Source organism: Streptomyces sp. NBC_01013, from assembly GCF_045162765.1.
In the GTDB taxonomy this organism is placed as follows: Bacteria; Actinomycetota; Actinomycetes; order Streptomycetales; family Streptomycetaceae; genus Streptomyces.
In genome coordinates, this window is sequence record NZ_CP108687.1 from 630,860 (window position 1) to 1,092,232 (window position 461,373).

General features: G+C 70.7%; 381 protein-coding genes, 2 tRNA genes, 2 pseudogenes and 2 riboswitches (2 of these 387 only partly in view). Of the genes and pseudogenes, 178 read left to right on the top strand and 207 right to left on the bottom strand.

Features of this window, described 5'->3' with window-relative positions; genetic code table 11:
- Positions 1-1,277: the 3' portion of an amino acid permease gene (locus tag OG538_RS02725; RefSeq protein ID WP_406089751.1), read on the top strand. 253 nt of this gene lie to the left of the window's left edge; the window shows 1,277 of its 1,530 coding nt (coding positions 254-1,530); its start codon lies beyond the left edge, outside the window; it ends in the stop codon at positions 1,275-1,277.
- Between the two features lie 59 nt (positions 1,278-1,336).
- Here the strand turns inward: OG538_RS02725 and OG538_RS02730 are convergent, their stop codons facing one another.
- Complete coding sequence (locus tag OG538_RS02730) at positions 1,337-2,107, bottom strand: sulfite exporter TauE/SafE family protein (protein ID WP_406089753.1); 771 nt, start codon at positions 2,105-2,107, stop codon at positions 1,337-1,339.
- A gap of 127 nt (positions 2,108-2,234) precedes the next feature.
- Between OG538_RS02730 and OG538_RS02735 the strand changes: the two genes are divergently transcribed.
- From OG538_RS02735 to OG538_RS02760, 6 genes are all read left to right on the top strand, one after another.
- Positions 2,235-3,383 carry a substrate-binding domain-containing protein gene (locus OG538_RS02735; protein ID WP_406089755.1) on the top strand — a complete coding sequence of 383 codons (1,149 nt, stop codon included), beginning with the start codon at positions 2,235-2,237 and terminating at the stop codon, positions 3,381-3,383.
- Between the two features lie 102 nt (positions 3,384-3,485).
- Positions 3,486-4,847 carry an ABC transporter substrate-binding protein gene (locus OG538_RS02740; RefSeq protein ID WP_406089757.1) on the top strand — a complete coding sequence of 454 codons (1,362 nt, stop codon included), beginning with the start codon at positions 3,486-3,488 and terminating at the stop codon, positions 4,845-4,847.
- Positions 4,848-4,921: 74 nt separating this feature from the next.
- Positions 4,922-5,917 (top strand): carbohydrate ABC transporter permease, encoded by a 996-nt coding sequence (locus OG538_RS02745; protein WP_406089759.1) that lies wholly within the window; start codon positions 4,922-4,924, stop codon positions 5,915-5,917.
- Positions 5,914-6,789, top strand: coding sequence for a carbohydrate ABC transporter permease (locus OG538_RS02750; protein WP_406089761.1), 876 nt, complete (start codon positions 5,914-5,916; stop codon positions 6,787-6,789). Before OG538_RS02745 ends, OG538_RS02750 begins: the two co-directional genes overlap by 4 nt.
- 41 nt (positions 6,790-6,830) lie before the next feature.
- Positions 6,831-7,871, top strand: coding sequence for a hydroxyacid dehydrogenase (locus OG538_RS02755; protein ID WP_406089763.1), 1,041 nt, complete (start codon positions 6,831-6,833; stop codon positions 7,869-7,871).
- Positions 7,868-9,769, top strand: a complete 1,902-nt coding sequence (locus tag OG538_RS02760; RefSeq protein WP_406089765.1) for a DUF2264 domain-containing protein — start codon at positions 7,868-7,870, stop codon at positions 9,767-9,769. Before OG538_RS02755 ends, OG538_RS02760 begins: the two co-directional genes overlap by 4 nt.
- 59 nt (positions 9,770-9,828) lie before the next feature.
- Here OG538_RS02760 and OG538_RS02765 read toward each other — a convergent pair whose 3' ends face one another.
- The 6 genes from OG538_RS02765 to OG538_RS02790 all read right to left on the bottom strand — a co-directional run bounded on the left by OG538_RS02765 (position 9,829) and on the right by OG538_RS02790 (position 15,377).
- Complete coding sequence (locus tag OG538_RS02765; protein ID WP_406089767.1) at positions 9,829-10,461, bottom strand: lactate utilization protein C; 633 nt, start codon at positions 10,459-10,461, stop codon at positions 9,829-9,831.
- A complete protein-coding gene (locus OG538_RS02770) occupies positions 10,458-11,999 on the bottom strand; it encodes a LutB/LldF family L-lactate oxidation iron-sulfur protein (protein WP_406089769.1) in 1,542 nt (513 codons plus the stop codon). The genes OG538_RS02765 and OG538_RS02770 overlap by 4 nt, the downstream gene beginning before the upstream one ends.
- On the bottom strand, positions 11,996-12,763 hold the full coding sequence (locus OG538_RS02775; RefSeq protein ID WP_406089771.1) for a (Fe-S)-binding protein: 768 nt from the start codon (positions 12,761-12,763) through the stop codon (positions 11,996-11,998). Before OG538_RS02775 ends, OG538_RS02770 begins: the two co-directional genes overlap by 4 nt.
- Before the next feature lie 215 nt (positions 12,764-12,978).
- The gene (locus OG538_RS02780; RefSeq protein ID WP_406089772.1) at positions 12,979-13,710 is read right to left on the bottom strand and encodes a FadR/GntR family transcriptional regulator; all 732 of its coding nucleotides are present in this window, start codon (positions 13,708-13,710) and stop codon (positions 12,979-12,981) included.
- Between the two features lie 187 nt (positions 13,711-13,897).
- Positions 13,898-14,941, bottom strand: coding sequence for a S66 peptidase family protein (locus OG538_RS02785; protein WP_406089773.1), 1,044 nt, complete (start codon positions 14,939-14,941; stop codon positions 13,898-13,900).
- A 55-nt stretch (positions 14,942-14,996) separates the two neighbouring features.
- Positions 14,997-15,377: a DUF4440 domain-containing protein gene (locus OG538_RS02790; RefSeq protein ID WP_406089775.1), complete on the bottom strand. Its 381-nt coding sequence runs from the start codon at positions 15,375-15,377 to the stop codon at positions 14,997-14,999.
- Between the two features lie 755 nt (positions 15,378-16,132).
- On the opposite strand from OG538_RS02790, the gene OG538_RS02795 reads away from it, so the two are divergent.
- On the top strand, positions 16,133-16,531 hold the full coding sequence (locus tag OG538_RS02795; RefSeq protein WP_406089777.1) for a hypothetical protein: 399 nt from the start codon (positions 16,133-16,135) through the stop codon (positions 16,529-16,531).
- A 437-nt stretch (positions 16,532-16,968) separates the two neighbouring features.
- Here OG538_RS02795 and OG538_RS02800 read toward each other — a convergent pair whose 3' ends face one another.
- Entirely contained in the window at positions 16,969-17,709 is a 741-nt protein-coding gene (locus OG538_RS02800) for a class I SAM-dependent methyltransferase (protein WP_406089779.1), read from the bottom strand.
- Between the two features lie 345 nt (positions 17,710-18,054).
- Here OG538_RS02800 and OG538_RS02805 point away from each other — a divergent pair, with 345 nt between their 5' ends.
- The 3 genes from OG538_RS02805 (at position 18,055) to fusA (ending at position 21,891) form a co-directional block, all read left to right on the top strand.
- On the top strand, positions 18,055-18,942 hold the full coding sequence (locus tag OG538_RS02805; protein ID WP_406089781.1) for a DUF2510 domain-containing protein: 888 nt from the start codon (positions 18,055-18,057) through the stop codon (positions 18,940-18,942).
- A 117-nt stretch (positions 18,943-19,059) separates the two neighbouring features.
- Positions 19,060-19,365: a hypothetical protein gene (locus OG538_RS02810; protein ID WP_406089783.1), complete on the top strand. Its 306-nt coding sequence runs from the start codon at positions 19,060-19,062 to the stop codon at positions 19,363-19,365.
- Between the two features lie 438 nt (positions 19,366-19,803).
- Positions 19,804-21,891 (top strand): elongation factor G, encoded by a 2,088-nt coding sequence (gene fusA / locus OG538_RS02815; protein ID WP_406089785.1) that lies wholly within the window; start codon positions 19,804-19,806, stop codon positions 21,889-21,891.
- 66 nt (positions 21,892-21,957) lie between these two features.
- Here fusA and OG538_RS02820 read toward each other — a convergent pair whose 3' ends face one another.
- Positions 21,958-23,403, bottom strand: coding sequence for a glyceraldehyde-3-phosphate dehydrogenase (locus OG538_RS02820; protein ID WP_406089787.1), 1,446 nt, complete (start codon positions 23,401-23,403; stop codon positions 21,958-21,960).
- A 207-nt stretch (positions 23,404-23,610) separates the two neighbouring features.
- Between OG538_RS02820 and OG538_RS02825 the strand changes: the two genes are divergently transcribed.
- The 3 genes from OG538_RS02825 (at position 23,611) to OG538_RS02835 (ending at position 26,637) form a co-directional block, all read left to right on the top strand.
- A complete protein-coding gene (locus OG538_RS02825) occupies positions 23,611-24,534 on the top strand; it encodes an LLM class F420-dependent oxidoreductase (protein WP_406089789.1) in 924 nt (307 codons plus the stop codon).
- Between the two features lie 218 nt (positions 24,535-24,752).
- Positions 24,753-25,394, top strand: a complete 642-nt coding sequence (locus tag OG538_RS02830) for a DinB family protein (RefSeq protein ID WP_406089791.1) — start codon at positions 24,753-24,755, stop codon at positions 25,392-25,394.
- A gap of 346 nt (positions 25,395-25,740) precedes the next feature.
- Positions 25,741-26,637: a hypothetical protein gene (locus OG538_RS02835; RefSeq protein WP_406089792.1), complete on the top strand. Its 897-nt coding sequence runs from the start codon at positions 25,741-25,743 to the stop codon at positions 26,635-26,637.
- A 30-nt stretch (positions 26,638-26,667) separates the two neighbouring features.
- Here OG538_RS02835 and OG538_RS02840 read toward each other — a convergent pair whose 3' ends face one another.
- The 3 genes from OG538_RS02840 to OG538_RS02850 are packed head-to-tail and all read right to left on the bottom strand — an operon-like array spanning position 26,668 to position 29,569.
- Complete coding sequence (locus OG538_RS02840; protein ID WP_406089794.1) at positions 26,668-28,155, bottom strand: hypothetical protein; 1,488 nt, start codon at positions 28,153-28,155, stop codon at positions 26,668-26,670.
- Between the two features lie 2 nt (positions 28,156-28,157).
- A complete protein-coding gene (locus OG538_RS02845) occupies positions 28,158-28,484 on the bottom strand; it encodes a helix-turn-helix domain-containing protein (RefSeq protein ID WP_406089796.1) in 327 nt (108 codons plus the stop codon).
- On the bottom strand, positions 28,481-29,569 hold the full coding sequence (locus OG538_RS02850) for a tyrosine-type recombinase/integrase (RefSeq protein ID WP_406089798.1): 1,089 nt from the start codon (positions 29,567-29,569) through the stop codon (positions 28,481-28,483). The genes OG538_RS02845 and OG538_RS02850 overlap by 4 nt, the downstream gene beginning before the upstream one ends.
- A 322-nt stretch (positions 29,570-29,891) precedes the next feature.
- Here OG538_RS02850 and OG538_RS02855 point away from each other — a divergent pair.
- The 9 genes and pseudogenes from OG538_RS02855 to OG538_RS02895 form a co-directional block, all read left to right on the top strand.
- A pseudogene (locus OG538_RS02855) lies at positions 29,892-30,105 on the top strand (IS5/IS1182 family transposase); the annotation flags it as partial.
- A gap of 317 nt (positions 30,106-30,422) precedes the next feature.
- Positions 30,423-30,599 (top strand): hypothetical protein, encoded by a 177-nt coding sequence (locus tag OG538_RS02860; RefSeq protein ID WP_187285003.1) that lies wholly within the window; start codon positions 30,423-30,425, stop codon positions 30,597-30,599.
- Between the two features lie 10 nt (positions 30,600-30,609).
- Positions 30,610-31,326 carry a hypothetical protein gene (locus OG538_RS02865; protein WP_406089800.1) on the top strand — a complete coding sequence of 239 codons (717 nt, stop codon included), beginning with the start codon at positions 30,610-30,612 and terminating at the stop codon, positions 31,324-31,326.
- Positions 31,323-32,360 carry a DUF6895 family protein gene (locus OG538_RS02870; RefSeq protein WP_406089802.1) on the top strand — a complete coding sequence of 346 codons (1,038 nt, stop codon included), beginning with the start codon at positions 31,323-31,325 and terminating at the stop codon, positions 32,358-32,360. The genes OG538_RS02865 and OG538_RS02870 overlap by 4 nt, the downstream gene beginning before the upstream one ends.
- Positions 32,361-32,403: 43 nt before the next feature.
- On the top strand, positions 32,404-33,327 hold the full coding sequence (locus OG538_RS02875) for a DUF6895 family protein (RefSeq protein ID WP_406089804.1): 924 nt from the start codon (positions 32,404-32,406) through the stop codon (positions 33,325-33,327).
- Positions 33,324-34,382 (top strand): serine hydrolase domain-containing protein, encoded by a 1,059-nt coding sequence (locus OG538_RS02880; RefSeq protein WP_406089805.1) that lies wholly within the window; start codon positions 33,324-33,326, stop codon positions 34,380-34,382. The genes OG538_RS02875 and OG538_RS02880 overlap by 4 nt, the downstream gene beginning before the upstream one ends.
- Before the next feature lie 519 nt (positions 34,383-34,901).
- Positions 34,902-35,525: a hypothetical protein gene (locus tag OG538_RS02885; protein WP_406089807.1), complete on the top strand. Its 624-nt coding sequence runs from the start codon at positions 34,902-34,904 to the stop codon at positions 35,523-35,525.
- A gap of 340 nt (positions 35,526-35,865) precedes the next feature.
- Positions 35,866-38,286 (top strand): NACHT domain-containing protein, encoded by a 2,421-nt coding sequence (locus OG538_RS02890; protein WP_406089809.1) that lies wholly within the window; start codon positions 35,866-35,868, stop codon positions 38,284-38,286.
- Positions 38,287-38,657: 371 nt separating this feature from the next.
- Positions 38,658-39,233: a M23 family metallopeptidase gene (locus OG538_RS02895; RefSeq protein WP_406089811.1), complete on the top strand. Its 576-nt coding sequence runs from the start codon at positions 38,658-38,660 to the stop codon at positions 39,231-39,233.
- A gap of 260 nt (positions 39,234-39,493) precedes the next feature.
- Here OG538_RS02895 and OG538_RS02900 read toward each other — a convergent pair whose 3' ends face one another.
- A complete protein-coding gene (locus OG538_RS02900; protein ID WP_406089813.1) occupies positions 39,494-42,385 on the bottom strand; it encodes a BTAD domain-containing putative transcriptional regulator in 2,892 nt (963 codons plus the stop codon).
- An 847-nt stretch (positions 42,386-43,232) separates the two neighbouring features.
- Entirely contained in the window at positions 43,233-44,174 is a 942-nt protein-coding gene (locus OG538_RS02905) for a glycoside hydrolase family 6 protein (protein WP_406099963.1), read from the bottom strand.
- Between the two features lie 231 nt (positions 44,175-44,405).
- On the opposite strand from OG538_RS02905, the gene OG538_RS02910 reads away from it, so the two are divergent.
- On the top strand, positions 44,406-45,419 hold the full coding sequence (locus tag OG538_RS02910) for a LacI family DNA-binding transcriptional regulator (RefSeq protein WP_406089815.1): 1,014 nt from the start codon (positions 44,406-44,408) through the stop codon (positions 45,417-45,419).
- Between the two features lie 306 nt (positions 45,420-45,725).
- Here the strand turns inward: OG538_RS02910 and OG538_RS02915 are convergent, their stop codons facing one another.
- Positions 45,726-47,336: a glycoside hydrolase 43 family protein gene (locus OG538_RS02915; RefSeq protein ID WP_406089816.1), complete on the bottom strand. Its 1,611-nt coding sequence runs from the start codon at positions 47,334-47,336 to the stop codon at positions 45,726-45,728.
- Positions 47,337-47,691: 355 nt separating this feature from the next.
- On the opposite strand from OG538_RS02915, the gene OG538_RS02920 reads away from it, so the two are divergent.
- Positions 47,692-49,338 carry a glycoside hydrolase family 27 protein gene (locus tag OG538_RS02920; protein WP_406089818.1) on the top strand — a complete coding sequence of 549 codons (1,647 nt, stop codon included), beginning with the start codon at positions 47,692-47,694 and terminating at the stop codon, positions 49,336-49,338.
- A 142-nt stretch (positions 49,339-49,480) separates the two neighbouring features.
- Positions 49,481-49,840, top strand: a pseudogene (locus OG538_RS02925) (tyrosine-type recombinase/integrase); the annotation flags it as partial.
- Between the two features lie 99 nt (positions 49,841-49,939).
- On the opposite strand, the gene OG538_RS02930 reads toward OG538_RS02925, so the two are convergent.
- Positions 49,940-50,013 (bottom strand) — tRNA-Pro (locus OG538_RS02930).
- A 126-nt stretch (positions 50,014-50,139) separates the two neighbouring features.
- On the opposite strand from OG538_RS02930, the gene OG538_RS02935 reads away from it, so the two are divergent.
- The 3 genes from OG538_RS02935 (at position 50,140) to OG538_RS02945 (ending at position 52,530) form a co-directional block, all read left to right on the top strand.
- Positions 50,140-50,841 carry a transketolase gene (locus tag OG538_RS02935; protein WP_406089820.1) on the top strand — a complete coding sequence of 234 codons (702 nt, stop codon included), beginning with the start codon at positions 50,140-50,142 and terminating at the stop codon, positions 50,839-50,841.
- 52 nt (positions 50,842-50,893) lie between these two features.
- Positions 50,894-51,796: a transketolase family protein gene (locus OG538_RS02940; protein ID WP_406089822.1), complete on the top strand. Its 903-nt coding sequence runs from the start codon at positions 50,894-50,896 to the stop codon at positions 51,794-51,796.
- Positions 51,797-51,918: 122 nt separating this feature from the next.
- Complete coding sequence (locus OG538_RS02945) at positions 51,919-52,530, top strand: carbohydrate-binding protein (protein ID WP_406089824.1); 612 nt, start codon at positions 51,919-51,921, stop codon at positions 52,528-52,530.
- Between the two features lie 18 nt (positions 52,531-52,548).
- Here OG538_RS02945 and OG538_RS02950 read toward each other — a convergent pair whose 3' ends face one another.
- The 6 genes from OG538_RS02950 to OG538_RS02975 all read right to left on the bottom strand — a co-directional run bounded on the left by OG538_RS02950 (position 52,549) and on the right by OG538_RS02975 (position 61,020).
- On the bottom strand, positions 52,549-53,496 hold the full coding sequence (locus OG538_RS02950; RefSeq protein ID WP_406089825.1) for an NAD-dependent epimerase/dehydratase family protein: 948 nt from the start codon (positions 53,494-53,496) through the stop codon (positions 52,549-52,551).
- A gap of 153 nt (positions 53,497-53,649) precedes the next feature.
- Entirely contained in the window at positions 53,650-55,848 is a 2,199-nt protein-coding gene (locus tag OG538_RS02955; protein WP_406089827.1) for a right-handed parallel beta-helix repeat-containing protein, read from the bottom strand.
- Positions 55,845-57,320 (bottom strand): M1 family metallopeptidase, encoded by a 1,476-nt coding sequence (locus OG538_RS02960; protein ID WP_406089829.1) that lies wholly within the window; start codon positions 57,318-57,320, stop codon positions 55,845-55,847. The genes OG538_RS02955 and OG538_RS02960 overlap by 4 nt, the downstream gene beginning before the upstream one ends.
- Positions 57,320-58,993, bottom strand: a complete 1,674-nt coding sequence (locus tag OG538_RS02965) for an extracellular solute-binding protein (protein ID WP_406089831.1) — start codon at positions 58,991-58,993, stop codon at positions 57,320-57,322. The genes OG538_RS02960 and OG538_RS02965 overlap by 1 nt, the downstream gene beginning before the upstream one ends.
- 58 nt (positions 58,994-59,051) lie before the next feature.
- Entirely contained in the window at positions 59,052-59,912 is an 861-nt protein-coding gene (locus tag OG538_RS02970) for a carbohydrate ABC transporter permease (protein WP_406099964.1), read from the bottom strand.
- An 82-nt stretch (positions 59,913-59,994) separates the two neighbouring features.
- Positions 59,995-61,020 (bottom strand): ABC transporter permease, encoded by a 1,026-nt coding sequence (locus tag OG538_RS02975; protein ID WP_406089833.1) that lies wholly within the window; start codon positions 61,018-61,020, stop codon positions 59,995-59,997.
- 339 nt (positions 61,021-61,359) lie between these two features.
- On the opposite strand from OG538_RS02975, the gene OG538_RS02980 reads away from it, so the two are divergent.
- The 5 genes from OG538_RS02980 (at position 61,360) to OG538_RS03000 (ending at position 69,422) form a co-directional block, all read left to right on the top strand.
- Positions 61,360-62,346 carry a hydroxyacid dehydrogenase gene (locus OG538_RS02980; RefSeq protein ID WP_406089835.1) on the top strand — a complete coding sequence of 329 codons (987 nt, stop codon included), beginning with the start codon at positions 61,360-61,362 and terminating at the stop codon, positions 62,344-62,346.
- 62 nt (positions 62,347-62,408) lie between these two features.
- Positions 62,409-63,503, top strand: a complete 1,095-nt coding sequence (locus OG538_RS02985; protein ID WP_406099965.1) for a LacI family DNA-binding transcriptional regulator — start codon at positions 62,409-62,411, stop codon at positions 63,501-63,503.
- A 158-nt stretch (positions 63,504-63,661) separates the two neighbouring features.
- Positions 63,662-65,020, top strand: a complete 1,359-nt coding sequence (locus OG538_RS02990; RefSeq protein WP_406089837.1) for a M60 family metallopeptidase — start codon at positions 63,662-63,664, stop codon at positions 65,018-65,020.
- A 19-nt stretch (positions 65,021-65,039) separates the two neighbouring features.
- Complete coding sequence (locus OG538_RS02995) at positions 65,040-67,451, top strand: polysaccharide lyase 8 family protein (RefSeq protein WP_406089839.1); 2,412 nt, start codon at positions 65,040-65,042, stop codon at positions 67,449-67,451.
- A 33-nt stretch (positions 67,452-67,484) separates the two neighbouring features.
- Entirely contained in the window at positions 67,485-69,422 is a 1,938-nt protein-coding gene (locus tag OG538_RS03000; RefSeq protein WP_406089841.1) for a DUF2264 domain-containing protein, read from the top strand.
- Between the two features lie 22 nt (positions 69,423-69,444).
- Here OG538_RS03000 and OG538_RS03005 read toward each other — a convergent pair whose 3' ends face one another.
- From OG538_RS03005 to OG538_RS03050, 10 genes are all read right to left on the bottom strand, one after another.
- Positions 69,445-70,035, bottom strand: coding sequence for a GAF domain-containing protein (locus tag OG538_RS03005; protein ID WP_406089843.1), 591 nt, complete (start codon positions 70,033-70,035; stop codon positions 69,445-69,447).
- Positions 70,032-70,640: a GTP-binding protein gene (locus OG538_RS03010; RefSeq protein ID WP_406099966.1), complete on the bottom strand. Its 609-nt coding sequence runs from the start codon at positions 70,638-70,640 to the stop codon at positions 70,032-70,034. The genes OG538_RS03005 and OG538_RS03010 overlap by 4 nt, the downstream gene beginning before the upstream one ends.
- Before the next feature lie 172 nt (positions 70,641-70,812).
- Positions 70,813-71,184, bottom strand: a complete 372-nt coding sequence (locus OG538_RS03015) for a DUF742 domain-containing protein (protein WP_148017001.1) — start codon at positions 71,182-71,184, stop codon at positions 70,813-70,815.
- A 2-nt stretch (positions 71,185-71,186) separates the two neighbouring features.
- Positions 71,187-71,621 carry a roadblock/LC7 domain-containing protein gene (locus OG538_RS03020; RefSeq protein WP_406089845.1) on the bottom strand — a complete coding sequence of 145 codons (435 nt, stop codon included), beginning with the start codon at positions 71,619-71,621 and terminating at the stop codon, positions 71,187-71,189.
- Positions 71,622-71,628: 7 nt separating this feature from the next.
- Positions 71,629-73,620, bottom strand: a complete 1,992-nt coding sequence (locus OG538_RS03025; RefSeq protein ID WP_406089847.1) for an ATP-binding protein — start codon at positions 73,618-73,620, stop codon at positions 71,629-71,631.
- 392 nt (positions 73,621-74,012) lie between these two features.
- Entirely contained in the window at positions 74,013-75,008 is a 996-nt protein-coding gene (locus tag OG538_RS03030) for an alpha/beta hydrolase (RefSeq protein WP_406089848.1), read from the bottom strand.
- Entirely contained in the window at positions 75,005-75,718 is a 714-nt protein-coding gene (locus OG538_RS03035) for a C39 family peptidase (RefSeq protein WP_406089850.1), read from the bottom strand. Before OG538_RS03035 ends, OG538_RS03030 begins: the two co-directional genes overlap by 4 nt.
- A gap of 236 nt (positions 75,719-75,954) precedes the next feature.
- Positions 75,955-76,974, bottom strand: coding sequence for an ArsR/SmtB family transcription factor (locus OG538_RS03040; protein WP_406089852.1), 1,020 nt, complete (start codon positions 76,972-76,974; stop codon positions 75,955-75,957).
- Between the two features lie 178 nt (positions 76,975-77,152).
- On the bottom strand, positions 77,153-78,418 hold the full coding sequence (locus tag OG538_RS03045; protein WP_406089853.1) for an MBL fold metallo-hydrolase: 1,266 nt from the start codon (positions 78,416-78,418) through the stop codon (positions 77,153-77,155).
- 99 nt (positions 78,419-78,517) lie between these two features.
- A complete protein-coding gene (locus OG538_RS03050) occupies positions 78,518-78,958 on the bottom strand; it encodes a PPOX class F420-dependent oxidoreductase (RefSeq protein WP_406089855.1) in 441 nt (146 codons plus the stop codon).
- Positions 78,959-79,174: 216 nt separating this feature from the next.
- On the opposite strand from OG538_RS03050, the gene OG538_RS03055 reads away from it, so the two are divergent.
- From OG538_RS03055 to OG538_RS03065, 3 genes are all read left to right on the top strand, one after another.
- On the top strand, positions 79,175-79,765 hold the full coding sequence (locus OG538_RS03055) for a carboxymuconolactone decarboxylase family protein (protein WP_406089857.1): 591 nt from the start codon (positions 79,175-79,177) through the stop codon (positions 79,763-79,765).
- 160 nt (positions 79,766-79,925) lie between these two features.
- Positions 79,926-81,134 (top strand): Glu/Leu/Phe/Val dehydrogenase dimerization domain-containing protein, encoded by a 1,209-nt coding sequence (locus OG538_RS03060; RefSeq protein WP_406089859.1) that lies wholly within the window; start codon positions 79,926-79,928, stop codon positions 81,132-81,134.
- Positions 81,135-81,298: 164 nt separating this feature from the next.
- Positions 81,299-81,889: a TetR/AcrR family transcriptional regulator gene (locus tag OG538_RS03065; RefSeq protein WP_406099967.1), complete on the top strand. Its 591-nt coding sequence runs from the start codon at positions 81,299-81,301 to the stop codon at positions 81,887-81,889.
- Positions 81,890-82,015: 126 nt separating this feature from the next.
- Here OG538_RS03065 and OG538_RS03070 read toward each other — a convergent pair whose 3' ends face one another.
- A complete protein-coding gene (locus OG538_RS03070; RefSeq protein WP_406089861.1) occupies positions 82,016-83,017 on the bottom strand; it encodes a DUF6745 domain-containing protein in 1,002 nt (333 codons plus the stop codon).
- 63 nt (positions 83,018-83,080) lie between these two features.
- Positions 83,081-83,407, bottom strand: a complete 327-nt coding sequence (locus OG538_RS03075; protein WP_136330525.1) for a hypothetical protein — start codon at positions 83,405-83,407, stop codon at positions 83,081-83,083.
- A gap of 176 nt (positions 83,408-83,583) precedes the next feature.
- Here OG538_RS03075 and OG538_RS03080 point away from each other — a divergent pair, with 176 nt between their 5' ends.
- The 5 genes from OG538_RS03080 (at position 83,584) to OG538_RS03100 (ending at position 88,893) form a co-directional block, all read left to right on the top strand.
- Positions 83,584-84,537, top strand: coding sequence for an STM4015 family protein (locus tag OG538_RS03080; protein WP_406089863.1), 954 nt, complete (start codon positions 83,584-83,586; stop codon positions 84,535-84,537).
- Positions 84,538-84,629: 92 nt separating this feature from the next.
- A complete protein-coding gene (locus OG538_RS03085; protein WP_406089865.1) occupies positions 84,630-85,772 on the top strand; it encodes an STM4014 family protein in 1,143 nt (380 codons plus the stop codon).
- Positions 85,773-85,809: 37 nt separating this feature from the next.
- Positions 85,810-86,625: an STM4013/SEN3800 family hydrolase gene (locus tag OG538_RS03090; protein WP_406099969.1), complete on the top strand. Its 816-nt coding sequence runs from the start codon at positions 85,810-85,812 to the stop codon at positions 86,623-86,625.
- The gene (locus tag OG538_RS03095) at positions 86,622-87,986 is read left to right on the top strand and encodes an STM4012 family radical SAM protein (protein ID WP_406089867.1); all 1,365 of its coding nucleotides are present in this window, start codon (positions 86,622-86,624) and stop codon (positions 87,984-87,986) included. The genes OG538_RS03090 and OG538_RS03095 overlap by 4 nt, the downstream gene beginning before the upstream one ends.
- A gap of 7 nt (positions 87,987-87,993) precedes the next feature.
- Positions 87,994-88,893, top strand: coding sequence for an STM4011 family radical SAM protein (locus OG538_RS03100; protein ID WP_406089869.1), 900 nt, complete (start codon positions 87,994-87,996; stop codon positions 88,891-88,893).
- A gap of 12 nt (positions 88,894-88,905) precedes the next feature.
- Here the strand turns inward: OG538_RS03100 and OG538_RS03105 are convergent, their stop codons facing one another.
- Positions 88,906-89,742, bottom strand: coding sequence for an SGNH/GDSL hydrolase family protein (locus OG538_RS03105; protein WP_406089871.1), 837 nt, complete (start codon positions 89,740-89,742; stop codon positions 88,906-88,908).
- Positions 89,743-89,971: 229 nt separating this feature from the next.
- Positions 89,972-90,904 (bottom strand): peptidoglycan DD-metalloendopeptidase family protein, encoded by a 933-nt coding sequence (locus tag OG538_RS03110; RefSeq protein ID WP_406089873.1) that lies wholly within the window; start codon positions 90,902-90,904, stop codon positions 89,972-89,974.
- A 5-nt stretch (positions 90,905-90,909) separates the two neighbouring features.
- Positions 90,910-91,066: riboswitch (cyclic di-AMP (ydaO/yuaA leader) on the bottom strand.
- A gap of 473 nt (positions 91,067-91,539) precedes the next feature.
- Between OG538_RS03110 and OG538_RS03115 the strand changes: the two genes are divergently transcribed.
- Positions 91,540-92,346, top strand: coding sequence for a tyrosine-protein phosphatase (locus tag OG538_RS03115; RefSeq protein WP_406089875.1), 807 nt, complete (start codon positions 91,540-91,542; stop codon positions 92,344-92,346).
- A 109-nt stretch (positions 92,347-92,455) separates the two neighbouring features.
- On the opposite strand, the gene OG538_RS03120 is transcribed toward OG538_RS03115, so the two are convergent.
- The 18 genes from OG538_RS03120 to OG538_RS03205 form a co-directional block, all read right to left on the bottom strand.
- Positions 92,456-92,632: a DUF6126 family protein gene (locus OG538_RS03120; protein ID WP_406089877.1), complete on the bottom strand. Its 177-nt coding sequence runs from the start codon at positions 92,630-92,632 to the stop codon at positions 92,456-92,458.
- A 47-nt stretch (positions 92,633-92,679) separates the two neighbouring features.
- Entirely contained in the window at positions 92,680-93,288 is a 609-nt protein-coding gene (locus OG538_RS03125) for an XRE family transcriptional regulator (RefSeq protein WP_362541676.1), read from the bottom strand.
- A gap of 94 nt (positions 93,289-93,382) precedes the next feature.
- Positions 93,383-94,780 carry an aspartate aminotransferase family protein gene (locus OG538_RS03130; RefSeq protein ID WP_406089878.1) on the bottom strand — a complete coding sequence of 466 codons (1,398 nt, stop codon included), beginning with the start codon at positions 94,778-94,780 and terminating at the stop codon, positions 93,383-93,385.
- Positions 94,777-96,705: a 1-deoxy-D-xylulose-5-phosphate synthase gene (gene dxs, locus OG538_RS03135; protein WP_406089880.1), complete on the bottom strand. Its 1,929-nt coding sequence runs from the start codon at positions 96,703-96,705 to the stop codon at positions 94,777-94,779. The genes OG538_RS03130 and dxs overlap by 4 nt, the downstream gene beginning before the upstream one ends.
- 209 nt (positions 96,706-96,914) lie before the next feature.
- Entirely contained in the window at positions 96,915-97,934 is a 1,020-nt protein-coding gene (gene hpnH, locus OG538_RS03140; RefSeq protein ID WP_406089882.1) for an adenosyl-hopene transferase HpnH, read from the bottom strand.
- A gap of 5 nt (positions 97,935-97,939) precedes the next feature.
- The gene (locus tag OG538_RS03145) at positions 97,940-98,596 is read right to left on the bottom strand and encodes a 1-hydroxy-2-methyl-2-butenyl 4-diphosphate reductase (protein ID WP_406089883.1); all 657 of its coding nucleotides are present in this window, start codon (positions 98,594-98,596) and stop codon (positions 97,940-97,942) included.
- Complete coding sequence (gene shc / locus OG538_RS03150; RefSeq protein WP_406089884.1) at positions 98,596-100,599, bottom strand: squalene--hopene cyclase; 2,004 nt, start codon at positions 100,597-100,599, stop codon at positions 98,596-98,598. The genes OG538_RS03145 and shc overlap by 1 nt, the downstream gene beginning before the upstream one ends.
- A 107-nt stretch (positions 100,600-100,706) precedes the next feature.
- Positions 100,707-101,810, bottom strand: coding sequence for a polyprenyl synthetase family protein (locus OG538_RS03155; protein ID WP_406089885.1), 1,104 nt, complete (start codon positions 101,808-101,810; stop codon positions 100,707-100,709).
- On the bottom strand, positions 101,807-103,195 hold the full coding sequence (hpnE, locus tag OG538_RS03160) for a hydroxysqualene dehydroxylase HpnE (protein ID WP_406089886.1): 1,389 nt from the start codon (positions 103,193-103,195) through the stop codon (positions 101,807-101,809). Before hpnE ends, OG538_RS03155 begins: the two co-directional genes overlap by 4 nt.
- 119 nt (positions 103,196-103,314) lie before the next feature.
- Positions 103,315-104,235: a presqualene diphosphate synthase HpnD gene (hpnD, locus tag OG538_RS03165; protein ID WP_406089887.1), complete on the bottom strand. Its 921-nt coding sequence runs from the start codon at positions 104,233-104,235 to the stop codon at positions 103,315-103,317.
- A gap of 29 nt (positions 104,236-104,264) precedes the next feature.
- A complete protein-coding gene (hpnC, locus tag OG538_RS03170; protein WP_406089888.1) occupies positions 104,265-105,185 on the bottom strand; it encodes a squalene synthase HpnC in 921 nt (306 codons plus the stop codon).
- Positions 105,186-105,629: 444 nt separating this feature from the next.
- The gene (locus OG538_RS03175) at positions 105,630-106,415 is read right to left on the bottom strand and encodes an ABC transporter ATP-binding protein (protein WP_406089889.1); all 786 of its coding nucleotides are present in this window, start codon (positions 106,413-106,415) and stop codon (positions 105,630-105,632) included.
- Complete coding sequence (locus OG538_RS03180) at positions 106,408-107,337, bottom strand: ABC transporter permease (protein ID WP_406089890.1); 930 nt, start codon at positions 107,335-107,337, stop codon at positions 106,408-106,410. Before OG538_RS03180 ends, OG538_RS03175 begins: the two co-directional genes overlap by 8 nt.
- A 108-nt stretch (positions 107,338-107,445) precedes the next feature.
- Positions 107,446-108,318 (bottom strand): glycosyltransferase family 2 protein, encoded by an 873-nt coding sequence (locus OG538_RS03185; protein ID WP_406099971.1) that lies wholly within the window; start codon positions 108,316-108,318, stop codon positions 107,446-107,448.
- An 8-nt stretch (positions 108,319-108,326) separates the two neighbouring features.
- The gene (locus tag OG538_RS03190; protein WP_266785533.1) at positions 108,327-109,106 is read right to left on the bottom strand and encodes a CDP-alcohol phosphatidyltransferase family protein; all 780 of its coding nucleotides are present in this window, start codon (positions 109,104-109,106) and stop codon (positions 108,327-108,329) included.
- On the bottom strand, positions 109,084-110,145 hold the full coding sequence (locus tag OG538_RS03195) for an iron-containing alcohol dehydrogenase family protein (RefSeq protein WP_406089891.1): 1,062 nt from the start codon (positions 110,143-110,145) through the stop codon (positions 109,084-109,086). Before OG538_RS03195 ends, OG538_RS03190 begins: the two co-directional genes overlap by 23 nt.
- Positions 110,133-110,870 carry a sugar phosphate nucleotidyltransferase gene (locus tag OG538_RS03200; protein WP_406089892.1) on the bottom strand — a complete coding sequence of 246 codons (738 nt, stop codon included), beginning with the start codon at positions 110,868-110,870 and terminating at the stop codon, positions 110,133-110,135. The genes OG538_RS03195 and OG538_RS03200 overlap by 13 nt, the downstream gene beginning before the upstream one ends.
- A complete protein-coding gene (locus OG538_RS03205; RefSeq protein ID WP_406089894.1) occupies positions 110,867-112,669 on the bottom strand; it encodes a DUF5941 domain-containing protein in 1,803 nt (600 codons plus the stop codon). The genes OG538_RS03200 and OG538_RS03205 overlap by 4 nt, the downstream gene beginning before the upstream one ends.
- A 305-nt stretch (positions 112,670-112,974) precedes the next feature.
- On the opposite strand from OG538_RS03205, the gene galE reads away from it, so the two are divergent.
- From galE to idi, 4 genes are all read left to right on the top strand, one after another.
- Complete coding sequence (gene galE / locus OG538_RS03210) at positions 112,975-113,958, top strand: UDP-glucose 4-epimerase GalE (RefSeq protein WP_406089896.1); 984 nt, start codon at positions 112,975-112,977, stop codon at positions 113,956-113,958.
- Between the two features lie 167 nt (positions 113,959-114,125).
- Positions 114,126-115,067: a cation diffusion facilitator family transporter gene (locus tag OG538_RS03215; protein ID WP_406089898.1), complete on the top strand. Its 942-nt coding sequence runs from the start codon at positions 114,126-114,128 to the stop codon at positions 115,065-115,067.
- 71 nt (positions 115,068-115,138) lie between these two features.
- Positions 115,139-115,711: a GNAT family N-acetyltransferase gene (locus OG538_RS03220; protein WP_406089900.1), complete on the top strand. Its 573-nt coding sequence runs from the start codon at positions 115,139-115,141 to the stop codon at positions 115,709-115,711.
- Positions 115,712-115,857: 146 nt separating this feature from the next.
- A complete protein-coding gene (idi, locus tag OG538_RS03225) occupies positions 115,858-116,451 on the top strand; it encodes an isopentenyl-diphosphate Delta-isomerase (RefSeq protein WP_406089902.1) in 594 nt (197 codons plus the stop codon).
- A gap of 57 nt (positions 116,452-116,508) precedes the next feature.
- Here idi and OG538_RS03230 read toward each other — a convergent pair whose 3' ends face one another.
- Positions 116,509-116,964 carry an ATP-binding protein gene (locus OG538_RS03230; RefSeq protein WP_406089904.1) on the bottom strand — a complete coding sequence of 152 codons (456 nt, stop codon included), beginning with the start codon at positions 116,962-116,964 and terminating at the stop codon, positions 116,509-116,511.
- 318 nt (positions 116,965-117,282) lie between these two features.
- Between OG538_RS03230 and OG538_RS03235 the strand changes: the two genes are divergently transcribed.
- A complete protein-coding gene (locus OG538_RS03235; protein WP_406089906.1) occupies positions 117,283-118,041 on the top strand; it encodes an enoyl-CoA hydratase/isomerase family protein in 759 nt (252 codons plus the stop codon).
- A gap of 5 nt (positions 118,042-118,046) precedes the next feature.
- Here OG538_RS03235 and OG538_RS03240 read toward each other — a convergent pair whose 3' ends face one another.
- Positions 118,047-118,682 (bottom strand): DJ-1/PfpI family protein, encoded by a 636-nt coding sequence (locus OG538_RS03240; protein WP_406089908.1) that lies wholly within the window; start codon positions 118,680-118,682, stop codon positions 118,047-118,049.
- Between the two features lie 33 nt (positions 118,683-118,715).
- Positions 118,716-119,693, bottom strand: a complete 978-nt coding sequence (locus OG538_RS03245; protein ID WP_406089910.1) for a GlxA family transcriptional regulator — start codon at positions 119,691-119,693, stop codon at positions 118,716-118,718.
- A 134-nt stretch (positions 119,694-119,827) separates the two neighbouring features.
- On the opposite strand from OG538_RS03245, the gene OG538_RS03250 reads away from it, so the two are divergent.
- Both OG538_RS03250 and OG538_RS03255 read left to right on the top strand, forming a co-directional pair.
- A complete protein-coding gene (locus OG538_RS03250) occupies positions 119,828-120,685 on the top strand; it encodes an SCO6745 family protein (RefSeq protein ID WP_406089912.1) in 858 nt (285 codons plus the stop codon).
- Between the two features lie 155 nt (positions 120,686-120,840).
- Complete coding sequence (locus OG538_RS03255; protein WP_406089914.1) at positions 120,841-123,276, top strand: Tex family protein; 2,436 nt, start codon at positions 120,841-120,843, stop codon at positions 123,274-123,276.
- A 124-nt stretch (positions 123,277-123,400) separates the two neighbouring features.
- Here the strand turns inward: OG538_RS03255 and OG538_RS03260 are convergent, their stop codons facing one another.
- Complete coding sequence (locus tag OG538_RS03260; RefSeq protein ID WP_406089916.1) at positions 123,401-125,038, bottom strand: ABC-F family ATP-binding cassette domain-containing protein; 1,638 nt, start codon at positions 125,036-125,038, stop codon at positions 123,401-123,403.
- Positions 125,039-125,173: 135 nt separating this feature from the next.
- Between OG538_RS03260 and OG538_RS03265 the strand changes: the two genes are divergently transcribed.
- A complete protein-coding gene (locus tag OG538_RS03265) occupies positions 125,174-126,139 on the top strand; it encodes an FAD-dependent oxidoreductase (RefSeq protein WP_406089917.1) in 966 nt (321 codons plus the stop codon).
- 26 nt (positions 126,140-126,165) lie between these two features.
- On the opposite strand, the gene OG538_RS03270 is transcribed toward OG538_RS03265, so the two are convergent.
- Positions 126,166-127,911 carry a BCCT family transporter gene (locus tag OG538_RS03270; RefSeq protein ID WP_406089919.1) on the bottom strand — a complete coding sequence of 582 codons (1,746 nt, stop codon included), beginning with the start codon at positions 127,909-127,911 and terminating at the stop codon, positions 126,166-126,168.
- Between the two features lie 75 nt (positions 127,912-127,986).
- A complete protein-coding gene (locus OG538_RS03275; RefSeq protein WP_406089921.1) occupies positions 127,987-129,342 on the bottom strand; it encodes a M14 family metallocarboxypeptidase in 1,356 nt (451 codons plus the stop codon).
- A 247-nt stretch (positions 129,343-129,589) separates the two neighbouring features.
- Here OG538_RS03275 and OG538_RS03280 point away from each other — a divergent pair, with 247 nt between their 5' ends.
- Together OG538_RS03280 and OG538_RS03285 are read left to right on the top strand one after the other, a co-directional pair.
- Positions 129,590-130,906, top strand: coding sequence for an IS4 family transposase (locus OG538_RS03280; protein WP_406089271.1), 1,317 nt, complete (start codon positions 129,590-129,592; stop codon positions 130,904-130,906).
- A 94-nt stretch (positions 130,907-131,000) separates the two neighbouring features.
- The gene (locus OG538_RS03285) at positions 131,001-132,044 is read left to right on the top strand and encodes a LacI family DNA-binding transcriptional regulator (RefSeq protein WP_406089923.1); all 1,044 of its coding nucleotides are present in this window, start codon (positions 131,001-131,003) and stop codon (positions 132,042-132,044) included.
- A 33-nt stretch (positions 132,045-132,077) separates the two neighbouring features.
- Here OG538_RS03285 and OG538_RS03290 read toward each other — a convergent pair whose 3' ends face one another.
- Positions 132,078-132,953 carry an oxygenase MpaB family protein gene (locus tag OG538_RS03290; protein ID WP_406089925.1) on the bottom strand — a complete coding sequence of 292 codons (876 nt, stop codon included), beginning with the start codon at positions 132,951-132,953 and terminating at the stop codon, positions 132,078-132,080.
- 282 nt (positions 132,954-133,235) lie between these two features.
- On the opposite strand from OG538_RS03290, the gene OG538_RS03295 reads away from it, so the two are divergent.
- The gene (locus OG538_RS03295) at positions 133,236-134,210 is read left to right on the top strand and encodes an oxygenase MpaB family protein (protein WP_406089927.1); all 975 of its coding nucleotides are present in this window, start codon (positions 133,236-133,238) and stop codon (positions 134,208-134,210) included.
- On the opposite strand, the gene OG538_RS03300 is transcribed toward OG538_RS03295, so the two are convergent.
- On the bottom strand, positions 134,128-134,760 hold the full coding sequence (locus OG538_RS03300; RefSeq protein ID WP_406089929.1) for a TetR/AcrR family transcriptional regulator: 633 nt from the start codon (positions 134,758-134,760) through the stop codon (positions 134,128-134,130). The two genes, OG538_RS03295 and OG538_RS03300, sit on opposite strands and share 83 nt — an antisense overlap.
- 334 nt (positions 134,761-135,094) lie before the next feature.
- Positions 135,095-135,574, bottom strand: a complete 480-nt coding sequence (locus OG538_RS03305; protein WP_406089931.1) for a macro domain-containing protein — start codon at positions 135,572-135,574, stop codon at positions 135,095-135,097.
- Between the two features lie 129 nt (positions 135,575-135,703).
- Between OG538_RS03305 and OG538_RS03310 the strand changes: the two genes are divergently transcribed.
- Positions 135,704-136,435, top strand: a complete 732-nt coding sequence (locus tag OG538_RS03310; protein ID WP_406089933.1) for a MerR family transcriptional regulator — start codon at positions 135,704-135,706, stop codon at positions 136,433-136,435.
- A gap of 43 nt (positions 136,436-136,478) precedes the next feature.
- Here the strand turns inward: OG538_RS03310 and OG538_RS03315 are convergent, their stop codons facing one another.
- The 4 genes from OG538_RS03315 to OG538_RS03330 are packed head-to-tail and all read right to left on the bottom strand — an operon-like array spanning position 136,479 to position 142,250.
- A complete protein-coding gene (locus OG538_RS03315; protein WP_406089935.1) occupies positions 136,479-138,650 on the bottom strand; it encodes a 3-hydroxyacyl-CoA dehydrogenase NAD-binding domain-containing protein in 2,172 nt (723 codons plus the stop codon).
- Between the two features lie 30 nt (positions 138,651-138,680).
- Positions 138,681-139,895 carry an acetyl-CoA C-acetyltransferase gene (locus OG538_RS03320; protein WP_406089937.1) on the bottom strand — a complete coding sequence of 405 codons (1,215 nt, stop codon included), beginning with the start codon at positions 139,893-139,895 and terminating at the stop codon, positions 138,681-138,683.
- A gap of 49 nt (positions 139,896-139,944) precedes the next feature.
- Positions 139,945-141,087, bottom strand: coding sequence for an acyl-CoA dehydrogenase family protein (locus OG538_RS03325; RefSeq protein ID WP_406089939.1), 1,143 nt, complete (start codon positions 141,085-141,087; stop codon positions 139,945-139,947).
- Positions 141,087-142,250 carry a CaiB/BaiF CoA transferase family protein gene (locus OG538_RS03330; RefSeq protein WP_406089941.1) on the bottom strand — a complete coding sequence of 388 codons (1,164 nt, stop codon included), beginning with the start codon at positions 142,248-142,250 and terminating at the stop codon, positions 141,087-141,089. Before OG538_RS03330 ends, OG538_RS03325 begins: the two co-directional genes overlap by 1 nt.
- A 205-nt stretch (positions 142,251-142,455) precedes the next feature.
- Between OG538_RS03330 and OG538_RS03335 the strand changes: the two genes are divergently transcribed.
- The gene (locus OG538_RS03335) at positions 142,456-143,646 is read left to right on the top strand and encodes a saccharopine dehydrogenase family protein (protein ID WP_406089943.1); all 1,191 of its coding nucleotides are present in this window, start codon (positions 142,456-142,458) and stop codon (positions 143,644-143,646) included.
- A 22-nt stretch (positions 143,647-143,668) separates the two neighbouring features.
- On the opposite strand, the gene mmpA is transcribed toward OG538_RS03335, so the two are convergent.
- A complete protein-coding gene (mmpA, locus tag OG538_RS03340; protein WP_406089945.1) occupies positions 143,669-143,812 on the bottom strand; it encodes a morphogenic membrane protein MmpA in 144 nt (47 codons plus the stop codon).
- A gap of 79 nt (positions 143,813-143,891) precedes the next feature.
- The gene (locus OG538_RS03345; protein WP_406089947.1) at positions 143,892-144,569 is read right to left on the bottom strand and encodes an endonuclease V; all 678 of its coding nucleotides are present in this window, start codon (positions 144,567-144,569) and stop codon (positions 143,892-143,894) included.
- Between the two features lie 39 nt (positions 144,570-144,608).
- Here OG538_RS03345 and OG538_RS03350 point away from each other — a divergent pair, with 39 nt between their 5' ends.
- Positions 144,609-144,902 carry a YciI family protein gene (locus OG538_RS03350; RefSeq protein WP_406089949.1) on the top strand — a complete coding sequence of 98 codons (294 nt, stop codon included), beginning with the start codon at positions 144,609-144,611 and terminating at the stop codon, positions 144,900-144,902.
- A gap of 62 nt (positions 144,903-144,964) precedes the next feature.
- Here OG538_RS03350 and OG538_RS03355 read toward each other — a convergent pair whose 3' ends face one another.
- Complete coding sequence (locus OG538_RS03355) at positions 144,965-146,056, bottom strand: WD40/YVTN/BNR-like repeat-containing protein (RefSeq protein ID WP_406089951.1); 1,092 nt, start codon at positions 146,054-146,056, stop codon at positions 144,965-144,967.
- A 240-nt stretch (positions 146,057-146,296) separates the two neighbouring features.
- Here OG538_RS03355 and OG538_RS03360 point away from each other — a divergent pair, with 240 nt between their 5' ends.
- From OG538_RS03360 to OG538_RS03370, 3 genes are all read left to right on the top strand, one after another.
- Complete coding sequence (locus tag OG538_RS03360; protein WP_406089953.1) at positions 146,297-146,713, top strand: SsgA family sporulation/cell division regulator; 417 nt, start codon at positions 146,297-146,299, stop codon at positions 146,711-146,713.
- A 334-nt stretch (positions 146,714-147,047) separates the two neighbouring features.
- On the top strand, positions 147,048-148,679 hold the full coding sequence (locus OG538_RS03365; protein WP_406089954.1) for an ABC-F family ATP-binding cassette domain-containing protein: 1,632 nt from the start codon (positions 147,048-147,050) through the stop codon (positions 148,677-148,679).
- A gap of 392 nt (positions 148,680-149,071) precedes the next feature.
- Positions 149,072-150,046 carry an acyl-ACP desaturase gene (locus OG538_RS03370; RefSeq protein ID WP_406089956.1) on the top strand — a complete coding sequence of 325 codons (975 nt, stop codon included), beginning with the start codon at positions 149,072-149,074 and terminating at the stop codon, positions 150,044-150,046.
- A gap of 80 nt (positions 150,047-150,126) precedes the next feature.
- On the opposite strand, the gene OG538_RS03375 is transcribed toward OG538_RS03370, so the two are convergent.
- Positions 150,127-152,511 (bottom strand): hypothetical protein, encoded by a 2,385-nt coding sequence (locus OG538_RS03375; RefSeq protein ID WP_406089958.1) that lies wholly within the window; start codon positions 152,509-152,511, stop codon positions 150,127-150,129.
- Positions 152,512-153,534: 1,023 nt separating this feature from the next.
- Here OG538_RS03375 and OG538_RS03380 point away from each other — a divergent pair.
- Positions 153,535-154,443 (top strand): chitosanase, encoded by a 909-nt coding sequence (locus tag OG538_RS03380; RefSeq protein ID WP_406099972.1) that lies wholly within the window; start codon positions 153,535-153,537, stop codon positions 154,441-154,443.
- A gap of 33 nt (positions 154,444-154,476) precedes the next feature.
- Here the strand turns inward: OG538_RS03380 and OG538_RS03385 are convergent, their stop codons facing one another.
- From OG538_RS03385 to OG538_RS03425, 9 genes are all read right to left on the bottom strand, one after another.
- Positions 154,477-154,731, bottom strand: a complete 255-nt coding sequence (locus OG538_RS03385; RefSeq protein WP_406089960.1) for a WhiB family transcriptional regulator — start codon at positions 154,729-154,731, stop codon at positions 154,477-154,479.
- Positions 154,732-154,822: 91 nt separating this feature from the next.
- Positions 154,823-155,623: a VOC family protein gene (locus OG538_RS03390; RefSeq protein ID WP_406089962.1), complete on the bottom strand. Its 801-nt coding sequence runs from the start codon at positions 155,621-155,623 to the stop codon at positions 154,823-154,825.
- Between the two features lie 156 nt (positions 155,624-155,779).
- Complete coding sequence (locus OG538_RS03395) at positions 155,780-156,853, bottom strand: LLM class flavin-dependent oxidoreductase (RefSeq protein WP_406089964.1); 1,074 nt, start codon at positions 156,851-156,853, stop codon at positions 155,780-155,782.
- 4 nt (positions 156,854-156,857) lie between these two features.
- On the bottom strand, positions 156,858-157,745 hold the full coding sequence (locus OG538_RS03400; protein ID WP_406089965.1) for an ABC transporter substrate-binding protein: 888 nt from the start codon (positions 157,743-157,745) through the stop codon (positions 156,858-156,860).
- The gene (locus OG538_RS03405) at positions 157,746-158,504 is read right to left on the bottom strand and encodes an ABC transporter ATP-binding protein (RefSeq protein ID WP_406089967.1); all 759 of its coding nucleotides are present in this window, start codon (positions 158,502-158,504) and stop codon (positions 157,746-157,748) included.
- Positions 158,501-159,331 carry an ABC transporter permease gene (locus OG538_RS03410; RefSeq protein ID WP_406089969.1) on the bottom strand — a complete coding sequence of 277 codons (831 nt, stop codon included), beginning with the start codon at positions 159,329-159,331 and terminating at the stop codon, positions 158,501-158,503. Before OG538_RS03410 ends, OG538_RS03405 begins: the two co-directional genes overlap by 4 nt.
- Positions 159,328-160,344, bottom strand: coding sequence for an NrtA/SsuA/CpmA family ABC transporter substrate-binding protein (locus OG538_RS03415; protein WP_406089971.1), 1,017 nt, complete (start codon positions 160,342-160,344; stop codon positions 159,328-159,330). The genes OG538_RS03410 and OG538_RS03415 overlap by 4 nt, the downstream gene beginning before the upstream one ends.
- Positions 160,341-161,369: an ABC transporter substrate-binding protein gene (locus tag OG538_RS03420; protein ID WP_406089973.1), complete on the bottom strand. Its 1,029-nt coding sequence runs from the start codon at positions 161,367-161,369 to the stop codon at positions 160,341-160,343. Before OG538_RS03420 ends, OG538_RS03415 begins: the two co-directional genes overlap by 4 nt.
- Positions 161,370-161,505: 136 nt before the next feature.
- Positions 161,506-161,616: a putative leader peptide gene (locus tag OG538_RS03425; RefSeq protein ID WP_406089975.1), complete on the bottom strand. Its 111-nt coding sequence runs from the start codon at positions 161,614-161,616 to the stop codon at positions 161,506-161,508.
- Between the two features lie 192 nt (positions 161,617-161,808).
- Between OG538_RS03425 and OG538_RS03430 the strand changes: the two genes are divergently transcribed.
- Complete coding sequence (locus OG538_RS03430) at positions 161,809-162,591, top strand: IclR family transcriptional regulator (RefSeq protein ID WP_406089977.1); 783 nt, start codon at positions 161,809-161,811, stop codon at positions 162,589-162,591.
- 105 nt (positions 162,592-162,696) lie between these two features.
- Complete coding sequence (locus tag OG538_RS03435; protein WP_406089979.1) at positions 162,697-164,892, top strand: DEAD/DEAH box helicase; 2,196 nt, start codon at positions 162,697-162,699, stop codon at positions 164,890-164,892.
- On the opposite strand, the gene OG538_RS03440 is transcribed toward OG538_RS03435, so the two are convergent.
- Positions 164,889-165,902, bottom strand: coding sequence for a multicopper oxidase domain-containing protein (locus tag OG538_RS03440; protein ID WP_406089981.1), 1,014 nt, complete (start codon positions 165,900-165,902; stop codon positions 164,889-164,891). The two genes, OG538_RS03435 and OG538_RS03440, sit on opposite strands and share 4 nt — an antisense overlap.
- Positions 165,903-166,191: 289 nt before the next feature.
- Between OG538_RS03440 and OG538_RS03445 the strand changes: the two genes are divergently transcribed.
- Entirely contained in the window at positions 166,192-168,684 is a 2,493-nt protein-coding gene (locus OG538_RS03445; protein WP_406089983.1) for a ThuA domain-containing protein, read from the top strand.
- Positions 168,681-170,918 (top strand): OmpL47-type beta-barrel domain-containing protein, encoded by a 2,238-nt coding sequence (locus tag OG538_RS03450; RefSeq protein WP_406089985.1) that lies wholly within the window; start codon positions 168,681-168,683, stop codon positions 170,916-170,918. The genes OG538_RS03445 and OG538_RS03450 overlap by 4 nt, the downstream gene beginning before the upstream one ends.
- A gap of 24 nt (positions 170,919-170,942) precedes the next feature.
- Here the strand turns inward: OG538_RS03450 and OG538_RS03455 are convergent, their stop codons facing one another.
- Both OG538_RS03455 and ligD read right to left on the bottom strand, forming a co-directional pair.
- Positions 170,943-172,022, bottom strand: a complete 1,080-nt coding sequence (locus OG538_RS03455) for an ABC transporter permease (protein WP_406089986.1) — start codon at positions 172,020-172,022, stop codon at positions 170,943-170,945.
- Positions 172,019-173,029, bottom strand: a complete 1,011-nt coding sequence (gene ligD / locus OG538_RS03460) for a non-homologous end-joining DNA ligase (protein ID WP_406099973.1) — start codon at positions 173,027-173,029, stop codon at positions 172,019-172,021. Before ligD ends, OG538_RS03455 begins: the two co-directional genes overlap by 4 nt.
- A 97-nt stretch (positions 173,030-173,126) precedes the next feature.
- On the opposite strand from ligD, the gene OG538_RS03465 reads away from it, so the two are divergent.
- Entirely contained in the window at positions 173,127-174,191 is a 1,065-nt protein-coding gene (locus tag OG538_RS03465; RefSeq protein WP_406089988.1) for an ATP-dependent DNA ligase, read from the top strand.
- A gap of 14 nt (positions 174,192-174,205) precedes the next feature.
- Here OG538_RS03465 and OG538_RS03470 read toward each other — a convergent pair whose 3' ends face one another.
- From OG538_RS03470 to OG538_RS03550, 17 genes are all read right to left on the bottom strand, one after another.
- Positions 174,206-175,504, bottom strand: coding sequence for a lytic transglycosylase domain-containing protein (locus OG538_RS03470; RefSeq protein ID WP_406089990.1), 1,299 nt, complete (start codon positions 175,502-175,504; stop codon positions 174,206-174,208).
- A 22-nt stretch (positions 175,505-175,526) separates the two neighbouring features.
- A complete protein-coding gene (locus OG538_RS03475; RefSeq protein WP_406089992.1) occupies positions 175,527-176,246 on the bottom strand; it encodes a hypothetical protein in 720 nt (239 codons plus the stop codon).
- A gap of 48 nt (positions 176,247-176,294) precedes the next feature.
- The gene (locus tag OG538_RS03480) at positions 176,295-176,792 is read right to left on the bottom strand and encodes a nuclear transport factor 2 family protein (RefSeq protein ID WP_406099974.1); all 498 of its coding nucleotides are present in this window, start codon (positions 176,790-176,792) and stop codon (positions 176,295-176,297) included.
- A gap of 111 nt (positions 176,793-176,903) precedes the next feature.
- Positions 176,904-177,563 (bottom strand): hypothetical protein, encoded by a 660-nt coding sequence (locus OG538_RS03485; RefSeq protein WP_406089994.1) that lies wholly within the window; start codon positions 177,561-177,563, stop codon positions 176,904-176,906.
- Complete coding sequence (locus OG538_RS03490; protein ID WP_406089996.1) at positions 177,560-178,081, bottom strand: hypothetical protein; 522 nt, start codon at positions 178,079-178,081, stop codon at positions 177,560-177,562. The genes OG538_RS03485 and OG538_RS03490 overlap by 4 nt, the downstream gene beginning before the upstream one ends.
- Positions 178,078-179,340: an MlaD family protein gene (locus OG538_RS03495; protein ID WP_406089998.1), complete on the bottom strand. Its 1,263-nt coding sequence runs from the start codon at positions 179,338-179,340 to the stop codon at positions 178,078-178,080. Before OG538_RS03495 ends, OG538_RS03490 begins: the two co-directional genes overlap by 4 nt.
- Positions 179,340-180,494, bottom strand: coding sequence for an MCE family protein (locus OG538_RS03500; protein WP_406090000.1), 1,155 nt, complete (start codon positions 180,492-180,494; stop codon positions 179,340-179,342). The genes OG538_RS03495 and OG538_RS03500 overlap by 1 nt, the downstream gene beginning before the upstream one ends.
- Positions 180,491-181,597, bottom strand: a complete 1,107-nt coding sequence (locus OG538_RS03505) for an MCE family protein (RefSeq protein WP_406090002.1) — start codon at positions 181,595-181,597, stop codon at positions 180,491-180,493. Before OG538_RS03505 ends, OG538_RS03500 begins: the two co-directional genes overlap by 4 nt.
- Position 181,598: 1 nt before the next feature.
- Positions 181,599-182,618 carry an MCE family protein gene (locus tag OG538_RS03510; protein WP_406090004.1) on the bottom strand — a complete coding sequence of 340 codons (1,020 nt, stop codon included), beginning with the start codon at positions 182,616-182,618 and terminating at the stop codon, positions 181,599-181,601.
- The gene (locus OG538_RS03515; protein ID WP_406090006.1) at positions 182,615-183,649 is read right to left on the bottom strand and encodes an MCE family protein; all 1,035 of its coding nucleotides are present in this window, start codon (positions 183,647-183,649) and stop codon (positions 182,615-182,617) included. The genes OG538_RS03510 and OG538_RS03515 overlap by 4 nt, the downstream gene beginning before the upstream one ends.
- Positions 183,646-184,959 (bottom strand): MCE family protein, encoded by a 1,314-nt coding sequence (locus OG538_RS03520; protein ID WP_406090008.1) that lies wholly within the window; start codon positions 184,957-184,959, stop codon positions 183,646-183,648. The genes OG538_RS03515 and OG538_RS03520 overlap by 4 nt, the downstream gene beginning before the upstream one ends.
- Positions 184,959-185,762: an MlaE family ABC transporter permease gene (locus tag OG538_RS03525; protein ID WP_406090010.1), complete on the bottom strand. Its 804-nt coding sequence runs from the start codon at positions 185,760-185,762 to the stop codon at positions 184,959-184,961. The genes OG538_RS03520 and OG538_RS03525 overlap by 1 nt, the downstream gene beginning before the upstream one ends.
- Before the next feature lie 3 nt (positions 185,763-185,765).
- A complete protein-coding gene (locus tag OG538_RS03530) occupies positions 185,766-186,614 on the bottom strand; it encodes an MlaE family ABC transporter permease (RefSeq protein WP_406090012.1) in 849 nt (282 codons plus the stop codon).
- Positions 186,611-187,606 carry an ATP-binding cassette domain-containing protein gene (locus tag OG538_RS03535; protein ID WP_356318569.1) on the bottom strand — a complete coding sequence of 332 codons (996 nt, stop codon included), beginning with the start codon at positions 187,604-187,606 and terminating at the stop codon, positions 186,611-186,613. The genes OG538_RS03530 and OG538_RS03535 overlap by 4 nt, the downstream gene beginning before the upstream one ends.
- Before the next feature lie 720 nt (positions 187,607-188,326).
- A complete protein-coding gene (locus tag OG538_RS03540; RefSeq protein ID WP_406090015.1) occupies positions 188,327-189,277 on the bottom strand; it encodes a hypothetical protein in 951 nt (316 codons plus the stop codon).
- A gap of 79 nt (positions 189,278-189,356) precedes the next feature.
- Positions 189,357-190,823 (bottom strand): DUF6801 domain-containing protein, encoded by a 1,467-nt coding sequence (locus OG538_RS03545; RefSeq protein WP_406090016.1) that lies wholly within the window; start codon positions 190,821-190,823, stop codon positions 189,357-189,359.
- Positions 190,824-190,956: 133 nt separating this feature from the next.
- Positions 190,957-191,592, bottom strand: a complete 636-nt coding sequence (locus tag OG538_RS03550) for a hypothetical protein (protein ID WP_406090018.1) — start codon at positions 191,590-191,592, stop codon at positions 190,957-190,959.
- 1,190 nt (positions 191,593-192,782) lie between these two features.
- On the opposite strand from OG538_RS03550, the gene OG538_RS03555 reads away from it, so the two are divergent.
- The 6 genes from OG538_RS03555 (at position 192,783) to OG538_RS03580 (ending at position 199,975) form a co-directional block, all read left to right on the top strand.
- Complete coding sequence (locus OG538_RS03555; protein WP_406090020.1) at positions 192,783-193,997, top strand: helix-turn-helix domain-containing protein; 1,215 nt, start codon at positions 192,783-192,785, stop codon at positions 193,995-193,997.
- A gap of 256 nt (positions 193,998-194,253) precedes the next feature.
- A complete protein-coding gene (locus OG538_RS03560) occupies positions 194,254-194,517 on the top strand; it encodes a hypothetical protein (RefSeq protein ID WP_406090022.1) in 264 nt (87 codons plus the stop codon).
- A gap of 93 nt (positions 194,518-194,610) precedes the next feature.
- Entirely contained in the window at positions 194,611-195,084 is a 474-nt protein-coding gene (locus tag OG538_RS03565; RefSeq protein WP_406090023.1) for an SCP2 sterol-binding domain-containing protein, read from the top strand.
- Positions 195,085-195,089: 5 nt separating this feature from the next.
- Positions 195,090-196,304, top strand: coding sequence for an acyl-CoA dehydrogenase family protein (locus OG538_RS03570; RefSeq protein ID WP_406090025.1), 1,215 nt, complete (start codon positions 195,090-195,092; stop codon positions 196,302-196,304).
- A 715-nt stretch (positions 196,305-197,019) separates the two neighbouring features.
- Positions 197,020-197,847: a hypothetical protein gene (locus OG538_RS03575; protein ID WP_406090027.1), complete on the top strand. Its 828-nt coding sequence runs from the start codon at positions 197,020-197,022 to the stop codon at positions 197,845-197,847.
- A gap of 55 nt (positions 197,848-197,902) precedes the next feature.
- The gene (locus OG538_RS03580; protein WP_406090029.1) at positions 197,903-199,975 is read left to right on the top strand and encodes an MDR family MFS transporter; all 2,073 of its coding nucleotides are present in this window, start codon (positions 197,903-197,905) and stop codon (positions 199,973-199,975) included.
- A gap of 31 nt (positions 199,976-200,006) precedes the next feature.
- Here the strand turns inward: OG538_RS03580 and OG538_RS03585 are convergent, their stop codons facing one another.
- Positions 200,007-200,447, bottom strand: coding sequence for a YchJ family protein (locus OG538_RS03585; RefSeq protein ID WP_406090031.1), 441 nt, complete (start codon positions 200,445-200,447; stop codon positions 200,007-200,009).
- On the opposite strand from OG538_RS03585, the gene OG538_RS03590 reads away from it, so the two are divergent.
- Positions 200,446-201,729: a membrane-associated oxidoreductase gene (locus OG538_RS03590; RefSeq protein WP_406090033.1), complete on the top strand. Its 1,284-nt coding sequence runs from the start codon at positions 200,446-200,448 to the stop codon at positions 201,727-201,729. The genes OG538_RS03585 and OG538_RS03590 overlap by 2 nt on opposite strands.
- A 19-nt stretch (positions 201,730-201,748) precedes the next feature.
- Here OG538_RS03590 and OG538_RS03595 read toward each other — a convergent pair whose 3' ends face one another.
- The 3 genes from OG538_RS03595 to OG538_RS03605 form a co-directional block, all read right to left on the bottom strand.
- On the bottom strand, positions 201,749-202,555 hold the full coding sequence (locus OG538_RS03595; RefSeq protein WP_406090035.1) for an SAM-dependent methyltransferase: 807 nt from the start codon (positions 202,553-202,555) through the stop codon (positions 201,749-201,751).
- An 82-nt stretch (positions 202,556-202,637) separates the two neighbouring features.
- On the bottom strand, positions 202,638-202,874 hold the full coding sequence (locus OG538_RS03600; RefSeq protein ID WP_219567121.1) for a DUF397 domain-containing protein: 237 nt from the start codon (positions 202,872-202,874) through the stop codon (positions 202,638-202,640).
- On the bottom strand, positions 202,874-203,734 hold the full coding sequence (locus OG538_RS03605) for a helix-turn-helix domain-containing protein (protein ID WP_406090037.1): 861 nt from the start codon (positions 203,732-203,734) through the stop codon (positions 202,874-202,876). Before OG538_RS03605 ends, OG538_RS03600 begins: the two co-directional genes overlap by 1 nt.
- Positions 203,735-203,939: 205 nt before the next feature.
- Here OG538_RS03605 and OG538_RS03610 point away from each other — a divergent pair, with 205 nt between their 5' ends.
- The 7 genes from OG538_RS03610 to OG538_RS03640 all read left to right on the top strand — a co-directional run bounded on the left by OG538_RS03610 (position 203,940) and on the right by OG538_RS03640 (position 215,474).
- Positions 203,940-204,398, top strand: coding sequence for an ATP-binding protein (locus OG538_RS03610; RefSeq protein WP_406090039.1), 459 nt, complete (start codon positions 203,940-203,942; stop codon positions 204,396-204,398).
- Positions 204,392-204,832 carry a hypothetical protein gene (locus tag OG538_RS03615; protein WP_406090041.1) on the top strand — a complete coding sequence of 147 codons (441 nt, stop codon included), beginning with the start codon at positions 204,392-204,394 and terminating at the stop codon, positions 204,830-204,832. The genes OG538_RS03610 and OG538_RS03615 overlap by 7 nt, the downstream gene beginning before the upstream one ends.
- A 230-nt stretch (positions 204,833-205,062) precedes the next feature.
- Entirely contained in the window at positions 205,063-208,680 is a 3,618-nt protein-coding gene (locus OG538_RS03620) for a DUF4132 domain-containing protein (RefSeq protein ID WP_406090043.1), read from the top strand.
- A complete protein-coding gene (locus OG538_RS03625; RefSeq protein ID WP_406090045.1) occupies positions 208,677-209,801 on the top strand; it encodes an AAA family ATPase in 1,125 nt (374 codons plus the stop codon). The genes OG538_RS03620 and OG538_RS03625 overlap by 4 nt, the downstream gene beginning before the upstream one ends.
- Positions 209,801-212,182, top strand: a complete 2,382-nt coding sequence (locus OG538_RS03630) for a DUF5682 family protein (RefSeq protein ID WP_406090047.1) — start codon at positions 209,801-209,803, stop codon at positions 212,180-212,182. Before OG538_RS03625 ends, OG538_RS03630 begins: the two co-directional genes overlap by 1 nt.
- Positions 212,179-213,384: a VWA domain-containing protein gene (locus OG538_RS03635; protein ID WP_406090049.1), complete on the top strand. Its 1,206-nt coding sequence runs from the start codon at positions 212,179-212,181 to the stop codon at positions 213,382-213,384. The genes OG538_RS03630 and OG538_RS03635 overlap by 4 nt, the downstream gene beginning before the upstream one ends.
- Complete coding sequence (locus tag OG538_RS03640) at positions 213,381-215,474, top strand: hypothetical protein (protein WP_406090051.1); 2,094 nt, start codon at positions 213,381-213,383, stop codon at positions 215,472-215,474. The genes OG538_RS03635 and OG538_RS03640 overlap by 4 nt, the downstream gene beginning before the upstream one ends.
- Positions 215,475-215,486: 12 nt before the next feature.
- Here OG538_RS03640 and OG538_RS03645 read toward each other — a convergent pair whose 3' ends face one another.
- From OG538_RS03645 to OG538_RS03670, 6 genes are all read right to left on the bottom strand, one after another.
- On the bottom strand, positions 215,487-216,827 hold the full coding sequence (locus OG538_RS03645; protein ID WP_406090053.1) for a 6-phospho-beta-glucosidase: 1,341 nt from the start codon (positions 216,825-216,827) through the stop codon (positions 215,487-215,489).
- 88 nt (positions 216,828-216,915) lie between these two features.
- Positions 216,916-218,493, bottom strand: a complete 1,578-nt coding sequence (locus OG538_RS03650) for a cytochrome P450 (RefSeq protein ID WP_406090055.1) — start codon at positions 218,491-218,493, stop codon at positions 216,916-216,918.
- A 94-nt stretch (positions 218,494-218,587) separates the two neighbouring features.
- Positions 218,588-219,202, bottom strand: a complete 615-nt coding sequence (locus OG538_RS03655) for a GTP-binding protein (protein WP_406090057.1) — start codon at positions 219,200-219,202, stop codon at positions 218,588-218,590.
- Entirely contained in the window at positions 219,183-219,554 is a 372-nt protein-coding gene (locus tag OG538_RS03660) for a DUF742 domain-containing protein (protein WP_136324766.1), read from the bottom strand. The genes OG538_RS03655 and OG538_RS03660 overlap by 20 nt, the downstream gene beginning before the upstream one ends.
- The gene (locus tag OG538_RS03665) at positions 219,551-219,958 is read right to left on the bottom strand and encodes a roadblock/LC7 domain-containing protein (protein WP_024494673.1); all 408 of its coding nucleotides are present in this window, start codon (positions 219,956-219,958) and stop codon (positions 219,551-219,553) included. Before OG538_RS03665 ends, OG538_RS03660 begins: the two co-directional genes overlap by 4 nt.
- A complete protein-coding gene (locus tag OG538_RS03670) occupies positions 219,955-221,559 on the bottom strand; it encodes a sensor histidine kinase (protein WP_406090059.1) in 1,605 nt (534 codons plus the stop codon). The genes OG538_RS03665 and OG538_RS03670 overlap by 4 nt, the downstream gene beginning before the upstream one ends.
- Positions 221,560-222,054: 495 nt before the next feature.
- On the opposite strand from OG538_RS03670, the gene OG538_RS03675 reads away from it, so the two are divergent.
- On the top strand, positions 222,055-222,813 hold the full coding sequence (locus OG538_RS03675; protein ID WP_406090061.1) for an IclR family transcriptional regulator: 759 nt from the start codon (positions 222,055-222,057) through the stop codon (positions 222,811-222,813).
- 44 nt (positions 222,814-222,857) lie between these two features.
- Here the strand turns inward: OG538_RS03675 and OG538_RS03680 are convergent, their stop codons facing one another.
- Positions 222,858-223,364, bottom strand: a complete 507-nt coding sequence (locus tag OG538_RS03680; RefSeq protein WP_406090063.1) for a MarR family winged helix-turn-helix transcriptional regulator — start codon at positions 223,362-223,364, stop codon at positions 222,858-222,860.
- The gene (locus OG538_RS03685; RefSeq protein WP_406090065.1) at positions 223,361-225,052 is read right to left on the bottom strand and encodes an FUSC family protein; all 1,692 of its coding nucleotides are present in this window, start codon (positions 225,050-225,052) and stop codon (positions 223,361-223,363) included. The genes OG538_RS03680 and OG538_RS03685 overlap by 4 nt, the downstream gene beginning before the upstream one ends.
- A gap of 136 nt (positions 225,053-225,188) precedes the next feature.
- On the opposite strand from OG538_RS03685, the gene OG538_RS03690 reads away from it, so the two are divergent.
- Positions 225,189-225,953, top strand: coding sequence for a VOC family protein (locus OG538_RS03690; RefSeq protein ID WP_406090067.1), 765 nt, complete (start codon positions 225,189-225,191; stop codon positions 225,951-225,953).
- Positions 225,954-226,005: 52 nt separating this feature from the next.
- Positions 226,006-226,962, top strand: a complete 957-nt coding sequence (locus tag OG538_RS03695) for a phosphotransferase family protein (RefSeq protein WP_406090069.1) — start codon at positions 226,006-226,008, stop codon at positions 226,960-226,962.
- Positions 226,963-227,192: 230 nt separating this feature from the next.
- Here the strand turns inward: OG538_RS03695 and OG538_RS03700 are convergent, their stop codons facing one another.
- Positions 227,193-228,056: a phospholipid scramblase-related protein gene (locus OG538_RS03700; RefSeq protein ID WP_406090071.1), complete on the bottom strand. Its 864-nt coding sequence runs from the start codon at positions 228,054-228,056 to the stop codon at positions 227,193-227,195.
- A 112-nt stretch (positions 228,057-228,168) separates the two neighbouring features.
- On the opposite strand from OG538_RS03700, the gene OG538_RS03705 reads away from it, so the two are divergent.
- The 4 genes from OG538_RS03705 to OG538_RS03720 all read left to right on the top strand — a co-directional run bounded on the left by OG538_RS03705 (position 228,169) and on the right by OG538_RS03720 (position 231,554).
- Positions 228,169-228,594 carry a hypothetical protein gene (locus tag OG538_RS03705; RefSeq protein WP_406090073.1) on the top strand — a complete coding sequence of 142 codons (426 nt, stop codon included), beginning with the start codon at positions 228,169-228,171 and terminating at the stop codon, positions 228,592-228,594.
- Between the two features lie 317 nt (positions 228,595-228,911).
- Positions 228,912-229,562: a DUF3105 domain-containing protein gene (locus OG538_RS03710; RefSeq protein ID WP_406090075.1), complete on the top strand. Its 651-nt coding sequence runs from the start codon at positions 228,912-228,914 to the stop codon at positions 229,560-229,562.
- On the top strand, positions 229,559-230,206 hold the full coding sequence (locus OG538_RS03715) for a DUF305 domain-containing protein (RefSeq protein ID WP_406090077.1): 648 nt from the start codon (positions 229,559-229,561) through the stop codon (positions 230,204-230,206). Before OG538_RS03710 ends, OG538_RS03715 begins: the two co-directional genes overlap by 4 nt.
- Before the next feature lie 103 nt (positions 230,207-230,309).
- Complete coding sequence (locus OG538_RS03720; RefSeq protein WP_406090079.1) at positions 230,310-231,554, top strand: ROK family protein; 1,245 nt, start codon at positions 230,310-230,312, stop codon at positions 231,552-231,554.
- 88 nt (positions 231,555-231,642) lie between these two features.
- Here the strand turns inward: OG538_RS03720 and xylA are convergent, their stop codons facing one another.
- Positions 231,643-232,812, bottom strand: a complete 1,170-nt coding sequence (gene xylA / locus OG538_RS03725) for a xylose isomerase (RefSeq protein WP_406090080.1) — start codon at positions 232,810-232,812, stop codon at positions 231,643-231,645.
- Positions 232,813-233,070: 258 nt separating this feature from the next.
- Here xylA and xylB point away from each other — a divergent pair, with 258 nt between their 5' ends.
- The 4 genes from xylB to OG538_RS03745 all read left to right on the top strand — a co-directional run bounded on the left by xylB (position 233,071) and on the right by OG538_RS03745 (position 237,512).
- The gene (gene xylB, locus OG538_RS03730) at positions 233,071-234,561 is read left to right on the top strand and encodes a xylulokinase (RefSeq protein ID WP_406090082.1); all 1,491 of its coding nucleotides are present in this window, start codon (positions 233,071-233,073) and stop codon (positions 234,559-234,561) included.
- Between the two features lie 94 nt (positions 234,562-234,655).
- Positions 234,656-235,930 (top strand): VWA domain-containing protein, encoded by a 1,275-nt coding sequence (locus OG538_RS03735; RefSeq protein ID WP_406090084.1) that lies wholly within the window; start codon positions 234,656-234,658, stop codon positions 235,928-235,930.
- Positions 235,930-236,760, top strand: a complete 831-nt coding sequence (locus tag OG538_RS03740) for a hypothetical protein (RefSeq protein WP_406090085.1) — start codon at positions 235,930-235,932, stop codon at positions 236,758-236,760. Before OG538_RS03735 ends, OG538_RS03740 begins: the two co-directional genes overlap by 1 nt.
- Positions 236,761-236,888: 128 nt before the next feature.
- Positions 236,889-237,512: an SMI1/KNR4 family protein gene (locus tag OG538_RS03745; protein ID WP_406090087.1), complete on the top strand. Its 624-nt coding sequence runs from the start codon at positions 236,889-236,891 to the stop codon at positions 237,510-237,512.
- Positions 237,513-237,585: 73 nt separating this feature from the next.
- Here OG538_RS03745 and OG538_RS03750 read toward each other — a convergent pair whose 3' ends face one another.
- The 3 genes from OG538_RS03750 to OG538_RS03760 form a co-directional block, all read right to left on the bottom strand.
- Positions 237,586-238,344, bottom strand: a complete 759-nt coding sequence (locus OG538_RS03750; RefSeq protein WP_406090089.1) for a GNAT family N-acetyltransferase — start codon at positions 238,342-238,344, stop codon at positions 237,586-237,588.
- 77 nt (positions 238,345-238,421) lie between these two features.
- The gene (locus OG538_RS03755) at positions 238,422-239,585 is read right to left on the bottom strand and encodes a GDSL-type esterase/lipase family protein (RefSeq protein ID WP_406090091.1); all 1,164 of its coding nucleotides are present in this window, start codon (positions 239,583-239,585) and stop codon (positions 238,422-238,424) included.
- 83 nt (positions 239,586-239,668) lie between these two features.
- Positions 239,669-240,238, bottom strand: coding sequence for a TetR/AcrR family transcriptional regulator (locus tag OG538_RS03760; protein ID WP_406099975.1), 570 nt, complete (start codon positions 240,236-240,238; stop codon positions 239,669-239,671).
- 336 nt (positions 240,239-240,574) lie between these two features.
- Here OG538_RS03760 and OG538_RS03765 point away from each other — a divergent pair, with 336 nt between their 5' ends.
- Entirely contained in the window at positions 240,575-241,942 is a 1,368-nt protein-coding gene (locus tag OG538_RS03765; RefSeq protein ID WP_406090093.1) for a cytochrome P450, read from the top strand.
- Positions 241,943-242,102: 160 nt separating this feature from the next.
- Positions 242,103-242,639: a DUF4232 domain-containing protein gene (locus OG538_RS03770; protein ID WP_406090095.1), complete on the top strand. Its 537-nt coding sequence runs from the start codon at positions 242,103-242,105 to the stop codon at positions 242,637-242,639.
- 238 nt (positions 242,640-242,877) lie between these two features.
- Here OG538_RS03770 and yicI read toward each other — a convergent pair whose 3' ends face one another.
- Positions 242,878-245,157 (bottom strand): alpha-xylosidase, encoded by a 2,280-nt coding sequence (yicI, locus tag OG538_RS03775; protein ID WP_406090097.1) that lies wholly within the window; start codon positions 245,155-245,157, stop codon positions 242,878-242,880.
- Between the two features lie 67 nt (positions 245,158-245,224).
- Entirely contained in the window at positions 245,225-248,098 is a 2,874-nt protein-coding gene (locus tag OG538_RS03780; protein ID WP_406090099.1) for a glycoside hydrolase family 3 C-terminal domain-containing protein, read from the bottom strand.
- A gap of 457 nt (positions 248,099-248,555) precedes the next feature.
- Here OG538_RS03780 and OG538_RS03785 point away from each other — a divergent pair, with 457 nt between their 5' ends.
- From OG538_RS03785 to OG538_RS03815, 7 genes are all read left to right on the top strand, one after another.
- On the top strand, positions 248,556-250,229 hold the full coding sequence (locus OG538_RS03785; protein WP_406090101.1) for an extracellular solute-binding protein: 1,674 nt from the start codon (positions 248,556-248,558) through the stop codon (positions 250,227-250,229).
- Positions 250,230-250,329: 100 nt separating this feature from the next.
- Positions 250,330-251,454 carry an ABC transporter permease gene (locus tag OG538_RS03790; RefSeq protein ID WP_406090103.1) on the top strand — a complete coding sequence of 375 codons (1,125 nt, stop codon included), beginning with the start codon at positions 250,330-250,332 and terminating at the stop codon, positions 251,452-251,454.
- On the top strand, positions 251,451-252,422 hold the full coding sequence (locus tag OG538_RS03795; protein ID WP_406090105.1) for a carbohydrate ABC transporter permease: 972 nt from the start codon (positions 251,451-251,453) through the stop codon (positions 252,420-252,422). The genes OG538_RS03790 and OG538_RS03795 overlap by 4 nt, the downstream gene beginning before the upstream one ends.
- Before the next feature lie 112 nt (positions 252,423-252,534).
- Positions 252,535-254,781, top strand: a complete 2,247-nt coding sequence (locus OG538_RS03800) for a 1,4-beta-glucanase (RefSeq protein WP_406090107.1) — start codon at positions 252,535-252,537, stop codon at positions 254,779-254,781.
- A gap of 12 nt (positions 254,782-254,793) precedes the next feature.
- Positions 254,794-256,770, top strand: coding sequence for a beta-galactosidase (locus OG538_RS03805; protein ID WP_406090109.1), 1,977 nt, complete (start codon positions 254,794-254,796; stop codon positions 256,768-256,770).
- Positions 256,767-259,016, top strand: coding sequence for a glycosyl hydrolase family 95 catalytic domain-containing protein (locus tag OG538_RS03810; RefSeq protein ID WP_406090111.1), 2,250 nt, complete (start codon positions 256,767-256,769; stop codon positions 259,014-259,016). Before OG538_RS03805 ends, OG538_RS03810 begins: the two co-directional genes overlap by 4 nt.
- A gap of 41 nt (positions 259,017-259,057) precedes the next feature.
- On the top strand, positions 259,058-259,771 hold the full coding sequence (locus tag OG538_RS03815; protein ID WP_406090113.1) for a GH12 family glycosyl hydrolase domain-containing protein: 714 nt from the start codon (positions 259,058-259,060) through the stop codon (positions 259,769-259,771).
- 64 nt (positions 259,772-259,835) lie between these two features.
- On the opposite strand, the gene OG538_RS03820 is transcribed toward OG538_RS03815, so the two are convergent.
- From OG538_RS03820 to OG538_RS03860, 9 genes are all read right to left on the bottom strand, one after another.
- Positions 259,836-260,843, bottom strand: coding sequence for a LacI family DNA-binding transcriptional regulator (locus tag OG538_RS03820; protein ID WP_406090115.1), 1,008 nt, complete (start codon positions 260,841-260,843; stop codon positions 259,836-259,838).
- A gap of 294 nt (positions 260,844-261,137) precedes the next feature.
- Positions 261,138-263,231 carry a pectinesterase family protein gene (locus OG538_RS03825; RefSeq protein ID WP_406090117.1) on the bottom strand — a complete coding sequence of 698 codons (2,094 nt, stop codon included), beginning with the start codon at positions 263,229-263,231 and terminating at the stop codon, positions 261,138-261,140.
- An 84-nt stretch (positions 263,232-263,315) separates the two neighbouring features.
- Complete coding sequence (locus OG538_RS03830; RefSeq protein ID WP_406090119.1) at positions 263,316-264,290, bottom strand: arabinan endo-1,5-alpha-L-arabinosidase; 975 nt, start codon at positions 264,288-264,290, stop codon at positions 263,316-263,318.
- Between the two features lie 178 nt (positions 264,291-264,468).
- Positions 264,469-265,374, bottom strand: coding sequence for a TIGR03854 family LLM class F420-dependent oxidoreductase (locus OG538_RS03835; protein ID WP_406090121.1), 906 nt, complete (start codon positions 265,372-265,374; stop codon positions 264,469-264,471).
- A gap of 57 nt (positions 265,375-265,431) precedes the next feature.
- Positions 265,432-266,688 carry a cytochrome P450 gene (locus OG538_RS03840; protein WP_406090123.1) on the bottom strand — a complete coding sequence of 419 codons (1,257 nt, stop codon included), beginning with the start codon at positions 266,686-266,688 and terminating at the stop codon, positions 265,432-265,434.
- Entirely contained in the window at positions 266,685-267,980 is a 1,296-nt protein-coding gene (locus OG538_RS03845; protein ID WP_406090125.1) for a cytochrome P450, read from the bottom strand. Before OG538_RS03845 ends, OG538_RS03840 begins: the two co-directional genes overlap by 4 nt.
- A gap of 219 nt (positions 267,981-268,199) precedes the next feature.
- Positions 268,200-268,616, bottom strand: a complete 417-nt coding sequence (locus tag OG538_RS03850) for a hypothetical protein (RefSeq protein ID WP_406090127.1) — start codon at positions 268,614-268,616, stop codon at positions 268,200-268,202.
- 47 nt (positions 268,617-268,663) lie between these two features.
- Positions 268,664-268,773, bottom strand: a riboswitch (SAM riboswitch).
- 122 nt (positions 268,774-268,895) lie between these two features.
- The gene (locus OG538_RS03855; RefSeq protein WP_406090129.1) at positions 268,896-270,962 is read right to left on the bottom strand and encodes a phosphocholine-specific phospholipase C; all 2,067 of its coding nucleotides are present in this window, start codon (positions 270,960-270,962) and stop codon (positions 268,896-268,898) included.
- Positions 270,963-271,167: 205 nt separating this feature from the next.
- On the bottom strand, positions 271,168-271,872 hold the full coding sequence (locus tag OG538_RS03860; protein WP_406090131.1) for a TetR/AcrR family transcriptional regulator C-terminal domain-containing protein: 705 nt from the start codon (positions 271,870-271,872) through the stop codon (positions 271,168-271,170).
- A 56-nt stretch (positions 271,873-271,928) separates the two neighbouring features.
- Here OG538_RS03860 and OG538_RS03865 point away from each other — a divergent pair, with 56 nt between their 5' ends.
- The 3 genes from OG538_RS03865 to OG538_RS03875 all read left to right on the top strand — a co-directional run bounded on the left by OG538_RS03865 (position 271,929) and on the right by OG538_RS03875 (position 276,790).
- Entirely contained in the window at positions 271,929-273,509 is a 1,581-nt protein-coding gene (locus OG538_RS03865) for an FAD-dependent monooxygenase (RefSeq protein ID WP_406090133.1), read from the top strand.
- A gap of 601 nt (positions 273,510-274,110) precedes the next feature.
- Entirely contained in the window at positions 274,111-274,590 is a 480-nt protein-coding gene (locus OG538_RS03870; RefSeq protein WP_406090135.1) for a hypothetical protein, read from the top strand.
- A 397-nt stretch (positions 274,591-274,987) separates the two neighbouring features.
- Entirely contained in the window at positions 274,988-276,790 is a 1,803-nt protein-coding gene (locus tag OG538_RS03875) for an AAA family ATPase (protein ID WP_406090137.1), read from the top strand.
- 33 nt (positions 276,791-276,823) lie between these two features.
- Here OG538_RS03875 and OG538_RS03880 read toward each other — a convergent pair whose 3' ends face one another.
- The gene (locus OG538_RS03880; RefSeq protein ID WP_406090139.1) at positions 276,824-277,645 is read right to left on the bottom strand and encodes a maleylpyruvate isomerase family mycothiol-dependent enzyme; all 822 of its coding nucleotides are present in this window, start codon (positions 277,643-277,645) and stop codon (positions 276,824-276,826) included.
- Between the two features lie 137 nt (positions 277,646-277,782).
- Here OG538_RS03880 and OG538_RS03885 point away from each other — a divergent pair, with 137 nt between their 5' ends.
- The 6 genes from OG538_RS03885 (at position 277,783) to sph (ending at position 284,106) form a co-directional block, all read left to right on the top strand.
- Positions 277,783-278,517 carry a response regulator transcription factor gene (locus OG538_RS03885; RefSeq protein ID WP_406090141.1) on the top strand — a complete coding sequence of 245 codons (735 nt, stop codon included), beginning with the start codon at positions 277,783-277,785 and terminating at the stop codon, positions 278,515-278,517.
- Positions 278,504-280,606, top strand: a complete 2,103-nt coding sequence (locus OG538_RS03890) for an ATP-binding protein (RefSeq protein ID WP_406090143.1) — start codon at positions 278,504-278,506, stop codon at positions 280,604-280,606. Before OG538_RS03885 ends, OG538_RS03890 begins: the two co-directional genes overlap by 14 nt.
- Positions 280,607-280,731: 125 nt before the next feature.
- On the top strand, positions 280,732-281,145 hold the full coding sequence (locus tag OG538_RS03895) for a sortase-dependent protein (protein WP_406090144.1): 414 nt from the start codon (positions 280,732-280,734) through the stop codon (positions 281,143-281,145).
- Positions 281,146-281,238: 93 nt separating this feature from the next.
- Entirely contained in the window at positions 281,239-281,889 is a 651-nt protein-coding gene (locus OG538_RS03900) for a class F sortase (protein ID WP_406090146.1), read from the top strand.
- Between the two features lie 74 nt (positions 281,890-281,963).
- On the top strand, positions 281,964-282,959 hold the full coding sequence (locus OG538_RS03905) for a hypothetical protein (protein WP_406090148.1): 996 nt from the start codon (positions 281,964-281,966) through the stop codon (positions 282,957-282,959).
- A 163-nt stretch (positions 282,960-283,122) separates the two neighbouring features.
- Complete coding sequence (gene sph, locus OG538_RS03910; protein ID WP_406090150.1) at positions 283,123-284,106, top strand: sphingomyelin phosphodiesterase; 984 nt, start codon at positions 283,123-283,125, stop codon at positions 284,104-284,106.
- 113 nt (positions 284,107-284,219) lie between these two features.
- Here sph and OG538_RS03915 read toward each other — a convergent pair whose 3' ends face one another.
- Entirely contained in the window at positions 284,220-284,885 is a 666-nt protein-coding gene (locus OG538_RS03915; protein WP_406090152.1) for a TetR/AcrR family transcriptional regulator, read from the bottom strand.
- Positions 284,886-284,982: 97 nt separating this feature from the next.
- On the opposite strand from OG538_RS03915, the gene OG538_RS03920 reads away from it, so the two are divergent.
- The 3 genes from OG538_RS03920 to OG538_RS03930 all read left to right on the top strand — a co-directional run bounded on the left by OG538_RS03920 (position 284,983) and on the right by OG538_RS03930 (position 289,258).
- Complete coding sequence (locus tag OG538_RS03920; protein ID WP_406090154.1) at positions 284,983-285,885, top strand: SDR family NAD(P)-dependent oxidoreductase; 903 nt, start codon at positions 284,983-284,985, stop codon at positions 285,883-285,885.
- 90 nt (positions 285,886-285,975) lie between these two features.
- Complete coding sequence (locus tag OG538_RS03925) at positions 285,976-287,583, top strand: FAD-dependent monooxygenase (RefSeq protein WP_406090155.1); 1,608 nt, start codon at positions 285,976-285,978, stop codon at positions 287,581-287,583.
- A gap of 103 nt (positions 287,584-287,686) precedes the next feature.
- Entirely contained in the window at positions 287,687-289,258 is a 1,572-nt protein-coding gene (locus tag OG538_RS03930) for a hypothetical protein (protein WP_406090157.1), read from the top strand.
- Positions 289,259-289,640: 382 nt separating this feature from the next.
- Here OG538_RS03930 and OG538_RS03935 read toward each other — a convergent pair.
- Positions 289,641-289,728, bottom strand: a tRNA-Leu gene (locus tag OG538_RS03935).
- 247 nt (positions 289,729-289,975) lie between these two features.
- Here OG538_RS03935 and OG538_RS03940 point away from each other — a divergent pair.
- A complete protein-coding gene (locus OG538_RS03940) occupies positions 289,976-291,280 on the top strand; it encodes a DUF2254 domain-containing protein (protein ID WP_406090159.1) in 1,305 nt (434 codons plus the stop codon).
- Between the two features lie 14 nt (positions 291,281-291,294).
- Here the strand turns inward: OG538_RS03940 and OG538_RS03945 are convergent, their stop codons facing one another.
- The 3 genes from OG538_RS03945 to sucC form a co-directional block, all read right to left on the bottom strand.
- Complete coding sequence (locus tag OG538_RS03945; protein WP_406090161.1) at positions 291,295-292,872, bottom strand: aldehyde dehydrogenase family protein; 1,578 nt, start codon at positions 292,870-292,872, stop codon at positions 291,295-291,297.
- Positions 292,873-293,022: 150 nt separating this feature from the next.
- The gene (sucD, locus tag OG538_RS03950; RefSeq protein WP_406090162.1) at positions 293,023-293,994 is read right to left on the bottom strand and encodes a succinate--CoA ligase subunit alpha; all 972 of its coding nucleotides are present in this window, start codon (positions 293,992-293,994) and stop codon (positions 293,023-293,025) included.
- An 11-nt stretch (positions 293,995-294,005) separates the two neighbouring features.
- Positions 294,006-295,139, bottom strand: coding sequence for an ADP-forming succinate--CoA ligase subunit beta (sucC, locus tag OG538_RS03955; RefSeq protein WP_406090164.1), 1,134 nt, complete (start codon positions 295,137-295,139; stop codon positions 294,006-294,008).
- Positions 295,140-295,304: 165 nt separating this feature from the next.
- Between sucC and OG538_RS03960 the strand changes: the two genes are divergently transcribed.
- The 4 genes from OG538_RS03960 to OG538_RS03975 all read left to right on the top strand — a co-directional run bounded on the left by OG538_RS03960 (position 295,305) and on the right by OG538_RS03975 (position 301,838).
- Entirely contained in the window at positions 295,305-296,987 is a 1,683-nt protein-coding gene (locus OG538_RS03960) for a thiamine pyrophosphate-binding protein (RefSeq protein ID WP_406090166.1), read from the top strand.
- 16 nt (positions 296,988-297,003) lie between these two features.
- Positions 297,004-298,233, top strand: coding sequence for a formyl-CoA transferase (gene frc, locus OG538_RS03965; RefSeq protein WP_406090167.1), 1,230 nt, complete (start codon positions 297,004-297,006; stop codon positions 298,231-298,233).
- A gap of 2 nt (positions 298,234-298,235) precedes the next feature.
- The gene (locus OG538_RS03970) at positions 298,236-300,374 is read left to right on the top strand and encodes an acetate--CoA ligase family protein (protein WP_406090169.1); all 2,139 of its coding nucleotides are present in this window, start codon (positions 298,236-298,238) and stop codon (positions 300,372-300,374) included.
- A 69-nt stretch (positions 300,375-300,443) separates the two neighbouring features.
- On the top strand, positions 300,444-301,838 hold the full coding sequence (locus tag OG538_RS03975) for an OFA family MFS transporter (protein WP_406090171.1): 1,395 nt from the start codon (positions 300,444-300,446) through the stop codon (positions 301,836-301,838).
- Positions 301,839-301,932: 94 nt separating this feature from the next.
- On the opposite strand, the gene OG538_RS03980 is transcribed toward OG538_RS03975, so the two are convergent.
- The 17 genes from OG538_RS03980 to OG538_RS04060 form a co-directional block, all read right to left on the bottom strand.
- The gene (locus tag OG538_RS03980; RefSeq protein WP_406090173.1) at positions 301,933-303,102 is read right to left on the bottom strand and encodes a sugar phosphate isomerase/epimerase family protein; all 1,170 of its coding nucleotides are present in this window, start codon (positions 303,100-303,102) and stop codon (positions 301,933-301,935) included.
- A 49-nt stretch (positions 303,103-303,151) separates the two neighbouring features.
- On the bottom strand, positions 303,152-304,549 hold the full coding sequence (locus OG538_RS03985; RefSeq protein WP_406090175.1) for a nucleotide pyrophosphatase/phosphodiesterase family protein: 1,398 nt from the start codon (positions 304,547-304,549) through the stop codon (positions 303,152-303,154).
- Complete coding sequence (gene eboE, locus OG538_RS03990; RefSeq protein WP_406090177.1) at positions 304,546-305,721, bottom strand: metabolite traffic protein EboE; 1,176 nt, start codon at positions 305,719-305,721, stop codon at positions 304,546-304,548. Before eboE ends, OG538_RS03985 begins: the two co-directional genes overlap by 4 nt.
- Before the next feature lie 4 nt (positions 305,722-305,725).
- Positions 305,726-306,574: a TatD family hydrolase gene (locus OG538_RS03995; RefSeq protein ID WP_406090179.1), complete on the bottom strand. Its 849-nt coding sequence runs from the start codon at positions 306,572-306,574 to the stop codon at positions 305,726-305,728.
- Positions 306,574-307,242, bottom strand: a complete 669-nt coding sequence (locus tag OG538_RS04000) for an EboA domain-containing protein (RefSeq protein ID WP_406090181.1) — start codon at positions 307,240-307,242, stop codon at positions 306,574-306,576. The genes OG538_RS03995 and OG538_RS04000 overlap by 1 nt, the downstream gene beginning before the upstream one ends.
- A gap of 101 nt (positions 307,243-307,343) precedes the next feature.
- Positions 307,344-308,291: a sugar phosphate isomerase/epimerase family protein gene (locus OG538_RS04005; RefSeq protein WP_406090183.1), complete on the bottom strand. Its 948-nt coding sequence runs from the start codon at positions 308,289-308,291 to the stop codon at positions 307,344-307,346.
- On the bottom strand, positions 308,288-309,184 hold the full coding sequence (locus tag OG538_RS04010; RefSeq protein ID WP_406090185.1) for an SCO3242 family prenyltransferase: 897 nt from the start codon (positions 309,182-309,184) through the stop codon (positions 308,288-308,290). Before OG538_RS04010 ends, OG538_RS04005 begins: the two co-directional genes overlap by 4 nt.
- Positions 309,181-310,317 carry an inositol-3-phosphate synthase gene (locus OG538_RS04015; protein WP_406090187.1) on the bottom strand — a complete coding sequence of 379 codons (1,137 nt, stop codon included), beginning with the start codon at positions 310,315-310,317 and terminating at the stop codon, positions 309,181-309,183. Before OG538_RS04015 ends, OG538_RS04010 begins: the two co-directional genes overlap by 4 nt.
- A 124-nt stretch (positions 310,318-310,441) precedes the next feature.
- Complete coding sequence (locus tag OG538_RS04020; RefSeq protein ID WP_406090189.1) at positions 310,442-314,158, bottom strand: ThuA domain-containing protein; 3,717 nt, start codon at positions 314,156-314,158, stop codon at positions 310,442-310,444.
- A gap of 442 nt (positions 314,159-314,600) precedes the next feature.
- On the bottom strand, positions 314,601-315,605 hold the full coding sequence (locus tag OG538_RS04025; RefSeq protein WP_406090190.1) for a sugar phosphate isomerase/epimerase family protein: 1,005 nt from the start codon (positions 315,603-315,605) through the stop codon (positions 314,601-314,603).
- A gap of 12 nt (positions 315,606-315,617) precedes the next feature.
- A complete protein-coding gene (locus OG538_RS04030; protein WP_406090191.1) occupies positions 315,618-316,856 on the bottom strand; it encodes a Gfo/Idh/MocA family protein in 1,239 nt (412 codons plus the stop codon).
- A 68-nt stretch (positions 316,857-316,924) separates the two neighbouring features.
- Entirely contained in the window at positions 316,925-317,965 is a 1,041-nt protein-coding gene (locus OG538_RS04035; protein ID WP_406090193.1) for a substrate-binding domain-containing protein, read from the bottom strand.
- A gap of 69 nt (positions 317,966-318,034) precedes the next feature.
- Positions 318,035-319,084, bottom strand: coding sequence for an ABC transporter permease (locus OG538_RS04040; protein WP_406090195.1), 1,050 nt, complete (start codon positions 319,082-319,084; stop codon positions 318,035-318,037).
- The gene (locus tag OG538_RS04045) at positions 319,081-320,604 is read right to left on the bottom strand and encodes a sugar ABC transporter ATP-binding protein (RefSeq protein ID WP_406090197.1); all 1,524 of its coding nucleotides are present in this window, start codon (positions 320,602-320,604) and stop codon (positions 319,081-319,083) included. The genes OG538_RS04040 and OG538_RS04045 overlap by 4 nt, the downstream gene beginning before the upstream one ends.
- A gap of 202 nt (positions 320,605-320,806) precedes the next feature.
- The gene (locus OG538_RS04050; RefSeq protein ID WP_406090199.1) at positions 320,807-321,988 is read right to left on the bottom strand and encodes an ROK family protein; all 1,182 of its coding nucleotides are present in this window, start codon (positions 321,986-321,988) and stop codon (positions 320,807-320,809) included.
- A 232-nt stretch (positions 321,989-322,220) separates the two neighbouring features.
- Positions 322,221-322,898 carry a GntR family transcriptional regulator gene (locus OG538_RS04055; RefSeq protein WP_406090201.1) on the bottom strand — a complete coding sequence of 226 codons (678 nt, stop codon included), beginning with the start codon at positions 322,896-322,898 and terminating at the stop codon, positions 322,221-322,223.
- Between the two features lie 64 nt (positions 322,899-322,962).
- Positions 322,963-323,913 carry a beta-ketoacyl-ACP synthase III gene (locus tag OG538_RS04060; protein WP_406090203.1) on the bottom strand — a complete coding sequence of 317 codons (951 nt, stop codon included), beginning with the start codon at positions 323,911-323,913 and terminating at the stop codon, positions 322,963-322,965.
- 258 nt (positions 323,914-324,171) lie between these two features.
- Here OG538_RS04060 and OG538_RS04065 point away from each other — a divergent pair, with 258 nt between their 5' ends.
- The 5 genes from OG538_RS04065 to fdhD are packed head-to-tail and all read left to right on the top strand — an operon-like array spanning position 324,172 to position 330,727.
- Complete coding sequence (locus tag OG538_RS04065; protein ID WP_406090205.1) at positions 324,172-325,170, top strand: 2-dehydropantoate 2-reductase; 999 nt, start codon at positions 324,172-324,174, stop codon at positions 325,168-325,170.
- Positions 325,167-327,104 carry a molybdopterin oxidoreductase family protein gene (locus tag OG538_RS04070; protein ID WP_406090207.1) on the top strand — a complete coding sequence of 646 codons (1,938 nt, stop codon included), beginning with the start codon at positions 325,167-325,169 and terminating at the stop codon, positions 327,102-327,104. Before OG538_RS04065 ends, OG538_RS04070 begins: the two co-directional genes overlap by 4 nt.
- Positions 327,095-329,017 carry an NAD(P)H-dependent oxidoreductase subunit E gene (locus tag OG538_RS04075; RefSeq protein ID WP_406090209.1) on the top strand — a complete coding sequence of 641 codons (1,923 nt, stop codon included), beginning with the start codon at positions 327,095-327,097 and terminating at the stop codon, positions 329,015-329,017. The genes OG538_RS04070 and OG538_RS04075 overlap by 10 nt, the downstream gene beginning before the upstream one ends.
- Positions 329,014-329,874, top strand: coding sequence for a 2Fe-2S iron-sulfur cluster-binding protein (locus tag OG538_RS04080; RefSeq protein ID WP_406090211.1), 861 nt, complete (start codon positions 329,014-329,016; stop codon positions 329,872-329,874). The genes OG538_RS04075 and OG538_RS04080 overlap by 4 nt, the downstream gene beginning before the upstream one ends.
- 4 nt (positions 329,875-329,878) lie before the next feature.
- Positions 329,879-330,727 (top strand): formate dehydrogenase accessory sulfurtransferase FdhD, encoded by an 849-nt coding sequence (fdhD, locus tag OG538_RS04085; RefSeq protein ID WP_406090213.1) that lies wholly within the window; start codon positions 329,879-329,881, stop codon positions 330,725-330,727.
- Positions 330,728-330,913: 186 nt separating this feature from the next.
- On the opposite strand, the gene OG538_RS04090 is transcribed toward fdhD, so the two are convergent.
- Positions 330,914-331,939 carry a bile acid:sodium symporter family protein gene (locus OG538_RS04090; RefSeq protein ID WP_406090214.1) on the bottom strand — a complete coding sequence of 342 codons (1,026 nt, stop codon included), beginning with the start codon at positions 331,937-331,939 and terminating at the stop codon, positions 330,914-330,916.
- A gap of 115 nt (positions 331,940-332,054) precedes the next feature.
- Here OG538_RS04090 and OG538_RS04095 point away from each other — a divergent pair, with 115 nt between their 5' ends.
- The 4 genes from OG538_RS04095 to OG538_RS04110 all read left to right on the top strand — a co-directional run bounded on the left by OG538_RS04095 (position 332,055) and on the right by OG538_RS04110 (position 336,678).
- Entirely contained in the window at positions 332,055-332,957 is a 903-nt protein-coding gene (locus OG538_RS04095) for a LysR substrate-binding domain-containing protein (protein WP_406090216.1), read from the top strand.
- Between the two features lie 332 nt (positions 332,958-333,289).
- Entirely contained in the window at positions 333,290-335,089 is a 1,800-nt protein-coding gene (locus OG538_RS04100) for an AMP-dependent synthetase/ligase (protein WP_406090218.1), read from the top strand.
- A gap of 156 nt (positions 335,090-335,245) precedes the next feature.
- The gene (locus tag OG538_RS04105) at positions 335,246-336,082 is read left to right on the top strand and encodes an aldo/keto reductase (RefSeq protein ID WP_406090220.1); all 837 of its coding nucleotides are present in this window, start codon (positions 335,246-335,248) and stop codon (positions 336,080-336,082) included.
- 113 nt (positions 336,083-336,195) lie between these two features.
- On the top strand, positions 336,196-336,678 hold the full coding sequence (locus OG538_RS04110) for an RICIN domain-containing protein (protein ID WP_406090222.1): 483 nt from the start codon (positions 336,196-336,198) through the stop codon (positions 336,676-336,678).
- A gap of 13 nt (positions 336,679-336,691) precedes the next feature.
- Here OG538_RS04110 and OG538_RS04115 read toward each other — a convergent pair whose 3' ends face one another.
- From OG538_RS04115 to OG538_RS04125, 3 genes are all read right to left on the bottom strand, one after another.
- Positions 336,692-337,627 (bottom strand): hypothetical protein, encoded by a 936-nt coding sequence (locus tag OG538_RS04115; protein ID WP_406090224.1) that lies wholly within the window; start codon positions 337,625-337,627, stop codon positions 336,692-336,694.
- Positions 337,628-337,793: 166 nt separating this feature from the next.
- Entirely contained in the window at positions 337,794-338,726 is a 933-nt protein-coding gene (locus OG538_RS04120) for a class I SAM-dependent methyltransferase (RefSeq protein ID WP_406090226.1), read from the bottom strand.
- 196 nt (positions 338,727-338,922) lie between these two features.
- A complete protein-coding gene (locus OG538_RS04125) occupies positions 338,923-339,663 on the bottom strand; it encodes a class I SAM-dependent methyltransferase (protein WP_406090228.1) in 741 nt (246 codons plus the stop codon).
- A gap of 264 nt (positions 339,664-339,927) precedes the next feature.
- Between OG538_RS04125 and OG538_RS04130 the strand changes: the two genes are divergently transcribed.
- The 7 genes from OG538_RS04130 (at position 339,928) to OG538_RS04160 (ending at position 346,711) form a co-directional block, all read left to right on the top strand.
- Positions 339,928-341,127, top strand: coding sequence for an ATP-binding protein (locus tag OG538_RS04130; protein WP_406090230.1), 1,200 nt, complete (start codon positions 339,928-339,930; stop codon positions 341,125-341,127).
- Positions 341,124-341,522, top strand: coding sequence for a roadblock/LC7 domain-containing protein (locus tag OG538_RS04135; RefSeq protein WP_406090231.1), 399 nt, complete (start codon positions 341,124-341,126; stop codon positions 341,520-341,522). Before OG538_RS04130 ends, OG538_RS04135 begins: the two co-directional genes overlap by 4 nt.
- On the top strand, positions 341,519-341,920 hold the full coding sequence (locus tag OG538_RS04140; protein WP_406090233.1) for a DUF742 domain-containing protein: 402 nt from the start codon (positions 341,519-341,521) through the stop codon (positions 341,918-341,920). Before OG538_RS04135 ends, OG538_RS04140 begins: the two co-directional genes overlap by 4 nt.
- Complete coding sequence (locus OG538_RS04145) at positions 341,895-342,500, top strand: GTP-binding protein (protein WP_399302401.1); 606 nt, start codon at positions 341,895-341,897, stop codon at positions 342,498-342,500. Before OG538_RS04140 ends, OG538_RS04145 begins: the two co-directional genes overlap by 26 nt.
- Positions 342,497-343,843, top strand: coding sequence for a cytochrome P450 (locus OG538_RS04150; RefSeq protein ID WP_406090235.1), 1,347 nt, complete (start codon positions 342,497-342,499; stop codon positions 343,841-343,843). The genes OG538_RS04145 and OG538_RS04150 overlap by 4 nt, the downstream gene beginning before the upstream one ends.
- Positions 343,844-344,108: 265 nt before the next feature.
- Positions 344,109-345,365, top strand: coding sequence for a tryptophan dimethylallyltransferase family protein (locus tag OG538_RS04155; RefSeq protein WP_406090237.1), 1,257 nt, complete (start codon positions 344,109-344,111; stop codon positions 345,363-345,365).
- Positions 345,338-346,711, top strand: coding sequence for a tryptophanase (locus tag OG538_RS04160; protein WP_406090239.1), 1,374 nt, complete (start codon positions 345,338-345,340; stop codon positions 346,709-346,711). The genes OG538_RS04155 and OG538_RS04160 overlap by 28 nt, the downstream gene beginning before the upstream one ends.
- A 255-nt stretch (positions 346,712-346,966) precedes the next feature.
- Here the strand turns inward: OG538_RS04160 and OG538_RS04165 are convergent, their stop codons facing one another.
- Both OG538_RS04165 and OG538_RS04170 read right to left on the bottom strand, forming a co-directional pair.
- Positions 346,967-347,179 carry a hypothetical protein gene (locus OG538_RS04165; RefSeq protein ID WP_406090241.1) on the bottom strand — a complete coding sequence of 71 codons (213 nt, stop codon included), beginning with the start codon at positions 347,177-347,179 and terminating at the stop codon, positions 346,967-346,969.
- 106 nt (positions 347,180-347,285) lie between these two features.
- On the bottom strand, positions 347,286-347,591 hold the full coding sequence (locus OG538_RS04170; RefSeq protein WP_406090243.1) for a 4a-hydroxytetrahydrobiopterin dehydratase: 306 nt from the start codon (positions 347,589-347,591) through the stop codon (positions 347,286-347,288).
- Positions 347,592-347,652: 61 nt separating this feature from the next.
- Between OG538_RS04170 and OG538_RS04175 the strand changes: the two genes are divergently transcribed.
- Complete coding sequence (locus OG538_RS04175) at positions 347,653-348,462, top strand: helix-turn-helix domain-containing protein (protein ID WP_406090245.1); 810 nt, start codon at positions 347,653-347,655, stop codon at positions 348,460-348,462.
- On the opposite strand, the gene OG538_RS04180 is transcribed toward OG538_RS04175, so the two are convergent.
- From OG538_RS04180 to OG538_RS04210, 7 genes are all read right to left on the bottom strand, one after another.
- Positions 348,448-349,212, bottom strand: a complete 765-nt coding sequence (locus OG538_RS04180) for a YoaK family protein (RefSeq protein ID WP_406099976.1) — start codon at positions 349,210-349,212, stop codon at positions 348,448-348,450. The genes OG538_RS04175 and OG538_RS04180 overlap by 15 nt on opposite strands.
- 203 nt (positions 349,213-349,415) lie before the next feature.
- A complete protein-coding gene (gene secD, locus OG538_RS04185; protein WP_406090247.1) occupies positions 349,416-351,695 on the bottom strand; it encodes a protein translocase subunit SecD in 2,280 nt (759 codons plus the stop codon).
- Between the two features lie 51 nt (positions 351,696-351,746).
- Complete coding sequence (locus OG538_RS04190) at positions 351,747-352,313, bottom strand: hypothetical protein (RefSeq protein WP_406090249.1); 567 nt, start codon at positions 352,311-352,313, stop codon at positions 351,747-351,749.
- A gap of 80 nt (positions 352,314-352,393) precedes the next feature.
- Positions 352,394-353,233 carry a rod shape-determining protein gene (locus OG538_RS04195; protein WP_406090251.1) on the bottom strand — a complete coding sequence of 280 codons (840 nt, stop codon included), beginning with the start codon at positions 353,231-353,233 and terminating at the stop codon, positions 352,394-352,396.
- A gap of 590 nt (positions 353,234-353,823) precedes the next feature.
- Positions 353,824-355,926 (bottom strand): NAD-dependent DNA ligase LigA, encoded by a 2,103-nt coding sequence (ligA, locus tag OG538_RS04200; protein ID WP_406090253.1) that lies wholly within the window; start codon positions 355,924-355,926, stop codon positions 353,824-353,826.
- A 47-nt stretch (positions 355,927-355,973) separates the two neighbouring features.
- Positions 355,974-358,049: an alkaline phosphatase family protein gene (locus tag OG538_RS04205; protein ID WP_406090255.1), complete on the bottom strand. Its 2,076-nt coding sequence runs from the start codon at positions 358,047-358,049 to the stop codon at positions 355,974-355,976.
- Positions 358,050-358,157: 108 nt separating this feature from the next.
- Positions 358,158-358,562, bottom strand: a complete 405-nt coding sequence (locus OG538_RS04210; RefSeq protein WP_406090257.1) for a hypothetical protein — start codon at positions 358,560-358,562, stop codon at positions 358,158-358,160.
- Between the two features lie 339 nt (positions 358,563-358,901).
- Here OG538_RS04210 and OG538_RS04215 point away from each other — a divergent pair, with 339 nt between their 5' ends.
- A complete protein-coding gene (locus OG538_RS04215) occupies positions 358,902-359,684 on the top strand; it encodes an MBL fold metallo-hydrolase (RefSeq protein WP_406090259.1) in 783 nt (260 codons plus the stop codon).
- Positions 359,684-360,310 carry a DedA family protein gene (locus tag OG538_RS04220; protein ID WP_406099977.1) on the top strand — a complete coding sequence of 209 codons (627 nt, stop codon included), beginning with the start codon at positions 359,684-359,686 and terminating at the stop codon, positions 360,308-360,310. Before OG538_RS04215 ends, OG538_RS04220 begins: the two co-directional genes overlap by 1 nt.
- 15 nt (positions 360,311-360,325) lie before the next feature.
- On the opposite strand, the gene OG538_RS04225 is transcribed toward OG538_RS04220, so the two are convergent.
- Entirely contained in the window at positions 360,326-361,390 is a 1,065-nt protein-coding gene (locus tag OG538_RS04225) for an MBL fold metallo-hydrolase (RefSeq protein WP_406090261.1), read from the bottom strand.
- Positions 361,391-361,428: 38 nt separating this feature from the next.
- Entirely contained in the window at positions 361,429-362,679 is a 1,251-nt protein-coding gene (locus OG538_RS04230) for an aminotransferase class I/II-fold pyridoxal phosphate-dependent enzyme (protein WP_406090263.1), read from the bottom strand.
- A 265-nt stretch (positions 362,680-362,944) separates the two neighbouring features.
- Here OG538_RS04230 and OG538_RS04235 point away from each other — a divergent pair, with 265 nt between their 5' ends.
- From OG538_RS04235 to OG538_RS04245, 3 genes are all read left to right on the top strand, one after another.
- Entirely contained in the window at positions 362,945-364,099 is a 1,155-nt protein-coding gene (locus tag OG538_RS04235) for a mandelate racemase/muconate lactonizing enzyme family protein (protein WP_406090265.1), read from the top strand.
- Positions 364,096-365,124 carry a zinc-binding dehydrogenase gene (locus OG538_RS04240; RefSeq protein WP_406090267.1) on the top strand — a complete coding sequence of 343 codons (1,029 nt, stop codon included), beginning with the start codon at positions 364,096-364,098 and terminating at the stop codon, positions 365,122-365,124. The genes OG538_RS04235 and OG538_RS04240 overlap by 4 nt, the downstream gene beginning before the upstream one ends.
- A 110-nt stretch (positions 365,125-365,234) precedes the next feature.
- Complete coding sequence (locus OG538_RS04245; RefSeq protein ID WP_406090269.1) at positions 365,235-366,218, top strand: hypothetical protein; 984 nt, start codon at positions 365,235-365,237, stop codon at positions 366,216-366,218.
- A gap of 52 nt (positions 366,219-366,270) precedes the next feature.
- On the opposite strand, the gene OG538_RS04250 is transcribed toward OG538_RS04245, so the two are convergent.
- Positions 366,271-367,122 (bottom strand): SMP-30/gluconolactonase/LRE family protein, encoded by an 852-nt coding sequence (locus tag OG538_RS04250; RefSeq protein ID WP_406090271.1) that lies wholly within the window; start codon positions 367,120-367,122, stop codon positions 366,271-366,273.
- Complete coding sequence (locus OG538_RS04255) at positions 367,119-367,892, bottom strand: IclR family transcriptional regulator (RefSeq protein WP_406090273.1); 774 nt, start codon at positions 367,890-367,892, stop codon at positions 367,119-367,121. The genes OG538_RS04250 and OG538_RS04255 overlap by 4 nt, the downstream gene beginning before the upstream one ends.
- Before the next feature lie 250 nt (positions 367,893-368,142).
- On the opposite strand from OG538_RS04255, the gene OG538_RS04260 reads away from it, so the two are divergent.
- The 3 genes from OG538_RS04260 to OG538_RS04270 all read left to right on the top strand — a co-directional run bounded on the left by OG538_RS04260 (position 368,143) and on the right by OG538_RS04270 (position 371,104).
- Positions 368,143-369,648, top strand: a complete 1,506-nt coding sequence (locus OG538_RS04260; protein WP_406090275.1) for a bifunctional phosphatase PAP2/diacylglycerol kinase family protein — start codon at positions 368,143-368,145, stop codon at positions 369,646-369,648.
- 188 nt (positions 369,649-369,836) lie between these two features.
- Positions 369,837-370,646: a class I SAM-dependent methyltransferase gene (locus tag OG538_RS04265; RefSeq protein WP_406090277.1), complete on the top strand. Its 810-nt coding sequence runs from the start codon at positions 369,837-369,839 to the stop codon at positions 370,644-370,646.
- Positions 370,647-370,750: 104 nt separating this feature from the next.
- Positions 370,751-371,104 (top strand): VOC family protein, encoded by a 354-nt coding sequence (locus OG538_RS04270; RefSeq protein ID WP_406090279.1) that lies wholly within the window; start codon positions 370,751-370,753, stop codon positions 371,102-371,104.
- Between the two features lie 158 nt (positions 371,105-371,262).
- Here the strand turns inward: OG538_RS04270 and OG538_RS04275 are convergent, their stop codons facing one another.
- Positions 371,263-373,242: a DUF5107 domain-containing protein gene (locus OG538_RS04275; protein WP_406090281.1), complete on the bottom strand. Its 1,980-nt coding sequence runs from the start codon at positions 373,240-373,242 to the stop codon at positions 371,263-371,265.
- A 96-nt stretch (positions 373,243-373,338) separates the two neighbouring features.
- Positions 373,339-374,235 (bottom strand): arginase family protein, encoded by an 897-nt coding sequence (locus tag OG538_RS04280; RefSeq protein WP_406090282.1) that lies wholly within the window; start codon positions 374,233-374,235, stop codon positions 373,339-373,341.
- A gap of 72 nt (positions 374,236-374,307) precedes the next feature.
- Here OG538_RS04280 and OG538_RS04285 point away from each other — a divergent pair, with 72 nt between their 5' ends.
- Positions 374,308-374,661 (top strand): DUF6204 family protein, encoded by a 354-nt coding sequence (locus OG538_RS04285; protein ID WP_406090284.1) that lies wholly within the window; start codon positions 374,308-374,310, stop codon positions 374,659-374,661.
- 47 nt (positions 374,662-374,708) lie between these two features.
- Here the strand turns inward: OG538_RS04285 and OG538_RS04290 are convergent, their stop codons facing one another.
- Positions 374,709-376,133, bottom strand: a complete 1,425-nt coding sequence (locus tag OG538_RS04290) for a sensor histidine kinase (protein ID WP_406090286.1) — start codon at positions 376,131-376,133, stop codon at positions 374,709-374,711.
- Positions 376,130-376,864 carry a response regulator transcription factor gene (locus OG538_RS04295; protein WP_406090287.1) on the bottom strand — a complete coding sequence of 245 codons (735 nt, stop codon included), beginning with the start codon at positions 376,862-376,864 and terminating at the stop codon, positions 376,130-376,132. Before OG538_RS04295 ends, OG538_RS04290 begins: the two co-directional genes overlap by 4 nt.
- Before the next feature lie 170 nt (positions 376,865-377,034).
- On the opposite strand from OG538_RS04295, the gene OG538_RS04300 reads away from it, so the two are divergent.
- From OG538_RS04300 to OG538_RS04315, 4 genes are all read left to right on the top strand, one after another.
- A complete protein-coding gene (locus OG538_RS04300; RefSeq protein ID WP_406090289.1) occupies positions 377,035-378,396 on the top strand; it encodes a ferric reductase-like transmembrane domain-containing protein in 1,362 nt (453 codons plus the stop codon).
- Between the two features lie 9 nt (positions 378,397-378,405).
- Complete coding sequence (locus OG538_RS04305; RefSeq protein ID WP_406090291.1) at positions 378,406-378,843, top strand: FMN-binding protein; 438 nt, start codon at positions 378,406-378,408, stop codon at positions 378,841-378,843.
- A complete protein-coding gene (locus OG538_RS04310) occupies positions 378,836-379,603 on the top strand; it encodes an FAD:protein FMN transferase (RefSeq protein ID WP_406090293.1) in 768 nt (255 codons plus the stop codon). The genes OG538_RS04305 and OG538_RS04310 overlap by 8 nt, the downstream gene beginning before the upstream one ends.
- 366 nt (positions 379,604-379,969) lie before the next feature.
- Complete coding sequence (locus tag OG538_RS04315; protein ID WP_406090295.1) at positions 379,970-380,662, top strand: response regulator; 693 nt, start codon at positions 379,970-379,972, stop codon at positions 380,660-380,662.
- 15 nt (positions 380,663-380,677) lie between these two features.
- Here the strand turns inward: OG538_RS04315 and OG538_RS04320 are convergent, their stop codons facing one another.
- Both OG538_RS04320 and OG538_RS04325 read right to left on the bottom strand, forming a co-directional pair.
- On the bottom strand, positions 380,678-382,411 hold the full coding sequence (locus OG538_RS04320; RefSeq protein ID WP_406090297.1) for a GAF domain-containing protein: 1,734 nt from the start codon (positions 382,409-382,411) through the stop codon (positions 380,678-380,680).
- Between the two features lie 260 nt (positions 382,412-382,671).
- A complete protein-coding gene (locus OG538_RS04325; RefSeq protein WP_406090299.1) occupies positions 382,672-383,532 on the bottom strand; it encodes a universal stress protein in 861 nt (286 codons plus the stop codon).
- A 459-nt stretch (positions 383,533-383,991) separates the two neighbouring features.
- Here OG538_RS04325 and OG538_RS04330 point away from each other — a divergent pair, with 459 nt between their 5' ends.
- The 6 genes from OG538_RS04330 to OG538_RS04355 all read left to right on the top strand — a co-directional run bounded on the left by OG538_RS04330 (position 383,992) and on the right by OG538_RS04355 (position 389,339).
- A complete protein-coding gene (locus OG538_RS04330) occupies positions 383,992-385,341 on the top strand; it encodes an MBL fold metallo-hydrolase RNA specificity domain-containing protein (protein ID WP_406090301.1) in 1,350 nt (449 codons plus the stop codon).
- Between the two features lie 63 nt (positions 385,342-385,404).
- Positions 385,405-386,055 carry a CBS domain-containing protein gene (locus tag OG538_RS04335; RefSeq protein ID WP_406090303.1) on the top strand — a complete coding sequence of 217 codons (651 nt, stop codon included), beginning with the start codon at positions 385,405-385,407 and terminating at the stop codon, positions 386,053-386,055.
- A gap of 274 nt (positions 386,056-386,329) precedes the next feature.
- On the top strand, positions 386,330-387,214 hold the full coding sequence (locus tag OG538_RS04340; protein ID WP_406090304.1) for a universal stress protein: 885 nt from the start codon (positions 386,330-386,332) through the stop codon (positions 387,212-387,214).
- A gap of 286 nt (positions 387,215-387,500) precedes the next feature.
- Positions 387,501-387,860: a hypothetical protein gene (locus OG538_RS04345; RefSeq protein WP_406090306.1), complete on the top strand. Its 360-nt coding sequence runs from the start codon at positions 387,501-387,503 to the stop codon at positions 387,858-387,860.
- A 118-nt stretch (positions 387,861-387,978) separates the two neighbouring features.
- The gene (locus tag OG538_RS04350) at positions 387,979-388,608 is read left to right on the top strand and encodes an RNA polymerase sigma factor (protein WP_406090308.1); all 630 of its coding nucleotides are present in this window, start codon (positions 387,979-387,981) and stop codon (positions 388,606-388,608) included.
- Positions 388,605-389,339 carry a hypothetical protein gene (locus OG538_RS04355; protein WP_406090310.1) on the top strand — a complete coding sequence of 245 codons (735 nt, stop codon included), beginning with the start codon at positions 388,605-388,607 and terminating at the stop codon, positions 389,337-389,339. The genes OG538_RS04350 and OG538_RS04355 overlap by 4 nt, the downstream gene beginning before the upstream one ends.
- Here the strand turns inward: OG538_RS04355 and lepB are convergent.
- From lepB to OG538_RS04370, 3 genes are all read right to left on the bottom strand, one after another.
- A complete protein-coding gene (gene lepB, locus OG538_RS04360; RefSeq protein WP_406090312.1) occupies positions 389,327-389,968 on the bottom strand; it encodes a signal peptidase I in 642 nt (213 codons plus the stop codon). The two genes, OG538_RS04355 and lepB, sit on opposite strands and share 13 nt — an antisense overlap.
- 31 nt (positions 389,969-389,999) lie before the next feature.
- Positions 390,000-390,932: a L,D-transpeptidase gene (locus tag OG538_RS04365; protein WP_406090314.1), complete on the bottom strand. Its 933-nt coding sequence runs from the start codon at positions 390,930-390,932 to the stop codon at positions 390,000-390,002.
- Positions 390,933-391,158: 226 nt separating this feature from the next.
- Complete coding sequence (locus tag OG538_RS04370; protein WP_406090316.1) at positions 391,159-391,704, bottom strand: hypothetical protein; 546 nt, start codon at positions 391,702-391,704, stop codon at positions 391,159-391,161.
- Positions 391,705-392,106: 402 nt separating this feature from the next.
- Here OG538_RS04370 and OG538_RS04375 point away from each other — a divergent pair, with 402 nt between their 5' ends.
- Together OG538_RS04375 and OG538_RS04380 are read left to right on the top strand one after the other, a co-directional pair.
- On the top strand, positions 392,107-400,758 hold the full coding sequence (locus tag OG538_RS04375; RefSeq protein ID WP_406099978.1) for a DNRLRE domain-containing protein: 8,652 nt from the start codon (positions 392,107-392,109) through the stop codon (positions 400,756-400,758).
- Positions 400,759-400,799: 41 nt separating this feature from the next.
- Positions 400,800-401,336 (top strand): hypothetical protein, encoded by a 537-nt coding sequence (locus tag OG538_RS04380; RefSeq protein ID WP_406090318.1) that lies wholly within the window; start codon positions 400,800-400,802, stop codon positions 401,334-401,336.
- Positions 401,337-401,485: 149 nt separating this feature from the next.
- Here OG538_RS04380 and OG538_RS04385 read toward each other — a convergent pair whose 3' ends face one another.
- Entirely contained in the window at positions 401,486-403,030 is a 1,545-nt protein-coding gene (locus OG538_RS04385; RefSeq protein ID WP_406090320.1) for an alpha/beta fold hydrolase, read from the bottom strand.
- A gap of 100 nt (positions 403,031-403,130) precedes the next feature.
- Here OG538_RS04385 and OG538_RS04390 point away from each other — a divergent pair, with 100 nt between their 5' ends.
- Positions 403,131-404,087 (top strand): MerR family transcriptional regulator, encoded by a 957-nt coding sequence (locus OG538_RS04390; RefSeq protein WP_406090322.1) that lies wholly within the window; start codon positions 403,131-403,133, stop codon positions 404,085-404,087.
- Between the two features lie 33 nt (positions 404,088-404,120).
- Here the strand turns inward: OG538_RS04390 and OG538_RS04395 are convergent, their stop codons facing one another.
- The 9 genes from OG538_RS04395 to OG538_RS04435 form a co-directional block, all read right to left on the bottom strand.
- Positions 404,121-404,681: a GNAT family N-acetyltransferase gene (locus tag OG538_RS04395; RefSeq protein ID WP_406090325.1), complete on the bottom strand. Its 561-nt coding sequence runs from the start codon at positions 404,679-404,681 to the stop codon at positions 404,121-404,123.
- Between the two features lie 57 nt (positions 404,682-404,738).
- Positions 404,739-404,978: a DUF1049 domain-containing protein gene (locus OG538_RS04400; protein ID WP_406090327.1), complete on the bottom strand. Its 240-nt coding sequence runs from the start codon at positions 404,976-404,978 to the stop codon at positions 404,739-404,741.
- Positions 404,979-405,101: 123 nt separating this feature from the next.
- A complete protein-coding gene (locus OG538_RS04405) occupies positions 405,102-406,877 on the bottom strand; it encodes a CocE/NonD family hydrolase (protein WP_406099979.1) in 1,776 nt (591 codons plus the stop codon).
- Between the two features lie 295 nt (positions 406,878-407,172).
- Positions 407,173-408,117 carry an LD-carboxypeptidase gene (locus OG538_RS04410; RefSeq protein ID WP_406099980.1) on the bottom strand — a complete coding sequence of 315 codons (945 nt, stop codon included), beginning with the start codon at positions 408,115-408,117 and terminating at the stop codon, positions 407,173-407,175.
- Positions 408,118-408,128: 11 nt separating this feature from the next.
- The gene (locus OG538_RS04415) at positions 408,129-410,117 is read right to left on the bottom strand and encodes a prolyl oligopeptidase family serine peptidase (protein ID WP_406090329.1); all 1,989 of its coding nucleotides are present in this window, start codon (positions 410,115-410,117) and stop codon (positions 408,129-408,131) included.
- 20 nt (positions 410,118-410,137) lie between these two features.
- Complete coding sequence (locus OG538_RS04420; RefSeq protein ID WP_406090331.1) at positions 410,138-411,481, bottom strand: M20/M25/M40 family metallo-hydrolase; 1,344 nt, start codon at positions 411,479-411,481, stop codon at positions 410,138-410,140.
- Positions 411,474-412,307 carry a M55 family metallopeptidase gene (locus OG538_RS04425; RefSeq protein ID WP_406090333.1) on the bottom strand — a complete coding sequence of 278 codons (834 nt, stop codon included), beginning with the start codon at positions 412,305-412,307 and terminating at the stop codon, positions 411,474-411,476. Before OG538_RS04425 ends, OG538_RS04420 begins: the two co-directional genes overlap by 8 nt.
- Before the next feature lie 107 nt (positions 412,308-412,414).
- Complete coding sequence (locus OG538_RS04430; RefSeq protein ID WP_406090335.1) at positions 412,415-413,356, bottom strand: ketopantoate reductase family protein; 942 nt, start codon at positions 413,354-413,356, stop codon at positions 412,415-412,417.
- A 53-nt stretch (positions 413,357-413,409) separates the two neighbouring features.
- Positions 413,410-414,387 carry a zinc-binding alcohol dehydrogenase family protein gene (locus OG538_RS04435; RefSeq protein WP_406090337.1) on the bottom strand — a complete coding sequence of 326 codons (978 nt, stop codon included), beginning with the start codon at positions 414,385-414,387 and terminating at the stop codon, positions 413,410-413,412.
- A gap of 101 nt (positions 414,388-414,488) precedes the next feature.
- On the opposite strand from OG538_RS04435, the gene OG538_RS04440 reads away from it, so the two are divergent.
- Positions 414,489-414,830: an ArsR/SmtB family transcription factor gene (locus OG538_RS04440; protein ID WP_406090339.1), complete on the top strand. Its 342-nt coding sequence runs from the start codon at positions 414,489-414,491 to the stop codon at positions 414,828-414,830.
- Positions 414,831-414,908: 78 nt separating this feature from the next.
- On the opposite strand, the gene OG538_RS04445 is transcribed toward OG538_RS04440, so the two are convergent.
- The gene (locus tag OG538_RS04445) at positions 414,909-415,910 is read right to left on the bottom strand and encodes an aldo/keto reductase (protein WP_406090341.1); all 1,002 of its coding nucleotides are present in this window, start codon (positions 415,908-415,910) and stop codon (positions 414,909-414,911) included.
- A gap of 128 nt (positions 415,911-416,038) precedes the next feature.
- Here OG538_RS04445 and OG538_RS04450 point away from each other — a divergent pair, with 128 nt between their 5' ends.
- Positions 416,039-416,923, top strand: coding sequence for a LysR family transcriptional regulator (locus OG538_RS04450; RefSeq protein ID WP_406090343.1), 885 nt, complete (start codon positions 416,039-416,041; stop codon positions 416,921-416,923).
- 392 nt (positions 416,924-417,315) lie between these two features.
- On the opposite strand, the gene OG538_RS04455 is transcribed toward OG538_RS04450, so the two are convergent.
- From OG538_RS04455 to OG538_RS04470, 4 genes are all read right to left on the bottom strand, one after another.
- Positions 417,316-418,035, bottom strand: coding sequence for a class I SAM-dependent methyltransferase (locus OG538_RS04455; protein WP_406090345.1), 720 nt, complete (start codon positions 418,033-418,035; stop codon positions 417,316-417,318).
- 114 nt (positions 418,036-418,149) lie between these two features.
- Positions 418,150-420,597 carry a SpoIIE family protein phosphatase gene (locus OG538_RS04460; RefSeq protein ID WP_406090347.1) on the bottom strand — a complete coding sequence of 816 codons (2,448 nt, stop codon included), beginning with the start codon at positions 420,595-420,597 and terminating at the stop codon, positions 418,150-418,152.
- A gap of 197 nt (positions 420,598-420,794) precedes the next feature.
- Positions 420,795-423,239: an MFS transporter gene (locus tag OG538_RS04465; RefSeq protein ID WP_406090349.1), complete on the bottom strand. Its 2,445-nt coding sequence runs from the start codon at positions 423,237-423,239 to the stop codon at positions 420,795-420,797.
- Between the two features lie 188 nt (positions 423,240-423,427).
- Positions 423,428-423,871: an SRPBCC family protein gene (locus OG538_RS04470; protein WP_406090351.1), complete on the bottom strand. Its 444-nt coding sequence runs from the start codon at positions 423,869-423,871 to the stop codon at positions 423,428-423,430.
- Between the two features lie 149 nt (positions 423,872-424,020).
- On the opposite strand from OG538_RS04470, the gene OG538_RS04475 reads away from it, so the two are divergent.
- Entirely contained in the window at positions 424,021-425,070 is a 1,050-nt protein-coding gene (locus OG538_RS04475) for an Rv2578c family radical SAM protein (protein ID WP_406090353.1), read from the top strand.
- Between the two features lie 124 nt (positions 425,071-425,194).
- Positions 425,195-426,787, top strand: a complete 1,593-nt coding sequence (locus OG538_RS04480) for an alpha/beta hydrolase (protein WP_406090355.1) — start codon at positions 425,195-425,197, stop codon at positions 426,785-426,787.
- 87 nt (positions 426,788-426,874) lie between these two features.
- On the opposite strand, the gene OG538_RS04485 is transcribed toward OG538_RS04480, so the two are convergent.
- The gene (locus tag OG538_RS04485) at positions 426,875-427,447 is read right to left on the bottom strand and encodes an adenylosuccinate lyase (RefSeq protein ID WP_406090357.1); all 573 of its coding nucleotides are present in this window, start codon (positions 427,445-427,447) and stop codon (positions 426,875-426,877) included.
- Between the two features lie 372 nt (positions 427,448-427,819).
- Here OG538_RS04485 and OG538_RS04490 point away from each other — a divergent pair, with 372 nt between their 5' ends.
- Both OG538_RS04490 and OG538_RS04495 read left to right on the top strand, forming a co-directional pair.
- Positions 427,820-429,601 carry a 3-hydroxyacyl-CoA dehydrogenase family protein gene (locus tag OG538_RS04490; RefSeq protein WP_406090359.1) on the top strand — a complete coding sequence of 594 codons (1,782 nt, stop codon included), beginning with the start codon at positions 427,820-427,822 and terminating at the stop codon, positions 429,599-429,601.
- Positions 429,602-429,689: 88 nt separating this feature from the next.
- The gene (locus OG538_RS04495) at positions 429,690-430,505 is read left to right on the top strand and encodes a TetR family transcriptional regulator (protein WP_406090361.1); all 816 of its coding nucleotides are present in this window, start codon (positions 429,690-429,692) and stop codon (positions 430,503-430,505) included.
- A 39-nt stretch (positions 430,506-430,544) separates the two neighbouring features.
- Here OG538_RS04495 and OG538_RS04500 read toward each other — a convergent pair whose 3' ends face one another.
- Positions 430,545-431,402 (bottom strand): restriction endonuclease, encoded by an 858-nt coding sequence (locus OG538_RS04500; protein WP_406090363.1) that lies wholly within the window; start codon positions 431,400-431,402, stop codon positions 430,545-430,547.
- Between the two features lie 130 nt (positions 431,403-431,532).
- On the opposite strand from OG538_RS04500, the gene OG538_RS04505 reads away from it, so the two are divergent.
- The 9 genes from OG538_RS04505 to OG538_RS04545 all read left to right on the top strand — a co-directional run bounded on the left by OG538_RS04505 (position 431,533) and on the right by OG538_RS04545 (position 444,207).
- Positions 431,533-432,336 carry a GNAT family N-acetyltransferase gene (locus OG538_RS04505; RefSeq protein WP_406090365.1) on the top strand — a complete coding sequence of 268 codons (804 nt, stop codon included), beginning with the start codon at positions 431,533-431,535 and terminating at the stop codon, positions 432,334-432,336.
- 358 nt (positions 432,337-432,694) lie between these two features.
- The gene (gene ccrA / locus OG538_RS04510) at positions 432,695-434,032 is read left to right on the top strand and encodes a crotonyl-CoA carboxylase/reductase (protein WP_406090367.1); all 1,338 of its coding nucleotides are present in this window, start codon (positions 432,695-432,697) and stop codon (positions 434,030-434,032) included.
- Position 434,033: 1 nt separating this feature from the next.
- On the top strand, positions 434,034-436,046 hold the full coding sequence (locus tag OG538_RS04515; RefSeq protein ID WP_406090369.1) for a protein meaA: 2,013 nt from the start codon (positions 434,034-434,036) through the stop codon (positions 436,044-436,046).
- A complete protein-coding gene (locus tag OG538_RS04520; protein ID WP_406090371.1) occupies positions 436,043-437,068 on the top strand; it encodes an HpcH/HpaI aldolase/citrate lyase family protein in 1,026 nt (341 codons plus the stop codon). Before OG538_RS04515 ends, OG538_RS04520 begins: the two co-directional genes overlap by 4 nt.
- A gap of 2 nt (positions 437,069-437,070) precedes the next feature.
- A complete protein-coding gene (locus OG538_RS04525) occupies positions 437,071-437,598 on the top strand; it encodes a MaoC family dehydratase (protein ID WP_326740005.1) in 528 nt (175 codons plus the stop codon).
- A 2-nt stretch (positions 437,599-437,600) separates the two neighbouring features.
- Positions 437,601-438,806, top strand: coding sequence for an acyl-CoA dehydrogenase family protein (locus OG538_RS04530; protein ID WP_406090374.1), 1,206 nt, complete (start codon positions 437,601-437,603; stop codon positions 438,804-438,806).
- A 181-nt stretch (positions 438,807-438,987) separates the two neighbouring features.
- Positions 438,988-439,635: a phosphatidylserine decarboxylase gene (locus tag OG538_RS04535; protein ID WP_406090376.1), complete on the top strand. Its 648-nt coding sequence runs from the start codon at positions 438,988-438,990 to the stop codon at positions 439,633-439,635.
- On the top strand, positions 439,622-440,476 hold the full coding sequence (gene pssA, locus OG538_RS04540; RefSeq protein ID WP_406090377.1) for a CDP-diacylglycerol--serine O-phosphatidyltransferase: 855 nt from the start codon (positions 439,622-439,624) through the stop codon (positions 440,474-440,476). Before OG538_RS04535 ends, pssA begins: the two co-directional genes overlap by 14 nt.
- A 1,370-nt stretch (positions 440,477-441,846) precedes the next feature.
- Complete coding sequence (locus OG538_RS04545) at positions 441,847-444,207, top strand: discoidin domain-containing protein (RefSeq protein ID WP_406090379.1); 2,361 nt, start codon at positions 441,847-441,849, stop codon at positions 444,205-444,207.
- A gap of 67 nt (positions 444,208-444,274) precedes the next feature.
- On the opposite strand, the gene OG538_RS04550 is transcribed toward OG538_RS04545, so the two are convergent.
- From OG538_RS04550 to OG538_RS04570, 5 genes are read right to left on the bottom strand one after another with little or no spacing between them, the layout of a single operon-like run.
- Complete coding sequence (locus OG538_RS04550) at positions 444,275-445,525, bottom strand: ABC transporter substrate-binding protein (RefSeq protein ID WP_406090381.1); 1,251 nt, start codon at positions 445,523-445,525, stop codon at positions 444,275-444,277.
- Entirely contained in the window at positions 445,522-446,643 is a 1,122-nt protein-coding gene (locus OG538_RS04555; protein ID WP_406090383.1) for a branched-chain amino acid ABC transporter permease, read from the bottom strand. The genes OG538_RS04550 and OG538_RS04555 overlap by 4 nt, the downstream gene beginning before the upstream one ends.
- The gene (locus tag OG538_RS04560) at positions 446,636-447,526 is read right to left on the bottom strand and encodes a branched-chain amino acid ABC transporter permease (RefSeq protein WP_326739998.1); all 891 of its coding nucleotides are present in this window, start codon (positions 447,524-447,526) and stop codon (positions 446,636-446,638) included. Before OG538_RS04560 ends, OG538_RS04555 begins: the two co-directional genes overlap by 8 nt.
- Positions 447,523-448,326 carry an ABC transporter ATP-binding protein gene (locus OG538_RS04565; protein ID WP_406090385.1) on the bottom strand — a complete coding sequence of 268 codons (804 nt, stop codon included), beginning with the start codon at positions 448,324-448,326 and terminating at the stop codon, positions 447,523-447,525. The genes OG538_RS04560 and OG538_RS04565 overlap by 4 nt, the downstream gene beginning before the upstream one ends.
- Positions 448,323-449,120, bottom strand: coding sequence for an ABC transporter ATP-binding protein (locus OG538_RS04570; RefSeq protein WP_406090387.1), 798 nt, complete (start codon positions 449,118-449,120; stop codon positions 448,323-448,325). The genes OG538_RS04565 and OG538_RS04570 overlap by 4 nt, the downstream gene beginning before the upstream one ends.
- 329 nt (positions 449,121-449,449) lie before the next feature.
- On the opposite strand from OG538_RS04570, the gene OG538_RS04575 reads away from it, so the two are divergent.
- On the top strand, positions 449,450-450,193 hold the full coding sequence (locus tag OG538_RS04575; RefSeq protein WP_406090389.1) for a PucR family transcriptional regulator: 744 nt from the start codon (positions 449,450-449,452) through the stop codon (positions 450,191-450,193).
- A gap of 56 nt (positions 450,194-450,249) precedes the next feature.
- Here OG538_RS04575 and OG538_RS04580 read toward each other — a convergent pair whose 3' ends face one another.
- On the bottom strand, positions 450,250-451,365 hold the full coding sequence (locus OG538_RS04580) for a glycerate kinase (protein ID WP_406090391.1): 1,116 nt from the start codon (positions 451,363-451,365) through the stop codon (positions 450,250-450,252).
- Between the two features lie 143 nt (positions 451,366-451,508).
- Between OG538_RS04580 and OG538_RS04585 the strand changes: the two genes are divergently transcribed.
- Complete coding sequence (locus OG538_RS04585) at positions 451,509-452,000, top strand: NUDIX domain-containing protein (RefSeq protein WP_406090393.1); 492 nt, start codon at positions 451,509-451,511, stop codon at positions 451,998-452,000.
- A gap of 22 nt (positions 452,001-452,022) precedes the next feature.
- Here OG538_RS04585 and OG538_RS04590 read toward each other — a convergent pair whose 3' ends face one another.
- Positions 452,023-452,223 (bottom strand): DUF2191 domain-containing protein, encoded by a 201-nt coding sequence (locus tag OG538_RS04590; protein WP_406090394.1) that lies wholly within the window; start codon positions 452,221-452,223, stop codon positions 452,023-452,025.
- A gap of 192 nt (positions 452,224-452,415) precedes the next feature.
- On the opposite strand from OG538_RS04590, the gene OG538_RS04595 reads away from it, so the two are divergent.
- On the top strand, positions 452,416-453,063 hold the full coding sequence (locus OG538_RS04595) for a class I SAM-dependent DNA methyltransferase (protein WP_406090396.1): 648 nt from the start codon (positions 452,416-452,418) through the stop codon (positions 453,061-453,063).
- A 162-nt stretch (positions 453,064-453,225) separates the two neighbouring features.
- Here the strand turns inward: OG538_RS04595 and OG538_RS04600 are convergent, their stop codons facing one another.
- Positions 453,226-453,813 (bottom strand): CGNR zinc finger domain-containing protein, encoded by a 588-nt coding sequence (locus OG538_RS04600; protein ID WP_406090398.1) that lies wholly within the window; start codon positions 453,811-453,813, stop codon positions 453,226-453,228.
- An 85-nt stretch (positions 453,814-453,898) separates the two neighbouring features.
- Between OG538_RS04600 and OG538_RS04605 the strand changes: the two genes are divergently transcribed.
- Positions 453,899-454,810 carry an alpha/beta fold hydrolase gene (locus tag OG538_RS04605; protein WP_406090400.1) on the top strand — a complete coding sequence of 304 codons (912 nt, stop codon included), beginning with the start codon at positions 453,899-453,901 and terminating at the stop codon, positions 454,808-454,810.
- 261 nt (positions 454,811-455,071) lie between these two features.
- Positions 455,072-455,656 carry a TMEM165/GDT1 family protein gene (locus OG538_RS04610; protein WP_406090402.1) on the top strand — a complete coding sequence of 195 codons (585 nt, stop codon included), beginning with the start codon at positions 455,072-455,074 and terminating at the stop codon, positions 455,654-455,656.
- 96 nt (positions 455,657-455,752) lie between these two features.
- Here OG538_RS04610 and OG538_RS04615 read toward each other — a convergent pair whose 3' ends face one another.
- Together OG538_RS04615 and OG538_RS04620 are read right to left on the bottom strand one after the other, a co-directional pair.
- Positions 455,753-456,286, bottom strand: a complete 534-nt coding sequence (locus tag OG538_RS04615; RefSeq protein ID WP_406099981.1) for a methylated-DNA--[protein]-cysteine S-methyltransferase — start codon at positions 456,284-456,286, stop codon at positions 455,753-455,755.
- Positions 456,287-456,291: 5 nt separating this feature from the next.
- On the bottom strand, positions 456,292-457,779 hold the full coding sequence (locus OG538_RS04620) for an AlkA N-terminal domain-containing protein (protein WP_406090403.1): 1,488 nt from the start codon (positions 457,777-457,779) through the stop codon (positions 456,292-456,294).
- A 278-nt stretch (positions 457,780-458,057) separates the two neighbouring features.
- On the opposite strand from OG538_RS04620, the gene OG538_RS04625 reads away from it, so the two are divergent.
- Positions 458,058-458,363 carry a UBP-type zinc finger domain-containing protein gene (locus tag OG538_RS04625; RefSeq protein ID WP_406090405.1) on the top strand — a complete coding sequence of 102 codons (306 nt, stop codon included), beginning with the start codon at positions 458,058-458,060 and terminating at the stop codon, positions 458,361-458,363.
- 38 nt (positions 458,364-458,401) lie between these two features.
- Here OG538_RS04625 and OG538_RS04630 read toward each other — a convergent pair whose 3' ends face one another.
- Positions 458,402-458,941 carry an O-acetyl-ADP-ribose deacetylase gene (locus OG538_RS04630; protein ID WP_406090407.1) on the bottom strand — a complete coding sequence of 180 codons (540 nt, stop codon included), beginning with the start codon at positions 458,939-458,941 and terminating at the stop codon, positions 458,402-458,404.
- A 57-nt stretch (positions 458,942-458,998) separates the two neighbouring features.
- Positions 458,999-460,432: a phytoene desaturase family protein gene (locus OG538_RS04635; protein ID WP_406090409.1), complete on the bottom strand. Its 1,434-nt coding sequence runs from the start codon at positions 460,430-460,432 to the stop codon at positions 458,999-459,001.
- 138 nt (positions 460,433-460,570) lie between these two features.
- Between OG538_RS04635 and OG538_RS04640 the strand changes: the two genes are divergently transcribed.
- Positions 460,571-460,966, top strand: a complete 396-nt coding sequence (locus OG538_RS04640; RefSeq protein ID WP_406090411.1) for a VOC family protein — start codon at positions 460,571-460,573, stop codon at positions 460,964-460,966.
- Positions 460,967-460,972: 6 nt separating this feature from the next.
- On the opposite strand, the gene OG538_RS04645 is transcribed toward OG538_RS04640, so the two are convergent.
- Positions 460,973-461,373, bottom strand: the 3' portion of a protein-coding gene (locus OG538_RS04645; RefSeq protein WP_406090413.1) for a MarR family winged helix-turn-helix transcriptional regulator. Its footprint extends 31 nt past the window's final position; 401 of the gene's 432 nt are visible here — the last part of the coding sequence; its start codon lies beyond the right edge, outside the window — the gene reads right to left on this strand; its stop codon occupies positions 460,973-460,975.

The following is a 461,373-nucleotide window of genomic DNA, read 5'->3' on the forward strand; positions in this document are numbered from 1 at the left end:
TCGGTATGGCGCTCGCCGAGGTCACCAGCGCCTACCCGACGTCCGGGGCGCTGTACTACATGGCGGACAGGCTCGGCGGCCGCAAGTGGGGCTGGTACACCGGCTGGCTGAATCTGCTCGGGCTGCTCGGCGCGATCGCGGGCATCGACTACGGTGCCGCGCTGTTCACCGGTGCGCTGATGAACCTGCAGTGGGGCTTCACTCCCACCCCGGGCAAGACGATGGTCATCTTCCTCTGCATCCTGCTGCTGCACGCCGTGCTGAACCTCTTCGGTGTCCGGCTGGTGAGCGTCCTCAACTCGATCAGCGTGTGGTGGCATCTGATCGGTGTCGCGGTGATCGTGTCCGTGCTCGCGATCGTTCCCTCGCACCACCAGTCGCCGTCGTTCGTCTTCACCGAGTTCGTCAATGACACCGGCTGGGAGAACCCGCTCTATGTGGCGGCCATCGGTCTGCTGCTGGCCCAGTACACCTTCTGCGGCTACGACGCCTCCGCCCACCTGTCGGAGGAGACCTCGGACGCCTCGGTCTCGGCGCCCCGCGGCATCGTCCGTTCGATCTGGGTCTCGTGGCTGGCCGGTTTCGTGCTGCTCGCCGGGCTGACGTTCGCGATCCAGGACTACGCGGGCACCCAGGACAGCGCCACCGGGGTACCGCCGGCCCAGATCCTGATCGACGCGCTGGGGACCTCGGGCGCCACGGCGATGCTGCTGATCGTGATCGCCGCGCAGCTGTTCTGCGGCAACGCCGAGGTCGCGGCCGCCAGCCGGATGGTGTTCGCCTTCAGCCGGGACAACGCGCTGCCCGGGTCCTCACTGTGGCGCAAGGTGAGCGCGCGCACGCAGACGCCGGTCAACGCGGTGTGGCTGTCGGTCGTCGTCGCAGGAGTGCTCGCCCTTCCGTCGCTGTACTCGGCGACCGCCTACGGCGCCGTGACGGCCATCAACGTCATCGGCATCACGCCCGCGTACGCGATCCCGATCTTCCTGAAGCTGCGCGCCGGTGACCGCTTCGAGCGCGGGCCGTGGCACCTGGGCCGCTGGTCGAAGCCGGTCGGCTGGATCGCCGTGGTCTGGGTCGCCGTCGTCACCGTGCTGTTCCTGCTGCCGCAGTCGTCCCCGGTGACGATCGACTCGATGAACTACGCGTCGGTCGCCCTGGTGGCCGTGCTGGTCCTGGCCACCGTGTGGTGGTTCGTCGCCCGTGGCTCGTACGGCACGCCGTCGGCGTACGGAAACGCGCGCGAGCAGGCGGAGATCGAGGAGGACATCGTCTGACGGGCCTCCGTCCCGCACACCTGCCGGCCCTTCCGGATCATCGCGATCCGGGAGGGCCGCTACGGGTTCAGGAGCAGTTGCAGGCCACCCAGCACGGTGGCGCCGATGACCAGACGTTCGAAGAGCTGCTGGTTGATCCGGTCCACGCACTTCCGGCCGACCCAGGCGCCCGGGAGGACGAACAGGAGCATGCACGCGTCCAGCAGCAGTGAGCGCGCGTTGATCAGTCCGAGGCCCACGCTGAACGGCACCTTGGACGTGTTGACGATGAGGAAGAACCACGCCGACGTGCCGAGGAAGCCGAGTTTACGGAATCCCGCGGAGAGCAGATAGAGCGACATGACGGGGCCGCCCGCGTTGGCGACCATGGTGGTGAACCCGCCGAGTACCCCGTACGAGCGGGCCTTGAGGCGCTCGCCCGCGGTGGGCGGACCCGCGCCGGCCGCAGGCTCCGCGCCCGGGGCCGTGGTCCGGCGCCGCCAGAGGGTGACTCCCGCCATGAAGACCAGGATCGCGCCGATCGAGGTCCGCACGGCGGCGTCGCCCGCCCACATCATGAACAGGGTGCCCGCCACCACTCCGACGGCGACGGCGGGGAAGAGCCGGAGCAGCGTCGGCCAGTGCGCGTGACGCCGGTAGGTGAGCACGGCGAGCAGGTCGCCGGCGATGAGGATCGGAAGCAGCACTCCGGTGGACTCGCGTGCGGGCAGTACCGCCGCGAAGACCGCGAGACTGATCGTGTTGGCGCCGCTGACGGCCGTCTTGGAGAAGCCGACGAGGGCGGATGCCGCGGCCAGCGCCGCCAGTTGCCACAGTGTGAGGGTGTCCATGCCAGGGACAGATGGTAGTCCCCGTGGAATCCGGCGCATGCATGGGTCCGGGGGGCCGCATGGCTATGCTGCGCCCCAGGCGTTCACACAAAGCGTTCAAACGCACAACGCACGGGGGGCCAGCAGCATGCGGGAGCCGGTTGAACTCAGGCGTCAGCGCATTCAGGCGGTGGTGGAGTCGCGTGGCGCGGTCAAGGTCAGCGCGCTGGCCGCCGAACTGGACGTCTCCGTGGTCACGGTCCGGCGGGACGTGGAGGAACTGGCCCGTGCCGGGCGCCTGCGGCGCGGGCACGGCGTGGCCCGCCCGCTGCGCGATCCCGCCGGGCCGATGGCGGTACCCGCACCTCGGGGCAGCGACCCCGGCGGCGAGGGGGGTGCGGTCGCCCTGGTCGTTCCGGAGCGGCATTCGTACCTCTACGAGACGCTGCACGGCGCCCGGACCGTGCTGGAGGAGGCCGGGATCCGTATCGCCCTGTACCTCGCGCCGCAGTCGGCCGATGCCGAACGGCCGCTGGTGGAGCGGGCCCTGGCGGAAGGGGCGCGCGGGCTGCTGATCGCCCCCCGGTGGCGCAGCGCGCTCATCGAGGAGGACTACGGCTGGCTGGCGGACGTGGGCGTGCCGACCGTGCTGATGGAGCGCCGGCCCCGGCCGGGCGGCCCCTTGCACGCCCTGGACTCCGTCTGCTCCGATCACTGGTACGGGATCCATCTCGCGGTGGAGCACCTGGTGTCGCTCGGCCACCGCCGGATCGTGCTGGCCGCCCGTGACGACAGCCCGACGGCACGTGCCGTACGGGCCGCCTTCGCGTCCGTCGCGGCGGCCCGGCCCGAGGTGGAGGACTGGACGGTGGTGCTGAGTTCACCGGCCGCGGTCCCCGGCACCTCCGAGTCGGGGCACGCGAGCGCCGGGGCGCCCAGGGGCGAGGGGGTGCCGCTCGATCTCGCGGCGCTGCTGCGGGAGCGTGGCGCGACCGCCGCGGTGCTGCACGGCGATGTGGACGCCCTGATGCTGGTGCAGCGGCTGGCGGAGAGCGGGGTGCAGGTACCGCGGGACTGTTCGGTGGTGGCGTACGACGATGTGGTGGCGGCGCTGGGCAGCACCCCGCTGACCGCCGTGGCCCCACCCAAGACGGACGTCGGCCGGGCCGCCGCCGAACTGCTGCTGCACCGCCTGTCGGCGGCTCCCGGAGCGGCCGGCCCGGCGCGCAGGACGGAGCTGCTGCCGGCGCTGGAAGTCCGCGGATCGGCGCAGGCGGTCGCCTCCTTCCAGGACTGATCGTTTGACCGCTTTATTTTTCTTCTGATCGATCTATTGACCGCTACCGATCAGCCGATCAGGATTCCCCGTGTCTTCATTCAGGAGCCGCGGGAGGCGCCCATGCCCGGTCGACAGAGCCGTCGATCCGTGCTCGCCACGATGACCGCACTACCGCTGGCGGGTGCCCTCAGCGCTTGCAGCGGTGGCACATCGGGGCCGGACAGCACGAGCAGGACCAGCACCGTCACCAGCAAGGCCGGCCGCAGCGCCACGCGCATCACCTTCTGGTCCGCCCTGCGCGGGAGCCAGGAAGTCGTGGACGCTTTCAACCGGACCCACGACACGATCCAGGTGGAGTTCCAGCAGATCCCCTCCGGACCCCAGGGTGGGTACGCGAAACTCAGCAACGCCTCCCGGGCCGGCAACGCCCCGGACGTCGCAACGATCGAGTACCCCCAGCTCCCCGGGTTCGCCATCGACGGCGTCGCCCTGGAGCTCACGGACCTGGTGAGCGACTCACTGCGGTCCAAGCTGCTGCCGCAGGCACTGGGCCTGACCACCTTCGACAAGCGCGTGTTCAGCCTTCCGCTGGACGTCGAGCCGATGGTGATGCATTACCGCACCGACCTCTTCGACCGGTACGGACTCGACGTCCCGCGTACCTGGGACGAGTTCGAGGAGGCGTCCCGCACCGTGCGCCGCAAGGCGCCCGGCCGGCGGCTGACGGCCTTCGCCACGGACGGCGGGTCGCAGTTCGCCGCGTTCGCCTGGCAGGCCGGTGCCCAGTGGTTCGACACCGACGGCGGTGCCTGGAACGTCTCGCTGGCCGACGAGCCGAGCCGCCGCGTGGCGGCGTACTGGCAGCGGATGATCGACCAGGACCTGGTCTCCATGACCCCCGTGGACAGCAGGCAGTACGACGCCCTGCTCAGTTCCGACAAGATCCTGGTCCGGCTCAGCGGCGCCTGGGACGCCGGGGCGCAGATGAAGGCCCGCCCCGGCCAGAAGGGCAAGTGGGCCGTTGCGCCACTCCCCCAGTGGAACGCGGGGGACGCGGCGGTCGGTACCCACGGCGGCTCGACCTTCGCGGTCACGAAGGACAGTGAGCACCCCGAGGCCGCGCTGGAGTTCATCGCGTGGCAGGTCTCGCACCCCGACGCCCTGCGGGCCCGGCTCTCCAGCGGGGCCAGCAGCCAGTACCCGGCCGCACCCGGCCTCGTCTCCGTCGGCCGCGAGGCCTTCGACCGCGCCTACTACAGCGGCCAGGACATCTACACCCTCTTCGAGCAGGAGGCGCACAAGATCCGGGACGGCTGGATCTGGGGGCCGCGGATGAGCGCCACACAGAAGGTCATGCAGGACGGTTTCGCCCGGGTGGCCGGCGGCCAGGGCTCGGTGCTCGAGTCCGTGCGCGCGGCCCAGCGTGGCACCATGCCCGACCTCAGGGCACTGGGCCTGTCCACCACCGAGCACAGCAGCTGAGCCGTGCACCGTCCCCCATCCCAGCAGCCGTGCTCCCTCCCCCCTCCCCACAGCAGAGAGGCAGGTGACTTCCGATGACCAGCCCCGTCACCACGGCGGCTTCCGCCCCCGCGGGCGTTTCCACGACGGCACCGGCGTCCGGCACGCCCCCGCGCACCACCCGGAAGTCGGCCCGACGCCGTGAACTCGGCGCGGCCGGCGCCCTGATGACCCCCTTCTTCATCCTGATGGTGACGGTCTTCCTGATCCCGGTCGGGACCGCCGTCTGGCTCAGCTTCTTCAGCGACGACCAGCCGGGGCTCGGCTTCGGACCGGAGCGCACGGTCTTCGTCGGCCTGCGCAGCTACGCCGCGGTGCTGACGGACCCGACGTTCATGAGCGGGCTGGGTACCGTCGTCCTGTACTGCGTGATCTACATCCCGCTGATGGTGATCGGCGCGCTCGCGCTGGCCCTGCTGCTGGACTCCGGCGTGATCCGGCTGCGCTCCTGGGCGCAGCTCGGGCTCTTCCTGCCGCACGCCGTGCCGGGGATCATCGCCGCCATCATCTGGCTCTACCTCTACACACCGGGGCTGAGCCCGGTGATCGACCTGCTCGGCAAGGCGGACATCACGATCGACTTCCTCGGTGTGCACACGGTGGTGCCGTCGATCGTGAACATCGCCCTGTGGAGCAATCTCGGCTACAACATGGTCGTCTTCTACGCCGCCCTGCAGGCCGTGCCGCGCGAGATCATCGAGGCGTCCGTCGTCGACGGCGCGGGCCCCGTCCGCACCGCCCTCCAGATCAAGACGCCGCTCGTGCGTTCGTCGGTCGTGATGGTCGCCCTCTTCACCCTGATCTTCGCGCTCCAGCTGTTCACCGAGCCGATGCTGCTGAGCCAGTCGACCCCGATGATCAGCTCGCGCTTCTCGCCCAGCATGTACATCTACGACGCCGCGTTCACCCGCAACAACTACGGCCTGGCCGCGGCCGCCTCGGTCGTCCTGCTGGTCTGCACGATCGCGCTCTCCTACGGAGTGACCCGCTGGACCAACCGCTCCGGCGCCGCCGAGGAGGACACCCGATGAGCGCGACCGCTCCCGCCCGCACCGCCGCCGCCCTGCGGCCCCGGCTCCTGGGCCGCTCCGTCGTCAATCTGGTCGTCGGCATCTCCGTGCTGTACACGCTGCTGCCGGTGCTGTGGCTGGTACTCGCCGCGTCCAAGGACCGGGACGCGCTGTTCGGCAGCGACGTCCTCTCGCTCGACCACTTCTCGTTCGCGCAGAACCTCAGGGACCTCTTCGCGATGGACGGCGGGCTGTACACGCGGTGGTACGGCAACAGCCTGCTGTACGCCGTCCTCGGTGCCGCGCTCGGTGCGCTGATCAGCATCGCCTGCGGCTACGCCTTCGACAAGTACCGCTTCGCGCACAAGGAGAAGCTGTTCGGCCTGGTGCTCGCCGCGGTGATGGTGCCGCAGACCGTGCTGGCGCTGCCGCTCTATCTGATGGCGTCGGGCACCGGGCTGGTGAACACGTTCTGGTCGGTCTTCATACCGGTGCTCTTCAACCCGTTCGGCGTGTATCTCGGCCGGATCTTCAGCCAGGGCTACGTGCCGAACGAGGTGCTCGAAGCGGCCCGCGTGGACGGGGCCGGCGAGCTGACCACGTACTTCCGCGTCGCGCTGCGGATGCTCGGCCCCGGCCTGGTCACCGTGTTCCTCTTCCAGCTCACCGCCATCTGGAACAACTTCTTCCTGCCGATGGTGATGCTCTCGGATCAGGACCTCTATCCCGTCAGCCTCGGCCTGTACACGTGGAACAGCGCCGCCACCGTCTCGCCCGAGTACTACCCCGTGGTGATCATGGGTTCGCTGCTCGCCGTCCTGCCGTTGATCCTCGCCTTCGCGCTGCTCCAGCGGTTCTGGAAGTCGGGGCTCACCGCGGGCGCCGTCAAATAGCAATCCTCGCAGCCCGTTTCCGCCCCCCGACCAGGAGCAAGATGACCGGCACCTCCCCCCTCACACCTGTCGCGGGACGACGGCCGCGCGCCGCCGTCGCCATGCAGCCGGGCACCGCGGCCGCCCTGCTGAACGCGCCCTCGCTGGCCGCGCTCGCGCAGGCGTGCGACCTCGCGCCCCTGCCCGTGCTCGACGACTTCACCACCGACCGGGCCCGCGACGTGCTCGCGGACACGGAGCTCCTCATCACCGGCTGGGGCTGCCCGCCCCTGGACGCGGCGGTGCTCGCCGCCGCGCCCCGGCTGCGAGCGGTCGTGCACACCGCGGGAAGTGTCCGCGGGCACATCACCGACGCCTGCTGGGAGCGCGGCATCGAGGTGTCCTCGGCCGCGGCCGCCAACGCGCTCCCGGTCGCGGAGTACACCGTCGCGATGATCCTGCTCTCCGGCAAGCGGGTCCTGGAACGGGCCCGCGACTACCGGTCCGAGCGCCGGCGCGACAACTGGCTGACCACGTCGCCGGTCGTGGGCAACTACGGCCGGACCGTGGGCGTCCTGTCCGCCTCGCTCATCGGACGCCGGGTCATCGAGCTGCTACGCCCCTACGACCTGCGGGTGCTGCTGCACGATCCGTACGTCTCCGACGCGGAGGCGGCCGAGCTCGGCGTCCGGCCCGTCGGGCTCGGCGAACTCTTCGCGCGGAGCGATCTGGTGAGCGTGCACACGCCGCTGCTGCCCGCCACCCACGGACTCGTCAGCCGCGAACTGCTCATGTCCATGCGCCCGGACGCGGTGCTCCTCAACACCTCGCGGGGCGCCGTCGTCGACCAGGAAGCGCTCGTCGACGTGCTCGCGCTGGACCGCATCCGGGCGGTCCTGGACGTCACCGACCCTGACGCCCTGCCGGCCGGCCACCCCCTGTGGGAGTGCGAGAACGCCCTGATCACCCCGCATCTGGCCGGGTCCCAGGGCAACGAGTGGCAGCGGCTCGTCGACCTGGCGGTGGGCGAGACCGAACGCTGGGCCGCGGGCGACGGCTTCGCCCATCCCGTACGACGCGAAAGGCTGGCCTACCTCGCATGACCGATCCGCACCCCAACTCCCCGCTGGAGCTTCCGGGCGACGACCGCACCGTCAGCCCCATCACCGGCTACACCCGCGCGCACTGGGAGGCGGCTGCCGACGGGCTGCTCAAGGCCGCCTGGCAGTGGGCCACCCCCGGCAGCGCGCTCCTGGACCTGCCGGGGCGCCCCTCCTCGTCCGGGGTCCGTTCCGACGGTCTGGAGGGCTACGCGCGCACCTTCCTCGCCGCCGCGTTCCGGGTCGCGGGCGCGGACGGCAAGGACCCGCACGGCTGGCTCGAACGGTACGCGGACGGGCTCGCGGCCGGTACCCGTACGCCGGGCCGGGACGACGCGGAGTCCTGGCCGCTGATCCTCGACCACACCGTCTTCGGCCAGCCCATGGTGGAGTCGGCCTCGGTCGCCATCGGGCTGCGGCTCACCCGGCCGTGGCTCTGGGACCGCCTGGACCCGGCCGTGCAGGACCGCGCCGAACAGTGGCTGCGCGGCGCCCTGCGCCACACCCCCGCACCGAACAACTGGTACCTGTTCCCCTACTCGGTGGCCGGTTTCCTGGAGTCGGTGGGCCGCGGTGACGCGGAGACGGCGCGGGCCCGCGAGCGGGCGCAGGACCTGATGGAGGGCTGGTACCGCGGTCAGGGCTGGTACGCCGACGGCGACGGACGTGCCTTCGACCACTACAACGGCTGGGCGCTGCACCTCTACCCCGTCCTCGACGCCCATCTCTCCGGCGACGCCGAACTGTCCGCGCACTACGGGGCGCGGCTGCGCGAGCACCTGGAGGGCTTCGCGCTGCTGTTCGGCGGGGACGGTGCTCCGATCCACTTCGGACGGTCGCTCACCTACCGGTTCGCGGCCGGTGCCGCGGTGGGCCTGGGCGCACTCACCGGAGACACCCCCCTCACACCGGGCGCGTCCCGCCGGGTGATCAGCGGATCACTGCGCTACTTCCTGGACCGTGGCGCGACCGGCACGGACGGTCTGCTGAACCTGGGCTGGCACGGCCCGCACGAGGCGACGCTCCAGCCGTACTCGGCGCCTGCCTCCCCCTACTGGGCGTCCAAGGCCTTCGTGTCCCTCCTGGCCCCCGCGGACCACCCGTTGTGGACGGCCACCGAGGCACCGGCGCCGAGCGAGGGACCTGACCGGGTGCTCGCGCTCCCCGCGCCGGGGCTGCTCGTCCAGTCGACACAGGCGGACGGCATCGTACGGCTGCACAACCACGGAAGCGACCACGTCCGGCCGCACGAGGGCGAGTCGGCGGTGGCGGACGATCCGCTGTACAGCCGCCAGGCGTACTCGACCGTCACCGGTCCCACCGCACGGGCGAACACGGCGGACAACCACCTGGCCGTGGTCGTCGCCGGAGCCCGCAGCGGTCGCCGCGTCATCCGCCCGCTGGGAGCGGGCGGGGGCGACGGCTGGGGCTGGGCGGCGTCCTGGCACCGTCCGGTGTTCCTGGACGGGGCGCCGATGGTGCCGGGGCTGCGGGTGGAGAGCGTGACGGTCGTCCGCGGCCGGTACGAACTCCGGGTGCACCGGGTGCTCGGTGCCCCGACCGGCGCCCGCGTGGAGCAGACCGGCTGGGCGACGGGCGCCGGGTCATCGGTGACGTCCGCGCTGCACGGTCTGCACGGCTGGGAGTCGCGGGACGAGGTACGCGCCCCGCAGGGGACGGCGTACACGCGCTGGGCGCTGATGCCCCGGCTGGGCGCGGACGCGGAGGGCACCTCGGTGCTGGTGGCGCTCGCCTCGCTGAGCGCGGAGCCGGACGCGGACGCGCTCGACGCGGTGGTGAGCGGGGTGAACGTCGACGGGGACACCGTCGAGGTGTGCTGGGCCGAGGACTCGGCGACGACCCGGATCGCCTTCGGCCCGGTGACGGTCACGCACGGGTGACGGCTCGGACGGGGGTGCGCCCGCGCACCCCCGTCTCTCCCGCTGCGCGTCCCGTCCCGTTACGCGTCCGTGCGGATCACGACGGCGAGGGTCCGCGGGCCGTGCACGCCCTCGACCCGCTCGAGTTCGATGTCGGACGTGGCCGAGGGGCCGCTGATCAGGGTCGTGGGCCGCTCCGGTACCAGCCGGGTCACCGCCTCCGGTACGCCCACCTCCACCGTCGACAGATCGACGACGCAGACGTGGAGGTCCGGCACGAGGGACAGGGCCCGGCGCCCCTGGCCGGACGAACCGTCCAGGAAGATCGTGCCGGTCTCGGCGCAGCTGACGGCCGAGGCCGTGACGACTCCGTCGAGGGCGTCCAGCCGCGGTGCCGGGATGTCGGCCGAGTCCTGCTGGACTTCGCCGTCGTAGGCGGTCAGCCACTGCGGGTCGAGGCCGGCGGGCACGCCGATCCGGCGGGCGCCGCGCTCGCGCAGCACCGCGGCGACGACCTCGGCCGTGCGATCGGCGGTGCAGGGGTGGACCTGCGCCTTGTAGTCGAGGAGCCGGTCGGTGAACAGCGCCAGGCGCTCCTCGTCGGGGAGGGTGCGCCCGGTGCGGTAGTGGCGCGGGACCGAGGTGTCTGCGGCGGGGGCCAGAGCCAGGGCGTCCCGGACGCGGCCGAGCACTGTTTCGCGAGCGGTCGTCACTTCTCCTCCTCCTGCCGGTGGTTCTGCCCGTACTCGTCGGCGGCGGCCCGCAGGGTCGCCGCGCCCTCGGCCGAGGCCAGCCAGGAGCGGAACGTCTCCGTGGGCGGGGCCGGGGTGTCGCGGCTGTCGCTCCAGCCGTTGAACGGTGGCGGCAGATGCGAGATCTTGCCGTTCCGTCCGGCGATGATGCGGCCCAGGCCGGAGGCCTTCTGCGCGGCCGTGAACAGCTTCGGGCTCTTCATCACTCCGGCCGCCGCCTTCATGGCGAGCTTCTCGGCCGTGGTGCCGGACTGCTCGGTGTGCTGGTGACGCAGCTCGACCAGCAGCGAGGGAATGTCGATCTTGACCGGACAGGCGTCGAAGCAGGCGCCGCACAGACTGGAGGCGAAGGGCAGCGAGCTGTTGGGATCGTCCTTGGCCGCGTGCATGCCGGCGAGCTGCGGGGTGAGTACGGCGCCGATCGGCCCGGGGTACGTCGATCCGTAGGCGTGGCCGCCGGCGCGTTCGTACACCGGGCAGACGTTGAGACAGGCCGAGCAGCGGATGCAGTTGAGTGCCTCGCGGCCGATCCTGTCGGCGAGGGTGGCGGTGCGTCCGTTGTCGAGCAGCACCAGGTGGAAGGTCTGCGGCCCGTCGCCGGGGGTGACTCCGGTCCACATCGAGGTGTACGGGTTCATCCGCTCGCCGGTGGAGGAACGCGGCAGCAACTGGAGGAAGACCTCCAGGTCCTGGTAGCGCGGCAGCACCTTCTCGATGCCCATGACCGTGATCAGGGTGTCGGGCAGGGTCAGGCACATGCGGCCGTTGCCCTCCGACTCGACGACGGACAGGGTGCCGGTCTCGGCGATGCCGAAGTTCGCCCCGGAGACGGCGACCTTCGTCGTCATGAACTTCTCGCGCAGATAGGTGCGGGCCGCGGCGGTCAGGTGTGCGGGGACGTTGTCCAGGGACGGGTCCACGCCCGGGATCTCCTTGAGGAAGATCTCCCGGATCTCGTCGCGGTTGCGGTGGATGGCCGGCACCAGGATGTGCGAGGGCTTGTCGTGCGCGAGCTGCACGATGAGCTCGGCGAGGTCCGTCTCGTACGGGGTGATGCCGATCGATTCGAGGTGCTCGTTGAGGCCGATCTCCTGGGTGGCCATCGACTTGACCTTGATGACCTCCTTGCTGCCGGTCTCCTTGACCAGCCGCGCGACGATCTCGTTGGCCTCCCCGCCGTCCCGCGCCCAGTGCACGGCGCCGCCGCGCTCGGTGACCTTGCGCTCCAACTCCTCCAGGAGTTCGGGGAGCCGGTTCATGGTGTCGGTCTTGATGGCCGATCCCGCGTCGCGCAGCTCCTCCCAGTCGGGGACCTCACCGGTGACCTTCAGGCGTTTACCGCGGATCGTGCGGGTGGCCCTGCCGAGGTTGCGGCGCAGTTGTTCGTTGCCCAGGTCATCGTGAGCGGCCGCGGGGAACTTCCGGTCACCGCGCAGATTTCCCGTCCCGTACGGGGAGCGGGGCGGCGTCGCGGGCATGCCGAGAAAGGTGCTGCTCATCGGGCGGCCTCCGTCAGGACGTGCGGCGCGGTGCGGGTGGACGAGAGGATCTGGGCCAGGTGCAGGGTGCGGGTGCCGGATTCGATCCGGGAGAGCCCACCGCCGATGTGCATCAGACAGGACGAGTCGCCGGCGGTGCAGACGGCGGCGTCCGTGGCGGCGATGTGGCGCATCTTGTCCTGGAGCATCGCGGTCGACGTGTCGGCGTTCTTCACCGCGAAGGTGCCGCCGAAACCGCAGCAGGCATCGGCCTCGGGCAGTTCGACCAGGTCGATGGAGTCGACGGCCCGCAGCAGACGCAGCGGTTTGTCGCCGACCCGGAGCATGCGCAGCGAGTGGCACGTGGGGTGGTACGTGACGCGGTGCGGGAAGTACGCGCCGACGTCGGTGGCGTCCAGTACGTCGACGAGAAACTCCGACAGCTCGTACGTCTTGGCCTTCACCGTGGCGACGCCCGAACGCAGCGCGGCGTCCCCGTAGCGTTCGGCGATCATCTCGTGCTGGTGGCGGACCGAGCCGGCGCAGGAGCCCGACGGCATGACGACGGCATCGATGGAGGAGTCACCGAACTGCTCGGCGAAGTTGCGCACCAGCGGGACCGGTTCGCGCTGGTAGCCGGTGTTGACGTGCATCTGTCCGCAGCAGGTCTGCCCCGGCGGGAACACCACGTCGTGGCCCAGGCGGGCCAGCAGCACCGCCGTGGATTTCACCGCCTCCGGGAAGAGCGTGTCTCCCAGGCAGGTGGCGAAGAGTCCGATACGCATGGGTCTCCCCGATCAATTCTCTGCGTGCTGTTCCGTACCCAGGAGGGCGCGAGGTTCCGTGCCCAGTAGGTGCCACTCAGTGCGTGCTATGGTCCGACCATACTATCCTCCAGCCGGAACCCGGTAGAGGGCGGCACGGACACAGCCCGTACGCGCATACGCAAAAGCCGCCGTGACGCCCCCGGAAGGGGCACCACGACGGCTGGGGTCAGGATTCAGGCGGTGGTCTTGTCGTCGACCAGCTTTCCGTGCAGCCCCCGGATGTGCGCCTCGACCACGTCCGCGGCACGCGCACCCTCGCCCGCCCGCACCAGGCGGAGCAGTTCGGTGTGGTCGGCGTTGAGTGCGGCGGCTGTGGCCGGCCAGTCCTCGGCGGCCTCCAGGGCGCGAAGGATCAGTGGCCGGACCGACTCGCGGACGGCGGAGGTGAGCGTGGACGTCAGCTCGTTGCCGGAACTGCGGGCGAACTGGACGTGGAAGCGGGTGTCCAGGTCGTTGAACTCGGGCACGTCGACGCCCGGCTCCCCCATCCGTACGAGCAGCGCCTCGGCCTCGTCCAGATCCTCTGCGGACGCGTGCCGCGCGGCTGCCTCGAAGCTGGACCGCTCCAGGATGACGCGCGCCTCCAGTACGTCCTCCAGGCTGTAGCTGCCGAGGGCGAAGTGCAGCCGGAGCAGTCGCCCGAGCGCGTCGTCGGGGTTGCGGACGATGCGCGCCCCGGCGTCCGGGCCCCGGCCCGGCTGGGCCACCAGGACGCCGATGGTCTCCAGCACCCGCAGCGCCTCGCGCAGGGCCGAGCGGCTGACCCCGAGGACCGGAGCGAGCTCCCGTTCGGGCGGCAACCGGTCACCGGCCTTGAGGTCACCGGCGAACACCCGCTGCTCGATGCTCTGGAGCACCAGTTCATGTGTCCGCGACTGCCGCACGGGCTGCCATTCGACGGGCACCTGCCACCCCCTGCCGGCCGGAGCCGTTCCGTTACTCGCACGTTTCCGAATCTCCCACTATGTCACACACTGCATGTGGTCAGACCAGAACGTGTTCCGCAGAAGTGGGCCGGCCGCCCTACGGCCTTCCGTCCCGTCCTGCCGGACCCCGCGAGCCCGGCGTGATCCGCACGAGAGGACCCAGCACCTAGTAGGTCACCACGATCCGGCGGGCCACACCGTCCACGCGAATCTGCCCGCCGTACGGGATGACCAGCTGCGGGTCCGTGTGGCCGAGGTCCACGTCGAAGACGGCCATTGTCTCGGGGGCGTACTCGTTCAGGGCGCGGAGCACGGCCTCGCGCTGCTCCTCGCGGTACCGCACCCCGTCGACGTCGCCGAGCGGGCGCTCGAAGGACCAGTTCTTGGCCCGGCCCATCAGCAGCGCGGGGAACCGGCGCAGAAGCCCGCGCTCCCCCATGCTCCGCAGGATCCAGTACACCTCGTCGGCGCGCGGCATGTCCTCGGAGGTTTCGAGGAACAGCACCCGGCCCTCGTACTCCGCCGCCGGACGGATCTCCCGGTCGGCCATGAGCAGCCAGGAGAGGATCTCCAGATTGCCGCCCCAGCTCGCCCCCTGCACCACTCGACCGGCGTTGTGCCAGGTCCAGTCGTCGGCGGGCAGCAGATCCGGTTCACGGTCGAAGGTCCGCGGGTCCTCCCAGGGGCTGTTGACACTGCCGGTCTCCTTCGCCCGGGCCAGTTCGTGGTCCCCGCGGGTGAACAGGGCCGCCCGCAGCGAGTCGGCGGTCAGGGAGTGCATCGCGCCGGGGCGTCCGAGCTCGACCATCACCGAACCGCCGTGGTAGCCGACGATGCCGAGGCTGTCGAGGAACACCAGCAGGTTGGTGTTGTCGCTGTAGCCGAAGAAGGGCTTCGGGTTGGCGCGCAGCAGTTCACCGTCCAGATGAGGCAACACGGTGATCTGGTCGTCCCCGCCGATGCTGGAGATGACCGCCTTGACCGTCGGGTCGGCGAAGGCCGCGTGGATGTCGGCCGCACGCTCCTGCGGAGTCGAGCCCATCTTCCGGGTCGCCGCGTACTCGACGGGCTCCAGCCCGAAGTCCTCGCGGAGCCTGCGCAGGCCCAGTTCGTACGGCAGCGGAAGGATGCCGGGGAGACCGGACGAAGGAGACAGCACGGCAACGCGGTCGCCGGGCCGGGGCTTGGATGGGTATCGGGGTGCCGTCATCCGATGAGCCTAATAAGCCGCCTGCCGACTGTCCGCCGGATATTCGCCGGGCGGGCTACGACGACGGGTCGGCCGGCGTGCCCTGGTGGAAGTACAGCCGCCAGCCCGCGTGCGACTGCCGCCAGATCGAACTGCGCCTGACGCGGCGCCCGTTGACCTCGGAAATGAACGTCAGGTGGACGAGGCCCGGAGCCGGCATCACTCCGGACATCTCGGTGGCGATGGTCGGGGCGGAGGCGTTCTCGTCGCCGGCGGAGGTGACGGCCAGGATCGACGCCCTGTCGTAGCGCCGCCCCGATGCCCCGAACTCGATGAACTCCGGATCGAGGAGTTCGGTCACCGCTTCGGGTGACGCCCGCACACTCGGATCGAGCAGCCGCAGTTCCCCCTCGATGGCTGCCCTCACGGCCCGTTCCTCTTCATCGCTTCCACTCATGCGCAGACCTTAGTGGTCGGCTGCGGAAGTCCTGCGGGGGTTGACACCGGACCCGTTGCCGCGAGAAGCGATTGGTCAGATTTCAGGCCTGGCAAGGTAGAGGCTGCAGGCCCGTCCAGGATTCCCTCTCGGCCGCCGGCGAAACCGCCCGTGGGCAAGATGGTGTCTACGTACCTGTCGCTGCTGGTGAGGCAGGAGGCGAAGCCCCAAGTGCTGGTGGGTTCGGCCCCTACTTCCGTCGAGGTCTTGGAACCCGCTTGGTTCGTGGTGACAGGTGGTCGAGGGCGGAGCGGTATCAGCTTTCAGTCCGCGCCTGTTCCGGTGGGACGGTCGCGGAGAGGGCGTGCAGATCGTCGAAGGCTTGGAGGAGGTGCTCGTCCAAGTCTGTGACGGGTCGTCGATCCAGGCTTGGGCGGCGTGGTGGAAGGCAGCCCAGCCGGTTTGTGCGGCCAGGCCGGCCAGCCGGTCGGGGACATCGCGCTGACGTAGCGCCTCTGCCACGGCTTCGGTGAGGGCCGCGGCCTTGGCCAGGTCACGCTCTCGCAGGGCCGGCGTCTTGGCGATGACCGCTAGCCGTGGTTCGGAGAAGGGGCGGTTGTCTTCAAGGATCCGTCCGGCTTTCCGGAAGGCGTACAGCAGAACGCCGAGTGGTTGCAGGCCGTCGGGGGCGTCGGCGACCTCCTGCATCAGAGCGCGCGAGCGTGGTCCGCCTCGCTCCTACCGTCCACGGCCCCGAAGATCACGGCTTCATCCCCATGCTCATCGCCACCACGCGAAGGACCGGCGTCTCGGCCTACGTCGGCGACGGCGCCAACCGGTGGCCCGCAGTGCACCGGCTCGACGCCGCGGTCCTGTTCCGCCTCGCCCTGGAGAAGGCCCGTGCGGGGAGCGTGCTGCACGGAGTAGCCGAGAGCGGCGTCACCATGAAGAGCATCGCGCAGACCATCGCCCGGGGCCTGGACCTGCCCACGGTCTCGCTGACCCCCGACGAGGCTGCCGGGCACTACGCCAGCCCGTTCATGGCCAAGATCTACGGCTTCGACGCGCCCGTCTCCAGCACTCACACACAGGATCTGCTGGGCTGGTCTCCCACCCGTCCGACGCTTCTCGATGACCTGGAGCACGGCGACTACTTGGCCACGCCGGCCTCCTGACCCCCTCACACCCATCCGAACTCCCGTCGTCGGTGTCCTCGGGGGCGTCCGGGTCGTGCAGAGGCCGCAGTCCCTGGCGGGGACCGACGCCTGTCCGACAGCCGGTTCGCCGTCACACAGGCGAACCGGCGCGGTGACGGACGCCTAGACCCGCGGGCTGGGGCCAGGAGGCGCGGGCGGCCAGCTGGGTGAAGGAGGGACTTGGTCGGCCCCGGCGCGGGGCCACTCCAGCGCCCGGATCGCCCGGGAGACGGGCTGCACCTGGACACGGTACGTCGGTGGCGAGGCCGGTTCTCCCCGGGCGGCCTCGCCGGCCCTGGCCGACGCCGGACGCTCCCGGCGCCCCGCCCGGTTCACTCCGGTGCAGGTCGCCGAGACCAGGGCCTGGCCTGCCAGTGAGGACGCGACCGCCCCGCTCGCACGACCATTCCCGGGCGTCAGGCCAGTACCAGCAGGTCCATCCAGCTGACGGCCGGCCGGTCCGGCTCCGCGGCCGCTGCCTGGCGCAGCCGCCCCAGCCCGCGTTCGAACTCCTCGTCGTCTATTCCGCGGAGTTTCGCGTCGGTCTCCCGCCGTATCCGATCGGCGAAGGCGGCCAGGTTCGGCGCGCTCTCCTGCGGCACGGCGTGCAGGGCGACGCGCGAGAAGCCCGCAGTGGCGAACGCGGCGCAGGTCTCCTCCACACTCGGGTAGCGGTCGACGATGCGCTCGGCCCCGGGGAAGAACCGCACCCTCAGATCACGGGCGCACCGGCCGGGGAACGAGTTACGGACGAGCACCGGGGCGCCGGGCTTCAGGACCCTGCGCAGTTCCCGGGCGGCGGCCGGCAGGTCATCGATGTGGTGGACGACCGAGCCCAGCCAGGCCGCGTCCGCGCAGCGGTCCGGCACCGGCAGCGCTTCGGCCCGACCGTCCAGCGCCTCGATGTCCGCGGTCCGCGGGATCAGCGCCCGCATGGCCGCGGCCGGCTCCACCGCCAGCACCCGCACGCCGAACCAGTCGGCGAACGCGGAGGCGAATCCCCCGGTGCCCGCTCCGACGTCGACCACGGTCGCTCCCGGCACCAGGGCGACCTCGGCCGCCACCGCGGCGCGCCACGCGGTGAGTCCGTCGCGCGGTATCTCCCGGGCGAGCCGGTACTCCTCGGCGAACCGGCGGTCGGCAGCGGTCGCTTCCATGGGTCCTCGCTCCTGCCGTGGTCGGCCGGGCGGGCCCCTGTCGCGCCGCCCGCCACGCGGCGGATGCTAGCGAGCCGCCCACCAGTTGTCTAGACCAAGTATCCGGATTGCGGCCCCGGTTCCGCAGACTCCGGCTCGGTGAACGAGCCGAGCCTGGCTCCACGCGGCCGAACCGGCCGGTGCCCGGGCACCTTCGTGACCAGGCATCAACAGCAGTGCGCCAGGCAGAATGTTGAAGTCATTGATCAAAGAAACCGTCCCGAGCCGCCCCAAGCCCCCCATCTCGGACAGCCGGGGCCCATGCGGTTCATAGGATTCTCACGCAGCCCGGCTACGGTGGCTGCCGTGACGCAGACGAGCCCGCCCGGCTGGCATCCAGACCCCGGGTACACAGGATTTGGCCCCATCCAGGAACGCTGGTGGGACGGCAGTCAGTGGACCGACCAGCTCCGGGTCCCGCCGGCCACGCTCCGCAGCCGACGGATACGCATCGGTGCCGGTATCACCGCGGCGGTGGTGGTTCTCGCCGCCATCGGCGGCGGTGTGTACCTGCTGACGGACGATTCCGGCACGACCGGGAACTCCGCCACCGCCCCGTCCGCATCGCCGTCCCCGGCCCCCAGCCGTCAGCCCGGCGCACCGGGCGGCGGCGGAGGCAACGGCGGCGAACGGACCCCCGGGCAGCAGCCCCAGGCCGAGGACGGCTACGCGACGGACATGGCCAGTGGCATCAGCATCCCGGTCCCCGACGGCTGGACGGGCGAGTCGGGCATGGGTGCCGGCGTGACCACGGGGACGTACACCTGCCCCGGCGCCGGCGGGGAGAAGTGCGTGCGCGGCGGAGTGTTCTCCGTCCCGGCCGCCGCACTGAAGCTGACCACCAGGACCGCGAAGGCCACGGCCGAGAAGGACATCGCGGCCAATGCCGAGGAGTCGTACGGCGAGAAGATCTACGGCGGCATCACCTCGCACGAGCAGTTGAAGTCCGAGACGGTCACGGTGGCCGGTCAGCAGGGCTACCGGGTGCGCTGGAAGGTGGTCACGAAGGACGGCGACGACGGGTACGTCGAGTCCCTGGCTTTCCCCTCACCGCAGGCCGAGGACATGCTGATCGTCGTGCGCTCCGGCTTCGACATCAATCCCAAGGCACCCGGTCTGTCCGTGCTGGACGACATCACCAAGGGCATCAAGGCCGCCTCGGGCATGGGCTCCGGCCCGGGCACCAACGCGTAGGGAGTGCTCCGAAGGTCCCCTGTACGGGACGCCGCACGGCCCGGGTGAGTACCCGGGCCGTGCGCTCTGAGTACGTCACCCGATCCCGCACCGCTCGGCCGTTGCTGGAATGGGGTCATGGCTCCCGACGCACCGCGCCCCCGCATCCAGCAGATGACCAGCACCGGCACCACGCTGGCCGTCACCTTCGCCCCTCTGGTGATCGGGGTCCTGCTGGCCCGCACTGCCATGACCATGGACCCGTTGACGCAGGTGAACGCACTGATCACCCGCACCGGGCACGGGCCGGGCGTCTCGCCGGCCGAGTGGCGCGGCTGCGGCAGAAGTGCGCTGCGCCGGTGCAGGACATGGACGCCGCGCTCGCGGCGCGGTGTGCACCGCGCCGCGAGCGCGGTGCGCGCCGTCGCCCGGCCGGGGCGGTAACCCTCAGGACCGGCCGGGTGCCCGGCTCCGCGGAGCCGGTCCGTGGGGTCCGTCGCCGCCCACCTTCACGGCAAGTCCGCCAAAACCGCTTCCCCCACCCGCGCCCCGTTCCCTAGACTCGCCACGAACCCGCGCCCCGGCACTCCGCCGCGGCGCGCCCGCCGTGATCACCGAGGGGAGACCTGCCGTGCGCTACCGCACCGCTGTCGTCGTTCCCCTGTCGCGGTACGAGGTGATCCTGGTGTCTACCTCCGCCCGGCGTCGGCTGCGCGGCCGGCCCCGGACACCCGAGACGAACACCTGATCCCTGTCCGCATCGTGACGGACCGTCCCTGCGCTTCGCGCCGTGGACGGAAGGGTTCCGCGGCACCCCTGTGCGGGCCGCTTCGTCCGGGCATCGCGCCGTCTTCTTCCGGATCATCCGAGAGGCCACGGACCGTGCGTACCGAACAGCACCACCAACTCACCAGCCCGCTCACCGACGTTCGCAATCTGGGCATCCTCGCCCACGTCGACGCGGGCAAGACCACCGTCACCGAACGGATCCTCTACGCCACCGGCACCACCCACAAGCGCGGCGAGGTGCACGACGGGACGACCATCACCGACTTCGACTCCCAGGAACGCGACCGCGGCATCACCATCTTCGCCGCCGCCGTGAGCTGTACCTGGGCGGGCCACCGGATCAACCTGATCGACACCCCGGGCCATGTCGACTTCGCCGACGAGGTCGAGCGGTCACTGCGGGTGCTGGACGGCGCGATCGCCGTGTTCGACGCTGTGGCCGGCGTGGAGCCGCAGAGCGAGTCCGTGTGGCGCCAGGCCGACCGGCACGCCGTGCCGCGCATGGCGTTCGTCAACAAGCTCGACCGGGCCGGCGCCGACCTCGACACGGCGGTCGCCTCGATCCGGGAGCGGCTGCACACGATCCCGCTGGTGGTCCAGCTGCCGATCGGTCAGGAGGAGCGCTTCTGCGGAGTGGTGGACCTGCTCCGCATGCGGGCGCTCGTCTGGGCAGACAGCGGCGACACGTACGAGGAAGGGGACGTACCTGCTGAGCTGCGGGACGAGGCGCAGCGGCGCAGGCGGCTGCTGGAGGAGACGGTGGCGGAGCTCCACCCGGCCGCGCTGGAGGAGTTCTGCGCCCGGTCCGGGCTTTCCGAGCGGACGCTGGCCGGGGCGCTGCGTGATCTGACCCGTACCGGTGAGGGTGTCGTGGTGCTCTGCGGTTCGGCCTACCGCAATCGCGGTGTCGAACCGCTGCTGGAGGCCGTCGTGGCGTATCTGCCCTCCCCGTTGGACGTGCCGCCCGTGCGGGGCACGCTCGGCGACGCGGTGCAGGAGCGGGCTGCCGATCCGGCGGCGCCGTTCGCTGCACTCGCGTTCAAGGTCAACGCGACCGCGACGGGCCGGCTGACCTATCTGCGGGTGTACTCGGGAACGATCAGGAAGGGGGAGACGGTGCTGGACGTCGGTGCGCGGCGCAACGAACGCATCGGCCGGATCCTGCGGGTGCAGGCGGACCGTCATGTCGACGTGGACGTGGCGGTGGCCGGTGACATCGTCGCGGTCATCGGCCCCAAGGCCGTCCGCGCCGGTGCCACCCTGAGCGCGCCGGAAGCCCCCCTGGTCCTGGAGCCGGCCTCGGTGGCCGATCCGGTCGTGTCAGTGGCGGTCGAGGCAACCCGGAACACCGACACGGAACGGCTGATGGCGGCACTCGTGCGACTGGTCGAGGAGGATCCGTCACTCGCGGTGCGGACGGACTCCGAGACGGGGCAGACGGTGCTCTCCGGCATGGGCGAGCTGCATCTGGAGGTGGCCGCGGAGAAGATCCGCCGCGCCCACGGGCTGGAACTGCGGGTCGGCCGGCCTCAGGTCGCCTACCGGGAGACGGTCACCCGCGGGGTGTCCGGTCTGGTCTACCGCCATGTCAAACAGGACGGCGGGGCCGGGCAGTTCGCCCATGTGGTCATCGACGTCGAGCCGTGGGAAGGAGACCCCGACGACAGCGGTGGCCAGGGCGCGGTGGACTTCGCGTTCCGATCGGCGGTCGTCGGTGGGCGGGTTCCGCAGGAGTACGTCCGGGCGGTCGAGGCCGGCTGCCGGGACGCGCTGGGGGAAGGTCCCATCGGCGGGCATCCGGTGACCGGGGTGCGGGTGACGCTGACCGATGGCGCCACCCATCCGAAGGATTCGTCGGAGATGGCGTTCCGTACCGCTGGACGGTTCGCCCTGCGTGAGGCGCTGCGCTCCAGTGCCATGGTGCTGCTGGAACCGGTGGTGGAGGTCACGGCGACGGTGCCCGACGAGGCCGTCGGCGGGGTGCTCGGCGATCTGGCCGCGCGGCGCGGGCGGGTATCGGGCTCCACCGCTCGGGCCGGCTCCGCCGTGATCACCGCGACCGTGCCACTGGCCGAACTCTTCGGCTATGCGACGCGGCTGCGCAGCCGTACACAGGGCCGGGGCACTTTCACCACCCGGGCCACCGGGTACGCCCCGGCACCGGCCACGGTGTCCGGTTAGCCCACGGGGCCGGTCCCACCCGTCAGGGGGTGGGGCCGGCCCCGTGGCGTCGCGCGACTGCCGGGATCAGTGGACCGGTTCGGGGTACGTCGGGTACTCCACCCCGGACACGTGCTGCACGACCCGGATGACCTGACAGGAGTAGCCGAACTCGTTGTCGTACCAGAGGTAGAGGATCGCGTTGTCGCCGTCGACCTGGGTGGGGCCCGCATCGACGATGGAGGCGTGCCGCGAGCCGATGAAGTCGCTCGAAACCGCGTCGGGGGCGGTGGTGAAGTCGATCTGGCGCTTGAGCGGCGAGGTCAGCGACACGTCACGGAGGTAGTCCAGGACCTCGTCGCGCGTGGTCTCACGACCGAGCTTGAGGCTGAGGATGGCGATCGAGACGTCCGGCACCGGCACCCGGATGGAGCTGCCGGTGATCGTCGCATCGAGATCGGGGAGGGCCTTGGCGACGGCGGAGGCCGCACCGGTCTCGGTGATCACCATGTTGAGCGGCGCGGAGCGGCCGCGACGGTCGGAGTTGTGGTAATTGTCCAGCAGGTTCTGATCGTTGGTGAAGGAGTGGATGGTCTCCACGTGTCCGCGCAGGACGCCGTACTCGTCCGCCATCGCCTTGAGAGGCGGGACGATCGCGTTGGTGGTGCACGAGGCGCAGGAGATGATCTGCTCGTCCGGCTTGATCATGTCGTGGTTGACGCCGTGCACGACGTTGAGGACGTCACCCTTGCCCGGTGCGGTCAGGACGACCTTGGCGACACCCGGGCGCAGGTGGTTCGAGAGCCCCTCCCGGTCGCGCCACTTGCCGGTGTTGTCGATCAGGATGGCGTCGTTGATGCCGTACGCCGTGTAGTCCACCGAGGTCGGGTCGTCGGAGTAGATCACCTGGATCTCGTTGCCATTGGCGATGATCCTGTTGTTCGCCTCGTCGACGGTGATCGTGCCCTGGAACTGGCCGTGGATGGAGTCGCGCCGCAGCAGCGAGGCGCGCTTGACGATGTCCTGGCCCGCACCCTTGCGGACGACGATGGCGCGGAGCCGCAGGCCGTTGCCGGAGCCCGCCTTCTCGATGAGCAGCCGGGCCAGCAGACGGCCGATGCGGCCGAAACCGTACAGCACGACATCGCGCGATTCCCGGCGCTCGATCTTGTTGGCCCCCGTGGCGCCGGCGACGGCACCGGCGGTGAACTCCGCCTCGGAGAGGCCGCGGTCATCGGCCTTGTACGTCGCGGCAAGCATGCCGATGTCGATCTGTGAGGGGCCGAGATCGAGGGTGGTGAGCGCCTGGAGGAACGGCAGGGTCTCGGTGACCGAGAGCTCCGCGCCGTCGATCTGCCGGGCGAATCGGTGGGTCTTGAGGATGCTCACCACCGACTTGTTCACCAGGGAGCGGCTGTGCAGGAGGACGGTGACGTCCCTCTCGCGGTGCAGCTTCCCGATGAGGGGGATCATCGACTCCGCGATCTCCTCGCGGTGCATCCAGTTGGTGAACGAGTCGTCATTGACAGTCACAGGTTTATCTTTCGAGCTAGGGGGCGCTCATATGCTAACCCGTCGCTCCGATGATCATCGAAACAGTGCCCACCGATGGTCACGCGGGGGTCCGGAGGTACGCGACGGGGGCGCGCCGGCCAGGGCTCGAACGGCTTCACACGGCGGACATGAAGTCGTCATACGGGAACCGGAATGCACGGCCAACTACCTCTGGTTCTGCCATACATGACTGTGGGAGTAGCGCTCAACGCGACCGGACCCGACAACCAGATCGACGCCACCGTGCGGCTCGCCCGGGAGGCCGCAGCCGCGGGGCTGCGCTCCGCCTGGTTCGGGCAGACCTTCGGTGCCGATTCCCCACAGCTCGCCGCGATCGTCGGGCGCGAGGTGCCCGAACTGCAGGTGGGCACGTCCGCCATCCCGGTCTTCGGACGCCACCCGCTGCTCGTCTCCAGTCAGGCCCAGACCGCACAGGCGGCCACACACGGCCGCTATCACCTCGGGCTCGCGCTCGGCACGAAACCACTGACCGAGGCGGGCTTCGGCATCCCCTACGAACGCCCCATCGCCCGTCTGCGCGAGTTCCTCACCGCGCTGCGGCAGCTCACCGAGACCGGCAGTGCCGACTTCCACGGCGAGCTGCTCACGGCGACCACCCCGCTCCCCGCACGCGTACCTGGGGCGGAGGGCGGCGTCCCGCTGCTCGTGGCCGCGATGGGCCCGCAGGCCCTCCGGGTCAGCGGCGAGCTCGCGGACGGGATCCTGCCGTACCTCGCGGGGCCCCGGGCGCTGGCCGAGCACATCGTCCCGGCAGTCACAGCCGCCGCCGAGGCCGTGGGCCGCCCCGCGCCCCGGATCGTGGCGCTGGTGCACGGCGTGGTCACCGGCGACCCCGACTCCGCGCGCAGGACGGCCACCGAGCAGCTCGCTTTCTACGAACAGTTCCCCTCCTACGCACGGGTCGTGGAGCTGTCCGGTGCCGTACGGGCCGGGGACGTGGCCGTGATCGGCGACGAGAAGGCGGTGGCTAGCGAGGTGCGGCGCTACCGGGACGCCGGGGCGACCGAGGTGGTGTTCTCGGGGACGGACCTGGCCGGGGAGGCCGACCGGCGACGGACGTGGGACCTGCTCGGGGAGCTGGCGGGATGAGAGCGGAGGCACCGTCGCACCCCCTCGCCCCCATTGCGTCCGGAGTATTGACGCGCAGGGAACTCGACTGATTCGGACGTCGTCTCACGTGGCAGGTTCATCGGCTTCTCGTGGCAGCTCAGGGCACTGGTGCATTGCCAGACTTCGGCCCTTCCGGTCGTTGCGGTCCACGCACGGGATCTTGAGGCCGCGAGCAGCCCATGGCAGGCTCATGCCGCATGATCGATGAATTCGCCAAGGAAAACCTGCACGGGAGACTGCGGCGGGACCGCAAGGCGCTGGTCTGGAAGCTCGACGGCTTGTCCGAATACGACACCCGCCGACCGTTGACAGTGACCGGGAGCAACCTCCTCGGCCTGGTCAAACACGTGGCCGGCGTCGAGGCCAGGTACTTCGGCGAGGTCTTCGACCGCCCTCCCCCGGAACCGCTGCCCCGGTGGCAGGACCACGACGGCAGCGATCTGTGGGCGACTGAGGACGAGACCCGCGATCAGATCATCGAGTTCTACCGGCGCACGTGGGAACACTCGGACGCGAGCATCAACGAGCTTCCCCTCGATGCCCCCGGCCACGTGCCGTGGTGGCCGGAGCCTCATTCCCACACGAACCTGTTCGCCGTCATGGTCCACGTCCTCGGCGAGACCAACCGGCATGCCGGTCACGCCGACATCCTGCGCGAAGGCGTCGACGGCCGAACCGGGATGCGCCCCGAACACGAGATGCAGATCGATGAGGAAGCCCGCGGCGCCTACTACGCGAAGATCGAACAGGCCGCCAGATCGGCCGCATCGGCCAAGGCACAGAGGGCTGCGCCACGTGACTTGATGTTCGAGCGGCATGATGGCGGCCGCGAGGGCTGATCTGTCGGGCAAAAAAGCGGGGGCTCGCCGACAGGTCCGAATCCAGTCGATCGCGGCAGGAAGGGCAGCGAACCGCACGTACTGTCTGAGGGGCAGGGCCTGCCGCTGGTCGTGGCGGTGTCGGGTGCGAACCTGCGCGACAACCAGGCGTTCAAGCCGCTCATCCTGGGGATACCGGCCGTCCGCTCCCGGCGCGGACGGCCGGTGAAGGTTGTTGGTAATGACGGCTATTCGTGAGGCGTGAGTAGGCCTCTCTTGAGACAGTCATGACATGCGGGCGGGGGGTGGCTTGAAGGATTAGGGCGTTGTGGCACGGATCTCCGTGCAGCCGCTTAGCCTGCGGTCCATGGATCTGGATGCTGAACTGAGCGCGCTGGCGGCCCAAGAGGACCTCCCCTCCGACCTGGTGTGGCGTCTACTCCGGCATCCGGCGGCCCGCCGCTCGGTGGCGCTGAGGCGTCGGGACCTGACCGAGCAGCTGATCGAAGAGATCATCAAACTCGGCTCCGCACGTTCCCTCGCGGCCAACACCTCCGTGCCCGCAGACGTCAGGGCCCGCTTGGCGGAGCACCCGGAGCCGTCGGTCCGGTGCGGGGTCGCCGCGAGCGTCGCGGACGAGCCGCCAGGGCTTCTGGCCCGGTTGGCAGCCGATCCGGATCCCTCCGTGCGGTCGTTTCTCGCGATGAACGACCGCCTGTCGCCGGAACTGCTGGCCCGTCTGGCCTCAGACTCAGAGCCCAGTGTGCGGTCGTCGACCATCGAGCACTGGCGCGATGCCCCGGACTGGGTGCGTAGGGCTCTGCTGACGGATGCCGATCCCAACGTCCGCAGAGACAGTGTTTCGGCTTACTCCCCGCCAGCGGACCTGCTGCCAGGTCTGCTCGCTGATCCTGTGACCCGTGCCGCCGCTGTTCCATACACAGCCCCATCGCTGGAACTGGCTACGGACCCGGACTCGGCCGTGCGCGAGGCCACCGCCGCCCATCCGGACCTGCCTACCGGTCTGCGTGATCTGCTGGCAGAAGATCCGGATATTTTTGTCCGCAACGCGATCGCAGCCCGCCCGGACACCCCGCTGGGTCTGCGTGAGCGGATCGTGGCCAGCGTGGAGACCGACAGCCCCCTCGCGGAGTGGATCCTGTCGTCCCGTCGCAACCCACACACGTGTCCCTCACCAGCACCGGCCCCGCCGATTCTCACCCGAGAACAGGCGGAAGTGCTCCTCGCCAAGGCTGACTTGTAGGCGTGACTGGCAGGTAGCTGAAGAGGGCCGTTATCCATCGTTGATATCTGCGGGCCTTTGCAGAGTTGCGTAGGCCAGGTAGTCGGTTCCGGCTCGTTCGGCGTAGCGCATCGCGGTCTTGGGGCTGATGCCGAGGGCGTCGGCGAGGACGGATGGAGGGGCCTGCCGGACCATCTGCATCCAGGCTCTGGAGCGCGTCGCCATGGCGGGGATGCCGCTTTCGCGGAGGATCGTCGCGACGGAGTAGACGTGCATCGTTCGGCCGGGCATCCGGCCGGGGAACGCCAAAGGGGAGTCCGGATGCGCCGCCGTACTGAGGCCTGGGCGTGAGGCGAGGTGGAGGCGGATCACAGCGGCGGCTGGCTCCGGGATGTCCGTCCAGTCCTTGCCGAGTTTGACCTGTAGCTCGTCTTGGCCTTCACGGAATGCGTCCATGCGCATGGTGACGATCTTGGAGATCGGCTGTCCGAACAGGACGAGCATGATGCCGATGGCCCTGTGCGCGGCGGGCAGAGTTTCGTGGAGGAGGAGGGCGCGAAGTGCTTCGACGTAGTTCTTCTCGCTGGCCAGGGGGCCGTTGCCGTGTGGTTGCCAGGGGACTGCGATCTTGCGGACCAGCCTCTGCTTGATGGCCCAGTAGAGGAAGTTGTTGGCGTGGCCGCGGGTACTGGTGCCGCCACCGAACCAGGCGTCGACATCGTGCTGGGTGCACTCGTTGAGCTGTCGCCCCCGGTCCGCCAGCCATTGAAGGAACTGGATGGCGAGGGTGGTGTGCTGCTTGGCGCGCAGGAACGAGTTCGCGGTCACAGGCCCTTGGCGGGAGCTATCCCGAAGGCGTCGCGTGACATGCCATCGTGTGTAGCGTTCGACGAGTTTTCGCTGGTCGGCATCTGCGATAGCGTCGATTTTTGGCGCGAGCCATCGGTTGTAGGCGACCAGGTTCTCGTCGCGCCAAGGCAGGCATTCATGGGTGACGAGAAGGCCGCGTAAGTACTCGACCGTCCTGGACCGCGGCAAGGAGTCGAAAGCCTCGTGGCTGAGGATGATGTCGCCGCTGGCCAGTCCTTGCAGGAGATCGGGCACACGTCGGTTCATGTGGATCCAAGCCCACCCGCTGTTCGGCCGGGGCATCCCGATGATGGCTTGCGCGAGTGCCTGAAGATCCTCGGGTATCGCGCCTCCGGGGCCGGCGAGGAGCTTGTTGATTCGGTCCGAGAGCAGACAGCGCCAGCAGACGTTGTTGTCGTTGGCCAGGTTCTCCTCGCCGCATCTCTTGCACTGGACCTCGATCGGCACGTCGCAACAACGCACGCAGACAGGGCGGCCTTCCGGATCGAGGCCGGGCAGGATGCCGGTGTGGCGGCAGGCGCAGGTGCCCTGGCGGTTGCGGGCGGCGCGGACGCAGTAGTAGCAGACGGTGCCTTCAGGCCACTGCTGACTTGCCGGGTAGCAGGAGCCGCAGCGGACACAGGCCGGCCAACGGCTCGGGTCGGATGTGTACTTGCGCGGTGCGGGCACTCTCAGTCCTCGATGATGCGGGCGCGTTCGGGCCGGAAGTCGGAGTTGATCTCGATGACGGCGGCCTCGCCGGCGGTGCGTTTGCGGCGGTCGGCTTCGACGTAGGGCTCGATGAGGTCGGACGGTGAGCAGTCGAGGATGTCGCAGAGCGCGGCAAGGACCGGCAGGGACAGGCGCTCAGGCCGGTCGGTGACCAGCCGGTATACCTGTGCGGTGGAGAGGCTGACGCCTCGCTCGCGCAGGAGCGGGATGAGCTCGGTGGTCTTCCAGATATTGTGTGCGGCCATGATCCTCCGCAGGTGCCAGTGGTATCCCAACCGCCTGATCATCCAAGTCCCTCTCCAGCCGCGGCGCCGATCGCGCGGCTGATCGTGCCGTCCAGGACCTTGCGCAGCGTCCGGGTCCGGAAGTCCGATGACACCGATGTGTAGAGCGCCGTGGTGGAGGCGTAGGAGTGCCCGACCTGCTGCTGGACGAACAGCGGGTCATATCCGGCCTCGATCAGGTGCGTCACATAGGAGTGACGCAGGCAGTGCAGCGTCAGCTCCCGCGGCAGACCGAGCGCGTCCCGGTAGGAGGCGAACCGGTCGCCCAGCGCGCCCATGTCCAAGCGCGGTGATCGTTCGCTCGGCCAGAGGGCCCCGTTGTCAGCAGCGGTTTCGAACAGGGTCCGGTAGCTGCCGACCCACTGCTCCAGGACCTTGACCGACCAGGGAAAGACCGTGAGAACGCTGCGGCGCTTGGGCGCGGAGCCCTTCGACGCCTTTCCCCAACGGACATAGACGACGCCGAGATCACCGAACTCGGGAGCGTGGGGGTTGTGGCCAAGGTCTGCCAGATCCAGCTTGATCACCTCACGACGCCGCAGCCCCCAGGCGTAGGTGGCCTTCATCGCGGTCGCGTCCCGCATGGCCGGCAGCCAGCCCTTGCGGCCCGATGTACGGGCCGCGGCCACCTGATCGTCGGCATAGTCGAAGAACTGCTGGAGCTCCGGCTTCGTCAAGGCACGCCGTCCGGGACGGCCTTCGTACTCGGCCACGTGCACGGCCGTGTTCCACTCGAAGAACACCTGAGACGGATGGGTGCCGAAGAGCCGCTCGCTGACGGCCGTCCACTCGTAGCGGGGGTCGGCGGCGTACTCCAGGAACAGCCGGACGTGGCCGTGGTACCCGCGGATGGTGGAGTGGGACCGTTCCCGACCATCGCTCCTGAGGTGGGCGGTGTACTCCTCCACATCGGCCGGGCGCCAAGTCCACGGCCACTCGTTGGTGAAGCGCTGGAACCGCTGGACCGCCGACAGGCGGTCCTCGATCGTTCCCTTGCTCAGGTTTCGGGCCAGTTGCTGGTCCCGCCACCCCGCGAGCATGCCCTCGAAGACCTGAGTCTCCGGATGCAGCAGCGGTGCACCACCCACGATGAACAGCGACGGTGCCGCCCCCGGCACACCCCATGAAGAACCGCCCACACCAACCCCCAACACGCCGCGAGTAGGGCGAATGAATCGTTCATTAGATGAGAACGACCGAGGTCCTGGCAGGTCACGCCGGGTGCTGCGGCGCGCCTCAAGGGGCCTGTGTACGGCCGGTCCACATGACGTGTGGCCGCAACCTGCCTGTTCAGACGCCGCCTATCGCGGAGAGGCGAGTTCTCGCACCTGATGCAATTCACATCCCTTCCGCTCGGATAAGGCGTATTACTCCGCGGAACACCTGCGCCGGCTCCGCGATCACCGCCTCGTTCCTCGGATCGCCCGGCCCGGCATCGAGTCCGGTGACCGCCTTGGCCGGCACCGCTGGAAGATGGAGCGGTCGATCGCCTGGCTCTTCGGCTACCGCCGCCTCAGTGTCCGGTACGAACGAATACGAACGAAAAGGCAGCCACTTCCTCGCCTTCCTCGGCCTCGCCGCAGCCCTCACCTGCTACAAAAGACTCGCGAAACTCGCCACGTGAGACATCCTCTCAACCTCTTCGAACACCAATGCGCTGCGCGGTCACTCCCGAAGCTCAGGCGATCGATCGCCGGATGCACGCCCCCACACGCTGAATGCGCCCCGCGCACCACCCCCGCCCCGGTGAGCCGAATGCGCATTCGGCCAGGTCAGCGCCTCGCAGCACGTCCTGCGAATTCATTATTCAATTGAACGGTGAAATTGACCGAGGGGCCCGGACATTCGCTGAACGACTCGCCCGGATTGCGGCTTCGCATTTCATGCACTCCACTCGAAACGTACGGCAACCCCCATTTCCCACAGGACGGGGCATCACCCATGTACACCACAGAATCCACTGCCACCGACATCGAGCTCGACCTCGACGAGGCGCTCAACCCCGGCGAGGCCGAAGGCTTCTACCGCGACTCCCGCGAGTGCGCGTATCTCGCCCTTCTCGGAGGCGGCTCCGCACTGCTGCTCTCGCCGCCGACCCCCCGCCCGAAGAAGGGCTAGTCGGTAGCACATGGACCAGTCACATGCTCCGTCCCCCCTCGCGGGTGCCGTGCATGACCTGGCAACAGAGGTGGTCCTCGCTCTTCGGAGCGGGGACCACCTCGCCACGGTTTGCGGCGCGGCCGGAATCGACGAGGACAACCGGACAGGAATCGCCGCGGTACGCGTCATCGGCGCCGATCTGCTTCTGCCCAGCGTGCTGTACGGGCGCAATCCGCATCCCGGAGACATCGCCGTGCTCCAACGCGCTGTGCGGGAGTTCCCGCCCAGGCCCGATGCTTCCGACGCCGCGATCTGGAGCCACTGGGGCATGCTGTCCGCGCTGCACCGGACGGCATCGGCGGCCACTCCCGGGCAAGGGCGGGCTGCCGTGTCCGGCACCGGCGAGCCGAACGCGGCGTGGCTCGAACAGACCTCCTGGCAGGCCTTCACCCATCAGCTCTCCGTGCTGGCCCCGCTCGCCGTCCCTGCCGCCTCGTCGGCCGTGCACCGGGCCGCCGCCCACCGGGTCGTTGACCTGTCCCGGGGGTTCGTCCGGGCAGTGCGCCGGCGCAACTGGCTCCAAGCGGCGGGCGCCGGGCGGTGGCTGGCCGCGCTGGACGGCCGTCCCGACAGCCTGGGCCTGGACCGCGGACTCGACTTCGTCGAGCTCATGGGCGGCACGGACCCCCGGGTCGCGTTGCACGTACGGGCAGCCCGGCTGACTGCCGAAGGACGGGCGCGGTGACGGCATCGGTGGCCACCGCCCCCGGCGGTACGGCGGGCACGGCGCTGTCCGTCCTGCCCGCGGTACTGACGAAAGCACTCGGCTGGGCCGACGCCCACCGTGCGGGCTTCGTGCTCCCCGCGGATGTACTGGACCCTCACACCCAGGTCAACAGCACCCTCAAACCCCTCGGCGAACTGGCCCAGCTCTGCAGCACGATCCGCCGCAACACCGACCCGGACACCCTTGAGCACCAGACGGCCGGCGACCTCATCACGTTCGCATGGGACCAGGTGCACGAGGGTGATCTGCTGCTGGAGCTGCTGCGCGGCGAGCCCTTCGCCGCGTACCCGTACGAGATCTACGCCGCCTTCGCCGGATACGGACTGCGCAACGAGGGCTTCGAGCGGCTGGCCGGGACGCTCTCCGCGACCAGGGGCTGGGCCCACACCGAGCAGCACGCCAACCGGGAGCTGGGACTCATCAACTCGGAGCGGCGGGTCGGCACCGCCCCGCACACCGACGCCGATGAGGTCCTCGCGCGCACCTGGCTGGGCGGTCTGTCCGAACCGTGGATGTTCGAGGGGCCTTCCGGATACGCACTGACCCACACCGTCTTCCACATCACGGACTGGTGCTGTGTTCCCGAGCGGATGCCCGCCGACATCGACGCCTACCTGCGCGCCTGGCTTCCGCCCTGGGTCGACGGCTGTCTGGAGAGCCGGCAGTGGGACCTGACCGGCGAACTGCTCGCGGTCGCCGCGGCCCTGCCGGGGCGGCCGCCCACCGATCTGCTGGACGCGGCGTGGCCTGCGCTCGCCACCGCGCAGGCCGCGGGCGGCGCCGTACCGGAGACGGGTCCGCCGGTCTCCGCAGCGGAGCCGTCACAGGCTCCTGCCCCGCCGGGCGATGCGGGCCAGGAGGCGGACCCGTACCCCTTCCTCGCCTGCTACCACTCCACCCTGGTGACCGCCTTCGCCGCCGCGCTGTCCCTCAAGCGGCTCACCGCGCACCGGGCGGATGCCGCCGCAGTGGACGCCGGGGCCGCCGTATGAGTCGCACGGCCCTCCGCACCAGCCGTACGAAGGGAGTTGCCGCATGAGCGGCATCCAGCAGATCCATGACGTGGGCGCGCGGGCCCTGGGATGGCTCTACGAGCACCGCGCGGGGTTCCGGCTGGACGACGACCCGCCTCCCGAGGTGGGAGTCCTGGACCGGTTCAAGCCGCTCGGCGAACTGGCGCTCATCAGCAAGGTCATCTTCCGGGAGGGGGTCGCCGGATCCCGGCAGGCCGATCTGGCTCGCAGGCTCCTCGACCACGCCTGGCACGAACTGCTGGGCTCGGGGGCCCGTCTGCTCGACGGCCAGCGGCGCGAGCCGCTCTGCCCCGTACCGATGGAGGTCTACGTACCGTTCCGGGAACTGGGCTTCCGGGAGCCGTCGCTGGAGGCCGCCGTCCGGCTGAACCACCGGCTGAGCAGCTGGGGCGCGCTGGAGGTCGTTCCGGTGCGCAGGCTCGGACTCAGCGCCATGGAGCGCCGCTTCGGACTGGAGCCGAGCGTGCCGCTCGACGAGGCGTACCGGCACACATGGCTGTCCCGGCGCCCCGAGCCGTGGACCGTCGAGGGCAACATCGGCTACGACATCACCCACACGGTCTTCCATCTGACCGACTGGGGCGCCAACCCGTCCGGACTGCCCGCCGACGTGGCGGACTACCTCGCCCTCTGGCTGCCGGTGTGGCTCGACGACTGGCTCGACCTCGGCCGCTGGGACCTGTTGGGCGAACTGCTCGTCGTCGACGCCTGCCTCCCGGAGCCGACCCTCGACCCGGCAGCCTGGGAGGGATTCGCCGGGGCCCAGCAGCCGGACGGGGCGATGCCGGTGATGGGCGGCATGCCGCAAGGTGACGAGGAGTCCGTCTTCGACCTCGTCTACCACCCCACGCTGGTGGCGGCGTTCGCTTCGGCGCTGGCCCTGTCCCGCGCGCTGTCGGACCTCGCCGCACCGGCCCCCGCGTGACGGCCCCTCAAGAGGCTCGCCGGACCCCCGCCGGCCGTCCGCCCCGGGGCGACCGCGAGAGGGCCCGCCTGCTGGCCGATGCGGCCCGGGCCATCGACGCACCCGGCCTCGTGATCGCACTCAGCCACCGGGGCCGGCGCACCTACCAGCTCGACGGGGGCGTGCAGCCGGACGGCGCACCCCGCTACGAGCTCGGTTCCGCGTCCAAGCCCTTCACCGGGCTGCTCCTCGCCGCACTCGTCGCGGCGGGGCGCGTGCGGTACGAGGACTCGGCGGCCGAACTGCTGGCTCCCGGCCATCCTGTGCATCCCTCCGTGCACGCCATCACCCTGCGCCACCTGATCACCCACACCTCGGGACTCCCGGCGCTGCCGAGGGATTTCTATCCGCAGGCGGTGCCCCGGTGGACCACCGCGCCGTACAGCCGCTACCCGGCCGGCCGCGTCGTCCGGGCCTTCCTCCGTGCCCGCCCGCGCCACCGGCCGGGCACCCGCTGGCACTACTCGAACTTCGCGGTCTCCGTACTCGGCCACACCCTGGCCGCAGCCACCGGCACGCCCTGGGAGACGCTGCTCCAGCAGGAGGTGCTGGACCCGCTCGGCCTGCACGGCACGCGACTGCGCCCGAGCTCGCCGGCCGGCGACGCCGTGGGACACCGGCGCGACGGCAGACCGCTGCCCGCGCTGGACACCGGCGGCTTCAGCGCGGCGGGAGCGGTCCGGGCGACGCCCCCGGACCTGCTCACGTTCCTGGAAGCGCACCTCCCGGCGGCCGTTGCGCCCACGCGCCCGTTGACCGCCGCGTTCTCGGACGTACGGCACCCGCTGCTCCGGCGCGGGCTACGGCACGCCCATACGCACACGCTCACCTGGTTCCGGCATCCGTCCGCTCGCGGTCCGGTCTGCTTTCACGCGGGAGCCACGCTCGGGCAGCAGATGTTCCTCGGTTTCCGTCCTGACACCTCCACCGCCGTGGCGGCGATGTGCACCAGGCGGGTGCACAGGACGGACCCGTTCATCGCGACGATCCACGAGCTGCTGATGGAGAAGCTCTGACCGTACGGGGCTGGAGCCGTACGAGAGCGCCCGCACCTGGCCGGGGGCGGGCGGTGCCCGTGCTGGGCCAGTCCGGTGGGCGTAAGGCGTGGCGAGCCGGGCCTGGCCGGGGCACCGGCGACCGGTCCCTCATCGGTCCCCAAAAACGATCAAGGGCCGGTTTCGGATTTCTCCGAAACCGGCCCTTGATCCACGACTGTCTCCAGTCGGGACGACAGGATGTGGACCTGCAACCCCTTGACCCCCAGGAGTGAGGGCATGGGGTATTTTCTGGATACAGCTGACTCTCCTTCGGTGAAGTGGTACTCCGCTCTCCCAAGTCCCTGTCCACCGGTCAGCGGGCGTTGAACCGCTCCCGTGCGAAGATCCGCGCAGGCCATGGCCATCCTCAAAGTCCTTGCGGTGAGAGAAGAGCCTCAATGGCGACTTCGCACGCACGGCACAAACGACCTGCCGGCAAGCCTGTAGTGAACGACGGCCCTGTGGAACCGGGCGTTCGGGCCGCACGTCCCCCCGTTCATGCTGATCTTCCTGGGGATACTCTTCGCCATCGCGCCCTCCGTCGTCTGGATGACGATCGCCCGCACCCGCCTCATCGGCTTCACGATCGGTGGCACGCTGCTCGCCGGAGCCGGTCTGCTGATCAGTGTCCAGCAGGGCTGGATCGACGCCCCCAGACCCGATGCCCATCTCCTGTTCACGGCTCTCGCTCCACTGCTCATCGCCTGCGGCGCGGGACTGGAAGGACGGCACGAGAGCCCCCCTCCCCCGCAATGGACCTCCCGCCGCAACGGAGCGATCGGCTTCCTGGGGACGCAGTTCGCCCTCACCCTCGCGGTCGGCCTCCTGTACGCGCTGATGATCAGCGAAGGCTCGGACGCCCCGCCGTCCAGGGCCCTTCCGTCATTGCCGCCAGGCATCAGCATGGTCAGCGAAGGCACCAGCTGCGGATCCAGCGGCTGCTGGCGCGCCGCGATTGTCACCAGCCGGGACGGCCTGTCCCGCCCAGAGATCATCCGCGAACTGGGCCTCCAGCAGGAGAGCTGCCGCTCCAGCGGCTGGCTGCTCGACTGGCGAGACGTGTGCGTCGGAGCCAGGGACAATGGCGAGAACGTCATCATGTACGCCGGCTGGGGATACTGAGCCGTTCCAACCTGGCGGCGCCGGTTGCGCGTTGGATGGATCGGTGGAACCACGAAGCTCCGTTGGGGCAGCCGATACGGACGCGGGGGCCCGCACCGAAGACGCGTCGATGATCGCCGCCGAGGGGCCTCCACCTCCCGGTTTCGTGGCTTGTTTCTACGTCCCGCGCGCGGTAGCACGGAGTCCTGACCCTGCTCGCACGCACGCTTCTCCCAGGGACGGTCAACTTCCAGCTGATTCCCGAGCAACACCTTCCGACTCGTGTACGTCGGGCCCAAACTCGTAGCTGATCACAAACTTGGCGGTGGCCCTTCGTCGCCATGGTGGGGGGAGCCTCGAGGTGCCGACACGACGTACGGGTGCGATCGTTCTCGGGCTGTTGCTGGCAGGAGTCTGTGGGGCGCTGGCGATCGCTCGCGTGACCGGGTCGGGAGTGGCGTCGGCAGCCGCGGGTCTTCTACCGACGCTTGCCGGTACCTACCTGGCCTGGGCGGCATTCCGCGCTGACCGCGTCGAAGCCGCCACAGGTAGAGGACTGGAACAGATCGCCGACGAGCTGGCTGTCGCCGTCCGCCGTCAGTGGGAAGCCGAGACACGCGTGCGGCGGCTCAACGATCCCTACCCGTTGGCAGTGTCCTGGAAGCCGGCGGCCGGGGAGTTGGTGGAGGAGTGGCGACACATCACGTCGGCCGCCGCTGCGTGGCCCCGCGGGCTGCACGGCAACCCCGGCGCCTGGGCTTCGGACCCCAACGCACTTGCGGGCACCGACGGCGCCATCGACAACGTACTGGAAAGCGTCCCTACCGGTCGGCTGGTCGTGCTCGGCGCACCAGGCTCCGGCAAGACCATCCTGCTGGTTCGCCTCATCATGTCGCTGCTGGAGCAGAGACCGCTCGGAGCTGCTGTGCCGATCCTCTTTTCACTCTCCACATGGAACCCGTCCGAGCGGGACTTGGAGAGTTGGATGTGTGAGCAACTCCTCCAGGACTACCCAGCCCTGCGAGCGCCGGGCCACGGTTCCCTGGAACGTATGAACTGGGCACAGGCGCTGATCACGCACCGTCTCTTGCTTCCCGTCCTGGACGGGCTCGACGAGATCCCCGCAGCCGTACGCCCGGCGGCGCTCAGCCAAATCAACGCCGCTCTGTCACCGGGTGGGAAAATCATCCTGTCCAGTAGGGAACATGAGTTCCGGGAGGCGCTGGCCCCCATCACGTCCGTCCCATCGAAGCTGTCCGGGGCAGCGGGGGTGGCACTTCAGCCGTTACACCACGAGGTGACGGCCGAGTACCTGCTGCGTGACTCTGGCGGTGCGGGCACGGCCGCGGCCGCGCGCTGGGCACCCGTGACAAGCCACCTCAGCGGTGACGACACCGCCCTCGCCCAGGCTCTCAGCACGCCCCTGATGCTCTTCCTGGCCCGCACCCTCTACAATCCCCGGCCCGGCGAACAGACCGGCTCCCTCCCGAACCCTGCCGAACTGTGCGACGTGACGCGCTTCCCCACGGTGAGCAGCATCCAGCAGTACCTTTTCGACGCCTTCATCCCGGCGGCCTACCGGCCCCACCCGGATCCCCGGAAGCGTCCCCGCTGGCAGGCCGCGGACGCTCAACGCTGGCTGGCCTTCCTCGGCGCCCATCTGGAATCGCGGCTGCAGGGAACCACCGACTTCGCCTGGTGGCACCTGCGGCACTCCGCCCCGAGGTCTCTCGTCGGCCTTCTGATGGGGGTCACGAGTGGCCTTGTCGGTGCGCTTGTCGCCGGCTTCGGAGCGAACATCGGCATCGGTTTCGGTGCTGGTCTGGGAAGCGGCATTCTCCTGGGATTCATAGTCGCGCTGCCGGTCCGACGGATCAGCGGGTTGGGCCGGGGAGCCCTGAGCGGACTCGCCGGTGGTCTGGCCGGAGGGCTCCTAGGTGGTCTGTTGTCAGGGCTGGCGAGTTCTCTGAACATCGGGTTCGCCGTCGGGCCGGCGGGAGGCATCGCGGCCGGACTGGGCGTCGGGCTGGCCGTCGGGCCCCCCAGCGGCCCGAAAGGCGGCCTGGTCGGTGGAACCGTCGGCGGGGCCACAGCCGGCCTCATGTCCGGTATCGGTCCAGGGCTTCCGTCCGGGATCATCAACGGCCTGGGCATCGGCCTGGCGGCCGGGCTGACGGCCTGGCTCACGGGGCGGAGCGAGCCAGCGCAGAGATTGCACTGGTCGCCTGTCGGGGCGGCTGGGGGTCTCGCGGTGGGGTGCGCGCTCGCTCTGGCGGCTGGACTCGTCGCGGGGCTCGCTGCCGGGGGCATGGTCGGCCTCGTCACCGGAGTCGTCGGTACTCTCATCGCCGGGCTCACTGGAGTTCCTACGGACCTGACTGCGGCGGGAGACCCCAAAGCGGTATTGCGTCGCGACGTCCGCACCTTCGCGTTGATCTTCCTTGGCATGGCGCTCGCCGTCGGGACCGTCGTCGATCTGGTGACCGGCCTGGCTGTCACCACCGAACTGCAGCTCGCCACCGATCCGGCCGTGCTGCTCACCGCCGGCCTTGCTCCCGGTGCCGCCATGGGCGTTATCTCGGGACTCGCGATCGCCTTCACCCAGGCAGCGGGCGGGACATTTCGCCTCGCGCACTACTGGTTGGCTCTGCGCGGACGGCTGCCGTGGCGGCTCATGCAATTCCTGGCCGACGCTCATGAACACCGAGGGGTTCTGCGCCAGGTCGGGGCGGTCTACCAGTTCCGCCACGCGGAACTGCAGCGCCGGATGGCCGGCAGGTAACTCTGTACCTACTCGCGCAGCGTGCGACGCCCCGGTCGCCCGTCTGCGCAGTCCGACGATCTCGGCCGTGAACTCCGGTGTGAACGAACGACGAGGGCGTGGCTTCTTCCTCCCCATGCTCTCCATGTTGGACATCCTGCCGGGGCTCAACCCCAGATCTCGCATGTCCGTCAAAACGGGTCGAGCCCACCGGCCACCCTCGCTCCGGGACGCGGACGCCTGTGACGCGGAGGTTTTCCGCCACAGCCCTGCGCACCTCCGGGCCGGCGAGGGAGCAGGTGTGCGGGGTCGACGGGCGGAATGTATCCGCTGTGTATGCCCGCCTCCTTGAATCGCCGTGTCACCCGACGCAGGACGACAAGGGGAGAACCATGCACAGGAATTTCCGCCGGTCGCTGATCACCATGAGCGCGGTCGCGGCCACCGTGTTCACCGTTCCCACCGCTGTCGCGGCGCCGGTCGCGAACTCGTCGGAAGCCGCCATTGCCGCACGGCCCGCCTTCAAGATGCCCTTCGAGTGCAACCAGACATGGCTCGGCAACAACTGGTCGGGGCACAGTCCCGCGCACTCGATCGACTGGAACCACTACGACGCGAACGGCACCCCGGACGACCTGGGCCGCCGGGTGTTCGCCAGTGCCGGTGGCACGGTCCTCGAGTCGTACTACTCGACGGGCGCCGGATACGGGAACACGATAGTCATCGGTCACGGGGGCGGCTGGCAGACACGGTACGCCCATCTGAGGACTCGTTCGGTGGCCGCGGGCGCCACGGTGAACGTGGGCCAGCTGATCGGCGAGGTCGGCAACACCTCGGCCCTCTACGACATCTCCCCGCACCTCCACTACGAGCAGAAGCACGACGGAGCAGTCGTCGTCGCGGTCGTCCAGGGTGTCACATGGAGCGACTACCTCAAGCGCAACCAGGTCAGCAACAACAGATGCTGACACACCGCCGGGTGTCGGCAGGAGGACCGACCGGCACCCGATGACCCCCTGTGCCAGGTGTGGGTGCGACGGCGGTCGCACCCACACCTGTTTCCATCGGTGCGGCTCAGAGGCTATCGGGTGGCCTCCGATCCGAATGCGAACGCGGTCCGGTACGTGCGATTCCGGGGCGAAGAGGGAGGCGAGGGCGCGTCGCCGACTGACGACAGCACGGGAAGCGTGCGTGCCAGCCGCCCGGCCGGAGGTCACCCGGCAGCCTCTCAGCGCATGGAGCGGAGTTTGGCGTCCACCAGTCCGGCCTCATCGGGCAGGCCCAGGCGGCGCCAGGTCGCGAGGGATCGGTGGAAGTAGTGCCGCGCGGTCTGCTTGCGGCCGGTCGCGTCGTGCAACTCGCCCAGCAGGCCCGCCACCCGAGCCTCGGCGCGGCGGTCCCCGAGCTGCTGCTGCACAGCGAGTGCACCGATCAACAGCGCCGACGCCTCACCGGCGTCGCCCTGCCGCAAACACAGTTCCGCGATGCTCTGCTGCACGTACGCGGCGCAGTGCAGGTCGGCCAACTCGTCGAAGATGCCGAGGGCTCGCTCCAGCTCGCCACGCGCCGCCTGCGGTTCGCCACGCAGCTCGTGAAGCATTGCGACCCTGCGGCGCACCTGTGCCTCGCGGTGCCGGTCCCCGTCGGCACGGGACAGTTCCAGGGCCCCTCGCAGCCAGCCGTCCGCGGCCTCCGGGTCCTTGCGCTCCAGCCAGACGGAGGCGATCGCGTTGCGTGCCACCGCCTCGCCGTGCCGGTCGCCGTACGCGGCGAAGTCCTTGAGCGCGGCCGTGAACGTCCCGAGCGCGGCGCCGAGATCACCCACGATCCGGTGGACCGAGCCGGAGCCCACCGCGGCGATCGCTTGCCCCGTGGGGTGTCCGAGCTCAGCGAAGAGCGCCCTGGCCCGGTCGAAGGAGGCGAGCGCGTCCGGATACCTGTCCTGGTAGAGATGAAGCTGGCCAAGGTTGCGCAGTAGGGAAGCAGCCCTGACGTCGTCGTGGTGCGGCATGGCGTCGAGCGCGAGCCGGTGGGTCCGCAGCCAGTCGCCGTAGTAGCCACGCATGTCGAAGAAGCCCGCCAGTTCGATCGCCAGGTCGGCGGCCCTGTCAGTCCGCCCGAGCCGGACTGCGGCGTCGACGGCGGCGACGAGGTTGCGGTGCTCGCTCTCGAACCAGTCCACGGGCCGGGCTCGCACCATGAGGACGACATCGTGCGCCGGTCCGTCCGGCAAGTCCCGCTCGTCGGGCTCGCCCAGCACACCGAGGAAGCGGGTGGGCATGGCAGCGTTGGCGGAGCGGGCGAGGGCGGTGAGCGCGTCTATGACCCGCAGGCGCCGCCGCAGCCGAATCTCCTGATTGTCCGTCAGGACCAGTTCCCGGGCGTAGCACCGCAGCAGGTCGTGCATGCGGTATCGGTTCAGGCCGAGACGGTCTTTGCCGACGACTTCGACGAGGTGTTCGTCGAGCAGGGTGTCCAGACCCCCCGCCGTCTCACTGTCGCACCCCGTCGCAACGGCGACGAGCCAGCCCGGGACGGCGTCGTCGGGCAGGTCCCCGAACGTGCGGAAGGCAGTGGCGGCGGGCTCGGGCAGATGGCGGTAGCTGAGTTCGGCGCCGGCCCGCACCTCCAACTCGCCGAAGCGGACCGCCCCGAGGCGACCGCGCTCGTCGCGCAGCGAGTCGGCCAGCGTGCCGACGCTCCAGCCGGGCCGGTTCACGAGCCGGGCGGCCGCGATCCGTACCGCCAGCGGAAGTGATCCGCACTCGGCGAGGACACGGTCGGCGTCGGCACCCTCCCGGCGCAGCCGGTCCGCGCCGACGATGGCCCCGAACAGGGCGCGGGCGTCATCGTGCCGCATCAGCCCGAGCGGGCAGGCACGCGCCGGCAGGCCGGGCATCCGGCGCCGCGAGCTGACCAGCACCGCCGAACCACCGGTGCCCGGGAGCAGTGGGCTCACCTGTGCGCTGTCCAGGGCGTCGTCGAGCACGATGAGGAAGCGCCGCTGAGCCAGGCGGGAACGGAACATCGCGGCGCGTTCGCCCGGTTCACCGGGTATCGCACTGTCGATGACGCCCAGGCCGCGCAGCATCTCGGCCAGGACGTCCGCCGGCTCACGGGGGCACTCGCTCGTTCCGGCCAGGTCGACGAAGAGCTGCCCGTCCGGGAACACGTCACGCACCCGGTGGGCGACATGCACGGCCAGCGTGGACTTCCCGACACCCGGCGGGCCCGACACCGCCGCGACCACGGGCTGCCGGCCAGCGGTGGACAGTAACTCCTCCAGGTCGGCGACCTCGACGGCGCGTCCGGTGAAGTCGATTATGTCCATCGGGAGTTGACAGACGGACACGGGCGTTGCCGCGCGACGGCGGCCGGGGTATCCGTTGACCTCGGCGCCGATGGCCCGCAGCGGCTCGCTGGGCTCTATCCCCAGCTCGGCGGCGATCACCCGCTCGGCCTCGGCGTACGCGGACCGCGCCTCGGCGCTGCGCCCCGCGCCGTTCAGCGCGTGCACGAGCATCCGCCACAGGTCCTCCCGCAGAGGGCTCTCGGTCAGCCGGGACCGCAGGCCGGAGACCAGGTGGGCGTAGTCCCCGAGCCGGAGCCGTAACTCGAGGCATTCGTCGACAGCGATGGACCGCAACCCCTCCATGCGCGTGATGGCCGGGTCCCACACCACGCTGGAGGGCACGTCCTGGAGCACCCCGCCGCGCCACAGCCCCAAGGCCATTTCATAGGCACGCAGCGCCGCGGCGTCCTCACCGCGGTCGCGGGCGGCGCGGGCCGAGGCGAGATGCTGCTCGAAGAGCAGCATGTCCACCTCCCCGGGCTCGACGCCCAGCGAGTAGCCGGAGGGCTCGGTACGCAGGCCATCGACCGCCGTCGGGGGCAGCCGCAGCCGCAGCGTCCGTACGTACGTGCGCACGTTGGCAACCGCGGACCGAGGTGCGCCACCTGGCCACAGGACCTCCGTCAGCAGGTCCAGTGAGACGAAGCCGTTCGGCTGGAGCAGCAGAGTCGCCAGTACGGCGCGGGGCTTGGCCCCGCCGATCCGTACCGGGACACCATGCGCCCTCACCTGGAGCGGCCCCAGGACTCCGAATGTCGGCTCCCCCACCGCAGCCCTCCGTGATCTCGGTAACTTCGGTGCAGCGTAACGATGTTCGAAGCCTCTCCAGACGAAATCCGGGTGACGACTCCCCCTCGATCCGTTCAGCGCTCGCCGCCGATCTCGACGCGTGGGTCAGGCCGCCCACCCGGCACCGCGCCCGCCAGGGGTACGGCCCCCCGGCGAATGCCCCTGAGGACGTTCCTCCAGGCCCGGTGGTCCACGCCTGGACCACCGTGAACGCCGCTCCGTGGGGCCGACACGGGCGGCCGGGCGCGCGGCTCACTGCACGCGGGCGGACGCCGGGCTGCGGCTCTCCTCGTCCTCACTGAAGCTGCGGCACTCCACCCTGTCGATCACCGCGAACCTCTACAGTCACCTCACCCAACAGGCCGCACACCAGGCCGTCGACACCGTCGACCAAACCTCACCACGGCCGCACGAGCCGCTGACCGCCTGCCCGGACCGGGGTGGCTGCGACCACCTCACGACCACATCCACCGCCTCCGCGCAGCCCTCCACAGACTCCGCCTTCCCGCACCACCCGCCACCAGCACCCAGGCGAACCAGCCTAGGCGCGGGCATGCGACCACACTGCGACCACCACACCCACAAACGCACGGAAGGCCGCCCCCTCACGAATGAGAGAACGACCTCCGACCCGCGTTTCCGCATGGTCGGGACGACAGGATTTGAACCTGCGACCCTTGACCCCAAGGGGTCATCCCTTTTATCTGCACATACGCCCAGAAACAAGGGGCACAGCAGGTGATGCCGTGCGTGCCGTTCAGGTGCGCGGACACCGCCTGGGGCCGGCGGCTTGCGGTCGCCTGTGCGGGCGGCGGGGCTCCCCGGATCAGTAGCCGTAGATCATCTTGTAGGCGACCTCGGGGAGGAACTGGCCGGCCGTGGAGCCGGATCCGACACCGCAGTTGCCGTCGGACTCGCCCGGAGTCTTGATCCACAGGAGCATCTCGGCGCCTCCGCCCTTCTGGGTGGGCGTGCCGATGCGGCGGCCGGAGGGGTTGCACCACTCGCCGTTGGAGCCGTTGCCGTTGCGGCTGGTGTCCACGACGAACGGCTTGGTGTAGCCGTAGCGAGCGGCCAGTTCATTGTTGACGGCGTTGCCGTAGGCGGTGTTCTCGGCGGTGGTGATGTAGTTGGAGACGTTGAGCGAGAAGCCGTGGGCCTGCCGGAGGCCGGCTTCGTGGAGACGCCGGGCCATGGTCGCCGCGTCGGCCCAGCGCGGGTTGCCGGCATCCATGTAGACCCAGGTGTTGGGAGCTTGGCGGTTGAACTGGACGAGGGCGTTGGTGAGCATGGCCTCGCGTTCGTCGATCTGGGCCTGGCTCATGCAGCCGTAGTCTCCGAGAGAGTCCGGTTCGAGGATGACGACGGCCGGGCGGGCCGCGATACCTCCGGCGAACCGAGCGATCCAGTCGGCGTACGCGGACGGCGAAGCGGCTCCACCGGCTGAGTGCCCGCCGCAGTAGTCACGGTTGTAGATGTTGTAGGCGACGAGGATGGGCAGCTTGTCCCGGCCGTCCGCCGCTCCGGCGTAGGCGCCTGTCGCGGTGCCGATGGCGCCGCTCCAGGAGCCGAACCAGCGGGCCATGGGTGTGTTGGCGATGGAGGCGTTGATCGCGGCGGCCCGGCCGTCGCCGGGGTTGGCGGCCGCCCACCGGCTCGCGCTCGAGTCGGGATCCGCGTAGAACCCGTTGGTCATGGTGGTGGGGTCGGCGGCGTGGGCGGAGGGTGCGGCGGCGAACGCCAGCGGCAGAGCACAGAGCGCTGCCATCAGGGTGCGGAGTTTGCGGCTCAAGACAGTACCTCGATTTCAGAGGACGTGTGCTTTGGGAGCGCTCCCACTGGAAGCGGTCCCAATCGTGCGGGTGGGTGGTTGGGCTGTCAATACTCGGCACAGCATTCGATTCTCACCGAGGGACTAGGCCCCTGTAGGCCACTGCACCGGAAGCGGTCCCAATATGTGCGTCCCTGAGCCTCCCCGCCTGTGAAAGACTCACGAGTCATGGCAGAAGCAGCGCCGCGTCGGCATCCGACGCTCGACGAGGTGGCCGAACACGCCGGTGTTTCCCGCTCAGTGGCCTCCCGTGCCCTCAACAACGCACCGCACGTGAGCCGCGCAAAACGCGAGGCCGTCGAACGGGCCGTGCGGCAACTCGGTTACGCACGCAATTCGACCGCCCGCGCGCTGGCCACCCGCCAGACGGGAGCGGCCGCCCTGGTCATCTCCGGGGAGGATCCGTCGATCTTCGCCGATCCGTTCTTCGCCCGGGTGATCGTGGGAGCGTCGGCCGCCCTGGACTCGGCGGACCTGCATCTGATGCTGTGCCTGGCCGCGTCCGACCGGGGCCGCAAACGGGTCGAGGAGCTCCTGCGGTCCAGGGGCGCGGACGGTGTGATGCTGATGGCGCTGCGCGAGGACGATCCGCTGACCCGGATGGCCGACGAGGCGCAGATGCCCGTCGTGTTCGGCGGGCGCCCCGTCGGTTCGCCTCCCCGGTGGTACGTGGACGTGGACAACGTCGGCGGAGCGCGTGAGGCGACCGAGCATCTGGTCTCACTCGACCGAAGGCGCGTGGCCGTGATCTGCGGGCGTCTGGACACCGAGGCCGGGCGCGCCCGGTACCGCGGCTACCGGGACGCCATGCTGGGCGCCGGTCTCGATCCGTTCCCGCCGACGGAGGGGGACTTCACGGAGCGCAGCGGGGCCGCAGCCATGGCCGCGCTGCTGGCGGAACACCCCGACGTGGACGGAGTGTTCGCCGCCAACGACAACATGGCGGCGGGAGCGCTGCGCACCCTGCGGGAGGCCGGCCGACGGGTCCCCGCCGACGTCGCCGTGGTCGGCTTCGACGACCTGGCGGTCGCCCAGGTCGCCGATCCGCCACTCACCACCGTCCATCAGCCTGTAGAGGCTCTCGGACGGGAGATGGCGCGCATGCTCGTCGCGCTCGTCAACGGGCAGGACCCCACTCCCCTGGTTCTCCCCACCCGCCTGACCGTCCGGGCCAGCGCCTGACCTCTCACTGCCCGGGGCTGGACCCGGTCCGAACGGGTGCTCCCGGACGCGGCGCGGGCGTCCAGAAGGCCGGCCGGAGTGGTCGAGGTCCAGCAACAAAAGCACTGACTGCCGTTCGATCCGATGGCTTGGGTACTGGTTGCAGCTGCCCCTCTTTTCGCTGATGCCGGTCGCGGTGCCGGCTTGATCAGGACGGTCGCGGCCGGCACGCTCAGGACGGACGCCCGGCGAACGCCGAGCTGTTTCCGCGGGCTCAGGGTTCTCCTGATCGGGGCGGGGGCCGGGAGGTGCGGTCGATGGATCGGTTCAGGGTGTGGACACCTCGAACCGCGTGACGCGGACCGCGCCGCCGAGGGCCTGAGTGGCGTGGCTGAAGAGGGCGAACCGGTAGCCCATGAAGAACCGCCAGTCGTTGCCCATGGGGAAGGCGGGGCCGAGACGGGTGAACGTGATGCCGTCGGTGCCGTAGGAGAAGGTCCCGGGGCGCGGTGCGCCAGGGCGGATGTCGGCGTTCGCGCGCAGCCAGATGGGGCCGCCTGAAACGGGCGCGCTCGCGATCTCGGTGCCGGTGCCGGTGGTGTTCCAGTTGCTGTCCATGGTCAGCCCGGTGACCATCACCACCCGTGTCGCACCGCCGTCGCGCTTGAGGCCGATCCAGGCGGAGGAGTCACGCAGCAGCGCGAGCCCGGCCCGGTCACCGTCCCGCATCGCGGAGTGGTCGAGCTGGACCGTGGCGGTGGAGGTGGGACCCTGGATGCGGTGGGTGAGGGTGTTGCGGGCCCAGTACAGGTCGTGGGTGACGGTCGCGGTCCGCAGCGTCAGGCCGTTGCCGACCGACCACTTGGTGTTGTCGGGGTTGTGGTTCCACTCCCATCTCGGTTTCAGGGTCGTACCGTCGAAGGTGTCGACGCCGGTCATCGGGGTGACCTGGCGGGGCGGAGTGGGTACGGCCGGACTGGGATACAGGGTGCCCCACGCGCCGTTGACGAGCTGTACGACGGGCCAGCCGTCCGCAGTCCAGGTGACCGGTGCCAGGGCGGGCATGCGCCCGCCGGGGTAGGCGTCGACGAAGGCCATGTAGTACCAGGCGCCGCTCTGCGTCTGCACCAGCCCGCCCTGGTGGGGGACGCCGCCGCCGGGGATCGGTCCGCGCAGGTCGAGGAGGACCTGCCGCATCACGTAGGGGCCGAAGGGGCCGCTCGAGGACTTGAGGATGTACTGGCCGTTCGCGGGGCGGGTCAGGAAGATGTAGTACTGGCCGTTGATCTTGTAGAAGCGGGAGCCTTCCAAGGTGCCGACGCTGGACGGTGTCCTGAACACCTCCTGCGTACGGACCTGGCTGCGGCCGTCGGGCGAGAGCTGGGCCACGCTGATGGTGGTGTTGCCGTACGCCACGTAGAGGGTGTCGTCGGTGTCGACGAGCAGGCCGGCGTCGTAGTAGGGGGTGTTGATCGTCGTCAGCCTGTTCCACGGCCCCTCCACCGCGGTGGCGGTATAGAGGTACGTCCGGGCGAAGTCGATCTGGCCGAGCCAGTAGAAGGTCCTGTTGCCGGGCCGGTAGGCAAGTGACGATGCCCAGATTCCTCTGACGTAGCCGCGGGTGCCGTTCAGGTCGTACTTGGCGCCGAAGTCGAGGACGGGTACCGAATGCCCGGCGATCTCCCAGTTCACCAGGTCGTACGACCGCAGAACGGGGGCGCCCGGCGAATAGTGCATCGTCGAGGCCGAGGCGTAGTAGGTGTCGCCGACGCGAATGATGTCGATGTCCGCGAAGTCCTGCCAGATCACCGGGTTCGTGTACTGCGACGCGACCGCGCGGGCGGGCCCAGGGGGGACGAGGGCGCCGGCGGCCAGGCCGGTGGCGGCCGCGAGCGTGCGGCGACGAGTGAAGGATTGATGCGACCATGACAGATTCATGGAGGTATGCACCTCGAGTTCATCGGTCGGAGCGGAGGTCGGAGCGGCTCTACCGCATTCGACATATCGAACATGGTGCGACTTGTCGAGCATTCTGGATGATAGGAGGTTGACGTACCCCGTCAACCCTTCGCGCATGATTCGCGCGCTGCTTCGAAATATTCGAAATGCCTGGCGTGGAGTCGGTGCGCCCCAGCACGCCTTTGGCCGATCTTGTGGCAAACCCCGACCCCCGAGAGGGGGTTGACACATCCATTCACCACTCTAGTATCCGTGGGGCGCCTCCGAAGTTTCCGAACGACTATCGAAATTTCGAACAGTTTCCTCGCCTCCCTTCCCTGCCGAAGGAGTCCCGGTGCCCAGACGATCAGGCGGACGACTGTTCCGCCTCCTCACGGCCGCAACGCTGATGCTGACCGCGTCTGTGACGGCCTCAGCGCAATCCCCGGCCACGGCCGCGCCGGGTAGTCCGGCGCTCACCCCACCGCTGGGGTGGAACAGCTGGAACAGCTTCGGATGCGGGATCACCGAGGCCCAGGTCCACCAGGCCGCCGACGCGATGGTGTCTTCGGGCATGCGGGACGCCGGGTACCGGTATGTGGTGGTCGACGACTGCTGGTTCGACCCGCAGCGTGACGCGCAGGGCAACCTGCGGGCCAACCCGACGAAGTTCCCGAGCGGGATGAAGGCCCTCGGGGACTACATCCACAGCAAGGGCTTGAAGTTCGGCATCTACCAGGTGCCGGGCGAGCGCACTTGTGCGCAGACCGTGGGCACTTATCCGGGCTCCACGGGCAGCAGGGGCCACGAGGTCCAGGACGCCGCCACGTTCGCCACGTGGGGGGTCGACTACCTCAAGTACGACTGGTGTTCCTCGAGCGGCACGCGTGACGAGCAGGTAGCGCGGTTCAAGCTGATGCGTGATGCCTTGCGCGCCACCGGTCGGCCGATCGTCTACAGCATCAACCCCAACAGCTTCCACGCCATCACTGGGTCCACGTACAACTGGGGCGAGGTCGCCGACCTGTGGCGGACGACCGAGGACCTGCTCGACATCTGGCAGAACGGCAACACCAACAGCTACCCGATGGGCGTCGGCAACGTCCTGGACGTCAATGCGCCGCTGGCCGCACAGTCCGGCCCGGGGCACTGGAACGACCCCGACATGCTGGTCGTCGGCCGCCCCGGCCTGTCGCTGAACGAGTCCCGCTCCCACTTCACCCTGTGGGCGTTGATGAGTGCCCCGTTGATGGCCGGCAACGACATCCGCACGATGTCCGCCGACGTCAGCGCGATTCTGCGCAATCCGCGCCTGCTGGCGGTGAACCAGGACCCCCAAGGTGCAGGCGGACGCAGGGTGCGCGATGACGGCAACATCGAGGTGTTCGCCAAGCCCCTTGCGGACGGTTCGGTCGCGGTAGGCCTGTTCAACCGGGGCGAGAGCGCAGCGACGGTCACCACGACGGCCGCCCAGACCGGCCTGAGCGGAGGACCGTTCACCCTCACCGACCTGTGGACCGGCGGCACGTCGAGCACGTCCGGGCAGATCTCGGCGAGCGTCCCCGCGCACGGCGTCGCTGCGTACCGGGTGAGCGGCGGCAGCCCGCTGGCCGCCACCACCTCACGTCTGCGGGGCGATGCCTCCGGCCGCTGCGTGGACGTGGACAACGCCTCCACGGCTGCCGGCGCCGCGACTCTGCTGTGGGACTGCCACACGGCCGCCAACCAGCTGTGGACCACATGGGCGAGCGGCGAGATCCGCGTCTACGGGGACAAGTGCCTGGACGCCTACAACCAGGGCACCACCAACGGAACCCGTGTCATCACCTGGCCTTGCAACGACCAGAACAACCAGAAGTGGACCGTCGGCTCCGACGGCTCGATCCGCAACGTTCTCTCCGGACTGTGCCTCGACGCCAGCGGGTCCGGCACCGCCAATGGAACCCCGCTGGTGCTGTGGACCTGTAACGGCCAGGCCAACCAGAAGTGGACCCGCGCGTGAGCGACACGGCACTGCGTCATGTCCAGAGCGGCAACACCCCGGCCACGGCCTCCCGCACGGCTGCCGCATTCGCGGCACGGCCGCCCCCGGCTCCGGCCGGACCCCGGGCGTCGGTACATCGGCGCCCAGGCCGCTCGCGCGCGACTGGCTGTCCGCCGGCCCCAGTCCCGACGCCCGTCTCTTCACGGGCCCGCGAGGGGGGCGTATCTCCACCGCCGTCCTGCGCGACGCGACCCACTGGGACGACGTGGTCACCAAGCTCGGCTACGAGCATCTGCGCCGCCATGACCTCCCGCACACCGGACTGACCTGGTTCGCCGACGCCGGGGTCCAGGTACACGTCCTTCGCAGGATCGCCGGCCACGGTTCGCTGACCACCACCCAGCGCTACCTGCATCCGGATGTCCACAAGATCACCGCAGCCGGGGCGGCGCTCTCGGCCCACTTCAGCGCGCTGCGCGCACCGCGCTCGCCACCGAGCCCTCTCGCCAGGACCCGCTGACCCGGTCAAGGACGCTGGTCCCCAACTGGTCCCCAAAAATGATCAAGGGCCGGTTTCGGATTGCTCCGAAACCGGCCCTTGATCTGCGACTCTCTCGAGTCGGGACGACAGGATTTGAACCTGCGACCCCTTGACCCCCAGTCAAGTGCGCTACCAAGCTGCGCCACGTCCCGCTGCCCGCCTGACCTGGGGTTTCGCCCTGGCCGAACGCGCATGAGAACAATACCGCACTTCAACCGGTGGTCACGAACCCTTTCGCGCTTGACCTCAACCGCACTTGATGTTGAACGCTGAGCGGCATGACGCACACGACTGCCACGCGGGCATCCGCGTACCGCGACCTGCCCCGGCTGATGAGCCTGATGACCGGCGACGAGAAGCACGGACCCGCCGCCACCTCGACGCTGGACGCGCTGTGGGTGCTGTACGACCGAGTGCTGAGGGTGACACCGCAGACCGCCGATGCCCCGGACCGCGACCGCTTCCTCCTGTCGAAGGGGCACGGCCCGATGGCGTACTACGCGGTCCTCGCCGCCCACGGGTTCTTCGACGAGGAGCTGCTGGCCGGCTTCGGGTCGTACGAGTCACCGCTCGGCCACCACCCCGACCGACTGCTGGTACCCGGCGCCGAGATCGGCAGCGGTTCCCTGGGGCACGGTCTGCCGCTGGCCGTGGGAAGCGTGCTGGGGCTGCGGGCCCAGGGCCTCACCGGCCCGCGGGTGTGGGTCCTGACCGGCGACGCCGAACTGGACGAGGGCAGCAACCACGAGGCGATCGCCTACGCCGGGCCGGCCGGCCTGGAGCAGCTGCACACGGTGGTGATCGACAACGCCTCGGCGACGTACGGACGCCCCGGCGGGATCGCGGAGCGGTTCGCGACCGCGGGCTGGTCGGTCGCGGCCGTGGACGGGCGGGACCACGAGGCGCTGTACGCGGCCTTCACCGCACCGCACCCCGGGCAGCCGCTGGCCGTGGTCGCCCGGGTCGCCGCCAAGTACTGAGACACACAACCCGCGAGCCCGTCAGACCCGCCGAGGAAGAAGGAACCCTCCCATGGACACGATGCGTGACCGCTTCATCGCCACCACCACACACCTGCTCGACGAGGACCCCCGCCTCGCGCTCGTACTCGCCGAGATCAGCCGCGACGGATTCGGCCGGGCCGAGCGGGACCATCCCGACCGAGTCGTGAACGTCGGCATCCGTGAGCAGTTGCTCATCGGGGCCGGGGCCGGAATGGCGCTCACCGGGATGCGGCCCATCGTGCACACCTTCGCGAGCTTCCTGGTGGAGCGGCCGTTCGAGCAGGTGAAGCTGGACTTCGGCCACCAGGGGGTGGGCGGCGTGCTGGTGAGCGCCGGGGCCTCGTACGACTGGCCCGCCGGCGGGTTCACCCACATGGCGCCCGGGGACGTCGCGCTCATGGACACCCTGGACGGCTGGACCGTCCACGTTCCCGGCCACCCCGACGAGGCGGAGACGCTCCTGCGGGAGGCCGCCGCCGGGGACGGCAGGGTCTACGTACGCCTTTCGCTCCAGTCCAACGACCTGGCCCGCCCCGTCGGCGGAACGGTCGGGTTCACCACCGTGCGCGAGGGGGAGGGCGGGGTGGTGATCGCCGTCGGGCCGATGCTCGACAACGTCCTCACGGCGACGGAAGGACTCGACCTGACGGTGTTGTACGCGACCACCGTGCGGCCGTTCGACGGCGAAGGACTGCGCCGGGCGGCCGGAAACCGGGCCACCGCCGATGTCGTGATCGTCGAGCCGTATCTGGCGGGCACCTCGACCGGCGCCGCGAACGACGCGCTCTCCTCCCTCCCCCACCGGATCCTGGGACTCGGTGTGGGCCGCGCGGAGCTGCGGCGCTACGGGCAGATGGAGGAGCACCTGGCCGCGCACGGTCTGGACCCGCACGGCCTGAGGGCGCGGATCGTCGGCTTCCTGGGCGGGTGAGCGCGGCCGACGCGGGGCCGGACAGGCCCATTGACCCCGTCCAAGGGGTGACCCTACTCTGGACGACGCACTCGGAAAGCGCTTTCTAATCACCTACGCACCCACCCCCACAGGGAGCGCCCGTGAACCGTCGCCCTTCGATCCGTGGTGTCTCAGGGAGCTTGCGGGCCCCACGCGACCTGGTGCCGCTCGCCGCACTCGCCCTCTGCCCGGTACTCACTCTCTGCCTTCTGGCGACCTCACCTCCCCGGGCCCACGCCGCCCCCTCACAGGTGTCGGCCCTGGTCCCGGCCCCCGGGCCCCGGCCCGCCTTCTGCGAGGCGGAGTGGTTCACGACGACCGGCGGGGCGCACGGCGGAGCCGTGCGGGAGAACCGGTTGGACGACTCCGGCGGGAGGCGGATCGCCGAGATCGAGGACGGCGACTGGATCGCCCTCGGGGCGGTGCCGCAGGGGGGCGTCGACTCGGTGACGGTCCGCGCCGCGTCCGGCGGCATCGGCGGCACGGTCGAGCTCCGGGCCGGGTCACCGCAGGGCCGGCTCCTGGGGAACCTGACCGTGCCGTACACCGGCGGGTGGGACCGTCCCGCGTCCCCCACGGCCCGGCTGAGGGGGGCCGTGGGCGGGGTCCGGCTGTTCGCCGTGTTCACCAATCCGGCATGGAGTGCGGGCACGGCGGACCTGTTCGCCCTCGACTGGTTCCGCCTCGACCGTCCGGCAACCGGGGGCGGATAGGCGGCCACGTGCGCGCGCTCAGTGCGCGGCCAGCAGGTCCCCGTACCACGCGAGGGTCTCGTCGACCGTGGCCGCAAGGGGGTTGGGTGTCAGCCCGTACGCCTTCTCGATGGCTGAGGAGTCGAGGATCTGTGCCTCCGTGTGCTGGTAGAACATCTCGGCGTACTCCGCCATGAACGCCTCGTCGAACGGGCCGAACGGGCGCGGTTCTGCGACGACGGTCAGATTCAGGGGGCGCCCGACGCGCTCTTCCACCATGGTCAGGATCTGCCGGGTGGAGAGCGCGGGGGCCGTGGGCAGGTGCCACACCCGGCCGTCTCCGTCCGGGTTCTCGCCCAGGGTCGCGAGCCCTGCGGCGACGTCACCGATGTACGTGTAGCTGTGCGGCAGGTCCATGTCGCCGAACGCCGGGACCTCTCCCCCGGTCAGCGCCGCCGGGAACACCGCTCCGCCCAGGGTGGAGTTGAGGACCCCCGGCCCGACGAAGTCCGCAGAGCGGCCCAGCACGACGCGCAGCCGGCCGTCGGCATGGGCGGCGAGGTACCGGGCGTCCAGCTCCGCACGCATCCTGCCCTTCCGGGTGGTCGCGTTCCACGGGGTGTCCTCGGTCATCACTTCACCGCGCGTCTCACCGTACGGATAGAGCGTGTCGAGGACGACGAGGCGAGCGCCCACCGGTTCGGCGGCAGCCAGTACGGCCTGCTGGATGCGCGGCATGGCTTCGACCTGGAGGTGGTAGGCGACGTTCACGCAGTGGTACACGACGGCCGCCCCCTCGACAGCCGCACGGGCGCCCTCCGCGGTCACCACGTCGGCGGCGAACCGGTCGACGCCCGCCGGAGCGGACCGCCCGCCCGACCGGTCGACGAGCCGCACGACGTGGCCGCGGCGGGCCAGTTCGGCGGCGAGCGCGGTTCCGGCGGGGCCGGCGCCGAGAACCACGTGGAGGTCGTGCGTTGCGGTCATGGGGTGCTCCCTGAGCTCGATCCAGAAGAACGCTATCGCCCCTCACTTCTGTTAGAGACAGTAACTCTCGCTATGGAGAATCGCAACCGGCGCAACGCCGGACGCCGGACCGGCCTGACAGGCCGGTCCGGCGTCCGTGTGCAGTGGGGGGCGTCAGGAGTGGATGAGCACCTGCGAGAGGGCCACGCGGGCCGTGCCGGAGGTCACGATCTTCACCGTGCGGGTCCGGCTGTCCAGGTCGATCACGGTGGGGCGGAGCGCCTTGCCGCTGACGTGGACGGTGCTGTCGTCCGTCACGATGTCGAAGTCACCTGTGGTGGATGCGGAGTTGTTCCAGACCTCCACCTGGCGGATGTGGCGGACGCCGCCGAGATCCACCTGCCACCAGGCACCCGCCTCCGACAGCGTGCGGGTGTCCGTGTTGGTGTCGGCGTCCAGGGCGAGATCCGCCGTCCCCGTCGCCTCCGTGGAGGACTGGGTGGCTGTGCCGGTACGCGCGAGGTCCAGGCGCAGCCGCTCGACCGGGCCGCCGTGGGAACCCGACCGGGCGGCGACGGCCAGCGCTTCGGCGGGAAGCCGGTCCAGTCCGGTGAGGTTGTCCGTCATGACGGAGCCCCGGCCGGCGAGTGCGGGCGCGGCCGTGTCGGTCCAGTTGTCGCGAGCGGTGTTCTCGATGCCGTAACCCGCCCAGTTGGAGACCCACTTGTAGCCGATACGGGTGATGACGTTCTTCTCGACGGTGATGTGCGAGGACTGCTCGTCGAGGTAGATGCCGTTGCCGTCGCGTTCGGTGTTGCCGTAGGCGGAACGGTTGATGTAGTTGCCGCTCAGGACGGTGCCTGGCTGGGCGCCCTGGGTGTAGATCGCACCGCCGTCGTGCTGCTGCTGCGCCACCTCCATGACGTGGGTGATGCGGTTGTTCGTGACCTTGTTGTCACGCAGTACGGACTTCTGGGCCTCCGGCTGGTTCCAGCCCCAGCCCACGGAGATACCGGAGTACGGGAGGTGGTCCAGACTGTTGTGGTCGACGGTCAGCTCCGCCTCGTAACCGGCCCAGATGCCCACCGCGTCGGTGTACTCGACACCCGCGCGGCTGATGGTGTTGTACGCGACGGTGTTGCGCTCCCCGGTGAGTTCGGCCCCCGGCATCGGCTCGGTGTCGCCGACGTACACCGCGCCCGAGGACAGGTCGGTGAAGGAGGAGCGGGTCAGCGAGCTGTCCTTCGTGCCGGCTTCCAGGACCGCGCCGGCTCCGCCGAGGTGGGTGAACCGGGCGTCCTCGATGCTCACCCCCCGGCCGCCGCGGACGGTGACCGCGGCGGCCGGCTTGGTGTAGTAGCGGCCCGCGTGATCGACGGGGCCGGTGGCTCCGGTCAGGGTGAGACCGGCCTGCATGCCCGCATAGCCCTCGTCGGTGCCGGGCTGCCCGTACGCCGCATAGACGAAGCCGATCCCGCTGACGGCGACGTCGTGGGCACCGTCGACGACGAGCAGCTGTTCGGTGTGCGGAGTGACGGCCCGCGCGTGGCGCATGTTCTCGCCTTCGCGCGGCAGGTAGGTGACCGTGCGGTCCGTCGAGTTCCAGACGAACTCGCCGGGCTGGTCCAGTAGTTCGGGTGCGTTCTCGAAGAAGGCGACGCCGCTGTAGCGACTGGAGTCGACCGTGGTGGAGTCCCACGCGGGTCCGGTGCGCTCCGTACCGCTCGCCGAGTTGGTCCAGCAGGGCTGGGCGAAGGTCATGGTGTCGCCGTCGACCCCCGCGATCCGGCAGTGGTAGTTGCGCCAGCGGACGCGGATGACGGCCTCGGCGTCGGTGGGGCGCTGCCACCGGCCGATTCCGGTGGCGGTCGCGCCCGTCATGCCGGTCCTGGTCGCGTCGCACGTAGCGGCCGCACAGGCCACCCCGCGGGCGCGGACTGCGCGCTTGCCGTCGACGAAGAGCTGACGCGGGGTGACACCTGCGGGGACATCGGCGAGCCAGGTACCGTCGGCGTTCTGCCGCCAGCCCGTGATGTCCTGCCCGCCGGAGAGGACGGGGCGGGCGCCGGGCGCCGCGGACCAGGAGACTCCGGAGTCGGCGGCGCCGAGCCTCAGGGGTTCGCCGAGCCGGTACGTACCGTCCTCGAGGAGTACGCGGACCTCTCGGCCCGTCACCGTGCGGGCCAGGTCGCGGGCCTCTTCCGGGGTGCAGGGGCGGGCGACGGTGCAGGAGTTGCCGTGGCCGTCCGGGGCCGCGTACAGGGTGCGGGCGCCGGGTGCGGCCTGGGCGCTCGGAGCGCCGAGGAGTGCGGCCAGGAAGACCGCGGTGGCGGTGACGACGGTTCCTCGTGCGACGTTCGGGGGGCGGTTCACGCGGAGGCCTTCCAGTCGGGGTGGCCGGGCATGGGAGGGTTGACGGCTCCGAAGAGCCAGTCGCGCAGGAACGGATCGACGGAGCTGTCGCCTGTGACGTCGACGGTGTGCCGGATGAAAGCCTCACTGGTGTAGGTGGAATCCCTGAACCGCTTCACCCACTCGCGCATGACCGTGTCGAACGACGGCCGGCCGATGCGCAGGCTCAGGGCGTAGAGGACCAGTGCGCCGCCGTCGTAGATGTTCGTGCCGCCGAGCGCCTTGGGGAGTCCGGGCGGGCCGTCGGCGGCGCGGACCGCGTCGAGCTTCTCGTACGTCGACTTCATCTTGTCGGCGAAGACGGACCAGCCGCGCTCCTCGCCGTACAGACCGGCGTAGTAGACCGCGGGGCCCTCGTTCAGCCAGGCCTGCTGCCAGTCGTCCGGGGTGACTGAGTCGCCGAACCACTGGTGGACGAGCTCGTGGACCATGGTCGTCTCATAGCCGGGCCGGCCGTCGGCGTTGAGTTTGAACCAGTTGGTGGAAAAGAGGGAGAGGGTCTGGTTCTCCAGGGCGTCGGTGTAGCCGTCGTAGATGTGGAGTCCGTAGACGGAGAACGGGTAGCGGCCGAACTTCGCCTCCAGCCAAGCGAGATGGTCGGCGGTACGGGCCACGACGGGGCCGTACTTGTCTTCCTGGCCCTGCGGGACGACGTGCCGCAGCGGCAGACCGCGGTGGCTGCTGGCGTACAGATAGGTGCCCTTGACGACGGCGATCCCGATGAGTTCGGTCGCCATGCGCTCGCGGAGGGCGAAGTGCCAGACGGTGGAGCCGTCGGCGCGCGGGGTCTTGTGGGTCAGCTCTCCGTTGGCCGTCGCGACGAAGCCCTCGGGGGCGCTGATGTGGAAGGTCCACGTCGCCTTGTCGGACGGGGTGTCGTTGCACGGAAGGAAGGTGTCGGCGCGCGATGACTGGGCGGCTGAGGCGAAACCGCCGTCGGTGCCGAACTTCCACCCGGTCAGGCCGAGTCGGGGCGACTTGCCGTTGCCCCGGTAGTGGATCTCGGTGGTGAACGCCTGCCGGTCGTGAAGTGGCCGGGCGGGTGTGACCGTGAGTTCCTGGCCGCTCCTGCCCGGCGTGAGCGCCCAGGTCGCGGGTCGGCCGGCGACGGTGACGGAGTCGATGATGTGACCGTCGGTGTCGAGGTTGAACGCTGCGAGGTCCTGAGTGGCCTTCGCGCTGATCTTCACAGTCGCGGTGAAGTCGTACGTCACCGGGGTGAAGTCGAAGGCCAGGTCGTAGTGGACGACCTGGTAGCCGCCGTTACCGAGCGTGGGGAAGAGCGGGTCGCCGACGCCGTCCGAGCCGGGCTGCGGATCGAATCCGTGCGGCTGCGCAGAAGCGGACGGGCCGAGGGCGGGGACGGCGACGGCTGCGGCGACCGCCGCTCCGCCGAGTCTGAGCGCCGCGCGTCTGCTGGTGGGTGCGGTCATCACTTCTTGCCCTTCTGGAAGGCTTCCTCGAACTCACCGCGGGCCTGCTCGCCGCCCTTGGCCAGGTAGTCCTTGACGAGCTGGTCGTAGGCGGACATGGGCTTGCGGCCGGAAATGATGTCCTTGAGGGCGTCGCCCTTCAGCGTGCCGAGACTTCCCGATCCCTTGGAGTCCCAAGTGGGCGAGGAGTACTGGAGCGTCGGGTCCGGCACCATCATCGGGATCATCCTGGTGAACGTGTCGTGCACGTGACGCACGCCCTGCTCGGAGTCGGCGCTGAAGATGGCGGGGACGGCGGACGCCGCGAACTTCCAGGGCACGGTGACGTCCTGCGTTCCCTGCTTGGTGAGCGCCGGGTTGCCCTGGGCGTCACGGGTGAAGTCCTTGCCCTCGACGCCGTAGTTGATGAGGGTGTACTCCAGGCTGCCGAACGGGGAAGCGGCGAAGTCGGCGAATGCCAGGATCTCCCTGACACGTTCCCCCGACGCCTTGGTGATGTGGGTGTTCTGGAGTGCGACGTTGTCCATCCAGGCCACGGCGTCCTTGCCGACCGGCACGAACGGGCGGGGGTCGTACTTCTTGTCGATCGCCTGCATCGCGGCGATGTAGCCGACGCCGGGCGCCAGGTAGGTGGGCATGCCGTCGTAGACGTAGGCGCCCTTGCCGTTCTTGAACATGTCCGTGTACTGGGCCTTCTGGGCTCCGGACATCTGGAGAGTTCCCGGGTAGAAGCAGCCGGCCTTGTACAGCAGCCGGGCCGTCTCCACCGCCTTGCGGTACTCCGGGGTCTCCAGGTCGGCGGTGAACTTGCCCGTCGTCTCGTCGAGCCGCCAGAAGTTGGGTGATCCCGCGGACATGGCGAGCATGCTGGTGGCGCCGGCGATGATCGCGTACTGGTCCTTCTTGGGCCGGGTCAGTTCCTTGCACACCTCGACGAACCGGTCGAGTCCGGTGATCTGGTCGAGGCTCGTGACCCCGACCTCTTCGAACAGGTCGTGGCGGTAGACGCCGGCGCCTGCGGTGCCGGTCCTGGCGATCGGGATGCCGTAGAGTTTTCCGCCGAAGATCGCGGCCTGCCAGGCAGCCTTCGGGATCGCGGCCAGGTTCGGGTAGTCCTTGATCCTGTCACCCGCGAGGTACGGGGTCAGGTCGGCGCACTTGGCCTGGAGGAATCCGGACTTGTTGTCGACGCCTCCGCTCTCCGGATACATGAAGAGGTCGGGCAGGCTGTCGCTGGCCACCATGGTGGAGAACTTGGTGCCGTAGTCGTCGGCGGGCACGGCAGTGATGTCGACCCGGCCGCCGAGGAGCTTCTCGATCTCCTGCCAGGCCGCGTTCCTGCCGCGGGAGGGCGGCGGCGGGGAGAAGGTCTCCATCGTCGCGCTGATGGTCTTCGCACCCTTGAGCGGCGTGCCCTTCGTGGCCCTCAGCGGCTTGGCCGGATAGCTGAAGAAGCCCTGCGGGACACCGGCGGCGGTGCCGGCCAGGTCGGGCTTGAGGCCGATGTTGCGGACCGCCGAATTCGGGAGCAGCGAGGCGCTCTTGGCCTCCGCCTCGGCGGTCGTGCCGCCGTCGCCGCAGGCGGCGAGCAGCGGGGCGGCGGCCAGTCCCAGACCGACGCCCGCGCCCATGCGGAACAGTGCCCTGCGATTGAGGGGAGTGGAGCTCGACATCAGAATCTCCATGGAAGTGGGAGAGGGGAGGGGAAGGAGTGGGGGGCGGTGGCTGCGCTCAGCCCTTGACGGCGCCCGTGAGCACGCCCTTGGTGAAGTAGCGCTGGAGGAACGGGTAGACGCAGAGGATCGGGACGACGGCGATCACGAGGACCGCCATCTGGACGGCCTGCTGCGGGGCGAGCACCTCGCCGGCGGACGCGGCGTTCAGGCTCTGGCCCTGGAGGACATAGGTGCGCAGCACCATGGGCAGCGGCCATTTGGACGAGTCGTTGAGGTACAGGAGCGAGTTGAAGAAGGCGTTCCAGTACGTCACCGCGTAGAAGAGGCTGATCACGGCGAGGACGGCCTTGGACAGCGGCAGGACGATCCGCACCAGGATGCGGAAGTCACCGGCGCCGTCGACCTTCGCCGCGTCGTACAACTCCTCCGGCAGGTTCATGAAGAAGGAGCGCAGGACGACCAGGTTGAAGGCGCTGACCAGGGTGGGCATGACGAGCGCGGCGTAGGTGTCGTACAGGCCGAGTCCCTTGACCAGCAGGAAGTTCGGGATGATGCCCGCGTTGAACAGCATGGTGAACAGGGCGGTCATCAGGATGAAGCGGGAGCCGGTGACCTCGCGGCGGGAGAGACCGTACGCCATGCCGACGGTGACGAGCAGGCTGGCGAGGGTGCCGAACACCGTGATGCCGACCGAGACGAACAGGGCCCTGGTGACGACACCCCCGGTGAAAATCGTGCGGTAGGCGTCCAGGGTGGGGTGGTCCGGCCACAGGACGAGGCCTGAACTCTGGATGATGTCGGTCTGCGAGGCGAAGCTCGTGCCGATGACGCCGACGAGCGGATAGGCGACGGCGAGGACGACGACCACCACGGCGACCGCCTTGGCGGTCTGGCCCATACGGGTCGGACGCTCCATCCACGGGGGCCGGCCGTCGGACTTGCGCACGGGAGCGGGGCGGGGCGCCGGTGCGGTGCTCCGGGTCTTGGCGCGCGACTTCTCAGCGGTCAGCACCGCGGTACACCCCTTCGTGGCCGAGACGGTGGGCGAACTTGTTCGCGCCCAGCACGAGTGCGGTGCCGATGACCGCCTTGACGAGTCCGACGGCGGCGGCGACGCCCCAGTCGTTGTCCTTGATGCCGTGGTAGTAGACGTAGGTGTCGAGGACTTCACCGGCGTCCGGGCCGACCGCGTCGCGCTGGAGCAGGATCTGCTCGAAGCCGACCGAGAGGATCTGCCCGAGGTTGAGGATCAGCAGCAGGATGAGCACGGGGGCGATGCCCGGCAGGGTCACGTGCCACAGGCGGCGGCGGGGTCCGGCGCCGTCGATCGCGGCGGCCTCGTACTGCTGCCGGTCGATGTTGAGCAGCGCGGCGAGGATGATGATGGTGCCCCAGCCGGCGTCCTTCCAGGCCACCTGAAGGGTCAGTAGCCAGGGGAAGGCGTCCGGGTCGCTCATCATGTCGTAGCGCGGCAGCCCCATGCTGCCGAGGACGTCGGGCAGCACGCCGGCTCCGCCCAGGATCTGCTGGAAGATCGAGACGATGATGACCCAGCCGATGAAGTGCGGCAGGTAGACGACGCTCTGCACGAAACGCCGGATGCGGTCGCTGGCGATGCTGTTGAGGAGCAGGGCCAGGGCGATCGGCACCGGGAAGAAGAACACCAGCTGGACGAGGGCGATCTCCAGTGTGTTGAACGTCGCGCTCCAGAAGGCCGGTTCGGCGAACGCTGCGGAGAAGTTGGCGAAGCCCACCCAGACGCTGTGCATGTATCCGAGGTACGGCTGGTAGTCCTGGAACGCCACCACGTACCCGAGCAGCGGGACGTAGTGGAAGACGACGAAGTAGAGCAGGCCGGGCAGGGTGAGCAGGAGCATCACCCGGTCGCGCTTGATCCGCTGCCCGAGCGTCAGCCGATGTGGGGCTAGGCCGGCGGCCCGGTCGGACGGCGGGACGGGTTCGTCGACCCGATTTCGCCGCTTTCGCCGTTTTTCCCGCGACAGCGGGGGTGCTGTGTCAGCCATGGTGCGTCCTGTTCGGCTGGGTGGCGCGTAATGAGCCTTCTGCGGCCGCAAGTTAGTAAGCGGTTAACCCGAGCGTCAAGAGATCCGGGCGAACGTCTTTGTTACGCGATCCTCCCGGAAGGATTTCCGCAGCCATGAACGCGTACAAACAAGCTCAAACAGGGCATCAAAGCCGTTGATGAGCTTGACGGTCGCCCTTCAGGCTCCCTAGCGTGCCGGTCATTCCATAGAACGCGATTACTGTCCGGAGGCAGGGTGCGAACCACCGAAGAGGCGCCGGCTCGTTCCGGTTCCGATGCTGCGGCCCCGCCCGAGAGGCGCCCGCGCACGGTCCTGGTCATGAGCCCCGGACTGCTGGACGACGTCTTCCCACCGCATGTCCGGGCCCGTCTGGAGGAGACAGCCGAGCTTCTCGACCCGTCCCTGATCAGCGAGTTCGACTCGCCCGCCGCCCTGCGGGCGCTCGCGAGGGCGGAGGTACTGCTCACCGGCTGGGGGTGCCCGGCGGTGGACGCCGGACTATGGGACCGGACACCGCGGCTGCGGGCCGTGATCCATGCGGCCGGCACGGTGAAAACGTTTCTGTCACCCGCCGCGTTCGACCGCGGGATCGTCGTCTCCTCGGCTGCCGCGGCCAACGCGGTTCCGGTGGCGGAGTTCACCCTGGCGGCGATCATCATGGGTGCCAAGCGGGTGTTCCCGCTGGCGGGGCTCTACCGCGCCCGCCGCACCCACCGCACCGGGGCCGACCTCGACCGGCAGCACTGGCTCGGCACGCACGGGCTGACCGTCGGGGTGGTGGGCGCTTCCCGGATCGGCCGCCGGGTGATCGAGCTGCTGCGGGTCCTGGACGCGGAGGTGCTGCTGTACGACCCGTACGTGAGCACCGCCGAGGCCGAACTGCTCGGCGTGACCCGCACCGACCTGGACACCCTCGTGGCGACCAGCGACGTGGTGACCGTCCACGCCCCGGACACCCCCGAGACGCAGGGGATCATCGACGCGCGCCGGATCGGCCTGATGCGGCCCGGGACCCTGCTCGTCAACACGGCACGCGGCACCCTGGTGGACACCGAGGCGCTGACGGATCACCTGGTCAGCGGGCGGCTCGACGCGGTCCTGGACGTCACCGCACCGGAGCCCCTGCCGGTCGGCCACCCGCTGTGGGACCTGCCCAACGTCTTCCTCACCCCGCATCTCGCCGGCGCCCAGGGCAACGAGGTGGGCCGGCTCGGGGCGCTCGCCGTCGACGAGCTGACGCGGTACGCACGGGGTGAACCCTTCGCCCATCCGGTGCACCGGGCCGACCTGGGGAGGATCGCATGAACACCGTCCCCCGCCAGGCTCTAGGCTCGGCGTCACACAACAGCCACCAGGGGGTGAGCCGGATGCGCCGGCAGAGCACGGCCGCGGACGGACAGCGGCGGGCCACGGTCACCGACGTCGCACGGCGCGCAGGCGTCTCCACGGCCACCGTTTCCCGCGTCCTGAACCGGAACTACCCCGTCGCGGAGGCCACCCGGGAACGGGTCGAGTCGGCCATGCGCGAGCTCGGTTACGTCGTCAACGCACACGCCCGCGCCCTGGCCGGCGTGTCCAACCGCACCGTCGGCATCATCGTCAACGAGGTCATCGACCCCTTCTACGCCTACATCGCACGCGGTGTGGAGCGCGAAGCGGCGCTGGGCGGGCGGCTCTGCCTGGTCTGCTGCACCCAGGGCGACCCCCAGCGTGAGCTGGCCTTCATCGACCTCATGCACGAGCGCAGGGCTGACGCGGTCGTGGTGGTGGGCGGGTCCATCGCCGACCGGGGATACACCTCGGAGCTGGCGCGCCGGGCCCGGGAGCTGGACGCGGGCGGGTCGAAGCTGGTGCTCTGCGGGCGGCCGCCGCTGGGCGAGGCCGCGCCCACGGCGGCGGTCGAGTACGACAACGAGGGCGGGGCCTTCGCGATCACCGACCATCTGCTGATGCAGGGCCACGAGCGGATCCTGTACCTCGGCGGCCCGCCCAAACTCTCCACCACCCGCGACCGGCTTGCCGGCCACCGGCGCGCACTGGAGCTGCGCGGGATCCCCGTTGATCCCGAGCTGGTCCAGCCCGGCGCCTTCAGCCGCAACTTCGGCTACCGGAGGATGGCCGAACTCCTGCGGGACGGTCCGGAGTTCACCGCCGTCTTCGCCGCCAACGACGTGGTCGCCGCGGGCGCTGCCCAGGCGTTGGAGGAGGCCGGGGTGCGGGTCCCGAAGGACATCTCCCTGGTGGGGTACGACGACATCCCCGTCGCCCAGGAGCTGCGCCCCCGGCTGACCACCGTCCACGTACCGCTGGAGGAGATGGGCCGCCAGGCCGTGCGGCTCGCCGTCTCGGGCGGGGACGAGGACGACTGGCGCGAGCCGACGACGGGGGCGCTGCGGCTCGGCACCCACATCGTGGTACGCGATTCCGTCGCACCCCGGGCAGGCAGGCCCGGCCGTATGTGACCGGTTACCTCCCGCCTGTCCCCAGTTGGCCATAGTAAATCGCAGTAACTTCGTGACTCCCCTTGCGGCTCGACAGCAACCGCTTACATGCTGGCGGCACGTCCCACCCCGCTCCGCACGCTTCCGCCCCTCATTCGTTTCTGCAGGGAGAGTTCCGCATGCGTCAGTTCAGCTCCTCCAGCCCGGTCACCCCCTCGATCGGCCGCCGCGCCGTCCTCGCCGCCGGTGCGGGGGCGGTGGTCGCACTCGGCGCCGGTGCCGCCTCCGCGCAGGCAGCCACCGCCCGCCCCGGCGCACGCCCCGTCGCGCTGACCGTCACCGCCCGCCCGGCCGCCGAGGCCGAGCGGCTGCGGCTGGCCCAGGCCCTGCGCGGCTCGGAGTTCCAGCCGACCGGCCTGTACGCCCCAGCCGGATCCCCGCTCTCGCTCACCGTCCAGCCGCACGACGACCTGGTGCCCACGCTCTGGATCGGCACCTGGGACTACTACGGCGAGATCACCGAGCCGCGCGGCTACCCGCTCGCCGCCGGCGCCAACACCGTGACCGACCCGCACGGCGGCCCGGTCTATCTGACGCTCACCGGGCGCGGCGAGCAGGCGGGCGTGCTGTTCCGGTCGGGCACCGTCCCGATGCCGGTCTTCACCCTCGGCAGCACCACGGAGGACGCGTACCAGCACCGACTCGACACACTGACGGCCTCACCCTGGGTGGAGCTCCACGGCCCGAACACCATCATGACGCTGACCCGCGAGGGTGCACTGCTGTACCGCGGCGAGGACCATGCCGCACTGCTCCGGCTGGTGGAGACGATCATCGACTCGCACGCCAGGATCAGTGGACTGGACGGCTCGAAGCCGGTGCACCGGCGCAAGGCGGGGCCGTACCACTTCACCGAGGTCAGCAAGGTGCCCGCGGGGGTCGGGGCGTACGCCACACACGGCTACAACGGATTCCCGAGGGCCTATCTCGACCGGGCCACCACGGTGGAGGGGCTGCGCACACGCGGCTGGGGGCTGTATCACGAGCTCGGCCACCTGCACCAGCAGATGGCGTACAAGCCCGGCGGCCTGACCGAGGTCACCGTGAACATCTACTCGCTGGCCGCCCAGCGCACCCTCGAACAGCCGTCCAATCTGCTCACCGTCGACCCGGCGACGGGTCTCACCGTCTTCCAGACCTCGCGGGCGAAGTTCGGCACGGACGGTCTGACGTACGAGAAGTCGTTCGGCGCGTACGAGAAGCTTGTGCCGCTGCGTCAGCTGGAGCTCGCCTTCGGGGAGGACTTCTGGCCCCGGCTGCACAAGCTGGTGCGCGAGGAGAACCCGCAGTCGGACTACACGGAGAACGCCAAGCGGTACCGCGCGCTGGCCACTTACTCCAGCCGGGTCGCGGGCTACGACCTCACCGACTTCTTCGTGAACACCTGGGCGTTCCCGGTCGACGCCGTCGGCAGGGCCGAACTGGCAGCCCTCAACCTGCCGCAGCCGCCCGTCGACCCCAGCACGCTCACCGACTGAACACGGAGAAGGAGTCACCATGCAGCTGAGCAGAAGGACGCTTCTGGCGGCGGGCGGCGCCACCGTGTCCGGCGCCCTCACCGCGGGTGCGGCGCGGGCCTCGGAGCCGGAGCGTGCGGCGCCAGGCGTCGACGAGGAGTTCGACCTATTGCTGGAGCGGGCCGAAACCCTGCTGTCCGGAGGGCGGTTCGACCCCTCGGACCCCGACTTCGCCGTCGGGGTCGCGGCTCTGGACAGCTCGGCGCAGAGGCTCTGGGGCACGCTCGACCGCAGTGCGGGGCGCACCACGCTCTGGACGGATCTCGCCCCGGTCACCGCCCCGGGGAACTTCGGGCAGAGCTATACGCGGCTGCGGACGCTCGCGACCGCGTGGGCCACCCCCGGCACCTCGCTGTCGGGCAGCACGGAGGCGGCCGACGCCCTCGTCTCCGCACTGCGGTTCACCTACGACACCGCCTACCACCCGGCGGCCCGGGAGAGCGGCAACTGGTGGTTCTGGGAGATCGGCGCGCCGCGGGCACTGATGGACTCCTGCGTCCTGCTGCGCGGCCGGTTGCCGGCCGGTGACCTCGCCGACTATCTGAGCGTCGTCGACCGCTTCTGCCCGGACGCGGACCGCCGTACCAACTCCCCCGCCCTGTCCGAGACCGGCGCGAACCGCACGGACAAGGCCGTGATCGTCGCGCTGCGCGGGCTGCTCGGCAAGGACGCGGCCAAGGTGGCATCCGCCCGCGACGCGCTCTCCGACGTACGCGACGGCGGCCGCAACAGCCTTTTCCGCTATACGAGTTCGGGAGACGGGTTCTACGAGGACGGCTCGTTCGTCCAGCACGGCGTGGTCGCGTACACCGGTTCGTACGGCACCGTGTTGCTCGGCGGCGCCGCCTGTCTGCTCTCGCTCCTCGCCGGCTCCCCGTGGGCGGTGGCCGACCCGAAGGTCTCGGTGCTGTACGACGCCGTGGAGCGGACCTTCGCCCCGGTGATCTTCGACGGGCTGATGATGGACGCCGTACGCGGACGCGCCGTGTCACGCGAGCGTGCGGGCGATCACCGGGACGGCGCGGCGGCCGTCGCGGCGATTCTCCTCCTCGCCTCCGGTGCGCCGAGGGCCCAGGCGGACCGGTGGCGGGCCCTGGTCAAGGGCTGGCTGACCCGCAACCGCACCACGCCGTTCGCCGCCCTGTTCACACCACCCCAGCTCGCCCTGGCCAAGGCCGTGCTGAACGCCTCCGACATACCGGCCGGGGCCCGCACCACGGGCAGCTTCGTCTTCGCCGACATGGACCGCGTGGTGCACCGCCGCCCCGGCTGGGCCTGCACCCTGTCGCTCTCGTCCACGCGCATATCCGCGTACGAGGCGGGCAACGGCGAGAACCTGCACGGCTGGTACACCGGCGACGGCATGACGTACCTGTACGACGGTGACGGCCTCGGACAGTACAACGACGGCTTCTGGCCGACCGTCGACCCGTACCGTCTCCCCGGCACCACGGTCGACACTCGCGCACGCGTCGATCTCGGCACGGGTGACGGGACCTCGACCTACCGGCCGGCGAACGCCGTCGCCGGCGGCGCGGTGCTGGACGGCAGGCACACGGCCGCCGCGATGGAGGTGGTGGGGGCCGAGGGCAGCACCCTGCGGGCCAGGAAGGCGTGGTTCCTGCTCGACAACGCGGTGGTCGCGCTCGGAGCGGGCATCACGGCGAGCGACGGCCGCACCATCGAGACGGTCGTGGAGAACCGCAACCTCGGTGCGGACGGCCGCGACCGCCTGCTGGTGGACGGCGAGGATGCGGGCGTGGAGGAGGGCAGGACCGGCGCGTTCGGCCGGGCCGGCTGGGCACATCTCGACGGCACCGGCGGCTACGTGTTCCCCGGCAGCACCGCGCTGCGCGCCCTGCGCGAGGAGCGCACCGGCACGTGGCGGGCGATCAACACCGGGGCGGATACCGGGGGAAGCGCCGATCCCGTGACCCGCCGCTACGTCACGCTGTGGATGGATCACGGGATCTCCCCCACCGACGCGGCCTACGCCTATGTGCTGCTCCCCGGCGCATCCGCGGCTGCCACCGCGGTGTGGTCGCGTTCGCGGCCGGTGCGGATCGTGGCGAACGACGCCACCGCGCAGGCCGTGGAGGACCGCAGGACCGCGCTGACCGCGGTGCACTTCTGGGGCGCCGGTTCGGCGGCCGGGATCACCGCTTCCGGTCCGGCGACCGTCCTCGTGCGGCGGCGGGGCGCACACGTGTCCGTGGCGGTCGCCGACCCGGGGAGGACCCAGGCCCAGGTCTCGCTCGCACTCCCCTTCCGCGTCCGGTCCCTCGCCGCAGCCGACGACACCGTGTCCCTGACCCCGGGGGCCCGGCCCGTCCTCACCGTCGCGGTCGGCGGCTCCCGGGGCCACACGCATCACGCCGAACTCATCCGGTAACCACCCGCACCGACCCCGAGGAGCAGCACCACCATGGCCGTCGCCCCGTATCTGCATCTGCCGCCGACCGACCGGGTCCTGTCGTCACGTACCGGCTGGACCCGGGCGCACTGGGAGGCGACCGCCGACCGGATGCTGGATGCGCTGACTCCGTACGCGACCCCTGGATTCGCCCAGTACCGGCTGCCGGGCCGCGGCAGCTGGTCCGGGGTCGTGTCCGACGGGCTGGAGGGGTTCGCCCGGTCGTTCCTGCTCGCCGCCTGCCGGATCGCGGGCGCGGGCGGGGCGGTCGACCCCGCGCTGACCGAGCGGTACGCGGCCGGGCTCGCCGCCGGGACGGACCCTGCGAGCGGTGAGGCGTGGCCGCGTCTCACGGACTGCTCGCAGCAGATGGTGGAGGCGGCCTCGGTCGCGGTAGCGCTGCACGAGACCCGGCCGTGGATCTGGGACCGCCTGGACGCGAAGGTCCAGGAGCGGGTCGTCGACTGGTTCTCCGGCTTCGTCGGCGGCCGTACCTGGGACAACAACTGGCGGCTCTTCCAGGCGGTGTCCGAGCAGTTCCTCGCATCGGTGGGAGCCCCGCACAGCGCCTCGGACATCGAAGGGGGGCTGGACAGGATCGAGGACTGGTACGCCGGCGACGGCTGGTACACCGACGGGGACGGCCGCAACTTCGACTACTACATCGGCTGGGCCATGCACCTGTACCCGCTGCTGTGGGCACGTATCGCCGGCCCGGGCGGCGACGGCGGCCGAGCCGCAGCCTACCGGCAGCGCCTGAGCCGGTTCCTGGAGGACTACCCGCACTTCTTCGGGGCCGACGGCGCCCCGGTCCACCAGGGCCGCTCCCTCACCTACCGGTTCGCGGCGCTCGCCCCCGTGTGGATGGGCGCGCTGGCCGACTGCACGCCGCTCGCCCCCGGTCTCACCCGCCGCCTCGCCTCCGGCACGCTGCGGCATTTCGTGGAGCGCGGGGCACCGGACGAGCGGGGACTGCTGACTCTCGGCTGGTACGACACCTTCCTGCCGTCCACTCAGCCCTACTCCGGACCCGCTTCTCCCTACTGGGCGAGCAAGGGCTTCCTCGGCCTGCTGCTTCCCCCGGACCACGAGGTCTGGACCGCGCGCGAACTCCCCCTGCCCGTCGAGGAGTCCGACACGTATCTCGCCCTGCCGGCCCCCGGCTGGCTGTTGCACGGGACCCGGCACGACGGCATCGTCCGCCTCGTCAATCACGGCAGCGACCACCATCCTCCCGCACCGGATGCTGCGGACATCGAGGCCGGCGCCGATCCCGACAAGGGCGCGGGCGAGGACGATCCGCACTACGCGAAACTCGCGTACTCGACCGCGACCGCGCCGGAATCCGCGCCGCACGCCCTGGCCCGCGATGTCGACAACCATCTGGCCCTGCTCGGCCCGGACGGCACCCCGTCCCGCCGACGCCGGATCCATCCGCTGCGCTGCGAGGACCGCATCGCCGCCTCCTGGTCGGCGGCGCGGCTGACCGGCGACGAGCGCACGTACCGCATCGGGACGACGAGTGTGCTGCACGGCCCGTGGGAGATCCGGGTGCACCGGGTCGACGCGCCCGAGGGCGTCGTCGTCCGCGAGGGCGGGCACGCGATCGCTGACACCCGAAGCCCGTTCGCGTCATCGGGGCCCGACTGGGCGCTCGCCCGCACGGCCGAGGGGCTGAGCAGCGCGCTGGTCGCGCTGTACGGATGGGACGGGGGTGTGGACGGCGCCGCCGTGGCGCGTGACATCGAGTCCAATGCGTACGGACCGCACTCGGCGGTGCCGTATCTGCGCAGCGCGCCTCATGCGGGCGGCCGCAGCGTCCATGTGTCGCTCGTCGTGCTGTCCCGCGACAGCATCCACCCCGAGGCACTGCGCACGGCGGTGCGGGTGCGGGTGAACGGTGACGCGGTGGTGCTCACCTTCCTGGACGGCCGCACGGTCGAGGCCTGAAGGCGCACAGCCCGGCCGGCGTTCAGATTCCGAGGATGTTCTCCTCCCGCTGGTGGATGTGCCCGACGAGCTCCTGCGCCAGTGACTTGATGGTGTCCAGCCCCGCCCTCCCCCACGGGCGGGGTACGACATCCACCGCGCAGACGGCCCCCAGGGCGATGCCGGTGCGGTCGATGAGCGGCGCCCCGAGGTAGGAGCGGATACCTATGTCGTCGACGACCGGATTTCCGGCGAAGCGCGGGTAATCGCACACGTCCTCCAGGACCAGCGCCCTGCGCCGGACGACGACGTGCGGGCAGAAGCCGTGGTCGAGGGCCACATAGCGGCCCCTGCGCGCGCTTCCGGCCGCCGCGCCCCCCAGGTCGGAGCCTTTCCAGGTCCCTGCCGGGGTGTGCAGTCCGGCGAAGAACTGGCGGTTGCCGTCGATGAAGTTGACCATCGAGTAGGGCACCTCGGTCACTTCGGCCACCCTGTCGGCGAAGGCGTCGAAGTTGTCGAACGAGGCATCGGCCCGTTCCCCCAGGCCGAGGCTGCGCAGCCGCTGGGTCCGGACCCGGGCGTCGCCGTCGACGGGCGTCAGCAGCAGCCGTCCCAGTGCGTGCGGGGTGGTCACGGACGGACTCCGTAGCTTCCGTGGCCGGCCAGGGGGGCGGGTTCGTCGGTGGCGTTGATGAGGTGCTGGACGAGGGTGACCAGCGCGCCGGTGCCCGAACTCGCGATGCGGGCGTCACAGAGGACCACCGGCACCTCCGGTGTCAGGTCCAGGGCCGCCCGGACCTCCTCGGGGCCGTAACGGAATGCGCCGTCGAACTCATTGACGGCGACGATGAACCCGATACCGCGCCGTTCGAAGAAGTCGACGGCCGCGAAGCACTCCTCCAGTCTCCGGGTGTCGGCGATCACGACCGCCCCGAGGGCGCCCTGGGAGAGCTCGTCCCACATGAACCAGAAGCGCTCCTGTCCGGGCGTGCCGAACAGATAGAGCACGTGCTGCTCGTCCAGGGTGATGCGGCCGAAGTCCATCGCCACCGTGGTGGAGGTCTTGGACTCGATGCCTTCGAGACTGTCGGTGGCCGCGCTGACCTGGGTCAGCAGTTCCTCCGTGCTCAGGGGCGCGATCTCGCTGACCGCGCCCACGAACGTCGTCTTGCCGACGCCGAAGCCGCCCGCCACGAGCACCTTGAGCGCGACGGGGAAGCCCTCGGAGCTGCCGGGGATCTCCTCGTCAGCAGACGTCCGGGTGTCCTCGGCGTACCCGAAGCCGCCCGGCGGGTCCGCATACCCGACGTCGGCGGGCGGGTCCGCACAGCCTCTGCCGCCCGGGGTGTCCGCGTAGCCGACATGTCCGGGGCTTGCGGTCCCCGCGTACGGGGCGGAGCCGTCGAAGCCGTCAGAGCTGTCGTCGTAAGCCATCGAGCACTGCCTCCAGCAGGGATCGGTCGGTGGGCATGTCATGGAAGGCGGGCGGATGCGCGGTGACCGCGCCGCAGTCGACCAGGTCCGAGAGCAGGACCTTGGTGACGACCGCGGGCAGCCGAAGATGCGCCGCGATCTCGGCCACCGAGGTGGGACCGCCGCACAGCCCGAGAGCCACGGAGTGCTCGGGGCCGAGGTGGGTCTGCGGGACAGTGCCGGTGGCCATCACCAGGGACAGCAGATCGAGCACGGTGGTGGGACGGGTACGGCCGTTGCTCACGGTGTAGGGGCGGATGAGGCGGCCTGCCGCATCGTCGAGCAAGGGCCCGTCCTGCGTGGCCGGCACGCTCACAGCCCCGCGGCGCCCGGCACCCCGGCCGCTTGTCTCGTCGGCGTCATCAGATACGGCCGGACGCTCTTGACCAGCATCGCCATCTCGTATCCCAGCACGGCGGCGTCGGCGTTCCGCCCGGCGAGCACGGCCAGACAGGTTCCGGAGCCCGCGGTGGCGACGAAGAGGAGCGTCGAGTCGAGCTCCACCACCACCTGGCGGACCTCCCCGTTGTCCCCGAACCGGGCCCCGGCACTGCGGCCGAGCGAGTACAGGCCGGCGGCCAGCGCGGCCATGTGGTCGGCGCTGTCGGCGTCCATGCCGTGGAGGGATTTCACCAGCCCGTCGGCGGAGAGCAGGACCGCGCTGCGCGTGTACGGTACGCGCTGTACCAGCCCGCTCAGCAGCCAGTCGAGGTCCGAGACCTGACCGGACGGCATATCGGTCGCCATGGTGCATCTACTCCTTGGTGGTGTTCGTGTTCGCTTCGAGTGGCTCTTGATCGCTGCGGTACGAGGCGGCGCCGAGCAGTTCCACGGGAGCCGCCCCGCGGACCGGGAGCGGCTTCAGCGGTGCCCGGACGGGCGCCGAGGGGCTCCGGCCGGTCCGCACGTCCCCCACGTCGTCCGTTCCGGCGTCCGGGGACGCCTCGAATCCGGGGCCGGTGTCCGGGAACGCCGCGCCCCCGGAGCCGGTGTCCGGTGAGAACTCCGCGTCGGACTCCTCACGCGCCTCGGCGAGATCGATACCGCGCCGGAAGGCCGCCACCAGCCCCGGGTCGTGCAGGGTGGGCTCCTCCTCGGCACGGGGCGCGGGGGCCTCCCTGAGCTGCGGGACCAGGCTCTCCTGGTTGGCCCGCCTGGGGAGCTGGGGCCGGCCCATCGTGCCGCGTACGACCCCTGTCTCCTGAGGGAGTGCGGGGGCCGCGTCGTCCGCGGGCCGGGTGCCCGGGAGGGCGTCGGCGGGGGTGGGCCGGTCGAGGCGCTCGGCACGCAACGGGAGCGGGGGGCCCTCGCCCTGGCGCGGCGTCTGCTGCGGTGCCTGGTGCATCCGCAGTTGCTGCTGCTGCGGTACGTAGGGGCGTCGCTCCGGTTCGGGGGCGGGTGCCGGTTCGGGGGCCGGGCGGTGGCCCACCGCGGTGTCGTCCAGGGGCGGTGGGCGGTGCACGGGGCCGAGGGGCGGGGCCGGCGCGCCGACGGCCTCGCCCGGCACGTCCTCGTCGGCCCCCAGCAGGGTCTGCGGGAGGACGAGCACGGCCTGGGTGCCACCGTAGATGTTGCTCTGGAGGCGGACGACGATGCCGTGCCTGCGGGCCAGCGACGCCACCACGAACAGCCCGATCCGGCCGTCCTGGAGCAGGCGGGCGACATTCACCTGGTCGGGGTCGGCCAGCAGTGCGTTCATTCGCTTCTGCTCGTCCCCGGGCAGGCCGAGGCCGCGGTCCTCCACCTCCAGGGCGAGACCGGCGGTGACGCGCTGGGCACGGAGCAGGACCTGGGTCTGCGGGGCGGAGAACACCGTGGCGTTCTCCACGAGTTCGGCCAGCAGGTGGATCACGTCGGCCACGGCGTGCCCGCGGAGCGTGCCGTCGATCGGGGGGACGAGTTTGACCCGCGGGTACTGCTCGACCTCGGCGATCGCCGAGCGCAGCACCTCCGTCATGGTGACCGGGTTGCTCCACTGCCGCCGGGAGACCGCACCGCCGAGGACGGCGAGGTTCTCGGCATGCCGGCGGATCCGCGTGGCCAGGTGGTCGACGTGGAAGAGCCCCTTGAGCAGATCGGGGTCCTCGACCTGGTGCTCCAGCTCGTCGAGCAACTGGATCTCGCGGTGCACGAGCGACTGCAGACGGCGGGCGAGATTGACGAAGACCTCGACCTTCTGGTCCTCGCCGTTGTGCTCGGACAGTCGGGACGCCTGGACGACGGCGGCCACCGCCGCCTCCTGCTGGCGCCCGAGCTCCTGCGCGAGCAGTTCGAATGCGTCGGTACCGGGAGCCGCGGGTTGCGGGGGACGCCGCGCGGGCACTGATTCGCCGTTGCGGAGCTGTTCCACCACTCGTTGCAGTTCGGCCTGGCCCTGGGCGCTGGCCCGGCGCAGGGCCAGACAGCGGCCGAGGACGGTCGTGGCGACCCGGTTGGCGGCCAGGAAGGCGGCCACCATCGCGGCGAGCGCCAGCGCACCGGCTGCGCCGAGCGCCGTCCAGAGCTGCGTGGACGCCCGGGTGTTACCGGCGCGGGCGGTGTAGATGACGGCCGCGGCGCCGGCCAGCGCGACGGCGACGGCCGGCAGGACGGCGGTGCGCAGGAGTTGGGGGCGTATGCGCGCCTCGGAAGACGGCCGGGTAGCGCGCGGCCTGGCCGCGGCCGAGTGGGAACGGGGACCCGGTCGGCCGTGCCGCCCGCCCTCTCGTCGTTCCGGTCGCGCGTCGGGTGCGCGAAGTTGAGACATCAGCGTCCTCGGTACGTGGGGCACCAGGAATCGGCATTCATGTGGTGACACCTACGGTGGTCGGTCATTCTCGGGTCATCGGCCGGGCAGGCTCGGAAAATATGAGCCCACCGTTGATCACCGAGCACACACGGTAGTCGCCCCGCGCGAGGGTGCGACGGGCAGTTGTGGAACTTGCCCGCCATCCGTCCCGCTCTGGTATGACCTCTCGTACGAGCGACCGATTCCGGCGAACGGATTCCTGGGGGGACGGGTGCACCCGACGGGCGGTACCGCCACGCCAGGAACGCAGAAGCCCCCGCGACACGCGACGCCGCCGGACAGGGCGGGACTTCCAGAACACGCCTGGCCCCCTCGACCGCCGTCGAGGGGGCTTGCCGGGTGTGGGGGCGCTATGCCTTGCGGAGTCTGGCGATGATGCCGTCGAGGTCGCGTCGGAACATGTACTCGCGGAAGACGTGCCCGCCGGGTTCCTCGTGCCACTCGTGCGGGATGCCTGCGTCACCGAGCAGTGCGCGGAACTCCCGTTGCCCGGCCAGCACCTGGTTCTCGTTGACCTGGTCGAACCAGTTGACCGGGTCGGGGCTGGTCCCCGCGACCAGGAAGACCCGCTTGTTCCGGTAGCTCTCGATCCGCTCGACCGGGTTGTCGGCGCTGACCCGGGCCTGGTCCCACAGCGGCACGCCGTAGACCGTGCCGCCGGCCAGTTCCACGGCCGCCGACGAGGCGTTGGCCCAGTGGCCCACCAGGCCCGCGTCACGGCGCAGACTGGCCGGCCCGGAGTGGGCGCTCACCGAGGCGAAGTGACCGTAGTACTTGGCCGCGTACTTCAGCGCCCCGAAGCCGCCCATGGAGAACCCGGCCACGGCTCGGCCGTCGTACTCGGCGTACGTACGGAAGTTGGCATCGATCCAGGGCAGCAACTGGGCGATGTGGAAGGTCTCCCAGTTCCGGGGACCGGCGTTCGAGCTGACCGGGTTGGAGTACCAGCCCGCGTGTCCGCCGTCCGGCATCACGATGATGACCGGCCTGCCCGTGGTCCAGGCTCGGATGCCGGCACGGTCGAAGGTGATGAAGTCCTGGTCCGTTCCACCCCCGTGCAGCAGGTAGAGCACGGGATAGCGGCGGCCGCCGGTGTGGTAGCCGTCGGGGAGGAGTACGTTGACCGCCGGGTCCCAGCCGATCGCGTCGGTCGCGAATCGGTAGTACCGCATACGGGAGTCGCTCTCGTTCCGGTCCACGATGCGCAGCCCGAAGCCGTCGCCCGCGGCACTCGCTGCCGTAGCGGTGGCCAGTACGCTCCCGGCACCCAGCGCCATCGCCGCGGAGAACCCTCCGGCGGCCCTCATGACACTTCTGCGGGTGGGGCGGTGCTCCTGCGCGCTCATGCCGAGTACCCCTTCGGCGGGATCAGCGTGGCGAGTTGATCGAACGAGATCCAGTAGATCTGGTTGCCGCTGAAGGAGGCGGGGTCGGCTATGAGGACGGTGCGGTCCACCTCGTCGTAGCCGAAGACCGTGAAGTAGTGGTAGATGGTCTGGTCCGAGGGGTATCCGGGCGGCTGATTGCCCGGCGGGGCGACGATGTTGGCGACCAGCGGGTAGTTGCGGTCGATGTCGAAGACGATGTCGTACCAGAGCAGGTCCCGCTGAGCCTGGGTGGGCGGGTCGTTCGGCATCTCCTTGGTCTCGTACCAGCCCCCTCCGAGGTTCGAGTTGAGCACCCTCGTGACCTGGCCGATGTGGTCGGTGCCGTTCTGGGTGGTGCCGAGTTGCCAGGCCAGATCCCCCTGGCTGGGCGGTGCCATCCGGGCGGAGAGCGCGATGCGGGTGGCGGCCGGACCGCACCAGTAACCGGTCTCCTGGACCTGGTAGTCGATCTGCAGCCAGTGGGCGCTCTGCGTGCGTCCGGCGGCGACCTCCAGCCGGGTGCCCGGCTGGTTGTGCCCGCTGACGACGGCCGTTCCCGCCTTCGAGCCGCGCGCGAGCACGGAGACGGACGAGGTGTGCGGTACGGGCGACGCCTGGGCCAGGGAGGGCTGGAGAAGGGCTCCGGCGGCGGCGACGGCGATCGCGGTGGACACAAGTCTCTTGCGCATGAGAGCTCCTGAGAAGGGTGGGGGGTGGCCCTGCGGGCAGAAACGCAATCCTGAGACGCTCAGCTGTTCGGAACAGCGGGAATCAGCGTCGCCGCTGCCGCGCGCAGGGCACAAGTGACGAAAGTTCAGGCTTACGAGGTCACTTGAGTGACCGTCACCCTCTGACCGCCCTCACCCCCCGACTGTCCTCAGCCCCCAGCCGCCCTCGCCCCCCGACCGTCCTCCCCCTCCGGGACTCACGCTCCGCACCCCGGCAGCCGGCGCGTCCGCTCCTCGGTGGCCAGCAGGGCCCGCCCTTCGGCGGTCGCGACATGGAAGGAGCGTCCGGCCTTGCGCACCGTGGTCACCAGCCCCGCCGCGCGCAGTACGTTCAGGTGCTGGCTGACGGCCGGGTGGGTCACGTCCAGGAGCCGGGCCGCCTCGACGGTGGAACAGCCGGTACGGCTGGCGCGCAGGATGCCGGCTCGCGTGTGCCCGAGCAGGGGCCCCAGAGGCCCGGAGCCCGCAGCCGAACGGGAACCGGGGACCGCGGCCGGCCCGGCCCAGTCCGCGGCGTGGTGGATGGGATAGACGAGGACGGGCGGCAGGTCCCCGTCGGCCAGGGTGATCGGCGTGGGCCAGCAGAAGAACGAGGGCTGGAGGACGAGCCCCCGGCCGCGCAGGCGCAGGTCCTGATCGACGGGATACGTCACTTCCAGCACGGGCGGACGCCAGCGGAACTGCGGTCCGAGGCCGGCCAGCAGGCCCTCGGTCCCTCCGTCGAGCAGACTGTGCAGCCGGACCGCCCGGTCGGCGTCGATATGGGCGTGCACACACTGCCAGTACGGGGCCAGCGCCTCACGTTGGTACGTACGCAGGGCTTCGCCCAGCCGCCGGAGCGCATCGGTGTCGCCTCCGGCCAACGAGCCCACCCAGCCCGGAAGGCGAAAGGAGGCCGCCAGGTGGGTCAGGTCGGTTCGCAGCCGGGGAAGCGGGGTGCTCATCAGCGTGTCGAGGGCCGCCTGCAGTGTGACGCGGTCGCCCGAGGTGGGTGTGAGGAAGTCGGGTGAGTAGCCGCGCGGGGGCAGGAGCGAGGACAACAGCCGGGGGCTGTCGGAGAGTCTCGGTCGCACCCAGCGGCGCCACGTGCCGAACACCCTCTCGCCATCGCGGCGTTGCAGGGTCTGCACGCTGTTGCTGATCTCCCAGAGGAAGTCCGGTCCGGAAGCAACCCTGACCCTCGCCAGGTCCTCGGACGTGAAGTACACCCGCAGCATGGCCGCTCCCCCGGGAAGTGAGCTCCTCGGGCCGCAGCGTACCGCCGTTCGACCGCCTGCCCACCCTGTTCGGACGTCCCCACGCAGGTCGTCCCGGCGCACCGGCCCATGGGGACGTCACCGCTCCGGCCGCCCCGGTCGCACCGCCAGGGAGGCGGTGCGACCGGGGCGGCGGGTCTCACGCCTGAGCAGCCCGGTCCCGGTCGCGGTCCGGGGCGGCGGTGGGCTTGGCACTGCCGGGGAGCTGCACGTGCACGGGCGGCCAGTTGCCCCATCCCGGCGCCGGCTCTGCGGCCACGCCGCGCCACCACGGCTCCACGGCGGGCGGATCGGCGGGTTCGAACGGCTGCCCCGGTCGCGGGGACGCCATCGTCACTCCGGCGAACTGCGTGGCACGCATGGACCATTCAGCGGGTTCCGCCCACGGATGCAGGGCGAGGTTGAACGTGCCCCAGTGGATCGGCAGCATGACGCCCGCCGACGGGTCGGCGCCCTGGAGGTCGAGGTGGGCCTGGACCCCCTCGTCGGGGCTCATGTGGATGTCGGGCCAGGCGCCTGGTTCCGGCCTGCTGTCCGTCTGGTCCTTCGGCCAGTACTGGCTGTACGCGCCGATCTGGATCATGGTGGCGTCGAAGGGGCCGTGCTCGGCGCCGATCTCCTTGAAGCCGGGGAAATATCCGGTGTCACCGCTGTGGTAGATCCGGTGCCGGGGCCCCGCGACGGCCCAGGACGCCCAGAGGGTGTGCTGCTGGTTACGCAGGCCGCGGCCGCAGAAGTGCCTGGCGGGCGTGGCTGTCAGGCTGATTCCGGCGACGGTCGTGGACTCGTTCCAGTCGAGTTCGTGGATGCGGTCCGGGGGCACGCCCCAGCGCTCCAGGTGCGCACCGACTCCGAGCGGCACCGCGAAGACCGTGGCCGTGCCCGCGAGGGAGCGGATCGTCGGGAGGTCGAGGTGGTCGTAGTGGTCGTGCGAGATGACCACCACGTCGACCGGGCCGAGCGTGCCGAGCGGCAAGGGTGCGGGGTGCACACGCTTGGGCCCGGCGAAGGCGAAGGGAGAACAGCGCTCTCCCCAGACCGGGTCGAAGAGCACCCGCCGTCCGTCGATCTCGGCCAGCACGCTGGAATGCCCCATCCAGGTGAGCCGCAGCCCGGAGGCGGGGGGCTCGGCGAGGTCGGCGAGGGTCGTGGCGTGCACGGGAACGGTCCCCGTGGGCGCCCTCAGGACACGCTCCTCCTTGCGGAAGTAGACCTTCGCGAACTCCAGAGCGGACCCCGAGGGGCTGGTACGTGCCCCCACCGGATTCTGGAAGACTCCGTCGGCGAAGTTCGGGGAACGGCGGATGCGCTCCATACGGGCCCCGCCCGGGTCGGCCCCGAAGGCGGCGGGACGCAGCGCACGCAGCCTGGTGCGGAGCGGAAGCTTGGAGTCAGCGCCGGTCACAAGATCTCCTGAGGGAGTCGGTGTCGTCCCATTATGGACAGGGGGGACGACAGTGCGAGAGCGGAGCACCCAACGGGATGGTGCTCCGGAGCGACCGGTTCAGCCACGCGGCTGCCCGTACACATGCTCGACGTGGAGCCGCAGGACGATCCGCCGGTCCCTGATCATGGCCTGGCGGTAGTCGTCCCAGTCGGGGTGCTCGCCCTGGACGTCGCGGTAGAGCGTGATCAGTTCTGCGACGGTGGCGTCGTCGGGAGCGGCAGCGACCGGGGTGAGCTCGGCCCTGCCGTCCACGACCGTCCAGGCCCAGCGGTCCTGGCTGGTCACGTGGTAGCTCGCCCGCGGATCCCTGAGCAGATTCCGGGTCTTCGCGCGGCCCTCGGTGACCGAGACGCGGACGATGCCCTCATCGGGGTAGTAGAAGTGGTTGACATTGGAGAGCTGCGGTCTGCCGTCCCGCCTGAGCGTGACCAGTACACCGCCGTCCTCCTCGGCGACCAGCCGTAGCAGCGCCTCCTGCTGTGCATCGAATCCCGTCATGCCGAATCCAACGTGCGCTCCGCCCGCAGGATTCCGCATCCGGCCCACCGCTCGTTCCTCTCGGTCCGGATCCGGCCATCGCACACCGGCCCGGCGCTCTGGGGCGCACCGATGTCACATCCTGCGGCCCCCGCTCGTCGCACCCGTGCCAGCAGCCCGGCGGCGGGGCGCCTCGCCTCTTCGCCCGGGACCGATCCGTACCGAAGGAGCCCGGCCATGACCGCCCGCATCTCGCTCGATCCGCCCCGCAGCCTGTTGTTCCGCGCCGTCTCCTGGTACTCGCACCGTACGTACGGGAAGGTCATCGCCCCCTTGCGCGCCACCGCCCATCACACCGGGGTGCTGTGGGCCTACTCCCGGCTCGAGCTGTCCGCGGGCCGCTGGAGGAAGTCGGATCCGCAGCTCAAGGCGCTGGCGGTGATGGCGGCGGCCGCCACGGTCGGATGCAGTTGGTGCATGGACTTCGGGTACTGGCTGAATCACCACCAGGGCATCGATCCGCGCAAGCTCCGCGAGGTGCCCACCTGGCGCGACAGCGACGTCTACACCCCGCTGGAGCGCGAGGTGCTGGCCTATGCGGAAGCCATGACCGTCACCCCGCCGCAGGTGGAGGACGAGCAGGTGGAGCGGTTGCGCAGCGCCCTCGGCGAGGCGGCGCTGGTCGAGCTGACGACGATGATCGCCGTGGAGAACATGCGGTCGCGATCCAATTCCGCCCTCGGTCTCACCAGCCAGGGCTTCAAGGACCGCTGCGAGGTGCCACCGCCCGGCACGTCGGCGCGACACACTCCGGCCACGGACCGGTGAGACGGCGCGGATCGCATTGACAGTGCGCCCCGCCCTCCTGATACTGACTGGCTATTCAGTAGATGATCGCCGGCCGGCCACGGGGGCGGTGGGTTCGCTCCCTGTGAACCCCGGCAGCACTCCGTGGCTGCCCCGATCATCGTGACCGAGGAGCAGTCCGATGACGACACCCACGGCGCCCCTGCCCGCCCCGTTGATCTCGCTGACCTGGACGGACCACGTCACGGGCCGCCAGGGGCACTTCGTCGTCGACCGGCTGGTGCGCGGGGTGTCCAGCGGAGGACTACGGATGCGGGCGGGCTGCACCCTGGACGAAGTGACCGGGCTGGCCCGCGGCATGACCATGAAGGAAGCACTCCACTTCGATGCGGACCGGCCCGGGGCGCGCTACATACCGCTGGGCGGCGCCAAGGGCGGCATCGACTGCGACCCGCGCGATCCGGCGGCCTACGGCGTGCTGGTGCGGTATCTGCGAGCGGTACGTCCGTACGTCGAGAAGATCTGGACGACGGGCGAGGACCTCGGCCTCACCCAGGACCTGGTGGACCGGGCCGCCGCCGAGGCGGGCCTCGTCTCCACCGTCCAGGCGGTCTATCCGCTGCTGGACGACGAGGCCGGGGCGCGCCGGCGACTGGCCGACGCCTTCGCCGTCGAGGTGGACGGCATCGGCCTGGACGAGCTGGCCGGCGGCTGCGGAGTCGCCGAGTCCGCTCTGGCCGCGCTGGACACCGCCGAGGTCGCCTACCGCGACGCGCGGGTCGCGCTCCAGGGGCTCGGCACCATGGGCGGCGCGACCGCCCGGTTCCTGTCCCGGGCGGGCCTGCGGGTGGTCGCCGTCGCCGACATCAAGGGCACGATCGCGAATCCGGCGGGTCTCGACGTCGAGGCGCTCCTGGGCGCCCGCGACGCCTACGGAACGGTGGACCGTGGCGTTCTGCGCGAGACCGATCTGGAGCTGCCCGCCGACGCCTGGCTGGCCCAGGATGCGGAGGTGCTCGTACCCGCGGCCGTCTCCTACGCCATCGACGCCACGAACCAGGCCCGGATCAAGGCCCGTTGGGTGGTCGAAGCGGCCAATATGCCGGTGCTGCCCGAGGCGGAGGCGCTGCTCACCGCGCGGGGGATCACCGTGCTCCCCGACGTCGTCGTCAACTCCGGGACCAACGCCTGGTGGTGGTGGACCCTGTTCGGCGACATCGGGGCCGACGCGGACGAGGCCTTCGCTCACATCCGGCGCTCCATGCGCGCCCTCATCGAGCTGGTGCTGGCCCGTGCCGCGACGGACGGCAGCACTCCGCGCGCGGCGGCGCACGCCGTCGTCGCCGACCGGCTGCCGGTGATGGCCGACCGCTTCGGCTGGTACCGCTGACCGCGGGCCCCGCCCTGTCCGGGGCACCACGGGGCAGGAACGCTCCTGCGCCGGACCGGCTCGGACAGGACGCGGGAGGGTGTGGGGCAGTCGCGGTACGGCCCCCGGCCTGTTCCGGCGCGGGCATTGGTTAGGGTGACGCCGTGGCAAGAGTGCGGTTGGGTGTGGCGGAGCGGCGCGAGGAGCTGCTGCGCGCTGCCGTCGAGCAGATCGAGGTACGGGGCGTCGCGGCGGTCCGGATCGCCGATGTGGCGTCCGTACTCGGCGTGAGCAACGCCCTCGTGCTCTACCACTTCTCCACGAAGGAGAAGCTGGTCGCCGCCGCCTTCGCGCACGCCGCGGAAGCCGATCTCGCTCATCTGCGCAAGCTGCTGAGCCGTCGCACCACCGCGGTCCGCAGACTGCGCGCCGCCGTGCGCTGGTACGCGCCGACGGGCCAGGCCAAGGGCTGGCGCCTGTGGATCGAGGGCTGGGCCGCGTCCCTTCGCGACCCGGCGCTGCGCAACGTCGCGGGCGATCTCGACCAGCAGTGGAAGGCGGAGCTGGCCGAGGTCATCGAAGAGGGCGCGGCGGCGGGCGAGTTCCACTGCGACGACCCGATGTCCGTGGCCTGGCGGCTGACCGCTCTGCTGGACGGCCTGGCGGTTCAGATGACGTCGTACGCGGGTCCGCTGTCCCGGGCCACGATGCTGGACTGGACCGAGGAGGCGCTCGCCCGTGAACTGGGCATCGACCACGAGACCCTGACGGCTTGACGGCTTGACGGCCCGGCCCTCCGCCGCCGGACGCCGCGCCCGCTCTCGGTGATCCCTCCACCCGCCGCCTTCGGGCAGTCCGCTTCACCCGCCCCCGCCCTCCGTCCTCCGGGCCTGCGGAGCCGGTCAGGTCTGCCGCAGAGGCGCATAGGACTCGCTCCGGAGCCCGAACGTCCACGCGACGCCCTCCCTCGCGGTCCTCGTGCGCGGTGGCACCCGGAGCCAGTACGTGCGACGCGTCCCGTCCGGCTCCGGAGTGGAGTTGACCACCTCCACCATGACCACGTCCTCGTCGCCGTCGAGCGGGATCCGCCAGAGGACGCCCGTCTCGTCCCGGTGAACCGGTTCGGCCCCGGACTCGGTGAGATAGCGGTCGTACCCGTAGAACTCCAGCATCACGCGGCGCAGTTCCGCGTTCTCCTCGGCACGGATCCGCCCGGGGGTCAGTGTGCCCAGCTCCGCGAGGAATTCGGCGGGGACCGGCATGCCGCGCCAGGCGTACAGGGCGAAGCCGTCGCGGTAGGCGAGTGCCGGTCCGTCGCCGCTGTCCAGTCGGCCCGCCTCGTCCCGGTGCAGCACCTCGGGACGTTCACTCATCACCACGGTGCGCTCGTAGGGCCACCACCAGCCCGCGTTCCGCGCGACGGCCGCGAGTCCGTCGAGCCGGCCACCCCGGCCGTCGAACGCGGCGAGCCAGGCCGCGTCGTGCTGTCCCAGGACGGCATCGAGCAGCACCAGCCGGACAGCCGACTCGGCCTCGGGCTCCGCGGTGAGGCCGGCCATGACCCCCGCCCGTATGCGGTCGGCGAGCGCCGACGTGGTCTCCCACAGCTGGGCACCGGTGGCGGACCACAGCGCGGACCAGCCCGCCGGGCCCAACTCGTCGTACATCCGGCGCCGTTCCTCCGCCCAGGGACGGGTCCGCACCTCGTCACGGACAGATCGCCCCGCGTCGGTCAGCTTCTGCACAGCCTCGACGGCTGCCCTGGGTGAGTCGGCCCAGACGAACTCCGCAGGCTCGGCCAGACCCGCGCTGCGGTAGGCGAGCCGGACCCCGTCCTCGGCCGCTGCCCGGTCCGCCGCGCCGGTCGCCGCCGCCACGGCCCGCCAAGAGTGCACGTACTGCATCGGTCTCCCCGTCCCCTGTCCCTGTGTTCCTGATGCTGGTGAGCTTCTGTCTGTTCCGGCGTCTCAGTCCGCGACGATGCGCACCGCTCCCGGTGCGTACTCGCGCTGGCGCACCACCCGGAACCAGCCCTTCGGCAGCGAGATCACGGCGTGTTCCTCGTGCACGACACGTCCGCCGTCCGGGAGGTGGAGCAGCATCGGGCCGAACACACCGCCCTCCCGGATCAGCCGTCCCGGCCCCGGCACTGCGTGGGCGTGTCCGGTGACTTCGCCGAGCGCGAGGACCAGCCGGCCCCGCCCGTCGCGCAGTTCACCCGGCGCCTCCAGGAGGTTCGCGGGCACCGCGGACTCCTCCAGCGCCATGATCAGTACGTCGCCCTGCCGGTACACAGACGTCTCCCCTCCGCGACGGCACCCGCTGTGCCGGCCACATGGAAAACGCTACGACGGAGGTCTGACAACGGGCCGGCGAGCGGCGGCCGGCGGGGCCCGGTCGCCGAGTTGTCAGTGGGTCTTGATAGACCTTGCGGACACCACATCGTCGCCGTCATCAGGAGCTCAGAACCATGTCCGATGCGGACCACCTGCACGAGTTGCTCGGCCTTCCGGCCGTTGATTTCCAGTCCGGACCGAAGGACAGCCCCCAGCAGGCCGCCGACGCGGTGGCCTGGCGCGTCTCGATCGAGCCGTACGAGGACGAGGACCGCACGTGGGAGCAGGAGTTCGCCGCGTTCCTGGACGAGGTGGACCCGGCCGGTGTCCGCGCGCTGATCATCGGGCAGTGGGGCGAGTCGTACGAGGAGAAGTCGTCGTACCCGATCGGTCTCGTCATTGCCGCGGCCGGGCGGCTGACCTCGTTGGAAGCGGTGTTCGTCGGTGATCTGACGGCGGAGGAGGCGGAGATCTCCTGGATCGAGCAGAGTGATGTCACCGCGCTGCTGACAGCCTTTCCCGCGCTGGTGGAGCTCGGCGTGCGCGGCGGTTCCGAGCTTGTCTTCCCGGCCACGAAGCACGAGAAGCTGCGTTCGCTCACCATCGAGGCCGGCGGGCTGCCGGTGGAGGTGGTGCGCGGCGTGCTGGACAGTGAACTGCCCGCGCTGGAGCGGCTCGACCTGTGGCTGGGTGTGTCCGCCTACGGGGGTGACACCGCTGTGGCGGACCTGGCTCCGCTCCTGTCGGGGACGCGTTTTCCTGCCCTGCACCACCTCGGGCTGCGCAACAGCGAGGTGGAGAACGAGATCGCTGCCGCCGTCGCCTCGGCCCCGCTCGTGGCCCGGCTGCGCACTCTCGACCTGTCCTGCGGCACACTCGGCGACGAGGGTGCGGCAGCGTTGCTGGAGGGGCAGCCGCTGACCCATCTCGATGTCCTCGATCTGCACCACCACTTCCTCACCGAGCCCATGGAGCGCCGGGTCGCGGAAGCCCTGGAGCCGCATGGGGTCCGGGTCGACCTGTCGGAGCGCTGCAAGCCGTGGGGCGACCGCGGGGCCGCGGGGCGGTACGTCACGGTGTCGGAGTGAGTGCGCGATGACGGATGTCGAGCGCCCCGAGGCCTTTCACGGTCCGGTCGACGAGGCGGACTCCCGGGACCCCGGGGACGACGAGCGCCGCCATGCCGCGGTCAACGAGTAGCGCGCCGCGACTGGCGGTGGTCGGCAATCCCGGCAGCCGCCGGGTCGGCCTGTTCCAGGACGCCGTCCGTGCCGCCGGGCTGCCGCGCGCCCGCACGGTGTCCTGGCTCGATGTCCTGGGGGGCCGGGCGGACTTCCTGCCCGGGGAGACCGTGCGCATCGAGTCGCCCGGCGAGGACCCTGAGGTCGACCACCTGCTGCGCGGGGTCGAGGACCCGACGCGGGTGGAGGGATCGGCTCTCTGGTACGCACGGTTCACCTCAGCCGTACGGGAAGTGGCGCGGGCCGCAGGGGCGGCGGGGGCGGTCCTGCTGGACGGCCCCGGTGACATCGCGGTGCTCTTCGACAAGCGCCTGTGCCACGGTGTTCTGCATGCCGCAGGTGTTCCCGTGCCGGTCTCGCCGACGTCGGGACCCGGCGCGCGTCCGGTGCGGGGCTGGGCCGATGTACGTGCGCTGATGACGGAGCACCGCTTGCCGCGGGTGTTCGTGAAGCCGGCGCACGGGTCCTCCGCCTCCGGGGTGATGGCCGTGGAGACGGCCGGACCCGGCCGGATCCGCGCGGCCACCTCGGTCGAGCGGGACCCGGCCGGCCGCCTCTACAACTCGCTCCGGATACGCCGCCTCACGACCGAGCGGGAGGTGGCGGCGGTCGTCGACGCACTCGCTCCGGAGGGGCTGCACGTCGAGCGCTGGCTGCCGAAGGCCTCGCAGCGGGGCCGGGCCGCGGACCTGCGGGTCGTGGTGATCGACGGCCGGGCGACCCATGCCGTCGTCCGTACCAGCCGCTCCCCCATGACCAATCTGCACCTCGGCGGTGCGCGCGGCGATCTCGACGAGGTGCGCGCGGCCGTCCGGGCGGCCGGCGGCAGCTGGAGCGAGGCGCTGGCCGTGTGCGAGAGGGCGGCCTCCGTCTTCCCGGACACGTTGTGCGTGGGCGTCGACCTCCTCCCGGCCACCGGCTGGCGGCGCTTCGCCGTCGGCGAGGTCAACGCCTTCGGAGACCTGCTGCCGGGGCTGACCGGTCTGCCGGGCAGCGGCGCCGAAGACCTGGACACCTACGCGGCGCAGGTCGCCGCCGTACTGAACCGAGCAAGGAACCACCGTGTCAGCGCAACCCCCTGAATCAGCCTCCGGCGCCATGAACGCCGTCGACCCCGACATGAGCGAGGTCGTGGGCAGCCACGATCTGCTGCTCGTCACCCTGGACACCCTGCGGTACGACGTCGCGGCGGAGCTCGCCGCCGCCGGGCGCATCCCCCATCTGGCCCGGCATCTGCCGGGCGGCGTCTGGGAGAAGCGGCATGCCCCGGGGAGTTTCACCTTTGCCTCGCACCAGGCGATCTTCGCGGGGTTCCTGCCCACGCCGGCGTCTCCCGGGCCGCATCCCCGGCTGTTCGCCGCTCGGTTCGCCGGCAGTGAGACCACGGCGGAGCGCACCTACGTCTTCGATGCGCCGGACCTGGTCTCCGCGCTCGCCGGGGCGGGGTACCGCACGGTGTGCATCGGCGGCGTGGGGTTCTTCAACCGGCAGGCGCCGCTCGGCTCGGTGCTGCCCGGACTGTTCCAGGAGGCGCACTGGGAGCCGGAGTTCGGTGTCGCCTCGCCCACCTCGTTCGAGGCGCAGGTGGACCGCGCCGAGCACGTCGTCCGGGAGCTCCCGGACGGCCAGCGGCTGTTCCTGTTCGTCAACGTGTCGGCGCTGCACCAGCCGAACTGGTTCCACCGACCCGGTGCCACCTCGGACACGGGCGACAGCCGCGCCACGCACGCTGCCGCGCTGGAGTACGTGGACGCCCACATCGGCCGCCTCTTCACCGCCGCGAGCAGCCGGCGCCGCACCTTCGTCATCGTCTGCTCCGACCACGGCACGGCGTACGGCGACGACGGCTACACCGGTCACCGGCTCGGCCACGAGTCCGTCTGGACCGTTCCGTACGCGCACTTCTTCCTGGAACCGGGGGCCACCGCACGATGACCAGTCGGCACACCACTCGCCCCTACCGGAGCTACGTCTACGCCTACCCGCACAAGACGGCGTACAGCAGTCTCTCCGAACACCCCGGTGGGCGCCCCACCCTGCGTGACCTGTGGGCGGGTGAGAGCAAGGACGCGCTCTCCCTCTACCTCCACATACCCTTCTGCGAGGTCCGGTGCGGCTTCTGCAACCTCTTCACCCGGATCGGCGCGCCCGGCGAACTCACCACCCGCTATCTCGACGCGCTGGACCGGCAGGCAACTGCCGTACGGGACGCGCTGGGCGACGAGGAACCGGTGCGCTTCGCCGCGGCAGCGTTCGGCGGCGGAACCCCCACGTTCCTGAACGCCGGCGAGCTGGAGCGCCTGTGCGACATCGCGGAGAAGCGCATGAGCGCCGATCTGCGGTCGGTGCCGCTGTCCGTCGAGACCTCGCCGTCGACCGCCACAGCCGACCGGCTGGCCGTCCTCGCCGACCGGGGGACGACCAGGATCAGCATCGGTGTGCAGAGCTTCGTCGAGGCCGAGGCGCGCGCCGCGGCCCGTCCTCAGCGCCGTGCCGATGTGGAGACGGCCCTCGGCCTGATCCGCGACTGCGGGATCCCCGTCCTCAACATCGACCTGATCTACGGCATCGACGGCCAGTCCGAGCGGAGCTGGCGCACCTCGCTGGACGCGGCGCTCCAGTGGCGGCCGGAGGAGCTGTATCTCTACCCGCTGTACGTCCGTCCGCTGACGGGCCTGGGCAAGCTCGGGGCGGCAGACAGGGCCGCGGCGGACGAGGCCTGGGACGAACAGCGGCTGCGGCTGTACCGGGCCGGTCGCGATCATCTCCTCGCCCACGGCTACGAGCAGGTGTCGATGCGGATGTTCCGCCGTTCCGACGCGCCCCGGGCCGAGGGTCCCGACGACTACGCCTGTCAGACCGACGGCATGATCGGTCTGGGCTGCGGGGCCCGTTCGTACACCTCCCGGCTGCACTACTCCTTCGACTACGCGGTGGAGATGCGTGAGGTGCGGGCGATCATCGACGGTTACACGGCCACCGAGGACTTCTCGCACGCCGAGGTGGGCCGGTTCACCGACGGTGACGAGGCGCGCCGCCGCCATCTCCTGCAGTCCGTCCTGCAGGCCGAGGGGCTGCGTGTGTCCGAATACCGCGAACGCTTCGGCACGGACCCGTGGGAGGACTTCCCCGCGGAACTCGCCCGGTTCGACACCCGGGGTTGGCTCGACCCGGACGCGGCGGCCGACGGCCGGCTGCGCCTGTCGCCCGAGGGGCTCGCCCACTCGGACGCCGTGGGACCCGACCTCTTCTCTCCTGCCGTACGGGCCGCGATGGCCGCGTACGAGCTGAAGTGAGCCCCACATGGACCTGACGATCCTCTACCGCGGTCCGCTCGCCTCGTGCGATTACGACTGCCCGTACTGCCCGTTCGCCAAGCGGCGCGACAGCCGGGAGCAGTTGCGGATCGACCGGGCCGCGCTGGAGCGCTTCACGGCCTGGGCGGCGGCCCAGAGCGGTGACCGGATCTCGGTGCTGTTCACTCCGTGGGGCGAGGGGCTGGTGCGCTCCTGGTACCGCCGGGCCGTGGTCGAGCTGGCCCGGCTGCCGCATGTCCGCCGGGTGGCGATCCAGACGAACCTCGGCGGCCGTACGCAGTGGCTGGCCGCGGCGGGGGCCGCGGGGCGCGACAAGATCGCGCTCTGGTGCACGTACCACCCGGGCCAGACACCGTACGAGCGGTTCCTCGGGCGCTGCGGAGAACTGGCGTCCCTCGGGATACGCCACAGCGTGGGGGTGGTCGGGCTGGAGGGTCATCTCGACGAGGCGCGGCGGCTGCGGGCGGCCCTTCCCGACGAGGTGTACCTCTGGGTCAACGCCGCCGAGGGGCACACCTATACGGACGAGGAGGCGGACAGGTGGACGGCGATCGACCCGCTTTTCCCGTACAGCCGCCATCCGCACCGCTCGGCCGGACTGCCCTGCCGGACCGGTGAGTCGGTGATCTCGGTGGACGGCGAAGGCACGGTGCGTCGCTGCCACTTCGTGCGCGCGGAACTCGGCAACCTCTACGACGGCAGCTACCGCGCGGCGCTGGGGCCCCGGGCCTGTCCGCTCGCCGTCTGCGACTGTCACATCGGCTATGTGCACCTGGAGACACTGCCGCTGTACGACGTCTTCGCGGGCGGGGTGCTGGAGCGCATACCGGCGCCGCCGCTGTCCTCGGCCACCCCGGCCGGTGTTCCGGGTGTCCGGGGCGACTGAGGACCGCGGGGCTCAGAGCGGCAGCAGGTCGGGGCGCTTGGCCTCCACGTGGTCGCCGGAGGACTCGCCGCGCAGCCGCCGGCCGATCCAAGGCACCAGGTACTCGCGTGCCCAGTGAATGTCGTCGCGCCGTACTTCGAGCGTTCCGCGCTGTGCCTGGGGCGGCCACTCCTGGTCCGGGTCCGCGGGCACGTGGAGGCCGAGGACCTGGGCGGCGCGGAGCGCGACCCGGGTGTGCCCCTCGGGCGACAGGTGCAGCCGGTCGTTGTCCCAGGCCCGCCGGTCCTGGACCGAGCGCAGGGACCACAGGTCGAGGACCGGGCAGTCGTAGCGGTCGGCGATGGACCGCACATGGGCGGTGTACGTGGCGATCTTGCCGCGCAGATGGCGCAGCACGGGAACGTTGCGGGTGTCGAAGCCGGTGGTGACCATGACCGTGCCCACCGACCGGGTCAGGTCGGCCACCGCGCGCTCGAAGCGCTCGGCCACGTCGTCGGGGTCGGTGCCCGGCCGGATGATGTCGTTGCCGCCCGCGCAAAAGCTCACCAGATCTGGGGCGAGTTCCTTGGCGCGCGGCACCTGCTCCTCGACGATCTGGTCGAGGAGGCGTCCTCGTACGGCGAGATTGGCGTACCTGAAGTTTCCGTGCGTGGTGCCTGTCGCCGCACCGAGGTCCGGGAGCTGGTCCGCGAGGAGTACCGCGAACCGGTCCGCCCAGCCGACGAGGGTTCCGCCCGGGCCGGGGTCACCGACTCCCTCGGTGAAGCTGTCGCCAATCGCCGCGTACGACCCGATGGCGCCCTTTTGGTTGATGACGCCCTGCTGGATGTTGTTCGAATCGTCTGCCACAAGGGCATATCCTGCACCGCCGAATGTGACCTACGCGACCGTATTATGGGGTTGACGGGTGGTGAGATAGACCACCCAGTCAGTTTTTGGTAAAGGGGGAATAAGTGCGAGTGCTTCCTCAGCACGGACCCCCCGGCACACGGGCCATGAGCAGAGGGACGGTGCGCCGCCGCGCACCGTCCCTCTATGCATTGCTCAGACCCGGGTCACCGGACCGCTGTTGCCTGGATCAGACGTTGATCCCGTGCGACGCCAGGTAGGCGATCGGGTCGATGTCCGAGCCGTAGGCCGGACCCGTGCGGACCTCGAAGTGGAGGTGCGGGCCGGTGGCGTTGCCGGTGGCGCCGGAGAGGCCGACCTGCTGGCCCGCGGTCACGGTCTGGCCGGCCGAGACCGACAGCGAGGACATGTGGCCGTACTGCGAGTAGTGGCCGTCGGCGTGCTTGATGACGACCTCGTTGCCGTACGCGCCGCCCCAGCCGGCGGTGACGACGGTGCCGGAGGTGATCGCCTTCACGCTCGTGCCGGTGGACACGGGGAAGTCGATGCCGGTGTGGCTGCCGCTGGACCAGTTGGCACCGGAGGCGCGGTAGGCGGTGGTGTGGTTGCCCGGGACCGGGTGGACGTAACCGGAGTCGTTGCTCTGGGTGGCCGGGGCCGAGGTCTCCTCGGACGACGGGGCGTCGGAGGAGGACGAGTCGGAGACCGGGGCGGCCTTGGTCTCAGCCTTGACCGGAGCCTTCGACGGAGTGGTGGAGCCCGTGGAGGTGGTCGAGGCGTGACCCCAGGCCTTGCCGCCGAGGGTCAGCTTCATGCCCGGGAAGATCAGGCTCGGGTCGTCGCCGACGACCTTGCGGTTGTCCTGGTACAGCTTCTCCCAGCCACCCTTGAGCTTGTGCTGGACAGCGATCTTCGACAGGTAGTCACCGGAGACCACGGTGTACGTCGTGGAGCCGGCCTGCTTCTGTGCCACCGGCTTGGCCGGAGTGGCGTGCGCGGCAGCGGCCGAGCTCGAGGCGGCGGGAGCGGACTGCTCCGCGGCGTTGGCACCGGTGGCGCCGAGCAGCGGAAGCGCGATGACGGCCCCGCCGGCACTCGCGACGACGACGCCACGGGCGATCGTGCTGGACTTGGGACGGCGGTGCTTACCCGATATGGGCATGAAGGTTTTCCTCTCCGGCGCCTACGAGGTGAGCTGTCGGGTTCGGACTGGAGATGTCCGGTCGCGACTGGCGCGACTTCACCCCGAGCCGACCGGATTCCCGGTCGGCGGCTTACCTGGTTCCCCCGCTCCTGCCACGCGGTGAGTGGGTGCGAATTCCGGGCGGCGGCAGGATTAGGCGGTCCGTCCGGATTGCAGAGAACGTAAACGAGCCGGGACGGCGGAAACAAGCCACGGGTTCCACGGGGGATTCCGCGCGGAGAAATCGGCGAGGAATTCCGGTCACACTCCGTGGATTACGGATCTTGGCTTTCCGCACCGTGCAAGGAATGCCCGGCAGCCCCACCGCCACACACCGTCACGGATATGATCCCGCTCACGAGAGGGTGACCATCTCCCGCATAAGTAGGGCATGTTCGGCTAAATATCCCAATACGGACATGTCATGCCCATCGCCTCCTCCTCATCGGGACGTCAGCGTGGATGCACCCCCTCCCAGCGAGCCCCCCAGACGCCTCATCCAGGCACGAAGTGCGGGCGCGGCCAGGATGATTGCCAGACGAATCAATGTCGTATCGTCACGAGAGTGGACCCGCGGGCGACACGCGCCGGCGACAGAGCCCCCAGGAGTGACCGTGACGCAGCAGCTGCCGCAGACCCCGTCGACGGAGCCCGAGCTGGCAGGTGTCCGCAATTTCCGTGACGTCGGCGGCCTGCCCACCTCGGACGGCCGCCGGGTGCGGTACGGGCGGCTCTACCGCAGCGGTCACCTGGCACACGCCACGGCCGAGGACGCCGCGTTCCTCGCCGGTCTGGGCCTGCACACCGTCTTCGACTTCCGCAACATGGCCGACCACAAACTGGACGGTCTGGACGTCGAACTTCCGGGAGTGCGCAATGTGAGCATCCCGCTGAGCGACCCGGCGGACGGCGCGGAGTTCTGGCGGATGGTGCGCGACGGCAACATGGAAGAGCTGCGGTCGATCCTGGCCGACGGCAAGGGGATGCACCGCATGATCGCTTCCTACCGCCGGATCATCCTGGACCGCACGGCCGAACACAGCCGGGTGCTGCATGCGCTGGCCGAGGACAGCGTGCCCGCCCTGATGCACTGCGCCGCCGGCAAGGACCGTGCGGGGCTCTCGATCGCGGTGTCCCTCCTCGCCGTCGGTGTCGAGCGCGAGGCCATCGAGGCCGACTACCTCAAGTCCAACGACGCGCACCGCCGCTACAAGGTCCGCCGCAGCGACACCTCCCCCGCCGGAATGTCCCCCGAGGTGATGGAGCTGCTCAATCCGCTCTTCGGCGCCCACGCCGACTACCTCGCCGCCGCCTTCACCACGATCGACGAGACCTGGGGCAGCACCGACCGCTACCTCGCCGACGGCCTCAAGATCACCCCGGAGACCCGCGAGCGACTGCGCGAGCGACTGCTCGACTGAGGGCCGTACAACCCGGATCCGCCGGATCGGCCCAAGGCCTTCGGACCGCCCGAGCCCGGCCCGATCCGGACGAGAGGTTCGGGTCCGGCCGTCCGGGCGGAGACCGCCGCTACTGGTTGTGCATCCCCACCGCGAACAGCAGATAGAGGAAGCCCGCGATGACATGCCCGGCCACCAGGTAGGCGAAGAGCCTGATGACGAGCCCCCGAGGCATCTTCTTCTCCTGCGGGTCGTACTTCTTGGGCCGGGCCGGGCTGAGCGGGTCGTAGTTCTCGGAATCGGACATGGCAGGTCCTCTCTGGCCACCGGCGGGCCGGCGGCGGGGACGGCGAATCAGCGACGGTGGATCCCGCTGCCGAGACACAGCTCGGCGGCGGGGCTCTGCAGCAGGGTGTGGACGAAGAGCAGCTCGGCGCCGTCGCGGTCCAGGGCCGCGATCCGGTGCGGGGTGAGCGAGTCGAAGTGCGCGCTGTCACCGGGGGCGAGGTCATGGACCGTCTCCCCGAGAGTCACCCTGAGGTGCCCGGCCAGGACGTACAGCCACTCCTCCCCGGGATGGACGCGCACCAGGTCCCCCTGGGCGCCGTGCGGGACCCGGACACGGAGAGCCTGCATCGCCCGTCCGGGACCGCCGGCCTGCTGGTACATCCAGCCATCGGCCTCGGCGCCCTCGAACCGGCGGCCGCGGACGATCGCGTCACGTTCCGGGGGAATCTCGCCGAGCAGCTCGGAAACCGTCGTACCGTAGATCCGGGCAAGCCCGAGCAGCATCGGCAGCGAGGGCTGGCGCCTGCCCGTTTCGAGCCGGGACAGGTGGGCGGGTGAGAGCCCGGCCCGCTGGGCGGCGGTCTCCAGGGTGAGACCACGACTGCGGCGCAGATCGCGCAGGCGTGGCGCGACCCCGGGCAGCTCGTCGGCCACCCCTCCTTCTGGAGGATTCATACCTTTATTGGGCCAGGAACTTTCCTCGGAGGCAAATTTCTTGCCTCCGAGGCAAAAGCACCGAGTGCGTCCCCGCGGATGACTTCACCCATGATCAGCGGTTGGCGACGGCCTGCTTCACCAGGGTCCGCCCGAAGTCCCACATCAGTCCGCCGCCGCTGTGCGCGTCGTCCATCACGGCCGTGAACGCGCCGACGAAGCGGTCCACGTCCGCCTCGTCGATCGTCAGGGGCGGAATCAGCTTGATCACTTCGAGATGGTCGCCGGATACCTGGGTCAGGATCCGATGCTTCTGGAGCAGCGGTACGACCACCATCTGCGCGAAGAGTCCCTTGCGGGCCGCCTGCAGCATCGTCCAGCGGCTGCGCAGCTTCAGCGAGCTGGGCCGGCCGAACTCGATGCCGATCATCAGCCCGCGTCCCCGCACCTCGTGCAGCAGCTCGTACTGCCCGACGAGCGCGGCCAGCCGTTCGCGCAGCAGGTCGCCGGTGCGGCGCGCGTTGGCCACCGTCTCCTCGTCCTCCATCACGGCGAGGACCGCGAGTCCGGCCGCCATCGCCTGGGCGTTGGACCCGAAACTCGCGGAGTGGACCAGGACCCGGTCCATCGAGGAGTAGACGCGTTTGAAGATCCAGTCCTTGCCGAGGGTCGCACCGACGGGCACATAGCCGCCGGAGAGCGCCTTGGCGACGCAGACCAGATCGGGTTCCACGCCTTCCTCGTGCTGGTACGCGTAGAAGTCCCCCGTCCTGCCCAGGCCGGTCTGCACCTCGTCGGCGATGAGGAGGGCCTTGTGTTTGTGCAACAGCTCCTGGGCCTGACGCAGGAAGCCTGGCGGCGCGGCGTGCACGCCCTTCCCCTGGATCGGTTCCACGACGAGTCCGGCCACATCGCCGCGCTTCAGTTCACGGCGCAGGGCGTCGAGGTCGCCGAGTGCGATGGCGGTGTCGGGCAGCAGCGGCGCGAAGCCGTCCCGGAAGCCGTCCTCGCCGTTGACGGAGAGCGAGCCGGTGGTCAGCCCGTGGAAGGCATGCGTGCAGTACAGGATCCTGGGCTTCCCGGTGGCGTACCGGGCGAACTTGAGGGCGGTCTCCACCGCCTCCGTGCCGCTGTTGCCGAAGAAGACCCGGTCCAGGTGCGGGCTGTGCGTCAGCAGCTTCTCGGCCAGCAGGCCCGGCAGCGGCTGGCAGTCGAACCGGGTCAGGTCGGCGAGCGAGGCGTCCAGGACGTCGTGCAGGGCCTTGCGCACGACGGGATGATGCCGGCCCAGGCCCATCACGCCGAAACCGGCGAGCATGTCCAGGTAGTCGTTGCCCTCGGCGTCCCAGAAGTGCGCACCCTCGGCCCGTTCGTAGACCTTGTCGAAGCCGATGGTGTGCAGCATGCGCGGGAGCTGGTGGTTGAGGTACTTCGTGTGCAGCTCGTAGCGTTCGGCGCCGCGCTCCGCGAGGAGCCGTGCCAGATCGAAGCCCTTGGGCCGGTCGTCCTTCATGCCCCGCTCTCCTTGTGCCCGTTGCCCGGGGCGCCCGGCCCCTTGCCCGTGGCCGCGTCCCGGGCGGCCAGCGCGGCGCTGATCCGGCCCGCGATCTCGACCGGTGTGAGTCCGATGTCTGCCAGGACCTCGGCCCGTTTCCCATGGGCGAGGAACTGATCGGGAATGCCGAACGTCCGCAGCGGAACGTCGACCCCGGCGTCCCGCAGCGCCTGTCCGACCGCCGAACCAACGCCTCCCGCACGGCTGTTGTCCTCCACGACGGCGACGAGCCGGTGCTGCGCGGCGAGTGGCGCGAGCTGCTCGTCGACCGGCTTGACCCAGCGGGGGTCGACCACCGTGCAGCGGATGTGGCCACCCGTGAGCAGATCGGCGGCCTGCAGGCAGACGGGGGCCATGACACCGACCGCGACCAGGAGCACATCGGCGTCCTCGGCGCGGTGCAGGACGTCCATGCCGCCGATGGTGCCGATCGCGGGTACCGGCTCCCCCACCGCCTCCTTCGGGAACCGGATCAGCGTCGGTGCGTCGTCGACGCCGACGGCCTCGCGCAGTTCGTCGCGCAGCCGCTCGGCGTCGCGCGGCGCGGCGATCCGCAGGCCGGGCACGACCTGGAGGACGGACATGTCCCACATGCCGTTGTGGGAGGCCCCGTCGGGTCCGGTGACCCCGGCCCGGTCGAGCACGAACGTCACACCGCACCTGTGCAGGGCGACGTCCATCAGCAGTTGGTCAAAGGCCCGGTTGAGGAAGGTCGCGTACACGGCGACGACGGGGTGCAGGCCCCCGGCCGCCAGTCCGGCCGCCGACACCGTCGCGTGCTGCTCGGCGATCCCCACGTCCCAGACCCGGTCGGGAAACGCCTCGGCGAACTTCGTCAGCCCCACGGGGTGGAGCATCGCCGCCGTGATCGCGACGACTTCCGGCCGCTCCGCCCCGATCAACGCGATCTCGTCCCCGAACGCGGAGGTCCAGGACGGGCCCTCCGCGGGAACGAGCGGGGCGCAGGTCAGCGGGTCCATCGCGCCGACGGCGTGGAAGCGGTCTGCCTCGTCCTGGAGCGCGGGGAGGTAGCCGCGGCCCTTCTCGGTGAGGCAGTGCACGAGCACGGGGCCGTGGAAGCGCTTCGCGCGGTGGAGCGCGGACTCGACGGCAGCGGTGTCGTGGCCGTCGATCGGCCCGAGGTACTTCAGACCGAGGTCCTCGAACATGCCCTGCGGTGCGAAGGTGTCCTTGAACCCCTTCTTGGCGCCGTGCAGTGACTCGTACAGCGGCTGCCCGATGACGGGTGTCTGCTGCAGGACGCCCTTGCCCCACGAGAGGAAGCGCTCGTAGCCGTCCGTGGTGCGCAGGGTGGCGAGGTGGTCGGCGAGTCCGCCGATGGTCGGGGCGTAGGAGCGCTCGTTGTCGTTGACGACGATGATCAGCGGGCGGTCCCCGGCGGCGGCGATGTTGTTCAGGGCCTCCCAGGCCATGCCACCGGTGAGCGCCCCGTCACCGATGACCGCGACGACGTGGTCGTGGCGGCCGAGGAGCTCGTTGGCCTTGGCCAGGCCGTCGGCCCAGCCGAGCACGGTGGAGGCGTGCGAGTTCTCGATGACGTCGTGCTCGGACTCGGCACGGGAGGGGTAGCCGGAGAGGCCGCCCTTGCCGCGCAGTTTGGAGAAGTCCTGCCGCCCGGTGAGGAGCTTGTGTACGTAGCTCTGGTGGCCGGTGTCCCACAGGATCCGGTCCACGGGAGAGTCGAAGACCCGGTGCAGGGCGATCGAGAGCTCCACCACCCCGAGGTTGGGGCCCAGATGGCCACCGGTCCTGGCCACCGCCTGGACGAGGAACTTCCTGATGTCCTCGGCGAGTTCGCCGAGTTGCGGTTCATTCAGTGCCTTGAGATCGTGCGGCCCCCGGATGGACTGCAGCAGCGTCATGCCCGGGCCCCCTCTCTGGTCCTGTTATCGGCTCACGGTGAGGGCGGGGACCCCCGGGGGTGTCCCCGCGCCGTCCATGCCCCGGCGGACTGCCACCCGCCGACCGCTGCCGGCCCGGCCCGGATGCGCCGCCGGGGCGGCGCATCACACGTGGCCGGACCGAGAGCGCGAGGAGTCCCCGGAGAACCGGCTCCCCGGCGGCCGTCACGTCACCGGTTCCCGCCGACGGTCTCCCGCGCCGCGCGCAGGGATTCCTTCAGCGACCCCATGGTGGCAAGGACGGCCGTGGGCTCGTAGCCGCAGTGCGCCATGCAGTTGGCGCAGCGCGGGTCCTTGCCACGGCCGTACTTGTCCCAGTCGGTCTCCTCGATGAGCTGCCGGTACGTCGGCACGTACCCGTCGCTCATGAGATAGCAGGGCCGCTGCCAGCCGAACAGGGAGTAGTTCGGAATGGCCCATGCCGTGCACGGGAAGTCCGCCTTGCCCTCCAGGAAGTCCAGGAAGAGCGGCGAGTGGTTCAGACGCCACCTGCCCCGGTTGCCGCCCGCGAAAGTCTTCCTGAACAGCTCGCGGGTCTGCTCGACGCCGAGGAAGTGCTCCTGGTCGGGTGCCTTCTCGTAGGCGTACGCGGGCGAGATCATCATCTCGTCGACCTTCAGGTCGTCGTTGAGGAAGTTGAGGACCTCGATGATGGTCTGGGGCGTGTCGGTGTTGAAGAAGGTGGAGTTCGTCGTGACCCGGAAGCCGCGCCGCTTGGCCTCCTTGATGGCCGCGACCGCCTCGTCGAACACCCCTTCCTTGGCAACCGATTCGTCATGGCGCTCGCGCAGCCCGTCGATGTGGACGGCGAAAGCGAAATAGGGCGAGGGGGTGAACTTCTCGATCTTCTTCCGCAGCAGCATCGCGTTGGTGCAGAGGAAGACGTACTTCCTCTTCGCCACCAGCTGCCGGACGATTTCGTCGATCTGTGGATGCATCAGCGGCTCGCCGCCCGCGATGGAAACCATCGGGGCGCCCGATTCGAGCACGGCGCCGACGGCCTGGGCCACCGGCATGCGCTGCTTGAGTACTCCGGCCGGGTGCTGGATCTTCCCGCAGCCCTCGCAGGCGAGGTTGCAGGCGAACAACGGCTCCAGCTCGACAATCAGCGGGAACTTCTCCCGCTTTCGGAGCTTCTGTTCAATGAGGTACGTCGCAACCTTGATGGACTGACGGAGCGGCATGGCCATCTAGCTCACCTCCTGGGGAGCAGCAAAGATCGGTGCCATTCATAGAAAGCCGGCAGGACGGCACGGAGAACGCGGAAAGCCGATATTCCACCGCGGACCGTGCCGATGCGGACGAGCTCATGCTCAGGAGCGTCCACGACCACCCGTACGGCCGCAACCGGGCGTGGCCCGGACCGCAGAGCGATGCGCAGGGTCGCGGCGGACTCCATGTCCACCGCGATCGCTCCGGTGGCCCGCAGCTCGGCCCGCTCATGTCCTCGTACGACATGGTCGGAGCCGGTCAGCGGACCGGTGTGGACGGTACGTCCGGGTACGGCCCTGGCGAGTGCGTCGGCGAGCAGTTCCGTGCCGGTGCAGGTGTCCGACCGCCCGGCTGTTCGGGTCTCGTCGGCCACCACCAGGTCTCCGGGGTGCATGCCGGGTGCGAGCCCGGCGCAGAACCCCGAGGCGATGACCGCGGCGCCGAGCGCACGGCCCTCGCCGAGCGCCCTCGCCACGGCTGTTTCGGCCGCCTTCGGCCCCATGCCCGTACGGAGTACGGTCACGGCGCCCGGGGCGGTGCCCGCCCTGGTCCTGCCGGTGCGCAGGGCCAGGTGCTCGATGCCCAGCGCACAGGCGATGAGCAGCGGGGTGGGACCGGCCGGCCCTGGGGCATCGCCCATCAGGCCCCCTCGCGGACCGCCGTGCGGCCCGCGAACGGGTCGCCGTGCACGTACCGTCCGAGTGCGGTCAGCGGGAAGACCTGCCGGTAGAGGTGGTAGTTGATGGAGAAGTCCCAGGGGAACCCGGTCCCGGTGAAGTAGGGTTCGTCCCAGGAGCCGTCGGCCTGCTGGGTCTCGGCCAGCCAGGCGACGCCGCGTGAGACGGCCACGGTGTCCCGCCGGCCGGCCGCGAGGAGTGCGAGCAGTGCCCAGGCGGTCTGCGATGCCGTCGAGGTTCCGTGGCCGATCCACTTGTCCTCGTTGTAGGAGCGCAGGTCCTCGCCCCATCCGCCGTCGTCGTTCTGGACGGATTCCAGCCAGCCGACCGCCCGGCGGATGGAGGGGTGGGTGGCGGGCAGTCCGGCGGCGACCAGAGCGGGCACCACCGACCCTGTCCCGTAGACGTAGTTGACGCCCCAGCGGCCGAACCAGCCGCCGGCCGCGTCCTGTTCGGCGAGCAGCCACTCGATTCCCCGCTGGGTGGCGGGATGCCGGGAATGGCCTTCGACAGCGAGCATCTCCACCACGTGTCCGGTGACATCGGCGGACGGCGGGTCGATGACCTCGCCGAAGTCGCAGAACGGCAGCCGGTTGGGGAAGGCGCTGGTGTTGTCGGCGTCGAAGGCCCCCCAAGCGCCGTTGCGGGACTGCATGCCCACGTTCCAGCGCACCCCGCGCTCGATGGCGGCATCGACCCTTGCCTGGTCCGGGTGGCGGACCCGGCGCAGCGCGAGGACCACCTCCGCGGTGTCGTCGATGTCGGGGTAGTTGTCGTTGTGGAACTCGAACGCCCAGCCACCGGGAGCCAGTTGAGGTCGGCGCACGGACCAGTCCCCCGGCCGTGCGATTTCCTCGGCGAGCATCCAGTCCGCTGCCTTCACCAGTGCGGGGTGGTCGGCGACGACTCCCGCGTCGGCGAGCGCGATGGTGGCGAGGCAGGTGTCCCAGACCGGGGACTGGCAGGCCTCGATCATGCGGGCACCGTCCTCGCGCCAGACCGCGAACCGGTTGAGCGACTCCAGGCCGGCGCGCATGACCGGGTGGTCGAGGTCGTAGCCGAGCAGGTGCAGGGCGATGACGGAGTACACGGCGGGTGGCTGGATGCCGCCCCAGCAGCCGTCGTTCTCCTGGCGTTCGATGATCCAGCGGGCGGCCGCGTTCATGGCGACCCGGCGCAGTCGGCGAGGGGCGATGCGGTGATAGAGGTGCAGCGCCTTGTCGAGGCGCTGGAAGACGCCGTCCCAGCTGGCCGCCGGGGCCGGACGGCGGGGCGGGTTCGGTTCGTCCGGGTCGGTGTGCAGCTCGTCCAGGGCGAAGGGTGCGGGCCGTACCGGCCGCTTCGCGGAGACGACGGTGAGCGGCACGATGGTCTGGCGGGCCCAGCAGCCGAAGTCGTAGATGTTGAGCGGGACCCACTTGGGGAAGAACATCAGCTCAGGCGGGAGCTCCGGGAGGTCGTCCCATTTCCACCAGCCGAAGAGAGCCAGCCAGATGCGGGTGAACACGCGGCTCGCCGCGATCCCGCCCTGCTCCCTGACCCACGCCGCCGCGCGGGCCATGTGGGGTTCGTCCGGCCGGTCCCCGGCCAGACGCAGCGCTACGTACGCCTCGATGGTGGCGGAGAGGTCGCCCGGGCCTCCGTAGAAGGTTGCCCAGGTGCCGTCGCCGAGCTGTTCGCCGCGGATGAAGCGGCCGGCCGCCTGGACCGTGGCAGCATCCTGGATGCCGAGGAACTGCCGGAGCAGGAGGTCCTCGGCATCCATGGTGACGTTGGTGGCGAGGTCGCCCTTCCACCAGCCCTGCTCGTCCTGCCTCCCGAGGAGGTGCTCCACCGAGCGTTCCGCGGCCCGCCGCGCGGCGGCGAGTACGTCGTCCGCGGCGATGGTTGATTCGGTTGTCGGAATACTGGCCGAGGCTGCGCTGGGGTCCACAGCCCCGGTGCTTCCGTCGGTCGTCGCTGTCATGGCTTCCCCTTCGTGCAGTTGGTCCTCTGCTGTGCTGGGGTCTCCGTCGGCCGGCGCCCATGACGGGTGCCGGCCGGCGACTGCGAGTCATATTGAGGGGATGGTCATCATCTCTTTCGTACGACGACGAAGTCCGCGAGCGCCGTGAGCTGCGCCCGCACGGATTCAGGCATGTCCACACCATGCAGCGCCTCGATCGCGACCGCATGCTGACGACGGGCCTCCTGGGCGGTCCACTCGCGGCCGCCCGCCTCCTCGATGAGCGCCGCACGGGCGGCGAACTCCTCTTCGGAGAAGCTGTCGAAGTCGCTGCTCTTCGCGTCGGCGGCGAGCAGCTCGCCCAGGCGCTCCGAAGCCGGCCCGCCCGCGGCGAGCGCGGCGACGACCGGCAGGGACTTCTTACGCTGGCGCAGATCGCTCCACGTCTGCTTTCCGGTGGATTCCGGGTCGCCCCAGATCCCGAGCAGGTCGTCGACCGCCTGGAAGGCGAGGCCGAGGTGGTAGCCGTACGCCTCCAGGACGTCGGCGGTCCGGTCGTCGGCGCCGCCGAGGACCGCGCCGATGGAACAGGCACAGGCGAGCAGAGCGCCCGTCTTGTTGCCCTCCATCTCCAGGCACTCCTCGACGGTGACCCGCTCGCGGTGCTCGTAGGAGATGTCCTGGGCCTGTCCGTCGATGAGCTTGCGGGTGGCCGAGGTCAGCCGTCGGGCCGCGCGGCCCGCCTCGACGGTGCCGAGCTCCAGCAGGATCTCGTTGGCCAGGGCGAACAGCGCGTCGCCGACCAGGATCGCCTGGGCGGGGCCGTGCACCTTCCACACCGTGTCGCGGTGCCGCCGCTGCTCGTCGCCGTCCATCAGATCGTCGTGCAGCAGCGAGAAGTTGTGCACGAGCTCGACGGCCACGGCGCCGGGGACGCCGGCCTGGGCGGCGGCGCCGGCCGCTTCGGCGGACAGCAGGGCCAGCGCCGGGCGGACGGCCTTGCCACCGTCGCCGTCCGAGGGCCTGCCCTGGGCATCGATCCAGCCGAAGTGATAGGCGGCCACGGTGTCCATGGGCGGTGCGAGCCGGTCAACGGCGGCCCGGAGCACCGGCGCGGAAAGGGCCCGTCCGCGCTCCAGAAGCGCGGTGACGTCCGTGGTGTCCGCCACGGTGTCGGAAGCCGGATTCGCCGGGGTCACTGACTCTCCTCTTGTTCCGGTGGTACTGCTCATGCCGCCTCCTGCAGCGGATGTTCATGGGAGCGGCCGAGCGCCAGGAGTGCGGCGTCCGCAGCGCCGGCACCGCTACGGACGGCGCCCTCCATCGTGGCGGGCCAGCCGGTGGCGGTCCAGGCGCCGGCCAGGAAGAGACCGGGGGCGCGGGTGCGCGTTCCCGGTCGCAGCCGGCCGACGCCGGGAGCGGGCGCGAAGGTCGCCGTACGCTCCCGGGTGACGAAGAAGTCCCTGATCCCGGCCCCGCGGGCGGCGGGCAGGAGCCGCTCCAGCTCGGGCAGGTAGCGCGCGCGGAGCTCGGCGACGGGCAGGTCGATCTCCTCGTCGGCGGCGGACTGGGAGACCGCGAGGTACTGGCCGGGACCGCTGAGGCCGGAGGCCTCGGTCCGGTCGAAGACCCACTGGACCGGTGAGCCGAGTGCGGCGAAGAACGGCTGCCTGAGCACCTTGCGGTCGTAGACCACGTGCACGTTGAGGATCGGCGAGGTGCCGATCTCCAGCAGCCGCTCCGGTGCGTCGAGCGCGCCCTCGGGCAGCAGGTCATGGGTCTCGCGCTGCGGTACGGCCAGCACGACCGTGTCCGCCTCGATGCGTTCGGCGCCGGTGTCGACCACCCAGCCCCCGTCGTCGGTACGGGTGAGGGCTCCGGCCTTCGTCCGCAGTTCGGTGCGGACACCGGCGGAGTCCAGGGCCTTGCGGCTGAGGGTGTCGTGGACGTCCCCGAGCGGCACGGAGGCCCAGCCGATGTCGGCGGCGCCGGGGTCGGAGAGGAGTCCCGTCTTGAACACCTTCGCGGCGAGCGCGAGCGAGGAGTTCGGCGCGGTGGCGTTGAGGGTGGCCACGCCGACCAGGTCCCAGAGGGCCTCGACGGTGCGGGGCGACTGGCCGTGCCGGGCGAGCCAGCTGCCGAAGTCGACGTCGTCGAGCGCGGGGTCGTCCGGGTCGAGCCGTCCGAGGGCCAATGCTGCCCGCCCGACGCTCGCGCGCTCGGCGAGCGAGAGGTGCGGGTAGGCGGCGAGTCCGGCGGCGAGGTGGAAGGGGACCGGCAGTCCGTTGCGCCGCAGCCGTCCCAGCCGGGGGCCCGCGAGCCGCCCCACGTCGAGAACGGGCACGTCCAAACGGTTTTGCAGGGGTGCCAGACGTGCGCCGTCGACCCGGTCGAGGAACCACCGGTAGGCGGTGCAGCAGCGCAGGTAGACGTGCTGGCCGTTGTCGACCGTCAGCTCGCCGCGCCGGAAGGAGAAGGCGAGGCCACCGAGCCGGGGCCGCCCTTCGAGCAGGGTCACGTCAAGCCCGGCATCTGCCAGGCGCAGGGCCGCCGTGATGCCGGCGAGCCCGCCCCCGATCACCACCGCGCGGGAGGAACGCAGTGCGTCGTCCGTCATGCGTCCCCCTCTCGTCGGGTCTTTTCAGTCACGGACGCACCCGTGCACCGGAGGGTTGCCCGCCGTACGGAGTGATCATCCATGATGCACATGGTGCGCGAGATGTCCGTGTGACGCATTCAGACACGCCCCCTGGTCGTGCGGCGCGAAATGTGGCGCGCGTCGAGACCCGACAGACCACGCACCGCCACGTACGCCTTCTCGTGGCCCGGGAGCGAGACCCGGCCGCGCAGCACTGCCTCGGGGTCGCGCTCGATCCGGTCGAGGAGCCGGCGGTAGATGCCGGCCATGGCCGCCACGCAGGCCCCGCTGCGCCGGTCGAGCATCGGCAGCAGCCGGTAACCCTCGGCGAACAGGGCCCGGGCGCGTCGGACCTCGAAGTGGACGAGCCCGGCGAAGTCGGAGCCGGGCGGCGGGGTGGCCCGGTGGAAGCCCGCGGAGCAGCCGAACTTGGCGAGGTCGTCGGCGGGGAGGTAGGTACGCCCGTTGCCGGCGTCCTCGCGCACGTCGCGCAGGATGTTCGTCAGCTGCAGTGCGAGGCCGAGCGTGTCGGCGTACTCGGCGGCGCGCTCGGCGCCGGGGGCGCCGGGTTCCGTACCGAAGACGCCCAGGCTGAGGCGGCCGATGGCGCCCGCGACGCACCGGCAGTAGGTCTTGAGGTCGTCCCACGTCTCGTAGGTCGCACCGCGCACGTCCATCAGCACGCCGTCGATGAGCTCGTCGAGCCCTTCGAGCGGCAGCGGGAACCTGCGGGCGGCGTCGGCGAGCGCGACGGCCACCGGATCGGTGTCGTCCTCGTCGACCGCTCCCCCACGGATCCGGTCCAGCACCGCGCGGGTGCCCTCCAGGCGGATGCGCTTGGTCTCCGGCTCCAGTTCGCCGTCACCGATGTCGTCGACCCGTCGGGAGAAGGCGTACAGGGCCGACATGGCCTGCCGCTTCTCGACGGGCAGCAGCCTGATGCCGTACGCGAAGTTACGCGCCTGCTGTCCGGTGACCGCCTCGCAGTAACTGTATGCGGCCTGTACCGGTGCCGACATGTACGTCGTCTGTCCCTCCACGGTCCGGCTCACCCCTCTCTACGCGCTCTTCGCAAAACAACTCCCACCTCGCGCAGCAGGCTGGGCTTGGTGGGTTTGGGGGGTCCCGGCAGTACGTCGAACCCGGCGGCCGCGATCGCGGTGAGGGCGGCACGCCCCCCTCCCACGAATCCGGCGAGAAGCAGCTTGAGCCTGCCGTGGACGCTACCCACCAGGGGGGTGCCTTCATTCAGCAGATCCCCGGCGCGTTCGGCTTCGTACGCGATCAGTGCCCGCACCGACGCGCCCCCGGAGGGGGCCGCCAGGTCGGATTCGGTGACATGGAACGTGGCCATGTCATCGGCCGGCAGGTAGATCCGGTCACGGCCGAGGTCCTCGGTCACGTCCTGCAGATGCTCGACGATCTGCAGTGCGGTGCAGACGGCGTCGGAGCGGCGGAGGCGCTCGGGACTCGCGGTTCCGGTGAGCTGGAGGACCAGGCGGCCGACGGGGTTGGCAGAGAGCTCGCAGTAGGCGAGGAGCTCCTCGTACGTCCCGTAGCGGCGGATCTTCTGGTCCTGCCGGTTGGCCTCGATGAGGCCGAGGAAGGGTTCCGGGGTGAGCGCGCGGCGCCGCACGGTGGGGCGCAGCGCCTGCAACAGCGGATGGTGCGGGGTCTCGCCGGTGGTGGCGAAGATGCGGCGCAGGTCCGTTTCGAGCGCGTCCAGCATCGCGAGCCGGTCCTCGCCCTGTGCCGGGTCGAGACCGAGGTGCCGGGCGTCGCCGCCGCCGGGCGTGAGGTCGCCGTCGCCGATGTCGTCCACGAGCCGGGCGAAGCCGTAGACGGCCATCAGGTCGTCGCGCCACGCGCGCGGCAGGAAGAAGGGGGCCACCGGAAAGTTCTCGTCGGCAGCCTTGTCAAGTGTTCCGGGTACGGCGGAATCAAGCCGCGCCTGCCGGGTACGGGTCACTGCGTACCGCCCTGCGCGGGGACGGCGTGAGCACCTCGGAGCTGGAGATCTTCCGTCATAGCCGTCACATCTCCCGTTCTACACTGCTGACCCAAAACATCCCATTCCGGACACGCCGCCCGCTCTCCCGAGTGCGAAGGACGGCTATGGGCCGTCCACCCAGGCGGTATCGCCCCACTTGCCACGAATCAGCACCGGTACAGCTTACGTTGTACAACGCTCATCCATACGCCGGGGTGTGGGGCGCGCAACACCTGCGCGCTTCGCCTTGTCAACTTTCCCCTTGCGCAAGGAAATTGACGTCATCCGGCGGGAGGAGATCTTGCCGGGCTCCGTACGACGAGCCGTGGAGGCCCGGGCGGGGGCCCGATCCGTACGCACCGCAGCGGCCTCTGCCGGAAAAATCCGGCAGAGGCCGCTGCGGTGCGCGACTGCGGCGACGCCCTACTTGCCGGTCTCGCGCTCGTACGCCTTGAGAACCTCGTCGGTCGGGCCGTCCATCAACAGCTCGCCCTTTTCCAGCCACAGCACACGGTCGCAGGTGTCCCTGATCGACTTGTTGCTGTGACTGACCAGGAAGACGGTGCCCGCCTCCTTGCGGAGCTCCCGGATGCGCGCCTCGGAGCGGATCTGGAACTTGCGGTCACCGGTGGCCAGCGCCTCATCGATCATCAGGACGTCGTGGTTCTTGGCTGCGGCGATGGAGAAGCGCAGCCTGGCTGCCATACCGGAGGAGTACGTACGCATCGGAAGGGTGATGAAGTCGCCCTTCTCGTTGATGCCGGAGAAGTCGACGATGCTGTCGTAGCGTTCGTTGATCTCCTCGCGGCTCATGCCCATGGCGAGGCCGCCGAGCACGACGTTGCGCTCGCCCGTCAGGTCGCTCATCAGCGCCGCGTTCACCCCGAGCAGCGAGGGCTGGCCGTCCGTGTACACCTTGCCGTGCTCGGTCGGCAGGAGTCCGGCGATGGCCCGCAGCAGGGTGGACTTGCCGGAGCCGTTCGTCCCGATGAGGCCGATGGCCTCGCCCCGGTACGAGGTGAAGGAGACGCCGCGTACGGCGTGCACCTTGCGGACCCCGCGCTCCTCGCCCTTGCCGCGGCGCAGTATCCGGCTCAGTGCCGCGGTGGCTCCGCCCTTGCCACCGCCGCCGCCGTTGACGCGGTACACGATGTGCACGTCGTCGGCGATCACGGTGGGGACGCGCCCCGCGGTTTTGTCCTCAGCCACGGCCGTACCGCTCCTCTGCCTTCCAGAAGTACACGAAGCCCGCGGCGCCCACCACGAGCGCCCAGGCGAGGGCCACCAGCCAGACGTGCGCCGGCAGGTTCTCGGAGCCGTACCCGTCGATCATCGCGAACCGGACCAGGTCCATGTAGATGGCCGCCGGGTTGTACTGCAGCACATCGCCGATCCAGGACGGCTTGTCGGCCAGCATCACCGGGATGGAGAACATGACCCCGGAGGCGTACATCCAGGTCCGCATGATGAACGGCATCAGCTGGGCCAGGTCGGGCGTCTTGGCCCCGAGCCTCGCCATGATGAGCGCCAGTCCGGTGTTGAAGAAGAACTGGAGCACCAGCGCGGGAATCACCAGCAGCCAGGACAGCCTGGGGTAGCTGCCGAATCCCACGGTCACGGCGATCAGCACGATCATCGAGTACAGCAGCTGCTGCAGCTGCTGCAACGAGAACGAGATGGGCAGCGAGGCACGGGGGAAGTGCAGCGCGCGCACCAGTCCGAGGTTGCCGGAGATGGCGCGGACCCCGGCCATCACCGAGCTCTGGGTGAAGGTGAAGACGAAGACCCCGGTCACCAGGAACGGGATGAAGACCTCCTGCGGTATCCCCCTCTTCGTGCCGAGGATCAGGCCGAAGATGACGAAGTACACCGCCGCGTTCAGGAGCGGGGTCGCCACCTGCCACAGCTGCCCCAGCTTGGCCTGGCTGTACTGAGCGGTCAGCTTCGCCCGGGAGAACGCCATGATGAAGTGGCGTCGCCCGCGGAGCTGGCGCACGTACTCGAAGAGCCCGGGCCGGGCACCGCTGACCGTCAGGCCGTACTTCGTGGCCAGCTCGGCAGCGCTCAGGCCGTCGTCGGCCGATGGCGTGGTGCTCAACGCAACAGCACCATCATGGGTTGTGTCACTCACCAGATGAAACTCTCGTATTCAAAACGCGCAGCCAGTCGCGGGCGCGGCTCAGGGCGGACAGGTCCCAAAGAACAAAACTTACGCCTCATGCTCCCAGAGGCGAACTTCTCAGATGACCGGAGGTCGGCCCAGCCTGGTCAGGCGCCACACCGTACGCCACTTCATCGGGCGGCGAGGTCCGCAGGGCGTCGACCAGCCCTCCCGGAAGCCGCCGAACCACGCCTTCAGCGCCGCTCCCGAAGGCTTGCGGAGCAGAGTGAGGAGCAGCCACACGCCGAGGTACACGGGGACCAGGGGCGCGGGCAGATTGCGACGGGCCAGCCAGACCCGGTTCCGCGCCACCATGCGGTGGTAGACGGCGTGCCGGGACGGAGCGGTCGTGGGGTGGTTGAGCACCATGTCCGCGCGGTAGTCGATCAACCAGCCGGCGTCCAGTGCCCGCCAGGCGAGGTCCGTCTCCTCGTGCGCGTAGAAGAAGTCCCCCGGCAGCGGACCGACCTCTGCGATGACCCGGGTGCGTACGGCGTTGGCGCCGCCGAGGAACGTCGTCACCCGCGAGGAGCGCATCGGGTCGGCGGCGCGCAGTCGCGGCACGTGACGGCGCTGGGTCTCGCCGGTGTCCGGGTCGGCGATCCTGAAGCTGATGATGCCGAGCCTCGGATCGGCCTCGAACGCCTGCCGGCAGAGCTCGGCGGTGTCGGTGAGCGGCAGGTGCCCGTCGTCGTCGAGGAAGAGCAGCGCGTCGACGTCGGCGCCGGAGGGACCGAAGGCCTCGATGCCCACGTTGCGGCCGCCGGGGATGCCCAGGTTCTCGGGCAGCTCGACGGTCCGTACGCCCGCGGGGACGTCCGGAACCGGGGCGCCGTTGCCGACGACGACCACCTCGATCCGGTCGCCGTCCTGTCGGGCGACCGAATCGAGGAGGGCACGCAGCTCGACCGGGCGGTTGCCCATCGTGATGATGACCGCGCCGAGTTTCATGGGGGTGCTCACTTCAGCCTGCTCGATGCCAGGACCGACACGAGGTGGAGGAGGGTCTGCAGCAGGGCGATGCCGGCCAGCACCGCGACCGCGAGGCGGCTGAAGTAGAGGTCGTCCCGGACCGCGTCCAGGACGGCCGCGACCAGAATGACCAGCGAGGCCTCGACGCACAGGATCAGACGGTGGAACTTGAGCGCACCGGCGGCCCGGCGTGCGAACGCCATGCCCGACGAGCGCGGCTCGGAGGCTGCCTCCTTGACCGGCGGCAGCCCGCCCTGGTGGCGTGCGACGCCGACCAGGTCGGTCTCGGCCTTGATCAGGATGGCGCCCAGGGCGGCGAGCGTGCCCAGGAAGGCCCACAGCCAGTCGATGCGGCCGGTGCCCCACAGGTCCGCGGCGCGCAGGCCGAAGCCGACGAGCACGGCTGCGTCACAGAGGTAGGCGCCGACCCGGTCCAGATAGACCCCGCCCAGCGAGAACTGCTTCTTCCAACGGGCCAGCTCACCGTCGACGCAGTCGAGCAGCAGGTAGAGCTGGACCATCAGGACACCGAGCAGCGCGCCGGGGATGCCCGGGACGAGCAGGGCCGGAGCGGCGAGCACACCGGCGACGGTCATCAGGTAGGTCAGCTGGTTGGGCGTCACCTTGGTGTTCACCAGGTACCGGTCCACGCGCAAGGAGACCTCGCGCATGTATATCCGGCCCGCCCAGTGTTCGCCGCTGCGCCGGTCCTTGACGCCCGGGGGGTGAACGACAGGACGGAGTTCAGCTACTGATGGTCTTGGCATAGTCGGCGTACGCGTCCCTGATCTGGTCGGTGGACAGGTTGAGGTGTTCCAGGACGGTGAAGCGTCCCGGACGGGTCTGCGGGGCGTAGTCGACGGCCCGGACGAACTCGTCGGCCGTGAAGCCGATCTGCTCGGGCAGGACCGGCAGACCGTGCCGGCGGAGTACGTCGGCGAAGAGTCCGGACTCCTCGCGGGCGCCGCGCAGATACATCGCGAAGGCGGCACCGAGGCCGACCTGCTCGCCGTGGCTGGCAGCGCGCCTGGGGAAGAGCAGGTCGAAGGCGTGGCTGATCTCGTGGCAGGCGCCGGACGAGGGACGGGTGTCGCCGCTGATCGAGATGGCGATGCCGGAGAGCACCAGCGACTCGGCCAGGACCGTGAGGAACTCGTCGTCGGTGACGGTTCCGGGGTGTCGCAGGACGGCTTCGCCCGCGGTACGGGCCATGGCGGCGGCCAGTCCGTCGATCTGCTCGTCGTTGACCTCGTGGGAGAGCTCCCAGTCGGCGATCGCGGAGATGTTGGAGATCGCGTCGCCGATGCCGGAACGCACGAAGCGGGCCGGGGCCTGGCGGATCACCGAGAGGTCGATGACCATGGCGATCGGCATCGGGACGCCGTAGGAACCCCGGCCGTTGTCGTTGTCCAGCGTGGCGACGGGCGAGCAGAGGCCGTCGTGGGCGAGGTTCGTGGCGACCGAGACCAGGGGGAGGCCGACCCGTGCCGCGGCGTACTTCGCCACGTCGATGATCTTGCCCCCGCCGAGGCCGACCACGGCGTCGTAGCGCTTGCCCTTGATGTCGTCGGCCAGCTGTACGGCGGCGTCGATGTTGCCGCCCGCGACGCAGTACCAGTCGGCGCCCGGCAGGGCCGGTGCCAGTGTCTCGCGCAGGGCCTGCCCGGAGCCGGCGCTGATGGCGATCGCGAGCTTGCCCGACGCGGAGATCCGCTGGTCGGCGAGGAGACCGGCCAGGTCGTCCATGGCGCCCCGGCTGATGTCGACGAAGACCGGGGAGGGGATGAGGCGGGTCAGTACCGGCACGCGATCTCCCTGCCCCTTGCCAGGTCCTCGTGGTTGTCGATCTCGACCCAGGTCACGTCGCCGATGGGCGCCACGTCAACGGTGAAGCCGCGGTTGACGAGCTCCTGGTAACCGTCCTCGTAGTACAGGTCCGGGTCGCGCTCGAACGTCGTCCTCAGCGCGTCGGCCAGCTCCTCGGCGGCTTCGGCCTCGATGAGGGTGACGCCGATGTACTCGCCCGTGGCGGTGGCCGGGTCCATCAGCTTCGTGATGCGCCGCACACCCTCGTCACCGTGGGTGATGACCTTCATCTCCTCGTCGGCGAGGTTCTTCACCGTGTCGAGGGCGAGGATGATCTTCTGGCCCTTCCCGCGCGCGGCCAGCAGGGTCCGCTCGACGGAGACCGGGTGGACGGTGTCGCCGTTGGCGAGGATCACACCGCGCTTGAGGACCTCGCGGGCGCACCAGAGGGAGTAGGCGTTGTTCCACTCCTCGGCCTTGTCGTTGTCGACGAGGGTGAGTTCGAGGCCGTACTTCGCCTCCAGCTCCTCCTTGCGGTCGTAGACGGCCTCCTTGCGGTAGCCGACCACGATCGCGGCCTCGGTGAGCCCGATCTCGGCGAAGTTGGCCAGTGTGAGATCGAGGACGGTCTTCTCGCCGTCCACCGGCACGAGGGCCTTGGGGAGCGTGTCGGTGTAGGGGCGAAGACGCCGTCCTGCGCCGGCTGCCAGTACGAGGCCGATCATGCGGGTTCTCCTTCGTCGTGAACGGCGGGCGCCCCGGAGGACACCCAGAAGCGGATGGACTCCACCAGCACGACCAGCGCCACGGCCACCGCGAGGACGGTGAGAGCCACGGTGAAGCCGGAGGCCCCCGTGAGTACGGCGGCGAATACGGCCACCACCAGGGTCCGGCCCTCGTGCCCGCCGATCGTGCGCACCAGCCACTGGGGCGGAGCGCCGGTGCCGCCCCTGATGCGGTACACCGTGTCGTAGTGATGGTAGGCGACCGCCGAAACGAGGCCGAAGGCCGCGGGCAGCGCCCCGTCCATGTCGCTGCGTGCGGCGAGGACGAGGATCGTGCAGTACTCCGCCACGCGGAAGACCGGGGGTACGAGCCAGTCGAGTGCGCCCTTGAGGGGGCGGGCCATGGCCACACCGGAGCAGATCGCGTAGAACACCGCGGCGGCGACCATCTGCCGGCTCCCGAAGGGCTGCTGCAGTGCGGCTGCCAGGAGCGCGCCGGCTCCGACGACCGCCGCCACCGGGGCACCCCAGGCGCCGGAGATCCGAGGCCCGCGGGCCGCCACGAGCTGCGCGACCGGGCCCGAGTCGGCCAGGTCGGCGAGGGCCTGGGCGGCGCGGTCGGTGCGGCGGGCCTTGCGGGTCAGGGAACGCAGCAGTCGGCCGGCGGTGGTGTAGCAGGCCGCGAAGGCGCAGCCGACGAGCAGCGCGTAGAAGACGATCCGCGGGGTGGTCAGCGCGGTCAGTACGGCGATCATCGCCCAGCGCTCACCGATCGGGAGAACGATGATGCGGCGCACCCAGAGCGTCCAGCCGACGCTGTCGAGCTTGTCGGAGAGGGCGGCTGTGGGGCTGGCGTTCGCGACCGCGTCGTGATTCGCCTCGTAGAACGAGAAGTCGATGAAGTGGCGGCAGGACTGGAGCACCAGGGCGCCTAGGGCCAGGGCCCAGACGTCGTCGCCGCCGCGGGCGGCACCGAGGGCGAGGCCCGCGTAGTAGGCGTACTCCTTGGCCCGGTCGAAGGTGGCGTCGAGCCAGGCGCCCAGCGTCGAGTACTTCAGCGCGTAGCGGGCGAGCTGCCCGTCGGTACAGTCCAGCACGAAGGAGACCAGCAGCAGCAGACCGGCGGCGACGTATCCGCCGCGGGTGCCGGTGGCCGCGGAGCCCGCCGCGATCAGCGCGGTCAGCAACGACGCGGTGGTGACCTGGTTGGGGGTGAACCCACGGCGCGCGCACCATCGGGCGAGGTAGCGCGAGTAGGGGCTGATGCAGTACGTGGTGAAGAAGCCGTCACTGGCCTTCACGGCGCTGCGCAGCCGGACCGCCTCGTCGTCCACGGCGGCAACGCCGGAGAGCGCGGCGGCACGTGCGGCCTCGTCCGCCGGCACGGCGGCGACGAGCGAGCCGAGTTCCGGACGCCGGACCGCGGTGCCCTCGGCGTCCATCGTGGCGGCCAGGCGCCCCGGCACGGTGCGGTCGGTGACCGCGACGGTGCCGCCGGACGGCCCGGTGGGAACACCTGCTCCGACCGCCTCCGTGGTGGTGCGCAGGGCGCGGACCAGGGCGGGACGTGCCTCGGGCTGCGCGGTGAGCGCGCCGGGCACCGAGGCGGCGGGGAAACGGGGGTCGGTCAGTCCGAGCCGCAGGGCGTGGACATGACCGACGAAACGGGGGTCGACGAGGGCGACACGGCTGTCGGCCGGCACCGCGGACAGCAGCCGGGCCGCGGCGGTGACATCGGCTGCGGTCTGTACCTCGAAGCCCAGTGACCTCAGATCGTCCTGGAGCGACGATCCGGGCACCGGAGCACCTGTGAGAATGGCGGTCGACAGACGAACTCACTCCTTGGGTGCTGACACGGGTCGGCGCGCGACAGTGCGGCCCCCAATGTGGGCCGGCGACATGTCGGCTGAGGCTATCGGATGAACGGAAGCGGGAGTTCACTGCCCGTTTGCGCTCTGTTCCGGGCGGAGCGGCATCATGCGGTCCCGTCCGCGATCATCATCGTCGATGGCCGCCTCGCCTGACAAAACGCGGTCACCGCAGGGTCCGCCGGAGAAGGCGGCGTCGCAGAGTTCCGGACGCCGGACCCTCTAACCTGGCCGACATGACATGGCTGATCACCGGCGGAGCCGGATATATCGGGGCACACGTGGTGCGGGCGATGAGGGGCGCCGGGGAGCGGGTGGTCGTGGTCGACGACCTCTCCGCGGGCAATCCGGACCGACTGCCGGACGACGTTCCGCTGATCCGGGGCTCGGCGGCCGACCGAGCACTGCTGGACCGGGTGCTCGCGGAGCACGAGGTGACGGGTGTGGTGCACCTGGCAGCGAAGAAGCAGGTCGGTGAGTCCGTTGAGAAACCCCTCCTGTACTACCGGGAGAATGTCGCCGGGCTGACCGTCCTCCTGGAGGCCGTCGTGGCCGCCGGGGTACGGCGCTTCCTGTTCTCGTCCTCGGCCGCCGTCTACGGGGTGCCGGATGTGGAGCTGATCACCGAGGACGCACCCTGCGTCCCGATCAATCCGTACGGCGAGACGAAGCTCGCCGGCGAGTGGCTGGTGCGGGCGGCGGGGCGGGCGCACGGGATGTCCACCGGCTGCCTGCGCTACTTCAACGTGGCGGGCGCGGCCGAACCGCAGCTGTCGGACACGGGCGTCTACAACGTGATTCCCATGTTCTTCGACCGGCTGACCCGCGGCGAGGCCCCGAGGATCTTCGGGGACGACTACGCCACCCCCGACGGCACCTGCATCCGCGACTACATCCACGTGTCCGATCTGGCCGACGCCCACCTGGCCGTCGCCGGGCAGCTGATCGCGCAGGAGGTTCCCGGCGACCTGACCGTGAACGTGGGCCGCGGCGAGGGTGTCTCGGTGCGCGAGCTCGCCGGTCTGGTGTCGGAGGTCACCGGTCACGGGGTGAAGCCGGAGATCGAACCGCGCAGGGCCGGTGACGCGGCGAAGGCGGTCGCCTCGTGCGGCAAGATGTCCGGCGAGCTGGGCTGGACGGCCCGGCGCGGGGTGCGTGAGATGGTCGAGTCCGCCTGGCAGGGCTGGCTGCTGCACCACCCCGGCCCGTCTGCGCCGTAGCTGATCCGCCGGGCTTGTCCGCCGCTCTGACCTGCGGGCATTTCCGCAGGTCAGAGCAGTTGACAACGGTGTTCAGTGCCGTGTTGCCCGATACCCCCCACCCGTAGTTCACTGACAGGGTCCGGGCCGTTCGCGCCCGGGTCCGCAGACGACCGGGAGGCGTCCCCATGGGGGCAGGGCACGATCACGGACATGCGCACGGAGGTACGGCGCCCACAGGCACCGCGGCCGCCGCGTACAAGGGACGGCTGAGGATCGCGCTGGGCATCACGCTCGCCGTGGCGGTCATGGAGGTCGTCGGAGGGGCGCTGTCGGGCTCCCTCGCGCTGATCGCCGACGCGGCCCACATGGCGACGGACGCCCTCGGGCTCGGCATGGCGCTCCTGGCGATCCACTTCGCCAACAAACCGGCCGGGCCCAACCGGACCTTCGGCTACGCCCGTGCCGAGATCCTCGCCGCGCTGGCCAACTGTGTCCTGCTGCTGGGGGTGGGCGGCTATCTGCTCTTCGAGGCCGTGGAGCGTTTCATCACCCCGGCCGAGACCCGCGGCGGGCTGACGATCGCCTTCGCCCTGGTCGGCCTGGTCGCCAACATCGTGTCGCTGTCGCTGCTGATGCGCGGGCAGAAAGACAGCCTCAACGTGCGCGGCGCGTATCTGGAGGTGCTCGCGGACGCTTTCGGGTCAGTCACCGTGCTGGTCTCGGCGGGCATCATCCTGGCGACCGGCTGGCAGGCCGCGGACCCGGTCGCCTCCCTGGTCATCGGGCTCATGATCGTCCCGCGCACGGTGAAGCTGCTCCGCGAAACGTTGAACGTACTGCTGGAGTCGGCGCCCCCGGGGGTCGACATGGGAGAGGTCCGCGACCACATCACGGCCCTGCCCGGAGTGCTGGGCGTCCACGACCTGCACGCCTGGACGATCACCTCGGGGATGCCGGTGGTCTCCGCCCATGTGGTGGTGCATCAGGAGTTCCTCGACTCAATCGGCCACGAGAAGCTCCTCCACGAACTGCAGGGCTGCCTCGGCGACCACTTCGATGTCGAACACTGCACCTTCCAGCTGGAGCCGAGCGGCCACGCCGAGCACGAGGCGAAGCTCTGTCACTGAGGGGCCGGGCCCGGCGAACCCGAGGTGTAGGGTCTTCGAAGCTGTGTACGCAACGCTCAAGGGTTCCCACGTTGACCGACGCCGATCATCCCCTGAACGACCCGACACCCCCGCACGACCGCGGTCTGCGACCCCTCGCCCGCTGGACTGCCCGCCCCGAGACTGCTGCCGACACCGCCGCCGTGCACGCGGTCAACGCGGCCGCGTTCCCGACGGAGGCGGAGGCCGATCTGGTCGACGCTCTGCGCCAGGACCCGTCGGCCTGGGTTCCGGGGCTCTCGTACGTCGCCGAAGCGCACGACGGGTCCCTCGCCGCCTACGCCCTGCTGACCCGTTGTCTCGTGGGGAATGCTCCGGCACTCGCACTGGCCCCGGTGGCCACCGCGCCCGCGCACCAGCGCCGGGGCGCGGGGCAGGCCGTGGTGCGGGCGCTGCTCGATGCCGCACGGCTGCGCGGGGAGCCCCTGGTCCTGGTGCTCGGCCATCCCGAGTACTACCCGAAGTTCGGTTTCGTGCCCGCTTCGCGGTACGGGATCCGGCCAGGTTTCGAGGTGCCGGACGAGGCGATGATGGCTCTGGTCCTCGATGATTCCGTGCCTGTCGCGCAGGGCACGATTGAGTATCCGGCGGCGTTCGGGGTCTGAGGCACCACTCGTGCCCACGACCCGGGTGGTGTGGTGTGGCCGGACATGCCAGGACCCTAAGTGCGGACAAGCCGCTTTTGTACGGCAGACTTGAGCAGACTCGACGGGCCGGGCGCACGGGGCCGGGTCCATAGCGAAGGATGGGTATGCCGACCACACCAGCCACCGCGGCGAACAGCTCGTCGACCGGCACAGCAGAAGCGATCATGCTCGAACTGGTCGACGAGAACGGCACCACCATCGGCACGGCGGAGAAGCTCGCCGCCCACCAGGCACCCGGCCAACTGCACCGGGCATTCTCCGTGTTCCTCTTCGACGAGCAGGGCCGGCTGCTGCTCCAGCGCCGCGCACTGGGCAAGTACCACTCCCCCGGTGTCTGGTCCAACACCTGCTGCGGCCACCCGTATCCGGGCGAGGCGCCCTTCGCCGCCGCCGCCCGGCGCACGTACGAGGAGCTGGGGATCTCGCCCTCGCTGCTGGCCGAGGCGGGCACCGTGCGCTACAACCACCCGGACCCCGCGTCGGGGCTGGTCGAGCAGGAGTTCAACCACCTCTTCGTGGGCATGGCCCAGGAGCAGGTGCGCGCGGATCCGGAGGAGGTGGGCGAGACGGCTTTCGTGACAGCCGCGGAGCTGACGGAGCGCCACGCCCGGGCCCCCTTCTCCGCGTGGTTCATGACCGTGCTGGACGCCGCCCGTCCCGCGATCCGGGAGCTGACGGGACCGGGCGCCGGCTGGTAGGCGCGCTTGGCCGGCGCCGGCCGGCAGGCGCGGATCGCCGGCGTCGACGCGGAGGGGTCACAGGCGCGTACGGAGCGGCAGCGCCGCCCAGATGACCTTTCCGCCGCCTGCGGTGTGCTCCACGTCGCAGGTCCCGCCCGCTTCCCGGGTGATCTCACGGACCAGCAGCAGTCCGCGCCCACCGGTCTGCGCGTAGTCCGTCTCCAGCGCCGTCGGCCGGTAGGGGTGGTTGTCCTCGACGGACACCCTGATCCAGTCGGCGCCGACAGCCACCTCGACCGCGAGCTCCGGCGAGAGCAGCGCGGCATGTTTCACGGCATTGGTCGCCAGCTCGGAGACGATGAGCAGCAGGCCCTGAGCGATGTCGTCGTCCAGGGGGACGCCCTGGCGCTCCAGCAGATCACGTACGGCGTGCCGGGCCTGGGGTACGGAGACATCCGCGGCCGGGGCGGTGAACCGCCAGACCCCCTCGTACGGCACGGGCCTGGCGGGGACACTCCCGCGGCTCTCCATTGTCCGGTACCCGCTCTCCCTCGGTGGTGACTGCACGTCGAGTACAGGGTGCGGGGGGTAGTCGGTTCGGCCCGTACCACTGAACAGAAGTCGACCTCAATCGACCGAACTTGACTGAATCAATGTGGTTACGTCATCTCACGGACCGCTTCTGACCTTCCTTTCGGAGGCCGTCCACGCCTGCACCGGGCGCCGTCCGATCCGGGGACCACCGGCACGATCCGGCGTGCCCCGCGCCGGCCGCGATGGGTCCGAGGGGGAGGGCGACGGACCCCGGCGGTGGCCTTCGACTCCGCCGGCATGGATAGCATCCGGCGCATGGACCGTACGGAACCCCGGCTGGAGCACGCCGTCGCGGACGGCGTCGCCACCGTCGTCATCAGCCATCCCGCCAAGCGCAACGCGATGACGGCCGCGATGTGGCATGCGCTCCCCGTGCTGCTCAAGGAGCTTGCCGCCGATCCGTCGGTACGCGCCCTGGTGCTGACCGGCGCCGGGGACACCTTCTGCGCCGGCGCGGACATCTCCTCCCTCCGCGATCCCTCAGGTGCTCCGCAGGGTCTCGCGGTGGCGGCCGAGGAGGCGCTGGCCGCCTTTCCCCGGCCGACGCTCGCCGCGGTGCGCGGCTACTGCGTGGGCGGCGGCAGCCAGCTGGCCGCCGCCTGCGATCTGCGCTTCGCGGAGGAGGGGGCCTCCTTCGGCGTCACCCCGGCCAGGCTCGGGATCGTCTACCCCGCGTCGTCGACCCGCCGGCTGGTCGCGCTGACCGGCCCCGCGACGGCGAAGCACCTGCTCTTCTCCGGCGAGCTGATCGACACGGAACGGGCGCTGCGGACGGGCCTGGTGGACGAGGTACTGCCCGCCGGCGCGTTGGACGAACGGGTCGAGGCGTACGCACGGACCCTGGTGTCCCGTTCGCAGCTGACCCAGGCGGCGGCGAAGGAGTTCGCCGCGGGGCGCGAGGACCGGGACGCGCACTGGGCGGCGCAGGCCCGCCGCAGCGGCGACACCGCGGAGGGTGTCGCCGCCTTCCTGGAGCGCCGTGCCCCGCGCTTCACCTGGCCGGCCGGGGCGTAGGGCCTCTACTCAAGGATGAAGCGGCTCCTGGCGCGCCATTGCTCGACCATCGCGACCGGGGCCTTCTCGGGTGATCCCGTGTCGTACGGCGGCTGCGGGTCGTACTCCGTGAGCAGTTGTACGGCTTGGGCGTGCTCGTCGCCGGCGATCCGGCCGAGCAGGGTGAGGCCCATGTCGATGCCCGACGAGACGCCCGCGGCCGTGACGTACTTGCCGTCGGTGACCACGCGTTCGCCGGTGGGCTCGGCGCCGTAGCCCTTCAGCGTCTCCAGCGCGAGCCAGTGCGAGGTCGCGCGCCGCCCCTTCAGGAGCCCGGCGGCCGCGAGCAGCAGTGAGCCGGTGCAGACGGAGGTCGTCCAGGTGCTGGTGGCGTCGGAGCGGCGCAGCCAGCCGAGGAGCGTCTCGTTGTCCATCTGCGCGCTCTGCCCGGGGCCACCGGGGACGATCACCAGGTCGGCTGCGGGGACGTCATCCAGAGTCCGGTCGGCCACCAGCGCCAGGCTGCCGCTGTCGTTGCGCACCTCACCGGCCGACTCGGCGACGAAGACGGTCTCGGCACCGGGCGCGCGGGACAGGATCTCGTACGGTCCGACGGCGTCCAGCGCCGTGAACCGGTCGAAGAGGACGATGGCGATCTGCATGGGTGAGTGCCTGCCTTTCGGTCGGTGAGTGAGCTACTGCGTGCCGGCGCGTTCGACTGCCGGGTGGGAGCTGAATCGCCGGCGGTATTCGGCGGGTGCCGTACCCACCGCCTTGAGAAACGCGCGGCGCATCGCCTCCGGGGTTCCGTAGCCGCAGGTGCGCGCGATCCCGGTGATGCCGTCGGTGGTGTCCTCGAGGAGCCGGCGGGCCTGTTCGAGGCGGACGCGGTCGACGTACCGGCCGGGCGTCGTGCCGGTCTCCGCCTGGAAGGCGCGGGCGAAGTGACGCGGTGAGAGCCGGGCACGGGCGGCGAGGGACTCGACGGAGAGGTCCTCGCCGGGGTGTTCGGTGATCCAGTGCTGGACCTCGCGCAGCGGTTCGCGGCGGGCCGTCTGGGCGGTGAGCTGGGCACTGAACTGGGACTGGTTGCCGGGCCTGCGCAGAAAGACCACCAGGTGCCGGGCCACGGTGAGCGCCACGTCCCTGCCGTGGTCCTCCTCGACGAGTGCGAGCGCCAGGTCGATGCCCGCGGTGACTCCGGCGGAAGTGGCGAGCCGCCCGTCGCGTACGAAGATCGGCTCGGGATCGACCTCGACGGCCGGATAGGCGCGGGCGAGGTGGTCGCAGACGTTCCAGTGCGTGGTCACCCGGTGCCCGTCCAGCTGTCCGGCGGCGGCGAGGAGCAGGGCGCCGCTGCAGACGGAGACGAGCCGCTCGGGGCGCGGGCCGTGCGCGCGCAGCCAGCCGACGAGGGCGGGGGCGGGATCCCGGGTGCCCCAGCCGCCCGGGACGAGAAGGGTGTGGGGCGTCGCCTCGTCGGCGAGGCTGCCGTCGGGCACCAGCGTGAGGCCGCAGGACGAACGCACGGGCGCGCCGTCCAGCGAAGCGGTGCGCAGCTCGTACGAGACCTCCGGGAACCGGGAGGCGCCGGCGAAGACCTCCATCGGCCCGGTCACATCGAGGCTCTGGATGCCGTCGAAGAGGACGACGAGTACGGATCGCTGCTTCATGTCCGCCATCCTGGGCGGCCGGACGGAGGGCCGCAATGACGGAATGCCCACCTTTCCTGCCATGCCGGGCTGCGGCGCAACTCACGCGGGCCCCGGGGTTCCGACACGTACCGACCAGTCGGTAACGTGCGGGCATGAGTACTCTCCCGCCCCGCGCCGGACGCCGCTGTCACAACGCCCTCAACCCGCTGCACTCCGCGCTCTACTTCTCGCCCGACCTCGGCAAGGAGCTCGGGGGGATCGGGATCGACGACCCCACCGCCGCCTACTTCGCCACGCGCGCCGCTGCCATGGGGGCGGTCGGCCCGGGCACGGTCACCGCCACCTTCTACAACTTCAACCACGAGCTCGTGGCCCGGCATGTCCCCGCCGTCTGGGACCTCGCCTCGCCCGGGACGGTCCTGGCGGCGCGGCTGCGTGCCGCCGACTCGACGCTGCGCCGGCTGCTCGGCGAGGAGGTCATCGCCTCGCCCGAGATGGCCGAGGCCGCACAGCTGGCTCTGCGCGCCGCCGAGGGCTGTACGCGACACGCCCGGCCGCTCTACGCGGCACACGCCGATCTCCCGGTGCCGCAGCAGCCGCACCTGGCGTACTGGCACGCCGCGACGCTGCTGCGTGAGCACCGCGGCGACGCCCACCTCGCCGCTCTCCTCGCGGCCTCGCTCGACCCGCTGGAGGCCCTGGTCAGCCACACCGCCACCGGCAAGGGCATGGCGCCGCGCTGGATCCTGGCCAGCCGCGGCTGGCGGCGCACCGACTGGGAGGACGCGTCCGAGCGGCTGCGCGAGCGTGGACTGCTCACCTCCGAGGGCGGGTTGACGGAAGAGGGCACCGCGCTGCGGGCCGGTCTGGAGGAGGACACGGACCGGATGGACCTGGCCCCGTACGAGCACCTCGGCGGCGCGGGCGTGGCCCGGCTGACGGAACTGGGGCGCGGATTCCTCGGCACCGCGCTGGCGGCCGGCGCGTTTCCCGCGGAAGCGACCGGCTGACCTGCCGGAAACCGGCGGCCGACAACTGGGGTGGTCGGGCGACACGGCGCCCGGCCACCCGGCACAATGCAGGCGAGTGGCTCCGGCGCCGGTCCTCACGGCCGGCACCGGGCCCGACCAGCACAGCCAGCAGGAGAAGGCGAGTCGGTAGAACCGTGACGACGTCCATCGAAGGCAGGATCGCCGAGGAGCTCGGCGTACGCGAGCGACAGGTGAAGGCGGCCGTCGAGCTGCTCGACGGCGGATCGACCGTGCCGTTCATCGCGCGCTACCGCAAGGAAGCGACCGAGATGCTCGACGATGCGCAGCTGCGCACGCTCGAGGAACGGCTGCGGTATCTGCGGGAGCTGGAGGAGCGCCGTGCGGCGATCCTCGAATCCGTACGGGAGCAGGGCAAGCTCGACGAGGCGCTGGAAGCGCAGATCCGGGCCGCCGACACCAAGGCGCGTCTGGAGGACATCTACCTTCCGTTCAAACCGAAGCGGCGGACCAAGGCGCAGATCGCCCGGGAGGCCGGTCTCGAACCGCTCGCCTCCGGGCTGCTCGACGACCCGTCGACGGACCCGCTCGCCTCGGCCGCGGCCTTCGTCGACGCCGGCAAGGGCGTCGCGGACGCCGCTGCGGCCCTGGAGGGGGCCCGCGCCATCCTCACCGAGCGCTTTTCGGAGGACGCCGACCTGATCGGCGACCTGCGTGAGCGCATGTGGTCGCGCGGGCGGCTGATGGCCAGGGTGCGGGACGGCAAGGAGGAGGCGGGCGCCAAGTTCGCGGACTACTTCGACTTCGCCGAGCCGTTCACCGCGCTCCCCTCACACCGGGTGCTGGCGATGCTCCGGGGCGAGAAGGAGGACGTCCTCGACCTGGTCCTGGAGCCGGAGGAGCCGTCCGAGACGCCGGGCCCGTCGTCGTACGAGAACATGGTGGCCCGCCGCTTCGGGGTGAACGACCGCGGGCGTCCCGGTGACAAGTGGCTGGCCGACACGGTGCGCTGGGCGTGGCGGACCCGGATCCTCGTCCACCTCGGGATCGACCTGCGCCTGCGGCTGCGTACGGCGGCGGAGGACGAGGCGGTGCGCGTCTTCGCGTCGAACCTGCGCGATCTGCTCCTCGCCGCACCGGCCGGGACGCGGGCCACGCTGGGGCTCGACCCCGGCTTCCGTACCGGGGTGAAGGTCGCCGTCGTCGACGCGACCGGCAAGGTCGTCGCGACCGATGTCATCTACCCGCACGTCCCGGCGAACAAGTGGGACCAGTCGCTCGCCAAGCTGGAGCAGCTGGCGAAGGCGCACGATGTCGATCTGATCGCGATCGGGAACGGCACCGCGTCACGCGAGACGGACAAGCTCGCCGGTGAACTGTGCGACAAGCACCCGGAGCTGAAGCTCACCAAGGTGATGGTGTCGGAGGCGGGCGCCTCCGTGTACTCGGCCTCCGCCTTCGCCTCGCAGGAACTCCCCGACATGGACGTCTCGTTGCGTGGCGCGGTCTCGATCGCGCGCCGCCTCCAGGACCCCCTTGCCGAACTGGTGAAGATCGACCCGAAGTCCATCGGAGTCGGCCAGTACCAGCACGACCTGTCCGAGGTGAAGCTGTCGCGCTCGCTCGACGCGGTGGTCGAGGACTGTGTGAACGGAGTCGGGGTCGACGTCAACACCGCGTCGGCGCCGCTGCTCTCGCGGGTCTCCGGCATCGGTTCGGGGCTCGCGGAGAACATCGTGGCGCACCGCGACGCCAACGGCCCGTTCAGCTCCCGTAAGGGCCTCAAGGACGTGGCGCGGCTGGGCCCGAAGGCGTACGAGCAGTGCGCGGGCTTCCTGCGGATCCGCGGCGACGACCCGCTGGACGCCTCCAGTGTGCACCCGGAGGCGTACCCGGTGGTCCGTGCGATGGCGAAGCGGACGGGCGGTGACGTCGCCTCGCTGGTCGGCAACTCGGACGTGCTGCGGACGCTGCGGGCGGACGACTTCGTGGACGAGAAGTTCGGGCTGCCGACCGTCACGGACATCCTCAGGGAGCTGGAGAAGCCCGGACGCGACCCGCGTCCGGCCTTCAAGACGGCCACCTTCAAGGAAGGCGTCGAGAAGATCGGCGACCTGGCGTCCGGGATGGTGCTGGAGGGCGTCGTGACGAACGTCGCGGCCTTCGGCGCGTTCGTGGACATCGGGGTGCACCAGGACGGTCTGGTGCACGTGTCGGCGATGTCGAGGACCTTCGTGAAGGACCCCCGCGATGTCGTGAAGCCGGGTGACATCGTCAAGGTCAAGGTCATGGAGGTCGACATCCCGCGGAAGCGGATCTCGTTGACGCTGCGGCTGGACGACGAGGCGGGCGCGGGCGCCGGTGCGGGCTCCGGAGCCACGGCCGGTGAGCGCGGCGGGCGTCCGCCGAGGCAGCGGCAGGGCCAGGGTCAGGGCGGATCGGGCGCGCGTGGCGGCCAGGGCGGCCAGGGGCGCGACCGGCGCGGTGGCGGGGGCGGCAACGGTGCCGGCGCTCGCCAGGCGCCGGCTGCGGCCCCGGCCAACGGCGCGATGGCCGACGCGCTGCGGCGGGCGGGGCTGGTGGATCCCACGAAGGGCGGCAAGAAGCGCTAGCCGCCGTGGGGCGGAGCGGGGAGAGGCGCGCGCCGGCGGCGGGCCCTTTCCCCGCCCCGGCCCTTCGCGTGATCCGGAGCCCCGCCCCGGGCCCCGCGCCTCGGACCGGCGAAGGCCGGAACGGTCAGATCTCCGTCAGCCGGCCCGCCGCCACCTCGACGCGGCGCGTCGTGCGGACCGCCTCCAGCATCCGGCGGTCGTGCGTCACCAGCAGCAGCGTCCCCGTGTAGGAGTCGAGCGCCGACTCCAGCTGTTCGATCGCGGGCAGGTCCAGGTGGTTCGTGGGCTCGTCCAGCACCAGGAGGTTGACGCCACGGCCCTGGAGGAGCGCGAGCGCCGCCCGGGTGCGCTCGCCCGGGGAGAGCGTGGTCGCCGGGCGCATCACATGGTCGGCACGCAGGCCGAATTTGGCGAGCAGCGTCCGGACCTCAGCGGGCTCCGTCTCGGGTACGGCCGCGCAGAACGCCTCCAGGAGCGACTCCGATCCGTGGAACAGTTGCCGTGCCTGGTCGACCTCACCGACGACCACTCCCGAGCCCAGGCTCGCGTGCCCCGAGTCCAGGGGGAGACGGCCGAGCAGGGCCGCGAGCAGAGTCGACTTGCCGGCTCCGTTGGCGCCGGTGATGGCGACCCGGTCCGCCCAGTCGATCTGGAGCGAGGCCGGCCCGAACGCGAAGTCGCCGCGGACGACCTGGGCCTCACGCAGGGTCGCCACGACGGAACCGGAGCGGGGCGCGGTCGCGATCTCCATCCGCAGTTCCCACTCCTTGCGCGGCTCGTCCACGACGTCGAGGCGCTCGATCATGCGCTGGGTCTGCCGGGCCTTCGCTGCCTGCTTCTCGCTCGACTCGCTGCGGAACTTGCGGGCCATCTTGTCCGAGTCCGAGGCCTTGCGGCGGGCGTTCCTGACGCCCTTGTCCATCCAGGAACGCTGCATCAGGGCCCGGCCTTCGAGTGCCGAGCGCTTGTCCGCGTACTCCTCGAACTCCTCACGGGCGTGCCTGCGGGCCCGGTCGCGCTCCTCCAGGTAGGCCGCGTAGCCGCCGCCGTACAGGTTGATCTGCTGCTGGGCGAGGTCGAGTTCGAGGACCTTGGTGACCGTGCGCATCAGGAACTCGCGGTCGTGGCTGATGACGACCGTGCCGGCGCGCAGCCCGGAGACGTACCGCTCCAGCCGTTCCAGACCGTCCAGGTCGAGGTCGTTGGTGGGCTCGTCCAGCAGGAAGATGTCGTAGCGCGACAGCAGCAGCGAGGCGAGGCCCGCGCGGGCGGCCTGGCCGCCGGAGAGTGCGGTCATCGGCAGGTCGAGTCCGACGGTGAGGCCGAGGTCGGCCGCGATCTCCTCGGCCCGCTCGTCCAGATCGGCGCCGCCCAGTGCGAGCCAGCGCTCCAGCGACTCGGAGTACGCGTCGTCGGCGCCGGGTGCCCCGTCCACGAGGGCCTGCGTGGCGGCGTCCATGGTGGTCTGGGCGTCGGCGACGCCTGTGCGGCGGGCCAGGAACGCGCGCACGGTCTCGCCGGGGCGGCGCTCCGGTTCCTGTGGCAGGTGCCCGACCGTGGCGGTGGGCGGGGAGAGCCGCAGCTCGCCCTCCTCCGGCTGGTCGAGCCCGGCGAGCAGGCGGAGCAGCGACGATTTACCGGCGCCGTTGACTCCGACGAGACCGATCACGTCACCGGGCGCGACCACGAGGTCGAGCTCGGCGAAGAGAGTGCGGTCGCCGTGTCCGGCGGCGAGGTCCTTGGCGACGAGGGTGGCAGTCATCAGGGTGCCGATCCTAATCGGCCGCCGGACCACCTCGGGCGGTCAGGCCCACCGGTGCCCCGCGGAGGCGGCCGGCAGGGCCTTCGACCGTGCACCGCTGAGCACGGCGGCGCGGATGTCCGTTAGCGTCCGGCCATGAGTCGAGACGTGACGGGCCAGGGCAGCGGCGGGGCGGCAGTGTCGGATGTGGTCGTGGTGGGCGGCGGGGTCAGCGGTCTCACCACGGCGATGGTGCTCGCGGGGCGCGGCCACCGGGTGCGGGTCTGGTCCGCGGCACCGGCCTCGGCCACGACGTCGGCGGTCGCGGGCGCCCTGTGGTGGCCGTACCGGATCGAGCCGCAGAACCGGGTGGGCGGGTGGTCACTGACCACGCTGCGGTGGTACGAGGAGCTGGCCGCCCGTCCGCGGGAGACCGGCGTGCGGCTGGTCGAGGGAGTGCACCGCGGCGAGCGGCTCGCCGGGCTCGGGCCGTGGGCGGGGCAGCTGAACGACGTGGTGGAGAGCGCTGAGGGGCTGCGGTGCCGGCTGCCGCTGATCGACATGCCCGTCCACCTGGGGTGGCTGGAGGGACGGGTCAGGGCGGCCGGGGGCTCGGTGGAGCGGCGGACCGTCACCTCGTTCGACGAGGCGGCCGCCGAGGCGGCGACGGTGGTCAACTGCGCGGGGCTCGGTGCCCGGGACCTGGTTCCGGACTCCGGGATGCGGCCGGTGCGCGGCCAGTTGGTGCTGGTGGAGAACCCCGGGATCGAGGAGTGGTTCACCGAGGCGGACCCGGCGTCGAGCGAGACCACGTACTTCTTCCCGCAGCCGGGCCGGCTGGTGCTCGGCGGCACGGCCCGGGCCGACGACTGGAGCACGGTGCCCGATCCCCGTACGGCGCAGGAGATCGTGGCCCGGTGCGCCCGGGTCCGCCCGGAGATAGCCGGGGCGCGGGTCGTCGGACACCGGGTGGGACTACGGCCCGCCCGGGACGCGGGGGTGCGGATCGAGGCCGAGCCGCTGCCCGGCGGCGGGCGTCTGGTGCACAACTACGGGCACGGGGGCGCGGGGGTGACGGTGGCACTGGGGTGCGCAGAGGCGGCGGCCCGCCTGGTGGGCTGATCCGTCGGCTCCGCGCACCCCGCGCATCAGTCGCCCGCGGGCGTCGGACCGCCGGGCTTGTCGTGCCGCTCGGTGGTGATCTGGCTGCCGCCGGGACCGATCCGGATCTCGAAGTCGCCGTCGTACTTGGCGTGCCCCTCGATGACCGCGGACTCGACGGCTTCCACCCCGAACTCACGGCGCACGATGAGCGGGTCCTCCCGCAGGTCCCGCATCAGTGCCACGCACATGCCGATCATCACGATGGTGAAGGGCGCGGCCACCAGAATGGTCAGGTTCTGCAGACCGGCCAGCGCATCGCCCTTTCCGTTCCCGATGAGCAGCATGACCGCCGCCACCGCGCCGGTGACGACGCCCCAGAAGATGACGACCCACTTGGCCGGTTCGAGGATGCCCTTCTGCGAGAGGGTGCCCATCACGATGGAGGCCGCGTCCGCGCCCGAGACGAAGAAGATGCCGACCAGGATCATCACCAGCAGGCTCATCACGGTGGGGATGGGGAACTGCTGCAGTACGCCGAAGAGCTGGGCCTCCTGGGTGTCGGCGCCGTCCAGCTTCCCCGCCTCCTGGAGCTTGATGGCGGTGCCGCCGAAGATCGCGAACCAGATGAGACTGACGGTGCTGGGCACCAGGATGACGCCGCCGATGAACTGACGGATCGTCCGCCCGCGGCTGATCCTGGCGATGAACATGCCGACGAACGGCGTCCAGGAGATCCACCAGGCCCAGTAGAAGACGGTCCAGCTGCTGAGCCAGTCGGCGACCTCACCCTTGCCGGTCGCCTCCGTGCGGCCGGCGAGCTGCGGCAGATCACCGAGGTAGGCGGCGATCGAGGTGGGCAGCAGGTCGAGCACGATGATGGTGGGGCCCGCGATGAACACGAAGACGGCGAGGATCAGGGCGAGCACCATGTTGATGTTGGACAGCCACTGGATGCCCTTCTCCACGCCGGAGATCGCCGAGGCGACGAAGGCGACCGTCAGTACGGCGATGATCAGGACGAGCAGTCCGGTGCCGGTCTTCTCCTTCCAGTTCAGCTCGTGAAATCCGCTGCCGATCTGGAGGGCTCCCAGGCCCAGCGAGGCGGCCGAACCGAAGAGCGTGGCGAAGATGGCGAGGATGTCGATGAACCGGCCGACACCGCCGTGGGCGTGCCGGGCACCGATGAGCGGCTCGAAGACCGCGCTGATCGTCTGACGCCTGCGGCGCCGATAGGTGCTGTACGCGATCGCGAGACCGACCACCGCGTAGATCGCCCAGGGATGGAGCGTCCAGTGGAAGAGGGTGGTGGCCATGGCCGTCTGCATCGCGTCGGCGGCGTCGGCCGGATGGGTCCCGGGCGGGTGGTGGATGAAGTGCGCCAGGGGCTCGCTGACTCCGTAGAACATCAGGCCGATGCCCATGCCCGCGCTGAACATCATCGCGACCCAGGACACGGTCCGGAATTCCGGCTCCTCGCCCTCCTGACCCAGGGAGATCTTCCCGTACCTGCTGATGGCGAGCCAGAGTGCGAACACCACGAACCCCGAGGCCGCCAGCATGAAGGCCCAGCCACCGTTGTGCATCAGGCCGTTGAGCAGGGTGCTGGAGGCGTCCTCCAGCGAGTCGGTGGCGGTCGCCCCCCAGACGACGAAGGCGAGGGTGAGGACTGCGGTGACTCCGAACACCACCCGGTCGGTCGTGGGGTGCCGGCCCTGGGTCGGATCACCGGGCAGATCCGCCGTCACCGACAGGTCCCCCTTACCGCCCGTTCTCTGATCGTCCTGCGACACGAATGGCACCTTTCGCGGAAGCTGAATTTTTCGCTCTCCGTAGGCAGTACCACACACGGTGTGCTTCTCCCGGGATCAACAAGCGGTATCGGGTTGACCGCTTGTGAGGCGATATGTCGCCCTTCCGTCCAGGAGCAGCGGGATCAGCCTCCGGGCCGGCTGTCGCAGGGGCACGTACACACCGTCACCGTCGGGCCGGGACGTGACGCCGTGCAGGGCCAGTTCGTCCCGCACGTCGGCATAGCGGTCCGCCGTGAGCCGGTAGCCGCAGGGCGGGTCGAAGAGGATCTCACCGGGCTCCGCCGCCTCGTTGTCAGCTCCCCCGAGATACACCGGCCCCCGGTCGGCGTACCCGGCCGCGCGCGAACGGGCGGTGGCGGCGAGGATGCGGTCGCGCTCGTCCTCCGCGTAGGCGAAGAGCGCGTCGATCCCGGCCCGTTGGGATCGCACGCGACGCCGGTGCCCCAGGCCGGGGTCGGTCCGCTCGGCGTCGGAGAGCGCGTCGGTGCGGGATTCGACGAGCAGGCCGATGGCGTGGTCTAGGGCTGCGGTGTTGCGCAGGATGCGTTCCTGTCCGTCGCCCGCGGTCTGTTCGATCGGACTGCCGGTCGCCGGGTCGGTCCGGACCCCGTAACGACCGCTGGTGAACCCGGCGTCCAGCGCGGCAGGCCGCACGAAGTGTTCGACCAGACGCTCGGACTCCGCGTGCACCCGGTCGTCGGTGTTGAGGTTCCGGGGCCAGAGGGCGTAGAGGTCCTTGTCGTAGGAGGGCGAGGCGGCACCGTACTCGTGGAGGTCGGCGATGACATCGGGGGTCCGGTCCCTGATGACCGCGGCGAGGGCACGGGCCTCGGCGGTCCGCAGGGCGAGGTGGTCGCGGTTGATGTCCAGACCGTCCGCGTTGCCCCGGGTTCCGGCGGCCAGGCCGTCGGGGTTGGCGGTCGGCAGGAGGAGGATCTCGGTGCGGGAAAGGAGGGCGTGGGTCGCCGGGTCCGTGGCGTAGGCGAGGTCGCGGATCACCGTCAGGCACGCCTCGCGGCCGGCGGGTTCGTCGCCGTGCTGGCTGCACACCAGCAGCAGGGTGAGCCCCGGTGTGCGGCCGCCGCCGATCCGGACGAGGCGCAGGGGGCGTCCCTGCCGCGTGATGCCGATCCGGTCCACGGAGACCCGGTCGCTGTCGCGTTCGACGGCGTCGAGCAGGGACCTCTCCTCGTCCACACGCGTCCACCGTGCACCGTGGGTGACCTCGAAGCCCGTACGGGGCGGGGTTCCCGCCGCCTCGGAGTTCGGGGTGACCAGCGGGACCGCGAGTGCGGCGGCGACGGCGATCAGGGTGAGGTTTCGGATGGTGGGCCGGCCGGAGTGCGCAGCGCTCCCGGACCGGCCGCGGGGGCCGTTCACCGGATGGGCGCCCCGCACACGTATCGGCATGGGCGGAAGGTACCCCCCTCGGTGACCGAGCGACAGGCCTGATCCGTACGGGACAGCCCTTAGGCCAAGGCCGTGAAGTTAGGGCTCGGGGGACGCCAACGTGTGGGGTCTGATCTGGTGCGATCCGGGACGTGAGAAGCGGAGCCCCGGTAGAACTGGCAGTCGACCAAGACAGCCGTTCACAGCACCGGAGGCTCCGCTGTCCGATCAGTGTGTCATCACGCGTGAAATCACGGTAGCCAAGGGCTTGTTCGCTCCTGGGCATCTGGGGGAACTCACCCGGATCGTCCCGTTCGAGATGGTCGATGCGGCCCTTGTCGAAACGGGTGCGGTCCAGCAGCGGCTGCGGAAGATTCCTGCCCGGGTGGTGGTCTACCTGCTGCTGGCCGCGGCCCTTTTCGACGACTGCGGCTACCTGGCAGTCTGGCGCAAGCTCACCGCCTCGCTGGAGGCGATACCGGTCGCGAAGGTCACCGGCACAGCGCTCTGGAACGCCCGGACCCGCCTGGGGGCGCGTCCCATGCAGGCCCTGTTCGACCTGTTGCGCGGGCCCGCGACAGCGATCCGTACCACCGGCGCCCATTTCAAGGGCCTGCTGACCGTCGCGATCGACGGCACCTGCCTCGACGTCCCCGACAGCCCACTGCACCGGGCCCGTCTGGGCGGGATCACCAACCAGTACGGGACCTCCGGCTACCCGCAGATCTGCCTGACCGCGCTGGTGGCCTGCGGCACCCGCGCGGTCCTGGACGCTGCCTTCGGCCCCCGCTCCAGCGGCGAGAGCGCCTACGCCAAGCAACTGGCCCGCTCCCTGCACGCGGGAATGATCGTCCTTCTCGACCGGGGCTTCTCCGGCAATCCGTTCCTGACCGCCGTCGCCGGCACCGAGGCCGCCTTCCTGGCCCGTATCTCGGCCGCCCGCAAGCCCCCGGTCCTGGCCCGCTTCGACGACGGCTCCCACCTCTCCCGCTTCGGCGGTCTCGAAGTCCGCATCATCGAGTGCGAGATCACCATCATTACCAGCCAGGGCCGCACGACCGGCCTCTACCGGCTGGCCACCAACCTCCTCGACCACCACCGATACCCGGCATCCAACCTGGTCAGCCTCTATCACGAGCGATGGGAAGTGGAATCCGCCTACTTCGCGATCAAGAAGTCGATGCTGGGCCGACGAGTCCTGCGCTCTCAGACCTGGGCAGGCATCACCCAAGAGGTCTATGCCCTCCTGAGCGCATACCAGGCCCTGCGGATCGCGATCGCCGACGCCACCGGGACCACACCCGGAGCAGACCCCGACCGGGGAAGTTTCAGCGTCGCACTACGATGCGCCCGCGATCAGATCGTCCGAGCCGCAGGCATCATCGCCGACTCCGTCATCGACCTCGCCGGAACGATCGGCCGAGCCGTCCTGGACCACCTCATGCCCGCCCGCCGCCTCCGCGTCAGCCCCCGAGCGGTGAAACGACCCCTATCCCGATACGCATACAAAAGCCTCAGAGTCGACCGGCGCACCTACACAGCCACCCTCAACATCAAGATCTTGACGCCAACGACCAAGCCTTAACTTCACGGCCTTGGCCCTTAGGCTGACCAGGTTCGCGCTGATCGGCCGGGCCCGGCCGCTCTTCGCACCCACTCCGCGCCCCGAGGAGCCTCTCTTGCCCGGTCCGACCTCCGACGCCCCGCACGACGCGCGCCCCACGCTGGAGGCAGTGGCGGCCCGCGCCGGAGTCTCCCGGGCGACCGCCTCGCGGGTGGTGAGGGGCGGTGCGGGGGTACGGCAGGCGCTCGTGGACCAGGTCCGCAAGGCGGTGGAGGAGCTCGGCTACATCCCGAACCACGCCGCCCGGACTCTGGTGACCCGGCGCAACGGGGCAGTCGCCGTGATCATCGACGAACCCGAGGCCCGGATCTTCTCCGACCCCTTCTTCTCCCAGCACATCCGCGGCATCAGCCGTGAACTCGGCGTCCACGACGCCCAACTGGTCCTGCTCCTGGTGGAGGGCAGCGGGGACTTCGAGCGCGTCACCCGCTATCTGGCCGGCGGGCATGTCGACGGAGTGCTCGCCTTCTCGCTGCACACCGGCGACCAACTGCCTGCGGTCATCCGAAGGTTCCGGGTGCCGACCGTCTACGGCGGCCGCCCGGGACGGCCGGGCGCGGCCTGCGAGCTCGCGGTCCCCTATGTGGACTGCGACAACCGGGGCGGCGCCCGCGAGGCCGTGCGCCACCTGGTCTCACTCGGCCGCCGGAACATCGCCCACATCGCGGGCCCACGCGACCAGACATCGGCGCTCGACCGGATCGACGGCTACGCCGACGTGCTGCCCGACGGCGATCCCGCCCTGATCGCGGACGGCGACTTCACCCCCGAGGGCGGCGCGCGGGCGATGGCGGAGTTGCTGGAGCGACGGCCCGACCTGGACGCGGTCTTCGCCGCCAACGACCTGATGGCGTCCGGCGCCCTGCGGGTGCTGCGCGAGCACGGCCGCCGGGTTCCCCACGATGTGGCCCTGGTCGGGTTCGACGACATGGAGTCGGTCGCCGAGGCGACCGATCCGCCGCTGACGACGATCCGTCAGGATGTGGTGGGAATGGGCCGGTTGATGGTACGACTCCTGATGGAACGGCTCAACGACGGTGTCTCGGGGCCCGGTTCGGTGATCACGCCGACCGAGCTGGTCCGCCGCGCCTCGGCGTGACCCCGACGCGGTGGCCGGCGGCAGTGAGCACGGTCAGCGGGCGCGGCGGGCCCGCCCGTGAGCCGCCCGCGCCCGTCGCGCCCGCGGAAGGTACCGCAGCCGTTCCGGCAGCACCGGCACGACCAGTCGCACGACGGCACAGAACCGCCGCAGCCTGCGCTCCTGCGCCCCCGTCCACTCCAGTCCGATCGCCTCGCGCGCGTCCGGCGGCATGAGCCCGACGGTGAGGAAGCTGCGGAAGCGGGCCAGAGGCGGTAGCAGCACCGGCCACGCGACCCTCAGCAGCAGCCGGAGGAGGAGCGGGCCCCGGTCGGGGGGCGGCACCGGGGTGCCCGTGGAGACGAGTTCCTCGACGACGGCGGTCCGTTCGACCTGTTCGGCGAGCATGCCGCGGTAGTAGGGCCAGAACTCCTCGATCGTCGCCGGCATGTCACGGTCGCGGATCCCGAGCACCCGGCCGACCTGGAGCCATTCCCGGTACAGCGCCCGTTCCTGCTCCGGGCCGAGCGGGCGGATGAGGTAGTGCGCCCCGTGCCGGTACACCGGGAAGCCCGTCGCGTGCACCCAGGCGTAGTTGTCCGGCGACAGGGCGTGATAGGGGCGTCCGCGGGTGTCGGTGCCCTGGATGGTGCGGTGCAGCCGGCGGAGCCGGCGCCCCTCCTCGGCGGCTTCCTCTCCCCCGTACACCCAGAGCTGGAGCGAGCTCAGGGAACGCTCCCCGCGACCCCACGGGTCGGTACGGAAGACCGAGTGCTCATCGACGCCCGCCCCGACCGCGGGATGGGCGACCTGGAGAGTGAGGGCAGCCGGCAGCATCAGCAGGGCCCGGACATCACCGGCCAGGCTCCACAGCACGCCGCCGGGCGGGGGCGGGACGGGCTCGGCGGCACCGGCTGTCTCGCTGCTCATGCGGTGCTCCCGACGGTCGACGGCGCCACGACTCGGCACAGGCCCCCTGCGTGATCCAGTATGCGAGCGCGGCGGGCGTCATGCGCAGCGACCCCGCGGAGCGCCCTGCCACCGGAGGTGTTGACGGGGCCGATGAAACAAGTCAATAGTATTTGTAACTTTGACTCCCGGACCGGATGGTCCGTCACATTCCTTGTGACAACGCCGAGTTGACACATCGGACAGCGACAACCCGCAACAGGGGCCCCGCAGGGAGTCGGTACACGGACAGGAGGGCACACCATGGGCCGATACAGCCGCCTGCACGAGATACGCCGGATGGATCCGGCGCGCGACTACGCCGAGATCCTTCGGCTGATCTCTCAGTACGAGTTCCCGTGGGACTACCGGCAGGGGGTGAGCGTCGCCTTCCTCCGTGACTACGGCGTCCCCCGGATCTCCGTTCTCCTCGATCGCACCCAGGAGTTCGAACGGGCCGGGCAGAAGCGGTATGACGACACGGTGCTGATCGGATACGAGATGGCCGCCGACGGCTTCGACTCGGAGCGCGGAAGGGCGGCAGCACGGCATCTCAACCGGATCCACGGCAAGTACAGCATCCCGAACGAGGACTTCCGCTACGTCCTCGCGACCACGGTCGTGGGGCCCAAGCGCTGGATCGACCGGTTCGGCTGGCGCCCGCTGTGCGCCCAGGAGGTCCAGGCGCTCGTGGAGACCGGCCGCAAGATGGCGGCGGTCATGGGGATCGAAGGGGCCCCCGACACGTACGCGGGGTTCGAGCGGCTCCTCGACTCCTACGAGGAGCGGATGTTCGCGTACGACCCGGCCAACCGGCGGGTCGCGAACGCCACCTTCCGCGTCATGGCCAGCTGGTACCCGCGTCCGTTACGTCCTCTGGTGGCGAGATTCTCGCTCGCTCTGCTGGACGATCCGCTGCTGAGGGCATTGGGTTTCCGGCCGCAGCCGCGATGGGCGCAGGCGTCGGCTTCGGCGGCCCTGCGCCTGCGCGCGCGGTGCGTGCGCAGGCTGCCGGCCAGGCCGCGGCGGTTCCCCTCGCGCCCACAGCCCCGTTCCTACCCCTTCGGCTGGCGGCTCGACGACCTCGGGCCGCACTGGGCCCGCAACCGCCCCCTGGAACCCCTGCCCGACGAAGCCGACGGGGCGGCCGGCGGTTCTAGCCGGCAGCCAGCAGCGGCACCAGATAGCAGCGGGCGAACTCCCGCACCTGGTTCTCGTCGTCGAGCTCGAAACAGCTGACGGGGTTGAGGAGGAAGGAGACGGTGATCCGCACCATCAGTTCGGCGACCGGGGTCGCATCGGCCGCCGGCCGGCCCTCCGCACGCCGGGCCTCGCGCAGCCGGTCGGCCAGGTAGTCACGGATGGCGAGCAACGCCGGTCCGCTCTCCAGTGTCAGGAACGGCAGCATGGTCTCGGGCTCCAGCCTCAGCAGACCGCCGATGAGCGGATGCTCCCGGATGTGACGGAGGACGGCGGCGAACCCCTCGACGAGCCGGTCCTCCATCGTCGGCAGCGCGGCCACGGCGTCGTCCACCTCCACCAGGAAGCGGCGGTATTCGCGCAGCAGACAGGCTGAGACGAGGCTGTCCTTGTTCCCGATCCGCCGGTACACGGTCACCCGGGAGACCCTGGCACGCTTGGCGACGTCGTCCACGGTGGAGCGTCGCAGCCCGAAGGTCATGAACTGCTCGCGTGCGGCGTCCAGGATCTGCTCACTGAGCGCATCGGAGGGCGGCGTCGCGCCGAGCGCCACGGCCAGCCGTGTCCCGTCGGTGCTCGGTACCGTCATGGGTCCTCCCCGTTCCGCCGCGTCCACCCCACCATAGGAGTCGATACGAAGCGACTCACCCCGTATCTCTGTAACAAGGCCGACAGGGCTCCGCCGGTGTCCGGTGGGCGCCCTGCCGGCAGGTGCGCCGTGCTCCCGTGCCGGCTCCTCTGCGCAAGGCCGTACGGACCCTGAGGGCTGTCCCGCAATTCCTGGTGGATCAGCGTGCGGCGTCGGATGCGGTGCATCGCAAGGCGGAGAGGCGCCCGCATACTGGATGCACTCGGGCGTTTCGACAACGCGGCGAGGTGCCGTAGCTGTCGTCGTGCGCCCGCCAGGAATTGCGGGACAGCCCTCAGTGGCCGAAGTCGTACACCGTCACCGAAATGCCCCGGCTCACCAGTCGCTTCTCGATCAGCGGCTCCATCCGGGACCACTTCCCGCCCGCCAGCCCGCAGCCGATCCGCGGCATGTGGACCGAGGCGCCCAGCTCGGCCGCTCTCCCGGCCACCGTCCCCAGCGCCGCGTCGATCGCCTCGTAGCGCACCGGGACCCCGTTGCTGCCCGTGCCCATACCTCGCTGGCCCACGGTGTTCACCACCCAGATGTACGGGCTCACCTGCACGAACTGCGCTGCGCCTAGGCCGAAGTCGTTGCCCGCGCGCTCCCGGTGCCATCGGCGGTAGGCCGCCTCCGGTTCGCGCCAGCGGCGCGACAGGGCCAGGACGAATCCCTTGCCCCAGCCACCGAGGTCGTTGCAGACATGGACGATCAGCTTGACGCCCTTGCCCTGGGGAGCGGTCGCGTCGCCCTTTACGTAAGTGATCTCGGACATGGCAGCAGGCTAAGCGTGCCCACTGACAGCCGGGCTCTTTCACATCATTGGTGAGACAGCAATACTGTTGCACCGGAGTGAGGCGCACGCACCCGGCGGCCCACCCGCGGGCGGACACGAGGAGCACACATGGCGACCGAGGGCGAGGAGCCGAAGCTCACCGTCGACGAACTGGCGGCACGCGCCGGGGTGACCGTGCGCACGGTGCGCTTCTACAGCACCCGGGGTCTGCTTCCGCCCCCGGTCATCGGGCCGCGCCGGGTAGGGCACTACGGGCACGGCCACCTCTCCCGGCTGGCGCTCATCGAGGAGCTCCAGCACCAGGGCATGACGCTTGCCGCGATCGAACGGTATCTGGAGCAGCTGCCGCCCGACCTGAGCGCCCACGACCTCGCGATCCACCGGGCTCTGGTGGCTTCGTGGGCGCCCGACTCGGCGGAGGACGCGACCCGCGAGGAACTGGAACGGCGCGCAGGGCGAGTGCTGGGCCCGCAGGACATCGAACGGCTGGCCGCGATGGGGGTACTGGAGCGGGCCGATCCGGGGGACGGCGTGTTCCGGCTGGATCCGGGCCTGCTGCGGCTCGGCGTGGAGCTGCTCGACGTACCCATCGCGCACGAGACGATCCTCGCCGCCCGTACGGTCCTGCTGGAGCACACCCGCTCGGCCGCGCACGAGCTGACCCGGCTCTTCCGGGACGAGGTGTGGGGTCCGTACCGGGAGCGGGAGTCGGACCCCGAGCACGTGAAGGCGATGAAGTCCTTGTCCGCGCACATGCAGCCGCTCGTGCTGCAGGCTCTGGTGACCGCGTTCCAGCGCTCCCTCAAGGAGGAGGTGCGGGCCGCCTTCGCGGCCGAGTAGCGCCCTGACGGGCCGCACCGGGGTGCGGCCCGTCGCGGCGTCGTCAGTCGTGGAACGTCTCGCCCTTCTCCGCCTTGGCCACGAGCAGTGCGGGCGGCAGGAACCGGTCCCCGTACCGTTCGGCGAGTTCCCGGGCGCGGGCCACGAAGCCGGGGAGGCCGCCCTCGTAGCCGTTGATGTACTGGAGCACGCCGCCGGTCCATGCCGGGAAGCCGATGCCCATGATGGAGCCGATGTTGGCGTCGGCGACGGTGATCAGGACGTTCTCCTCCAGGCAGCGGACACTGTCCAGGGCCTCCGAGAAGAGCATCCGCTCCTGCATGTCGGTGAAGGAGATGTCGGCGTCCGGCTTCACGAAGTGCTCGCGCAGTCCGGGCCACAGGCGGGTGCGCTTGCCGCTCTCGTCGTACTCGTAGAAGCCCGCGCCGCCACTGCGGCCGGGGCGGCCGAACTCGTCGACCATCCGGTCGATGACCGCGTCCGAGGGGTGACCGGCCCAGCTGCCGCCCGCCTCCTCGACGGCGCGCCTGGTCTCGTTGCGGATCTTGCGGGGCAGGGTGAGCGTCAGCTCGTCCATCAGCGAGAGCACCTTGGCCGGGTAGCCCGCCTGGGCGGCGGCCTGCTCGACGGACGCCGGCTCGACGCCTTCGCCGACCATGGCGACACCCTCGTTGATGAACTGTCCGATGACGCGCGAGGTGAAGAAGCCGCGCGAGTCGTTGACGACGATCGGTGTCTTCTTGATCCGGCGGACCAGGTCGAAGGCACGGGCCAGGGCCTCGTCACCGGTCTTCTCGCCCTTGATGATCTCGACGAGCGGCATCTTGTCGACGGGCGAGAAGAAGTGCAGCCCGATGAAGTCGACGGGGCGCGAAACCCCTTCGGCCAGGACCGTGATGGGCAGCGTGGAGGTGTTGGAGCAGAGCAGGGCGTCCGGCTCGATGATGTCCTGGATCTCCTGGAACACCTTGTGCTTGAGCCCGGTGTCCTCGAACACGGCCTCGATGACGGCGTCGCAGCCGGCCAGGTCGGCCGGGTCGCCGGTCGGGGTGATGCGGGCCAGCAGCTCGTCGCGCTGGGCCTCGGTCGTACGGCCCCGGGAGAGCGCCTTGTCGAGCAGCTTCTCGCTGTACGCCTTGCCCTTGGCCGCGGCCTCCGTGGAGACGTCCTTGAGGACGACCTCGATGCCGGCCCGGGCGCAGGAGTAGGCGATGCCCGCGCCCATCATGCCGGCGCCGAGGACGGCCACCTTGCGGACAGGGCGCTCCTCGATGCCCTTGGGGCGGCTGGCGCCGGAGTTGACGGCCTGGAGGTCGAAGAAGAACGCCTGGATCATGTTCTTCGAGACCTGGCCGGTGACCAGCTCGGTGAAGTAGCGGGCCTCGATCGTGAGCGCGGTCTCAAAGTCGACCTGAGAGCCCTCGACTGCCGCGGCCAGGATGTTGCGCGGCGCGGGCATGGGCGCGCCGGCGAGCTGCTTCTTCAGGTTGGACGGGAAGGCCGGCAGGTTGGCGGCGAACTTGGGGTTCGACGGGGTGCCACCGGGGATCCGGTAGCCCTTGACGTCCCACGGCTGCTGCGACTCGGGGTTGGCGTCGATGAAGGCCCGGGCCTTCTCCAGCATCTCCTCGCGGGTCGCGGCGACCTCGTGGATCAGGCCGTTCTCCAGGGCGCGCGCCGGGGTGTACTGGGTGCCCTGGAGCAGCACCTTGAGCAGCGCGTCGGCGATGCCCATCAGGCGTACGGTGCGGGTGACGCCACCCCCGGCGGGCAGCAGGCCGAGGGTGACCTCGGGCAGGCCGATGCGGGAGCCGGGGGCGTCGAGGGCGACGCGGTGGTGGGCGGCGAGCGCGATCTCGTAACCGCCGCCGAGGGCGGCCCCGTTGATGGCGGCGACGACGGGCTTGCCGAGGGTCTCGATGCGGCGCAGCGACCTCTTGATCGCGGTGCCGGCGTCGAACGCGGCCTGCGCGTTCTCGGGACCGATCCTGATCATGTCCTTGAGGTCGCCGCCCGCGAAGAAGGTCTTCTTGGCGGACGCGTAGATGATGCCCCGGATGGAGTCCTTCTCGGCCTCGGCCCGGTCGGCGACTGCCTCGATGGAGTCCCGGAAGGCCTGGTTCATCGTGTTGGCGGACTGGTTGGGGTCGTCGAGTACGAGGGTGACGACGCCGGTCTCGTCCTGTTCCCAGCGAATGGTCGTGCTCTCGGTCATTGCTTGTCTTCTCCGTAGGAAGGGGAACGGTCAGAGACGCTCGATGACGGTGGCGATGCCCATACCGCCTCCGACGCACAGGGTGGCGAGGCCGTAGCGCTTGTCCTGGCGCTCCAGTTCGTCGATGAGGGTGCCCAGGATCATCGCGCCGGTGGCGCCGAGCGGGTGGCCGAGCGCGATGGCGCCGCCGTTGACGTTGATCTTGTCGAGGGAGAGCCCCATGTCGCGGGCGAAGCGCAGGACGACGCCGGCGAAGGCCTCGTTGATCTCGACGAGGTCGATGTCGTCGATGGTCAGTCCGGCCTTGGCGAGCGCCTTGCGGGTGGCGGGCGCGGGGCCGGTGAGCATGATGGTGGGCTCGGATCCGGAGACGGCGGCGGAGACGATCCGGGCGCGCGGGGTGAGTCCGTAGCGCTCGCCGATCTCCTTGGAGCCGATCGCGACGAGGGCGGCCCCGTCGACGATGCCGGAGGAATTGCCCGCGTGGTGGACGTGGTCGATCTTCTCCACCCAGTGGTACTTCTGCAGCGCCACCGCGTCGAAGCCGCCCATCTCGCCGATCGCCGCGAACGACGGCTTGAGCGAGGCGAGCGAGTCGGCGGTGGTGCCGGGGCGCATGTGCTCGTCGTGGTCGAGGACGACGAGACCGTTGCGGTCCTTGACGGGCACGACGGAACGAGCGAAGCGGTTGTCCTTCCACGCCTCGGCGGCCCGCTCCTGCGACAGCGCGGCGAACTCGTCGACGTCGCGGCGCGAGAAGCCCTCGATGGTCGCGATGAGGTCGGCGCCGATGCCCTGCGGCGCGAACCCGGTCTCGTAGTTCGTCATGGGGTCCATCGCCCAGGCACCGCCGTCGGAGCCCATCGGGACGCGGGACATCGACTCGACGCCGCCCGCGAGGATGAGGTCCTCCCAGCCCGAACGGACCTTGGCCGCGGCCAGGTTGACGGCCTCCAGGCCCGAGGCACAGAAGCGGTTCTCCTGGACGCCCGCGACGGTGTCGGGGAGGCCGGCCGCGATCGCGGCGATGCGCGCGATGTCGGAGCCCTGGTCGCCGAGCGGGCTGACCACGCCGAGGACGATGTCGTCGACGGCCGCCGGGTCCAGGCCCGGGAAGCGGTCACGGAGTTCGTGGATCAGACCGACAACGAGGTCGATCGGCTTCGTGCCGTGCAGGGCCCCGTTGGCCTTGCCGCGGCCGCGCGGGGTGCGGATCGCGTCGTAGACGAAAGCTTCGGTACTCAAGACAGCTGCCTTTCGAGGGTGGTTGCGCAACAGGGTGGCGGGGGCCGGGTCAGGCGAGCAGCGAGCGGCCGATGATCTCCTTCATGATCTCGGTCGTTCCGCCGTAGATGGTCTGGATACGGCCGTCGGTGAACGCCCTGGCCACCGGGTATTCCGCCATGTAGCCGTATCCGCCGTGCAGTTGGAGGCACCGGTCGGCGACTCGCTTCTGCAGTTCCGTCGCCCACCACTTGGCCATGGAGGCGTGCACGGCGTCGAGCGTCCCCTCCGAGTGGTCGACGATGCACCGGTCGAGGAAGGCCCGGGTGACCGCACACTCGGTGGCCATCTCCGCGATCTCGAAGCGGATGTGCTGGAGCTTGGAGAGCGGACGTCCGAAGGCCTCGCGCTCCTTGACGTACGTGGTGGTGATCTCCAGGAGGTGCTCGGCGGCGGCGATCCCGGCGACTGCTATGCCCATCCGCTCCTGGGCCAGGTTGGTCATCAGGTGGATGAAGGCGCCGTCGAGCTCGCCCAGGAGGTTCTCCTTGGGCACGCGCACGTCGTTGAAGAACAGTTCGGCGGTGTCCTGGGACTTCTGGCCGATCTTGTCGAGGTTGCGGCCGCGCTCGAAGCCCTCCGCGCCGCGCTCGACGACGATGAGCGAGAGGCCCTTCGCACCGCCCTCCGGAGTGGTCTTCGCGACGACGACCACGAGGTCGGCGAGGATGCCGTTGGAGATGAACGTCTTGGAGCCGTTGAGGAGCCAGTGGTCGCCCCGGTCCTCTGCGGTGGTGCGGATGCCCTGGAGGTCGGAGCCGGCGCCGGGTTCGGTCATCGCGACGGCGGTGATGATCTCGCCGCTGCAGAAGCCGGGCAGCCAGCGCCGCTTCTGCTCCTCGGTGGCGAGGCCGGTCAGGTAGGGGCCGATGATGTCGTTGTGCAGGCCGAGCGCGAGGCCCGGGGCGCCGGCGCGGGTGAACTCCTCGGCGAGGACGGCGCTGTACCGGAAGTCCGTGTTCCCGCCGCCCCCGTACTCCTCGGGTACGGCGAGGCCGAGCAGCCCCTGCCGCCCGGCGGCGCGCCAGGCCTCGCGCGAGACGATGCCGTCCTTCTCCCACTGCTCGTAGTGCGGGAGGACCTCCTTGGACAGGAAGGTGCGCACCGTCTCCCGGAACGCGTCGTGCTCCTCGGTGAAGATCTGCCGCTGCATCAGTCGGTCGCTTCCTTCCGGGTGGTCCGCAGGGCCGGCACACCCCAGTCGGCGGCGACGGCCTCGGTGTCCGCGCCCGGCTGCGCCGGTCCGCTGTGCACCGAGGAGGGCGTGGCCGAAAACCGGGGCGCGGGCGCGGGCTGGGTGTGTCCGCCGTGTTCGACGAAGGTGGAGCGGGCGGCGAGGTGCGGGTGGTGGGGTGCCTCGCGAAGGGAGAGAACGGGGGCCACGCAGGCGTCCGAGCCGTCGAACACCTCGGTCCACTCGGCGCGGGTACGGGTACGGAACCGGGCGGCGACGAGGGTTCGCAGCTCCTCCCACCGGTCGAGGTCGCCCCGGTCGGGGGCCGTCTCCCCGATGCCGAGCAGTTCGGTGAACTCCGTGTAGAAGCGCTTCTCCAGCGGGCCGACCGCCATGTACTCGCCGTCGGACGTCTCGTACGAACCGTAGAACGGGCAGCCGCCGTCCAGGAGGTTGGAGCCGCGCCGGTCCTGCCAGCCGCCCGCCTGCAGCATGCCGTGGATCATCATGGTGAGGTGCGTGGTGCCGTCGACGATCGCCGCGTCGACGACCTGTCCGCTGCCGCCGGGGGTCCGGGCGTGCTGGAGGGCGGCCAGGACGCCCACGACGAGGTAGAGCGAGCCGCCGGCATAGTCGCCGAGCAGGTTGGCCGGGACGACGGGCGGCTCCCCGGGCTTGCCGATCATGGAGAGGGCGCCGGTGACGGCGATGTAGGCGATGTCGTGCCCGGCCCGTTCGGCGAGCGGGCCGTCCTGGCCCCAGCCCGTCATCCGTCCGTAGACGAGCTGCGGGTTGCGGGTCAGGCAGGCGTCCGGGCCGACGCCCAGGCGTTCGGCGACACCGGGGCGGTACCCCTCGATCAGGACGTCCGCCCGCTCCACCAGGTCCAGGACGGTGGCCGGCCCGTCGGCGGCCTTGAGGTCGACGAGGACGGAGCGCTTGTTGCGGTTGGTGAGGTCGCGGGCCGGATCGATGCCGAGACCGGCGCCGCCGGGCCGGTCGACGCGCACCACGTCGGCGCCCAGATCGGCCAGGAGCATCGCGGCGAACGGGCCGGGCCCGATGCCCGCCAGCTCGACCACGCGCACACCGGCCAGCGGTCCACGCCGACCGTGCGAGCCGCCGTTCTCCGTCGTTGCCATCGAGCCCCCAGCGGTATGACACAACTGATGTAACACCGATGATGCTAAGAATGCTCCGCGCTCCGCACAACCCCTAGGAGCGAGCAAGCGCTTAGTTCTTCTCCAGGGATCCTCCCTCACGAAGCCTCCCCGACCGCACAGCGCCACGTCCGGCTCCGCTACCCTCTGCCTGCTACATCGGCGCCGGCCCCCTGCGGAGGCACTCATGAACAGGCAGAACGGGGCACCACGCCCCTATGACGTAGTCCTCTTCGGCGCCACCGGCTTCGTGGGTGAGCTCACCGCCGGATATCTGGCGGCCCATGCCCCGGAGGACTGCCGCTGGGCTCTGGCCGGCCGCAGTCGCGCCAAGCTGGAACAGCTGCGCAACCGCCTCACCGCGCGCTACCCGCACTGCGCGGACCTGCCGCTGCTGCACGCCGACGCCGAGGACGCGGACGCGCTGCGCGACCTGGCAGAGTCCGCCCATGTGGTGGCGACGACCGTGGGGCCGTACGTCTGGTACGGGGAGAAGCTGGTCGCCGCCTGCGCCGAGGCGGGCACGGACTACACCGACCTCTCGGGCGAGCCGGAGTTCGCCGACCGGATGTATCTGGAGCACGACGCCCGGGCGCGCGAGACCGGGGCCCGCATCGTGCACGCCTGCGGTTTCGACTCCGTCCCGCACGATCTGGGGGTGTACTTCACGGTCCGGCAGATGCCCGAGGACGTCCCGCTCCGCATCGACGGATTCGTCCGCTCCAACGCCGTCTTCTCGGGCGGTACGTTCGCCTCCGCGCTCACCGCGATGGGCCGTGGCCCGCAGACGCTGCGCGCCGCCAGGGAACGCCGGCTGCACGAGCCGCGCCTGGTCGCCCGCCGCGCCCGCGCCCCGCTCGGCGGGCCGCGCTTCAGCACGGAGACCGGCACCTGGGCGCTCCCGCTGCCGACGCTCGACGCACAGATCGTGGAGCGCTCCGCCCGGGCTCTCCCCCGCTACGGCCCCGACTTCCGCTACCGGCACTACGCCTCGGTCAAGCATCTGCCGGTGGCCCTGGGGGGCACGGCGGCGCTGGGCGTCCTGCTCGGCGCGGCTCAACTGCCGCCGGTACGGACCTGGCTGATGGATCGCTACGAGCCCGGGTCCGGCCCGGACGAGGAACGTCGCCGGCGGAGCTGGTTCACGGTCCGGTTCGTCGGCGAGGGGGGTGGCCGCCGGGTCTTCACCGAGGTGTCGGGTGGCGATCCGGGCTACGACGAGACGGCGAAGATGCTGGCGGAGGCGGCGCTGTGCCTGGCGCTGGACGAACTCCCGGCGACCTCGGGGCAGGTCACGACGGCCGTCGCCATGGGTGACGCGCTGCTTGAGCGTCTGCGCGGGGCGGGTCTGCGCTTCCGGGTGGCGGCCGTGCGCTGACGCGCCGCCGGGCGTCAGGAGCTCAGAAGATCCAGGAGGCCAGGGTGTAGAGCATCGCCCCGGCCCAGACGAAGCCGGCCGCACCCCCCATCAGCATGCCCACCGCCACTCGGCGCTGAGCGGGGTGGAGGGGTGCGGTTCGAGCGGTTGAGCGAGATGCGTTCATGTGTCCAGAGTGCCGACCATGATCGGCGGGCGCTATCCGTACGCGTACTCAGACGCCCGGCACCGGGTACACACCGGACTCAGCCTGTGGCCTCACGTAGCGCCCGCCTGCACAGCGCATCCGCTCTGCGGGTGGTCTCGGGCTGACGGAAGTCCCGGGCCAGCAGCAGCGTGTGCGCGCAGGCGTTGTCCAGGCCGGAGCGGTGCCCGACGGAGACGTACACCGGTTTCGTACCGTCCTGGGTGCGCAACGCCTGCCCCACCACTTCGTCCCCGTCGACCAGCGGCGAGCGGTCGCCTCGGCGGGGTCCGGGCTGTTCGTACGAGAAGGTGAACGGGTTCTTCGCGACGCCGATGACCGGAAGCCCGGTGAGTACGCCCAGATGGCTGGCGAGGCCGAAGCGGCGCGGATGCGCCCGTCCGTAGCCGTCGCAGACGACGAGGCCCGGGTCAACGGGCAGGGACTCCAGGGCGGCCAGCACGGTGGGTATCTCGCGGAAGGCGAGGAGTCCGGGGATGTAGGGGAAGGTGACCCGTCCGACGGCGGTGGACTCGGCCACCACCTCCAGCGTGGCCGCGTCGAGCACGACGGCCGCCGCCACGACGACATCGCGCTCGTCGTCGTAGGCGACGTCGACGCCCGTCACCCGACCGGAGCCCGGCGGCGGCCCCGGCTCGTCGAGCACCACGCGGGCGCGCAGCGCGTCCTGGAGGATGCGGGCCTCGGCCTCGTCGGCGGGCATCCGGAGTATCGTCATGATGACGCTCAGTTTAGGCCGTGTCGTAGCCTTGCGATCGTGTTCATACTCGAGCTGTCCTACACCGCCCCGCTGGACCGCGTCGACGCCGTGATGAAGGATCACGTCGCCTGGCTCGACGCCCACTACGCCGCCGGGGTCTTCATCGCCTCGGGCCGGAAGAACCCCCGCGACGGCGGGGTGATTCTCGCGGTCGGGGACGACCGGGCCGCGATCGAGCGGCTCGCGGCCCTTGACCCCTTCGTCGTGGAGGGCGTCTGCGCGTACCGGATCACGGAGTTCATCGCGACGAAGACGTCGGACGCGCTCGCGCCGTACCGCCAGCAGCTTTAGGGCCTTGCGTCAGGATCGCGCCGGGCTGACGGACCGATCCGGGCGAAGGCCCCCGCTGCCCCTCAGCGGACGGACGCGCGTGCCGCCCGCCCCTTCTCACCGGCTGCCCAGCAGCTCCCGTCCGCGGTGCAGTCGACCGTGTCGTACGACCCGGCGTCGACGGTGCGCCAGGTGCGGCCGCCGTCCGTGGTGAGGTCGGTGCCGGTCGGGCCGACCGCCAGTGCGGCCCTCCGGCTGTGCGGCAGCCAGGCGACACCCGAGCGGTAGGCCGTGGGCGGCGTCCGGGACGGCTGCCAGCCGCGGCCGGCGTCGGAGGTGACGGCCGATGCGCTGGGAGACAGCTGGTCGGCGCGGTAGTCCCCGCCCACCGCGATGCCGTGGGTGCGGTCCCGGAAGGCGAGGCCGAAGACGCCCCTGGCCGGGTCACCGGCCGGGATCGGCGACGCGGTCGCGGACCACGTCAGTCCGCGGTCGCCGGAGTGCAGGACCCGGGCGGTGGCCGCTCCGCCGGTCGCCAGCCAGACATCCTTCGGACCGGCGCTGACCAGGCACTGTCCACTGGCCGCGAACCCCGCCTCCCCTGCCAGCGCCTGGGGCATTCCGGCGCTCGGCAGCACGTTCCAGCTGCGGCCGCCGTCATGCGTGGACAGGATGCGGAACCTCCCGTCCACGGGGTCACTCATGGCGAGGCCGTGGCGGCTGTCGAAGAACGTGAGGCAGTCGTAGAAGGCGCGTGCGTCGGCGTTGCGGAAGGACTCGGTCCAGGTGGCCCCGCCGTCCTCCGTACGCAACACCCGCGAGGCCTCGCCCTCGCCGATGGCCAGGGCCACCGCCCGGCGGGCGTCGAAGGCCTCGATGTCGCGGAACTCCAGCCCTGCGTCCGCCGCGCCGGACGGCGAGACGTCACGCCAGTGCCGGCCGCCGTCGGTGGTGCGCAGCACGGTGCCCTTCGAGCCCGCGAGCCAGGCCGTACGGCCGCTGACGGCCGCGAGGCCGCGGAAGCGGGCGCCGGTCCCCGTGTCGGTGGGCGTCCAGGCCGGCTCGTGCCGTTCGCCGGGCATCGCCTGGGCCGCAGGTGCGGCCAGTGCGGCGGCCAGCGCCGCCCCGCACAGTCCCAGTGACATCAGTCGTCGCGTCTTCCCCATGGCCTTCATGGCGCTGGAAGCTAACTCACGGGCCAGGCCCCGTCCAGGGTGCATCGCCGCGGATTGGGCACGCGTGAAGGGCAACGGTGTGCGGTGACGCAGCTCACGCCGTGCTCCGGTGCACGGATCGACGGTTTCTGTCGTCTGTACAGGCGCGTCCGGCAATGGGGCGGTGGGCGACGCCACCCCCTGATGCCGAACGCTCCAGGTGCCGGGAACCGTTCATCCGGTCGCGAGAGGGAGCAGGTCTTGTCCACCGTTATCGAGCAGTCCGTGAAGGCACGCATGGTCGCATCCGCCCCGCAGATGGAGACGCTTCCCGCAGTCCTGAGTTACGACCGCACGGACCCCTTCGCCGTACGCATGGCGTTCCCCGCGCCCGCGACGCTTGAGGGGACCGAGGTGTCCTGGGAGTTCTCCCGAGAGCTGCTGGAGGCGGGGATGGACGCTCCGGCGGGGGTCGGGGACGTACGCCTCAGGCCCTTCGGGTACGACCGTACGGTGCTGGAGTTCCACGCCGCGGAAGGCATCGCCATGGTGCACGTGCGCACGGCCGAGCTGCGCCGCTTCCTGCGGCGTGCGCAGGAGCTGGTCCCCGCCGGGGACGAACACCGCTTCCTGGATCTGGACCGGAGCCTGACGCATCTGCTCGGCGGTTCCTGCTGACCTCGGCCCCCGGGTCCTCCCGGGGGCACCCCACGGCGTCCGCGGGCGGGGGCCGTTAATTCACTTGCCCCGTCCCGAGGGCCGCCGTACCTTCGTTGTTGTCCTTGTTGTCGCCGATAGGAGTAGGACGTTGCTCGTCTGAGGTCTTGAGACACCGTTCGCACGCCGTGCCATGTCTGCACATGTCCGCGTGCCCGGGTGTGACCTCAGCTCTTCGAGCCGTCCTCCGCGACCAGGGCCTTCCTCATCTCCTCCGGATCTTCTTCCGTGGAAAGCCAGTGACCGGTGTCTCGCCCCGTTGCCCCTGTCCTTCCTCGCAACCGGGAGATTCCGCATGTCAACCCCCCTTACCCACATCACCTGTTCGTCGCTCTCCTTCGCCTGGCCCGACGGCAGCCCCGTCCTCGACGACTTCCATCTCACCGTGGGGCCGGGCCGTACCGGTCTCATCGGGCTCAACGGCTCGGGCAAGTCGACGCTGCTGCGGCTGATCGCCGGCGAACTCACCCCCGCGGAGGGACACGTCAGGACAGCGGGCGAGATCGGCTACCTGCCGCAGAATCTGGTCCTGGACACCGCGTTGCGCGTCGACGCAGCCCTGGGCATCGCCGGGACCCGTGCGGCGCTGCACGCCATCGAGGCGGGCGACGTCGGCGAGGAGCGGTTCGCCGCGGTCGGTGACGACTGGGATGTGGAGGAGCGGGCACTCGCCACGCTCGATCAGCTCGGGCTCGGTCACATCGGCCTCGACCGCACGATCGGTGAGATGTCGGGCGGCGAGTGCGTGCTGCTGCGCCTGGCCGCGCTGCTGTTGGCGCGGCCCGACGTACTGCTGCTGGACGAACCGACGAACAACCTCGATCTGTACGCCCGCGGCCGCCTCTACGCGGCGGTCGACGCATGGAACGGCGTCCTCGTCGTCGTCAGCCACGACCGGGAACTCCTGGAGCGGGTCGACCAGATCGCCGATCTGAGGGACGCCTCCGTCACCTGGTACGGCGGCAATCTCTCGGCGTACGAGGAGGCACTCGCCGTGGAACAGGAGGCCGCCGGGCGCATGGTCCGGGTCGCCGAGGCCGATGTGCACCGCCAGAAGCGCGAACTCGCCGAGGCGCAGGTCAAACTGGCGCGCCGCAAGCGCTACGGACAGAAGATGCAGGAGAGCAAACGCGAACCGAAGATCGTCATGGGTGCCCGCAAGCGCTCCGCCCAGGAATCCGCGGGCAAGCACCGCATCATGCACGCGGAGAAGCTGGCCGAGGCCAAGGAACGCCTAGACGAAGCCGTCGAAGCGGTCCGGGACGACGCCGAGATCAGGGTCGAACTGCCGCACACCAAGGTCCATCCCGGCCAGGGCGTGCTGATGCTGAACAATCTGGAACTGCTCTACGGAGCGCGGGTCCAGGGTGCTTTCGAGGTGCGCGGTCCGGAACGCATCGCACTGGTGGGACGTAACGGAGCAGGCAAGACCACGCTGCTGCGGACCCTGGCAGGTGAGCTGGCACCCGTGTCCGGTGAGGCGTCGGTGCAGTTGCCGATGCGCTTCCTGCCCCAGCGGCTGGATGTGCTGGACGACGGGTTGAGCGTGGTGAAGAACGTGGCGCGGTTCGCGCCGGATGCCACGGACAACCGGATCAGGGCGCGACTGGCTCACTTCCTGTTCAGGGGGGCACGGGCGGACCGGCCTGCCGGGACCCTGTCGGGCGGCGAGCGGTTCCGCGCGGCTCTGGCCTCGCTGTTGCTGGCCGAGCCCGCGCCTCAGCTGCTGATGCTGGACGAGCCGACGAACAGTCTGGACATGGCGAGCGTGCGCCGGCTGACGGCGGCACTCGATGCGTACGAGGGGGCGTTGATCGTGGCGAGCCACGACGTGCCGTTCCTCGAATCGATCGGGATCACGCGCTGGCTGCTTCTCGACGGCGGTCTGCGGGACACGACGGCCGAGGAGGTACGCATCGGGCGGTGACGTACGGGGGCGCAGGGCGACGGGCCTGCGGGGGCTACCGGTGGGCCGGCCCCCAGCTCTCGGAGCCCCCGGAGGCCCGGCGGGAGAGAAGGAAGAGCGTTCCGATCTCCGGCCGGGCTCTCCCCGCGGCCGCGCCGCCAGGAGGCACTGGAACGGGACCGGCGACCCTGCGGAGCCCGTCGCGGCCGAGGGCCCGGCCCGGACGATTATTGGATTTTCACGCCCCCCGCTCCCGCCTCCCTGACCCTCTGTATACACCCTTGACCTGCACTTATAACGCACTGTGAACGATTGTTGCCCGGATGGGCTTGGCGGAGGCCTTACTGCCGCTTTAACCTACGGTCTCGTAACCTACGAAGCCGTAGGTAATTCTCCCGTCCCCAGGAGCCCCCGTGACGATCACCTCTCCCCACCTCGGCAGTTCACAGGCGTGGACCGACGCCCAACTGCTGTACGCGCTGGAAGAGGTGGTGGAGAAGGAACTCAACCGCCATCTCAAGGTCGCCAAGGACTGGATGCCCCACGAGTACGTCCCGTTCTCGGACGGCAGGAACTTCCCCGGCGTCTTCGACGACGGCCAGGCGTGGGAGGCCGAGCAGTCCAAGGTCACCGACATCGGCAAGATCGCCCTGGTGGTGAACCTGCTGACCGAGGACAACCTCCCCAGCTACCACCACGAGATCGCCTCGCTCTTCGGCCGCGACGGCGCCTGGGGCACCTGGGTGCACCGCTGGACGGCCGAGGAGGGCCGCCACGGCATCGTGATGCGCGACTACCTGCTCACCTCGCGCGCCGTGGACCCGGACAAGCTGGAGCAGTTCCGGATGGCGCACATGGCGGAGGGCTTCGAGTCCGACAACCGCCACTCGATGCTGCACTCCGTGGCGTACGTGGCGTTCCAGGAGCTGGCGACCCGGGTCTCCCACCGCAACACCGGGCACCAGTCGGGCGACCCCGTATGCGACCGGATGCTCGCGCGGATCGCGACCGACGAGAACCTGCACATGGTGTTCTACCGCAACCTCCTCGGCGCGGCCTTCGAGCTCGCCCCGGACCTGACGATGCAGTCCGTGCGCGATGTCGTCGTGAACTTCCGGATGCCCGGTCACGGCATGCCCGGGTTCGAGCGGGCCGCTGCGCAGATGGCGATCGGCGAGATCTACAACATGCGGATCCACCACGACGACGTCATCCAGCCGGTGCTGCGCTACCTGAAGGTGCTGGACATCGACGGCCTGGGCCCGGAGGGTCTCAAGGCGCAGGAGGAACTCGGCCTGTACATGAACGGGCTGGACAGCGAGGCGTCGAAGTTCGACGAGAAGCTCGCCGCGCGCAAGGCACGCGTGGCAGCCCGCGCCCAGGCCTGACCGCCGGCACACGCGACGCCGACGGGGGCGGGCCGAGGAGGCCCGCCCCGTTCGCGTTCCGCTGTCCCCCGGGGGGACACTCATTCGCGCACCGTCACCTCCGCGTAAGCGGCATCGCGTACATCCGCGTCCGGGTGGCGCCGCAGCAGTCTCAGCTGCGTACGCCATGGCCCGCTCCAGCCCGTCCGCCGTCCGGCCGCCACGGCGAGCTCCACGGCCATGAGGCCATGGGCAGGGCCACCGTCCTCGGCAAGGCGTGCCACGAGCGCGAGCCGCCTTCCCGAGCCGTCCTCGCCCTGCGGAGCCCCGATCCGCGTGCCGAGCACACCCGCCGTCCGGGCAGCGAGCACGGGACGCCCGTCGTGCAGCCGGGCGAGCCGGTCCAGGGCGGTGTACAGGGCATCGGGCCCCGCATCCGGATCGACGGCCCTCACGAGGAGCTCCGCGGCCTGCGGTACGTGGTCCCGGAAGCGGGCGAGCAGCTCCCCCGCGGCGCCCAGCACCGGCCGCAGCGCCTGGTCGGTACGCGCCCCCGCCGACCCGGCCAGCCGGTCCACGAGGTGGACGACCCGCTGCCGCGCCGGCCGGTCGCGCCCACTGCCGGCGTCGTCCATGGCCACGGCGTCGGCGAGCGTGCGCAGCGCCTGCATGAGCGCCTCGGCCGCATCCGGCGCGGCGGGTGCGGCGGTCACCAGCGCGTCCCCGGCCGACCGCCAGGATCGGCGGCGTGCGAGATCCGTCGTCGCCGCCACCAGCACCTCACAGACGCCCGGCGCCCACGGCGTCCATCGGGCCACCACCGCGTGGGCCGACGCCGCAAGCTCTTCGTCGTCGGTCTCGCACACCTGCCGTACCAGACCGGCGTAGCGGGGGCGGTACGGCGCGGGCAGATCCATGGGGCGCACGCGCAGTACGGCGGTGCGCAGTACCGTGCTGCCGGTCGCCGCGTCCGTGAGCAGGTCCCACATCCGCTCCTCCCCCAGCAGCCCGGTACCGCAGGCCACGGCGGCGGCCCGTACGTCGGGGTGCCCGCCGGGCAGCCCGTACGCCTCGGCGACCAGCGCGGCGGCCTGCGGCCGGGGCAGCCGGACGGCGGCGAGCCGTACGGCCTCCTTGCGGGCGGTCACCTTGCCGGCGCCCGGTGCGAGCCGCTCGCGCAGCAGGGGGGCGAGCACGGAGGGACGGACGTTCCGCGAGGCGCGGCCGGCCGCGAAGAGGGCGACCCTGGCGCGGTCACCCCGGCTGTGGGCGAGCAGCCCCGCCAGTACGTCAGGCGCCCGGTCCGTCCCGCCCAAGGCCGTGAGGGCGGCCTCCGCGAGCACGACCTCGTCGGAGCCGGTCCAGCCGAGCACGGCCGCCGCGCCTGTCGACGGGACGCGGGCCATTGCGCCGATTGCGGCCGCTCGGGTGTACAGCGGCAGCTTCGCGTCCCCCGCGGCCCGCTCCAGGACTCGCAGGGCCGCGCGCCGCTGGCGCGGCACCCAGCGGCGGACACCGGCGCCGGGCTCCACTGTCCAGGGTGTGCCGTGCGGCAGGAACCGGCCGTACGGCGGCGGATCGGTGAGAAACGGGTCGAGGAGGTCGGTGCGGCAACCGGTGAGGACGCGCAGGACCTCTGGAAGCGCCCCGGCAGAGGGTTCGGCGGCCAGGAGCCGTTCCACGCGCTCGCTGCGGTGTGCGGCCGGCTCCAGCCACAGTCCGACCGCGGTCCGCGCGGTGCTGTTCTCCCCGAAGCGCACGGCCTGCCACAGGAGTTCCTGCAACTCGGGCAGCCCGGCGGCGCGGCGGCCGAGCGCCCTCGCCAGCGCGAGGACCAGCCCGTAGTCGGCCTTTTCCGTGCCCGCCTCCAGCCAGGGCCGGAGCGCCTCGAAGACGTCCGCTTCCTGGCCGCGGCGCAGGGTGCGGTCGAGCCGTCCGAGGTCCGCTCCGCCGGTGTTCCCGGAGATCCGGACCAGGGTGCGCAGGGCCCAGTTCACGAGGGCGCGCTGCCCGGTCGCGGCGTGCTCGCGCAGCAGGCTCAGCGAGAGAGTGCTCAGGGCGCGCCTGGTGGCGTGCGAGGAGTCCCGGGCCTCGACGGCGTCGGCCGCGATCCGGTCCAGGGAGGGTTCCGCTGCGTCGGTGAAGAGGGCGGCGGGGACGGCCGTCAGCGCGTGGAGGGCGGCCGAACGGACCGGGTCCTGTTCGTTGCGCAGCCGCTCCATGTCGGCGAGCGCGTCCGCGAGCTCGTACGTTCCCGCACGTCCTGCGTTACCGATCAGCAGCGCCCAGGCCTGTGCCCGGTCCTCGGCCACGGGCTCGCGGGTGGCGGCGGTCAGCCGGTCGCGCACCTCGGCGACCGGCAGATACGACTCCGCGACGAGCACGCTGCTGCGGGCCGCTCCGCGTTCGGCCGCCAGCCGGGCCGCCCGCCGTGCCTGGTCGGCGACGCTGTTGCGCGGCAGCGCGTCGAGCAGCACGGTGTCCACGGAAGGGTGGCTGCCCTCTCCTCGCCCGTCCATGACCGCGGTGCAGAAGGCAGCGCGGCAAGCAGCCGGGCGAGCGCCGTGGAGTCCTCCCGCACGGCGCGGCCGACTTCCAGGAAGAGCCCCTCGGGGGCGGTGCGGGCCAGCCGGTACAGGACGCTTCGCCCCAGCGCGGAGCCACGCAGCGCCGGCCGGCTCCCCAGGCGCAGCAGGAGGCGGATCAGCCGGTCCGGTCCGACCGCGGCCAGGGCTCCGAGGCGGCTGGTCAGCGGCCACGGCAGGGTGGCCGGTGCGAAACGTTCGAGCAGGTCGAGGACCCGCTCCGGGCAGGGCGCGACGGTGGCCGCGACTCCGGCGGCGTACCTCTGCCACCACTCGGTGTGGTGCGGTTCGGGCAGTTCCGCCAGTTGCCGCTCGAAGGCGTCGAGGAGGAGACCCGGGTGCCGGCGCCCGAGGCCGCCCCAGCCGCGTACGGCATGCAGGACTTCGGGCAGCAACCGGGCCGCGGTCGCCGATGTGCACCCGGGCAGCAGTACGGCGGCGTCCCCGTCGCCCCAGCTCGCGCGAACCTCGTCGATCAGCCGGTCGGCGAGGTCGGCCCGCCCGTCGGTGACGACGGCCCGCAGGAGGCGGCGGCGTGCGGTGCCCGGAAGGTCGTCGAGGAGTTGACCGTATGCCGCGTCCGGCACGCCGAGGCTGTACGCGACGCGCAGGGCATGGCCCTGCACGAAGGGGTCCCGGTCGGCGAGGTGCGCCGCGATCCAGTCCCGGTCCCCTCCGGCGGCCGCGGCGACGACCGCGGTCTCCCGCTCGTACGCATCGCCCTCGTCCAACTCGTCCAGAACGGCACGCAGCCGCCCCGAAGCGGACAGAACGCGCGCCCGTGCCGTGAGTTCACGCATGCGCTCCGGGTACGGGAGCGGGTCGAGGGCGTTCAGCAGGGCATCGGTCATGGGGGCGATTGTGCCGTGCGGGGGCGAGCCCTCACCCGGGCGGTGCGGACCGTACTCTGTGCCGGTGAAACCTGTGACCCGCGTTGTTCTTTTCGGCGCGCCGATAGCGATCGTCGTTTCCGTGCTCTTCAACAGCGGCGGCGACTCGACGCCGCCCCGGAGCTCTCCCACCGCGAAGCGGTCGGTCACCACGCCCGCGCAGGCGGATCCCTTCGCCGCGGCGGACGACGAGGAACAGCGCACACTGAACGCACGCGTCGCCGCCATGCCCCCCGGGCTGGAGGATCCGAAGATGCGCGAGGTCGCCTGGAAGCTGCTGGCCAGCGCCGAGGGGTCGACCCTGGACTGGCGCAGCCAGTACGGCACGATCGAGGACACCGGCGACGGAACCGGTTACAACGCGGGCATCATCGGCTTCTGCTCCGGTACCCACGACATGCTCGCATTCGTCGAGTCGTTCACGGCGGACCACCCGGACAGCCCCCTGGCGCCGTTCGTCCCGGCCCTGCGCAAGGTCGACGGCTCCGCTTCGCACGAGGGGCTCGACCCCGGGTTCACGGCCGCGTGGAAGAAGTCGGCCGAGGATCCCGACTTCCGCGCCGCCCAGGACCTGGTGCGGCTGGAGCAGTACTTCGAACCGGCCGTCCATCTGGCGAAACTGGACGGGCTCGGTGCCCTGGGCCAGTACATGTACTTCGACGCCATGGTTCTTCAGGGCCCCGGGTCCGAAGCGGACTCGTTCTACGGCATCCGGAAGGCAGCGGTGGCCGAGGCCGACACGGTCGCGGAGGGCGGCGACGAGAGTGTGTATCTGGATGCCTTCCTGGACGCGGCGCGGGCCGTGATGAAGTCGAAGAGGAACCAGCAGGACACCTCACGCCTCGACACCGCTCAGCGGGTGTTCCTGGAGGACGGGAACCTGGCCCTGGAACTGCCGCTGACCTGGACGATGTACGGCGAGACCTTCACCGTCACGTCCTGACCGGCGTCCGGGCCGCGCCGGGCCGGGGACCGTTCACAGCTGGTCGCGTCCGACTCTGCGCAGCCGGTCGCGCTCCTTCTCTGAGAGACCGCCCCATACGCCGAAGCGTTCGTCGTTGTCGAGTGCGTACTCCAGGCAGGCCAGGCGGCCCTCGCAGGCGTTGCACAACTGCTTGGCCTCACGTGTGGAGCTGCCAGGGGCGGGGAAGAAGAACTCGGGCCCCGTCTGGGCGCACAGCGCTGTCTCCTGCCAGGCGAGAGCGGGGTCGGTCGCGGTGTTGATCAGCATGTGGCACACAGTGCCCTGCCGCGATAAACGACTGATCAACGATCCATCAACCGGCCGCAAGCCGCTCGCGGCCCGGGGCGCCGCACAACGGTCAGGCGGCGGGCCTCTGCGTACTCGTGATCACGGCGAATGAGGCACCGTACGGATCAGCGACGTTGGCGAACGTACCCACACCCTCCATCTCCGTCGGCTCCAGTGTCAGCTTGCCGCCCAGCCGGTCGACCGCCGCCACGACAGCATCGCAGTCGTCGACCTCGATGTACGGCAGCCAGTGCGGCCCGGCTGCGGCCCTGACGGGCACGGCGTCCAGCGGGACGAGCCCGCCGAAGGAGGCCGCCTCACCGCCGCCCGCCGTCCTGATGACGGTGTACGCGCCACCGCCGCCCGGATAGGGCAACTGGAGGGTCTTCCAGCCGAAGACGGCGTCGTAGAAAGCGGCGGCAGCCGGCACGTCCGGTGTGTAGAGCTCGGCCCAGCAGAGGCTGCCCGGTTCGCTCACGACGCCGAGACCCGGATTCTGCTTCGGCTGCCAGACGGCGAAATAGGCCCCGGCCCGGTCGGTGAACCCGCCCATCCGGCCGTACTCCAGGACGTCCATCGGCTCGAACGGCACCGTCCCGCCGGCGCCGCGCACGGCCTGTGCGGTGGCATCGGCGTCCGATGACCGGAAGTACACGGACCAGGAGGGCTTCCCCTGCTCCTCGGTGACCGTCATCGCGCCGCCGACGGTCTTCCCGTTCAGCATGAACATCCCGTAGCCGCCGGTCTCGGGGCCTCCGGCTTCGAAGTCCCAGCCGAGGAGGGCGGTGTAGAACGCCTTGGCCCCTTCGAGATCCGGTGTGCCCAGGTCCATCCAGGCGGGGGCGCCGTCAACGAAACGGGTGGTGAGCATCGTGCGCTCCTTCGGTGGTCCCGTTCTCTCACAGCGGGAGTTCCTGACCCTCCGAGTCTTGCACCGGGGACTGACAACCGCAGTCCCGGCGTGCTCCGGCCACGGCCGGCCGGAGCACGCTCGTCCCGGCGTGCGGCCTGTCCCGCCCCCCTCCTGTCAGTGCGTGATGCCCAGCGCCGGCAGCACCGTCTCCGCCACGCGGTACGCCTCCTCCAGCAGGGGGTTGCCGGAGAGGATGAAGGTGTCCACCCCCAGGTCCTCGAACTCCTGGAGCCGCTCGACGACCTGGGCGGTCGACCCGACCACCGCCGTTCCCGGGCCTGGCCGGAACAGGCTCATACCCGGCCACATGTTGGGGTGTTCCTCCAGCTCACGGGCGTGCGCGGGGACCTTTCCGCCGTGCTGGCGGAACTGCCGCTGCCATCCGACCCCGTCCTCGCCGGCCCGGTCGCCGAGCTGACGGGCGTACGTCGCGTCGCTCGTGACGTCGAGGAGCCGGTCGGCCGCCGCCCATGCCTCGTCCTCCGTGTCCCGGACGATCAGGTGCAGCCGCAGCCCGATCCTGAGCGTGCGGCCGTACGCGGCGGCCCTCGCGCGGACCCTGTCCAGCTTCTCCTTCAGCAGATGCGGCGGCTCTCCCCAGGTCAGGAAGACGTCCACGTGCTCGGCGGCCATTTCGATGCCAGGGTCGGACGAGCCGCCGAACCAGAGCGGAATGTGTCCGTCCTGGACCGGCTTCAGCTCGCGGAAGGAGGCACCGGCGTTCTTCAGGTCGTAGAAGCGGCCCTTGTGGTCGAAGACCTCGCCGGCCGTCAGCCGCTTCACGATCGACCAGTACTCCGCGCTCAGCTCGTACCGTTCGTCGTGCTCGACGTGGAGTCCGTACTCCTGCAGGGACTTCGTTGAACCATTGACCACATTGAAGCGAAGCCGGCCGCCGAAGAGAGTGTCGAAGCTGAGCGCCATCTTGGCCAGCAGCGTGGGTGAGATCAGCCCGGGATGCACCGCGAGCAACGGTTTGAACCGGGTGCTGGTGGAGGCCGCCAGCGCACTGCCGAGCGGCCAGACGTCGTACAGATCCGTGGCGAGCAGCGCACCGCTGTAGCCGAGCCGCTCGACCGCCCCGGCCAGCCGGCCCAGGTAGCCGAGGTCGACCGGGCGCCTGCCGGCGGGCTCCCAGGGGTAGGCGCCTTCGCGCGGAATGATGTACCAGAGGACTTCGGTCGCCATGTCGTCATACCGCCCTTTCCGCGGCCGCACGGGCACGGGCGTGGCCGACGGTGACCGGCCGGTCGATGAATCCGGTCCGGTGGAAGATGTCGGCCGCCTCCTGCTGCTCCGCGATGAACGCGTCGGAGACGGCCTCGATCGTCCAGGGCAGGGACGCAAGCGCGCTCACCCAGTCGTCCGCCGATCCGCCGAGGTCGGCGGAGGCGATCTCGGCTGCCTGCCGGGGGTGGGCCGCCGCCCAGTCGTCGGCCCGCTGGAGCGCCCTGGTCAGGGCCTCGATGACCTCGGGCCTGGATTCGGCGAGGTCGCGGCGGGTGAAGAAGACGGAACGGTCGCTGATGACGTCGCCGGTACGGACCAGGGTTCGCAGTCCTCCGGTGCGCCGAGCGGCCGCCAGCTCGGCGCCCTGGGCCACCCAGGCAGCGATCCCGCCGGTGCGCAGCAGTTCCTCGCTGCCCGCGTTGCTGCGGACGGCGGTGATGTCGTCGGCGTAGGACAGCCCGGCGTCGTCGAGGGCCTTGGCGATGAGATGGGTCTGCCAGGACCCGATCGCCAGGTGCACGGTCGCACCCTTGAGGTCGGCGACGGTGCGCACGGGACTGTCCTCGGGAACCAGGAGCGCGCCGTGTTCGGGGCGCGGCGCGGAGACCGCGGTGTAGACGATGTCGTGGCCGGCGGCCTGGGCGGTGACCGGCGGGGTGGAGCCGGTGCCGCCGAAGTCGATGACGCCCTGCGTCAGGAGCTCTCCGGTTCGCACGCCGTTGGTGTACGGGTGGAAGAGGACGCTCTCGCCCAGGGGGGCGAGCTCCTCCTGGGCGAAGCCCAGCCGGGAGAGGTGGTAGAGGTAATAGAGGGACGGGTTGCTGCTGTGGACACCGATGGTGAGGGTCATTCAGATCACTCCGGCTTCTGTACGGACGGGGGACGGACGGGAAGGTGCTGGGGCGTCGACACCGAGATCGGCCAGGAGCCGTCGGCGCAAAGCCGCGAACGCCGGATCGCCCGGGTCTCGCGGCCGGGCGACGTCGACGGTCTCGTCGGTGACGAGGCGGCCGTCACGCAGGACGGCGACCCGGTCAGCCAGCCTCACGGCCTCCTCCACGTCATGGGTGACCAGGAGGACGGCGGGACGGTGGCGGCGGCACAGCTCGCCGACCAGGTCCTGCATCTTCAGCCGGGTCAGTGCGTCGAGTGCGGCGAACGGCTCGTCGAGCAATAGGAGTTCGGGCTCACGGACCAGAGCGCGGGCGAGGGCGACGCGCTGGGCCTCACCACCGGAGAGCGTGGCCGGCCAGGCCTCGGCGTGGCGTTCCAGGCCGACTTCGGCCAGCGCGCGCAGCCCGTGGGTGGAGCGGCTGCGTGGCAGGGCGACCGTCACATTGGCCAGGACCTTCTTCGACGGCACGAGCCGGGGCTCCTGGAAGACGACGGTGCGGGCCTCGGGGACGAGCACCTCTCCCGCGTCGGTGCCGTCGAGTGCCCCGAGGATACGCAGCAGCGTCGTCTTCCCACTGCCGCTCGCCCCAAGGAGGGCGACGAACTCACCTCGGGCGATGTCGAGTTGCAGGTCATCGAGGACGGCGCGGTCGCCGAAGACCCGGCGCAGCCCCCGTACCCGTACTGCTGGAGCGGATGTCGTGCCGGTGGTCATCGGGTGGCTCCCTGGGGGGTTCGCCACGGCATCAGCAGGCGTTCCAGCAGCCGCACGAGGATGTCCGCGGCCAGCCCGAGGACCCCGTAGACGAGGATGCAGACGGCGAGGATGTCGGTGCGGGCGTAGCTCTGCGCCTGGGACATCAGATAGCCGATGCCGGCGGTTGCGTTGATTTCCTCGGCGGCGATCAGCGCGATGACGCTGAGTGTCATCGACAGCCGCAGTCCGGCCAGCAGGGAGGGCAGGGCGCCGGGCAGGACGACTTCGCGTACGAGGGCGAGGCGTCCCATGCCGAAGCTCCGCATGGCCTCGACGAGTTTGGGGTCGGTGTTGCGTACCCCGCTCGATGTGGACACGTACATCGGGAAGGTGGTGGCCACCGCGATGAGGAGGATCTTGGCCGTCTCGTTGATCCCGAACCAGACCATGAACAGGGGTACCAGGGAGAGGAAGGGGATCGTGCGCAGCGTCTGGAGCGAGGAGTCGAGGAGTTCGTCGCCGAGGCGGGTGAATCCGGTGGTGATGCCGAGGGTCAGCCCGGCGGCGAGCCCGATGAGCAGGCCGAGGCCGGAGCGGGTGAGGGAGGTGGTGAGGGCGTCGGGCAGCTGGCCGTTCCCCCACAACTCACCTACGGCTCGGAGCACTTCGCCGGGCGATGCCAGGACGTCGGGGGTGAGGAGCCCGCCGGCGGAGGCCGCCCACCAGAGGACGAGCAGCGCGACCGGGCCGAGAGTGCGGACGGTGAGTGCGTAGCCCCGGCCGCGGGCCTTGTTGATCCTCGGGCTCGGGCGGACGAGGCCGGGGGGCGCGGCGATGTCGCTCATGACAAGGTCCGGACGTCGAGCAGGTGGGCGGCGACGTCGACCTCGGTCCGGGTGACCTTCTGCTCCGCGTAGAAGGCCGCGACGGCCTTGAAGCGCTCGATGTCCTCCGGGCCGATGGGACCGACGGCCGCGCCCTTGGCGGTGAACCCGTTCTGGACCGCCTTGGCCCTGCCGGTCACAGCGGTCGGGCCGACGTCCGTGAAGACGTTGAGGTACGCGGACGGGTTCTGCTTCTCCTTGGCACTGGCCTGGTGGAGGTACTGGTAGAGCGCCTTCACGACCTTCGGATGCTGCTCGGCGAACTCGGTCCGTACGGCGTTGAGGCTGTAGTTGTCCGAGCCGATCGCCGCACCGTCGGCGACGAAGTGCGCCTTGCCGCTGCCGATCTCGGCGACCGCGTACGTGGCCCAGACGGCCCAGGCGTCGACCTTGCCGGCGTTGAAGACCGCCGCGGTCTGGTCGGGCCTGAGGTAGACACGGGTGACCTTGCCGGCCGGGATTCCGGCCTTCGCGAGGGCCTTGAGCAGCAGGTACTCGCCGGTGCCGCCCTGGTTGACGGCGACCTTCTTCCCCACGAGATCGGCCACCGAGTCTATGGCCGATCCGTTCCTGACGAGGATGCCCTCCCCCGCGGCGTCCGGGTCGACGGCGGTGAAGAACTTGAAACCGGGCCGCTGGGCGAGCGAGGTGATGCCGGCAGTGATGGAGCCCGTGGCGATGTCCAGCTGATCCGCGTTCATCGCCTGGGCGGCCGGGGCGAACGGTCCGGCGCTGCCGGTCCACTCCACCTTGGCACCGGCTTTGGACAGGGCCTTGTCGAGGCTGCCGTCCTTCTTGCCCAGGGCGAGCACACCGGAATTGCCGGGGTCGGGGATGCGGACGGTCACCGTGGCCTTCGAGCCCCCTGCGGCGCTGTCGGCCTCGGACGTGCCGCAGGCGGTGAGGGCGACGAGCGCCGAGACCGTGAGGAGCGCCGGAACGGCCGACGTGCACAGTGGACGGGCGAGATTCATGACGAGGGTTCCTCCGGGCTGAGGGGGGCGGAAGTGCTGCGGACCAGGGCGGCTGCGCGGCGCAGCGGCTCGTGGTCGGCCCACGCCGCGACGTCGACGGGTTCGGGCAGGAAGCCGTGGGCGCGCAGCCCGGCTTCCTGTGCGGCGAGCAGGGTGAGGCGTTCGGCGGACAGATCGGGGTGCAGGGTCAGATGGGTGCCGGGCCGGTAGGCGCCGGCGACCCCATCGGCACCCGCCCCGGTCTCGGCGCCGAGGATGCGGTCGACCTCGTCGGGCTGTCCGGCCGCCCAGTCGGCTGCCCTCAGCAGAACGGCGAGGAAGCGGTCGACGAGGGCCGGGTGGTCGTCCAGGAGCTGCTGGTGGACGGTGATGGGGCGCGGGGTGCCGTTGTTGACCCGGAACCTGCGGTCGGGCAGTTCGTCGAGCTCGACGGCCACTTCGGCGCCGGCCCGGCGGGCCGCCTCGACGGCCAGCGCGCCCTTGACGTAGACGGCGTCGACGTCTCCGCGTCGCAGTGCGGCGAGTTCGGCCGCCCACTGACCCGCGTACCCGTCTGCGGGTACGTCGACGAACGAGGCGTCCGTCGGCGCGAGTCCGGCGGAGGCGAGCGCCCCCTCGAAGCCGCGCAGGGCCATGGCCCGCCAGAAGTCGATGGCGATGTCGTGCCTCGGCACGGCGAGCCGCAGCCCGCGCAGTGCCTCGGCGCCCCGGATGCCGGAGCCGGGGGCGACCAGGACGGTCTGCCGTTCCTCGATCCAGGTGAGGCCGACCAGCCGGGTGCGTTCTCCCCGCGAACGTGCCCACAGAGCGGGGACGTTGCCGCCCTCCCGGAACAGCCCCGGCAGGGCGTGGGTGTAGTGCGCGGCACGGTCGGTGTGCGGGGAGGCGTCCTGGAGGGAGCGTACGGAGATGCCGTCAGCGGCGAACTCGGCGGTGAGCCACTGACGGTCGGCGGCGATGCCGGTTGCCGTGGGGACAGGACAGCGGGTGAACCAGAGGGTCCGGGGCAGGACGGCAGACGTCACGGAGTCTTCCCGAGGATCGGTGAAGCGGATGGAGGAGCGGGCGGGCGCACCACGTACGCCCCGGAACGGGGTGGGACGTGGCGCGGTAACCCGCGAGGCGTCGGAGCGACGCGTCAGCGTGAAAAGAGGGGGAGGGTCAGCGACAGGCGGCGCTGGACACGCGGGCGAGGTCGATGTGACGGCGCAGCGTGAGGGCGAGCAGGATCGGAGCGGCGTGGGCGGGGGTCGCGGATCGGCGGCCGGCCATGGCACTGCTCCCTTCAGCTCGTCGGCGGTGAGGGCTGCAGCGTGCCACGGGGCAATGCCCCACCACAACTTGCTTCCCATGATGTGGGATTGGGTATGAACGGCATGTTTCACCAGCCGGTTCGGGCTCTGCCCAGCTCTCGTAATGTGGCAACGTCGGAGCCCGCATCCCCACGAGCGGAGAGTGAACCCCATGACCGAGGCCGCAGCGGTACGCGCTCCCGGTGGGGCGCAGGCGGTACAGCGTGCCCTGGACGTCCTGCACTGTTTCCACGACAACGGCCCCGATCTGAGCGCCTCCGATCTCGCCCGCCGCCTCGCGCTGTCGGTGTCCACGGCCCACCGGCTGGCCCGCACCCTGCTCGGTGCCGGATTCCTCGAACAGGACGCCCGGACGTCCCGTTACCGGCTGGGGCCCGCCGTGACCGAGCTGGGCCGGCTCTCCTACCACCAGCGTGGTCTGCATCTGGCCGCCCCCGAACTCGCCGATCTCGCCGAGCGCACGGGCGCCACAGCCGACCTGGCTCTGCGCAGCGGACCGCACGCCGTGATCGTCGCGGGCGGTTCGGTGACCCCCAAGGTCGGGCTGCGCCGGCCGCTGCACTCCACGGCTCTGGGCAAGGTCCTGCTGGCCTGGGCGAGGCCGGGTGAGGGCGGCCCCTCCTCCCTGCCGCCGCTGCCCGCCTTCACCGACCGGACGATCGTCGAACCGAGGGCCCTGGAGGCGGAGCTGGCCCGGGTCCGGTCCGACACCTATGCCGTCAACGACGGCGAGTCCGCCCAGGGAGTGCGGACCCTGGCGGTGCCCGTGCTGGACGGCGCCGGATACGCCCGCTTCGCCCTGGCGGTACGGGCCACGCCGGCCGTGATCACCGAAGCGCGCAGTGACTGGTTCCTGATCCAGGCACGATCCTGCGCACGCGCCCTGGAGGTGCTGCTGCTGTCGCCGGCCGAGCGCCGGCCTCCCGCGCCCTGACCCGTCCGCCGGGCAGGGCTGTCGGTCACGCGTGGGACGATATGAGACGCTCCGGGCGAAAGCCGGTGGGCGCAGCGGCAGGGCAGCGGGGACAGAAGGTACGACATGACTGAGGCCTGGTCCACGGAGGGCGGGGCGCTGACCGGGCGGGCGGCGCGGGAGCTGCTGGCACGGGCCGACGGGCTGCTGGACGCCGCGCGCGGCGTCCTGGCGGATCACACCCGCGCGGTCGGTGCCGTGCGGACGGCTCTGGATCCGCTCCTCGACGCCCTCGTCCGTAAGGAGTTGTCCGCCATCCCGGTGTCCCGGCTCAAGGACGTCACCGAGGGCCGGTTGCGCCTCGGCGCGGTCGAGCAGGCCGGTTTCACAACGGTGGAGCAGGTGTACGGGGCCGGCCGTTACGAGCTCCGCCAGATTCCCGGCGTCGGTGCACAGACCGCTGACCAGACCCTTGCCGCTGCGGGCCAGATCGCGCACGCCGTCCGGGACACCGTCGCCCTGCGGATAGACGTGGACACCCCCGACGACGCGACGACCGCCCTGGTCACCGCGTTGTACCGGCTGGTCGAGGCCGGTCCGGACGTGCGACGGGCCGTGGACGGGGGCCGGCGGCTGGCCGATCGCCTGGAGCCGCTGCTGGCCGCTGCCGGGCCGGCCCGGGGACGGCTGCGGATGGTCTTCACCCGGCGGGAGGCACGGGCGCGGGTGCTGGAGGCCGTCGCCTCCCTGCGGACCGCTGTCGCCGACGCGGTGGAGCGCGAACTCCCTTTGCTCTTCGGCCAGGTCTCCGTCGACCTGCTGCGGGACCCGGAGTCCGACCTCGCGGCCTGGGTCGACTTCGAGCTGCGGTCCGCGGAGTACTACAGCCTGCTGGCCGAGATGTCCGGCACGGGCCCCGACCGGGACGCGGCCGAGGGGTTCCTGCCGTCCGGGATCGCCGACCGGATCCGCGGACTGCGCCTGGACGACGCCCGGCTGCGGGTGTCGCTGCGCGGCTACCAGTCGTTCGGCGCGCGCTTCGCGCTCGCTCAGAAGCGGGTGATCCTCGGCGACGAGATGGGGCTCGGCAAGACCGTGCAGGCCATCGCCGCGCTGGCCCATCTCGCGGCCAGGGGCGAGACCCACTTCCTGGTGGTCTGCCCGGCGAGCGTGCTGATCAACTGGACTCGGGAGGTCCGCGCCCGGTCCACGCTGCACCCCCTGCCGGTACACGGGCCGGAGCGGCAGGAGGCGTTCGCCGAGTGGCGCGAGAGCGGCGGGGTCGCGCTGACCACCTTCGACGCCCTGCACACCCTCCCCCTCGCGGGCGACAGCGAGGTGCGGCCCGGCATGCTGGTCGTCGACGAGGCGCACTACGTCAAGAATCCCGCCACCCGTCGCGCCCGCGCGGTGTCCGGGTGGTCGGCGAAGACCGAGCACGTGCTCTTCCTGACGGGCACGCCCATGGAGAACCGGGTGGAGGAGTTCCGCAGTCTGGTCCGTCATCTCCAGCCCGAACTGGCCCCGTCCGTCAGCACCACGCACGGCGTCGCCGGTTCGCACGCCTTCCGCCGGGCCGTCGCCCCCGCCTATCTGCGCCGCAACCAGCAGGACGTCCTCACCGAACTCCCCGCACTCGTGCAGGTCGACGAGTGGGAGGAGTTCAGTGAAGCCGATCGGCGGGCCTACCACGAAGCAGTGGCTGCCGGGCACTTCATGCGGATGCGCCGGGCCGCGTACGCCCACCCGGCCACGTCGGCGAAGCTGAACCGGTTGCGCGAACTCGTCGCCGAGGCCGAGGGCAACGGCCTGAAGGTCGTCGTGTTCTCCTACTTCCGCGAGGTGCTGGAGACGGTCCGGGAGGCCCTGGGGGAGGGCGTGTTCGGCCCGCTGTCCGGAAGCGTGCCGGCCGCGCGTCGCCAGGGACTGATCGACGGCTTCGCCGCGGCGGACGGCCACGCGGTGCTGCTCAGCCAGATCCAGGCGGGTGGTATCGGGCTGAACATGCAGGCCGCGTCGGTCGTCATCCTCTGCGAGCCGCAGATCAAGCCGACCATGGAGCACCAGGCCGTGGCCCGCGCGCACCGGATGGGCCAGATACGCACGGTCCAGGTGCACCGGCTCCTCGCCACGGACAGCGTCGACCAGCGGATGCTGGACATCCTGGCCCGCAAGGAGCGGTTGTTCGACGCGTACGCACGGCGCAGCGACGTCGCGGAGACGACGCCGGACGCCGTGGACGTGTCGGACGGTTCGCTGGCCCGCCGCATCGTCGAGGAGGAACAGCAACGCCTCGCCGCGGTGGCTGATACGACCGGTTAGTGGCCCTCGTGCGCCGACGTCTTCTCCGAGGTCTTCGCCTGTGGTGATGACGCCATGGTGTGTCCGTCGTGCCCCGGGACCGTCCCGTCCGTCTTGGCGACCAGCAGCATTCCGGCCATGCCCATGTCGGAATGGCTCTGTACGTGGCAGTGGTACATCCAAGCGCCCGCGCCCACGTGTTCACCCGCGATGACCTGGAAACCGAAGGAGTCCGCCGGCCCGACGATCTTCGTGTCGATGACCCGGCTCGGGTCGTCGGGCCCGGTGAGCAGGCCCGTACGGTTGTCCGCCCAGCGGTGACCGTGGATGTGGAACGTGTGGTAGTACTCGCCGTGCGTGATCATGACGACTTCGAGCCGGTCCCCCACCGTGGCCTCGAAGTCCGGGCTCTTGCCGGCGGGCTTGTTGTTGATCGTCATGTCGTTGAAGACGATCGTGATGGTCTTGTCGGGCAGGAGGTCGCCCTTGCGCCGGACGATCAGCGGTCCGTACAGCCCCTTGCGGATGCCGCCCGTGCCGTGGTCCGTGCCGACGACATGGTCGTGGTAGTGCCAGTAACCCGCGCTGCCCGGTTGCCAGGTGCCGTCCTTGCGCCTGCCCGGGGCGTGGGTGCGCCAGGTGTACGTCCGGGTCTCGCCCGGTTCGACGATGCTCCGGTTCATCCGGGTACCGTCGCTGGCGATGTCGTAGTCGACGCCGTGCGCGTGGAGACTGGCGGCCACGTCCATCGTGTTCTCGAACTCGATGTGCAGGGTGTCGCCTTCGTTGATCTCGATCAACGGCCCGGGAACCGACGCCTTGCCCTTCTCGAAGCCGTAGCCCATCGAGCCGTCCGCCAACTTCTCGGCGTACAGCTTGAGATGGCGGACCACCCCTCCCGCAGGGGCCGTCCGGGGCGGGCTCTCCGCCGAGGTGGCCTCGATCGCACCGAGGGACAACGATGTCACGCCGGTCGCCGCCGCCACCCCGCCGCCCATCAGAATCCGCCGGTTGAAGCTCCTTCGGTCCATGTCGAACTCCCCACTGTTGGACGGGTCTTGCGGAGAATGCCGAGACAACCACGGCATGAGCCATCCGGATGCGCAGACCGAGCGGGCCGACGGGCTGCCGACACGGCCGCCTCCGGAACGGGCCATACCGTAGCCCGGGGATCTTCGTTTATCCACACTAAGGACAAAGTTCGTGTCATTGCTGCCATAGCTATTGGCGAGTCGCGAAAAGAGGTCTAGCTTCATGCGCTGTTGCAGTGACCAAAGCTGTTGCAGCGACCCAAGAGAGCTGGGTGATCACATGCACCACATGCAGCGCACACCACATCACAGGTCCAGATCGCGACGCGGACTAGCGGCGGCCGTGGCGGCCGGCGCACTGACCGCATCCCTGCTCGGCGGCAATGCCGCGAGTGCCAGGCCGGATCCCGGGACGCAAGGGTCCATGGCGACAACGTTGTCCCTGCCGTCGCCACCGGGCGGCGCCAACGTCAAGGTGCTCGTCTTCCACGCCTCCGCCACCGAGGAGTCGCCGACCGTCGACGCCGGTATCGCGGCGATCGAGCGGATCGGGCTCACCGGACCGGAGGCGGGCCGGTTCAAGACGGTGGCCACCGACGACGCCTCCGTCTTCACCAACGGCAAGCAGCTCGGCAGGTACAACGCCGTCGTCTTCCTGACGGGTGGCGGCGATGTCCTCGACCCGGAGCAGGAGGCGGGCCTGGAGGCCTACATGGAGGCCGGCGGAGGCTTCCTCGGCATCCACGACGCGGCGCGCACCGAGCCGTACTCGGACTGGTTCACCGGACTGGTGGGTGCCCGTCCGGCGGCCGGCAGCCCGACCGCCGTACAGCGTGCGACGGTGGAGATCGGTGACCGGCAGCACCCGGCCACCAAGAACCTGCCGTTGGAATGGAAGCGTCCGGACAAGTGGCTGAACTGGAAGGACAACCCGTCCGGCGACGTGCACACCGTGGCACGGGTCAGGGAGATCACGTACAAGCCGGGCACCGGCGCCAACGGCTGGGACCACCCGGTGTCCTGGTGCCGCGACTACGACGGCGGCCGGTCCTTCTACACCGCCATGGGCGGCACGGTCGACAGCTTCGCCGAGGCCGACTTCCGTGACCACCTGCGGGGCGCGCTCGACTGGACGACCCGGATCTCGCAGGCCGACTGCAAGGCGACGATCACCTCCAACTACAAGGCGGAGCGGGTCACCCAGCCCAACCAGCCCGGCAAGAACGACCAGATCGGCGAACCGCACGGCCTGGTCACCGCCCCCGACGGACGGGTGCTGTACATCGGCCGCGGCGGCGCCGACAACAGCGTGCCGGTGGTCACCGACTGGGCCGACCCGAACGTCGGCAAGGGCCTGGGCCAGATCCACGTCTACGACCCCGCGACCAAGAAGGTCACCCTCGCCGGCGAGCTGACGATCTTCGGCAACAAGGGCGGCGGCGACGAACTGGTCAAGGTCGAGGAGGGTCTGCTCGGCATCGAGCTCGACCCGGACTTCGAGAAGAACGGCTGGGTGTATCTGCACTACACACCCCACGACAAGCTCGACCGCGACAAGCAGACGGCGGTCCGCCAGGTCTCCCGATTCACCCTCGACCCGGCGACGAACAAGCTGGACCTCTCCTCCGAGAAGGTGCTGCTGAAGTGGCCGGTCCAGGTCCACAGCTGCTGCCACGCCGGCGGCGGCATGGCGTGGGACTCCAAGGGCAACCTGTACATCGCGACCGGTGACAACAACTCCTCCGGCTTCAGCGACGGTTACTCGGGCAACAACCCGCAGCCGAACTACAAGGGCCTCTCGTTCGCCGACGCCCGCCGCACCGCGGGCAACACGAACAACCTCAACGGGAAGATCCTGCGGATCCACCCCGAGGACGACGGCACCTACACGCTGCCCTCGGGCAACCTCTTCACCGGCAAGGAGCCGGACGAGGGCGGCGGCAAGACCCGCGGCGAGATCTATGTGATGGGTGTACGCAACCCGGCCCGGATCTCGGTCGACAAGTCGACCGACACGCTGTACGCGGGCTGGGTCGGCCCCGACGCGGGTGCCCCGAGCACCACCTGGGGCCCGGCCAAGTACGACACGTTCGCCGCGATCACCCAGGCGGGCAACCACGGCTGGCCGTACTGCATGGGCAACAAGCAGCCCTACCGGGACCGCAATCTGCCCGATCCGAGCAAGCCGCTCGGCTGGTACGACTGCGCCCACCCGAAGAACGAGTCCCCCAACAACGACGGTCTGGTGAATCTGCCTCCGATCACCTCCAACACCATCTGGTACTCGCCGCAGGGCGGTGGCGTGGACTACCCGCGCGACGCGAACGGCATCCCGAGCTACAAGGTGGAGGACCAGAAGGAGCTCCTGCCGTGGCTCAAGGGTGGCGGCCAGGCCACGATGAACGGCCCGGTCTACCGGTACGACGCGGCGAGCACCAGCGCCGACAAGTGGCCCTCCTACTGGGACGGCAAGTGGTTCGTCGGTGACTTCTACGACGACACCCAGCCGCGGCACGCCGTGCTCACCGATCCGAAGACGGTCGGCAAGGGCGGTCTGCCCACGCACGCCGAGTCCCTCAAAAAGATCATCCCGGTGGGCGCGGACGGCATCCGCAACCTGATGGACTGGAAGTTCGCGCCGGACGGTTCGCTGTACGTCCTGGACTACGGGCGCGGCTTCTTCACCTCCGACTCCAAGTCCGCGCTGTGGCGCGTGACGTACAAGGGCGGCGCACCGACCCCCGCCGTCAAGGACCTGGCCAGGAAGGCGGCAGTGCAGTGAGACACCGATCGATCTTCTTCCGAAGGCGGTACCGGCCCGCGCGGCTGTGGCTCGCGCTCCTGGGGTCGTTCCTGATGGTCCTGGGACTGACGTCGACCGCAGCGTACGGGCGTACGGCAGCCCCGGCGGACGCGGCGGCCGACCAGGTGCTGACCTGGACGGCCGGCAACCCCATCGACCACTACCTCTCCGCGCCGAAGACGGCCGTGGCCGGCAAGGCGACCATCGTCTTCGAGAACAGTGAGGCGACCGGGAACACCTCCGGCATGCCGCACACGCTGACCTTCAGCGTGTCGGACCCGGAGTTCAACAACGACGTTCCGCTGAACCTGCTGGCCAACCCGGGCGACGACCGGGGCGGCAAGCAGACGGCGGAGGTCACGCTCTCTCCCGGCCGGTACTTCTACCACTGCACGATGCCGGGGCACGAGGCGATGCAGGGCATCCTGACCGTCACCGACGGGGGCGGAGGTGAGGACACCACCGCGCCCGAGACCTCGGCGAAGGTCGACGGAGACAAGAACGCCGACGGTGCCTACGTCGGTCAGGCCACCGTCACTCTCGCCGCCACCGACGCGGGGTCGGGCGTCGACACCGTCGAGTACGCCGCCGGTGCGGACGGCGCCTGGCAGCCGTACACCGTGCCGGTCGTCGTGAACGAGGTCGGCTTGCACGTCATCCGCTACCGCGCCACGGACAAGGCGGGCAACGCGGCCGCGGAGAAGACGGCCGAGTTCGCGGTCGCCGCTCCGCCGACGGACGATACGACGGCCCCCGAAACCTCGGCGACCGTGTCCGGGGAGAAGGACGACCAGGGGCAGTACCTGGGCATGGCGACGGTCACCGTCACCGCGTCCGACACCGGTTCGGGCGTCAACACCATCGAGTACGCGCTCGGTGCCGACGGCGCCTGGCAGGCGTACGCCGGTCCCGTGATGGTGCACGAGGTGGGGACGCACCAGGTCCGCTACCGCGCCACCGACAAGGCGGGCAACGCCGCGGCCGCGAAGGCGGTGGACTTCACCGTCATCCAGCCGCCGACGCAGGACACGACGGCGCCGCAGACGTCCGCGAAGGTCGAGGGCGACAGGAACTCCGACGGCGCCTACCTCACCAGCGCCAAGGTGACCGTCACCGCGACCGACACCGACAGCGGTGTGGACAAGGTCGAGTACTCGCTGGACGGCGGCCCGTACCTCGCGTACACGGCCACCGTCATCGTCGACCGGATCGGCTACCACACCCTCGCGCACCGGGCCACGGACAAGGCGGGCAACACCTCCGAGGCCGGGCAGGTGTCGTTCACCGTCGCGCAGAGCGGCGGCGTACCGGCGCCGAACTGCCCGGAGTTCGACGAACGGCTCACCGTCATCGTGGGCACCGTGGACACCGGGGTCCCCAACCGGATCACCGGTAACCGCTGCACCATCAACGAGCTGATCGAGGACGAGAAGGACTGGTCGTCGCACGCGCTGTTCCTCAAGCACGTCGACCAGGTCCTCGACAAGCTGCTCACCGCCGGGGTGATCGACGCCCGCGAGCACAAGAAGATCTACCGGGCGGCCAAGCAGTCCGGTATCGGCAGGCCGGGCCAGGACGAGGGGTACCGCAAGCTCTTCGACGGCACGGCGGCCTCGCTCGCCAAGTGGGAGCAGGTGGGCGGCGGACAGTTCGCGCTCAACGAGGCGGACAGCGCGATCACCAGCTCCACCACGGTGGACGGCATGGGCATGCTGTGGTTCCCGGGCCGCCAGTACGGGGACTTCTCGCTGAAGCTCCAGTGGCGGGACGACGCCCCCGGCACGGGTAACGCCAACGGCGGGGTGTTCGTGCGCTTCCCGAACGTGCACGACAATCCGGAGGAACCCCGCCCGGAGTGGGCCGCCATCAAGTTCGGCCACGAGATCCAGGTCAACGACCGGCCGGACGGCGACATGTACAAGACGGGTTCCGTCTACGGGTTCGACCGGGTGGGTCTCGCCGGCGCCGGGGTCACACCCAAGGGCACCTGGAACGACTACGAGATCCGGGTGGTGGACCAGCACTACTCGATCTACCGCAACGGTGTCCTGCTCAACGAGTTCGACAACACCGGCGGCCAGGCCTTCGAGCCGCCGAGGGGTGACGACCCGGGCACGGACGGCCGGCGGTACGCCTCCGGCTACATCGGGCTCCAGGTCCACAGCACCTCGGACGTGATCTCCTACCGGGACATCCGGATCAAGGAGCTGTAGGGGCGCTCACGGCACCGTTCGGCATCAGGTGGCCGCGGCCGCATGCTCGGGCATGCGGTCGCGGCCTCCCGGGTGCCGGTGGCGCCACACCCAGAAGACCGTGATGGAGACCAGGCACCAGACCGCGAGCACCAGGTAGGGGAAGAGCTTCTGATGGCCCTGGTAGTAGACGGCGGTGTGCTGGGCGTTGACGGAGGCGCCCGGTGGCAGCCAGCGTCCGATGTGCCCGAGCAGTGAGGGCAGCAGCGGCCAGGACACCGCTCCGCCGGAGGACGGGTTCCCCAGGAGCACCATCACGCCCCAGGTCGGGAGCATGGCCCAGCGCCCCATCAGGGTGTTGAACATGGTGAAGACCATGCCCGAGGTGAACATCGTGAACGCCAGGATCAGCCAGGACTCGGCGAAGGGCAGATCGACCGCGCCCAGCAGCCAGTCCACCACCGCGGCGATGGCGAAGGCACCCAGCAGCGAGTAGGTGATGGTGAACGCGATGCGTTCCAGGGGGGTCAGACTCCTGGCGTGCACACTCAGCTGGATGGAACCGACGAAGCCCACGATCACGGCAGCGAGCGAGATGTAGAAGAGCGCGAGTCCGCGCGGGTCACCCTTCTGGAGGGGCTTGACATCCGCGACGGCGACCGGGATGCCCAGCGTATCGCCCACCTTCACGGCGGATTCCGCGAGCAGTTGGGCGACGGCGGCGCCGGAGGCACTGGCCACGTCGAGCCCCACACCGCGGCTGCCGGAGCGCACGATCGTGAAGACCTCCTGCTCCTCCAGCGCCTGACGCGCCGCGGCCGGCGTCCTGAAGACGTGGATGACGAGGGAGGCGTCCAGGGCCTTGTCCATCGCCGCGACGAACTCCTTGCCGCGGGCCGTGTCCGGCTGGCTGATCACGGCGGTCGGAATCCGGTGGGGAGTCGGGTTGGCCATGGCGTACGTGTACGAGCCGGCGAAGAGCCCGGCGGCCGCTGCGAGGATGAACACCAGGACCGTCGCCGGGAAGTAGGGCGACTCCTTGAAAGCCGCCCACTTCTCGCCCCTGGTCAGCGGCCTGCCGTGCGCCCCGTGGTGTGCCTCGGGCTGCTGCCCGGACGTGCTCATGCCTCGTCGCCCTCGTCATGGCGGGCGCGGCTCGGCTGCACCCTTTTCGGTTCGCCCGGCATCTTCGGGTACTCCGGCGGATAGGGCAGGTCCCCCGGGCCGCCGTCGCTCTCGTGGCGGTCGGCGAGCTCCAGCAGCGAGTCGAGCCGGAAGGCCTCCTGGTCCATGTCCTCGTGCACGTCGCCCAGTTCCGCGTAGCGCACCGGCATGGTCCGGATGTCGAAGTCACGCGGTTCGGCGTCGTCGACCTCGTCCCAGCGCAGGGGGGCAGAGACCGGGGCGTGGGGGCGGGGGCGCACGGAGTAGGCGGATGCGATCGTCCGGTCCCTGGCCGTCTGGTTGTAGTCGACGAAGATCCGCTCACCACGCTCCTCCTTCCACCAGGCGGTCGTCACCCGGTCCGGCATCCGGCTCTCCAGCTCGCGCCCCACCGCGATGGCTGCCCGCCGGACCTCGGTGAACGTCCAGCGTGCCTCGATGGGTACGAAGACGTGGATGCCCCGGCCGCCGGAGGTCTTGGGCCAGCCGCGCAGTCCGTGGTCGTCCAGGACCGCACGCAGTTCATGGGCGGCCCGGACGGCGTCGGCGTAGTCGGTGCCGGGCTGTGGGTCGAGGTCGATGCGCAGCTCGTCGGGGTGGTCGGTGTCGCCGCCGCGGACGGGCCAGGGGTGGAACGTGAGTGTGCCGAGGTTGGCCGCCCAGATCACGGCAGCCACCTCGGTGGGGCACATCTCGCGGGCGGACCGGCCGCTGGGGAAGGAGATCTCGGTGGTGGGAATCCATTCGGGAAGGTTCTTCGGGGCCCGTTTCTGGTAAAAGAACTCGCCCTCGACCCCGTCCACGAACCGCTGGAGGGTGGTGGGCCGGTTACGCAGGGAACGCAGGATCCCGGGGCCCACGGCAAGGAAGTACTCGGCCACGTCCCTCTTCGTGTAGCCCTTCTCCGGGAAGTAGACCTTGTCCGGATTGGACAGCCGTACGGCCCGTCCCGCCACTTCCAGCTCCACCGCTTTGCCCGCTGCTGCCATGTCGGCCACGGTAGGCCGGGCACACATATGCCGCATATCGGAAGACTCCGGCCGCAGCACGGTCCACAATCGGGGCATGGACCTGCCGGTGATGCCGCCCGTGAAGCCGATGCTCGCGAAGTCCGTGAAACAGATCCCGCCGGGCATGCAGTACGAGGCGAAGTGGGACGGCTTCCGCGCGATCGTGCACCGGGACGGTGACGAGGTGGTGATCGGCAGCCGCACGGGAAAGCCCCTGACCCGCTACTTCCCGGAGCTGGTCACCGCGGTCCGGGAGAACCTCCCGCCGCGCTGCGTCGTCGACGGCGAGATCGTGGTGGCGTACGACGGCCGGCTGGACTTCGACCGGCTCAGCGAGCGCATCCACCCCGCAGACTCCCGGGTGCGGCTGCTCGCCGAACAGACCCCGGCGAGCCTGGTGGCCTTCGACCTCCTCGCACTGGGAGACGACTCGCTCCTGGACACCCGGCAGTCGGACAGGCGGGCAGTGCTGGAGGCCGCCCTCGCCGATGCCTCGGCCCCGGTCCATCTCGCTCCCTCGACCACCGATCCGGCCATGGCGCAGGAGTGGTTCGAACGGTACGAGGGAGCGGGCCTGGACGGGGTCGTCGCCAAGCCGCTCGATCTGCCGTACCGGCCGGACACCCGCGCGATGTACAAGATCAAGCACGAGAGGACCGCCGACTGTGTGGTGGCGGGATACCGCTTCCACAAGAGCGGTCCGGTCGTGGGTTCGCTGCTGCTCGGGCTGTACGACGAACAGGGCACGCTTCAGCACGTGGGCGTCTGTGCGGCCTTCCCCATGAAGCGTCGCGCCGAACTGGTCGCCGAGCTCGAACCCCTGGTGACGCAGGTCGCCGAGCACCCGTGGGGTTCCTGGGGGGACGCCGAGGCACATGAGGGTTCCCGGATGCCGGGCGCCCCGAGCCGCTGGTCCGGGAAGAAGGACATGTCCTGGGTGGCGCTGCGTCCGGAGCGGGTCTGTGAGGTGGCGTACGACCACATGGAGGGAGACCGGTTCCGGCACACGACCCAGTTCCGCCGGTGGCGGCCGGACCGCACCCCCACCGGCTGCACGTACGCGCAGCTGGAAGAGGTGGTGCGGTACGACCTGGCCGAGGTGCTGTCGGCGGGCGACTGACGGAGCGCCGGGGATCAGGCGGTGGCGGGCGGCGCCGAGGGCGTGGAGCAGGGATCGTCCGTGGCCGTCGGCTCGGGCGACGGCGTCTCCCCGGTTTCGGCGGTTCCCGCTGTGTTCGTCGGGTCGGGCGAGGCGGGGTCCGTCGGGCAGCCGGGCTCCCCGGGACCGGGGGGCGTGGTGGTCGGGCCGGGATCCGGGGTGGTGCCCGGGTCGGGAGTGGTGCCGGGGTCGGGAGTGGTGCCGGGGTCCGGGCCGGCGGAGCCGGTGTCGGTGGGATCGGGGGTGGTGCCCGGGTCCGTGGGACCGCCTGGGTCCGGGGACTCCGTGCCGCTCGGCGAGGGGCTCGTGCTCGGGCTCGGGCTCGCGGTGCCCGGTGTCGTCGGCCCGGTGGAGTGGCTCGGCTGCGGGCCGACTTCGATGCCCCCACCGCCATGGCCGCCGCTTCCTCCCGTACCGGGTCCGCCCACCGGGTACTCGGGCTCGCTGGGGCCGCCTGCTCCGGGACTCCTGGGCACCGTCCCCTTTCCGTCGGGCACCACATGGACGCCGTTGCGGTAGAACGCCAGCCAGGACAGCACGGTACGCAGGTAGATGTCCGAGTGGTTGTAGCTCAGGACCGCCCGGTCGAGGTCGGCGCGCACCGTCAGATCGCGGGTGCCGGCGCAGAGGTAGGCCCCGGCGGCCAGGGAGGCGTCGTAGATGTTGCTCGGGTCGCTGCGCCCGTCGCCGTTGCCGTCCCTCGCCCAGTGCGCCCAGGTCGAGGGGATGAACTGCATCGGGCCGACGGCCCGGTCGTAGGTCTTGTCCCCGTCGTACCCGCCGCCGTCCGTGTCCGGGATGTTCGCGAACCCGGCGCCGTTGAGCACCGGTCCCAGGATGGGGGAGAGCGTCGTACCGTGGGCGTCCACCCGGCCGCCGGCCGCGTGCCCGGACTCGACCTTGCCGATCGCCGCCAGGATCTGCCACGGCAGCCGGCAGCCCGGGTCACTGCGCCCCAGCGCGCTCTCCGCCCTGCGGTAGGCGGCGAGCACCGTGGACGGGATGCCCGCCTCGGACCACGACTGCACAGCGGCCTTGTTCCGCTTGACGCCGGGCTTGGGTGGCTCGGGGCTCTTCAGGGGCGGGAGTTCGGTGTGGTACGAGTCGTCGTTGGGTACCTGCGACCACTTGACCTCGTCCGTTTCCGTCTTCTGCTGCTGCGTCTTCACGTGCGCGACGAGCCCCGGTGCCTGGGACGCGGTGAGCGCTGCCATCGCGGCGACGGCGGCTGCGGTGCCGCCCATTCCGCGGCGCATGGTGCCGTTGAACCTCATGCGTGCTCTCCTCTCCCCCGGGTCACCGGGTGAACGTATCGATGGCGGATATCCGCCAGGTGCCGTCCCGGCGGACGGCGTCCACGGCGAACATCGCCGCGGCGTAGGTGGTCTCCTCCGACTTGCCCGTACGGGTGTTGCTCTGATCGGCGAAGATGATCAGCCGGGCGCGGTCGCCGTCGAGCAGCTCCACACCGCTCTCGGTGACCGTCGTGGTGAGGACGAGCTTCTGCTTCGGTGCCTGTGCCCGAACCTCGGCCAGCATGTCCGTGTGCTGCTGGACGGCCTTGCCCGTCAGGTACTTCTTCACGGCGGTTCCGGCTTTGGCGGGCGAGGCGTAGTTGTACGAGAACACCGCGCCGACGGCCTCGGTGATCTGCCCCTTCACCTCGCTGGTGCGGGCGATGTCGGTGAGCGCCGTGTTCCGCCGGCCCGGGTCGTCGTTCAGGGTGGCGGCCGAGGTGAACGCCCACGCGGCGAAGGCGCCGAGGAGGACGGTCAGGGCGCAGAGCACGGCGGGCAGTCCGATCCGGAGCCGGGCCGGCCGGCCGGAGGGCGGCTCGTCCTTTCCTGGCTTCTCCTGCGGTCGCGCCTCGTCGGCGGCGTCGTCGTCCTGCGCGGACTCGTCGAGGACGGTCTCGGGGTCCACGGGCTCGCGCACGGGGGCGGGCGTGGCGGTACGTTCGGCGGCGACGGTGGCCAGGCGTCGCTGCCGGTTCACGAGGTGGCGGGTCGTCGACATGGTCCGTGGGTCCTCTCGGTGCGGGGTGGGAGTCGGTGGCGTGAGCCGTCAGCCGGCGGTGTTGCCGACGGGCGCCTGGCCGAGGGCGCTGAGCTTCCACCCATCGGAGGTGCGGGTGAGCTGGCCCAGCATCCGGCTCTCCTTCACCGCGGGCTTGCCCTTGGGCGCGGTCACGGTGACCCGCAGGGCCACCATCACGCCTGCCTTGCCGGCCCGGTCGTCGAGCTCGGTGACCGCGCCGGACAGCACTTTGGCCGTACTGACGGTCTTCGCGGCCTGGATCTGTTTCACGAACCCGTCCCGTCCGTCGACGAGTTGCTGGTGCAGGTCTCCGGTGGTGGAGTCCTCCCAGCTGTCGAGGCCCTTGGCGAGCTGTTCGTGGTCGAGCGTGTTCATGTTCTGCACGGCCTGCTCGCCGGCGGCGAGGGCGTCGTCGCGCGCCTGGGCGTACGCCGCCGAGCCGTCGTGCTCCGCCTGGTACCAGGACACTCCGCCCCAGCCCGCGGCGCCCGCCGCCGCGACCGTCAGCACGATCGCCGCCGCCACCAGCGGATTCCTCGTCATCCGTACCCGTGCCATCGTTGCCTCTCCCTGCCGGCCGGTCTGTGCTGTGCGTGCTGTTCCTGCGGTACTGCTGCGCGTCGCCCCTCGCGGGGTCTATCTGGAGTTGATCTCTACGATCGTCCAGCGTCCGTCGCGGAGTTGAGCGGTGACCGAGAGCTGAGCCGCGGCCCTGCTGGCGGCCTTCCCCTTGCGTTCGTAGACCTGGTCCAGGAAGACGAGCAGGTGGGCGCTCTCGTCGGTCAGCCTGGTCACCCCGGCCCGTACGACGTGAGTGGTGAGGGTGAGCTTCTGGTCGGCCGCCTGTTTCTCCACCTGGCCGAACAGCGCCGCGTACTGCTGGAGCGCTTTGCCGGCGAGGAGTTGCTTCGCGGCCTCCTTGGTGACGCCGGTGGCTTCCGGGCTGTAGGAGAACACCTTGCCGAGCGCGTTGGTGACGTCGCCCGCCACCCGGACGGTCGCCGCGCTGTCGGTCAGCGCCCTGTTGGAAGTGGCGGGTGTATCGCGCAGTTGACGCCCCGCTGCGAAGAGTCCGCCACCCGCCACGAGCAGCACGACGACGAGGACGCCGACCGCCACGCGCAGCGGGCGGTGACCCGCGCCGGGCGCTCGCTCGTCCTCACCGGCCCCGGTGTCCGCCGCGGTGTCCTGCCCGAGCTCGTCGCCCGGTACTTCGTCCGCCGCGACGTCGGGCCCGCCGACGCCTCCCGGATCCGTGCCGATGGTCACGACCGCCGCCCCTCCCTGCCGCTTCATGTGCCGCTCCCGACCGCTATCGCCGTGAGCGCCTTGACCTTCCAGCCGTCAGCAGTCCGGGCGAGGGTGGCCTCGAAGCGTTTGCGTTCGGTGCCGCCCTTTCCGGTGCGCGGGGTGACCTGGACATCGACGGTCGCGATCATCTCGGCGGTGCCGGTCCGCTGGTCAAGGGCGGTCAGCGCCGCGTCGGTAACCTTTCCGCGCGCCGTGGCACCGGACTTCGTCAGCTCGCCCGCGTCCTTGCTCCGGGTGCGTGCGAGCTGTTCGTGGAGCGGCCCGGTCGAGGAGTCGAGCCAGGTGCCGAGTCCCGTGTTCACGCTCCTGGCGGACTTGCCGTCCAGGCTGTTGAGCCGCGAGAGGTGCAGCTTCCCGTCGGCGAGCGCGGCGTCGCGGCTCTTGGCGTAGGCGAGGTCGTCGTCGCCGCGTGCCTGTGCGTAGGACCAGCCGCCGAGTGCGCAGATCAGTACGGCGGCAAGCAGCGCGGCCCAGCCGCCCAGCGTCTTCGTACGGGGTGTCACGCGCCGCCTCCTTGTCCGAGGCCCAGCAGACCGGCCATGCCGCCGGTGGCCGGGGCTGTGTCGGCAGGTACGCCGAGCGCTCCGGGGAGCCGGTGCTGTGCGTCGTCGGACAGAAGCATCGAGCCGGGCTTGGCCGGCGGCGGGAGGGCCCCGCCCTTCGGGGCGTTCGCGCTGCCGCGGACGTTGATGCCCGTTCCGGGCGACGAGGTGCAGCGGGCCTTGGTGTTGACTGCGGGGCCGGCCGTGACGTCGAGTCCGTTGCGATAGGTCGTGCCGCCGTACCCGGCGGTGCAGGGGAGGGGCTCGAAGAAGGTGACCGACATGCCGAAGCGGGCACCCTTCTCGTCGACCGCGCTGGAGCCCGCTGCCGCGACGGCCGGAAGCTTCACCAGGAGCTCCTCCAGTCCGCGCTGCCGGGTGACGGCGATGTCCGACGTGGTGAGGAGGTTGGCGACGACTACGCCGAAGCTCGGGTCCAGGTCCCGCAGGAGTCCGCTGATCTGGCCGGTCGCGTCGGGGGCGACCGCGATCAGCTTGCGCAGGTCGGTGTCGGAACCCTTGAGCTCGGCGGCCAGTTCCTTGGCGCCCGAGGCGAACCCCCTGAGCGCGTTGCCCTGTTCGGCCTGCGTGCGCAGTACGGTCTCGCCGTCGATCATCAGCCGGGTGTTGACGGGCAGTGCGTCGTCGGCCGCCTGGACGAAGTCGCTGCCGGTGTCCAGCAGCACCTGAAGGTCGTCGCCGCGTCCCTCGAAGGCGGTGCCGAACTCGTCGACGACCGTGCGCAGCGATTCGAGGTCGACGGAGCCGGCGAGGTCGTCGACGCTGGTGAGTACGTCGGTGACGGGCGCCGGAACGGTCGTGTCGGCCTGGTCGATGACGGAGCCGTTCGCCAGGTACGGCCCATCGGTGCGGGTCGGCCGCAGATCGACGTACTGCTCGCCGACCGACGAAAGGTTGGCGACGACGGCCTTCAGCGCGTCCGGGATGGGCGGGGCGTCCTTCTCGATGCGCAGTTCGGCCTCCACCCCGTCATCGGTGAGTTCGATGGGTCCGACCCTGCCCACGGAGACGCCCCGGTAGGTGACGTTGGAGTGGGTGAACAGGCCGCCGGTCCGGGGGAGCTCGACCTTGACGGTGTAGTAGCTGCGCATGCCGACGTAGTGGCCGAGGTCGGCGTAGCGGACTCCCAGGTAGCCGAGTACGAGTACCGCGATGATCAGGAACGCGATGTTCTTGAGCCGGATGGCCAGGGTGATCATCAGTTGCTCCCCTTCGTCGTCGAGGTGACCGAGGGAAGGGGCAGCGGCAGGGCCGGGCCGGACCTCCGGGCCGCGCTGCCCGGGACCGCCGGGGGTGTCGTTCCGGCGGGGACGAGCGGCGGAATGATCTGTGTGCCGGGCATGGCCGTCACATCCAGGTAGACGTTGAGGTAGTCGCCCTTCACCCCGCGCAGCACCTCGTCCGTGAACGGGTAGGTGAGCAGCACCTGAAGGGAGTCGGGAAGATCCTGGCCGGAGTCGGCGAGGGCCTGGAGCGTGGGGGCGATGGCCTTGAGGTCGGCGACCATGTCGGCCTTGCTCCTGTTGACCGTGTCGACGGCGACGGTGGAGAGGGTGTCGAGCGAGCGGAGCATGGTCATCAGCGAGCCGCGCTGCTTCTCCAGGACCTTCATGCCGGGGCTGAGCCCGGTGAGGACCGTACCGACGTCCTGTTTGCGGGTGGCGAGGGTGGCGGAGAGCCGGTTGACTCCGTCGAGGGCGTCGGTGATGTCTCCCTTGTGCCCGTCCAGGTCGGTCACGAGGGTGTTGACCCGCTTCAGCATGGAGCGGACCTGCGGTTCCTGCCCGGCGAGTGCCTTGTTGAGTTCGGTGGTGATGGTCTTGAGCTGGTTGATGCCGCCGCCGTTCAGCAGCATCGACAGCGCCCCGAACACCTCCTCGACCTCCGGATTGCGGTTGGTCCGGGTCAGCGGGATGCGGTCGCCGTCCGCGAGTGCCCCCTGAGCGGCGCCGGCGGCGGGCGGGGAGAGCTGGATGTACTTCTCGCCCAGGAGGCTGGACTGTTCGAGGTGGGCGTAGGCGTTGGCGGGCAGTCTGATCTTTCCGTTGACCCGCATGGTGACCTTGGCGTTCCAGCTGCCTGAGGCCAGCGAGATCTTGGTGACGCGGCCGACGGCCACGTCGTTGACCTTGACCGAGGACTGCGGGGCGAGGCTGAGTACGTCACCGAACTCGGCGGTGATCTCGTACGGGTGGTCCCCCAGGTCCGCGCCACCGGGCAGGGTCACCTGGTCGATGCCGGTGAACGTCGGCAGGTCGACCGTGGTGACGATCAGGGCCAGGCCGACGCCCACCGCGAGCACGGCGGCGACGCCGGTCACGCGGGCGCCGGGTCTGCGCAGGACGCGGCTCATCGGTTCGCCCCCTTCTTCTGCGTGGCGGTCTTGTCGGGGGTGCCGTAGACGGTCCCAACGGCGGGCAGCGGCAGTGAGGGCAGGGCCTTCTGCCGTACGGAGTCCACCGGCGTGAGTCCGGCCGGACCGGCGGTGAGCGGACCGCCCATGGAGAGTTCGTTGAGGTTGGTACGGCCGTTCAGGGTGCGGTTCAACGGGTCGTAGGCGTTGATCACGTTGCCCGCGGCGAGCGGCAGCGTGTCCAGGGACTCGGCGAGCGAGGCGCGCTGGTCGACCAGGGTCTGGGTGATCGGCACCAGGACATCCACGTTCGCCTTGAGGGCGCCGCGGTTCTTCTGGATGAAGGTCTTGACCTGCCCGAGAGCGGTGCCCAGTTCCTTCAGTGCGGCGCTGATGTTCGTCCTGTCGTCGGCGAGGAATCCGGTGACGGAGTTGAGCTGCTGTTCGGCGGCGCGGACGTTGCCGTCGTTGTCCTTCAGCATGGTGGTGAAGGTCTGGAGGTAGGACAGCGTGTCGAAGAGGTTTCCGCTGCTCTTGTCGAGGGTCTTCGTCGCCTTGCCGAACTGCTCGATGGAGTCCCCGATGGCCTTTCCGTTTCCGTCGAGGTTCTCGGCGCCGGTGTCGAGGAGCTTGGCCAGGGCGCCGTTCGCGTTGGCCCCGTCGGGGCCGAGCGCGGTGGAGAGTTCGGTGATGGAGGCGTAGAGCTGATCGACCTCGACCGGCGTCGCGTTCTTCGCGGCCGGCAGGACGGCCTCGTCCGCGAGTACCGGTCCCCCGTCGTACGCGGGGGCCAGCTGCACGTACCGGTCGGCCACCAGGCTGGGGGCGACGACCACGGCGTGCGCGTCCTTGGGCACCTTGACGCCCTTGTCGACCCGGAGCGTGACCTGGACCTCCATGCCCTTCGGCTCGACGCTCTCGACCCTGCCGACCCTCACGCCGAGGATCCGCAGGTCCGATCCGGCGTACACGCCGGTGGCCTGGTCGAAGTAGGCGGTGACGGTCGTCGTTCCCTCCTCGTCCATGGCCATCACCCCGGAGGTGGCGGCGACGGCCACGACGGCGAGGCCGGCGCCGATGCCGACGATGCGCGTGATTCTCATGTCAGCGGCCGCCTTGCTGCTTGGGTGGCATGCATCCGGTAGCCGGAGGAGTGCCGGCGGGAAGGTAGTCCTTGGGGACGACCCCGCAGACGTAGTTGTCGAACCAGCGGCCGCTGCCGAGGGTGTTGCCGACGAGCCGGTTGTACGAACCGGCCAGGGACAGCACCTTGTCGAGGCTCTTGCGGTTCTTCACCAGGACGGCGGTGACCCGGCCGAGCGAGTCCAGGGTCGGCTTCAGTTGCTTGTTGTTGTCGGCGACCAGACCGGTGAGCTGGGTGCTCAGGTCCCGGGTGCCGGTGAGCAGCAGATGGATGGAGTCGCGGCGCGCCTGGATCTCTCCCAGGAGCAGGTTGCCGTCCTTCAGCAGGGTTTCGAAGCTGCTCTTCTTGTGGGCGAGCGTCTTGGTGAGCCGCTTGCTGCCCTTGAGCAGGGTGGCCAGCTGGGCATCACGCTCGGACACGGTCCGGGAGAGGGCGGAGAGCCCGTCGGCGGCGCTCCTCACGTCGGGGGGCGAGTCCTTGAAGGTGGCGGAGATCGTCTCGAAACTCTTGGCGAGCTGCTCGGTGTCGATCTCCCCGATGGTCTCGCCCAGTCCGTTGAACGCCTGGGTGACGTCGTACGGAGAGGTCGTCCGGCTCGCGGTGATGCGCAGGTCCGGGTCCTGGGGACCGGTGCCGAGCGGGTCGACGGCGAGGTACTTCTCCCCGAGGAGGGTCTTGATGGCGATGCCGACGGTGGAGGAGTTGCCGATCCAGGCGTCCTTGACCCGGAAGCTGACCTTGACCTTGGCACCGTCGAGGGAGACACCGGTCACCTCGCCGACCTTGACGCCGGCGATCCGTACCTCGTCGCCGTCTCCCAGGCCTGCGGACTCGGTGAAGTCGGCGGTGTACGTGGTGCCGCCGCCGATGAAGGGCAACGAGTCGGCGCGGTAGGCGCCGAAGCCGGCGAGGGCCAGGACGAGGAGGCCGACGATGCCGATGGCCACGGGATTGCGTTCCCGCAGGGGTCTGATTCTCATGCCAGGCACCTGCTCGGTGTCGTGATCCCGATCCCGGTGGGCGGTGCGCTGCCGTCCTCGGTCGTCACACCACTGACCTTGGCCTCGCAGAGGTAGAGGTTGAGCCAGGAGCCGTACGAGGCGAGGCGGCTGATCGCCTCCATCTTGGCCGGGGTCTTCGTCAGCATGTTCTCGATCTGCGGTGCCCCCTTGTCCAACTGGTCAGACAGGCGGCCGAGTTGCTTGATGCCGTCCTTGAGCGGCTTGCGCCCGTCCTGCAGCAGGTCGGCGGTCACCGTGGTGAGTGCGCCCATAGCCGTGACCGCCTCCCCGAGCGGTTTGCGGTCGCCGGAGAAGCCCGTGACAAGTTCCTGGAGCGTGTCGACCAGGTCGTCGAAGCCGGCTTCCCGGTCGTTCACGGTCTTCAGTACCGTGTTGAGGTTCTTGATCACCTCGCCGATCACCTCGTCCTTGGCCGCGACCGTGGTGGTCAGGGAACCGACGTGCTGGAGGATGCTGTCCACGGTGCCGCCCTCGCCCTGGAGTACCTGGACGATGGAGCCGGCGAGCTGGTTGACGTCCGGCGGGGACAGCCCTTCGAAGAGGGGCTGAAAGCCGTTGAAGAGCTGGGTCAGGTCGAGTGCCGGGGTGGTGCGGGAGAGCGGAATCGTCTCTCCGTCCCGAAAGCTCCTGCCGACCGGCCCCGCGCCCTGGTCGAGGTCGATGTAGCGCTGGCCGACCATGTTGAGGTACTTGATCGAGGCAGTCACCGAGGCGGGGAGCCTGCGCCCCTTGCGGACGGCGAAGCCGACCTCGGCGAGCCGCCTGTCGGCCACCTCGATGGACTCGACCTGCCCGACCTTGACCCCGGCGATCCGGACGCTGTCACCGACGATCAGACCGGTGGCGTCGGTGAACCTGGCCTTGTACGTGGTGGTGTCGCCGACTCCGGTGTTGGCGATGGACAGACCGAGGACCGTGGTGGCCAGGACCGTCACCAGGATGAAGACGATCGATTTCGCGAGCGGACCCACGAGGGAGCGGCGCTTCACTTGAGCTTCACCTCCGCACCGCGGAAGGCCGGACCGATGAGCACGCTGCTCCAGTCGGGCAGGGTCTGCGGCTGGACTTTCAGTGAGGGAGCGACCAGCTCGTTGACGAGCCGGCTCTCCTGCGGGGAGTTGGGCATGCCGAGTGCGGTGTCCTTCGCCGCGGGCGCCGTGCTGGCCTGCTCGTCGGCGTCCGCCTTGTCACCGGGAGCGACCGATGCGGCGGCCCGGCCGGCGGCGGTCGGCACGGCCGCTCCGACGTACGGAACCGAGTAGCAGTGCGGTCCGCCGGTGGCGTCGTAGACCGGGGTGTCCTTGCCGGGCTGGTACTTCCCCTTGGAGGCCACGGCCTTGAGGGTGACGTGCAGACCGGGCTGGTCGGTGCCCTTGCCCAGCGCCTTGTCCATGGCGGGGACGAACCCGGCCATCGTGCGCAGGGTGCAGGGGAATTCGGCGGAGTACTTCGCCAGGAGTTCCAGGGTCGGCCGGCCCGCGGCGGAGAGCCGGATCACATTGTCCTTGTTCTCCCTCAGGAACGAGGTGACGTCCTGCGCGGTGGCGGTCGTGGAGCCGTAGAGGTCGGCCAGTTCCGCCTGCTGCTCGGCGATGGTGCCGCTGGTGGTGGTGAAGTCGGTGAGGGCGTCGAGGATGTCGGGGGCCGCGTCCGCGTACACCCTGCTCACCTTGACGAGTTCCTTGATGTCGGCGTTGAGCGTGGGGAGCTGGGGGTTGAACTTCTGCAGGTGCCTGTCGAGCGTGACGAGCGTGTCGCCGAGCTTCTCGCCGCGGCCCTGGAGGGCCTGCGACACCGCGTTGAGGGTGGCGGAGAGCTTGTCCGGCTGGACGGCGGTCAGCAGCGGCAGGACGTTGTCGAGGACTTCCTCCAGCTCGATGGCGTTGCTGGAGCGGTCCTGCGGAATGACGGCTCCGGGGCGCAGCGTCTGCGCGGAAGGTACGGCGGGCGGCACGAGTGCCACGAACCGCTCGCCGAAGAGAGTGGTGGGCAGCATCTGGGCGGTGACGTCGGCCGGAATCCGGTCGAGCTTCCCGGGATCGATCGCGAGGGTGAGGCGCGCTCCCTCGCCGTCGACGGAGATGTCACGGACCTGTCCGATGACGACGCCCCGCAGCTTCACGTCGGCGTTGTCGTGCATCTCGTTGCCGACGCTCCCCGTGCGCACGGTGACGGTGGCGTCGTCGGTGAACTCCTTCTCGTACACGGCGACGGAGACCCAGATGAGCAGGGCGGGCACGAGCAGGAAGGTGACTCCCGCGAGTCTGCGGCGGGCGGTGCGCGTGGTCCGGTTCTTCATCAGCCGGCCACCTTCACGGTCGTCGTGGCGCCCCAGATGGCGAGCGAGAGGAAGAAGTCGGTGACGCTGATCAGCACGATCGCGTTCCGCACCGAACGGCCGACGGCCACGCCCACCCCGGCGGGTCCGCCGGTGGCGTGGAAGCCGTAGTAGCAGTGCGCGAGGATCACCATCACGCTGAAGATCAGCACTTTGAGCACCGACAGCAGGACGTCCTGTGGAGAGAGGAAGAGATTGAAGTAGTGGTCGTAGGTCCCTGCCGACTGTCCGTTGAACAGGACGGTGACGTAACGGGAGGCGACGTACGAGGAGAGCAGCCCGATCGCGTACAGCGGGATGATGGCGACGACCCCGGCGATGATCCGGGTGGTGACGAGATAGGGCATGGAACGCACGCCCATCGACTCCAGACCGTCGATCTCCTCGTTGATCCGCATGGCGCCGAGCTGGGCGGTAAAGCCCGCGCCGACGGTCGCGGAGAGCGCGAGCCCGGCGACGAGGGGTGCGATCTCACGGGTGTTGAAGTACGCGGAGATGAATCCGGTGAAGGCCGCGGTGCCGATCTGGTTGAGGGCCGCGTACCCCTGGAGGCCGACGACCGTACCGGTGGCGAGGGTCATCGCGATCATCACACCGATGGTGCCGCCGACGACGCCGAGGCCGCCGCTGCCGAAGGCGACTTCGGCGAGGAGACGCTGCACCTCCTTGAGGTAGCGCCTCAGCGTTCGCGGGATCCAGATCAGAGCCCTGATGTAGAAGGTGAGTTGGTCACCGGATCGGTCGAGCCAGCTGAGCATCGACATCGGTCAGCTCCCCTTCGCGGGGACGATCTGAAGGTAGATCGCCGTGAGGACCATGTTCACGAAGAACAGCAGCATGAAGGTGATGACGACGGACTGGTTGACCGCGTCCCCCACTCCCTTCGGACCGCCGCGCGGGTTGAGCCCGCGGTAGGCGGCGACGATGCCGGCGATGAAGCCGAAGATCAGGGCCTTGATCTCGCTGATGTACAGGTCGGGCAGCTGGGCCAGGGCGGAGAAGCTGGACAAGTAGGCCCCGGGGGTGCCGTCCTGCATGATCACGTTGAAGAAGTAGCCGCCCATCGTGCCGACAACGGAGACGAGACCGTTGAGCAGTACGGCGACCAGCATGGTGGCCAGGACCCGGGGCACGACGAGGCGCTGTACGGGCGAGACGCCCATGACCTCCATCGCGTCGAGCTCCTCGCGGATCTTGCGCGATCCGAGGTCGGCGCAGATGGCCGAACCGGCCGCCCCGGAGACCAGCAGCGCCACGATGATCGGACTGGCCTGCTGGATCACGGCGAGGACGCTGGCGCCTCCGGTGAAGGACTGGGCGCCGAGCTGCTGGGTGAGGGAGCCGACCTGGAGGGCGATGACCGCACCGAACGGGATGGAGACGAGGGCGGCGGGCAGGATGGTGACGCTGGCGACGAACCAGAACTGCTCGATCAACTCCCGCACCTGGAAGGGCCGGCGGAAGGTCTCGCGGCACACGGTCCCGGCGAGGGCGAACAGCCTCCCCGTCTCACGCAGCGGGGCGAGCAGCCGCGTCGGCCGTCTCTCCTCGGGTGCCTTCTCCGGTATCCGGTCCGCCGGCGGTTCGGGGGGCCGCACCGGCATGGGGGCCGTCATGGGCGCCCACCGCCCGCCGCCGGGCTGTAGCTGTTGAGGATGGCGGTACGGGCCGCCTCCGGCAGCTGTCCCATCATCGACATGACCCGCTCCCGGCGGCGCAGGGCGCCCTGCCGCACCGGCAGCCCCGGCGAGGGCTCCAGCTGCGGGACGACGGTGCGCGGGGCGTTGGCCGAACTGATGCCCCGCCCGTAGCCGTTGAGTTCCTCGGCGGCCAGGGTGGCGGCGTCCTTCTCCTCGGACATGCCGATGGGTCCTTCGCGGCGCCCGGCGAGGAACTGGGAGACGACGGGCAGATCGCTGGTGAGCAGCACCTCGCGCGGCCCGAAGGTGACGAGGTTGCGGCAGAAGAGCATGCCCATGTTGTCCGGGACGGTGGAGGCGATGTCGAGATTGTGGGTGACGATCAGCATCGTCGCGTCGATCTGCGCGTTGAGGTCGATCAGCAGCTGCGAGATGAACGCGGTGCGGACCGGGTCGAGCCCGGAGTCCGGCTCGTCGCAGAGGATGATCTGCGGGTCCAGGACGAGCGCGCGGGCCAGCCCGGCCCGCTTGCGCATACCGCCGGATATCTCGCCGGGCAGTTTGTCCTCGGCACCGAGGAGACCGACGATGTCGATCCGCTCCATGACGATGCGGCGGATTTCCGATTCCTTCTTGCGGGTGTGTTCGCGCAGCGGAAAGGCGATGTTGTCGAAGAGGGACATCGATCCGAAGAGCGCGCCGTCCTGGAACATGAGCCCGAACAGCTTCCGGGTCTCCATGATCTGCCGCTCGGGGCTGTTCACCATGTCGACGCCGTTGATGAGCACTCGTCCCTGTTCGGGCTTGAGCAGGCCGATGATGGATTTGAGGAAGACTGTCTTTCCGGTGCCGGAAGGGCCGAGCATCACGCTCACTTCGCCGGCGGGCAGGGTGAGGCTGACGTCCTGCCAGATGTTCTGCTTGCCGAAGGATTTCGTGAGGCCCTCAACGACTACTTCGATTCCCATCGGCCCTCCCTCGACATATCGGTGAACGAAGTCATCTGTCAGCGCTCCGGCTCTGAGAAATCCAATGGCGGCTCGTCACACATGCACCAGGAGGCGCACGTTATGTCCGCCGAAACCGCCAGGACAAGCCGTTGAACAGCGGAAATCGACGAATGAAGTGCTCGGTGTGGATCACTTGTCACCGAGTGACAAACCAGTGAATCGGTTTTGTCGGAAGGTGCGTAAGTGATCCGCGTGCGGCTCCGGGGGCCCACGGCCCACGGAGGCCGGGGTCGCGAGACCCGGCGGTGAGGGTCGCGCACCGCCCCCGACACCGGCGTGCGAAGCGATTCCCCCGGACGGAATCCAGGTCAGGGACGGCGCGACCGGGATTCCACGTGCGTGGAAGAGGAAGTTTTCAGGGCGATCTCCACCCCTCACCGCGGACGCTACGGCCCGGTAACCTGAGTGCGCAATACTGGTTCGTCATTTTTCTTCGCACTGACCGAAGAACAGATATTTCTTGTATCGCAGTGAGTGGGCGGCCGCCGAAACCTGTCCGGAAGTGAGGCATTTCCTCGGCACGTCATCACCCACCGATGGGCGTTTTCATCACCGCCGGCACAACGCGGCCCGCCCCGGTCAGGGATCACCTGACCGGGGCGGGCCCGAATGCGGGAGATGAGCGAATGCGCACGGAGTGACAAACTTTCCCCGCCTCTCCCGCGGGAGGAACGACTACTACTTCACTCCGGCGTGCCAGTTCTCCGAGAGGATCTTTCCGGCATCCGGCACGACCAGGCCCGGCGCGCTGAGACCGGAGGTGTAGGTCGAGGCGTTGTTCAGCACGAGGTTGCTCTTCCCGGAGGCGGCGGGCAGTCCGGTCTTCAGGTCGAGCACGCCGTTGAGGAGGCCACCCAGACCGCAGCCACTGGACTTCGGCACGGAGAAGGTGCTGTCACCCTGGCTGGCGCCCGTCAGCGCGATCTGGAGCAGCGATCCGTCCGGGTTCGTCGCCCCGTTGGGGTCGAACAGGGTCACGCCGAGCGTCGGTGCACTCAGGTTGCCCGGGTGCAGGACGATCGGGTTGCTGGTCGAGCCGAGGTAGCAACCGGATCCGAGAAGAGGGTTCTCCAGGTGGATACGGATCGGCAGCGTGACGATCGGGCCGGAGCTGAGCCCCGCCACCAGGTCGAAGTCGGTGGGCGTGCCCGCCGATTCCACGGTGGCCGTCACCTTGTTCAGCGTTGCGTTGGTGATCTGCCCGCAGATGCCCGACACGACCGGGATGTTGCTCGGGCACACCAGGCCCAGCAGTCCACCCGGGATGGTGGTGGCGCCGCTGATGATGGACCCGCCGGCGGGGGGAACCACGGTGTACGTGCCCTGGGCCGGGTGCTGGATGACACCGAACTGGAGGTTGGTCGCCCCGGTCGTCGCCGTGGTGTTACCGAGCTTGATCGTGCCGTTCGGGGACGCCGAGGTCACGCAGAGGGCGATGTCGTCCTCGCCGTCCGTGGCCAGCATGGCGGGGTTGTCCACCGGACACCGGTTGAACGGGGCCCAGCTGCCGTTGAGCTCGGTGGCCGCCGTGGCGGCGCCCGCGGGCGAGGCGGCCACCGGCACGACCAGCGCGGCGGAGGCGGCGACCGCGAAAAGGCCCTTGCGCCAGCTCTTCGGGACAGGTCTCATTGTTCCCTCGATTCGATTGGGCCACTGTGGATAGCTGAACTCGGTGCGATGTACGGCCTTCTCGCGGAACCGTGGTGGTTCAGCGTTCCGCCGTGGGTATGGCGATCGGCTGCCCGTCGGGCGTGCAGTACGTCGGATCGGCGCTCACGGTCGCGCACGGAGCACCCTGGATCTGCTTGACGTAGCCCGATTCGCCGGAGATCGACGCGGTGAACAGGCTGTCGAGGTCCTCACCGGCAGTCCCGCATCCGCTGAACGGCGGGATGGTGACCGATCCCGTCAACGGGCCACCGCCCACCAGGGTGTACCCGTCGATGACGCCGTCCGACGTCCGCGTCATCCTGCCCTCCAGGGACAGGCTGAACGGCCTGCTCGTGCGGCACGAGTCCCCGACGTCCATCGGTACGCCGTTGACCTCGACATCGTGCAGCCGCATGGTGAAGTCCAGCGTGATGAGCGTGATGTTCTTGCTGGAGCCGTCCGACAGGTCGATGGCGATGTCGGACTTGATGTTGGGGATCTGAATGCCGTCAGCACCGGTCTTCGGCGGTATCTGGGTCATCTCCAGGACCGCGGTGGTCGGCATGAAGCCGAACGTGAGGAACGTGCCCTTGGCCGGCGGGAGCTGCGGCTTCCCCTTGTACTGCATCACCACGGCGGAGTCCTGGTAGATGTGGAGGAAGCCGGGCTGGGAGAAGTCCGGACGCGTCTCCCCCTGGGTGATCTGTGCGCACCCCACGGGGAACTTGGTCGCGCTGTGGAGTTTCTTCACGTTCGCGTAGCCGGTGACGTAGGCCACCATGTTGAGGCCGTCGTTCGGATCACCCACACACGGGGGCACGTCGGCCGGCGCCGCCTTCTGCTTGTGGGCGCCGACCTCGGGCGCCGCTGGATCGTCCGCCGCGGTCTTCTTGCTGTCGTCACCGGTGGACCAGGTCGGCTCGGGGGTGGCAGCGGGCTCCTCCCCTGCGATACGTACTGTCCCCAGGGTCGTCTCCTGCTCGACGTCCGGTGTGCAGGCGAGAGCAGCGGTGGGCGGTTCGAGGGACGTTCCGTCGGCCTTCCTGGGCGTGAGGACACCGGAGAGGCCGGCAGCCGTGAACGCCAGATCGCCCGACGCCATGGGCCGCACGAAGGGAACACTGCCGGACGTGGTCAGCGTGAGGTCGCCGGTCCCAGGGACCCGGACCGCCCCGTCGGTGTTCCCGATCCACTCGGTCTGCGCCCGATGTTCCTTCTGCGCGACCTGCGTGGTCAGCCGCGTCTCGACGCCCAACGTTGCCGCACCCGCGGCGGCCAGGTCCTTGAGAGCGGTTTCCGGCAGGGTCACTTCGGTCAGGACGTCGGTCGGCTGGATGATCTCACCGGGCTTCGCCGCGTCCGGCACCGTCGCGGTGATCTTGACCTTCACCGGCTGCCTGCCCGAAGGGAAATCGCACGTGTAGGCAAGATCGGCATCGATCTCGTGATCCCCGGCCCTCGCCTGCGCGCCGGGCAGCATTCCGCCCAGCAGTACCGCGGTCGCCACGACGGCACTGCGTGCCATGGCACGACGCCGGGCTCCCGCCGCCTGGATGCGCATCACTTACGGTTTCTCCCTTCGAGCGGGCCGGACGCGGATCGCACGGCGGTGACCCGCCGTGCGACCCCGTTTCCGCCCACGGATCACACGGGGCGGATCAGCTGTAGACGATGGTCGGCTTGACCGTTCCGCCGGCCGGTGTGACAGCCGCGTAGGAGGCGGTGAAGGTCGGGGTGTTGCCGACGGCCGCGATGCCGGTGCAGCCGCTCGCGCTGACCGCCGAGACCGTCAGCTTGTAGGTGGCGTTGTTGCTGACCGCCAGCTTGCCGGTGGAGTTGGTGTAGGTCGCCGCGACGCGGCCCGTCACCGAGAAGGTGCAGGTGAGCACCTTGATGGTGGCCTTGACCCCGTCGATGTAGCCGCTGGTGACGCCCGCACTGTAGGTGTTGGCCACCAGACGCCACGGCGTCGAGGTGTCGGTGGTCGGCGTCACGACGCCGAACGCACTGGTGCATCCGGAGAACGTCAGCGGGGCGATGGTGCCCACCTGGACGTTCGTGGTGCCGCTCGCCGACGTCAGCACACCGCTCGCTGCGGAGGACGAACAGGTCATCGGGATGCTGTTGAGCGTCAGCACCGCGTTCGTGGCCGAGCCCGAGAACGTCTCGGGCGAGGTGTTGGGACCGACCGTCCACACGGCCGTCGCGCCTGCGGTGGCGGCGGGGGCGGCGAGGACGACGGCGGCGGCGCTGGCACCGACAGCGACAGCGAGCCTTCTGAGGGAATTGCGCACAGTAGTTCCTCCGATTCGACAGTGCGGGTGCACTGTTGCGGGGACGCACTCGGGATCCTGCACAGACGCAGGGGAGTGCGGCGATGAACCGTGTTGCGTGGGGGCCGTGCATGGTCAGCCACACACGTTCTGTGACAGGCCGTGACGTTACTTGCGGGAAACTTCCAGCACAATCCTGCTGGTCAAGATTCTCCTCAAGAGAATTTTTCCTCGTCCGCGGGTCACTAATTTGCCTGAGCGGCTTAGCACTTACTGCGCACTTTCCCGGCCACATCGGACCACTGCGCCCCCGTCACCCGGCTCGGCGCATACATCTCCGACCCACCATTCCGCGCGGACGGGGGCCGGCCCGACACCTCGATGCGCGCGCCCAGCCGCGATCCGGCGGCGACTCCTGACGGCCGAATTCCCTGGTGACAACCACGCAGGGCGCATCGGCACACCGCGCACGGCCGCGGGCCGATGTGCGGCCAGCGCCACGCAGACGACGCTCACTCCTTTTTTCGTTGATGAGCGAGTGAGATCCAGTCCGGGCCCACTCGGAAATGCGCGGGAACCGCGCTCGGGAACCCGTGGGAACTCTCCTGATTCCGCCGCGGCCGGCCGCCCATTACGGACGCGCCGAGGGAGTGACCGGGGAACGGAGTCGGCCACGCACCCGTGGTGACTGTCCGTAAGATTTTGCGGTCACTGCGCCCCAGCGCCCGGAGAACTCCGGAATACACACTTCCGATTAACCTCCACCACCCGTCACAGTGAATGCCGGGAGCCCGGAAGGCGCCATGCACACGGGAATCACGGAGGGAGCAGGACGGCGCACCACATCGGGCACCACCGCGGCCCATGACAGCGCGCCGCAGACACTCGACTTCCGACTCCGGGGACATTCGACGACGAATCGACCTGAGATCTCCCATGTTTCCCATTACCCAGGGTTACTTCATTGTCGAGAGAGGAGTAATTGTCCGAAAAACATTGTCCTGAAGTGAGCACTCGCGTCTCACCTGCACGGAAGCACCACAACGCAGCCACGATGTGTGTCCCCTGCATTCTGATCTTGTTCAAGTGGTGTGCACGGTCACCACGTTGGTCTATCTTCATCGCGAACTCAGTACGCACGTGTCGGTTCGTGGGAGCGCTTTCCCCACTGCCTCACCCCCCACCGGGCGCCGGAGAACAAGGGGACAGTCATGCCGCATCTCATTCATCCGTCCGACGCCGGCGACCCCCTGGGACCACTCCCCCAGGAATTCGCCGCCATTATGCGGCCCGAACTCCCCAGCCTGATCAAGGAGATCGGTGTGGAGGTGACCCGGGCGTACCCGGAGTACGCGCGCCTGCTCGACGGCCCCAACGGACACGCACTGCGGGTCGGCGTGGAACAGAGCCTCTCCTCATTCGTCGACCTGGTGGCCGAACCCACCACGTCCACGACCCTGCGCGACGAGATGTGCCGCCGCTTCGGCCGGTTCGAGGCGTACGAGGGCCGCACCATGGAGACGCTCCAGGGGGCCTACCGGCTCGGCGCACGAGTGGCGTTACGAAGAGCGAAGAAGGTCGGCCGGAGCTACAACTTCTCCCCTGCCCTGATGCTCAGCTTCGCCGATGCGCTGTTCGCCTACATCGACGAGTTGGAGTCCCTGTCGCGCGAGGGGTTCCTGGAGGTCCATTCGCAGTCGGGCGAGCAGAGCGAGGCCATGCGCCGTCGTCTGCTCCATCTCATCCTCGCCGGACGGCCGGTGCCGCGCACCGCCATCGCCGAGCTCTGCGAGCAGACCGGGTGGGCGCTGCCCGAACAGGTCACTCTCGTGGCAGCGCGGGCGCCCGCCGGTCTCGACCGGGTCGAAGCCGACCGCGACATGCTCGTCGATCTCGGCGGTCCGCAGCCCCACTTACTGATCCCCGGGCCGCTCGACGAGGCCCGCAGACAGATGCTCGACCGGGCACTCATCGGCACCCGTGCGGCGATCGGCCCGACCGTACCGACGGCACAGGCCTCGGATTCCATCCGCTGGGCACGCCGGGTCCTGGAACTCATCGACAGCGGAGTCATCGACGACGCCCCCGTCGTACTGTGCGAGGACCATCTGGTCACCCTCTGGCTGCTGTCCGACCCCGCCCTGCTCGACCAGCTCGCCCAGCGAGAGCTCGCTCCGATCGCGGGCATCAGCGCCACGCGGCGCGACAGGCTGGTCGAGACCCTGCGCATCTGGCTCGACACCCGCGGCACCGCTGCGCACATGGGCGCTCTCCTCGACGTGCACCCGCAGACCGTCCGCTACCGCATGCGTAACCTGGAGACCATATTCGGTGAACAGCTCGTCGATCCCGAAAGCCGATTCTCGACCGAGGCGGTCCTGCGCGCGCTCCAACTTCGGGCGCGCAGCGAAGACATGTCTCTCTGAGCAGCGCTCCGGCCGGGCGACCTGCGCATCGTCGCCCCGGTGGGCGGCGGAAGCGACGCCGACCGGAGCACGTACGTCACGAGGGGTCAACTTACCGACAGGTAAGAGGAAATAGCCGGTCACTCCCAAACGGTTGCCACACGGAGACGTTCTCAACGAGAAACCCGGAACTGCGTCCCGTACATATGGAGGAGTCGTCCGCCCACCCGGCGGTCCCACGTCCGACCTCCTGGCCACCATTCGAGAGGGAACCCCCATGACCGCCTCACACCTGCTCGTCCCCGTTCCGATCCCGGACCGCATCGCCGCACTGATCGGCTCCTGCATCCCCTCGAACATCCTGGAGGCGGAGTTCGACGCCGAGTGCGCCGCGCGCGAGGTCCGCAGGTTCCGCGGCCCGCGGCTGGGCATCGAGGACCAGGCCGACCGCGAGCAGGCCCTGTCCGAGCTGGCCCGCGCCAACAAGGTGCTCTCCGCCCACCACCCCCGGCTGGCGGTGCGCCCCGGCGGCTCCTGGTGACGGCGGGTCCACCGCCGCGCCGCCACCTTGCGGAGATGCCGCCCTGCACTTACCTTACTCGGAAGTAAGTTTACTCCAGAGTAAGGAACTGGCGTGGCCGACAACAGCAGCGGCAACCTCACCGACGAACTGACCGCACTCGACTTCGCGGCCGTATCCCCGCAGGAGTTCGCACGGATCGTGAAGGGCCTGTCCGCCAAGCAGCTCGGCGAGGTCATGCACGGCGAACTGCGTACCCGGGTGCTCGGCGAGGTCTTCGGCCGGATGAAGCAGCAGTTTCGTCCGGACGCTGCGGGACCGCTCACGGCACTGATCCGCTGGAAGATCACCGGTGACACCGAAGCGGTCTACGAGACCTCGATCGCCGACGGGACCTGCACCATCAGCGAGGGCCGCTCCGACGCCGAGCCGCGCACGACGCTGGTGATGGGCGACGCGGAGTTCCTCAAACTGGTCTCCGGCAACGGCAATCCCGTGACGATGTTCATGATGCGCAAGCTGAAGGTGGCCGGCGATGTCGGCCTCGCCTCAGGCCTTACCCGCTACTTCGACATCCCGAAGGCCTGAGCGCGATGAGCTACTTCTCCCTCGCCCTGACCGAGGAACAGCAGGACCTGCGCAACTGGGTGCACGGCTTCGCAGCCCAGGTGGTGCGCCCGGCGGCCGCCGAATGGGACGCCCGCGAGGAGACGCCCTGGCCCGTCATCCAGGAAGCGGCCCGGATCGGTCTGTACGGATTCGAGTCGCTGGCCGACATGTACGGCGACCCCACGGGTCTCTCCCTCCAGATAGCCAACGAGGAACTCTTCTGGGGCGACGCCGGCATCGGCATGGCGCTCTTCGGCACCTCCCTCGCCGTCGCCGGCATCTTCGCCTCCGGCACACCGGACCAGCTCGCCGAGTGGGTGCCCCAGTGCTACGGCGACGAGGACGCCCCGAAGGTCGCGGCGTTCTGCGTCTCCGAGCCTCAGGCCGGCTCGGACGTCTCCGCCATGGCCACGAAGGCCCGTTACGACGAGGCCAAGGACGAGTGGGTGCTCTCCGGCCAGAAGGCGTGGATCACCAACGGCGGGATCGCCGAGGTCCATGTGGTGGTCGCCTCGGTCGATCCGACGCTCGGCGCGCGCGGACAGGCCGCGTTCATCGTGCCGCCCGCCACGAAGGGCCTGGAGGCGAGCCGCGCCATCAAGAAGCTCGGGCTGCGGGCCTCGCACACGGCGGACGTCTTCCTCGACGACGTCCGGGTGCCGGGCCACTGCCTGCTCGGGGGCAAGGAGAAGCTGGACGCCCGGCTCGCCCGTGCCCGCGAGGGCACCAACGCCAAGGGGCAGGCGGCGATGGCGACCTTCGAGGTCAGCCGCCCGACCGTCGGCGCCCAGGCGCTGGGCATCGCGCGGGCGGCGTACGAGTACGCGCTGGAGTACGCCGGCCGGCGCGAGGCCTTCGGCCGGCCCATCATCGAGAACCAGTCGATCGCGTTCGCGCTGGCGGACATCCGTACGGAGATCGAGTCCGTACGGCTGCTGATCTGGCAGGCCGCGTGGATGGCCCGCAACGACCGCACCTTCGACGCGGGGCAGGGCTCCATGTCCAAGCTGCGCGCCGGTGAACTCGCGGTCTCCGCAACGGAGAAGGCAGTCCAGATCCTCGGGGGAGCCGGGTACAGCCGGGAGCATCCGGTGGAGCGGATGTACCGCGACGCCAAGATCTACACGATCTTCGAGGGGACCAGCGAGATCCAGCGCCTGGTCATCGCACGGGCGATCTCGGGACGCCACATCCGCTGACGTGGGGTCATGCCGCGGGGGCCGGAGTGAACCGCACCGGCAGCGACTGCGGTCCCGGGGTGAAGACACCTGTTCCGAGGGGGTGACCCCGTCCGCGGGCCGCACGTCGGGCATGGCGTCCGGCAGCAGGTCCACGCCGGTCCCGCACCTCGGCCCTGGCCGGCGGCGCACCGGCACGGAAGTGCCGGCCCAGGCTGAGCGCCAGATGGTCGGCGGCAGCGGAGCAGGGCGTGGTGCCGGCCGGATCTGCCTGTCGTAGTTGTCGGGTGGTGAGCTCCCCGATCCCGTCCTTGAAGACCCGCTCGCCGTCCTCGTACCGGGCGACGATGAACTGTTCGTGGCGTCGTGCCCGATCAGCGGGTGGTATCGCGCATGATCCGCTAAGGGCTGTCCCGCAATTCCTGGCGGGCGCACGACGACAGCTACGGCACCTCGCCGCGTTGTCGAAACGCCCGAATACATCCAGTATGCGGGCGCCTCTCCGCCTTGCGATGCACCGCATCCGACGCCGCGCGCTGATCCACCACGAATTGCGGGACAGCCCTTGGACCCCTGGAGACCGGGCGGCGAACGCGGGCGAGAGAATGTCAGGCACGGGTGGTGCTTGCGAGGCGAGCGACTCTTGTGGGGCGGACGTCATGATGCTCCCTGGTCGTTGACGGGCAACGCCGCCAAGGCCATTGACCCACCGACCATCTGGAACCCTGGGGGAATCATGCCCGCCGGCCCACGCCCGTCCGTCCTCTTCGTCACCGACCTCGCCTACGAGGCCCGTGGACGCCGGTACTGCGACGAGGACATCTATCTGACCTCACGACTGCGCGAGGACTTCGACATCGCGCTCTGTCATCCCCGCGATGCCGCCGCGCTGCTGGAGGGTTTCGATGCGGTCGTCGTCCGTAACAGCGGCCCGGTGCTGCACTACCAGGAGGCGTACGACGAGTTCTGCGCGCGGGCCCGGGAGCTGGGCACGCGGGTGTACAACCCGCTGACGGGCCGCGGCGACATGGCGGCCAAGCAGTACCTCGTCGATCTGAGCCGGGCCGGGTATCCGGTGATCCCCACCGTGGACCGGGCGGCGGATCTGGGGCTGCTTCCCGAGTCCGACGGCTACGTCATCAAGCCGAAGCTGGGCGCGGACTCGGTCGGGCTGCGGTTCGTCCGTACCCCGTCCCTGCCGCCCGAGGCGGACGGCGCGCAGCTGGTCCAGCCCCGGATCGACTTCCGCTACGAGGTGTCCTTCTACTTCGTCGACCACGACTTCCAGTACGCGCTGAACGCCCCGTACCCGGAGCAGCGGTGGGTGCTGGAGCCGTACGAGGCGAGTGCGGCGGATCTCGCGTTCGCACGGTCGTTCATCGACTGGAACACCCTTGACCACGGCGTCCAGCGGGTCGACGCGTGCCGGACCGCCGCGGGTGAGCTGCTGCTCGTCGAGCTGGAGGACCTCAATCCGTACCTCTCGCTGGACCGGGTGGGCGAGCCGGCGCGAGAGGCGTTCGTCGCGCGGATGAAGGCGTCGCTGAAGGATCTGCTGGGCTGACACGTCCGGCTGTCCCCCGCATGCGGGTGGCCGGACGCGGTGTGAGGGTGCAAAAGTGACCACTGCCAGCGAGACCGCCCCCGCCGCGCAGGGTGCCGGCGCACCACCCCTGCTCGATCCGCGCCGCCGGAACATCGTCTTCGCCACGATCGTGCTGGGCATTCTGCTGGCCGCCCTGGACCAGACGATCGTGGGCACCGCGCTTCCCACGATCGTCTCGGACCTCGGAGGCGCCGCCCACATGTCGTGGGTGGTCACCGCGTATCTCCTCGCGGAGACGGTGGCGACGGTGCTGGTCGGCAAGTTCGGCGACCTGTTCGGCCGGAAGATCGTCTTCCAGCTCTCGGCGATCATCTTCATCACCGGTTCCTTCCTCTGTGGCCTCGCGACCAACATGACGCTGCTGATCGTGTGGCGCGGTCTCCAGGGCATCGGCGCGGGCGGTCTGATGGTCACCTCCATGGCGCTGATCGCCGACGTGATCCCGCTGCGCGACCGCGGAAAGTACCAGGGTGCGATCGGCGCGGTCTTCGGCGTGTCGACCGTCATCGGGCCACTGCTGGGCGGACTCTTCACCGACCACCTGACCTGGCGCTGGGCGTTCTACGTCAATGTGCCGATCGCGATCGCGGTGGTCATCGCGGCGGCCCGCACCATTCCGTCCGTGAAGGCTGCGGGACGCCCGGTCATCGACTACCTGGGCATCGCCATGGTCACGGTCGGGGCGAGCTCGCTGATCCTGGCGACGAGCTGGGGCGGCAACGAGTACGCCTGGGGCTCCCCCGTCATCATCGGCCTCTTCGCGCTCGGTCTGGTGGCCCTGGCCCTCTTCTGCCTCGTGGAGTTCCGGGCGAAGGAGCCGATGCTGCCGATGCGGCTGTTCGGGAATCCGGTCTTCACGGTCTGCTCGATCCTCAGCTTCATCGTGGGCTTCGCGATGCTCGGCGCGATGATCTACCTGCCGACCTACCTGCAGTACGTGGACGGGGACTCGGCGACACTCTCCGGGGTCCGGACGCTGCCGATGGTCATCGGTCTGCTGGCCGCCTCGATCTTCAGCGGGAACGTGGTCAGCAAGACGGGCCGTTACCGGATCTTCCCCATCGTGGGTTCGCTGGTCATGGCGGTCGGACTGTTCCTGCTGTCCCGGATGGGTCCGCACAGCGGGGTGTGGCGGGAGTCGCTGTACATGCTGGTTCTCGGGCTCGGCATCGGCCTGTGCATGCAGGTGCTGACGATCGCGGTGCAGAACACCGTCGACTACGCCGATCTGGGCACGGCGACCTCGGGCGTGACGTTCTTCCGAACGCTCGGCAGCTCCTTCGGTACGGCGGTGTTCGGGACCATCTACGCCAACTCGCTCGGCCCCAATCTCAAGGACGGGATCGCGGCGGCGGTGCGGGCGGGCGGTGATCCGGCGGTGGTGGCGAAGGCATCGCAGAGCCCGGAAGGGCTGCACTCCCTCCCCGACGCCCAGTCGGCGCCACTGGCCCAAGCCTATGCCGACACGCTGCACACGGTGTTCCTGTGGACGGTGCCGGTCGCGGTGCTGGGCTTTGTCGTCGCGCTGTTCCTGAAGCAGGTGAGACTGCGGGACACGGCACGGGCCGGCTCGACCGACATGGGTGAAGGGTTCGCGTCGCCGAGCGCCGGGGACTCGGCCCGGCTGCTGGAGTTCTCCGTGGCAAAGGTCCTGCGCCGGGTGGACCCGGACACGGCCCGGCGGATCGTGGCCTCGTCCGACACCCGGCTCGACATGGCGGGGGCCTGGGCGGTGATGCAGGTCGAGCTGTTCACCCGGATGGTCGGCCACGCGGGGCTCCGGCTGATCGCGGCCCGGCACCGGATTCCACCAGAGGTCCTGGTGCCCGTGTTCGACCGCATGATCGAGGAGGGGTACCTCACCGGGGACGGTCGTCTGTTCACGCACACCGAGGCGGGCAGCCGGGAGGCGAGGACCATCAACGACGCCTGGTCCCACTGGCTCACCGAACAGCTGGGCGACCAGCAGGAACAGGCGGACGACGCCCGGCTGCGCGCCGCTGTCGACGTGATCGCCAAGCGGCTGCTTGCGGAAGACCTCGCCCAGGAACTCTCCCCGACGGCCCCGGCGGGCGCACCGGTCTGAGGCCGGTCCGCGTCCGCCCGGCCGCAGACCGTCAGTCGGCGAAGACGGCCGCTTCGTAGACCCAGGCGCCCTCGTGCCGCACGAAGCGGCTCTTCTCGTGGAGCGAGTCGCGGTGACCGTCGGCCGTGTAGTGCGCCCGGAAGGTGACCGTGCCCGAGGTGTGGAAGGCGCTGCCCTCCGTCGTCTCCAGGATCTCCAGCCCCTGCCAGCGCTGCCCGGGATCGAGATCGAGTACGGCCGGGCGGTGGTCCGGATGCCAGGTGCGCAGCAGGTACGCGACGTCCCGGACAACGAAGGCGGTGTACCGCGAGCGCATCAGCGCTTCGCACGTCGGTGCCGGAGCGCCGGCGTGGAAGCGCCCGCAGCACTCGCCGTACGCGGCGGGCAGCCCGCACGGGCACGGCGACGTGGCCGTGATCGGGGAGACGGGGGCGGCGGCGGGCCGCCCGGGACGTGCGGTGCGTCGGGACATGGGTCCATTGTGGCCCGACACGGCACCGGACCGTGCGGCGGACGTCGTCCTGCGCATCCTGACGTCCGAACGGCTGGGCGTGGGTGCCGGGTTGACTTCGACGGGGTCCGGGAATGCGGCAGCCGGTGATCCGGAGCACGCCATCGACCCGGATGGTGGCGGCTGCCAGCCCGGGAAGTACCGAATTGCTCAGCTTGAGCTGCCTCAGCTGCGCCCCGTACCGGTCCAGCTGGGTGGCTCTAAGATCACCCAGGCCCTGTTCGGTGACCGGGCGAGGATCGGGGTGCACGCGGACGGCTCGACCGCGTTCAACGAGAAGCCCGTGCTCCAGCTGAACCACAGCGTCATCGAGGACGATCTGTGGCTGCCGGGGCTCGTCGTGCACGGCGAGTTCGGGCTGAACGGCGCCACCGTGTCAGGTCAGATCCGGCTCGACGACGCCGAGCTGACACATCCCGGCGCAACCGCTCTTCGGGCGGAGACCCTCACGGCCGGGTCCGACCTGCACGCGATGAGGATCCGGATCCAAGGCCTTGCGAATATGCGAGGAATGCGCATACCGGGGCAATTGAACCTCTCGTACGCCCGACTCTCCAATCCTGGCGGAGTGGCGCTCCGCGCGAGCAGCTGCACCATCGGCGAGTTCTGGCTGCGGGCCGCCGCTCCCATTCGGGGCGCCGTGAACCTGCGTCGCACACAGATCGACCTGATCCACGCCGAGCCGGCCGTATGGCCGCGGGACGTGCGGCTCGACGGGCTGAGCTACACGGCCCTGCTGCCGAGCCTGCCCGCCGGAGAGCGGCTGCGCCTGCTCGAGCGGGAGGGCGACGGGTACACCCCGTACGCCTACGAGCAGTTGACGACGTCGTACCGGAGGATCGGCGACGACAACGCGGCGCGCACCGTGCTGCTCGCCAAGCAGCGGCGCCATCGCGGCACCCTGCCCCGGTACGCCCGGCTCTGGGGATACTTCCAGGACGTCACCGTCGGATACGGCTACCGCCCCGTCCGGGCCGCCGCCTGGCTCCTGTCGCTGCTGCTTCTGGGCACACTGACGTACTCACTGCACGGACCCGATCCGCTGAAGGCGGACGAGCATCCGCCGTTCAACGCGCTGTTCTACACCCTGGACCTTCTCCTGCCGCTCGTCGACTTCGGCCAGGAGAAGGCGTTCAATCCGCAGGGCTGGTACCAGTGGCTGTCCTATGCGCTGACCGTGCTGGGCTGGTTGCTCGCGACGACGATCGCCGCGGGCATCACCCGCTCGGTCAGCAGACAGTGAGGGTGCACGCCCCCGCCGCTCAGACCTTGCGTGCCACGCCCGCGTAGCCCGGGATCGGCTCGTCGCCCGGGACGTCGACGACCTCGCCGAGCTCCGGGTGCCAGTCGGCGGAGAGCGAGACGCCGGGGTCGACGAGTTCGAGGCCGTGGAAGAAGGCGGTGAGTTCGGCGCGGCTGCGCGGACGCAGGGTCATACCGCGGGCCCTGTACATGGCGGCGGCCTGGGCGGCGCCCTCCGGGTCGAAGTCGCCGGTGGTCTGCGAGAGGACGAGGTAGCTGCCGGGGGCGAGCTGCTCGACCAGGCGGTCCACCAGTTCCGCGGCGCCGTCCTCGTCGTCCAGGAAGTGCAGCAGGGCCAGCAGGGACAGGGCGATCGGCTTGTCGAAGTCGAGGACCTTGCCGGCCGCCTCCAGGATGACCTCGGGCCTGCGGGCGTCGGCCTGGATGTACTCCGTGGCGCCTTCAGGGGTGGAGCGCAGCAGGGCCGCCGCGTGGGCGAGGACGATCGGGTCGTTGTCGCAGTAGACGATGCGCGCGTCCGGCGCGGTCCGCTGGGCGATCTGGTGGAGGTTGGGCTCGGTCGGTATGCCGGCGCCGATGTCGAGGAACTGCCGGATGCCGTTCTCCGCGAGCCAGCGGGTGGCACGGTGCATGAACGCCCGGTTCACGCGTGCCATGTCACGGCCTCGCGCGTCCACGGCCAGCAGTTGCCGGGCCATCTGCTCGTCGACCGGATAGTTGTCCTTGCCGCCGAGGAACCAGTCGTACATCCGCGCGGGATGTGGCTTGCTCGTGTCGATCTCGATGGGGGGCTCGTGCCCGGTCATGGCGCGCTCCTTGAATCCGTGGTCGGCGAACAGAGAACGAATGCGGTGCGCGCGGCGACCGGGAACCGTCCGCGCGATGAGGTCAGGTCAGGAGGAAGTCTGCCTGACCGGCCTTGGCGCCCTGGATGAAAGCGGCGATCTCTCGGTGGGAGTAGATGAGAGCCGGACCGTCGGGGTCCGCGGACTGGCGCATGGCGATTCTTCCGTCGGAGAGCTTCATCGCCTCGACGCAGTTGCCGCCGTTGCCACCGCTCCACGGCTTGTACCAGCCCTCGGAGCCGAGATCGGCGGCCGGCATGCCGTTGTATATGGGTGTCATCACAGCTCCTTGCGGAAGTCCCGGAGGATTTCCTTCGTGCGTTGTGCAGTCGCGGCCTGGGCCGCCATGCGGTCCATGACCTCGAGGTACGAAGCCACCTCGGGGCGCGCGTCGAAGTAGACCGCCCCGGTCAGGTACTCGCTGTAGACCATGTCGGGGAGTTCGGGGACGGCGAACCGGAAGAGGACGAACGGCCCGTAGGTGCCCGGGTGATGACCGGTCGAGAACTCGGCGATCTGCAAGGTCACGTTGGGCATCTCGGTCGCTTCCAGCAGCCGGTCGGTCTGGGCGCGCATGGCTTCGGGGCTTCCCACCGGACGGCGCAGCACCGTCTCGTCCATGACCACCCACAGCCTGGGGGCGTCCGGCCGGGTCAGCAAGGACTGCCGCTCCATCCGGAGCGCCACATGGCGTTCGATGTCCTCGGGCCTGGTCTGGCCGACGGCGCCGGTGCGCATCACCGAGCGTGCGTAGTCCTCGGTCTGCAGCAGCCCGGGGACGAAGTGCGGCTCGTACATGCGCAGGAGGGCAGCTGCGCCCTCCAGGCTGACGTACATGCTGAACCAGTCGGGCAGCACGTCGTGGAACCGCTGCCACCAGCCGGGCTTGTTGGCCTCCTCGGTGAGGTCGACGAAGGCGTCCGTCTCCTCCTCGGCGATCCCGTAGGCCTTCAGGAGCGACTGCACGTAGGGGATCTTGAGGGCGACCTCGGCGGTCTCCATCCTGCGGATCGTCGCCGGAGCGACGCGGAGCACCTTGGCTGCCTGGTCCCGGCTCAGGCCGACACGCTCCCGCAGATCCTGCAGGCGCTTGCCGAGAACGACCTGACCCACGGTCGGGGCGGACCGCGGTTCGCTCACTTGAGACCTCCCCATGCGCTGTTTGCCAGCAGTGTGCCATGTGCGTGCCACCAAGAACACAACCACTCTGAATTTTTCAGAGTGCCTCTTGCCAAGTGTTCGCGACAGGGGGAGAGTTGGTGAGTGAACCAGTTCACTCGTCATGCCCGCCCTCTTTCTGGAAGATCGCGAAGCGTGACACAGCCCCCACTGTGAGGATTCGGTCGTGGCACCTGGCAGTGCGCTCATCCCCCGGCTCATGGACCTCAGGCCCGGGACCGAAGCGCTCCGGTACTGCTTCGCGCTGCCCGCGCAACCCGAGTCGGTCGCCGGTGCCCGGCGGCTGACGCGTGCCCGGCTGGACCAGTGGCGGATGGACGACGACGCCTACGAAGCGGCGGTCCTGATCGTGTCCGAACTGGTCACCAACGCGGTGGTGCACACCGCCAGCTCACGCGTCGTGTGCGAGTTGCGCTGCCTCGACACCGTCCTGCACATAGCCGTACAGGACCAGGGGCACCAACCCGGAGGACCGCGCTTGGGCACCGGCGCCGACGACGAGCACGGACGCGGCCTGCTGCTCGTCGACGCGATGTGCAGCGCCTGGGGGTCCCGCGACGCGGGGAACGGCTCGGGCCGCATCGTCTGGGCGGAACTGCCGCACGGCTCGGAGCACTCATGCTGAAGAACGCCATGTCCCATCTCCTCGGAGCCAGGCGCTCCCGCGAACCCGGCTGTGCCCCGAGCGGCAGCATGGTGCAACTGCCACTGCCGGCGGCCCTCTCGGCAAGCCTGGGCTGTGACGCGGTGGGGATTCCCGCACACTTCGGCTTCCGGCTGATGTCTCACCTGCCGCGGACGGGCTGCGTGTTCGCGGATGCGGACCGCTGGTGGTGGATCGTGCCTTCCGGATCCGACCTCGATCTGGACTGGCCCGCGCAGGCCGCCTACGCACGGGGGGCCTACGTTCCCGCCGTCCGGCCCCGGCTGATCCACCAGCCCGAGAGCCGTACCCCGTACACCCCGCCCATCCCCCTGTTCCTCATGGTCTGCCAGGTGACGGGTGTGACACCCTCATGGGCGCCCGCGGGCGGGCCGCGCGTCGTCTCCGCTCCCTGAGTCCGTTCCGCGCGGAGGTGGGCCGGGGCGCCGGACGGTAACCCGTTCCGCGGCCTCGCCTCCTGCTCCTGCCGGCGTCCGCGCCCCGGTTGCACGGCCCGGTCGCACCCCCTCTCCTCGGTCCCGGCCCCCGGTCACGCTGCGTTGTCAGTGGTCGGTTCTACTGTGGAACCACTGATCGAAAAGCCCCGTGGCAGCGCGGGTCGAACGGGTGTGAAGGGGGCGGACCTGTGCGTCGCTGGGAGTACGTCGAGGGCAGTGCGTCGAAGTTCTGGGAGACCGGGGCGAACGGCGCCGTGGTGACAGTGCGGTACGGACGCTGCGGGAGCGAGGGACGCACGCAGACGAAGGAGTTCGGGTCCGCGGAGGCGGCGGACGCGCACGTGATCAGATCGATCGCCGAGAAGGAGCGCAAGGGGTACCGGGAGGTGGGGCCTTCGGCTTCACCGCCCTCGGCCGGCCGTGCTGATGCACCGACCGGGACGGAGCCGAGCAGGGCGGCCGAGGATCAAGGCGCGCTGCCCGACGAGGACTCCTTCGTCATGCCGGCCGGCTGGCGGCGTGTGCTCCATCCCCGGCGGGGCGGCATGGTGCGCACGCCCGCCCGCGCCCAACAGCCCCAGCTCGACGCCGTCGAGGCGCGGATCACCGAGGAAAAGGCGTGGATCCAGGAGTTCCTGGACGCGCCCGGTAGCGACACGGGGCTCGTGGAGCAGGTCCGGGGACACCTCGCCGGCAGTCACTCGCCGGCCGGGGCCGCGGCCGTGGCTTCGATCGTCGGACTCGTCTCGCCCCGTGCCGCCGGCTGGGCCGACAGATGGGTGCGGCTGCACGGACTGCCGTTCGCGGCCCGAGCCACGGTGGAGCTGTTCGTGACCGAGCCCCACTGGACGCAGCGGGGCTCCCACCGATCCGACCCCTGGCTGGGGACACGCACGCACACCCCACAGCCCTACTGGACCCAGGCATGCCGTCCGGTCGCCGACCGGGTGCGCTCGCTGCTCGCCGCAGCAGACGAGGCGACCTATCGGGACACCGTCGAAGCACTCTCGCGGTGCCGTACCGACTCCCTTCGGAAGATCCTCACGGCCTATCTCGCGCCGAGCGAGACCGATTGGGTCGCCGACCTCTGCGCGGATCCCGAAGTAACCGCCGAGCGGGACGAATCCTTCCTCTCCCTGGTGTACTGCTCTCTCAACTCCGCCCACCAGGCCGAGGCCTTCGCGCACAAGCCGTCCCTCGGTCACAGTGCCGCCCTGATCGCCACCACAGCGGAGGGCATCGGCGCAGCCGTCGTGCCGCTGCTCCGCCCGGACCTGCGCTATGTCTACTCCTCCGCGGACCGCCTGAAGCAGGTCGCCAACGCCCTCGTGGAGTTCCCGACGGACGAGGCGTTCCTCCTGCTGCTCGGCCACTCGGACGTGAAGCACGTCCGTCCCGCCCTCATGGAGGCGATGCGCCGCTATCCGGTCCGGGCACTGCGCCTGCTCACGGCCGAGGTCCGCGACCACGACGGTGCCGCGTCGAACACCTCGCGCCAGTTGCTGGCGGGCCACATCGCCGCCCACCCCGCGCTCGTGGACAGGGTGCTGCCGACACTCGACAACGACCTGGCGGAGATCGTCGGACCACTCCTGCGCCCGGCGAACCGGCTCGCCGAGGCGGCGGCCGACGCCCTGCCGGCCGTACTGACGTCCCCGCCGTGGACCCGGCAGCGGAGCAGGACGAAGCCCACCCTCGTCACCGGTCTGACAGCAGCCGGCGAGCCCGTCATGGAGTGGCTGCCCGGCGAGCGGGAGCAGTGGGCCGCCACCACCAGCTGGTACACCCGTCGGCACGACAAGGGCGACTGGAAGAGGGACATCGCGGCGCTGCGCCACGACCTCGACGCCCGTGACCTGCGTCCGGCGTGGATCTATGTCCACGGACCCGAGGAGCTGGTCACACCCGGGCTCGCCACCTGGGACCCGACCGACGTGTGGGACGGCTCCGACACCCTGAAGCCGATTGCCGCCCGCTTCGGACTCACCGCGCTGCCGCTGTTGCTGAGGGTCGTACCTCGGCAGCCGAGCTCCCTCGCCCCGTTGCTGCTCCCCTTCGTCGACGAGTCGGTCGCCCGGCACATGGCCGACTGGGCGGTGCGGCTCAAGTCGACCGCATCCACTGCTCGTTCGTGGTTCAAGCGGCACGGTGTCCGGGCTGCCCCGTTGCTCGTGCCCGACGCCCTCGGCAAGGCCGGCACCGCGCGTCGCGCCGCCGAAGCGGCCCTGGTCCAGATCGCTTCGCTGCACGGTGATGCCGTCGTGCGCCGCGCCGCCGAGACACACGGCACGCAGGCGGCGGACGCGGTGGCCGCGCTGCTGACGGCCGATCCGCTGGAGCGGGCACTGCCCGCCGTCGTGCCGACGATGCCGGGGTGGGCGGATCCCGCGCTGCTGCCGCAGATCACCGTCACGTCGGGGGCCGCCCTGCCGTCGGAGTCGGTGCGCCACGTCCTGACCATGCTCGCGATGTCGAAGCCCGGAGAGCCGTACCCGGGCCTGGCTGATGTCACGCGGATCGCTGACTCCGCCTCCCTGGCCGAGTTCGCCTGGGCGCTCTTCGAGCAGTGGCGGCTCGCTTCCCTTCCCCCCAAGGAGTCATGGGCGCTGCACGCCCTGGGCCGGCTGGGGAACGACGAGACGGTACGCCGGCTCACACCCGTGATCCGGTCCTGGCCGGGCGAGGGTGCCCACCACCGCGCGGTCGAAGGTCTCGACGTACTGGCCGTGATCGGCAGCGATGTGGCCCTCCTGCATCTGCACGGCATCTCCCAGCGGGTGAAGTTCAAGGCGTTGAAGGTCAGGGCCGGGGAGAAGATCGCCGAGGTGGCCGCGGGCCTCGGGTTCACCGGGGAGCAGCTCTCGGACCGTCTGGTGCCCGACTTCGGTCTGGACAGTGACGGTTCGACGGTCGTCGACTACGGCCACCGGACCTTCACGGTGGGCTTCGACGAGCAGTTGCGGCCGTACGTCCAGGACAGCGACGGCAAGCACCGCAAGGACCTGCCCAAGCCGGGCGCACGGGACGACGCGGAGCTGGCCCAGGCCGAGCGCAAGCGATTCATGAGCCTGAAGAAGGACGTGCGGACGGTCGCATCCGACCAGGTGCGCCGGCTGGAGGCCGCGATGGTGGCGGGCAGGTCCTGGACGGCGCAGGAGTTCGGCGATCTGTTCGTCGCTCACCCACTGCTGTGGCACCTGGTGCGGCGCCTGGTGTGGCTGAGCGAGACGGACGGGGAAACCACCGCGTTCCGGGTGGCGGAGGACCGCACGTTCGCCGATGCCGACGACGAGACCTTCGCCCTCTCCGCAGACGCGACCGTTCGCCTGGCCCATCCCCTGTACCTGGGTGCGGAGTTGACCACCTGGTCGGAGGTTTTCGCGGACTACGAGATCCTGCAGCCGTTCCCCCAGCTGGGGCGTGCCGTGTTCACGCCGACCGAAGAGGAAGCAGGCGGCTACCGGCTGACCCGCTTCGAAGGCCTCCAGGTACCGACGGGCAAGATCCTCGGCCTGGAGCGACGCGGCTGGCAGCGCGGGGTCCCTCAGGACGCCGGCGTGGAGCGCTGGATCTCCAAGCGTCTCGGCGACGGCCGCTACCTGGTGATCGCCCTGGACTCGGGCATTGCGGTCGGGGTCGTCGACATGTTCCCCGACCAGACCCTGGAAACCGTCTGGCTGGACACGGAGCCCGGTGACCACTGGCGGAGCAGGAGTTACGAGCTGCGCTTCGACGGGCTGGACGCGGTCACCGTGTCCGAACTGCTCGCCGATCTGGCCGAACTCACCGAGGGCGTCGCGTCATGACGGTGCGGAATCACGGACCCGGCGGGGTGGCTGCCCCGGTACAGCGTCCGCCCGCCGAGGAGCGGTATGCCGAGGAGCTCTCCGCGCTCCGGGCCGATGACCGTGATCCACGTCCGCCGGGCTGGGAGTTGAGCCTGCGCGCCGCGCGCCGATTCGTCGTCGGGGACCCGCAGAGGGGAATCAGCCGGAAGTTCGTCGGCAACCCCTCGCTCGTGGACCGGGCGCTGGTGACCCTGGCGACCAGTCGCGGGCTGATGCTCGTCGGCGAGCCGGGCACCGCCAAGTCCCTGCTGTCCGAGCTGATCGCGGCCGCGGTAAGCGGCGACTCGACCCTCACCGTGCAGGGTGGCGCCGCCACCACCGAGGACCAGATCAAGTACGGCTGGAACTACGCGCTGCTGGTCGCCGAGGGCCCCTCCACCCGCTCGCTCGTCCCCGCTCCGATGCTGCGCGGCATGGCTGAGGGACGACTGGTCCGCTTCGAGGAGATCACCCGCTGCCCGCTGGAGGTTCAGGACTCGCTGCTGTCCCTGCTCTCGGAGCGGGTCGTGGCGATCCCCGAGCTGACCGGACCCGACGGCATGGTCTTCGCCCGCCAGGGGTTCAACGTCATCGCGACGGCCAACACACGCGACCGTGGGGTCAACGAGATGAGCGCGGCGCTCAAGCGCCGGTTCAACTTCGAGACCGTGTTCCCGATCCCCGACCTCGACGCCGAACTGGCTCTGGTCGAGGCCGAGGTGACCACACTGCTGCGACGCTCCGGCGTGGAGCCGCCGCCCGACCGGGAGGTCCTGGAGGTCCTGGTCGGTACGTTCCGCGAGCTGCGGGCAGGAGCCGGGGCCAAGGACGGCTCCACCGGGGGCACGGACCGGCCCACAGCCGTGATGAGCACGGCGGAGGCGGTGTCGGTCGCGCACGCGGTGGGGGTACGCGGCTGGTTCCTGCGCGGCGAGGCCGGCAGCGCGGCCGATGTGGTGGCGTGCCTGGCGGGTACGGCGGCGAAGGACAGCCCGGAGGACCTGGCCCGGTTGCGTCGCTACCTGGAGCAGCAGGTGCACCGCCGTCGCTCCCCGCAGTGGCAGGCCCTGTACGACGCACGCCATCTGCTGGCCGACTGATGACCGCCGTGTTCCTGGGGGTGCGCCACCACTCCCCGGCCTGTGCCCGGCTCGTCGAGCGCACCATCGAGGAGCTCCGGCCGGCCCATGTGCTGGTGGAAGGGCCGGTCGACATGAACGGGCGACTGGACGAGCTGCTGCTTGGGCATGCGTTGCCGGTCGCCGTGTTCAGCCACTACCGCGACGCGCGGCGGGCAGCGACGTCATGGACCCCGCTGTGCGACTACTCCCCCGAATGGGTCGCGCTGCGCGCGGGCCGGGCGGCGGGTGCGCAGGTCCGCTTCATCGATCTGCCGGCCTGGCATCCGGCGTTCGCCGAGCGCACCAACCGGTACGCCGATGCCGAGCTCCGGTACGCGGAGGCCACCGAGCGGCTCTGCCGGCACTTCGCGGTGGACTCCTGCGACGCGCTGTGGGACCGCCTGTTCGAGGTGGAGCCGGACGAGGGCATCGCCGAACGGCTGGACGCGTACTTCGCACTCGTACGGGGGGACGCGCAGGCCGACGCGGGGGACCGGGCGCGCGAAACGTACATGGCCGCGTGGGTGCGGGCGGCGGTGGACGCGGCTGGTGCGCGCCCGGTGCTGGTGGTGACCGGCGGCTTCCACCAGCCCGCCTTGCGGGTGCTCGCCGCGGCCGGCGGTGACGACGCCGACAGCGCTGACGATCTGGGGGGTGGTGCGAGGGATGCGGGTGGCTGGCCGGTGGTGCCGGCAACACCGCCCGGTGCGGACGCGGGGAGTTTCCTCGTGCCGTACTCGTTCCGCCGGCTGGACGCCTTCTCGGGGTACGAGTCGGGGATGCCGTCGCCCGGCTACTACCAGCAGGTGTGGGAGCTCGGTCCGCAGGCCGGGGCCGACGCGCTGTTGCGCGCGGTGGTCGAGCGGCTGCGGGCCCGCAAGTTCCCCGTGTCCACCGCCGATCTCGTCGCTGCCCGCGCTCTGGCCCAGGGACTCACCATGCTGCGCGGCCATCCCGGTACGGCAAGGATCGATGTCCTTGACGGCCTCGCGGGCGCGCTGATCAAGGACGATCTGGACGGGCCACTGCCGTGGACGGTCCGGGGTCCGCTCCGCGCGGGCACCCACCCCGCGGTCGTCGAGATGCTGGCCGCCTGCGGCGGCGAGCGCACCGGGCGGCTCCACCCCCGCACACCGGCTCCGCCGCTGGTTCATGATGTCGCGGAACAACTGGCCCGGCTGGGACTCGACGGCGGCCCCGGCGCGCACCTCCGTCTCGACCTCACGGCGCCCGTGGACCTGGAGCGCAGCCAGGTCCTTCACCGGTTGCGGGTGCTCGGTGTCCCCGGCCGGGCGCGGACGGCCGGGCCCGAGCACGGCATCGACCCGGTGTTCGCCGAGCGTTGGGAGTCCCGTTCGGCGGCCGGGCAGGAGGCGGCGCTGGTCGAGGCGGGGGCCTATGGCGCGAGCCTGGCCGAGGCGGCGGCAGCGGTGCTCGCCGAACGGACACGGGAGGAGGCGGGGGCCGGCGCACTGGCCGGGGTGCTGTTCGACGCCGTGCTCTGCGGGGTGAGCGACCTGTCGGAGCGACTGCTGTCCGAGCTGGCGGCGCAGGTGGGCGGGCTGGCCCAGGCCGGTCCTCTCGGTGAGGTGCTCGCGACGGCCCTGGGTCTGTGGCGGCACGACCGGGTCTACGGAGTGGCCCGCGGCCCCCTGCTCGCTGCGGTGATCGGCAGGGCGACGGACCGTCTGCTGTGGCTCGTGGAGGGTGCGCGCGGCCCGGCAGGGGTGGACCTGCCCCGACTGCGCGCCGTGGTCGCCGTTCGTGATGCGGTACTGCACGCACCGGAGTTGCTCGGCGTGCCCCGGGAGACGGCGGCCGCTATCGCCCGGCGGGTCAGCCGCGATGCGGGGGCGCCGGCCGATCTGCGGGGCGCCGCGTTCGGCCTGCACCGGGTCCTCGCAGCGCCGTCCGCCGGCTCCGAGGGCCCGGAGGAGGCGGTCCAGGAGATGGCCTCCGCCGGCACGGACGCCCTGGGCGACTGGCTGGCCGGACTCTTCGCCCTCGCCCGGGACGAGGTGACGGGAACGGCAGGAGGCGGGACCCCTCCCCACGGGGGCACCCTGTCCGGAGCGGAGGGCGGTTCGTTGATCGGAGTGCTGGACGATCTGATGTGCACCCTGCCCGCTGAGGCGTTCCTGGCCGGGCTGCCCGCGCTGCGCCAGGCCTTCGCGTTCTTCCCGCCGCGTGAACGCGAGCGGATCGCCGCCCGGTTGCTGGAGCGACGCGGCCTGCGGGGCTCCGCGCGCGGCCTGTTGCGCACCACCGGCGACCCGCTGCTGATCGCCCGCGCCGGGGCGCTGGAGGACCGAGTGACCGCTCTTTTGACCCGCTACGGACTCGGAGGCGCCTCCTCATGACCGGGCCCACCCCGCACGCCTCCGATCCGCAGCCGGACCCCACGGGGGCACGGCACGCCCCGGCCACCGCCAACGATGCGGGGCTCGAACGCTGGCGTCTCGTGCTCGGTTCCCCGGCCGAACGCCACACAGGCCCGCTCGGACCTGGGCAGGCGGGCCAGGACGCCGCGCTCGACTGGCTCTACGGCCGCGACCCCGATCTGAGCCGACGAGGCGTGCGCCGTACAGGGAACACGCCGCGCACGGGCGGCGACGGCCCCTCCCCCGTGACGGCGATCGACTGGCTCGACGACATCCACCGGTTGTTCCCGAAGGAGACGATCGAGCGCCTGGAGCGTGACGCCGTCGAGCGGTACGGCATTCAGGAGATCGTGACCGACCCGGTGGTGCTGGAGCGGGTCGAACCGAGCGCGACACTGCTGCGGGCCGTGCTGCGTACGAAGCACCTGATGAATCCCCAGGTACTGCGGCTGGCCCGGCGGATCGTCGAGTCGGTCGTCGCACAACTGCTGGCCCGGCTGCAACCGGAGATCAGCCGGGCGTTCCACGGCACCCGCTCACGGAAGCCGAGCCGCACCCCCCTTGCGAGGAACTTCGACTTCGGCCGGACCGTGCGGGCGAACCTCGCCCACTACCAGCCGGACGAGCGACGCCTGCTCATCGAGCACGCGCACTTCCACTCCCGCACCCGGCGCCATGTGACGCAGTGGCAACTGATCCTGCTCGTCGACCAGTCGGGCTCGATGGCCGGATCGGTGATCCATTCCGCGGTGACGGCCGCGTGCCTCTGGGGCCTGCCCGGCCTGAAGACGCATCTCGTCGCCTTCGACAGCAATGTGGTGGACCTGACCTCCGACGTCACGGACCCGGTGGAGCTGCTGATGCGGGTCCAGCTCGGGGGCGGCACGGACATCGCGCGGGCCGTGGCGTACGGCGCGGAGCTGGTGGAGAATCCGCGACGCACGATCGTCGCGCTGATCACCGACTTCTACGAGGGCGGCGACGCCCACCGGCTGCGCCGCCTGGTGCGCTCCCTCGTGGAGCAGGGCACCACGGTGCTGGGACTGGCGGCGCTGGACGAGGAAGCGAATCCGGACTACGACCGGGAGCTCGCCGGTGAGCTGGCCGAGGCGGGCGCCCACATCGGGGCGATGACGCCGGGCCGGCTGGCGGAGTTCGTCGCGGAGAGGCTGGGACGATGACGGCCCCCGCCACCGACCCGTCCGAAGCGCGGGCCGATCTGCTGGCCCTGACTCCGGACACGCTGGCCACGCTCGCCAACCGGGGGCTCGTCAAGCGGGCGGCGAAGGAGCTGGACGCGGGCACCGTGCCCGAGCTCACGACCGAGCCGGACACGACGCTGCGGGCCGTCTTCCCCGACGGCACGACCGCCGCACTGCCGCCCGGTATCGGCCTGGACGACGGCACGTGCAGTTGCGCCGCCCCCGGGATGTGCCGCCACCTCCTCGCACTGGTCCTCGCCTACCAGCGCCGGGCCGGGGAGACATCCGGCACCGCCCCCGCAGTGGTGCCCGACTGGTCGCCCGGCAGGATCGTGGACGCCGTACTGACGAGAAGTGTGGGCGCCCGTCCGGTCGCTGCGGCCCGTCGCGCCTTTCAGCAGGGGTACGGCGCCGTGGTGCACAGGCCCACGGCCGACCACCCCGAGCCCTGGGTGGAACTACCCTCCTGCACGGTCCGCTTCCCGGTACCGGACGAGGTGGCGTACGCCACCACGGACGCCGCCGCCGCGCGGCGCGGCGAGATGGTCGCGCTAGCCGTCTGGGCCTTCCGCGCCGCTGACGAAGCGGGGACGCGCGAGCGATCCATGACCGTCCGCGTCGGCGGCCGCACAGCCGACGGCGGTGCGGCAGCCACCGGGAGCCCGGCCGGGAACGGTGCCGGCCGACGCGGCACCGCAGGCAGGACGGGCTCGGGGCAGCTCGACGCGGCCGCCGCGCTGGCCGACGAGTTGCTCCTGGAGGGCGTGGCCCAGGCCGGCCCCGTACTCCGCGGTGCACTGGCGCGGGCGGGCGAGGCGCTCGCCGCCGAGGCGCTGCACTGGCCCGCGGGCGCTCTCGCGGACCTGACCCGCCAGCTGTCCGCGTACGCCGACCGCAGCGCCGCGTACCGCCCCGAACTCTTCTCCGCGCTGCTCACGGAGGTCCACGCCCGTCGGCTCGCCTCGGCCGTTCCGGGCGCGCTCGGCACCGGCGAGGCCGCGGACACGCCGTTGCGCCGGGTCAGGCTCACCTCGCTCGGCTGCCGCATCCGCGGCACGGCCCGAACCCCGGTCGCCGAGGTGTACTTCGCGCACCCCGGTGCCGGAACCGTGCTGGTGCTGCGCAGGGCGTGGGACGTGCCCGAGGGAAAGGAGTTCACCGGGCACGAGCTGGCCGGACGGCGGCTCCTGTCCACCACCCTCGGCGCTCTGGCCACCGGTAGCCTGATCAGCGAGAACGTACGGCGCACCGCGGGACGCTCCCTGACGATCACCAGGGGCCGCATCGGCGCCACCACCATCACTCCGGTCGGGGCCGCCTGGACGGAGCTGCCGGCCCCGCTGCTCGTCAACGACCTCTGCGCGCTCTCCGCGACGTGGGAGGGCCGGCCGCCCCGGCTGGTCCGGCCGCGCGTGGAGGCCGAGGCGGTCCGTGTGGTCGCCCTGTCAGCGGTCGAGGAGGTGGGCTACGACCCGGGCGAGCAGCGCCTGGAGGCCGTGGTGCGGGACGGGGCCGGGAATCACGCACTCCTCACGTCTGAGTACCGGCCCCAGTGCCCCGGAGCCCTGGACGCGCTGGCCGACGCTCTTCAGCGGGGTGCCACCCATGTCAGCGGTGCGGTGGTCCGTGCGGGCGGCGGAATCCGGATCGACCCGATCGCGGTGTTCACCCCGGGCGGAGTGACCGTGCCCGATCTGGCGCCGGGTGACGGCGCCACCGCTCTGGCCGGGGCCGTACCGCGGACCCCGGACCCGCTGACCGCGGCTCTGGACGAGGCCATATCCGCCCTCGCCGCGCTGGCCCACGGCGGGCTGCGGCGGCCGTCCGGTCCGGCGCGTGCCCGGACCGCCGAGGCGGCCACCAGCCTGAACCGCACCGGGCTGACACGTGCGGCAGCCCTCCTGCGTGCCGTACTGCAGGCACTGGATCACGACGGTGGGCGCGCACTCCCGGAAGGAGGCGACGCCCCTGCGGCCTGGCTGGCAGCTCAGCTCCATCTCCTGGCCGGCAGCGAACTCCTGGCGGCGGAGGGCACCCGGCCCCGGTCCGGACCGGACCGCATCCCCTGACCCGGAGATCTCTCAGCTCAGGTACGAGAGCCCCGGGTGCACGTTCACGTAGCCCTCGGCCAGTCGGCGGGCGACCGAGACGGAGTCCACCAACGGGTGCAGTGCGAAGGCGCGGACGGCATCGGCGCGTGAGCCGCTGGCTGCCGCGTCGAGCACCGCGCGTTCGACGGCTTTCACAGCGGTCACCAGGCCGACGGCGTGGTACGGGAGCGGATCGACGGTGACGGGGCGGGCGCCGTTCGCGTCGACGAGGCACGGCACCTCGATGACGGCGTCCGCGTCGAGCACGGAAAGCGTGTTCCGGTTACGGACGTTGAGGATCAGGGACGTCTGCTCGTTCCGGGCGACGGCCCGCATGAGGGCGAGCGCGACCTGCTCGTAGCCACCGGAGTCCAGATCGCTCTCGTCCCGCTCGCCGGCCCCCGCGACATCCCGGTTCTCCGACATGTACGTCGCCTCGCGCTCGGCGCGGGTGCGGTCCCAGGTGGCCAGTGCAGGCGTGGTGGGGTCCTTCATCCGGCCGTAGAAGCCCTCCTGCTGTTCACGGAGGAAGGCACCGCGGGTCTGTTCGGCGTCCTGGTAGGCGCGGACCGCCTCCCGGTTGAAGTAGTAGTAGTGGAGGTACTCGTTGGGGATCGCGCCCAGTGAGCGCAGCCAGTCGGCGCCGAAGAGCCGGCCTTCCTCGAACGAGCCGAGCAGTGCGGGGTCGGCGAGCAGGCGCGGGAGTTCGTCGCGGCCCTCGACATACAGCCCCCGCACCCAGCCGAGGTGGTTGAGGCCGACGTAGTCGATCCTGGCCCGGTCGGGGTCGGCGCCGAGCACGCGGGCGATGCGGCGGCCGAGGCCGACGGGTGAGTCGCAGATCCCGATGACCCGGTCACCTAGGTGGTGGGACATGGCCTCGGTGACCAGGCCTGCGGGGTTCGTGAAGTTGATGACCCAGGCGTGCGGGGCGAGCCGGGCGATGCGCCGGGCGAGATCGACGGCCACCGGCACGGTGCGCAGCCCGTAGGCGATGCCGCCGGCGCCTACCGTCTCCTGGCCGAGGACGCCCTCGTCGAGTGCGACTCGTTCGTCGGCGGCCCGGCCGGCGAGGCCGCCGACCCGGATCGCGGAGAAGACGAAGTCGGCGCCGCGCAGTGCCTCGTCCAGTGCGGTGGTGGCGACGACGGTGGGTGCGTCCTGGATTCCCTCGGCCTGTTCGGTGAGGACCCGGGCCATGGCGGTGAGCCGGTCGACGTCGCTGTCGTAGAGGGTGACGGCCGAGACGCGGCCCTCCGCGTGGTCCGCGAGCAGCGCCCCGTACACGAGTGGAACCCGGAATCCGCCGCCGCCCAGAATTGTCAGCTTCACGCTTCCGCATGGTACGTGGGGTGGCGGAGCGAGGCGCGGACGACCGGCCGGTGGCCGGTACGCCCGCGCCCCACGGCGCCGGCTGCCGTCAGTACCCGTTCCACCAGCGGGTCACGACGCGCCACAGCCTGGCCGGGGCCGCAGGCCTGCGCTGCTGCGGGATCATCCCCGCAGCGGAGCCGCCGTCGGTCCCGCCGTCGACGGATCCGTCGACGGCGACGGTCACGCCCGCCGGTCCCGTGCCCGGCGTCGTGCCGGCCGGTTCCGTGGGGACGGTGGCGCGTACCGGGGTCGGCGCCACGTGCCGTACCGCGGACTGCACCTCCCAATCCTGGCGTGCCGGGTTCGGCTTGCCCATGGAGGGGGGCTCCCGGTCGTCCTGCGGGGAGCGCGGCGCGAATTCGGCCGGGAGCTCCACCAGGTGGCGGCCCATGATGTTGCCGACCCAGCGCAGTTCGTTCTCGTCGACGGCCAGTTCGAGGTCGGGCAGGCGCATCAGCAGGGCGTCGACGCCGACGTCCGCGATGGCGCGGCCGATGTCCTGGCCGGGGCATTCGTGGGGTCCGCCGCTGAACGCGAGGTGGGCGCGGTTGCCCTCCATGTTGGCGTCGAGGTCGGGGCGCACCACCGGGTCGGTGTTGGCGGGGGCGATACCGACGATCAGGGCATCGCCCGCCTTGATGCGCTGCCCGCCCAGTTCCGTGTCGCCCACGGCCCAGCGGCCGAAGACCGCGGTGAACGGCGGCTCGTCCCAGAGGGTTTGCTCGACCGCCTCCGGGACGGTCATGTGCCCGCCGCTGAGCCGGGCCCGGAAGCGCGGGTCGGTGAGCACCATGCGGAGCACGTTGGCGATCAGGTTGGTGGTCGCCTCGTAGGAGGCGATCAGGATGAGCCGCAGGTGCTCGGCCACTTCCTGGTCGTTCATGGCGGCGGGATGCTCGACGAGCCAGGTGGCGAAGTCGTCCGCGGGTTCGCGGCGACGCCGTTCGACGAGGCGGTTCAGCGCGGCCAGTACGTAGGCGTTGCTCTCGACCGCGGTCGCGGTGCCGCGGGTCATGTCGCGGGCGGCCTGCACCATCCGGTCGTTGTACTCCTCCGGCATGCCGAGGATCGCGCACATCACCATCATGGGAAGGCGCTCGGCGAACTGGCTGACCAGGTCGGTGCGGCCCTCCCGGCAGAAGTCGTTGACGAGCCGGTTGCTGTAGCGGTTGACGTGACGCCGTACGCCGCGGGTGTCGATCCTGCCCATGGAGTCCGTGACAGCGCCGCGCTGACGCTCGTGTGTGGCACCGTCGGCGAAGACGCAGATCGGCTGCCAGGTGAAGATCGGTGCCAGGGGGTGGTCCGGCGCGACGCTGCCGTCCTGCAGGGCCCGCCAGCGGCGGGAGTCCCGGGAGAACTGCGAGGGCGTACGGGTCATGTGCAGGTTCTCGCTGTGCCCGAGGACCAGCCAGGCCGGTACGTCGCCGTGCAGCAGCACGGGGGCCACCGAGCCGTGTTCGGCGCGCAGTTTGTCGTACAGGCCGCGCGGGTCCTGTTCCGCCTCGGGGCCGTAGAGCCGTCGCAGGCCTCCGGGCCCGATGCCGAGGCCGTGGGCGGGGCACTCGGGGGGCGGAACCGGCCCCGTGGCCTCGCCGGGTTCGTAGTGGAATGGGGATGTCACGATCGCTCCAGGTATCAGGCTGCCGAGGGCCGGACGGATGAGGGGACGCGGTGGGGGCGCGCGGATCGGGTGCGGGCGACGCGGGCTGCGCGACTCAGCCGAGCGGTACGGCCACGCTGTGCAGATAGCGCATCAGGGTCATCAGCACATCGCGGCTGGAGGCGCGCAGCCGGGCGTCGCAGTCGATCATCGGGACCTCGTCCGGAAGGTCCAGGGCGCTGCGCAGCGCCTCGACGGGGTGATGCGGCGCGTCGGGAAAGGTGTTGACGGCGACGACGAACGGCACGCCTCGTTCCTCCAGCCGCCCGATGACGTCGAAGCTGACTTCGAGCCGTCGCGTGTCGATGAGCACGACGGCTCCGAGCGCGCCTTCGAACAGTCCGTTCCACAGGAACCAGAAGCGCTCCTGGCCCGGGGTGCCGAACAGGTAGAGGATCAGCTCCTCGCTGATGCTGATCCGGCCGAAGTCCATGGCGACGGTGGTGGCGGTCTTGCTCTCCACCCCGAAGTTGTCGTCCACGCCGACGCCGGCCTGGGTCATGGTCTCCTCGGTGGTCAGCGGACGGATCTCGCTGACCGAGCCGACCATGGTCGTCTTGCCGACTCCGAACCCTCCGACGATCACGACCTTCACCGCGGCGGTGGCCGTGGTGGGAAGGACGTCCTCGCTCCGTGGGCCCGTGATCGTGTCAGAGTTTCTGAAGTCCATGCATCACCGCTTCGAGGAGGGACCTGTCCGGGAGAGTCGCGCGGACGATCGGTGCGCGCGACTCGATCAGTTCCGTGGCGAGGAGTTCGGTGAGGAGCGAGGTCACCACGCTGAACGGCAGGCTGAGGTAGGCGGAGATCTCGGCGACGGATAACGGTGCCTGACAGAGCCGCAGGATCACGGCCTGCTCGGGCTGGACCGTCGGTGTCGGCTGCGACTTGGAGACCACCATCGTGACCAGGTCGAGCGCTGCCCGCTCGCTGCCGTCGGGATCGCCGGTGATGACGTACAGCCGTTCCGGATCGCTCAGTGCCGGATCGGCCTTGCGGCGTTCTCGTCGGGAAGAACTCATCCGGCCTGCCCGTCGTGTCGGGGCGGGCTCGTGAGGTGGGCGCCGATCCGTACGACCATGTCGCGCATCCGCGATCCGACGAGCCCCGCGTCGACGGTCTCACCGGCGAGTACCGCGAGGTACGCACCGGCACCGGCCGCCATCAGGTAGAAGAAGCCGCCCGTCACCTCGATGACGACGAGCCGCATTCTGCCGTCGCTGTACGGGATTTCCGAGGCGACCGCGGCGGCCAGGCTCTGCAGCCCGGCGCAGGCCGCCGCGAGGCGGTCGGCGACGTCGGGGTCGCCGCCGTGCCGGGCGATGCGCAGGCCGTCCGCGGAGAGCACGACGATCTGGTGGATGTCGGGGACGTCGTCGGCGAGCTCTTTGAGCATCCAGTCCATGTTGCCCCGCTGCTGGATCACTTCAGGTCTCCCTTGTCCCACGCGTCGTCGGAGTCTTCGTCTGTCCCGGGCTCCTGGGGCACGCCGTTGGCGGCCTTGGTGAACGCCTCCAGCCAGATCCCGGGAGGCGGCTCCTTGCCGTTGGCGTGACCGTTGCCGTAGCCGTTGCTCCGACCGTTGGCCGGGTCGGTGTGCTGGGTGGGGAGGTTGTGCGAACCCAGCGGTGCGCGGCCGCGGCTGCGGCGCTGAGGGAGTCCGCCCGAGGTCCATTCGGTCACGACGGGGGCGTCGTCCTCCATGGCGACGGCCGGGGTGGCGGGACGGGTCTCCGGTGCGACCGGTCCGGTGGCCGGACGGGAGGCCACGGGCCGCGGCTTGCGGTGGGCGCTGCGGGCCGGAACGACGTGCTTCATGTCCGCGAGGTCGATGTCACTGGTGGGCCGCGACGTGGCGCCGATGCCGTGGGCGATACCGGGAGCGGGGCCGGTGGTGATCATGGCGCGGGGCACGATGAGCACCGCGCGGACACCGCCGTACGCGGACTGCCGCAGTGAGACCTGGAGGTCGTACATCCGCGACAGCCGGCCGACGACCGCCATGCCGAGGCGGGGGGACTCGCCGAGGTCGTTCATGCTGGAGCCGGCCTGGGCTCTGGCGAGCATGTTCTCGGCGCGGGCCCGTGCCTCCTCGCTGAGGCTGACGCCGCCGTCCTCGATCTCGATGGCGATGCCGGTCTGGACCTCGACTGCGGTGACGTGCACGCGGGTCTGCGGCGGCGAGTACCGGGTGGCGTTGTCGAGGAGTTCGGCGCAGGCGTGGATGAGCGGTTCGACCGCGGTGCCGATGATGGCGACCTTGGCGATCGAGTGCAGGTCGACGCGCGGGTACTCCAGGATGCGCGACATCGCGCCGCGCAGCACGCTGAACAGCGGGACGGGCTTGGGCCACTGACGGCTGGGGCGGGCGCCGCCGAGTACGGCGATGGAGTCGGCGAGGCGGCCGATCAGCGCGGTGCCGTGGTCGATGCGGAGGAGGTCGTCGAAGACGTCGGGGTTGCGCCCGTGGTGCTCCTCCATCTCCCGCAGTTCACTGGCCTGCCGGTGGACGATCGCCTGGACACGGCGGGCGACGTTGACGAAGGCGCGCTGCGCGGAGTCACGCGTCGCCTCCTCGTTGTCGATGATGTCCAGCACGGTGTACACGAGGGAGCGCTGGGCGTCGGGAAGGTGGCGGTAGACCTCGTCGGCGTCGACGACGTCCCGCAGCACCTCGTCGGGCGAATTGCCCACCCGCAGCCGGTGGATGGCCGCGGGAAGGAGCTCCTTGCTGATCCGTACGGTCTCTTCGTCGTAGTTGGCGATGCGCCGCTCCAGCGCGGTGACGCGATGCTCGTAGTGCGCGCGCTGCCGACGGTTCGTACGTGAGCGGCGGGCGAGTTCGGCGGTGAGCGCGGCGACCACGACGGTGGCGAAGACGCCGCACCAGACGACTGGTATCCGCGCGGCCTCGGCAACCAGCGCCACGGCGGCCGCGGTTGCACCGGCCATCACGAGGACGGGCAGCAACACGGCACGTACGACCGGTGTTTCCCGGTCGATCGGTGGTGATTCAACACGAACCATCTAAAACCTCTGGCGGTTGATTCGGGAGGTAATCAGGAGGTACGGCGCTTGCAGGGCAGTAGGGAACAAGCGCTCGAATTCATATCAACTCGACTTCACTGCGCGTGAGCTTAGTCAGATCGAAACAGTGCCTCGGCACATTCACCCAACCCCCTGCGCGAGCGCTCCCGCGGTAATACACTCACGAGCTTTTGCACGCACCGCCAACAGACGTGCGCGGGGAGTGACGGAGATGAGCGGTGGGGAGGAATCGCCCGCGGCCGTCCTGCTGCGCGGGACGAAGACGCGGTTGACCTGCCTTCTTCGCACGGCTCCGCGCGTTCGAGTCGGCCGTTGACGAGGCTGATTGCCGAGGAGCCCCCGCTCCGGAGCGATCCGGCATCTCCCGCAGAGAGGGACAAGGGCACATGTGATCGAAGCGGATCGAAAGGAGCAGATTGATGACCACCGCCAGGGTGCAGGGCAATCCGGGACGCGAAAGGGAACACACATCTCATGGGGCCGGCGCGGGACTACACCATCGAATCGCTCGACACCGGCCTGCGGCTGATGCGGCTGTTCCTCACCCACGACTCGCTGACCGTGACCGAGGCGGCCGAGCTGCTCTCCATCGGCCGCTCCACCGCCCACCGCGTGCTCAGCACCCTGGAAGGGCGCGGCTTCGCGATCCGGGAGGCCCCTGGGCGGGGGTACTCGGCCGGTCCCGAACTGGTGCGGCTGGGCCGCCCGGCCGGATTCGCCGCACCCGTGCGGGAGCAGGTCGGTGCGGTACTGGAGGACGCCGCACGGCGCACCGGTGAGACCGTGGTGAGCGCCGCACTGACCGGCGATCAGGTCATGGTCACCGACGGCCGGGAGTCCTGCCATCCGGTGCGGGTGACGCTGGAGCGGGGCCGTCTTCGTCCCGCGCACGCTACGGCGTGCGGGAAGTTGCTGCTCTCCCTGATGACCGCCGAACAGGTCTGCGCCCTGTATCCGCAGGAGCGGCTGGACGCGCTCACCCCGGACACACTGACCTCCCGGCCGGGCCTCCTCGCCGAGCTGGCCGGGATCCGGGCACGCGGATACGCGCTCAGCCGCGGCGAGTCGGTGCCGGGCATGAACGCGGTCGCCGTACCGCTGGCCGGCACCACCTGGCGCGACCGGCTGGCCCTGGCGGCGTGCGTACCGGCCGGCCGCGGTGACGCCGCCGCGCTGGAGCGTCGCGTCGGCGAACTTCTACGGTCCGCCGCGCTGCTCGGCGCGACCGGGTGACACGGCGCGACCGGGCAGCAGGGGCCCGGGCAGCCCCCGGCGGGTCAGCGGCGCGCGCCGCCGAGGCGGCCCTCCAGCTGGACCAGCAGCTCGCTGAGCTGTGCGCTGAGCCGGTCGCGGGACTCCGCGTCGAGACCGGAGAGCACCGCGCGTTCGTAGGCGAGTTGCTGCGGCAGCAGTCCGTCGACCAGATCCCGCCCCTCACCGGTCAGACCGACATGTGCGACCCGGCGGTCCCGGGCGTCGCTGCGGCGGTCGATCAGGCCGCGCTCCTGGAGGACCCGGAGCCGTTTGGTGACGGCCGCGCCGGAGGAGAACGTCTCCCTGGCCAGTTCGCCCGGGGTGAGCTCCCGGTCGGTACGTCGCACGGCGCCCAGCAGGTCGAACTCGCCGCGGGTCAGTCCGGCGGCCCGCAGCGGTGCGTCCTCGGCCTGCTGGAGCAGGGCGGAGCAGCGGTTGATGCGGCCGATGAGCTCCATCGGCCCGGTGTCGAGTTCCGGGTTCACGGCCTGCCACTGCCGTACCACCGAGGCGACGATGTCGTCGGTCACACCGCTCCGTTCTCCTGGGCCGGGGCGATCATCCCCTGCCGTGTCGCTGTCGCCGCGAGCGTACGGTGTCCGGCCTGCTCGGCCGCGAGCACCGCCTCCTGCGGCAGGGCGCGCTGCCACCATTCGCCGGCCGCGGTGTCGTCGGCCTCCCGCAGTTCGACCAGGGATCCGGTGAGCCTGCGCCGGGCGGCGTCCAGGGCCGCCAGCGTGGGCGCGGGAGCCGCCAGGGTCTGTACGGCGTGGGCGCGGGCCTGCTCGGCCTCGGCGAGGGCCTTCTCGACGCGGCCGGTGGCGCGTCGGTTGGTGACGACCACCGCGGCGAGGAATCCGACGCCGGCGCCGATGACGGTGTCCAGGACCCGGTCGCCGATGAGCTCACCGGCCGGGTGGCTGCCGGCGTACTCCAGGACGAGCAGCGCCATCGGGGTGACAGCGACGGAGCCGAGCCAGTAGTTGCGGGTGATCAGCGCCTCGGCGGCGAAACCGAAGAAGAGGCAGAAGCCGATCAGGGCCAGCGGGTCCATCCGGGCGGCCGGGAGCACGGCGGCGAAGACCAGGACGCCCAGCAGGTTGCCGAGGGTGCGCTGCAGGGTGCGGTTCCAGGAGAGCGTGACGTTGGCCTGGTAGAGCGAGGCGGCGGTCACGATCGCCCAGTAGGGGCGGCCGACGCCGACGGCCGAGCAGATGTACCCGGCCAGGGCGCAGCCGATGAGCGTGCGGGCGGCGACGGGCAGCAACGCGGAGCCCGGTGCGAGGCGGCGCAGAAGGGAGCGGAGGGCTCCGTCTCGGGCGGCCGGGCGCCTGGCGGCGCGTTCGGCGTCGACGCCGAAGAGTTCGGCGTCGGTGCCGGGGGCGGGATCGGGTGTGGGGACGGGGCCCCGGGCCAGGGTCTGCCGGGCCCAGTCGCGGAGCCGGGCGGCGTCGGCGGCGGTGTCGCCCGCGCTTGCGGTGAGTGCGGCTTCGGCGTGGACGACGAGGCGTTCCAGCGCTGTGCGCACAGGAGTGGGGCGTCCGGCGGCGAGGAGGGTCTGCCAGGCCGCGTGCACGGCGGCGACCGTGGCGCGGCGGGTGCGGTGGCCGGGCTCGGCGGTGTAGGCGGCCGCGGCGTTCAGGGCGCGGGCTGTGGCGCGGCGCTCGGGACCCTCCCTGCGGACCAGCGCGGGGGCGACGGTGACGAGCCAGGACACCGCGCCCGCGCCGAGAGTCAGGGCGAGGTGACCCGGCACCTGGCCGATCTGCTGCGGGGCGAACAGGGCGGCGGAGCTGACGAAGGTGAAGATCACCGGCCCCGGGGGTCCGATGCGGGTGGCGTCGCAGAGCAGTTTCTGCCCCGCCGCCAGGAGCGCGCCGACTGCGATCAGAACCGCGGTCGAACCGGTCAGCGAGGCCGCGACCAGGGAGACTGCCAGCCCGGCGAGCATCCCGAGGACGACTCCGACGAGGGTCCTGGCGCGGCGCGCGTACGGCAGGTTGTGGCCGTAGAGCGCACAGAGCGAGCCGGCCATCGTGTACATCACGAGGTCCAGGCGGTCCAGGGAGTAGAGCACCAGGTTGGGGATCGCCGTGGCCACGACCACGCTGGTCGCCGGCTTGAACCACATGTCCGAGGGGCGGGCCAGGCGCAGCGGGGCCGCCAGCGGCATTCTGCGGGCGGAGGGCTGCCTGGACCTGATGCTTGTATTACTCACTCAAATACTTTAGCAGGTATTACACACGTGAACGACTTCGCCTCTCAGCGTGCCCGATGGCCCCCTCCGGCGCCCGGTCATAGCGTTCAGCTGTGCCGCAAGCCCGGCGCGTTCCACCACTCACGGAGGATTTCGAATGAAGCTCACTGCACCGGTGCCCGGCGGTCCCTGCTGGATCGAGCTGAGCACCTCCGACGTCCCGGCCGCGAAGTCGTTCTACGCGGCCCTCTTCGGCTGGCGCTGCGAGACCGACCCCCGCGAGGACGCCGGCGGCTACACCATGGCGCACCTGGGGGACGACCGGGTCGCGGCGCTCAGCCCCGTCTACCAGCCGGGGCAGCACCCGGCCTGGACGGTGTCCTTCGCCGTCGACGACGCGGACGCGGTGGCCCGGAAGGCGACGTCGGCGGGCGGTTCACTGCTGGTCGGCCCGATGGACGTCTTCGAGGAGGGCAGGTTCGCCGTCCTCACGGACCCGTCCGGTGCGGTGTTCTCTCTGTGGCAGGGCCGCGCCTTCGCCGGGGCCGACCTGTTCAACGCACCGGGCACACTGGGCTGGACGGAGCTCGTCACCCATGAGCGCGAACCGGCGCTCGCCTTCTACCCCGCCGTCCTCGGCTGGACGGTCACGGACTCGGACACGTACCCGCAGTGGGGGATCGACGGGGAGGACTTCGGCGGCCTGCTGATGATGGACGAGAACTTCCCGTCCGACGTGCCGCCGCACTGGCTTCCGTACATCGCCGTAGCGGACGTCGACACGACGGCGGCCACCGCGCAGAGCGAGGGCGGTGATCTGCTGATGCCTTCGACGGACATCGCGAGTGGCCGCAGAATCGCCGTGGTACGCGACCCTCAGGGCGCCGCGTTCGGCATCTACCAGGCGCCGGACGAGGCGTAGGCGCCGACCGGATAGCCTGCCCGGACGTCCAGGGGAGGCGACGGTGGGGGCCATGAGCACAGACGACGACCGGCACGAGGACTGGGCGAACACTCGCGCCTGGGTGGACGGCGGGCTGCCCGAGGGGACGCACATCGTCGCCGCCGGCCTGCTGCGCGGTGGCTGGACCTCGCAGATGCGGCGGCTGAGCGTTGGCGGCGGGGCGCCCGGGCAGTTGGTACTGCGCTCCTTCGTCACCCCGTTCTTCGTCCGCCACGCGGAGGGACTGCTCACCCGCGAGGCCGATGTGCTGGCGCTGCTGGGCGGTACGGACGTACCGGCGGCGGTCCTTCACGGGGTGGATGCGAAGGCGGCGCACTGCGATCACCCGTCGCTGCTGATGTCACTGCTGCCCGGAAGCGTGCGCCTGTCCGACGAGGACTCCGACCCCCGGGCGGCGCTGCTGGCCGGCCAACTGGTCCGCATCCACCGGGTCCAGGTCACTGCGGAGAACCGTCCCCGCGCCTATGAGGCCTGGACCGCGCCGGATCGGGTGCGCGTGCCGGCGACCACCACCCGGCCCGGTCTGTGGCGGCGGGCCGTCGACGTCATCCGCCGAGACGCGCCGCAGTACGCTCCCCGCTTCCTCCACCGGGACTTCCATCCGGGCAACGTGCTGTTCGACGGCGAGGGCGACTCGTTGCGCATCACGGGCGTCGTCGACTGGGTGGAGACATCCTGGGGACCGGCGGACCTGGATGTGGCCCACTGCTCGACGGCGCTGGCCCTGCTGCACGGCGCCGCCGCCGGCATGGGGTTCGCCGACGCGTATCTCGCGGCGGGCGGCCTGTTGACGGAGGATCCGGGCGACCACCTCTACTGGCGCCTGCTGGACGCCCTCGCCTTCGCCCCCGACGCAGAGAAGGTCGCGGTGCCCTGGCGCGAACTGGGACGGGACGACCTGACTCCCGGGCTGCTGTCCCGGCGGCTGGAGGAGTACGTGGAGCAGTTGTTCCTTCGTTACGGCTGAGACCGGCCGCCGGCGCACCCTTTCCGCGAGTCAGCCGCTCTGTCCGTCCGTCACGCGTCGGGGACCGTGTCCAGGGCCTCTCGTCCGCATCATGAACGTAAGGCCGTGGGGTGAGAAGCCGCGCGCCGCCAGGGCGCCCCGCGGTACGGCCCGTGTGAGCGCAAGAGACCGCCCCCGTTCCCCACTCGACGGCTGGGGAACGGGGGCGGTATGCGTGCACGGACGCGGGCTCAGCCCAGACCGCGGGCGTCCTGCTTGAGGGCCGTGTCCACGGTCAGCGCCGTCGCGACCACGAGGCTCAGCAGCGGCTCGGGGAGCTGGTAGTGGATCTGCAACACGTAGTTGTCCGCCGTGGTGAACAGCGTCTTCGCGAGCCCTTCCCAGGTCTTGGTGATCCGGGCTATCTCGGCGCCGTTGTGGTCGACGATCGCGAAGTTCCAGGCGCGCCAGTTCTCGGCCTTGATCGCTCCGACCTGCTGACCGTCGACCATGATCGCGAAGTTGATCTTGCCGATGGCGTTCTGCTGGACGATCTCACCGACCGGCTGCCCGTCGGGGCGCTGCACGATGACCTTGGACTTGATGAACTTCGCCGGACGGGTAAGCAGCAGTTGCGGCTGGCCGTACGCATCGCGGATCTCGAGCCGGTGCGTCAGGTACTGGTCGATGCTGGTCAGGAAGCGCAGCACCTTGCGCAGCGCGCTCTGGCCGACCTGGACGACCGAGCCCACGGTGTTGCCGTGCTGGTCGAAGACGCTGTACTCGTTCGTCACCTCGATCAGCTTGGCCTTCTGGTTCACGACCAGGACCTGCTGGTTGAAGAGCGTGCCGCCGCCCGGGACGCCGCCCTGCTGCTGGGGCAGGCCCTGCTGCGGCACGGCGGCGGGCTGCTGGGCGGCCGCCTGCTGCTGATACTGCTGCTGCGGGACCGCCTGCTGCTGAGCCTGGGGCTGGGCGGGCGCCTGGGCCTGCTGTTGTCCGCCGGCCGGGTTGGTGTGCTCGGTCCACTGGGAACCGTCCCAGTAGCGCAGCAGCTGGGGCGCGCCGTGCGGATCCGGATACCAGCCCGCAGATACGTTCGAGTGCGTTGTCACCGGGGCACACTATCCCGGCGCGCCGGGCGCGGAACCCCTTCCCCTCGCATGCACAGCTTCACCGGCACCGGGCCGCACTCATTGAAAGTTCACACACCGGTACGATGCCGGGATGAACTGGCTGAGCGAACGCACGGACCGGCGGCGCAGCGCCCGCGCGTCGGTGGTGCTCGGCTGGGTGTTCGTCCTGATCGCTCTGGTGTCGTGCTGCTGGCCGACGCCGGGGCCCTCCGCCTCCGCGCATCACGGCCCCGCCCCGGCCGCCGCACCGCGGATCACTCTCGCCGTCAAGGTGCCGGCCGTGCGCGTCGTGGTGGCCGATGCCCCGGGCGGTCGCGGGGTGGGGAGCTCGTGCCACGGCGCCTCGGAGCACTCTGCCCCCGTCGTGCTGCCCGGTCAGCCCGCTCCGGCGGCGCTCCCCTCGGCCACCGCCCCCTTTGCGCCCGCCCCGCTCACCGGCGGCGCCGACATCCGCGGCCCGTCGAACGAGGCCGTGTGCGACGTGGACCATCTACGCCTTCAGGTGCAACGGATCTAGGGCCTGTTTCGAAAGGAGCGCCGTCCGCCCGGAGGGCGGGCCCGGCGGCGTCCGGTGCGTGCGATCGCAAGGCGGAGGGGCGCCCCGATACCGGGTGTATCGGGGCTACCCCGACAACGCGGCGAGCGTGCGTGCCAGACGCCGCCGAGCAGGCGGGACTTTCGAAACACGCCCTAGAACCTTTCGTTGGCTCGTGCCGGGCTCACCGGGTCCGGCACGTTCCCGACGAAAGGCCCCAGGGCCACGAGCGCTCTCGGGCTCCCGAGAACACTCCCGCGTGCCCGCAACCCACCCGTGTCACGAACCGAAGGATCACCATGGCCTCCGCCAAGAAGCAGAACACCCCTGCCGCCGCACGCCGCGCCAAGCTGGACGAGGCCCGCCGCCAGGAGCGGGCCCGCGAGCGCCGCAGCCGCATCATCACCATCACGGCGGCCGTCGCCGTCGTGGCCGCCCTGGTCGCCGGCGGCGGCTACCTGATGAACGCCGCCGACGAGCAGGACAAGGCCGAGACGGCCGCCAAGTCCTCACCCGTCGAGGGTGAGAAGAGCTGGGACAAACTCACGCAGAACCACGTCGAGAAGAAGGTCGACTACCCGATGAACCCGCCCGTCGGCGGGGACCACAACCCGGTGTGGATGAACTGCGACGCCGATGTCTACACGAAGGAGATACCGAAGGAGAACGCCGTCCACTCGCTCGAGCACGGCGCCGTCTGGGTCACGTACACGAGCAAGGCGAGCCCGGCCGACGTCAAGAAGCTCGAAGGGAAGGTCAAGGCCACGCCGTACTCCCTGATGAGCCCCCTGGAGGACCAGGGCTCCCCGCTGATGCTCAGCGCCTGGGGCAAGCAGCTGGCCGTGAAGAGCGCCGCCGATGCCCGCGTCGCGCAGTTCTTCACGAAGTACGTCCAGGGCCCGCAGACCCCGGAGCCGGGCGCCGCCTGCTCCGGCGGGATCGCCAAGTGACGCCCGCGGCCCGTGCGTCACGGCCGATGGTGCTGGCCGGTGGGGCAGTGCTGCTGCTCGCGCTCGGCCTCGTCGTGCTGATGCTCGTACGTCCCTCCTCGTCGGCCCCCGCCTCGCCGGCGCCCACCGCGGCTCCCGCCGAGACCTCGGCCGATGTCGGATTCGCGCGCGACATGGCCGTCCACCATCAGCAGGCGGTCGAGATGTCGTTCATCGTCCGGGACCGCACCTCCGACGTGGCGGTGCGCCGGCTCGCGTACGACATCATCAACACCCAGGCCAACCAGCGGGGCATGATGCTGGGCTGGCTGGAGGCGTGGGGGCGCGCCAAGAGCTCACCCGGCCCGCCCATGACGTGGATGGGTCATCCCGTCACCCCGCGCGGTGACGGCGCGTTGATGCCCGGCATGGCCACCGACGCCGAACTCGCCGCGCTGCGGGCGGACAGGGGCGGGAACGCCGAGGTGCGCTTCCTGAAGCTGATGACCGCGCATCACCGGGCCGGGGCCGAGATGGCGCAGGCGGCCGCCACCGCGGCGGGGACCGACGAGATCCGGAACCTGGCCTCCGGCATGGTCCTGGGTCAGCAGTCGGAGATCGCGCTGATGGCGGACATGCTCAAGGAGCGCGGGGCCACTGCCTGAGCGGCGACCGGGTTCCGCCCCTGCCGCACGGGGAGGGACGGGGCCCGGTCCGCCCGCATCGCGACCGTACTGACGTACGGGATCGCATAGGCTCGGGACCGATATGAAGAGCAACCTCACGCCGCTGGGGCCCAAGGCCGACAAGGACACCGTCCGGCGCAGCAACCTCAGCCTCGTGCTGCGGGCCGTCCGTGACGAGGGCGAGGGCGAGGCGACCCGGGCCGGCGTCGCCGCACGGGTGGGGCTGACCCGGGCTGCCGTGTCCTCGCTCGTCGAGCAACTGCTCGACACCGGGTTCCTCACGGAGTCGGGCAAGACGTTCAGCGGTCAGGCGGGCCGCCCCGGCACCGCGCTCAAAACGGCCCGCACGGGGCCGGCCGGGCTCGGCGTCGAGGTCAACATCGACTATGTGTCGGTCTGTGTCGTCGATCTGGCCGGGACCGGCCGGGTCCGCCTCACCGAGCACCTCGACAACCGGGGCGCGCCGCCCGCCGAGGTGCTGGCCCGGGCGGCCAGGATCGCCGCGCGCACCCTGGAGTCGGCGCGCGAACAGGAGCTGTTCCCGGTCGGCGTGGCCCTCGCCCTTCCCGGTCTGGTCTCCGGCGGCTCGGTGCGCCAGGCCCCGAACCTGGGCTGGAACCAGGTTCCCGCCGAGGAACTGTTCGCCGCCTCACTGGCGGCGGAGCGTCCCGGTCACGAGCCGCTGGCGGTGAGCTCGGAGAACGAGGCGAATCTCGCGGCGCTGGCCGAGCTGTGGTTCGGCGGACTGGGCCGGGTCCGCAGTTTCCTCTACCTGACCGGTGAGATCGGCGTCGGTGGGGCGCTGGTCGTCAACGGCGAACTGCTGCGCGGCGCGCACGGCTTCGCCGGTGAGATCGGGCATGTGGTGGTGGACGCGGCAGGTCCGCAGTGCCGCTGCGGCTCGCGCGGCTGTCTGGAGCAGTACGCGGGACAGGCGGCCCTCCTGCGGGCGGCCGGGGTCGAGGAGACCGGCAGCGGTATCGGGGTCGCGGAGCTGGAGCGGCGTACCCGGGCCGGGGACGAGCGGGCGGTTGCGGCGGTCGCCGAGGCCGGCCGGAAGCTCGGGCGGGTGCTGTCGGGGGCGGTGAATCTGCTGGACCCCGACGCGGTGGTGCTCGGCGGGATCTACCGCAACCTGATGCCGTGGCTGGCCCCGTCGGCCGACGAGGAGCTGACGGACCGGGTCGTGTCCGGGCTGTGGTCGCCGGGCAGCGCCCGGCTGCGCGCCTCGTCCGTCGCGGGGGACGCGGCACGGGGTGCGGCGGCCCTGGTGATGACGGATGTGCTGGCCGACCCCGTGGCGTACGCGGGCCGGGCCCGGGTCTGAGCGGACGGCGGAAACACCCAAAGAGGGGGACGGCCGCGCCGAGCGCGTCCGTCCCCCTCGTGTCACCGCTACCGAACGGCCCGCAGGGTCAGCGGACGCCGAGCAGGTGGTCCATCGCCAGCTGGTCCAGCGCCTCGAACGCCATGCCGCGCTCTGCCGCCGCGGTCACGTCGAAGTCCTCGAAGGCCGAGCGGTCGGCCAGCAGGCCCGCGACGCCGTCCTCGGCGGTGCGCTGCGCCAGCTCGTCGAGGCGGGAGGCGGCCAGCGCCTCCTGGACGGCCGGGTCGGCGCGGAAGGCGGCCGCGCGGTCCTTGAGGATCAGGTAGTTGCGCATGCAGCCCGCGGCGGAGGCCCAGACGCCGTCGTAGTCCTCGGTCCGCGGCGGCTTGAAGTCGAAGTGGCGGGGGCCCGCGTAGTCCGAGTTCTCCAGCAGGTCGACGAGCCAGAAGGCCTGGCGCAGGTCGCCGGCGCCGAAGCGGAGGTCCTGGTCGTACTTGATGCCGGACTGGCCGTTGAGGTCGATGTGGAAGAGCTTGCCCGCCCACAGGGCCTGCGCGATGCCGTGCGCGAAGTTCAGCCCGGCCATCTGCTCGTGGCCGACCTCCGGGTTGACGCCCACCATCTCGGGGCGCTCCAGGCGCTCGATGAACGCGAGGGCGTGACCGATGGTGGGCAGCAGGATGTCGCCGCGCGGCTCGTTCGGCTTGGGCTCGATCGCGAACTTGAGGTCGTAGCCCTGCTCGGTGACGTAGTCGCCCAGCAGGTCGAAGGCCTCCTTCATGCGGTCGAGCGCGACGCGGATGTCCTTGGCGGCGCCCGACTCGGAGCCCTCGCGGCCGCCCCAGGCGACGTAGGTGGTGGCACCGAGCTCGACGGCGAGGTCGATGTTGCGCAGCGTCTTGCGCAGCGCGTAGCGGCGGACGTCACGGTCGTTCGCGGTGAACGCGCCGTCCTTGAAAACGGGGTGGGTGAAGAGGTTCGTCGTCGCCATCGGCACGACGAGTCCGGCCGCGTCCAGCGACTGCCGGAACCGCTTCACGATGCCTTCGCGCTCGGAGTCCGTCGAGCCGAACGGGATCAGGTCGTCGTCGTGGAACGTCACGCCGTACGCACCCAGCTCCGCGAGCCGCTGGACGGAGTCGACCGGGTCGATCGCCTCCCGGGTAGCGTCCCCGAACGGGTCGCGGCCCTGCCAGCCCACGGTCCACAGGCCGAAGGTGAACTTGTCCTGGGGGGTGGGCGTGAAGCGTTCCGTCATGGTCCAGCCGCCTTCGGTGCTGTGGGTCCGCAGCCGGTCGAGCGGCCGAACCTCAATTTGTTCACTGTCATGACTAATCATGCACGGACCACCGCCGCGACGTAACCCCCCGTCCCGGTAAATCCGGAGCGGCCCCTGTTCCGCACGGGTTCCGTCGCGTAATTTGTTTACCGTACGATCAAATCCCGTCGACGCGAGAGCCCGCAGTGCGAGGGTCCGCAGCCCGGGAACCCCCTGAGCCAGAGAATGAGGTCAGCCATGCCGCCGCATGAGGTCGTCATCGGTGTGGACAGCTCCACCCAGTCCACGAAGGCCGCCTTCGTCGACACCGCCACCGGCCGGCTGCTCGCCGTCGGCCGTGCCCCGCACGTCGTCACCGGCGAGGGCGGGGCCCGCGAGACGGACCCCGAGGTGTGGTGGCAGGCGCTGCGCGACGCGGTCGCCGCCGGACTGAAGGAGTCGGGTGTCGCCGCCACCGACGTCACCGGGATCGCCGTCGCCGGACAGCAGCACGGACTGGTCGTCCTCGACGGTGCGGGCCGCCCGCTGCGCCCGGCCCTCCTCTGGAACGACACCCGCTCCGCCCCACAGGCCACAGCTCTCACGGCGGCGCTGGGCGGGCCCGACGCCTGGACCGCACGCACCGGCTCGGTGCCGGTGGCCTCGATGACCGCGTCGAAGTGGCAGTGGCTGCGGGAGAACGAACCGGAGACCGCGGCCGCGACTGCCGCGATCCGGCTCCCCCACGACTTCCTGACCGAGCGCCTCTGCGGCCGCGCCGTCACGGACCCGGGCGACGCGTCCGGTACCTGCTGGTACTCCACCGCGACCGGTTCCTACGACCCGGAGCTCCTCGCGCTCCTGTCCATCGACCCGGCACTGCTGCCGGAGGTGGCGTCGAGCGGGGCGGCGCGCGCCGGTTCACTGACGGCCGAGGCCGCCGGGGCACTCGGCCTGCCCGCCGGGATCGCCGTCGCCGCGGGCACCGGTGACAACATGAGCGCGGCCGTCGGTCTCGGGCTGGGCGGCGCAGGGCTCCTCGACCACCCGGTCCTCAGCCTGGGCACCTCGGGCACGGTCTTCACAGCGTCCCGGACCCGGCCGGCCTCCCCCGCGCTCGCCGGGTTCGCCGCGGCGGACGGTACGTACCTGCCGCTGGCCTGCACACTCAACTGCACCCTTGCCGTGGACAAGGTGGCCGCCCTGCTGGGCCTGGACCGCAACGACGCGACGCCGGGCGGCGAAGCCGTACTCCTGCCGTACCTGGACGGCGAGCGCACCCCCGACCTGCCCACCGCCTCCGGCCTCCTCACCGGCCTGCGGCACGACACCACCCCGCAGCAACTCCTGGGCGCCGCCTACGAGGGCGCGGTCGTCACCGTGCTGCGCGCGCTCGACGAGCTGCTGCGGGCCTGCGGGCTCGACCCCGAGGACCCCGAGGTGGCGAACCGGCCGCTCCGGCTGATCGGCGGGGGCGCGCAGGGACGCGTGTGGGTGGAGACCGTGCGCCGCCTCTCCGGCAGGCCGGTGGCCGTGCCCTCCAGCGGGGAACTGGTCGCCCTGGGGGCGGCCGCGCTCGCCGCGGCGGCGGCCACGGGCGCGGACCCGGTCGCGATCGCCACCGGCTGGGACACGGGTGAAGAGGTGCACCTGGAGGCGACCGAAAGGGATCTGACGACCTGGGAGCGGGTCGGTTCGGTACTGGAACGGGCGGCCGGCCCCCTGCTGGGAGCGGACCGGGCGAGCTGACCGGCTGTCATGTCCCGTCGCACGCGGCGCACAAGCGCGTGCGACGGGCAGCAGCCGTTTTGGATAGCGAACTGATGTTCACTACTATCCGGCGATGATCATAAGAAGAAGGCTGACGGTCGGGGTGGGTATTCTGCTCGCCACCCTGACCGCCGGGCTCGGCTCGGCGCTGCCCGCCTCGGCCGATGAAACCCCCACCCAAGCCTCCCCCAAGGTCGAGCTGGTGCTCGACGTCAGTGGCTCCATGCGGACGCGCGACATCGACGGTCAGTCCCGGATGACCGCGGCGAAGCAGGCGTTCAACGAGGTCCTGGACGCGGTTCCCGAGCAGGTACAGCTCGGCATCCGGACCCTCGGCGCCGACTACCCCGGCGACGACCGGAAAGTCGGCTGCAAGGACACCAAACAGCTCTACCCGGTCGGCCCGCTGGACCGCACCGAGGCCAAGACCGCGGTCGCCACGCTGGCACCTACCGGCTGGACCCCGATCGGACCGGCCCTGCTGGGCGCCGCCGACGATCTGGAGGGCGGCGACTCCACCCGCCGGATCGTGCTGATCAGCGACGGCGAGGACACCTGCGGGCCGCTCGACCCGTGCGAGGTCGCCCGTGACATCGCGGCGCGCGGCATCCACCTGGTCATCGACACGCTCGGCCTGGTGCCGAACGCGAAGATCCGCCAGCAGCTCACCTGTATCGCGGAGGCCACCGGCGGCACCTACACCGCCGTTCAGCACGCCGATGAACTCTCCGGCCGGGTCAAGCAGTTGGTGGACCGGGCGGCCGAACCCGTCGTCACCCCGGTCGCGACGAAGGGCGCGGACAGCTGTACGGGCGCCCCGCAGCTCCAGCCCGGCCTCTACACCGACCGTGAGAAGTTCGCCGAGCACCGCTGGTACCGGGTCGACGTGCTGCCCGGCCAGGAACTGCGCGCCTCGGTCAGCGTGTTCGCCGACCGCGCCGTCAACAACGACTACGGCATGCTGCTGCGCGCGGTGACCGTGCACGGCAGGGAGATCGTCAGAGGGTCGGAGGCCGGCACCGGACGCACCGACGCGATCTCGTCCGGGCTGCGCTACCCGAAGCCCGAGGCGGACAACGACGGTGACACCAAGCCGGCCGCGGAGACCGTCTGTCTCCAGGTCTCCAACTCCTTCTCCGCCCCCGCCTCGGTGAAGACCGCTCCCGGCATGCCGGTCGAGCTGACCATCGACGTGGTGGACGCCCCCGACACGGCGGCCGACCCCGCGGCGTTCGGCCTCGGCCGCGGCTGGTGGCTGCTGGGCGTGCTCGTCCTGACCGGACTGATCGCGGGTCTGCTGACCGGCTGGATCTCGCGCTGGCGCTTCGCCGTCTGGAGGACCAACTGATGTTCCGTACGAGACGCGTGCTCGCGGGCGCGCTGCTGACCGGTCTCACCCTGCTGACCGGGGCGGGTGCCGCCGTCGCGGACGACGCTTCCGCGAGCCCGAGCCCGAGCGAGTCCGGTGACGGTTCCGGCCCCACGGAGGCGGGCACCACCTTCCGTACCGCCACGGCGATCGAGCAGGACCAGACCGCCACCGCGGGCGCCTCCACCGGCGACTACCTGTACTGGGTGTTCCCGGCCGACGCCGGAGAGCGCGCCACGGTCCACGCGAAGGTCACCCTTCCCGAGACCGCCACCCGGCACGGCGACTCGACCTGGCAGGTCGATGTGTACGACGGGCTGCGCCGCCGTCAGGCCTGCATGTACGGGCGGCAGACCGGCAAGGCCGCGGCAGACGCCGCCACGGTCGAGCTCACCTGCGTCCTGCGTACCGTCAGGGCCTGGTCCGAACCGTGGGCCAACGACCCGCTGCCCGGCAGCTATTACGTCCGCCTCACGGTCGTGGACCTGCCGTCGGCGGACCTCGGACTGCCGGTGCGGACCGAGGTCGAGGTCACGGCGGCCGACCAGGGCGGTGCCGCGGACGTCGACGGCAGTCTCTCCGAGTCACTGGTTCCCGGCGTGTCCTCGGTCGAGCAGGCAGCCGACGGCGCGTCGGCGGCCCCGGTCGCCCTGACCGGCGAGCCCGAGGACGGCTGGTCCTCCGGCTGGTGGACCGACCGCTGGCTGTGGACGGTGGGCGGCGGGGTGCTCGGCGCGTTCGCGGCCGTCTTCGGCTACTCCCTGACGCGCGGCAGCGGCCGCCCGTCCCGGGTCCCGCGGGGCGTCTGACGACGAGTCGCCGCCGGACGGGCCGGGCGCACCGGCCCGTCCGGCGGCGCGGGGTCGAGGCCACTGCGGCGAAGCGTTCCCCCGTCAGGGCAGAGGCTCGACGGATCGCTCGGTCTAACCTCGTCCGTATGACGAACGACTGGGCAACGGAAGCCCGACGCGTTGCCCGGGGACGGCGTGACGCGCTCGGCTCTCCCCCCTCTCGGCAGGGTGCCTGCCCGGCGGCGCCGCTGTCCGGAGCGGAGATCCGCGAAGCGGAGGCGGAGCTGGGCATCGCGTTCCCTGACCCGTACCGCGAGTACTTGCTCCGGCAGGACGCCGGTGACGCGGTGAAGCTCCTCTACCGATCCGCGGCAGGCTGGGGCTGGCTCGGGGACTCGGACACCAACTACGACCTGCTCACCACGGCCTTCCCGCATCCCGACTCCTACCGTGCCTACGAGGACGAGCTGGTCGCGCGCGAGCCGCTGACGGAGGACTTCCCGGACCACCCTGCCTACCAGGCAGCGTGTGAGCAGTGGAACGCCGAATGCGAGGTGTTCGAGGAGCGCAAGACGTCCGGCGCTGTGTTCATCCAGGAGAACGGCTGTGGCTTCTCGACCCTGCTCGTCGTCACCGGTCCGCGCCACGGCTCACTGTGGTTCGACGGCCGGGCCACCTGCGACCGGATCCTGCCGTTGAACCTGGATGACCGGCCCGTGTCTTTCACGGACTGGCTCGCGCGAAGCTCCATGGACCTGGTCGGCTGGTGAACGCTGCCGGGCCGAGTTCACGCGAGGGCGGTGCCGGCAGCCCGGCAGCGGAACTCCCGAAGCCGCCCGTCGATCAGGAATCTCGTCCAGGCTGATCATGGGGCAGGTCGTGAGCTCCCAGCACGCTCAACTGGGTACCCAACTCCTGGAATCCCAGCGCTCTCGCCACACTGCGCGACGCCGCCGGCCTCGCCCGCCACTGCGGCAGCCGGCCCGAGGCAAGGGCGTGCGCGGTCGCGGCCGATGCGACCTGCCGGGCCAGTCCTCTGCCCCGTGCATGCGACGCGGTCAGTACGCACAAGTGGGCAGTGTCCCTCGGCCAGCGCCGGTAGCCCGCCGCCGCGACCACCGCGGTTCCGTCCCGTACGACGAAGGCCGGCGAGGTGATCTCATCGAGGCCGCACTCCCCCGCATCCTCCTCGCTCACCGAAGCGAGCAGCCGCAGGAGATCTTCATGGCCTGCGGGCAGGCGGTCGGTGTCGTCGGCTCCCGGTCGTGACGGGCGCAGGCCGGCGGCGGGCAGATAGGCGAGAGTGGCGGGTCCGAGCACATCAGCGACCGGCCACACCCGGGCTACGGCATCTGCGTCCGTGACCGAGGAGGCCGGGACACCGGTCAGGGCGCGGCGGACGGCGCGCGCCACTCCGTCCGTGGGCGCGGTGACGACGGCCGCGTCACCCAGCAGCACGATGCCCACCCAGCCCGGCGGGGCCAGGGACGATGCGGGGGCCGTGACCACCGTCGGGCCGCCCGCAGCCGCGAACGAGACGGGCACCCCGGCCATCGACTCCCACAGGAGGCGCGCACGTGTCATGAGGGGGTCGGAGTTCATGGCCGGATCCTCCCATCGGACGAAGGTCAACCCCCGTGATTTTCCGGCACGGAGCTTGAGGGGCGGCCACCGCGCTTTCAGCTGTGCGCGGCAAACGGCCCGTCTCCGGTGAACACCAGCCCGGCGAAGCGCTCGCCCATGCGCAGGTGCGTGGCGGCGTCCGGGTGGAGCTGGTCCGGCAGCGGGAGCTCGGCGGAGTCCGCCTCGCCGTAGAGGGCGCGGCCGTCCAAGTAGTGCAGGTGCGGGTCGTCGGCCGCGCGCTGCTCCACGAGGCGGCTCAGCTCGTCCCGGATGACGTTGAGCGTCAGCTTCCCGGCGGCACGCTCGGCGGGGTCGCCCGCGGCCACGAACTGGAGGCGCCCCTCACCGAGGTTGGTGAAGTCGGGCATGCTGGGACCGGGAGTGTCCTCGTGGATGGGGCACAGGATGGGCGAGAGGACCAGGAGCGGAGTGGTGGGGTGCCCCTCCCTGATGGTGTCGAGGAATCCGTGCACCGCCGGAGCGAAGGCGCGCAGCCGCATCAGGTCGGCGTTGACCAGGTTGATACCGATCTTGACGCTGATCAGGTCGGCGGGGGTGTCGCGCATCGCGCGGGCCGTGAACGGGTCGAGCAGGGCGCTGCCGGCCAGACCCAGGTTGATGAGTTCCACCCCGCCGAGCGAGGCGGCCCGTGCGGGCCAGGTGGACGTCGGGCCTGTCGCGTCGGAGCCGTGGCTGATCGAACTGCCGTGGTGCAGCCACACCTTGCGACCACTGTCCGGTGCGGGTTCGACGGGGGCGTCGGTGCGCAACTCGACGAGTTCGGTGGTCTCGTTGTACGGCAGCCAGATCTCGATGTCCTTGACACCCTCGGCGAGCCCGGAGAACCGGACGGTACCGGCCGGGCCCCGCCGGGTCTCCTCGGATCCGGTCGTCATGTCCACCACGCGGACGTTCCCGCCGGTGGCGCTCACCTGTCCGGCGGGCCGCCCGTCGACGAGCAGGTCGTACATCCCGTCCGGCCGGGGCGGCGCGCCCACGTAGGCCGTTCTGGTGCGGAGTGCCTCCACCTCGATGGTGGTGGCGCGGGTACGGAACACCAGTCGGACACCGGAGGGCTGGGCCTCTGCCATGGCCAACTGGCCGTCGGCGCACTGGGCGCGGGCCCAGGCGGGAAGTCGGTGCGGGCGCAGCCCGTGTGCGGTGCGTTCGACGTCGAGCGCACCGCGAAGAAGGGTGGCGGTGATGGGGGTGGTCTGCATGTCTCTCTGCCTGTTGCTCGGAACGTCCGAAGAATTGGGTCCCCGTGGGCCTGCGGTCGCCGGAGGCCCACGGGGGGTCGCGGTCAGGGCGCGGGCCAGTTCCGCAGCAGGGCGTCGAGGGCGTCCACGATCCGCGACCAGGATTCCTGCGAGTCGGGGGCGCTGTGGCTGAAGCCGCCCTGCATCTCCAGGCTGACGTAGCCGTGGAAGACGCTGCCCAACAGCCGGACGGCATGCGTCTGATCCGGTTCGGTCAGGTCGTAGCCGCGCAGGATCGCCCGGGTCATCTGCGCGTGCCGGCCACCGGCACTGGCGGCGGCCGCCTCCGGGTCGAGCCTGTACTGGGCTGCGGCGTAACGGCCCGGATGCTCGCGGGCGTAGTCGCGGTAGACGTCCGCGAAGGCGCTCAGGGCGTCCTTGCCGGCCCGGCCCGCCAGGGCCGCCGCCCCGCGGTCGGCGAGCTCCTCCAGCGCGAGCAGGGCGATTCCGGTCTTGAGGTCGTGGGAGTTCCTCAGATGCGAGTACAGGCTCGCGACCTTGACGTCGAACCGCCGGGCGAGCGCCGAAACGGTCAGCTGGTCGAAACCGACCTCGTCGGCCAGCTCCGCCCCGGCCTGGATCAGGCGTTCCGTGGTCAGCCCCACCCGCACCATACTCATCTCCCTCATAGACATCATCCATTATGCAGATGCCTAATACCTTTAGGCAAATGAGGGATCGAGTCGAGGCGCCGCAGAGCCTCAGGGCGCCCGGCACGTCGCATGGAGGGCGAAGTCACGCACTGGCCGAACGTCCTCGTACCCACGCCGGGCGAGTCCGGTCGCCCCGGGAGATTCACATCCGGTCACTGTCCGGACGCGAACCTGAAGCGGGGCGGCACGGCCACCTCGTGTCCCGGCACCCGACACGGCTACCCTCGACAACTCACCCACTCCACAAGGCCGGTGGCGGGTTACCGACCGGCCGGATCCTCAGAGCGGAGACCTTTCATGTCCACGGAGACCGGCCCGGCCGTCGATGCCGCACCGCGCGGCCACCGGATCGTCCCGGGCCCGAGGGGGCTGCCCTTCCTCGGGAACATGCGGCAGTTCGCGAAGAACCCCCTGGCGTTCTTCGAGCGGCTTCGCGCCCACGGGGATCTGGTCCAGTGGCGATTCGGCCCCCACCCCTGCGTGTTCGTCGCCGATCCGGAGTGCATAGGTGAACTGCTCACCGAGACGGAACGGACCTTCGACCAACCGGCGCTCGGCGTCGCCTTCCGCACCGTGATGGGCAACGGCGTCGTGGTGGCGCGCGGCACCGAGTGGCGGCGCAAGCGGTCCCTCGTGCAGCCGTCCGTACGCCCCAAGCAGGTCAGGTCGTACGCCGCGACGATGGCGGGCAGCACGGTGGAGCTCGCCGACACCTGGTCGGGCGGCGAACGCATCGACGTCAAGCGGGAGATGGCGGCGCTGACGCAGCGGATCGCCGTCCGCACGATCTTCGGCGTCGACACACCCGCCGACGCCGAGGCGATGGGCCGGGCCATGGATGTGGCCCAGGCCGAGATCGGCAAGGAGTTCGCGGGCATCGGCGCGCTCCTGCCGGACTGGGTGCCGACCCCCGGCCGGGCCAGGATCAAGAAGGCCGCCGCGGTCATCGACGCCGAGGTGGGCCGCGTCGTCGCCCGGCACCGTGACGGCGGGGACGAACGCCCCGACCTGCTCAGCCGGCTGCTCACCGCCGTCGACGAGACGGGCGCCACGCTCGACGACCAGGAGATCCGCGACGAGACGGTCACGCTGTACATCGGCGGCCACGAGACGACGAGTTCGACGCTGGTGTGGGCCTGGTACCTCCTCTCCCGCAATCCCGGAGCGCGGGCCGCACTGGCCGAGGAGCTGGACCGGGTGCTCGGTGACCGCGAGCCGGGCTTCGACGACTACGCGCAGCTCACGTACACGCAGGCGGTGGTCAAGGAGACCTTGCGGCTGTACCCGACGATCTGGCTGGTCACCGGGGTCGCGAAGGAGGGTGCGCGGATCGGCGGCCTGCCGGTTCCGGAGGGCACCAGGGTGTGGAGCAGCCAGTGGGCCACACAACGGGACGAGAGGTGGTTCCCCGAGCCGGAGGAGTTCCGCCCGCAGCGGTGGGACGCGGAGTCGGGCGACGAGATCGCGGAGTACGCCTGGTTCCCGTTCGGCGGCGGGCCACGGGTCTGTCTGGGCACCCGGTTCGCGATGGTCGAGGCGGTACTGATCCTGGCGGTGCTCGCACGGCGCTTCGAGCTGGACGTCGATCCGGGCACGGTCAACCCGGTGCCGACGCTGACGTTGCAGCCGGACCGCGAGGTGATGGCCACGGTCCGGGCGCGATAGAGGCGGACGCCGGGGCGCATCCGGGCGACAGATACTGAACCGATATGTCCGATCTATCGCCACGAACCGGGCATTACGTTCAGAATGTCCGTGTCGGCCGAACCGGCCGCCGGGCCCTCCGGCCACGACCGCAGGCTGTCGATCCAAGGGGAGAAGCATCATGCGTCCGAGCTCCACTCTCACCGCCGTGCTCACCGCGGCGGCCGCCCTGGCCCTGACGGCCACCGGAACCTCGGCCACGGCCGGCGCTGCCGCCCACGGGGCGTCGGGCCGCCCGGCCCAATGCCGGGAGAAGGCCCTCAGGATTGCCGCCTCCCCCGGCGGGCGCCACAACGTGGCGCGGATCGTCGTCACCAACCGGGGCGCCCGCACCTGCGTCGTGGACCGCATCCCGACGATCACGTTCCGGGGGCTCGACGGCTCGGCCCAGCCCGTCCCGCCCGCCACGAGCGGTTCCTACGTGCTCTCGCCGGGCGAGCGGGGGTACGCGGCCGTACGCACGGCGGCGCACGGCACCCACCAGGGGCATGTCGTCCGCAGCCTGTCCGTGGCGGCGGACCCCGCGCACTACGGGGTCACCTTCGGTGCGGCCACGGTGGGCATGGGCCGAGGGATCCGGGTGTGGGAGCCGGTGACCACCCTGTGGCACACCTCGCGGGGCGGGGCCGACCGGGCCCTGGCCGCGGCGACGCGCTGAGCCACCGGGAGGAGCAAGGGGGGCGGGAAGCCACGGGCGTCACCGCCGTTGACTTCCCGCCCCGCCGTCCCAGACCCTCTCGCCCGGATCCCGCCGGGCTCGCGGGGTCCGGTGCGCACACGCGTGGCGTAGTCGTAGGTCAACCGTGCCCGGGAGCGGCTCCCGCCTCGGCCTTGCAGCCTCGCGCACCGGACCCCGCTCCCTCATCCGGCCTCAACCGGACGAGGCTTCCCAGCCCTCAGACGCCCCGCAATGTCACCGTGCCCGTTCCGTCCGCCGTGGCTCCCGTCGTCTCCGCGATCACGCGGTACGGACGGTCCGTGCCCTCGGCGGTGACGGTGAGGGTGCCCCCCTCCCGCACCACGCGGAACGTGGCGGCGGTCGTGCCCGTCAGGTCCGGCACCGCGACGGCCGTGGCATCGCCGGTGGACGACCCGCCGAAGGCCCGCAGCGTGAGTCCGTCCAGCCAGTCGCTGTCGGGGCGCTGGTCGTCCGCGCCCCAGGGGAGCACCGCGCCCGGCCGCACCAGGATCGGCAGACTGTCGAAGCCGTGGGTCTCGTGGCGCCAGACCGGCCCGGTGACGGTCTCACCGGTCAGCAGGACGGTCCAGGTGCCCTCGGGGACGTAGTACTCGACCTGCCCGTCCTCCGTGAACACGGGTGCGACGAGCAGGTCCGGTCCGAGCATGTACTGGCGGTCCAGCATCCGGGTCGTCGGGTCGCCGGGGAACTCCAGCAGCATGGGACGCATCATCGGCAGGCCCGTGCGGTGGGCGGTGGCCGCGGCACCGTACAGGTACGGCATCAACCGGTGCTTGAGCAGGGTGAACGTGCGGGCGACGTCGACCGCCTCCTCACCGAAAGCCCACGGCACCCGGTACGACACGTTGCCGTGCAGCCGGCTGTGCGAGGACATCAGGCCGAACGCGAGCCAGCGCTTGAAGACCGCCGGGTCGGGCGTGCCCTCGAAGCCGCCGATGTCGTGGCTCCAGAAGCCGAACCCGGACAGCGAGAGGGAGAGTCCGCCGCGCAGCGACTCGGCCATCGCCGTGAAGGAGGCGAAGCAGTCGCCTCCCCAGTGCACGGGGAACTGCTGCCCACCGGCGGTGGCGGAGCGGGCGAAGAGCACCGCCTCGCCGTGCCCCCGCTCCTTCTCCAGGAGTTCGAAGACCGTGCGGTTGTAGATCTGCGCGTAGTAGTTGTGCATGCGCTCGGGGTCGGAGCCGTCGTGCCAAACGACGTCGGTGGGGATGCGCTCGCCGAAGTCCGTCTTGAAGCAGTCGACCCCCTGGTCGAGCAGGACGCGCAGTTTGCTGTTGTACCACTCGCGCGCGGCGGGGTTGGTGAAGTCGACCAGAGCCATGCCCGGTTGCCACAGGTCCCACTGCCAGATGTCACCGTCGGGCCGGCGGACCAGGTAGCCGAGTTCGGCGCCCTCCGCGAACAGGGCGGATTTCTGGGCGATGTACGGGTTGATCCACATGCTGATCCGCAGCCCGCGTTCCTTGAGCCGGGTCAGCATGCCCTCCGGGTCGGGGAAGACCTCCGGGTCCCACAGGAAGTCCGACCACTGGTACTCGCGCATCCAGAAGCAGTCGAAGTGGAAGACGGAGAGCGGGATGTCGCGCTCGGCCATGCCGTCGACGAACGAGGTGACGGTCTCCTCGTCGTACGACGTGCAGAACGACGTGGTGAGCCAGAGGCCGAAGGACCACGCCGGCGGCAGCGCGGGACGGCCGGTGAGCGCGGTGTAGCGGGCCAGGACCTCCTTGGGCGTGGGCCCGGCGACGACGTAGTACTCCAGCGACTGGTCCTCGACACTGAACTGCACCTGGCCGACGGACTCCGAGCCGACCTCGAAGGAGACCTTGCCCGGGTGGTTGACGAAGACGCCGTAGCCGCGCGACGAGAGGTAGAACGGGATGTTCTTGTAGGCCAGTTCACTGCTCGTGCCGCCGTCCGCCTGCCAGATGTCGACGGTCTGGCCGTTCTTGACGTACGGGGTGAAGCGCTCACCGAGGCCGTAGACGTTCTCACCCACGTCCAGGGCGAGTTGGGCGAGCATGTGGTGCGAGCCGTCCGGGGTGGTGGCGAAGGCGGTGCCCTTGGCATCGACACCCGTGAGACGCCGGCCGTCGGCGTCGAGGAAGGTCAGGCCCCAGGGGCCGTCGCCGTCCATGCGCAGGGTCAGCGGCCCGCTGGTCAGTTCGGTGACCGCCCCGTCGCGCCGGGTGCGCGACCCGGCAGCTGCCGGGTCGAGGCCGGGGAAGGCGAAGTCGGGCCCGCGATTCACCTTCCCGGCGTGGTGGGTGGTGCGCACTCCGATGATTCCCTCGGCCGGAGAGAAGCAGTCGACCGTGATGAGCGGAGTGTTGAGGGTGTCGCCACGTGCGGCGACGTGCTTGACCGCAGCGTAGGCGGTGAACTGGTCGGCTCCTACCCGCAGATCGCGGATCTCGGTCGCGTAGGAGGCGCGTACGCCCTCACGCATGAGCCAGAAGCCGTCGGTGAACTTCATGCGGACTCCTTGCCGGGGGCAACTGGTTGAGGAGGGGCGGGGACAGGGAGGCGCGGAGCGTTGCTGTTCACTCGCCGGCCCCGGTGAAGGTGATCCGGGCCAGGCGTACCGAACCGCGCAGGGTGATGCGCAGGTCTCCGGTGCCGGAGGCGTTCAGCGCGGTCTGCACGGTGCGGTAGTCGTACGGTCCGTCGGTGGCGGCGACCGGGACGGTGACCGTGGTACCGGCGACGGTGATCAGCACGGCCCCCTCCCCTGCGGTGAGCACCTCGGCCTCTCGTACACCGGAGGCGAAGTCGCATCGCCGGTAGAGGAGTTCATTGATCTCGGTGCGGGCGGTGACCGCGTCGCCGTCCGACTTCGTCCGGTCGACGATCTCGGTGCCGAGCTGCTCGTCGTAGTCGGCCGCCTCCAGTCCGCGGGCGAGGAACGGTCGCGGTCCGGCCGGTTCGCCGTCGATGGTGACGACCGCGATGACCCGGATGTCCGCGCTCGATGCGCCGGCCTGGATCTCGTACGTGCCCGGGTCGACGGTCCAGCGGCCGTGGGCCACGTCCCAGTGGCCGAGCTCGGTGACGGGAAGGAGGAACTCGAGGCGTTCGGCGGCGCCGGGCGTCAGGTGCAGTCTGCGGTGCCCGGCCAGCTGGCGGAGCGGCCGGACGACGGACGGGGCCACCGCGCGCACGTACAGCTGGGCGACCTCGTCGGCCGGGACGGCCCCGGTGTTGGTGACGGTCAGCGACACCCTCAGCAGGTCGCCGTCGCGCTCGGCGGTCAGGGCGCTGTAGGTGAAAGCGCTGTACGAGAGGCCGTGGCCGAACGGGTAGAGCGGGACGCCTTCGTAATAGAGGTAGGTCTGGCGTGAGCCGATGATGTCGTAGTCCAGCAGCCCGGGCAGTTCCGCGTCGGAGGTGTACCAGGTCTGCGGCAGGCGGCCGGCCGGGGAGACGTCGCCGGCCAGGACCCGGGCGAGAGCGGTTCCGGCGGCCTGCCCCCCGTGCGCGGTCCACAGCAGTGCGGGGAGCGTGGCCGCCGCGTCGGTGAGGGCGTACGGGTAGGCGGAGGTGACCGCGAGAACGGTGCGCGGGTTGGCGGCGTGGGCGGCGCGCCACAGGCGTTCCTGGTGGGCGGGCAGGTCCAGGGTGGTGCGGTCCTCGGTCTCGCGGCCGTTGATGTGCGCGTCGTTGCCGGCCACGACGATCACGGCGTCGGCGGCGGCCGCGACGCGGGCGACTGCGTCCTCGCCGCGCTCGGTCACCTGCATCTCGAAGACCGTTCCCGCAGCCTCCTCGGCGTCGGAGATTTCCTCGCCGGGGACGGCAACCTTTACGCCGTCGGCGGCAACTGAGACATACCTACCCGTTCCCACGTGCAGAAGGCGGTGACCGCCGGCATGACCCTCCACCGCTTCCCACCGGAACGTCTCCTGGACGATCCAGCCGCCCGGCTCGTCCGCGGAGGCGCGCACGAAGCCGTCCTCGGCGACGGACAGATAGCGGCCGGCCGGTTCCCGCAGGGTGATCACCCCGTTCCCCCAGTCCACGAGCGCCAGCTCGGACGGGGTGTCGCCGCAGGTCAGCGGCGGAAGGTCGGTGCGGCCCGCGAGCAGCGCCGGATCGAGGGCGCCTTCCGCGCCGCGCACAGGCTCATGGCCCGTGTCCGCCTCGGGGATCTGCAGCCAGCCGTCCGCGCACTTCAGCCGGACCAGGTCGACGCCCTCGGCGTGCACGATGTGTTCCGCACCGAAGCGTTCCCGCAGGCCGTCGAGCGGAGTGGAGCGGTGGATCAGTGTGCCGCTGTACCAGTCGAGCTTGCAGGCGTCCGCGAGGAGCCCGACGACGGCGACGGTCTTTCCGGCGGCCGGGTCGAGCGGAAGCAGTCCGTCGTTCTTGAGCAGCACGACGGCCTGCTCGGCAGCCTCCAGGGCGAGCGCCCTGTGGTTCTCGGTGTCGAAATCGGCGGTGTCCGCGTACGGGTCGAGCTCGGGGTCGAACTCACCCAGCGAGAAGCGCAGTCCGAGCAGACGCCGGACGGCGGTGTCGATGTCGTGCTCGTCGAGGAGACCCTGCTCCAGGGCGCCACGGATGCGGCCGGTCATGATGCCGGAGTCCTGGCCGTGGTCGGTGAAGCTGTCGACGCCGGCGCGCAGGGAGGCGGCCGTCGCCTCCTCGTGGGTGTCGAAGTAGTGCTCGGAGTCGACGAGGTTGGACGGGGCCCCCGCGTCGGAGCAGACCACCAGCGACCGGTCGGTCCAGGCGCGCAACTGCTGGGACAGGTGCGGCGAGACGTGGTTGGGCCGTCCGTTGACCAGGTTGTACGCCGGCATGACGCCGGCCACCGCGCCCGCCTGCACGGCGTCACGGAATGCCTTGAGGTCGTACTCGTGCAGGACACGCGGGCGGACCGAGGAGGAGGAGGTGTCGCGGTCGGTCTCGTTGTTGTGGGCGAGCCAGTGCTTGAGGACGGGGGCGGTCCGCCAGTAGAGCGGGTGGTCGCCGCGCAGTCCCCGGGTGTACGCGACCGCGATGGCGGAGGTCAGGCCGGCGTCCTCGGAGTACCCCTCCTCGCCGCGCCCCCACAGCGGGTTGCGCAGCAGATTCACGGTCGGGGCCCAGACGTTGAGGCCGACGCGGTCGTCCTGGGCGCGCTTGGCGCGGACCTCGTTGCCGACGGCCTCGCCGACCCGGCGCACCAGTTCACCGTTCCAGGTGGCACCCAGCCCCACGGCCTGCGGGAACACCGTCGCCGGGCCCATCCAGGCCACGCCGTGCAAGGCCTCCTGACCGGTCCGGAAGGCACCGAGACCGAGCCGGTCCACCGCTGGTGCGAACTGGTGCAGCATCGCGATGCGCTCGTCGAGCGTGAGCCGCTGAAGCAGGTCGTCGACGCGCTTGGCGAAAGGCAGCTGCGGGTCGCGGAAGGGCTGCGGTTGTTCCGTCACGTGCGGGTCCCCTTGGAGAGGTGGGAGGTATTCCGGGGCCAGTGCCTCGCACAAGCACCCGAGGAGCTTCGGAAGATCTTTCGAAGCGCTTCGATGCTCGGTGGCCAACCCCGCACGTGTCAAGGCCTCGTCCACGACCTCCGTACGCGACAACCCCCCAATGCGCCAGGAAACGGTTCGGAAACAGGTCGGAGGAATCTGGAAACGGACTCTTGTGCGGTCGGGGCCCTTCACTTAACCTCGCTGCAACATCGAAGCGCTTCGACAGAGCTTCGATGGGGCGCCCGGCGCCCGTGATCTCCCCGGGACGGCGACAGCTTCTGCCGCTTCCCTGTTGAACCGCTTCACCTGCGGCCGGTCATGCCGGCTCAGTCAGCAACGCTCCACCTCAGACACAGGAACCGAACGGCGGTCGCCCGCCACGTGTCGTCCTGGTGCGCCTCGAAGGGTTGACGCAATGACGCCGAATTCCACCCCCTCCTCCACGGCTCCGAGCCGGAGAAGCTTCCTCGCCACGGGCGCGGTCGCCGCCGTCGCCGTGGCCGGCGGGGTACCGCTGCTCGCCGCGTGCGGCGGCTCCGGCTCCGGCTCAGGGAGCAAGGAGGGCACGACGACGGGCAAGGCGCTCAAGAAGGTCGTCCCGTCCTACGCTCCGCTGAACCTGGTCCAGCCCGACGTCGCGGGCGTCAACGGTTCGAGTCCCGGCTTCACCAAGTTGCCCGACCCGCTGGTCGTGTCCGTCAAGTCGGTCCCGGGCAAGGGTTCGTCGTTCCGTGTCATGACGCCGCTGTGGGGCACCGTCCCGAAGAAGAACAACCCGTACTACACGGCCGTGAACAAGGCGGTCGGCGCGACGCTCAACTTCGACCCGCAGGACGGCAACACCTACCAGGACAAGATCGGCGCGGTCCTCGCCGGCTCCGACATCCCGGATGTCATGACCATCCCCGGCTGGAACATGCAGGGGCAGATCCGCAACGCGATCAGCGCCAAGTTCGCGGACCTGACGCCCCATCTGGCGGGCGACGCCGTCAAGAAGTACCCGAACCTGGCGAACATCCCGACGGGCGCCTGGCAGTACTCCGTCTTCGGCGGCAAGCTGCGCGGCCTGCCCATGCCGACGCCGATCATCGGCAACGCGATCTTCTACCGCAAGGACCTGTTCGGCTCCGGCGCCGTGCCGGCCAGCGCGGACGACCTGCTGGCCTTCGGCAAGGAGCACACCGCGCCCAAGCAGAAGGTCTGGGCCTTCGACGACCTCTGGACCTGCATCCAGAAGATCTACGGCCTGCTGCCCGACGCGCCGCACTACTGGCAGCTGGAGAACGGCAAGCTGGTCCACAAGATCGAGACGAAGGCGTACCGCGAGGCACTCGCCTTCGCCCGCAAGCTCCACGACGGCGGGTACGTCCACCCCGACGCCGACGCCGGGAAGGACGCCGACTCCAAGATCCGCTTCACCAGCGGACACGTGATGATGTACAACGACGGCACCGGCGGCTGGAAGGGCATGGTCACCGAACAGCAGGCCGGCAACCCGAAGTTCGACATGCAGGCGCTCGACTTCTTCAACCACGACGGCGGCAAGCCGGTCCTGTGGCAGGACGACCCGGCGGGCATCTTCACCTTCCTCAGCAAGAAGCTCTCCGAGGCGCAGATCGAGGAGTTCCTCGCGATCGCCGACTACGCGGCCGCGCCGTTCGGCACCGAGGAGTTCATGCTCACGAACTACGGCGTGAAGGGCACCCACTACACGATCAAGGACGGGTCCCCCACCTACACCCCGCAGGGAGTGGAGGAGGCACAGCCCTCCACCTTCCTGTTCCTCGCCTCGCCCCCCACCTCCATCGCGTACCCGGACCAGCCGCAGCTGGCCAAGGACTACGCCGCCTGGATGGCGCGCCAGGCCCCGCACATCAAGAAGCCCCTCTTCTTCGGCATGCAGGTCGTCGAACCGCAGCGGTACGCCTCCCTGTACACGCCCTTCGACGACCTGCAGAAGGACATCCGCCGCGGCCGCAAGAAGGTCAGCGACGTCGAGGAAGCCGTGAACACCTGGAAGAAGAGCGGCGGCGACAAGCTGCGCGCCTGGTACCAGGACATTCTCGACAAGAACGGCTCCGGCAACTGACGCGTACGACGCGCACCATCCGTACGCAGCACAGCACAAGGGCCGCCGGGCGCACGAAGCCCGGCGGCCGAGGCGGAGAGCACGACATGGGGAGCACACGGTGAAGCCACGGGCCACGGTCACGACCGACCCGGACCGCACCTCCGACGGGGCCGACGCCCCGGCCGGCGGCGGCGGCAGCGGTGACGGCGAGGACAGGGACGCGGGCGCGAAAGGGGCGTACAGGTCCCGGGCGACCGCTGTCCGCCGTACGCGTACGGCGAAGAACGGAGCGGCGAGGAAAGTACCGGGGGCGGGACCACAGGCGGGTGGCATCACCTGGCGCCAACGGCTGCGGCGCGACCGTACTCTCGTCCTGATGACGCTGCCGGCCATCGGCCTGCTGCTGATCTTCAACTACATCCCGTTGCTCGGCAACATCGTGGCCTTCCAGGACTACGACGTCTACGACCTGGGCATCACCGGCAGCCCCTTCGTCGGCTTCGACAACTTCACCCGGATCTTCGAGGACTACCGCTTCTGGGAAGTCCTCATCAACACCCTGGTCATCTTCGTCACCCAGCTCGTCCTCTTCTTCCCCATCCCGATCGCCATCGCCCTGCTGCTCAACACGATCATGAGCGCGCGGGTCCGGGCCTGGGTCCAGGCAGTGGTCTATCTGCCGCACTTCTTCTCGTGGGTGCTCGTCGTCACCGTCTTCCAGCAGATGTTCGGCGGCGCGGGACTCGTCGCCCAGTGGGCGCGCGAACACGGTCACGAGGGCTTCGACCTGATGACCAATCCGGGCTTCTTCAAGTTCCTGGTCTCCGCCCAGGCCGTGTGGAAGGACGCCGGCTGGGGCGTGATCGTCTTCCTGGCCGCGCTCGCCGCCGTCAACACCGACCTCTACGAGGCGGCGGCCGTCGACGGGGCGGGCCGCTGGCGCCGCATGTGGCACGTCACCCTGCCCGCACTGCGCCCGGTCATCGCGCTCCTGCTCGTCCTGCGGGTGGGCAGCGCGCTCAACCTCGACTTCGAGCAGATCCTGCTCCAGCGCGACCAGGTCGGCGCCGGCGCTTCGGAAATCCTGGACACCTACATCTGGTGGACGGGTATCAAAACCGGCGACTTCGGCTACGCGGCAGCCGCCGGTGTCTTCAAGGGGCTGTTCAGCGTCGCCATGGTGCTCGGTGCCAACAAGGTCGCCCACATGCTGGGCGAGCAGGGGGTGTACTCCAAGAAATGACAACTCTTCTGGAACGTGAGAAGGAGTCGTCAGAATCCGCGCCCCGTGCGGAGACCCGGCTCCAGCGCGCCCTGCGGATGGAACCCCGCCCCGTGTGGGAGGAGGAGCCCACCAAGGCGGGTCTCGCCTTCAAGGGGTTCGGTCTCGTCGCGATCTGCGCGATCGTGATCATCCCGATCTGGGTGGTGCTCGTCACCAGCCTCTCCGACACCAAGACCATCAACGACGCCGGCGGCCTGGTCGTCTGGCCGAAGAACATCACGTTCGTCGCCTACAAGGAGCTCCTCAGCGGCGGCGCGGTGACCCGCGCGGCCCTGGTGAGTGTCGGTCTCACCGTCGTCGGCACCGTGGTCAGCATGGGCGTCTCGATCCTGTGCGCGTACGGACTGAGCCGCCGCGACTCGTACGCCCACCGTCCGCTGCTGATGACCCTGATGGCGACGATGTTCTTCGGCGCCGGCCTCATCCCCACGTATCTGCTGGTGACCGGGATCGGGCTGAGCAACAGCTACTGGTCGATGATCCTGCCCAGCGCGATCAGCGTCTTCAACGTCCTGGTGCTGCGCGGTTTCTTCATGGACACCGCGCCCGAACTGATCGACGCGGCCCGCATCGACGGCGCCGGGGAGTGGCGCATCCTGCTGCAGATCATCATGCCGCTGTCGCGCGCCGTGATCGCCGTGATCTCGCTGTTCTACGCGGTCGGCTACTGGAGCCAGTGGTTCAACGCGATGCTGTACATCCAGGACAGCGACAAGTACCCGCTGCAGATGATCCTGCGCCAGCTCGTCCTCCAGCACCAGGTGCCCCCGGGGGCCATGGGCGCGGCGGTCAGCAGCGGAGCGATCAACAGCCTCGCCGTGCAGATGGCCGTCATGATCCTCGCGCTGATCCCGGTCGCCGTGCTGTCGCCGTTCGTCCAGAAGCACTTCCAGAAGGGCATGCTGACCGGCGCCGTGAAGGGCTGATCCGCGCCTCGGCCCCGGCTCTGGGCCGGTTCGCGGGGCTTCCCGGGACCGGCCCCCGCTCCTTCTTTCGCTCTCCTTCTTACCTCCTGCCCCTGTCCGGAAGGTGTTCGCCATGCGCACTTCGTCCGCACCCACGCCCAGCCGCAGAACCGTGCTCGGCTCCGCAGCCGTCGCCGCGGCGGCCGTGGCCCTTCCGGCCGCGGGGACCGCCGCCGCCACCCCGAAGGACCATCGGCACGCGAGCACCGAGCCCCACCGCTGGCGGACCGCCGCGATCGGCGGGACGGGATTCGTCACCGGGGTGATGTTCCATCCGTCGGTCAAGGGCCTGGCCTACGCCCGCACCGACATCGGCGGCGCCTACCGCTGGGACGGGCACGAGGCCCGCTGGATCCCCCTCACCGACCACCTCGGCTGGGACGACTGGAACCTGCTCGGCATCGAGGCCCTGGCCATCGACCCCGCGCACCCGGACCGCCTCTACCTTGCCTGTGGCACGTACGCCCAGTCCTGGGCGAGCCCCGGTGCGGTGCTCCGCTCCGAGGACCGGGGAACCACCTGGCAGCGGGCCGACCTGACGGTGCGTCTGGGAGCCAACGAGGACGGGCGGGGCGCCGGCGAGCGGTTGCTCGTGGACCCGCGGGACAGCGACACGCTCTGGCTCGGCACCCGGCACGACGGGCTGCTGCGCTCCACCGACCGGGGTGCCACGTGGGCTCCGGTGGACTTCCCCGCGACCGCGTCCGCCGGTGGCCAGGGCGTGATGTTCCTCGCCGCAGCCGGCCGGGTGGTGTACGCGGGCTGGGGCGACGACGGCGGCGGGCTCTACCGTACGGACGGTTCGAAGGGGTGGGAGCCCGTTCCCGGCCGGCCGGCCGGGAACGCCGCGACGAAGGTTCCGGTCCGGGCCGCCTACGACGCCCGCGGCCGGGCGCTGTACGTCACCTACGCGGACGCCCCGGGGCCCAACGGCCAGTCCGACGGCTCGGTCCACCGACTCGACACGGTGACGGACACCTGGACCGAGGTGACCCCGGTGAAGCCCGACGCCACGGCCGGCGACGGTTTCGGGTACGGCGGTGTCGCGGTCGACGCGCGCCGCGCCGGCACGCTCGTGGTCACGACCAACAACCGCTGGTCGCAGATCGACACGGTGTTCCGGTCCACCGACGCCGGCACCACCTGGACCTCGTTGAAGGACACCGCGGTCCTCGATGTCGCGGAGACGCCCTACCTGCGCTGGGGCGGCGAGTCGGCCAAGTTCGGCTGGTGGATCCAGGCCGTGGCCGTCGACCCGTTCGACTCGCGGCACATCGTGTACGGGACCGGCGCGACGATCTTCGGGACCCGCGACCTCGTCCACTGGGCGCCGGAGATCCGGGGGATCGAGGAGGCGTCGGTACGGTTCCTGATCGCCCCGCCCGGCAAGGGTGCCCGCCTCCTGAGTGGCCTCGGCGACATCGGGGTGATGTACCACGACTCGCTGACCGCCTCCCCCTCGCGCGGCATGGCGTCGAACCCGGTCTTCGGCACGGCCACCGGCCTCGCCCTGGCCACGCTGAGGCCCTCGTACGTCGTACGGACGGGGTGGCCGTCGGGGTCGGCCTTCGCCGGGGCGTCCTCGGACGACGGCGGCCGCACCTGGCAGCCGTTCGCCGCCCAACCGAAGATCGCCGCCTCCGCCCCCGGACCGGTCGCGGTCTCCGCCGACGGGTCCGTCCTGCTCTGGTCGTTCGTCCACTGGGACGGCACCAAGTACCCGGCGCACCGCTCCACCGACGGCGGGGCGAGCTGGGCCGAGGTCACCACGTTCCCCAAGGGTGCGGCCCCGGTCGCCGATCCCCTCGACCCGCGGCGCTTCTACGTCTACGACACCGATACGGGAGCTGTCTTCCACTCCACGGACGGCGGGGCGACGTTCGCCCGCGGTGCGACCGGACTCCCCTCCGGAGACGTGCAGTTCAAGGTGGCGACGGCGCCCGGACGCAGCGGCGACCTGTGGCTCTCCGCGAAGGACAACGGTCTGTTCCGCTCGACGGACGGCGGGCTGACGTTCACCGCGGTGGCCGGCTGCCAGGCTTCGCACGCCCTGGGCTTCGGCAAGGCCGCGCCGGTCAGGGGCCGCAAGCGGCCCGGGGCCGGGTATCCGGCGGTCTTCCAGACGGGCCGGGTCTCCGCGACGCACGACGGCGTGGCGGTGCTGCGCTCGGACGACGCGGGCGCCACCTGGGTCCGGATCAACGACGACTCCCACCAGTGGGGCTGGACCGGCGAAGTGATCACCGGTGACCCCCGTGTCCACGGCCGTGTCCATCTGGGCACCAACGGCCGCGGCATCCAGTACGCAGAACCCCAGTAAGGAAAAGACGCCATGCCGTCCCTGCGCGACGCAGCCCGTGGCCGCATCCTCTTCGGAGGCGACTACAACCCCGAGCAGTGGCCCGAGGAGGTGTGGGAGGACGACGCCCGGCTGATGAAGGAGGCCGGGGTCAACTCCGTCACCCTCGGCGTCTTCTCCTGGGCCAAGATCGAACCACGCCCGGGTGCGAGGGAGTTCGGCTGGCTGGACCGGCTGATGGACCTGATGCACGCACACGGCATCGGCGTCGTGCTCGCCACGCCGACCGCGTCCCCGCCGCCCTGGATGGGGGCGCGGCACCCGGAGACCCTGCCGCGCACGGAGGACGGCTCGGTCGTCTGGTACGGCTCGCGCCAGCAGTTCTGTGCCAGCTCCCCGGTCTACCGTCGCTATGCCGCGGCCCTCACCGAGGACCTCGCAGCACGGTACGCGGACCATCCCGCGCTCACCGTCTGGCACATCAACAACGAGTACTGCACGCACTGCTGGTGCGACGAGACGGCGGCGCACTTCCGCCGCTGGCTGCGGAGCCGGTACGTCACGGTCGACGCGCTCAACGAGGCGTGGGGGACGGCGTTCTGGAGCCAGCGATACGACTCCTGGACGGAGGTTCTGCCGCCCCGCAAGGCGCAGTACATGAAGAACCCGGCGCAGGTGCTGGACTTCAAGCGGTTCACCTCCGACGCGCTGATGGAGTGCTACGTCGCCGAGCGCGACATCGTGGCCCGGCACACCCCGCACATTCCGGTGACGACGAACTTCATGCCGCTGTGGTCGGGCCAGGACGCCTGGGCCTGGTCGGCCGAGGAGGACATCGTCTCCGTCGACATCTATCCGGACCCCCGGGACCCGCAGGGCGGCCAGTACAACGCGATGCTCGCCGACATGACGCGTTCGCAGGCCGCCGGGCCCTGGATGCTGATGGAACAGGCGGCCGGGCCCGTCAACTGGCGGGGGGTCAACCATCCCAAGCCGGAGGGCCTGAACCGGCTCTGGTCACTGCAGGCCGTGGCGCGCGGCGCCGATGCAGTGTGCTACTTCCAGTGGCGGCAGTCCCGGCAGGGCTCGGAGAAGTTCCACTCCGGGATGCTCACCCACGCCGGCGAGCGGGGCCGCACCTTCCGGGAGATCAAGCGGCTGGGAGCGGAACTCGCCACGATCGGACCGGCCGTCGGCGGCAGTGACGTGCCGGCCGACGTCGCGATCCTGCACGACTGGGACTCGTGGTGGGCGGGCACCCAGGAGGGCAGGCCCTCCTCGCTGCTGGACTACACCGAAGTCGTGCAGCGCTGGCACCGGGCCCTGTGGGAGAACGGTGTCCTCACCGAGTTCGCCCGCCCCGACGCGGACCTGAGCCGGTTCAAGGCGGTCGCCGTACCCCATCTGTACCTGCTCACCGACGCCTCGGTCGACAATCTCGTGGCCTACGCGGAGGGCGGCGGAACACTGGTCTGCGGCTTCTTCAGCGGGATCGCGGACGTGGACGACCGCATCAGGCCGGGCGGAATGGACGCCCGGCTGCGCGAGCTGTTCGGGATCCGCACGCTCCACGAGTGGTGGCCGCTCGACGCCGGCTCGACCGTGGCCTGCGACGGCTTCGACGGCACCCTGTGGTCGGAGGAGCTGGAGGCCGCGGCGGACACCGAGGTGGTGGCCGCGTACCGAGACGGCGAGCTGGCGGGCCTGCCCGCGGTGCTGCGCAGGGGCCGGGCCCGGTATCTGTCGACGCTGCCGGAGGCGGCGGCGCTGCGCGCGCTGCTGGGTGACGTGGTGCGGGAGGCCGGTGTGACGCCGGTGCTGGCCGGGCTGCCCGACGGTGTGGAGGCCGTCCGCCGCGGGGACCTGCTCTTCCTGCTCCACCACGGACGGGACGCCGTCACCGTGACCGTGCCGGGCTCGTACGAGGACCTCCTGACCGGTGAGAAGGCCCTCGACCGGGTGGAGCTGGGCCGGCACGGCGTGGCCGTGCTGCGGAGCGCCGCTCCATGACCGCCCGCACCCACATCGACGGCACGTGGGAACCGCGCCCCGCCGCCCGCTGGGAGGACGCCTTCCTCGGCGGCAACGGCCGGCACGGAGCGATGGTGTACGGGGACCCGGCCGACGACCGGGTCATCGTCAACCACCACACCCTGGTCCGGCCCAACGGCAGCGAGCACCTGCGTCCGCCCGAGCTCTCGGACCGGCTGGACCGGCTGCAGAGCGCGCTGCTCTCCGGGGACACCGCGGCCTTCGAGCGGTTCGGGGCGGGGCTGCCGCTGGTGTGGGTGCAGCCCTTCCATCCGGCGTTCCAGACGAGGATCCGGCCCCTTCCCGACGCGTCGGCCGGGCCCTGCGGCACGGAACCGCCCCCGGGCTACCGCCGTACGGTCGACTTCGCGACGGGCGAGATCACGGCCGTGTGCGAGGGCCGGCGCAGCCAGGTCTTCGTCTCCCGTGCCGACGACGTGATCGTCCAGTACGTGACCGGCCCGGGACTAGCGGTGGACCTGACCCTGGACCACGCGCTGCCGGGTGCCCCGCCGAGCCTGGCCGTCGGCCGCAGCACCGTACTGACACCCGGTGGCGGCCGGCTGTCGCTGCGGGTGGGCTACCCGGACAGCGAACTCGCCTATACGGGAGTGACCGTGGTCCGGGCTGACGGCGGCAGGACGTCGGTCGCCGACGAGGGCATCCGGATCGAGGGGGCCCGGGGCCTGCTGCTGCTCACACGGGTGCGGCGCCACGCGGGCCACCTGGATGTGATGGCGGAGTGTGCCGGCCTGCCGCAGGACGACTACCCGACGCTGCTCGCCCGCCACCGGCCGCTGCACACGCCGGCCATCCGGCGGGCCACCCTGGCCCTGGACGCAGACCCGGCCGAACGCAACCTGCCGGGCAGCGAGTTGGTGCGGCGACCGGGCAGCCCCGCCCTGCTGGAGCGCCTGTTCGCAGCGGGGCGGTACCACCTGTACTCGTCCTCCGGCGTCCTGCCGCCCCGGCTGACCGGCCTGTGGACGGGCGACTGGGAGACCGCCTGGTCCGGGGCGTTCACCACCAACGCCAACCTGAACCTCCAGATCGCCTCGGCGGCGGCCGCCGCGCTACCCGAGGTGTCCGAGGCCCATGCCCGCCTGGTGTACGGCCAGTTGGCCGACTGGCGTGACAACGCCCGGGCGCTCTTCGGGGCACGGGGCATCGTCGCCCCGTCCCACACCGACGGCGAGTCCGGCCACACCCGCCACTTCCAGCGCGCCTACCCGCTGCATCTGTGGACGGCCGGTGCGGACTGGCTCCTGGAACCGCTGATCGAGCACGCCGAGACGAGTGGGGTGACGGACCCACGGCTCGTCGGTGCGCTGCACGAAGCCGCCCTGTTCTACGAGGACTTCCTGACCCGCACCGCTCGGGACGGCACGGTGGCGATCGTCCCCTCGTACTCACCGGAGAACCGTCCGGCCAACGCGAGTTGGGGCACGGTGAACGCGACCATGGACCTGGCCGCGGCACGTCACGCGCTCACCGTGTCGGCCGACCGCTCCCCCACCGCCGCATCCTCGGCCCGGCGCCGGGCGCTCGCGGACCGGCTCCCCGCCTATCGGGTCAACAGGGACGGCGCCCTCGCCGAGTGGGCGTGGCCGGGCCTGGAGGAGACGTACGACCACCGCCACCTCAGCCACCTCTACCCCGTGTGGCCGCTGGACGCGATCAATCCGTACGACACGCCCGGGCTCGCGACCGCCGCACACCGCGCCCTGGAGCTGCGCGGATCGGAGAACGACTCCGCCCACGGACATCTGCACCACGCCCTGATCGCGGCGCGGCTGCGGGACGGCCGGCGCGTCTCGGCAGCACTTGACGCCGTACTGGCGGGTGACTTCTTCCACGACTCGCTGATGAGCGCCCATTATCCGTCCCGCAACGTCTACAACGCGGACGCCGCCCACGCGCTGCCCGCGGCGGTCATCGAGTCGCTCGTCCAGTCGACCCCGCACCGGCTGGTCCTGCTGCCCGCACCCATGGCCGGCTGCCCGAGCGGCGAACTGCGCGGTGTGCGCACGAGGTTCGGCGCCGGACTGGATCTGCGCTGGTCCGCCGACAGCACCGCGACCGCCGTGCTCCATCCCACCCGTGACGCCCGGATCGACGTCCGTACGGGCGACGGGCACACCTTCACCGATGCCTCCGCCGGAACAGCGACAGCCCTGGAGCTGACGGCCGGCGTGGACCGCGTCCTCGAACTGGGGCCGCGGTAGCACTCCCCCCACCCCATCCCCCCACCATGGAAGGGACAACCATGGCACGACGCACCCGCACCCTCAGCAGGTTCGTACTGGCACCGGCGACGGCGGTGGCGGCCCTCATCGGCTTCGCCGCCGCCCCCGCCCAGGCCGCGATCTGGTCCTCATCGGACCAGTGGGGCAACTACACCACCTCCGACGCATACACCCTCTACAACAACATCTGGGGTTCCGGCGCAGGCGCACAGTCCATCTGGGTCAACTCGTCCAGCAACTGGGGTGTTTGGGCCGATCACCCGAACACGGGCGGCATCAAGTCGTATCCCAACGCCAAGAAGGTCGTCGGCAAGTCCATCACCTCGCTGTCGTCGCTCACCAGCACCTACAACGTCACCGTCCCGTCGTCCGGCGCCTACAACACCTCGTACGACATCTGGGACAGCGACTACGACTACGAGGTCATGCTCTGGGTCAACTACAACGGTGCCGTGGGCCCGCTCGGCACCTCGCAGGGAAACGTGACGCTCGGCGGCCACACCTGGACCGTCTACAAGGGTGACAACGGGGCCAACCAGGTCTTCTCGTTCCTGCGCACCTCGGACTCCGCCTCGGGCACGGTGAACATCCTGCCGATCCTGAAGTGGATCAAGGACACCAAGGGCTGGTGGGGCAACGAGACCATCGGTGACGTCCAGTTCGGCTACGAGATCACGTCGTCGTCGGGCGGGCTGGACTTCCGGACGAACGCGTTCGGTGTCACCTCCAGCTGACCGGTACGCACAAGGAGCCGGCCCCCGCACGGGGGCCGGCTCGTGCGCACGTCCGCGCGAGGCACTACCTGGGGGCGGGCCCCGTGCTCTCCCGTACCGTCAGCTCGGGCGCCAGAAGCTCCACTTCGTCGGTGCCGCGGCCGGAGAGCTTGGCGACGACCTGCTCGACCGAGCGGCGCCCCATCTCCTGTGCCGGGATGGCGACGGAGGTGAGCCGCACCGAGGCCTGCAAGGCCACCTGCTCGGGGCAGATCGCGACCACCGACACGTCCTCGGGCACCGCCCGGCCCTGCTGTCGCAGGAGATTGAGCAACGGCTCCACCGCGGACTCGTTCTGCACGATGAACCCGGTGGTGCCGGGGCGCTCGTCGAAGATCCGCGACAGGGTCTGCGCCATCGCCGGGTAGCCGCCCTCGCAGGGCCGGTGGAGCACGCGCACGCCGGTCTCCAGCGCCTTGGCACGTATGCCGTCGACCGTCCGCTCAGCGAATCCGGTGTGGCGCTCGTACACCGCGGCCGCCTCGCCGATGACCGCGACCTCGCGGTGGCCGAGGCCGGCGAGGTGGTCCACACAGAGCGCGCCCGTCGCCTCGAAGTCGAGGTCCACGCAGGTCAGGCCCGCGGTGTCGGCGGGCAGTCCGATGAGCACGGCGGCCCGGTCGGTGTCACGCAGCAGCGGCAGCCGCTCGTCATGGAGTTCGACGTCCATGAGGATCATCGCGTCGGCGAGAGAACTCCCGGCGATGCGCCGCACCGCGGCGGGGCCCTCCTCCCCGGTGAGGAGGAGGACGTCGTAGCCGTGGGTGCGGGCCGTGGTGGCCACCGCGATGGCGATCTCCATCATGATGGGGACGTACATGTCGGTGCGCAGCGGCACCATGAGCGCGATGATGTTCGAGCGGCTGCTGGCCAGCGCCCTCGCACCGGCGTTGGGGTGGTATCCGAGCTGCTGGATGCTCAGCTCCACCCGCTCCCGGGTGGACACCGAGATGGACCGCTTCCCGCTGAGGACATAGCTCACCGTGCTCGCGGAGACTCCGGCGTGCTGCGCGACCTCGGCAAGGGTGACCATTCAGCTCTCCATCAAGGGACATCATGTGACACCGGCACGGGGACCGGCCTGCACCGGCAGCTCCGGTCGGATGTGGCGAAGCGCTTCGACTTCGTGCGGTCCACCTGCGACATGCCTGGATGATGCAAGCCTAGACCTGCCCGCACAGCGTGTCCATAGGGCTGTCGAAGCGCTTCGACTCCTGTCCAGGACGTCCGTCTCCGGGGGGCGGACCGTGGCGGCAGCCCTTCCCGCTACCGCCACGATATGCCCGGGCCGCGGCGCCGAGCACCGGGGACCGGGGACACCGACGGCTCAGGAGGCCGACGGAGTCCAGCCGCTCAGCCAGTCGGCGACCTCCTGCCCGGCCGCCGCGCCGTCGCTCAGCTGCGGCCTGTCACCGCCGGCCGTCCCGGCGCCCGGCCCGTCGTTGCGGTACTCCGCGAACCGGTCGTCCTTCCAGGAGAAGCCACTCATGTCGGTCCACGGCGCCGGCCGGATCGCGGCGCTCAGGGTGGTGTCGCGGACGGTGGTCATCGGGTCGAGCGTGGCGTCGCCGCCCGCGTGCCAGGGACGGCCGAGGTAGAACGTGGCCGGGGAGACGTCGCCGTTGACGGTGGAGTTGTTGATGAGGAAGCCCTTGCGGCCGGCGGCCGTGCTCGGGGCGGTGATGTATCCGGCGGAGCTGCCGTTCCACCGCTTCTTCAGCGTGATGACGGAGGCGTCGATGACCGCGCTCGCCCGGCCGAAGACGAAGTCGACGTTGCCCACGACATAGGAGTTCCTCATGTAGACCCGGCCGAGTTTCTCCTTGGCGGCCGTGTCGAGCAGCAGGGTGTCCTGATCACCCTCGGTGATGATCGAGTCGAGGAACACCTTGTCGGCCGCGGTGCGCAGCGCGACCGCCTGCAGACCGCTCATGTCCTGGTGGGCGGCCTCGTCGAAGTCGTTGGCGATGGTGAGGTTGCGGGCCTGGAAGCCGTCCGCCTCGGCTGCGACCGTCGCGCTGCCGCCCGTGCCGTAGGGACCCGATCCGTCGGGCTTCTGGGTGCCGGAGGCGTTGTCGTAGACGATGACCGTGCTCCTGCGGCTGGGGCCGGAGCCCTGGAGGGTCACGTTCTGCTTGGTCGAGGGTATCCTCACCGGCTCGCGGTAGGTGCCGGGTGCGATGGAGATGACGGTCCGGGCGGTGTTGCCCGCGGGCACCGCGTTCACGGCGGCCTGCACGCTGCCGTACTGGCCGCTGCCGTCCTTGGCCACGGTGAGCGTGGTCACGGCGGCGGTGGCCGCCGCCCCCACGGTGGAGCGCGGGCCGGCGCCCGCCTTCACCAGAGCGGGCACCTCGGCGGCCGCGTCGAGCGTGTAGGCGTAGTAGCTGCGCGGGTCGAAGGAGGTTCCGCCGCCGCTCTCGTTGCGTCCGGTCGTGCCCGCGAAGACGCTGCCGCGCTGGGCGAGGGTGGCGGTGCTGTCCCGGGTCACGGGGTTGTTCAAGCCGTCGAAGTAGCTGTTCTCCAGGACCATGTTCGTGTGCCCGCGGGCGTAGTTGCCGTAACTGGTCGTGATGTCGGTGCCCGGGTCGTCCTGGAGGAAGTTGTTGTACAGGTGGGCGTGGGCCACGTTGTCGGTCGAGGGATTGCGCTGTTCGGTCTCGTGGAGCCAGTTGTGATGGATCGTGATGTCGGCGGTGGTGTTCTCGGTCCAGCCGATGCCGAAGGCCTTGTTGTCGTGCTGGAGCCGGTTCCAGGACACGGTGAGGTAGGTGGTGTCCTTGCGGCTGTCTATCAACCCGTCGGCCATGTTCCGCAGGTCGTTGTGATCGATCCACACGTGGTGGGCGCCGTCCATCTGGATGGCGTCCCAGTCGTGCTCCTTGTCGTTCCAGGTCCCGGCGTAGGAGTCCCGGATCGTCAGGTTGCGGATGATGACGTTGTGCACCCCCTGGCCGAGGAAGAAGCCGCCGCCGACGATGTGCCCGGAGGTTCCGGAGCCGATGATCGTCTTGTCGGAGGCGACCTTGATCTCCCTGCCCTTGGGATCCATGGTGATGGCCGCCGCGACGACGATGACGTACGGCTGCGGCGCCGTCGCGTACTTCTCCAGGTCGGCGAGGGTGCGCACGGTCACGGTCTCACCGCCGCGCCCTCCGTACGTTCCGTCCTGGCCCAGGGCGTCGACCGACGCGAAGCCGTCGGCCGCCTCGTCGGCCCGGACCGGGGAGGCGGCCGCGGCGGCGCTGATGCCCGGAGCGTCGTGCGCCCCGGGCAGTCCGTTCGCGGTGGTCGCGGCGACTCCGGCCGCGAGGGTGGTGGCGACCGCTGTCACCAGGGCCAGTCGAGCTCTGCGGCTGCGGTGGCTGCCGTCTGTCGGCCCGTGGGGGGCGTGCTGTGCCGTTCGGCGATCCGCTGTCATGACCTGAACCGTTCCCGTTGAGGTGATGTGGCGTTCAGGTAGTGGTTGCCACCGGTGGCCGCATGGTTGCCGGGCAGGCGCCGGTCAGTACGCGACGGGCCAACCACTGGCCCAGTTCAGGAGGTTGACGCCGAGCTTGGGGGTCCCGTTGTCCTGGCCGTCGTAGTAGTGGTAGACGAGCAGGTCACCGTCGGAGTCGGCGAGCACCGACTGCCCACCGGGCCCGATGTAGCGGCCGTGCGACTCCAGGACCGGGGTCCCGCCGTTGCTGAGCATGTTCACGCCGTTACGGTCCTTGTACGGCCCCGTCACGCTCGTGGCACGCCCCACCTTGACCTTGTACGTGGAGCTCGTGCCCGCGCAGCAGGTGTCGTACGAGGCGAACAGGTAGTAGTAGCCGTTCCGCTTGACCACGGTCGGCGCCTCCACCGCCTTGGTCCCGGTGGGGCGGGACGCCAGCGAGCGGCGGGCGGTGTCACCGGCGTGCTGCTTGCCCGTGGACGGGTCGATGCGGATCATCTTGATCCCCGTCCACCAGGAGCCGAAGGACAGCCACCACTTCCCGTCGTCGTCCACGAAGAGATTCGGGTCGATGGCGTTGTAGTCGCTCGACGAGCCGGAGGTGTACACCGTGCCGTAGTCGGTCCAGCTGCCCGGCTGCCCGGTGGCGGATCCGGCCAGTCCGATGGCCGAGGTGTTCGACCCGAAGGACGAGACCGCGTAGTACATCAGGTACGTGCCGCCGTGGTACGAGATGTCCGGCGCCCAGGGGTCGGAGGCCGGGGAGTAGTTCTTCCACCAGCTCGGCGGGGTGCCGAACGCCGATCCGGAGCGGCCGAAAGCGGTGCGGTCGGAGGAGGTGCGCAGCTGCAGGTTGCCGCCGGTGGAGTAGAGGAGGTACTGCCCCGAGGACGTCCGGACCATCGAGGGGTCGTGGACGACGATGTCGCCGGTGACGGTGCCGGGGTTGGGGTAGGCGGACGCGCTGCCCGGCAGCAGGGCCAGGAGGAGCGCGGCGGGGAGAACGGCGAGGGTCCTTCTGCGGGTGGGGCGGCTCATGAGGGGCCTCCTGCGTTCGGCTGGGGGGGGGGAGGAGCGGGCACTCGTATCCCAGTCGCCGCCGCGGGGCGGGAGGTTGCCGCGGACCGTACACACCCGTACAGCGGGCAGGCCGCACATCGAGCAGGCTCTGCTCCTGGCCGGGGAGCAGGGCTTGGAGGCCCGGACCCGCGCGCGTTCAGTTCTGCCGGGGCAACAGCTCCGCCTCGAACCGGTCGAGGAAGGTGTCGATGCGCGGGCCGTCGGAGGAGCCGTCGGTCAGGGACCCGGCGGAGTAGATCACGAACTTGCTCAGACCGGCCTCGACGTAGAGGTCGAGCAGCCTGTGGAGTTCCGGCCAGCCGGCAGCTACGAGATCCGCGGGGTCGCTCTCCGGAGCGCGCCGCCGGATCACCTGGGCCAGATCCGCCGGGATGCCGCCCTCGGCGACGGTGAGGCTGATCCCGAAGTGGTCGGGCTCGATCTCCCGCCCCGCCTCCGCCGCCGCGGCCTGAATCGCCTCCCGGGCCCGTCCGGCGGCCTCGGGAGTGAGGAACGACCCGAGCCAGCCGTCCCCGTAGCGCCCGGCCCTGCGCAGCCCGGCGGGCGCGCTGCCCCCGAGCCAGATGTCCAGGGGCTTCGCGGGCAACGGCCCGACCCGCGCGGCTTCGACCTTCAGGAGCTCTCCCTCGAAGCCCACGGCTTCTCCGCCGAGCGAGGCCCGCAGCAGCTCCAGTGACTCGTCGAACAGCGCCCCGCGCCGTCCCACCGGTGCGGGGAACAGTTCCCGTTCGCCGCTCCGCGCGGGCTGGAGTCCGAACACCGGCAGCACGCGCCGGGGCGAGAGCGCGGCCAGGGACGCCAACTGCTTGGCGACCAGCACCGGGTGCCGCCCCGGAAGTACGGCGACGGATGTCCCGACCTTCAGCCGGCTCGTGCGGGACAGGGCGTGCGCCATGCCGATGAAGGGGTCGACCGCGTCCGAGTGGACCTGCTCGGACAGCCAGAGCGAGTCGACCCCGCCGCTTTCGAGGCGGTCGACGATCCGGCTGAACTCCGAAAGGGGCGAACCGGCACCGAGCCCGACACCGAAGCGGATCTTCATGGACCTCACGATACGCGCGCCGGCCGAGACCGAGGTCCCGGAACGGCGCAGGGGGTCTCAGGCACCGAGCAGGACGGGAAAGGCCTCCATGTCGTTCTGCGTCATCACGGGAAGCTTGCGGATGTCGGCATCCGGCACCGCGAGCCGCAGCCCCGGGAAGCGCTCGAAGAGCGCCGGCAGGGCAATGCCCGCCTCGACGCGGGAGAGCGCCGCACCGGGGCAGATGTGCGGGCCGTGACCGAAGGTCATGTGCCGGATGGGGGTGGGGCGGGTGATGTCGAACGCGTCGGCGTCGGGGCCGTGCTGCTCGGGGTCGCGGCCGATCACACGGTAGGAGATGACCACGCCCTCGCCCTTGGCGATGACACCGTCGCCGACCTGGATGTCCTCGGTGGCGAACCGCATCAGGAGGTGGGTGGTCGGGGTGTCCCACCGCAGGGTCTCCTCGATCACGGTCTCCCAGGAGACCTCCCCGTCGAGGACCAAGCGCAGCTGCTCGGGGTGCGCCAGAAGGGCGCGTACGGCATTGAGAATGAGCCCGATCGTGGTCTCGTGCCCGGCCGCGACCATCGCCTTGAGGTTGCCGACCACCTCTTCCTCCGTCAGCGGCTCGCCGCCCTCCTCGGCGAGGATCAGCGCGGAGGTCAGGTCGTCGGTCGGCTGCGCGGTCTTCTCGCGTACGAGCCCGGTGTAGAAGACGTCCAGGTCGGCGAGGAGGGCCAGGCGCTCGTCCTGCGGGGTGAGCATCGAGAAGAAGGCCTTGTACTGGCGGGTCAGCATGGCGTTCGCGGCGGGGTCGACGCCCATCAGCATGCCGACGACCCGCATGGGCAACGGCTGCGCGAACACGGACTTGAGGTCCACGACGGCCCCGTTCCTGCCGCCCTCCGCGAGCGCGTCCAGCAGTTCCTCGGTGAACTTCTCGATGTCGGGGCGAATCGCCTCCAGGCGGCGGGGCGTGAGTGCCTGGGAGGTCTTGGTCCGCAGCCGGCGGTGCTCGTCCCCGTCGACGGTGAACATGGACCGGCCGGCGTCGATCATCCCGATGAGCGGCCACGCGTGCGTCACCTCGCCGTTCTGCCACAGGCCCCAGGCGTCGAGGTCCTTCACCAGCCGTGGATCGAGCAGCAGTTGACGGGCGTCGGCGTGCCGGGTGAGGGCCCACGCCGGTACACCGAGCAGTTCGATCCGCGCCAGCGGCCCGGCTTCGCGCAGCCGCGTCGTCTCACCGTCCAGGTCCTGGACCATCGGGTCGATGACTACCGTCCCGCCGTTCCGAGCTGCTGCCTGGGCGGTTGCGTGGGGGCAGTTCACGAGAAGTCTCCTGTCGTACGAACGGGGGTGAACCGGACGGGGAGCGAGGTGGTGCCACGCAGGAACGCGGAGGGCCGCCTCACGAGGCCGTCGACGGGGACGGCGAGCTGGAGATCGGGCAGCCGGTCGAGCAGGACCTCGATGCCGGTCCTGGCGATGATCTCGGCGATCTCCTGGGCGGGGAAGGGACAGCGGTACTCGCCGTGGCTGAAGGCGAGATGGGCCCCGTTGCCGCCCTGGGCGGGCGCTCCGCCGCCGGACATGCTCTGCCGGATCAGGGGGTCGGTGTTGGCCGCGCCGAGTCCGAGCAGCAGCATGTCCCCGGCCTTGATCCGCTGTCCCCCGAGCTGGGTGTCCCGTACAGCCCAGCGTCCGGCGAGGATCTGGGTGGGTGTGTCCTCCCAGAGCACCTCGTTCATGGCCTCGCCGATGCTGCGCCGCCCGCGGGCCATGGAGTCGGCGAACGCGTCCTCCGTGAGCATCAGACGCAGGGAGTTGCTGACCCAGTCGGCCGTGGTGAGGTGCCCGGCGGCCGTGATGGCCATCAGGTCGAGCATGTACTCCTCGTCGGTGAACGCCTCGGGGAAGGCGAGCATGCGGGAGGTCACGTCGTCGCCCGGTGCGGCCCGTTTGGCGGCCACCAGCCGGGCCATGTGTTCCCCGAAGCGCAGATGGGCGGTCTGCGCGTCCGGCCCGCCGTCGGCGAGGTCCTTCAACACCTGGGCGATGGCGGCACCTTCGTCGTCGGGGAACCCGACGAGCCGGGCGAGGACGAGGACGGGGAGGGGCTCACAGAAGTCGGCGACGAGGTCGGCCGTGCCACGGCTGCACACGTCGTCGACCAGCCGGTCGGCCAACTGCTCGCAGTGAGTGCGGATCTGATGCGGGTCGGTGCCTTCGAGGGCCGGCCCCACCATCCGGACGTGCCTCCGGTGTTCCTCCCCCGCGCTGAAGTAGATGGACGGCATGGGGCGCCCCACCATCGGCAGCAGCGGCCAGTCGTCGGGGATGTGGGGCCACTGGTTCCACAGGCCGACATCGCGCGGGAACAGCTCTCCGTCGCTGGTGACTTGATGGAGCTCGCGGTACCCGATGACCAGCCAGGCGGGGAACCCGCCCGGGAGTTCGACGGGGACGACCGGCCCGTGGTCACGCCGCATCGCGCGGTAGACGGTCTGCGGTTCGGTCTGGAAGCCCGATCCGCCGAGCGGCACGGCCCCGGCGTGAGCCGGACAGCCCGGGGGCGGAGGAGGAGAGGGTGGCGCGGGCTCTGTGGAAGAAGGGCGCGTCATGAGTCCTGACTCCTGTGGCGACAGCTGCACGCGTCAAGATCATTCGATCAACGCAACTTCACTATAAGGATTTTGTGTGACGCCGGAACGGTCAACAGCGATCAATCCCGCACCATGAACGGAACAACGGATTGACATCTCAGCACAATTGATGAGCATCGCGATGTTCCGCACGAGCCCCCCGGACGTGCCGCGACAGGGCGAGCAGGACGGTCCGGGTTATGCCGGAGTGGCGCGCCCACCGCTACGGGCACCCTCGCAGAGGCCCCCGCCCTCCAACCCGACATTGACCAGCCCGGCAGTGCCGCGGGTCCCGTCGCCGTCGCCGTACTCGAGCTTCAGCGCATGCCAGCGCGCCAGCCAGTACACCCGGCCGCGGTGAGCGGCGAGGGTCTCCCGCAGCGCACCGGGGGCGTGCGTCCAGACCTCGGGGAGGTCACCCGCATAGTCGAAGGCGGGACGCAGTTCGACCCATCCGTCGTCGCGGACGTCCCCGGAGGTGAGCAGGATCTCGACGGCCTGCCCAGGCTCCTGGCGGCACTTCTTGGCATGGATCCAGTGCACGCGATGCCCTGCCGCATAGCGTGAGCAGTCATCGCTGCGCACGGAGTCGTTCTGGGTGAGATGACGCAGCATGGTGAGGTTCGCCTTCCGGGGTGAGGACCCCGTGCACCCTGCACCGCGGTCCGCTGTTCCCCGTGCCCTTCGCACGGGGCAGGTCGTCACCCGGAGCACCCGCAGCGGAGCGGGGTGCCGTCCAGCAAGCCGGGGCTGTGCACTGGAACTCATGACCCGTACAAGACTCTAACGCACGCGAACCGCCCGGCCCGACGGGTGGTCAGGAGCGGGCGACGCCCACCTCACGGACACCGCTCGCCCCCGAACCACCCACCGACCGTCACGAAGCGTTGCCACTCACCCGGTGACGAGGCCCGGGTCGCTGGTGCCGGCTTGGCCGGTCTCGACGTGTCCGGCGAAGCGCCGCAGGAACGTGGCGTCCACGTCGGAGACGACGGTGACGTCGTACCAGCTCTTGCTTCCCCGCAGGTCAAGCACGTGCTTCACGGTCGCGCCCGCACGGACGGCGAAGGTCTGGACCCCTCCCCCGTACCCCACAGCACTGCGCACGGTCAGCCGCACGGTCCCGGAACCCCCGTTGACAAGGGTGAGTTCGAGCCCTCCTCCGGCCGCGACATGACGCGCCGTCACCTCGGGCCCCGCCACCTTCCCGGCCGCCCGGAAGGTGCGCAGGAAGCCGTTGGGGCCGTGGACGGTGAGGTCGGTCACCCCTTTGGAATAGGTGGTGTTCCAGCTGTCCGCGAGGGACTTGCAGGCCTCGGTGGTGTAGGTCCAGGGCCCGTCGGTGCGGTTCGCGGAGGTCACCAGGAAGTGCGCGCCGGCAGCGGCGCCACCGCTGAAGGTGAGGCGGTACTTGCCGGTGGACGTATCCGCTGCACCGTCGACGAAGGGCGCGTAGCGCAGGGGCCGGGTCGGCCGGGCCCCCTTCTCCTGTCTGGGCACGCTGCCGGCGGCGGGTGGCACGGGGACGTAGTCGGGGTGCCGGAGGCGGTCCGGAGGCTCGTAGGCGTCGGTCGACGGCAGCGACGCGGCGGAGGTGTCCGTACGACGGAAGTCGAAGGCGGAGGTGAGGTCGCCGCAGACGGCGCGCCGCCAGGGCGAGATGTTGGGCTCGCGCACGCCGAAGCGCTGTTCCATGAACCGGATGACGGAGGTGTGGTCGAAGACCTCGGAGCACGCGTACCCACCGGTGCTCCAGGGGGAGACGACGAGCATGGGCACCCGCTGGCCGAGCCCGTACGGCCCGGCGGCGTACCGGAGGTCGCCGGGGAAGTAGTCGGCGGAGGTGTCGACGGTGGACAGTCCCTGCGCGGGCCCCGACGGAACGAAGGGCGGCACGACGTGATCGAAGAACCCGTCGTTCTCGTCGTAGGTGATGAAGAGGGCGGTCCGGCCCCAGACCTCGGGATCGGCGGTCAGTGCGTCCAGGACCTGCGAGATGTACCAGGCACCGTAGTTGGCCGGCCAGTTGGGGTGCTCGCTGTACGCCTCCGGAGAGACGATCCACGACACCTTCGGCAGCGTACCGGCCCGGACATCGGCCTTCAGGTCGTCGAGGAGCCCGCCGCCGTTCTTGATGTCGGTCCCGGTGCGGGCCTTGTCGTAGAGCGGATTTCCGGGCTGGGCGTTGCGGTAACTGTTGAAGTAGAGCAAAGAGTTGTCACCGTACGTACCCCGGTAGGCATCGCCGATCCACCCCCAGGACCCGGCGGCGTCGAGTCCGTCGCCGATGTCCTGATAGACCTTCCACGACACCCCGGCCTGCTCCAGCCGCTCGGGGTAGGTGGTCCAGCCGTACCCCGCCTCGTCGTTGCCGAGCACGGGACCGCCGCCGGACCCGTCGTTCCCCGTGTATCCGCTCCACAGGTAGTAGCGGTTCGGGTCGGTGGACCCGATGAACGAGCAGTGGTACGCGTCGCAGACGGTGAACGCGTCGGCGAGGGCGTAGTGGAACGGAATGTCCTCGCGGGTGAGGTGAGCCATCGTCGTCGCCGTCTTGGCCGGCACCCACTGGTCGTACGCACCCTTGTTGAATGCCCGGTGCCCGCCGGCCCAGTCGTGGTTCAGGTCGCGGAGGAACTGCATACCGAGCTCGTCGGCGGGCGGCCGGAACGGCAGCACCTCCTTGCCCAGCCCGTCCTTCTGATGCCACACCGGCTTTCCACTGGGCAGCGTGACGGGCCGCGGGTCACCGAAGCCGCGAACGCCGTTCATGGTGCCGAAGTAGTGGTCGAAGGAACGGTTCTCCTGCATCAGGACGACGATGTGCTCGACGTCCTGCAGGCTTCCCGTGCGGCCCCGCGCGGGAAGGGAGGCAGCACGGGCGATGCTGTTCGACAACGCGGTGTAGGCGGCCGTGCCTCCGGCGAGTTGCAGGAGGCGGCGACGGTTGAGTTCTGCCATGGGTGGGGGCCTCTGCAGGGTGAGGGGATGTGGGGGAAGCGACTGGAGTGTTCCAGAATCGGCAGGCCTGCGGAAGACCCGTGCAGTGTGCACGCGGTGGCGTTCGGCGGAACATTCGGCGACGGATCGGGTCGCGGCGCGGCCGGGGCCCGGTCCGCCCCGCCCTCCACCCGGAGAACCGCCAACCGCTACGGGTACTGACGACTCAGCGATCCAGTCGGGCCGCCAGCCCGTCGAGCAAGCAGTCCAGGCCGAACGCGAACCCGACGTCGGGGTCGGGTTCGTCCGCTTCGAGGACGCGGCGGGCGAGCATCGGGTGTTCGCCCGCGGCAAGGACCTCGCTGATATAGGGGCCCACGCTGCGCTGCCACTCCTCCTCGCTGAGGCCGGTGCGCTGCTCCGCGCGGTGAAGGGCCTGCTGGGCGGCGACCGAACCCGTCACATAGGCGTGCACGGCGCCGAGGGCCTGCGAGGCCAGATCGATGTCGGGCGTGAGCGCGACGGCGGCACGCAGTGCGGATTCGGACCGCCGCAACGAGTTGGGGCCGAGCGCGGGCCTCCCCGCCAGTTCGCCCGCCAGCCAGGGATGCCGCAGCAGCGTCGCACGCAGGGCGTGCGCCACTGCTCCCAGACCGGCACGCCAGTCGTCAACGAGATCGGGCAGGGGGTCCTCGCCCTGCACCGCGTCGACCATCAGGTCCACCAGCTCGTCACGGTTGGTGATGTACCGGTAGAGCGAGGCGGTCCCGGAACCGAGATCACCCGCGACCCTCCGCATCGACACCGCCGCCAGTCCCTCGGCGTCCGCGACGGCCAGCGCGGCGGCCACGTACTGGTCCACGCCGGGCGCGCGCCTGCGCGGCTCGGGGCGCGGCCGGGTCCACACCGACGAGGGAACGGGTTCGGTCATCGGGTCGGTTCCTTTCTTCGTTGACCCTCATCCTACCTTCTGGATACGGTGTTGCCATGGCAGCTACAGCGTATCCAGACGTGCCGGTGCTCGTGGTCGGCGGCGGCAGTGTCGGCCTGCTCACCGAGGCCCTGCTCACCCACCACGGCGTCCCGGCAGTACTCGTCGAACGCCGGTCCGGGCCATCGACGCACCCCCGCGCCACGGGCATTGGACCGCGCACCGTGGAGATCCTGCGGGAACTCGCTCTCGACACCGCCGTCGACGCCGTCGCCGTCGACCTCCGGGGCGGCGCGGGCAAGGCGGTGGCGCGGACCGTCGTCGAGATGGGCGCGGGCGACGTCGTGACCGTGCCCATGCCGCCCCCGGCCGCCGACGGACCGGAGGTGACGCCGTTCAGACTGCGCGGCGTCTGCGCTCAGGACCGGCTCGACGCCGTCGTAGCGGCCGACCTGGCACGACGCGGAGCGGACCTGCGCTGGTCGACCCGCCTGGCCGGCATCGCGCAGGACGCCGACAGGGTCGACGTCGAACTGGAAGGACCCGACGGCCGCTACTGGCTGCGGTGCGGGCACGTGGTCGCCGCCGACGGCACGCACAGCCCCGTGCGGACCGCGCTCGGCGTGGGCACCTCCGGGCCGGGCGACCTGGGCAACTCCAGGATCAACATCCTGTTCCGGGCCGACCTCCGACCGCATCTGCGGGGAATGTCCTTCGCCACCTGCACGATCACCACGCCGGAGGCGCCCGGCCTGCTGGCCACCGTGGACGGCAGTACGGACTGGGTCTTCCACGCCCCCTGCGACGTCGACGGCGGAGAGCGCCCCGAGGACTTCACGCACGAGCGCTGCGCGGCGACCGTCCGGCTGGCGGTCGGCGATCCCGACCTCGACGTCGAGGTGCTCAGCGTGCTCCCGTGGCGGCCCCGGAGCGTGGCAGCCGAGAGCTTCGCGGTCGGCCGCGTGTTCCTCGTGGGCGACGCCGCGCACACCGTGTCACCCATGGGCGCGTTCGGCCTCAACACCGGGGTCGCCGACGCGCACAACCTGGCGTGGAAGCTCGCCGCCGTCCACCACGGCGAGGCCGGTGCCGGACTGCTCGACACCTACGCGCACGAACGCGAACCGGTCGCCGAGGCGACGCTGGACCAGGCGATGCGCCGGATGGCCGACCCACAGCTGCACTGGGGGCGTGGCCCCGAGGCCGACGCCGCCAGGGCTGCGGCGGGGGTGTGGGCAGCGCCTGTCGTGCACCTCGGCCAGAGGTACGACTCGGCGGCCGTCATCGACCCGCGGCCGGAACTCCCGTCCACGGCCGATCTGGTGCTGGACGGGTCGCCGGGTTCACGTGTCCCCCACGCGTGGATCGACGGGGTCTCCACGCTCGACCTGGTGGTGTCCCGGTGGACCCTGCTGGTGGGCGTGGCCGGCGACGCCTGGATCACCGCCGCAGCGGAGGTCGGACTGCCCGCGCATCAGGTCGCGGTCCCCTGGCTCCCCGTGGAAGGGGCGCTGCTCGTCCGTCCGGACGGGATCGTCGCGATGCGGACCACAGCGGCGGCGACGGAGCCGGCGCGGTTCCTCACCGAGGCCCTGGACCAGGTGCTGGCCAGGGCGGAACCGGTGCGGAGCGCCTGAACGGCGCCGCCCGGGCGCCGTCGCAGTCCGCCGGGTCCTCGCCGTGCTGTGCCGGTTCGGGCAGGACCGGCGGGCGCATCGGCGCGACGCGCGGACCGTCCGGCTAGAACGGACTGACGTCCCAACCCGTCATGCGGGGCCGGCGGAAGCCCTCGCTTCCCTCGGCGGCAGCACGGGCGTGAGCGTAGAACCCGCCGGGTCGCAGGGACATGACTGAAGGACTACGGTTGCGCGGCGAACAAGCGGGGCCGGCATCGTACGCTGACTGCCGGGCTGCGGTTCACCAACACGCAGGGGCGCCGGCCCGGTTCCCAGCATCTCTGACACCTTCACCGGGCTGCGTACCCGGGGGTCGCTCACACCGGACGTCGACGATCCGCCCTCTCAGCAATACCGGCTGAGGGAGCAACCGCCTGTCGCAGAAGATGAATCACCCGTGGATCAGCAGTTTTCACCGCCTGATGGGACCTACCTATACCCTCCCCTGGGGGACAACCCCCAGGAAAGTAGGGGGGAAACCGGGTCGTGCGGAGGACGCCCGGTCCGTAGGTTCAGGAGTGGAATAGGAACACCGCTTCACACAGCCTTCGGAGGCCCACTCGTGACCGCCCCTTCGCTCCAGCCGACGCGCACGCTTCACCCGGCCCTCGCGGCCTTCGTGCGCTTTGTGATCTGCGGTGGCGGGGTCGGGGTTGCCTCCAGTGGTGTTCTGGTTCTCCTCAACGGCCGGATCCCGCTGGCCGTCGCCAACGCCCTCGTCACCGTCGTCTCCACCGTGATCGCGACCGAACTGCACAGCCGGATCTCCTTCCGCAGCGACCGCAGGGGATGGGGTGTCCACCTCCAGTCCGGACTGACCGTCGCAGTGAGCTACGCGTTCACGACCGGGGCGCTGTTCTGCCTGTACGCGGTCCAGTCCGAGCCTTCGGCACTCGTCCAGCAGAGCGTCTACCTGTCGGCGTCGGCGATCGCCGGCGCCGGGCGGTTCGCGCTGCTGCGGATCGTCGTCTTCAGGGAGGACAGGGTGCGCGGGACACGTGAGGTGACGCTGGCCAAGGCATCGGTGGCCATGGCCGCCTGATACTCCGTCCAGTCCGGCTCGGGGGCGCTGCGGCCTCGACTGCGCCGCCGGAACTCCTTCCTCACGCCGGACACCCGCTCGCCGTCCGGCCGCTCCCGGTCACGCGGCCCCGTGCCACGCCACGGGTCCGCGTGACCCGTGGCCCCGGCATCGTCACCGCCTGGCAGGTCATCCCCGCGGATCGTCCCGCTCGTGACCGCCGGACGGATCACCGGAGTCCGGCTGACCGCCTTCCGCTCACGGTGTCGCGGCCGACCCCCGATCCTCCGGGCAGGCCTCGAGCGGCACTCAGCGCGCGGCGGGTGAAGGTTGGTTATCCTGACCAGCGTTCCAGGTGATCACGGCGGGCCCCGTCGGCCGCCGGCGCGGGCTGCGCGCCTGTCGAGGGGAGAGTCACGTGCAGGGTCCAGCCGCGAGCCGGGGCTCGGTCAGGAAGGCCGAACAGGCGTGGAGCCAGGCGATGGCGCTGATGCAGCGCGGGGACACCGCGGGCGCCGGCATACAGTTCACGCTGGCCACGACCCACGACCCCGCTGCCGCCGACGCATGGCTGGGGCTGCACGCAACCGGTCAGCGGCAGGAGGAGGCCCTGGACGCCATGCTCCGGTGCTCCGGGACCTTCGGCGCGCTGCGGACGAAGTTCGGGATGCCGCTGCGGTCCACCTTCCAGATCGGCCACTACGTCACCTTCCGTCTGGAGAACGCGCGCGACCTGTGGCTGGCGGCCATGTCCTCGCTGCTGGACAAGAAGCGGGCCGACGAGGCGTGGGCCGGGCTCTCCACCGCTCAACTCGACTGCGATGAGACCAAGTTCGTCTGTACGCGCTACGCGTTCGTCAAGGAGGACTGGGCCCTCGTGCTCCGGTTCGCAACCGGCATCGGTGACGCTTTCCTGTACGACGAGGCGCAGTTGTACGTCGGTGCGGCGCTCTTCGCCCAGGGCGTCTACCACGAGGCGCTGAACGTCCTGGCGCCGTTGCCCCGGAAGCTGGAGACGGGCAGCCGGTTCGATGCCGAGACCAAGTACTTCATGGGGCGTTCCCTGGAGGAGCTGGGGCGGCAGGAGGAGGCACTGAAGCGGTACCAGTACGCCTTCCGGTGTGCGCCCGGCCTCTTCGACGTGGACACCCGCGCCCAGGCCCGCCCGGCTCCCGCTCCTGCCGCCCCCGCACCCCCGGCTCCTCTCGCCCAGGATCTGGTTCCGCCGCGGCCGCGGCAGCCGGATTCGCCGTCGCCGGCCGTCCCGGCCCCGGCCGGGCCCGATTCGTCCACTACCGGTCCCGCCGGTACCGAGCCCGAGTCCGGCGGGCTGACCGCCGACGCGCGGGCCCGGCTGCTCGCCGAGGCGCAGAAGTCGCTCGACGGCATGATCGGCCTGGAACCCGTGAAGCGCCAGGTCCTCACTCTCATCGCACAGTTGCGCATGGCCGTGCTGCGCGAGGAGCAGGGGCTTCCCGGCGGGGCCCGGCCCCGGCACTTCGTCTTCGCGGGGCCGCCCGGCACGGGCAAGACGACCGTCGCCCGCATCATCGGGAAGGTCTTCGCCGGTCTCGGGCTGCTGAGTTCGGGGCATGTCATCGAGGCCCAGCGCGTCGACCTGGTCGGGCAGCACCTCGGGTCCACGGCCATCAAGACCAGCAAGGTCATCGACTCGGCGCTGAACGGCGTGCTGTTCATCGACGAGGCGTACGCCCTGTCCAACAGCGGGTACAGCGGCGGCGACGCGTTCGGTGACGAGGCGTTGCAGGTGCTCCTGAAGCGGGCCGAGGACGACCGTGACCGGCTCGTCGTCGTACTCGCCGGCTACCGCGACGAGATGGCCGGTCTGCTCGCCGCGAACCCCGGGCTCGTGTCCCGCTTCACCACGCGCGTCGACTTCCCCTCGTACTCCGCGCAGGAGCTGGTCCTCATCGCCCGCACCGTCCTGGCCGCCCAAGGAGACGAGCCGGACGAGGGGGCGGTCGAGGTCCTCGGGACCTTCTGCACGGCGATCGTGGACGGCGGCATGGCCGACACGGTGGGCAACGCCAGGTTCGCGCGCGAGCTCTGCCAGAAGGCCTCCGCACAGCGGGATCTACGGCTGTACGCCACGCACGCCGACAGCACACCGACCCGTGAGGAGATGGTGACCGTGCTCGCCGAGGACGTGGTGGCCGCCCACCGGGAGCTCATGGAGTCGCACGAGAACACGGGTGCGTAGGCCGCCACGGAGCCGCGCCGCCGTGGCGTGTGCTCAGGGCGCCTCGAAGTACGCCGGGAACCGTGGCCCCAGCCACGGCTTGCGGCCCCACGCGAAGACCCGCCCCCGGGCCATGGCTCCCACCGGCGAGCTGCGGCCGAGCGCCATCAGCAGGAACGTGACCGGCTCGATGGAGATCGTGCAGTCCGGGCGGTCCGGCAGCTCGTCGCCCACCGCGGCCGCTCCGTCGGTGAACGTCACGCCGAAGCGGCCGCCGCCCCACAGCCGTACCGCGTAACGGGCGTTCAGCCCTCTCGTGGTGGAGGCGTCGGTCACCCGGGGCATGGCCTGGACCATGAACGGGAGCGCCAGACGAACCCGGGCGGGGTCGACCATGTGCGGGCGCTTCAGTGCGCGGGCCAGGTCGTAGCCGTGGCCCAGCATGTGCGTCAGGAGGTACGAGCCGAGGACCGCGCGGTTCATCGGGCCCATCGGCGTGATCAACGTCTCGTCCGCGGAGTGTCCGGTCACCGCGTCCAGGCAGGCGGCTGCCTGCGTCACGATCATGGCGGCCAGTGGCTCCGCCGCGCGCTCGCCGAATGCCGCGAGGGCCTCCTCGTTGGCTGCGGCGATTCCCTGCGGGGTGCCGTCGCCGTGGGTGTGCGGTCGCCCGGCCGCCACGTCGGCCATCAGCGCGTTGGCCTGGGCGAGGTGCGCCGCCACCTCTCCCACCGTCCACGTCAGTCCCGGCACGGGAGCGCCGGTGTCAGGGGCGGCGCTCAGCAGTTCCGCGATCTCCTCGGCCGTCGTACGTATCGCATCGGCCAGCCCCTCGGGCAACCCACCACGCACCTCCTGCCCTGCCGCTGACTCCACTGCCGCCACCGTCCTCGTGAACGCCGTGCACGCGCCTGCCGCCCGCACCTGTTACCTGCGGGTACACAAGAGCAGTTCGGACGGCCTCCCGGCAAGAGGCAGGCACCCGCGGTTCGAACCCCTCTACGATCGAGCACGTGTGCGCAAACGTGATCATCGCCGAGGACGACGAGAAACAGGCGGAGCTTCTCCGCCGCTACCTCGAACGGGAGGGGCACGCCGTCACCGTCGTCGGCGACGGCCTGACGGCCCTCGACGCCGTCCGGCACCGGGAGCCGGACCTGCTCGTCCTCGACGTGATGATGCCCCGGGCCGACGGACTGGACGTGGTACGCGTGCTGCGCGCCGAGTGCCGGGAATTGCCGGTGCTGATGCTGACGGCCCGCACCACGGAGGACGATCTGCTGCTCGGCCTCGACCTCGGTGCGGACGACTACGTGACCAAGCCGTACAGCCCGCGCGAACTGATGGCCCGGGTACGCACGCTCCTGCGCCGCCACCGGCGCGGCACGGGCGCCGCGGAGGCCGGTCCTGCCGACGCGGCCGTCCTGACGGTGGGGACGCTGATGGTCGATCCCACCCGGCACGTGGTGGCGGTCGACGGTGAGGCGGTGGAGTGCACTCCGGGCGAGTTCAGGATCCTCGCCGCCCTGGCGGCCGAGCCCGACCGGGTCTTCTCCCGGCAGCAACTCCTCGGGGAACTGCACGGGTTCGACCGGTACATCAGCGACCGCACGGTCGATGTGCACGTCATGAACCTGCGCAAGAAGATCGAGCCCGCACCGCGCCGGCCCGCCCGGTTGCTCACCGTTTTCGGCGTCGGTTACAAACTGACCGACCCGGCGAAGGCTGCGGCACGTGCGTCCTCGTAGCGAAGGGCGCCTGAGGGGCGGAGCGCGCAGTACGCCGCCGGACGCCGGGCCCTCGTCGGCGCGGCTGCCGTTGCGCAAGAGCCTCTTCGCCCGCCTGCTGGCCGTATCGGCTCTGGTGGCCGCGTGTTCGGTCGCCGCCACGGCCTGGCTCGCCGTCCAGACGACGTCCGGCGCGATCCTGCAGGAACAGGGGCAGAACCTCACCGCCGACGCCCGGATCTACCACAGCCTGCTCGGCTACGCGGCCACTCACCCCGCCTGGGACGGGGTGGAGAAGACCGTGCGCGACCTGGCCGAGCAGTCCGGCCGGCGGATCGCGCTCACGACCGAACAGCGCGCGCCGCTCGCCGACTCGGCCGCCCCCGAGAAGGCCGCCGCGCTGCCTGCCCAGGCGTCGGCGATCGTGGACCCGCTGGCTGTGGACACCGCGCTGGCGGCCGAGAACGCGGACCAGTCCGGAACTCCGGCGGACCGGGTCGATCCGCGCGCGGTCGGGCCGTTCCGTCTGCCGGCCGCGGAGCGTACGGCGTTGCGGCAGATCGCGAACCGGGGCGTGGCCTGCCTGAGCGATTTCGGGATCGCCTCGGACGTCGTCCTGACCGAGAGCGGGCGCCCGGTGATCCAGGTCGTGGGCAACGACCCCGAACGGCTTCAGAGGACCCGCTGCACCACCGACGCCCTCGACACCCCGACGGCGACGGAGAGGAAGGCGCTGAAAGCGCTCAACCAACTGACCGATGCCTGTCTGAAGCGCCAGGACCGCAGCGGCGTACACCTGAAGCCCGACCTTTCCTGGGGGCAGAGCGCGGAGCCCGTGCCCACCGCTGTCCCCACCGCGGCTCCGAGCGAAGTGCCCAGGCCCGAACCCGCCACGGAACCGGGGGTCGCGGCGCGCTCCACGCCGAGCGCTTCGCCGACCGTCATGCCGGGCACCGGCCCCTCGCCGGCCCTCGCCACCAGCGAGGACGACCGGGCCATCGCCTCCTGCGTGGGGACGGCGCGACGTGAGCAGCTCAGCTCGTACGTCGCCTCGCCCGCGCTGCTGTTCATCAGCGACACCGGCGGCACCACCGTCCCCGGCTTCGATCTCTCCCCCGCGAACACCGCCAAGATCGCCGGCGCCGCCGCTCTCGTCCTGGCCCTCGCCGTCGGCGCGTCGGTGCTCGTCGGCGCCCGGCTCGTCCGCCCCCTGCGCGCCCTGACGGGTGCGGCCCAGCGGATGCGCGACGGGGAGGACACCGCGCCGGTGCTCGTCACCGCCGACAACGAGATCGGGCGGCTCGCCGCCACGTTCAACGACATGTCCGCCCACCGCGCCCGGCTGGAGGCGCAGCGCAAGGCCATGGTCAGCGATGTCGCGCATGAACTGCGCACCCCGCTCAGCAACATCCGCGGCTGGCTGGAAGCGGCCCAGGACGGGGTGGCCGATCCGGACCCGGCGTTCATCGCCTCGCTGCACGAGGAGGCCGTGCAGTTGCAGCACATCATCGACGACCTCCAGGACCTGGCCCAGGCGGATGCGGGTGCCCTGCGGCTGCACGCCGAACCGGTACGCATCGAGGAGCTGCTCGGCCAGGTCGCCGCCGCGCACCAGGCCCGCGCCGAGACGGCCGGGGTGGTGCTGACGGTGCCGCCGTCCCCACCGGACCGCCCCGTGCCGGGACTGACGGCCGATCCGGTCAGGCTCCGCCAGGCCATCGGCAATCTGGTCTCGAACGCGGTCCGCCACACCCCTGCCGGGGGGAGGGTCACCCTGCACGCGTACGGCTCCGATTCGGGCGACGCGGTCCTGGTGGACGTGACGGACACGGGCACCGGCATCCCGGCCGAGGACCTCGTCCATGTCTTCGACCGCTTCTGGCGCGGCGAGAAGTCCCGCAGCCGCCGCACCGGAGGCAGCGGGCTCGGGCTGGCGATCGTCCGGAAACTCGCCGAGGCACACGGCGGGTCGGCGACGGCCGCGAGCGTGCCGGGTGAGGGTTCGGTGTTCACCCTGCGCCTTCCGGCCGACCGGCCCGGGCATGCCCTGGTGGCCGGCTCCGGGACGGGCCCCGCCGCCCGTCCCACGGACGGGCCCGTGCAGCCCTGATGCGATGACCACAGCGTTCTGACAGCTTCTTCATAACTTCGCGCCAGCCTGTCGGCACGCCTCGCTCCGCGGTGCGCCCCCGCATCACTGAGCCGTCGAGGCCGACCTGGAACGGAGCCATCTTCATGTCCCTGCGTACGTCTCTGCGTACCGCCGTCCTCACCGCTGTCGCGGTCGGCGCGGTCTGCGTACCCGCTACCGCCGCGTTCGCGGACTCCTCGCCCACGCCCAGGACCACGCCGTCGGCCGCGCCCGCGCGTCCGAGTGCCGAGCCCTCCCGGGCGCCCTCCACCGCCACCCCGTCCGAGGTGCCGCGTGGTGGCGTGGCCGCGGGCGACAGCCCCACGCCGGCCCCGGCGCGGCCTGCCGCCACGCCGTCGGTCGCGCCTCGGGGCGGGGTAGCGGCGGGTGAGGAGCCGACCGGTGCGTCGGACGACAACACCGCCGCCCTCACGGGTTCCGCCGTGGCGGCGCTGCTTGTCGCCGGTGCCGGAACGGTCGTGCTGCGCCGTCGCCAGACCGGTCGCCGCAACGGCTGACCCACGCTCGGCCCCACAGCCGGCAGTGGCGCCGCCCTTGACCGGGGCGGCGCCACTGCCGTTCCCGCCCGATCGCCTCAGGAGCCCGCTCTCATGTCCCGTACGACCCCGTCCCTCTGGCGTATCCGCACCGCGGTGCCGGTGTACGCCTGCCTCGCGCTGACCGCGCTTCCCGCACTGACGGGCTGCTCCGGCGCCTCACCGTCGAAGTCCCCGGCCGTCGTCGCGCAGGCACCCACCACGGTCGGCACTCCTGATGCCGAAGCCACCGCCACGGACACTCCCCCGGCGAAGGCCGCCGGCCTGCCCCCGGTCCACGTCTCCATCCCCTCGATCGGGGTGGACAGCGCGATCATGCGCCTCGGTCTCAACACCGACGGCACGGTCGAAGTGCCGCCCGCCGAGAAGGGCATGACGGTCGGCTGGTACACCGGCGGCGCCGTCCCCGGCGCACGGGGGCCGGCCGTACTGATCGGCCACAACGACACCCGCCTCGGCCGGGCCGTCTTCCACGACCTCAAGAAGATCGCGAAGGGTGCGGACATCACCGTCCGCGACGAACGGGGCACCGAGGTCCACTTCGAGGTCACCGGCCGCGAGACCGCGAGCAAGACCGCCTTCCCGACCGACCGGGTCTACGGACGCACCGAGGACCGGGTGCTGCGACTGATCACGTGTGACGGCGCGTTCGATGCCCAGGGGCACCCCGTCGACAACCTCATCGTCTACGCGACGAAGCGGTGACGGACGCCGGGGCGGGGGTTGTCAGGGCTGTCCCGCCCGCCATGAATTGCGGGACAGCCCGTAGCGTTCGCACCATGTCCCGTACGACTCCACCCCGCCCCGTCGACATCGCCGCGCACTTCCCGGAGTTGGTGCCGCTCGCCCGCACCACCGTCCGTCTGCACCCACGGCCGGGTACTCCGACGGCCGCGGACAGCTCCGTCGGAGGCCCGCTGCTGTGGCCTGCGGACGAACCGTGGCCCCGCTGCTCCGAGCACACCGGGCCCTGGCTCGTCGGCTATCGGCAGGAGGACGTGCGGCGGCTGCGCCGCATACTGACCGAGGGCTGGGCACGGCCGCAGATGCCCGGGACCGACTTCCTCACCCCGGACGAGCGCGCCTTCGTCAGCGGTCTCGGCTACAGCGGCGTGCGCCTGCCCGTCGACGGTCCCGTTCCGCTGCTTCCCGTACTGCAGGTGTACGCCAGGGACGTACCGTCCTTGCCCCGCCCGGCGGGCACCGATCTGCTCCAGGTGCTCTGGTGCTCCTTCGAGCACGGCGACGACTGCATGCCAGGTGTTCAGCTGCGCTGGCGCGCGGCCCGTTCCGTCGGTGAACCGGCGAGCGTCGTTCCGGCGGCCGTGGTCAGTGAGGGCGAGGCGCTGCCCGAGCCGTGTGTTCTCCACCCCGAACCGGTCACCGAGTACCCGGCCCCGCACGAGCTGGCGGACGAGCTCCGTGAACGGATCCACGCCTGGGAGGAGGGCAGGCCGTACGACTACCAATCCGACCTCGGGGTGGCCCCGGGGTGGAAGCTGGGCGGGTGGGGGAACTGGAGTTTCTGCGATCCCTGGCCCATGAGCTGCGCCGAGTGCGGGAGCGTGATGAGCCCGCTCCTCACCGTGGACAGCAGCGAGTGGGACGGCGGCACCGGCAGCTGGTGCCCGCGGGAGGAGCCCGCCGAGGAGGATCGTCCGCGATATCCGCTCTCCCATGAACCCACCATGGTCTCGATCGGCCGCGGCTACACGATGCAGGTGTACGTGTGCCCGGAGTCGTTCGACCATCCGCCCCTCCAAGTGATGCAGTAGTCCGGCTCCCCGACGCCCCGTCATGACGGCCGGCCCGGCACCTGCTGGACGGCGACACGACGGGCTCCGGGCACCCGCCGTCTACCCATGGGTAACTCGTCCTGCTTTCATGGGGGTCCCTACCTCACCACCCCCAACTGCGACAGCAGAAACAGGAGTCCAGGTGCCCCAATCCGCGCTTCGCCGCTTCTCCGGCGTGACCCTGTCCGCCGCGCTCGCCGCCGTCGCCCTGACCGTCGGCGCCCCGCCCGCGTCGGCCGCCGCCGGCACTCCCTCTCTTCGGGTGCTCACGTACAACACGTTCCTGATGAGCACGAACCTCTACCCGAACTGGGGCCAGGCCCACCGGGCGGCGGAGATACCGAAGAGGGACTTCTTCCGCGGCAACGACGTCGTCGTGCTCCAGGAGGCGTTCGACAACGCCACGTCGGACGCCCTGACGGCCAACGCCTCGGGCCAGTACCCGTTCCACACCCCGGTGGTCGGCCGGAGCAGGAGCGGATGGGACGCCACCAGCGGGTCCTACTCCGCCGCGACTCCGGAGGACGGCGGCGTCACGGTCCTCAGCAAGTGGCCGATCGTCCGGCAGGAACAGCACGTCTACAAGGACGCCTGCGGCAGCGACTGGTGGTCCAACAAGGGCTTCGCCTACGCCGAACTGAACGTCAAAGGCGCCCGGGTGCACATCGTGGGCACCCACACCCAGTCGACCGATCCGGGATGCGGTGCGGGCGAGGCCGCGGAGATCCGCGGGCGGCAGTTCCGGCAGATCGACGCCTTCCTCGACGCCAAGAACATCCCGGCGTCCGAGGAGGTCATCGTGGCCGGTGACCTCAACGTCGACTCCCACTCCCCCGAATACGCGTCGCTGCTCGCGAACGCCGGGCTGACCGGGGCGGACACCCGCGGCGGTCACCCGTACTCCTTCGACACGCAGGACAATTCGATCGCCGCGGACCGCTACCCCGACGACCCGCGCGAGGACCTCGACTACGTCCTGCACCGTACGGGCCACGCGAAGCCGGCAGGGTGGACGAACGAGGTGGTCAAGGAGAGCAGCGAGCCCTGGACCGTGTCCAGCTGGGGTACGGACTACACCTACTCGAACCTCTCTGACCACTACCCGGTGGTGGCGTCGGGGCGGTGAGCGGGCGGAAGGGGAGAGCGAGCGAACGGGTGACGCGCACTCGGACCGCTCACTGACGGCGGGCCAGGCCGCCCACCGCCTGGGCCTCGTCCGAGGCAAGCGGACGGCGAGGCTCAGGCGCGCGGCAGCACGCCCAGGAGCGTCGAGGTGAAGGAGATCCGCAGCGCGTCACGCAGCTCCATGTGGAACACGCCGAGGGCGGGCTCGTCCGCGTAGACGGCGAGGATGCTGGGCGGCGGCGGAACGTACGCCGACAGGGCGCCCGCCGAGACCAGACTCATCAAGCAGAACAGCTGCGCACCGTCGCCGAGCTCAGGCACGTACCGGCGCACCAGCTCGGCCATGGCCGCGAGCCTCGCGAGAGAGGACCGCTTGTGCCGCTTGGCCACCTCTACCGAGACGTTGTGCTCAAGGACACCGCCCTGCGCGCCGAAGAGGTCGCACAGCACCACCCGGCCCGCCAGCGACCGGCTGAGGATCTCGGCCAGCCGGCCCGCTCGCACCTCCGGTGCCGCGTGCGCCTCGATCCCCGCGGCCAGCTCGTCCGCCAGCTCGGCGAGCCAGCTCTCCAGGAAGACGTCCAGCAGTTCGAGCAGCACCGCCTCACGCGACTCGAAATACCGCAGGACGTTCGACTTGGCCAGGCCCACCCGCCGGCTGAGCTCGTTGAGGCTCACCTCGGCCACGGGCATCTCGTCGAGCATCGCCGCCGCCGTGTCCAGGATCGTCCGGCGGCGGATCTCCCGCTGCTCCTCGCTTCGCGCTCGCTGAAATGTCACGCTCTCAGCCTAGCTTAAAGACCGCCGGTCCCTTGACAGGAGACCGGCGGTCTTTTACGGTTCCCCTAACAGACCGACGGTTTTTTAGGAGTGCGTCATGAGTGGCAGCTGGACCGAGCAGGACATCCCCGACCAGAGCGGCCGCGTGGCGATCGTGACCGGCGCCAACACCGGGCTGGGCTTCGACACCGCCCGGATACTCGCCGCGCAAGGAGCGACGGTGGTCCTGGCCGTCCGCGACATCGAGAAGGGCAAGCAGGCGGCAGCCCGCATCACCGGCGACGTCACCGTCCAGGCCCTCGACCTGACCTCCCTGGACTCGGTCCGGTCCGCGGCGGCCGACCTGCGCGCCGCCCATCCCCGCATCGACCTCCTGATCAACAACGCGGGCGTGATGTACACCCCGCGGCAGACCACGGCCGACGGCTTCGAGCTGCAGTTCGGCACCAACCACCTCGGCCACTTCGCCCTGACCGGACTGCTGCTGGACCGACTGCTGCCCGTCCCCGGTTCCCGGGTCGTGACGGTCAGCAGCACCGGTCACCGCATCCGGGCCGCGATCCACTTCGACGACCTGCAGTGGGAGCGCTCCTACAGTCGCATCGCCGCCTACGGCCAGGCCAAGCTCGCCAACCTGATGTTCACGTACGAACTGCAGCGCCGGCTCGCGACCCACGGCACCACGGTCGCGGCGGCCGCTCATCCCGGCGTGTCCAACACCGAGCTCATCCGCAACGTGCCCGCCGCGCTTCGCCTGCCCGTCACCTGGCTCGCGCCACTGCTCACCCAGAAGGCCGAGATGGGCGCCCTGCCCACCCTGCGCGCCGCCACCGACCCCGCGGTCGTCGGCGGGCAGTACTACGGCCCCGGCGGCCTGGGTGAGATCCGGGGCTACCCGAAGCTGGTCACTTCCAGCCCCGACTCCCACGACCAGGCCGCTCAGCAGCGGCTGTGGACCGTCTCCGAGGAGCTCACCGGAGTGACGTTTCCCGTGCGGTGAACCGGTGAACCCACAGAACTCGCCGCCCGCACCACCCCGGGCCACCATGGGGTGAGCGATCCGTCGGGGGCCAGGCACCGGGAGGCATCCGTGGCACGCGACCACACCACAGACGTATTGATCGCGGGCGCGGGGCCCGTCGGGCTGAGCGCGGCCGCCGAGCTGCGGCGGCGTGGGGTGGCGTGCCGGCTCGTCGACCGGCTGCCGGCCAGACTCCCGTATGCCAAGGCCGTCGGCATCCAGCCGCGCACCCTGGAGATCTGGGACCGGATGGGCCTGGTGCGCACCGTTCTGGAGGCCGCCGTACCGATGCGCGGCCAGCTGATCCACGTCAACGGGAGCGAGGTGGCTCGGATCGATCTCGCCCTGCCGCCGGAGGTGCCGTACGGCTTCGCCGCGCTTCCCCAGTACGAGACCGAGCGCATCCTCGAGGAGTACGTGGCGGGCCGGGGCACCGTCATCGAGCGCGGGACGGAACTGCTGTCCTTCACCCAGGACGCGGACGGAGTCACAGCACGGCTGCGCACCGCGGGCGGTGTCGAGGAGGAGGTCCGCTGCCGCTTCCTGATCGGCTGCGACGGTGCGCACAGCACTGTCCGCAAGGGCCTGGGGCTCTCGTTCGAAGGCGGGGCGTTCGCCGAGGAGTACATGCTCGCCGATGTCGTGGCCGACTGGGACCTGCCGAGCGGATACGGAGTGCGTGCGAGCCACACCGGTGAGGACGGCTCCACCGATGACCTGCTGGTCTGCATTCCGCTCCCCGGGGCGGGGCGGTACCGGATGTCGATGCTGGTGCCGCCCGAACTCTCCACCCGTCCGGCGGACGGCGCCGAGGTGGCGCACGGGCTGGAGGGCGGCCGCGTGCCGCAGCTCTCCGACATCCAGGCCGTCGTCGACCGGCTGGCCCCCACTTCGGCGGCACTGTCCGGGATGCGCTGGTCCTCCGTCTTCCGCATCAGCCACCGGATCGTCGACCGCTACGGCGACGGCCGGGTCTTCGTGGCGGGCGATGCCGCCCACATCCATCCGCCCACCGGGGCACAGGGCATGAACACCGGCATCCAGGACGCCTGCAACCTGGCGTGGAAGATCGCCCTGGTCGTGCGCGGTGAGGCCGGAAGCGCGTTGCTCACCAGTTACGACGCCGAGCGCCGCCCGGTCGGCGAGGAGGTCGTCGGCCGGACCGTCCGGCACGCCACCCGGGGCTTGGAGAACGACGCCGACGACATGGAGACGGTGATGCTCCGCGAGGCCCAGCTGCTGGTCGGGTACCGGGACGGCCCTCTCGCCACGGCCCCGTACGGGCCGGACGACGCGCCCCAGCCCGGCGACCGGGCCCCGGACTGCGCGGGCCTGAGCACACCGGTGGCCACGTACCCGCTGCGCCTGTTCGACGTCCTGCGCGGACTCACGGGGCACGTACTGGTGCTGTACGCGGAGAAGAGTGCCGACAGCGAGCTGATGGACGCGGGCGAGGCGGGCGGGCTCCACACGGTCACCGTCGTCGGGCCCGACTCCTCGCCGCACACTTCTGCGTACCGTGATGCGGCCGGTGAGTTCGCCCGGCTCTACCGCCCCGACGGTCCGACCGGCTTCATCGTGCGCCCGGACGGCCAGCTGGGCGCACGCTTCCCGCTCTCCGGCACCGCGAAGGCCGTGTCCGGCTACTTCACGGCCCTCTCCGATCCCGCAGGGTGACCCACGCGGCCGACCGGCACGCATGGTCTTTCCGCCGTTCCCCTTCCGTTGGCCACGGCTGGCTACTCTCCAGTCGCCCGGTCCGGCACAGGAGAGGTACGTCATGAGCACCCCGGTCCACCGCACCTCGACCCGGCAGTCCGTGACTGCCTCCACTCCGCCCCGACAGGGCCGGGACCGGAGCCGGGCCGGCCGTCCGCCCCGGCTCGCGCCGGAGCACCCCCTCCTGGAGATCCAGTCCAGCATCGGCAACCGAGCCGCGACCGCGGCGGTGCAGCGCGCCAGGGACGCGGCGCAGGGGAAGACACCGCAGAACGGCGAGGTGTCCACCGGACCGACGAGCTATCGCGACCGGATCGCGGCGGTCCTCGACAAGCTCAAGAAGAACCTCGAATTCATCGACACCTTCGTCAAGGGCGTCCATGTCCCCGCCAACGCCGGCTTCTCCCAGCAAGCCTCCGCAACAGCGAATGACGGCCTCAAGTACTCCGCCGCCTCCTCGGGGACCGCCGCCGCGTCGGAGAACCTCGTCACGGAGGCCGCCGGGGCCGTGCTGAGTGGCATGGAGGCGGCCAAAGCCAAGAAGGACGCCGGGAAGCACAAGAGCGGGGCCGGTTTCCACACGGCGGACAAGAAATCCAACTCCAAAACGGCCGACGCGGTCATCAGTGCCGCCGGTGCGGGAAACTACGCCCTCGGCATCGCCAAGGAGCTGACCAAGGTCCAGAAGGCGGCACACGCGGCGTCAGCATCCGAGGCGAGCGGTATCGGTTCCAGCGTGGTCGGGGCGGTGAAGGGCGCCCGTGCGGCAATGCGCTTCGGGATGACGGCCCGTAAGTACGGTGCCCTCAAGGAGCTCGGAAGGCCCGACCGTACCGACGAGGGGGCGCTGGCCCGGCTGGACCAGGCCCGGCAGGACGCCGAATCGGCCGCGGACGCGGCGTACGTCGCACTGGATGCCCACTGGGACCACGAGGGTGAGGACCGGCTGGAACGCGTTTCCGAGGCCATCGACGCCGCCTGGGCGGCGATGGGTCACGCCCGTGACGCCGCCACCGATGTACGGCGCGCCGAGGACGCGAACACGATGAACACCGTCCACTCGTATGCACTCGGCAAGCAGCGCAACAAGATGGGCAAGCAGGCGTTCACCGCCGTGGGCGAGTCCACCAAGGCCGCGGGCGGCATCGTGACGGCGGTCGCCGCCACGGCGGGGGGAGCCGGGCTGGCGAGCAACCCGGTCGGCTGGGGTCTCGCCGCAGGTGCGGCAGGCCTCATCCTCGGCGTCACCGCCTACAAGGCCGGCCGCGCGGGCATGAAGCGCTACGACGGGGCCCGCCACCCGGAACGCTGGGCGGCGGAGGAGTCCCCGGCCGCGCCCGCCTCTCGCCAGGATGCGCTGAAGGAGGCCCTGAAGTTCTGGAAGAAGGTGGAGAACGGCGAGCGCCAGGCCATGGCGCGCAAGATCTACGGCTTGGCGGCGGGCGCGGACATCAAGGGAAGCGGCGAGACCTCGGCCACGATGCGAGATTCGGCCAGGGCCCTTCTCATCGCTCTCAAAGCAGGCCCCGCCCCACACCGGCAGACCGCGGACGAGTGGGCGGACTCCCTCAACGACCCGGCGAAGAGCGCCGCCTGGATCAAGGAGATAGCGGAACAACTGTCTTCGGCCTGACGGAGGCTCGTCGGTGTACCGCCGTGCGACGGTCCGAACGGGGTGTTCGTCGGCGAGCTTCAGGGAGGCGGGGCGAGACGGCTCAGGTGGCCGCAGGATCTGCCCGATCGGCTACGGCAAGAGGCAGCCGGCCTGCACACGGCCTGCACATATACGGTTCGGCAGACCGGGGCGCGCCACGGGCCGCCCCTCCGGCCCTGGACGACTCCCGCCTCGCCGAGAGCGACGAAGCCTGGGGTGCCGTGCTGTCGCCGGACGAGCCGGGGGCCTCGTCCGGCAGAACGCCGACCGGTTCGGGATGCGCCGAAGGCGGCCGAGCGCGCGTGCCGGCAGGTGTGCTTGCCGAAAAGCAAAAAGACCCCTGATGAACAGGGGTCCCAGCTGGTGTCCGAGGGGGGACTTGAACCCCCACGCCCGATAAAGGGCACTAGCACCTCAAGCTAGCGCGTCTGCCATTCCGCCACCCGGACCAGGTGGTCGGCCCCGGTTTCCCGCGGCGACAAAGAAAACAATACCAGGGGTTTGGGGTGGCCCTCACCTGCATATCCGGTGGTCATCGCCCTGGTCAGTGCCGTGCGCGGCCCTCGGCCGGGTGAGGGCCGCACCGGCGGCCTACGGGCGCGTACCGTCCGTCGTCCGTCGCGCACGCACAGTACGCCCGGAGGGTCGGTCGCGGCCTCCACCGGTGCGTGGGCAGGCCGGGTTACGTTCGCGGGCATGACTGATCGCGGCTACCGGCCACCTCGTGCGCTGTCGCCCCTGCGTGAGCATCTGCGCGAGACCTTCTGGTTCGCTCCCACCCTGACGCTGGTCTTCGCCGTCCTGCTCTGGATCGTCGCGTCGGCCCTGGACGAGCAGATCGTGGCCTACCTCCAGGATGAGCAGGCCTACGACGAGATCAAGGACCTGGTCTCGATCGCCGAGGACACGAAGACGATCGTCGTCACGGTGAGCACGGCCATGATGACCTTCATCGGTGTCGTCTTCAGCATCTCGCTGGTGGCCGTGCAGATGGCGAGCGGGCAGCTCACGCCCCGGGTGGTGCGGATCTTCGTACGCAGCCGGATCAGCAAGCTGACGCTGTCGGTCTTCCTGGCGACCTTCGTATTCTCGCTGCTGGTCCTGAGCTCGTACGAGAGCACGGTGGATCCGCGCCGCGTCGTGTCCGTCCCCTTTCTGCAGAGCCTGCTGACCGCCGCGCTCGTCGGGCTCAGCCTGCTGCTCTTCATCGCGTACGTGAGCTCCACGCTGCGCCTGATGCAGGTCGGCCCCGTCGTCGACCGGATCACCCGGGACACCTTCCATGTGCTGCGGCGGATGCCCGTCGGCGGGCCGCAGGAAGGCGGGCTTCCCGCCGAGACCGGGCAGATCCTGCACGGCGGGCGGGCCGGCGTGCTGCGGGACGTGAACGTGGCGCGGCTGGTCCGGGCCGCGCGGAGGCAGGGCGTGGTGCTGCGGCTCATCCCGCGACTCGGGGACTTCGTCGTGCCGGGTACGCCGGTGCTGGCGGTGCACGGCGGGGCGGTGCCGACCCGGCACCGGCTGCGGTACAGAGTGTTCGTCGGGGTCGAGCGCACACTCCACCAGGACCTGGCGTTCGGGCTGCGGCAGCTGTCGGACATCGCTCTGCGCGCCCTGTCGTCGGCGGTGAACGATCCGACCACCGCCGTGCAGTGTCTCGACCGGATCGTGCAGTTCCTCGCGGCCGCGGCCAAGCTCCCCCTCGGTGTCGTCCACCACCGGGACCGCGACGGGGTGGTGCGGCTCGTCCAGGACGTGCCTGGGTGGGAGGACCTCGTGGATCTCGGGTTCGAGGAGATTCGGCGGTGCGCGACGGACAGCCCCCAGGTCAGCCGGAGGCTGCTGGCGGGTATCGATGACCTGGTGGGGCTGGCCGGGCCGGAGCGGCAGGGTCCGCTGATCCGGCACCGTGCGCTGCTGGTGCAGGCGGTGGAGCGCGCGGTGCCGGATGCCGCCGAGCGGGAGTTCGCGCTCCTGCCGGACCGGCAGGGGATCGGATGAGCCGGCCGCCCGGCTTACGGCATCAGGTGGTGGTCCGGGAAGTTGCCCGGCAGCCGGTCGTCCGCCGGGCCGTCGGTGACCGCCCGGACCAGGAGCTCACCGCCGACGAACGCCCCGCGCCACGAGGCGCCGAAGCCACCGAACAGTTCCTCCCGGTCCCCCCGTGAGCGCGGTGCGCCGTGGCCCGTCTTGAACGCGCGGATCTGGGGCGCCAGGCGTGCGTACGTCGCGGGGTCGTCGGTCGAGAGCGTCGCGACCAGGGCGCCGTTCGAGGCGTTCATGGCGGCGAGCAGCTCCGCCTCCGTGTCCACCAGCACGATCGTGTCGACCGGGCCGAAGGGTTCCGCGTGGTGCAGCGGGGAGGACGGGGGCGGGTTGAGCAGCGTGACCGGGTGCAGGTACGCGGACGTGTCCTGGCCGGGGAGGAAGTGACCCCCGGCCGCGGAGGCGTCGGCGCGGTGCAGCGGGATCGCGCCGCGGTCGATGGCCTCGGCCACCTGGTCGGCCAGCTCCTTGGCCTTGGCCGCGTTGATCAGCGGACCGAAGTCCGGGTCCGGCAGCGGGTCGGCGGGGTCCGCCACGGCGAGGGGGTGACCGACGCGCAGCGAGCGGACCGCCGGGAGATACGCCGCCAGGAACGCGTCGAACGCGCTGCGCTGCACCACGAAGCGGGGGTAGGCGGTGCAGCGCTGCTTCCCGTAGTCGAAGAGCTTGGGGATCACGGCGGCGAGCGCGTCCCAGCCGGTGTGGTTCCAGATGCCCCAGGTGTTGAGTCCCTCCTGTTCGAGGATGTGGCGCTTGCCGAGGTCGGCGACCGCGGTGGCGACCCGCGCCCCCGTGTCGCGGCCCCCGACGAACGAGACGCAGCCGATCTCCGGTGAGCGGACCAGTGCCCCGGAGAGTTCGCCGCCGCTGCCGCTGACCAAGGTGAGCGGGAGGCCCTCGCGGGCGGCGAGCGCGCAGGCCAGGGTCAGGCACGACACGCCGCCGTCCGTGGGGGCCTTCGCGATCACGGCATTGCCGGCCAGCGCCTGGACGAGCATCGCGTGGACCAGCACGGACATGGGGTAGTTCCAGCTGGCGATGTTGGACACCGGGCCGGGGAGCGGGGTGCGGTGGTCGAGCATCCGGTCGATGTTGTCGACGTACCACCGCACCCCGTCGATGGCCCGGTCGACATCCGCAGTGGCGAGGCGCCAGGGCTTGCCGATCTCCCAGACAAGGAGGAGGGCGAGCAGTTCGCGGTGCTCGGTCAGGGCGTCGAGCGTGGCCGCCACGCGGGCGCTGCGTTCGGGGAGCGGGATGTGGCGCCAGGCGCGGTGCTGGTCGAGGGCGGCCCGGACGGCGCGGGTTGCGGTGGGGGCGTCGAGCCGGGGCGGGCCTGCGATGGGGGTGCCGTCCACGGGGGTGGTGGCCGGAAGGACGCGGCCGTCGCGTTGCCAGGTGGAGGCCCAGAGGTTCAGGACGCGGTCGTCCTGGAAGGCCTCGGGGGCGGTGGCGAGGCAGCGGGTCCACGCGTCCTGCCATGCGGTGCCGGGTTTGAGGATGAGGGAGCTGGTGGGGGCGTTCTTCTGGGTGCTGCCGGGTGCCATGGAGGTCTCCGCTCTCGGTGCACGGTCGGGGCGGTGTGGTGCCGTGCTTGGGGGTGCGGGGCGGGAGCGTGGGGGTGGGGTGCCTGCGTCGGGGCTTGTGCCCTGTCCGCGCCTTCCCGTGACCGGGGCTCCCGCCCCGCACCCCGCTCCTCAGACGCCGGAGGGCCTCGGATGGCGGGAGGAGGTGGAATGGCCGGCGGGGGGTTCGGCGCAGGAGGTGGGCCGGGCGGAGGGGCTGCACGGGCGGAGCAGGCGGGCCCTGGTCAGGCCGGCGGTGTCCGTCGGGGTCGAGCCGACCGCCACTCCCACAGCCTCCAGCGCCCTCTTCTTCGCGTCCGCCGTGCCTGACGAGCCCGAGACGATCGCTCCCGCGTGGCCCATCGTCCTGCCCTCGGGGGCCGTGAAGCCCGCGATGTAGCCGATCACCGGTTTGGTGATGTGCCGGGCGATGTGGGCCGCCGCCCGTTCCTCCGCGTCTCCGCCGATCTCGCCTATGAGGAGGATCAGTTCGGTGTCGGGGTCCTGCTCGAACGCGGTCAGGCAGTCGATGTGCGTGGTGCCGATCACGGGGTCACCGCCGATGCCGACCGCCGAGGAGAAGCCGATGTCGCGGAGCTCGTGCATCAGCTGGTAGGTGAGCGTGCCCGACTTGGAGACCAGGCCTATGCGGCCGGGGGCGGGGGCGATGTCGGGCGGGATGATGCCCGCGTTGGACTGGCCGGGGCTGATCAGACCAGGGCAGTTGGGGCCGATGATGCGGGTGGAACGGGCCCTGGCGTGAGCGTGGAAGGCGACCGCGTCGTGCACCGGGATGCCCTCGGTGATCACGACGGCGAGACCGATTCCGGCGTCGACCGCTTCGATGACGGCCGCCTTGGCGAAGGCCGGCGGGACGAAGACGACCGTGACGTCCGCGCCCGTGGCCGTCATGCCCGCCCGGACCGAGCCGAAGACCGGTACGGGGGTGCCGTCCACGTCCACGGTCCGCCCCGCCTTGCGCGGGTTGACACCCCCGACGATCCGGGTGCCGGCCGCAAGCATGCGGCGCGTGTGTTTCATGCCCTCGGCGCCCGTCATGCCCTGGACGAGGACCCTGCTCTCCTCGGTGAGGAAGATGGCCATGTCCGCACTCCTTATGCTGCGTCGGCGAGTCGGGCGGCGCGACGCGCGGCGTCGTCCATGGTGGTGGCCTGTTGGATCAGCGGGTGGGCACGGGCGTCGAGGATCGCGCGCCCGCGCGGGGCGTTGTTGCCGTCGAGGCGGACGACGAGCGGTTTCGCCAGTCGTACGGTCTCCAGCGCCTGGACGATGCCGTCAGCCACCGCGTCGCAGGCGGTGATGCCACCGAAGACGTTGACCAGGACGGACTTCACGCCGGGGTCGGAGAGGATGACGGACAGTCCGTCGGCCATGACCCGGGCGGAGGCGCCGCCGCCGATGTCGAGGAAGTTGGCGGGGCGTGCACCGCAGCCGGCGACGACGTCGAGGGTGGACATGACGAGTCCGGCGCCATTGCCGATGATCCCGACCTCGCCGTCCAGCTTCACGTAGTTGAGACCCTTGGCAGCCGCCTCGGCCTCCAGCGGGTCGCCGTGCGGGTCGTCGGTGTCCGCACCCCGACGGGACCGGCGGAAGCCCGCGTTGTCGTCCAGGGACACCTTGCCGTCCAGGGCGAGGATCTGGCCCGTGGTGGTCCGTACGAGAGGGTTGACCTCGACCAGGAGGGCGTCCTCACGACTGAGCACCTGCCACAGCAGGCTGAGCACGGGAGCCGCCTCCAAGGGCAGTCTCGCCGCCTCGGCGATCTGTCGCGCCTTGCCTTCCGTCACGCCTTCCGCCGGGTCGACCGGGATGCGGGCCACCGCATCCGGGCGAGTGGCGGCCACCTCCTCGATCTCCATGCCGCCCTCCGCGGAGGCGATGGCGAGAAAGGTGCCGGCCGCCCGGTCCAGTACGTAGCTCACGTAGAACTCCGCCTCGATGTCCACCGGTTCGGCGAGCATCACCGTGCGGACGGTGTGGCCCTTGATGTCCATGCCGAGGATCCCGCGCGCCGCGAGGGCCGCGGCCGCCGGGTCCGCAGCCGGCTTCACGCCGCCCGCCTTGCCCCGGCCGCCGGTCTTGACCTGTGCCTTGACCACGACGCGTCCGCCGAGTCGCCGGGCTGCCTGCTGCGCCGCGTTCGCGTTGTCGACGACTTCGGCGCGCGGTACCGCTATGCCGTGTTCTGCGAAGAGTTGCCGTGCCTGGTGCTCGTACAGATCCATAGCCACTCCCGATCGTGCCGATTGTGAAAGTGCCGCACGCCCCCTGGACACCACCCACCGGATGCGGGATAACAAGGTTCATACAGTATTCGTCGACTGTATGCAATGTACCGCGAGAGCACTGGAGCGGTTTCCGCACTCCCCTACGAAGGGACAGGGATCTTCATGCCCGAGGACAGCCAGGACCTCATTTCCGGTGGGCACTTGGTCGCGAAGGCGTTGAAGGCCGAGGGGGTGGAGCGCATCTACACCCTCTGCGGCGGGCACATCATCGACATCTACGACGGCTGCGTCGACGAGGGCATCGAGGTCGTCGACGTACGCCATGAGCAGGTCGCCGCCCACGCCGCCGACGGCTACGCCCGGATCACCGGTAAGCCCGGATGCGCCGTCGTCACCGCGGGTCCGGGGACCACGGACGCGGTGACCGGCGTCGCCAACGCCTTCCGCGCCGAGTCTCCCATGGTGCTGATCGGTGGTCAGGGAGCGCACAGCCAGCACAAGATGGGATCGCTCCAGGACCTGCCACACGTCGAGATGATGTCGCCGATCTCGAAGTTCGCCGCCACCGTGCCGGACACCGCACGCGCCGCGGACATGGTCTCCATGGCCTTCCGCGAGTGCTACCACGGCGCCCCCGGCCCGTCCTTCCTGGAGATTCCGCGCGATGTACTGGACGCCAAGGTGCCGGTGTCGACGGCACGGGTGCCGCAGGCCGGGCAGTACCGGGCCTCGACCCGCTCGCCCGGTGACCCCGCGGCCGTCGAACGGCTCGCCGACCTGCTGGTGCACGCGGAGAAGCCGGCGATCCTGCTGGGCAGTCAGGTGTGGACCACCCGGGCGACGGACAGCGCCACCGAGCTCGTACGGACCCTGAACGTACCGGCGTACATGAACGGCGCGGGCCGCGGCACCCTGCCGCCCGGCGACCCGCACCACTTCCAGCTGTCGCGTCGCTACGCCTTCTCCAACGCCGACCTCATCGTCATCGTGGGGACGCCGTTCGACTTCCGCATGGGCTACGGCAAGCGGCTCTCCCCGGACGCCACCGTCGTGCAGATCGACCTCGACTACCGCACGGTCGGCAAGAACCGGGACATCGACCTCGGCATCGTCGGCGACGCCGGTCTGATCCTCAAGGCCGTCACCGAGGCCGCGAGCGGGCGGCTGAACGGGGGTGCGGTCAAGCGCAAGGCCTGGCTGGAGGAGCTCCGCGCTGCCGAACAGACCGCGATCGAGAAGCGGTTGCCGAGCCTGAAGTCGGACGCCTCGCCCATCCATCCCTACCGGCTGGTCAGCGAGATCAACGAGTTCCTCACCGAGGACTCCATCTACATCGGGGACGGCGGCGACATCGTGACCTTCTCCGGTCAGGTCGTGCAGCCGAAGTCGCCCGGCCACTGGATGGACCCGGGTCCGCTCGGCACCCTCGGTGTCGGTGTGCCCTTCGTCCTGGCCGCCAAGCAGGCCCTGCCCGACAAGGAGGTCGTCGCGCTCTTCGGAGACGGCGCGTTCTCCCTGACCGGCTGGGACTTCGAGACGCTGGTGCGCTACGACCTCCCGTTCGTCGGCATCGTCGGCAACAACTCCTCGATGAACCAGATCCGATACGGCCAGAAGGCCAAGTACGGAGACGAGCGCGAGCGGGTCGGCAACACCCTCGGCGACGTCCACTACGACAAGTTCGCCCAGATGCTCGGGGGTCACGGGGAGGAGGTGCGCGACCCCGCCGACATCGCACCGGCCCTGCGGCGGGCCCGTGAGTCCGGGCTGCCGTCGCTGATCAACGTCTGGGTCGACCCGGACGCGTACGCCCCCGGAACCATGAACCAGACCATGTACAAGTAGCAGAGGAGCCGTTGGCATGACCAAAGCTCTTGAGGGCGTGCGCGTCCTCGACATGACGCACGTACAGTCCGGCCCCTCCGCCACTCAGCTGCTCGCCTGGCTCGGTGCGGACGTGGTGAAGCTGGAGGCTCCGAGCGGGGACATCACCCGCAAGCAGCTGCGCGACCTTCCCGATGTCGACTCCCTCTACTTCACGATGCTCAACTGCAACAAGCGGAGCATCACGCTGAACACCAAGAGCGAGCGCGGCAGGGAGATCCTCACCGAACTCATCCGCCGCAGCGATGTGATGGTGGAGAACTTCGGGCCGGGGGCCGTCGACCGGATGGGGTTCACCTGGGAGCGGATCCAGGAGATCAACCCGAGGATCGTCTACGCCTCCATCAAGGGCTTCGGCGAGGGCCCGTACACCAACTTCAAGGCGTACGAAGTGGTCGCCCAGGCCATGGGCGGCTCGATGTCCACCACCGGGTTCGAGGACGGACCGCCGCTGGCCACGGGGGCGCAGATCGGCGACTCCGGCACCGGCATCCACGCCGTCGCCGGCATCCTGGCCGCCCTGTTCCAGCGCGAGAACACCGGGCGGGGGCAGCGCGTCAATGTCGCGATGCAGCACGCCGTGCTCAACCTGTGCCGGGTCAAGCTGCGCGACCAACAGCGGCTCTGCCATGGTCCGTTGGCGGAATATCCGAACGAGGACTTCGGCGACGAGGTGCCACGCAGCGGCAACGCCAGCGGCGGCGGGCAGCCCGGATGGGCGGTGAAGTGCGCGCCGGGAGGGCCCAACGACTACGTCTACGTGATCGTGCAGCCCGTCGGCTGGCCGCCGCTCGCGTCGCTGATCGGGCGCCCGGAACTGGTGGACGACCCCGAGTGGGCGACGCCCGAGGCCCGGCTGCCCAAGCTGAACAAGATGTTCCAGCTCATCGAGGAGTGGTCGGCCACGCTTCCGAAATGGGAGGTCCTGGAACAGCTCAACGGGCACAACATCCCCTGCGGTCCGATCCTCTCCACCAAGGAGATCGTGGAGGACGAGTCGCTGGCCGCCAACGAGATGGTCGTCCGGGTCGACCATCCGGAGCGCGGCACCTTCACCACCGTAGGCAGTCCGCTGAAGCTGTCCGACTCCCCCGTGGACGTGGTGACTTCACCGCTGCTCGGCCAGCACAACGAAGAGGTGTACGTCGGTGAGCTGGGCCTCGGTGACGAGGAACTGCGGCTGCTGAAGACGAGCGGAGTCATCTGAGCATGGTCGAATCACAGGATCGCGAACAGGTCAGGCAACTGCTCGAATCCGTCCGGGCGTCCGGCCGGGCGGCGCTCACCGCCCCCGAGGGCAAGATCGTGGCGGATGTGTACGGAATCGCCGTGCCCGGCGAGGAACTGGCGCAGGACATCGACGAGGCGGTCGCCCTCGCGGACCGGCTCGGCGGCCCCGTCGTACTGAAGATCGTCTCCCCCGATGTGCTGCACAAGACGGATGCCGGCGGTGTCGTCGTCGGGGTGAAGGGTGCGGCACAGGTACGGGAGGCGTTCTGCCGCATCATCGAGAGCGTGCGGGCGTACGCGCCGGACGCGCGCATCGACGGCGTGCAGGTGCAGCAACTGGTGCCGCCCGGGCAGGAGGTCATCATCGGCGCGGTGACCGACCCCACGTTCGGCAAGGTGGTCGCCTTCGGACTGGGCGGTGTGCTGGTGGAGGTGCTGAAGGACATCACCTTCCGCCTCGCTCCGGTCACCCCCGACGAGGCACGGTCGATGCTCGACTCGATCGGCGCAGCGGAGATCCTGCGTGGGGTGCGCGGCGCCCCGCCGGTGGACCGGTGGGCGTTGGCCGAGCAGATCCGGCGGGTGTCCCAGCTGGTCACGGACTTCCCGGAGATCGCCGAGGTCGACCTCAACCCGGTGATCGCCTCGCCCGAGGGCGCGGTCGCCGCCGACATCCGGATCCTGCTGGCCACCGGGGCGGTGAAGGAGCGGCGGAAGTACGGCCGGGAGGAGATCCTCACGTCGATGCGGCGGTTGATGGAGCCGCGTTCGGTCGCGGTGATCGGCGCCTCCGACGAGCCCGGGAAGATCGGCAATTCGGTGATGCGCAACCTCATCGACGGCGGGTTCTCCGGGGAGATCCATCCGGTGAACCCCCGGGCCGATGACATTCTGGGCCGCAAGGCGTACAGGAGTGTCACGGACATTCCCGGTGAGGTGGACGTGGCGGTCTTCGCGATCCCGGCCAGGTTCGTGGCGGCGGCGCTGGAGGAGGCGGGCCGCAAGGGCGTCGCCAACGCGGTCCTGATCCCGTCCGGTTTCGCCGAGACCGGTGAGCAGGCCCTGCAGGACGAGATCGTGGCGGTCGGTGAGCGGTACGGCGTGCGGCTGCTCGGGCCGAACATCTACGGCTACTACTCGACGTGGCAGGACCTGTGCGCCACTTTCTGCACCCCGTACGACGTCAAGGGCGGGGTGGCGCTGACCTCCCAGTCCGGTGGCATCGGCATGGCGATCCTCGGTTTCGCCCGTTCGACGAAGACCGGTGTGTCGGCGATCGTCGGGCTCGGCAACAAGTCGGACCTCGACGAGGACGATCTGCTGACGTGGTTCGGCGAGGACCCGAACACCCGGTGCATCGCGATGCACCTGGAGGACCTCAAGGACGGGCGTGCCTTCGTGGAGGCGGCGCGCGCGACCGTACCGAAGAAGCCGATCGTCGTGCTGAAGGCGGGCCGGACCAGCGCGGGTGCGAAGGCGGCCGGCTCGCACACCGGCGCACTGGCCGGCGACGACGCCGTGTACGACGACATCCTGCGCCAGGCGGGGGTGATCCGGGCGCCGGGGCTGAACGACATGCTGGAGTACGCGCGGGCGCTGCCGGTGCTGCCGACGCCGAAGGGCGACAACGTCGTCATCATCACCGGTGCGGGCGGTTCGGGTGTGCTGCTGTCGGACGCGATCGTGGACCACGGCCTGTCACTGATGGAGATTCCGTCGGACCTCGACACCGCGTTCAAGGCGTTCATCCCGCCCTTCGGTGCGGCGGGCAACCCGATCGACATCACGGGCGGTGAGCCTCCGTCGACGTACGAGGCGACGATCCGGCTCGGCATGGAGGATCCGCGCATCCACGCGCTGGTCCTGGGCTACTGGCACACGATCGTCACCCCTCCGATGGTCTTCGCCGAGCTGACCGCCCGGGTCGTCCGCGAGTTCCGGGACCGTGGGATCGAGAAGCCGGTGGTGGCGTCGCTGGCCGGTGACACAGAGGTCGAGGAGGCGTGCGCGTATCTCTACGAGCGCGGCGTCGTGGCCTACCCCTATACCACCGAGAAGCCGGTCGCGGCGCTCGGTGCGAAGTACCGCTGGGCAAGGGCCGCGGGGCTGCTGACCTGACCCTTCCCAGGCACGAGGAGTTTGGACAGGGGGCGCTGGCCAGGTTCTTTCGAAGCCAAGGGGAGTTTCATGAGCACAGACGGACAACCGGGCGCGTCAGCCGTCGCGTACCGGGAAGTGACGGACAGCAAGGGCCGCGTCTACCGGGTCGGTGAGACGGACCGCAGCATTCTCGGTCACAGCCGCGCGTTCATGGTGTATCTGCCGTGGATCGCGATGATGGCCATCAGCGTGTCGGAGTACGCCTACGGGTCGGCGGAGGACACCCTCTCCGAGGCCCACGGGTGGACACAGAGCAACACCTTCTGGATTCTCAGCGTCTGGGTCTTCTTCCAGGCCGGAATCGCCTTCCCGGCCGGGTGGATGCGCGAGAGGGGCATACTGACGGCGCGTCGGGCCATGTTCATCGGAGCCGCGCTCTGTCTCGTCGGATTCCTCGCGCTGTCGCACGTCGACAACGTCTTCGGCGCGATCTGCGGCTTCGGGGTCGTCGGCGGCCTGGGCTCCGGACTCATCTACGCCACGTGCATCAACATGGTGGGCAAGTGGTTCCCGGAGCGGCGCGGCGCGAAGACGGGCTTCGTCAACGGCGGCTTCGCCTATGGCGCGTTGCCCTTCATCTTCATCTTCAACTACGCCTTCGACACGAGCAACTACAACGAGGTGCTCGACCTCATCGGTCTCTACGTCCTGATCGTCGTGGCGGCCTGTGCCTGGTTCTTCAAGGACCCGCCGAAGAACTGGTGGCCGTCGGAGGTCGACCCGCTGAACCACTCGGGGAACGCGAAGAGTGCGGCGAGCCTGGCGAAGAACCCTCCGGCGGCGAAGCAGTACACGCCGAAGGAGGCCATCCGGACCGGGATGCTTCCGCTCATGTGGATCACGATCGTCCTGACGGCCGGCGTATCCATCTTCGGTATCTCGTTCCAGGTGGACTACGCCAAGGAGGTCGGTTTCGGCCCCCTGGTCGCGGCCTCCTCCATGGGTGTCATGGCGGTGATCAACGGGGTCGGCCGGGCCGTCGTCGGCTGGCTGTCCGACATCTGGGGCCGCAAGCTGACCCTGGTGTTCGTCATCGTGGTGCTGGGTCTCGCCCAGTTCGGTGTGATCTGGGCCGGTGACCTGCACAGTGAGTGGCTGTTCCTGTTCTTCGCCTTCCTCTCCGGCTTCGGAGGCGGTGCGTTCTACCCGATGTTCGCCGCCCTGACGCCGGACTACTTCGGGGAGAACTACAACGCCACCAACTACGGTCTCGTCTACAGCGGCAAGCTGATCAGCGGACTGTTCGGCGGTGGTCTGGGCTCGATGGTGGTGGACTCCTGGGGCTACAACGGCGCCTATGCGCTGGCCGGGGGCATCTCCATGGTGGCTGCGTGCATCGCGCTGATGCTGAGGCAGCCCGGGCGGCCGCGAGTGCGGGACATCGTCCCGAATCCGCAGCCAGTCAGCCGGGAGGTCGTCTGAGGGCTGTCGCTCCCCCTCGTACGTCGGGCCTCCCCGCACCTGTGCGGGGAGGCCCGACGTACGGGGCTCGACGGGTCCGGGCCCGCCGGTGGTCCTACCTGCGCAGCGCCGCCATGCCCTCGTAGCTGATCCGCGCCTGCCTCAGGGACTGCGCGAGGTCCGTCGAGCTCGGTGCGGTGTCCTGCTCGACCATCGGGTTGCGGTAGTTCGCCTGCCCGACGCGGCGGAAGAAGGTCCGGTAGTCGATGTCCCCGGTGCCGAAGGGGACCATTTCGTAGCCGTCACCGCCGGCCGTGTTGACGATGCCGTCCTTGGCGTGGAACAGCGGGTAGCGCTTGTTGTGGCGGCGGACCACTGCCGCGGGGTCGAAGATGTTCTCCCGCTGCGACCCGTCGAGCGCGGTGTAGGTGTGGAACTTGTACTGGGCGACGTGTGCCCAGTAGACGTCCATCTCCAGCCATACGGTCTTCGGGTCGGTGACCTCGAGGAAGTACTCGAGCTTGCGCGTGCCCGAGCTGCGGGTGGGCCGGCCCTGCGCGTCCAGCGGACCGCCGTCGAGCAGGAAGCCGTAGGCCGCGTCGTGGTTGTGCGTGTACAGCTTGATGCCCGCACGATGAGCGATCTGTCCCAGCGCGTTCCACTTGTCGGCGGCCACGTCCCAGTCGGCACGGTAGGCGCTGCCGGTGGGGTCGCCGCCGGTACCCATGTGGTCCATGCCGAGGATGTTCGCTATTTCGAGGTGCCGCTTGAACTGGTCCAGGTCGCTCTGGCTCAGCGGCCAGGACCCGGGGATGAAGCCGTGGTTGCCCTGGGCGCGCAGTCCGTAGTCGTCCAGCCACGAGCGGAGCAGCTTCGCGCCCTCCACCGATTCGAGGTTGTTGCCACCGGGTGCGTTGGCGTGCTGGCCGTACCCGGCGAACTCGACCTGCTTGTAGCCGTAGCGGGCCAGCTCCTTGAAGACGTCGCGGAAGCCCGAGGGGAGGCTGGTGCTGAGCGGGTCCCGGCCGGTGGCGTCGCGCACGGTGTACAGGATGATGCCCCGCTTCGCCGCCGGGACCAGAGCCTGACCGTGGCCATGACCGTGGTCGTGGCCCTGCCCCTGGCCGGCAGCGGGCTGGGCGAAGGCCGGTGACGCGCCGAAGACGGGCGCGGCGATCGCCGCGGCCCCCGCGGCGGTGCAGGTGCTGAGAAAACGGCGGCGGCTGACGCCGAGGCTGCGGCGCAGGGCGCCGTCCGTTCCGGATTCGTCGTTGTACACGGTCACGGTCTCTCTCCTTCTCGAAGGTGCTCGCCACGCTGTGCACGGCCCGTTCTCATGCGAGGCCGGCAAGCGTGAGGAGCAGGGACTTCACTTCGGTGGCCCGGACGGGTCCGGTGAACGCGTGGGGGGTGGAGCAGAGGATGAGCGGACCTTCTTCGTCGCTCGGGGGGAGGCGGCCGTGGCTGCCTCGGATGGGTGACGGATCGAGCGGCACGACCGCCATGCGGTAGCGCATGCCGAGCTTCTTGCGGGCGACGGCCGTGACCGCCTTGACCCGGACGTACGGGTCCTCCGGGTCCATGAAGAGCTCGACGGGGTCGTAGCCGGGTTTGCGGTGGATCTCGACGAGCTGCGCGAAGTCCGGCGCCCGGTCGTCGTCGAGCCAGTAGTAGTACGTGAACCAGGCGTCCGGTTCGGCCACGGCGACCAGTTCGCCGGAGCGGGGGTGGTCCAGACCGTGTGCCTTCTTACCCTCGTCGTCGAGGAGAAGGTCGATGCCGGGCAGGTCTGCCAGGGCTTCGCGGGCCGCTTCGAGGTCCTCGGGACGGCGTACGTAGATGTGCGCGATCTGGTGGTCGGCGACGGCGAAGGCCCTCGACGTCATCGGGTCCAGGTACTCCATGCCGTCCTGGGTGTGCACCTCCAGGAGTCCGGCGCGGCGCAGCGCCCGGTTGATGTCGACGGGCCGGTCGACCCGGGTGATGCCGTACTCGGAGAGGGCGACGACGGTGCGTCCCTCGCGGCGGGCGTCGTCCAGGAGCGGTGCCACGGCCCGGTCGAGGTCGGCGGCGGCCTCGAAGGCGCGCGGGTCGTCGGGGCCGTATCGCTGGAGGTCGTAGTCGAGGTGCGGGAGGTAGCACAGCGCGAGGTCGGGGTGACGGGTGCCGAGGATGTGGCGGGTGGCGTCGATGATCCACTGGGAGGAGACGAGGTCGGCGCCGGGGCCCCAGAAGTGGAAGAGGGGGAAGGTGCCGAGTTTCTCGGTGAGTTCGTCGTGGAGGGCGGGCGGCCGGGTGTAGCAGTCGGGTTCCTTGCGGCCGTCGGCGTAGTAGACGGGGCGTGGGGTGACGGTGTAGTCGGTGTCGGCGCCCATCGCGTACCACCAGCAGATGTTGGCGACGGTGTAGCCGGGGTGGGCCCGGCGGGCGGCGTCCCAGAGCTTGTCACCCGCGACGAGTCCGTTGTGCTGGCGCCACAGGAGCACGTCGCCGAGTTCGCGGAAGTACCAGCCGTTGGCGACGATGCCGTGCTCGGCGGGGGTGGTGCCGGTGAGGAAGGTGGACTGGGCGGCGCAGGTGACGGCGGGGAGCACGGTGCCGAGCGGGGCGTGGGTGCCGGACTGTCCCAGGGCCTTGAGGTGGGGCATGTGGTCGAGGAGGCGGGGGGTGAGCCCGACGACGTCGAGGACGAGGAGGGGCGTGGGTGTGCCGGGCGTCCAGGCGGTGGTCATGGCAGCTCCTTGAGGCCGAGGTCGGTCAGGAGGTCGCGGGCGAGGGTGAGCTCGGCGGCGATGCCGTCGGCGAGCTGGGCGCGGGAGCGGGGCCGCAGCTCGGCGGGGAGCGCCTGCCAGGTGTACGTCTCGACCTCCAGGTGGCGGGTGAGTGGGCGGGCCCGGCCTACGAGCCGGCTCAGGGTGGCGCGGAGCACGGGGAGGGTGGAGGTGAGCGGGGGTGCGGGCGGAGCGTGCAGAGGCACGTGGAAGTGGGCGCGCCACGGGGCGCTGTCGGGCAGGGCCTCGCCCGTGACCGCTTCGTCGAGGTCGTCGGTGCCGCGCAGTCCGGCGGCCGTCGCGATGCGGGTCTGGTGCAGGAAGCGGGGCTCGGCGAAGGCGGCGAGGGCGGTCCGCACCTCGGGGAGGTGGGGGTGTTCGGCGTGCAGGGCGGCGGAGAGCTGTGCCTTGGCGACGGGGATACCGGCGGCGGTGAGCGCGTCGACTGCGGTGTCCGGGTCCTCGAAGGAGGTGGCCAGGTGGCAGGTGTCGATGCAGACGCCGATGCGTGCGTGGCCGATCGCGGTGAGGGGGGCGATGGCGTCGGCGGTGGTCTCGACCGTGCATCCGGGTTCGGGTTCGAGGCCGATCCGGATGGACTTGCCCGTGAGCTCGTCGAGCGCGTCGAGACGTTCGCCGAGGGTGGTGAGCGCCGCGAGTGCGGTGCGGGCGGCCTCGGGGTCGCCGGTGTACGGGGTGCGCCAGGCGAGGGGCAGGGTGGAGATGGTGCCCTCGGTGACGTCGTCGGGCAGGAGCGTGGCGAGCAGCCGGGCCAGGTCGGTGGTGTGGGCGAGGCGCTCGGGGTCGGTCCAGTCAGGTTTGTAGACCCGGTACTTGACCTCCTCGGCGCCGAACCCTTCGTACGGGAAGCCGTTGAGGGTCACGACTTCGAGGCCGCGGCGGTCGAGCTCGGCGCGCAGCGAGCGCAGCTGGGACGGGTCGTTGATCAGCGTGCGGGCAGCGTCCCTGGCGAGCCAGAGCCCGATGCCGAGGCGGTCGCGCCCGAGCCTCTTGCGTACGGGTTCGCAGTGGTCGCGCAGTTGGGCGCGGACGCCTTCGAGGGTCTCGGCGGGGTGGACGTTGGTGCAGTACGCGAGGTGGACCACGGTGCCGTCGGGGTGGCGGAAGCGCATGGCCTCACTCCCCGCCGCGCAGGATGGAGTTGCCCTCGTGGAGCGGTTCGGGGGCGGCGGTGTCGAGGTGGAGACGGCCGCTCTGGCCGTAGAAGGCGACAGGGTTGCGCCACAGGACCTGGTCGACGTCGTCCTCGGTGAAGCCGGCGGCGAGCATGGCGTCGCCGACCCTGCGTGTCTTCAGTGGATCGCTTTTGCCCCAGTCGGCCGCGGAGTTGACGAGGACCTTCTCGGTGCCGTGGAGCTTGAGGACGGCGACCATGCGGTCCTCGTCCATCTTGGTGTCGGGGTAGATGGAGAAGCCGGCCCAGCAGCCGCTGTCACGGGCGTCCTTCACGGTCGTCTCGTTGAGGTGGTCCAGGAGCACCCGCTCCGGAGCGAGGTGGGACTCGCGTACGACGTCGATGGTGCGGCGCAGGCCGGCGAGCTTGTCCCGGTGCGGGGTGTGGACGAGTGCGGGCAGGCCGTTGTCGGCGGCGAGCTGGAGCTGGGCGGCCAGTGCGGTGTCCTCGGCCGGGGTCATCGAGTCGTAGCCGATCTCGCCGACGGCGACGACGGAGTCCTTGACGAGATAGCGGGGCAGGGCGTCCAGGACGGGGGTGCAGCGCGGGTCGTTCGCCTCTTTGGGGTTGAGGGCGAGGGTGCAGTGGTGGGCGATGCCGTACTGGGCGGCGCGGAAGGGTTCCCAGCCGAGCAGGGCGTCGAAGTAGTCGAAGAAGCTGGCCGGCGAGGTGCGGGGCTGGCCGAGCCAGAAGGAGGGTTCCACCAGGGCGCGGACCCCCGCGTCGTACATCGCCCGGTAGTCGTCCGTGGTGCGGGAGGTCATGTGGATGTGGGGGTCGAAGATGCGCATCAGGACTCCTCCGTGGGGGCGGCGGGCGCGGCGGGGCCGGGGGCCGTGAGGGCGAGTACGTGGTGCAGTCCGGCGGGGACGGGCCGGCCGGCCGCGATGCGTTCCGCTGCGAAGTCGCCGAGCATCCGGGCGAGTTCGGCGTCGCCGCGCGTCCTCCTGGCCAGGTCGTCGACGGACTCGACGGGGACGCCGGTGAACAGGCACTTCAGGACGGCGTGGCGCCAGTTGTGCGGATCGAGGTGGGCGGCGGCGTACGGGCCGACGGCCGCGGCGATCAGGGTGGTGTCGTTGGCGCGCAGCGCGTCCTCGACGAGCGGCAGTGCGGTCGGGCCGAGGTCCAGTGCGGGCAGGGTCAGAAGGACGGCGCGGCGTTCGGCGGCGGTGCCCTGTTCGTAGAGACGGGTCAGGGCGGGCAGGCCGGCGCGGGCCTCGATGAGCAGCAGGGCGCGTACGGAGTCGGCGTGTTCGAGTCCGCACTGCCGCCCGGCGGAGGCGTACCGCAGCTCCCACGGCGGTACCGCGTAGCTGTCCGCGGGGGCGGTGTCCGCGTGGGTTGCGGCGTGGGCGGCCTCGGCGAGGGCTTCGTCGAGCCAGGCGCGCGCGGCTCCGCCGAGCCTGGTGTCGAGTTCCTTGCGGGACAGGAGCGGGTTCGTCGGGGTGGCCATCATGGTGTGCTCCCTTCGGCGGCTGGGTTCTGTCCGGAGCTCCCGTCGTTCGCGCGGGGAGCCGGCGGCGGTCGGTGCGTGCGGTCGGGGTGCGCTGTCGCAGGTCATGGGGCGGAGCCACCTGTGCCGCGGCGACGTGCGCCCAGTGTGCGTGCCGGGCGCCGGGGGGCAGACGGGGAACTCCGGACAGGACCGGGGCGGTTCGACGGGCGGTGCTTGTTCAGGAAGTCGATGGAGGTGCGGGCGTGTTCGGGGCCCGCGTGGGAATGGCGGGGCAGTTCGACGACGGTGAGCCCGGCGTAGCCGCTGTCGCCGAGGGCGTCGAGTGCGGCGAGGACGGGTGGGAAGTCGATCTCGCCGTCGCCGAAGGGGAGGTGTTCGTGGACGCCGCGGCGCATGTCCTCGATCTGTACGTGACGCAGCCAGGGGGCGGCGTCTCGTACGCAGTCGACGGGCAGGGCGGTTTCCAGGCACTGGCAGTGGCCGATGTCGAGGGTGAGCCCGAGGGGTTCGGGGTCGCCGCTCAGGACCCGCAGGTGGTGGAAGTCGGCGAGGTTGGCGAGGAGGTGTCCGGGTTCCGGCTCGATCGCGAGCGGGACGCCGGCTCGTTCCGCGGCGTCGAGAACCGGGGCGAGTGAGCCGGTCAGCCGCTGCCAGGCGGTGTGGGGGGCCGTGTCCGGGGGTGTGACGCCACTGAAGCAGTGCACGGCGTGGGCGCCGAGGTCGGCGGCCACGCCGACGGCCCGGACGAGGAGCGCGGTCCTGGCCGCGCGGGCGTCGGGGTCCGCGTCGAGGAGCGTGGGGCCGTGCTTGCGGCGCGGGTCCAGCACGTAGCGGGCCCCGGTCTCCACGGTGACGCCGAGCCCCAGCTCCTGGAGCCGGGCCGCGACGTGGCGGGTGCGTGCGGCGAGGTCCGGGGCCATCGGGTCCAGGTGCATGTGGTCGAGGGTCAGGCCGACGCCGTCGTAGCCGAGGTCGGCGAGCAGGCCGAGGGCGTCGTCCAGGCGGAGGTCGGTGAGCCCGTTGGTTCCGTAGCCGAGGCGGAGTGTCATGTGGGGCTCACCTTCCGGGAGAGGGCGCGGGCGAGCGGGACGAGGCCCATGACGGCGAGCGCGGAACCGGCTGATCCGGCGCGTGCGGCGAGGGCGGCCTGGAGCGGGATCATCGCCCTGATACCGCTGCCGACGGCGCGCTGGGTGAGGGGCGGCGAGGGGTTGAGCGCGGCGTGGACGAGGGGGCGTGCGGCGGTGCGGAGGTAGGAGCCGGTGAGGGCGGTGAGGAGGAGGGAGACGGGCCGCCCCGTACCCCGGTGGGTGTGCGGCTCGCGCACCATGCCGCCGCCGATACCGGCGACGGCTGCGAGGGCGGCGACGGGTGCGGTGGCGGAGCCGCCCTGCGCTTCGTGGTGCGAGACGGTGGTGACCGCGTAGGTGTGCGCGCCGAGCAGGGCGGCGGCGGGCAGGGCGGCGCGGGCCGCTCCGGGTGCCGGGAGCCGTCCCGCTCCCGTGGCCGTCGCTCCCAGCAGCAGGTCCAGGCCGCGCGCCGCCGCCATCGCGGCCGGGCCCGCCGGGGTGTGCTTCAGGTACAGGTCGTACGCCCAGACGGTGGCCGCGAGGCCGGTGGCGACGGTGAGGGCCGGACGGCCGGCGCGGGCGGCGAGCGCAAGGCCCGCCCCGGTCAGGGCGCCGGCCGCCGTGAGGGCGGCGCGAGGTGTGATCCGCCCCGAGGGGATCGGACGGTGCGGGCGGTCGACGGCGTCCTCGTCGCGGTCGGCCCAGTCGTTGAGCGCCATGCCCGCCTCGTACAGGCAGAGCGAGGCACCCATGGCCAGGGCGGTGGAGCGGCCGGGGCGCCCGCCGACGGCCGCCGCACCCGCCAGGGCGTCACCCGGGACGGTGAACAGCGCGGAGACCCTGAGCAGTTCCGCCCAGGCACGCACCGTCACTTGTCCCCCCGCAGCTGTCCGGCGCACCGCAGCCGTTCGGCGAAGGTGAGCAGCGCCAGGTACTGCTCGGACAGCGCGGCGGGTCCCCCGTCCGGGTCCTTGAAGTAGAAGCCGAGCTCGGGCCGCGGGCCGGTCAGGCCCACCTCATGGGCGCGGGCCAGCAGCCGGGCGAGGTCGAGCACCAGGGGCGCGGCCAGGGCCGAATCGCAGCCCTGCCAGGTGGTCTGGAGCACCATGCGGGCTCCGAGGAAGCCGTCGAACGCGATGTGGTCCCAGGCGGTCTTCCAGTCCCCGAGTGCCGGGACGTCGTCGATGTGGACCTCGCCCTCGGGGGCGGAGCCGAGCGTGTCGGCGAGGACGCGTTCCTTGCCGGCGTTCTTCGCCGCGGCGGCGGCCGGGTCGGCGAGCGCGGCCCCGTCCCCGCCGCCCAGCAGGTTGGTGCCGGACCAGGCGCGTACGGGCAGGGCGCGCTGGACGAACATCGGGGCGAGCACGGACCGCAGCAGTGTCTGGCCCGTCTTGCCGTCCCGGCCCGCGTGCGGAAGACCCGAGGCCGCGACGGCGTCCTGGAGGGCGGGCGCGCGCAGCCCCGTGGAGGGAGTGAAGTTCACGTACGGACAGCCGGCGCGGAGCGCGGCTGCGGCGTAGAGCGAGCTGGGGGGCAGCCGTGTGGCGTCGGCGGCGGGCGCCGGTTCGGTGGAGGAGACGTTGACGACGACGGTCCTGGCCAGGCCGCCCCGCCGGCCGAAGTCCGTGAGGTCGGCGGCGAACGCGGTGATGAGTTCCTCGTCCGTGCGGGTGTCGCCGGGAAGGGGTCCGCCGATGCGTATCTCCGCGTCGGCGGATGCGAGTTCCGACCGTACGGCCGAGGGAAGTCCGTGCGGCAGCACTCCCCCGGCGGCAAGTGCCTCGGCCCGTTTGGGGAGGGGGCAGTCCAGGGTGTCGTGACCGCCGAAGACGAGAGAGGTCACGGGCGGCAGGCCACTCCCGGCGAACGGCGCTGTCTCGGTGACCATGCCGGCCGCCGGGTGGAGCCCCGCCGCGACCGCGGCGCACCCCGCCGTGGCGGTGGTGGCGACGGAGCCGCGTGCTCCGATGAACCAGACTCCGGTACGAACGGCGGTTGCTGACACGGGCTGCCTCCCTGACTGGGGGTCCTGGCTGGGCCGATCCGATGGCGCTGTACACGAGAGGGGAAGGGGTTGCGGGCGGCGGGCGGGGCGTGCTGCCCCGCCCGCCGCCGGCCGGGCGACCGCCCTACGCCGAGGGCAGTTCCTTCAGCTGGATGTCGCGGAAGGAGACCTGGTCGTCCGCCCCGTGGTTCTGGAGGCCGATGTAGCCGTCCTTCAGGCTGCGGACCGGGTCGGTGTTGGTGAAGTCGTTGATCTTCACTCCGTTGAGGAAGATCTGGAGCCGTTCACCCTGCACCTTGATCTCGTAGCTGTTCCACTGGCCGGGGGGCCTCAGCACCTGGTCCCGGGCCTTGATGTTGGCCGCCTTGAAGGTGTAGACGGAGCCGGTGGTGCGGTCGACGGCGTCGGAGGCGTCGATCTGGACCTCGTAGCCGTTGTTCACCGCGGACCAGGGGTCGTCGGAGGCCGGGAACCCGACGAAGACGCCGGAGTTGTCGTCGCCCGCCATCTTCCAGTCGAGCTTCAGGGAGTACGACTTCAGCTCCTTGGCCTGGTAGGTCAGCAGTCCCATGCCGCCCTGGGAGCGCAGCTCGCCGTCGACGACGTCGAACGAGCCGGGTCCTGCCTGCTTCCAGCCTTCGAGCGTCTTGCCGTTGAAGATCGACCGGTAACCGGTGCTGGGCGTGCAGTCGCCCTTGACCTGGCCCGCGGCGTACCGCATCCCGCCGAGGAGGAGCCCCCGGAAGTCCGCGTCGGCGTACGACTCCTTGGTGTGGCCGAGGCCGGTGTAGAAGGAGCGGCCACCCTGGTAGGTCTGGCACCAGGTGATCGGGTGGTCACCCTTCATGGTGCCGCCGGTGTAGGTCGTCTCGTCGAGCGTGGCGAGGACCTTCACCTTGTCGCGCGGATGGGTGCGGTAGTTGTACAGCTCGTCGGTCCGCTCCCAGGCGTCGCCCAGGTGTGCGGTGGCCGGGTGCTTGTGGTCCTCGACGCGGACGGTGACGGGCTGGATGGCGGGGTGACCGGCGAAGTAGGCGCCGACGAGCCCGCCGTAGAACGACCAGTCGTACTCGGTGTCGGCGGCGGCGTGGACGCCCATGTAGCCGCCACCGGTGGAGATGTAGTTCTCGAAGGCCTTCTGCTGGTCGGCGTTCAGGACGTCACCCGTCGTCGACATGAAGACGACGGCGTCGTAGCGGGCGAGGTTCGCCGTGGTGAACTGGCCCGCCTCCTCGGTGGCGTCGACCGTGATGTTGCTGTCCTTGCCGAGCTGCTTCAGTGCGGCGATGCCCTCGGGAATCGCGTCGTGGCGGAAGCCGGCGGTCTTGGAGAAGACCAGGACCCGCTTGGCCGTCCTGTCGGGCGGGGTGTTGGAGAGCTCGAAGTCGTCGAGGTCGTAGAGCGCCCCTTCGCCGCCCTTGAACACCAGGAAGAGTTCGGTGGCCTGCTTCGGGGCTTTGCGCAGGGGGACGTCGATGTCCTGGAAGGTCTCCCAGCCGCCGGTCACCGGCACCGGTGCGGAGCCGAGGATCTTCCCGGTCGGCGAGCCGGTGCGTACTTCGAGGAAGCCGCCCACGCCGCCGGAGGAGATCCGGGCGGTGAGCTTGGTGGAGTCGCCCAGGATGTACGGCTTGAAGGAGATCCAGTCGCCGTTGTGGATGTCGCCGACGGTCTTGCCGCCTTCGGCGTTCGCCTTGTCGAAGGTGTTGATGCCGGACGAGGCGTTGAAGTGCTCGGCCTGGCGGTGGCGCGGCTGGAGCTGCGACTGGTCGTGGCCGCTCAGCGCGGCCTGGCCGCCGCCTCCGCCGTCGGTGTAGGAGGCGTCGATGACCCCGAAGATGTTGGCGTTCGGGTCGTGCCCGCCGTCCATCTCGGTCTTGATGGTGCCCGTGCAGCCGTGTGCGGAGGTAATGGGGTGGCCGTGGCTGTCATGGCCGAGGACGAAGCGGACCTCGACCTTCGAGCAGTCGATCGTGCCGTCCTCGGGATCGGTCACGGTGACCTTGAACGGAATGTCGTCACCGAAGGTGAACAGCTGCCCGTCGCCCGGGAGTTCCAGCTTCACCGTGGGTGCGGTGTTGCCGACGGTCACGTGCACGCTGGCCGATCCGGTGCGCCCGGAGGGGTCCTTCGCGGTGACGGTGGCGGTGTAGGTGCCGTTCTTCTTGTACGTGTACGAGGGGTTCGCGGCCGTGGAGGTGCCACCGTCGCCGAAGTCCCAGGCGTAGGTGAGGGCGTCTCCGTCACCGTCGGTGGTGCCGGCGGAGGAGAACTGCACCTTCAGGGGAGCCGTGCCCGACGTCTTGTTGGACGTGGCTTCGGCGATCGGGGAGCGCCCTCCGGTGGCGTTCTCGATGCGGTAGAGCGCGGAGTTCTCGTCGCCGCCGAACCAGGAGAGGCCGTAGTCCAGGACGTACAGCGCGCCGTCGGGCCCGAACGCCATGTCCATGATCTGGGTCCCGGACCACGGGATGTCGTTGATGGACTGCACCTTGCCGTCGGCGTCCTGCTCGATGCGCTTGATCCACTGCCGGCCGAACTCTCCGGCGAAGAAGTCTCCGTCGTACGCCTCGGGGAACTTCACGGGCGAGTCGAGGTCCGCGTCGTAGTGGTAGACCGGGCCGCCCATCGGGGACTCCGAGCCGGTGCCGAACTCCGGGACGGACCCGCCGTCGTACGGGATCCAGGCAGCCTGGGCCGGCGGCAGGTCCACGATGCCGGTGTTGTGCGGCGAGGTGTTCTTCGGGGCCGCACAGTCGAACGCGGCGCCGGAGGTCTTGGTGGCGAAGTCGTAGTCCATGTACGGGTCGTTGGCCCCGGTGCAGTACGGCCAGCCGAAGTTCCCGGCCTTCGTGACCCGGGCGAACTCGACCTGTCCGGCCGGCCCGCGCTTGGGGTCGGCCGCTCCCGCGTCGGGCCCGTAGTCGCCTACGTAGACGATGCCGGTGGCCTTGTCGACGGAGAAGCGGAACGGGTTGCGGAAGCCCATCGCGTAGATCTCGGGGCGGGTCTTGTCCGTCCCCGGCGCGAAGAGGTTTCCGTCGGGCACGGTGTACGAGCCGTCGTCGGCGACCTTGACGCGGAGGATCTTGCCGCGCAGGTCGTTGCTGTTGCCGGCGGAGCGCCGGGCGTCGAACGCCGGGTTGCGGTCGGGGCGCTCGTCAATGGGAGTGAAGCCGTCGGATGCGAAGGGGTTGGTGTCGTCGCCGGTCGACAGGTACAGGTTGCCGTCGGCATCGAAGTCGATGTCACCGCCCACGTGACAGCACATGCCGCGGGACGTCTTGACGTCCAGGACCTTCTTCTCGCTGCCGAGGTCGAGCGTGCCGTCCTCGTTCAGAACGAAGCGGGAGAGGCGGTTGACGCCGTCGAACGGGGCGAAGTCGGCGGCGGTTCCGGTCTCGGGGGCGTCTCCCGCGGGGGTGTCCAGCGGAGGCGCGTAGTAGAGGTAGATCGCCCGGTTCTCACTGAAATCCGGGTCGACCCCGATGCCCTGGAGGCCTTCCTCGTCATGCGAGTAGACAGGGATGACGCCGGAGATCCGGGTGTTGCCGGCACTGTCGGTGATGCGCAGCTCGCCGCTGCGCGAGGTGTGCAGGACGCTGCGGTCGGGGAGCACCGCCAGCGACATCGGCTCACCGGTCTCGGCCGCACCCTTGGCGAGGGTGACCTGCTGGAAGTCCTCGGCGGCGGGGGCCGGCGCGGGTTCTTCGTGGGCCGCGGCCGTGCCCGAGGCGGCGCTCAGGCTGAGGGTGGCGGCGGCGAGGAGGCCGCCGGTGAACAGGGCCAGGGATTTGCGGACACGGAGCCGGCTTCGGCCGCCGCTTCGAGTTCTGTGCACGAGTGTCCTCCGGAGAGTGCCGGTTGTACGGGCGGGTGCTGCCGTTCCGCGCGGGGACTGCCGCGCAGGTCAGCCGGGGCCTGTGCGGCTCCGGTGACGGGGGTATGACGGTGGGTTATGTCATGTACACGTCTAGGACGGTAGACCTGTTCGTCCGGGACGGAAAGCCCTTGCGCAGCGCTCTTGTCGAACTTTTTCCCTGATCAGGACAAAGGCGTGCGGGGGCAGGGGAGACCGGCCCGGCGGCGTGTGCGGGTGCCGCTGGGCCGGGGCAGGGGCCTTCCCCTGGGTCTCCTCTCCGGAACTCGCGCCTCAAACGCGGCGGGGCCGGGTCTCCCACCCCGGATGAAGCCCCGCCGGTGTGCGGGGCTCAGGGGTTGCGGGGCTCGGGGTTGCGAGGGCCGGGGGCCGAGCGCCCGTCAGGGCCCGCACCCCCGACGCCTCAGCCGTTGCCGCCGAAGGCCGCGTCGAACGACGCGCTCGGCGGGTCGAAATCGAACCGCTTCAGTGACGTCAGCGCCTCCGGCGCCCCTGCCAGCCGGTCCATGCCGGCGTCCTCCCACTCCACCGAGACCGGGCCCTCGTAGCCGATGGACCGCAGCATCCTGAACACGTCCTCCCAGGGCACGTCCCCGTGCCCCGCCGAGACGAAGTCCCAGCCGCGCCGCGGATCGCCCCACGGCAGGTGCGAGCCGAGCCGGCCGTTGCGGCCGTCCAGTCGCTTACGGGCCTCCTTGCAGTCCACGTGGTAGATCCGGTCCCGGAAGTCGTACAGGAAGCCCACCGGATCCAGGTCCTGCCAGACGAAGTGGCTCGGGTCGAAGTTCAGCCCGAACGCCGGCCGGTGATCCACCGCCTCCAGTGCGCGGTGCGTCGTCCAGTAGTCGTACGCGATCTCGCTGGGATGCACCTCGTGCGCGAACCGCACGCCCTCCGCGTCGAACACGTCGAGGATCGGGTTCCAGCGCTCCGCGAAGTCCTGGTACCCCCGCTCGATCATGTGCGGCGGGACCGGCGGGAACATCGCGACCAGGTGCCAGATCGACGAGCCCGTGAAACCGATGACCGTGTCCACACCGAAGGCGGCTGCTGCCCGTGCGGTGTTCTTGATCTCCTCGGCGGCCCGGCGGCGCACCCCCTCGGGCTCCCCGTCGCCCCAGATCCTGGCGGGGAGGATGCCCTGGTGGCGCTCATCGATCGGGCTGTCGCAGACGGCCTGGCCGACCAGGTGGTTGGAGACCGCCCAGCACTTCAGCCCGTACTTGTCGAGGAGTTGGTGCCGGCTCTCCAGATAGCCGGGGTCGGCCAGCGCCTTGTCGACCTCGAAGTGGTCTCCCCAGCAGGCCAGTTCGAGACCGTCGTAGCCGAAGTCACGGGCGTGCCGGCAGACCTCCTCCAGGGGCAGATCAGCCCACTGACCGGTGAACAGGGTGAAGGGACGGGGCATGCGCAGGACCTCCTAGACCTGTACGGGGGTGAGTACGGAGTTCTTCGCGGCGCTCTCCTCCACCGCCGCCAGCACCCGCTGCACCTGCAGCCCGTCGGCGAACGACGGGACGGGCGGCGCCCCTTCGGCGATCGTCCGCACCGCGTCACGGGCCTGGTGGATGAACGTGTGCTCGTATCCGAGAGCGTGCCCCGGCGGCCACCAGGCCTCCAGGTACGGATGCTCGGGCTCGGTGACCAGGATGCGCCGGAAGCCGGCCGTGGTGGCGGGCTCGGTGTGGTCGTGGAAGGACAGTTCGTTGAGGCGTTCCAGGTCGAAGGCGAGCGAGCCGAGCTCACCGTTGATCTCCAGGCGCAATGCGTTCTTGCGTCCCGCCGCCATTCTGGTCGCCTCGAAGGAGGCCAGGGCGCCGGAGGCGAGCCGGCCGGTGAACAGCGCCGCGTCGTCCACAGTCACCGCGCCGGACTCCCCGGCTGCGGCCACCCCGCCCAGGCCTCCCGAGGGGCCCGCGAGCAGCGGGCGTTCACGGACGAAGGTCTCGCTCACGGCCGACACCCCCACCAGCAGCTCCCCCGCCAGGTACTGGGCGAGGTCCACGATGTGCGCGCCGAGATCGCCGAGCGCGCCGGAGCCCGCGTGCTCCTTCTTCAGCCGCCAGGTGAGCGGGGAGGCGGGGTCGACCAGCCAGTCCTGGAGGTAGGTGGCCCGGACGTGACGCAGGGTGCCGAGGCGGCCCTCGGCGATGAGCTTGCGGGCGTAGGTGATGGCCGGCACCTTGCGGTAGTTGAAGCCGACCATCGCGATCTGCCCGCGGGCGGCGGCACGGGCCGCCGCCTCGGTCATGGCCTCCGCCTCGGCGACCGTGTTGGCGAGCGGCTTCTCGCACAGCACGTGCTTGCCCGCCTCCAGGGCCGCGATGGCGATCTCCGCGTGGCTGTCGCCGGGGGTGCAGATGTCCACGAGCTGGACGTCGTCCCGGGCGATCAGGGCCCGCCAGTCGGTCTCCGCCGCCGCCCAGCCATGCCGGTCGGCGGCGGCGTCCACCGCCGACCGGTCACGCCCGCAGATCGCGGCGAGCACCGGTCTCATCGGCAGCTCGAAGACATGGCCCGCGGTGCGCCACCCCTGCGAGTGGGCGGCGCCCATGAACGCGTATCCGACCATGCCGACCCCGAGCGTCGGTGCGCTCGCCATCGGCCGGTACGTCGGCGGCGCGGCCGCCTCCTGCTCCGTCTCTTCCCTACGGGCCATCCGGGCTTCCTCCTCGTCGGTGTTCCGGTGTGTGCGGCGGGAAGGTCAGCACCCTCCCGCGGGACGGCTCAGTTGAAGCCCGTCGGCAGGTACTGGTCGATGTTCTCCGTGGTGACCACGGCCGAGTACAGGGTGAGGTTGGTCGGGATCTCCAGCTCGGCGAGCCCCGCCACCCCCTTGGCCTGGCCGAGCGCACGCGCCAGGTCGATGGCCGACGCCGCCATGGTCGGCGGGTAGAGAACGGTGGCCTTCAGCACGCTGTTGTCGGCCTTGATCGCATCCATGGCGGACTTGGCCCCGGCGCCGCCCACCATCAGGAACTCGTCGCGCCCGGCCTGCTGAATGGCGCGGAGAGCGCCGACGCCCTGGTCGTCGTCGTGGTTCCACAGCGCGTCGAACTGCTTCTGCGCCTGGAGGAGCTGGGACATCTTCGCCTGGCCCGACTCGACCGTGAATTCGGCCGCCTGACGGGCGACCAGCTTGATGTTGGAGTAGTTCTTCAGCGCGTCGGCGAAGCCCTGGCTGCGCTGCTTGGTGAGCTCCAGGTTGTCGATCCCGGCGAGCTCGACGACCTTGGCGTTCGGCTTGTCCTTGAGTTGCTCGCCGATGTACGTGCCGGCGTTGAGGCCCATGCCGTAGTTGTCGCCGCCGACCCAGCAGCGATAGGCCTGCGGGGAGGCGAAGACGCGGTCCAGGTTGATGACGGGGATGCCCGCCCGCATGGCCTCCAGACCGACCTGGGTGAGTGCCTTGCCGTCGGCCGGGAGGATGACGAGGACGTCGACCTTCTTGTTGATGAGGGTCTTGACCTGCCCGATCTGCGCGGCCGTGTCGTTGGAGCCCTCGGTGGTCTCCAGGGTCACCTCGGAGTACTTCTTCGCCCGCGACCTGGCGTTCTCGTTGATGGCGTTGAGCCAGCCGTGGTCGGCCTGCGGTCCCGCGAAGCCGATCGTGACGGGCTTGCCCGGCTTGTCGTCCGCGGCGGGCGCGTTGCTCTGCGCGGCGGTGTTCTTCTCCTTGGGTTCGTTGCTGGTGCAGGCGGTCAGCAGGGCGCCCGCGGAGACTGCGGCGGTACCGAACAGCAGTCCTCTGCGACTGGTTTCTGGCATGGCTGTCAAACCCTTCATCCATTGCGGCGTGGGATGCGGAACGGGGGTCGAGCGGAGGGGGACGGGGGGTCAGGTCTCCCCGTGGGCCGACGTCCGGCGCTGGACGAGGACGGCGGCGACGATGATCGCGCCCTTGGCGATCTGCTGGACATCGCTCTGCAGGTTGTTGAGCGCGAAGATGTTGGTGATCGTGGTGAAGACGAGGACACCCAGGACGGAGCCGACGATGGTGCCGCGGCCGCCGCTGAGCAGGGTGCCGCCGATGATCGCGGCGGCGATGGCGTCGAGCTCGTACAGGTTGCCGTTGGTGTTCTGGCCGGAGCCGGACAGGATGATCAGCATGAAGGCTGCGATGCCGCAGCAGAGCCCGGACAGCAGGTAGAGGTAGAGCCGCTGTCGGCGTACGTCGATGCCGGCGAGCCGTGCCGCTTCCGCGTTGCCGCCGACGGCGACCGTGCGGCGGCCGAACGTCGTGCGGTTGAGCACCAGCCAGCCGACCACGGTGACGACGGCGAACATCATGACCAGTGGCGGAATGCCCAGGACGTAGGCGTCCGGCAGGCCGAGGTCGAGCACCGACTTGACGGTGACGATCTGGGTCTTGCCGTCGGTGATCTGGAGGGCCAGCCCGCGGGCGGATGCGAGCATCGCCAGCGTCGCGATGAACGGCACCATCCGGCCGTAGGCGATGAGCAGTCCATTGACGAATCCGGCGCCCAGGCCGACCAGGACCGCGGTGAAGAGGATGCCCGCGAAACCGTACTCCTGGGTGGCGAGCGTCGTCGCCCAGACGGAGGCGAGCGCCACCATCGCGCCGACGGAGAGGTCGATGCCGCCACTGGTGATGACGAAGGTCATGCCCACGGTGACGACACCGATGACGGACGACTGCGTCAGGATGAGCTGGAGGTTCCCGGTGTCCAGGAACGCGTCGGGTTCGGTGATCCCGCCGACCACTACGAGTGCGGCGAGGACGCCGAGCAGGGAGAGGTTGCGGACGTCCGCGCGCAGCCCGAAGGTGCGCGGGGATCCGTCCTTCTTCGGGGACGCGGGGGCGGACACGGGCACCGCGCCCTTGTCCGGCCCGCTCTGCTGCGCCGATGAGACGGGCTGCGTCATGACGTCGGGCTCCCTTCCATCACGAGGTCGAGTACGCGGTGCTCGTCGAGCTCTGTGGCGTCCGCCGTATGGACGACGCGGCCCTCACGCAGGACGAGCACCCGGTCGGCGAGGCCCAGGACTTCGGGCACTTCGCTGGAGACGAGCAGAACGGCGAGGCCTTCGTCGGCCAGCCGGCGGATCACGGCGTAGAGCTCGGCGCGGGCGCCGACGTCCACGCCGCGGGTCGGTTCGTCGAGCAGCAGCACCCGGCAGCCGCGCAGCAGCCAGCGGGCGAGGACGGCCTTCTGCTGGTTGCCGCCGGAGAGGGTGCGCACCGGCGTCTCCGGGTTGTCGGGGCGCAGGGAGAGCTCGCGGGTGGCAGCGCGGGCCGCCTTCCGTTCCGCTCCCCGGTCGATCCAACCGGCTCTGGAGAAGCGGGACATGGAGGAGACGGAGACGTTTCGGGTGACCGATTCGAGCATCAGCAGGGCCTGCGCCTTGCGTTCTTCGGGGGCGAGACCGATGCCCGCGGCGACGGCGGCGCGTACGCTGCCGGGCCGCAGCGGCTTGCCCGCGACCGTGACCCGTCCGGCGGTGGCCTTGCGGGCACCGTAGATGGTCTCCAGGATCTCGGACCGCCCGGAGCCCACGAGTCCTGCGAGGCCGACGATCTCGCCGGGCCTGAGCTCCAGGTCGACCGGGGCGAACTCGCCCTTCCTGGTGAGGCCTTGCACCGTGAGGACCGGAGCCGTCCGCGCGCCCTCGGGGGCGCTGGGCCGGGGCGGAAAGACGTACTCGACGTTGCGGCCGGTCATCAGGGCAACGATGTCGCGTGTCGGTGTGGACTCTGCGGGAAGCCCGACCGCGACGGCCCGGCCGTCCTTCAGCACGGTCACCCGGTCGCCGATCCTCCGGATCTCCTCCAGCCGGTGCGAGATGTAGACGACGGCGACCCCGTCGGCGGTGAGTGAGGCGACGATCCGGAAGAGGTTGTCGACCTCGTCGGGGTCGAGGGCGGCGGACGGCTCGTCCATCACGATGAGGCGTACGTCGTGGGAGAGCGCCCGGGCCATGGAGACGATCTGCTGCTGGGCCGCGGAGAGTTCACCGACCGCGCGGGCGGGATCGATCTCCGGATGGCCGAGCCGCTTCAGGAGCGCGGCGGCCGCGGTGCGGCCCTCGCGGGTGCGGACGACGAAGCCGGCACTGGTGGGCTCGTGACCCAGGAAGACGTTCTCGGCGACCGACAGGCCCTCGACCAGGTCGAGTTCCTGGTAGATGGTGGCGATCCCGAGACGCATGGCGGTGATCGGCGACTTGAGCACGGCAGGCGCGCCGCACCAGGTGATCTCGCCGTCGTCGGGCTGGTGGGCCCCGGCGAGGACCTTGATGAGCGTGGACTTGCCGGCGCCGTTCTGGCCGAGGAGGCAGTGGACTTCGCCGGCCTGGACCTCCAGGTCCACGCCGTCGAGGGCGCGTACACCGGGGAAGGACTTGGTGATGCCGGACATGGTGAGCAGCGGTGCTTCTGGAGCCATGACGAATCCCCTCGGCGGATGGGGTGCCCCTGCGCGGGCGAGTCCGGAAGCAGGGGGAAGGGCCGGTGAGCGGGCAGGGCGCAGTGCGGTCCCGGGTGTTACCCGGACCCCGGCCTGGGGCGCGGGGGCGGGGCCTTTGTTGCCGTCGGGCCTTGAGGCGGGCCGGTGAAGGGTGGGGCAGGTGATGAGAACGGGTGAGGGATCAGGCGGGTGAGAAGAGGTGGTCGCTGATGAGCCTGGCCGCGCCGATGACTCCGGCTGCGGGTCCGAGCTCACCCAGCACGATGGGGAGGTTGCCGGTGGCCAGCGGCAGGGACTGCCGGTAGACCTGGGTCCGGACGCTGGCCAGCAGCGTGTGGCCCAGTCCGGTCACCCCGCCGCCGATCACCACCAGACCGGGGTTGAAGAAGCTGACGAGTCCCGCGATGACCTGTCCGACCCGGTTGCCGCCTTCACGGATCAGGTCGAGCGAGGTGGCGTCGCCGGCGGCGGCGGCTGCGGCGACGTCGACGGCGGTGAGTCTCCCCGACGCCTCCAGCCTGGCCGCGAGCTCCAGGGACTGGCCGGCGCGGGCCGCGTCCTCGGCGTCGCGGGCCAGTGCGGCCCCGCTGAAGTGTGCTTCCAGGCAGCCCCGGTTGCCACAGGCGCAGGGGCGGCCGTCGGGTTCGACCTGGATGTGGCCGATGTCGCCGGCGCTGCCCGTCGTGCCGCGGTGGACCTCTCCGCCGACGACGATGCCGCAGCCGATGCCGGTACCGATCTTGACGCAGAGGAAGTCGCCCACGGAACGGGCGACGCCCGCGTGCTGCTCCCCCATCGCCATCAGGTTCACGTCGTTGTCGACCATGACGGGGCAGCCCAGTTCCTGGCTGAGTGCCTCGCGGACCGGGAAGCCGTCCCATCCGGGCATGATCGGCGGTGCGACCGGGATGCCTTCGGGGAAGCGGACCGGTCCCGGTACGCCGATGCCCGCGCCGTCGAACCCTTCGGCGAGCCCGGAGGCCCGGAGCTTGGCCGCCATGGACAGCACCTGCTCGAAGATGGCGACGGGCCCCTCGCGTACGTCCATGGGGTGGTTGAGGTGCCCCAGCACCTCCAGCTCAGCGTTGGTGACCGCCACATCGACCGATGTGGCGCCGATGTCGACGCCGAGGAAACGCAGTGCCGGGGCGAGCCGGATGTTGTGCGAGCGACGCCCGCCGCGGGACGCGGCGAGTCCGTCGGCCACGACAAGGCCGGTCTCCAGCAGTCTGTCCACCTCGACGGCGAGCTTGGAGCGGGAGAGATCGACCTGATCCCCCAGCTGTGCCCGTGAGTTGGGCCCGCCGTCGCGCAACAGCCGGAGCAGTCGCGCCTGATGCGCATTCGCGGGTCGTGCCGTCATCCGTCTCACGCGTCCCTCCCCGCCACATCGGCCTGTCCGTCGGGCTTTGGAGGGGAACGTAGCAGCGGTTGCCGGGAGTGGGAAGAAGTTGCGCAGGAATCCACCACAACTTTCTCCACCCTGAGGACAAAGGAGGGTCCGACGGTCCGGGGCATGGGGCCGGGCGCGCAAAAACCCCCGATCGCCGGGCCTGATTCCTCAGCCGGCGTTCGAGGGCATGGAGAGTGCGGGGTCAGCTCTCTTCGCGCTGGTGGTACGTCTGGCGGGTGTGCTCGGTGTGGGCCCGCATGACGGCCGTCGCCCGCTGCTCGTCGCGTGAGGAGATCGCCGCGATCAGCGAGCGGTGCTCGGTCCAGGACTGGGTGCCGCGCTGCCGGGCGACGGGGGTGTAGTACCAGCGGACCCGGCGGTCCACCTGGCCGGCCAGTTCGGAGAGGACGACATTGCCGGCCAACTCCATGACCTTGGCGTGGAAGGCGGCATTGGTCGCCACGGCGAGGTCGACGTCGTCGTCGGCGACGGCTTGCTCCCCCTTGGCGCAGAGTTCCTCCAGCGCGGCGATGCCCGCAGTGCCGGAGTTGGCGGCCGCCAGCCGTGCGGCCTCCGCCTCCAGGAGCGTACGCACCGAAAGGAGCTGGTCGGCCTCCTCCTCCGTGGGTTCATGGACGAACGCACCCTGGGCGGGCCGCAGATCGACCCAGCCCTCGGTGTTGAGCCGCTGCAACGCCTCCCGCACCGGCTGCCGGGATACGCCGAGATGCCCGGCCAGCTCGCTCTCGACCAGGTGCTGGCCGGGGCGGAGCGCCCGGGTGGTGATGAGTTCGAGCAGCGCCTCGTAGACGCGCTCGCGCAGTGGCCCGGGCCGTTCCAGCTTCGGCACAGCCCCCTGCGGCAGTCCTGTGGACAACATCGCGGTCCCCCTCCGGGCGACGAGCAATTGCTTATCGTCTACAGTCTACCGAGCACGCCGCCCCTCAGGGACAGCGGATCACCTGTCCCGCATAACTGAGGTTCCCCCCGAAGCCGAAAAGCAGCGCGGGAGCGCCGGTGGCGACCTCACCCCGCTCCACCAGCTTGGACAGCGCCATCGGGATCGAGGCGGCGGACGTATTGCCGGAATCCACCACATCCCGGGCGATGACCGCGTTGACCGCGCCGATCTTCCTGGCGACGGGTTCGATGATCCTCAGATTGGCCTGATGCAGCACCACCGCGGCGAGGTCCTCGGGGGTGATTCCGGCCTTCTCGCACACCTTGCGCGCGATCGGCGGCAGTTGAGTGGTGGCCCAGCGGTAGACGGACTGCCCTTCCTGGGCGAAGCGCGGCGGCGTGCCCTCGATCCGTACCGCGTCCCCCATCCCCGGCACGGAACCCCACAGCACCGGCCCGATCCCGGGCCGCCCCTCCACCCCCGAGTCGGCGACCACGACCGCGGCGCCGGCGCCGTCACCCATCAGCACGCAGCTGGAACGGTCGGTCCAGTCGACGATGTCACCCATCTTGTCGGCGCCGATCACGAGTGCGCGCGTGGCGGCACCCGCCCGGACGGCATGGTCGGCGGTGGCGAGAGCATGGGTGAAACCGGAACAGACCACATTGATGTCCATCACCGCGGGCGAGGACATGCCGAGACGCGCGGCGACACGGGCCGACATGCTCGGCGAGCGGTCGATGGCGGTCGAGGTGGCGACCAGGACCAGGTCGATGTCGGCCGGCTGGAGGCCGGCAGCGGCGAGCGCCTTGGCCGCCGCGTGCGCGGCCAGCTCGTCCACCGGCTCGTCGGGGCCGCCGAGGTGCCGGGTCTTGATGCCGACACGGCTGGTGATCCACTCGTCACTGGTGTCGACCATGGCCGCCAGGTCGTGGTTGGTGAGCACCTTGGCGGGCTGATAGTGGCCGAGCGCCACGACACGTGAGCCGGTCATGTTCAGGTTCCCCTCGCTACTTATGGCAGGAACCATCCAGTCTTGGTCGCTACCGCCCGGTACAGGGGCACGTGATCCCACAGGAATACCGGCCGGAGGTTGGAGGCTTGACAACAGCCTTGACCCACTGGACCGCATACTGTAGACAATATTCTGTCGACAGACACCTCCTCCAGCTGTCCCTTCCGCTTCCTCCCGCACACCCCCGCTGCTTCCCCGCTCCCGCCTCGCTCGGTCAGCTACCGAACGGAGAGCCCCGTGAAAGTCGCAGTTGTCGGTGCCGGCGCGATCGGCGCCTATGTCGGGGCCGCGCTCCACCGCGCCGGCGCCGACGTCCATCTCATCGCCCGCGGGCCGCATCTGGCCGCCATGCGCCGGGACGGCGTACGCGTCCTCAGTGCCCGCGGCGACTTCACCGCGCACCCCTCGGCCACCGACGACCCGTCGGAGGTCGGCCCCGTCGACTTCGTGTTCCTCGGCCTCAAGGCCAACTCGTACGCGGCCTCGGGCCCCCTGGTCCACCCGCTGCTGCACGACCGCACGGCGGTCGTCGCCGCACAGAACGGCATCCCGTGGTGGTACTTCCACGGTCTCGCGGGTCCGCACGCCGGGCGTCGCATCAACAGCGTCGATCCCGCCGGCACGGTCAGCTCCACACTGCCGCCCGAGCGGGCCATCGGCTGTGTCGTCTATGCGGCGACGGAGATCCAGGCGCCCGGCGTCGTCCGCCATCTCGAAGGGACCCGGTTCGCCATCGGGGAGCCGGACCTGTCCCTGTCGCGACGCTGCCACGCATTCAGCGAGGCCATGGTCGCGGGCGGGCTCAAGTGCCCCGTCGAGGCGGATCTGCGCAAGGACATCTGGATCAAGCTGATCGGCAACATCTCGTTCAACCCGATCAGCGCCCTGTCCCGGGCCACCATGGGCCAGATCTGCCGCCACCCGGACGCCCGCGCGCTCGTGGAGACGATGATGCGCGAGACCCTCGACGTCGCGGCCGCGCTCGGCTGCCGGCCCGAGATCTCCGTGGAACGGCGCATCGCCGGCGCCGAGCGCGTCGGCGACCACAAGACCTCGACCCTCCAGGACCTGGAGAAGGGCAAGCCCCTCGAACTGGACGTGCTGCTCGCGGCCGTCGTCGAACTGGCCGATCTGGCCGGGGCGCCCGTCCCGACCCTGCGCGCCGTCCACGCGCTCGCCGACCTCCTCGCCTCCACCTCCTCGGCCGCCACGGCGCCAGCAGGGAGCGCACCATGAGCAACAACCGCAAGCGACGTGAGCCCAAGCAGTACGAGCGGCTGACACATCCACTGGTCCGGGACACGGACGGCGTCCTGCGCCGGGCGAGCTGGGACGAGGCGCTGGACCACGCGGCTGCCGGGTTCCGGCAAGCCCGGCGGACCCACGGCTCCGATGCCTTCGCGATGCTGTCCTGCGCCCGTGCCACGAACGAAATGAATTACGTGGCGCAGAAGTTCACCCGGGTGGTGATGGGCACCAACAACGTGGACTCCTGCAACCGCACCTGCCACGCCCCCAGCGTCGCCGGGCTGTCCGCCGCCTTCGGCTCCGGCGGAGGCACCTCCTCGTACGAGGAGGTCGAGCACACGGATCTCATCGTGATGTGGGGCTCCAACGCCCGGTTCGCGCACCCGATCTTCTTCCAGCACGTACTGAAGGGCATCCGCAACGGCGCGCGCCTGCACGCCGTCGACCCGCGCCGCACCTCGACGGCCCAATGGGCCGAGAGCTGGCTCGGTCCGAACGTCGGTACGGACATCCCGCTCGCCCACGCCATCGGCCGCGAGATCATCCATGCCGGTCTGGTCAATCAGGCGTTCGTGAACCGCGCGACGACGGGTTTCGAGGAGTACGCCGCGCTGGTCGAACCATGGACGCTCTCGGCCGCCGAGCAGGTGACCGGAGTGCCCGCCGAGGCCATCCGCGATCTGGCCCACGCCTACGCCACCGCCGAGCGGGCCCAGCTGTGCTGGACCCTCGGCATCACCGAGCACCACAACGGCACCGACAACGTCCGCGCCCTGATCAACCTGTCGATGCTCACCGGGCATGTGGGCCGGTACGGCTCCGGCGTCCAGCCCCTGCGCGGCCAGAACAACGTGCAGGGCGGCGGCGACATGGGCGCCATCCCCAACAAGCTGCCCGGTTTCCAGGACATCCTCGACGACGACTCGCGGCGGAAGTTCGAGCGGACCTGGGACACCGTCATCCAGCCCCGGTACGGCAAGACGCTCACCGAAATGTTCGAGTCCATGGAGAGCGGCGAACTGCGCGCGGTGTACTGCATCGGCGAGAACCCGGCCCAGTCGGAGGCCGACAGCGAGCAGGCGGTACGGCGGCTACGGTCACTGGACCATCTGGTCGTCCAGGACATCTTCCTGACGAAGACGGCCGAACTCGCCGACGTGGTCCTCCCCGCGACGGCCGCCTGGGCCGAGACGGACGGCACGACGACCAACAGCGAGCGCCGGGTACAACGCGTACGGGCGGCCCTGACCCCGCCGGGCGAGGCGCGGGAGGACATCGACATCATCTGCGCCCTGGCAGGACGCCTCGGCCACGACTGGAAGTTCGACGATGCCGAGACGGTCTGGAACGAGCTGCGCTCACTCTCCCCCGACCACTTCGGGATGACGTATGAGCGCCTGGAGGAGCACCAGGGCCTCCAGTGGCCCTGCCCCGACACGGACAGACTCCCGTCGGGTTTCCTGCACGCCCGCCTCTGGGAGACCGATCCCGTACGCCGCGGCCCTGCCGCCCCCTTCGGCCTCGTCCAGCACGATCCGCCGGTCGACCTCACCGACGAGGTGTTCCCGTTGCGCCTGACGACGGGCCGCCGCCTCGACTCGTACAACACCGGTGTGCAGAGCAGCGGCTACGCATCGCCCCTGCGGCGCGGGGAGTACGTCGAGCTGAGTCCTGAGGACGCGAGCGCCTACGGAGTCACGACCGGCGAGGAGGTCCGGGTGTCGTCCCGCCGGGGCAGTGTCACCGCGCCGGTGTGGATAGATCCCGGGCTGCGGCCGGGGCTCGCCTTCATGACGATGCACTTCCCCGACGAGGTCGACACCAACGCCCTGACCATCGAGGCGAACTGCCCGATTGCCGGGACCGCCGAGTTCAAGGCCTCCGCCATCCGCATCGAGAAGCTGGTGCCCGCATGGACCTGAAATACCCGGATGCCGTCGCTACGGAAGCCGAACGGGAAGCGGTGGACGGTCTGTTGGGGCCACCACCGTCCGGCTGGGAGGGCGGCACGGCCCGCAGCGGCGAGGACCTGCGCTGGGCCCGGGGCGGCGCCTCTGCCGCGAAGGACCGGCGTGACCAGCTCCTGCCCGCCCTGCACGCGGTGAACGACCGGATCGGCTGGATCAGCGAGGGCGCGCTCGGCTACATCTGTCGCCGGCTGACGGTGGCGCCCGCGGAGGCGTACGGCGTCGCGACGTTCTACGCGATGTTCTCGCTGCGCCCCCGCCCGTCGAAGGTCCTCCACGTCTGTACGGACCTTGCCTGCGCCGCCCGCGGCGCGGCCGGGGTCTGCGCCGGCCTGACGACGGAACTGGGTCCGCCGGGCACACCCGCGGACGGCGCTGTCTGGCAGGAGAGCCCGTGCCTGGGCCTGTGCGAACGGGCCCCGGCGGCGTTGCTGATCCAGGCGGGCGAGCCGGCCCCGGCCCGTCAGGCGTCCGAGGGGCGGGAGCTTGCAGGCGGGGCCCCCGGTTCCGCACCCGCCACAGGCGCCACCCCCCACCGCACCGTGGTCATCGCCCCCGCCACCCCGGCCTCGCTCGCCACGGCGACCCGCTCCCCCGGGACGGCCCCCGCCGAGCCTTTGCCCGAGGCCGCCGTCCCCCAGGCCGGCACCCCTGCTCTCGTCCTCCTCAAACGCATCGGCACCACCGACCCCACCTCCCTGGACGACTACCGGGCGAACGGCGGCTACACCGCGCTGCGCCGCGCCTTCACTCTCGGCCCCGCGGGTGTCATCCGCGAGGTGCTGGACGCGGGCCTCGTCGGCCGCGGCGGCGCCGCGTTCCCGACCGGCCGCAAGTGGGAGGCCACGGCCGCGCAGCCCGACACCCCGCACTACCTCGTCTGCAACGCGGACGAGAGCGAGCCGGGCACCTTCAAGGACCGGGTGCTGATGGAGGGCGACCCGTACGCCCTCGTCGAGGCGATGACCGTGGCCGGCTACGCCACGGGTGCCCGGCAGGGGTTCATCTACCTGCGCGGCGAGTACCCCCGGGCGTACGCACGCCTCAGCCACGCGCTCACAGCCGCCCGCACCCGGGGTCTGCTCGGGCCGGACGTCCTCGGCCAGGGGTTCGCCTTCGAGATCGAGATCCGGCGGGGCGCGGGCGCGTACATCTGCGGCGAGGAGACCGCTATCTTCAACTCGATCGAGGGGCAGCGCGGCGAACCGCGGTCCAAGCCCCCGTTCCCGGTGGAGAAGGGACTCTTCGGCAAGCCGACCGCCGTCAACAACGTCGAGACCCTCGTCAACGTCCTGCCGATCCTGGAACACGGAGCCGCTGCCTACGCGGCCACCGGCACCGGCGCGTCCACCGGCACCAAGCTGTTCTGCGTAGCGGGGCAGGTGACCTCGCCCGGGGTCTACGAGCTGCCGTTCGGCACGACCCTGCGCGAACTGCTGGAGCTCGCCGGCCCGCCGCAGGATCTGCGGGCGGTGCTGCTCGGAGGCGCGGCGGGCGGCTTCGTGCGGCCCGACGAACTGGACATCCCCCTCACCTTCGAAGGCACGCGGGCGGCCGGCACGACGCTCGGCTCGGGCGTCGTACTGGTCCTGGACGGATCGGTCCAGCTCCCCCGCATCCTTCTGCGCATCGCCGAGTTCTTCCGCGACGAGTCGTGCGGACAGTGCGTGCCGTGCCGGGTCGGGACGGTGCGGCAGGAGGAGGCGCTGCACCGGATCAAGGACCGTACGGGCGCAGCGGCCGCCGCCGACATCGCCCTGATGCGCGAAGTCGGGCAGACCATGCGCGATGCGTCGATCTGCGGTCTGGGGCAGACCGCGTGGAATGCCGTCGAGTCCGCCATCGACCGTCTGGGGGTCTACCGATGACCGCTGTACCGCTCCGCTTCCCGCGCCGGCTGATCGAGTTCACACTCGACGGCCAGGAGACCCGGGTGCCCGAGGGCTCGACGATCCTGGACGCCTGCCGCGCCTCGGGCAAGGACGTCCCGACGCTGTGCCAGGGCGACACGCTCACCCCGAAGAACGCGTGCCGGGTCTGCGTCGTCGAGGTGGCCGGGGCCCGCACCCTCACCCCGGCGTGTTCGCGCCGGGCCGAGCCGGGCATGACGGTGCTCACCGACAGCGAGCGAGCCCGGCACAGCCGCAAGGTGGTCCTGGAACTGCTCGCCTCGTCCACCGATCTGTCGACGACCCCGCGGGCCGCCGAATGGATCAAGGAGTACGAGGCCGAGCCCGCGCGCTTCGGCCCTGACGCGGCCCGCCTCAACGAGGAGCCGAAGGTCGACAACGGCCTCTACGTGCGGGACTACGACAAGTGCATCCAGTGCTACAAGTGCGTCGACGCGTGCGGCGAACAGTGGCAGAACACGTTCGCGATCGCGGTCGCGGGCCGTGGCTTCGACGCCAGGGTATCGACGGAGCACGGAGTGCCGCTCACCGATTCGGCGTGCGTCTACTGCGGCAACTGCATCGAGGTGTGCCCGACCGGGGCGCTCTCCTTCAGGACCGAGTTCGACATGCGAGCCGCCGGGACCTGGGACGAGACGGCCCAGACGGAGACCACCACGGTCTGCGCGTACTGCGGAGTCGGCTGCAACGTCACGCTCCATGTGCAGGACAATGAGATCGTCAAGGTCACCTCGCCGCACGACAACCCGGTGACCCACGGCAACCTCTGCATCAAGGGCCGTTTCGGCTTCCAACACGTACAGAATCGGGTCTGACTTCATGGGACGGGTCACCGAGCGCCGCCGCACCATCCGCATCCGGGACGGAGCCGTCTCCACCCGTCCCGACACCCTTGTCGCCGAGGAGCCGCTGGAGATCCGGCTGAACGGCAAGCCGCTCGCCATCACGATGCGCACCCCGGGCGACGACTTCGCGCTCGCGGCCGGCTTCCTGGTGAGCGAGGGCGTGATCGGCGAGGGCTCGCAGGTGCAGTCGATCGTGTACTGCGCGGGGGCGACGGCCGACGGGGTGAACACGTACAACGTGGTGGACGTGCGGCTGGCGCCCGGCGTCGTGGTCCCCGACATCACGCTGGAGCGCAACGTCTACACGACGTCCTCCTGCGGTCTGTGCGGCAAGGCCAGCCTGGACGCGGTGCGCACCACGACCCGGCACCCGGTCGCCGACACTCCCCCGGTCCGGGTCGGACCCGAGCTGCTGGCCGCCCTCCCCGACCGGCTGCGCGCCTCTCAGCGGGTCTTCGACCGGACCGGGGGTCTGCACGCGGCGGCGCTGTTCTCCGAGACGGGCGAACTGATCGACATCCGTGAGGACGTCGGCCGGCACAACGCGGTCGACAAGCTGGTGGGCCGGGCCCTGACCGACGACCGGCTGCCCCTGTCCCGGGCGATCCTGCTGGTCTCGGGCCGTGCCTCGTTCGAGCTCGCGCAGAAGGCGGTGATGGCCGGCATCCCGATGCTGGCGGCCGTCTCCGCGCCCTCGTCCCTCGCGGTCGACCTGGCGGCCGAGACCGGCCTGACCCTGGTCGGCTTCCTGCGGGGGCCTTCCATGAACGTGTACGCGGGCGAGCACCGCATCGCTCTGGAGGCGACGGCCGTCCAGGGCTAGGGTCTGGGTGGAGTCGTCACGTGGAGGCGGAAGCGGGGTGAGTACGCACGCTCGCCGCGTTGCCGGGGGGCGTGCGTGCCCCACCCCGCGACGCCGCTGGACAACTCCACGCACTTCCCGGGCGCCCCGCTCGCTGCACGGGGCTGGGGTACGGCCGGCGGGGAGCGCCCCCTGCGCCGGCCGGCCTCAGCCCACCGCGACGGGCTTCCGCGTCACCTCACTGTCCGGGGCCGCCTCCTGCGGGTCCCGGGCGCGCCGCTTCGCGATCACCGCACACACCATGAGCTGCATCTGATGGAAGAGCATCAGCGGCAGTACGGCGAGGCCCGCCTGCGCGCCGAACAGGACGCTGGCCATCGGCAGTCCCGAGGCGAGGCTCTTCTTGGAGCCCGCGAACTGGATGGCGATGCGGTCCTCACGGCCGAAGCCGAGCCGCTTCGCCCCGTACCAGCTCACGGCGAGCATCAGGGCGAGCAGCACCGCTTCGGCGGCGAGCAGCGCTCCGAGCCGGGCCGGAGTGACCTGGTGCCAGATGCCGGCGACCATGCCTTCGCTGAACGCGGTGTAGACGACCAGCAGGATGGAGCCCCGGTCGACATAGCCCAGGATCTTCTTGTGCCGGGTGAGGAAACCGCCGATCCACCTGCGCAGCAGCTGACCGGCGACGAACGGCAGCAACAGCTGGACGCCGATCTTCAGCAGGGCGTCCGCGGAGAATCCGCCGCCGCTGTTGCCGAGCAGCGCAGCCGCGAGCAGCGGGGTGAGGAAGATGCCGGCGATGGAGGAGAAGGAGCCCGCGCAGATCGCCGCGGGCACGTTGCCGCGAGCGATCGAGGTGAAGGCGATCGACGACTGGATCGTCGAGGGGACGAGGCAGAGGAAGAGGAATCCGCTCTGCAGCTGGGGCGTCAGCACGAAGGGCACGAGCCCCCCGCTCGCCAGTCCCAGCAGCGGGAAGACGACGAAGGTGCAGGCCAGCACGGTGAGGTGGAGGCGCCAGTGCTTGAGCCCGTCGAGGGCTTCGGCGGTGGAGAGGCGGGCGCCGTAGAGGAAGAAGAGGAACGCGACCGCCCCCGTGGAGGCCCCGCCCGCCACTTCGGCGGCGGTGCCGGAGGCCGGCAGCAGAGCCGCGAGTACGACGGTGCCGATCAACGCCATGATGTACGGGTCGATCGGCAGCCAGGACGGCAACTGCAGGGTGCGGCGGCTCATGTGCTCCACGTGTCTCTCGTTCAGTCGTGCCCTCCCCATCCTGCTCCTGATCACCGGTATCGGGAATCCCGTATACCGCTCTGACTGTCATCACGGACCGCGATAACGTGGTGTCATGTACGACCCCGCGCAGCTGCGCACCTTCCTCGCCGTCGCCCAGACCCTCAGTTTCACGGCGGCCGCCCGCCGGCTCGGTGTGCGGCAGTCCACGGTCAGCCAGCACGTGCGACGACTGGAGGACGCGACCGGGCGTCAGCTGTTCACCCGGGACACCCACCGCGTCGATCTCACGGTGGACGGTGAGGCGATGCTGGGCTTCGCGCGGACGATCCTGGAGGCGCACGAACGGGCGTCGGCGTTCTTCACCGGCACCCGGCTGCGCGGGCGGCTGCGCTTCGGGGCGTCGGAGGACTTCGTGCTGACCCGGCTGCCGGAGATCCTGCAGTCGTTCCGCCGCGACCATCCGGAGGTCGAGCTGGAGCTGACCGTGGAGCTGTCGGGCACGCTCCACCAGCAGCTGGCCGCGGGCCACCTCGACCTCGTGCTCGCCAAGCGGCGGACCGGGGACACCCACGGGGAGCTGGTCTGGCAGGACGCGCTGGTCTGGATCGGTGCGCCGCGTCTGCGGATCGACCCGGACCGGCCGGTGCCGCTGATCCTCTTCCCGCCGCCGGGCATCACCCGGGCCCGCGCCCTGGAGGTCCTGGAGGAGCAGGGCCGCCCGTGGCGGGTCGCCTGCACGAGCGGCAGCCTCAGCGGGCTGATCGCGGCCGCGCACGCCGGGCTCGGGGTGATGGCGCACAGTCGCGGTCTGGTCCCGCCGGGCCTGGCCCCGGTGGCGGCCAGGGCGGGGCTGCCGGAGCTCGGCGACGTGGATTTCGTCCTGTTGCACGGCCGTGGCCGGGGTGGTGCGCAGCCGGCCGCGGACGCGCTGGCGGCGGCGATCCTGGCGGGCGGCGACCGCCTGATCCGTCCGCGCGGCGCGCTGGGTGCGATCAGTACGCAGGGCCGCGCATGACGGGGCCGCGGGAGGGGGAGAATGACCGGAACGCAGCGGGCACCGGCCGGGCGGCCCGGCCAGGCCGCCGGCCGATCACCCATACCCGTACACAACCGCGTGATCACGGCGTACAGATTCGGTGGAGATTCCCGCGCCAGCCACTTACTCCATGGTCAGAAGCATGCCCGGGCCTTGCCCATCTGGCCGGATTTCACCACCTGACCAGTGCATGAGGCATCCGGTGCGTCGCATTCCCGGCACTCCCGCAGCGGCGTCGGGTGGGGTAGCGTCACGGCGCTGTGCGGAGCGCCACAAGGAGCAGGTCATTGCGTGAGTTCACTGTCCCACCCATGGCGGCCGCGCCCCACGTAGGCGGGCTCGCCGATGTCGTGTTCGACTACGCCGAGGAGGATCCGCACCGGATCGCGCTCGGCCGGAAGGATGCGGACGGTCACTGGCGGGACGTCACCTCGGCGACGTTCCGCGACGAGGTGATGGCGCTGGCCAAGGGACTGATCGCGCACGGGGTGAGGTTCGGCGACCGGGTGGCCCTGATGTCGCGCACCAGGTACGAGTGGACCCTCTTCGACTTCGCCCTGTGGGCGGTGGGTGCCCAGTCCGTGCCGGTCTATCCGACGTCGTCGGCCGAGCAGGTCCTGTGGATGCTGCACGACGCCGAGGTGTCGGCGGTCATGGTCGAACACGAGGACCACGCCATGACGATCGCGTCGGTGATCGACCGGCTGCCGCAGCTGAGACGGCTGTGGCAGCTGGACGCCGAAGCGGTGACCGAGCTGGTCGAGTCCGGTGCCCACATCGACGACGAGGTCGTGCACCGGCACCGGCGCGCGGTGACGCCCGATTCGGTCGCGACCGTCATCTACACCTCGGGCACCACGGGACGCCCGAAGGGCTGTGTGATCACGCACGCCAACTTCATGTTCGAGACGGACACGATGGCGTCCCGCTGGGAGTCGGTCTTCCACTCCAAGCCGGGTGACGAGGCGGCGACGCTGCTCTTCCTTCCGCTGGCGCACGTCTTCGGCCGGATGGTGGAGGTCACGGCGATCCGCGGCCGGGTGAAGCTGGGCCACCAGCCGGAGCTGTCGGCGAAGGCACTGATGCCGGACCTCGTCTCGTTCCGGCCCACGTTCATCCTCGCCGTGCCCTACATCTTCGAGAAGGTCTTCAACGGTGCCCGGCGCAAGGCGGAGACGGAAGGCCGCCTCGCGCCGTTCGACAAGGCCGTCGACGTCGCGGTGAAGTACGCGGAGGCGATGGAGGCGAGGGCGTTCGGCACCGGTCCCGGGCCGTCCGCCGGTCTGCGGATGCAGCACCAGTTCTTCGACAAGGTCGTGTACAAGAAGGTGCGCGAGGCGATGGGCGGCCGGATCCGCCACGCCATGTCGGGCGGCTCGGGGATGGAACGGCAGCTCGGGCTGTTCTTCGCGGGCGCGGGCGTCACCGTGTACGAGGGGTACGGGCTGACCGAGACGACGGCCGCGGCCACCGCCAACCCGCCGGAGCGCACCCGGTACGGCACGGTGGGGCAGCCGATCCCCGGCACGACCGTGCACATCGCCGACGACGGCGAGATCTGGGTGTACGGCGCCAACGTGTTCGGCGGGTACCTGGGCGCCCCGAAGGCCACCGACGCGGTGCTCAACGACGGCTGGCTGGCCACGGGGGACCTGGGCGCGCTGGACGAGGACGGCTATCTGACGATCACCGGGCGCAAGAAGGAGATCCTGGTGACGTCCGGTGGCAAGAGCGTCTCGCCGGCCGGTCTCGAGGAGCGGGTGCGTGCACACCCGCTGGTGGCTCAGTGCATCGTGGTCGGCAACGACCGCCCGTACATCGCGGCGCTGGTCACCGTCGACCAGGAGGCCGTGGAGCACTGGCTCACGATGCAGGGCCGACAGGCGCTGGCACCGGGGGAACTGGTGCGGGACCCCGATCTGGAGATGGAGGTCCGGCGCGCGGTGGTGGCCGCGAACACGGCGGTCTCCCAGGCGGAGTCGATCCGTACGTTCCGGATCCTGGCCCACCAGTTCACCGAGGAACACGGCCTGCTGACCCCGTCGCTGAAGCTGAAGCGCAAGGCGATCGAGACGGCGTACGCGTCCGAGGTGGACGCGCTCTACCGCTGACCGCCCCCGGCCCGTGCGCGTCTCTCCGCAACCGCCGCCCCGGCGGTGCGCGCCGGGGGTACCGTTCCGGTGAGAACGGCGCGCGACGGGAATGTGCGGGCCGTCCTGATCGTTCTCCCTGGGAGTCCCACCCCACAACGTTAGGATCGACCGCTCGTGAGCCAGGTCCCCTCCCTCACCCTCAACAACGGCGTCGAGATGCCGCAGCTCGGTTTCGGAGTCTGGCAGGTGCCGGACGACGAGGCCACGGCAGCGGTCGCCACGGCCATCGAGTCCGGGTACCGCAGCATCGACACCGCCGCGATCTACCAGAACGAGGTGGGCACCGGAAAGGCGATCGCAGCCTCCGGTGTCGCCCGCGAGGAGCTCTTCGTCACCACGAAGCTGTGGAACACGGAGCAGGGCTACGACGCGACGCTGCGCGCCTTCGACGCCTCCCTCGACAAGCTGGGCCTCGACTACGTCGACCTGTACCTGATCCACTGGCCGGTGCCGGCCAAGGACGCGTACGTCGACACGTACCGGGCGTTCGAGAAGATCTACGCAGACGGCCGGGCGAAGGCCATCGGTGTTTCGAACTTCCTCCCCGAGCACCTGGAGCGCCTGCTGGGCGAGACCTCCGTGGTGCCGGCCGTGAACCAGATCGAACTGCACCCGCAGCTCCAGCAGGCCGAGTCACGTGCGCTGCACGCCAAGCACGACATCGCGACCGAGGCCTGGTCGCCGCTGGGCTCGGGCAAGGGCCTCCTGGAGGTCCCGACGGTCGTCGCGGTCGCGCGGAAGCACGGGCGCACCCCCGCCCAGGCTGTCCTGCGCTGGCACCTCCAGACGGGCAACGTGGTGATCCCCAAGTCCGTGACGCCGTCACGGATCGCGGAGAACATCGACGTCTTCGGCTTCGAACTGGACGCCGACGACCTGGCCGCGTTCGCGGCGCTCGACGAGGGCAAGCGGCTGGGCCCGAACCCGGGCGAGTTCAACCTCGGCGCGTAGGTCGTGTCCGGCGTGACATACCGCCGCTGATCCACCTGTGACCGCCGCCCGGCTCCGGAGCCGGGCGGCGGTCTCGCCGTATGAGCTGTACGAACAGTACGAAGGGACCGGACATGACCGGGGACACCGCGCCCGTCGTCGGGGCGGGTCCGTACCGGCTGCGCAATGTGGGCAGCGGCCTGGTGCTGGAGGTGCGGGACGCCGCGAAGGGCGGCGGCGCACCGGTGCAGCAGAACGAAGAGGCCGCGGGCGGGTCGGCCGCCCAGCACTGGGAGTTCACCCCGGTCCACGAGGGCGCGGCCCTGCATCACGTGGTCAACGCCCACAGCGGCAAGCGGCTGGACGTGCGCGGTGCGTCCACGGAGAACGGGGCCGTGATCCAGCAGTGGCGGGCGAACAACTTCGGCGCGCAGGAGTGGCTGATCGAACGGCACCTGGAGGCGCCGGGCACGGTGACGCTGGTGAGCTTCGTCAGCGGTCTCGTCCTGGAGGTCACCGACGGCAGCACGGAGAAGGGCGCATCCGTCCAGCAGTGGGAGGACACCGACTCCCCCGGCCAGTGGTGGCGGCTGGAACCGGTGTCCGGCACGTCCTGACCCGCTCTCCGGCTCAGCCGCGGCGTCGCAGGACGTAGAGGCCCCAGGAGTCGGGGTGTTCGACATACACGAAGAGCTTCGGATGCCCGTTAGTGCCGAACACCTCCCAGGTATCCATGGAGCAGTCACCGACGGATACGGCCACCGACTGGGTCCACGGTCCGAGCCCCGGATCGTACTCCCAGGTCCCGGTACCGGTGCACGGGTGCGCCACCGGTTCGAAGGAGTCGTCGGCGTCGAACGTCTCGACGCGGTTCGCCGTGGCCCTGCCGTCCGCCGTGAGGATGAGCGTGCCGCCCTTCCCGTCGGCCCACGTCCCGGCGATCTGTTGCGCGCTCAGCTCCGGTGGCTCGTAAGCGATACCGGCGTACAGGCCGATTCCGGCGAGCAGGCCGGCGGTGAGGACGGCGAGCGTCCCGTACCACGCCACCCGCCCGAACATCGCGCCACCGGTGAGCCGCGGGCGGTCCGGCAACAACAGCCTGCGGGCAACGAGCGCCGCGGCGGCGAGGACCGCCGTCACCGCGAGCCACCCGCCGAGACCCGCCCAGGGGCCGGTCTCCCCGAGCACGGCCACGACCAGGGACGGCAGGGCGGTTGCGGGGGCCGCCAGCGCCGGGACCCACCACCACGCCTCGCGGCCCGGGAACCGGCGACCGGCCCATCCGGCCACGACCAGGAGCGGCATCACGAAGCCGATGGACAGCAGATAGCCGAGGGCAGCGCCGGCGACCGCCGCCAACGGCGCCAGGACGGCCAGGAGGAAGACCCCCCACGTGTCCAGGCCGGGGCCGTACGGACTCTCCCTGACCTGCGTCCACACGAAGAGGGCGATCGTCGCGACAACGGCCTCGACGAACAGCACCGCCATCGAAGTCGTCACCACCGCGGCGAACCTGTCCCTGACGCGCAGCTGCGTCCGCCCCGGATCCCGATTTTCTGAACGCATTCAAATCCCCCCGCTCCGCATCCTCCTCCTCCCGGGCGAGTCTGTACACCCGCCCCCCGTCGGGCGTCGTCCAGCAGGAGAGCGGGGCCAGGAGCAGCAGACCCCTCGCCGGCGGAAGTGGCCTGCGGCGAGCCACTCGGGGCCGGCCCGAGGGGGACGGGTCCGCTCAGGTGCGGCGGCCCAGGTGGACCGTACGGGCCATCAGGAGGTAGGTGTCGGGGCGCCGGTGCAGGCCGGCCGGGTCCTCGGGATCGAGCAGCCGGTCGAGCGTGGCGATGTCCTCGGCGTCGAGCCGGTCACCCAGCCCGTCGCGCCGACGGGTGAACTCGGAGATGACGTGGTCACGCGCCACGTCGCCCAGCGGTGCGGGCAGATCGAGCAGAAAACCGCGGGCGCCCTGCGGGGTGAGGCCCACGGTGGCGAACAGGGCGGCCCAGTCCTCGTTCTCCCGCCGGGAGCCCGGCAGGGCCGCGCGCATCTCCTCGAAGGCCTCGGCGTGCACCGCCTCCATCCGGGCTTCCAGACCGGGCCGGCCGAAGCCGAGGTCACGCGGGAGCTGACGCGGCTGCAGTCCGCCCTCGACCAGTGCGACGGTGCCGCCCGGGTTGAGCAGCGCGGCGAACCCGGCCAGCACGGCGCGCTGATCGCCCATGTGGTGCAACGTGTTGCCCGCCCAGACCAGGTCCGCCTGCCCCAGCTCCGCGAGACCGCCGGGGATGTCGGCGTGCACCGTGGTGACCCGGCCTTCGAGCCCCAGCCGTTGCGCTCGGCCACGGGTGCGCTCCAGCAGGGCCGGGGTGCCGTCGACGGCGACGACGTCCGCCTCGGGGAACGCCTCGGCGAGCAGGCAGGAGATCACGCCGGGACCGCTGCCGATGTCCAGGACCCGGCGCACTTCCGGGGCGTCGGGCAGGCCGGCGATCCAGCGGGCCGCCTCCGTGTACTGCTCGCTGCTGAGTTCGGCGTTCTGTTCCAGCAGCGGGCCCATGACGTCCCAGTCGGGTTCGGCGGGGTCGTGGTGGTGGCCGTTCGTGCCGTCGTGCCGATGTTCGTGCGCGTGGTTGCCGTCGTGATGGCCGTGCCCGGCGTGGTTGCTCATGGGAACAGCCTCACCACGCCTTGACCGAGAGGCAAACATTGTTGCCGTTCCAGCAAGACGCCACCCTTCCGCCACTCCGGCGGGCTGATCCACGGACCCGCTGAAGGCGGTACTGAAGGCGAACACACCTGACCGTAGACGCCCTTGCGCGCTGGTCGCTGCGCGAGCAAGGGGGCACCGTTCGGCCCCCGGGGCCTCACCGGCGGCGGAACGCCAGCAGCCGGTACTCCGGGTCCGCGCGGCGGCGGTCCGGCTCCGGCAGTGCGGTCAGGACCTGGGCCAGCCGTTCGCCCGCCGTCCCTGGCAGGACGAGGCGCGACGCGTAGTAGCCGCACCGCACACCGTGTGCGGTGCGCAGCGGAGTCCGCCCCTGCCCGTGTCCGCGGAACACCGCGCTGCCCACCGCGTCGAGACCGTGCGCGGCACCGTACTCGATGATCCGCTCCGTACCGTCGGACGGGCTGGGCGCGACGTACGGGGCGAACGCCTCGTCGATGTCGCTGCCGACATCGTGCGCCGCGTCCTTGTCGACGGTGGTCACGAACACACCGCCGGGCCTCAGCACCCGCGCCGCCTGGGCCACCACCGCTCGCACGGCCCCTTCCGCGCGCAGCAGGTGCAGCAGCCAGACGGCGGTCACCGCGTCGACCGCCGCATCGGACAGCGGCAGCCGGCGTGCGTCGGCGAGCACCACGGCCCCGACGCGCTGCCGGGCGAGGCGGGCCATGCCGTGGGCGGCGTCGGAGCCGAGAACCCGCAGACCTGGGCGGCCGCCGGCGATCCGCTGGGTGACCAGTCCCGTGCCGCAGCCGATGTCCAGCAGCGTACGGGCGGCAGGCGGGACGAGGCCGAGCACCGCACGAGCGGCCGCTTCCGCCCGGGGCACGCCGCCGCGGGTGGCGTCGTAGTTCGCGGCCTCGTCGTCATAGTCGAGCATGTGAACGACTCTAGAGCCCTCCGCACACCGGCGGGCGAAAGCTGTCATGAACATGAATTTCTCGCCAACGGGGCAACGGCGTGGCGGACTTGACAGAGTCTCATGATCATTCGGTGATACGCTTGCGTGCACATGCCACGTGCGCTTTCGCCTTGGCATGGCTACAGCCAGGGGGGCTCTCCGGGCGGTGACGTCTGCCCACAGCCGAGGGTCCGCTTGGACAGATTTCGAGAGCTGGACTCCAACCGCTCAATAGAGAGTCACATGACAAATTTTTGGCAGGATCCGACAGTCTGGGCGCTTGCCGTCGCCGTCGCTGTCGCCGCCACGGTAATCACTCGTCAGCGAAAAGCGATCAAGGCTCTACATCGTCAAAAGCATGGCCTTCAGGGTGAGCTGACCACATCGCAGGGCAGGGCCGCCGGCCTCGAGTCCACCGTCACCGAGCTGCGCAGCGGCTACGACGAGGTGGTCCGCCAGGCCAAGGAAGAGGCGGAGGGGGCCACAAACACCGTACTGAAGTCGGCCATGCGGACCCTTCAAGGCCTCGCCGCGGAGCAGCAGCGGGCCATCTCCGGGCTGCAGAAGAAGTACGGCGACTCGGGCGTGTTGCGGGACATGCTGGACATCGACCACATGAACTCGCAATTCAACCGGCGCGCGCAGTCCATTGCCGTGCTGTGCGGCGGGTGGCTCGGCCGGCAGCGGGAAGCCGCATCGGTCTATGACGTGATCCGCGGAGCGCAGGGCCGTATCCGGCACTACCAGCGCATCGAAATCGCCTCACGGGTCGATTTCGCGGTGACCAGCCGTGCCGTCGAACCGATCGCGCTGACGGTGGCCGAACTGCTCGACAACGCGACCAGCTATTCCGAGCCGTCCACCATGGTCGAGGTCGAGGTGCGGACGGTGCCCCGGGGCATCTGCATCGTGATCGACGACGCCGGTGTCGGCATGAGCGAGGAAGAACGGACGAACGCCACCGCTCTGCTGTCCAGCGGATCCGCGGTGAGCGTTTCGGAGCTCGGCAACCCTCCCGCGTTCGGTTTCGCGGTGATCGGTGCCCTGTGTGCGCGGTTCGGGTTCACGGTCGCCATCGACAGCACCTCTCCCTACGGCGGCGTCCGCGCAGTGGTGATGGTGCCGAAGGAGTTGCTGACCGAGATGCCCGAGCCCAAGACGCCCACTACCACGCAAGAAGTCAATGCCGCTGCCGCGAGCCGCGAATCGGCTCCTGCGGCGACAGAGGGCGGGCTGCCCCGGCGACGGAACAAGCGCGGCATGGCGCTCGTGCCGGACGGCGGCCGCAGGTCCGATGAAGCGCCGCCGGCCCGGTCAGCAGAGGCACGGGTGGCGGCCATGGGTGCGTTTCAGCGCGGCACTCTCAGCGGCCGAGGTGCGGGGGTACCGGCCGCCGAAGGTGACAGCACTGCCGATTCACACGAAGGATTCGATGCCCCGTGAGCGACAACCTGTCCTGGATGCTCGAGGACGCGCTGCAGATTCCGCATGCTCTCCACGCGGTCCTGATTTCTGCCGACGGCCTCCAGATATCCCGTACCGCGGAGATCGACAGGGGCGATGCCGACAAGGTGGCCGCCGCCGTCTCCGGCCTGCAGTCGCTCAGCCGGGCCGTCAGCTTCTTCTGCGGTGAGCACGGAGCGAACTGGCGCCAGACCCTCATCGAGTTCGACGGGGGCTGGGTGTTCCTGAACGCCGCGGGCGGCGGCAGCTACCTTGCCGTGGCGGCGTCGGCCGAGGTCGACATGCAGGACATCACGTACCGGATGCAGCAGCTGGTCAGCCGGCTGGGCAAGGCGATGTCGACCGGCCTTCGCGGCGACACGGTCACCTCATGACGGAACCCGGCCGTCCCGAGCCCGAGCCCGAGCCCGAGTTCATGTCCGAGGCCGGAGGATTAGTCCGGCCCTACGTCATCACCCGTGGCCGTGACCTGCCCGATGAGGGCGAGTTCGCCCTCATCACTCTCGTCACGACGGCCGACGACGAGCAGCAGCGACCCCAGCGGCTCTCGCCCGAGGAGCAGCAGATCCTGGACGTGTGCTCAAGTGGCTACCTCTCGGTCGCTGAGATATCCGCGCACTCCCAGCAGCCGCTCGGGGTGGTCAGGGTGCTGCTCAGTTCCCTCGCCGAGGGGGGCTATCTCCTGACCCGGGCGCCGGTGCCCTCGGCCCGTCCCACCAACAAGGCCTTGCTCAAGGAGGTGCTCGATGGCCTCAAGGCTCTCACTGTCTGAGGACGCCTACGTGCCCAGCGGCGCACAGCAGACAGCAGTGAAAATCCTGGTCGTCGGGCATTTCGCCGTCGGCAAGACCACCCTGATCGGCTCACTTTCCGAAATCACGCCGTTGTCCACCGAGGAGCGGATGACGACGCTCTCCGAGCGCGTCGACGACCTCAAAGGCGTTCAGGGAAAGACCACCACCACCGTCGCCCTGGACTTCGGCCGGCTGACGCTGAGCGAGCGCATCGTTCTGTATCTGTTCGGCTCCCCCGGACAGCAGCGCTTCGTGAGTCTGTGGGACGACACGGCCCGCGGAGCACTGGGCGCCCTGGTCCTGGTGGACCCCGAACGCCTGGCCGACTCCTTCGACATCATGGATCTGGTCGAGAGCTACGGCCTCGATTTCGCCGTGGCCATCAATCACTTCGACGGCAGTACGGTCCACACCCCGGAGGAAGTCCGGGAGGCGCTCGACCTGCTGCCCGACACCCCCGTCGTCACCGTCGACGCACGCGACGAGAAGTCGTCCGTCGACGCCCTGATCACCTTGGTCCGCTATCTGCACGAGCGCGCCGACCTGGAGCACGCATGACAACCCCCTCAGTACCTCCGCCCGGCTGCCCCGCACACGGCAGCGGACAGCGCATACCCCTGGACAGCGCAGAGTTCGCTGCCAATCCGCACGCGTACTACCGCTACATGCGCGAGCTCGGTCCCACCGCGCCGGTCACCATCGCCCCCGGCGTGGAGGCGACGCTGGTGACCGATTACAACGCGGCTCTGGAACTGCTGCAGGATTCGACGACCTTCCGCAAGGACTCACGCCGCTGGCGTGCACTGGCCGAGGGGTGCGTCCGCCCCGACAGCCCGGTCCTGCCGCTGCTGGCCTACCGTCCGAACGCGATGTTCACCGACGGCGCCGAGCATGTGCGGCTGCGGCAGGCCATCACCGACTCCTTCGCCCGCGTCAGCAACAAGCGGCTGAGCCGGATCGTCGGCCAGGCAGCCCAGTTCCTGATCAACCAGTTCAGCGCCCGCGGCAGCGCCGACCTGCTCCGCGACTACGCACAGCAGCTCCCGCTGTACGTGTTCAACGAGCTGTTCGGCTGCCCGGCAGAGATCGGCGACCGGGTGCTGTTCGGCATCTCCGGCATGTTCGACGGAGTCAACGCCGAGGCGGCCAGCCAGGTCCTGCTCGGAGCGGTCGGCGAACTGGTGGCGCTCAAGCGCGCCCAGCCCGGGGAGGACATCACGTCCTACCTGATGCAGCACCCGGCGCAGCTGAACGACGAGGAACTGGCACACACGCTGGTATTGCTCCTCGGTGCGGGCGGCGAGCCGGAGGGCAACCTGATCAGCAACGCTTTCTACACGATGCTGACCAACGAGGAGTTCGCGCGCCTGGGGCAGTTCGACAAGGCTGTGGACGACACTCTGTGGCGCAACGCGCCGATGTCCAACTATGCGCCCCATTACCCGGTGGTCGACACGGACGTGGCCGGCGACAAGGTGCGCGCCGGTGACCTGGTGCTGGTGTCCTTCGGCGCCGCCAACACGGCGCTCGCGGACCGCGGTGCCGACACGCGCGGTCACCTCGCCTGGAGCGCGGGCCCGCACGCCTGCCCGTCGAAGGAGCCGGCCAGGCTGATCGCCCTGACGGGCCTGGAGACGCTGTTCAACGCCCTGCCCGACGTTGAACTCGCCGTTCCCGCGGACAGCCTCACCTGGCGGCCCGGCCCCTTCAACCGGGCCCTGACCTCCCTGCCCGTCCGGTTCAGCGCAGTCACCCCGCGCGCCGCGGCCGCACCGGAGCCGACGGCCGTGCCCCGCTACCAGGCGCCCCCCGTCGCGGCCGCACCCGCGGCCGCGGCGCCGCAGCTCACCGGCAGGGCGGGGCGCTGGAGCAGCTTCACGAGGTGGCTGACGGGCCAGTAGCCCACACCCCCTGTGATGCATGTGACACAGGCAGTTGAGGTAGCCTGCATGAAAGATCAACTTCCTGGGTAGGACGGCGCGGAGTGTCTGGAGTGACACAAGATGAAGGAGAGGCAGTGGACCTCGCAAGCATCTCCGCGCCCCCATCCGCGAGCGCCCGACCGGGCCCACGGCGCACCACCCGCAGCAGACGGAACCCGTACGGGGGCGGCGACCCCGACCAACCGCAGGACCGAATACCCGCCGCTCCCGGCGGAGGCACACGATGACCTTCCTCCCTGACCCCGGCATACCGGCGACCAGCCCCGGTGAGGCGACGCTCGGCGACCACGTACTCGGTCAACTGCGGCGCCTGGGCGCCACCGTGGGCCTGTGCGAGACGGACACCGAGCTGTACGGACAGGTCCTGATCGACTCCCTCGCAGACGCCGCCCACCGGCCGCTTTACCTGCCGCCGGCTTCGCCCACCTTCCTCTCCGATGACCACACCCCCGTCGAGTTCTCACTCGCCAGCACTCCGGGCGCCGCCCCGGCCCTGCGGGTGCTCGTGGAGCCCGGGTGGGCCCACAGCGACATGGTCGGCAGCGGCCGCGCCGGGCTTGCGGCCATCCGCGCAATGGCCGCCCGCTGGGGCTTCGCCACCGACCAACTCAACGCCCTGGTCGACCTGTTCTTCCCCGAGGCAGCCCAGGGCCCCCTGGCCCTGTGGTACGCGCTCGATCTGCGCGCCGGAGGGGTCCCAGGGGTCAAGGTCTACCTGAACCCCTCCGCCTCCGGCCCGGAAAGCGCGGCCCGCACCGTGCGCGAGGCACTGCGGCGGCTCGGCTACGGCCAGGCCTTCGAGCAACTGCCCCCGGCGGCCGGCTATCCGTTCCTCGCTCTGGACCTGGGCGCCTGGACATCCCCCCGCGTCAAGGTCTACGTGAGCCACCCGCACATGTCAGCCGATGACGCCTGCGCGCTCAGCCGTACCTCCGGAGCCACAGCGGCCGACATCCGCTACTTCTTCCACGCGGCCGCAGGCTCCCTCGCGCCGTCCGAACGCGGCGGAAACGACACCCCGCGACTGATGCGGCGGCCGGCGCTCACCTGCCACTCCTTCACCGAAGGCGACAGCAACCCGAGCGGCTTCACGCTCCACATTCCCGTTCGCGACTATGTGCGCGACGACGAAGAGGCCCTCGCCCGCGCCACAGCTCTGCTGACCCGGGCCGGCATGGACCCCACCGTCCTGAACCGAAGTCTGGGAGCGCTCACACAGCGAACCCTCGCCGACGGCGTGGGGCTGATCGCCTACCTGGCCCTGGTGTACGAGCGCAACCGGCCGCCCCGGCTCACCGCCTACCTGAGTTCCGAGACCTACCGCGTCCGGCCGCCGCAGGAGCAGTACCCGCGGGGCCCCTGGGCGCCTGCGCAACGCACCCAGAGCGTCCTGGACCTCGGGCACCAGGCCGCCGGCCACGTCAGCCCGCACACCGCACAGAAGGAAGTCACGTGGAGCCCTACCGCATCAAGGTCGTAGAACCTCTTGCTTTCACCACCAGGGAGGAGCGCGAGGCCGCGCTGAAGCGGGTCGCCTACAACCCCTTCGATCTGCGGGCCGACGAAGTCACCATCGACCTGCTGAGCGATTCCGGGACCGGTGCCATCTCCGCAGACCAACTCGCCGCAGGAATGCAGGGCGACGAGTCCTACGCCGGCAGCCGCTCCTTCTACCGGTGGCACGAGGTCGTCTCCGAACTCACTGGCTACCCCCACATCCTGCCGGCCCACCAAGGCCGCGCGGCCGAGCGCATCCTCTTCTCCTCGCTGCTGCGGCCCGGCACGAGCGTGCTGTCCAACACGCACTTCGACACCACCCGCGCCAACGTCGAACTGACTGGCTGCACGGCGTACGACCTGCCCTGCGCCGAGGCGAAGGACCTCGACAGCGATTTTCCGTTCAAGGGCAACATCGACCTGATCGCCCTCGAACAGGCCCTGGAGAACGCGGACCAAAGGCCCGTTGCGGCCGTGCTGATGACCATCACCAACAACGGTGGCGGGGGCCAGCCGGTCAGCATGGAAAACCTGCACCGCACCGCCGAACTGTGTCGCCGTCACCACGTGCCGATGATCCTCGACGCGGCCCGGTTCGCGGAGAACGCCTGGCTCGTGACCCAGCGCGAACCCGGCTATGCCGACCGCACACCGCGCCAGGTTGCCGAGGAAGCGTTCCGCCTCGCCGACGGCTGCGTCATGAGCGCGAAGAAGGACGGGATCGTCCACATCGGCGGCTTCATCGGCCTGAAGGACGCGGAACTCGCCGAGCGGTGCGGGGGTCTGCTCATCGCCACCGAAGGATTCACCACCTACGGCGGTCTGTCCGGACGTGACCTCGACATGATGGCCCGCGGCCTCCTCGAAGTGACCGAGCCGGCCTACCTCGCCGAGCGTGCCGACATAGCCGCCCATCTCGCCGCGCGCATCCGCGAAGCCGGCGTCGACATCGTGGAACCCGCCGGTCTGCACGCCCTCTACGTCAACGCCGGGCGCCTCCTGCCCCACATCCCCCAGCACCAGTACCCCGGCACCGCACTCGTCTGTGAGCTCTACCTGCGCGGAGGTATCCGCTCGGCGGAGCTGGGGTCGCTGTACCTCGGTGAAGAGGACGAGCACGGCAACCCTGTCAAGACGGCGCCCTACGAACTTGTACGGCTGGCTCTCCCCCGGCGGGTCTACACCCGCAGCCATTACGACCACGTCGCCGCCACCCTGGCAGATATCGCGAAGAATCCTGAATCGGTCCGTGGCTACCGGGTTACAAGCCAGTCCCCGATCCTCCGCCACTTCAGCATCAAACTGGAGCCCGTGAAGTCCGGCGACTGATCAGAACTCTTCGTTCGTGCACCGTCAACGGTCGCGGGTTCGGCGTTCTTCAGCTCCGCGTTCTCGTCGCTGTCATGCTGTTCCGGGGCTCCCGTGGGCCCCGGAACAGCATGACCCGCCGGCATGGACTCCGGATTTCATCGGCGGCCCGGTGGAAGAAAGCCCCTCCCCTCACCCAAGGGCTGTCCCGTGGCCGCCGCACTGTCACTGGACCGGCACAGCCGAAAGGACCGTTCTTCCTCGCGGTCGAGATTCTCAGCCGAGGAGGTCCAGGGTGCCGTCGACCGGGCAGTGAAGGCCGACCGAAAGGTGCCGGGCTCGGCCGTCAGCTCCGAGACCGTACCCGAGTGCCACCTGGAAGACGTCATGCCCGTCGGGGCACACGGGATCGGGCCGCGCAACCGACGGAGCGAGGGTGAAGGACAGCTCGCCGGAGTACAGCTCTCCGCCCTCCATCCCGCGGGGCACGCAGCATCCCTCGCAGAAGCACTCGTTGCCGGCCACGTCGAAGGTGTCCGCATCGCACTGCGCGCAGCCGGCGGGGGCAGTGACGACTCGGCCCGGCGGGCGGGCCCTACTCCGCGCCGTGTCCCGGGGCGACGGCCTCGACCCTGGCGGCCAGGGTCAGGTCCTTCTCGGTGACCTTTCCTCCCGCGTCGTGGGAGTTCACCTGCAGGGCGACGGTGTTGTAACCGAGCGTCAGATCGGAGTGATGGTTCAACTCATCCTGGATCTGCGCGATATGCAGGGTGAGTCCGGCGGCGGCGAAATGCGACGGGAGGTGGAAGGTGCGGGTGATCCGGTCCCCTTCCAGCGTCCAGCCGGGCAGCTCGCGCAGCCGGTTCTCGATCTCTTCCCTGGGCAGCGGTGCGGCAGGCATGTGGCGGCTCCCTCACTAAGGTCTGGCCGGTCAACGATGCCGGTGACGTTACGGTCTCCCCATGACAACTGTCGCGCTTGACACGGGGATAGGGCCGCTGCTGCGCAGCTGGCGGGAGCGGCGCCGGATCAGCCAGCTGGAGCTGGCGCTGCGGGCCGACTCCTCGGCCCGGCACATCTCCTTCATCGAAACGGGCCGCTCCCGCCCCAGCGAGGAGATGGTGCTGCGGCTCGCCGGCCATCTGGACGTGCCGATGCGGGAACGCAACGCCCTGCTGGTGATGGCCGGTTACGCTCCGCGCTTCACCGAGACCGCGCTCGACGACCCGGCGATGGGTGCGCTGCGCGAGGGCATGGACCGGCTGCTCCAGGGCTACGACCCGTATCCCGCGTTCGTCGTCGACGGCCTGTACACCGTGGTGGCGGCCAATCGGGGGATGACCCGGATGCTGGACGGAGTGCCGGAGCACCTGCTCGCTCCACCGCTGAACGCGATGCGGCTCACGCTGCACCCGGAGGGGCTGGCCCCCCGGATCCGAAATCTGCGGGAGTGGCGGGCCGATCTGCTGGCCCAGATGGAGCGCCAGATCGCCCTGGTCCGTTCGGCGGAGCTGCGTGCGCTGTACGAGGAGGTCGCGGGCTATCCCGTACCGGCGGAGGCGGACGACGACAGGGGCTGGGCCGAGCCTTCGTCCTCGGTTCCCTTCGCCCTGCCTCTGGTCATCGAGCACGGCGGGCAGGTGCTCTCCTTCGTCGCGTCCATCGCGACGTTCAACACTCCGATGGACGTGACGGTCTCGGAACTGGCCATCGAGACGCTGCTGCCGGCCGACGCCGCCACCGCCACGTATCTGCGCTCACTCTCTTGCTGAGCTCACCCGCTTGCTGACGACGGGCCGTGCCCACGGGGCATCCGCCCCGGCCAGAACGTACGCCGCCAGGCACACCAGGGCAAGGATCGCCACGGCCAGCAGCAACGGCAGGATCGGATGCCCGTGCAGGACGGCGACTGCCCCGACGAGGGCTCCGGCCATCATGGCGGCGGCTGAGAGGACCCGGCGGCCCGCTTTGCTGCCCGGTCCTCCGGCGAGCCGGCCGTCGGAGGCGATGCCGGTGATGGTCAGGGTCAGCACGGTCGTCGTGAGATCAGGCACGGCGAGCGCCCGCGCGACGGCGTTCTGAAGACCGAGGCCCAGGGCGAGCAGGGCGACGAGGGTGAAGCGCACGCCGCCGGTGTACGGGCTGCCCGAGAAGAGCGTGACGATCAGTGCGGCCAGGACGCACGCCGTCTCGGCGCACAGTGCGTGCAGCAGCATGCGGCCACGGTGGGAGTGGGACCGGTGGACGATCCGTCCTCCGGCCACCGCCCCGGCCACGAATGCGCCGAGGGCGACGAACGAGGCCGCCAGCGAGAATCCCGGAGCTCCGGCGAACGCGAACCCGGCGAAGACCACGTTGCCCGTCATGTTCGCGACGAAGACCCGGCCGAGTTCCAGATAGCTGACGGCGTCGACCAGCCCGGTGACGACGGTCAGGGCGATCATCAGCGGCGGCAACGGCCCGTGCCGGTCGTTCATGTCCGGTACGAGGGTGGTCCATGCCTCACGCAGCACTACGGGCACGGGCATGGACACGAGCGCGCTCCGATCGCGGGGAGGGTGATCAGGATTGTGCCGTCGTGCCCCGCGCCGCGTGCCCCGGCCGACGCGCGTCGCCCCCGCGTCGCTCGAACGGCGCAGGGGCGACGGACCGGCAGCCGGTGGTGCCGGCGAAGGACACGGTCCAGGGGTCTGGAGGGAATCGAGGTGCTGCTTCCCTGCGACCCCTAGACGCGTGCCCCGTTGTCGAGCAGGTCCCGGCGCCCGGCACGGGACTTCCTGCGCGGGCCGCGGGCGGGCGGCGGGGCCTTGCTGCTGCGCTCCAGAACGAGGGCGGCCGGGACCGCGGTCATGACCGAGGAGTACGTGCCGACGACGATGCCGATCAACAGGGCGAGGGCGAAGTCCGCAAGGGAGTCACCGCCCAGCACCGCCAGTGCGACGAGGATGAAGAGCGCACCCATACCGGTGTTGACGGTTCTGGGAACGGTCTGCAGCACGGCCCGGTTCGCGATCTCGGAGAGGGGCTGTCTGCGGGCCTTCGCCCACAGTTCCCTGACCCGGTCGAAGACCACGACCGAGTCGTTGACGGAATACCCGATGACGGTGAGGAGCGCCGCCAGGAAAATGCCGTCGACGGTGCGGCCCAGCCAGGCGAAGGCTCCGACCAGGATGATGACGTCGTGGACGAGCGCCCCGACGGAGGCCACAGCGAACGTCCAGCGAAACCGGATCGCCAGATAGCCCAGTTGGACGAGCACGGCGATGGCCAGGGCGATCAGGGCGTTACGCCTCAGTTCGTCGCCGAGACTGGGGCCGATGAGTTCGTCGCGGACCTTGGTGGTCTCGCCGCCCTCCGCGGCGAGGGCTGCCCGCAGCGCGTGTTCGCCGTCGTTGTCGAGGTCCCCCGTGCGCACCGAGATGTCGCCGGCACCCGCCGTGGTGACCTCGGCGTCGCCGAAGCCCGCGCCGGCCAGAGCGGTGCGGGCGCTCTCCACGTCGACGGGGCGGCTGGTGGCGTACTCGACGAGCCGGCCGCCGGTGAACTCGACCCCGAGGTTGATGCCGCGCACCAGGATGCCCGCCACCGCGACCGCGATGAGGACGGTGGAGATCAGCAGCCAGCGTCGCGGGAAGCGCATCAGTTGTGGATCGCGGCGTGCGATCCAGGTACGGACCCGGCCGGGGCTCGCGATGCCGTTGACGCCTCGGTAGTCGCTGACGAACCGGGACCGGGCGGCCGTCTCCGTGAGGGCGCGGGCGATGACGAGCGCGGAGAACATCGATGCGAGGACGCCGATGCCGAGCGTGACTCCGAAGCCCTTGACCGGCCCGGAGCCGAGGAAGAAGAGCAGTCCGGCCGCGATGAGCGTCGTCACGTTGGAGTCGGCGACGGCGCTCCAGGCGTGACGGAAACCGGCGGTGAGCGAGGTGTGCAGGGTTCTGCCCCGGCGAAGTGCGTGTTCCTCTCTGGCCCGTTCGAAGACGAGTACGTTCGCGTCGACGGCCATCCCGATGGCCAGGACGAACCCGGCGAGTCCGGGCAGGGTGAGGGTGACGCCTAGCGCGACCAGCGCGGCGTACGAGATCACCCCGTAGGCGCCGAGGGCCACGGCGGCGAGGGCGCCGAAGAGCCGGTAGACGACGGTGATGAACAGCGCCGTCAACGCGGCGCCGATGAGCGCCGCGCGGGCGCTGGCGTCGATAGCGGCGGCGCCGAGCGTCGGACCGACCGTCCGCTGTTCGACGATCTCCACGGGCACGGGCAGGGCGCCGCCCTGGATCAGCAGAGCGAGTTCACGGGCCTCGTCGGCGCTGAAGGACCCGGTGATCCGGGTGGATCCGGAAGGCAGGCCCGTGTTGCACGCGACGGTCGGGGATACCTGTGGCGAGGAGATCACCTTGTCGTCGAGGACGATGGCGACACGGCGGCGCTCGTCCTGGACGGGGTGGCAGGCCGCTTTTCCGGTCAGCCGGGTCCAGTCCCTGCCGGCGTCCTTGTGGAAGTCGAGGGACACCGACCATCCCGCGCCCTGCTGGGCGTCGAAGGCGGCGGATGCCTCCTTGACTCCCGCGCCGGAGATCTCGGCGGGGCCGAGCGCGAGCGTGCGGCCCTCTTCGTCGGGGAGGGCGAGCCCGTCACCGGCCGGGGAGCCGGGGCCCCGTACGACGTGGAAGGTGAGCTGAGCGGTCTTGCCGATGACGTCGGCGGCCTTGCGCGGATCCTGGACGTCCGGGAGTTCGACGATGATCCGGTCCTCGCCGGAACGGGTCAGGGTCGGCTCCGTGACACCGAGCGCGTCGATGCGCTTGCGCAGCACCTCGAGAGTGCGATCGGTACTGTCCCGATCGGCCTTGGCGGTGCCGGAGTCCTTGGCCTGCAGCACCATGCGGGTGCCGCCCTGGAGATCGAGGCCGAGTCTGGGGGACATGGTCAGCGTGATGAGCACGGAGACGAGCAGCACGGCCGCAGCCAGAACTGCCCGCACCGTGGTGGCGCGGGTCATGCGTGTTTCCTCCGAGGGGCGGCCGGACACGGCCCGGCGCCCCGAAGGGCACTAGGACGGCGGGAGCGGCACGGCGGGGATGGGGGTCGGGACCCGTGAAGGGTCCCCGGGCCGGTGAACGGCGGCCCTCGGAGGTCCGCGCACGCCGGGGAGCGCGGCGCGGAATCGGTCGGCTGCCGCGGAGCGGGTGGCGGTCGCGGAGCCGGGGCCGGGGTGCGGGGGCGGGAGCCCGGGCGGGAGCGCCGGCAGGGAGCCGGGGCCGGGCGGTGGCAGCTGCTGCGGGGTACGGGGATGCTCTGCGGCGGCCCATGGCTGCGGGCCCGTAGCCGGTGCGGGAGCAGGGGCGCCCGCGGCGGTGACCGCGCCGGTGCGGCGCATGGCCCCCCGGGGGTCGCGGTCGCCCGGTGTCCGGCCGGCCGGGTGGGCCCGCAGGGTGCGGTCGGCACGGAGGGAGCGGTCGAGGGGGACGGCTGACGGTCTGCCCACCGCCGGTCCGCCGGCGAGGAGCGTCGGTCCGGCCGGCGAACGGGTGGGGAAGCCGTCGCCGCCGGCCGCGGGCGCGCCGCCCACGACGGTGAGGACGGCGAGGAGCAGTGCGGCAAGGAACTGCCGTGCCACCCCCGCGCGTCCGCCGTGTGACGGAGCGTCCTGCCTGCTCCCGGGAGGCGCGTTCCCCCGGGGCGGCCCCGGGAGCGGGGTCACCGGGATCGGCCGGGCAGGGCCGAGGTGTGGCGGAGCACGGAGCTGAGGATCAGCCCGGCACCGCGCACGACCGTGGTCGCCGGATCGTCCGAGAGCCTCACAGGGGCGCCGAGGCGCAGCGCGATCCGGTTGGTGATGTCCGGGCGCAGCGCACCGCCTCCGGCGAGCAGCGGACCCCTGCGCAGGGCTCCGAGCATCGCGCCGTGTCGGTCCTGGTGCCACATGCTCATGACCATGTCCAGGACGGCCCGGACGACGCCGGTGGGTGCCTCGCCTGGTTCCAGGTCGCTGGTCCCCGTCTCGGCCAGGCGGGCGTCACGGACCCTTCCGTCGACGAGCAGGGTCGTCTCGGTCAGCTCCGCGCCGATGTCGATGACGAGGACAGGGCCGCTGTCCTGCGGTCCGGCGCAGGCGGCAGCGGCCCTCGCACTGTCCAGAACGATGACGCTCGACGGGCCGAGCGCGGTGAGGAGGTCCCGGGCGGCGGCGCGGTGCCCGGATCCGGCGAGGACGGGGTGGCTGAGGACGATCACCGTGTCACTGCGGTCGGCGCCCAGGGCCGCGTCGGCGATCCGGCCGAGCAACCGGGCGCAGGAATCCGTGTCGACGATGCGTCCGCGCCGTACGGGGCGGCTGCCGTGCCGGTAGTCACCGGCCGGGTCGGATCCGGTGTCCGCGACGATGCCCTGCCCAGGCATCCAGGCGCGCGTGCGCGAACTGCCCAGATCGAACGCGAGTCCGCGGGTGGGAATGTGGTGCTGTGGATGCCGCCGGAGCTGCTGGTGCTGCCGGTGAACGGAGCGACTGTGTCGCTGTCCGTCGCGCAAAGAACGCATCGCCCCTCACCCCCGGCCCGCCACGGCGGCCGTTCACACACCCATTGACCCGCTGATAGCGAGGCATGACCGAACCCTCACTATGCAATAGGGAGGCAAAGAAAGCCACTCCCGCACCGGATCGAAGGCCTCGGCGGAGCGGGAGGGTGCGGCGGCCACGGGACGGGGCGCCGGCGGTGCCTGGCTCCTTGTTGCGCCGCACGCGCGGACACCCCGCGCGCATGCCGGGATCATCAGTCCTGAGAGGGCCGGAATCAGGGCCGCCGTCCGGTGCTCGATCCACTTCCCCGCACACGTCCAAGAAGTCGGCTGCTGGTCGCCGTTCAGGGTGCTTCGGGCCTGAGTCGCGACTGCGCCGGGACCGCTCCGGGCCGGGGTGGGGTGCCCGTGACGCGAAGAGGTCATGCTCGAACCCGGCATCGCGGACCCATGGCGAACGCTCGGTCCCAGCACCTCGGCCCACGGGGCGCACAGGGCCCACGCCCCCGGCCGCCGGGCACGCAGCGGCCCCGCGCACCCCGGCCAGCCGGGGCGCAGTGGCCCACGCACCGCGGCCGCCGGATGCCCCCGCGGCTCCGGCGGCCGCGGTGTCACACCTCGGACGGCAGGAACTGCGCGATCAGCTCGGCGAATTCCCCCGGCTCGGCGATCCGCACGCCCAGGTCCTCCGCCTTGGTGCGCTTGGAGCCCGCCTTCTCGCCGGCCACCAGGAGGGTCGTGCGCTTGGACACGCTGGAGGAGGACTTCCCGCCGGCGCGCTCGATCAGCTCGTTCATCTGGTTGCGCGAGAGTTTCTCCAGGGCCCCCGTCATCGCTCCGGTGACCACCACGGTCATCCCGTCCAGCGGCTTCCCGTCCGCGCCCTCGCCGTCCGCTGCCGTGCCGTCCTCCTCGCCCGGCTCCGGCGGCGGCGTCGCGCCCGGTTCGGTCATGGTCAGCCCGGCGGCGACGAGCTTCTCGATGAGCGGGGCGAGCTCCACCAACTCGGCGACGACGCCTGCGGCCTTCTCCTTTCCGATGCCGTCGACGCGCTGGAGCGTCTCGGCGTCGGCGGCTCTGATCCGGTCCATGTCCGCGAAGTAGCGGGCGATACGCCGGGACATGGAGCGCCCGGTGCCCCGCACCCCCAGGGCGCAGAAGACCCGGGAGAGCGGCTGTGCCCGCGCCGCGTCGATGGCGGCGAGGAGATTGTCGGTGCTGGTCTCGCCCATTCGCTCCAGGGCGAGCAGCTGTCCGCGTTCCAGGACGAAAAGGTCGGCGAAGTCGGCGACCAGTCCTGCGTCGACGAGCTGGACCACCCGGGTCGCGCCGAGACCTTCGATGTCGAGTTGGTCGCGCCCCGCCGCATAGGAGATGGAGGCCACCAGGCGGCAGTTGCGGCCTCGGACGCAGCGCCAGCGCTGCTCGCTGGTGTCGATCTCGGAACCGCACTGCGGACAGGCCTCGGGGAAGACGACGGGCTTCTCTTCGCCGGTCCGCAGGTGGGCGACGGGGGCCTCGATGCGGGGGATGATGTCGCCCGCCTTGTAGACCATCACGTGATCGCCGATGCGCAGGTCCCGGCGGGTGATGTCGGCAGGGTTGTGCAGCGTGGCATAGCTGACGGTCGATCCGTCGATCTCGACCGGTTCCAGCACGGCGCGCGGTGCGATGATGCCGGTACGGCCCACGTTCCACTCGACACCGAGCAGGCGGGTGACCTTCTCGACGGCCGGCAGCTTGTACGCGATCGCCCAGCGCGGTGCCCGGGTGCCGGAGCCCGCGTCGCGCTGGTCGGCGGCGAGGTCCGCCTTGATGACGATGCCGTCGATCCCGAAGGGCAACGTGGCACGCAGTGAGGCGACTTCCTCGACCCGCGCCTGGACGTCCTCGACGGTGCTGACGGTGCGCGGCGCCACCGCCGTGTCGGCCGCGGTGTGCACGCCGAGGTCCGCTACACGTCCGAGGATCTCGCTGTGGGGCAGCTCGGCCAGCGTGGCGGTGAGCTCCCCCGAGTCGGGCAGCGCCAGGGCGCCGTACGCGAAGAACGTCATCTCCACCGTGTAGGGGCGGTCCTTGGCACGCAGGGTGCCCGCCGCGCCGTTGCGGGCGTTGGCGAAGGGCGCGCCGCCGTGTTCGGTGCGCAGGGTGTTGGCCTGCTCGAACTGCTCGGTCGTCATCAGGATCTCGCCGCGCATCTCGATCGTAACGGGCTCGGCGAGCTGCCGGGGCAGTCCGACGACGGTGCCGATCGCATGCGACACGTCCTCGCCCGCCGTGCCGTCGCCGCGCGTGATCAGCTGCTCCAGCCGGCCTGCACGGTAACGGGCGGCGACCGCGAGGCCGTCGAGCTTCGGCTCGACGCTCCAGGCAGTGACCGGCCGGCTGATCCGGCGCTCCAGCGAGGCGGTCCAGGTGGCGAACTGCTCGGCCGAGAAGACGTTGTCCAGGGACAGCATCGGGACGGTGTGCGGCACGTCCCCGACCGCGGCGCCTCCGGCCACCTTGCCGGTCGGCGAACCGGCCAGCACGTCCTGCGGGTGGTCCTCCTCGTACGCGGCGATCCCGCGCGCCAGCCGGTCGTACGCATCGTCGTCGAGCGTGCTCTCGCCCGTGGCGTAGTACGCGGCGGCGGCCTGCGACGCTTCTTCGACCGCGGCGGCGTAGGCGGCGGTATCGGCGAGCACAACAGCTGAGTTCGTCATGCCCCCCATCCTGCCGTCCACCACTGACATTGATGCTGGCCGGCAGCCGGGTGACGTCATTCGCTCCGCACCGGCACCTGCGGTCCCGAGGCCTCGCGCAGCCAGCTCCTCAGGACCCGGTGCACGGCTTCCGCGCCGACCAGTTCGGCCGGCCGCTCGCCGCCCTCGGCCACCGCGGCGTCCAGCGGGTCGGACAGGCCGCGCGGCCACAGCAGGAACGGCCGGGACTGCTCGCCGCCCAGGCCGCCGTGGGAGCCGATCTGCTCCTCGAAGGCGTGCACGCTGCCGGTCCCCGGGTCGTGCATCGAGTTGACCATCACATCGGCCACGTGCGGGAAGGTGTCGGTGCGCCGGACGGCGTCGGCCGCGCCCGGGCCGAAGGGGGCCAGCGGGCCCTGCCCGTCCTTCAGTTCCGCCACGGGAACCCGTGCGCCGCCGCGTCCCAGCACCACCGATCCGTCGCTCTCGCTGCGGACGAGCAGGAATCCGATGCCGGGGTGGTTGGCGAGCGTGCTGAGCAGCGCCGGGTGCCGACGGTCGAGTTGCTCCTGCGAGGCTCGGCCGTCGATGTCGGGGAAGGAGATGAGGCCGAGGTTGCCGGACGCGAGGACGACCGGGTCGGAGGCCTTCGCCACCTGCTTCTTCTCGCCTTCGGCGACCGGGCGGTGGAGCGCGATCCGGACCGCGTCGCGCGCCTCGGAGCCGCTCCGGGTGCGCTGGGCCCTGCGGGGCACCGGCAGCCCGCTGCCCGCCCGCACCAGATCCTTGAGCGTCAGGCCGTACGCCCCCGAGAAGGTCTCGCCCGGGCTCTGTCCGTGGTCGGACAGGAGCACGACGCGGTAGGTCCGCGGGGTGTGTTCGGCGACCTTGACGATCAGGGCGAGCGAGCGGTCCAGCCGGGCAAGGACCTTCTCGGCGTCCCGGCTGCGCGGCCCCGAGTGGTGGGCCACCTCGTCGTACGCGACGAGGTCGGCGTAGACGGCGGTCCGTCCGGCGAACATGTCCCCTATGACGGCGGCGACCACCACATCGCGTTCGACGACGGTCGCGAAGGCCCGGATGAAGGGGTAGAGCCCGCCGCGCTTGATCCGGGGCGTCTGCTTGCGGATCCGGGCCCGGGTCGACTGCCCGATCTCGCGGCCGACCTCGGCGACGAAGGAGAGCGCGGTGCGGACGGCGTTGGCGGGGTCGGAGAAGTAGGCGAAGTATCCGGCCCTGGAGCGTCGGCCCTTGCCGCGCCGGGCGGCCATCGACAGGACGAGGGCGAGCTGGTCGGCGCCGCCGCTGAAGAGATTGCCGCGGCTGGCCCCGTCGAGGGTCAGCAGTCCGCCGTCGTGGGTGCGCACGATGGCGCGGCGCTGTAGTTCGAGGGCGCTCGCCGGTCTGCTGGAGACCATGATGTCGCCGGTCTCCTTCTCGTACCAGCGGAAGGCGGGGACGTCGTGGTTGCTGCCGTGCAGGATGCCGAGCTGGCTGGCACCGGTCTGGCTGGACCAGTCGGTGCGCCACGGGGTGAGCCGGTGTCCCTCGGTGTCGGCCAGCCAGTGCGCGACGGTCGGCATGAGGCCTTCCGCGGCGGCCTGGGCGAGGACGTCGTGACCGACGCCGTCGAGCTGTATGAAGACGGTGCCGGGCGGCCCCTCGCCGTCTGCCCCGCCCGTGCCGCTGCGCCGGCGGCGCCGTTCGGCCAGGCGCGAGAGCCTGCGGGTGTACGCGTTGTCGTCACGGACGGCGAGCGCCGTGGAGGTCGCGGAGGCGACGGCGGACATGACGGCCGCGACGACGACGGCCGTCTCCGGGGCGGCGGCGCCCCTGCCGTCCGGGATGAGGCGCAGCGCGATCAGGAGCAGCGAGCCGTTGAGGAAGAAGACCAGCATGCCGAGGACGAGGGCCGGCACGATGAGCAGAGCGCGTACGAGCACGGGCCAGACCAGCGCCGAGAGAAGACCGAACGCCCCGGCGCCCCAGGCCGCGGTGAACGCGGTCTTGGTCACGCTGTCGCCGTCGTCCGACTGGAGCTGGAAGTCCGGCAGAATCCCGGCGAGCGCCAGCATGGTGAGCGTCGAGACCGCCCACACCACGATCACTCGCATCAGGGCGCTTCCGGCTGATCGCCATCGCCCGTCACCCACGCCGCTGCCACCTCACGTCCGGGTCCCGCCGTTCCGGGCCCTGCCCCAGCCTTTCACAGCGAATACCGCTCGCCGTGGCCCCCTGTGCGGGGTGGGCGTCCCGGGGGCTCAGCAGCCGTCGTAGCCGGCGGTCGGCATGGAGAGTCTGCGGTGCACGCTGGCTTTCGTACCGGAGCTGTACTGCGGTTCGTCGAGATCGGCGATCTCCAGGCGTACGCCGCGCCGCTCGCACTCCGCGGCGAACTGCGGCACCGAGGCGACGGCCCGGGCGAGCACCCGGTCGGTGGGGGCGACGAAGAGTTCGACCTCGCCGCCCTCGATGTCGGCCCACAGCGCCTGGTGGTCGGGGCGCAGTCCGTAGAGGCGCAGCTGCCGGGTGACGACGTAGCCCTGGTCGGCTGCCCATCGGGCGCACATGGCGTGCTGGCTTCGGGTGTCCACGAGGAACGGATCGCTGTCGAGTTCCTCCAGCGGCGTGAGACTGGCGATGGCCGCCACCCGTACGTCCCCCATGACCATCCCCCGTGCTAGGTGTTCCCCGACCCTACCGGCCGGATTCCCCTGCCAGAAGGCGCACGTCAGGGCGGTAGGGGGGCGCACGAGCGCAGGTGCACGCGCCGGGCCCAAGGCCGAGAGGCTGCCGGTGACCGGCGAGCGGTATGCCGACGCGGCCCGGTGCCTGCGATTGCGGGACGCCGGGCCGTCCTGCCGGCGGAGCCGCTCGGGTATTCCGGCCACGCGCGAAGCATGCGGGCCGGGGCGCGGCCGCCCGATCACCGGTCCCCCGGCAGGCACCGCGGTGCCGTCCGCCCCGTAGGCTCGACGGCAGGTCCGGAGAACGGGAGGCTGCACGTGCCGGTGGAAGTCACCTGGTGGGGTCATGCCACCTGCACGATCGAGGACTCCGGTGTGCGGGTCCTGACGGACCCCCTTTTCGTACGGCGCTTCGCGCATCTGCGCCGGCGCCGCGGTGAGCTGCCCGGCCCGGATGCCGCGGTCGCCGATGTCGTCCTGATCTCGCATCTGCACTCCGACCATCTGCATCTGCCGTCCCTGGCCCGCATCGCCCCCGGCGCCCGGCTGATCGTCCCGCTGGGGGCGGTCCGCGCGGTTCCGGGGCTGCGCGTGCTGCGCAGGATGCGCGGGCTGCGCATCACCGAGGTGGCGGCGGGCGACGAGGTGGGCGTGGGCACGGTACGCGTCAGGGCCGTGCCGGCGCTGCACGACGGGCGGCGCCTCCCGTTCGGACCGCACCGCTCCCCCGCCCTCGGTTACGTCGTGGAGGGCGAGGCGCGCACGTACTTCGCCGGGGACACCGGGCTCTTCGACGACATGGCGGAAGCGGTCGGTCCGGTGGACGTGGCCCTGCTGCCGGTCGGCGGCTGGGGGCCGTATCTGGGCCACAGCCATCTCGACGCGACACGCGCCGCCGAGGCGCTGGCCCGGATCGCGCCGCGGGCGGCCGTGCCGGTGCACTACGGCACGTACTGGCCCATCGGGATGGACGGGATCCGCCCGCACGAGTTCCACTCACCGGGTGACGAGTTCGTCCGCCAGGCGGCTCTGAGGGCGCCTCAGGTGGCGGTGCACCGGCTGGAGCACGGCGAGCACGTGCGGCCGGGGGCCACCGGGTGATACACGAGTTCCTGAGGCAGGCGACGCAGGTGCCCACGGAGTCGACGCAGCAGGCCGTCGGCTACCCCTCGCTGTTCCTTCTGGTGGCGCTCGGTGCCCTGGTGCCGGTGGTGCCGACGGGCGCCCTGGTGAGTTCGGCGGCCGTGGTGGCGTTCCATCAGTCGTCGCCGTTCGCGCTGTTGATCGTGTTCGCCGTGGCGTCGTCGGCGGCGTTCCTCGGAGACGTCTGCCTGTACTGGCTGGGGCAGCGCGGGGTGCGGTCGAAGAACGGTTCCAAGTGGCTGCGGGCGATCAGTGACCGGGCCGCGCCGGAGCGGCTCGCGCAGGCTCAGCAGAAGCTCGACGAGCACGGGGCGACGGTGCTGGTGCTGTCCCGGCTGGTGCCGGCGGGGCGGATCCCGGTGATGCTGGCGTGTCTGCTGGGCCGGATGCCGCTCAGGCGGTTCGCCCGGGGTGATGTGCCGGCGTGTCTGGCCTGGGCCGCCACGTACCAGCTGATCGGGATCCTCGGCGGCTCGCTGTTCCCGGAGCCCTGGCAGGGCGTGGTGGCGGCGGTGGGCCTGACGCTGCTGATCAGCGGGGCCCCGGCGGTGTGGCACAGGCTGCGGGCGTGGACCGGCCGGTGACCGCAGGGGCCCGGGTCAGCCGCTGACCGTACGCGGTTCGCTCGTCGTGTCGAGGATGCGTGAGCCGCCGATCGGCAGGTCCCAGAGCCGCTCACGCGGATGGCCGGCCCGCCGCCACGCGGTGCGCAGCCGGGTGAGCGGTTCGAGTACGGGCTCCGCGGAGAGGAGGAAGGTCGCCCAGTGCATGGGCGCCATGGCGCGTGCGCCGAGATCCTCGTACGCCTGTACGGCCTCCTCCGGGTCGGCGTGGACGTCCGCGAGCCACCAGCGCGGTTCGTACGCCCCGATCGGCAGCAGGGCGAGGTCGATGCCGGGGTGTCGGCGGCCGATCTCCGTGAACCAGTGGCCGTAACCGGTGTCCCCGGCGAAGTAGATCCGCTGCCCGCGGCCCGGCCCGGCGGTGTCCTCGATCACCCAGCCGCCCCAGAGTGAGCGGCAGGTGTCGGTGAGGGTGCGCTTGGACCAGTGGTGCGAGGGCACGAAGTCGAAGCGGACGCCGTCCAGTTCCGCCGACTCCCACCAGTCGAGCTCGGTGACGCAGCCGAAGCCGCGGCGACGGCACCAGCGGCCCAGCCCGGCCGGGACGAACAGGGGGGTGTGCCGGGGCAGCCGGCGCAGGGTCGGTGCGTCGAGGTGGTCGTAGTGGTTGTGGCTGATGACGACGGCGTCGACCCTCGGCAGGTCCTCCCAGCGGACCCCGACGGGGGTGATCCGGGCCGGGGTGCCGAGGATGCGGCGGGACCAGACGGGGTCGGCGAGCACGGTCAGTCCGCCGGTACGGATGATCCAGCTGGCGTGTCCGGCCCAGGTGACGCAGGTGGTTCCGGCCGGAGCGGCGGGAAGCGGCCCGGGGGCGTACGGAAGCCGGTGGATGCCGCGCAGTCCCTCGGCGTTGGGCCGGATGGAGTGTTCCCGGGCCAGCCGGGACATACCCATGACACCGGGCAGGGGCGCGGTGAGCCGGTCGGCGAAGCTGCCGGGCCAGGACCGCACCTCTCCGAGCGGGCGAGGGGCGACCACCTCACCGCAGGAGACACGCCGCGGGCGCCGGGCGAGGGAGCGCTCCGTCTGTTCCGTCATCGAGGGACTCCCGTCTCGGAGTGCGTCGGCGCAGCGCGTCAGCGGAGTTCGTCGAGGGCTGCTCGGAACATGCTCAGGGCTGCCGCGACATGCGGCAATTCGAGGGGCTCAGCCGCGGCCAGGGACTCCGTCTGCTGCCGCGGGTTCGCCCCGAGCAGGGGTCCGGTGCCCAGCCGTACCCGCAACGCGCCCAGTTCGTCCCCGAAGCGGTGGCCGCCGGGGACCGGTGCGCCCAGCCGGTCCGTCAGGTACTCCTCCAGTTCCAGCGAGTCCGTGACCCCACGGGCGACCAGGCGGGAGCGGAGGGGGCCGAGGTCCGCGTACAGGTGACGGCCCGCCTGCGGGGGCCTGGCCAGCGCGCCGGAGGCGAGGACCGCCCGGTGGGCCGCCGCGGCGACCCGGGCCTGGAGCGCGGCGGCCCGGCGCACGCGTTCGGTGACGGCGTCCGGTTCGCGCAGCGCGTGCGCGGCCGCCGCCGCGACCGGGCCGGCGACGAGGGCGCCGAGCGCGGTGAGGATGTCGAGGGTGCGGGCGTGGCGCACCGCCGACCGCCTGGTGTCCGGGAACCGGGCGACCGCGACCGGCCAGGCGGACGGGGTGAGCGCGCCCGCCAGGTCGGAGACGACGGTCACGTCGTCGGGGCACATCTCGGCCGGGCTGAGCAGCACCGTGTCGTGCGGCCGGTGCAGGGTGTCGCGCCACGTCTCGTCGCTGATGATGTGCAGTCCCTCGGCGACGGCCGCCTCGCACGCCTCACGCACCAGTTCCGGCGGGGCGACCGTGGCAGTGGGGTCGTCGACGACGGAGATCAGCAGCAGCCGCGGCCTGCCTCCCTCGGCACGGACCCGGCGCACGGTCTCCAGCAGGGCGTACGGGTCGGGCACACCGCCGCATTCGGCGGGGGTCGGCACGTGGTAGGCGGGCCTGCCCAGCAGCCGGGCCTGCGGGATCCAGGAGGCGGGGCAGGGGCGCGGCATCAGCACGTCGCCGCCGTGGGCGGCGATCAGGGCGAGGATCAGCGGGGAGGCGCCCGGCGCCGCGGCGATGTGTTCCGGTCCGCCGCGCAGTCCGCGCCGGTCCCAGTAGGCGCGGGCCGCCTCGCGCAGGCCCGCCGAGCCGCCGGCCGGTTCGGGTTCGCCGCCGCCCGCCGCGGCCCCCAGCACCTCGGCCAGCTCGGGCAGGACCGGCAGTCCGGGGTCCGGCGCGGGCGGTCCGTACCGTACGGGGCCGCGGTCCTCCCGGACCCCGGGCGCGCCGCGCCCCTGACGTCCGGTCCGCTCCCGGCCCATCCGGGCCTCCTTCGCCGCCGCTCGGTCACCCCGGCCGTCGCACGGGCCGTGTCCGCCCCTTTATACGAGGGAATGGAGCGAGGCGCCTGCGCTACCGCGAAGCCGTTCGGGCGGCGGTAGCACGGCCCCGTCAGGGGTGCCCGGCAGTCAGGGAACCGCACCACACCACGACAGCCCCATTGACACTCGCCCCGCCACGTTATTACGGTCACGCCAGGATTTCGAACGAGTGCCGAAATATCGAACAAGTCGAGGGGCAACTCCCGTGCGTATCACCGGAATCAGCACACATGTGGTCGGAACACCCTGGCGCAACCTCACCTATGTGCAGGTCCATACCGACGAAGGTCTCACCGGCGTGGGCGAGACCCGCATGCTCGGCCGCACCGACGCGCTCATCGGCTATCTGCGTGAAGCGGAAGCCAATCACATCGCCGGTTCGGACCCCTTCGCCGTGGAGGACCTGGTAGGCCGGATGAAGTACGGCGACTACGGGCGGGCCGGCGAGATCGTGATGTCCGGCATCGCTGTCGTCGAGATGGCCTGCTGGGACATCAAGGGCAAGGCGCTCGGCGTCCCCGTCTGGCAGTTGCTCGGCGGGAAGGTCACCGACCGGGTCAAGGCGTACGCCAACGGCTGGTACACCACCGAGCGGACTCCGGAGGCCTACCACAAGGCCGCGTCGGCAGTCGTCGCGCGCGGCTACCGGGCGCTGAAGATCGACCCGTTCGGGACGGGCCACTTCGAGCTGGGCCAGGAGGAGACCCGGTATTCGGTGTCACTCATCGAGGCGGTCAGGGACGCCATCGGCCCGGACACGGAACTGATGCTGGAGATGCACGGGCGCTTCAGCCCCTCGACGGCGGTGCGGATCGCCCACGAGATGGCGCCGTTCCGGCCGGCCTGGCTGGAGGAGCCGGTGCCCCCGGAGAACCTCAAGGCGCTCGCCAAGGTGGCGGGCAAGGTCGACATGCCGATCGCGACCGGTGAGCGCATCCACGACCGCATCGAGTTCCGCGAGCTCTTCGAGTCGCAGGCCGTCGACATCATCCAGCCGGACGTCGGCCACATCGGCGGCATCCTGGAGACCCGCAAACTCGCCGCGACGGCCGAGACCCACTACATGCTGATCGCCCCGCACAACGTCGGCGGCTCGGTGCTGACGGCGGCCAGCCTCCAGGTCGCGGGCTGCACACCCAACTTCAAGATCCTTGAACACTTCAATGACTTCGCGGACGCCGACATCAAGAAGGTCGTACGCGGTGCCCCGCAGGTCGACCCCGAGACCGGCTGTTTCGAGCTCTCGGACGCCCCGGGTCTGGGTGTGGAGCTCGATGTGGACGCGGCCGCCGAATTCCCGCAGCAGCAGGCCCGGTTCGACCTGTGGGCCGACGGCTGGGAGAAGAGGCAGCCCAAGTGAGCGAGGAAGCCGCCCGCTCGCGGGCGATCAGGATCGACCGGCCGGGCGCGCACCGGCTGACGGTCGGCCCGGTCGTGGAGCCCGGCCCGGGCGAGGTCCGCGTGCGGGTGGCCGCGGCCGGGATCTGCATGAGCGACCGGGAGGTGTACGACGGCCACCGCGATGCGGGCTATGTCCGCTACCCGGTGGTGCCCGGCCATGAATGGTCGGGGACCGTCGAGGCCGTGGGGGCGGGCGTCGATCCCGCCCTGACCGGCCGTCGCACGGTGGCCGAGGGATTCCGTTCCTGCGGGAGCTGCGAGCGGTGCCGGAGCGGCGAGACGTCGCTGTGCACCTCGGGGTACGACGAGACGGGCTTCACCCGGCCCGGGGCGTTCGCCGACCATGTCGTGGTGCCCGCACGGCTGTTGCACCCGTTGGCCGACGACGCCGACCTGCGCGCCGCCGCACTGCTGGAGCCCGCGGCCGTGGTCGCCGCGGCGGTGCGGGCCGGGTCACCGGAGCCGGGCGAGAGGATCGCGGTCGTGGGCGCCGGAACGCTCGGGCTGCTCGCGGTCCAGTTGCTCGCCGCGGTGTCCCCCGGAAAGCTGACGGTGATCGACCCGCGGGACGAACGGGCCCGCCAGGCACTGCTCTTCGGGGCGAGCGAGGCGCTGGCGCCCAAGGAGGCCGCGGAGGTGGGCGGCCGGTACGACCTGGTGGTGGAGACGGCCGGGGCCGCGACCACCGCCGCCGACGCCTGCCTGCTCGCGCGGCGCGGCGGCCGGGTCGTGCTCACGGGGATGTTCGCGCCGGGGGCCGTCGGCATCGACCCGGTGCACCTGTCACTCAGCCAGCTGACGGTGCGCAGCGTGTTCGGGGCGTCCTCCGCGTCCTGGTCGTACGCGGTGCGGGCGTTCACCGCGGGGCTGCTCGATCCGGGGGCACTGATCACGCACGAGTTCCCGCTGGAACGATTCGCGGAAGCCGTGGCGCTGGTCGGTGGCGGCGACTCCGGGACGGGCAAGGTGCTGATGCGCCCTTAGGGCCTTTCGTCCGGATCAGGCCGGGCCGCAGGGGACAGGACGCCCCGCCGCCCCGGCCGTCGCCTCTTCACCCGAACCCCGTCCGACCCACCGAACACGAAAGGCCGCTCATGACCTCCGCATCCCCCGCCCCGTCCGGACCCCGTACCGGCGTCCGGCGCCCGGGCGAGCCCGCGCTCACCGCGCTCGGGCTCGGCGCCCCCGCCGCAGACCCGGCCGACGCGTCCCCGCACTCCTTTCCCGACGGCGGAACGTGGCGGACCGAGATCCCGTCCGTGGAGGGCCCCGAGGCACTGTCCGTCGTACTGAAGGAGAGCGCGCGGCTCGATGTCCCCGTCCACCGGATCAGCCAGGGCAGCGGCGTCTGGATGCTCAGTGACACCGAGATCACCGACATGGTCGAGGGTTGCGCCGAGCGCGGCATCGAACTCTGCCTGTTCACCGGACCGCGCGGCAGCTGGGACACCGGGGCCTCGTTCCGTACCGATTCGGGCGGGGCCGGACTGCGCGCCCGTGGCCACGACGCCCTGGCCGGGTGCGTCGAGGACGCCCTGAGGGCCTCCTCGCTGGGTGTGAAGTGCCTGCTGGTGGCGGACGAGGGGGTGCTGTGGACCTTGCACCGGCTGCGTGAGCAGGGCGTACTGCCCGCCGACACGACGTTCAAGGTGTCGGCCCTGGTCGGTCCGGTGAACCCGGCCTCCTTCGCCGTGTACGAGCAGCTCGGGGCGGACTCCATCAACATCCCGTCCGACCTGACGCTCGCCCATTTCACCGAGATCCGGCGGGCTTCGGCCGCTCCGATGGACCTGTACATCGAGGCTCCGGACGACCTCGGCGGATATGTGCGGATGTACGAGGCGGCGGAGCTGATCCGTCGCGGCGCCCCGCTCTACCTCAAGTTCGGCCTGTCCAAGGCGCCCGGCATCTACCCGTACGGCGCCCATCTGCGCGATGTCGCCCTGGAGACGGCGCGCGAGCGGGTCCGGCGCGGCCGGCTGGTCCTGGATCTGCTGGCCCGGCACGGCGCCGACGGGAACATGTCTCCGCTGGGCTCCCGGCTGCCGGGCACCCTGCGGCGCTTTCCGGCGCGATGATCCGACGCCGGGCGGGCCCGTGACCCGGACCCGCCCGGCCTCCTCCGGCGCCTCAGCCCGCGAAGGCCGTTCCGGGCAAGCCCCGGCCGGCGTCCGGCAGGACCAGCAGTGAGCCCGAGAGCGGATGCGGTGCGTCGAGTCCGGTGCGGGCGGTGGAGATGTACAGGTCGCGCAGGTCGCGGCCGCCGAAGGTGCAGGCCGTGGGTCGTCGCACCGGGAGCTCGACAACGCGGTCCAGCCGCCCGTCGGGGGTGTAGCGGCGCACCGCGGCACCGTCCCACAGGGCGACCCAGACGGCCCCCTCCGCGTCGACCGTCAGGCCGTCGGGGAAACCCGCGCCCTCCTCCACGGTCGCGAACGGGCGGCGGCCGGTGACCTGTTCGCCGTCCACGTCGAAGACGTCGACCCGGCGGGTCGGCGTGTCGATGTAGTACATCAGCCGGCCGTCCGGACTCCATCCGGTGCCGTTGCTGCAGGCCACCTTCGGGAGCACCCTCGTGGTCGTGCCGTCGGGGGCGATACGGGTGAGGCTGCCGCCGACCTCCGATTCGTCGTAGCGCATGGTGCCGGCCCAGAGCGCCCCGTCCGGCGCGACCGCCGCGTCGTTTCCACGCCGTCCCGGCTCCGCGTCGTGGACGAGCCAGCGGAAGGCGCCGTCCACGTCGTAGAGGCCGACCCCGTCCCGCAGATTGACGACGAGGCCGCCGCCGGCCCGTGGCTTGGCCGCACCGACGTGCTGTTCGGTGGCCATGACGGTCCGTCGGCCGTCGGCGGGGTCATAGGTGTGGATCCGGGCGGAGAGGATGTCGACCCAGATCAGTCGCTCGGCGGCCGGATCCCAGGTCGGGCCCTCCCCGAGTGCGGCGTGCTCCCGTACGGCGACGTCGAGGCGCGAGCGGCTCACATCTCCCTCCGGTGGTGTCCGAGGCGGCCGGAGAGCGCCTCGGCGCCCTCGACAGCGAGGGCGGCAAGCTCCGCCTCGCGCTCCTCGCTCCAGCGGATCATGGGGACGGAGACGGAGAGGGCTGCGACGACCCGGCCGGACCGGTCCCGCACCGGGGCGGCGACACAGCTCACATCGGGGTTGGACTCCCGGTGCTCCACCGCGATGCCGCGTTCCCGCACGGAGGCGAGGGCCGCTCGCAACTCTCCTTCGTCGGTGATGCTGTCGGGGGTCATCCCGGTCAGTTCGAGGCCGTCGAGGCGGGCGTCGAGCTCCCGGTCGGGGAGGGCCGCGAGCAGCATCTTGCCGACCGACGTGCAGTGGGCGGGCAGCTTGCGGCCGGCCGCCGACACCATCCGGACGGCGTGGGTGGAATCCACCTTGGCGATGTAGATGACGTCGGTCCCCTCCAGGATCGCCACGTGGACGGTCTCGTCGCAGGTCTCCGCCACCTGCCGGGCCACTTGCTGGCCCTCGGCGGCGAGATCGAGCTGCTCGGCGTACCGGCTGCCGAGCTGGTAGGTGCGGACGCCGAGGCGGTAGCGGCCCGGCTGGTCGGGGATCGTGACCAGGTACGAGCGGGCGGCGAGCGTCGTCAGCAGCTCATGGACGGTAGTGCGCGGGAGCTGCAGCTTGCGGGTCACATCGGGCGCGGAGAGCGTACCGTCGCCGTGGAGGAAGAGTTCGAGTACGTCCAGCGCCCGGGTCACCGCGGGGACGAGTCGCCCCATGGTCGTGCACCACCCTCTCGTGTTCGACATTCCGGTCAGTGACCGGCATCACGAACACAGGCTAAGCGTGGCTCACTTGCCGGGGCAATGACGAGGTGATGTGCGGCACCCAACACAGGGACAGGAGTGTCGCTTACGCCCAGGTTTCGTAGGAAAAGACGGACGAGCCACGCTGCCGCACAGGGGCCCGCGCGCCCGGTCCGGGCGCGCCTGCTGGTTCGGCGGGAGCGAGCAGGGTATTCGCTTTTCCATGTCTTCACCGAGCATCCCCTCCCATCCGCGGCGTTCCATCGGGCTGCGGAGCGTTCTGCAGCGGAGCGACCTGGCCGTGTTCCAGAACCTGGCCCAGCGGCACTGGCCGGCCGCTGGGCCCGTGCTGCCGCGGCTCAGCCGCAGCGCCAATCACGGGCTGCTGTGGTTCGGTGCGGCGGCGGGCATCGCCGCTTTCGGCGGCAGCGCCCGGGCCAGGCGGGCCGCGCTGCGCGGGATCGCGTCGCTGGCGGTGGCCTCGGCCGCGATCAACACGGTCGGCAAGGGCGCGGTGCGCCGCGAGCGGCCGATACTGGACGCCGTGCCGGTGATACGGCAGCTGAAGCGTCAGCCGATCACCACGTCCTTCCCTTCGGGGCACGCCGCTTCGGCCGCCGCGTTCGCCACCGGCGTGGCGCTCGAGTCCAAGGGCTGGGGGGCGGTGGTCGCGCCCGTCGCCCTGTCGGTGGCCGCTTCCCGCGTCTACACCGGCGTGCACTACCCGAGCGATGTGCTGGCCGGTGCCGCGCTCGGCGTGGGGGCGGCGTTCGCCCTGCGCGGCATCGTGCCGACACGGGGACAGCTGCCCGCTCCGGGGCGGCCGCCCGCCGACGCGCCCGCTCTGCCGGACGGACAGGACCTGGTCGTCGTCGTCAATCAGGAGTCGGGGACGGCGACGGCCACGGCGACGCTCGTCCGGGACGCCCTGCCGAACGCGGAAGTGGTGGAGTGCGCTCCGGCGGAGCTCTCGGCCGAGCTGGAGAAGGCGGCCGGGCGCGGCCGGGCACTGGGGGTGTGCGGGGGCGACGGCACGGTCAATCAGGCGGCCGCGGTGGCCGCCGTGCACGGCCTGCCGCTCGCCGTGTTCCCCGGCGGGACACTGAACCACTTCGCGTACGACCTGGGCATCGAGACCGTGGCCGACGTATGTGCCGCACTCGGCTCGGGAAGCGCGGTCCGGGTGGACCTCGGCCGCTTCCGTCCCGGACCGGACGGCCCCGGCGGTGCGCACGGCTACTTCCTCAACGCCTTCAGCCTGGGCGTCTATCCGGAACTGGTGCGGACCCGCGAGCGCTGGGCCCCGCGGATCGGCGGCTGGCCCGCCGGTGTCCTCGCAGCCTTCGAGGCGCTGCGCGGTGAGCGTCCGCTGGAGGCCGAACTGCAGGGGCGCAGACGGCCCTTGTGGCTGCTGTTCGTCGGCAACGGACTGTTCCAGCGCGTCGGCCCGGCGCCCGGGCGACGTCACAATCTCGCGGACGGACTGCTGGACGTACGCGTCGTGCACGGCGGCCGGTCTCCGGGCCTGCGGCTGCTGGCCGCCGCCGTCGCCGGCCCCCTGACCCGCTCCCCCATTCACGCGGCGGAGCGGCGCCAGCGGATCCGCATCTCCGGACTGAAGCCCGGCACCCCGTACGCGTACGACGGCGAAGTGGCCCACAGTCACGGCGACTTGATGATCGACAAGCTGCCTGAGGCGCTGACGGTCTACTGCCCGCGACCGATCTAGGCCAGAGGGAACGAAAGGGCGGCCGACGCCGAGTCGGCCGCCCTTTCGCATGGGCCCGCACGGCACTGGCATGTCCACATCGCAAGATACCCATCTCATTATTCGGCATCAGGGCATACGGTTGCCGTACCGATCAGCGCTTTGCGGCTCGCGTCTCGCGGTTCGCGTTCGAGAGAGGATGCACGGTCATGCCGAAGGAGACCGCCGTCTACACCCACGGCCACCACGAGTCGGTGCTGCGCTCGCACCGCTGGCGCACTGCCGCCAACTCCGCGGCCTACCTCATCGGCGAACTCCGCCCCGAAATGGACGTGCTGGACGTCGGCTGCGGTCCCGGCACCATCACCGCGGACCTGGCCGCCCTGGTCGCTCCCGGGCGGGTGACGGCAGTCGACACCACCCAGGAGATCCTGGGCCAGGCGGCCGAAACCGCGTCCGAACGGGGCCTCGACACCATCGAGTTCGCCGTCGCCGACGTACACGCGCTGCAGTTCCCCGACGACTCCTTCGACGTGGTCCACGCCCATCAGGTACTCCAGCACGTCGGGGACCCGGTGCAGGCGCTGCGCGAGATGCGGCGGGTCTGCCGTCCCGGCGGCATCGTCGCGGCCCGCGACAGCGACTACGCGGCCATGAGCTGGTTCCCCGAGTCCCCGCTCATGAACGCCTGGCAGCAGCTGTACGGCCGGGTGGCCCGGGCCAACGGCGGCGAGCCGGACGCGGGCCGCCGACTGCTCTCCTGGGCACGCGCGGCGGGCTTCACCGACATCACCCCGACAGCCGCCTCCTGGTGTTTCGCCACCCCGGAGAGCCGGGACTGGTGGAGCGGCCTGTGGGCGGATCGCACCGTCGGCTCGGTCTACGCGAAGCTGGCGGTCGACGGCGGCCACGCGACGCCCGAGGAGCTCACCGCGATCGCCGGGGCGTGGCGCACCTGGGGCGAGCAGGAGGACGGCTGGTTCATGGTCCCGCACGGCGAGATCCTCTGCCGGGCCTGACCCCCACGGCGCCAGGGGGCCGTCCTGAGCCGCGACCCCTGCTCGTCCCGCCCCCTCCGCCGAATCGATCACACACCCGTGACCGGCCAACTACCCTGTTCGGCATGGAAATCCTGGGAACCACGCTGCGCATCTGCGTCGACGACCTGGAGGCCGCGGTGGCCTTCTACGAGGACCTCACGGCGAGTCCGGCGCTGCGCTTCGAACGCGGCGGGGTGTCCGTCGCCGCCATCAGCTGCTTCCTGCTGATGAGCGGTCCCGAGTCCGAGCTGGAGATCCTGCGCAAGGTGACCGCGACGATCGCGGTGAAGGACGTCGACGAGGCCCACGCCTCCCTGACCCGGGTGGGCGCCCGCGTCATCGCGGGCCCGGTGCCCACCCCGGGCGGCCGCAATCTGATCGCGGTGCACCCGGACGGCTCGGTCTTCGAGTACGTCGACCGCAACCGGGCCGCCTGAACCCACCGCCGCGGCCCACGGGGCGCGTCGGGCCGATCAGGGCCGGGGAGGAACGGACCCGCAGGACTCCGAGACCGCTCGCGTCCGAGAGCCGTTCGCTCAGCCGCGCGCGGTGCGCATCGCCACCGCGATGCGTACCGTCCCCGCCGCCGGCTCCGTCAACCCCGCGGCCGCATGCGGTAGTTGTACGCGTCCGGTAGCGGTTCACCGCTGAGTTCGGTGAGTTCGGCCCACACCTCGTCCAGGATCTCCGCCCCCTCGCGCAGATCGGCGACCTCGAAGCCCTCGTCGAACAGGGCCCGGGCAGCTGCCCGTTCGCCCTCCGCGAGCAGGAGTCGCGCCTCCAGGAGGCGGAAGCGGCCCCGCAGACGGATGCCCGGGAACAGGCCGGCCCACACCGTGCGGGCCGCGGCGGTGCGGCCCGCCGCCAGCAGCGCCTCGATCGCCTCCCGGCCGAGGGCCGCGGTGGCCGCCGTCCAGGCCTCGCCGTCGTCACGACGCTCCGCGCACAGGTCGTCGAACGCCTCCGCGTAATGGTCGGCCGCCCGGTCCCGTTGGCCGCTCTCCTGGGCGGCGACGGCCAGGCAGCGCAACAGCGGCCAGCGGGACGGGGCGAGGGCCAGTCCACGCTCCCAGCTGCGGACCGCCTGGGCACGGTCGTCGGTGTGCCACTGGGCGACGCCGAGATGGTACTCGGTGAGCGGTTCGGCGGAGGCCGTCTCCAGCATGTCGCGCCAGTGCGGGGAGACGAGGGTGGGCCCGGGCGGGGCGACGCGGCGCGGCTCGGGGAAGGCTCCCTGCTCCAGCAGTTCCAGCCAGGGTGCCTGCTGCTCACCGAGCGTGGACTCCGCGAACGGTGTGCCGGGCAGCTTGTACCCGGCCCGCCGCACTTCGAGGGCGCCCCACCCCGATCCGGTGGCGAGGGTCTCGCCCGGCTCCGTGTCGGCGCAGCGGCGCCAGGCGTCGTACGCGGCGTCCACGTCGGCGCGCGGCAGCGCCTCGGCGAGCCGCTGCTCGGTCTCGGCACGGGCGGCGGTCCAGTCGCCGCCGTGCACGGTGGCGGGGTCCGCGGCCAGCGGCCCGTACGACTCCAGCCAGCTGAACTCGCCGCCGGGCTCCAGCGGCACGTGCTCCAGCTGGGTGCGGGCGAGTCCGGCCTGGATTTCGGCGTAGCCGACCGTGCCGGGTTCGGTGAGCCATTCCTGCCAGCGGCGGCCGCCGGGACCGCTGCCCCAGAGGAAGAGTTTGCGGCCGCGCAGCAGGTCGGTGGAGGTCTGGACGAGTCCCTGGCCGTGCTCGTCGAGCGAGGCGATCCAGCGGCGGGCGCCGTCGGGTATTTCGTAGAAGTAGTCGGCGGGAAAGTCGCTGCGCAGCGGGTACGTACGGTCGATCCCACCGCTCCCGGGGACCGGGACCCTGGTCAGGGTCCGTTCGTAGCCGAAGTGCCAGGCCTCGTCGGCGGGCGCCAGCACCCGGGTGCGTTCGCCTTCCGGGACGGCGATGTTGGACCACCAGTAGACGGGGGCGGGGTGTTCGTGCGGGTTGCGTATCCGTACGCCGACGTGGAGGAAGTCGGAGTCCTCCGGCAGCCACAGATCGACCTGGAACGGCAGGTCGCGCAGCCGCTCCCACTCCCAGAGCCGGACCATCTCGCCGCCGTCGGGCGCCGGGACCCGGGCGGCGTGCACCGGGGCGCAGGAAAGGGTGGTGTGGCCGGTCGCGCCGATGTTCCACTCGATGCCGCCGGAGAACCATGCGCCGTTGAGCGCGAAGTCGGCGGGCTGCAGCACGGGGTTGGCGTAGACGAGGTCGCGGCCGGTCGGCTTGTGGAAGAGGGAGTGGACGCGCCCGCCGAGGCCGGGGAGCACGGTGACCCGCAGCTGGTCGTTCTCGATGACGATCGCGTCGAGGTCCGCGGGGGTGCGCTCGCGTCCGTAACCGTCGAGGATCCGTACGGGGAGGACGGTGGCGAGGGGTTCGTGGCCGATCTGGCGGGCCATGTCGCGGGGCAGCCCCGCCCGGTCCCGGTCCTCGACGACGTGCATCTCGTCCAGGGGCCGCAGGGCGGGCAGCGGATTCTCCGGTCCGGTCGCCGCCGTGGGCAGGGTCAGTACGGTGCGTCGTACGGTGGTGGCCAAGGCAACCTCGCTCCCTCGCGCGGGCCGCCGCAGGTCCGGGCGCCCCCCGATGACCATGGAACACGCTGGATGCCGCCCGGACCAGGGGATCGGCCGTCAGACTTCGGCAAAAGCCGCGACCACCAGGTCGGTGAGCAGCGCTCCTGCCGTGCCGTCCGGGTCGAGATCGGGGTCGTAGACCGTGACGTTGAGGCCGACGCATCGGGGCGATCCCACGAGTGTGCGCAGCAGGGGGCCCAGCTCGCCGGGGAGCAGTCCGCCGTCGTCGGGGCTGTCGACGGCGGGCATGACGGACGGGTCGAGTACGTCGGCGTCCAGGTGCACCCAGAAGCCGTCGAGGACCGGGCTCTCCAGGCTCCGCACGATCCCGCCCGCCAGGCCGGCGGCACCCTGTTCGCGGATCTCGCCAACCGTCGCCACCGGGATCTTCAGCCCGGCGAGCTCGGTGCGGTCCTCGTCGTAGTCCCGGATGCCGAGGACCCGCACGTCCTCGTCCCGGAGATAGGGCCGCAGCCCCTCCAGGCCGGCGAGGTCCTCCTGCCCCCGGCCCGTCGCGATGGCCAGCTCCTCACCGGCCGCGGCGCCGACGCCGCCCCCGTTGCCCTCATGGCGGAAGTCGGCCGACCCGTCCACCGACACCAGTCCGTACCGGCCGATCCGGCGCAGGGCGAGCGAGGCACCGAGCTGGATGGAGCAGTCGCCGCCCAGGACGAGGGGGAAATCACCGGCCCGCACATGGTGCTCGACGCGGTCGGCGAGAGTGCGGGTGTACCGGGCGATCGCGGCGGCGTTGAAGACCCCGTCGCCCTCCTGCCACGTTCCGCGGTCGTAGCGGGGCGGCACGACGACCCCGCCCTCGGATGCGCCGAGCCGCTGCACGATCCGTTGTTCCCGCAGGGCGCCGGCGAGCTTGTAGCAGCCCGGTACGGTGCCGGGGGCGGGGGGACGGAGTCCCAGGTTGGACGGGGCGTCGAGCACCACGATATTCCGCATGCGCCTCATCCTCTGCGCCATAGGCTTGCTCCTCAATCGGTTTGTGGAACACGACAGGGACGGCGGGACACGATGAGCACGCAGCACACGTACCGAGTGATCGTGCGCGGCACGTGGGAGGGGCTGACGGACCAGGCCCGCGAGCACCTGCTGGCCGAGGTGGAGCAGCACGGTCTGGCCGGAATGCAGTTCAGCGAGGAGGGATCGCTGACCTACGACCGCGTGCTCAAGCACTTCAGCTTCCGTTACGTGGTGGTGTCGGACGCCGCGGACGGTGAGGAGATGGCCGCCGCGATCGCCGAGGACCGCGCGGAGACGGCGCTGCGGAAGGCCGGCTACGGGCATGGCGAACTGCGTTCCACCGCAACGGACATGGACACCATGAAGATCAACTTCAAGGGGCGGCGGGGGCCGGGGGTGGAATGACCGCGGGGCGATGGCTGCCGCTTCCCCCGCTGACAGTTTCCCTTCTGTCAGCCGGGGAGTGTCAGGCGGAAAGTGGTGTGCCCGGGCCTGCTGGTGACGGTGGCGGTTCCGCCGTGGGCGCCGATGACGGCACGGACGATGGCCAGCCCCAGACCTGTGCTCCCGGTGCTGCGCGAGCGAGCCTGGTCGGCGCGGACGAAGCGTCCGAACACCTCGGGCTGCACATCTGCGGGGATACCCGGCCCGTTGTCACTCACACTCACGCAGACGCCGGTCGTTGTCGCCTCGACGGTGACCGTCACCTCAGTGCCGGGTGGTGTGTGCGTGCGGGCGTTGGCGAGGAGGTTGCCGATGGCTTGCTGGAGCCGGTGCGCGTCGCCGGTGACGGTGATCGGCTCCTCGGGGAGATCGAGGCGCCAACGGTGGTCGGGGCCGGCGGCGCGTGCGTCGTCCGTCGCGTTCAGGATGAGCAACGTCAGGTCGACAGGCTGGTGTTCGAGGGGGCGTCCGGCATCCAGGCGGGCGAGGAGGAGCAGGTCGTCGACGAGACGTGTCATGCGCTGCGACTCGCCGTTGATGCGCTCCAGGGCGTGGCGGACCTCGCCGGGCACGGGGCCGTGATGGCGCAGGGCGAGTTCGGCATGGCCGCGGATGTTGGCGACGGGGGTGCGCAGTTCGTGGCTGGCATCGGCGGCGAAGTGGCGGAGTCGTTCCTCACTGGCCTGGCGGCGGGTGAGGGCGTCCTCGACGTGGCCGAGCATGTGGTTGAGGGCGGCGCCGACCTGACCGACCTCGGTGCGCGGATCCGTGTCCTGGAGCGGCCCCGGCATGGCGATCTCGCCACTGGCCAGAGGCAGTCCGGCCACCTCCGCCGCCCTGGCGGTCACTCGTTGAAGAGGGCGCAGCGAGATGCGCACCCACAGGGCCCCGGCGATGCCGGTGACCACGAGAGCCACGCCGAACAGCACGGCTTCGACCGCTTCGAGGCGGTGGACGGTCTCCTCCACCGGGTGCAGGGGCAGGCCGGTGATCAAGGTGTCCTGATCGTCACCGTGGACGGCGACAGCACGGTAGGCACCCACAGCAGAAAGGTGGATGCTGTATCCGTTTCCATCGACAGGGATCCCCGCCAGTGCGTTGCGGTCCTCGGGAGTGAGCCGGATGGATCGGTCGCCGGCGTCATCCACGACGGCGGCCTGGGTGACGACTCCGTTCAGGAGCCGGGCCCCGAAGGTCGATTCGGCCTGGCCGCGCGTGTCGGGACGGTTGTCCGCGTCGGGCTCGGCCTCGTGTTCCAGGCTGGCGGCGAACCTGCCGCCCGAGGCGGACAGCTGTTCGTCCAGCCGCCCCATCAGGAAGCCTCTCAGGGCCAGGGCAGTGGTGACACCGACGGCAAGGCAGGCGAGTGCGAGCAGGGTGACAAGACCTGCGGTGAGCTGGGCGCGCAGGGTACGTGGCACCGGCCACCTCATGGAGTGCCCGGCTTGAGGACGTACCCGACACCGCGCACGGTGTGGATCATGGGGGTACGTCCGGCGTCGATCTTCTTGCGCAGGTAGCTGATGTAGAGCTCGACGATGTGGGCACGGCCACCGAAGTCGTACGCCCAGACCCGGTCGAGGATCTGGTCCTTGGACAGCACCCTGCGAGGGTTCCTCATGAGGAAGCGCAGGAGCTCGAACTCGGTACGGGACAGGTCGACCGTGGTCCCGCCACGGTCGACCTCCCTGGCTTCCTCGTCCATGGTCAGGTCCCCCACCGTCAGCCGCTGTGCTCCCGGCTCGACGGTCATGCCTGCGCGTCGGAGCAACCCGCGCAGCCGGGCCAGGACCTCCTCCAGGCTGTAGGGCTTGGTGACGTAGTCGTCGCCGCCGGCGGTGATCCCCGTGATGCGGTCCTCGACCGCGTCACGGGCGGTGAGGAACAGCACGCAGACACGGGGTGCCTCGCGTCTGAGTGCGCGCAGGACCTGCAGTCCGTCGAGGTCGGGCAGCATCCAGTCCAGGACGACCGCGTCGGGCCGGAAGTCGCGGGCTGTCGAAAGCGCGGTCACACCGTCCGCGGCGGTGCGCACCTGCCATCCCTCCCCCGTCATGACGCCGGCCAGCACGTCCGTGACGTCGGGTTCGTCGTCGACCACGAGGACCCGCACCGGGGCTCCGTCGGGGCGGTGCAGAAGGGATGTCGTACGCGGCTCGTCCATGGTCTCCTCAGCATCCCCCGGGACGGACCACCGCAGGGCGAATGACGTCTCTGAGTTTCCTCTGAATCGACGCCCAGGCAGGCGTCGGGGCTGTTTTCAGAAGGTTCACAAAGGTTGGGCTGTGAGGCTGGCCGCCCATCGCCGGAGCAAGTCCTTGCCGGAGGAGCCCCATGACCAGCACCCTCACCACCTCAGTGACGAGCCGCGGGACGCGCCACCGGCTTCCACACCGCAGCACCGTCCCGTTCCTGGCGCCGTTGATGATCTGGGCCGGCGCCGCAGGAGTGCTGGCCCTGTGGTGGAGCGACACGGGCTCGGTGGTCGGACCGGCGGGGTGGCTCACCGGGGCGGGACGCATCACGGGACTCCTGGCCGGTTACGCCTGTGCGGTACTTCTCGCCCTGATGGCCCGCATTCCGCTGCTGGACCACACGATCGGCACCGACCGGCTCGCCCGCTGGCACGCCCTGGGCGGTCGATGCACCATTTCCCTGGTCCTGGCCCACACTCTGCTGATCATCTGGGGCTACTCCCTGACCTCCCACACCAGCGTGGTCAGCCAGACCTCCACCCTGGTCCTGCACTACCCCGACCTCCTCAAAGCCACGGCAGGGTTCCTGCTCTTCCTGGTCACCGGGATCCTCTCGGCCCGCGCGGCCCGCCGCCGGATGAGCTACGAGACCTGGCACTACCTGCACTTCGCCACCTACCTGGCCGTCTTCCTCGCCTTCGGACACCAGCTCTCCAACGGGGCCGATTTCGTCGGCAACCGCCCCGCCCAGATCGCCTGGTACACGCTGTTCCTCGGCGTCGCCGCCCTTCTCGCCTGGTACCGGTTCGCCGTCCCCGTCAGGCGCGGACTGCGCCACCGGATGCGCGTCACCGCGGTACACCCCGAGGCACCGGGAGTGGTGTCGGTCCATCTCACCGGTGAGCATCTGGACGAGCTGGGAGGCGTGCCGGGACAGTTCCTGCGCTGGCGCTTCATGACCCGCGGTCTGTGGTGGACAGCGAACCCCTACTCCCTCTCCGCCCCCGCACACCCCCGCCACCTGCGCATCACGGTCAAGACCGCGGGCGGGCACAGCGCCGCCCTGGCGCGCCTGGCACCGGGCACCCGGGTCTGGGCCGAGGGGCCCTACGGTGCCTTCACCGCGAACCGCCGCAGCACGCCCAAGGTCCTGCTCCTGGCCGGTGGCGTCGGAATCACGCCCCTGCGTGCCCTCTTCGAGACGCTGCCCGGACAGGTGACCCTCGTCTACCGGGCCCGCCGGCCCGACGACCTCGCCCTGCGCGGTGAAATCGACGCGATAGCCGCACGCCGACGGGCCACCGTGCACTACCTCGTCGACGAACCGGCCGGACACTCATCCCCCCTCAGCGCCCCGGCCCTCAGCGCTCTGGTGCCGGACCTGGCCTCTCACGACGTCTACCTGTGCGGCCCGCCCGGCATGACACAGGCCGCCCGAAACGCTCTGCGGGAAGCCGGAGTACCCGCACGGCGCATCCACCACGAGTCCTTCGCGTTCTGAGGAGCAGACATGCGCCGAGCCGTCCTCGCCACCACTGGGATCAGCGCCCTGGTCGTCGCGCTGCTCTCCCTCAAACCCCACCATCTCCCCGTGGTCGCCGGCAGCTCGCCGTCGACGCCCTCGTCGTCTCCTCACACCTCCACAGGCACGTCGCCGGGCGCATCCACCGGCACCGGCACGTTCACCGGCGATCCCGTCGACACCCAGTACGGGACCGTGCAGGTCGCGGCAACCCTCTCCAAGGGAAAGATCACCGCAGTCAAGGTTCTTCAGGCCCCGGACAGCAACGGCCGCGACCAGCAGCTCGCCGCGTACGCGCTGCCCCGCCTCACCCAGGAGGCCATCGGCGCGCAGAGCGCGCACATCGACGCCGTCTCCGGCGCCAGCTACACCAGCCAGGGCTACATCCAGTCCCTGCAGAGCGCCCTGGACCAGGCCCATGTCTGACACCGCACCCGCCCTGCGTCACGTCGAGCACGTGATGGGCACGGTCTTCTCCTTCGACATCCGGGACGAGCCGACCCCGGCCATCCGCCACGCCGTCCAGGAGGCCGTCCAGCTGCTCCACCGGGTCGACGCCGTGTTCTCCACCTATCGCCCCGACAGCTACATCAGCCGCCTGGGCCGCGGCGAAATCCGCGTCGGCGACTGCCCGCCCGAAGTCGACGAAGTGCTGGCCCTCTGCGCACAGGCCGCCCATGTCACCGACGGCTGGTTCAGCACGACCCCGGCCGGGACCCTCGACCCCTCGGGGCTCGTGAAAGGCTGGGCCATCGAAGCCGCATCCCACGTTCTCCATGCGGCAGGCGCGCACAACAGCTGTGTCAACGGCGGCGGTGACCTCCAGCTCCGCGGCCGGGCAACCGCGAACAGCCCCTGGCGCATCGGCATCGCCCACCCGCTGCACTCCGGCGAACTGTCAACCGTCATCACCGCCGGCCGCACCATGGCGATCGCCACGTCGGGCACCGCCGAACGCGGCGCCCACATCCTCGACCCGCACACCGGTGCACCTGCCGCTGCGTTCGCTTCCCTGACCGTCATCGGCCCCAGGCTGACCATGACCGACGCCTACGCCACCGCAGCCTTCGCCAGAGGCGGGGACGCACGGGACTGGCTGGAAGCACTGGGCGGCTACGAGGCATTGGCGATCCTGCCCGACGGCCGGTCGTGGCAGACGTCGGGATTCGGTCAATACGGTGCGTGAGCCGGACCTCGGCCGATGGGCCGGCACGCATTCGGCAGGATGCGCGACGTCGCGCTTCCAGTGCCTGCCGGTATCCCCCGGTGACGACCGGACAGTGGGCACGTGCGGCCGCCAGGAGGCTGACGGATCCCAGCAGGAGGTCGGCGCTCCCTTCTGCCCCGAGCCCGGCCCCGATGCCCTGCCCGGCCACGTCGCCTCTCCGTCCACCGGGTGTCGCGTACGGCACAGCCGTGAAGGAGGTACGCCCTGCAGCACCGCCCCGTCGTCCCGCCGCAAGGGGTGGCATGCCGGCTTCCCCGGGTGCGCCTCTCCCGTCCCTGAGACAATGCTGGCGGGAGGGGCCGACCGAATGCCAGGGGCCGCACGATGTCCGACACCCCGACTGCCTCAGCAGACGATCCGATCCGGATCTTCCTGCTCGACGATCATGAAGTGGTGCGTCGAGGGCTCCGTGATCTCCTGGACGCCGAGCCCGGCATGGACGTGGTCGGCGAGGCGGCCACCGCCGGCCAGGCACTGGCCCGCGGCCCCGCGCTCAGGCCGGATGTCGCCGTTCTCGACGTGAGACTGTCCGACGGTGACGGCATCACCGTGTGCCGGGAACTGCGGTCGCGCATGCCTGACCTGGCCTGTCTGATGCTGACGTCCTTCGACGACGAGGACGCCCTGCTCGATGCGATCATGGCGGGCGCCGCCGGGTACGTGCTCAAGCAGATCAACGGTTCGGACCTGGTGGCGGCCGTGCGGACGGTGGCGAAAGGCCAGTCGATGCTGGATCCCGCGACCACCGCGCGGCTCCTGCACTCGGTGCGCGGTCCCGAAGCGGGCAGCCCCCCGGAGGACGAGAGGCTCTCGGTGCTGTCCGAGCGGGAGCGTTCCGTTCTCGAGCTGATCGGCAAGGGCCTCACCAACCGCCAGATCGCCAAGCGCCTGTACTTGTCCGAGAAGACGGTCAAGAACCACATCTCCCGGCTTCTCGGGAAGCTCGGGGTGCAGCGCCGTGTACAGGCGGCCGTCATCGCCGCGGAGGTGCGGGAGCACATGGAGCAGGAGAAGTGACCTGTCCTGCGCGGTTCAGTCATTTCCCGGGAGCAGCGGTACTTTCCATTCGAGTACGGTTCCGCCGCGAGGGCTGGGGCATGCGGTGACGGAAAGGGTCCCGCCCAGTCGCTCCGCCCGCTCTGCCAGATTCCTCAGGCCGCTGCGGGGGCCTGCTTTCGGCATACCGACCCCGTCATCGGTCACGGTCACCACCAGCAGGCCGGCGTCGGCGACCACCGCTGCCTCCACCTGATGCGCCCGCGCATGGCGGGCGACGTTGCTCAGTGCCTCCCCGATGACCGCGATCACCTGATCGGCCACCTCGTCAGGGACGTCCGTGTCGATCAGGCCCTCCATGCGCAGGGCTGCGGCGAAGCCCAGTGCGGGTGTGGCGTTGTCCACCACCTGGAGAACCCTGGATCTGAGTTTGGGGGTCTCGCCCGGCGTCCCGTGCTCCCGGAGACCGAAAATAGTGGTGCGGATGATCTTGATAGTCGCATCGAGATCGTCGATGGCGCGGTTCAGCCGCTCGACGGCCTCGGGGTGCTCGACGAACGGGCGCGCACTCTGCAGCGTCATCCCCGTCGCGAACAGCCGCTGGATCGCCAGGTCGTGCAGATCACGCGCAATCCGGTCCCGATCCTCCAGGATGCGCATTTGTTCAGCGTCTCTTCGGCGGCCGGCCAGTTCGAGTGCCAGGGCGGCCTGCCCGGCGAAACTCGGCAGCGCGGCGACTTCCGCACCGGCGAACGACGGCATGCCGTGACGTCGAGCCAGGACCAGGACGCCGCTCAGGTTCTCCTTGGTCCCTACGCTGACTGCCACCGCCGGCCCGAAACCGTCCCACCGCTCCGGTTGCGTCGTGACCCGGGCGTCGGTCCCGACGTCTGCCACCGTGACGAGGCCGTTCTCTCCCAGTGCGGCAGCGGCGAGAGTCCCCCGGCTGCTCGGCAGTACGACGCCTCGATGGGCCTCGGCCCCTTCCCCCAGGGCGAGAGAGCCGGTCAGCTCCCCGTTGGGCCCGACGAGGTAGAAGGCGCCCAGATCGGCCCCGGCGATGTCCACGGCGCGTTCCAGCATTCCTTCGAGCACCTCGGACTCGGTGGAACCGGACAGCAACGCGCTGGTGAGGTCGGAGGTCGCCGCCAGCCAGCGTTGTCTGCGGCGGCCCTCATCGTAGAGACGGGCGTTCTCGATGGCGATCCCGGCTGCCACGGCCAGGGTGGCCACGACGGCCTCGTCCTCGTCGTCGAAGTCCGACGCTCCCCGCTTCTCGGTGAGATAGAGGTTCCCGAAGACCTCGTCGCGGACTCGAACGGGCACGCCGAGGAATGAGTGCATGGGCGGGTGATGGGGCGGGAAGCCGTACGACGCCGGGTGCTCCGCAAGTTCGGTCAGCCTCAGCGGTACGGGATGACGGATCAGCTCACCGAGGATTCCGTGTCCCGAGGGGAGGTCGCCGATCTGCTCGCGCACGTCGTCACTGATTCCGATGGGCAGGAACTCGGCCAGCTTCTCGTCGCTCCCGATGACACCCAGGGCCCCGTACGTGGCGTCCACCAGCGTGACAGCAGCCTCGACGATCCCGCGCAGAACCTGCGGAAGGTCCAGCTCCCGGCCCACCGACATGACGGCTTCGAGCAGCCCGTTCAGGCGATCCCTCGTCCCCCGGACCTCGTCGAGGCGGCCCTGGAGCTCCTCCAGCAGCTCGTCGAGTCTCAGGCGCGGAATCGTCGCCGCCCGGTCCTCGGGGTCGTCCCGGCCCATGGCATACCTCCGAGGACACGACGACGCCGTACAGCGCAGATCCGCGCGTGCTCCCAACTTAAGCCCGGCCGTTACTCGGCTCATCTCGAAGCGCCGTTCCCGTCACTCCGTGTGACGCATCTGGGCCTCCCGGTGTGTGCATGGTGGGTCCTTGACCATGTGCAGGACTGGCTGGGCGCCGGGCGGATTCCGGCTGGGCCGGCCCGCGCAACCGTCAAACCTGGACCCGTTCCGTTCTCGCCGGAGTCTCCACGATCGCTTCACGCGGCGGGGACCGTGATCACTGGGCAATGCGCTCGGTGCAGCAGACCGTGAACGACGGAGCCGACGCGCATGCCGCTGTAGCCGCCTTGCCCCCTGCGTCCGACCACCACGGCCAGGGCATGCTCGGCAGCGTCTGCCAGAACCTCAACGGGCGATCCGGTCAGCACCTCGTGGTGCAGCCGGACATCCGGGTACTTCTCCGCCCAGCCGGCCACGGTCTCGGACAACAGGCGGCGCTCGGCCTGAAGGTGCTCATCGCCCCTGCGGAGTGAGAAGACCTGGGGCTGCCACACTGCGAGGGCACGCAGTGCGCAGCCGCGCAGGTCGGCCTCCTCGAACGCGAAGGTCAAGGCTTCCTTCGAGGACTCGCTCCCGTCCACCCCCACCACCAGATACTGCGGCTCCTGGGTGCGGTGCTCCGCGTCGCCGACGACGACGACCGGGCAGTGCGCCTGCGCGGCAACGGGGACAGCGAGAGAGCCGGCGCTGAGGAACTCCTCGGCACGGTTCAGGTGCCGCGAGCCGAGCACCACCATGCGCGCGTTCTTCGACAGATGCGCCAGTGCCGGCCCCGGGCGTCCGCCCAGAAGCGAAGCCGTTGTCGCCACGTCCGGCCACCGGGCGTGCGACCACGCGTCCGCCGCCGCCAGCGCATCCGCACCGGCCCGTTCGAGTTCCATCTGATGAGGGGTGTCGTCCACGTGCTGGGCGTCGTGCTGGGGCGGCACCACAACGACGAGCCGCAGCGTCGACCGGCGGCGACGGGCCTCGTCCACGGCCCACGCCAGAGCCAGGTGCCAGTCCTTCACGGGGTCGATACCGACGACGATCTGACGGCCATCCACGTTGCTGCTCATGACAGGCTCCCCATGTCCGGTTCGGAGCGGGCGCCGAGTCCGGCTGAGCGGTGTGTGAGCCGAGGGGCAAAGCCGGTGCCTCGTGGTCCGGTCCGGTTGGTGCGGGCGCCAAGGCACGCACGTGATCTCAGGCTGCCATCGCAGGCCGCGCCGGTCAGGGGCCTCCCGGGGCAAGACGGGGCCCAAAGGTCCCCTCGCGGCGGCGGTCCGGACCGCAAGGCGGTGCGGACCGGACCGGTCGGCCCGCGCCGGGACCGTTTCGCCCCGGGCCCCGGTGGGCTGCATGGGCCGGTCGGTCCACAGGAAGGTCCCTGGCGGGCCCATCCGGCTTCCTTGGCCAGGTGAGATGGTGGAAGAGCCCATTCAAGTCAAGGGGTGCCCATGTCCGTAGCGACTCCTCGACCCGTCCGAACCGGCCCCCGGCCTGCGCTGCTCACCTTCCTGGGCGGAGTGGGAACCGTGACCGGAAGCAAGTTTCTGATCGAGGGCGACCGCTCCCGCATACTCGTCGACTGCGGCCTCTTCCAGGGTTTCGCGGACCTGCGACGGCGCAACTGGGAGAAGTTCGCCCGGGACGCGGGCGACATCCACGCCGTGGTCGTCACCCATGCGCACCTGGACCACTGTGGCTATCTGCCACGGCTGGTCCGGCAGGGATTCCGGGGACCGATTCTCATGAGTGCCGACAGCGCCCGTCTCGCGGAGATCGTCCTGCGTGACAGCGCCCGCCTCCAGATGGAAGCCGCCGGACACGCGAACGAGCACGGCTGGTCGAAGCACCACCCGGCGGAACCCTTGTACGACGCCGCCGACGTGGAGAAGACCCTGACCTACTTCGACCCCATACCTGTCGCCGACGAGACCGAGATCGAGGCCGGTATCCGCGTGACCCTGCACCGCGCGGGTCACATCCTCGGCGCCGCGTGGGCACACCTCACCATGGAGGACGGACACAGCGTGGCCCTGTCCGGCGACCTAGGCCGGCCCGGGCACCCCCTGCTCCTGCCGCCGGAGCCGTTCTCGGGTGCCGACGTGCTGCTGGTGGAGTCCACCTACGGTGACCGCCGCCATGACCAGGAGGGCGGCAGGTCCGCCTTCGCCTCGGTGATCGCGCGCACGGTTTCCCGGGGAGGAACCGTCGTCATTCCCGCCTTCGCGATCGACCGCACGGAGGTCGTCCTGCACGAACTGGCCGGACTGCGGAGCAACGGCGTGCTGCCGGGATCCGTGCCGATCTACGTCGACAGCCCCATGGCACTGGCCGGCCTGGACGTGTATCGGGACGCGCTGCGCGGTCGTTCCCCCGAGTTGCGGCCCGAGGTCCTCGACCAGGGGTCGAAAGCGCTGAGCCCGGAACCCTTCCTGGCCGCCCGGACGGTGCAGGAGTCCATCGCCATCAACAGGTCACGGGGCCCGTGTGTCATCGTCTCCTCGGCAGGCATGGCCACGGGCGGCCGTGTCCTGCACCATCTGCACCGGCTACTGCCCGATCCCCGCAACAGTGTGGTCATCGTGGGCTTCGCCGCCGCCGGAACCCGTGCCAGAGACCTGGTGGACGGTGCTCGCGCCCTCAAGATGTTCGGTGAATACGTTCCCGTACGCGCCGAAGTGGCCGACGTGCCGCACTTCTCCGCGCACGCCGACGCCGGCCAGATTCTCGACTGGCTGCGCGACGCACCACCCCCGCACACCACTTACCTCGTTCACGGCGAGGAGGCGGCATCAGCGGAGCTGCGCGCCCGTATCGACCACGAGCTGGGCTGGACCGCCGTCGTCCCCCGCTCCGGTGAGGCGGTTCTGATCCGATGACGAACCGCCCTCGCCCACGGCTCACCACAAGTCGAACCATCGGCTCCCCCTGAGGACGAAGCCATGACCACACGCCCCTACAACGTCGCCGACGTCATGACGAAGAAGGTCGTGGCGGTCGCACCAGGCGCCGGGTTCAAGGAGATCGTCGAAGCCATGGCCCGGTGGAAGGTCACCGCCCTCCCCGTTCTCGAGAAGGACCATCGTGTCATCGGGGTGGTCTCGGAAGCCGACCTGCTCCCCAAGGAAGAGTTCCACGAGAGGGGTCCCGGTCTCATCGAGCAGATGCACCGCCTGGGAGACACGGGGAAGGCGGGCTCGCTGTGTGCCGGAGACCTGATGACCAGTCCGGCCGTCACCGTCTCCCCCGACACGCTTCTGCCACAGGCCGCACGCCTCATGGCCACCCACCGCATCAAACGCCTCCCGGTCGTCGACATGGGCGTGCTGGCGGGCATCGTGAGCAGGTCCGACCTGCTGAAGGTGTTCCTCAGGCCGGATTCCGAACTCGCCGACGACATTCGGCATCAGGTCATCGAGCGACTCTTCCCCCTGCAGTCGGCCCACGCACGGGTGGAGGTCACCGACGGCGTCGTGACCCTGTCCGGCGAGGTACACGACGGGACCCTGATACCGGTGGCCGCCCGGCTGGCGCAAGCGGTTGAGGGCGTCGTGGACGTCCGGTGCGAACTCACCGTTGCCGAATCTGCCTGAAGCGGCTCACCGCTGGCCGGCTGCCCGTGCCTGCGGGGACGCGTCGATGCCGACGACAACGGCCCCGAGTTCCGGGCGGCCGGGAACATCGCTGGTCAAGGCTCCTCCCCGGGCGTTGCCCGGGGCTACTCGACCACCGTTGCACCGAGCGGCAACAAACGAGGAGGGCCCTTCGGCCCCGATCGACACCTGTCGGCCCTCCCGCTGCCGAAAGCACCCCGCAAGGCTGGATACGTGGTTCCTCATCCGGAACCTGGTCCAAGGAGGCCCTGTCATGACTCGTCACGTCACCGTCGGAGTGGACGGCTCGCCCGAAAGTGCTGCGGCAGCGCGATGGGCCGCTCGGGAGGCCGCGCTACGGAACGTGCCACTGCTCCTTCTGCATGTGGAAGAGGCGCCGATCAGCCCCGAGACGCCACGGGACTTTGCCCGGGCGGAGGCCGACCACACCGAGAGCCTGCTGCGCGACGCCGCGGACCGGGTCCGCAGCGACCATCCCGGCCTTGAGGTCACGACCGCTGCGAAGCCCGGGCGAGCGGCCGATGAACTCACCAGCGCCGCGAACGATGCCGAGGTGATGGTGCTGGGGTCACGAGCACTCGGCAGGGCGGCCGGTTTCCTCGCAGGCTCGATCTCCCTCCCGGTGGTCGCCACCTCGCGCCAACCGGTGGTCCTCGTACGAGCGGAAGGCGCCACGGAGCCTCGCTCGCCGACTGAAACGATCGGCACTGCGGACTCGGACATACTTCTCGGGCTGGACATCCGTCATCCGTGCGACCCGCTCATCGCCTTCGCATTCGGCGAGGCCTCACGCACGGGCAACGATCTCAGGGTCGTACACAGCTGGTCCCTGCCGGCCGCGTACGGATACGCCGCGATCATGGACCCGGGCATCGGCATCGAACTCGAACAGCGTGTCGCTGAGGGGCTGGCAGACATGCTCCGGCCCTGGCGGTCCAGGTTCCCGGAGGTCACGGTAACGGAGAAGGCGGTAACCGGCCCGGCGGCGGCTGAACTGATCCACGCTTCCCGGGGTGCCGCCCTCCTCGTGGTCGGACGCCGCAGCCGGGGCGGGCTCGCGGGATCCCGCCTCGGCCACGTCGCCCAGGCCGCGATCCATCACAGCGGCACACCGGTCGCCGTCGTCCCGCACGAGTGAGCACCGGCGGAACAGGGCCGGCTCGGCGTGCTCCGAGCTCGGCTGATCGCCGCCCCCTCCCCGCCGGGTATCCGCAGGTCCCCGTCCTGCGGACGCCGGTCGTCGCAGTGACGTTTACGAACACGGTTTCGCTTGGTTGGGGGAGGGACCGAAAGGGGTTCCCCGGGCGCCCGACCGAGGCTCCCGGAGATGACAGCTGGGGGCTGCGGTGGGTTCGGGTGAGGAACAGAGGCGTCTCTTGGCTGCGGGTGAGATGCGCGTAGGGGTGGCTGAGTTCGTACGGCGGGTGACAGCTCGGAACCGGTTGCCCCTGGACTACTCGGTGGCGAGCCTCCGTGTGGTGGACCGCATCACCGATGGGCTTCGCGGTGCGGGGCCGGAGCAGCGGAACGTGGCACGTGAGCTGTTCTGGCTCGGGGCCTATGCGGGCGAGGTGTTCGTCCGGAGGGCCGGCGCGCAGTGGGTGGATTTCGACCGGGGCCAGCAGGAACTCTTCGGTCAGATCGTGGGTGTCCGGATGCCTGACGGGCGGGTGTGGAACCCGATCGGGAAGGTGGCCAATCGGTTCGTGGCCGGTCAGGAGGAGTCCGTGCAGCAGATGTACTTGCTGCTCCATGGCCGCGTACCGATGAAGGCCGCGCGGTGAGCGCACATCCCGTTCAGGGAGCGGCCGTTGACGCGAAGCTTCCGCTTGCTGTGACATTTCTGTGTGTCAGGACGCAGAAGGACGAGGGGGAGCACGCTGGACGATCGAAGAGGCACGTGTGGGCAGGGGCGGGGACCGGGGTCGTACACAGGCGTACGACGTAGAGCTCGGGATGGCTGTATCGCTGGCTCAGCAGGGGGATGAGGACGGATTCGCAACGGCGTACCGGCTCGTCCACCCGGGGCTCCTCGGATACGTGCGCGGGCTCGTCGGGGACGACGCGGAGGACGTCGCATCGGACGCCTGGCTGGAGATCACCCGGGACCTGGGGCGATTCCGCGGCGATGGCACGGGGTTCCGCGGCTGGACGGCCACCATCGCGCGCCACCGGGCCCTGGACCACCTTCGCAAGCAGAAGCGAAGGCCTCGTACGTCTCTGATCGAGCAGGACGTCCTGGAACTGCCCGGGCGGGGTGACACGGTGGATGCTGCGCTGGAGTCGTTGTCGACGCAGTGGGCACTGGGACAGCTCCGCAAGCTCCCGCCCGACCAGGCGGAGGCTGTTCTGCTGCGGGTGGTGGTGGGGCTGGACGGACCTGCCGCGGCGCGAGTGCTGGGCAAGCGGCCGGGCGCGGTGCGGACGGCCGCTCATCGCGGGTTGAAGCGCCTGGCGGAGCAGTTGCTTTCGGGCGGCGGCCCGGAGGGTGTGGCAGATGCGGCGCGGGGCGTTGTGAAGGATGAGACATGAGTCGCAAGGCGGAAGAGACGAATCCGGCACTCGTCACACCCGAGATCGAGGCGCTCGCGGATGCTCTGCGAGGCAAGGTCGGACCGGCGGATGTCGAGCGGGCCCTCGCGGCCTTCCGTGAGGCGGGCAACGCGGCCACGGGCACGGGCTCGCTCGGACGCCGACGGCGCGGCGACTGGCGTCCGGTCCACCGCAGGTTTCCCACGCGTGTTTCGCTGCGGATGGCACTCGGAGCTCTCCTCGCCGTGACCTTGGGCGGGGTGGCACTGGCCGCCGGCACGGGTCTGCTCCCGCATCCACTCGCCCCGGCCGAAAGCCCTGGGCCTCCGCCTGGGGTTCATGCCCCGCGCACTCCCGGCAGCACCGGTGCGGGGCCGGGCGGGGCCACCCCGTCACCGGCACCCACGACCCCGGAGTCGCCCACGCCCTCGGGGCCGGCCACCTCGCACGATCCGGCACCGGGCAACCGTGTCGCGCTGTGCCACGCGTGGACCCGGGGGAACGGCAAGCACCAAGGCGCGGCCTTCCGGCGGCTGGCGGAGGCCGCGGGCGGAGACGACGCGGTGGACGCCTACTGTGCCACGTCGTCAGGTGCGGACGACGCTGCTCCTTCGGCGCCCGGGAAGTCGGCGGGGGCGCCTGCGGCGGGGCCGTCGAAGGACCGTCCGGCGGCTTCTCCCTCACGCGGCGGGAGCCCGGAGCACACCCCCGGCGCCGGTCAGCGTGCGTAGCCGGCCCGGCGGCTCCGCCGACCGGCCAGAACGCAGACGCCGCCACCGAGGGTGACCAGCACTCCGAGCACCACCGCCAGCCCGAGCTTGACCGGGGCGCCGCCGCTCTTGAGTGCGCGGCCCTGGACGGCGGTGGCGGGAACGGTGCCGGAGCTCTCGCTCAGGAAGTACCGCGAGTCGTTCGAGTTCCCCCGGTTGTCGCCCAGGAGGAACATGCGTCCGGCCGGTACCTTCACGTCGTAGGGTGCTGTGTCGAACCGGGAATCCGTCTCCTTCACGTAGGGCTCGTCCACCGGCGTTCCGTTGATGGTCAGAACCCCGTCGGCGAAGGCGACGCGGTCGCCACCGAGTCCGATGACGCGCTGCAGGACCGGCATGCCGTTGTAGCGGTCCGGGACACCGAAGAGCACGACGTCCCCTCTCCTCACGTCGTCGCCACTGGATCGCTCGACCGATACGCGGGCGCCCTCGCGGTACGTGGGTTCCATTGCGCCTCCGGCTGTGACCACCGTGTAGGAACTCAGAACGGTCCAGAGCGCCCCGACGGCTGTGAGGGCCCCCAGGGCCGCCAGGAGTATCCCCGTGATCAGCAGCCGGCGGCCGCCGCGCGGGCGTTGGACTTCAGTCATGATCTCTCCGTCAGTGTGCTGGGCCGACGCGTCAGCCGATGGCGATGCGAGGATGGGCTCCGGGCTGGATCCAGGCCATGATCCTGTCCATCGTGGCGCGCGGTACCGAGACGCAACCCGCCGTCGCACCGCTCCCGTTGACGTGGAGGAAGATCCCGGCCCCGCGTCCTGGGGTGGCGGGCCAGCGGTTGAAATTGATGACCAGTGCCTTTGCGTACTGGGCCGGGTAGTTGACGAGGTGCTCGCTGCCTCGATCTCCGGTCTCCACGAGAGGGAAGTCGGCCCCGGCTGCGGAGTGCATCGAGTTGTAGTACGCCGACTCGGGGTCCTCCACCCACCAGTGGGAGGAGTTGACCCGCGTGTAGGGCATGCTCGTGCCGCCGCTCTCGACACCGAATCCTTCGGTGATGGTGTAAGTGCCGGCAGGAGTCGTGTACGTGCTCTGCCTGCGGGTCGCGCCGTCGGTGACGCCGTTCGAACCGACGCGCCCGCCGGCCGAGATCGCGGCCTTCCAGCCGGATGCACCCTTGGCCCAGGCCGTGACCGTGGCGTACGACCCACTCGCCTTCACCGTGATGATCTGGGTGGAGTTGCCCACGCTCACGGGAACGGGAAACGACGGTGCCGCAGGTGCTGCGGTCTTCGTCTCGCCCGTCCCGGCTGCTGCTGTCGTCCGTCGCGTGGCGGCGACCGGCCCGGTCGATTCCGGGGATGCCTTCGTGGCGGTGGACGCGGACGGGGACGCGGACGGGGACGCGGACGCGGACGCGGACGGGGATGCCGTGGCCGAAGCCGCTGACGACGGGCTCGGGGAGGGCGACTTGCCGGTGGGCAGCTGCTTCGCGGGGCCGGGGGTGGCTTCGCCGACCGACTCGGCCTGCCCCTGCTGTCCGCATGATGCCGTGAGCACCACCGCACTTGCCACGACCAGCAGGGCGGAGACCCGACGCGAAATGGGCTGCACTGTGTATTCCTTCGTGTGTGAACGGCAGTGGGCATGGGTGGGCCGGGTGAGAGGGTGCGGCGGGCCCGCCCGGAGGCGGGAACGGCGGCAGTGTGCACGGCACCTGTGCGGGCCGGCGCGGCCGATGCGCTCTCCCGCGGACTGGCCGGCGGTCAGGGCGACCCGGTCCAGCACGACGTCGCCGCCCCACCGAGGCACGCAAGGCGCGGGAGGGGATGGGACGGCTTCACGATTCCCCCTGCGCCGGGGCAGCCGCGTCCGTGGTGTTCTCGGGGGCCGGCAGTGCGCCCTGACAGGTGGCACGCCCGTAGGAGCCGTAGGCGGTCGCGGTCTGGACGTGCCGTCCGCGCACGGCGAGAGCGCAGCGGGCCTGTCCGCCCTCGGCGTCGAGCGTGATGGTGACGATGGGCGACTTGCCCAGCGGGACACGCACGGTCTTCTTCCACGGCAGGGAGACCCGGCGGGCCACCACGGCCGTTCCGGATTCGCTCCGGGCCTGATAGGTCAGATCGGCGGTCCCCTCACCGGTGACCTCGTACGTCACCGCAGCCGTCGGCCGCTTCGGTTCGACGCTCCGCTCCTCGGTGTCGAGCACCCCGTACAGGACGAGGCCGGCGCACGCGGCGAGGAGCAGGGCCCCGACGGCGATGCCGCGCCGGTCGACGCGTCGGCCGGCCGCGCTCTCGGATTGCGGGGGCTCAGCCTCCGCAGGTGCGGGAGCCGGCGCCGGGCGGTCCGTCGCTGAGGGCTCTGGCTCTTCGGTCGGTGGCATGCGGCGTCCCGGCTTTCCTGAGGCGTTGGTCGACTCCGCGCTATTGCTCAGCCGCGGGCCGGGCGGTTATACCCCAGGCGCAGCCCGCAATACCACTGGAAGGAAATAGCGGGCGAATCACCCCCGGAATCCGGGGTCAACTGTCCGCATTGTTCCTTGGCTTGACGTCCGCGCATTCCGGTGACTAGACATCACCCACCTCCGCCGAGCGGCAACTCGCCCGGGTGAACGCCCTGTTCACAGGAGGGCTCAATCATGCATCCGGTCGGCCCGAGCCGATCGGAGGTTCGGCGTGTCCGCATTTCCCCTCCTGCCCAGCCTTTCGCGCGCGCGGGGCGCGGAGCGCCGTAATGGAAAGGGAATCAGGACGTGAAAGTCCGCTACGGGAGACTCGTCTCCTGCATGGCCGTCGCCGCAGTGGTGAGTACGGGGCTACCCCAGCTCGCCTATGCGGCACCGGCTTCATCCGCTGGTCAGGACGATGGCAAGGGTGTCGTCGACACCATCAAGGGCTGGTTCTCCGAGGACGACGGGGAGGGTGCGTCGCAGCCGTCGGCGGGTGGAAAGCTGGCGATCCCCAGCCGTGAGAAACTGCCGAAGGGGAAGGAATCCGCCTCGGCCCGCCGCGTCAAGGAACTGACGTCGCGGCGTACCGAGCACGCGCGGTTCTGGGAGTTGTCGGACGGCCGTGTTCAGGCCGAGGTTTCGGCGGTTCCGACCGGCTACGACGCCGGCAAGGGAAAGACGAAGTCCTGGAAGCTGATCGACACCGGTGTATCCGCCACGGATGCCGGGGGATTCGATTTCTCCAACACGTCCAATTCGGCGCGCAGCTGGTTCGGGTCCGATCCCGGGAAGCTGCTGAAGTTCCAGGCCGGCCAGGACGGGCCCGCTGTCACCCTCGGCCTTGAGGGTGCGGCATCGAAGTCGGTGAGCCCTGCGGCGAAGGGCTCCACGGTCACGTACAAGGACGTGGCCGCGGGCGGCGCGGATCTGCAGTACCAGGTGGGGCCGGGCCATGTGAAGGAGAACATCCTCCTGTCCCGGGCACCCACCGGGCCGGTGTCGTACACCTTCACCCTGGACGCGGGTGGCCTGACCCCGAAGGCCCGCAAGGACGGGTCGATCGCGCTGTTCGGCGAGCTGCCGAACACGCCGGTGATGACGATCCCGGCCGCGTACATGACGGACACCCGCAAGGACGCCTCCTCCCCGTACGGGCTCGCCTACAGCGCACGGGTCGGCCAGAAGCTGGTGCGGGACGGCGACGACTGGAAGATCGTCATCACGCCGGACGCGAAGTGGCTGGCGTCGGGCAGGCGCCAGTACCCGGTCACGATCGACCCGACGATCACCATCACGCCGTCGGCGGCGCAGTCGCAGGACACGATGGTCCTGTCCGACCAGCCCTCGGCGAACTTCAACAACACCTGGAAGCTGTCCGCGGGCAAGACCGACACGGGCATCTCCCGCTCGCTGATCAAGTTCCCGATCAGCGAGATCCCGACCGGGACGAAGATCGACACGGCGCGTCTGGAGATGTACTACGACCAGACGCACACCACCAACGCCAACGATGTCACCATAGAGGCGCACCGGGCGACGGGTGCCTGGGACGAGTCGACGGCGACCTGGTCCAACACCAGCGCCCTTTCGGGCGAGTTGTCGGGCACCACGTACCAGATCGACGACGGTGACGCCGGCACGGCCGCGGTCGGCGAGTGGCCCAAGGCCGCCACGACCGGCGGTGCGGCCACCGGCGACGACTACGCGTACAACAAGAACGCCGCCACCGGCGAGACGTACGCGTGGCAGCCGCAGATCCCCGAGACCGCGTCCTACCAGGTCGAGGCGCACTTCCCGCCCGCGTCCGACGCGGCGACCGCGGCCCCGTACACGATCAGCCACCGCGACGGCACCGCGACCGGCACGGTCAACCAGACCGGCACCGCGGCAGCGTGGAAGCCGGTCAGCACCACGCAGTACTACTTCGCCCGCGGCAACACCGGCAAGGTGGTCCTGGGTGACACGGGCAGCTCCACCACGCGCAACATCGCCGACTCCATCCGGCTGGTGAACCCGGCCCAGATCGTCAAGAACACCGGCGAGTACAACGCGTGGCACAAGTTCCCGGTGACCGACACCGTCCAGAAGTGGCTCTCGGGCACCGCCGTCAACCACGGCTTCGTGCTCCAGGCCAAGGACGACACCGCCGCGGCCACCCTCACCGGCGGCCCCCGCTACGAGGCCGGCGACGGCTCCACGTACGGCGACGAGACGGCAAGCTTCCCGCGGCTCACCATCACCTACGGCAAGATCGGCTCCACGCTGGACTCGCCGACGGTCGTCCACGACACCGGCCCCGAGCTGAACTGGTCGGCGTACGCGAACAAGTCCGGCGACAGTGGCCAGGACATCGTCGAGTACCAGCTGCACCGCTCCACGCAGCAGGTGTTCACCCCGTCCGCCGCGACCCTGGTCGCCCCGGTGGACAAGGCAGCCACCGCCTACACCGACACCACCGCCACGCCGACACCCCCGACCTCGGCTGAGGAGATCAGCCGCACGTACTACTACCAGATCGCGGTCAAGACGAAGGACGGCTCGCTCATCGGGTCGCCCACCCGCGTGGTCGGCGTTCCCAAGTCCGGCCGCACCATGAAGCTGGTCCAGGGCACGGCCGGCGGCGTCACCGACACCACGCTCTCCTCCCAGCAGCCCACCACCAACCAGGACACCATCCAGTCCTTCGGTGTGGGCCAGAATTGGCTCAGCGTCGGCAACAACTCCGGCACCTACGGAAAGACCCGCACCGCCCTGAAGTTCCCCACGGCTTCCATCCCGACGACGGCCACCGTCCTTGAGTCGAAGCTGTACATGTGGGGCGCGGAGACCACCACGGACACCGACGGTGCGATCTACGAACTGCACGGTCTGACCAAGGACTTCGCGGAGACGACATCGACGTGGAACAGTGCCGCGACCGGCACCGCGTGGACCGCGCCGGGCGGTGACTTCTCCGGAACCGTCTCCGACACCGTCGCACAGGTCGAGGAGGTCGGCCGCCACTGGTGGGACGCCACCTCCCTCACCCAGGGCTGGGTCAAGACACCCACCAGCAACAAGGGCGCCCTGGTCAAGCTCAAGGACGAGACCACCACCGGGCCGCAGGAACGCACCCTGTTCCTCTCCTCGGAGGGCGACGACCAGCAGCTCGGCCCGCTGCTGCGCGTCATCTACGTGGACGCCACCACGGAGAACACGTACTACGCACCGCAGACACCGGCCCGCATGACACCGAACTCCACCTACACGGTGGACATGACGGTCACCAACACCACCAACGCGGCGTGGGCGGCAGGTGAGCGGGTGCTCTCGTACACCTGGAAGCTCCCCGACGGCACCGACGTCACCACCGGCGGCAACCAGGTCAAGACCGCCATCCCGGCCCTCGCCCCGGCAGCATCCGCGACGGTCAAGGCCCAGGTCACGACGCCGATCAACTCCGACTCGGGCAACAAGCGCACCGAGTACGTCCTGGGCTGGGACATCCAGAAGGTCTCCGACAGCACCTGGCTGTCCGCCGGAACCGGCGGCATCCCCTCGCTGAAGCAGAACGTGGCGGTGGAGGACCCCACGTCCAACGCGCTCGGCCTGGAGAAGTTCTACTCCTACACGGGCAAGAACACCGGCGCCGGCTCTACGGTGATGAACAACCTGGCGGCGGGCAACTCCGTCTGGTCGTACAACGCCTTCACGAACCCGGGCCGCGGCCTCACCACGTTCGCACGGTTCTCGTACAACTCCCTCGACACCTCCGACACGGTGTCCGGCGCGGGCTGGTCGGCGCAGGCGGCAGGGCCGGTCCGGCTCGGCGCCCCGCTGGACTTCCACCCCAACCCGAACCCGACGGAGATCCGCCTCCCCGACGGGGACGGCACCACGCATGTCTTCCGCAAGCAGCCGGACGGCACATGGAAGGCCCCTGCGGGCGTTCACTACAAGGTCACGATGAAGTCGGGCCTGGACTGCACCCCGAACAAGGACCCGATCCCCGACGCGTGGACGCTGACGCGCCCCGACGGCACGCGCTTCCTGTTCGGCTGCGACGGCTACATGACGTCCGCGGTCGACAAGAACGGCAACACGCAGACGTACACGTACGAGGAGCGCAAGTCCAACAACAAGCCGACGAAGTTCCTCACCTACATCACGGACCCGGCGTCCCGGCAGTCGTTGACGGTCGACTACTACAAGAAGGGCGACGCGTCGTACGACTACATCGACGACACGGGCGCCAAGGTCACCGACACGAAGCTCAGCAACTCCAAGATCTACGACCACGTGAAGTCCATGACGGACATCTCGGGCCGCAAGGTCTCCTTCTACTACACGGACAAGGGCCTGCTGGGCCAGTTCGTGGACGGTGACGGCTCGGCGCAGCCGAAGGTCTTCGCCTTCACCTACGACGCCACGCAGGGCAACAAGAACGTCAAGCTGGTCAAGGCCACCGACCCGCGCGGCAACTCGACGTCGATGTCGTACTACGCGCCCTCGACCGGCGACGACCCGCACTACCACTGGTGGACGAAGACCATCACCGACCGCGTCGCCGGTGACACGGGCTTCGCGTACGCGGTGAACGCGACGAACGCGAAGTTCACCGACGCGACAGTGACGGACGCCGAGTCCCACGCGACGAAGTTCGTGACGGATGACTTCGGACGCCCGGTGCAGACGACGAACGCCAAGTCGCAGGCCACCAAGATGGCGTGGGACGCCGACAACAACGTCGTGTACCTGGAGGAGGCGAACGGCGCCAAGTCCGCCTACTGCTTCGACCAGAAGACGGGCTTCCCGCTGTGGTCGCGCAATCCGGAGAGCAACAAGGCAGGCGTCCCGCCGTCCTCGGACTGCGCGCCGGGCACCTATCCGGCGGACTCGCAGCAGTACACGTACCAGACACGCCTCGACGGTTTCTCGGCCGACCTGTTCACGAAGACGTCGCCCGAGGGGCGCAAGTGGCAGTTCGGCTGCGACTCGTTCGGCAACCTGAAGACGGTCACTGACCCGAAGGGCGTCGCCACGGCGACGGCCGGGGACTACACGACCGCGTACGCGTACGACGCCTACGGTCAGATGACCGGGACGACGGATGCCAACGGGCATGCCTCGACGAACAGCGACTTCGGACCGACCGGCTATCCGAAGACCATGACCGACGCTCTGAACAAGGCGACGACGTACGTCTACGACGAGCGCGGCCAGGTCACCGAGGTCACCGACGCACTGGGCAAGAAGACCACGCAGACCTATGACGTCTACGGCCGTCCGCTGGTCAGCACGGTTCCCAAGGACCAGGCCGCGGGCGAGCTGATCACGGCTCCGGCGCCCGTGTACGACGCCAACGACAACACCACGAAGACCACCGCGCCGGACGGAGCCGTGTCGACCGCGGTGTACGACAGCGCGGACCAGATCAAGTCGGCGACCGCGCCGGCGAACAACAACACGAGTCCGCGCACCTCGACGTACACGTACGACAAGGTCGGCAACCTGAAGACGACGACCGAGCCCAAGGGCACGGCCACCACGTCGGACGCCACCGACTACATCGCCACCAACTACTACGACGAGATCTACCAGCTGGCGTCGGCGGTCAACGCGGCCGGTGACAAGGTCTCGTACGTCTACGACAACGTCGGCAACGTCACCACGGTCGTCGACCCGAAGAAGAACGCGACCGCGGACACCACGGACTACACCACCAAGAAGGACTACGACCTCAACCACCGAGTCGTCCAGGTCACCGACGCGGCCGGGAAGTTCACCAAGCAGACCTTCGACAAGGACGGGCTGCCCCTCACCACGACGGACAAGGAGAACCGGACCACCACCGTCACCTATGACGAGCGTGGCAAGAAGACCGAGGTCAAGGCGCCCTACGACGGCACCAGGACACGGTCGACGAAGTACGAGTACGACCAGGTCGGCAACGCGACCAGGGTGACCACACCGCGCGGCACCGCCACTGCCGCGGCCGACGACTTCGTCTCCCGCACCGAGTACGACGCTCTGAACCGGCCGGTCAAGCAGTACCAGCCCTACGATCCGGCCGACAGCCGCTACAACGACCCGAACGTCTACACGCGCACGGACTACGACGCCGTGGGCCGCGTCTCCAAGACGTCGATGCCACCGTCCGAAGGCGAGAGCGTCCGCAACGACACCACGCAGGACTACTTCGACAACGGCTGGGTGAAGAAGTCCACCGACCCGTGGTCGATCGTCACCGACTTCGACTACGACAAGCTGGGCAAGCAGGCCACTCGCACCATCTCGGCGGCGGACGGCTCGGCCAACCGCACCATGACCTGGTCGTACTACCCTGACGGGTCACTGAAGAACCGGGCGGACGACGGCGTTCCGGTCGGCCAGGCAGTCGTCCTGGTCGACAACTCCGACACCCAGAACACTTCCTCCACCGGCACCTGGACGCCGGCGGACGCCACCGGGCAGCAGGGCTACGACCACCGCACCCACGCGGCCGGCGCGGGCACCGACGCCTACACCTGGACGCTGAACATACCCAGGGACGGCAGCTACACCGCGTACGTGAAGTACCCGAAGGTGACCGGAGCCGCCACCGCGGCGAAGTACACGCTCACCCACGGCACGACCACCGAACCGGCCGTCACCAAGGACCAGAACGCGAGCACCGGCACCTGGGTGGGGCTCGGCACCTACACTCTCAAGCAGGGTGAGGACGCCAAGCTCAAGCTGGATCAGAACAGTGCCGGGACCGTCGTCGCGGACGGCGTCAAGCTGGTGCGCAGCACCGCCGGCGAAACCGACGCCGAGAAGCACGACTACGCCTACACCTACGACCTCAACGGCAACCTGACCAAGATCGACGACACGTCGTCCACGGCGAAGATCGACGCCTACACGGTCTCCTACACGGGACTGAACCAGGTCGCGAAGGTCACCGAGACACTCGCCGGGCAGGACAAGAAGTCCACGACGTACACGTACGACGCCAACGGCCAGGCCGACACGGTCACCCACCCCGACCAGTACTCCAAGTACAGCTACGACCTGCGGGAACTGGTCAGGACGGTAACGGTCGGCAAGACGGCCGCGGACGCCGATCCGAAGGTCACCTCGTACACGTACACCGACCGCGGCCTCAAGCTGAAGGAGACCAAGGGCAACGGCAACACCGTCGACTACACGTACTACGACGACGCCGCGCCGAAGACCACCACGGAGAACAAGCCCAACGGCACCCTCGTCTCCTCGCACACCTACGCCTATGACGCCGACGGCAACAAGGCGCAGGACCTCGCGAAGAAGATGAACGCCGACAACCGCTCGGCATACCTGTCGTCGACCACGGACTACACCTACGATCCCGTGGACCGGCTCGCCAAGTCGGTCAAGACGGGCACCGGGGCCGGCACCGAGACGTACGTCCACGACGACAACGCCAACGTCATCAGCCAGACCGTCAAGGGCGTCACCACCGCCTACGAGTACGACCGCAACCGGCTGCTCACCGCGAGCAGCGACGGAAGCACGGCGAACTACACCTACGACCCGTTCGGCCGTCAGCAATCCACCACCAGCGGTGGCAAGGTCATCGACCGGAAGGTGTACGACGGGTTCGACCACGTCGTGGAGTCCCAGAAGGCCGACGCCACGGGGACGCTGAAGTCCACCACGTACGTCTTCGACCCGCTCGACCGCACCTCGTCCAAGACGTCGGACGGCAAGACGACCGATTTCGACTACCTCGGCCTGTCCAACGAGGTGCTGGACGAGAAGGTCGGCAGCGACCTGACCAAGTCGTACCAGTACAGCCCCTGGGGCGAGCGTCTGTCGCAGATCAAGCACAACGACGACGGCACGTCCGAAGACGGCTACTACGGCTACAACAGCCGTACCGACGTCGAGACCCTGACCGACGAGAACGGTGATTCGAAGGCGACGTACGGCTACACCGCCTACGGCAACAACGACGACGCCGAGTTCACCGGTATCGACAAGCCCGACGCGGCCGACCCCACGAAGGAGGAGTACAACCCGTACCGCTACAACGCCAAGCGCTGGGACGCCCAGTCCGGTACGTACGACATGGGCTTCCGCGACTACAGCCCGGGGCTCAACCGGTTCACCACCCGTGACATGTACAACGGTGCCCTCGCCGACATGAGTCTCGGCGCGGACCCGTACACGGGCAACCGGTACGCCTTCACCGGCGGCAATCCGGTGAGCCGGACCGAACTCGACGGCCACGACTGGCTCGACCCGATCAAGAACTTCTTCTCGGGCGGCGCGAAGGTCGCCACGAAGGCGCCCAAGGGCGTGTTCACCGCGGTCGAGGTGTTCCTCAACGGCATTGGGTGGAACACCCCCACCGCGCCCAACGGCGTCGAGTCGGACCCCGGGGACTCCCCGGACTACAACAAGGGACTGCTCCTCAAGCCGGACTCCGCGAAGGAGTGGCAGCCGGCCGACACCCTGTTCCCGTTCACCCGTGACGACTGCGCGGCCGGCCAGAGCATGACGTACTACGCGCCGCTCGACAAGCAGGGCAGGGCCCAGGGTGCCTACGCGTGCCTCACTGCCGGTGGCTTCAACTACACGGACAAGGAGGGCAACACGATGCTGAACACTCCGGACACGGAGATCATGGGCAGCAACGCGCCCTGGCCTCCGTCCACACCGGGGTTCTTCGAGAACGCCCCGCCCGGATTCAAGCTGGGGAACAAGCCCCAGATGAACCGCGGGCACCTTCTCGCCCGTCAACTCGGAGGAAGCGGCACGGACCGGCGCAATTTGGTCCCGCTGTATCGCACCGCGAATTCACCGGAGATGTCGACACAGGAGCAGAAGATCGCGGACTCCATCGCCGCAGGAAATACCGTCTATTACTCCTCCGTGCCGGTGTGGGGCAGCGACAGCAATCCCATTCCGCTCGGTGTTACCATGACGGCCTATACGTCCACCGGGGCCAGAATTGTCGATCAGACGATCTGGAACAGGCCCTGACCAAGGCGTAGTCAGTAAGTAGATCGCGTGGAGGGGTGCACATGGAATGGGTCGAACGCCTGGTGACGGCCACGGGCTGGGATGGCGAAACCGGCGATCCCGACTGGTCCGGAACCGAGGAATTCCTGGGCACCCCTCTCCCCGATGATTTCAAGGAACTGCGTCGCCGCTTCGCACCCTGGGGGGCCTTCAGCGACCATCTCCTGGTCCTTGAGGCGAACGAGGATTCGGAGTCGGTGCGCACCACTCACGCGACACTGCTCAAGTCGGTGTCGACGAACCCGGACAACCGGCGGATGTTCGAACCCACCGGCCTTCTCGGTGCGAACGAGGACAAACCGGGAACCGGTCTTGTGCAGTGGGGCTATTCCTTCATCGAGGAGGAGTTCTACTGGCTGGCCGACACATCGGAAGACCCGGCCACATGGCCGGTGATCGCCCGAGTAGACCCGCTGGAACCATTCCAGCGTTTCGACATGTCGGCCTCAGAATTCATCTACCGCGTTCTCACGGAGACGGAATTCGCACCCTTCGGTGTAGCCACGTCGATCCCCTCGCCCTATTTCCGGGCACTTTGATCCTGCACCGCAGACCGGCCCGTTCGGCATCACGGCCCGCCCGTTTCGACCCGGGCGGGCCGTGATGCATGCGTCGCCTCTACGACTGCCCCGGACGGGACTTCGGCCCGCTCGGATACCGTCGGCGTGCGGGAGTAGCGGCGTGCGGCTCAGGCCGACAGATGACTCAGCACCGAGCGCATCGCCCGGCGCACCGCCTCACGCGACTCCTCCGTCGGGTCGAGGGTTTCGAAGGCATGGCGGCCGTTCGGTACGTCGACCACCTCCACGTCCGCCCCGTGCTTCGCGGACGCGTCCAGGAACTCCTCCACGGTGGCGGCGATCCCCGGCGACTCGCGCCCCACGCGCGTGATCACGACAGGCAGGGTGCCCGCGCCCGACACCGCTTCCGCCGGACGGAACCGGCCGTCCACCGGCCCCCAGCCGGGCAGCGGGACCAGGACCGGGTAGGAGGCCGCCAGGCAGCGGAGCCAGGCTGGCGGCTGCCTCAGCCAGTCAGCCGAGATCAGACTGCCGCCCGAGAAGAACCAGAGCGCGATCCGGTCCGCGTCCACCCGGGGATCGGCCCGGACCAGCTCCACCGCGGCCGCCACGTCGGCAGCGGCGCGCGGGTAGTCGGCCATGTCGTGCAGACGGTGGTCGAGGGTCACACCGACCGCCCCCTCCGCGGCCGCGTACCGCGCGTACCCCTGCAGGACAGGCCAGTCGCGCGGCGTCGGCAGGACACCGGCGGGCACCGGGCCACCGTGCACGAACACCAGCGCCGGGCGGGGCCCCTGCGCGTCCGGTACGTACAGATCGACGTTTCCGGCCCGTTCGCACGGGGACTCCGGTACGTCCAGCAGGAACGGCCTCAGGTGCGCCGGCGGCTCCGCGGAGCTGGGGGCCGCCAGGTGGTGTCCCTCGCCTGCCGCAGCCCGCAGCAGGATGTCGGCGAGTTCGGCCGGGAGTGACAGCATCGGCCAGTGACCGGTGGGGAGTTCGAAGAACGACACCCGAGGATCGGCCAGCGGCAGGAGGGCGGGGTCACCGAAGTCCACGCGCTGCTGTACCAACTCGATGCTTGAGCCGTTCGCTTGGCACAGCACCCCGGTGACGGGCAGCGCGGCCACCTCACCACTCAGTCGCAGCGGCTGGAGCAGCGTACCCAGTGGCTGGGGCGAGGCACGTTCGGTGAGCCGGTCCAGCGCCGATTCGGGGATGCCGACAGTGCTGCCCCACCGCTGCCATTCGTCGCGGGCCGGGGCGGCCAGGCGCGGGTCGGCCCCCTCCGCACCGGCACGCTCGACCACTTCCGCGCGCGCGGACGGGTCCGCGACGACGGCCAGCGCCGGCACTCCGTCCTGGCCCGGCCCCGTGTCCAGGCAGACGATCCGGCCGACGCGCCCCGCGCGGCGGTCGGCGGCGCCCAGCACCGGGTAGGTCCCGTAGTCGTGGCCGACCAGGACGATCTCCTGATCCGGTCCGGCCTCCGCGCTCACCGAGTCGATCAGCGCGAGCACATCCTCGATGTGCGTCTCCAGGTCGACTGCGGCGAAGGCGTCGACGGCGTCGCTCACGCCACCGCCTGCCGCGCCGAGGCCGGTGAGCGCCGCCCGATGCACCCCGGCGCCCGCCGAGGCCAGGGCCGCAGCGGTGTCGTCCCATACGTGTGTGCCGGTGAACATGCCGGACACCAGGATGAATTCGGTCATGACCCTCTCCTCCGCGATCCTCCGTCGGCGGACCGGCCACGATCGCCGGCCGCCCTCGCCGGTACGGTAGAAGCTCCCCCTGAGGGAGGTTCAAGTGTTCATGTCGCACGACGACGGCCTGTGCAGCATCGGTGAGCTCGCCGAGCGCGCGGGCGTCACCGTCAAGGCCGTCCGCTTCTACTCCGACAACGGCTTGCTGCCCGAGGCGTCCCGCAGCGCGGGCGGCCACCGCCGGTACGGTACCGACGCGCTCGGCCGCCTGCGCCTGCTCCGCTCGCTACGCGCCCTCGGACTCCCGGTGCGCGAGGTGCGCCGCGTCCTCGACGAGGAGGACACGGCAACGGACGGGGCGGGCAGCGTGCTGGAGAACGCCGTCGCGGGGCAGCTGCGCGAACTCGGCTCGCAGCTCACGGCCCTGCGCTGGCGGGAGGCCGGGATGCGGCTGGTGCTGGAGTGCCCGCCCGGCGAGCGGGCCGACCGCTTGCGCCTGATCGGGGCGGTGGCCGCTCCGCCGAGCACGGCCCCGCTGGCCCGGTTCTGGCGGGCCTGGCTGCCGCCGCGGATGCCGGCCCGGGCCACGGCCGCTTTCCTGGACGCCGCGGTGCCTCAGCCCCCCGACGAACCGGATCCGGCCCAGGTGCTCGCCTTCGCCCGGCTGAACGCGTTCGTGACCCGCCCGTGCACGGGCTCGGAGCGGCCCCAGCCCGAGGCGCACAGGAACGCGGGAGCCCGAGGCTCTGCCGTGCTGTACGCGGGCCTCGCGCAGGCGTACGAGCTCGCCGGCACACCCTTGCGCCGGGGTTGTGATCCCTGCCCCGGCGAGGAGCTGGACAGCTTCGTGGACGCGTACGCGAGCGCGTACGGCAGCCGGGACACCCCGGCCTTCCGCAGGCAGCTGGCCGGACAGCTCGCCACCGACCCGCGGATCGACCGGTACTGGGAGCTGGTGGCCGACGTGATCACGACGCCGGGTGGACCCCCTGAGCCGACCCCCGGGTCGGCACACGACTGGTTGTTCGCCGCGCTGCACGAGCAGACAGCCGCACCGGCGGGCTGACGCGCCCCGGCGGCACGGCTCCCGTTCCGGGCGTCAGCGCATCTGCGCCGTGATCGCCCACCGTTCGTGGTCCCGCCAGGCCCCGTCGATGAACAGGAAGTCCGGTGAGAAGCCCTCCAGGCGGAAGCCCGCCCTGCGCACCAGGGCGATCGAGCCCGCGTTCCCGGGCTGGATGTTGGCCTCCAGCCGGTGCAGGCCGAGCGGCCCGAAGGCGTAGTCGATGACGAGGCCGAGCCCCTCGCTCATCAGGCCGCGTCCGGTCGCGTGGACGAAGCCGCCGTAGCCGAGCGCACCGCAGCGGAATCCGCCCATGACGATGTTGTTGATGTTGATGAACCCGGCGATCGCACCGTCGGCAGCCGGGCTTCCGGCGGCGCCGTGCCGCTCGCACACCAGGAGCCCGGACCTCGTCGGGTCCCCGATGAGCGCCCCCGCATAGGCGGCGTACGTGTCGGGGTCGGCGGGCGGGAACAGCCAGGGCCGGTGCAGCTCCCGGCTCTCCCGGGCCCGGGCGGTGAACTCGTCCGCATCGGCGTGCGTGAAGGGGCGGATCGCCGTACGCGGTCCCTCGGCCAAGTAGGTGGTGTCGGACATCCGACCAGCGTAGATCGCCGCCGCCCGGCCCGTAGGGGGCCCGGCGGCGGAGTACGCCTACTTGGTGCGCCTGCGGAAGAAGTACGCGCCGCAGGCCATACCGGCCAGGAACATCACGATGAGCCACACGTACAGCGGCATGGTCACCAGCGGAACGATGAGGCGGACCTCGACCTCTTCGGTGTTCTCCACGATGAACACGATCGACAGGATCGCGATGATGATCACAAGGATGCGGGCCGGAGTGAACGCACCCGTGCTGTGCTTGCTGCCGCTCGACACATCCTTCGGGCTCATGAAGCGGCCCCTTCCTGGTTCCGATACGCCACCGCCCCCGGAGCACCAGGATGACTCCGTCCGGGTGCCCGGGGGCGGGGCTGTACGGCCATTCGAGTGACGGCCGTGAGCCGTGCTACCGCGTCACTTCGCCGTGCCGCCGACCACGGGCAGCTGCAGCACCCCGGTGTCCTGCGGCGCGCTGACGACCGTGACAGGCTTGATGCCCCGGTTGCCGAAGTACGCGCTGTCGCTTCCCGCGATCACGAATTCCAGCCGGTGCCCGGCCTCGTACCGGTGCACTATCCCCGGCAGCCGGACAGTGAAGGGGCGGGTCACGTCAGGCACCCGGACCGGCGAGACGAGCCGGTCGACCAGCGTCCTGGTGCCGTCCGGCGCCACGTCGTACACCTTGGCGAACAGGACGAGCTTGTCGGCGGCGTCCCCGCTGTTCTGCACGCGCTCCGTCTTCGGCGAGACCACCTTGAGTGTGGCCTTCGGGGCCCCGACCACATCGACGGCCGAGGTGAGCGGGGCGCTGGTCCAGCCGAGGTAGGTGCCCTTGGTGTCGTACGGCTTCGGGTCGGGGAGACCGACGATTCCGGCGAGCGAGCTCTCCGAGTGGCTGGTGGGGATCAGCCAGTTGGCGTACTGGCGGCTGCCGCGCGCGACCTCGGCGCGGTTGTCGACGAGCTTGCCGTCGCCGGAGAGGTACATCGTCCGCGTGAGGCCGGGAACGGCGTCCGCGGTGCCGTATCCGCTCTGCCAGTCCCGGTAGTAGGCGAACTCCGGTCCGGTGTCCGTCGTCGGCTCGTGGCGGAGATAGCGGCCGAACCAGGCGAGGATGCGCCCGCCGACGTAGCTGCTCTCCAGATTGCCCTGGCCCAGGTCGAGTTCACCCTCCACCTGGCCGCCGCTGTGGCCCCAGGCCTGCCAGATCATCTTGGCCGTGGTGCCCTGCGCCTTGAGCGTCCGGTACGTGGCGGTGGCCTCGTTGAGGTTGAACAGGCTGTCGGCCTGGCCCTGGACCAGAAGAGTGGGTGCCTTGACGCGGTTCAGGTACGAGACGGGCGAGACGCTGCGCGCGTAGTCGAGCATGGCGGTTGTCCTGTCGGCCGGGTAGCGGCCGGAGTTGAGCAGCCGGATGGTGTCGCAGGCCTGTGCGGCGAAGTGGAGACAGTTCAGGCTGCCGAAGCGCGACGGGTCGAGGCTGGGGCTGAGGATCGTCTGCCCCTCCCCCATCAGGTAGAAGCCGTTGGTCCACTGCCATTTGAAGACGCCGGCGGTGTCGGAGGAGACGCCCTCCCTCGCGCCGGTGTTGTTGGGTGCGAGTGCGTAGCCGAGGTCGTTCCAGGTGATGAGCGGGACGAGGGCGTCGACGCGGGGGTCGACCGCCGCGGTAGCCATCTGGATGGCTCCGCCGTACGAGCCGCCGATCATGCCGACCGTGGGGTCTCCGGGGCCGTCCTGGGTGATGAAGTCGGCCTTGGTGCCGTCGTCGGCGGCCCGGGTGCCGCCGAGGAAGTCGACGAGGGCGGCCGCCGCGCGGCCGTCCGTCTTCGGGTCGTCGAGCGTGATGAGGCAGCCGGACTTTCCGAAGCCCAGGCCGGAGTAGACGAGTCCGGCGTAGCCACGTGAGGCGAACGCCTTGCCGATCCCGTCGGTCGAACCGTCCGACTTGCTGCCGCCGAAGCCGTTGGTGGCGATGACGGCGGGCACCGGGTGCCGGGCGTCGGCCCCGGCCGGGCGGTAGAGGTCGGCGTCCACGGCGCAGGAACGTCCGCCCGCGGACACGGTGAACTTCAGCGGGGTGACGGTGTATTCGGACGCAGCGCCCGTCCCCGCCTGTGCGGTGCCGGCGAGCACCAGGGGCGCGGCGAGCGCGGCCCCGGCGACGAGGGCGAGCGGTCTGCGGGACAGGGACTGTGACGACTTCGACGAACTCGACGACTTCGACCGGGATCGGAAGCGGGAACCGGAGACAGCACGCGACACGAGGACCTCCACACCGAGGACACCTTACCGACCGGTAAGTATTGGGCCGCGCCCATGCTGTGACACAGGTCATAGCCATGTCAACGCCCGGGGCCGCGATTCCTGAAGGTCGTTCAGCTTCTCGTCCGACGGCCCCGCCGGGAACACCCTCGGCACACGGCGGCCGGACACCGCGAGGGCCCCGGCATGGCGCCGGGGCCCTCGCCAGGTCGCGGTGCGCTCAGACCAGCGCGGGCACCTCGACCGTGAGCGTGGCCGGACCACCGTCCGCCGGAGCGTCCAGCACGGCCGGCACCCCGAGCGGAATCGTCAGTCCGGTGGGGCCGTGTCCGAAACCGAGCTCCTCCACGACGGGAACGCCCAGCGGGCCGAGCCGGTCGGCGAGGACCGCCCGGACCTTCTCGTACGGTCCGCAGCCCGCCCACGAACCGCAGGCCACTCCGGCCAGTCCATCGAGCGCCCCGGCCCGCAACAGCTGGGTGAGGATGCGGTCGATGCCGTACGGGTCCTCGGTGGTGTCCTCGATGACCAGCAGCCCGCCGCGGGCCGAGGTGCGGCCGTGGGGGGTGGCGAGGTCCGCGGCGAGCAGGCTCACACAGCCGCCGTACGTGATGCCCCGGGCCCGCCCCGGCACCAGGGCCCTCGCCCCGTCGAGCCCGAGCGTCATGACCGTCTCGGGCTCGAACAGCGTGGCGCGCAGCGACTCCTGGGTTCGCGGGTCCTTCAGGAAGGTCTCGGTGCCCACCATCGGGCCCTGCAGCGTGGCGAGCCCCGTCCGCAGGGCGAAAGCCTCGTGGAGCACGGTGATGTCGCTGTATCCGACGAAGACCTTCGGCCCGGCAGCCCGCATCGCCGCCCAGTCCACCAGATCAACCATGCGGTGGACCCCGTACCCGCCGCGAGCGCAGATCACCGCGTCGACGGACGGATCGCACCAGGCATCCTGGAGGTCCCGGGCCCGCATCCCGTCGGTACCGGCGAGGTAGTCCAACTCCGGGTGCACGTCCAGCACATGCGGCATCACCACCGGGTCGAGTCCCCAGCCCCGCAGGAGGTCGAGGCCCGGTTCCAGCCGGTCGACCGGCACCGGCCCGCTCGGGGACACGACGGCGACCCTCGCGCCGGCCCGCAGCCGCGCGGGGCGGGTCAGGGGCGCGAGGTCCACTTGCTCCCCTGTCACTTCTTCAGCTCCAGCCGCGGCACGTCGGTCCGGTCGATTCCGAATGTCTGTGCGTACAGAGAGAGTTCGGCCTCCAGGGCGCTGATCATGGTCTCCGCGCGCCGGAAGCCGTGCCCCTCCCCCGGGTAGGTGAGATAGGCGTGCGGGATGCCCCGCCCCTGGACCGCGGCCAGGAACCGCTCGCACTGCACGGGCGGACAGATCGGGTCGTCCTCGCCCTGGAGGAGCAGGAAGGGAGTGGTGAGCCCGTCGGTGCGGCTGATCGGGGACCGGTCGCGGTAGCGGTCGGGGACCTCGGCGAGCGGGCCGACCAGCGACTCCAGGTACTGGGATTCGAAGTCATGGGTCTCGTCGGTGCCCCAGCCGGTCAGGTCCAGGATGGGATAGATGATCGTGCCGCAGGCGTAGACGTCGGTTCCGGTCAGCGAGGCGGCGGTGGTCCATCCGCCGGCGCTGCCACCGCGGACGGCGAGCCGGCGCGGGTCGGCGGTGCCCTCCGCGGCGAGTGCCCCGGCGACGGCTGCGCAGTCCTCCACGTCGACGATGCCCCACTGTTCGCGCAGCCGGTTGCGGTAGGCCCGGCCGTAGCCGGTGGAGCCCCCGTAGTTGACCTCGGCGACTCCGATGCCGCGCGAGGTGAAGTAGGCGATCTCCAGGTCGAGCACGAGGGCTGCGTGGCCGGTCGGGCCGCCGTGGGCCCACACCACGTAGGGTGGCAGCTCGCCGTCCGGGCCGGTCCGATCGGGGCTCCGCGGAGGGTAGACCTGGGCGTGGATCTCGCGGCCGCCGGGGCCGGTGAAGGTGCGGACGACGGGTTCGGGGTAGTACGAGGGATCGACCGCGTCCTCGTGGGGCGCGCCGATGATACGGGTGTGTCCCGTCGCCGTGTCCAGCTCCACGATCTCGTACGCGCTGTGCGGGCTCGCCGCGATGCCGATGACGCGGCTGCCCTGCACGGCGAGGGTTTCGGCCCATTCGGTCCAGGGCCCGGCGATGTCGACGAGGTCACCCGTCTCCGGGTCGAGGATGCCGAGCGTGGTGGATCCCCTGCCGTGGAGCGCAGCGATCAGCCCGTTGTCCAGCGGACAGAACCAGTTGAGCCCGATCTTCCACAGTGGTCCTGCGAACTCCTCCTCCCGGGGGCAGAGTGCGTCGACGGCACGGCTGTCCGGATCGGCTCGGTAGAGGTTCCACCACCCGCTGCGGTCACTGGCGAACAGCAACTGCCCATCGGCTGTCCACCGGACCTGCGGTACGGATTCCTCCGGGCCGCCCACGAAGGTCCGGACGCCGTGCAACGTGCCGTCCTCACCGATGTCGGCGAGCTTCACCTCGGTACCGTCCCACGGCATCCGCGGGTGGTCCCAGGCGATCCAGGCGACGCGCCGCCCGTCGGGCGACACCTCGGGGCCGGTGACGAACCGGTGCCCGTCATCGAGGAGTTCGCGCACCGCGGACCGGTCGTCGGCCGCCGAGCCGTCCAGCGGCACGGCGGCGAGCACCCGGCGCAGCTCGGTGGGTGCCTCTCCGGTGAACTCCTCCAGGACGCACCAGACCTCACCCGCCGTGCCGCGGTCCGGGTGCAGTCGCGGGTCGGCCCAGCGCAGTCCGCCGCCGATCCCGGAGACGGGGGTCAGGGGCCACGGCTCACGGGGCCCGTCGGGAGCGTAGGCGTACAGCCGCTGGTCGTCGAAGTGGACGAAGACGATCAGCGGTCCCCCCTCGGCGCGTTCGGTGCCGGCCCAGGGCCGTCCGCCGTACTCGATGACACGGCTGCGGGCGTTCCACGGCGCGGGCAGCTCCGTGGTGGTGCCGTCCGCCGACCGGCGGATCAGCGCGCGTCGGCCGGCCTCGGCCGGGCGCGGTTCCGTCCACCACAGCTCGTCGCCGACTGCTCCGACGTACTCGGGGCGGCCGTCGCGGGAGGCGGCCAGCGCGGCGTCGATCGGTGACGGCCAGCTTCCATAGGCCTGTGCGGATACCATGATCAATTCCCCCGAGTGGTTCAGGCGGTGCGCAGATAGTGGTCCAGGACCCGGACGCCGAAGTGCAGGGCCTCTACGGGGACGCGCTCGTCCACGCCGTGGAAGAGGGCCTGGTAGTCGAAGCCGAGAGGCAGTTTCAGCGGCGAGAAGCCGTAGCCGGTGATGCCGAGCCGGGAGAACTGCTTGGCGTCGGTGCCGCCCGACATGCTGTACGGCACGGCGTGGCCGTCCGGGTCGAACAGCTCGACGGCCGCCCGGAGTTTGGCGAAGGTGGGTGAGTCGACCGGTGCCTGGAGCGGCACCTCGCGGTGGTGGAACTCCCAGTCGACCGAGGGCCCTGTCAGCCGGTCCAGCGTGGCGTGGAACTCGTCCTCGCCGCCGGGGACCATCCGGCCGTCGATGTAGGCGGTGGCATGGCCCGGGATCACGTTGACCTTGTAACCGGCTTCCAGCATCGTCGGGTTGGAGCTGTTGCGGATGGTCGGCGCCACGAGGTCGGCGGCCGGGCCGATCTTGCCGAGGAGTTCGTCCACATCGAAGCCGGGAGCGTCGAGGTCGGGATGGATGCCGTGCAGGGCGGCGATCTCGGTGAGTGCGGCGCGGACGGTGGGGGTGAGACGCACCGGCCACTCGTGCTCGCCGATCCGGGCGACAGCCGCGGCGAGCAGGCTGACCGCGTTCGCGTGGTTGACCTTGGAGCCGTGCCCCGCCTTGCCGTGGGCGGTGAGCTTGAGCCATCCGGTGCCGCGTTCGCCCGCGGCGATGGGGTAGAGCGGCATGTTCGGCCCGGCGTGGAAGGTGAAGGCGCCCGACTCGCTGATGCCTTCCGTGCACCCGTCGAAAAGTGCGGCGTGCTGTTCGGCGAGGAATCCTGAGCCGTCGTCGGCGCTGGCCTCCTCGTCGGCGGTGTACGCGATCACGATGTCGCGGCGGGGGCGGATGCCGGCCCTTGCCCAGAACCGGACGACGGCGAGGACCATCGCGTCCATGTTCTTCATGTCGATGGCGCCACGGCCCCAGACGACTCCGTCGCGCACCTCGCCGGAGAAGGGGTGCACGGTCCAGTCGTCGGCCTCGGCGGGCACCACGTCCAGGTGACCGTGGACCAGGAGCGCGCCCGCGGACGGGTCGGTACCCGGAATACGGGCGACCACGTTGGTGCGGCCGGAAGTGCGCTCCAGCATCGCCGGTTCGAGTCCGGCGGCTGCCAGCCGCTCGGCGACGTACTCGGCGGCCGGGCGTTCACGGCAGTCGCCGCCGCCCCGGTTGGTGGTGTCGATGCGGATCAGTTCGGAGGTGAACGTCACCGATTCGTCGAGCGCGAGCTCGTCGACGCTGTCCTGGGGGGTGCTCGCCTCAGCCATACTGTTCCTCCACGGCGGACGACACGATGGTCGTCACCGCCTTGAACGTGCGGATACCTTCGTACATCGTCGCGCTGGTGTAGGCGACACGCCTCTCGCCGGAGGGTGCCACGCCGGGCACGACGGTGGCCGCGGCAGCCAGGTGCTCGGCGTCGAACTCCAGCTCCACGGTGAACGGCCCGCCGTCCACCGGCGTGTACCGCCCGGCGAGTGCGGCCGCCTCCTTGGCCGCCGCACGGATGTCGGCGGCGGTACGGGCAGGGGTGCGGCAGACCGCCGCGTAGCGCGACACATAGTCCTTGACGGCGACCGTCCGGGCGTCGGGGGCGTACCCCTCGGCGTCCACGCAGGTCAGGTCGTCGCCGGTGACGAGGATGACGGGGACGCCGTACTCAGCGGCCACGTGGGCGTTGAGGAGACCCTCACTGGCCCTGACCCCGTTGAGCCACACTCCGGTGATGGAGTTGGCCAGGTAGGTGTGGGCCAGGACGCCCTCCGTACCGGCGCCCGTGTGGTAACCGACGAAGGCAACGGCGTCGACGTCACCGTGCTGGATGCCCTCCACCATGCTGAGTGACTTGTGCTTGCCGGTGAGCATCTGGACACGGTCGTCGAGCCGCTCCAGCAGCAGGTTGCGCATGGTCCAGTGGGCCTCGTTGATGAGCACCTCGTCGGCACCCCCGTCATAGAAGCCGAGGGCGGCCGCGTTGACGTCGGAGGTGAACAGAGAGCGGCACCGCTCCCACTGGGGTGTGCCGGGCAGTACATCGGCCGGCCAGGTCACACCGGTGGCGCCTTCCATGTCGGCGCTGACGAGGATCTTCATGCGGCCACACGGTACGCGCCGATGAACGCGCAGGCCAGGGCCGCCGAGACCTCCAGAGGTCCATGCCACTGAAGGCCCAGTGCCCTGGCGCGCGGGTGCGTGGGTTTTCAGGCGGAGGCGGTGCGGTGTTCGTGGACGCGCTGTTCGTGGACGCGCAGGTTCAGCGTGACGAGGTCGAGCAGCGGCGTGTCGACGGACAGGCCGCGGGCCCGGTCCACGAGGTCACCGAAGACCTGCTCGGCCTCGGTCGGGACGCCCTGGGTCACGTCGCGGTACAACGACGCGGTGAGGGTCGATCCGTCGGTGGTGAGCATCGCGGCGACGGCGTCGAGTTCCTTCTCCCGCACGGGGTGGCCGGCGGCGGCCGCGACGGCGGCGCACTCGGCCAGGAGGGCGGTCACGAAACCCTGTCCGCCGGGAACGGCGCGGACATCGCCGACCGTTCCGCGCATCAGGCACGTCAGCCCTGCCAGGGTGCTGATGAACACCCACTTGCCCCACATCGCCGCGACGACGTCCTTGGACCGGTGCGTGTCGATGCCCGCCTCGTCGAGGACGGCCGCGATCGCGTCGACCCGCTCGGACGTGCCGGGCCCCTGCTGCTCACCGATCGTCAGGCTGGCGACCGGGGCGAGACGCACGATGTCGCCTTCCGCGTTCAGTGTGGTGATGATCCTGGCGACGCCGCCCAGCACAGCCTTCTCGCCGAACCGTTCGTTGAGCCGGGCCAGGTGCGCCATTCCGTTGAGCAGGGGCACGATCGCGGTCGCCGGGCCGACGGCCGGTGCGATGTCGTCGAGGGCCCCGTCCAGGGCCGTGGCCTTCACCGAGAGCAGCACCAGGTCGTAGGGGCCGGAGATTTCGTCCGCGGTGACGAGCCGGGGTGTGACCGTCTCCTCCTCCCCCAGTCCGGTGATGCGCAGCCCCCGCTCCCGGAGGGCGACGGCGCGGCGGGGACGGACCAGGAAGGTGACGTCCTTGCCCGCCTGCACGAGCCGGGCGCCGAAGTAGCCACCGGTGGCTCCTGCTCCTACGACCAGAATCTTCATGTAGTGCACCTTCCGGGGTCCGATCAAGGGTTCGGGGTGAGGGGCGGGGCCACTCAGCCGCCGATTCGCAGGACCAGCTTGCCGGTCGACGTCCGCCCTTCCATCAGCAGGTGTGCGTCGGCGGCGTCCGCCAGCGCGAACTCGGCCGTCACCGGAAGGTCGACGTGCCCGTCGGTCACGGCACGGAAGGCGCGCTCCGCGACGCCGCGCAGGGTGGCGGGGTCGTTCGCGGCCAGCTCCAGGATGGAGAAGCCGGCCACCGACCTGCTGCCCGGGTAGAGCTCGCTCTGCCCGACGCTCCAGGGCTGTGCGCCGCTCGCGTTGCCGAAGGAGACCAGCCGTCCGAAGACGGCGAGCGCGTCGACGCCGCGGCGCAGCGTGTCCCCGCCGACGGGGTCGAGCACCAGGTCGACGCCCCGGCCGCCGGTGGCGCGCCGGACCTCGTCCGGGAAGGTGTCGCCGACGAACACCTCGTCGTAGCCGTGGGCCAGGGCGTAGTCGGCCTTCGCGGCGGACGACACCACGCCGTACACGGCTCCGGCGCCCGCGGTCCTGGCCAGTTGCCCGGCCACCGTGCCGACTCCTCCGGCCGCACCCTGCACCAGCACGCTCTCGCCGGCCCGAAGCCTCCCGATCTCGTGCAGCAGGGCGTGTGCGGTCGGCAGCACGGTGGGCAGGGTGGCGCCGGTGCGCAGGTCAACGCCGTCGGGGAGCGGGAAGACGGTGGCGGCTTGTACGGCCACCACATCGGCGTATCCACCGCCGTCGAGGAACGCCGCGACCTCCTGCCCGGGCCTCAGCCCTTCGACCCCCTCACCGACGGCCCGCACCCGGCCCGACACCTCCAGGCCCGGAACGAAGGGCAGTTCGGGGACCCGGTACCCGACGGCCCTGGCCTTGAGGTCGGCGAAGTTGACTCCCGCGTAGGCGACGTCAATGGTCACCTGACCGGGACCGGGCTCGGGGGTGACCGCCTCGACCACGGTCAGCACCTCGGGCCCGCCGTACTCCTCGAACTCGATCGCACGCATGACAGACCGCCCCCTGAGAAGTGTTCAACGAAAAGCGAACACTTGGAGTGTAAGATATCCATCGAACACTCGGCAAGGGTCACGGAAACGGGGAGCACACGATGCCCAACCAGCCTGCGGGCAGCGGACACCGCGCCGCTCCGGTCCATACGGACCCGGCGGAGGTCTCCACGCTCGGAGCCCTGTCCGCGTTGGCCGATCCCGTCCGCCTCCAGCTGGTACGCGACCTGGCGGGCTCCGAGGACTGGACGCGCAGCTGCGGCAGCTTCGACGTACCCGTCGGCAAGGCCGCACTCAGCCACCACTTCGCCGTGCTGCGCGCAGCGGGCCTGGTGGAACAGCGCGACATGGGCCCGAAACGGGTCAACCGCCTGCGCCGCGAGGAGTTCGAGGCACGCTTCCCGGGCCTGCTGGACCTGCTGCTGCGGGCGGACGACGTCTGAACGGGCCTCCTCGACCGGACGGCCGGGGCACGCGAAAGGCCGGCGCCCCCGCAAGCGGAAGCGCCGGCCGTCCGTCGTTCAGCGGCGCTTCGCGCCCTTCAGCAGCTTCTCGATCCGGGCGAGTTCCTCGTCACCGAAGTCGAGGTTCCGGATCGCCTCGACGCTGTTCTCCAGCTGGGAGACGCTGCTCGCCCCGACCACCGCCGAGGTGACCCGGCCACCGCGCAGCACCCATGCCAGGGCCATCTGGGCCAGCGACTGGCCGCGGTCGGAAGCCAGTTGGTTCAGTTCGCGAAGTCGGCCGACCAGCTCGGGGGTCACGGCCTCGGCCGTCAGGAACGGGCTGCTGCCTGCCGCCCGTGAGCCCTGCGGAATGCCGCGGAGATAGCGGTCCGAGAGGACGCCCTGTTCCAGCGGCGAGTACGCGATGGAGCCGACACCCAGCTCGTCCAGCGCCGTGAGCAGGCCGTCCTCGACCCAGCGGTCCAGCATCGAGTAGCGGGGCTGGTGGATGAGCAGCGGGGTGCCGAGGTCCTTCAGGATCCGGGCGGCCTCCCTCGTCTGCTCGGCCGAGTAGTTGGAGACGCCCACGTACAGCGCCTTGCCCTGCTGCACCGCCGAGTGGAGGGCGCCCATCGTCTCTTCGAGCGGGGTCTCGGGGTCGGGCCGGTGGGAGTAGAAGATGTCGACGTAGTCGAGCCCGAGGCGGGTGAGGCTCTGGTCCAGCGAGGAGAGGAGGTTCTTGCGCGAGCCCCACTCCCCGTACGGGCCGTCCCACATCAGATAGCCCGCCTTGGTGGACACGATGATCTCGTCCCGGTGCCGGGCGAAGTCCGTCGCCAGCGCGCGGCCCATGGCCGTCTCGGCGGAGCCGGGCGGCGGGCCGTAGTTGTTCGCCAGGTCGAAGTGGGTGATGCCGAGGTCGAACGCCCGGCGGAGGATCTGCGCCTGGGACTCCGGCGTCCGGTCACCGCCGAAGTTGTGCCACAGACCGAGCGAGAGGGCGGGCAGCTTCAGACCGCTGCGCCCGGTGCGCCGGTACGGCATGTCCTGGTAGCGGTCGGCGGACGGGATGTACATGCGGGCTCCACGGGAGAGATCGTTCCGGTTCACGGCGGGGTACGACGTGCGGGGTCCAGGCTCGCTCACAACGATCCAGCAGTCCAACAGGAGATTCCGCTGGGATTCAGCGCCTATATTTCTCAATCATGGAGTTGCGTCAGCTGGAACACTTCGTGGCCGTCGCCCAGGAACAGCATTTCACCCGGGCCGCCGAGCGGGTCGCCGTGTCGCAGTCCGGCCTGTCCGCCTCCGTCCGGGCCCTGGAGCAGGAGCTGCGGACGCCTCTGTTCAGCCGGACCACCCGCAGCGTGCGGCTCACGGAGGCCGGGCGCGCCCTGCTGGTGGAGGCCGAACGCACCCTGGCGGGAGCGCGGGCGGCGAAGGAGGCCGTCGACGCCGTGCGGGGGCTGCTGCGCGGCACCCTGTCGGTGGGCGTGGAGCAGTGTGTGGCCGGGCTGAACCTGCCACGACTGCTCGCCGCCTTCCACCGCGAACACCCGCACATGGAGATCCGGCTCCGCCAGGAGGGGACGACGAACCTGGTCGACGGGGTGGCCGACGGGCGCCTGGACATCGCTTTCGCCGCCATGGTCTCCCCCGTGGGATGGCGCGGCGAGCTGGTCCCGCTGGCCCGCGAGCCCATGGTCCTGCTGTGCGCGCCAGGCCACCGGCTGGCCGCGGCGGACCGGGTCGGATGGGACGAGCTGGCCGGTGAGGCGTTCATCGACTTCCATCCGGACTTCGGGCCGCGCCGCGCCGCCGATGGGGCGTTCGCGGCCTCGCGGGTGCGCCGTACGGTGGCGCTGGAGGTCAACGACGTACACAGCCTGCTGGAGCTGGTGCGCGAGGGGCTCGGCATCGCGGTGGTGCCGCACCACTTCTCCCGCAAGCCCGAGGCCGGTCGTCTGGCGGCGGTCGCGCTCGACGGTGCGGACCAGCCGTACTACGAGAGCGTCGTGGTGCTGCCGGCGGCGCAGACGATGAGCCCGGGAGCGCGTGCGCTGATGGCGCTCGTGCGGGAGGCTTCGTGAAGGGCACGATGCCGTGGTGGGCTCGCAGCGCCCGAGGACGCGGGCGTGGTCGACCTCGCAGGCGGCGGGGTAGTCCAGGGCAGCCGGGCCGGCGTCGGCGAAGCGGACCTGCCAGGTGCATCCGCTTCCGCTGAACGGCCTGCCTGCCTTGCCCTTAGCCACCGCGCGCTCAGATGACGAACAAGCTGTCCGGCCCGCCGACCCGGCGGATCGCCTCCAGGGGATACCGGGTCTCGTGCATGCCTGCTCGGCAGTCTCCTCTTCGGCGTTGACCTGAACGTCCAGCCAGTCGTGCAGGGCCAGAACCCATCGGCGCAGCCGTACGACCTCGACGACATCACGGTCGCCCACGCTCTGTGGTCCGCGGGCTTCGTCCCGGGGGCGTGCCCGGATCAGCGGGCGGCCAGGACGAACCACCGCGCCGGCAGGTCGATCCGGGTCCCGTCGGGCAGGTACTCGGTCTGCGGCAGCACCGTGTCACCGCTGTCGAGGGTGGTCAGTCCCGCCGCCCGCAGCACCTCCGGCACCTCCTCCTCGGTGGCGCTCGCCGGTTTCAGCCCGTGCTCGAAGACGCGTCGCAACTTCTCGGGCGGCCCGTCCGGCCCCTGCGATGCGTGCTGCAGCACATCCTTGGAGGCCGGGGTCAGCTCGGCGACGAACGCCCGGCCCCGCTCCCCCAGCAGCGTCGCCACGGCGGCGGCGACCGCCGGCCTGGCCTCGGGTTCGCTCTGGTGGATGACCGCCCGCATGTAGACGTTCGTATCACCGATCCGCTTGTGCAGTGCGCGCACCGCGTCCCCGTCGACGAGGTCCAGCTGGATGAACTCGGCGACGCCTTCGGGGTCCGCGCGCCGGGCGTGGCCGATCGCCGCGTGCGAGAGGTCCACACCGATCGCCCGGGGGAAGCGGGTCGCGAGACAGCGGGTCTGCGTACCGTTTCCGCAGCCGAGGTCGACGACGGGCAGCGAGGCGTCAGCGTACGGCAGGAGCAGTTCGCTGTGCGGCACGGCGCTCAGCGAGGGGTCGGCGTCCCAGATCGCCTCGCCGGGTGCGTCCGACGTCGTCGACCAGAAGCCTTCCCACGCCTCGCGGTACTGCGGTGACACATCCATGCGCGCTCCCAAGTCCGGCCGTCCCGAGGCTATTCGCTCAGCACCGGACTACCGTCCTCCGCCTCCCGGGGCAAGGGGGCGTACAGCATCGACCGCGCGGTGAACGCCGCTCCTTCACCAGGCGACCGGCCGAGGGTTCGGGAAACGGGAGAGCGCCAGTTCGAACCAGACGGTCTTGCCGTGCCCCGTGCTGCTCGTGCCCCATTCCCGGGCGAGGCTGCTCACCAGGACCAGCCCGCGGCCGAATTCGTCGTGTTCGGTGGCGCCCAGCAGCGTGGCGGGGGCGGGCTCGTCGTCGCTGACTTCGCAGAGCAGGGCCCCGGTGCGCACCAGCCGGAGCCCGATGTGGTGGGTCCGGCCGTGCTTCACCGCGTTGGTGACGAGCTCGCTGACCATCAGCTCGGCTGCCTCCACCGCGTCCGGCAGCTCCCAGTCGAGGAGGCGGCCGCGGACGAGCCGGCGGGCCCGGGCCACCTCGCGCGGATCCAGGGCCAGTTGCCATTCGGCGACGTCGTCGCCCGGGATGCCGTTGAGCCGGGCCATCAGCAGGGCCACGTCGTCCTTGCGGCCGCCACTGGGATTCAGCGCCCGGATGATCGTGTCGCAGGCGTCGTCCATCGACGCGGCGGGATGGGCGGCGGAGGCGCAGAGCGCGGCCAGACCCGCTCCGATGTCCTGGCCACGCACCTCGACCAGACCGTCGGTGCAGAGCACCAGCCGGTCGCCCGGGCGCACCCGCACGGTGGCGGTCTCGAAGGCGACCCCTCCGACGCCGATCGGGGCTCCGGTCGGCAGGTCGAGCAGCTCGGCCCGGCCGTCCTCGGCCCGGACCAGCACGGGCGGGATGTGCCCGGCGTTGGCGATCTGGAGTTCGGAGCGGATCGGGTCGTAGACGGCGTAGAGGCAGGTGGCGAGGTACTGCTCACCGAGCCGCTGAGCCAGGTCGTCGAGGTTGCGCAGCAGTTGTGCGGGCGGCATCTCCATGGTGGCCATGGTCAGTACGGCCGTACGCAACTGACCCATCATCGCCGCCGAGTTGAGGCCGTGGCCCATGACGTCGCCGACGACGAACGCGGTGCGTGAGCCGGGGAGCTTCACCGAGTCGAACCAGTCGCCGCCGACCCTGCCGAGCCTGGCGCCGGGCAGGTAGCGGGTGGCGATGTCGCAGCCCGCCATGCGCGGTTCGATCTGCGGCAGCATGCTGTCCTGAAGGGTCTCGGCGACGTTCTCCTGGTACGTGTACATGCGGGCGTTGTCGAGTACGAGACCGGCCCTGGCGGCGAGTTCGGCGCCGGTGGTGCGGTCCATGTCGTCGAAGGGTTCGCGACCGGGGCGGCGCATCAGCACCATGAAGCCGAGCACCACGTCACGGGCCTTGAGCGGGACGATGAGCAGGGAGCGGTGCGTGATCAGGGGGCGCAGGTCGCGCTTCTCGAACTCCCCCGAGATCCGGTTGCTCAACTCCTCGCTGACGTACGGCACGATGACCGGTTCGCCGGTGACCATGCACTGGAAGAACGGGGTGTGCTCGGGGAAGGCGATGGATTCACCGACGGGCACGGTGTCGTCCCAGCGGCCCGGTTCGTCGTTGTGCTCGACCCAGACACGGTGCCAGACCGTCGTGACGTCGGGCGGGCCGTCGGGGAAGCCCTCGCCGGCCAGGACCGCGGCGCGCAGATGCGTACCCGCGAAGTCGGTGAAGCGGGGCACGGCGGCGCTCGTGACCTCGCGAATGGTCCGTTCCAGGTCCAGGGAGGTGCCGATACGGCCACTGACCTCGTTGAGGAACTCCAGGCGCTCGCGGACCGCCGCGTATTCGAGGTCCAGCTCGGGGCGGGGTGCGGCGCGCGGCGCGGGGGAACCCCCGACGGCGTCCTGCGGGCCGTCGGCCGCGCGGTGTCCGGCGCGCCGCGGTACACCCCAGTCGGGAGTTACCGGGATCCGGTCGTGGTGGCTGAACTCCAGCACGGGATATCCGAGTTCCAGGACCTGGGAGACGATCCGGGTGGCTTCCTGGACGCTCATGCTCGGCAGGATCTCAGGCAGTCGCGAGGAGAGCTCCCGGTATCCGGGGAAGTCGGTGTGAAGGGCGAATCCAGGGGCGATCGTCTCGTTGTCCCGGGCCTCGCCCTTCCTGTCGCCCCGCAGCGGCGCGGAGTCCGCGGCGAGCACGAGCAGACGCTCGGGGCCCGGGCCGACCAGCGGATAGGCCCACCACAGCACGTCGATGCGGCCGCGGTCCGGTTCGTCGACACGCGCGCGGCCGGCCGCCGGGTAGGCGACGGTCCCGCTGAGGGAACTGTCGAGTTCGGGGCCGAACTCGGCGTACGCCGCATCCGGCAAGGGGTCTCCGCGTTGCCGTAAGGCACCGGCGACCGGCAGGAGTTCACCCGCGGGGCAACCGACGGCGTCCTCCCGGGAGACCCCGAAGAGTTTTCTCGCGCCGGTCGACCAGTGCGAAACCAGGCCGTCCGTGTCGACGACGACCACGGCGAGCGGCACGCGGCCCGCCGCGGCGTCACGCGGGTGCGGTGTCCTCTGCGGCGGCACACCGAGGTCCATGGGTGGAAGGCTCCTTCCTCACCGCAAGGTTCTGCGGTGCGTGCGTCCACGGTACGGCCCCGCGTCCGGTGTCGCGGGGCATCGGCCGAATCACCCCCGCGGGGGTGGTGGGCGCGTCCAGCCGTGCCGCACCACCGGCCAGGCGGCGAAGCGGAACGGTGACCGGCCCCTTCGCCGGGTGGCCACCGGTCCGGCCCTCAGTCCTCGTGACCCAGCTGGAGGTCACGCTCCGTGCGCCCGCCCCCCGCGACCTGGAGCACGGTGGCGACCGGCGGGTAGCCCGCGGCGATCACGGTGTACTCGCCCGTGGACAGGTCCACGAAGCGGAACGAGCCGTCGGGTCCGGTGGTCAGCGTGTCGACGACGTTGCCGGCCGCGTCCAGGAGCGTCACCCGCGCATCCTCGACGGGCCGTCCGCCACTGGCCCGGACGATCCCGCGCAGCACCGCGCCGCCGGCCAGTTCGATGTCCTGCCGGGTCTCCCTGGCCGCCTGGACGCTGACCGGCAGCGCGGCGGGCCGGAAGGCGGGTGCGGAGGCGGCGAGGGTGTACTCCCCCGCGACCAGTTCCGTGATCACGTACCCGCCCTCGCGCCCGCTGCGCGTGGAGGCGACCACTTCGCCGCGTACGTCGGTCAGGGTGACGGCTGCGTTTCGTACGGGAAGACCGTCCGCGGTCACGACGGTCCCGGCCAGCCGGCCCGCGCCGCCGAGTACCACGTCGAGCTCCACGGGCCGTTCACCCACCGTGACACTGACGGCCTGCGGCTGGTGGCCCCCCGCTGCGGCGATGAGGACGTACGACCCGGCTCCGGGCACGCTGAGCGCGTACCGCCCCTCCTCTCCGCTGGCGCCCCTGCCGACCTGCTGGCCCTGGACGTCGATGAGGGTGAGGGCGGCGCGCGGGACCTTCGTGCCGTCGGAGTGCTGGACGCTGCCGCAGACCGGCACCCCGGAGAGGTACCCGGTGGAGGGGGTGCCGGGGTCGATACGGGCGGAGGGGATGGTCGCGGGCTCGGCTGCGGTTTCGGGGCTGTGGTGGGACACCAGCGGTTTCTCCTTGAGGAAGAAGGCGAAGAACAGGCCGAGCGCGAGGACCGGCACGAGGTAGAGGAAGATCCGGGGCATTGCGTCGGCGTACGCCTGGATGTAGGCGTCCCGCAGTGCGGGCTCCATGGCGTGTACCAGCTGCGGCGTGATCGACTCCGGGTCGGGCAGGCCGGCTCCGGAGGGAAGCCGCACGGCGAGCGCGTCGGCCAGCCGTCCGGCGAAGAGCGTCCCGAACACGGCGGCGCCGACGCTGCCGCCGATCTGCCGGAAGTAGTTGTTGGCACTGGTGGCGGTGCCGAGGTCGGCGGGGCGCACGGAGTTCTGCACGGCGAGGACCAGTACCGGCATGATCAGGCCGATCCCCAGGCCGAGGACCGCCTGCGCGATGCTGTACTCGAACCGTGGAGTATCCGTTTCGAGCCGGGACAGCAGCCACATGCCCACCGCAGAGATCGCGCTGCCCGCGATCGGGTAGACGCGGTAGCGGCCGGTACGGGAGATCAGCTGGCCGGAGACGACGGAGGCGCCGACGATGCCGCCCATCATCGGCAGCATCAGCAGCCCGGACTCGGTCGCGGTGGCCCCGTCGACCATCTGCAGGAAGGTCGGCAGATAGCTGGCCGCACCGAACAGCGCCACCCCGACGACCGCACCGACGAGGGCCGTGACGTTGAAGATCGAGTCGCGGAACAGCCGCAGCGGGATGATCGGTTCGGGCGCGCGGTGTTCCACGGCGAGGAACAGCAGAGTCGTCCCGGCGGCTCCGGCGGCCAGTCCCAGGATGGTGCGCGACCCCCAGGCGTACTCCGTACCGCCCCAGCTGGTCAGCAGGACGAGGCAGGTGGAGGCGGCGGCCAGCAGCACGGCTCCGAGGATGTCGAGCCGGGGCCGGACCGTGGGCTTGGGGAGCTTCAGCACGACGGTGATGACGACGAAGGTCACCAGACCGAACGGGACGTTGATGTAGAAGCACCAGCGCCACGAGGCGTGGTCGGTGAAGAAGCCTCCGAGCAACGGGCCCGCCACGGACGCGAGTCCGAAGGCCGCGCCGATGAGCCCCATGAACCGGCCGCGCTCCCTCGGCGGGACCACGTCCGCGATGATCGCCTGGACGCCGATCATCAGCCCGCCGCCGCCGACGCCCTGGATGGCACGGAAGGCGATCAGTTCGTCCATGGTGCGCGACCAGCCGGCCAGCGCGGAGCCGACGACGAAGACGACGATCGCGAACTGGAAGACGCCCTTGCGTCCGAAGAGGTCACCGAGTTTGCCGTAGACGGGCAGTCCGATGGTCGAGGCCAGCAGATAGGCGGTGACCGCCCAGGACATCTTCTCCAGGCCGTGCAGCTCGCCGACGATCTTCGGGAGGGCGGTGGCGACGATCATCTGGTCGAGCGCCGCGAGCAGGAGCGTGAGCATCAGCCCGATGAAGACGAGCCGGATGCGGCGGGGGTCCGTGGCTCCGTCACCCGCCGGGGCCGGGGCGGCGGGCTCCGTCGCGACGGGCGGTGGAGGCGGGACGGCCACGGACACCGCCTCGGCGCTCCCCGTATCGCCGGGCTCGTCCTTCACCAGAGTGATCCCACCCACCACGTGCCGCTCCCCTCGTCGCGCTGCCGCCGCCCATTTCTCGCATCGGGCGACAAGCGAGGGCAAACGCGACGAGGGGGCGCTGACGGCGCACTCAGGGGGCTTATTCCCCGGTGGGAGCCACTACGGCGCACCACCGACCGGCCGGAAAAACCACCCGAACCGGTGAGGCCCGGCGGCGGGACCGCAGACTACTTCTCCACCTCGGCCGCGAGGTTCTGCAGGAGCTCGTCGTAGATGCGGCCAAGTCCCTTGGGCGCGAAGGTCTTCTCGAAGAATCCGCCGATGCCGCCGGCACCGTTCCACACGGTGGAGACGACAGCCTTGGACTTCCCGTCACCGGCCGGGGTGACGGTCCAGGTCGTGACCATCGAGGAGTTGCGGTCCTTCTCCACGAGCTGCCCGTCGGTCGGCTCGGTGACCTCCAGCAGGCAGTCGCGCACCCGCTTGCTGGTGGCCTGGAGCTTCCAGTGGACGAGGGTGCCCTCGCCGTCGCCGCCCTCCCGGACCTCGTACTCGCTGAAGTGGCCCGGCAGCACCTTGCCGCGGACGTCCTTGTAGTCGGCCAGCGCGTCGAACACCGTCTCCGCGTCCGCCGCGATGATCCGCTCTGTCGTGGCCTCGACCTGCGCCATGGCTGTTCCTCCAGCACTCGGTTGTTCGGGGGTGTGCTGAGCCAACCACCTCGGCAGCCCCGCTCAAAATCCGGCCCAGGACGAAGGGGAGAAAACGATCAAGGGAACAAGTGTTCTATTCTCGGGTCAGTGCTACCGAGGAGGCGTCCATGCGCTGGGACAATCTGGCTGATAACCACGCCAAAACCACCACAACGGGTAGCGGCGCGCTCTTCGCCGCGGACGCGGTGACGACCCGCACCTTCGACACCCCGGAGTTCAGGGGGATCACCTTCCACGAGATCCGGGCGCGCTCGATCGTGAACCGGGTACCCGGAGCCTCCCGGATGCCGTTCGAATGGACCGTCAATCCCTACCGGGGCTGCACCCACGCCTGCGTGTACTGCTTCGCGCGCAAGACCCACAGCTATCTGGACCTCGACACCGGGCTCGGCTTCGACTCGCAGATCGTGGTCAAGATCAATGCCCCCGAGCTGGTGCGCCGCGAGCTGGCCTCCCCGCGCTGGCACGGCGCGCACATCGCGATGGGCACCAACGTCGACTGCTACCAGCGGGCCGAGGGGCGCTACCGGCTGATGCCCGGCATCCTCACCGCCCTGCGCGACCACGCGAACCCCTTCTCCATCCTCACGAAGGGCACGCTGATCCTGCGGGACCTGGAGGTGCTGCGGCAGGCCGCCGAGGTCACCGAGGTCGGCGTGTCGGTCTCCGTGGGCTTCACCGACCCCGAACTGTGGCGGACCGTGGAGCCCGGCACCCCCTCCCCCGAGCGGCGCCTCGATGTCGTACGCACCCTCAGCGAGCACGGCATCGGCTGCGGGGTGCTGATGGCACCCGTCATCCCCTACCTCGGCGACCGGCCGGACCAGCTGAGGGCGACGGTCCGCGCGATCGCCGCCGCCGGCGCGACGTCCGTAACCCCACTCGTCCTCCATCTGCGTCCGGGTGCCCGGGAATGGTTCATGGAGTGGCTGGGCCGGCACCACCCGCAGCTGGTGGGGCGATACGAGAGGCTGTACGCGGAAGGCGCGTACGCACCCACGTGGTACCAGCGCCGCATCACCCGGCACGTGCACGAGCTGGCGACGGAGTACGGCATCGGCCCCTCGCACCGCGGGCCCGCGCGCACCTTCCCCGAGCGCGGCGAGCCGCAGACCCCGCCGCCCGGTTCCGGGCCCACCCAGCTGACCCTGCTCTGACCCGGCTCCCCTGACGGCAAACGGGTCATCTCTCACCGGAACAGGTCCTACCGGCCCCGAATACGGGGAGCATGCGGCGGGGGCTGCGCCGCGCGCAGCCGTGTTTCCCCACCACGGAGGCCATATGACGAACCGTTCAGGAATTCTGTTCGCCGTCGGGGCGACGGTCGCCGGTCTGGTGACCGCCACGCCGTCACCGGCGAGCGCCGACAGCGGCACGCAGCGCGCCGCGCCGCTCAAGTGGACCGACTGCTTCACCCAGTCGTCCCCGACGCTCCAGTGCGCGACGGTGCGCTCCCCGCTCGACCATGACGACCCGTCGGGCCGCAAGGTCACGCTCGCCCTGACCCGGGTCCCGCACACGGCGAAGACCTTCCAGGGCCCGCTGCTGGTCAACCCCGGCGGCCCCGGCGGCAGCGGTCTGTCCATGGCCGGCTTCGTCGCCGCGTCACTGCCCAAGGCGGTGGCCGCCCAGTACGACGTGATCGGCTTCGACCCGCGCGGTGTCGGCAGGAGCCGGCCGGCCCTGGACTGCGTACCGAAGTACTTCGATCCGGTTCGGCCCGACCCGGTGCCGCACTCCGTCCAGGACGAACAGGCCAATCGCAACCGCGCCCGCGACTTCGCCGCCGCCTGCGGGGAGAAGTACCCGGACCTGCTTCCGTACATGGACACGGTCAGCGCGGCCAAGGACCTCGATGTGATCCGCCGCGCGACCGGCTCACCCCAGCTCAACTACCTCGGCTACTCCTACGGCACCTACCTGGGAGCGGTGTACGCGAAGCTGTTCCCGGACCGCGTCCGGCGCCTGGTTCTCGACTCGAACGTGGACCCGGACGGGGTCTGGTACGACGACAACATCAGCCAGGACTACGCGTTCGACACCCGCCACAAGGCGTTCGCCGCCTGGGTGGCGAAGTACGACGCCACGTACAAGCTCGGCAGCGACCCGGCGAAGGTCGAGGCGGCCTGGTACCGGATGCGGGACGCGGTGAAGAAGCGCCCCGCGGGCAAGGTGGTCGGCGCCGGTGAGCTGGACGACACGTTCCTGCCGGGCGGCTACTACAACGGCTACTGGCCGACGCTGGCCGGGGCGTTCGCGGCCTACGTGAACGACAAGGACGAGAAGGCGCTGATCAAGGCGTACGAGCGTTTCGGTGCGGTCGACGCGGAGGGCGACAACGGCTACTCGGTCTACTCGGCCGTGCAGTGCCGGGACGCGCAGTGGCCGGGCGACTGGAACGTCTGGCGCAGCGACAGCCGCCGGGTCCACGACAAGGCCCCGTTCATGACCTGGGGCAACACCTGGTACAACGCCCCGTGCGCCGACTGGCCGGTGGAACCGCTGAATCCGGTACGGGTCTCCAACCACCAGCTGCCGCCGGTACTGCTCTTCCAGGCCACGGACGACGCGGCCACCCCGTACGAGGGCGGCGTCACCCTGCACCGCAAGCTCAAGGGTTCACGCCTGGTGGTCGAGAAGGGCGGTGCCAACCACGGCGTCACGCTGAGCGGCAACGCGTGCCTGGACCAGTACCTGGCGGACTATCTGGACAAGGGCACGGTGCCGCGCGGGAAGGGCGGCGATGTGGACGCGGTCTGCGCGAAGACGCCCGATCCGAAGCCGGCGGCCGCCAAGTCCGCCCGCCCGGCCTCCCGTACCGACACGTACAGCCGGGGCGCCACGCTGCACGGGCTCCTCGGCTACCGGCGCTGAGAGGCCCGGGCCGACACCACCGCGAGGTGCCGACGGACACATCCCGTCGCACTCGCGGTGGGACGGGGTGCGGGCGCCTCGTTCCCTTCAGCCCGCCGGCAGGCGGCTGAGGGCGTCCTCGGCCGCCCGACCGAGACGGGGGTGGGGCAGGGCCGCTTCCAGGACCGGGCGCGCCTGCGCGTCGCCGAGCCGTCCGAGGCCCTCCACGCAGGCGAGCGCCACCCGCCAGTGCGGTTCGTCGGGCCCCAGCAGCCGGGACAGGGTGCTCATCAGCGCCGGTACGGACTCCGGGGCTCTCAGCTCGGCGAGCAGGCGGACCGGGTGCAGGGCATAGGCGGTGCGCAGGGCGTTGGTGGCGAGCGCCGCGGCCGCGCGCGGGGTGCGGGGGTCGCCGAGGCGGGCGAGCGCGTGGGCGGCGCCGACGCAGCGTTCCGGGTCTCGGTGGTTGAGCAGCAGCACCAGCGTCTCGAAGGCGCGGCGGTCACCGCCGCAGCCGAGCCGGAACGCGGCGATCTCGCGCGCCCACAGCGGGCGTTCGCGCTCGATGAGCACCCGGGCCAGTTCCTCGTCGTCATCGGTGTCGAGCAGCCTGCGATACGCCGCCGACTCCCCCGCCTCGTCCGCCAGCCGGTGCGTCAGCGACCGGAACTCCTCATCCATGACGCTCAGCGTATCGATGGACACACAGCGTGGCGACGGAGGTCGCGGATGTGAGGGGGGCCACAACAACCGAGGACTGGCGCGCTCGTTACTCGCCGGTTAACCTCATGTGAGCGGGACACTCCCCCGCAGGCTCCGGTGGCCTGGTGACGCAGCCACCCGGAGTGTTTGTCGGTTCGGCAGTTTTGCGAGACGTGACTCCGGGACAGAGTCCGTCGCCCTTCCCGGTCCCGGCGTGTTCTCCGCGCCCGGGACCCGAGCACCACGACAGGCCATTCCCGCACGCCATGCGCCGGTCGGGCCCTTAGGCCCCTCTCATCGGCCGCGCGCTCCGTGCGTCCCTCAGTCGTCACTCATCCCTGGAGTCCCGTGATGGACACCCCGCTCAGCACCATTGCCGTCGTCGGCCTCGGCACCATGGGCACCGGCATCGCCGAGGTCCTGGCCCGTGCCGGCCGCGAGGTCATCGGTATCGACATCAGTGACGCGGCCGCCCGCCAGGCCGTCGCCTCGCTGGAGGCCTCAACCGCCCGCGCCGTGCAGCGCGGGCGGATCACCGAGGAGGAGCGGCGCGACGCCCTCGCCCGTTTCCGCACCTTCTCCGACCTCCAGGCCGCGGCCGAGGCGGAGCTGGTCATCGAGGTCGTGCCGGAGACGTACGAGATCAAGCAGCAGGTCTTCCGCGAGCTCGACGCGATCGTCTCCCCCACCGCGATCCTCGCGACGGGCACGAACGCCCTGTCCGTGACCCGTCTCGCCGCGGAGTCGCAGCACCCGGAGCGGGTCCTCGGCCTGCACTTCTTCAACCCGGCACCGGCGATGAAGCTGGTCGAGGTGGTCTCCTCCGTGCTGACCGCACCGCCGGCCGTCGAGGCCGTCACCGCACTCGCCCGGGAACTGGGCAAGGAGCCGGTCGCGGTCGGCGACCGCCCGGGGTTCGTCGCCGACGGCCTGCTGTTCGGCTACCTCAACCAGGCCGCCGCCATGTACGAGGCGAACTACGCGTCCCGCGAGGACATCGACGCGGCGATGAAGCTCGGCTGCGGGCTGCCGATGGGCCCGCTCGCGCTGCTGGACCTGATCGGCATCGACACCGCCCGCACCGTGCTGGAGGCGATGTACTCCGCCTCGCACGACCGGCTGCACGCCCCGGCGCCCGTCCTGGGCCAGCTCAGTGCGGCCGGGCTGACCGGGCGCAAGGCGGGCCGCGGCTTCTACACGTACGCGGAGCCGGGCAGCCAGACGGTGGTGCCCGACTCGCTGACTCCGGCGCAGGACGCCGGAGCGGGCACGGGCCGCACGGTGGGTTCGGTGGGGGTCGCGGGCTCCGGGACGATGGCTTCGGGCATCGCGGAGGTCTTCGCGAAGGCCGGTTACGACGTGGTGCTCGCCGCGCGCAGCCAGGAGAAGGCGGACATCGCCAAGGGCCGGATCGCGAAGTCGCTGGAGCGGTCGGTCGCCAAGGGGCGGCTGACGGCCGAGGCCCGGGACGAGACGCTCGCCCGGATCACCGCGGCGGGGTCGCTGGACGCCTTCGCCGGCGTCGACCTGGCCGTCGAGGCCGTCGCCGAGGACCTGCTGGTCAAGCAGCAGCTGTTCGCCACGCTGGACAAGGTGTGCAGGCCGGGCGCGGTGCTCGCGACCACCACCTCCTCGCTGCCCGTCGTGTCGATCGCCCGGGCCACCTCGCGGCCCGAGGACGTCATCGGAATGCACTTCTTCAACCCGGCACCGGCGATGAAGCTGGTCGAGGTCGTCCGTACGGTGCTCACGGCCGACGACGTGCACGCCACGGTCCGCGAAGTCTGCGGGAAGGTGCGCAAGCACCCGGTGGACTGCGGGGACAGGGCCGGGTTCATCGTGAACGCGCTGCTGTTCCCGTACCTCAACAACGCGATCAAGATGGTCGAGGAGCACTACGCGACCCTCGACGACATCGACGCCGCGATGAAGCTGGGCGGCGGCTACCCGATGGGGCCCTTCGAGCTCCTGGACGTCGTCGGGCTCGATGTCTCGCTGGCCATCGAGAAGGTCCTGCACGGCGAGTTCCGCGACCCGGGTCTCGCCCCTGCGCCGCTCCTGGAGCATCTGGTGGCCGCGGGCTGCCTCGGCCGCAAGACGGGGCGCGGCTTCCGCGAATATGCCCGCCGCTGAGCCGGGGCGGTGGGGCGGGCTGCTCGGCCCTTCGGGTGGCCCGCCCCCGCAGGCGCGATCTCCTGCACCGATGCAGTACGTTCACACCATGTCCCAGCCCGCCAGGTCCCCCCGTGTGTCCGCCGCGCCCGACGTCCCGGAAACCGCCGCCGGCACCCGCGCCGCCGCCCAACGGCTCAAAATGCGCCGTGAGCTGGCCGCGGCGGCGATGGAGCTCTTCGCCACGAAGGGCTACGAGGCGACGACCGTCGACGAGATCGCGGGGGCGGCCGGCGTCGCCCGGCGGACCTTCTTCCGGCACTTCCGGTCCAAGGAAGAGGCCATCTTCCCCGACCACGACGACACCCTCGTGCGGGCCGAGGCCGTCCTCAACGCCGCGCCCGCGCACGAGCACCCGCTCGACACGGTCTGCCGGGGCATCAAGGAAGTCATGCGGATGTACGCGGCGAAGCCCGCGGTCTCCGTGGCCCGGTACAAGCTGACCCGCGAAGTGCCCACCCTCCGGCAGGCCGAGATCGCCTCGGTGGCCCGTTACGAGCGGCTGTTCACGCGCTATCTTCTGGGCCACTTCGACGAGCGCGATCACCTGGTCGGCAACGACGATCCGCTCCTGGCTGAGGTCGCGGCGTCCGCCGTGGTCACCGCGCACAACCACGTGCTGCGGCGCTGGCTGCGCGCGGACGGTCAAGGGGACGTGGAGGCGCAGCTGGACCAGGCGTTCGCCATCGTCCGCGACACGTTCGGGTCGGGTATCGGCGCGGGCCGGACCGCCGGCAGCGAGCCGTCGAAGCCGCCGGCCGCCTCGGTGGGCACGGAGGGCGAGGTCCTGGTGGCCGTGGCCCGTACCGACGCGCCGCTGGACGAGGTCATGCGCACGATCCAGCAGGCGCTCAAGGAGCGCTGAGCGGGACCGCCCGTCCCCGGCCGCCCTGAACGGAGGCCTTCAGAGGCCTTCAGAGGCCTCGTCGGCCTGCCACGGCGGCGGCGCGGAGCCCTCGCTCCAGCCCGCGAGCGCCTCGCCGTCCAGGCACAGGATGCCGCACTGCTCGGCGTAGTCCAGGGCGGGGCCCGTGTATTCGCTGGTGGTGACGCAGACGGCGATCTCCGCCTCGTGCACGGCGTAGCAGGTACCGCCGAATCGCTGAAGGTCCTGGGAACCGACTTTGGTGGCGGGGCCGTAACACTTGCACTGGACGACCAGGCGCCGCCCGTCCGGGGCCGTGGCGATCACGTCCGCCCCCAGGTCCCCCGCTCCGCCCACGACCTGCACGTCGGAGCAGCCGTCCCGCTCGCAGAGCGCGGCGATCGCGTCCTCGAAAGCGTCTGCGTCCAGGGCGGCGTAGTCCGTGACCTCGCTCTCCGGCTCCACCTGTTCCGGCTCTGTCAGGACGACCGTGCGGGCGATGTCGTCGTGGGGGTGGCCGGACAGCTCCGGGGCCGGGTCGAGGAGCTCCCGGGGCGGGTCACGGAGCTCCTGAGGCGGGTCGAACTCCCGCGGCGCGTCGAAGAGCTCCTGAGGCGGGTCGAAGAGCTCGCGCGCGGCCTCGGAGAGCGGGCTGGGCCCCCCGCGCGGGCGGCGGCGCGGCCCACGAAGGTGCAGGAGCAGGACGCCCGCCGCGCCGAGCGCCGCGACCGGCACCACAGCGACCGGATGCCTGCACACGCCCTCCCACACGGTGCGCACCGCCCACCATCCACCGCAGATCAGCAGGGCGACGGCGCCGAACCCGAAAGCGGTCCTGCGCACGCTGAACGCCTTCCTACGGCCCTCGAAACCCCGTTCCCGCACCGGTACCGTCATCCCCGCCGCCCCGCTCGTCCGGATATGAGTCTTCCAAGATCATTCATCTCTGCCGTCTGCCCAGGTCCGGCGGATTCAACGGGTGCCAAATGCGGTTGCCGGCACCTCGGCGCAGTGCTGTGGTGTGCGGATGACACGCATTCAGGACCGCCACCCCCTGCTGGCCGCTTTCGACCGCGAGATGCGGGAGCACGCCCGCCCCGACGGCCCCGGCGTCCGCGTCGAGCGCACCGCCGACCTCGTACGGCTGGTGGGCGGGGAGGACGACTGGAACGGGGTCGTATGGTCGTCGCCCGATCTGGACGCGGCCAGGGCTGACGCCGCGATCGCCGCGCAGGTGGCCCACTGCACGGCACTCGGGTACGGGGAGTTCGAGTGGAAGCTGTACGGGCACGACCGGCCGGCCGACCTCGGGGCGCGGCTGCTGGCGGCCGGCTTCGTGCCCGAGGATCCGGAGACCCTCCTCGTCGCGCCGGTCGCGGACCTGCCCATGGCCGTACGGCTCCCGGAGGGCGTCCACCTGCGCACGGTGTGTGACGAGGCCGATGTGGAGCTGATGGCACGGGCCCATGAGCAGGCGTTCGGTTCGGACTGGTCCCGGCTTCGCCGCCAGGTGCTGGCGCGGCTGGAGGAGGACCCGGACCACTTCGTCTGCGTGCTGGCCGTGGCGGGCGACGAGCCGGTGAGCTCGGCCCGGATGGAGCTGTACCCGGGCACCGGCTTCGCCGGGCTGTGGGGCGGCGGCACGGTCGAGGCATGGCGCGGCAAGGGCATCTACCGGGCGCTGGTCGCCCACCGGGCGGGGATCGCCGCCGAGCGGGGTTACCGGTACCTCCAGGTCGACGCCACGGAGTACAGCCGCCCGATCCTCCAGCGCCTCGGATTCACGGCGGTGGGCACGACGACGCCCTACATCTACCGCCCCGCCTCCTGAGCACCCACGCCGGGGCACATCACACCAAAACCCCCGTCGTGTTGCTCATGCGTGGCACCCGGATGACAATTGAGGGAAATTGCTGGCACCCAGTGCCTTGCCAGCTGTCACGGAGTGCCATACGTTGAAGACGTCCGGGCGGCCGGCGTGCTGAGACCTCACGTACGCCGGCTGTCCCCGCAAGCCAGGTGCCTGCGCGCCCGGACGCCTGCGTCACAGGCAAACCCTTCTGCTCCACAGAGCAAGCAGTAAAAGCACCACCCGCCGAACCGACGGCACACCTCCACGCAATACCGCTCCCCCTGCTTCGCAGGACCCTCAAGCGTTCCCTCAAACGCCGCTCCGCCGGAGGCACACCGTGAAGGAAATCCTGGACGCGATCCAGTCCGAGGACAGCACCGCTGCGGACTTCGCCGCCCTGTCCGTCCCCGAGTCGTACCGCGCGGTGACCGTGCACAAGGACGAGGCCGAGATGTTCGCCGGCGTCGCCAGCCGCGACAAGGACCCCCGCAAGTCCCTGCACGTCGAGGACGTGCCGGTGCCCGAGCTCGGCCCGGGCGAGGCCCTGGTGGCGGTCATGGCCAGCTCGGTCAACTACAACTCCGTGTGGACGTCGATCTTCGAGCCCGTCTCGACCTTCGGCTTCCTGGAGCGCTACGGAAAGCTCAGCGACCTCAGCAAGCGCCACGACCTCCCGTACCACGTCATCGGCTCCGACCTGGCGGGCGTCGTCCTGCGCACCGGCCCGGGTGTCAACGCCTGGCAGCCCGGCGACGAGGTCGTCGCACACTGCCTCTCGGTCGAACTGGAGTCCTCGGACGGCCACAACGACACGATGCTCGACCCTGAGCAGCGCATCTGGGGCTTCGAGACCAACTTCGGCGGGCTGGCAGAGATCGCGCTCGTCAAGTCCAACCAGCTGATGCCGAAGCCGGACCACCTCAGCTGGGAGGAGGCGGCCGCTCCCGGGCTGGTCAACTCCACCGCGTACCGCCAGCTCGTCTCCCGCAACGGCGCCGGCATGAAGCAGGGCGACAACGTCCTCATCTGGGGCGCCAGCGGCGGACTCGGCTCCTACGCCACGCAGTTCGCCCTGGCCGGAGGCGCCAACCCGATCTGTGTCGTCTCCAGTGACCAGAAGGCGGAGATCTGCCGCAAGATGGGCGCCGAGGCGATCATCGACCGCAACGCCGAGGGCTACAAGTTCTGGAAGGACGAGCACAACCAGGACCCGCGCGAGTGGAAGCGCTTCGGCAAGCGCATCCGTGAACTGACCGGCGGCGAGGACGTGGACATCGTCTTCGAGCACCCGGGCCGCGAGACCTTCGGCGCGAGTGTGTACGTGACCCGCAAGGGCGGCACGATCGTCACCTGTGCCTCCACATCGGGCTACAACCACGAGTACGACAACCGCTACCTGTGGATGTCGCTCAAGAAGATCGTGGGCTCGCACTTCGCCAACTACCGCGAGGCGTGGGAGGCCAACCGCCTGGTCGCGAAGGGGAAGATCCACCCGACGCTGTCGAAGGTGTACTCCCTGGAGGACACCGGCCAGGCCGCATACGACGTGCACCGCAACCTCCACCAGGGCAAGGTCGGCGTCCTGGCGCTGGCCCCGGGCGAAGGACTCGGCGTGCGCAACGGGGAACTGCGCGAGCAGCACATCGACGCCATCAACCGCTTCCGGAACGTCTGACATGAGCGGCCGTCAGAAGGACCGCCCGTGGCTCATGCGGACGTACGCCGGTCATTCGACCGCCGAGGCGTCCAACGAGCTCTACCGGCGCAACCTCGCCAAGGGCCAGACGGGTCTGTCGGTCGCCTTCGACCTGCCGACCCAGACCGGCTACGACCCCGACCACGTCCTCGCGCGCGGCGAGGTCGGCCGGGTCGGCGTGCCCGTCTCGCACCTCGGTGACATGCGCCGGCTGTTCCAGGAGATCCCCCTGGAACAGATGAACACCTCCATGACGATCAACGCCACGGCGATGTGGCTGCTGGCGCTCTATCAGGTGGTCGCGGAGGAGCAGGGCGCCGACCCGGGCAAGCTCCAGGGCACCACGCAGAACGACATCGTCAAGGAGTACCTCTCGCGCGGGACGCACGTCTTCCCGCCGGGACCCTCGCTGCGGCTGACCACCGACATGATCACGTACACGGTCAACCACATCCCCAAGTGGAACCCGATCAACATCTGCAGCTACCACCTGCAGGAGGCCGGGGCCACCCCGGTCCAGGAGATCGCGTACGCCATGTCCACGGCGATCGCCGTGCTCGACGCGGTCCGTGACTCCGGGCAGGTGCCCGAGGAGAAGTTCGGCGACGTGGTCGCCCGGATCTCCTTCTTCGTGAACGCGGGCGTCCGCTTCATCGAGGAGATGTGCAAGATGCGCGCCTTCGGCCGCATCTGGGACCGGGTCACCCGTGAGCGTTACGGCATCCAAGACGCCAAGCAGCGCCGCTTCCGTTACGGCGTCCAGGTCAACTCGCTCGGACTGACCGAGGCGCAGCCGGAGAACAACGTCCAGCGCATCGTGCTGGAGATGCTGGCCGTCACCCTCTCCAAGGACGCCCGCGCCCGCGCCGTGCAGCTGCCCGCATGGAACGAGGCGCTGGGGCTCCCCCGGCCCTGGGACCAGCAGTGGTCGCTGCGCATCCAGCAGGTCCTCGCCCACGAGAGCGATCTGCTGGAGTACGAGGACATCTTCGCCGGTTCGCACGTCATCGAGGCCAAGGTGGACGAGCTGGTCACCGACTCGCTGGCCGAGATGGACCGGATCGAGCAGATGGGCGGTGCCATGGCGGCCGTCGAGTCCGGCTATCTCAAGTCCGAGCTGGTCTCCTCGCACGCCGCGCGGCGCGCTCGGATCGAGGGCGGCGAGGAGAAGATCGTCGGCGTCAACATCTACGGAACGACCGAGCCCAACCCGCTCACCGCCGACCTCGACGGGGCGATCATGACGGTCGACCCGGCGAACGAGGCCAAGGTCGTGGCCGCACTCCACGAGTGGCGCGACAACCGCGACGAGCCGCGCGCCACCGAGGCGCTGGCCGCGCTGAAGAAGGCTGCCGCGGGCACCGAGAACATGATGGAGGCGACCGTCGAGTGCGCCCGCGCGGGCGTCACCACCGGCGAGTGGTCCTGGGCACTGCGCGACGTCTTCGGCGAGTTCCGCGCGCCGACCGGTGTGTCGTCCGCCCCCGTCGCGGTGACCGCGGAGGCGGGCACCCCACTGGCTCTCGTACGCGAGAAGGTCGCCCGGACCGCCGAGGACCTGGGCGCGGGCCGGCTGCGGCTGCTCGTCGGGAAGCCGGGCCTCGACGGACACTCCAACGGCGCCGAGCAGATCGCCGTACGGGCCCGTGACGCCGGTTTCGAGGTCGTCTACCAGGGCATCCGCCTCACGCCCGAGCAGATCGTCTCGGCGGCCGTCGCCGAGGACGTGCACTGCGTCGGTCTGTCGATCCTGTCCGGCTCGCACGCCGAGCTGGTGCCGGACGTCCTGAACCGGCTGCGCCGCACCGGCGCCGGCGACATCCCGGTGATCGCGGGCGGGATCATTCCCCCGGCCGACGCCGAGGCCCTGATCGAGGCCGGTGTCGCCGCCGTATTCACCCCGAAGGACTTCGGCATCACGGAGATCATCGGCCGTATCGTCGACGAGATCCGGAAAGCGAACAAGCTCGACCCTCTGGAGGTCCCCGCATGACCACGCCCAGCCCGTCGCCCGCCACCACCCCGATTTCGGGCGGCTCCGCCGTGCACCCCTCGTCTGCCGTGAACCGGCTGCGCCCCCGCCGCTCCTGCCTGGCCGTCCCGGGCTCCAACCCCCGGTTCCTGGAGAAGGCCCAGGGCCTCCCCGCGGACCAGGTGTTCCTGGACCTGGAGGACGCCTGCGCCCCGCTCGCCAAGGAGGGCGCCCGGCACCACATCGTCGACGCGCTCAACAACGGCGACTGGGCGGGCAAGACCCGGGTCGTGCGGGTCAACGACTGGACGACGCACTGGACGTACCGCGACGTCATCACGGTCGTGGAGGGTGCGGGCCCGAACCTCGACTGCATCATGCTGCCGAAGGTCCAGGACGCACAGCAGGTCGTCGCGCTGGACCTGCTGCTCACCCAGATCGAGAAGACGATGGGCTTCGAGGTCGGGAAGATCGGCATCGAGGCGCAGATCGAGAACGCCAAGGGCCTCGTCAACATCGACGACATCGCCGCCGCCTCGCCCCGGCTGGAGACCCTGATCTTCGGCCCGGCCGACTTCATGGCGTCGATCAACATGAAGACCCTGGTCGTGGGTCAGCAGCCGCCCGGGTACGGCGCGGACGCGTACCACTACATCCTGATGCGCATCCTGATGGCGGCTCGCACGCACGACCTCCAGGCGATCGACGGACCGTTCCTCCAGATCCGCGACGTGGACGCCTACCGCGAGGTCGCCGGCCGTGCGGCCGCGCTCGGCTTCGACGGCAAGTGGGTGCTGCACCCCGGTCAGGTCGACGCGGCCAACGAGGTGTTCTCCCCCTCGCAGGAGGACTACGACCACGCCGAGCTCATCCTCGACGCCTACGACTGGTGCACCTCCGAGGAGGGCGGCAAGAAGGGCTCCGCGATGCTCGGCGACGAGATGATCGACGAAGCCAGCCGCAAGATGGCGCTGGTCATCGCGGGCAAGGGCCGCGCGGCCGGCATGCAGCGCACCTCCAAGTTCGAAGCGCCGGAGGCCTGATCATGCAGTTCGGACGCACGTACGAGGAATTCGAGGTCGGTGCGGTCTACAAGCACTGGCCCGGAAAGACCGTCACCGAATACGACGACCACCTCTTCTGTCTGCTGACCATGAATCACCACCCGCTGCACATGGACAGCAACTACGCCGAGAAGACAACCGACTTCGGCAAGAACGTTGTGGTCGGCAACTACATCTACTCGCTGTTGCTGGGCATGTCGGTCCCCGACGTCTCCGGAAAGGCGATCGCCAACCTGGAGGTCGAGTCGCTGAAGCACGTGGCGCCGACGTTCCACGGCGACACGATCTACGGCGAGACCACCGTTCTGGACAAGACGCCGTCGCGGTCCAAGAGCGACCGCGGAATCGTTTATGTGGAGACCAAGGGCTACAAGCAGGACGGCACGCTCGTCTGCGTGTTCCGCCGCAAGGTCATGGTCCCCACCGAGACGTACATCAAGGAGCGGGGTGGCGAACAGCCCGGCCGCCCGGAGCTGAAGCAGCCTTCGCAGAAGAACGTGGAGAAGTAACCATGACGCGACTCGCCCAGACGGCCGGTCTCAACGACGTCCAGCAGGAAATCCTCTCCACGGTCCGGGATTTCGTCGACAAGGAGATCATTCCGGTCGCGACCCAGCTGGAGCACCGCGACGAGTACCCGACCGAGATCGTCGAGGGCCTCAAGGAACTCGGCCTGTTCGGGCTGATGATTCCCGAGGAGTACGGGGGGCTGGGTGAGTCGCTTCTCACATACGCGCTGTGCGTGGAGGAAATCGCCCGCGGCTGGATGAGCGTGTCGGGGATCATCAACACGCACTTCATCGTGGCGTACATGCTCAAGCAGCACGGCACGCAGGAGCAGAAGGACACCTTCCTGCCCCGGATGGCCCTGGGCGAGGTGCGCGGCGCGTTCTCGATGTCCGAGCCGGCGCTGGGTTCCGACGTCTCGGCGATCAGCTCCAAGGGCGTCAAGGACGGCGAGGAGTACGTCCTCAACGGTCAGAAGATGTGGCTGACGAACGGCGGCACGTCCTCGCTCGTGGCGGTCCTGTGCCGGAGTGACGAAGGCCACGCCGAGGGCACGCCCCCGCACAAGTCGATGACGACCTTCCTGGTGGAGAAGGAGCCCGGATTCGGCGAGGTCCGGCCCGGTCTCACCATCCCGGGAAAGATCGACAAGATGGGCTACAAGGGCGTCGACACCACCGAACTCATCATGGACGGACTACGCATTCCGGCCAATCGCGTGCTGGGCGGCACCACCGGGCGAGGGTTTTACCAAATGATGGACGGCGTGGAGGTCGGACGCGTAAATGTGGCTGCGCGTGGCTGTGGCGTCGCTCAGCGTGCATTCGAACTGGGCGTTTCCTACGCGCAGCAGCGCCACACCTTCGGAAAGCCGATCGCCCAGCACCAGGCGATCCAGTTCAAGCTGGCCGAAATGGCCACCAAGGTCGAGGCCGCGCATGCAATGATGGTAAATGCAGCGCGCAAAAAGGACTCCGGGGAGCGGAACGACCTGGAGGCAGGGATGGCGAAGTACCTCGCCTCCGAGTACTGCAAGGAAGTCGTCGAGGACGCCTTCCGCATCCACGGCGGCTACGGCTTCTCCAAGGAGTACGAGATCGAGCGCCTCTACCGTGAGGCCCCGATGCTGCTGATCGGTGAAGGTACCGCCGAGATCCAGAAAATGATCATCGGGCGCCGACTCCTTGAGGAGTACCGTATCCAGGGTTGATTGTCCCTTTCGTGGCGATTTAGCCGCGAAGAAGATCACACCCTGTCATCCTCATCCGGTGCCTTCCAGACGTCCGACTCGGCTGCTGGCTTGCCCAGTTGCGGTCCGCAACCGATAACATCGCCGGAAAAGCCGCCGTCCCCCGTTGCCAGCGCGGCATCATCCGCTACGAAGGTCATCCATGCCCGACAGCCATACCTCTGCACCACGCGGCGGGGTCCGCCTTGCACGCGGAGCTTCGCCGTGGCTCCTGCCGACCCTCGCCACCGCCGCCCTCAGCCTGACCCGGGCCCGCAAGTCCGGGCGCTGGGCAGCAGTGGCCGTGCCCACCACCGCGCTCGCGGCGGGCATGCTGTGGTTCTTCCGCGACCCCGAGCGCGAGATCACCCAGGGTCGCGTCATCTCTCCCGCCGACGGCGTGGTGCAGAGCATCATGCCGTGGAAGGACGGACGCACCCGCGTCGCGATCTTCATGAGCCCGCTGAACGTGCACGTCAACCGCGCGCCGCTGGCCGGCACGGTGACATCGGTCGAGCACATCCCCGGCGGATTCGTCCCGGCGTTCAACAAGGAGAGCGAGAACAACGAGCGCGTTGTCTGGCACTTCGACACCGAGCTCGGCGACATCGAGATGGTGCAGATCGCGGGTGCGGTCGCCCGCCGCATCGTCCCCTACCTCCCGCAGGGCACGAAGGTCGAGCAGGGCGAGCGCATCGGCCTGATCCGCTTCGGCTCCCGGGTCGACATCTACCTTCCGGAAGGTATCGATGTCGCGGTCGAGGTCGGCCAGGCCACCACCGCGGGGGTGACTCGAATTGACCGTGATTGATCCGGACACACAGGCCGGCTGGGTGCCTGAGGCCGACGCGGAGGACGACGCCGAGGACATGCCGCTCTCGATGCGACTGTCGATAGCGGACACCCTCACTCTCGGTAACGCCACCTGCGGATTCATGGCGGTGTACTTCACCACCACGGGAATCCTCATCCCGCACCTCACGGGCAGCGACGAGAGCGGCATGGCGCGGCACTCCGCGGCCACTGCCGTGATCCTGATGCTCATGGCGGCGATCTTCGACCTGTTCGACGGGCTCGTGGCCCGCAAGCTGCGTTCCTCACCGATGGGCGCCGAGCTGGACAACCTCTCGGACCTGGTGAGCTTCGGACTCGCGCCGGCGTACTTCGTCCTCGTGTACGGCATGGTCGCGGACGACGCACACCAGCGGGTCTCGGCGCTCGCGGCGATCGTGGTGCTGCTGGCGGTGGTGCTCAGGCTTGCGAGATTCTCCTGTGTGACCTTGAAGGACGGCATGTTCCAGGGCATGCCGAGCCCGTTCGGAGCGCTCACGGTCATCTCGATCGTGCTCCTGGAGCTGCCCTTCGTGCCGACGCTGCTCGCGATCGTCGGCGTGGCGTGGCTGATGGTGAGCCGGGTCGAGTACCCCAAGCCGCGGGGCGTCCTCGCGGTGGCGATGCTCGGCTGGATCGTGGCCGCGATGGGGCTGCTGGCCGCGTGGGCGTTCGACGCGCCCGGTGGTCAGCTGCTGCTCCAGACCGGCTGCGCGCTCCAGGTGGTCCTGGGAGCGGTCATCCCGCTCTTCGCGACTGCCCGCCGGGTGAACACCTTCCGTGACAACCGGCGCGAGGCACGAGCAGCTCAGCTGCCGTAGTCCGCACATCATGCACGAGGGCCCGGATGCTCCCCAGCATCCGGGCCCTCGTGCATGCCCGGCCCGGCACGCGGGATGCCCCGCGTGCCGGGCCGGAGCCGTACGGGCCCGTGGGTCCGATGCCCGCGGCACTGCTGTCTGCGCCGAGCGGCTCCGGCGGTCCGGGGGAGAGAGCCGGTCCGGATCCCGGACATCCCGCTCCAGCGTCGCAGGGCCCCACTCGCCCATGAACCAGGGCTGGGCGAGGACGAGCGGCCCCCTCCTGATCGGCGGAGCAGTTCCACCTGGCGCGGGCGCTACTGCCTTGCTTCCGTGGGGCTCGTTCCTGATGTCCGCCGCCACCGGGGTGTCGTCGGACCTGTAGCGGTCGGTCGCCCGTTCCCCCGCCGCGTAGGACTGTCCAGTGGTGATCGCTCCCTTCCACCGGACGCGGTGGACGTGCACCTCATTGTCCGCCGCGCCGTGTACGCCGAGCATGAGCTGATGCCATGTTTCTCCGCCAGATCGGAAATGGCGTCGCATACCTGGAGGGTGCTCCTGCCCTTCGGTTCCGTATTCGCCCATGAATGGACCGCACTCGGAAAGCGCGCCTTTTCGTACGTCCCTGTCAAGTGAAGCGGGGTGGAAAACGGCACCCCGGCGGTACCGGTACCGCGTTCCGCCATCGGTCGCGCGAGGGGGTCCGGATTGGCCGGCCAAAGGTGATGGACGCACCCCCGTGGTGGCATTGCATCCGAACCGGTCGACATTGGTCAGCAGTATCTCGCGGCCGCTCCCGTCGACGATCCGATTGCTGTCGACGTAAGGCCGGTCCGCGCCGGTCGCAGCGTCCGTACGGGATTCTGTCTGGCATTCCGCTTACGGGCTGTCCCACGCCTGAGGAGACCTCGATGGCAGGACGCACGCGGCTGCGCGGCAGCCGTGCCCGGTAAGGCGAACAGAGGGCGGCAGCCGGCCCCGCGCCCCACAACGTTCCCCTTTCGCGCGCCGCTGACGGATCTCATTCGTTTCCCCTTCGGGTGAAAGGCCGGGAAAAGGTGGGAGCGCTCCCGATCCCGAAGCCGTCCCGCGCGCGGAATGCCCATGGGGTGCGGCGATATCCGGGGCGGCCGACGGCGAGAGATCCCGACGTCCGTGCCAGGGCGCCCCTTCGCCGGGCCCGCCCTCGGCCCGCCCGCGGCGGCGGCCGCGAACCATCGCATCCACCTGCCCGGCCAACCCCCTCAGAACACCCGATTCTCACAGTGCTCCGTCGGCATTTTGAGCAGGGAGAACAGATTTTTGCGCAGCAGCGTGGACTTCCTTGCGGGCTTGCTCCTAGCCTGTGGGGCGTCCGAAGAGCCCCCACGAGCCGCAAGGACGACTGTCACGTGACCCCACCACCCCGACGCCAGTTGCTCAGACGATCCCTGTCCGCCTCTCTCTCGCTGGCCCTCGCCACGTTCGGCGCCGTCGCCGCCGTGGTCGTGTCCAGCGCTCCTCCCGCCCGGGCGGCGGGGGTTCCCGCCCCCTCCCCCGTGGCGGTCCCCGGCCGCGGTGCGACTGTTCCGTTCAAGGAGCAGGAAGCCGAGTACGCAGCCACCAACGGCACGCTGATCGGCCCGAACCGCCTGTACGGCACACTGCCCTCCGAGGCTTCGGGCCGGCAGGCCGTGACGCTGGACGCGGTCGGTGAGTACGTGGAGTTCACGCTCACCGCGCCCGCGAACGCCATGTCCTTCCGGTACTCCCTGCCGGACAGCGCCGCCGGATCGGGCCGGGACGCCTCGATCGACGTGAGGGTGAACGGCGCCTCCCCCACGGCGGTGCCGGTCACGTCGAAGTACGGCTGGTACTACGGCGGCTACCCGTTCAACAACAACCCGGGCGACACCAACCCGCACCACTTCTACGACGAGGCACGGACCATGTTCGGGTCGACCCTCGCGGCCGGCACGAAGGTCCGGTTGCAGGTCTCGTCCACCGCCGCCTCACCGTCGTTCACCATCGACCTGGCGGACTTCGAGCAGGTGGCCGCGCCGACCGCCAAGCCCTCGGGCGCCCTCGACGTCGTCGCCGACTTCGGCGCCGACCCGACCGGGGCCGCCGACTCGACCGCCAAGATCCAGGCGGCCGTGAACGCGGGCAAGGCGCAGGGCAAGGAGGTGTACATCCCGCGGGGCACCTTCCAGGTCCGCGACCACATCGTCGTGGACAAGGTCACGCTGCGCGGCGCCGGTCCCTGGTACTCCGTCCTGACCGGGCGGGACCCCTCGAACCGGAGCAAGGGCGTCGGCGTCTACGGCAAGTACGCCGGGGAGGGAGGCAGCAGCGGCGTCACGCTCAAGGACTTCGCCATCATCGGCGACATCCAGGAGCGGGTCGACAACGACCAGGTCAACGCCATCGGGGGCGCCCTGTCGAACTCGACCGTCGACAACGTCTGGATGCAGCACACCAAGTGCGGCGCCTGGATGGACGGCCCGATGGACAACTTCACCATCAAGAACAGCCGCATCCTGGACCAGACCGCGGACGGCGTGAACTTCCACTACGGCGTCACCAACTCCACCGTCACCAACACCTTCGTCCGCAACACCGGTGACGACGGTCTGGCCATGTGGGCGGAGAACGTCCCGAACGTGAAGAACAAGTTCACCTTCAACACCGTGATCCTGCCGATCCTGGCCAACAACATCGTCACGTACGGCGGCAAGGACATCACCATCTCCGACAACGTCATGTCGGACACCATCACCAACGGCGGCGGGCTGCACATCGCCAACCGCTACCCGGGCGTCAACTCCGGACAGGGGACGGCCGTTTCCGGTACGACGACAGCCGCCCGCAACACGCTGATCCGCACCGGCAACAACGACTACAACTGGCAGTTCGGCGTCGGCGCCATCTGGTTCAGCGGGCTCAACGAGCCGGTCAACGCCACGATCAACATCTCCGACACCGAGATCCTGGACAGTTCGTACGCGGCGATCCACCTCATCGAGGGTGCGACGAACGGGCTGCACTTCGACCACATCAGGATCGACGGCGCCGGCACCTACGCCCTCCAGATCCAGGCACCGGGCACGGCCACCTTCACCGATGTCGTGGCCACGCACATCGCCCAGTCCAACCCGATCCACAACTGCGTGGGCAGTGGCTTCCAGATCACCCGCGGCTCGGGGAACTCCGGCTGGTACGCCGATCCGCCGGCCTGCACCGGCACCTGGCCGGCCCCTGTGTGGACCAACGGTGGGGTGCCCGGCGGCGGCAACGGTCCGACGGACCCCACCGACCCGCCGACCGATCCGCCCACGGACCCGCCCGTCGAGACGGGGAACCTCGCCCAGGGCCGTAACGTCACCGAGTCCGGCCACGCGGACGTGTACGGCGCGTCCAACGCCGTGGACGGCAACGCGAACACCTACTGGGAGAGCACCAACCACGCTTTCCCGCAGACCATCACCGTGGACCTGGGCGCAGCCAAGGCGGTCAAGCGGCTGGTCCTGAAACTTCCCCCGGCGGCTGCCTGGTCCACCCGCACGCAGACACTGAGCGTGTCGGGCAGCACCGACAACAGCACCTTCAACTCGCTCAAGGCCTCGTCGGGTTACACCTTCGATCCGTCGAGCGGCAATCAGGCGGCTGTCACCCTTCCCGGCACACCGTCGCGCTATCTGCGGCTGACCTTCACCGGCAACACGGGATGGCCGGCCGCACAGCTCTCCGAACTGGAGGCCTACACCAGCTGATCCGGAACACACCCTCGGGGCGGCACGCACCACGCGTGCCGCCCCGAGGGCCTTTCGCCGCTGACGTCTACTTCAGCGTGTAGGACTTCGCCAGCGCCGCCGCTTGCGCGGGCCGGACGACCTTGAGGCCGCCGGGGGTCCCGGCATCCGGCTTCATGATCACGCTCTCCCGGGTGGACGGCGCCGCCGGGTCGGAGAAGTCGTGGGGCATCCCGAAGTCGTTGCCGAAGTCCGTGATGGTGAGCAGGGCCTTGTCGATGCCCTCACGGGTGAGGTCCTTGGAGGCACAGGCCTTCTTCAGCGCCTCGCCGAACAGGCTGGCCGCGTTGTAGCCCGCGACGACGCCGTTGTCGAGGCCGTCCTTCGGGTACTCGGCGCCGTACTCCTTGGCCAGCTTCGCCGGGCCGGTGCCCGGGTCGCCGATCGGCAGGGTGGACGCGGCGACGTAGTAGTCCTGCGTCAGGGCCGGTCCTGCCTGCGTCTTCAGCAACTGGGGTGCGAACGCGGAGTTGTTGCCGACGACCGGGACCTTGAAGCCCGTGGCGGCGGCGACGCCGACCAGCGAGGCCGCCTGACGCGGGCCGGCGCTGACGACGACGGCCTTGACCCCGGCCTGCTTGAGCGCGGAGACCTGGGCGGTCATGTCGTTGTCGGTGGGCTTGATCTTCTGCTCGACTACGGTGAGACCTGCCTCCTTCGCCGCGTACTTCGAGCCGGCCAGGGCGTTCTCGCCGTAGTCGCCCTCGAAGTAGACGTGACCGATCTTGTCGCCCTTGGCGATGCGCTTCTCGGTGAGCAGGTAGTCGATCAGGTTGATCGTCTCGACGTCGTACGTGGCGCCGATGACCCGGACGTACTTGCTGCCGAGCAGGTTGGCCGACCAGGCCTGCGGGAGGACGAGCCCCTTGTCCTGGCCGTCGATGCGCTGCTCTACGGCGGCCACGAACGGCGAGCCGATGAACTGGGTGAAGCCCAGTACCTTCGGCTCCAGTTCGGTGTATCCGGCGATGGCCTTCTGCGGGTCGTATCCGTGGTCGCGCACGGTCAGTTCCACCTTGCGCTCGCAGATTCCGCCCGCGGCGTTGGTCTGCTTCGCCCAGAGCTGCTGCGCCTGGGTGACGCTCTTGCCGAGCGAGGCGTAGACCCCGGTCATGTCGGTGAGCGCGCCCAGCGAGATCGTCGAGTCGGTGACGCCCTCGCCGGTCTTCACTCCACTCTTGTCCTGGGCCCCCTCGTCGGAGGACTTGGCCTTCTCGCTGCAGCCCACGAGGGTGAGGGTGAGGGCCGCGCACACGGCCCCGAGCACACGCAGTTTCATTTCTTCTCTCCCGAGTTCTTCATCAGACGTGTCAGGCCGCCGGGCAGGAACAGAACAGCCGCGACCACCGCGGCGCCGTACAGGTAGCGCGATGCCTCTCCCGGAGCCAGACCGCCCGTACCGGGGGCGGAGACCAGGGGCAGGGAATCGCTGTAATGGGTGAGCAGTTGCGGCAACAGCGAGACGAACGCGGCCCCGACGACCGCTCCCGCCACGGTGCCGAGCCCGCCGATGACGATCATGGCGAGGTATTCGAGGGACAGGACCATGCCGAAGTACTCGGGCACGGTCCGCTGGAAGACCAGCGCGAGCAGGACGCCCGCCAGTCCGGCGTACATCGAGGACAGGACGAAGACACCGGCCCGGTAGCGGGCCACCGGCACGCCCATCACACCTGCCGCGATGCGGTGGTCGCGGATGGCGTTGAGCGCCCTGCCCGGCCGGCCGCGCAGCACTCCGCGGGCGAAGAGGCCGCTCAGGAGCAGGGCGAGCAGCGCCGCGTACCAGAGCTTTTCGGAGGACTGGAACGGCACCCCGGCCACGATGACCTCGGTGTCGTCGAACCCGAAGCCGAAGAGCGAAAGGGGCGGGACGGCACGGCCGTTGAAGCCGCCGGTGAGGGAGCCCGCGTTGAACAGGACGTGCTGGCCGATGAAGATCAGTGCCAGGGTCGCGATGCCCAGGTAGGCACCGCGCAGCCGGCTCGCGATGGGGCTGAACAGTCCTCCGGCAGCTCCCGCGAGGAGCACCGCGAGCACGGCGGCGAGCCAGCTGGGCAGCCCGAGTCCGGAGAGCTCGTGCCCGTTCTCCGTACTGCTCTCCCCCGCCAGGACGCAGTAGCCGTACGCGCCCACGGCGAGGAAGAAGGCGTGCCCCATGGAGAGCTGGCCGGTGGCGCCGGTGAGGAGGTTGAGCCCGATGGCGCCGATGGCGGCGGCCATCGCGAAGAGTCCGGCCTGCAGCCAGAAGCGGTCCAGGTAGAACGGGAACGCGAGCAGCAGGACCGAGCCGATCGCCCAGAGGTAGGTACGCGGGTGCCGCAGCCGGGCGGCGAGGAGACTACCCGGCGTGGTGAGCCGTGCTCCTGCGGCGCTCTCGTGGGTCGTGGTCTCAGACACGGGCGAGCTCCTTCGTCCCGAAGAGTCCCGCGGGTCGCAGGAGCAGCACGAGCACCATCACCAGGTAGGGGGCCAGGTCGCCGATGCCGCGGCCCAGGAAGGAGAGATCGCTCTGGTAGCCGGTGGCCAGCGATTCGGTGACGCCGACGATCAGTCCACCGGCGAGGGCCCCGGTCGTCGAGTCGAGTCCGCCGAGGATCGCGGCGGGGAAGGCCTTGAGCGCGGCCAGTGAGGTGGCCCGTTCCAGTCCTGGGGTGGGAAAGACGGTGAGGAAGAGGGCGGCCACGGCGGCAAGTGCTCCGGCCACCGCCCAGGCGGCGAGCGAGACCCGGCCGAGCTTGATGCCCATGAGGGCCGCGGTCTGCGGGTTCTCGGCGGCCGCTCGCATCGACACGCCCCAGGAGGTGAAGCGGAAGGCGAGCAGGAACACCGTGATGAGCAGGCCGGCCGCGAGGAACGCGGCAATCCTGGTCTCGGCGAGGGTGACGCCGCCGATGGTGACGACGCCGTCGCCCCACGGGTCGCCGAGCGCAAGCACGTCCGTGCCCATGCGCCGGGTGAGTTCGGTCGTGAGGAGGATGTCGACGCCGATGGTGACGATGGCCAGGACGCTGTGGTCGCTGCCCCGGTAGCGGCGCATCACGAGGAACTCGACGGCCGCTCCGACGACGGCCGCGCCGGCGATGCCGACGGCGAGCGCGGGCCAGAAGCCGATGTCGTCGTGGAGCACGGCGGTCACGTAGCCGCCCGCGAGCAGCAGGGAGGCGTGCGCGAAGTTGACGACCTCGGTCGCCTTGAAGATGACGACGAAGCCGAGCGCGATCAGTGCGTAGACCGATCCGATGGAGAGGCCGCCGAGGAGGAGTTCGATGAAGGTGGTCATTCCTGTGCCCCCAAGTAGGCCTGGACGACGGCCGGATCGTTCTGGACCTCGGCGGGGGTGCCGTCCGCGATCCTGCGTCCGAAGTCGAGTACGGTCACGGCGTCCGCGAGCCGCATCACCACGCCCATGTCGTGCTCGACGAGCACGATCGAGATGCCGAGGCCGTCGCGCACCCCGGCGACGACCGCGGCGGTGCGCCGTCGTTCGTCGGCGGTCATCCCGGCGACGGGCTCGTCCAGGAGGAGCACCTGCGGCTCCATGCACAGCGCGCGCCCGAGCTCGACGAGCTTCTGCTGCCCGTACGGGAGCGCCCCGGCGGGCCGGTCCAACTCCTTCTCCAGTCCGATGAACTCGGCGATCTCGCGGACCCGGTCCAGGTGGCGGCGGGCCTCGCGGGCGGCGGACGGCAGGCGCAGTCCGCTGGCGAGGAACCCGGCGCGGGTGAGCCGGTGCCGGCCGAGCAGCAGGCTGTCGGTGACCGTGGCGTGCGGGGGCAGCGCGAGGTTCTGGAAGGTGCGGGCGATTCCGAGTCGGGCGATCTTGTGCGGGGCGAGCCCGGTGAGATCCGTCGTACCGAGGTGGACGGTGCCGGACGTCGCCCGGTACACCCCGGACAGCACGTTGAAGGTGGTCGACTTCCCTGCCCCGTTGGGGCCGATGACGGCATGTACGCTGCCGGGCTCCACGGTGAAGGAGACTTTGTCGAGGGCGGTGAGCCCGGCGAAGCGCACGGTGACGTCCCGGACGGCGAGTGCGGCGGGGACGGTCACGACCGGGGTGGTCTCCTGAGCGGTCGTCATGCGGACCACCTGCTCAGGGTGCGTGCGGCCCCGGTGGCCCGGTCGGCGTCCTCGGCGGCCGTCTCGTCGACGACGCCCAGGTAGCGGCGGCGCACCTCGTCGGAGGCGGCCAGTTCGTCGGCCGGCCCCTCCAGGGTGACCTCGCCGACCTCCAGGACGTACGCCGTGGAGGCGAGCCGCAGGGCGATCGCGGCGTTCTGCTCCACGAGCAGCACGGAGGTGCCCGACGCGTTGATCTCCTGCACCGTCTCGGCGATGCGCTGCGCCATCAACGGGGCCAGTCCGAGCGAGGGTTCGTCGAGCAGCAGCAGCCGTGGGCGGGCCATCAGGGCCCGTCCCATCGCCAGCATCTGCTGCTCGCCGCCCGACAGCAGGCCGGCGCGCTGGTGCGCGCGCTGGGCCAGTACCGGGAACAGTTCGTGTACGCGGGTCAGGGCGGCCGCCGAGGCCTTGCGGCCGCCGCGGGCCCCGAGGGCGCCCGCCCGCAGGTTGTCGGCCACCGTCATGCGGGCGAACACCTGTCGTCCTTCGGGCACCTGGACCACTCCGGCGGCCACCACCTGGGCGGGGCGCAGCCCGTCCAGGGGGCGTCCGTCGAAGCGGACGGTGCCGGTGCCCGTCCCGCGGTGGAAGCCGAGGGTCCGCGAGACGGCCCGCAGCAGCGTGGTCTTCCCGGCCCCGTTGCCGCCGAGTACGGCGGTGATCGCGCCGGCCGGCACATCGAGGGAGACGTCGCGCAGGGACCGTACCGGGCCGTAGCCCACGGACAGTGCGCGGATCTCGAGCGTTGCCATGCGTCCTCCTCCTTCCGCCTTGTCTTGGAATCGACGCGTCGATTCGTGGTGCGCAGGGGTCCCGGTCCGGTCGTCGCCGGCGGTTCTGCCGGTGCCTGCCTGTGCCTGCCCTGTGTCTCTGTGGGGCCACAGACCAGCAGCGGGCGAGCCGCGCGTCCACGGTCACCGGCCGAAACGCTGCGGGTGCCCCGTGCGGAAGGCCGCCGGTTGTGCACGCGCACAGAGGCGGGCCGTGCACGGTCGCCCCCGGAGCCGAGCGGTGCCATCCTCACGACGGCGGTCCGGTGGAGCCGGACGGCCCCCAGGGGTGTGCGGAGAACGGAGCGGGCATGCGGCAGCGCGGGGACGAGCGGGGGTGGGCGCTGCTCGACGCGCTGCTGGAGGACGAGACCGGCCATGACCTCGCGGCGCTCGCCGGTACGGTGCTGGGGCTGCCTGAGCGGGGCCGGTACGCGGTGGCGGTGGTCCCGGTGCGCGGGAGCGCGTGGAACCGCCCGGCCGAGGCGCACGGGATGCGGTTTCTCTGGCGGTCGCGACCGGACCGGGAGATCGCGGTGGTGGCGCTGGGAGAGGCTGGGCCGGCGGCCGTGGCCGCGCTGTTGTCGGACGGGGATCCCGGTCCCGGAGGGGTCAGCCCGGTGGTGGACGGCCTGTCCGCCCTGGGCGCGGCACGCAAGCTGGCCGACGCGGCACTGCTGACGTGTGGCCCGGGTGGGGGCGGTGTCGTCGGTCTGGACGGCCGGGTCGCCGCGGCCCTGATCGCGGGGCAGCCGGCCCTCGCTGCCTACCTGGCCACGGACGTCTTCGGCCCCCTCCTGGCCCGGGACCCGGCGGACCGGTCCCTGCTGGTGTCGACGCTGGACGCGTGGCTGGAGTGCGGGGGGTCGGCGGGGCGGACGGCGGCACGCCTGTGCTGCCACCGGAACACGGTGCTGAACCGGTTGCGGCGGCTGGAGGCCCTGACGTCACGCTCGCTGTCGAGGCCGCGCGAACTGGTGGAGCTGATGCTGGCGCTGGAGGCGGTGCGGCTGGAACCGAGCACTTGGCCCCGGACGGAGCCGGAGGGAGGTTGAGGAGCGGGGTCCAGGGGGGAGGGCCCTCGGGCGGGCCCGCCCCCCGTCACCTCGTCTCAGCGCAGGAAGTCCCGTGCGATGGACTCCGCCGCCCGTTCCAGGAGCGGCCCCGCCTCGGCCATGCAGACCGCGGGGTCCGGCTCCAGCTCCGTGAGCGCGTACGCGCGGCGGATGCCCGCGCGCCCCAGCGCCTCCGGTGCCAGCGCCAGGCGCCCGCAGACCGCCACGACCTCGATGCCGGCCGCGCGCGCTGCGGCGGCGACACCGGCCGGAGCCTTGCCGTGCAGGGTCTGTTCGTCGAGGGAGCCCTCGCCGGTGACGACCAGCGTGGCCCGGGCGAGCGCGGGCGCGAAGCCGAGGACGTCGAGCATCACCTCGATCCCGGGCCGGAACCGCGCCCCGAGGGCGACCAGCGCCCCGTACCCGATACCGCCCGCCGCACCGGCACCCGGCAGCTGTGCCTGCTCGGGCCCCAGCACGGAGGCGTAGTGGGTGAGCGCCGCGTCGAGCACCGCGATGTCGTCCTCCGTCGCGCCCTTCTGGCGCCCGTACACCTCCGGCGCGCCCTTGGGCCCGGTGAGCGGATTGTCGACGTCGCTCGCGAGGATCAGGTCGACCTTCTCCAATCGGGCGTCGAGCCCGCTCAGGTCGGCCGTGGCCAGACCGGCGAGGCCTCCGCCTCCGGGAGCGAGGGGCTTGCCGTCCGCGTCCAGGAAGCGTGCGCCGAGCGCAGCCAGCATCCCCGCCCCACCGTCCGTCGTGGCGCTGCCGCCGACGCCGAACACGATGGTCCGGGCGCCCGCTTCGAGGGCGGCGAGCAGCAGCTCACCGGAGCCGTACGTGGTGGCCGTGAGCGGGGCGAACACGCCCGCGGGCAGATGCTGGAGGCCTGAGGCCTCGGCCATCTCGACCACCGCTGTGGTGTCGCGCAGCGCGTACGCGGCGGTCACCGGGTCGCCCAGCGGCCCGGTCACGCGCGCCTCGCGGCGCTCGAATCCGGCGGCCACCGCGGCCGCCACCGTGCCGTCGCCGCCGTCCGCCACGGGCAGGGTCTCGACCTGCACCTCGGGGGCGACGCGCCGCAGCCCGGCCGTCACCCGCTCCGCGACCTGTACGGCCGTGAGCGAGCCCTTGAACTTGTCCGCCGCGACGAGCACGCGGGCGGTCTTCATCACTGCTCCGTCCGTCACCTTGATTCCCTTTGCTTTCGAACAGGCAGTCGCGCCGCCACGACCCTATCCGCAGCACCCCCGCCCTGCCCATGGGTGTCCGGGCCCTGGACCCTGACGGCGCGTCCCACCACTACGCTGCTGGCGTGACCACCCATGACTACGCCACGTACATCGCCGGCCTCCCGAAGGTTCTGGCCGGTGCCGCCTGCATCTTCCGCGACGCGCAGGGGCGGGTGCTGCTCGTCGAACCGAACTACCGGGAGGGCTGGACACTCCCCGGCGGCACGATCGAGTCGGCGGACGGCGAGTCCCCGCGGCAGGGGGCGCGGCGCGAGTCGGCCGAGGAGATCGGTCTCGACCTGGAGCCGGGCCGGCTGCTCGCGGTGGACTGGACGCGCGGCACCGCGCGGCCGCCGATCGTGGCCTATGTGTACGACGGCGGGGTGCTGGACGAGGAGCAGCTGAAGCTGGTACGGCTCCAGGAGGAGGAGCTCCTGTCGTGGAAGCTCGTCGACCCGGCGGAGATCGATCAGTACCTGCTCGGTGCGCTCAGCGGACGCGTACGCGCCGCGCTGGAGGCGCTGGAGTCCGGCACGGGCACCGTGGAACTGGAGGACGGCAGCCCCGTCGGCTGACGGGCCGGCTCGGGGCCGTCGGTCAGCCCTGCTGGTCCTGCGGCCGGATCCCGTCCTCCCGCACGGTCTCTTCGCGCGCCGCTGTCCTCGCCTCGGTGCGGTGACCGCGCGCGATGTAGTCGCGCACGACGAGTTCGACGGCGTCCTGAGGGCTGCCGACGCCGGCGAGCACCATCACTTCGACCACGAGTTCCGCGTCCAGACTGACCGATACCTTCGCCATGGCGGGGACGGTAGCAGCCCTCGGTCTCGCCGCGCGAGGTGCGGCGGGCGGTGCCGATGGGCCGTCCCGATCGGCACCGCCCTGCCCGCCCTGCCCGCCCTGCTCAAGCGGCCGACGGAACGGGCCCGTCGGGATCGATCCGGGCGCGGGTTCCGGAGCGTGATGTCGGTGGGTGCCGGTACGGTCCGGTGCATGCCTGCCGCTTCCTCCCTCAGCACCACGCGGACCTCGTACGACACGGTCGCCGTCGACTACGCGTCGCTGCTCGCCGACGAGCTCGCGGGAAAGCCGCTGGACCGTGCGATGCTCGGCGCCTTCGCCGAGCACGTGAGCGCCGCCGGCCCCGGGCCCGTCGCCGACCTCGGCTGCGGACCGGGCCGGGTGACGGCGTATCTGCGCGACATCGGACTGCCGGCGTTCGGCATCGACCTGTCGCCGGGCATGGTGGCCGAGGCCCGTCGGCGACACCCGGACCTGCGGTTCGAGGTGGGGACGATGAACGCCCTGGACCTGGCGGACGGCTCGCTGCGCGGGGCTCTCGCCTGGTACTCGCTCGTCCACACCCCTCCCGGAGAACTGGAGCCTTACCTGGCGGAGTTCCACCGCGCACTGGCCCCGGGCGGCCATCTGCTGCCGGCCTTCAAGGTGGGCGACGAGCGGGTCCGCCTGGGGCACGCGTACGGACATCCCGTGGACCTCGACGTGTACCGGTTCTCGCGCGAGCGGGTCGCCGAGCTGCTCGTGCGGACCGGTTTCGAGGTGCGGGCCGGGCTGGTCCGGGCGGCCGACCCGGGCGAGGCCACCCCACAGGCGTTCCTGCTCGCGCGTAAGCCCGCGTAGGAGCCGGTACGGAACCCGAGCGGCTTCAGGGATCGCCCTTTCCCGTCCTGGTGGCGTCAGGGATCGCCCCTTCCCGTCCTGGTGGCGTCAGGGATCGCCCCTTCCCGTCCTGCCCTCCAGCGCTGGGCCGTGTCGACGGACCACCGTCGGCGTCCGGAGGGTTCAGGCGTCCGGCCCCTCCCCCTTGTGGCGCCGGTAGTAGCGGGCCACGCGCGCACGGTTTCCGCAGCGTTCGGCGGAGCACCAGCGGCGGCGCGGGTGGGCGGGCACGAACAGCATCGTGCAGTCCTCCGCCTCGCACTCCCGGATCCTTGCGAGCGCCGGACCGGCCAGCAGCTCGGCCACCTCCTCGGCGAGGGCGGCGGCCACCCGCTCCCCGAGCGGACCGGGCCGGCGGGCCGTCACCGCGACGGCGTCGCCGGTCCACTCCGCGTACTGCACGGCGGGGGCGGTGAGCTGGGCCTCGTTGAGGCCGCGCAGGGCGGACTCCGGCGGGCGCTCGCCGCGCCGGGCCGCCGCGAGGGCCGCGGCCGCGTGCGCCCGGACCTCGCGCACCGCCGCAAGATCGTCCGGGGTCACCTCCCGCACCCCTGCGGCCTCAGGCAGCCGCTCCCCCTCCAGAGACAGCCAGGCCAGCAGGCCGGACGCGTCGGCCAGCTGATCCGCCGGGGGCCCTTGCGCCGCGTACGGAAGCGTGTTGAGCAGGTCCAGGGCGAGCAGCTCACCGGTCAGGGGTTCGAGACCATTCATGGCACTAATGCTAACTCAGCCGATTGACACATTAGTGCGTGGCGCGTAAAACTAATGCATCGGGCCACCAAGGAGGCATGTGAACATGGCGATTCAGACTGTTCCGCACATTCGTCACCGGCACGTCGAGGTCGACGGCGTCCGTGTCTTCTACCGCGAGTCGCTCCCTGCCCGCGCGGCGGACGACGCCCCCGTCATGCTGCTGCTGCACGGCTTCCCGTCGGCCTCGCACCAGTTCCGTCGGCTGATGGACGCACTCGGCGCCCATTACCGCATCGTCGCCCCGGACTACCCGGGCTTCGGCCACAGCGACGCCCCGGCGTCCTCGACCACCGGCGGCTCGTTCACGTACACCTTCGACCGGCTCGCCGACATCACCGAGGGCTTCGTGCGGCAGCTCGGGCTGTCCCGGTTCGTGATGTACGTGTTCGACTTCGGCGCCCCCGTCGGGTTCCGGCTCGCGACCCGTCACCCTGAGTGGATCGCGGGACTGGTGGTGCAGAACGGCAATGCCTACGCCGAGGGGCTGTCGCAGCAGGCCCGCGACTTCATCGCCCTCCGCCCGGAGGACTCCGGCGCCGTCGACACCGTGCGGTCGCTGCTGACGCTGCCCGCGACCCGCGGCCAGTACGAGGGTGGCACCGTCGATCCCGAGCTGGTGGCACCGGACGGATGGACTCTGGACCAGCACTTCCTGGACCTGCCGGGCCGCACGCAGCCGCAGCTGGACCTGGCGTTCGACTACCGCTCCAACGTGGCGCTCTACCCGCAGTGGCAGGACTGGCTGCGCAAGCACACCCCGCCGGCACTCGTCATCTGGGGCACGGGGGACATGTTCTTCACCGAGCCGGGCGCCCGCGCCTACCTGCGCGATCTCCCGGACGCCGAACTGCGTCTCTTCGAAACCGGGCACTTCGCCCTGGAGGACCACCTCCCGCAGATCGCGCCGTTGATCGCGGACTTCATGGACCGCACCTGGAGCACCGACCGGTCGTGAGCGGACCCGGGGGCATGCGGTAACGTTGACGGCTGCGAAGGGGAGTAGCCCTGCAAACCGGTCGTCGACACACTGGAACCTCCGGGTTCCCGGTGGCCGGGCTCGTGGATCATTACGGGCGGGCGAGACCTTCGGTCAGGTATGACACGCCCACGCCCTGTGGGCGCTGCCGTCATGCCGGGCCGAGTGGTCCTCCGAAACCAGCCCGAGCGGCGCTTCGCGGAAGATCCGGGGCCCGGCTCCAACAGAAAGCCACCCGGAATGCATCTCGACCCCCTGGCGATCATCACCGCTTTCGGGCTGATCTTCCTTGCGGAACTCCCCGACAAGACGATGTTCGCGTCACTGGCCATGGGCACGCGTATGCGCCCGCTCTACGTCTGGTTCGGCACGTCGTCCGCGTTCATCGTCCACGTCGCCATCGCCGTCGGGGCGGGCGGCCTGCTCGGCCTGCTGCCCGACTGGATCGTCAAGCTCGTCTCCGCCTCCCTCTTCGCCTTCGGCGCGTTCATGCTGCTGAGGGCCGACGCGGGCGACGACGACGACGAGGGCGGCCCGAAGACGGTGACCGGCTTCTGGCCGGTGTACTCCACCGCCTTCATGGCGGTGTTCATCAGCGAGTGGGGCGACCTCACCCAGATCACGACGGCCAACCTGGCGGCCAGCAACGGCGCCTGGTCCACCGCGATCGGATCGGCCGCCGCCCTGATGTCCGTATCGGCACTGGCGCTGCTCGCGGGACGGTTCATCGCCAAGCGCGTGCCGCTCAAGACCGTGCAGCGCATCGGTGGGGTGTGCATGCTCGGGTTGGCGATCTGGACGGTCGTCGAGATCTTCACCGGCTGACCGGGCACGTCATCGGGAGGCCCTACGGGCTCCGCGCGGGCGCGCGCGGAGCCCGTAGCCGTGCCCGGCCCGCTAGACCCGTAGCCATCGGCCGGCTCAGAAGAGCCCCGGGGCGCTGTCCTGCGTACCGTTCTCGAAGGCCAGCAGGCGCTGCTTGCGGTCGAGGCCGCCGCCGTATCCGGTGAGGCTCCCCGACGCCCCGATCACCCGGTGGCAGGGCACGATGATGCCGACCGGGTTCTTTCCGTTGGCCAGCCCCACCGCGCGCGAGGCGCCGGGCTTGCCGAGGTTCTCCGCGAGTTCACCGTACGTACGGGTCTCGCCGTACGGAATCCGCTGGAGCTCGGCCCAGACGGAGCGCTGGAACGGGGTGCCGGCGAGGCGCAGCGGAAGGCCGAACTCCCGCAGCTCGCCGGCGAAGTAGGCCTCCAGCTGCTCGATGGCCTCGTCGAAGGGGCCGGGGTCGGCCTTCCCGAAGGTCTCCTCGGGCGGGCGGTGGCGCTGGCCGGACATGTACAGACCGGCGAGGACCTGGTCGGTGGCGACGAGGGTCAGCGGGCCGTAGGGGCTGTCGATCACGGTGTGCTGCCGGGTCACGGAGGCGGCAGCGGCGGTGGCAGCGGTGTGCATCGTGGTCACGAGGGACTTCCTTGTGCGGGAAGGTGGTTGATGGGGTGGTCGTCGACGGTCCACAGATACTGCACGGCGTACGCCCGCCAGGGACGCCAGCCCGCAGCGCGCCCGGTGAGCGCGGCCGGCGTCGACGGCAGGCCGAGCTGCTGGGCGGCGCGCCGGATGCCGAGGTCCGTCGGCAGGAAGGCGTCCGGGTCGCCGAGCGCACGCATGGCGATGACCTCGACGGTCCAGGGGCCGAATCCGGGCAGCGCGTGCAGTTCCGCCCGCGCCTTCTCCCAGTCGGTGTCGGTGCCCAGGCGCAGCGAGCCGTCCGCAAGGGCGCCGACGAGCGTGGTGAGGGTGCGACGGCGGCTGCCGGGCAGGGCGAGCTGTTCGGGGTCGAGTCCGGCCAGTGCCCGAGGAGCCGGAAAGAGGTGGGTGAGGCCGCCCTCGGAGTCGTCGACGGGTGTGCCGTGGGCGGTGACCAGCCGGGCCGCGTGGGTTCGGGCGGCCGCGGTGGACACCTGCTGGCCGAGCACGGCCCGGACGGCGAACTCCGCACCGTCGACGGTCCTCGGCACGCGGCGTCCTGGCGCCTTGTCGACCAGCGGCGCGAGCAGTGGGTCGGAGCGCAGCTGCTCGTCCACGGCGACCGGGTCGGCGTCCAGGTCCAGAAGCCAGCGGCACCGGCTGATGGCCAGGGTGAGATCGCGCGGGTCGGTGAGCGAGAGCCGGCAGGCGATGTGGTCGGGGTGCGGGGTGAGGGCGACCAAGCCGTGCCCGTGGGGCAGGTCGAGTGTGCGGCGATACGCCCCGTCGCGCCACTCCTCGACGCCCGGGACGGCCGTCGCGGCGAGGTGCCCGAAAAGGTTGCTGGGGTTGAGCGGGGCACGGTACGGAAGGCGTAGCACTATCACCCCGGGGGTGGCCGACGGCACTGCCGAGCGGGCGGCGCGGCTGCGCAGCTCCCCCGGTGCGAGCGCGAAGACCTCACGGACGGTGTCGTTGAAGGTACGGATCGAGGCGAATCCGGCCGCGAAGGCCACCTCGGCCATGGGCAGCCCGGTCGTCTCGATGAGCACCCGCGCGGTCTGCGCCCGCTGGGCCCTGGCGAGTGCGAGTGGCCCGGCCCCCAGCTCGGCGAGCAGCTGCCGCTCGATCTGCCGGGCCGAGTAGCCGAGCCGGGCGGCCAGCCCCGTGACGCCCTCGCGGTCGACGACCCCGTCCCGGATGAGGCGCATGGCGCGGGCCACGGAGTCGGCGCGCGCGTTCCACTCGGGGGAACCGGGGCTCGTGTCGGGCCGGCACCGCTTGCAGGCCCGGAACCCGGCCTGCTGGCAGGCGGCGGCACTCGGGTAGAAGGTCATGTTCTCGACCTTGGGCGGCACGACGGGGCAGCTCGGACGGCAGTAGATGCGAGTGGTCAGGACCGCCGTGAAGAACCAGCCGTCGAACCGGGCGTCCTTGGACTGGACCGCCCGCACGCAGCGCTCGGTGTCGGTGTGCATGGCTCAAGCATGGGCCACGGGCCGGGGCGGGGCTGGCGAGAATCCGACATGAACCTTCAGCTGCCAGGGCACCTTCAGCCTCGGGTCCGGTGGGTCCTGCCGGTCCTGCCGTTCCCCTGGCTCCTGCCGGACCTGCTGGTCATGAGTTGACAGTCGACCCCTCGGTGAGACGCTTGGATGAAGCGTCGATGCCCCGTGGGCGGGCCGGCGGCCCCCCGGTGTCCGTGTCCGCCTGTCGTCCCGGCGCACACGGGCAGAACGCAGAGGGAGAGCCCGATATGACGGACACGGCCAACCCGATCTGTTCGCACCTGGACCAGGTCCGGCGCGTCACCCCGGACAGCCCGGACTCCTGTCCCCAGTGCGTCGCCCAGGGCGACACCTGGGTTCATCTGCGTGAGTGCCAGAGCTGCGGGCACATCGGGTGCTGCGACTCCTCGCTCAACAAGCACGCCACCGCGCATCGTGAGGACAGCGGCCACCCCCTGATCCGCTCGTACGAGCCGGGCGAGACCTGGTGGTGGTGCTACGAGGACGAGGTGACCTTCGACGTGGAGGGCGTCGGACCAGCCCGGCCCACCTGAGCGCCGTCGGGCGCGGAACCCAAGGACGCTCCCGGGGCTCAGGCCCGGGCCGCCGCCAGCGCCTCCTCGAACTCGACGTACGCGAGCGCGTCGAAGAGCACGAACCGCACCTCCTCGATGGGCGGTGCGACCTCCGCCAGCACGGTGCGGACGGCGATGCGGGCACCGTCGTCCATCGGCCAGCCGTAGATGCCGGTGGAGATCGCGGGGAAGGCGATGGTGTGCGCCCCCAACTCCGTGGCCACGCGCAGGGCTTCGCGATAGCAGGACTCCAGCAGGGCCGAGCGGTCCTCGGCGCTGCTCCAGACCGGGCCCACCGTGTGCACGACCCAGCGGGCGTCGAGCTTTCCGGCGGTGGTGGCGACAGCCCGTCCCGTGCGCAGCCCCTTGCCGTACTGCGAGGCGCGCAACTCCCGGCACGCGGCCAGGATTTCGGGGCCGCCCCTGCGGTGGATCGCGCCGTCGACCCCGCCGCCGCCGAGCAGGGAGGAGTTCGCGGCGTTCACGACGGCGTCGACGGACTGCTGGGTGATGTCGCCCCGTACGAGGGTGACGCTGACGGCGGAAGGTGTGCGCATGCGGACATCATGCCGTGAGCCGTGGTCCCGTGGGCGGACGACCGTGCGTGCAGGGCGTCACCGTCGGCCGGACGGCCCCGATTCCCGCAGCCGCCTCCATACCGCCTTCGCCGCGTGGTGCCCGGACATGCCGTGCACACCCGGGCCGGGCGGGGTCGCCGAGGAGCAGATGTAGACCGACGGGTGCGCGGTCGCGTACGGCACCCTGGCGAGCCTGGGGCGGATCACGGTCTGCAGCCCGGAGAAGGCGCCACAGGCGATGTCCCCGCCGACGTAGTTCGCGTTGCGCACCGCGAGTTGGGGCGGGCCGGCCACCGCGCGGGCGAGGACGAGGTCCCTGAAGCCGGGGGCGAACCGCTCCAGTTGGCGTTCGATGACCTCGGTGGCGTCGCCCTCCCAGCCAGCCGGGACGTGTCCGTACACCCAGAAGACCTGCTTGCCCTCGGGGGCGCGGGACGGGTCGGTGAGGCTGGGCTGGGCGGTGATGAGGAAGGGCACGCTCGGATCACGGCCGGTCACGGCGGCACGCAGGGCGGTGTCGATCTCGCCGGCCGTGGGGCCGATGTGGACCGTGCCGGCCCGGCGGGCCTCTTCCGCGGTCCAGGGGACCGGTCCGGACAGCGCGTAGTCGATCTTGAAGCAGGAGGCGCCGTAGCGGTAGCCCCGGTAGGCGTGGCCCAGCCCCGCGATCCGGGCCAGCGCGGTCGGCGAGGTGTCGAAGATGTAGGCGCGGGCGGGCGGCAGTTCGTCCAGCCGCTTGACCTCCGTACCCGTACGGATCACGCCGCCCTGCTCCCGCAGGTACGAGGCGAGGGCGTCGGAGATGGCCTGCGAGCCTCCGCGCGGCACCGGCCAGCCCTTCTCGTGCGCGGCGAGCGCGAAGAGCAGGGCGATGCCGCCGGTGGCCAGACCGCTGGTGGGGGCTATGGCGTGGGCGGCGAGTCCGGCGAAGAGGCCACGGGCCTTCTCGCTCCGGAAGCGGCGGGACAGGAGCGTCGCCGGCTGGATCGCGTCTACTCCGAAGCGCACCCAGCGGTACGGATCGCGGGGCAGGCCGTCCCAGGGGGTGCGCAGGAAGTCCTGGGCGAGGGTGTCCCAGTGGCCGACGAACGGCGCGAGGAGTCTTCGGTAGGCCCCCGCGTCCTGCGGTCCGAGCGCCATGGCCGTCTCCCCCACCGAGGTCGCCAGCACGGCAGCGGAACCGTCCGGGAAGGGGTGGGCCAGGGCCAGCGACGGCTGCAGCCACTCCAGTCCGTGCCGGGCCAGCGGCATCGCACCGAAGGCGGGCGAGCCGATCCCCAGCGGGTGGACCGCCGAGCAGGGGTCGTGCCGGAAGCCCGGCAGTGTGAGTTCTTCGGTCCGCGCTCCGCCGCCGACGGTCTCCCCGGCTTCGAAGACCTCCACGGCGAAGCCACGGCGGGCCAGTTCGACTGCGGCGGTCAGTCCGTTGGGGCCTGCCCCCACGACGACGGCATCGAGCATCGACGGCACCTTCGGACTCCTTTGTCAGCCGACGGTCTGAACGCCCAGGATATTCGCAGGCGTCGGCGGTTCGGGCGCGGGTGGCTTCTACGCGGGTTCTGCGCGCAGCCTGATCCACGGCGTGGCCGGAGACCGTAGGATCCCGCCATGATCACCGAACTGCAGTGCGTGGTGCTCGACTGCCCCGATCCGTTGCGCCTCGCAGAGTTCTACCACTCGCTGCTCGGCGGGCGGGTGAACCAGGTGGACCGCCGGTGGGCGACCGATGACGACTGGGCCACGCTGCACACCCCGGCCGGGTCCGTGCTCGCGTTCCAGCGCGTGGCGGACCACCGGCCGCCGCGGTGGCCCGATCCTGAGCACCCTGCGCAGTTCCATCTGGATTTCGGCGTGCCCGATCTGGTCACGGCCGAGCGCGAGGTGGTGGCCGCCGGCGCGGCCGTCCTGGACGACGGGAGCGGGACCGACCGCCCGTGGCGCGTGTACGCGGATCCGGCCGGGCATCCGTTCTGCCTGGTCAAGCACGGCCCCGTCCCCTCCTGAAGGAACTCAGCCCCGCTGAATGGCCGCGACGCAGCGGGCGAGCAGCTCGCGCAGGGTGTCACGCTCCTGCGGGGTGAACTCGTCCGCGATGCGGCGTTCGATCCGTACCGCCTGCTCGTCGGCGAGCCGCAGCGTCTCGACTCCGGCCTCGGTCAGTCGCGTCTCCAGCATCTTCTGATGCCAGGGATGGACGGACCTGACGATGAGCCCGCGTTCCTCCAGGTGCTTCAGCACCGCCGCCATCGCCTGCGGCGTCACCAGGCAGACCCGGGCCAGCGCCGCACCCGACATGCCCGGGTGGTCGGCGAGGGCGAACAGAGCCGCGTACTGCGCGACGGTCAGGTCCGCACCCTTCAGCGCGGCGCTCTTGGCTGCCATGAGGGCTTGCTCTGCACGTTTGATGTCCG

Coding starts and splice junctions, on each gene's coding strand:
- OG538_RS02730 (WP_406089753.1), bottom strand. CDS start 2,107: ATGGACACCCTCACACTGTGGCAACTGGCGGCGCTGGCCGCGGCATCC.
- OG538_RS02735 (WP_406089755.1), top strand. CDS start 2,235: ATGCGGGAGCCGGTTGAACTCAGGCGTCAGCGCATTCAGGCGGTGGTG.
- OG538_RS02740 (WP_406089757.1), top strand. CDS start 3,486: ATGCCCGGTCGACAGAGCCGTCGATCCGTGCTCGCCACGATGACCGCA.
- OG538_RS02745 (WP_406089759.1), top strand. CDS start 4,922: ATGACCAGCCCCGTCACCACGGCGGCTTCCGCCCCCGCGGGCGTTTCC.
- OG538_RS02750 (WP_406089761.1), top strand. CDS start 5,914: ATGAGCGCGACCGCTCCCGCCCGCACCGCCGCCGCCCTGCGGCCCCGG.
- OG538_RS02755 (WP_406089763.1), top strand. CDS start 6,831: ATGACCGGCACCTCCCCCCTCACACCTGTCGCGGGACGACGGCCGCGC.
- OG538_RS02760 (WP_406089765.1), top strand. CDS start 7,868: ATGACCGATCCGCACCCCAACTCCCCGCTGGAGCTTCCGGGCGACGAC.
- OG538_RS02770 (WP_406089769.1), bottom strand. CDS start 11,999: ATGAGCAGCACCTTTCTCGGCATGCCCGCGACGCCGCCCCGCTCCCCG.
- OG538_RS02775 (WP_406089771.1), bottom strand. CDS start 12,763: ATGCGTATCGGACTCTTCGCCACCTGCCTGGGAGACACGCTCTTCCCG.
- OG538_RS02785 (WP_406089773.1), bottom strand. CDS start 14,941: ATGACGGCACCCCGATACCCATCCAAGCCCCGGCCCGGCGACCGCGTT.
- OG538_RS02790 (WP_406089775.1), bottom strand. CDS start 15,377: ATGAGTGGAAGCGATGAAGAGGAACGGGCCGTGAGGGCAGCCATCGAG.
- OG538_RS02795 (WP_406089777.1), top strand. CDS start 16,133: ATGCTCATCGCCACCACGCGAAGGACCGGCGTCTCGGCCTACGTCGGC.
- OG538_RS02800 (WP_406089779.1), bottom strand. CDS start 17,709: ATGGAAGCGACCGCTGCCGACCGCCGGTTCGCCGAGGAGTACCGGCTC.
- OG538_RS02810 (WP_406089783.1), top strand. CDS start 19,060: ATGGCTCCCGACGCACCGCGCCCCCGCATCCAGCAGATGACCAGCACC.
- OG538_RS02825 (WP_406089789.1), top strand. CDS start 23,611: ATGACTGTGGGAGTAGCGCTCAACGCGACCGGACCCGACAACCAGATC.
- OG538_RS02830 (WP_406089791.1), top strand. CDS start 24,753: ATGATCGATGAATTCGCCAAGGAAAACCTGCACGGGAGACTGCGGCGG.
- OG538_RS02835 (WP_406089792.1), top strand. CDS start 25,741: ATGGATCTGGATGCTGAACTGAGCGCGCTGGCGGCCCAAGAGGACCTC.
- OG538_RS02845 (WP_406089796.1), bottom strand. CDS start 28,484: ATGATCAGGCGGTTGGGATACCACTGGCACCTGCGGAGGATCATGGCC.
- OG538_RS02860 (WP_187285003.1), top strand. CDS start 30,423: ATGTACACCACAGAATCCACTGCCACCGACATCGAGCTCGACCTCGAC.
- OG538_RS02865 (WP_406089800.1), top strand. CDS start 30,610: ATGGACCAGTCACATGCTCCGTCCCCCCTCGCGGGTGCCGTGCATGAC.
- OG538_RS02875 (WP_406089804.1), top strand. CDS start 32,404: ATGAGCGGCATCCAGCAGATCCATGACGTGGGCGCGCGGGCCCTGGGA.
- OG538_RS02885 (WP_406089807.1), top strand. CDS start 34,902: ATGCTGATCTTCCTGGGGATACTCTTCGCCATCGCGCCCTCCGTCGTC.
- OG538_RS02895 (WP_406089811.1), top strand. CDS start 38,658: ATGCACAGGAATTTCCGCCGGTCGCTGATCACCATGAGCGCGGTCGCG.
- OG538_RS02905 (WP_406099963.1), bottom strand. CDS start 44,174: ATGGCAGCGCTCTGTGCTCTGCCGCTGGCGTTCGCCGCCGCACCCTCC.
- OG538_RS02910 (WP_406089815.1), top strand. CDS start 44,406: ATGGCAGAAGCAGCGCCGCGTCGGCATCCGACGCTCGACGAGGTGGCC.
- OG538_RS02915 (WP_406089816.1), bottom strand. CDS start 47,336: ATGAATCTGTCATGGTCGCATCAATCCTTCACTCGTCGCCGCACGCTC.
- OG538_RS02935 (WP_406089820.1), top strand. CDS start 50,140: ATGACGCACACGACTGCCACGCGGGCATCCGCGTACCGCGACCTGCCC.
- OG538_RS02940 (WP_406089822.1), top strand. CDS start 50,894: ATGGACACGATGCGTGACCGCTTCATCGCCACCACCACACACCTGCTC.
- OG538_RS02950 (WP_406089825.1), bottom strand. CDS start 53,496: ATGACCGCAACGCACGACCTCCACGTGGTTCTCGGCGCCGGCCCCGCC.
- OG538_RS02960 (WP_406089829.1), bottom strand. CDS start 57,320: ATGACCGCACCCACCAGCAGACGCGCGGCGCTCAGACTCGGCGGAGCG.
- OG538_RS02965 (WP_406089831.1), bottom strand. CDS start 58,993: ATGTCGAGCTCCACTCCCCTCAATCGCAGGGCACTGTTCCGCATGGGC.
- OG538_RS02970 (WP_406099964.1), bottom strand. CDS start 59,912: ATGGAGCGTCCGACCCGTATGGGCCAGACCGCCAAGGCGGTCGCCGTG.
- OG538_RS02975 (WP_406089833.1), bottom strand. CDS start 61,020: ATGGCTGACACAGCACCCCCGCTGTCGCGGGAAAAACGGCGAAAGCGG.
- OG538_RS02980 (WP_406089835.1), top strand. CDS start 61,360: ATGAGCCCCGGACTGCTGGACGACGTCTTCCCACCGCATGTCCGGGCC.
- OG538_RS02985 (WP_406099965.1), top strand. CDS start 62,409: ATGCGCCGGCAGAGCACGGCCGCGGACGGACAGCGGCGGGCCACGGTC.
- OG538_RS02990 (WP_406089837.1), top strand. CDS start 63,662: ATGCGTCAGTTCAGCTCCTCCAGCCCGGTCACCCCCTCGATCGGCCGC.
- OG538_RS02995 (WP_406089839.1), top strand. CDS start 65,040: ATGCAGCTGAGCAGAAGGACGCTTCTGGCGGCGGGCGGCGCCACCGTG.
- OG538_RS03000 (WP_406089841.1), top strand. CDS start 67,485: ATGGCCGTCGCCCCGTATCTGCATCTGCCGCCGACCGACCGGGTCCTG.
- OG538_RS03020 (WP_406089845.1), bottom strand. CDS start 71,621: ATGGCGACCGATATGCCGTCCGGTCAGGTCTCGGACCTCGACTGGCTG.
- OG538_RS03025 (WP_406089847.1), bottom strand. CDS start 73,620: ATGTCTCAACTTCGCGCACCCGACGCGCGACCGGAACGACGAGAGGGC.
- OG538_RS03030 (WP_406089848.1), bottom strand. CDS start 75,008: ATGAGCGCGCAGGAGCACCGCCCCACCCGCAGAAGTGTCATGAGGGCC.
- OG538_RS03035 (WP_406089850.1), bottom strand. CDS start 75,718: ATGCGCAAGAGACTTGTGTCCACCGCGATCGCCGTCGCCGCCGCCGGA.
- OG538_RS03040 (WP_406089852.1), bottom strand. CDS start 76,974: ATGCTGCGGGTGTACTTCACGTCCGAGGACCTGGCGAGGGTCAGGGTT.
- OG538_RS03050 (WP_406089855.1), bottom strand. CDS start 78,958: ATGACGGGATTCGATGCACAGCAGGAGGCGCTGCTACGGCTGGTCGCC.
- OG538_RS03055 (WP_406089857.1), top strand. CDS start 79,175: ATGACCGCCCGCATCTCGCTCGATCCGCCCCGCAGCCTGTTGTTCCGC.
- OG538_RS03060 (WP_406089859.1), top strand. CDS start 79,926: ATGACGACACCCACGGCGCCCCTGCCCGCCCCGTTGATCTCGCTGACC.
- OG538_RS03070 (WP_406089861.1), bottom strand. CDS start 83,017: ATGCAGTACGTGCACTCTTGGCGGGCCGTGGCGGCGGCGACCGGCGCG.
- OG538_RS03080 (WP_406089863.1), top strand. CDS start 83,584: ATGTCCGATGCGGACCACCTGCACGAGTTGCTCGGCCTTCCGGCCGTT.
- OG538_RS03085 (WP_406089865.1), top strand. CDS start 84,630: ATGCCGCGGTCAACGAGTAGCGCGCCGCGACTGGCGGTGGTCGGCAAT.
- OG538_RS03090 (WP_406099969.1), top strand. CDS start 85,810: ATGAGCGAGGTCGTGGGCAGCCACGATCTGCTGCTCGTCACCCTGGAC.
- OG538_RS03095 (WP_406089867.1), top strand. CDS start 86,622: ATGACCAGTCGGCACACCACTCGCCCCTACCGGAGCTACGTCTACGCC.
- OG538_RS03100 (WP_406089869.1), top strand. CDS start 87,994: ATGGACCTGACGATCCTCTACCGCGGTCCGCTCGCCTCGTGCGATTAC.
- OG538_RS03110 (WP_406089873.1), bottom strand. CDS start 90,904: ATGCCCATATCGGGTAAGCACCGCCGTCCCAAGTCCAGCACGATCGCC.
- OG538_RS03120 (WP_406089877.1), bottom strand. CDS start 92,632: ATGTCCGATTCCGAGAACTACGACCCGCTCAGCCCGGCCCGGCCCAAG.
- OG538_RS03125 (WP_362541676.1), bottom strand. CDS start 93,288: ATGAATCCTCCAGAAGGAGGGGTGGCCGACGAGCTGCCCGGGGTCGCG.
- OG538_RS03130 (WP_406089878.1), bottom strand. CDS start 94,780: ATGAAGGACGACCGGCCCAAGGGCTTCGATCTGGCACGGCTCCTCGCG.
- dxs (WP_406089880.1), bottom strand. CDS start 96,705: ATGACGCTGCTGCAGTCCATCCGGGGGCCGCACGATCTCAAGGCACTG.
- hpnH (WP_406089882.1), bottom strand. CDS start 97,934: ATGGCCATGCCGCTCCGTCAGTCCATCAAGGTTGCGACGTACCTCATT.
- OG538_RS03145 (WP_406089883.1), bottom strand. CDS start 98,596: ATGGGCGATGCCCCAGGGCCGGCCGGTCCCACCCCGCTGCTCATCGCC.
- shc (WP_406089884.1), bottom strand. CDS start 100,599: ATGACAGCGACGACCGACGGAAGCACCGGGGCTGTGGACCCCAGCGCA.
- OG538_RS03155 (WP_406089885.1), bottom strand. CDS start 101,810: ATGAGCAGTACCACCGGAACAAGAGGAGAGTCAGTGACCCCGGCGAAT.
- hpnE (WP_406089886.1), bottom strand. CDS start 103,195: ATGACGGACGACGCACTGCGTTCCTCCCGCGCGGTGGTGATCGGGGGC.
- hpnD (WP_406089887.1), bottom strand. CDS start 104,235: ATGTCGGCACCGGTACAGGCCGCATACAGTTACTGCGAGGCGGTCACC.
- OG538_RS03185 (WP_406099971.1), bottom strand. CDS start 108,318: ATGAAACTCGGCGCGGTCATCATCACGATGGGCAACCGCCCGGTCGAG.
- OG538_RS03190 (WP_266785533.1), bottom strand. CDS start 109,106: ATGCCAAGACCATCAGTAGCTGAACTCCGTCCTGTCGTTCACCCCCCG.
- OG538_RS03200 (WP_406089892.1), bottom strand. CDS start 110,870: ATGATCGGCCTCGTACTGGCAGCCGGCGCAGGACGGCGTCTTCGCCCC.
- galE (WP_406089896.1), top strand. CDS start 112,975: ATGACATGGCTGATCACCGGCGGAGCCGGATATATCGGGGCACACGTG.
- OG538_RS03215 (WP_406089898.1), top strand. CDS start 114,126: ATGGGGGCAGGGCACGATCACGGACATGCGCACGGAGGTACGGCGCCC.
- idi (WP_406089902.1), top strand. CDS start 115,858: ATGCCGACCACACCAGCCACCGCGGCGAACAGCTCGTCGACCGGCACA.
- OG538_RS03230 (WP_406089904.1), bottom strand. CDS start 116,964: ATGGAGAGCCGCGGGAGTGTCCCCGCCAGGCCCGTGCCGTACGAGGGG.
- OG538_RS03235 (WP_406089906.1), top strand. CDS start 117,283: ATGGACCGTACGGAACCCCGGCTGGAGCACGCCGTCGCGGACGGCGTC.
- OG538_RS03240 (WP_406089908.1), bottom strand. CDS start 118,682: ATGCAGATCGCCATCGTCCTCTTCGACCGGTTCACGGCGCTGGACGCC.
- OG538_RS03245 (WP_406089910.1), bottom strand. CDS start 119,693: ATGAAGCAGCGATCCGTACTCGTCGTCCTCTTCGACGGCATCCAGAGC.
- OG538_RS03250 (WP_406089912.1), top strand. CDS start 119,828: ATGAGTACTCTCCCGCCCCGCGCCGGACGCCGCTGTCACAACGCCCTC.
- OG538_RS03260 (WP_406089916.1), bottom strand. CDS start 125,038: ATGACTGCCACCCTCGTCGCCAAGGACCTCGCCGCCGGACACGGCGAC.
- OG538_RS03265 (WP_406089917.1), top strand. CDS start 125,174: ATGAGTCGAGACGTGACGGGCCAGGGCAGCGGCGGGGCGGCAGTGTCG.
- OG538_RS03275 (WP_406089921.1), bottom strand. CDS start 129,342: ATGCCGATACGTGTGCGGGGCGCCCATCCGGTGAACGGCCCCCGCGGC.
- OG538_RS03290 (WP_406089925.1), bottom strand. CDS start 132,953: ATGAGCAGCGAGACAGCCGGTGCCGCCGAGCCCGTCCCGCCCCCGCCC.
- OG538_RS03295 (WP_406089927.1), top strand. CDS start 133,236: ATGGGCCGATACAGCCGCCTGCACGAGATACGCCGGATGGATCCGGCG.
- OG538_RS03300 (WP_406089929.1), bottom strand. CDS start 134,760: ATGACGGTACCGAGCACCGACGGGACACGGCTGGCCGTGGCGCTCGGC.
- OG538_RS03305 (WP_406089931.1), bottom strand. CDS start 135,574: ATGTCCGAGATCACTTACGTAAAGGGCGACGCGACCGCTCCCCAGGGC.
- OG538_RS03310 (WP_406089933.1), top strand. CDS start 135,704: ATGGCGACCGAGGGCGAGGAGCCGAAGCTCACCGTCGACGAACTGGCG.
- OG538_RS03315 (WP_406089935.1), bottom strand. CDS start 138,650: ATGACCGAGAGCACGACCATTCGCTGGGAACAGGACGAGACCGGCGTC.
- OG538_RS03325 (WP_406089939.1), bottom strand. CDS start 141,087: ATGCAGCGGCAGATCTTCACCGAGGAGCACGACGCGTTCCGGGAGACG.
- OG538_RS03330 (WP_406089941.1), bottom strand. CDS start 142,250: ATGGCAACGACGGAGAACGGCGGCTCGCACGGTCGGCGTGGACCGCTG.
- OG538_RS03335 (WP_406089943.1), top strand. CDS start 142,456: ATGAACAGGCAGAACGGGGCACCACGCCCCTATGACGTAGTCCTCTTC.
- mmpA (WP_406089945.1), bottom strand. CDS start 143,812: ATGAACGCATCTCGCTCAACCGCTCGAACCGCACCCCTCCACCCCGCT.
- OG538_RS03345 (WP_406089947.1), bottom strand. CDS start 144,569: ATGACGATACTCCGGATGCCCGCCGACGAGGCCGAGGCCCGCATCCTC.
- OG538_RS03355 (WP_406089951.1), bottom strand. CDS start 146,056: ATGAAGGCCATGGGGAAGACGCGACGACTGATGTCACTGGGACTGTGC.
- OG538_RS03365 (WP_406089954.1), top strand. CDS start 147,048: ATGTCAACCCCCCTTACCCACATCACCTGTTCGTCGCTCTCCTTCGCC.
- OG538_RS03385 (WP_406089960.1), bottom strand. CDS start 154,731: ATGCTGATCAACACCGCGACCGACCCCGCTCTCGCCTGGCAGGAGACA.
- OG538_RS03390 (WP_406089962.1), bottom strand. CDS start 155,623: ATGCTCACCACCCGTTTCGTTGACGGCGCCCCCGCCTGGATGGACCTG.
- OG538_RS03395 (WP_406089964.1), bottom strand. CDS start 156,853: ATGGCGACCGAAGTCCTCTGGTACATCATTCCGCGCGAAGGCGCCTAC.
- OG538_RS03400 (WP_406089965.1), bottom strand. CDS start 157,745: ATGACCCTCACCATCGGTGTCCACAGCAGCAACCCGTCCCTCTATTAC.
- OG538_RS03405 (WP_406089967.1), bottom strand. CDS start 158,504: ATGACCACCGGCACGACATCCGCTCCAGCAGTACGGGTACGGGGGCTG.
- OG538_RS03410 (WP_406089969.1), bottom strand. CDS start 159,331: ATGAGCGACATCGCCGCGCCCCCCGGCCTCGTCCGCCCGAGCCCGAGG.
- OG538_RS03415 (WP_406089971.1), bottom strand. CDS start 160,344: ATGAATCTCGCCCGTCCACTGTGCACGTCGGCCGTTCCGGCGCTCCTC.
- OG538_RS03425 (WP_406089975.1), bottom strand. CDS start 161,616: ATGGCCGGCCGCCGATCCGCGACCCCCGCCCACGCCGCTCCGATCCTG.
- OG538_RS03430 (WP_406089977.1), top strand. CDS start 161,809: ATGACCGAGGCCGCAGCGGTACGCGCTCCCGGTGGGGCGCAGGCGGTA.
- OG538_RS03435 (WP_406089979.1), top strand. CDS start 162,697: ATGACTGAGGCCTGGTCCACGGAGGGCGGGGCGCTGACCGGGCGGGCG.
- OG538_RS03440 (WP_406089981.1), bottom strand. CDS start 165,902: ATGGACCGAAGGAGCTTCAACCGGCGGATTCTGATGGGCGGCGGGGTG.
- OG538_RS03445 (WP_406089983.1), top strand. CDS start 166,192: ATGCAGCGCACACCACATCACAGGTCCAGATCGCGACGCGGACTAGCG.
- OG538_RS03455 (WP_406089986.1), bottom strand. CDS start 172,022: ATGAGCACGTCCGGGCAGCAGCCCGAGGCACACCACGGGGCGCACGGC.
- OG538_RS03465 (WP_406089988.1), top strand. CDS start 173,127: ATGGACCTGCCGGTGATGCCGCCCGTGAAGCCGATGCTCGCGAAGTCC.
- OG538_RS03470 (WP_406089990.1), bottom strand. CDS start 175,504: ATGAGGTTCAACGGCACCATGCGCCGCGGAATGGGCGGCACCGCAGCC.
- OG538_RS03475 (WP_406089992.1), bottom strand. CDS start 176,246: ATGTCGACGACCCGCCACCTCGTGAACCGGCAGCGACGCCTGGCCACC.
- OG538_RS03485 (WP_406089994.1), bottom strand. CDS start 177,563: ATGAAGCGGCAGGGAGGGGCGGCGGTCGTGACCATCGGCACGGATCCG.
- OG538_RS03495 (WP_406089998.1), bottom strand. CDS start 179,340: ATGATCACCCTGGCCATCCGGCTCAAGAACATCGCGTTCCTGATCATC.
- OG538_RS03500 (WP_406090000.1), bottom strand. CDS start 180,494: ATGAGCCGCGTCCTGCGCAGACCCGGCGCCCGCGTGACCGGCGTCGCC.
- OG538_RS03505 (WP_406090002.1), bottom strand. CDS start 181,597: ATGAGAATCACGCGCATCGTCGGCATCGGCGCCGGCCTCGCCGTCGTG.
- OG538_RS03510 (WP_406090004.1), bottom strand. CDS start 182,618: ATGAGAATCAGACCCCTGCGGGAACGCAATCCCGTGGCCATCGGCATC.
- OG538_RS03520 (WP_406090008.1), bottom strand. CDS start 184,959: ATGAAGAACCGGACCACGCGCACCGCCCGCCGCAGACTCGCGGGAGTC.
- OG538_RS03525 (WP_406090010.1), bottom strand. CDS start 185,762: ATGTCGATGCTCAGCTGGCTCGACCGATCCGGTGACCAACTCACCTTC.
- OG538_RS03530 (WP_406090012.1), bottom strand. CDS start 186,614: ATGACGGCCCCCATGCCGGTGCGGCCCCCCGAACCGCCGGCGGACCGG.
- OG538_RS03535 (WP_356318569.1), bottom strand. CDS start 187,606: ATGGGAATCGAAGTAGTCGTTGAGGGCCTCACGAAATCCTTCGGCAAG.
- OG538_RS03540 (WP_406090015.1), bottom strand. CDS start 189,277: ATGAGACCTGTCCCGAAGAGCTGGCGCAAGGGCCTTTTCGCGGTCGCC.
- OG538_RS03545 (WP_406090016.1), bottom strand. CDS start 190,823: ATGGCACGCAGTGCCGTCGTGGCGACCGCGGTACTGCTGGGCGGAATG.
- OG538_RS03555 (WP_406090020.1), top strand. CDS start 192,783: ATGCCGCATCTCATTCATCCGTCCGACGCCGGCGACCCCCTGGGACCA.
- OG538_RS03560 (WP_406090022.1), top strand. CDS start 194,254: ATGACCGCCTCACACCTGCTCGTCCCCGTTCCGATCCCGGACCGCATC.
- OG538_RS03570 (WP_406090025.1), top strand. CDS start 195,090: ATGAGCTACTTCTCCCTCGCCCTGACCGAGGAACAGCAGGACCTGCGC.
- OG538_RS03575 (WP_406090027.1), top strand. CDS start 197,020: ATGCCCGCCGGCCCACGCCCGTCCGTCCTCTTCGTCACCGACCTCGCC.
- OG538_RS03590 (WP_406090033.1), top strand. CDS start 200,446: ATGGGTCCATTGTGGCCCGACACGGCACCGGACCGTGCGGCGGACGTC.
- OG538_RS03585 (WP_406090031.1), bottom strand. CDS start 200,447: ATGTCCCGACGCACCGCACGTCCCGGGCGGCCCGCCGCCGCCCCCGTC.
- OG538_RS03595 (WP_406090035.1), bottom strand. CDS start 202,555: ATGACCGGGCACGAGCCCCCCATCGAGATCGACACGAGCAAGCCACAT.
- OG538_RS03600 (WP_219567121.1), bottom strand. CDS start 202,874: ATGACACCCATATACAACGGCATGCCGGCCGCCGATCTCGGCTCCGAG.
- OG538_RS03615 (WP_406090041.1), top strand. CDS start 204,392: ATGCTGAAGAACGCCATGTCCCATCTCCTCGGAGCCAGGCGCTCCCGC.
- OG538_RS03625 (WP_406090045.1), top strand. CDS start 208,677: ATGACGGTGCGGAATCACGGACCCGGCGGGGTGGCTGCCCCGGTACAG.
- OG538_RS03630 (WP_406090047.1), top strand. CDS start 209,801: ATGACCGCCGTGTTCCTGGGGGTGCGCCACCACTCCCCGGCCTGTGCC.
- OG538_RS03635 (WP_406090049.1), top strand. CDS start 212,179: ATGACCGGGCCCACCCCGCACGCCTCCGATCCGCAGCCGGACCCCACG.
- OG538_RS03640 (WP_406090051.1), top strand. CDS start 213,381: ATGACGGCCCCCGCCACCGACCCGTCCGAAGCGCGGGCCGATCTGCTG.
- OG538_RS03655 (WP_406090057.1), bottom strand. CDS start 219,202: ATGGACTTCAGAAACTCTGACACGATCACGGGCCCACGGAGCGAGGAC.
- OG538_RS03660 (WP_136324766.1), bottom strand. CDS start 219,554: ATGAGTTCTTCCCGACGAGAACGCCGCAAGGCCGATCCGGCACTGAGC.
- OG538_RS03670 (WP_406090059.1), bottom strand. CDS start 221,559: ATGGTTCGTGTTGAATCACCACCGATCGACCGGGAAACACCGGTCGTA.
- OG538_RS03675 (WP_406090061.1), top strand. CDS start 222,055: ATGGGGCCGGCGCGGGACTACACCATCGAATCGCTCGACACCGGCCTG.
- OG538_RS03690 (WP_406090067.1), top strand. CDS start 225,189: ATGAAGCTCACTGCACCGGTGCCCGGCGGTCCCTGCTGGATCGAGCTG.
- OG538_RS03695 (WP_406090069.1), top strand. CDS start 226,006: ATGAGCACAGACGACGACCGGCACGAGGACTGGGCGAACACTCGCGCC.
- OG538_RS03705 (WP_406090073.1), top strand. CDS start 228,169: ATGAACTGGCTGAGCGAACGCACGGACCGGCGGCGCAGCGCCCGCGCG.
- OG538_RS03710 (WP_406090075.1), top strand. CDS start 228,912: ATGGCCTCCGCCAAGAAGCAGAACACCCCTGCCGCCGCACGCCGCGCC.
- OG538_RS03720 (WP_406090079.1), top strand. CDS start 230,310: ATGAAGAGCAACCTCACGCCGCTGGGGCCCAAGGCCGACAAGGACACC.
- xylA (WP_406090080.1), bottom strand. CDS start 232,812: ATGACGGAACGCTTCACGCCCACCCCCCAGGACAAGTTCACCTTCGGC.
- xylB (WP_406090082.1), top strand. CDS start 233,071: ATGCCGCCGCATGAGGTCGTCATCGGTGTGGACAGCTCCACCCAGTCC.
- OG538_RS03735 (WP_406090084.1), top strand. CDS start 234,656: ATGATCATAAGAAGAAGGCTGACGGTCGGGGTGGGTATTCTGCTCGCC.
- OG538_RS03740 (WP_406090085.1), top strand. CDS start 235,930: ATGTTCCGTACGAGACGCGTGCTCGCGGGCGCGCTGCTGACCGGTCTC.
- OG538_RS03745 (WP_406090087.1), top strand. CDS start 236,889: ATGACGAACGACTGGGCAACGGAAGCCCGACGCGTTGCCCGGGGACGG.
- OG538_RS03750 (WP_406090089.1), bottom strand. CDS start 238,344: ATGAACTCCGACCCCCTCATGACACGTGCGCGCCTCCTGTGGGAGTCG.
- OG538_RS03755 (WP_406090091.1), bottom strand. CDS start 239,585: ATGCAGACCACCCCCATCACCGCCACCCTTCTTCGCGGTGCGCTCGAC.
- OG538_RS03760 (WP_406099975.1), bottom strand. CDS start 240,238: ATGGTGCGGGTGGGGCTGACCACGGAACGCCTGATCCAGGCCGGGGCG.
- OG538_RS03765 (WP_406090093.1), top strand. CDS start 240,575: ATGTCCACGGAGACCGGCCCGGCCGTCGATGCCGCACCGCGCGGCCAC.
- OG538_RS03770 (WP_406090095.1), top strand. CDS start 242,103: ATGCGTCCGAGCTCCACTCTCACCGCCGTGCTCACCGCGGCGGCCGCC.
- yicI (WP_406090097.1), bottom strand. CDS start 245,157: ATGAAGTTCACCGACGGCTTCTGGCTCATGCGTGAGGGCGTACGCGCC.
- OG538_RS03785 (WP_406090101.1), top strand. CDS start 248,556: ATGACGCCGAATTCCACCCCCTCCTCCACGGCTCCGAGCCGGAGAAGC.
- OG538_RS03795 (WP_406090105.1), top strand. CDS start 251,451: ATGACAACTCTTCTGGAACGTGAGAAGGAGTCGTCAGAATCCGCGCCC.
- OG538_RS03800 (WP_406090107.1), top strand. CDS start 252,535: ATGCGCACTTCGTCCGCACCCACGCCCAGCCGCAGAACCGTGCTCGGC.
- OG538_RS03805 (WP_406090109.1), top strand. CDS start 254,794: ATGCCGTCCCTGCGCGACGCAGCCCGTGGCCGCATCCTCTTCGGAGGC.
- OG538_RS03810 (WP_406090111.1), top strand. CDS start 256,767: ATGACCGCCCGCACCCACATCGACGGCACGTGGGAACCGCGCCCCGCC.
- OG538_RS03815 (WP_406090113.1), top strand. CDS start 259,058: ATGGCACGACGCACCCGCACCCTCAGCAGGTTCGTACTGGCACCGGCG.
- OG538_RS03820 (WP_406090115.1), bottom strand. CDS start 260,843: ATGGTCACCCTTGCCGAGGTCGCGCAGCACGCCGGAGTCTCCGCGAGC.
- OG538_RS03825 (WP_406090117.1), bottom strand. CDS start 263,231: ATGACAGCGGATCGCCGAACGGCACAGCACGCCCCCCACGGGCCGACA.
- OG538_RS03830 (WP_406090119.1), bottom strand. CDS start 264,290: ATGAGCCGCCCCACCCGCAGAAGGACCCTCGCCGTTCTCCCCGCCGCG.
- OG538_RS03835 (WP_406090121.1), bottom strand. CDS start 265,374: ATGAAGATCCGCTTCGGTGTCGGGCTCGGTGCCGGTTCGCCCCTTTCG.
- OG538_RS03845 (WP_406090125.1), bottom strand. CDS start 267,980: ATGACGCGCCCTTCTTCCACAGAGCCCGCGCCACCCTCTCCTCCTCCG.
- OG538_RS03850 (WP_406090127.1), bottom strand. CDS start 268,616: ATGCTGCGTCATCTCACCCAGAACGACTCCGTGCGCAGCGATGACTGC.
- OG538_RS03855 (WP_406090129.1), bottom strand. CDS start 270,962: ATGGCAGAACTCAACCGTCGCCGCCTCCTGCAACTCGCCGGAGGCACG.
- OG538_RS03860 (WP_406090131.1), bottom strand. CDS start 271,872: ATGACCGAACCCGTTCCCTCGTCGGTGTGGACCCGGCCGCGCCCCGAG.
- OG538_RS03865 (WP_406090133.1), top strand. CDS start 271,929: ATGGCAGCTACAGCGTATCCAGACGTGCCGGTGCTCGTGGTCGGCGGC.
- OG538_RS03895 (WP_406090144.1), top strand. CDS start 280,732: ATGTCCCTGCGTACGTCTCTGCGTACCGCCGTCCTCACCGCTGTCGCG.
- OG538_RS03900 (WP_406090146.1), top strand. CDS start 281,239: ATGTCCCGTACGACCCCGTCCCTCTGGCGTATCCGCACCGCGGTGCCG.
- OG538_RS03905 (WP_406090148.1), top strand. CDS start 281,964: ATGTCCCGTACGACTCCACCCCGCCCCGTCGACATCGCCGCGCACTTC.
- OG538_RS03920 (WP_406090154.1), top strand. CDS start 284,983: ATGAGTGGCAGCTGGACCGAGCAGGACATCCCCGACCAGAGCGGCCGC.
- OG538_RS03930 (WP_406090157.1), top strand. CDS start 287,687: ATGAGCACCCCGGTCCACCGCACCTCGACCCGGCAGTCCGTGACTGCC.
- OG538_RS03940 (WP_406090159.1), top strand. CDS start 289,976: ATGACTGATCGCGGCTACCGGCCACCTCGTGCGCTGTCGCCCCTGCGT.
- OG538_RS03945 (WP_406090161.1), bottom strand. CDS start 292,872: ATGGCACCCGGCAGCACCCAGAAGAACGCCCCCACCAGCTCCCTCATC.
- sucD (WP_406090162.1), bottom strand. CDS start 293,994: ATGGCCATCTTCCTCACCGAGGAGAGCAGGGTCCTCGTCCAGGGCATG.
- sucC (WP_406090164.1), bottom strand. CDS start 295,139: ATGGATCTGTACGAGCACCAGGCACGGCAACTCTTCGCAGAACACGGC.
- OG538_RS03960 (WP_406090166.1), top strand. CDS start 295,305: ATGCCCGAGGACAGCCAGGACCTCATTTCCGGTGGGCACTTGGTCGCG.
- frc (WP_406090167.1), top strand. CDS start 297,004: ATGACCAAAGCTCTTGAGGGCGTGCGCGTCCTCGACATGACGCACGTA.
- OG538_RS03970 (WP_406090169.1), top strand. CDS start 298,236: ATGGTCGAATCACAGGATCGCGAACAGGTCAGGCAACTGCTCGAATCC.
- OG538_RS03975 (WP_406090171.1), top strand. CDS start 300,444: ATGAGCACAGACGGACAACCGGGCGCGTCAGCCGTCGCGTACCGGGAA.
- OG538_RS03985 (WP_406090175.1), bottom strand. CDS start 304,549: ATGACCACCGCCTGGACGCCCGGCACACCCACGCCCCTCCTCGTCCTC.
- eboE (WP_406090177.1), bottom strand. CDS start 305,721: ATGCGCTTCCGCCACCCCGACGGCACCGTGGTCCACCTCGCGTACTGC.
- OG538_RS03995 (WP_406090179.1), bottom strand. CDS start 306,574: ATGCGCATCTTCGACCCCCACATCCACATGACCTCCCGCACCACGGAC.
- OG538_RS04000 (WP_406090181.1), bottom strand. CDS start 307,242: ATGATGGCCACCCCGACGAACCCGCTCCTGTCCCGCAAGGAACTCGAC.
- OG538_RS04005 (WP_406090183.1), bottom strand. CDS start 308,291: ATGACACTCCGCCTCGGCTACGGAACCAACGGGCTCACCGACCTCCGC.
- OG538_RS04025 (WP_406090190.1), bottom strand. CDS start 315,605: ATGCCCCGTCCCTTCACCCTGTTCACCGGTCAGTGGGCTGATCTGCCC.
- OG538_RS04030 (WP_406090191.1), bottom strand. CDS start 316,856: ATGGCCCGTAGGGAAGAGACGGAGCAGGAGGCGGCCGCGCCGCCGACG.
- OG538_RS04035 (WP_406090193.1), bottom strand. CDS start 317,965: ATGCCAGAAACCAGTCGCAGAGGACTGCTGTTCGGTACCGCCGCAGTC.
- OG538_RS04040 (WP_406090195.1), bottom strand. CDS start 319,084: ATGACGCAGCCCGTCTCATCGGCGCAGCAGAGCGGGCCGGACAAGGGC.
- OG538_RS04045 (WP_406090197.1), bottom strand. CDS start 320,604: ATGGCTCCAGAAGCACCGCTGCTCACCATGTCCGGCATCACCAAGTCC.
- OG538_RS04050 (WP_406090199.1), bottom strand. CDS start 321,988: ATGACGGCACGACCCGCGAATGCGCATCAGGCGCGACTGCTCCGGCTG.
- OG538_RS04055 (WP_406090201.1), bottom strand. CDS start 322,898: ATGTTGTCCACAGGACTGCCGCAGGGGGCTGTGCCGAAGCTGGAACGG.
- OG538_RS04060 (WP_406090203.1), bottom strand. CDS start 323,913: ATGACCGGCTCACGTGTCGTGGCGCTCGGCCACTATCAGCCCGCCAAG.
- OG538_RS04070 (WP_406090207.1), top strand. CDS start 325,167: ATGAGCAACAACCGCAAGCGACGTGAGCCCAAGCAGTACGAGCGGCTG.
- OG538_RS04075 (WP_406090209.1), top strand. CDS start 327,095: ATGGACCTGAAATACCCGGATGCCGTCGCTACGGAAGCCGAACGGGAA.
- OG538_RS04080 (WP_406090211.1), top strand. CDS start 329,014: ATGACCGCTGTACCGCTCCGCTTCCCGCGCCGGCTGATCGAGTTCACA.
- fdhD (WP_406090213.1), top strand. CDS start 329,879: ATGGGACGGGTCACCGAGCGCCGCCGCACCATCCGCATCCGGGACGGA.
- OG538_RS04090 (WP_406090214.1), bottom strand. CDS start 331,939: ATGAGCCGCCGCACCCTGCAGTTGCCGTCCTGGCTGCCGATCGACCCG.
- OG538_RS04095 (WP_406090216.1), top strand. CDS start 332,055: ATGTACGACCCCGCGCAGCTGCGCACCTTCCTCGCCGTCGCCCAGACC.
- OG538_RS04100 (WP_406090218.1), top strand. CDS start 333,290: ATGGCGGCCGCGCCCCACGTAGGCGGGCTCGCCGATGTCGTGTTCGAC.
- OG538_RS04110 (WP_406090222.1), top strand. CDS start 336,196: ATGACCGGGGACACCGCGCCCGTCGTCGGGGCGGGTCCGTACCGGCTG.
- OG538_RS04115 (WP_406090224.1), bottom strand. CDS start 337,627: ATGCGTTCAGAAAATCGGGATCCGGGGCGGACGCAGCTGCGCGTCAGG.
- OG538_RS04120 (WP_406090226.1), bottom strand. CDS start 338,726: ATGAGCAACCACGCCGGGCACGGCCATCACGACGGCAACCACGCGCAC.
- OG538_RS04125 (WP_406090228.1), bottom strand. CDS start 339,663: ATGCTCGACTATGACGACGAGGCCGCGAACTACGACGCCACCCGCGGC.
- OG538_RS04130 (WP_406090230.1), top strand. CDS start 339,928: ATGACAAATTTTTGGCAGGATCCGACAGTCTGGGCGCTTGCCGTCGCC.
- OG538_RS04140 (WP_406090233.1), top strand. CDS start 341,519: ATGACGGAACCCGGCCGTCCCGAGCCCGAGCCCGAGCCCGAGTTCATG.
- OG538_RS04145 (WP_399302401.1), top strand. CDS start 341,895: ATGGCCTCAAGGCTCTCACTGTCTGAGGACGCCTACGTGCCCAGCGGC.
- OG538_RS04150 (WP_406090235.1), top strand. CDS start 342,497: ATGACAACCCCCTCAGTACCTCCGCCCGGCTGCCCCGCACACGGCAGC.
- OG538_RS04155 (WP_406090237.1), top strand. CDS start 344,109: ATGACCTTCCTCCCTGACCCCGGCATACCGGCGACCAGCCCCGGTGAG.
- OG538_RS04170 (WP_406090243.1), bottom strand. CDS start 347,591: ATGCCTGCCGCACCGCTGCCCAGGGAAGAGATCGAGAACCGGCTGCGC.
- OG538_RS04175 (WP_406090245.1), top strand. CDS start 347,653: ATGACAACTGTCGCGCTTGACACGGGGATAGGGCCGCTGCTGCGCAGC.
- secD (WP_406090247.1), bottom strand. CDS start 351,695: ATGACCCGCGCCACCACGGTGCGGGCAGTTCTGGCTGCGGCCGTGCTG.
- OG538_RS04195 (WP_406090251.1), bottom strand. CDS start 353,233: ATGCGTTCTTTGCGCGACGGACAGCGACACAGTCGCTCCGTTCACCGG.
- ligA (WP_406090253.1), bottom strand. CDS start 355,926: ATGGGGGGCATGACGAACTCAGCTGTTGTGCTCGCCGATACCGCCGCC.
- OG538_RS04210 (WP_406090257.1), bottom strand. CDS start 358,562: ATGGGGGACGTACGGGTGGCGGCCATCGCCAGTCTCACGCCGCTGGAG.
- OG538_RS04225 (WP_406090261.1), bottom strand. CDS start 361,390: ATGACGGAACAGACGGAGCGCTCCCTCGCCCGGCGCCCGCGGCGTGTC.
- OG538_RS04230 (WP_406090263.1), bottom strand. CDS start 362,679: ATGGGCCGGGAGCGGACCGGACGTCAGGGGCGCGGCGCGCCCGGGGTC.
- OG538_RS04245 (WP_406090269.1), top strand. CDS start 365,235: ATGACCTCCGCATCCCCCGCCCCGTCCGGACCCCGTACCGGCGTCCGG.
- OG538_RS04255 (WP_406090273.1), bottom strand. CDS start 367,892: ATGGGGCGACTCGTCCCCGCGGTGACCCGGGCGCTGGACGTACTCGAA.
- OG538_RS04260 (WP_406090275.1), top strand. CDS start 368,143: ATGTCTTCACCGAGCATCCCCTCCCATCCGCGGCGTTCCATCGGGCTG.
- OG538_RS04265 (WP_406090277.1), top strand. CDS start 369,837: ATGCCGAAGGAGACCGCCGTCTACACCCACGGCCACCACGAGTCGGTG.
- OG538_RS04270 (WP_406090279.1), top strand. CDS start 370,751: ATGGAAATCCTGGGAACCACGCTGCGCATCTGCGTCGACGACCTGGAG.
- OG538_RS04280 (WP_406090282.1), bottom strand. CDS start 374,235: ATGCGGAATATCGTGGTGCTCGACGCCCCGTCCAACCTGGGACTCCGT.
- OG538_RS04285 (WP_406090284.1), top strand. CDS start 374,308: ATGAGCACGCAGCACACGTACCGAGTGATCGTGCGCGGCACGTGGGAG.
- OG538_RS04290 (WP_406090286.1), bottom strand. CDS start 376,133: ATGAGGTGGCCGGTGCCACGTACCCTGCGCGCCCAGCTCACCGCAGGT.
- OG538_RS04295 (WP_406090287.1), bottom strand. CDS start 376,864: ATGGACGAGCCGCGTACGACATCCCTTCTGCACCGCCCCGACGGAGCC.
- OG538_RS04300 (WP_406090289.1), top strand. CDS start 377,035: ATGACCAGCACCCTCACCACCTCAGTGACGAGCCGCGGGACGCGCCAC.
- OG538_RS04305 (WP_406090291.1), top strand. CDS start 378,406: ATGCGCCGAGCCGTCCTCGCCACCACTGGGATCAGCGCCCTGGTCGTC.
- OG538_RS04310 (WP_406090293.1), top strand. CDS start 378,836: ATGTCTGACACCGCACCCGCCCTGCGTCACGTCGAGCACGTGATGGGC.
- OG538_RS04315 (WP_406090295.1), top strand. CDS start 379,970: ATGTCCGACACCCCGACTGCCTCAGCAGACGATCCGATCCGGATCTTC.
- OG538_RS04320 (WP_406090297.1), bottom strand. CDS start 382,411: ATGGGCCGGGACGACCCCGAGGACCGGGCGGCGACGATTCCGCGCCTG.
- OG538_RS04325 (WP_406090299.1), bottom strand. CDS start 383,532: ATGAGCAGCAACGTGGATGGCCGTCAGATCGTCGTCGGTATCGACCCC.
- OG538_RS04335 (WP_406090303.1), top strand. CDS start 385,405: ATGACCACACGCCCCTACAACGTCGCCGACGTCATGACGAAGAAGGTC.
- OG538_RS04340 (WP_406090304.1), top strand. CDS start 386,330: ATGACTCGTCACGTCACCGTCGGAGTGGACGGCTCGCCCGAAAGTGCT.
- OG538_RS04355 (WP_406090310.1), top strand. CDS start 388,605: ATGAGTCGCAAGGCGGAAGAGACGAATCCGGCACTCGTCACACCCGAG.
- lepB (WP_406090312.1), bottom strand. CDS start 389,968: ATGACTGAAGTCCAACGCCCGCGCGGCGGCCGCCGGCTGCTGATCACG.
- OG538_RS04370 (WP_406090316.1), bottom strand. CDS start 391,704: ATGCCACCGACCGAAGAGCCAGAGCCCTCAGCGACGGACCGCCCGGCG.
- OG538_RS04375 (WP_406099978.1), top strand. CDS start 392,107: ATGGCCGTCGCCGCAGTGGTGAGTACGGGGCTACCCCAGCTCGCCTAT.
- OG538_RS04380 (WP_406090318.1), top strand. CDS start 400,800: ATGGAATGGGTCGAACGCCTGGTGACGGCCACGGGCTGGGATGGCGAA.
- OG538_RS04385 (WP_406090320.1), bottom strand. CDS start 403,030: ATGACCGAATTCATCCTGGTGTCCGGCATGTTCACCGGCACACACGTA.
- OG538_RS04390 (WP_406090322.1), top strand. CDS start 403,131: ATGTCGCACGACGACGGCCTGTGCAGCATCGGTGAGCTCGCCGAGCGC.
- OG538_RS04395 (WP_406090325.1), bottom strand. CDS start 404,681: ATGTCCGACACCACCTACTTGGCCGAGGGACCGCGTACGGCGATCCGC.
- OG538_RS04400 (WP_406090327.1), bottom strand. CDS start 404,978: ATGAGCCCGAAGGATGTGTCGAGCGGCAGCAAGCACAGCACGGGTGCG.
- OG538_RS04415 (WP_406090329.1), bottom strand. CDS start 410,117: ATGGTATCCGCACAGGCCTATGGAAGCTGGCCGTCACCGATCGACGCC.
- OG538_RS04420 (WP_406090331.1), bottom strand. CDS start 411,481: ATGGCTGAGGCGAGCACCCCCCAGGACAGCGTCGACGAGCTCGCGCTC.
- OG538_RS04425 (WP_406090333.1), bottom strand. CDS start 412,307: ATGAAGATCCTCGTCAGCGCCGACATGGAAGGCGCCACCGGTGTGACC.
- OG538_RS04430 (WP_406090335.1), bottom strand. CDS start 413,356: ATGAAGATTCTGGTCGTAGGAGCAGGAGCCACCGGTGGCTACTTCGGC.
- OG538_RS04435 (WP_406090337.1), bottom strand. CDS start 414,387: ATGCGTGCGATCGAGTTCGAGGAGTACGGCGGGCCCGAGGTGCTGACC.
- OG538_RS04440 (WP_406090339.1), top strand. CDS start 414,489: ATGCCCAACCAGCCTGCGGGCAGCGGACACCGCGCCGCTCCGGTCCAT.
- OG538_RS04445 (WP_406090341.1), bottom strand. CDS start 415,910: ATGTACATCCCGTCCGCCGACCGCTACCAGGACATGCCGTACCGGCGC.
- OG538_RS04450 (WP_406090343.1), top strand. CDS start 416,039: ATGGAGTTGCGTCAGCTGGAACACTTCGTGGCCGTCGCCCAGGAACAG.
- OG538_RS04455 (WP_406090345.1), bottom strand. CDS start 418,035: ATGGATGTGTCACCGCAGTACCGCGAGGCGTGGGAAGGCTTCTGGTCG.
- OG538_RS04460 (WP_406090347.1), bottom strand. CDS start 420,597: ATGGACCTCGGTGTGCCGCCGCAGAGGACACCGCACCCGCGTGACGCC.
- OG538_RS04470 (WP_406090351.1), bottom strand. CDS start 423,871: ATGGCGCAGGTCGAGGCCACGACAGAGCGGATCATCGCGGCGGACGCG.
- OG538_RS04475 (WP_406090353.1), top strand. CDS start 424,021: ATGCGCTGGGACAATCTGGCTGATAACCACGCCAAAACCACCACAACG.
- OG538_RS04480 (WP_406090355.1), top strand. CDS start 425,195: ATGACGAACCGTTCAGGAATTCTGTTCGCCGTCGGGGCGACGGTCGCC.
- OG538_RS04485 (WP_406090357.1), bottom strand. CDS start 427,447: ATGGATGAGGAGTTCCGGTCGCTGACGCACCGGCTGGCGGACGAGGCG.
- OG538_RS04490 (WP_406090359.1), top strand. CDS start 427,820: ATGGACACCCCGCTCAGCACCATTGCCGTCGTCGGCCTCGGCACCATG.
- OG538_RS04495 (WP_406090361.1), top strand. CDS start 429,690: ATGTCCCAGCCCGCCAGGTCCCCCCGTGTGTCCGCCGCGCCCGACGTC.
- OG538_RS04500 (WP_406090363.1), bottom strand. CDS start 431,402: ATGACGGTACCGGTGCGGGAACGGGGTTTCGAGGGCCGTAGGAAGGCG.
- OG538_RS04505 (WP_406090365.1), top strand. CDS start 431,533: ATGACACGCATTCAGGACCGCCACCCCCTGCTGGCCGCTTTCGACCGC.
- OG538_RS04515 (WP_406090369.1), top strand. CDS start 434,034: ATGAGCGGCCGTCAGAAGGACCGCCCGTGGCTCATGCGGACGTACGCC.
- OG538_RS04520 (WP_406090371.1), top strand. CDS start 436,043: ATGACCACGCCCAGCCCGTCGCCCGCCACCACCCCGATTTCGGGCGGC.
- OG538_RS04525 (WP_326740005.1), top strand. CDS start 437,071: ATGCAGTTCGGACGCACGTACGAGGAATTCGAGGTCGGTGCGGTCTAC.
- OG538_RS04530 (WP_406090374.1), top strand. CDS start 437,601: ATGACGCGACTCGCCCAGACGGCCGGTCTCAACGACGTCCAGCAGGAA.
- OG538_RS04535 (WP_406090376.1), top strand. CDS start 438,988: ATGCCCGACAGCCATACCTCTGCACCACGCGGCGGGGTCCGCCTTGCA.
- OG538_RS04550 (WP_406090381.1), bottom strand. CDS start 445,525: ATGAAACTGCGTGTGCTCGGGGCCGTGTGCGCGGCCCTCACCCTCACC.
- OG538_RS04560 (WP_326739998.1), bottom strand. CDS start 447,526: ATGACCACCTTCATCGAACTCCTCCTCGGCGGCCTCTCCATCGGATCG.
- OG538_RS04565 (WP_406090385.1), bottom strand. CDS start 448,326: ATGACGACCGCTCAGGAGACCACCCCGGTCGTGACCGTCCCCGCCGCA.
- OG538_RS04570 (WP_406090387.1), bottom strand. CDS start 449,120: ATGGCAACGCTCGAGATCCGCGCACTGTCCGTGGGCTACGGCCCGGTA.
- OG538_RS04575 (WP_406090389.1), top strand. CDS start 449,450: ATGCGGCAGCGCGGGGACGAGCGGGGGTGGGCGCTGCTCGACGCGCTG.
- OG538_RS04580 (WP_406090391.1), bottom strand. CDS start 451,365: ATGAAGACCGCCCGCGTGCTCGTCGCGGCGGACAAGTTCAAGGGCTCG.
- OG538_RS04590 (WP_406090394.1), bottom strand. CDS start 452,223: ATGGCGAAGGTATCGGTCAGTCTGGACGCGGAACTCGTGGTCGAAGTG.
- OG538_RS04595 (WP_406090396.1), top strand. CDS start 452,416: ATGCCTGCCGCTTCCTCCCTCAGCACCACGCGGACCTCGTACGACACG.
- OG538_RS04600 (WP_406090398.1), bottom strand. CDS start 453,813: ATGAATGGTCTCGAACCCCTGACCGGTGAGCTGCTCGCCCTGGACCTG.
- OG538_RS04605 (WP_406090400.1), top strand. CDS start 453,899: ATGGCGATTCAGACTGTTCCGCACATTCGTCACCGGCACGTCGAGGTC.
- OG538_RS04610 (WP_406090402.1), top strand. CDS start 455,072: ATGCATCTCGACCCCCTGGCGATCATCACCGCTTTCGGGCTGATCTTC.
- OG538_RS04615 (WP_406099981.1), bottom strand. CDS start 456,286: ATGCACACCGCTGCCACCGCCGCTGCCGCCTCCGTGACCCGGCAGCAC.
- OG538_RS04620 (WP_406090403.1), bottom strand. CDS start 457,779: ATGCACACCGACACCGAGCGCTGCGTGCGGGCGGTCCAGTCCAAGGAC.
- OG538_RS04625 (WP_406090405.1), top strand. CDS start 458,058: ATGACGGACACGGCCAACCCGATCTGTTCGCACCTGGACCAGGTCCGG.
- OG538_RS04630 (WP_406090407.1), bottom strand. CDS start 458,941: ATGCGCACACCTTCCGCCGTCAGCGTCACCCTCGTACGGGGCGACATC.
- OG538_RS04640 (WP_406090411.1), top strand. CDS start 460,571: ATGATCACCGAACTGCAGTGCGTGGTGCTCGACTGCCCCGATCCGTTG.